At 64.9% G+C, this 461,373-nt stretch carries 387 protein-coding genes, 5 tRNA genes, 3 rRNA genes, 4 pseudogenes and 1 riboswitch (2 of these 400 only partly in view); of the genes and pseudogenes, 269 read left to right on the plus strand and 130 right to left on the minus strand.

Annotated elements, in window-relative coordinates:
- Positions 1-354: the 3' portion of a prepilin peptidase gene (locus KG104_RS04815; protein ID WP_104055522.1), read on the plus strand. Its footprint begins 159 nt before the window's first position; only the last 354 of its 513 coding nucleotides appear in the window; its start codon lies beyond the left edge, outside the window; its stop codon occupies positions 352-354.
- 4 nt (positions 355-358) lie between these two features.
- Entirely contained in the window at positions 359-829 is a 471-nt protein-coding gene (locus tag KG104_RS04820) for an NUDIX hydrolase (protein WP_207347428.1), read from the plus strand.
- 236 nt (positions 830-1,065) lie between these two features.
- Here the strand turns inward: KG104_RS04820 and KG104_RS04825 are convergent, their stop codons facing one another.
- From KG104_RS04825 to KG104_RS04845, 5 genes are all read right to left on the minus strand, one after another.
- Entirely contained in the window at positions 1,066-2,817 is a 1,752-nt protein-coding gene (locus tag KG104_RS04825) for an MDR family MFS transporter (protein WP_207347429.1), read from the minus strand.
- Positions 2,814-3,485, minus strand: coding sequence for a TetR/AcrR family transcriptional regulator (locus KG104_RS04830; RefSeq protein WP_207347430.1), 672 nt, complete (start codon positions 3,483-3,485; stop codon positions 2,814-2,816). The genes KG104_RS04825 and KG104_RS04830 overlap by 4 nt, the downstream gene beginning before the upstream one ends.
- A 159-nt stretch (positions 3,486-3,644) precedes the next feature.
- Positions 3,645-5,066 carry a class II fumarate hydratase gene (locus tag KG104_RS04835; RefSeq protein ID WP_207347431.1) on the minus strand — a complete coding sequence of 474 codons (1,422 nt, stop codon included), beginning with the start codon at positions 5,064-5,066 and terminating at the stop codon, positions 3,645-3,647.
- A gap of 103 nt (positions 5,067-5,169) precedes the next feature.
- Positions 5,170-5,829, minus strand: coding sequence for a carbonic anhydrase (locus tag KG104_RS04840; protein WP_104104406.1), 660 nt, complete (start codon positions 5,827-5,829; stop codon positions 5,170-5,172).
- 35 nt (positions 5,830-5,864) lie between these two features.
- A complete protein-coding gene (locus KG104_RS04845; RefSeq protein ID WP_237688669.1) occupies positions 5,865-6,449 on the minus strand; it encodes a DUF4245 domain-containing protein in 585 nt (194 codons plus the stop codon).
- A 166-nt stretch (positions 6,450-6,615) separates the two neighbouring features.
- Between KG104_RS04845 and glpX the strand changes: the two genes are divergently transcribed.
- Positions 6,616-7,656: a class II fructose-bisphosphatase gene (gene glpX, locus KG104_RS04850; RefSeq protein WP_104055186.1), complete on the plus strand. Its 1,041-nt coding sequence runs from the start codon at positions 6,616-6,618 to the stop codon at positions 7,654-7,656.
- Between the two features lie 64 nt (positions 7,657-7,720).
- On the opposite strand, the gene KG104_RS04855 is transcribed toward glpX, so the two are convergent.
- Positions 7,721-8,572 (minus strand): tryptophan-rich sensory protein, encoded by an 852-nt coding sequence (locus KG104_RS04855; protein ID WP_207347432.1) that lies wholly within the window; start codon positions 8,570-8,572, stop codon positions 7,721-7,723.
- A 77-nt stretch (positions 8,573-8,649) separates the two neighbouring features.
- On the opposite strand from KG104_RS04855, the gene KG104_RS04860 reads away from it, so the two are divergent.
- On the plus strand, positions 8,650-9,678 hold the full coding sequence (locus KG104_RS04860) for a lipid II:glycine glycyltransferase FemX (RefSeq protein ID WP_207347433.1): 1,029 nt from the start codon (positions 8,650-8,652) through the stop codon (positions 9,676-9,678).
- A gap of 56 nt (positions 9,679-9,734) precedes the next feature.
- Here the strand turns inward: KG104_RS04860 and manA are convergent, their stop codons facing one another.
- Genes manA through KG104_RS04880 form a run of 4 tightly spaced genes read right to left on the minus strand, consistent with a single transcriptional unit; the run spans position 9,735 to position 14,506 of the window.
- Complete coding sequence (gene manA / locus KG104_RS04865) at positions 9,735-11,111, minus strand: mannose-6-phosphate isomerase, class I (RefSeq protein WP_207347637.1); 1,377 nt, start codon at positions 11,109-11,111, stop codon at positions 9,735-9,737.
- A 35-nt stretch (positions 11,112-11,146) separates the two neighbouring features.
- Positions 11,147-12,799, minus strand: coding sequence for an LCP family protein (locus KG104_RS04870; RefSeq protein WP_104161684.1), 1,653 nt, complete (start codon positions 12,797-12,799; stop codon positions 11,147-11,149).
- A 9-nt stretch (positions 12,800-12,808) separates the two neighbouring features.
- Positions 12,809-13,336, minus strand: coding sequence for a 5-(carboxyamino)imidazole ribonucleotide mutase (gene purE / locus KG104_RS04875; RefSeq protein ID WP_104055190.1), 528 nt, complete (start codon positions 13,334-13,336; stop codon positions 12,809-12,811).
- Positions 13,337-14,506 carry a 5-(carboxyamino)imidazole ribonucleotide synthase gene (locus KG104_RS04880; protein WP_207347434.1) on the minus strand — a complete coding sequence of 390 codons (1,170 nt, stop codon included), beginning with the start codon at positions 14,504-14,506 and terminating at the stop codon, positions 13,337-13,339.
- A gap of 187 nt (positions 14,507-14,693) precedes the next feature.
- Between KG104_RS04880 and KG104_RS04885 the strand changes: the two genes are divergently transcribed.
- Complete coding sequence (locus KG104_RS04885) at positions 14,694-15,287, plus strand: GtrA family protein (protein ID WP_104055192.1); 594 nt, start codon at positions 14,694-14,696, stop codon at positions 15,285-15,287.
- Here the strand turns inward: KG104_RS04885 and KG104_RS04890 are convergent.
- Positions 15,265-15,996 carry a TIGR03089 family protein gene (locus tag KG104_RS04890; protein ID WP_237686986.1) on the minus strand — a complete coding sequence of 244 codons (732 nt, stop codon included), beginning with the start codon at positions 15,994-15,996 and terminating at the stop codon, positions 15,265-15,267. The genes KG104_RS04885 and KG104_RS04890 overlap by 23 nt on opposite strands.
- A 330-nt stretch (positions 15,997-16,326) precedes the next feature.
- Here KG104_RS04890 and KG104_RS17990 point away from each other — a divergent pair, with 330 nt between their 5' ends.
- The 3 genes from KG104_RS17990 to KG104_RS04905 are packed head-to-tail and all read left to right on the plus strand — an operon-like array spanning position 16,327 to position 22,102.
- On the plus strand, positions 16,327-16,857 hold the full coding sequence (locus KG104_RS17990) for a WhiB family transcriptional regulator (RefSeq protein ID WP_104055193.1): 531 nt from the start codon (positions 16,327-16,329) through the stop codon (positions 16,855-16,857).
- Positions 16,857-20,393, plus strand: a complete 3,537-nt coding sequence (locus KG104_RS04900) for a glycosyltransferase family 2 protein (protein ID WP_237688707.1) — start codon at positions 16,857-16,859, stop codon at positions 20,391-20,393. Before KG104_RS17990 ends, KG104_RS04900 begins: the two co-directional genes overlap by 1 nt.
- Positions 20,393-22,102 carry a DUF5719 family protein gene (locus tag KG104_RS04905; protein WP_207347435.1) on the plus strand — a complete coding sequence of 570 codons (1,710 nt, stop codon included), beginning with the start codon at positions 20,393-20,395 and terminating at the stop codon, positions 22,100-22,102. Before KG104_RS04900 ends, KG104_RS04905 begins: the two co-directional genes overlap by 1 nt.
- Before the next feature lie 45 nt (positions 22,103-22,147).
- Here the strand turns inward: KG104_RS04905 and KG104_RS04910 are convergent, their stop codons facing one another.
- Complete coding sequence (locus KG104_RS04910) at positions 22,148-22,537, minus strand: metallopeptidase family protein (protein WP_237686987.1); 390 nt, start codon at positions 22,535-22,537, stop codon at positions 22,148-22,150.
- 248 nt (positions 22,538-22,785) lie between these two features.
- Between KG104_RS04910 and KG104_RS04915 the strand changes: the two genes are divergently transcribed.
- The 4 genes from KG104_RS04915 (at position 22,786) to KG104_RS04930 (ending at position 26,341) form a co-directional block, all read left to right on the plus strand.
- Positions 22,786-23,166 carry a DUF3499 domain-containing protein gene (locus KG104_RS04915; protein ID WP_104055197.1) on the plus strand — a complete coding sequence of 127 codons (381 nt, stop codon included), beginning with the start codon at positions 22,786-22,788 and terminating at the stop codon, positions 23,164-23,166.
- 100 nt (positions 23,167-23,266) lie between these two features.
- Entirely contained in the window at positions 23,267-23,449 is a 183-nt protein-coding gene (locus tag KG104_RS04920) for a Trm112 family protein (RefSeq protein WP_207347436.1), read from the plus strand.
- 33 nt (positions 23,450-23,482) lie between these two features.
- Positions 23,483-24,961: an adenosylhomocysteinase gene (gene ahcY, locus KG104_RS04925; protein ID WP_207347437.1), complete on the plus strand. Its 1,479-nt coding sequence runs from the start codon at positions 23,483-23,485 to the stop codon at positions 24,959-24,961.
- Between the two features lie 135 nt (positions 24,962-25,096).
- A complete protein-coding gene (locus KG104_RS04930; protein ID WP_207347438.1) occupies positions 25,097-26,341 on the plus strand; it encodes a L,D-transpeptidase in 1,245 nt (414 codons plus the stop codon).
- Positions 26,342-26,389: 48 nt separating this feature from the next.
- Here the strand turns inward: KG104_RS04930 and KG104_RS04935 are convergent, their stop codons facing one another.
- Positions 26,390-27,193, minus strand: a complete 804-nt coding sequence (locus KG104_RS04935) for an RDD family protein (protein ID WP_104161692.1) — start codon at positions 27,191-27,193, stop codon at positions 26,390-26,392.
- Between the two features lie 65 nt (positions 27,194-27,258).
- Between KG104_RS04935 and KG104_RS04940 the strand changes: the two genes are divergently transcribed.
- Together KG104_RS04940 and KG104_RS04945 are read left to right on the plus strand one after the other, a co-directional pair.
- Entirely contained in the window at positions 27,259-28,254 is a 996-nt protein-coding gene (locus KG104_RS04940) for a stage II sporulation protein M (RefSeq protein ID WP_207347439.1), read from the plus strand.
- Positions 28,255-28,436: 182 nt separating this feature from the next.
- A complete protein-coding gene (locus tag KG104_RS04945; RefSeq protein WP_237688670.1) occupies positions 28,437-30,092 on the plus strand; it encodes a TIGR01906 family membrane protein in 1,656 nt (551 codons plus the stop codon).
- An 88-nt stretch (positions 30,093-30,180) separates the two neighbouring features.
- On the opposite strand, the gene KG104_RS04950 is transcribed toward KG104_RS04945, so the two are convergent.
- Together KG104_RS04950 and KG104_RS04955 are read right to left on the minus strand one after the other, a co-directional pair.
- Positions 30,181-32,025: an AMP-dependent synthetase/ligase gene (locus tag KG104_RS04950; protein WP_237685397.1), complete on the minus strand. Its 1,845-nt coding sequence runs from the start codon at positions 32,023-32,025 to the stop codon at positions 30,181-30,183.
- Positions 32,026-32,037: 12 nt separating this feature from the next.
- Positions 32,038-33,675, minus strand: a complete 1,638-nt coding sequence (locus KG104_RS04955) for a dolichyl-phosphate-mannose--protein mannosyltransferase (RefSeq protein WP_237688671.1) — start codon at positions 33,673-33,675, stop codon at positions 32,038-32,040.
- 160 nt (positions 33,676-33,835) lie between these two features.
- On the opposite strand from KG104_RS04955, the gene rsmI reads away from it, so the two are divergent.
- Both rsmI and KG104_RS04965 read left to right on the plus strand, forming a co-directional pair.
- Positions 33,836-34,660: a 16S rRNA (cytidine(1402)-2'-O)-methyltransferase gene (rsmI, locus tag KG104_RS04960; protein WP_258060144.1), complete on the plus strand. Its 825-nt coding sequence runs from the start codon at positions 33,836-33,838 to the stop codon at positions 34,658-34,660.
- 154 nt (positions 34,661-34,814) lie between these two features.
- Positions 34,815-36,296, plus strand: a complete 1,482-nt coding sequence (locus KG104_RS04965; protein WP_104055204.1) for an NAD-dependent succinate-semialdehyde dehydrogenase — start codon at positions 34,815-34,817, stop codon at positions 36,294-36,296.
- A gap of 60 nt (positions 36,297-36,356) precedes the next feature.
- On the opposite strand, the gene KG104_RS04970 is transcribed toward KG104_RS04965, so the two are convergent.
- The 3 genes from KG104_RS04970 to KG104_RS04980 are packed head-to-tail and all read right to left on the minus strand — an operon-like array spanning position 36,357 to position 41,422.
- Positions 36,357-38,804 (minus strand): transglutaminase TgpA family protein, encoded by a 2,448-nt coding sequence (locus KG104_RS04970; protein WP_207347441.1) that lies wholly within the window; start codon positions 38,802-38,804, stop codon positions 36,357-36,359.
- Entirely contained in the window at positions 38,801-40,288 is a 1,488-nt protein-coding gene (locus KG104_RS04975) for a DUF58 domain-containing protein (protein WP_207347442.1), read from the minus strand. The genes KG104_RS04970 and KG104_RS04975 overlap by 4 nt, the downstream gene beginning before the upstream one ends.
- Before the next feature lie 57 nt (positions 40,289-40,345).
- Positions 40,346-41,422, minus strand: coding sequence for an AAA family ATPase (locus KG104_RS04980; protein WP_104055207.1), 1,077 nt, complete (start codon positions 41,420-41,422; stop codon positions 40,346-40,348).
- A 138-nt stretch (positions 41,423-41,560) separates the two neighbouring features.
- Here KG104_RS04980 and KG104_RS04985 point away from each other — a divergent pair, with 138 nt between their 5' ends.
- Together KG104_RS04985 and KG104_RS04990 are read left to right on the plus strand one after the other, a co-directional pair.
- Positions 41,561-42,463, plus strand: a complete 903-nt coding sequence (locus KG104_RS04985) for a TatD family hydrolase (RefSeq protein WP_104055208.1) — start codon at positions 41,561-41,563, stop codon at positions 42,461-42,463.
- A gap of 371 nt (positions 42,464-42,834) precedes the next feature.
- Positions 42,835-43,947, plus strand: coding sequence for a resuscitation-promoting factor (locus KG104_RS04990; RefSeq protein ID WP_207347443.1), 1,113 nt, complete (start codon positions 42,835-42,837; stop codon positions 43,945-43,947).
- 92 nt (positions 43,948-44,039) lie between these two features.
- On the opposite strand, the gene KG104_RS04995 is transcribed toward KG104_RS04990, so the two are convergent.
- Positions 44,040-45,263, minus strand: coding sequence for a helix-turn-helix domain-containing protein (locus KG104_RS04995; RefSeq protein WP_207347444.1), 1,224 nt, complete (start codon positions 45,261-45,263; stop codon positions 44,040-44,042).
- A 246-nt stretch (positions 45,264-45,509) separates the two neighbouring features.
- Between KG104_RS04995 and rsmA the strand changes: the two genes are divergently transcribed.
- From rsmA to KG104_RS05010, 3 genes are read left to right on the plus strand one after another with little or no spacing between them, the layout of a single operon-like run.
- Positions 45,510-46,454 (plus strand): 16S rRNA (adenine(1518)-N(6)/adenine(1519)-N(6))-dimethyltransferase RsmA, encoded by a 945-nt coding sequence (gene rsmA / locus KG104_RS05000; protein ID WP_104055211.1) that lies wholly within the window; start codon positions 45,510-45,512, stop codon positions 46,452-46,454.
- 58 nt (positions 46,455-46,512) lie between these two features.
- Positions 46,513-47,493 (plus strand): 4-(cytidine 5'-diphospho)-2-C-methyl-D-erythritol kinase, encoded by a 981-nt coding sequence (locus KG104_RS05005; protein ID WP_207347445.1) that lies wholly within the window; start codon positions 46,513-46,515, stop codon positions 47,491-47,493.
- Positions 47,494-47,542: 49 nt separating this feature from the next.
- Positions 47,543-49,408: an ABC-F family ATP-binding cassette domain-containing protein gene (locus KG104_RS05010; protein WP_207347446.1), complete on the plus strand. Its 1,866-nt coding sequence runs from the start codon at positions 47,543-47,545 to the stop codon at positions 49,406-49,408.
- Positions 49,409-49,513: 105 nt separating this feature from the next.
- Here KG104_RS05010 and KG104_RS18300 read toward each other — a convergent pair whose 3' ends face one another.
- Positions 49,514-49,951 carry an NUDIX hydrolase gene (locus tag KG104_RS18300; RefSeq protein WP_237685473.1) on the minus strand — a complete coding sequence of 146 codons (438 nt, stop codon included), beginning with the start codon at positions 49,949-49,951 and terminating at the stop codon, positions 49,514-49,516.
- Between the two features lie 3 nt (positions 49,952-49,954).
- Positions 49,955-50,542: pseudogene (locus KG104_RS18305) on the minus strand (TetR/AcrR family transcriptional regulator); the annotation flags it as partial.
- 178 nt (positions 50,543-50,720) lie between these two features.
- Between KG104_RS18305 and KG104_RS05020 the strand changes: the two are divergent.
- The 14 genes from KG104_RS05020 (at position 50,721) to KG104_RS05085 (ending at position 74,512) form a co-directional block, all read left to right on the plus strand.
- Positions 50,721-50,792 (plus strand) — tRNA-Gln (locus tag KG104_RS05020).
- 83 nt (positions 50,793-50,875) lie between these two features.
- The gene (glmU, locus tag KG104_RS05025) at positions 50,876-52,393 is read left to right on the plus strand and encodes a bifunctional UDP-N-acetylglucosamine diphosphorylase/glucosamine-1-phosphate N-acetyltransferase GlmU (RefSeq protein ID WP_207347642.1); all 1,518 of its coding nucleotides are present in this window, start codon (positions 50,876-50,878) and stop codon (positions 52,391-52,393) included.
- Complete coding sequence (locus KG104_RS05030) at positions 52,393-53,376, plus strand: ribose-phosphate diphosphokinase (protein ID WP_104055215.1); 984 nt, start codon at positions 52,393-52,395, stop codon at positions 53,374-53,376. Before glmU ends, KG104_RS05030 begins: the two co-directional genes overlap by 1 nt.
- A 293-nt stretch (positions 53,377-53,669) precedes the next feature.
- A complete protein-coding gene (locus tag KG104_RS05035; protein WP_104055216.1) occupies positions 53,670-54,278 on the plus strand; it encodes a 50S ribosomal protein L25/general stress protein Ctc in 609 nt (202 codons plus the stop codon).
- Between the two features lie 66 nt (positions 54,279-54,344).
- Positions 54,345-54,929, plus strand: coding sequence for an aminoacyl-tRNA hydrolase (gene pth / locus KG104_RS05040; RefSeq protein ID WP_207347447.1), 585 nt, complete (start codon positions 54,345-54,347; stop codon positions 54,927-54,929).
- A 540-nt stretch (positions 54,930-55,469) separates the two neighbouring features.
- The gene (locus KG104_RS05045; RefSeq protein WP_337925808.1) at positions 55,470-58,097 is read left to right on the plus strand and encodes a helix-turn-helix transcriptional regulator; all 2,628 of its coding nucleotides are present in this window, start codon (positions 55,470-55,472) and stop codon (positions 58,095-58,097) included.
- Positions 58,098-58,124: 27 nt separating this feature from the next.
- Entirely contained in the window at positions 58,125-60,815 is a 2,691-nt protein-coding gene (locus KG104_RS05050) for a LuxR family transcriptional regulator (protein WP_207347449.1), read from the plus strand.
- Between the two features lie 204 nt (positions 60,816-61,019).
- Complete coding sequence (locus tag KG104_RS05055) at positions 61,020-63,728, plus strand: LuxR C-terminal-related transcriptional regulator (protein ID WP_207347450.1); 2,709 nt, start codon at positions 61,020-61,022, stop codon at positions 63,726-63,728.
- A 200-nt stretch (positions 63,729-63,928) separates the two neighbouring features.
- Complete coding sequence (locus tag KG104_RS05060; RefSeq protein WP_207347451.1) at positions 63,929-66,793, plus strand: helix-turn-helix transcriptional regulator; 2,865 nt, start codon at positions 63,929-63,931, stop codon at positions 66,791-66,793.
- Entirely contained in the window at positions 66,790-69,558 is a 2,769-nt protein-coding gene (locus tag KG104_RS05065; RefSeq protein ID WP_207347452.1) for a LuxR family transcriptional regulator, read from the plus strand. Before KG104_RS05060 ends, KG104_RS05065 begins: the two co-directional genes overlap by 4 nt.
- A 422-nt stretch (positions 69,559-69,980) precedes the next feature.
- Positions 69,981-71,516, plus strand: coding sequence for a sugar transferase (locus tag KG104_RS05070; RefSeq protein ID WP_207347453.1), 1,536 nt, complete (start codon positions 69,981-69,983; stop codon positions 71,514-71,516).
- Between the two features lie 51 nt (positions 71,517-71,567).
- Positions 71,568-72,536: an NAD-dependent epimerase/dehydratase family protein gene (locus tag KG104_RS05075; protein WP_207347454.1), complete on the plus strand. Its 969-nt coding sequence runs from the start codon at positions 71,568-71,570 to the stop codon at positions 72,534-72,536.
- A 3-nt stretch (positions 72,537-72,539) separates the two neighbouring features.
- The gene (locus KG104_RS05080) at positions 72,540-73,823 is read left to right on the plus strand and encodes a glycosyltransferase (RefSeq protein ID WP_104055225.1); all 1,284 of its coding nucleotides are present in this window, start codon (positions 72,540-72,542) and stop codon (positions 73,821-73,823) included.
- Positions 73,823-74,512 carry an LbetaH domain-containing protein gene (locus tag KG104_RS05085; RefSeq protein WP_237686988.1) on the plus strand — a complete coding sequence of 230 codons (690 nt, stop codon included), beginning with the start codon at positions 73,823-73,825 and terminating at the stop codon, positions 74,510-74,512. The genes KG104_RS05080 and KG104_RS05085 overlap by 1 nt, the downstream gene beginning before the upstream one ends.
- Before the next feature lie 20 nt (positions 74,513-74,532).
- On the opposite strand, the gene KG104_RS05090 is transcribed toward KG104_RS05085, so the two are convergent.
- Positions 74,533-75,321, minus strand: coding sequence for an SGNH/GDSL hydrolase family protein (locus KG104_RS05090; RefSeq protein WP_207347455.1), 789 nt, complete (start codon positions 75,319-75,321; stop codon positions 74,533-74,535).
- A 100-nt stretch (positions 75,322-75,421) separates the two neighbouring features.
- Between KG104_RS05090 and KG104_RS05095 the strand changes: the two genes are divergently transcribed.
- Genes KG104_RS05095 through KG104_RS05115 form a run of 5 tightly spaced genes read left to right on the plus strand, consistent with a single transcriptional unit; the run spans position 75,422 to position 80,990 of the window.
- Positions 75,422-76,261, plus strand: a complete 840-nt coding sequence (locus KG104_RS05095) for a glycosyltransferase family 2 protein (protein WP_237688672.1) — start codon at positions 75,422-75,424, stop codon at positions 76,259-76,261.
- Positions 76,262-76,316: 55 nt separating this feature from the next.
- On the plus strand, positions 76,317-77,486 hold the full coding sequence (locus KG104_RS05100; protein WP_216202352.1) for a glycosyltransferase: 1,170 nt from the start codon (positions 76,317-76,319) through the stop codon (positions 77,484-77,486).
- Positions 77,476-78,954 carry an O-antigen polymerase gene (locus KG104_RS05105; protein ID WP_104161713.1) on the plus strand — a complete coding sequence of 493 codons (1,479 nt, stop codon included), beginning with the start codon at positions 77,476-77,478 and terminating at the stop codon, positions 78,952-78,954. Before KG104_RS05100 ends, KG104_RS05105 begins: the two co-directional genes overlap by 11 nt.
- Complete coding sequence (locus KG104_RS05110; RefSeq protein WP_207347458.1) at positions 78,951-79,754, plus strand: CDP-alcohol phosphatidyltransferase family protein; 804 nt, start codon at positions 78,951-78,953, stop codon at positions 79,752-79,754. Before KG104_RS05105 ends, KG104_RS05110 begins: the two co-directional genes overlap by 4 nt.
- Positions 79,755-80,990, plus strand: a complete 1,236-nt coding sequence (locus KG104_RS05115) for an MATE family efflux transporter (RefSeq protein WP_207347459.1) — start codon at positions 79,755-79,757, stop codon at positions 80,988-80,990.
- Positions 80,991-81,065: 75 nt separating this feature from the next.
- On the opposite strand, the gene KG104_RS05120 is transcribed toward KG104_RS05115, so the two are convergent.
- From KG104_RS05120 to KG104_RS05130, 3 genes are all read right to left on the minus strand, one after another.
- Positions 81,066-82,544: a tyrosine-protein kinase domain-containing protein gene (locus tag KG104_RS05120; protein ID WP_207347460.1), complete on the minus strand. Its 1,479-nt coding sequence runs from the start codon at positions 82,542-82,544 to the stop codon at positions 81,066-81,068.
- 83 nt (positions 82,545-82,627) lie between these two features.
- Positions 82,628-83,374 carry a hypothetical protein gene (locus KG104_RS05125; protein WP_207347461.1) on the minus strand — a complete coding sequence of 249 codons (747 nt, stop codon included), beginning with the start codon at positions 83,372-83,374 and terminating at the stop codon, positions 82,628-82,630.
- A gap of 112 nt (positions 83,375-83,486) precedes the next feature.
- Positions 83,487-86,594 (minus strand): CBM96 family carbohydrate-binding protein, encoded by a 3,108-nt coding sequence (locus KG104_RS05130; protein ID WP_207347462.1) that lies wholly within the window; start codon positions 86,592-86,594, stop codon positions 83,487-83,489.
- A gap of 248 nt (positions 86,595-86,842) precedes the next feature.
- Between KG104_RS05130 and KG104_RS05135 the strand changes: the two genes are divergently transcribed.
- Positions 86,843-87,295 carry an FAD synthase family protein gene (locus tag KG104_RS05135; protein ID WP_104055234.1) on the plus strand — a complete coding sequence of 151 codons (453 nt, stop codon included), beginning with the start codon at positions 86,843-86,845 and terminating at the stop codon, positions 87,293-87,295.
- Positions 87,292-88,779 carry a glycerophosphodiester phosphodiesterase gene (locus KG104_RS05140; protein ID WP_216202353.1) on the plus strand — a complete coding sequence of 496 codons (1,488 nt, stop codon included), beginning with the start codon at positions 87,292-87,294 and terminating at the stop codon, positions 88,777-88,779. Before KG104_RS05135 ends, KG104_RS05140 begins: the two co-directional genes overlap by 4 nt.
- A 21-nt stretch (positions 88,780-88,800) precedes the next feature.
- On the opposite strand, the gene KG104_RS05145 is transcribed toward KG104_RS05140, so the two are convergent.
- Together KG104_RS05145 and KG104_RS05150 are read right to left on the minus strand one after the other, a co-directional pair.
- The gene (locus KG104_RS05145) at positions 88,801-89,289 is read right to left on the minus strand and encodes a VanZ family protein (RefSeq protein ID WP_207347464.1); all 489 of its coding nucleotides are present in this window, start codon (positions 89,287-89,289) and stop codon (positions 88,801-88,803) included.
- A 31-nt stretch (positions 89,290-89,320) separates the two neighbouring features.
- The gene (locus KG104_RS05150; RefSeq protein WP_216202354.1) at positions 89,321-91,570 is read right to left on the minus strand and encodes a LamG-like jellyroll fold domain-containing protein; all 2,250 of its coding nucleotides are present in this window, start codon (positions 91,568-91,570) and stop codon (positions 89,321-89,323) included.
- Positions 91,571-91,851: 281 nt separating this feature from the next.
- Between KG104_RS05150 and KG104_RS05155 the strand changes: the two genes are divergently transcribed.
- Positions 91,852-93,168 (plus strand): cysteine desulfurase, encoded by a 1,317-nt coding sequence (locus tag KG104_RS05155; RefSeq protein WP_273545207.1) that lies wholly within the window; start codon positions 91,852-91,854, stop codon positions 93,166-93,168.
- Positions 93,169-93,639: a Fe-S cluster assembly sulfur transfer protein SufU gene (gene sufU / locus KG104_RS05160; protein WP_207347466.1), complete on the plus strand. Its 471-nt coding sequence runs from the start codon at positions 93,169-93,171 to the stop codon at positions 93,637-93,639.
- A 119-nt stretch (positions 93,640-93,758) separates the two neighbouring features.
- Here sufU and KG104_RS05165 read toward each other — a convergent pair whose 3' ends face one another.
- Entirely contained in the window at positions 93,759-94,499 is a 741-nt protein-coding gene (locus KG104_RS05165; protein ID WP_207347467.1) for a glycosyltransferase, read from the minus strand.
- Between the two features lie 193 nt (positions 94,500-94,692).
- Between KG104_RS05165 and KG104_RS05170 the strand changes: the two genes are divergently transcribed.
- On the plus strand, positions 94,693-94,830 hold the full coding sequence (locus KG104_RS05170; protein ID WP_207347468.1) for a hypothetical protein: 138 nt from the start codon (positions 94,693-94,695) through the stop codon (positions 94,828-94,830).
- Positions 94,831-95,262: 432 nt separating this feature from the next.
- On the opposite strand, the gene KG104_RS05175 is transcribed toward KG104_RS05170, so the two are convergent.
- From KG104_RS05175 to KG104_RS05200, 7 genes and pseudogenes are all read right to left on the minus strand, one after another.
- The gene (locus KG104_RS05175; RefSeq protein WP_207347469.1) at positions 95,263-96,576 is read right to left on the minus strand and encodes a UDP-glucose dehydrogenase family protein; all 1,314 of its coding nucleotides are present in this window, start codon (positions 96,574-96,576) and stop codon (positions 95,263-95,265) included.
- Between the two features lie 142 nt (positions 96,577-96,718).
- Positions 96,719-97,279, minus strand: a complete 561-nt coding sequence (locus KG104_RS05180; protein WP_207347470.1) for a peptidase — start codon at positions 97,277-97,279, stop codon at positions 96,719-96,721.
- Between the two features lie 462 nt (positions 97,280-97,741).
- Entirely contained in the window at positions 97,742-99,619 is a 1,878-nt protein-coding gene (locus tag KG104_RS18010; RefSeq protein WP_237686989.1) for a DUF4012 domain-containing protein, read from the minus strand.
- A 37-nt stretch (positions 99,620-99,656) separates the two neighbouring features.
- Entirely contained in the window at positions 99,657-101,126 is a 1,470-nt protein-coding gene (locus KG104_RS05190) for a sugar transferase (RefSeq protein ID WP_207347471.1), read from the minus strand.
- Positions 101,110-102,309, minus strand: coding sequence for a tyrosine-protein kinase domain-containing protein (locus KG104_RS05195; RefSeq protein WP_443623259.1), 1,200 nt, complete (start codon positions 102,307-102,309; stop codon positions 101,110-101,112). Before KG104_RS05195 ends, KG104_RS05190 begins: the two co-directional genes overlap by 17 nt.
- Positions 102,310-102,354: 45 nt before the next feature.
- A pseudogene (locus KG104_RS18355) lies at positions 102,355-102,609 on the minus strand (YveK family protein); the annotation flags it as partial.
- Between the two features lie 97 nt (positions 102,610-102,706).
- Positions 102,707-104,179 carry a lipopolysaccharide biosynthesis protein gene (locus KG104_RS05200; RefSeq protein WP_207347472.1) on the minus strand — a complete coding sequence of 491 codons (1,473 nt, stop codon included), beginning with the start codon at positions 104,177-104,179 and terminating at the stop codon, positions 102,707-102,709.
- Between the two features lie 407 nt (positions 104,180-104,586).
- On the opposite strand from KG104_RS05200, the gene KG104_RS05205 reads away from it, so the two are divergent.
- The 5 genes from KG104_RS05205 (at position 104,587) to KG104_RS05225 (ending at position 110,007) form a co-directional block, all read left to right on the plus strand.
- A complete protein-coding gene (locus KG104_RS05205) occupies positions 104,587-105,897 on the plus strand; it encodes an O-antigen ligase family protein (RefSeq protein WP_207347473.1) in 1,311 nt (436 codons plus the stop codon).
- A gap of 410 nt (positions 105,898-106,307) precedes the next feature.
- A complete protein-coding gene (locus KG104_RS05210) occupies positions 106,308-106,952 on the plus strand; it encodes a glycosyltransferase family 4 protein (protein WP_207347474.1) in 645 nt (214 codons plus the stop codon).
- Positions 106,952-107,923: a glycosyltransferase gene (locus tag KG104_RS05215; RefSeq protein ID WP_207347475.1), complete on the plus strand. Its 972-nt coding sequence runs from the start codon at positions 106,952-106,954 to the stop codon at positions 107,921-107,923. The genes KG104_RS05210 and KG104_RS05215 overlap by 1 nt, the downstream gene beginning before the upstream one ends.
- Before the next feature lie 7 nt (positions 107,924-107,930).
- Positions 107,931-108,908 (plus strand): glycosyltransferase family 2 protein, encoded by a 978-nt coding sequence (locus KG104_RS05220; RefSeq protein WP_207347476.1) that lies wholly within the window; start codon positions 107,931-107,933, stop codon positions 108,906-108,908.
- Positions 108,909-108,921: 13 nt separating this feature from the next.
- Positions 108,922-110,007 (plus strand): glycosyltransferase family 4 protein, encoded by a 1,086-nt coding sequence (locus tag KG104_RS05225; RefSeq protein ID WP_273545218.1) that lies wholly within the window; start codon positions 108,922-108,924, stop codon positions 110,005-110,007.
- Between the two features lie 513 nt (positions 110,008-110,520).
- Here KG104_RS05225 and KG104_RS05235 read toward each other — a convergent pair.
- Together KG104_RS05235 and KG104_RS05240 are read right to left on the minus strand one after the other, a co-directional pair.
- Positions 110,521-111,237, minus strand: a pseudogene (locus KG104_RS05235) (sensor histidine kinase).
- Between the two features lie 94 nt (positions 111,238-111,331).
- The gene (locus KG104_RS05240; RefSeq protein ID WP_207347480.1) at positions 111,332-112,213 is read right to left on the minus strand and encodes a hypothetical protein; all 882 of its coding nucleotides are present in this window, start codon (positions 112,211-112,213) and stop codon (positions 111,332-111,334) included.
- Between the two features lie 118 nt (positions 112,214-112,331).
- Here KG104_RS05240 and KG104_RS05245 point away from each other — a divergent pair, with 118 nt between their 5' ends.
- On the plus strand, positions 112,332-113,180 hold the full coding sequence (locus KG104_RS05245; RefSeq protein ID WP_207347481.1) for a response regulator transcription factor: 849 nt from the start codon (positions 112,332-112,334) through the stop codon (positions 113,178-113,180).
- 76 nt (positions 113,181-113,256) lie between these two features.
- On the opposite strand, the gene KG104_RS05250 is transcribed toward KG104_RS05245, so the two are convergent.
- Positions 113,257-113,787, minus strand: a complete 531-nt coding sequence (locus tag KG104_RS05250) for a TetR/AcrR family transcriptional regulator (RefSeq protein WP_207347482.1) — start codon at positions 113,785-113,787, stop codon at positions 113,257-113,259.
- 94 nt (positions 113,788-113,881) lie between these two features.
- Here KG104_RS05250 and KG104_RS05255 point away from each other — a divergent pair, with 94 nt between their 5' ends.
- Positions 113,882-114,613 (plus strand): MBL fold metallo-hydrolase, encoded by a 732-nt coding sequence (locus tag KG104_RS05255; protein WP_207347483.1) that lies wholly within the window; start codon positions 113,882-113,884, stop codon positions 114,611-114,613.
- Positions 114,614-114,637: 24 nt separating this feature from the next.
- Here KG104_RS05255 and KG104_RS05260 read toward each other — a convergent pair whose 3' ends face one another.
- From KG104_RS05260 to KG104_RS05275, 4 genes are all read right to left on the minus strand, one after another.
- On the minus strand, positions 114,638-116,329 hold the full coding sequence (locus KG104_RS05260) for a sensor histidine kinase (protein ID WP_207347484.1): 1,692 nt from the start codon (positions 116,327-116,329) through the stop codon (positions 114,638-114,640).
- A gap of 85 nt (positions 116,330-116,414) precedes the next feature.
- Entirely contained in the window at positions 116,415-116,777 is a 363-nt protein-coding gene (locus tag KG104_RS05265) for a hypothetical protein (protein WP_181032369.1), read from the minus strand.
- A 241-nt stretch (positions 116,778-117,018) separates the two neighbouring features.
- On the minus strand, positions 117,019-117,417 hold the full coding sequence (locus KG104_RS05270) for a VanZ family protein (RefSeq protein ID WP_207347485.1): 399 nt from the start codon (positions 117,415-117,417) through the stop codon (positions 117,019-117,021).
- Between the two features lie 125 nt (positions 117,418-117,542).
- Positions 117,543-118,118 carry an arsenate reductase/protein-tyrosine-phosphatase family protein gene (locus KG104_RS05275; RefSeq protein WP_207347486.1) on the minus strand — a complete coding sequence of 192 codons (576 nt, stop codon included), beginning with the start codon at positions 118,116-118,118 and terminating at the stop codon, positions 117,543-117,545.
- Positions 118,119-118,403: 285 nt separating this feature from the next.
- Between KG104_RS05275 and KG104_RS05280 the strand changes: the two genes are divergently transcribed.
- The 5 genes from KG104_RS05280 (at position 118,404) to KG104_RS05300 (ending at position 121,908) form a co-directional block, all read left to right on the plus strand.
- Positions 118,404-118,964: an alternate-type signal peptide domain-containing protein gene (locus tag KG104_RS05280; RefSeq protein ID WP_207347487.1), complete on the plus strand. Its 561-nt coding sequence runs from the start codon at positions 118,404-118,406 to the stop codon at positions 118,962-118,964.
- 88 nt (positions 118,965-119,052) lie between these two features.
- On the plus strand, positions 119,053-119,595 hold the full coding sequence (locus tag KG104_RS05285) for a hypothetical protein (protein WP_207347488.1): 543 nt from the start codon (positions 119,053-119,055) through the stop codon (positions 119,593-119,595).
- Between the two features lie 29 nt (positions 119,596-119,624).
- Positions 119,625-120,398 carry a signal peptidase I gene (locus tag KG104_RS05290; protein WP_207347489.1) on the plus strand — a complete coding sequence of 258 codons (774 nt, stop codon included), beginning with the start codon at positions 119,625-119,627 and terminating at the stop codon, positions 120,396-120,398.
- Positions 120,398-121,306 (plus strand): hypothetical protein, encoded by a 909-nt coding sequence (locus tag KG104_RS05295; protein ID WP_207347490.1) that lies wholly within the window; start codon positions 120,398-120,400, stop codon positions 121,304-121,306. Before KG104_RS05290 ends, KG104_RS05295 begins: the two co-directional genes overlap by 1 nt.
- Positions 121,303-121,908, plus strand: a complete 606-nt coding sequence (locus KG104_RS05300) for a hypothetical protein (RefSeq protein WP_207347491.1) — start codon at positions 121,303-121,305, stop codon at positions 121,906-121,908. The genes KG104_RS05295 and KG104_RS05300 overlap by 4 nt, the downstream gene beginning before the upstream one ends.
- A gap of 19 nt (positions 121,909-121,927) precedes the next feature.
- Here the strand turns inward: KG104_RS05300 and nhaA are convergent, their stop codons facing one another.
- The 4 genes from nhaA to KG104_RS05320 form a co-directional block, all read right to left on the minus strand.
- Positions 121,928-123,316: a Na+/H+ antiporter NhaA gene (gene nhaA / locus KG104_RS05305; protein ID WP_207347492.1), complete on the minus strand. Its 1,389-nt coding sequence runs from the start codon at positions 123,314-123,316 to the stop codon at positions 121,928-121,930.
- 84 nt (positions 123,317-123,400) lie between these two features.
- Positions 123,401-123,634 carry an SCO4848 family membrane protein gene (locus KG104_RS05310; protein ID WP_307858992.1) on the minus strand — a complete coding sequence of 78 codons (234 nt, stop codon included), beginning with the start codon at positions 123,632-123,634 and terminating at the stop codon, positions 123,401-123,403.
- 12 nt (positions 123,635-123,646) lie between these two features.
- Positions 123,647-124,144: a DUF2505 domain-containing protein gene (locus KG104_RS05315; protein WP_207347493.1), complete on the minus strand. Its 498-nt coding sequence runs from the start codon at positions 124,142-124,144 to the stop codon at positions 123,647-123,649.
- 121 nt (positions 124,145-124,265) lie between these two features.
- The gene (locus KG104_RS05320) at positions 124,266-124,973 is read right to left on the minus strand and encodes a hypothetical protein (protein ID WP_207347494.1); all 708 of its coding nucleotides are present in this window, start codon (positions 124,971-124,973) and stop codon (positions 124,266-124,268) included.
- A 366-nt stretch (positions 124,974-125,339) separates the two neighbouring features.
- On the opposite strand from KG104_RS05320, the gene KG104_RS05325 reads away from it, so the two are divergent.
- Entirely contained in the window at positions 125,340-127,019 is a 1,680-nt protein-coding gene (locus tag KG104_RS05325) for a M20/M25/M40 family metallo-hydrolase (RefSeq protein ID WP_237686991.1), read from the plus strand.
- A 211-nt stretch (positions 127,020-127,230) separates the two neighbouring features.
- Positions 127,231-130,848, plus strand: a complete 3,618-nt coding sequence (gene mfd / locus KG104_RS05330) for a transcription-repair coupling factor (RefSeq protein ID WP_207347495.1) — start codon at positions 127,231-127,233, stop codon at positions 130,846-130,848.
- Positions 130,849-130,893: 45 nt separating this feature from the next.
- Here mfd and KG104_RS05335 read toward each other — a convergent pair whose 3' ends face one another.
- The 4 genes from KG104_RS05335 to KG104_RS05350 form a co-directional block, all read right to left on the minus strand.
- Positions 130,894-131,037, minus strand: a complete 144-nt coding sequence (locus KG104_RS05335) for a hypothetical protein (RefSeq protein WP_181032373.1) — start codon at positions 131,035-131,037, stop codon at positions 130,894-130,896.
- 186 nt (positions 131,038-131,223) lie between these two features.
- Positions 131,224-131,475 carry a hypothetical protein gene (locus KG104_RS05340; protein WP_104055267.1) on the minus strand — a complete coding sequence of 84 codons (252 nt, stop codon included), beginning with the start codon at positions 131,473-131,475 and terminating at the stop codon, positions 131,224-131,226.
- Positions 131,476-131,514: 39 nt separating this feature from the next.
- Positions 131,515-132,198 (minus strand): deoxyribose-phosphate aldolase, encoded by a 684-nt coding sequence (gene deoC, locus KG104_RS05345; protein ID WP_207347496.1) that lies wholly within the window; start codon positions 132,196-132,198, stop codon positions 131,515-131,517.
- 85 nt (positions 132,199-132,283) lie between these two features.
- A complete protein-coding gene (locus KG104_RS05350) occupies positions 132,284-132,517 on the minus strand; it encodes a hypothetical protein (RefSeq protein ID WP_207347497.1) in 234 nt (77 codons plus the stop codon).
- A gap of 127 nt (positions 132,518-132,644) precedes the next feature.
- Here KG104_RS05350 and KG104_RS05355 point away from each other — a divergent pair, with 127 nt between their 5' ends.
- The 3 genes from KG104_RS05355 (at position 132,645) to KG104_RS05365 (ending at position 135,880) form a co-directional block, all read left to right on the plus strand.
- Positions 132,645-133,676 carry a hypothetical protein gene (locus KG104_RS05355; RefSeq protein ID WP_207347498.1) on the plus strand — a complete coding sequence of 344 codons (1,032 nt, stop codon included), beginning with the start codon at positions 132,645-132,647 and terminating at the stop codon, positions 133,674-133,676.
- 250 nt (positions 133,677-133,926) lie between these two features.
- Complete coding sequence (locus KG104_RS05360; protein ID WP_207347499.1) at positions 133,927-134,265, plus strand: DUF7793 family protein; 339 nt, start codon at positions 133,927-133,929, stop codon at positions 134,263-134,265.
- Positions 134,258-135,880, plus strand: coding sequence for a bifunctional diguanylate cyclase/phosphodiesterase (locus tag KG104_RS05365; protein WP_237686993.1), 1,623 nt, complete (start codon positions 134,258-134,260; stop codon positions 135,878-135,880). Before KG104_RS05360 ends, KG104_RS05365 begins: the two co-directional genes overlap by 8 nt.
- 12 nt (positions 135,881-135,892) lie before the next feature.
- On the opposite strand, the gene KG104_RS05370 is transcribed toward KG104_RS05365, so the two are convergent.
- Together KG104_RS05370 and KG104_RS05375 are read right to left on the minus strand one after the other, a co-directional pair.
- Positions 135,893-137,653 carry a phospho-sugar mutase gene (locus tag KG104_RS05370; protein WP_207347500.1) on the minus strand — a complete coding sequence of 587 codons (1,761 nt, stop codon included), beginning with the start codon at positions 137,651-137,653 and terminating at the stop codon, positions 135,893-135,895.
- A 43-nt stretch (positions 137,654-137,696) separates the two neighbouring features.
- Positions 137,697-138,497: a purine-nucleoside phosphorylase gene (locus tag KG104_RS05375; RefSeq protein WP_104055272.1), complete on the minus strand. Its 801-nt coding sequence runs from the start codon at positions 138,495-138,497 to the stop codon at positions 137,697-137,699.
- A 105-nt stretch (positions 138,498-138,602) separates the two neighbouring features.
- Between KG104_RS05375 and KG104_RS05380 the strand changes: the two genes are divergently transcribed.
- The 4 genes from KG104_RS05380 to KG104_RS05395 all read left to right on the plus strand — a co-directional run bounded on the left by KG104_RS05380 (position 138,603) and on the right by KG104_RS05395 (position 145,587).
- Positions 138,603-140,006 (plus strand): NAD(P)H-quinone dehydrogenase, encoded by a 1,404-nt coding sequence (locus tag KG104_RS05380; RefSeq protein ID WP_104055273.1) that lies wholly within the window; start codon positions 138,603-138,605, stop codon positions 140,004-140,006.
- Between the two features lie 402 nt (positions 140,007-140,408).
- Complete coding sequence (locus KG104_RS05385; protein WP_207347501.1) at positions 140,409-141,473, plus strand: acyltransferase family protein; 1,065 nt, start codon at positions 140,409-140,411, stop codon at positions 141,471-141,473.
- Positions 141,474-141,763: 290 nt separating this feature from the next.
- Positions 141,764-143,860: an acyltransferase family protein gene (locus KG104_RS18310; RefSeq protein ID WP_207347502.1), complete on the plus strand. Its 2,097-nt coding sequence runs from the start codon at positions 141,764-141,766 to the stop codon at positions 143,858-143,860.
- Between the two features lie 314 nt (positions 143,861-144,174).
- A complete protein-coding gene (locus KG104_RS05395) occupies positions 144,175-145,587 on the plus strand; it encodes an MFS transporter (RefSeq protein WP_104055274.1) in 1,413 nt (470 codons plus the stop codon).
- A gap of 71 nt (positions 145,588-145,658) precedes the next feature.
- Here KG104_RS05395 and KG104_RS05400 read toward each other — a convergent pair whose 3' ends face one another.
- Complete coding sequence (locus KG104_RS05400; protein ID WP_207347503.1) at positions 145,659-147,548, minus strand: acetyl/propionyl/methylcrotonyl-CoA carboxylase subunit alpha; 1,890 nt, start codon at positions 147,546-147,548, stop codon at positions 145,659-145,661.
- A gap of 253 nt (positions 147,549-147,801) precedes the next feature.
- Between KG104_RS05400 and KG104_RS18015 the strand changes: the two genes are divergently transcribed.
- Positions 147,802-148,740, plus strand: coding sequence for an endonuclease domain-containing protein (locus KG104_RS18015; RefSeq protein ID WP_237686994.1), 939 nt, complete (start codon positions 147,802-147,804; stop codon positions 148,738-148,740).
- A gap of 189 nt (positions 148,741-148,929) precedes the next feature.
- Here KG104_RS18015 and KG104_RS05410 read toward each other — a convergent pair whose 3' ends face one another.
- From KG104_RS05410 to KG104_RS05430, 5 genes are all read right to left on the minus strand, one after another.
- Entirely contained in the window at positions 148,930-149,565 is a 636-nt protein-coding gene (locus KG104_RS05410; protein WP_207347504.1) for a Maf family protein, read from the minus strand.
- 95 nt (positions 149,566-149,660) lie between these two features.
- Positions 149,661-151,031, minus strand: coding sequence for a dicarboxylate/amino acid:cation symporter (locus tag KG104_RS05415; RefSeq protein WP_207347650.1), 1,371 nt, complete (start codon positions 151,029-151,031; stop codon positions 149,661-149,663).
- Positions 151,032-151,270: 239 nt separating this feature from the next.
- Entirely contained in the window at positions 151,271-152,995 is a 1,725-nt protein-coding gene (locus tag KG104_RS05420; protein ID WP_372434149.1) for a DUF885 domain-containing protein, read from the minus strand.
- Positions 152,996-153,079: 84 nt separating this feature from the next.
- Positions 153,080-153,340: an acyl-CoA carboxylase subunit epsilon gene (locus KG104_RS05425; protein ID WP_237688675.1), complete on the minus strand. Its 261-nt coding sequence runs from the start codon at positions 153,338-153,340 to the stop codon at positions 153,080-153,082.
- Entirely contained in the window at positions 153,337-154,932 is a 1,596-nt protein-coding gene (locus KG104_RS05430) for an acyl-CoA carboxylase subunit beta (protein WP_207347505.1), read from the minus strand. The genes KG104_RS05425 and KG104_RS05430 overlap by 4 nt, the downstream gene beginning before the upstream one ends.
- A gap of 1,325 nt (positions 154,933-156,257) precedes the next feature.
- Between KG104_RS05430 and KG104_RS05435 the strand changes: the two genes are divergently transcribed.
- From KG104_RS05435 to KG104_RS05465, 7 genes are all read left to right on the plus strand, one after another.
- Entirely contained in the window at positions 156,258-156,548 is a 291-nt protein-coding gene (locus tag KG104_RS05435) for a hypothetical protein (RefSeq protein ID WP_207347506.1), read from the plus strand.
- Positions 156,549-157,231: 683 nt separating this feature from the next.
- Positions 157,232-157,702 carry a hypothetical protein gene (locus tag KG104_RS05440; protein ID WP_207347507.1) on the plus strand — a complete coding sequence of 157 codons (471 nt, stop codon included), beginning with the start codon at positions 157,232-157,234 and terminating at the stop codon, positions 157,700-157,702.
- Between the two features lie 341 nt (positions 157,703-158,043).
- On the plus strand, positions 158,044-158,892 hold the full coding sequence (locus KG104_RS05445; protein ID WP_207347508.1) for an SDR family oxidoreductase: 849 nt from the start codon (positions 158,044-158,046) through the stop codon (positions 158,890-158,892).
- Between the two features lie 77 nt (positions 158,893-158,969).
- Positions 158,970-159,854 (plus strand): biotin--[acetyl-CoA-carboxylase] ligase, encoded by an 885-nt coding sequence (locus KG104_RS05450; protein ID WP_207347509.1) that lies wholly within the window; start codon positions 158,970-158,972, stop codon positions 159,852-159,854.
- On the plus strand, positions 159,851-160,426 hold the full coding sequence (locus tag KG104_RS05455) for a PH domain-containing protein (RefSeq protein ID WP_104104502.1): 576 nt from the start codon (positions 159,851-159,853) through the stop codon (positions 160,424-160,426). The genes KG104_RS05450 and KG104_RS05455 overlap by 4 nt, the downstream gene beginning before the upstream one ends.
- Complete coding sequence (locus tag KG104_RS05460; RefSeq protein WP_237686995.1) at positions 160,419-161,600, plus strand: adenylate/guanylate cyclase domain-containing protein; 1,182 nt, start codon at positions 160,419-160,421, stop codon at positions 161,598-161,600. The genes KG104_RS05455 and KG104_RS05460 overlap by 8 nt, the downstream gene beginning before the upstream one ends.
- A 184-nt stretch (positions 161,601-161,784) precedes the next feature.
- Positions 161,785-162,618: a PP2C family protein-serine/threonine phosphatase gene (locus KG104_RS05465; protein ID WP_207347510.1), complete on the plus strand. Its 834-nt coding sequence runs from the start codon at positions 161,785-161,787 to the stop codon at positions 162,616-162,618.
- A 12-nt stretch (positions 162,619-162,630) separates the two neighbouring features.
- On the opposite strand, the gene eccCa is transcribed toward KG104_RS05465, so the two are convergent.
- From eccCa to KG104_RS05485, 4 genes are read right to left on the minus strand one after another with little or no spacing between them, the layout of a single operon-like run.
- Positions 162,631-166,629, minus strand: coding sequence for a type VII secretion protein EccCa (gene eccCa, locus KG104_RS05470; protein WP_207347511.1), 3,999 nt, complete (start codon positions 166,627-166,629; stop codon positions 162,631-162,633).
- Positions 166,626-167,759: a hypothetical protein gene (locus tag KG104_RS05475; RefSeq protein WP_207347512.1), complete on the minus strand. Its 1,134-nt coding sequence runs from the start codon at positions 167,757-167,759 to the stop codon at positions 166,626-166,628. The genes eccCa and KG104_RS05475 overlap by 4 nt, the downstream gene beginning before the upstream one ends.
- On the minus strand, positions 167,756-169,096 hold the full coding sequence (locus KG104_RS05480) for an EsaB/YukD family protein (RefSeq protein ID WP_207347513.1): 1,341 nt from the start codon (positions 169,094-169,096) through the stop codon (positions 167,756-167,758). Before KG104_RS05480 ends, KG104_RS05475 begins: the two co-directional genes overlap by 4 nt.
- Before the next feature lie 5 nt (positions 169,097-169,101).
- Complete coding sequence (locus tag KG104_RS05485) at positions 169,102-169,392, minus strand: hypothetical protein (RefSeq protein WP_104055285.1); 291 nt, start codon at positions 169,390-169,392, stop codon at positions 169,102-169,104.
- A 176-nt stretch (positions 169,393-169,568) separates the two neighbouring features.
- On the opposite strand from KG104_RS05485, the gene KG104_RS05490 reads away from it, so the two are divergent.
- The gene (locus tag KG104_RS05490; RefSeq protein ID WP_104055286.1) at positions 169,569-169,886 is read left to right on the plus strand and encodes a DUF6457 domain-containing protein; all 318 of its coding nucleotides are present in this window, start codon (positions 169,569-169,571) and stop codon (positions 169,884-169,886) included.
- A 112-nt stretch (positions 169,887-169,998) separates the two neighbouring features.
- Here the strand turns inward: KG104_RS05490 and KG104_RS05495 are convergent, their stop codons facing one another.
- Positions 169,999-172,341, minus strand: a complete 2,343-nt coding sequence (locus KG104_RS05495; protein ID WP_207347514.1) for an FdhF/YdeP family oxidoreductase — start codon at positions 172,339-172,341, stop codon at positions 169,999-170,001.
- A gap of 220 nt (positions 172,342-172,561) precedes the next feature.
- Between KG104_RS05495 and KG104_RS05500 the strand changes: the two genes are divergently transcribed.
- From KG104_RS05500 to KG104_RS05520, 5 genes are all read left to right on the plus strand, one after another.
- Entirely contained in the window at positions 172,562-172,699 is a 138-nt protein-coding gene (locus KG104_RS05500) for a hypothetical protein (protein WP_181032377.1), read from the plus strand.
- Positions 172,699-173,034, plus strand: coding sequence for a hypothetical protein (locus tag KG104_RS05505; protein ID WP_104055287.1), 336 nt, complete (start codon positions 172,699-172,701; stop codon positions 173,032-173,034). Before KG104_RS05500 ends, KG104_RS05505 begins: the two co-directional genes overlap by 1 nt.
- A gap of 50 nt (positions 173,035-173,084) precedes the next feature.
- Complete coding sequence (locus KG104_RS05510) at positions 173,085-173,390, plus strand: pore-forming ESAT-6 family protein (RefSeq protein ID WP_104055288.1); 306 nt, start codon at positions 173,085-173,087, stop codon at positions 173,388-173,390.
- 121 nt (positions 173,391-173,511) lie between these two features.
- Complete coding sequence (ligA, locus tag KG104_RS05515; protein ID WP_207347653.1) at positions 173,512-175,719, plus strand: NAD-dependent DNA ligase LigA; 2,208 nt, start codon at positions 173,512-173,514, stop codon at positions 175,717-175,719.
- A complete protein-coding gene (locus KG104_RS05520; protein WP_207347515.1) occupies positions 175,716-176,528 on the plus strand; it encodes an inositol monophosphatase family protein in 813 nt (270 codons plus the stop codon). The genes ligA and KG104_RS05520 overlap by 4 nt, the downstream gene beginning before the upstream one ends.
- Before the next feature lie 51 nt (positions 176,529-176,579).
- Here the strand turns inward: KG104_RS05520 and KG104_RS05525 are convergent, their stop codons facing one another.
- Both KG104_RS05525 and KG104_RS05530 read right to left on the minus strand, forming a co-directional pair.
- Entirely contained in the window at positions 176,580-177,395 is an 816-nt protein-coding gene (locus KG104_RS05525; RefSeq protein ID WP_207347516.1) for a class I SAM-dependent methyltransferase, read from the minus strand.
- Positions 177,396-177,427: 32 nt separating this feature from the next.
- Positions 177,428-177,760 carry an ArsR/SmtB family transcription factor gene (locus KG104_RS05530; RefSeq protein WP_104055291.1) on the minus strand — a complete coding sequence of 111 codons (333 nt, stop codon included), beginning with the start codon at positions 177,758-177,760 and terminating at the stop codon, positions 177,428-177,430.
- A 197-nt stretch (positions 177,761-177,957) separates the two neighbouring features.
- Between KG104_RS05530 and KG104_RS05535 the strand changes: the two genes are divergently transcribed.
- The 13 genes from KG104_RS05535 (at position 177,958) to KG104_RS05595 (ending at position 191,143) form a co-directional block, all read left to right on the plus strand.
- Positions 177,958-179,571, plus strand: coding sequence for an ABC transporter substrate-binding protein (locus tag KG104_RS05535; protein ID WP_207347517.1), 1,614 nt, complete (start codon positions 177,958-177,960; stop codon positions 179,569-179,571).
- 3 nt (positions 179,572-179,574) lie between these two features.
- Positions 179,575-180,600: an ABC transporter permease gene (locus KG104_RS05540; RefSeq protein ID WP_237688676.1), complete on the plus strand. Its 1,026-nt coding sequence runs from the start codon at positions 179,575-179,577 to the stop codon at positions 180,598-180,600.
- On the plus strand, positions 180,593-181,489 hold the full coding sequence (locus KG104_RS05545) for an ABC transporter permease (RefSeq protein WP_207347518.1): 897 nt from the start codon (positions 180,593-180,595) through the stop codon (positions 181,487-181,489). Before KG104_RS05540 ends, KG104_RS05545 begins: the two co-directional genes overlap by 8 nt.
- Positions 181,486-182,394, plus strand: coding sequence for an ATP-binding cassette domain-containing protein (locus tag KG104_RS05550; protein WP_104055294.1), 909 nt, complete (start codon positions 181,486-181,488; stop codon positions 182,392-182,394). The genes KG104_RS05545 and KG104_RS05550 overlap by 4 nt, the downstream gene beginning before the upstream one ends.
- Positions 182,384-183,025: an ABC transporter ATP-binding protein gene (locus KG104_RS05555; RefSeq protein ID WP_207347519.1), complete on the plus strand. Its 642-nt coding sequence runs from the start codon at positions 182,384-182,386 to the stop codon at positions 183,023-183,025. The genes KG104_RS05550 and KG104_RS05555 overlap by 11 nt, the downstream gene beginning before the upstream one ends.
- Positions 183,026-183,168: 143 nt before the next feature.
- Positions 183,169-183,615 carry a TraR/DksA family transcriptional regulator gene (locus KG104_RS05560; RefSeq protein ID WP_207347520.1) on the plus strand — a complete coding sequence of 149 codons (447 nt, stop codon included), beginning with the start codon at positions 183,169-183,171 and terminating at the stop codon, positions 183,613-183,615.
- 112 nt (positions 183,616-183,727) lie between these two features.
- Positions 183,728-184,222 (plus strand): GNAT family N-acetyltransferase, encoded by a 495-nt coding sequence (locus tag KG104_RS05565; RefSeq protein WP_104161776.1) that lies wholly within the window; start codon positions 183,728-183,730, stop codon positions 184,220-184,222.
- A 261-nt stretch (positions 184,223-184,483) separates the two neighbouring features.
- Positions 184,484-184,780, plus strand: a complete 297-nt coding sequence (gene gatC / locus KG104_RS05570) for an Asp-tRNA(Asn)/Glu-tRNA(Gln) amidotransferase subunit GatC (protein WP_104055298.1) — start codon at positions 184,484-184,486, stop codon at positions 184,778-184,780.
- Between the two features lie 8 nt (positions 184,781-184,788).
- Entirely contained in the window at positions 184,789-186,291 is a 1,503-nt protein-coding gene (gene gatA / locus KG104_RS05575; RefSeq protein ID WP_104055299.1) for an Asp-tRNA(Asn)/Glu-tRNA(Gln) amidotransferase subunit GatA, read from the plus strand.
- Positions 186,291-187,808, plus strand: a complete 1,518-nt coding sequence (gene gatB / locus KG104_RS05580; RefSeq protein WP_104161777.1) for an Asp-tRNA(Asn)/Glu-tRNA(Gln) amidotransferase subunit GatB — start codon at positions 186,291-186,293, stop codon at positions 187,806-187,808. Before gatA ends, gatB begins: the two co-directional genes overlap by 1 nt.
- A 177-nt stretch (positions 187,809-187,985) precedes the next feature.
- Entirely contained in the window at positions 187,986-188,888 is a 903-nt protein-coding gene (locus KG104_RS05585) for an aminoglycoside phosphotransferase family protein (protein WP_207347521.1), read from the plus strand.
- Between the two features lie 17 nt (positions 188,889-188,905).
- The gene (locus tag KG104_RS05590; protein ID WP_207347522.1) at positions 188,906-190,015 is read left to right on the plus strand and encodes an NAD(P)/FAD-dependent oxidoreductase; all 1,110 of its coding nucleotides are present in this window, start codon (positions 188,906-188,908) and stop codon (positions 190,013-190,015) included.
- Between the two features lie 222 nt (positions 190,016-190,237).
- On the plus strand, positions 190,238-191,143 hold the full coding sequence (locus KG104_RS05595; protein WP_207347523.1) for a hypothetical protein: 906 nt from the start codon (positions 190,238-190,240) through the stop codon (positions 191,141-191,143).
- A gap of 226 nt (positions 191,144-191,369) precedes the next feature.
- Here KG104_RS05595 and KG104_RS05600 read toward each other — a convergent pair whose 3' ends face one another.
- Positions 191,370-191,666 (minus strand): acylphosphatase, encoded by a 297-nt coding sequence (locus tag KG104_RS05600; protein WP_104055303.1) that lies wholly within the window; start codon positions 191,664-191,666, stop codon positions 191,370-191,372.
- Between the two features lie 4 nt (positions 191,667-191,670).
- Positions 191,671-193,245 (minus strand): histidine ammonia-lyase, encoded by a 1,575-nt coding sequence (hutH, locus tag KG104_RS05605; protein WP_207347524.1) that lies wholly within the window; start codon positions 193,243-193,245, stop codon positions 191,671-191,673.
- 88 nt (positions 193,246-193,333) lie between these two features.
- Between hutH and KG104_RS05610 the strand changes: the two genes are divergently transcribed.
- The 6 genes from KG104_RS05610 to KG104_RS05635 all read left to right on the plus strand — a co-directional run bounded on the left by KG104_RS05610 (position 193,334) and on the right by KG104_RS05635 (position 200,783).
- Complete coding sequence (locus KG104_RS05610) at positions 193,334-194,164, plus strand: IclR family transcriptional regulator (protein WP_104161781.1); 831 nt, start codon at positions 193,334-193,336, stop codon at positions 194,162-194,164.
- 76 nt (positions 194,165-194,240) lie between these two features.
- A complete protein-coding gene (locus tag KG104_RS05615; RefSeq protein ID WP_207347525.1) occupies positions 194,241-195,926 on the plus strand; it encodes a urocanate hydratase in 1,686 nt (561 codons plus the stop codon).
- 4 nt (positions 195,927-195,930) lie between these two features.
- Positions 195,931-197,250 (plus strand): allantoate amidohydrolase, encoded by a 1,320-nt coding sequence (locus KG104_RS05620; protein WP_237686996.1) that lies wholly within the window; start codon positions 195,931-195,933, stop codon positions 197,248-197,250.
- Positions 197,247-198,671, plus strand: a complete 1,425-nt coding sequence (locus KG104_RS05625; RefSeq protein ID WP_237688677.1) for a formimidoylglutamate deiminase — start codon at positions 197,247-197,249, stop codon at positions 198,669-198,671. Before KG104_RS05620 ends, KG104_RS05625 begins: the two co-directional genes overlap by 4 nt.
- Positions 198,668-199,939 (plus strand): imidazolonepropionase, encoded by a 1,272-nt coding sequence (hutI, locus tag KG104_RS05630; RefSeq protein WP_207347527.1) that lies wholly within the window; start codon positions 198,668-198,670, stop codon positions 199,937-199,939. The genes KG104_RS05625 and hutI overlap by 4 nt, the downstream gene beginning before the upstream one ends.
- 55 nt (positions 199,940-199,994) lie before the next feature.
- Positions 199,995-200,783 carry a CPBP family intramembrane glutamic endopeptidase gene (locus tag KG104_RS05635; protein ID WP_104055309.1) on the plus strand — a complete coding sequence of 263 codons (789 nt, stop codon included), beginning with the start codon at positions 199,995-199,997 and terminating at the stop codon, positions 200,781-200,783.
- Positions 200,784-200,831: 48 nt separating this feature from the next.
- On the opposite strand, the gene KG104_RS05640 is transcribed toward KG104_RS05635, so the two are convergent.
- Positions 200,832-201,539 carry a TetR/AcrR family transcriptional regulator C-terminal domain-containing protein gene (locus tag KG104_RS05640; protein WP_104161786.1) on the minus strand — a complete coding sequence of 236 codons (708 nt, stop codon included), beginning with the start codon at positions 201,537-201,539 and terminating at the stop codon, positions 200,832-200,834.
- Between the two features lie 185 nt (positions 201,540-201,724).
- On the opposite strand from KG104_RS05640, the gene KG104_RS05645 reads away from it, so the two are divergent.
- The 3 genes from KG104_RS05645 to KG104_RS05655 all read left to right on the plus strand — a co-directional run bounded on the left by KG104_RS05645 (position 201,725) and on the right by KG104_RS05655 (position 204,190).
- Entirely contained in the window at positions 201,725-202,084 is a 360-nt protein-coding gene (locus KG104_RS05645; RefSeq protein ID WP_207347528.1) for a primase-like DNA-binding domain-containing protein, read from the plus strand.
- Positions 202,084-202,323 (plus strand): hypothetical protein, encoded by a 240-nt coding sequence (locus tag KG104_RS05650; protein ID WP_216202355.1) that lies wholly within the window; start codon positions 202,084-202,086, stop codon positions 202,321-202,323. Before KG104_RS05645 ends, KG104_RS05650 begins: the two co-directional genes overlap by 1 nt.
- 73 nt (positions 202,324-202,396) lie before the next feature.
- Entirely contained in the window at positions 202,397-204,190 is a 1,794-nt protein-coding gene (locus tag KG104_RS05655) for a glycoside hydrolase family 2 protein (protein WP_207347529.1), read from the plus strand.
- Positions 204,191-204,195: 5 nt separating this feature from the next.
- Here the strand turns inward: KG104_RS05655 and KG104_RS05660 are convergent, their stop codons facing one another.
- Complete coding sequence (locus tag KG104_RS05660) at positions 204,196-205,170, minus strand: hypothetical protein (protein WP_207347530.1); 975 nt, start codon at positions 205,168-205,170, stop codon at positions 204,196-204,198.
- A gap of 803 nt (positions 205,171-205,973) precedes the next feature.
- Complete coding sequence (locus tag KG104_RS05665) at positions 205,974-206,624, minus strand: VOC family protein (protein ID WP_104161932.1); 651 nt, start codon at positions 206,622-206,624, stop codon at positions 205,974-205,976.
- A 177-nt stretch (positions 206,625-206,801) separates the two neighbouring features.
- Positions 206,802-206,917, plus strand: a riboswitch (SAM riboswitch).
- Between the two features lie 71 nt (positions 206,918-206,988).
- Here KG104_RS05665 and KG104_RS05670 point away from each other — a divergent pair.
- From KG104_RS05670 to KG104_RS05680, 3 genes are read left to right on the plus strand one after another with little or no spacing between them, the layout of a single operon-like run.
- Positions 206,989-208,305, plus strand: coding sequence for a bifunctional o-acetylhomoserine/o-acetylserine sulfhydrylase (locus KG104_RS05670; protein ID WP_207347531.1), 1,317 nt, complete (start codon positions 206,989-206,991; stop codon positions 208,303-208,305).
- 8 nt (positions 208,306-208,313) lie between these two features.
- Positions 208,314-209,468, plus strand: coding sequence for a homoserine O-acetyltransferase MetX (gene metX / locus KG104_RS05675; RefSeq protein ID WP_207347532.1), 1,155 nt, complete (start codon positions 208,314-208,316; stop codon positions 209,466-209,468).
- 58 nt (positions 209,469-209,526) lie between these two features.
- Positions 209,527-209,961: an SRPBCC family protein gene (locus KG104_RS05680; RefSeq protein ID WP_104055317.1), complete on the plus strand. Its 435-nt coding sequence runs from the start codon at positions 209,527-209,529 to the stop codon at positions 209,959-209,961.
- A 43-nt stretch (positions 209,962-210,004) separates the two neighbouring features.
- Here KG104_RS05680 and KG104_RS05685 read toward each other — a convergent pair whose 3' ends face one another.
- Positions 210,005-210,895, minus strand: coding sequence for an SGNH/GDSL hydrolase family protein (locus KG104_RS05685; protein ID WP_372434150.1), 891 nt, complete (start codon positions 210,893-210,895; stop codon positions 210,005-210,007).
- A 74-nt stretch (positions 210,896-210,969) separates the two neighbouring features.
- Here KG104_RS05685 and KG104_RS05690 point away from each other — a divergent pair, with 74 nt between their 5' ends.
- Positions 210,970-211,620 carry an alpha/beta hydrolase gene (locus KG104_RS05690; protein ID WP_207347533.1) on the plus strand — a complete coding sequence of 217 codons (651 nt, stop codon included), beginning with the start codon at positions 210,970-210,972 and terminating at the stop codon, positions 211,618-211,620.
- A gap of 40 nt (positions 211,621-211,660) precedes the next feature.
- Here the strand turns inward: KG104_RS05690 and KG104_RS05695 are convergent, their stop codons facing one another.
- Entirely contained in the window at positions 211,661-211,891 is a 231-nt protein-coding gene (locus KG104_RS05695) for an RNA-binding S4 domain-containing protein (RefSeq protein WP_207347534.1), read from the minus strand.
- Positions 211,892-211,961: 70 nt separating this feature from the next.
- Here KG104_RS05695 and KG104_RS05700 point away from each other — a divergent pair, with 70 nt between their 5' ends.
- The 4 genes from KG104_RS05700 to efeB all read left to right on the plus strand — a co-directional run bounded on the left by KG104_RS05700 (position 211,962) and on the right by efeB (position 216,415).
- Entirely contained in the window at positions 211,962-212,933 is a 972-nt protein-coding gene (locus KG104_RS05700) for a DMT family transporter (protein WP_104055320.1), read from the plus strand.
- Between the two features lie 162 nt (positions 212,934-213,095).
- Positions 213,096-213,944, plus strand: a complete 849-nt coding sequence (gene efeU, locus KG104_RS05705; protein WP_104055321.1) for an iron uptake transporter permease EfeU — start codon at positions 213,096-213,098, stop codon at positions 213,942-213,944.
- A 32-nt stretch (positions 213,945-213,976) separates the two neighbouring features.
- Positions 213,977-215,131 (plus strand): iron uptake system protein EfeO, encoded by a 1,155-nt coding sequence (efeO, locus tag KG104_RS05710; protein WP_104161794.1) that lies wholly within the window; start codon positions 213,977-213,979, stop codon positions 215,129-215,131.
- A 12-nt stretch (positions 215,132-215,143) separates the two neighbouring features.
- Positions 215,144-216,415, plus strand: coding sequence for an iron uptake transporter deferrochelatase/peroxidase subunit (efeB, locus tag KG104_RS05715; protein WP_104161795.1), 1,272 nt, complete (start codon positions 215,144-215,146; stop codon positions 216,413-216,415).
- Between the two features lie 150 nt (positions 216,416-216,565).
- Here the strand turns inward: efeB and KG104_RS05720 are convergent, their stop codons facing one another.
- Together KG104_RS05720 and KG104_RS05725 are read right to left on the minus strand one after the other, a co-directional pair.
- Positions 216,566-218,533: an FG-GAP-like repeat-containing protein gene (locus KG104_RS05720; protein WP_207347535.1), complete on the minus strand. Its 1,968-nt coding sequence runs from the start codon at positions 218,531-218,533 to the stop codon at positions 216,566-216,568.
- 22 nt (positions 218,534-218,555) lie between these two features.
- Positions 218,556-219,938, minus strand: coding sequence for a hypothetical protein (locus tag KG104_RS05725; RefSeq protein ID WP_207347536.1), 1,383 nt, complete (start codon positions 219,936-219,938; stop codon positions 218,556-218,558).
- Positions 219,939-220,378: 440 nt separating this feature from the next.
- Between KG104_RS05725 and KG104_RS05730 the strand changes: the two genes are divergently transcribed.
- Positions 220,379-221,767 (plus strand): glycine--tRNA ligase, encoded by a 1,389-nt coding sequence (locus KG104_RS05730; RefSeq protein ID WP_104055326.1) that lies wholly within the window; start codon positions 220,379-220,381, stop codon positions 221,765-221,767.
- Positions 221,767-222,675: a GNAT family N-acetyltransferase gene (locus KG104_RS05735; protein ID WP_104055327.1), complete on the plus strand. Its 909-nt coding sequence runs from the start codon at positions 221,767-221,769 to the stop codon at positions 222,673-222,675. The genes KG104_RS05730 and KG104_RS05735 overlap by 1 nt, the downstream gene beginning before the upstream one ends.
- A 233-nt stretch (positions 222,676-222,908) precedes the next feature.
- Here KG104_RS05735 and KG104_RS05740 read toward each other — a convergent pair whose 3' ends face one another.
- Entirely contained in the window at positions 222,909-223,481 is a 573-nt protein-coding gene (locus tag KG104_RS05740; RefSeq protein ID WP_104055328.1) for a TetR/AcrR family transcriptional regulator, read from the minus strand.
- 218 nt (positions 223,482-223,699) lie between these two features.
- Between KG104_RS05740 and KG104_RS05745 the strand changes: the two genes are divergently transcribed.
- Positions 223,700-225,064 carry a YibE/F family protein gene (locus KG104_RS05745; protein WP_104161798.1) on the plus strand — a complete coding sequence of 455 codons (1,365 nt, stop codon included), beginning with the start codon at positions 223,700-223,702 and terminating at the stop codon, positions 225,062-225,064.
- Between the two features lie 15 nt (positions 225,065-225,079).
- Here KG104_RS05745 and KG104_RS05750 read toward each other — a convergent pair whose 3' ends face one another.
- Complete coding sequence (locus KG104_RS05750; RefSeq protein ID WP_104055330.1) at positions 225,080-226,534, minus strand: short-chain fatty acid transporter; 1,455 nt, start codon at positions 226,532-226,534, stop codon at positions 225,080-225,082.
- A gap of 231 nt (positions 226,535-226,765) precedes the next feature.
- Here KG104_RS05750 and dusB point away from each other — a divergent pair, with 231 nt between their 5' ends.
- The 5 genes from dusB (at position 226,766) to KG104_RS05775 (ending at position 236,932) form a co-directional block, all read left to right on the plus strand.
- Entirely contained in the window at positions 226,766-227,938 is a 1,173-nt protein-coding gene (dusB, locus tag KG104_RS05755) for a tRNA dihydrouridine synthase DusB (RefSeq protein ID WP_104161800.1), read from the plus strand.
- Between the two features lie 6 nt (positions 227,939-227,944).
- Entirely contained in the window at positions 227,945-229,228 is a 1,284-nt protein-coding gene (locus KG104_RS05760) for a deoxyguanosinetriphosphate triphosphohydrolase (protein ID WP_104161801.1), read from the plus strand.
- A 156-nt stretch (positions 229,229-229,384) separates the two neighbouring features.
- Positions 229,385-234,643 (plus strand): beta strand repeat-containing protein, encoded by a 5,259-nt coding sequence (locus tag KG104_RS05765; protein ID WP_207347537.1) that lies wholly within the window; start codon positions 229,385-229,387, stop codon positions 234,641-234,643.
- A 143-nt stretch (positions 234,644-234,786) separates the two neighbouring features.
- Positions 234,787-236,796 (plus strand): DNA primase, encoded by a 2,010-nt coding sequence (gene dnaG, locus KG104_RS05770; RefSeq protein WP_207347538.1) that lies wholly within the window; start codon positions 234,787-234,789, stop codon positions 236,794-236,796.
- A gap of 63 nt (positions 236,797-236,859) precedes the next feature.
- Positions 236,860-236,932 (plus strand) — tRNA-Asn (locus KG104_RS05775).
- 67 nt (positions 236,933-236,999) lie between these two features.
- On the opposite strand, the gene KG104_RS18020 is transcribed toward KG104_RS05775, so the two are convergent.
- Positions 237,000-239,987, minus strand: a complete 2,988-nt coding sequence (locus KG104_RS18020; protein ID WP_237686997.1) for an endo-1,4-beta-xylanase — start codon at positions 239,985-239,987, stop codon at positions 237,000-237,002.
- A 318-nt stretch (positions 239,988-240,305) separates the two neighbouring features.
- Between KG104_RS18020 and KG104_RS05785 the strand changes: the two genes are divergently transcribed.
- The 9 genes from KG104_RS05785 (at position 240,306) to KG104_RS05825 (ending at position 248,619) form a co-directional block, all read left to right on the plus strand.
- Positions 240,306-240,378 (plus strand) — tRNA-Asn (locus tag KG104_RS05785).
- Between the two features lie 160 nt (positions 240,379-240,538).
- On the plus strand, positions 240,539-241,708 hold the full coding sequence (locus KG104_RS05790; RefSeq protein ID WP_207347539.1) for an NAD(P)-dependent malic enzyme: 1,170 nt from the start codon (positions 240,539-240,541) through the stop codon (positions 241,706-241,708).
- Between the two features lie 226 nt (positions 241,709-241,934).
- Complete coding sequence (locus KG104_RS05795) at positions 241,935-243,371, plus strand: sugar porter family MFS transporter (RefSeq protein WP_207347540.1); 1,437 nt, start codon at positions 241,935-241,937, stop codon at positions 243,369-243,371.
- A gap of 162 nt (positions 243,372-243,533) precedes the next feature.
- The gene (locus KG104_RS05800; RefSeq protein WP_216202356.1) at positions 243,534-244,256 is read left to right on the plus strand and encodes a phage holin family protein; all 723 of its coding nucleotides are present in this window, start codon (positions 243,534-243,536) and stop codon (positions 244,254-244,256) included.
- Between the two features lie 31 nt (positions 244,257-244,287).
- Positions 244,288-244,908 carry a CDP-alcohol phosphatidyltransferase family protein gene (locus tag KG104_RS05805; RefSeq protein ID WP_104161807.1) on the plus strand — a complete coding sequence of 207 codons (621 nt, stop codon included), beginning with the start codon at positions 244,288-244,290 and terminating at the stop codon, positions 244,906-244,908.
- Complete coding sequence (locus tag KG104_RS05810) at positions 244,908-245,849, plus strand: DMT family transporter (protein WP_207347542.1); 942 nt, start codon at positions 244,908-244,910, stop codon at positions 245,847-245,849. Before KG104_RS05805 ends, KG104_RS05810 begins: the two co-directional genes overlap by 1 nt.
- A complete protein-coding gene (locus tag KG104_RS05815; protein ID WP_207347543.1) occupies positions 245,846-247,045 on the plus strand; it encodes a glycosyltransferase in 1,200 nt (399 codons plus the stop codon). Before KG104_RS05810 ends, KG104_RS05815 begins: the two co-directional genes overlap by 4 nt.
- A gap of 101 nt (positions 247,046-247,146) precedes the next feature.
- Positions 247,147-247,220 (plus strand) — tRNA-Ile (locus KG104_RS05820).
- Between the two features lie 214 nt (positions 247,221-247,434).
- The gene (locus tag KG104_RS05825; RefSeq protein ID WP_104055341.1) at positions 247,435-248,619 is read left to right on the plus strand and encodes an acyl-CoA dehydrogenase family protein; all 1,185 of its coding nucleotides are present in this window, start codon (positions 247,435-247,437) and stop codon (positions 248,617-248,619) included.
- A 184-nt stretch (positions 248,620-248,803) separates the two neighbouring features.
- Here KG104_RS05825 and KG104_RS05830 read toward each other — a convergent pair whose 3' ends face one another.
- Positions 248,804-249,325: a murein hydrolase activator EnvC family protein gene (locus KG104_RS05830; RefSeq protein WP_237688678.1), complete on the minus strand. Its 522-nt coding sequence runs from the start codon at positions 249,323-249,325 to the stop codon at positions 248,804-248,806.
- Between the two features lie 484 nt (positions 249,326-249,809).
- Here KG104_RS05830 and rpsB point away from each other — a divergent pair, with 484 nt between their 5' ends.
- The 6 genes from rpsB (at position 249,810) to KG104_RS05860 (ending at position 255,010) form a co-directional block, all read left to right on the plus strand.
- Positions 249,810-250,679 (plus strand): 30S ribosomal protein S2, encoded by an 870-nt coding sequence (gene rpsB, locus KG104_RS05835; protein WP_104055573.1) that lies wholly within the window; start codon positions 249,810-249,812, stop codon positions 250,677-250,679.
- Between the two features lie 135 nt (positions 250,680-250,814).
- Positions 250,815-251,654 carry a translation elongation factor Ts gene (gene tsf, locus KG104_RS05840; RefSeq protein ID WP_207347545.1) on the plus strand — a complete coding sequence of 280 codons (840 nt, stop codon included), beginning with the start codon at positions 250,815-250,817 and terminating at the stop codon, positions 251,652-251,654.
- A 135-nt stretch (positions 251,655-251,789) separates the two neighbouring features.
- Positions 251,790-252,521, plus strand: a complete 732-nt coding sequence (gene pyrH, locus KG104_RS05845; protein ID WP_104055344.1) for a UMP kinase — start codon at positions 251,790-251,792, stop codon at positions 252,519-252,521.
- Between the two features lie 244 nt (positions 252,522-252,765).
- Positions 252,766-253,323, plus strand: coding sequence for a ribosome recycling factor (gene frr / locus KG104_RS05850; protein WP_104055345.1), 558 nt, complete (start codon positions 252,766-252,768; stop codon positions 253,321-253,323).
- A 74-nt stretch (positions 253,324-253,397) separates the two neighbouring features.
- Positions 253,398-254,297, plus strand: a complete 900-nt coding sequence (locus tag KG104_RS05855; RefSeq protein WP_237686998.1) for a phosphatidate cytidylyltransferase — start codon at positions 253,398-253,400, stop codon at positions 254,295-254,297.
- 134 nt (positions 254,298-254,431) lie between these two features.
- Positions 254,432-255,010, plus strand: a complete 579-nt coding sequence (locus KG104_RS05860) for a DivIVA domain-containing protein (protein ID WP_104055347.1) — start codon at positions 254,432-254,434, stop codon at positions 255,008-255,010.
- A gap of 50 nt (positions 255,011-255,060) precedes the next feature.
- On the opposite strand, the gene KG104_RS05865 is transcribed toward KG104_RS05860, so the two are convergent.
- From KG104_RS05865 to KG104_RS05880, 4 genes are read right to left on the minus strand one after another with little or no spacing between them, the layout of a single operon-like run.
- Positions 255,061-256,545 carry a sodium/solute symporter gene (locus KG104_RS05865; RefSeq protein ID WP_207347547.1) on the minus strand — a complete coding sequence of 495 codons (1,485 nt, stop codon included), beginning with the start codon at positions 256,543-256,545 and terminating at the stop codon, positions 255,061-255,063.
- 31 nt (positions 256,546-256,576) lie between these two features.
- Positions 256,577-257,005: a DUF485 domain-containing protein gene (locus tag KG104_RS05870; RefSeq protein ID WP_237686999.1), complete on the minus strand. Its 429-nt coding sequence runs from the start codon at positions 257,003-257,005 to the stop codon at positions 256,577-256,579.
- The gene (locus tag KG104_RS05875; protein ID WP_207347548.1) at positions 257,002-257,754 is read right to left on the minus strand and encodes a LytR/AlgR family response regulator transcription factor; all 753 of its coding nucleotides are present in this window, start codon (positions 257,752-257,754) and stop codon (positions 257,002-257,004) included. Before KG104_RS05875 ends, KG104_RS05870 begins: the two co-directional genes overlap by 4 nt.
- Before the next feature lie 10 nt (positions 257,755-257,764).
- Positions 257,765-258,976 (minus strand): sensor histidine kinase, encoded by a 1,212-nt coding sequence (locus tag KG104_RS05880; RefSeq protein WP_207347549.1) that lies wholly within the window; start codon positions 258,974-258,976, stop codon positions 257,765-257,767.
- 222 nt (positions 258,977-259,198) lie between these two features.
- On the opposite strand from KG104_RS05880, the gene KG104_RS05885 reads away from it, so the two are divergent.
- Positions 259,199-259,570 (plus strand): DUF485 domain-containing protein, encoded by a 372-nt coding sequence (locus KG104_RS05885; protein WP_104055351.1) that lies wholly within the window; start codon positions 259,199-259,201, stop codon positions 259,568-259,570.
- 14 nt (positions 259,571-259,584) lie between these two features.
- Complete coding sequence (locus KG104_RS05890; RefSeq protein ID WP_372434155.1) at positions 259,585-261,192, plus strand: solute symporter family protein; 1,608 nt, start codon at positions 259,585-259,587, stop codon at positions 261,190-261,192.
- Positions 261,193-261,265: 73 nt separating this feature from the next.
- On the opposite strand, the gene KG104_RS05895 is transcribed toward KG104_RS05890, so the two are convergent.
- Entirely contained in the window at positions 261,266-261,739 is a 474-nt protein-coding gene (locus KG104_RS05895; protein ID WP_104055353.1) for an Lrp/AsnC family transcriptional regulator, read from the minus strand.
- 166 nt (positions 261,740-261,905) lie between these two features.
- Here KG104_RS05895 and pdhA point away from each other — a divergent pair, with 166 nt between their 5' ends.
- The 3 genes from pdhA to KG104_RS05910 are packed head-to-tail and all read left to right on the plus strand — an operon-like array spanning position 261,906 to position 265,605.
- Positions 261,906-263,087: a pyruvate dehydrogenase (acetyl-transferring) E1 component subunit alpha gene (gene pdhA / locus KG104_RS05900; RefSeq protein ID WP_207347550.1), complete on the plus strand. Its 1,182-nt coding sequence runs from the start codon at positions 261,906-261,908 to the stop codon at positions 263,085-263,087.
- On the plus strand, positions 263,084-264,121 hold the full coding sequence (locus KG104_RS05905) for an alpha-ketoacid dehydrogenase subunit beta (protein ID WP_207347551.1): 1,038 nt from the start codon (positions 263,084-263,086) through the stop codon (positions 264,119-264,121). The genes pdhA and KG104_RS05905 overlap by 4 nt, the downstream gene beginning before the upstream one ends.
- Positions 264,118-265,605, plus strand: a complete 1,488-nt coding sequence (locus KG104_RS05910) for a dihydrolipoamide acetyltransferase family protein (RefSeq protein WP_207347552.1) — start codon at positions 264,118-264,120, stop codon at positions 265,603-265,605. Before KG104_RS05905 ends, KG104_RS05910 begins: the two co-directional genes overlap by 4 nt.
- Positions 265,606-265,677: 72 nt before the next feature.
- On the opposite strand, the gene KG104_RS05915 is transcribed toward KG104_RS05910, so the two are convergent.
- Together KG104_RS05915 and KG104_RS05920 are read right to left on the minus strand one after the other, a co-directional pair.
- The gene (locus tag KG104_RS05915) at positions 265,678-266,145 is read right to left on the minus strand and encodes a GNAT family N-acetyltransferase (protein ID WP_104055357.1); all 468 of its coding nucleotides are present in this window, start codon (positions 266,143-266,145) and stop codon (positions 265,678-265,680) included.
- Between the two features lie 37 nt (positions 266,146-266,182).
- On the minus strand, positions 266,183-266,839 hold the full coding sequence (locus tag KG104_RS05920; RefSeq protein WP_104055358.1) for a TetR/AcrR family transcriptional regulator: 657 nt from the start codon (positions 266,837-266,839) through the stop codon (positions 266,183-266,185).
- Positions 266,840-266,998: 159 nt separating this feature from the next.
- Between KG104_RS05920 and KG104_RS05925 the strand changes: the two genes are divergently transcribed.
- The 19 genes from KG104_RS05925 to KG104_RS06015 all read left to right on the plus strand — a co-directional run bounded on the left by KG104_RS05925 (position 266,999) and on the right by KG104_RS06015 (position 286,686).
- On the plus strand, positions 266,999-268,603 hold the full coding sequence (locus tag KG104_RS05925; RefSeq protein ID WP_104055359.1) for a carboxyl transferase domain-containing protein: 1,605 nt from the start codon (positions 266,999-267,001) through the stop codon (positions 268,601-268,603).
- 7 nt (positions 268,604-268,610) lie between these two features.
- Positions 268,611-270,743 carry an acetyl/propionyl/methylcrotonyl-CoA carboxylase subunit alpha gene (locus tag KG104_RS05930; protein ID WP_237687000.1) on the plus strand — a complete coding sequence of 711 codons (2,133 nt, stop codon included), beginning with the start codon at positions 268,611-268,613 and terminating at the stop codon, positions 270,741-270,743.
- Positions 270,736-271,911, plus strand: coding sequence for an acyl-CoA dehydrogenase family protein (locus tag KG104_RS05935; RefSeq protein ID WP_104055361.1), 1,176 nt, complete (start codon positions 270,736-270,738; stop codon positions 271,909-271,911). Before KG104_RS05930 ends, KG104_RS05935 begins: the two co-directional genes overlap by 8 nt.
- 68 nt (positions 271,912-271,979) lie before the next feature.
- The gene (locus KG104_RS05940; protein WP_207347554.1) at positions 271,980-272,759 is read left to right on the plus strand and encodes a CoA transferase subunit A; all 780 of its coding nucleotides are present in this window, start codon (positions 271,980-271,982) and stop codon (positions 272,757-272,759) included.
- A 1-nt stretch (position 272,760) separates the two neighbouring features.
- Positions 272,761-273,402 (plus strand): 3-oxoacid CoA-transferase subunit B, encoded by a 642-nt coding sequence (locus KG104_RS05945; RefSeq protein ID WP_207347555.1) that lies wholly within the window; start codon positions 272,761-272,763, stop codon positions 273,400-273,402.
- Positions 273,403-273,433: 31 nt separating this feature from the next.
- Positions 273,434-273,928, plus strand: coding sequence for a MaoC family dehydratase (locus KG104_RS05950; protein ID WP_104055578.1), 495 nt, complete (start codon positions 273,434-273,436; stop codon positions 273,926-273,928).
- A gap of 46 nt (positions 273,929-273,974) precedes the next feature.
- A complete protein-coding gene (locus KG104_RS05955; RefSeq protein WP_207347659.1) occupies positions 273,975-274,772 on the plus strand; it encodes an HpcH/HpaI aldolase/citrate lyase family protein in 798 nt (265 codons plus the stop codon).
- A gap of 65 nt (positions 274,773-274,837) precedes the next feature.
- Entirely contained in the window at positions 274,838-275,557 is a 720-nt protein-coding gene (locus KG104_RS05960; RefSeq protein ID WP_237685409.1) for an SDR family oxidoreductase, read from the plus strand.
- Positions 275,558-275,829: 272 nt separating this feature from the next.
- A complete protein-coding gene (dxr, locus tag KG104_RS05965; protein WP_207347556.1) occupies positions 275,830-277,074 on the plus strand; it encodes a 1-deoxy-D-xylulose-5-phosphate reductoisomerase in 1,245 nt (414 codons plus the stop codon).
- Positions 277,075-277,113: 39 nt separating this feature from the next.
- Positions 277,114-278,460, plus strand: coding sequence for a M50 family metallopeptidase (locus KG104_RS05970; protein WP_207347557.1), 1,347 nt, complete (start codon positions 277,114-277,116; stop codon positions 278,458-278,460).
- Between the two features lie 93 nt (positions 278,461-278,553).
- A complete protein-coding gene (locus KG104_RS05975; RefSeq protein ID WP_237687001.1) occupies positions 278,554-279,231 on the plus strand; it encodes a MarR family transcriptional regulator in 678 nt (225 codons plus the stop codon).
- Complete coding sequence (locus tag KG104_RS05980) at positions 279,231-279,716, plus strand: hypothetical protein (protein ID WP_104055367.1); 486 nt, start codon at positions 279,231-279,233, stop codon at positions 279,714-279,716. The genes KG104_RS05975 and KG104_RS05980 overlap by 1 nt, the downstream gene beginning before the upstream one ends.
- A 25-nt stretch (positions 279,717-279,741) precedes the next feature.
- Positions 279,742-280,032 (plus strand): YciI family protein, encoded by a 291-nt coding sequence (locus KG104_RS05985; RefSeq protein ID WP_104055368.1) that lies wholly within the window; start codon positions 279,742-279,744, stop codon positions 280,030-280,032.
- Between the two features lie 111 nt (positions 280,033-280,143).
- A complete protein-coding gene (ispG, locus tag KG104_RS05990) occupies positions 280,144-281,310 on the plus strand; it encodes a flavodoxin-dependent (E)-4-hydroxy-3-methylbut-2-enyl-diphosphate synthase (protein ID WP_104055583.1) in 1,167 nt (388 codons plus the stop codon).
- A 4-nt stretch (positions 281,311-281,314) separates the two neighbouring features.
- Entirely contained in the window at positions 281,315-282,190 is an 876-nt protein-coding gene (locus tag KG104_RS05995; RefSeq protein WP_307858994.1) for a GNAT family N-acetyltransferase, read from the plus strand.
- A 139-nt stretch (positions 282,191-282,329) separates the two neighbouring features.
- Positions 282,330-283,052, plus strand: a complete 723-nt coding sequence (locus KG104_RS06000) for a hypothetical protein (protein WP_207347558.1) — start codon at positions 282,330-282,332, stop codon at positions 283,050-283,052.
- A 100-nt stretch (positions 283,053-283,152) separates the two neighbouring features.
- Positions 283,153-283,890: a hypothetical protein gene (locus KG104_RS06005; protein ID WP_207347559.1), complete on the plus strand. Its 738-nt coding sequence runs from the start codon at positions 283,153-283,155 to the stop codon at positions 283,888-283,890.
- Positions 283,891-284,079: 189 nt separating this feature from the next.
- Positions 284,080-285,879, plus strand: coding sequence for a proline--tRNA ligase (locus KG104_RS06010; RefSeq protein ID WP_104104575.1), 1,800 nt, complete (start codon positions 284,080-284,082; stop codon positions 285,877-285,879).
- A gap of 9 nt (positions 285,880-285,888) precedes the next feature.
- Complete coding sequence (locus KG104_RS06015) at positions 285,889-286,686, plus strand: sulfite exporter TauE/SafE family protein (protein ID WP_207347560.1); 798 nt, start codon at positions 285,889-285,891, stop codon at positions 286,684-286,686.
- 69 nt (positions 286,687-286,755) lie between these two features.
- Here KG104_RS06015 and KG104_RS06020 read toward each other — a convergent pair whose 3' ends face one another.
- A complete protein-coding gene (locus KG104_RS06020; RefSeq protein ID WP_207347561.1) occupies positions 286,756-287,706 on the minus strand; it encodes an aminoglycoside phosphotransferase family protein in 951 nt (316 codons plus the stop codon).
- Between the two features lie 59 nt (positions 287,707-287,765).
- Complete coding sequence (locus tag KG104_RS06025) at positions 287,766-288,983, minus strand: DUF4439 domain-containing protein (protein WP_207347562.1); 1,218 nt, start codon at positions 288,981-288,983, stop codon at positions 287,766-287,768.
- Between the two features lie 88 nt (positions 288,984-289,071).
- Between KG104_RS06025 and KG104_RS06030 the strand changes: the two genes are divergently transcribed.
- From KG104_RS06030 to rbfA, 5 genes are all read left to right on the plus strand, one after another.
- Positions 289,072-289,701, plus strand: coding sequence for a ribosome maturation factor RimP (locus KG104_RS06030; protein ID WP_104055376.1), 630 nt, complete (start codon positions 289,072-289,074; stop codon positions 289,699-289,701).
- A complete protein-coding gene (nusA, locus tag KG104_RS06035) occupies positions 289,702-290,673 on the plus strand; it encodes a transcription termination factor NusA (protein ID WP_104055377.1) in 972 nt (323 codons plus the stop codon).
- A 50-nt stretch (positions 290,674-290,723) separates the two neighbouring features.
- Positions 290,724-291,101, plus strand: coding sequence for a YlxR family protein (locus KG104_RS06040; RefSeq protein ID WP_104055378.1), 378 nt, complete (start codon positions 290,724-290,726; stop codon positions 291,099-291,101).
- Between the two features lie 132 nt (positions 291,102-291,233).
- Positions 291,234-294,173: a translation initiation factor IF-2 gene (gene infB / locus KG104_RS06045; RefSeq protein ID WP_207347563.1), complete on the plus strand. Its 2,940-nt coding sequence runs from the start codon at positions 291,234-291,236 to the stop codon at positions 294,171-294,173.
- A gap of 199 nt (positions 294,174-294,372) precedes the next feature.
- Positions 294,373-294,852: a 30S ribosome-binding factor RbfA gene (gene rbfA, locus KG104_RS06050; RefSeq protein WP_104055380.1), complete on the plus strand. Its 480-nt coding sequence runs from the start codon at positions 294,373-294,375 to the stop codon at positions 294,850-294,852.
- Positions 294,853-294,927: 75 nt separating this feature from the next.
- On the opposite strand, the gene KG104_RS06055 is transcribed toward rbfA, so the two are convergent.
- Entirely contained in the window at positions 294,928-296,226 is a 1,299-nt protein-coding gene (locus KG104_RS06055) for a ScyD/ScyE family protein (RefSeq protein ID WP_207347564.1), read from the minus strand.
- 186 nt (positions 296,227-296,412) lie between these two features.
- Entirely contained in the window at positions 296,413-297,591 is a 1,179-nt protein-coding gene (locus KG104_RS06060; RefSeq protein ID WP_207347565.1) for a pyridoxal phosphate-dependent aminotransferase, read from the minus strand.
- A gap of 94 nt (positions 297,592-297,685) precedes the next feature.
- Here KG104_RS06060 and truB point away from each other — a divergent pair, with 94 nt between their 5' ends.
- The 8 genes from truB to KG104_RS06100 all read left to right on the plus strand — a co-directional run bounded on the left by truB (position 297,686) and on the right by KG104_RS06100 (position 305,740).
- Positions 297,686-298,627 (plus strand): tRNA pseudouridine(55) synthase TruB, encoded by a 942-nt coding sequence (truB, locus tag KG104_RS06065; protein ID WP_237688679.1) that lies wholly within the window; start codon positions 297,686-297,688, stop codon positions 298,625-298,627.
- A 36-nt stretch (positions 298,628-298,663) separates the two neighbouring features.
- Positions 298,664-299,002 (plus strand): hypothetical protein, encoded by a 339-nt coding sequence (locus KG104_RS06070; RefSeq protein ID WP_372434156.1) that lies wholly within the window; start codon positions 298,664-298,666, stop codon positions 299,000-299,002.
- A complete protein-coding gene (locus KG104_RS06075) occupies positions 298,999-299,454 on the plus strand; it encodes a hypothetical protein (protein WP_104055384.1) in 456 nt (151 codons plus the stop codon). Before KG104_RS06070 ends, KG104_RS06075 begins: the two co-directional genes overlap by 4 nt.
- Before the next feature lie 111 nt (positions 299,455-299,565).
- On the plus strand, positions 299,566-300,294 hold the full coding sequence (locus tag KG104_RS06080) for a DUF4345 domain-containing protein (protein ID WP_181032384.1): 729 nt from the start codon (positions 299,566-299,568) through the stop codon (positions 300,292-300,294).
- 106 nt (positions 300,295-300,400) lie between these two features.
- Positions 300,401-301,390 carry a bifunctional riboflavin kinase/FAD synthetase gene (locus KG104_RS06085; RefSeq protein WP_104055386.1) on the plus strand — a complete coding sequence of 330 codons (990 nt, stop codon included), beginning with the start codon at positions 300,401-300,403 and terminating at the stop codon, positions 301,388-301,390.
- Positions 301,391-301,524: 134 nt separating this feature from the next.
- On the plus strand, positions 301,525-301,794 hold the full coding sequence (gene rpsO / locus KG104_RS06090; protein WP_104055387.1) for a 30S ribosomal protein S15: 270 nt from the start codon (positions 301,525-301,527) through the stop codon (positions 301,792-301,794).
- Between the two features lie 322 nt (positions 301,795-302,116).
- Positions 302,117-304,342, plus strand: coding sequence for a polyribonucleotide nucleotidyltransferase (locus KG104_RS06095; protein WP_104055388.1), 2,226 nt, complete (start codon positions 302,117-302,119; stop codon positions 304,340-304,342).
- Entirely contained in the window at positions 304,343-305,740 is a 1,398-nt protein-coding gene (locus KG104_RS06100; RefSeq protein WP_104161839.1) for a M16 family metallopeptidase, read from the plus strand.
- A 120-nt stretch (positions 305,741-305,860) separates the two neighbouring features.
- Here KG104_RS06100 and KG104_RS06105 read toward each other — a convergent pair whose 3' ends face one another.
- Positions 305,861-306,586 (minus strand): FadR/GntR family transcriptional regulator, encoded by a 726-nt coding sequence (locus tag KG104_RS06105; RefSeq protein ID WP_207347567.1) that lies wholly within the window; start codon positions 306,584-306,586, stop codon positions 305,861-305,863.
- 182 nt (positions 306,587-306,768) lie between these two features.
- Between KG104_RS06105 and KG104_RS18025 the strand changes: the two genes are divergently transcribed.
- Positions 306,769-309,156, plus strand: a complete 2,388-nt coding sequence (locus tag KG104_RS18025) for an alpha/beta fold hydrolase (RefSeq protein WP_237687003.1) — start codon at positions 306,769-306,771, stop codon at positions 309,154-309,156.
- A 48-nt stretch (positions 309,157-309,204) separates the two neighbouring features.
- The gene (locus tag KG104_RS06115) at positions 309,205-310,728 is read left to right on the plus strand and encodes an acyl-CoA synthetase (RefSeq protein WP_207347568.1); all 1,524 of its coding nucleotides are present in this window, start codon (positions 309,205-309,207) and stop codon (positions 310,726-310,728) included.
- Positions 310,729-310,775: 47 nt separating this feature from the next.
- Here KG104_RS06115 and KG104_RS06120 read toward each other — a convergent pair whose 3' ends face one another.
- Positions 310,776-311,063, minus strand: a complete 288-nt coding sequence (locus tag KG104_RS06120) for a MoaD/ThiS family protein (protein WP_104104586.1) — start codon at positions 311,061-311,063, stop codon at positions 310,776-310,778.
- The gene (moaA, locus tag KG104_RS06125; protein ID WP_237685412.1) at positions 311,064-312,236 is read right to left on the minus strand and encodes a GTP 3',8-cyclase MoaA; all 1,173 of its coding nucleotides are present in this window, start codon (positions 312,234-312,236) and stop codon (positions 311,064-311,066) included.
- A 38-nt stretch (positions 312,237-312,274) separates the two neighbouring features.
- On the opposite strand from moaA, the gene modA reads away from it, so the two are divergent.
- The 9 genes from modA to KG104_RS06170 all read left to right on the plus strand — a co-directional run bounded on the left by modA (position 312,275) and on the right by KG104_RS06170 (position 319,832).
- Positions 312,275-313,045, plus strand: a complete 771-nt coding sequence (gene modA / locus KG104_RS06130; protein ID WP_207347569.1) for a molybdate ABC transporter substrate-binding protein — start codon at positions 312,275-312,277, stop codon at positions 313,043-313,045.
- A 49-nt stretch (positions 313,046-313,094) separates the two neighbouring features.
- On the plus strand, positions 313,095-313,895 hold the full coding sequence (locus KG104_RS06135; RefSeq protein WP_207347570.1) for a molybdate ABC transporter permease subunit: 801 nt from the start codon (positions 313,095-313,097) through the stop codon (positions 313,893-313,895).
- A 128-nt stretch (positions 313,896-314,023) separates the two neighbouring features.
- Entirely contained in the window at positions 314,024-315,562 is a 1,539-nt protein-coding gene (locus KG104_RS06140) for a molybdopterin-dependent oxidoreductase (protein ID WP_207347571.1), read from the plus strand.
- A 47-nt stretch (positions 315,563-315,609) separates the two neighbouring features.
- Positions 315,610-316,956 (plus strand): molybdopterin molybdotransferase MoeA, encoded by a 1,347-nt coding sequence (locus KG104_RS06145; protein WP_207347572.1) that lies wholly within the window; start codon positions 315,610-315,612, stop codon positions 316,954-316,956.
- Positions 316,957-317,066: 110 nt separating this feature from the next.
- Positions 317,067-317,555 (plus strand): cyclic pyranopterin monophosphate synthase MoaC, encoded by a 489-nt coding sequence (moaC, locus tag KG104_RS06150; protein ID WP_104055395.1) that lies wholly within the window; start codon positions 317,067-317,069, stop codon positions 317,553-317,555.
- Positions 317,552-318,070, plus strand: coding sequence for a MogA/MoaB family molybdenum cofactor biosynthesis protein (locus KG104_RS06155; protein WP_207347573.1), 519 nt, complete (start codon positions 317,552-317,554; stop codon positions 318,068-318,070). The genes moaC and KG104_RS06155 overlap by 4 nt, the downstream gene beginning before the upstream one ends.
- A complete protein-coding gene (locus KG104_RS06160; protein ID WP_104161843.1) occupies positions 318,060-318,524 on the plus strand; it encodes a molybdenum cofactor biosynthesis protein MoaE in 465 nt (154 codons plus the stop codon). Before KG104_RS06155 ends, KG104_RS06160 begins: the two co-directional genes overlap by 11 nt.
- Before the next feature lie 47 nt (positions 318,525-318,571).
- Positions 318,572-319,339 (plus strand): 4-hydroxy-tetrahydrodipicolinate reductase, encoded by a 768-nt coding sequence (dapB, locus tag KG104_RS06165; RefSeq protein WP_104161844.1) that lies wholly within the window; start codon positions 318,572-318,574, stop codon positions 319,337-319,339.
- 31 nt (positions 319,340-319,370) lie between these two features.
- Complete coding sequence (locus KG104_RS06170; RefSeq protein WP_104161845.1) at positions 319,371-319,832, plus strand: hypothetical protein; 462 nt, start codon at positions 319,371-319,373, stop codon at positions 319,830-319,832.
- 34 nt (positions 319,833-319,866) lie between these two features.
- On the opposite strand, the gene KG104_RS06175 is transcribed toward KG104_RS06170, so the two are convergent.
- Entirely contained in the window at positions 319,867-321,033 is a 1,167-nt protein-coding gene (locus tag KG104_RS06175) for a heparan-alpha-glucosaminide N-acetyltransferase domain-containing protein (RefSeq protein ID WP_207347574.1), read from the minus strand.
- A gap of 118 nt (positions 321,034-321,151) precedes the next feature.
- Here KG104_RS06175 and dapA point away from each other — a divergent pair, with 118 nt between their 5' ends.
- The 6 genes from dapA to KG104_RS06205 all read left to right on the plus strand — a co-directional run bounded on the left by dapA (position 321,152) and on the right by KG104_RS06205 (position 328,501).
- Positions 321,152-322,084 (plus strand): 4-hydroxy-tetrahydrodipicolinate synthase, encoded by a 933-nt coding sequence (gene dapA, locus KG104_RS06180; protein WP_104055401.1) that lies wholly within the window; start codon positions 321,152-321,154, stop codon positions 322,082-322,084.
- A gap of 6 nt (positions 322,085-322,090) precedes the next feature.
- On the plus strand, positions 322,091-323,782 hold the full coding sequence (locus KG104_RS06185; protein ID WP_104055402.1) for a ribonuclease J: 1,692 nt from the start codon (positions 322,091-322,093) through the stop codon (positions 323,780-323,782).
- A 101-nt stretch (positions 323,783-323,883) separates the two neighbouring features.
- The gene (locus KG104_RS06190) at positions 323,884-326,802 is read left to right on the plus strand and encodes an FtsK/SpoIIIE family DNA translocase (protein ID WP_104161848.1); all 2,919 of its coding nucleotides are present in this window, start codon (positions 323,884-323,886) and stop codon (positions 326,800-326,802) included.
- A gap of 20 nt (positions 326,803-326,822) precedes the next feature.
- A complete protein-coding gene (gene pgsA, locus KG104_RS06195; protein WP_258060524.1) occupies positions 326,823-327,425 on the plus strand; it encodes a CDP-diacylglycerol--glycerol-3-phosphate 3-phosphatidyltransferase in 603 nt (200 codons plus the stop codon).
- On the plus strand, positions 327,422-327,922 hold the full coding sequence (locus KG104_RS06200) for a CinA family protein (RefSeq protein ID WP_237688680.1): 501 nt from the start codon (positions 327,422-327,424) through the stop codon (positions 327,920-327,922). Before pgsA ends, KG104_RS06200 begins: the two co-directional genes overlap by 4 nt.
- Before the next feature lie 153 nt (positions 327,923-328,075).
- Positions 328,076-328,501, plus strand: coding sequence for a helix-turn-helix domain-containing protein (locus KG104_RS06205; protein WP_104055404.1), 426 nt, complete (start codon positions 328,076-328,078; stop codon positions 328,499-328,501).
- A 134-nt stretch (positions 328,502-328,635) separates the two neighbouring features.
- Here the strand turns inward: KG104_RS06205 and KG104_RS06210 are convergent, their stop codons facing one another.
- Positions 328,636-329,109 carry a MarR family winged helix-turn-helix transcriptional regulator gene (locus tag KG104_RS06210; protein ID WP_104055405.1) on the minus strand — a complete coding sequence of 158 codons (474 nt, stop codon included), beginning with the start codon at positions 329,107-329,109 and terminating at the stop codon, positions 328,636-328,638.
- Positions 329,110-329,151: 42 nt separating this feature from the next.
- On the opposite strand from KG104_RS06210, the gene KG104_RS06215 reads away from it, so the two are divergent.
- The 8 genes from KG104_RS06215 to dapF all read left to right on the plus strand — a co-directional run bounded on the left by KG104_RS06215 (position 329,152) and on the right by dapF (position 337,123).
- Positions 329,152-329,373 carry a DUF3046 domain-containing protein gene (locus KG104_RS06215; RefSeq protein ID WP_104055406.1) on the plus strand — a complete coding sequence of 74 codons (222 nt, stop codon included), beginning with the start codon at positions 329,152-329,154 and terminating at the stop codon, positions 329,371-329,373.
- 219 nt (positions 329,374-329,592) lie between these two features.
- A complete protein-coding gene (gene recA, locus KG104_RS06220) occupies positions 329,593-330,651 on the plus strand; it encodes a recombinase RecA (protein ID WP_104055407.1) in 1,059 nt (352 codons plus the stop codon).
- 6 nt (positions 330,652-330,657) lie between these two features.
- Positions 330,658-331,239: a regulatory protein RecX gene (locus KG104_RS06225; protein WP_104055408.1), complete on the plus strand. Its 582-nt coding sequence runs from the start codon at positions 330,658-330,660 to the stop codon at positions 331,237-331,239.
- Positions 331,240-331,283: 44 nt separating this feature from the next.
- Complete coding sequence (locus KG104_RS06230) at positions 331,284-332,621, plus strand: aggregation-promoting factor C-terminal-like domain-containing protein (RefSeq protein ID WP_207347575.1); 1,338 nt, start codon at positions 331,284-331,286, stop codon at positions 332,619-332,621.
- Positions 332,622-332,703: 82 nt separating this feature from the next.
- A complete protein-coding gene (locus KG104_RS06235) occupies positions 332,704-333,642 on the plus strand; it encodes an aggregation-promoting factor C-terminal-like domain-containing protein (protein ID WP_207347576.1) in 939 nt (312 codons plus the stop codon).
- Between the two features lie 55 nt (positions 333,643-333,697).
- Entirely contained in the window at positions 333,698-335,227 is a 1,530-nt protein-coding gene (gene miaB / locus KG104_RS06240; RefSeq protein WP_207347577.1) for a tRNA (N6-isopentenyl adenosine(37)-C2)-methylthiotransferase MiaB, read from the plus strand.
- 28 nt (positions 335,228-335,255) lie between these two features.
- A complete protein-coding gene (gene miaA / locus KG104_RS06245; protein WP_207347578.1) occupies positions 335,256-336,176 on the plus strand; it encodes a tRNA (adenosine(37)-N6)-dimethylallyltransferase MiaA in 921 nt (306 codons plus the stop codon).
- The gene (gene dapF, locus KG104_RS06250) at positions 336,173-337,123 is read left to right on the plus strand and encodes a diaminopimelate epimerase (RefSeq protein WP_207347579.1); all 951 of its coding nucleotides are present in this window, start codon (positions 336,173-336,175) and stop codon (positions 337,121-337,123) included. The genes miaA and dapF overlap by 4 nt, the downstream gene beginning before the upstream one ends.
- An 86-nt stretch (positions 337,124-337,209) precedes the next feature.
- Here dapF and KG104_RS06255 read toward each other — a convergent pair whose 3' ends face one another.
- Entirely contained in the window at positions 337,210-337,830 is a 621-nt protein-coding gene (locus KG104_RS06255; protein WP_207347580.1) for a class I SAM-dependent methyltransferase, read from the minus strand.
- A 120-nt stretch (positions 337,831-337,950) separates the two neighbouring features.
- Between KG104_RS06255 and hflX the strand changes: the two genes are divergently transcribed.
- Both hflX and KG104_RS06265 read left to right on the plus strand, forming a co-directional pair.
- A complete protein-coding gene (gene hflX, locus KG104_RS06260; protein WP_104055413.1) occupies positions 337,951-339,522 on the plus strand; it encodes a GTPase HflX in 1,572 nt (523 codons plus the stop codon).
- Positions 339,515-341,557 carry an ATP-dependent DNA helicase gene (locus tag KG104_RS06265; protein ID WP_207347581.1) on the plus strand — a complete coding sequence of 681 codons (2,043 nt, stop codon included), beginning with the start codon at positions 339,515-339,517 and terminating at the stop codon, positions 341,555-341,557. Before hflX ends, KG104_RS06265 begins: the two co-directional genes overlap by 8 nt.
- A gap of 139 nt (positions 341,558-341,696) precedes the next feature.
- On the opposite strand, the gene lexA is transcribed toward KG104_RS06265, so the two are convergent.
- Positions 341,697-342,527, minus strand: a complete 831-nt coding sequence (gene lexA / locus KG104_RS06270; RefSeq protein WP_237688681.1) for a transcriptional repressor LexA — start codon at positions 342,525-342,527, stop codon at positions 341,697-341,699.
- Positions 342,528-343,130: 603 nt separating this feature from the next.
- Between lexA and KG104_RS18030 the strand changes: the two genes are divergently transcribed.
- From KG104_RS18030 to KG104_RS06310, 8 genes are all read left to right on the plus strand, one after another.
- A complete protein-coding gene (locus KG104_RS18030) occupies positions 343,131-343,409 on the plus strand; it encodes a LysM peptidoglycan-binding domain-containing protein (protein WP_237687004.1) in 279 nt (92 codons plus the stop codon).
- 145 nt (positions 343,410-343,554) lie between these two features.
- The gene (locus KG104_RS06280; RefSeq protein WP_207347583.1) at positions 343,555-344,664 is read left to right on the plus strand and encodes a histidinol-phosphate transaminase; all 1,110 of its coding nucleotides are present in this window, start codon (positions 343,555-343,557) and stop codon (positions 344,662-344,664) included.
- 93 nt (positions 344,665-344,757) lie between these two features.
- A complete protein-coding gene (gene hisB, locus KG104_RS06285; protein ID WP_207347584.1) occupies positions 344,758-345,375 on the plus strand; it encodes an imidazoleglycerol-phosphate dehydratase HisB in 618 nt (205 codons plus the stop codon).
- On the plus strand, positions 345,372-346,007 hold the full coding sequence (gene hisH / locus KG104_RS06290) for an imidazole glycerol phosphate synthase subunit HisH (protein WP_104055419.1): 636 nt from the start codon (positions 345,372-345,374) through the stop codon (positions 346,005-346,007). Before hisB ends, hisH begins: the two co-directional genes overlap by 4 nt.
- Before the next feature lie 4 nt (positions 346,008-346,011).
- Positions 346,012-346,170 carry a hypothetical protein gene (locus KG104_RS06295; protein ID WP_181032386.1) on the plus strand — a complete coding sequence of 53 codons (159 nt, stop codon included), beginning with the start codon at positions 346,012-346,014 and terminating at the stop codon, positions 346,168-346,170.
- Positions 346,171-346,208: 38 nt separating this feature from the next.
- On the plus strand, positions 346,209-346,958 hold the full coding sequence (gene priA / locus KG104_RS06300; protein WP_104055420.1) for a bifunctional 1-(5-phosphoribosyl)-5-((5-phosphoribosylamino)methylideneamino)imidazole-4-carboxamide isomerase/phosphoribosylanthranilate isomerase PriA: 750 nt from the start codon (positions 346,209-346,211) through the stop codon (positions 346,956-346,958).
- 5 nt (positions 346,959-346,963) lie between these two features.
- Positions 346,964-347,812: an SseB family protein gene (locus KG104_RS06305; RefSeq protein ID WP_104055421.1), complete on the plus strand. Its 849-nt coding sequence runs from the start codon at positions 346,964-346,966 to the stop codon at positions 347,810-347,812.
- A 35-nt stretch (positions 347,813-347,847) separates the two neighbouring features.
- Positions 347,848-349,143: an MFS transporter gene (locus KG104_RS06310; RefSeq protein WP_104055422.1), complete on the plus strand. Its 1,296-nt coding sequence runs from the start codon at positions 347,848-347,850 to the stop codon at positions 349,141-349,143.
- Between the two features lie 80 nt (positions 349,144-349,223).
- Here KG104_RS06310 and KG104_RS06315 read toward each other — a convergent pair whose 3' ends face one another.
- The 3 genes from KG104_RS06315 to KG104_RS06325 form a co-directional block, all read right to left on the minus strand.
- On the minus strand, positions 349,224-349,757 hold the full coding sequence (locus KG104_RS06315) for a GNAT family N-acetyltransferase (protein ID WP_207347585.1): 534 nt from the start codon (positions 349,755-349,757) through the stop codon (positions 349,224-349,226).
- Between the two features lie 107 nt (positions 349,758-349,864).
- Complete coding sequence (locus KG104_RS06320) at positions 349,865-350,548, minus strand: DnaJ family domain-containing protein (protein ID WP_207347586.1); 684 nt, start codon at positions 350,546-350,548, stop codon at positions 349,865-349,867.
- Between the two features lie 133 nt (positions 350,549-350,681).
- Positions 350,682-351,110 (minus strand): DUF1844 domain-containing protein, encoded by a 429-nt coding sequence (locus KG104_RS06325; protein WP_104055425.1) that lies wholly within the window; start codon positions 351,108-351,110, stop codon positions 350,682-350,684.
- A gap of 399 nt (positions 351,111-351,509) precedes the next feature.
- On the opposite strand from KG104_RS06325, the gene infC reads away from it, so the two are divergent.
- The 5 genes from infC to KG104_RS06350 all read left to right on the plus strand — a co-directional run bounded on the left by infC (position 351,510) and on the right by KG104_RS06350 (position 355,647).
- Positions 351,510-352,508 (plus strand): translation initiation factor IF-3, encoded by a 999-nt coding sequence (gene infC, locus KG104_RS06330; protein ID WP_237688682.1) that lies wholly within the window; start codon positions 351,510-351,512, stop codon positions 352,506-352,508.
- A gap of 115 nt (positions 352,509-352,623) precedes the next feature.
- Positions 352,624-352,818 carry a 50S ribosomal protein L35 gene (gene rpmI / locus KG104_RS06335; protein ID WP_104055427.1) on the plus strand — a complete coding sequence of 65 codons (195 nt, stop codon included), beginning with the start codon at positions 352,624-352,626 and terminating at the stop codon, positions 352,816-352,818.
- Positions 352,819-352,939: 121 nt separating this feature from the next.
- Entirely contained in the window at positions 352,940-353,596 is a 657-nt protein-coding gene (rplT, locus tag KG104_RS06340) for a 50S ribosomal protein L20, sunset domain variant (RefSeq protein ID WP_104055428.1), read from the plus strand.
- 20 nt (positions 353,597-353,616) lie between these two features.
- Positions 353,617-354,546, plus strand: a complete 930-nt coding sequence (locus KG104_RS06345) for a TrmH family RNA methyltransferase (RefSeq protein WP_207347587.1) — start codon at positions 353,617-353,619, stop codon at positions 354,544-354,546.
- Between the two features lie 141 nt (positions 354,547-354,687).
- Positions 354,688-355,647, plus strand: a complete 960-nt coding sequence (locus KG104_RS06350; protein ID WP_207347588.1) for a cation diffusion facilitator family transporter — start codon at positions 354,688-354,690, stop codon at positions 355,645-355,647.
- Here KG104_RS06350 and KG104_RS06355 read toward each other — a convergent pair.
- Positions 355,553-356,797 carry an MFS transporter gene (locus KG104_RS06355; RefSeq protein ID WP_207347589.1) on the minus strand — a complete coding sequence of 415 codons (1,245 nt, stop codon included), beginning with the start codon at positions 356,795-356,797 and terminating at the stop codon, positions 355,553-355,555. The genes KG104_RS06350 and KG104_RS06355 overlap by 95 nt on opposite strands.
- Positions 356,798-356,984: 187 nt before the next feature.
- Between KG104_RS06355 and KG104_RS06360 the strand changes: the two genes are divergently transcribed.
- Positions 356,985-357,413, plus strand: coding sequence for a (deoxy)nucleoside triphosphate pyrophosphohydrolase (locus KG104_RS06360; RefSeq protein ID WP_104055598.1), 429 nt, complete (start codon positions 356,985-356,987; stop codon positions 357,411-357,413).
- A 93-nt stretch (positions 357,414-357,506) separates the two neighbouring features.
- On the opposite strand, the gene KG104_RS06365 is transcribed toward KG104_RS06360, so the two are convergent.
- A complete protein-coding gene (locus tag KG104_RS06365) occupies positions 357,507-358,577 on the minus strand; it encodes an Rv2578c family radical SAM protein (protein WP_207347590.1) in 1,071 nt (356 codons plus the stop codon).
- A gap of 41 nt (positions 358,578-358,618) precedes the next feature.
- Positions 358,619-359,014 (minus strand): hypothetical protein, encoded by a 396-nt coding sequence (locus KG104_RS06370; protein ID WP_307858996.1) that lies wholly within the window; start codon positions 359,012-359,014, stop codon positions 358,619-358,621.
- Between the two features lie 195 nt (positions 359,015-359,209).
- Between KG104_RS06370 and pheS the strand changes: the two genes are divergently transcribed.
- A complete protein-coding gene (gene pheS, locus KG104_RS06375; RefSeq protein ID WP_104161870.1) occupies positions 359,210-360,292 on the plus strand; it encodes a phenylalanine--tRNA ligase subunit alpha in 1,083 nt (360 codons plus the stop codon).
- Positions 360,293-362,836 (plus strand): phenylalanine--tRNA ligase subunit beta, encoded by a 2,544-nt coding sequence (gene pheT / locus KG104_RS06380; RefSeq protein ID WP_207347592.1) that lies wholly within the window; start codon positions 360,293-360,295, stop codon positions 362,834-362,836.
- 63 nt (positions 362,837-362,899) lie between these two features.
- Here pheT and KG104_RS06385 read toward each other — a convergent pair whose 3' ends face one another.
- The 6 genes from KG104_RS06385 to KG104_RS06410 form a co-directional block, all read right to left on the minus strand.
- Entirely contained in the window at positions 362,900-363,289 is a 390-nt protein-coding gene (locus KG104_RS06385; protein ID WP_207347593.1) for a hypothetical protein, read from the minus strand.
- A 136-nt stretch (positions 363,290-363,425) separates the two neighbouring features.
- Positions 363,426-364,265: an endo alpha-1,4 polygalactosaminidase gene (locus KG104_RS06390; RefSeq protein ID WP_207347594.1), complete on the minus strand. Its 840-nt coding sequence runs from the start codon at positions 364,263-364,265 to the stop codon at positions 363,426-363,428.
- Entirely contained in the window at positions 364,262-364,945 is a 684-nt protein-coding gene (locus KG104_RS06395; RefSeq protein WP_207347595.1) for a spherulation-specific family 4 protein, read from the minus strand. Before KG104_RS06395 ends, KG104_RS06390 begins: the two co-directional genes overlap by 4 nt.
- Positions 364,942-366,273: a hypothetical protein gene (locus tag KG104_RS06400; protein WP_207347596.1), complete on the minus strand. Its 1,332-nt coding sequence runs from the start codon at positions 366,271-366,273 to the stop codon at positions 364,942-364,944. Before KG104_RS06400 ends, KG104_RS06395 begins: the two co-directional genes overlap by 4 nt.
- On the minus strand, positions 366,270-367,829 hold the full coding sequence (gene pelF, locus KG104_RS06405; RefSeq protein WP_207347597.1) for a GT4 family glycosyltransferase PelF: 1,560 nt from the start codon (positions 367,827-367,829) through the stop codon (positions 366,270-366,272). The genes KG104_RS06400 and pelF overlap by 4 nt, the downstream gene beginning before the upstream one ends.
- A gap of 344 nt (positions 367,830-368,173) precedes the next feature.
- On the minus strand, positions 368,174-369,139 hold the full coding sequence (locus KG104_RS06410) for a quinone oxidoreductase family protein (RefSeq protein ID WP_207347598.1): 966 nt from the start codon (positions 369,137-369,139) through the stop codon (positions 368,174-368,176).
- Between the two features lie 213 nt (positions 369,140-369,352).
- On the opposite strand from KG104_RS06410, the gene argC reads away from it, so the two are divergent.
- From argC to KG104_RS06460, 10 genes are all read left to right on the plus strand, one after another.
- Entirely contained in the window at positions 369,353-370,384 is a 1,032-nt protein-coding gene (argC, locus tag KG104_RS06415; RefSeq protein ID WP_207347599.1) for an N-acetyl-gamma-glutamyl-phosphate reductase, read from the plus strand.
- On the plus strand, positions 370,384-371,595 hold the full coding sequence (gene argJ, locus KG104_RS06420) for a bifunctional glutamate N-acetyltransferase/amino-acid acetyltransferase ArgJ (RefSeq protein WP_207347600.1): 1,212 nt from the start codon (positions 370,384-370,386) through the stop codon (positions 371,593-371,595). Before argC ends, argJ begins: the two co-directional genes overlap by 1 nt.
- Before the next feature lie 12 nt (positions 371,596-371,607).
- Positions 371,608-372,531 carry an acetylglutamate kinase gene (argB, locus tag KG104_RS06425; protein WP_104055440.1) on the plus strand — a complete coding sequence of 308 codons (924 nt, stop codon included), beginning with the start codon at positions 371,608-371,610 and terminating at the stop codon, positions 372,529-372,531.
- Positions 372,528-373,922: an acetylornithine transaminase gene (locus KG104_RS06430; protein WP_207347601.1), complete on the plus strand. Its 1,395-nt coding sequence runs from the start codon at positions 372,528-372,530 to the stop codon at positions 373,920-373,922. Before argB ends, KG104_RS06430 begins: the two co-directional genes overlap by 4 nt.
- Entirely contained in the window at positions 373,919-374,902 is a 984-nt protein-coding gene (gene argF, locus KG104_RS06435) for an ornithine carbamoyltransferase (protein WP_104161881.1), read from the plus strand. The genes KG104_RS06430 and argF overlap by 4 nt, the downstream gene beginning before the upstream one ends.
- Positions 374,899-375,435 carry an arginine repressor gene (locus tag KG104_RS06440; RefSeq protein ID WP_207347602.1) on the plus strand — a complete coding sequence of 179 codons (537 nt, stop codon included), beginning with the start codon at positions 374,899-374,901 and terminating at the stop codon, positions 375,433-375,435. The genes argF and KG104_RS06440 overlap by 4 nt, the downstream gene beginning before the upstream one ends.
- Before the next feature lie 97 nt (positions 375,436-375,532).
- Positions 375,533-376,741 carry an argininosuccinate synthase gene (locus KG104_RS06445; protein WP_207347603.1) on the plus strand — a complete coding sequence of 403 codons (1,209 nt, stop codon included), beginning with the start codon at positions 375,533-375,535 and terminating at the stop codon, positions 376,739-376,741.
- 3 nt (positions 376,742-376,744) lie between these two features.
- On the plus strand, positions 376,745-378,202 hold the full coding sequence (argH, locus tag KG104_RS06450) for an argininosuccinate lyase (protein ID WP_207347604.1): 1,458 nt from the start codon (positions 376,745-376,747) through the stop codon (positions 378,200-378,202).
- 150 nt (positions 378,203-378,352) lie between these two features.
- A complete protein-coding gene (locus KG104_RS06455) occupies positions 378,353-378,871 on the plus strand; it encodes a pyridoxine/pyridoxamine 5'-phosphate oxidase (protein WP_207347605.1) in 519 nt (172 codons plus the stop codon).
- A 104-nt stretch (positions 378,872-378,975) separates the two neighbouring features.
- Positions 378,976-379,782, plus strand: a complete 807-nt coding sequence (locus KG104_RS06460; RefSeq protein WP_207347606.1) for a maleylpyruvate isomerase family mycothiol-dependent enzyme — start codon at positions 378,976-378,978, stop codon at positions 379,780-379,782.
- 76 nt (positions 379,783-379,858) lie between these two features.
- Here KG104_RS06460 and KG104_RS06465 read toward each other — a convergent pair whose 3' ends face one another.
- Entirely contained in the window at positions 379,859-381,286 is a 1,428-nt protein-coding gene (locus KG104_RS06465) for an HNH endonuclease signature motif containing protein (RefSeq protein ID WP_207347607.1), read from the minus strand.
- Positions 381,287-381,820: 534 nt separating this feature from the next.
- On the opposite strand from KG104_RS06465, the gene KG104_RS06470 reads away from it, so the two are divergent.
- A complete protein-coding gene (locus tag KG104_RS06470) occupies positions 381,821-382,669 on the plus strand; it encodes an SRPBCC domain-containing protein (RefSeq protein ID WP_104055449.1) in 849 nt (282 codons plus the stop codon).
- A gap of 54 nt (positions 382,670-382,723) precedes the next feature.
- Positions 382,724-383,365 carry a DNA-3-methyladenine glycosylase gene (locus KG104_RS06475; RefSeq protein ID WP_207347608.1) on the plus strand — a complete coding sequence of 214 codons (642 nt, stop codon included), beginning with the start codon at positions 382,724-382,726 and terminating at the stop codon, positions 383,363-383,365.
- Positions 383,366-383,437: 72 nt separating this feature from the next.
- Here the strand turns inward: KG104_RS06475 and KG104_RS06480 are convergent, their stop codons facing one another.
- Complete coding sequence (locus KG104_RS06480; protein ID WP_207347609.1) at positions 383,438-384,433, minus strand: aldo/keto reductase; 996 nt, start codon at positions 384,431-384,433, stop codon at positions 383,438-383,440.
- 177 nt (positions 384,434-384,610) lie between these two features.
- Here KG104_RS06480 and KG104_RS06485 point away from each other — a divergent pair, with 177 nt between their 5' ends.
- The 16 genes from KG104_RS06485 (at position 384,611) to KG104_RS06560 (ending at position 406,591) form a co-directional block, all read left to right on the plus strand.
- A complete protein-coding gene (locus tag KG104_RS06485; RefSeq protein WP_237688683.1) occupies positions 384,611-385,168 on the plus strand; it encodes an adenine phosphoribosyltransferase in 558 nt (185 codons plus the stop codon).
- Between the two features lie 167 nt (positions 385,169-385,335).
- Positions 385,336-387,603, plus strand: a complete 2,268-nt coding sequence (locus KG104_RS06490) for a HelD family protein (protein WP_207347610.1) — start codon at positions 385,336-385,338, stop codon at positions 387,601-387,603.
- 13 nt (positions 387,604-387,616) lie between these two features.
- Complete coding sequence (tyrS, locus tag KG104_RS06495; protein WP_237688684.1) at positions 387,617-388,936, plus strand: tyrosine--tRNA ligase; 1,320 nt, start codon at positions 387,617-387,619, stop codon at positions 388,934-388,936.
- A gap of 601 nt (positions 388,937-389,537) precedes the next feature.
- Positions 389,538-391,065: ribosomal RNA gene (locus KG104_RS06500) — 16S ribosomal RNA — on the plus strand.
- Positions 391,066-391,570: 505 nt separating this feature from the next.
- Positions 391,571-394,735 (plus strand): 23S ribosomal RNA (locus tag KG104_RS06505).
- Between the two features lie 297 nt (positions 394,736-395,032).
- A 5S ribosomal RNA gene (gene rrf / locus KG104_RS06510) occupies positions 395,033-395,149 on the plus strand.
- The 16S, 23S and 5S rRNA genes sit together here, the layout of an rRNA operon.
- Positions 395,150-395,440: 291 nt before the next feature.
- Positions 395,441-397,417, plus strand: coding sequence for a hypothetical protein (locus tag KG104_RS18035; RefSeq protein ID WP_237687316.1), 1,977 nt, complete (start codon positions 395,441-395,443; stop codon positions 397,415-397,417).
- A gap of 4 nt (positions 397,418-397,421) precedes the next feature.
- Complete coding sequence (locus tag KG104_RS06520) at positions 397,422-398,420, plus strand: HAD-IIA family hydrolase (RefSeq protein WP_207348661.1); 999 nt, start codon at positions 397,422-397,424, stop codon at positions 398,418-398,420.
- A gap of 56 nt (positions 398,421-398,476) precedes the next feature.
- A complete protein-coding gene (locus KG104_RS06525; RefSeq protein ID WP_207348660.1) occupies positions 398,477-398,683 on the plus strand; it encodes a hypothetical protein in 207 nt (68 codons plus the stop codon).
- 3 nt (positions 398,684-398,686) lie between these two features.
- The gene (locus tag KG104_RS06530) at positions 398,687-399,565 is read left to right on the plus strand and encodes a TlyA family RNA methyltransferase (RefSeq protein ID WP_104160725.1); all 879 of its coding nucleotides are present in this window, start codon (positions 398,687-398,689) and stop codon (positions 399,563-399,565) included.
- A 47-nt stretch (positions 399,566-399,612) separates the two neighbouring features.
- Entirely contained in the window at positions 399,613-400,584 is a 972-nt protein-coding gene (locus KG104_RS06535) for an NAD kinase (protein ID WP_104102902.1), read from the plus strand.
- A complete protein-coding gene (recN, locus tag KG104_RS06540) occupies positions 400,581-402,308 on the plus strand; it encodes a DNA repair protein RecN (protein WP_104160726.1) in 1,728 nt (575 codons plus the stop codon). The genes KG104_RS06535 and recN overlap by 4 nt, the downstream gene beginning before the upstream one ends.
- 50 nt (positions 402,309-402,358) lie before the next feature.
- Positions 402,359-404,053, plus strand: a complete 1,695-nt coding sequence (locus KG104_RS06545; RefSeq protein ID WP_104054758.1) for a CTP synthase — start codon at positions 402,359-402,361, stop codon at positions 404,051-404,053.
- A gap of 7 nt (positions 404,054-404,060) precedes the next feature.
- On the plus strand, positions 404,061-404,732 hold the full coding sequence (locus tag KG104_RS06550; RefSeq protein ID WP_104054757.1) for an NUDIX domain-containing protein: 672 nt from the start codon (positions 404,061-404,063) through the stop codon (positions 404,730-404,732).
- A 375-nt stretch (positions 404,733-405,107) separates the two neighbouring features.
- Entirely contained in the window at positions 405,108-406,049 is a 942-nt protein-coding gene (gene xerD / locus KG104_RS06555; protein WP_207348663.1) for a site-specific tyrosine recombinase XerD, read from the plus strand.
- Positions 406,046-406,591, plus strand: a complete 546-nt coding sequence (locus KG104_RS06560) for an 8-oxo-dGTP diphosphatase (protein ID WP_307859016.1) — start codon at positions 406,046-406,048, stop codon at positions 406,589-406,591. Before xerD ends, KG104_RS06560 begins: the two co-directional genes overlap by 4 nt.
- Before the next feature lie 66 nt (positions 406,592-406,657).
- Here the strand turns inward: KG104_RS06560 and KG104_RS06565 are convergent, their stop codons facing one another.
- The 5 genes from KG104_RS06565 to KG104_RS06585 all read right to left on the minus strand — a co-directional run bounded on the left by KG104_RS06565 (position 406,658) and on the right by KG104_RS06585 (position 411,580).
- Positions 406,658-407,107, minus strand: a complete 450-nt coding sequence (locus tag KG104_RS06565; RefSeq protein ID WP_207348659.1) for a hypothetical protein — start codon at positions 407,105-407,107, stop codon at positions 406,658-406,660.
- 114 nt (positions 407,108-407,221) lie between these two features.
- Positions 407,222-408,355, minus strand: coding sequence for a bifunctional 2-methylcitrate synthase/citrate synthase (locus tag KG104_RS06570; protein WP_207348658.1), 1,134 nt, complete (start codon positions 408,353-408,355; stop codon positions 407,222-407,224).
- Between the two features lie 55 nt (positions 408,356-408,410).
- Complete coding sequence (gene prpB / locus KG104_RS06575; RefSeq protein WP_104054753.1) at positions 408,411-409,316, minus strand: methylisocitrate lyase; 906 nt, start codon at positions 409,314-409,316, stop codon at positions 408,411-408,413.
- Positions 409,317-410,834 carry an MmgE/PrpD family protein gene (locus tag KG104_RS06580; RefSeq protein ID WP_104160729.1) on the minus strand — a complete coding sequence of 506 codons (1,518 nt, stop codon included), beginning with the start codon at positions 410,832-410,834 and terminating at the stop codon, positions 409,317-409,319.
- Positions 410,835-410,926: 92 nt separating this feature from the next.
- Positions 410,927-411,580 carry a GntR family transcriptional regulator gene (locus KG104_RS06585; protein WP_104054751.1) on the minus strand — a complete coding sequence of 218 codons (654 nt, stop codon included), beginning with the start codon at positions 411,578-411,580 and terminating at the stop codon, positions 410,927-410,929.
- 211 nt (positions 411,581-411,791) lie between these two features.
- Here KG104_RS06585 and KG104_RS06590 point away from each other — a divergent pair, with 211 nt between their 5' ends.
- On the plus strand, positions 411,792-413,765 hold the full coding sequence (locus tag KG104_RS06590) for an AMP-binding protein (protein WP_207348657.1): 1,974 nt from the start codon (positions 411,792-411,794) through the stop codon (positions 413,763-413,765).
- 87 nt (positions 413,766-413,852) lie between these two features.
- Here KG104_RS06590 and KG104_RS06595 read toward each other — a convergent pair whose 3' ends face one another.
- The 3 genes from KG104_RS06595 to KG104_RS06605 all read right to left on the minus strand — a co-directional run bounded on the left by KG104_RS06595 (position 413,853) and on the right by KG104_RS06605 (position 416,982).
- Entirely contained in the window at positions 413,853-414,374 is a 522-nt protein-coding gene (locus tag KG104_RS06595) for a hypothetical protein (protein WP_207348656.1), read from the minus strand.
- 116 nt (positions 414,375-414,490) lie between these two features.
- Positions 414,491-415,249 carry a response regulator gene (locus tag KG104_RS06600; protein WP_216202358.1) on the minus strand — a complete coding sequence of 253 codons (759 nt, stop codon included), beginning with the start codon at positions 415,247-415,249 and terminating at the stop codon, positions 414,491-414,493.
- Positions 415,246-416,982 carry a sensor histidine kinase gene (locus KG104_RS06605; protein ID WP_207346516.1) on the minus strand — a complete coding sequence of 579 codons (1,737 nt, stop codon included), beginning with the start codon at positions 416,980-416,982 and terminating at the stop codon, positions 415,246-415,248. Before KG104_RS06605 ends, KG104_RS06600 begins: the two co-directional genes overlap by 4 nt.
- A 224-nt stretch (positions 416,983-417,206) precedes the next feature.
- Here KG104_RS06605 and KG104_RS06610 point away from each other — a divergent pair, with 224 nt between their 5' ends.
- The 9 genes from KG104_RS06610 (at position 417,207) to KG104_RS06650 (ending at position 426,576) form a co-directional block, all read left to right on the plus strand.
- The gene (locus KG104_RS06610) at positions 417,207-418,580 is read left to right on the plus strand and encodes a cation:dicarboxylate symporter family transporter (RefSeq protein WP_104054746.1); all 1,374 of its coding nucleotides are present in this window, start codon (positions 417,207-417,209) and stop codon (positions 418,578-418,580) included.
- Between the two features lie 544 nt (positions 418,581-419,124).
- Positions 419,125-420,024 carry an AAA family ATPase gene (locus KG104_RS06615; protein WP_104054892.1) on the plus strand — a complete coding sequence of 300 codons (900 nt, stop codon included), beginning with the start codon at positions 419,125-419,127 and terminating at the stop codon, positions 420,022-420,024.
- Positions 420,025-420,029: 5 nt separating this feature from the next.
- Positions 420,030-420,938, plus strand: a complete 909-nt coding sequence (locus tag KG104_RS06620; RefSeq protein WP_207346517.1) for a segregation and condensation protein A — start codon at positions 420,030-420,032, stop codon at positions 420,936-420,938.
- On the plus strand, positions 420,910-421,551 hold the full coding sequence (gene scpB, locus KG104_RS06625; RefSeq protein WP_207346518.1) for an SMC-Scp complex subunit ScpB: 642 nt from the start codon (positions 420,910-420,912) through the stop codon (positions 421,549-421,551). The genes KG104_RS06620 and scpB overlap by 29 nt, the downstream gene beginning before the upstream one ends.
- A gap of 23 nt (positions 421,552-421,574) precedes the next feature.
- On the plus strand, positions 421,575-422,822 hold the full coding sequence (locus KG104_RS06630; RefSeq protein WP_207346519.1) for a pseudouridine synthase: 1,248 nt from the start codon (positions 421,575-421,577) through the stop codon (positions 422,820-422,822).
- A gap of 3 nt (positions 422,823-422,825) precedes the next feature.
- Positions 422,826-423,935, plus strand: a complete 1,110-nt coding sequence (locus KG104_RS06635) for a prephenate dehydrogenase (RefSeq protein WP_237688685.1) — start codon at positions 422,826-422,828, stop codon at positions 423,933-423,935.
- Positions 423,932-424,633: a (d)CMP kinase gene (gene cmk / locus KG104_RS06640; RefSeq protein ID WP_104160738.1), complete on the plus strand. Its 702-nt coding sequence runs from the start codon at positions 423,932-423,934 to the stop codon at positions 424,631-424,633. Before KG104_RS06635 ends, cmk begins: the two co-directional genes overlap by 4 nt.
- Positions 424,634-424,833: 200 nt before the next feature.
- Positions 424,834-426,387 (plus strand): ribosome biogenesis GTPase Der, encoded by a 1,554-nt coding sequence (der, locus tag KG104_RS06645; RefSeq protein ID WP_207346520.1) that lies wholly within the window; start codon positions 424,834-424,836, stop codon positions 426,385-426,387.
- 115 nt (positions 426,388-426,502) lie between these two features.
- Positions 426,503-426,576, plus strand: a tRNA-Pro gene (locus tag KG104_RS06650).
- A 63-nt stretch (positions 426,577-426,639) separates the two neighbouring features.
- Here the strand turns inward: KG104_RS06650 and KG104_RS06655 are convergent.
- Both KG104_RS06655 and KG104_RS06660 read right to left on the minus strand, forming a co-directional pair.
- On the minus strand, positions 426,640-427,281 hold the full coding sequence (locus tag KG104_RS06655; protein WP_237686789.1) for a hypothetical protein: 642 nt from the start codon (positions 427,279-427,281) through the stop codon (positions 426,640-426,642).
- 57 nt (positions 427,282-427,338) lie between these two features.
- Positions 427,339-427,920: a small multidrug efflux protein gene (locus KG104_RS06660; protein ID WP_207346522.1), complete on the minus strand. Its 582-nt coding sequence runs from the start codon at positions 427,918-427,920 to the stop codon at positions 427,339-427,341.
- A gap of 241 nt (positions 427,921-428,161) precedes the next feature.
- Here KG104_RS06660 and KG104_RS06665 point away from each other — a divergent pair, with 241 nt between their 5' ends.
- Positions 428,162-430,942, plus strand: a complete 2,781-nt coding sequence (locus KG104_RS06665; protein ID WP_207346523.1) for an ATP-binding protein — start codon at positions 428,162-428,164, stop codon at positions 430,940-430,942.
- A gap of 10 nt (positions 430,943-430,952) precedes the next feature.
- On the plus strand, positions 430,953-432,029 hold the full coding sequence (locus KG104_RS06670) for a PQQ-dependent sugar dehydrogenase (RefSeq protein WP_207346524.1): 1,077 nt from the start codon (positions 430,953-430,955) through the stop codon (positions 432,027-432,029).
- Positions 432,030-432,087: 58 nt separating this feature from the next.
- On the opposite strand, the gene KG104_RS06675 is transcribed toward KG104_RS06670, so the two are convergent.
- Entirely contained in the window at positions 432,088-433,257 is a 1,170-nt protein-coding gene (locus KG104_RS06675) for an oxidoreductase (protein WP_207346525.1), read from the minus strand.
- Positions 433,254-433,760, minus strand: coding sequence for a nuclear transport factor 2 family protein (locus tag KG104_RS06680; RefSeq protein ID WP_104054723.1), 507 nt, complete (start codon positions 433,758-433,760; stop codon positions 433,254-433,256). The genes KG104_RS06675 and KG104_RS06680 overlap by 4 nt, the downstream gene beginning before the upstream one ends.
- Positions 433,761-433,857: 97 nt before the next feature.
- On the opposite strand from KG104_RS06680, the gene KG104_RS06685 reads away from it, so the two are divergent.
- The 6 genes from KG104_RS06685 (at position 433,858) to KG104_RS06710 (ending at position 438,720) form a co-directional block, all read left to right on the plus strand.
- Entirely contained in the window at positions 433,858-434,646 is a 789-nt protein-coding gene (locus KG104_RS06685) for an SDR family NAD(P)-dependent oxidoreductase (protein WP_104054722.1), read from the plus strand.
- Between the two features lie 65 nt (positions 434,647-434,711).
- On the plus strand, positions 434,712-435,734 hold the full coding sequence (locus KG104_RS06690; protein WP_104054721.1) for a VOC family protein: 1,023 nt from the start codon (positions 434,712-434,714) through the stop codon (positions 435,732-435,734).
- 322 nt (positions 435,735-436,056) lie between these two features.
- Positions 436,057-436,524 (plus strand): FHA domain-containing protein, encoded by a 468-nt coding sequence (locus KG104_RS06695; RefSeq protein WP_104054720.1) that lies wholly within the window; start codon positions 436,057-436,059, stop codon positions 436,522-436,524.
- Between the two features lie 65 nt (positions 436,525-436,589).
- The gene (gene ftsR, locus KG104_RS06700; RefSeq protein ID WP_104054719.1) at positions 436,590-437,360 is read left to right on the plus strand and encodes a transcriptional regulator FtsR; all 771 of its coding nucleotides are present in this window, start codon (positions 436,590-436,592) and stop codon (positions 437,358-437,360) included.
- Between the two features lie 5 nt (positions 437,361-437,365).
- A complete protein-coding gene (locus tag KG104_RS06705; protein WP_207346526.1) occupies positions 437,366-437,866 on the plus strand; it encodes a bifunctional nuclease family protein in 501 nt (166 codons plus the stop codon).
- A gap of 266 nt (positions 437,867-438,132) precedes the next feature.
- Positions 438,133-438,720: a MerR family transcriptional regulator gene (locus KG104_RS06710; RefSeq protein ID WP_104054717.1), complete on the plus strand. Its 588-nt coding sequence runs from the start codon at positions 438,133-438,135 to the stop codon at positions 438,718-438,720.
- A 159-nt stretch (positions 438,721-438,879) separates the two neighbouring features.
- Here the strand turns inward: KG104_RS06710 and KG104_RS06715 are convergent, their stop codons facing one another.
- The gene (locus KG104_RS06715) at positions 438,880-439,719 is read right to left on the minus strand and encodes a ParA family protein (protein WP_104054716.1); all 840 of its coding nucleotides are present in this window, start codon (positions 439,717-439,719) and stop codon (positions 438,880-438,882) included.
- A gap of 247 nt (positions 439,720-439,966) precedes the next feature.
- On the opposite strand from KG104_RS06715, the gene KG104_RS06720 reads away from it, so the two are divergent.
- Together KG104_RS06720 and KG104_RS06725 are read left to right on the plus strand one after the other, a co-directional pair.
- Positions 439,967-443,371, plus strand: a complete 3,405-nt coding sequence (locus KG104_RS06720; protein WP_207346527.1) for a pyruvate carboxylase — start codon at positions 439,967-439,969, stop codon at positions 443,369-443,371.
- An 81-nt stretch (positions 443,372-443,452) separates the two neighbouring features.
- Positions 443,453-444,865, plus strand: a complete 1,413-nt coding sequence (locus KG104_RS06725) for a mycothione reductase (protein ID WP_207346528.1) — start codon at positions 443,453-443,455, stop codon at positions 444,863-444,865.
- Positions 444,866-444,955: 90 nt separating this feature from the next.
- Here KG104_RS06725 and KG104_RS06730 read toward each other — a convergent pair whose 3' ends face one another.
- Complete coding sequence (locus KG104_RS06730) at positions 444,956-446,764, minus strand: AMP-dependent synthetase/ligase (RefSeq protein ID WP_207346529.1); 1,809 nt, start codon at positions 446,762-446,764, stop codon at positions 444,956-444,958.
- 152 nt (positions 446,765-446,916) lie between these two features.
- On the opposite strand from KG104_RS06730, the gene KG104_RS06735 reads away from it, so the two are divergent.
- Positions 446,917-447,987 (plus strand): ROK family glucokinase, encoded by a 1,071-nt coding sequence (locus tag KG104_RS06735; protein WP_104160749.1) that lies wholly within the window; start codon positions 446,917-446,919, stop codon positions 447,985-447,987.
- Between the two features lie 47 nt (positions 447,988-448,034).
- On the opposite strand, the gene KG104_RS06740 is transcribed toward KG104_RS06735, so the two are convergent.
- Both KG104_RS06740 and KG104_RS06745 read right to left on the minus strand, forming a co-directional pair.
- On the minus strand, positions 448,035-448,634 hold the full coding sequence (locus tag KG104_RS06740) for a hypothetical protein (RefSeq protein WP_104160750.1): 600 nt from the start codon (positions 448,632-448,634) through the stop codon (positions 448,035-448,037).
- Positions 448,631-449,392, minus strand: a complete 762-nt coding sequence (locus KG104_RS06745; RefSeq protein WP_207346530.1) for an alpha/beta hydrolase — start codon at positions 449,390-449,392, stop codon at positions 448,631-448,633. The genes KG104_RS06740 and KG104_RS06745 overlap by 4 nt, the downstream gene beginning before the upstream one ends.
- A gap of 166 nt (positions 449,393-449,558) precedes the next feature.
- On the opposite strand from KG104_RS06745, the pseudogene KG104_RS06750 reads away from it, so the two are divergent.
- Together KG104_RS06750 and KG104_RS06755 are read left to right on the plus strand one after the other, a co-directional pair.
- Positions 449,559-450,216: pseudogene (locus KG104_RS06750) on the plus strand (lysophospholipid acyltransferase family protein); the annotation flags it as partial.
- Between the two features lie 603 nt (positions 450,217-450,819).
- Complete coding sequence (locus KG104_RS06755; protein WP_104102953.1) at positions 450,820-452,214, plus strand: class II 3-deoxy-7-phosphoheptulonate synthase; 1,395 nt, start codon at positions 450,820-450,822, stop codon at positions 452,212-452,214.
- Between the two features lie 136 nt (positions 452,215-452,350).
- On the opposite strand, the gene KG104_RS06760 is transcribed toward KG104_RS06755, so the two are convergent.
- Both KG104_RS06760 and KG104_RS06765 read right to left on the minus strand, forming a co-directional pair.
- Positions 452,351-454,519 (minus strand): Stk1 family PASTA domain-containing Ser/Thr kinase, encoded by a 2,169-nt coding sequence (locus tag KG104_RS06760; protein ID WP_237688686.1) that lies wholly within the window; start codon positions 454,517-454,519, stop codon positions 452,351-452,353.
- Positions 454,520-454,610: 91 nt separating this feature from the next.
- On the minus strand, positions 454,611-455,891 hold the full coding sequence (locus KG104_RS06765; RefSeq protein ID WP_237686791.1) for a lytic transglycosylase: 1,281 nt from the start codon (positions 455,889-455,891) through the stop codon (positions 454,611-454,613).
- Between the two features lie 275 nt (positions 455,892-456,166).
- Between KG104_RS06765 and KG104_RS06770 the strand changes: the two genes are divergently transcribed.
- Complete coding sequence (locus tag KG104_RS06770) at positions 456,167-456,520, plus strand: Rv2175c family DNA-binding protein (RefSeq protein WP_104054705.1); 354 nt, start codon at positions 456,167-456,169, stop codon at positions 456,518-456,520.
- A 143-nt stretch (positions 456,521-456,663) separates the two neighbouring features.
- On the opposite strand, the gene KG104_RS06775 is transcribed toward KG104_RS06770, so the two are convergent.
- Positions 456,664-457,773: a polyprenyl synthetase family protein gene (locus tag KG104_RS06775; RefSeq protein ID WP_207346533.1), complete on the minus strand. Its 1,110-nt coding sequence runs from the start codon at positions 457,771-457,773 to the stop codon at positions 456,664-456,666.
- An 8-nt stretch (positions 457,774-457,781) separates the two neighbouring features.
- Entirely contained in the window at positions 457,782-458,369 is a 588-nt protein-coding gene (locus KG104_RS06780; protein ID WP_207346534.1) for a hypothetical protein, read from the minus strand.
- An 86-nt stretch (positions 458,370-458,455) separates the two neighbouring features.
- On the opposite strand from KG104_RS06780, the gene dinB reads away from it, so the two are divergent.
- The 4 genes from dinB to rsmH all read left to right on the plus strand — a co-directional run.
- Positions 458,456-459,703, plus strand: coding sequence for a DNA polymerase IV (gene dinB, locus KG104_RS06785; protein WP_258059943.1), 1,248 nt, complete (start codon positions 458,456-458,458; stop codon positions 459,701-459,703).
- A 235-nt stretch (positions 459,704-459,938) separates the two neighbouring features.
- The gene (locus KG104_RS06790; protein ID WP_104054702.1) at positions 459,939-460,322 is read left to right on the plus strand and encodes a DUF3040 domain-containing protein; all 384 of its coding nucleotides are present in this window, start codon (positions 459,939-459,941) and stop codon (positions 460,320-460,322) included.
- A gap of 314 nt (positions 460,323-460,636) precedes the next feature.
- Positions 460,637-461,068, plus strand: a complete 432-nt coding sequence (mraZ, locus tag KG104_RS06795) for a division/cell wall cluster transcriptional repressor MraZ (protein ID WP_104054701.1) — start codon at positions 460,637-460,639, stop codon at positions 461,066-461,068.
- 234 nt (positions 461,069-461,302) lie between these two features.
- A protein-coding gene (rsmH, locus tag KG104_RS06800) for a 16S rRNA (cytosine(1402)-N(4))-methyltransferase RsmH (RefSeq protein ID WP_104160758.1) crosses the window boundary here: on the plus strand, positions 461,303-461,373 show its start. The gene runs 928 nt beyond the window's last position; 71 of the gene's 999 nt are visible here — the first part of the coding sequence; it begins with the start codon at positions 461,303-461,305; its stop codon lies beyond the right edge, outside the window.

The raw sequence follows: 461,373 nt of genomic DNA on the forward strand, positions 1-461,373 counted from the left end.
GTGTCAGCCGTCCTGCTCGGAGCGGCTGCCCTGGCCGCCGGCGAAGCGTCGCGGATCCCCGGGATGGTGCTTGCCGGCGCCGTGCTGTGGAGCGCCTACTTCCTGCTGCGGTTCGCCAGTCCCTCCGGGCTGGGCTTCGGGGATGTGAAGCTGGCCGGTGTCCTGGGGCTCTGGCTGGGCTTTTTCAGCTGGGGGCACGTGCTGGCGGGCACCTTCGCCGCCTTCCTCCTGGGCGGGCTGTGGGGGATGTGGCTGATCCTGTCCAAGCGGGGAACGGCGAAAACCTCCATCGCTTTCGGGCCGTTCATGCTGGCCGGCGCCGCGCTCGCCATGGCACTGCCTGGCCTACAGTAGGACAATGCCTACGCCAGATTTTGTCCTGTCCCTGCGCGAAAAAATCGGCCACGAACTCCTGTGGCTGCCCGGGATCACCGGTGTTGTCCTGAACGAGGACCGTCAGGTGCTGCTGGTCCGCCGGGCCGACAACGGCCGCTGGACCCTGGTCACCGGAATGCTGGAGCCGGGGGAGGAACCTGCGGCCGGCACCCTGCGGGAAGTCCACGAGGAAACAGGCGTCACAGCGGAAATCGAGCACATGATCCATGTTGGCTCCCACGGACCCATTACGTTTCCCAACGGAGATCAGTGCACCTTCCTGAACGTGGGGTTCCGCTGCCGCTATGTGAGCGGCCAGGCGAGAGTGAACGACGACGAATCCACCGCCGTCGGCTGGTTTGACCTGGATAACCTGCCCGAGCTCAGTGAGCGGCACCTGATGCTGCTGGACCTGGCGTTGGAGGCCGACGGCGTCCCCGCGTTTGAGCGCTGAACGCCGCTTCGACAGGTCAAGACGGGGGCTTAGACGCCGTCGGTGCCGGGATTTTCATACCCACTCTGGCTTCCGCGACCGTTTTGGGAATGTGCTGCCGGCGCGCCGCGGCAGCACATTCCCAAACCGGTTGCTTTTGCCCAAACCGGCCGCTTTTGCCCAAACCGGCCGCTTTAGCCCAAACCGGCCGCTTTTGCCCGGGGCGGACTGCGGCCCTGAAACGGCCGGATGCGGCACTAGTCCGCGTCAGGGCGACCGGAGCCTGAGTTGGAGCCGGAAGTGGGGGTGGAGCCGGAATTGGAGGCGGCGCCGGAATCGGACGGGAATCCCGAACCGGTGTCAGTAGCAGCGGATGCCTTCCCGGTTCCGGGCTTTCCGCCCTGCAGGGCGGCCAATCGCTCGGCTTCGAGGCGGTCTGCGTCGGCACCGCCCACGGCTTCACCGCGGGCCACCATGCCGGCCACGTCGGAGAGCGGAATCTGCTTCAGGAACAGTGCCAGGACCAGGGCGATCACCAGGAACGGAATGAGGTACCAGAACACCGGGGCCAGGGAATCGGCGTAGGCGGTGACAATGCCCTCGCGCAGCGGTTCGGGCAGTGTCTCGAGCACCGCAGGCTGCAGGGTGGCTGTGGCTTCTCCTGCCGCACTTGGGTCCAGTCCGGCAGCGATGAAGACCTCATGCAGGTTCTCCGCCAGCCGGGAGGTGAACATGGCGCCGAAGATTGCCACACCCAGTGAGGCGCCAACCTCGCGGAAGTAGTTGTTGCTGGATGTTGCCGTACCGATCTGGTCCACGGGCACGGAGTTCTGCACCACCAGGACCACCACCTGCATGATGTAGCCCAGGCCGGCGCCGAAAACGAACAACTGGGCGCAGATCATCCAGACCGGGGTTTCGGCGGACAGCGTGGTCATCCACAGCATCGCGACAATCACCAGGGAGGCGCCCATGATCGGGTATTTCTTGTACTTGCCGGTTTTGGTGATGGCCAGCCCCGAGTAGATCGAGGTGCCCATCATGCCCACCATCATCGGCAGCATCAGCAGGCCTGACACGGCTGCCGAGGTGCCGGTAGACATCTGCAGGAACGTCGGCACGAACGCCAGTGCTGCGAACATGCCCATACCGAGGGTGAAACCGATGGCGGTGCTGTTGATGAAGATCGGGTTCTTGAACAGGCTCATCGGAATGATCGGGTCCGCCACCCGGTTTTCGACCATCACGAACAGGACAGCGGCAACCAGCATGCCGGCGCCGAAGGACTGGGTCAGCGGGTCCGTCCAGCCGTGGTCGGCGCGGCCGCCGAAATCGGTGAAGAAGATCAGGCAGGTCGTGGCGATCGATAGGAGCACCACGCCGCCGATGTCAATGCGCTTGGTCGCCTTCTTGGTCGGCAGGGTCAGGGTGAAGAACGCGACCAGGAAAGCAATGATGCCAATCGGAATGTTGATGTAGAACGCCCACTGCCAGGTCATGTGGTCCACGAAGAACCCACCGAGGAGGGGGCCGGCGACGGCGGAGAGGCCAAAGATGCCGCCGAGTGGGCCGAGGTACTTGCCTCGCTCGTTGGCCGGCACAATGTCCGCGATGATGGCCTGGGACAGGATCATCAGACCGCCGCCGCCCAGGCCCTGGATGGCGCGGAAGATGACGAAGCCCCAGAAGTCAGTGGCAAAGGCGCAGCCGACGGACGCCAGCGTAAACAGGGCAATCGCGAAGAGGAAAAGATTGCGCCGGCCCAGCACGTCGCCGAATTTGCCGTAGATCGGCATCACGATGGTGGTGGCCAGCAGATAAGCGGTGGTGATCCAGGTCTGGTGCTCGACGCCGCCCAGCTCGCCCACGATGGTGGGCATGGCGGTGGAGACGATGGTCTGGTCGAGGCTGGAAAGCAGCATGCCTGCGATCAGCGCGGAGAAAATGATCCAGATGCGTTTCTGGGTCAACAGCAGCGGCGCGGAGCTCTGCGTGTCGGTGGCGGTCATGAAGGGTCCTTGGATGAGGGGTGGGGCAGGGGAGAAACGGCGGAAATCACTTCGTGCATGGCGTTGACGGCTTCGGAGAGTATTTCGCGGTAGGGGCGGGTGTTTCCCGGGTCGAAGAACGCAGGCCCGGCACGTTGGGCCAGTGCGGTGAACAGTGCCAGGGCGGCCTGGATCCTCGGGTCGGCGGGTGGAAGCCCTTCCCGCGCCGACAGGAGGGTGGCGAACGCCTCCTCGGCTTCCTGTGACCCGTGAAGTACCTTTTCCAGGAGGCGGGGCTCGGCGGCGACGGCCAGTTTCAACTGCACCATTTGGTCACGGGACATGACCATCCGGTCCATCATGGCAGCGGCAAAATCCACGAAGTCGGACAGGAGGGAGGGCGAGATGGTGTCCCGGCCCGACGAGGCGCCGCGCGCAATGAATTCCTCGGCAAGATCAGCGGGGATTTCATCCGCCGGTGAACCGAGGACGGCGTCTTCCTTGGCGGGAAAGTAGTTGAAGAACGTCCGCCGGGAGATGCCGACCTTCTCGCAGAGTTCCTCCACGGTGTAACCCGAAAAGCCGCGTTCGGCGGTCAGTATGCGGGCAGCGGTAATGATGGCGAGCTTGGTGGCGGTGCGCTTGCGCTCACGCAGGCCGACGCCGTCTGTTGATGCACTATCGGTCACAAAGTAAAGTTTTGCACCGTGTGAACCAGAGTGCAATTCCGTTGGTTCTGTGTCACATCATGCAACAGGGCACCCGGCCCCTCGGCCGGATGCCCTGCTGCCGCGCGGTTGCCGCCTTAGGGCGGCGGACCCGCGGTGTTACTGGGGAAAGCTGTGGGACTAAGCCTGCGGCGGCTTCGTCATGGAGAGGACGTCAAGGGCGGCGTCAAGCTGTTCCTCGGTGACCTCGCCGCGCTCGACGAAACCGAGTTCGACGACGGCCTGGCGGATGGTCTTGCCTTCCTTGACCGCGAACTTGGCGATCTTGGCAGCGTTCTCGTAGCCGATGTACTTGTTCAGCGGCGTCACGATGGACGGGGAAGCCTCGGCCAGGTAGCGGGCGCGCTCCACGTTGGCTTCGATGCCGTCGATCATCTTGTCCGCCATGATGACAGAGGAGTTGGCCAGCAGACGGATGGATTCCAGCAGGTTCGAGGCGATGACGGGGATGCCGACGTTGAGCTCGAAGTAGCCGAAGGTGCCTGCCCAGGCGATGGCGGCGTCGTTGCCCACCACCTGTGCGGCCACCTGCATGACGGCCTCGGAAATGACGGGGTTGACCTTGCCCGGCATGATCGAGGAGCCCGGCTGCAGGTCGGGGATGGCGATTTCGCCCAGGCCGGTGTTGGGGCCGGAGCCCATCCAGCGCAGGTCGTTGGCGATCTTGGAGAAGGACACTGCGATGGTGCGCAGCATGCCGGAGACCTCAACGAGGGCGTCGCGGTTGGCCTGGGACTCAAAGTGGTCCCGGGCTTCGGTCAGCGGCAGGCCGGTGTCGGCGGCCAGCAGTTCGATCACGCGCTGCGGGAAACCGGCCGGGGTGTTGATGCCGGTGCCGACGGCGGTGCCGCCCAGCGGAACTTCGGCAACGCGGGGGAGGGAGGCCTGGACGCGCTCGATGCCGTAGCGGACCTGAGCGGCGTAACCGCCGAATTCCTGGCCCAGGGTCACCGGGGTGGCGTCCATGAGGTGGGTGCGGCCGGACTTTACGACGTCCTTGAACTCTTCAGCCTTGCGCTCCAGGGAAGCGGCCAGGTGTTCCAGGGCCGGGATCAGGTTGTTGATCAGGGCCGAGGTGGCGGCCACGTGTACGGAGGTGGGGAAGACGTCGTTGGAGGACTGCGAGGCGTTGACGTGGTCGTTCGGGTGAACCGTGGTCTCGCTGCCGGCGGCCTTGAGCGCGCGGCTGGCGAGTTCGGCGAGGACCTCGTTGGTGTTCATGTTCGAGGACGTGCCGGAACCGGTCTGGAACACGTCGATCGGGAACTGGGCATAGTGCTGGCCCGCGGCAACCTCATCGGCAGCAGCAGCAATTGCCTTGGCGCGCTCGTCGTCGAGCACTCCCAGTTCGGCGTTGGCGGTGGCGGCCGCCTTCTTGATGCGGGCCAGTGCCTCGATGTGTGCGTCGTCCAGCGGCTTGCCCGAGATGGGGAAGTTCTCGACGGCGCGCTGGGTCTGTGCGCGGTACAGGGCGTTGACCGGGACCCGGACCTCGCCCATGGTGTCATGTTCGATGCGGTATTCAGGAGTGTCAGAAGTCATGGTCCCAAGCCTAGTATCCGAGGGCACCGGGGCAGAAACGCGCGGTCGTCCGGTGACGCCGCTCTCGTTCCGTCCCCGGCGCCACGGTCGGGGGTTGCTCGGGTCAGGAAGCGGGGGAACGCACGACGGCGGGGTGGGTGAGGGCGCCGTACCCGGAGACCAGGTCTGCTGCGCCTTCGGCCAGCCGGTAGGAGACGCCGATGACTGCGGTGCGGCCTTCCTCGACGGCTGCGGAAATGATGGAGGAACTTTCGACCAGACGGGCGGCGGTCTGCTTGGTGTGCTCCACCACCATATCGTTGACCTCGGTGAGTCCGTTGCGCTGGGCAGCGAGGACGGAGGGTGTAATCCGTTCCACGAGGTTGCGCAGGTGCCCGCCGGGCATCTCGCCCGTGTCCACCGTGCGCTTGGCTTCGGTCACCGCGCCGCAGCTGTCATGACCCAGCACCAGAATGAGCGGCACGCCGAGCTTGGCGACGCTGTACTCCAGGGAGCCGAGGACGGCGTCGTCGATCACCTGGCCGGCGGTGCGGATCACGAAGGCGTCTCCGAGGCCAAGGTCGAAGATGATCTCGGCGGCGAGCCGGGAATCGGAACAGCCGAAGATGACGGCAAAGGGGTTTTGTTCGTGGACGAGGGAGCTGCGCCTGCTGGCGTCCTGGTTCGGATGTGAGGACTGACCGGCGACAAAGCGGGCATTGCCTTCCCGCAGCGTCTGCCAGGCCTGGGCGGGTGTTATTGCTGAAGCGGTGGGTTCATTCACAGGTCTTAGCGTAACCCCGGCACCGCACCGGGCAGTTATTCGTTACTAAGGTCGCTGACTACCGCTTCTGCGAGGACATCAAACTCGGCAAGATCCGCTTCGCCCGTGAGGACCACGGTCAAGCCGTTCAGCTCCAGCACCATGCTGGCCTTGCCGTCCGCCGAGTCCCGCAGCTCCCAGGTCTGTCCGCCGGCAGTGCGCTCTCCGGCAACCTTCGCATCGCCGGAGGTCTGGGCAATCCAGGTGGGGTTGCCGGCACCGGTCTCGGACAGGCGGATAAATTCCATGCCCGGGGTGACGTAACCCACTTCCCAAACGGGGACGCCGGCACTGCCGGTGGCTTCCCAGCGTGCGTAGTTGGCGCTCCAGCCCTCGGGCAGATCCGGCGCAAGGGGGGCGTACCCGGCATCTCCGGCCGCCTGCGCCGCGGTTGCCTTTACGTCGACACTGCGGACCTGCATCTTGGGGGCGGGGTTCAGCAGCACCGGAATCAGGACCAGCAGCACCGTAATGCCGGTCGCGATCAACATGCCGATCACCGTGGCATTGGCACGCTTGGCCTGCTTCTGGGTCAGTACCGGGGTTACGGGCGTCTCTTGGTCCTGCTGCTGCTCACTCACCTTTCCATGATCGCTTATCCGGGCCTGCAACTCCTAGTCGGGCCGGTCAACGCAACAGGCCAAATGTGGCGCGGTTGGCGGTGGTGCAGGCCACACCGACTATGATCGGAGCAAGGATCATCCGTTTTTGGTTAATCGCCAAGCGGTTCGCATCGAAATTTCGAAGATGAGGTTAGACGTGTCCAAAGGCGCTCAGTACTCCACACTTTCCCCCGCCCTGGCAGTAGGCGACGACGAGCCGGACCGGAACCTGGCCCTGGAACTGGTCCGGGTCACCGAGGCAGCCGCCATTGCCGGCGGCCACTGGGTGGGCTTCGGCGACAAGAACGCAGCGGACGGCGCTGCCGTCGACGCCATGCGTTCCCTGATCTCCACCGTGCACTTCAACGGTGTTGTGGTGATTGGTGAAGGCGAAAAAGACGAAGCCCCCATGCTGTACAACGGCGAACACGTGGGTGACGGCACCGGCGCCCTGTGCGATGTCGCAGTGGACCCGATCGACGGCACCCGCCTGACGGCGCTGGGCCTCAACAACGCCGTGGCCGTGCTGGCCGTGGCCGAGCGCGGCACCATGTTTGACCCCTCCGCCGTGTTCTACATGGAAAAACTGATCACCGGCCCCGAAGCCGCCGACATGGTGGACCTGCGCCTGCCGGTCAAGCAGAACCTGCACTTGATCGCCAAGGCCAAGGGCAAGAAGATCAACCAGTTGAACGTGATGATCCTGGACCGGGACCGGCACAAGCCCCTGGTGCAGGAAATCCGCGACGCCGGTGCCCGCACCCGGATGCTGATGGACGGCGACGTTGCCGGCGGCATCGCAGCGGCCCGCGAGGGCACCGACGTCGACGCCCTGATGGGTATCGGCGGCACCCCCGAAGGCATCATCACGGCCTGCGCCATCAAGACCCTCGGCGGCGTCATCCAGGGCCGGCTGTGGCCCACCTCGGATGAGGAGAAGCAGAAGGCGATCGACGCCGGCCACGACCTGGACCGCGTCATGACCACCAATGACCTGGTCACCAGCGACAACTGCTACTTCGCGGCCACCGGCATCACCGACGGCGATCTGGTCCGCGGCGTGCGCTACAGCAAGGACCGTGTGCTTACGCAGTCCATCGTGATGCGTTCCAAGTCCGGAACCATCCGTGTGGTGGACGGCGAGCACCAGTCACACAAGTGGGAGTCCTACGCCCGCCTGAAGTAGGCAGCAGCCCGCCAGCGAGAAGCCCCGGAATCTATTCCGGGGCTTTTTGCTGCCCGGCGGCTGGTTACCGGTATGCGCCGGATGCCGCCGCTGCTCCGGGGATCCGGTTGCGGCCAATGACCCGGTACACAATAGCGGCAAGGGCGACGACGACTGCCGCGGCAATCGCGGCAATGGCTGTTCCGGTGGAGAGCAGTTCGCCGTTGAGGCGGGACACGGCAATCCACGACAGGCCCCAGGACAGCGCGGCTGCAGGGGCCAGCCGTCCGCGGCCGAAGGCTGCCAGGGCCACGCCAATGGCCGCGACGACGGCCAGGATACCGACGGACCAGACTTCCGGGGCGAGACCAAAGCCGTCGAAACCGGCGTCGGTCAGGGCTGCGGCAGTGTTGGCGCAGGTGGCCACCGCCACCCAGCCCAGATACAGGCCCAGGGTTCCGTCCACGGCAACGGCCTCAATCCAGTTGGCCGCCGGCGTCCGGGAGTAGCGGGCGAAGCAGACCGCGAGGACCACGAGCAGGGCCACGATGACCAGCACGCTCACGGCCACCCAGCCGGCCTGGACCGTCAGGATCCACGCGGCGTTCAGGACCAGCGACGCGGCGACCAGCCAGCCCAGGGAACGCTGGCGTTCGGAGGACCGCTGGGACGGCAGCCACTGCCAGATGGTGTACACGCCCAGGCCGGTGTAAATCACGGACCAGATGGAGAAGGCACCGCTGGCCGGGGCCAGATAGGTGGCGTCAGCGTTCAGTGCGCCGCCGGCCGCCTCGGCGATGGGGGTGCCGCCAAACACGCCCACGCCGATGACGGAACCGACAATGCAGATGACGTAGCAAACCGTGACCGTTAGCTGCCGGGCAAGATCATTTCCTCGCGAGGCCGGGGAACGGGTGCCTGGGGTTGAAGTAGTCATAGTCGAGCGTAACAAGTGGCCGGGACCACAGGGGAGGCGCGCCGGGAGCTTCGGCAACCCCCGGTAGGCTGGAAAGCATGACACTGCGCGTTACACCCTGTTCCGATTCCGCCCGCTGGAACGAAGCCGTCAACAGCTTCAACGGACATCCGCAGCAGTTGTGGGGCTGGGGCAAGACCAAGGCTGAACACAACTGGAGCGTGGACCGGCTGCTGATCGAAGACGACGGCGGCAAGGTGGTGGGCGCCGCACAGGTGCTGCTGCGCCGGCTGCCGTTCCCGTTCAAGGCACTCGCCTACATCCCGCGCGGCCCGCAGTCAGTTCGCGGCCGTGAGCTCGAGGTCCTCGGTTCGGTCAGCGACTATGTCAAGAAAGCCCACGGTCCGGTGGCGCTGAGCATTGAGCCGGACTGGGACGCCGACGGCGAGATCGCCGCCGGTCTGCCCGGCGCCGGGTTCAAGGCTTCCCCCAATACCATCCTGATTGGCCGCACCCTGATCCTGGATCTTTCCCGGACCGAGGATGAACTGCTTGCGGACATGTCCAAGAAACACCGCCAGTACATCCGCAAGTCCGGGCGCGAGGCGCTGGAGTACCGCCGCGTGACGCGGGACGAGATTCCCCAGTGCCTGGCGGTGTACAAGCAGACGGCCGAGCGCGCCGGGTTCGGCATCCACGAAGACGGCTACTACCTGGACATCTTCGACAACCTGGGCGAGGACTCGCCCGTGTACGCAGCCTTCAGCGGGAACGACGTCGTTGCCTTCCTGTGGCTGTCCACCAGCGCATACACCTCCTTTGAGCTCTACGGCGGCATGACCGAACAGGGCGAGCACCTGCGCGCCAACTATGCGCTGAAGTGGCACGCCATTCAGGAGATGAAGGAACGCGGAATCACCCGCTACGACTTCAACGGACTGCTCAATGATGGCGTGTCCAAGTTCAAGATGGGCTGGGCCAAGCACGAGAACCAGCTGGCCGGGACCTGGGACAAGCCGCTCTCTCCGCTGTACCCGGTCTTCACCACGGCCCTGCCGCTGGCCAAGAACGGCCTGCGGAAGCTGCGCGGACTGGCCGGAGCAGCCAAGGCCAGGATCCGCCGCTAGGGTTTCCTCGCCCGTCGGGTGTCCAGCATGTGCTCTTTGCGCGGGACGGAGCCGAGCTAGATGTCCAGGCGCGGGGCCGCAGGGTCGGGCAGGTCCGCGTCCGTGGAGCCCACCGTCACGGCAAAGGCGAGGGCGCCGTCGTCATGCTGGGCCGAATGTGCTGACAGCTTGGCGATGACCGGCGTTTCGGCGGCCGGGATGAACGCGCTTTGGCCGGTCTCCAGCACGAGGTCGCCCTTGGGCGAATCCAGGACCACGGTGCCCCGCACCACGATCACCACGGTTGGCCCGTTTTGCAGCACCGACACATCGGAGCCGGACATGGACGCCGCGGAGGAGTAGCCCCCGCCTGTGTCCTGTGCCCGCTGTTCCAGTTCGATCCGCTGCAGCATGAACTCCGCGAACGGGGGACGGTAGAGCTCCTGTCCCATCTGGGTGAACACCGGTTTCAGCGCGGGGATGCCCAGAGGCCGGAAATCGACCGTCTTGAGCAGTTCCGGGACGTCCACGTGCTTGGGGGTCAGTCCGCCGCGCAGCACATTGTCCGAGGATGCCATCACCTCAATGCCCAGGCCGCTGAGGTAGGCGTGGACGTTGCCCGCTGGCAGATAGACCGCCTCGCCGGGCTGCAGGGACGCGCGGTTCAGCAGCAGGGACAGCAGCACCCCGGGGTCGCCGGGGTAGTAGGCGTTCAGCTCCACGGCTGTGGCCAGTTCCTTCGCATACGGCGCGGGCTCTCCGTCGGCGGAGGCGGCGCTGTCACCGGTGCCGGCGGCATCGAGGGCGGCGGCGGCCAAACGGACAGCTTCGCGCACCTCTTCGCCGCCTTCGATCAGGGCACGGAAGACACGCTGCAGACGGTCCGGTGCGGGATGGCCGCTGGAAAGCTCATTTACCGCCCAGGTCAGCAACTCCGGAACCCCGCTGTTCTGCGTGGAAACTGCGCGGACCACGGTCCGGAAGATCTCCGCCGCCTCATCCGGTTCGCGGAAGCCGCAGAGTGCTTCGAACGGCGTCAGCGCGAAGATCATTTCCGGCTTGTGGTTCTCGTCCTTATAGTTGCGGTCCGAGGCACCGCGGTCCAGACCTGCGGCCTCCTCGGCGGCAAAACCGGCCTGCGCCTGCTCCCGGGTGGGGTGAACCTGCAGGGACAGCGGGGATCCCGCGGCCAGGACCTTGGCAAGGAAGGGCAGGACCCCGCCGAAGGCGGCCGCCGTCTCCCGGCCGAGCATCTGCTGCGGATCCGCCGCGATCAGCTCGTCCAGGGTCTGTGCGTCCGGCACCGGCGGCACCAGGGCCGACGGCGCACCCGGGTGGGCGCCGATCCACAGTTCAGCTTCCGGCTCGCCGGAGGGCTCCCGGCCAAAAAGTTCCGCCATGGCGGTTACCGATCCCCAGGCGTAGGGCCGGAGGGTGTTGTTCAGCAGATACATGGCTCTCTTTTCGGCGGTCATCAGGTGTGGCAGTGCTATCCCGGGCTGCAGTTCCCATTGTTGCTGAGCAGGGTTCCCAGAGTGGCGTCGTCCTGGATTTCAGCCAGGTACTGCAGATACTCCTGGGTAATTTCGGGCTGCTCGGCTGCACCGGCCCCCGGATCCGCCAGCTCACCGGTTTCCGTGCCAATATCGGCACCGGTGTCCGTGCCGGTCTCCGGTGCGGGCGCACCGCTGTCATCGGCGGGTGCTTCCTCAGCGGGTGCTTCCTCCGCAGGAGCCTCGGCGGGTGCAGCCGGTTCCGGTTCCGCAGCCTGGCCGGAGATCATCCCGGCCACACGGGCATGGATCTGGTCAAAGTCCGGGTAGGTGACAAAGTTGTCCGCAGCGGTGCCGAAGTCGGGCGGGCCGATGGTGAGACGCTCCATCGGCTGGCCCTTGGCTTTGAGGGCCAGGTCAAGGAAACTGCCTAGCTGATCCTGCGGAAGGTCCGTCTTGACGATCTGCTCTCCGGCGGAGGCGATGGCCTGGAAGCGGGTCAGAAGCGTGGCGGGGTCCAGTTGGGCCACCATGGCCTGCTGTACGCACTGCTGCCGGGCAATCCGGTGGTAGTCGGTGACAAATTCCCGCGACCGGGCGTACCAAAGCGCCGTGTAGCCGTCCATTTTCTGGGTGCCCGGGGCTATCCAGCCGTCGGGGGGATAGTGGCGGTTGGTGCCGGGGATTTCCCCGGCGGTGATCGGAACCCAGCCTCCGACGTCGATGGTGATGCCGCCCATGGCGTCAATGAGCTTGGAGAAGCCTTCCATATCCACGATGACGTAGGCCTGGACCTCCAGGTCCAGGATGCCGGAAGCTGCATCCATCATGGCTTCGGCGCCCGGGTCGGCAGAGCCCGGATAGAGGTCCGGATAGTTTTCCATGACCGTCTGGTAGAGGCTGTTGAGGATGCACTCGTCACCGCAGTTGTAACCGTCCGGATACACCTCGGCCAGCGGCGAATCAGCCGGGAACGGCGCGTTCTGGAAGTTGCGGGGAAGACTGAAAGTGATGGACTTGCCGGTCTTGGCATCCACGCTGATCACGGACATGCTGTCCGGGCGCAGGCCTGTCCGGTCCTCACCGGCGTCGCCGCCCATCAGCATGAAGTTGTAGCGGCCGTCCACCGGATCCAGCGAGGGGCCGGAGGCGAAGATGCTGCCAACAGCGTGGCGGCCGACGTTGAGCATGTAGGCACTGTAAGCCAGCCCGCCGCTGGTGCCGACCACCAGGAGGGCCAGCAGCCCGGCAATCACAGGACGCATCCGCCTCTCCAGCAGGGGCGGGCGGATGATGCGCAGCGTGTTCAGGAACAGCAGGGCCCAGCCCACGGCCAGCAGGCCCAGGAGCACCATCAGGGCAAAAGACGTCCAGCCGTTGGTGACAAGGTTCACCAGCATGATCCGGTTGGTCATGGCCAGCACCAGTGCGGCGATGACCAGGGCCCAGACCGTGAACGTCACCTGCAGGGCCCGCCTGCCCAGCCGGCGGTTTCCGGCCACAACCTGGGCGGATCCGGGCAGCACCAGCGTGAGCAGCAGCAGGATGAACGCCCGTTTGGTGCGGGTGTGCGGCGGTGCCGACTGCGGATTCCGCACGGGATCCGTCAGCAGGCCGGCGCCGTCATTCTCTCTGTTCCTCGGATCCATGCGCGGGTCCTAGTCGCTGCCGGTGACTGAGGTGCGCAGATTGGCGCCCTTGGCCAGGGCGGTCTGGCGCAGTCCGGACGCGAACTCCAGCAGCTGCTGCTGCAGCTTGGCTGCCAGGGGATCCGTGCCGGCCGCCAGCATCCGCACAGCCAGCAGTCCGGCGTTCCGGGCTCCGCCGATGGACACGGTTGCCACCGGCACACCGGCGGGCATCTGCACGATGGACAGCAGGGAATCCATGCCGTCGAGGTATTTCAGCGGAACCGGAACACCGATGACCGGAAGGGGGGTAACGGCAGCGAGCATGCCCGGCAGGTGGGCTGCACCGCCGGCTCCGGCGATAATGACCCGCAGCCCGCGGCGGTGTGCCTGCTGGCCGTACTCGATCATTTCCGTGGGCATCCGGTGGGCGGATACGACGTCGGCCTCATACGGAATTCCGAACTCGGCGAGGGCTGCCGCTGCTGCGTCCATGACGGGCCAGTCGGAGTCAGAGCCCATGACGAGTCCTACCAGGGGGGTGTCGCGGCTGCTCATTTAGTTCTCCTTCAAGGAATCGGTGCCGTCACGGAGGATGGCCGCAGCATGTTCAGCGCTGCGGCGCACCTGGGGCAGGTCCGCAGCGCTGCGGCCCACTACGTTGACATGCCCGATCTTGCGGCCCGGCCGGACCGACTTGCCGTAGTTGTGGATTTTGGCCGCCGGTTCGGCAGCCAGTGCCTGAGCATAGCTGCTGAACAGATCCAGGTTGGCACCGCCAAGGTAGTTCTTCATGACGACGACGCCGCCCAGGACATCCGTGGCGCCCAGCGGGAGGTCCAGGACGGCCCGCAAGTGCTGCTCGAACTGTCCGGTGACGGAGCCGTCCATGGTCCAGTGCCCGGAATTGTGGGGGCGCATTGCCAGTTCGTTGATGAGGAAGCCGGCACCGTGTCCGGGTGTTTCGAACAGCTCCACGGCCATCACTCCGGTGACGCCCAGTTCATCGGCGATCCGCAGCGCGGCCTCCTGTGCGGCCGCTGCGACCCGGGGGTCCAGGTCCTGGGCCGGGGCAATGACTTCGTCGCAGACGCCGTCCACCTGGATGGAGTGCACCACGGGCCAGGGCAGGGAGCTGCCCTGCGGGGTCCGGGCCACCAGGGCGGAAAGTTCGCGGCTGAAGGGGACCTTTTCCTCGGCCAGCAGCGGTTCGCCGGTGAACCAGTCTGCAGCTGCGGCCGCCTCTTCGGCATCATTGATGATCCGTACGCCCTTGCCGTCATAACCTCCGCGCGGGGTCTTCAGGACCACGGGCCAGCCTGCGGCCTTTCCGAAATCCACCAGATCCGCGACGCCGGACACGGGCGCCCAGCGCGGGTTGGGCAGGCCCAGCCGGTCAATGGCCGCCCGCATCACCAGCTTGTCCTGGGCATGGATGAGGGCTTCGGGGGAGGGCTGCACGTTGACGCCCGCGGCGGCAAGGGCGTGCAGGTGCTCTCCGGGGACGTGTTCATGGTCAAAGGTCAGTACGTCCACCCCGGAGGCGAACACGCTCAGCGTTTCCAGATCGGTGTAGTCCCCGACCGTTGAACGGACAACGGCGGGTACGGCGGAAACATCGGGCCCTTCAGCCAGAACGCGGAGTTCGAAACCAAGGGCCACTGCTGCGGGGGCCATCATCCGGGCCAGCTGGCCACCGCCGACAACGCCAATTATAGGAAAGCTCACGACATTAGGTTACCGAAAAGAGACCACAAATCCTTTTCGCAGGACGGTCCAGCGGCTCCACCCTCAGGGAACTCCCACACTACGGGGGTAATATTGTGTCTTACCGTCTGCCTTTCCACGTGCGGCGGGTTACTGTGTCCAGCTTCGGCAATCCCGGCCGGCGGCGCACCAACGGCCTCGGAGGAACATGTTTTCATCACTGTCTGCGCGCATCAGAGGCCTAGCCTCGTTGTTCTGGCGGGAAGTAGCGAAGTTCGGCACTGTGGGCGCATTCGCCTTTGTTGTGGACAACGGCCTGTGGTGGTTGCTCTACCACGGTGTCCTGGAGGGAAGCGCCACCAAGGCAAGGCTCATCAGTGCCTCTGCGGCAACCCTGTTCTCCTGGGTGGCCAACCGGTTCTGGACCTTTCGGCGCCGCCGCCAGAACAATGTGACCCGCGAGCTGGTTCTGTTCCTCATCATCAACGGCGTGGGCATTGTCATCTCCAGCGGTTTCACCTGGGTTGCCCAGTATCCGATGGGCATCACGGATGCCAAGTGGCTTGGCTTTGCCGGAATCGTGGGCATTGGCGTAGCCACCATTCTCCGGTTCTTCGCCTACCGGTTCTGGGTCTTCAACGCGGCCCTGGACGAAGAGCCCGGGTTCCAAGACGACCATGAACTGCTCGACGACGGCACCAGGAAGCCCGCCCCCGCATCCGGTGTGCCCGCCAACAAGCCCGGCAACGAGGCAGGCAACCCGCGCCTGGCTGCGGAGCCTACGCCTCCAGCCGCCCCGTAATTTTCTCGGCAGCGAGCAGCCGCTCGGTGATCTCCACTTCCGCAGCAGCAAGGACCACGCTGCCGCCGGCGGCCCACGTACGGAGTGAGGCCGCCAGGACGGCCGGAAGATCCGCCGACGCCGGAATCAGCAGTGTCTGCGCGGAGCCGCCGTCGGCTGCTTCCGCGAGCTGCCCGTAAGTCAGCGTCAGCCCGGCTCCCAGTGAACTGTGCAGCGCCGTGAAATCCTCGCCGGCTTCATCGCCCGCCATGTACGTGTCCGCGTAGCTGCGGACTTCCGCCGCGTAGTCCACCGCGGCAGCGGGGAGGGTACCCGAGAAACGCAGCGCCAACGCTCCCAGGTCCACCGCCACGACTGTTCCTTCCACCGTGTCCAGCGACTCCTGCGACGCGGTGACCGTAATATCCGGCGCAGCCGCGGAATTGGACGGGTTATTGCCCAAAATCACCGTGCATCCGGTCTGCCACGCTGCCAGTGCCCACACCAGGGTTTTCCAGTGCACCGGAAGGTCCAGCAGAAGGCGGATCCCGGGTTCGGCGTCGAGTTCGTCCACCAGCAGGTTGGACGTTTTAGCGACCCAGTTGTCCAGCACTTTGCCGGAAAGTTCAATCCGTTCCGAGTCCGGGCCGTACCAGGTCAGTGCGGGGGAGGTCGCCTGACGCGTGCGCAGCGTGGACAGTATGGCGGGAACGGAGATCTGGTCGGGCATGGGGAGCTCTTTTCTGTGGAGTACGGGGACAGCGTGCGCCTGCCCCGGGCAGTTCTCCGCCCGAAGGCGGATGGAAGATGATTCCAGGCGGGACAGCGCAACTGCGACGCGCCGACGATGAGGCCGAAAATCCGGGCGTGGCGTGCACGGGTTCTGAGGAGTTGACTCTATAGGATGCCCAAACAGCTTGACGTCTTCGTATTACACGCGTGTAATTAGGTATCGGATTTGTTCCAGCAATCCACCACCAAGATGCATTCCAAGCAGGCTGATTGTGCCACGCAGGGCTCAAAGATCCGTTGCAGGGACAATAACACCGGGAGGACCTCCATGGGGCAGGCAGAATACACGCACGACCAGTCCATTGCCGCGCAGGCATCAGCTAGCTACGGCGCTCGGGGCGTACCCGTGGACTGGTACGTGGACCCTGCGGACCCGGGAGCAGCTGAGCGCTACCGCCAGGACACCGCAGGCCTGGAGGACCAGGCAACGGCCTTCCTGGCCGCCCACGAAGCCCTCGCCCCGGACACTGAGGAAACAGAGCTCCTGGACCCGCCCGTCGCGTTGTTTTCTCCCCCCGCGGAGAAAGACACCCGGCCGGTCTGGATTGGCCTGCCCGGCCTTGGCGACTACGACGACAGCGAACTCGGCTGGCAGTCCGACGCCCTCTGCGCACAGACGGACCCGGAAGCCTTCTTTCCGGAAAAAGGCGGTTCCACGCGGGACGCCAAGAAAGTCTGCGCTGCCTGCAACGTAAGGTCCCAGTGCCTGGAATACGCACTGGCCAACGATGAGAGGTTCGGCATCTGGGGCGGCCTGTCCGAGCGCGAACGCCGCCGGCTCCGGAAGCAGGCAGTCTAATTCCTTCGCACGTTCGCGTTTGTGCCGTTGTTGTTTCCCACAACGGCGCACAGTACCTCCCCGAAACACTTACCGCGCTGGCCGGACAAACCCGGCCGGCTGACCAATTCGTCGGCGTTGACACCGGATCCGCCGATAATTCCCTTTCTCTTTTGCGCAGCGGCCTCCCGGCCGGAGCCACCATTGCCGAGGCTCCGGCCAAATCCGGTTTCGGTGCTGCCGTGCAGGCGGGGTTGAGCGCACTCTCAGCCCCTGTTTCTCCCGACGATAGCGTGGACTGGCTGTGGCTGCTCCATGATGATTCGGCGCCCGCCCCGGAAGCCCTTGAAGAACTTCTTCTGGCCGTTGAACGGGCGCCCTCGGTCACTATTGCCGGCGCCAAACAGGTCGACTGGTACAACCAGCGGCTGCTGGTGGATGTTGGCGTCTCGATCAGTCGGTGGGCGGAACGCCTCACGCTGATCGACGCCGATGAGCTGGACCAGGGCCAGTACAACGCGCGAAGCGACTTTTTTGCCGTGAACTCCGCCGGCATGCTCGTGCGGCGAGATGTCTGGGAAGCCCTGGGCGGCTTCGACCCGGCACTGCCCGGCACCGGTGACGACGTTGACCTGTGCTGGCGCAACCGCCTGGCCGGCCACCGCGTCGTCGTTGTCCCCGCAGCCAAGATGCGCCACGCGGGACGCCGGCCCAACACCGCAGCCACCGCCGCGGCCTCCCGCCGGGCCGAAATCTTCCTGCGGCTCAAACACGCGCCGCTGTGGCAGGTTCCGTTCCTGGCCGTTGGTGCAGTCCTGGGCGGTTTCGGCCGGCTGATCCTGGGGATGCTTGCGAAAGACCCCGCCTATGCTTTTAGCTCGCTCGCGGCCAGCATCGGCGCTGTCCTGCGTCCGGTGGACCTGTACCGGTCCCGCCGCGCCGCCGCAGCCACCCGCACCCGGCCGCGCAGCGCGGTCCGTGCCCTGCGCACCCGACGGCGGGAAGTACGCGAACACCGCAGGTCACTCTTTGAGGCGGAACCGGCGCTCTTCGCCGACGACGCGCCTATTCACGGAACCCAGACACACGGAACCCAGACACACGGGACGGCGGCACTGGCCGGAACGGCGCAGGAAGCCGGCTCCCTGGAACCCAGCGGTGATTCCAACCACGACTTCGCCGCCCTCGCTGCCCCGTCCCGTGCCTGGGTGGGGGCGGGAGCCGTCGCGGCAGCGCTGCTGCTGCTCGTCGCTTCACTGGCCGGGCTTCACCGCTTCATCGGAGCGTCCGCGCTGGCCGGCGGGTCCCTGCTGCCGCTCTCCGGAAGCCTGGGTGAGATTTGGTCCAATGCTTCGTCCTGGTGGATCGATCTGGGCTCCGGTTACCCGGGCCACGGCGATCCCTTCGACTATGTCCTCTGGCTGCTCGGTGCCGCCGGACTCGGAAACACCAACATCGCCGTCGTCACCCTGGTGCTGACGGCCATGCCGCTCGCCGGGCTCAGCGCCTGGTTCGCCGCCGGTGCACTGACCCGTCACCGGGGCCTGCGTTTTTGGGCCGCACTATTCTGGGGCAGCACACCCGCGCTCCAGGTGGCGCTGGGTGAAGGCCGGCTCGGAGCGCTGATTGCGCACATCCTGCTGCCGCTGCTGGTGCTGGCCATGCTGCGGGCCGTGGGAACGGCGCCGCGCAACGTCAACGACCGGCTGATTCTTCAGGGCACGCCGGTGCAATGGACCGGCAAGGAATCCAGCTGGGCCGCTGCCGGTGCCGCCGGGCTGCTGCTGGCCGTTGTCACGGCGTCCGCGCCCACGCTGTTTGTGCTGGCCGCGTTTGCGGTGCTGCTGGTCTCCCTGCGGGTGGGCCGCCGTGCCCGCACGCTGTGGTGGTCCCTGATCCCGGCGGCTGCGCTGCTCCTGCCGGTGGTGGTCTCCACCCTGGACCGTCCGCGTGCGCTTGCCGCGGACCCCGGGGTTCCGCTGGGCTTCGATCCGGCCGCACTGTGGCAGCAGCTGCTCGGCTTCCCCCTCACTTTTGACGTCAACGGGGGACTTCCCCTGCTGGACTTCCTGCCGGCCGGTCCTTGGCCGCTGGTGCTGGCCCTGGTCATTGGCGGCCCGGTGCTGCTGCTGTCCGTTGCCGCTCTTTTCGCCGGTCCCCGCACTGCGCTGGCCCGCCTGGCCTGGATCCTGAGCCTCGCCGCGCTTGTCCTTAGCTGGCTCTCGGCATTCGTCGCCACGGGTGCAGCTCCGGACGGACTCGTGACGCCGTTCCCCGGTCCGCTGGTTTCAGCCGCAGTCTTCCTGCAGCTGTGTGCGGCGCTGCTGGCGGGAAACACCCTGCTTAACCGCCGGGCAGCCCCGGACCATGCCGCGGGCGGACGTCCCCGGCAGGCCGGCCGTCCGGTAGCCGTCCTGCTGGGAATCCTCCTTGCCCTGGGGCCTGCGGCGGGCCTGGCCCTGTGGAGCATTCCCCTGGCCACGGGCTCCACCACCGCCGAAGGCACCAACGGCGTGCACGGAGCGCAGCCCCTGGTAGCCCCGGCAGCAGAACGCACGCTGCCCGCCACCGCAGCGGACAAGGGCAGCAGCGACGAGCGCACCCGCACCCTGGTGCTGCGCACAGACGCCAACGACGACGTCACCGCGGCGCTGATGCGCCACGGCGGCACCACCATGGACGGCATGTCCGCCATTTACGCAGCCCGCACGATCACGGGTGCGGTCAATGCCGAGGAACTCGCGGCCGACGACGACGCCGCGGCAGACGTGCGCCGTGCCGTGGCCATTATTACCGTCGGGACCGGAGTGGATCCGCGTGCGGAGCTGGCCCGGCTTGGTGTTGGCTACGTGGTCCTTCAACAATCCGACACGTCCGCGGAACTGCTGGCGGGGAAGATGGATTCCGTTCCGGGCCTCGCGGCGGTGGGGCAAACCGGTTCGGGCTGGCTGTGGCGGGTTGTCGGCCAGCTTGATGAGCAGGGGACCGAGGAGCTTTCCGAGGACACCGCCCGGGTCCGCATCCTGGCCGGCGACGGCTCCGTGGAATCCGTGGTTCAGTCCGGGGCCACAGACGTTCGTACCGCCATCCCCGCAGGAGCGCAAGGCCGCACTCTTGTCCTGGCTGAACGCTCGGACCCGGGCTGGCAGGCAACCCTGAACGGTGTGCCGCTTGCAGCAACGGCGGACAGCTGGGCACAGGCCTGGACGCTTCCTGCCGACGGCGGGGACCTGGAAATCCGGTATGACACGGTGTGGGAACCCTGGCTTGGGGCAGCTCAAGTCCTGGTTATTGCGCTGACGGTGCTGCTGGCCCTGCCCACACGCTCCCGCAGGGGTGCGGTCCGGCTGCCCGGCCGGCAGCTTCCGCGGCGTAGCGGACCGGTTGATCCGGCGGACGGGGGCAGTACTGCAGGAGGCAGCGCAACTGCAGATTCCGGTGCCGCTGCGGTGCCGGCGGAACCGTCCAGGACCGCAACGGTCGGCGCCGGTGCGCCGGTGCGGACAGAGGAACTCAATGCCTCGGGGAAATCCGGCGCAACGGAAGGGCAGCGCTGATGAGCGGCAAGAAGGAATCCCCGGACCGCCGGGCGCGGAAGCGGGCAGCCGGGGATGCTGCCGCCGAGGCTGGTTCTCCGGTTGCCGCTGGTGCGGAGCCGTCAAAGTCCGGCCCGCTTCCGGCTGGCCGGGCCGAGGTCCGGGTGCGGCGGCAGCGGCGCCGCCGCCAGGCTGTCACGGCGGGGTCTGCCGTGCTGATCCTTGCTGCGGCAACGGCCGTGGTGGCAGGTTCCGAAGCCGTTGAATCCGGCAATGCGGGAAGATCCGTGGAGATTGCCGCGGCTGACGTACCGGCAGGACCGCTTACCGCTGTCTGCCCGGAGCCGCTGCGGCTGCTGTCCGGTGCCGTTGCGGGAACCGATCCCCAGTTCAGCCCGGTATCCGAATCCGCCACGACCAGCCTCAGCGCGGTGGTGCTGAGTGGCGCGGGGAATCCCGTTCCGGCGTCGTCGCTGCTGAAAGCTGACGGGATGAGCGTGCTGAAAGCCATTGCAGACGGTGCTCCGAAAGAGCAGCCACTGGCCGGCGTGAGGAGCGCGGGCGTGCTGGCTAATGAGAACGTCACTGAGGCCACGGTCCTCAGCGCCGAGCCCTCGGGCACCCTGCAGGCCACGGCCAATGCCGTGGTGGGCTTCTCCGCCGAGGACGGTGACCTTGCGGGTCTCGCCGCGGCAAACTGCCAGGCTCCGGGCAACGACATGTGGATTCTGGGGGCACGAACCACGGTGGGTGCCACCGCGGTGCTGCGCCTCACCAATCCGTCGGAAAGCGCAGCCACGGTGGACCTGGAGCTTTACGGTTCCAAGGGGCGGGTGGAAGGGACCGGCACGCGCGGGATCCTGGTGCCGCCCGGCGCAACCAAAGCAATTGTCCTGGCCGGCCTGGCGGCGAATGACCCCGGATTGGCGGTCCGGGTGCGCAGTTCCGGCGGACCGGTCACGGCAATGGTGCAGCAGAGCCTCCTGCGGGGACTGACACCCGGAGGCGTGGAACTGATCCAGCCGTCAGCCGCGGCGTCGCCGCAGCAGGTCATCAGCGGTGTCCGCATCCAGAGCCCCGCAGCCACCAAGGCGCTGACCGCCAAGCGCGGGTATGAATCAGCGGCCCCGGTGCTCCAGGTGGCCGTTCCCGGCAGCACCAACGGTGTGGTGTCGGTGCGGATCCTGGGCAAGGACGGAGACGTTTCCCTGCCGGGCGGGGGAGTCTTCACCGTTCCTGCCGGCAGCGTGGGGCAGCTTCCCCTGGACTCGCTGCCCGAAGGCACATACTCGGTGGAGGTTACAGCCGATGTGTCGGTGGTTGCCGGCACCGTGTCCAGCCGGGGCAGCAAGCCTGACGCGCCGGTGGACCTGGCCGTCGCGCCGTCGGGAGAGCGCCTGGGCAATGAACATTTGGCGGTGCTGCCCGCGGACATCACATCCGTGCTGAGTTTTGCTGCCCCGGCCGGTGCGGCTGAAGTGCGGCTGACCGGCGTCGCGAGGGACGGCAGCCTCACCGAGGAGCAGATTGTCTCGGTGCCGGAGGGGTCCACGGTCACCATCCCGGCGCAGAGCGTCGGGTCAGGTCTTGCGGCAGTGCTGATCAGCACCACCGGCGAGCCGGTGTACGGTGCCCAGGTCCTCACGGGTAAGGACGACGGCGTTTCGGTGCTGCCGCTGCCCAAGGGGAACATCGGCGGCACCTCGGTTCCGGTGAGCCTGGGCTACTAAGCCTGGCTGGTGCCCTGCCGGTGCCCTGCGGGCGCCCGGTGCCGGCTACAGCGGGCGGAAACGGCCGTAGGTGGGGTCCACGGTTTCGGGATCCATGCCAATGAGTGTGGCCAGCTGTTCCACCACGACGTCGTGGATCAGTTCGCTGACCGGCACCAGGCCCCGGGCTGCGGATTCGATCGGATGCCGGTAGACCGTGATGACGGCCGGCTTTGGTCCCGCTGCGGGCGTGCCTGCACCGAACGGAATGTTCCCGCGGGTAGCTGCCAGTTCTTCGAGTCCCGGGGGGATGTCCTGCACCACAAACTGATAGGACTGGATGCTCTCGCCCCACAGCCGTTCCAGGCGCTGCGCGGACTCCAGCACCCAGGTGTCGAAGCGCTCCGAACGGGAGCGGAAACCGGCCAAATGCGCCGGAATAAGCTCACCGCGCAAGCCGCGTCCATGCCGGTTTCGGCGTCGGCTCCGAAATGGGCGCGGGTTAGCCGCCCCGGAGGAAACGGCATCAGCCGGCCCGTTTCCGGACGGCTCTTCGCCGGGGCCGAGATACACCCTGAGAGTTGGTCCGGTGGACATACAAGTACTGTAACGGCTGTACCCGCCGGGAGGCACTGTTAATGGGACCTCGTCTTCCCGGCGAGCCTGCCCGCTGCGGGTGCCTCCGGCAGGTAAAGTGATCCTCCGTGGAATCCTTACGACTGTGCTCAAGATCAGCGTGCCGAGAGGCAGCTGTTGCCACCCTGACGTATGTGTACGCCGATTCCACCGCGGTGCTGGGACCGCTGGCAACGTACGCCGAACCCCATTGTTACGATTTGTGCAACGCTCACGCCGCCCGGCTGACGGTGCCGCTGGGATGGGAAGTGGTCCGCCTGGATCTCGCCGGACAGCCGCGCACTCCCAGCCGCGACGATCTGTCCGCACTCGTGGATGCCGTGCGGGAAGCCGCCGAAAAGCCTGCAGCGGAGGCACCCAAGCGCGCCGGCAAGCACGCCCTGGAACCCCCGGCAGAGACCCCCGGCGCCCGGCGCTCCCACCTGCGGGTCCTGCGCGAAGAGGTCTGACACCTGCACTGCCGCATCCTAAAGGGATAGTCTGGGGGCCAGCGCCGCGTTCTTACTCTCAGGCACGGCATCGACGTATCCCAAGGAAGTGCTGCAATCCATGGTTAAACTCACTGCCGATCTGATGGCGGTTTTGCGCTGTCCCGTGACCGGCTCCGCGCTGGAGCAGGATGAAACGGGACTGGTCTCGACTGCCCCCGATGCCAGCGGTAATCTCGTCCATTACGTCCTGGAGGAAGGCATCCCCGTATTACTGGCCCCCTCGGCAGTGCGGGACGGCTAAGCTTCCGACACTTCAGAGTGAGGATTCCACCGCGTGAGCATCGAGTTTAAAGTCGCCGACCTGTCCCTCGCTGAAGCCGGCCGCCACCAGATTCGCCTGGCCGAACACGAAATGCCCGGACTGATGGCCCTGCGCCGTGAATACGGCCCCAGCCAGCCGCTGGCAGGCGCCCGCATTGCCGGTTCCCTGCACATGACGGTGCAGACAGCAGTACTGATCGAAACGCTCACCGCGCTGGGCGCCGAAGTCCGCTGGGCTTCCTGCAACATTTTCTCCACCCAGGATGAAGCGGCCGCGGCAGTCGTGGTGGGAAACGGCACCCCCCAGGACCCGGCAGGTGTCCCCGTTTTCGCCTGGAAGAACGAGTCCTTGGAAGAGTACTGGTGGACCGCGCAGCAGATCCTCACCTGGCCGGAGGGTTCCGGCGGACCCAACATGATCTTGGACGACGGCGGCGATGCCACGCTGCTGCTGCATAAGGGCGTGGAGTTCGAGGCCGCAGGTGCGGTGCCGGAGAACCCCCGGGAGGGCGACGCCGACTACTCCTACGAGTACACGGTCATCCTTGACATGCTCCGCCGCTCCCTGGCCGAAAACCCGGGCAAATGGACCGAAACCGCCAAAGGCATCCGCGGCGTGACGGAGGAAACCACCACCGGCGTCCTGCGCCTGTACCAGCTGGCCGCTGAAGACAAGCTGCTGTTCCCGGCCATCAACGTCAATGACTCGGTCACCAAATCCAAGTTCGACAACAAGTACGGCATCCGCCACTCGCTGCCGGACGGACTGAACCGCGCCACCGACACCCTGATCGGCGGGAAGGTGGCTGTGATCTGCGGCTACGGCGACGTCGGCAAGGGTGCCGCCGAGGCCCTGCGCGGGCAGGGCGCGCGCGTGATCGTGACGGAGATCGACCCGATCTGCGCGCTGCAGGCCGCGATGGACGGCTACCAGGTGGCGAAGCTGGAATCCGTCCTGGACCAGGGCGATATCTTCATCACCGCCACTGGCAACAAGGACATCATCATGGCCTCCCACATGGCCAAGATGAAGCACCAGGCGATCGTGGGCAACGTGGGCCACTTCGACAATGAGATTGACATGGCCGGCCTGGCCAGGACCCCCGGGATCCGCAAGGTGGAAATCAAGCCGCAGGTGCACGAATGGGTGTTTGACGGGGGCACCGGCGAGCAGCGCAGCATCATTGTGCTTTCCGAGGGCCGCCTGCTGAATCTGGGCAATGCCACCGGCCACCCCTCCTTTGTTATGAGCAATTCCTTCGCCAACCAGACCATCGCGCAGATCGAGTTGTTCACCAAGCACGGCAAGTCACCTCGGGACGGCGGCTACGCCAACCAGGTGTACGTGCTGCCCAAGGTGCTGGACGAAAAGGTTGCGCGCCTGCATCTGGATGCTCTCGGCGTCGAACTCACTGAATTGAGCAAGAGCCAGGCGGAATACCTGGGCGTGGACGTGGCGGGACCGTTTAAGTCCGACCATTACCGCTACTAAGCTCCGGTGCCGCGCCGGGTCAGGACAGGCAACGATGTGGCACCGTTAACGCCGCCCTTACCGTAAAATGACGCAGGGGGAGCTATGGTCGCTCCAACATCTGTCAAGAGCACCGGGAAGCATTGGTTAGCAGTTATGGCACAGGGCACAACAAAGCGCAGGAGCTGGATCATCGGTCCCTTGCTCGCAGGGACGCTTCTTCTGGGCGGAGGCGGTGCGCTCACGTCGTGTTCGTTCGTCGCTGAAGACGTCCAAAGCAGCGGGTCGGGAGCATCCGGGCAGGCCTCAAAGGCCGCGGAATCCAAGCCTGCCGTTCCCGAGCCGGTGGCCGTTGTCACTCCGGAGGCGGACGCGGTGGAAGTGAACCCGATCTCCGTGCCGGCCATTACCGTGGAGCAGGGGACCGTGGAATCAGCAAAGCTGGCTCCGGTTTCCGGCGGCGAACCGGTCCCCGGCGAACTCAGCGCCGACGGAACCACGTGGACTGCCACGGGGACCCTGGCCTTCAACACGCCCTATGCCCTGACCTTCACCCTCGCCGATGCCAACGGCGACACCAGTACCCAAACCCGGAAGTTCACCACCGTCTCCACCGCCAATGAGGCCAACGCGGTCATGTACCCGCAGTCCGGATCAGTGGTGGGCACCGGCCAGCCGCTGGAGCTCAGCTTCAGCGAACCGGTCCTGAACAAGCAGGCCGTGGAAAAGGCCATCACGGTCACCTCCACCTCCGGCCAGGTAGGGGCCTTCTACTGGATCAGCGACACCAAAGTCCGTTACCGGGCCGAAGAATTTTGGGCTCCGCAGAGCACCATCACCGTGGACATGAAGCTGCTCGGCGTGGACTTCGGCAACGGCATGATCGGCAACTTCAATGAGACCGCCAGCTTCAGCACCCACAACAACCGGCTGGCCGTGGTGGACAACGCGGACAAGATGATGCGTGTGTACATCGACGGGCAGCTCACCAGGACCTTCCCGGTTACGCTGGGCACCGAGGACTGGCCGTCCACTATCGGCTACCACGTGATCATGGACCAGCATGAGTCCATCCCGTTCCGCGCGGAATCCATTGGTTTGAAGCCCGGCGACGAACACTATTACGAGCCGGTCACCGCCCACAACGCCTCCCGCATCTCCAACGGCGGCGCTTTCATCCACGAAGCCCTGCCGTCCGCCCAGCCGGTGCTGGGCGTGTCCAATGTTTCGCACGGCTGCATCGGCATGAGTCCCGAGGGCGCCAAATACATCTACGACAATTTCGACGCCGGTGACGTGGTCCAGGTGCTGAACACCGGCTACGGACCCATGTTCGTGTGGGACGGGTTTGGGGACTGGAACCTGCCGTGGGCCGAGTGGGTCAGCCAGCCCAAGCAGTAACCCAACCTGCCCGGTGGAGCACTCTGCCGGCAGGATGCCGGAAGAATCCTACTGCTCGAACGGCAGCCGGTGCAGCCGCCGGGCCACCCGTTCGGTCTGTTCGCGCTGCCTGGACATCCGGGCATAATCGCGGTCCCGGCGCTCAGCCGTCACGGCGCTGAGGAAGTCCTCGGCCCGGGTGCCGGGCGGGGGCTGGGGGGAAACGAAGGCCGAGACCTCGTCGGCCAGTTCTGCGGCGCGGGCGGCGCGTGCCGGGGCTGAGAGCCGGGAGGCCTGGGACAGGAAGCGGGACACCCTGCGGGACAGGGCGTCGGGAAAGCGTCCCATGTCCGCCAGATGCGCCCAGCCGCGCAGCCACGGCGGCATCTGAACCTGAGCTGGCGGGGGAGCGGTGACCCGTTCCCTCATCGCGTACGTTCCGGCCATCATGTCCCCGAGCCGTTTGGACCTCTCGTTGAACATGGCCGCGATGAACGCCACCGATCCCGCGGACATGTAGATTTCCAGGACCGCAGCCATGCCGCGGATGAAGCAGTGGCGGAAGCGCACCGCCCCGCCGTCGTCGCGCACTATCCGCAGTCCCATGGCCAGGCGTCCCAGCGACTTGCCGCGGGTCAGCGTTTCCACCGTCACGGGCACGCCGATCAGGACCAGGACCACGATCGCCAGGATCAGTGCCTGTCCCAGAGCGGGATCAACGGACTCGCCCAGGGTTTGGCCGAAGAGCAGCAGCAGCCCGAGAAGGACAACGAACTGGGCCGTCACATCGATGATGGAGCTCAGGGCTCGTGCCGCGAAGGATGCCGGACGCAGTTCCAGGACAACGGCCTCTCCGGTGACGATGGAGCTCACGGGCGGTCCTCTCGTCCGAATACTGGTGCTGGGTACTCCACTGTACCCAGCGCTAGGGTGTAACCGTGGATATGGAAGCGTTCAGCGCAGTGCATGCCCCTGACTGGTTGCGGCTGGATGAGCTTGCCGCCCGGCGCCGGCTCAGCGGGGAGGAAGCCGATGAGCTGCTGCGCCTCTACCAGCGGGCCTCGGCACACCTGTCCATGGTCCGCTCGGTGGCTCCGGAAGGCGCGCTCTCAGCTGCGCTGTCCACGCGCCTGTCCCGGGCACGAACCCGATTCACCGGCGCACGGTCCAACGTTGCCGAGGACCTGGCGTACTTTTTCGTGGTTGCACTGCCTGCCGGCTTTTACCGTGTCCGCTGGCTGACCGTTGCCGTGGGAGCGGCGTTCATTGCAGTGTCCTGGCTTTTTGGAATCTGGGCAGCGAACACCCCCGGAGTCATTGCCGCGGCCCTGGGCTCTGATGCGGAAGTCCGGCGGTATGTTGAAGAGGACTTCGCCGGTTACTACTCGGAGAACCCGGCTGCCTCCTTCGCGGGACAGGTCTGGACCAACAACGCCTGGATTGCCCTGCAGGCTGTCGCGTTCGGCATCACCGGCATTTGGGGACCGTTCATCCTGTACCAAAATGCCCTGAACGTTGGCATAGCCGCAGGGACTATGGCCGCGTACGGGAAACTGGACGTCTTTTTCAGCTACATCCTGCCCCACGGACTCATGGAGCTGACGGCCGTTTTCATCGCGGTGGCCGCGGGACTGAGGATTTTCTGGGCCTGGGTTGCTCCGGGACGGCGCACCCGCGCGGTGTCCGTGGCGGCGGAAGGGCGCTCGCTGTTCACCGTGGCCCTGGGCCTGGTCATCGTGTTGTTCCTTTCCGGTTTGGTCGAGGGCTTCGTGACGGCGTCGCCGCTGCCCGCCTGGCTGCGGATCGGTATCGGAGCTGTCCTGTTCTGCGCCTACTGGGCGTACACGCTGGTCTTGGGCGGCCGGGCCTACCGGATGGGTCACCGCGGCGATTTGTCCCGGCGCGACAGCGGTGACGTACTGCGGACCGCCTGACCGGGTCCTGCGCTCCGGCGGTCCGAAGGTAACAGTCGGATTGAGTCTCCCTGAACCCGGGGTGGCGGCGCCGTTCCTTACGTGCCTGCCCGGTAGGGTCGAAGAAGAATGGAACCGCAAAAGTCCATCGGTATCCGCAAACAGGCCAGAACCAACAGGCCAGGGAAGTGAAAGAGGAAGTAGTGGCAAGCCAGGACGATACCCCCCAGCAACACCCCACGCCCGGAGGCTCCGCCGAACCCGAGAAGCACCGCACTGATCAGGCCGCCGAGGAGAGCAGCCGGCTCAGTGACGCCAGCGAGACCATCGTGAGCGGCGACCACGCGGCCGGTACGGATGCAGACGCTGCGCCCGACGGCGGTGCAACGGGTGCCGCTGACGCCGCAGGTTCTCCCGCATCCCGGGATTCCGAACCGGACCAGCACGATGCCGGACTCGATCATGATGACTGGGAAGCTGCCTTTGCCGAGGCGGCAGGAACTCCCAGCGCCAACGTTGTCCCTGGCGGCCATCCTTCCCTCGCCCAGCGCAGCACCCTGCCGATGCGGCGGGCAAGCACCATGCCCAACGTCAGCGGTTACGGGGACCTCAGCGATGAGGAGCGGGAACAGGCGGGCCGCATCGACGCCGAGGTGCCCTCCGCCGGGAACAACACGGCACAGGACAGCTCCCCCGCTCCGGCCAGTGACACAGACCCGGACGAGTCGCCGGAGACCACCCCCGTCAGCGCCGGTGCTTCGGCCCCGCACCTCGATGACAGCGCCGCAGCAAAGGAATCGGCGACAGAACCGGTTTCGGATACGGTGCCGGACCAGGAGACGGTGCCGGACCAGGATCCCGCCTTGACCCAGGAGACTGCGTCGGTTCAGGAGACTGTGCCGGACCAGGAGACTGCGCCGGTTCAGGAGACTGCGTCCGGAAGCACCGCCTTTACCACTGCCACAGCCGCCATTCCTGTTGCGGGAGCCGCCGCTGCCGGGACCGGCAGCGGGGAAAGCAACAGTGCTGACAGCAACAACACGGCCGCACAGGCGGACCGTCCGGCCGAAGACGAGATCTCCGAAGAGGAAATCCGGCGCCGGGCCGAGGAACGCGAACGTGCCGGAGCGGCCAAGCCCGTGCTGGCCCGCATCCTGCAGGTCATGATTGCGGTGTTCTTCCCGGTGATGCTGCTGGCGGCAGCCATCCGGGCGGTGGCCACCCCGCTGTTCCTCTGGGTCGAGTACCACCGGCCGGGGTTCCCTGCCGACAGCTACGGTTTCTCCACGGATGACCGCATGACATACGGCTCCTATGCCGTGGACTATCTGCTGAACTTCTCCGGTGCCCGCTACCTCGGTGACCTGGTGATGGCCAGCGGTGAACCGCTGTATCTGGAAAGCGAAGTCAGCCATATGGCGGACGTCAAAACCGTGTTGACCGTTGCCTTCGTGACGGCCCTCGCCATGGCGGTGCTGAGTCTTTTGGCCTGCATCTACCTGGCGAAGCGCAGCCCCGGCGGAATCCGGCGTGCACTGTTCTCCGGTTCAGTGGTGACGCTGGTCCTGGTCGGTGCGCTGATTGTGACGGCCGTGCTGGGCTGGGAAAGCTTCTTCACCCAGGTGCACACCATCTTCTTTGCCAACGGCAACTGGACGTTCCGCATGGATGACACCCTGATCCGCCTCTTCCCCGCCCAGTTCTGGATGGACGCCGGCATCGCCATTGCCGGACTGGTGCTGCTGACCTGCATCGTGGTGCTGATCGCAGCCTGGCCCACCAAGGCCCGCCGGGAACGCTCCCGCCGCAAGCAGGAAGAGGCCCGCCGCCGCTACCTCGAGTCGCTGGAAGCGGTTTAGCAGACCGGCGGTACTTCGGACACCGAATAAAAAAGCTGCACGTCTCCTTCCGGAGGCGTGCAGCTTTTTTGGTGAGCGGCGTGCAGGCTTACTTCTGGTAAAGCTTCTCCACCTCGGCAGAGTAATCCGCAATCACGGCATTGCGCCGCAGTTTCAGGGTTGCCGTCAGGTGACCGGACTCGAGCGAGAAGTCCTGCGGCAAAACGGTGAACTTACGGATCTGCTCGGCCTGGGAAACCGTTGCGTTGGCCGCATCCACGGCTTCCTGCAGCGAGGCGCGGACCCGGGGGTCATCGGCAGCCGTAGCGGCAACCGCCGACACGCCGTTCTCGCGGCCCCAGGCCGCCAGCGCCTCGTCGTCCAGGGTCAGCAGCGCTGACACAAACGGCCGGCCTTCGCCCACCACGATTGCCTGTGACACCAAACGGTGCTCACGGATTTTCTCCTCCATCGGTCCGGGGGCAATGTTCTTGCCGCCGGCGGTTACGAGGATGTCCTTTTTCCGGCCGGTGATGGTCAGGAAACCGTCGTCGTCCAGGGAACCCGTGTCCCCGGAATGGAACCATTCGCCGCTGAAGGCGGCAGCGTTGGCCTCGGGGTTGTTGTGGTAGCCCTTGAAGACGCCGGCCCCGGCGATCAGGACCTCGCCGTCGTCCGCAATCCGGATCCTGCTGCCCGGCAGCGCCAGGCCCACCGAACCGACCCGGGCCAGCGGGACGGTGTTCACGGTGGCCGGAGCCGTTGTTTCCGTCAGGCCGTAGCCCTCGAGGACCATGACCCCGGCACCGCGGAAGAAGTGAGCCAGTTGCGGGCTCAGCGCGGACGCACCGCTGATGGCGTGGGTCAGCTTGCCGCCAAAGACGTTGCGGACCTTCGGGTAGAGGGTCTTGTCGAAGAACTTGTGGCGTGCCTTCAGCGCAAGGGAGGGTCCCTTGCCGCCGCGGGCTGCGGCATCCAGTGCGGTGGAATAGGCGACGGCGGTGTCCGCTGCGGCGGTGAACAGCTTGCCCTTGCCGGCGGCCTCCGCGGACTGCTGCGCTCCTGCATAGATCTTTTCGAAGATCCGGGGCACGGCGAGCAGGAAGGTCGGCTGGAAGGACTTCAGGTCGCCCATGAGGTCCGCGGCGCTGCCGGAGTGGCCTACGCGCACCCCGGCGGCAAGGCAGCCCACCTGCACGGCGCGTGCCAGTACATGGGCCAGCGGCAGGAACATCAGCGTGCTGACGTCCTTGTGCTTGAGCATTTCCGGCAGGAACTCCACAATGTTGACGCCGAACAGCGCAAAGTTGCCGTGCGTGATTTCGCAGCCCTTGGGACGGCCGGTGGTGCCGGAGGTGTAAACCATGGAGGCCACGGATTCCAGGTTTGCGGTGGTCCGGGCGGTTTCCAGCCGGTCATCGTCCACCGAAGCGCCCGCGGCGATGAGCTCCTCAAACGTTCCCTCGCCGCCGTCGGCCTTCATCTGCCACAGCGCAATGTCGAGGTCTCCCGAGGCCACTGCGGCGGATACCACCGCCGCTTTCCGCGCATCTTCGACGAAGACGTGTGCGGCGCCGGAATCCTGGATGATCCACTCCACCTGGGAGGGGGAGGACGTTTCGTAAATGGGCACCGTGACCGCGCCGGCAAACCACACAGCGAGGTCAACCAGGGTCCACTCGTAGCAGGTCTTGGACATGACGGCCACGCTGTCGCCGGGGCGCACACCGAGGCCGATCAGCCCCTTGGCCAGTTCGCTGACCTGCGTCAGGAATTCGTCGGCAGTGACGTTCTTCCAGCCGGTGCCGTTCTTCAGCGAAAACAGGGGGTGGTTGGGGGTCTTCGCATGGAGTCCCACCAGGATGTCGGTGATGTTCGACTTCTCGGGGAGATGGACCAGTAAATCAGTGGCGGATTCGCGCACCGTTGGCCTCTCTTTCTGTGCTGCGCACATGGGTAAATGAGACTAAATCCAGCTGGGCATCCACATACGCAGCCGCCAGTCAGAATACGGGATAGTTTCGGCCGTCCAGACCGGCAGGAAGAACGCGGAGACCAGAACCGCGGCGAGAAGGAACACGGCCACCGCCAAACCGGCTGTCCTCCTGCGCGCCGGCGGATCAGTACTCCGGCCCAGGGCCAGGCCCAGCACGTAGGTCAGCGCCAGGATCAGGAACGGTTCAAAGGACACCGAATAGAAGAAGAACGTGGTGCGCTCCGGATAGGCGAACCAGGGCAGATAGCCCGCGGCAACTCCGGCCAGGATGGCGCCGGCGCGCCAATCCCGGCGGCCGAGCCAGCAAAAGAGCAGGACCAGCAGGGACAGTGCAGCGGACCACCAGATCACCGGGTTGCCGACGGAGGAGATGGCCGTGGAGCAGCTGTCCGCGGTGCAGCCGCCGGCTCCCATGGTTGATGATTCGTAGAAAAAGGACGTGGGCCGGCCCATGAACAGCCAGGTCCAGGCACTGGATTCGTACGCATGTTCCGAGCTGAGATTGTTATGGAAGGCGTATGCGCTGCGGTGGTATTCCGCCAGCGACCGCAGCCAGTCCGGCAGCCAGCCCCACGTTTCGGAGGGGTTGTCCTGCGCCCAGTTGCGGTCGTAGGCATTCGCCGAGCGCAGCCAGCCCGTCCATGAGGCCAGATAGGTGAGGGCTGCCGCCGGGATGACGGTGAAGAATGCCGGCACGCCGTCCTTGAGCAGTCCTGCCGCTGGCCAGGCACGGATGCCGGCGACGCGGCGCGCGTTGACATCCCACAGCACGGTCATCAGGCCAAAAACGGCGACAAAGGCCAGCGCAGACCACTTGGTGCCCACCGCCAACCCGAGGCAGACGCCGGCGGCCAGTCGCCAGGGCCGCCACAGCAGCCACGGACCGTACAGCAGGGCGGCTGCCGGGGGTGCACTGCCGCCGGCCGCCGCCGACAGCCGGCGGGCCAGGCGCCGCCGCCCGTCGTCGCGGTCCAGCAGCAGGGCGCCGAAAGCCGCCACCACCCAGAACGTCAGGAAAACATCCAGCAGCGAGGTGCGGGACATCACCAAGTGGTGGCCGTCAACGGCCAGCAGCAGCCCCGCGATGCCGCCCAGCAGCGGGGAGCGGAACAGCCGGACGGCAATGAGTCCCACCAGCAGCACGGTGAGCGTGCCGGTCAGCGCGGCGCCGAAACGCCAGCCAAAACTGTTGTCCGCACCGAAAAGCGCCATCCCGGCAGCGATCATCCATTTCCCCACGGGCGGATGCACCACGTATTCCGGGTCGGCGAGCAGCACGCCCGGGATGCCCGCGTTGAAGGACGCGTTCGCGTCTTCGGGCCACTGCCGTTCATAACCCGAGATCAGGTACGAATAAGCGTCTTTGACGTAATAGGTCTCGTCGAATACCAGCGAATGCGGTTCGTCCAGCCGGACAAAACGCAGCACCGCCCCGATCACCGTGGACACCAGGGGCAGGATCCAGCCCCAGACGCCCAGGGTGAACGAGGTGCCCGGCGCCCAGCCCAGCAGCCGGTTCCGCAGCTGGGTACCGCTGTACGCGCGGCGGGGATCCTGCACCAGCGGTGCTGCTCCGGGGGCTGGGGTCTCGGTCACGGTCGGGCTCACCCGCACCACTCTATAGGTGCCGGGGGGCGTCCAATGTTCCCAACTCGCGTAGGGTTAGATGGTGAATTCCAGCAAGCAGACCACCGGCCCCGGCACCTCCCAAAACACGCAGAACGACGGCGGTTCGGCCGCCGCTGCCGCCCGCACCGGCGGCGGGCAGATCGTTTTGGCCGCCACTCCCATCGGCAATATGGGAGACGCCACGAACCGGCTCATCGGGCTGCTGGAGACCGCCGATGTCATCGCCGCGGAAGACACCCGCCGCCTGCACCGGCTGGTGTCCGCCCTGAAGATCACCACCAGCGGCCGGATCATCAGCTACCACGAGCACAACGAGGCCACCCGCACGGCGGACCTGCTGGAGATGGTGCGAGGCGGCGCCACCCTGCTGATGGTGACCGACGCCGGCATGCCCGCGGTCTCCGATCCGGGTTTCCGGCTGGTGGAGGCCGCAGCCCGCGAGGGCCTCACCGTCACCGCAGCTCCCGGTCCGTCCGCGGTCCTGACCGCCCTGGCGCTTTCCGGCCTGCCGACCGACCGGTTCTGTTTCGAAGGGTTCCTGCCCCGCAAGGCCGGCGAACGCAGTGCACGGCTGGCCGAGCTGGCAGGAGAACGGCGCACCATGGTGTTCTTTGAGGCGCCGCACCGTCTGGAACCGATGCTCCGCGCGCTGGACGCAGCGTTCGGCGGAGACCGGCGGGCCGCCGTCGCCCGCGAGCTGACCAAGCTGCACGAGCAGGTGCTCCGTGCCCCGCTGCGTGAACTGCTGGAATGGGCTGAGGCCTCCGAGGTGCGCGGGGAGATCGCCGTCGTCGTCGCCGGAGCCGGCGAGGCTGCCCCCGAGCTGCCCGAAGACCACGTTGCGGCGGTCAACGGCCTGGTGGCCCAGGGCGCACGCCTGAAGGACGCCGTGGCCACCGTCGCGGAGGACGCCCGGATCAGCAAGCGGGAGCTGTACTCGGCGGTGCTGGCCGCCCGCGGCTAGGACTGCAGCCGTCCGGTCTTTGGCCAAGTGCACAGCGTCACGGTAACTCCATGGTGCACTTCCGCATTTACAGCCGCAACGGCACCCGCATACGGTGAACACAGATGACGGGTCTTCCGGCCCGGGCAACGACGTCGAATCTTGGAGGCATTCCATGGGTATTACTGCTGACCGCGAAGCCGAACTGCTGGCTCAGGTCCCCACCGGCCTGTTGATCAACGGCGAGTGGAGGGATGCCGAGGGCGGCAGGACCTTCGACGTCGAGGATCCGGCCACCGGGAAGGTGCTGCTGAGCATCGCCGACGCCAGTGCCGGGGACGGCGCCCTCGCCATGGACGCCGCCGCTGCCGCGCAGGACTCCTGGGCCAAAACCGCACCGCGGGAACGCGGGGAAATCCTGCGCCGCGCCTTTGAACTGGTAACCGAGCGGGCTGAGGACTTTGCCCTGCTGATGACCCTGGAAATGGGCAAGCCTCTGGCCGAAGCCCGAGGCGAGGTCACCTACGGCGCCGAGTTCCTGCGCTGGTTCTCCGAGGAAGCCGTCCGCATCTCGGGACGCTACGGCACCTCCCCGGACGGCAAGTCCCGCCTGATGGTGAACAAGAAACCCGTGGGACCGTGCCTGCTGATCACCCCGTGGAATTTCCCGCTGGCCATGGCCACCCGCAAGATCGCCCCCGCCGTTGCCGCAGGCTGCACCATGGTGCTCAAGCCCGCCAAGCTCACCCCGCTGACCTCCCAGCTCTTTGCAGCGGTGATGATGGAGGCAGGGCTGCCGGCCGGCGTCCTCAACGTGGTCTCCACTACGTCCGCAGGCGACGTCACCGGCCCGATCATGAAGGACGAGCGGCTGCGCAAGGTCTCCTTCACCGGCTCCACCCCCGTGGGCCAGGGCCTGATCCGCGACGCCGCGGACCGGGTGCTGCGCACCTCCATGGAACTCGGCGGCAACGCCCCGTTCGTGGTCTTCGAGGATGCTGACATGGACAAGGCCGTGGCCGGCGCCATGGCCGCCAAGCTGCGCAACATGGGCGAGGCCTGCACGGCGGCGAACCGCTTCATTGTGCACGAGTCCGTTGCCGACGAGTTCGCGGAGAAGTTCGCGGCGAAGGTGGGCGCCATGACCACTGCCCGCGGTACCGAGGACGAGTCCAAGATCGGCCCGCTGATTGATGCCAAGTCCCGCGACAAGGTCCACGCCCTGGTGTCGGACGCGGTCGACGGCGGCGCCTCCGCCGTAGTGGGCGGCGCACCGGTGGACGGCCCGGGTTACTTCTACCAGCCGACCGTGCTGAAGAACGTGGCTCCTGATGCGCGCATCCTGCGGGAAGAAATCTTCGGTCCGGTGGCCCCGATCGTCACCTTCTCCACTGAGGATGAAGCAGTGGCACTCGCCAACAACACGGAGTACGGCCTGGTGGCCTACGTCTTCACCGAGGATCTGAACCGCGGGCTGCGGATCGGGGAGAAGCTGGAAACCGGGATGCTCGGACTCAACGCGGGCGTGGTCTCCAACGCCGCCGCTCCCTTTGGCGGGGTAAAGCAGTCCGGGCTCGGCCGTGAAGGCGGCGCCGAGGGCATCGAGGAGTACCTGTACACGCAGTACATCGGCATCGCTGACCCCACCGCGGTCTAGCCCGGACTGTCCGGGCTCCCGGTCTCCCGTACCGTACTGCCGGTCAGTGCAGCCTGTCCGTCAGCGCTGGAACCGGGAGGCCAGGGAGGCCGGGAAGAAGCGGGCCCGCAGTTTTGCGCCCCAAGTGGCGGATTCCTGAAGCCCCTGCCGGACAGCGGTGACATCGGACCAGAGCCCTGCTCCGGGGTCCGGCGGCAGGTCTCGGGCTGCTCCGGACGCGCCCTGCGGCCGTGCAGCCGGTGCGGCATACACTTCGTGTTCATAAGCGGCCCGAAGCCGCTCCAGCGCTGCCGCGGAGTTGTCCGCCAGTCCGGCCTCGTGCGCCAGCCGCAGGGCGTAGGCGCGGGGAGATTCGGCCTTCTGCGGGACATGGCCGTAGTCCACTCCGGTGTCCGCCGCTTCTTCCCAGGCCAGGGTTGCGGGCCCGGTGAGGCTGTGCCCGTGCCCCGCCCCGCCGGCTCCGGAAGCACCCGCGCGGCCGCGTGCCGGTTGTCCGGGTCCGAGGAGGCGCCGGCGGATGCTGCGCCTGCGCCGGCGCAGCAGCCAGGGGCTCAGCAGTGCACCGGCGGCTGCCGCCAGGCCAAATCCAACTCCGGCGAACCTCCCGGCATGGGTCTCTTCCGGCTGCGGCGGGGCGGCAGCCTCAGGGGCGGCCGCGCTGGTTGAGGTTTCGGGAAGGGGCTCGGGAAGTACCGGGTTTCCCGCTTCCAGGTCCCGCTCGTCGTCGCGGACCTGGGTGGGGTTCGAGCGGGGCTCCACCGCGTAGGCAGGCACTGATCCCCGGGACGGGGTCGGCTCAAACCGCACCCAGCCCAGCCCTTCGAAATACAGTTCCGGCCACGCGTGCGCATCGCGGGAATCCACTTCGAACTCCCGAAGCTCCTGGCCGTCGTTGCCCGGGAAGGAATTACCGGTGGACCGCCCCGGAGCGAAGCCCAGCGCCATGCGGCTGGGAATGCCGGCCTCTCTGGCCATGACGGCCATGGCAGCGGCGAAATGAGTGCAGTAGCCGGATTTTTCCTGCAGGAACCGGTCAAGGACATCAATACCGTTCCCGTCGTATCCGCCCTCAACCGGAGCATCGAGCGAGTAGCTGAACGCCGGCCCGCGGAGGTAGGCCTGGATGGCCATGGCCTGTTCATAGGGTCCGGAGGTTCCCTCCGTGGCAGCCGCCGCGGCGTCCCGGATACTTGCGGGCAGGTCCTCGGGCAGCGAGGTGAAAACGGGGTCCACGGCGTCTTTGGATGCCGGAGCCAGGCCCTGCAGGTCAGCCTGGGACAAGTTGGGCGCCAAGCTTTGGACCTCGTAGTCCAACTTCCCGCGCTCCGTGTTGTCCCCGGAGATGACGGTCATGGTTTTGGGATCCCAGCTGAACGGTCCGAGGGCTCCGGACACGCGCTGGGGAGCGTAGGGGGCGAGCAGCCAGGGACTGACATAGGTCTCGGAGCTGACCCGTGTGGTTACCACTGACATGGCGGGCGCCCGATCGTTCACCTCGGCCGGTGACATGTCCTGCAGGCCCCGCCGTCGGGTGTCCTCCCGAAGATCCGGTGCCCAGCGCCGGCCCGAGAAGTCCTCCAAAGTGGTAGATCGCAGATAGAGCGAAGTAGGAGAATCCGTGGCATACCGGATCCGGCCGGAGGCTGAGGGCTGTCGCAGGTCATTGCCCAGCGCCACCACCGGGTTGAGGCCGGATTGGCCGGTCCAGATGTTCAGTCGTGAGCCCTGCGGAAACGTGCCCTGGTTAAAGCCCGGAAGCGCTGCGGGCAGGCACAGGGCGAGGATCATGGCACCGGCGCCGATGCCGGCCGCCGTGCCCACCTGGCTGCGCGGCGGGCGCCGCATGGCGTCCCCCGGCCGGTGCGGCCGCTCCTGCCAGGCCCCGGTGGCCAGGATGAGCAGGTATCCGGCTGCGGCAAGGATGAAGGGGAGCGCGCCGATGCTCTCCGGCTTCAGGACGGCCGGCACGATCAGCAGGGACAGCAGCCCCAGGCCGCTGGCTGCAGGCATGCGCAGGGTAGTGGCCAGTGTGTCCACCAGCAGTGCAATCAGTCCGGTGCCCAAACAGGCAATGAAAACGATCCCGGAGTCGGCGAGCACCGGCGGAACCTGGTTCATGATGGTCGCTTGGGCTTCGGTGAGCAGCTGTCTGCCCCGCCCCAGCGTCGCCCCGGTGGGCAGCAGCCCGAGCAGCGCCGTCGAGGCGGCAAACAACCAGGTCAGGACGACGGCGAGCGCTGCCAGACCTGCCGCCGGCACCAGTGCGGTGGGAAACCGGAACCTGCGTGCCGCAGCCATGGCGGCGATCACCGCGGCCGTGGTGAGGGTCAGCGGCGGCAACCAGCTCCAGCCGTCCAGGACTCCGTGCAGACTGAGGCTGCAGAGCAGGACGGCTGCGGCACTTGCTCCGGCGGCGGTCCACTCCCACGGCGGCCGGATCTTGGCCCGCGGCGGCGGGGGAGGCCCGGCCGGGGCGTTGGCCGCGGGGCGGGACAGCACATCAGTCATGGGCGGTCCTCCCGACCGGGGGATGAAGTTACCGGCTGGGCGGCGGAAGCGAAGGCCGCCCAGCAGCGCGCGAGATCGGATTCGGGGGTAGCAGCAACGGCTTGCCAGCCGGCGGCGTGCAGGACGGCCAGCGCCGGCCCCGCCTCCTGGAGCCGGTCCGTGACCAGGACGGCGCAGGCCAGGGTGGCATAGTCTGCCGCCGGAGCCAGCCGGGCGGCGTCGTCGGCCGTGAGCCTGCCCAGAACCGCAACGAGGGGGCCGCGTCGGCGCTGGGCCAAAGTGTCCGCCAGCCCGGAACCGAAGGCGCGGCGGTTTTCGGCCGGTGACGGGTCCGCTCCCTTTGGGCTGGCCGTGCCGGCGCTGTGGGCGCCGCGGACCGCGCGAATTCCCCGGAACCGGGCTGCGGGCACGGACCCGGGGACCGCCGCCTTGCCCGTGTCCGCCTGCCGTTCAAACGGCCGCGCCTCAAGTTCCAGCGCTGCCAGGCCCTCTGCGATGTCCTGCAGCCCTGCGGCGCCGCTGAAATCGCACTGCAGGGGATCGGGGGTGGAAGGGGAACGGCCGAGACCGGGCCGTGCGTACGCATCCAGCAGATGTAGCGAGTAGCCGTTGTCGAGCAGGAAGGCGGCAGCTGAAACGGATGCTGTGACCGCCCATTCAAAGGACTCGGAGGTGGACAGCCCGTTTCCGGCGGCGGGGTCCGTCCACAGCGGCGTTCCAAGGCCGCCCGCAAAGCAGGACTGCCGCGAATCGAGAAGCAGCGTGGCGCTGGGGGAGGTGACGGGTTCCTCCTGCCGGACCATCAGTTCGCCGTGACGGGCAGTCGCCGCCCAGTGGACCCGCCGCATGGGATCGCCCGCGCGGTATTCGCGGGTGGAGACGTCATCTTCGCTGGGGCTGCCGCGGCGGGGATTGGAAACGGATCCCTCCGTCCCCCGGGGGCCGCCCAGCGACGCGGCCGGCAGCTCCTGGGGTGCCGGGGACACCACCAGCGGATCTGTGGCACCGAGGGTGTGCAGCCTCCGGGAGAGGCCAAATAGGTCGGTGAACTCCGCCGTCACCGGTCCGATCGGAAACATGCCGCGCCGGGCGGAGCGCAGCTGGTACTCGTAGGTGCTGGCGCCGTCGGCATCCGGAAAACGGGCCGGAAAACGGAACACCGGACTCTGTCCGAAGCGCAGCGGGAGGCCTTCGCGCATGGAGGCGCTCTGCCGGACCGGGCGGGGAGTGCGCAGCGAGAGCATCACCCGGGCGGGGACACCGGTCTCCACGGTGGCCGGACTGAAGGTGCGTTCAACCAGGAACACCGGCTTGACCAGCCGCAGCGCCAGCGCCGAAAGCAGCGGCAGGGCGAGCAGGAACAGGCCCAGGATGAGTGCGTCCCGGCGGCCCATAATGTGGGCGGTCAGGAGGGCGGCGGCCCCGGCCGCGACAAGACCCCAGCCGCGCGCCGTCAGCAGCCGTGCTGCGCTTGCAAAGTCCATGGAGCCTTCCCGCTGGTGGTGTACCGGTGGTGCTGCCTCAGCCGTCCCGCCGCGCCCCTACCGCCTCAGGCGCTCGCCGGCGGGACTGCGCGGAACGGGAACGCGTGCGAGCAGGTGTGAGAGCAGGCCCGACGGCGTATCGCCGGAACTGGTGGCTTTGCGGTCCAGGATGATGCGGTGGGCCAGCACGGGATCAGCGAGGCGGGAAATGTCATCGGGCAGGACAAAGTCACGCCCCGCCAGCGCGGCGTGGGCCTTGGCGGCGCGCAGCAGTTGCAGCAGGGCGCGGGGACTGGCACCGAGGCGCAGATGGGGATGCTCCCGGGTCGCCTGGCCAATGGCAACCGTGTACTCCTTTACGGCGGAGGAGACAAAGATATCCCGCACCCGGGCCGTCATGGCCGCAATTTCACCGACGTCGACCACTGCCGAGACCGCGTCCAGCGGCGACGTGGACTGGTGGCTTTCGAGCATCTCAATTTCGGACCGCGTGTCCGGATAACCCATGGAAATGCGGGCCATGAACCGGTCCCGCTGGGCTTCGGGCAGGGGATAGGTCCCTTCCATTTCGATCGGGTTCTGGGTGGCCACCACCATGAAGGGCTCGGCCAGCCGGTAGGTCCCGCCGTCGACGGTCACCTGCCGCTCCTCCATGCACTCCAGCAGCGCGGACTGGGTCTTCGCGGAAGCGCGGTTGATCTCGTCTCCGATCACGATGTTGGCGAAGATGGGGCCCTGGCGGAACTCGAACCGGTGGGCGTCCTGGTTGTAGATGGACACGCCGGTGACGTCGGACGGCAGCAGGTCCGGGGTGAACTGGATCCGCGTCACCGAACAGTCAATGGTCCGGGCGAGCGTCTTGGCCAGGAGCGTTTTTCCGACGCCGGGCACGTCCTCCAGCAGGACATGGCCCTGGGCCAGCAGCACGGTCAGGACCAGTGAGGCTGCTTCCTTCTTGCCGTCAATGACAGTATTGACTGCGGCGAGGATGCTGGACGCCGCGGTGTGAAATGCGTCGGCACTGTATCCCGCTCCTGCGGCCCGGTTCCATCCAGCCGTAGGCCCGGGAACCTCCGTTCCCGGTGAATCACCGGCAAAGGGAGCGGCGGCTGCAGCTGGAGTTCGAGCGTCCATGGATACCTTCCAAGCCTCGGGAAATCGCACTCCGGTGCCCTGACCAGGGGGATCCGGTGTGCGACGCTACAGGCCCTCCGCCGGTTCGGCAGCGGCCTCATGTGAATACAGGTTACAAGCTCACTTAGGGTTAAAGACATGTGCAATGACAGTGGTTATGTTCCGGGCGAAATCCCTGCGGCCTATCTGGACTTTGCGTCCGGCACCGGGAAACCTTATCCTCCCGGGCCGGAGCCCCTGCCGGTGCCCGTGATTGACAACCATACCCATTTGGACTTTGCCCCCGGCGGGGCCGGCACCGCGGAAGTGGGGGCGGCCATGGACGCCGCCGCCGCGGCGGGAGTCCGGGGTGCTGTTCAGGTAGGCACGGATCTGGAATCTTCGCGGTTCACTGTCCGGATCCTGGATGAGGAACCGCGGCTGCTGGGAGCGGTGGCCATTCACCCCAACGATGCCCCCGTACTGGCGGGGGAGGGGACCCTGGACGCGGCGCTCGAGGAAATTGAAGCACTGGCCGGCCATCCCCGGGTCCGGGGCATCGGCGAAACCGGACTGGATTACTTCCGCACCGGCCCGGACGGCGTTGAGCGGCAGCAGTATTCCTTCCGCCGGCACATCGACATTGCCAAGCGGTTGGGGCTGGCCCTGCAGATCCATGACCGCGACGCACACGCGGACGTTGTCCGTGTGCTGTTGGAAGAGGGGGCCCCGGAGAAAGTGGTCTTCCACTGCTTTTCCGGTGATGCGGATCTGGCCAGAACCTGCAATGAGCATGGCTGGAGCATGTCCTTTGCCGGCACCGTCACCTTTAAGAACGCGGGGAATCTCCGGGAGGCGCTCGCCGTGGCCGACCGGAGGCTGCTGCTCGTGGAAACCGATTCCCCCTTCCTGACGCCGCACCCCTTCCGCGGCCGGCCCAATGCCAGCTACATGGTGCCCTACACCGTCCGGTTCATGGCCGCAGAACTCGGAGCGGACCTGGCTGAACTGGGAACGCAGTTGGTGGAAAACACGGTCCGTACCTACGGTTCATGGGCCTAGCCCCGGTAGGGAAGTTTCCACGTACGGCACAGGTATCACTTGGACCGGCCAAAACTTCGGTTTGCCCTCAGGTCACGGTTCGGTTACGGTGGGGACCTATTAGCCGGGGTCGGGGAAGGCGCCGGAACTGATATCGAACCACACACCGTCCTGTGAACAGGTGTGCGCACGCTTCAGCCGAAGCGCCGCGCCACATCTGTGCCTGGTTGCGGCAGAGGTTCCTTGCCTGCGCACAGAGTCGCCCCGTGAGACCCGGGGACATCGGCTGCCACGCGCCCTGATCCCCGTGCCCGGAAACTATGAACGTTTGGGATTCCGTGGCACATGCACTCGTGAGGCGTGGGGTAAAACTAACCGGGCAGGCCGTTGTTATGGTCGCCCTCATTCTGGGGCTGGTGGCCTTTGTAGGCACCAACAAGTCAGTGGTACTAAGCGTCGACGGCCAGACCAGCGACGTCAAGACGTTCGGCGGCACAGTCGCTGAAGTTCTCCAAAAAGCAGATGTCCAGGTCACCGAGGCAGACCGGGTGAGCCCCGACCTGGCCAGCGAGGTCAGCGACGGAACCCGGATTGAAGTCTCCAAGGCCAAGTCCGTGGACGTAACCCTGGACGGCCAGGGCCACACAGTAAGCACCACCGGCCAGACCGTTGCGGATCTGGTGTCGGAACTTCGGGTAGCTTCCAACTCTGCAGTGTCCGCCTCCCTGGACACGGCCCTCTCCGGACTTCAGGATCCGCTGTCGATCTCCACTCCGAAGACAGTCACCATGGTGATGGACGGCAAGTCCTACAACCGCCCCACCACAGCGGAGACGGTGGAGGAGCTGCTGGACGAAGCGGGCATTGAACTCGCGGCAACGGACCGCCTCTCGGCTCCTGAGTCCGCCGCACTGGTGGACGGCATGGCGTTGAAGATTACCCGCGTCACGGCCGGCGAAAAGGTCACAGTCACCGAAGCCCTGCCGTTTGAAACCGCTGAAGTGCCGGACCCCAACCTTTACGAGGGCGAAGAAAAGGTGACGGTCAAGGGAACGCCGGGCGAGAAGGCCGCAGTTTTCGCGATCAAACTCGTTGACGGCCGTGAGGTCAGCCGGACCCTGGTGAGTGAAACCGTCTCCGTGCAGCCGGTTGACGCGAAGATCGCAGTCGGTACCAAGAAGAAGGAAACCCCGCCCGCACCGGCACCCGCGGCCGCGGCACCGGCCCCGGCTGCCTCTCCGGGCGGCGCCGCTCCCTCCGGCGGAACCTGGGCGGCTCTGGCCCAGTGTGAATCCGGCGGAGACTGGCACATCAACACCGGCAATGGTTATTCCGGCGGCCTGCAGTTCAGTGTCTCCAGCTGGCTTGGTGCCGGTGGCGGCCAGTACGCGCCCATCGCGGCCGGGGCCACCCCGGATCAGCAGATTGCCGTAGCAGAAAAGCTTCGCGCCAACGGCGGCTGGGGCCACTGGCCGTCCTGCGCCGCCAAGCTGGGCCTGCTCTAACCGGGCGGGAGTTCCCCCGCCTGTTGTGCCCGCCCGGGCTAAGGGCTAAGGGCACAGAGCGCTGCCAGTTCCCCGAGGACCGGAACCTGTTATCAGGTTCCGGTCCTCGCGGTTAACCCGACAGGGGCTCCGGCCCGCGCCTGGCTCGCCAACCGGGCTGCGTGGTCTGCCCGGTCCAGGGCTCCGGCGTTGAAAAAGGCCTTCGCGCTGTCCTCCAGCATTTGCACCGCAGTGCTCATTTCTCCGAGGGCAGCCCGGCTCAAGCCCAGGTGCAGGGCCACCTCGGCGGCACCCTGGGGGGAGAGCGCCGCCCGCCGGGCGTACACATCGGTAAGGATCTGCACGGCTGATTGATGGTTGCCGGAGAGCTGATGCCACCGGCCCCTGCTGTGCAGGTTCTCCAGAAGGTCTTCCTCGGTGCCGCCCAGCACTGAGAGGGCAGTCTCGGCATGGTCCATGAGCCGGCTGGTAGCGGTGTCGTGCAGTCCCTCGGCAAGACGCATGGCTGCCGAAGAGCGGTTAAACGCAGCCCAGGCTTCCAGATCCGTGTCGGGATTGAGGAGGAAACCGGCTCTGGCATGGTACCGGAGGCCGGCGGCTGTATCGCCCCGGCGGAACGCGACGTTGCCCACCGCCCAAAACCCCTTTCCCGCCGTCTGGGCATCCGACGCTGCCTCCAGCAGCGGAAGCAGCAATGCCTGGCAGTGGCCCCACGCTTCCTCCTGCAGACCGCTTTCGGAAAGGGCAGCGATGAGTGCCTGATATACCTCGATGAGCTGATCAGCGTTCAGCCGCAGCAGCACGCCAATGTCCAGTGCGCGTCTGGCATGGCTGACAGCCTCGGGCAGCCGTCCGGCTCCCTGGCAGGCGGTTGCCAGCAAGGCCTCAGCCTGCGGGCGCAGCGGTTGCCCCTCCGCTGCCAGGGGGTGCTGTGCCAGCCGTTCCGCCTCTGCGATGCAGGCCGGATAGTCGTGCAGCCGGCGCAGGCACGCAGCCGCCATAAAGGACAGTTCCCACCATCCGGTAGGGTCCTGCTCCACCAGCGCCGCATCCGCCGCCAGCTGGGACAACCTTCGTGCGGCCTGGTAATTCCGCTCATCCCACGCCTGTGCTGCAGAGAACTCCAGGAAGAGGCGGCTGTCCCCGCCTGCCCTCGGGTGCGGATAGCCCGGCACCGCGGTCAACCGTTCCGCCAGAAACCGGATGGCCCCGCCGGACGGCTCCCGCCGGCCCTTTTCAAGCATCGACACATCGCGAGCCAGGAACACGTCGCCGCTCAACTCTTCCTGGGTCAGCAGGCGTTCCGTGCGCGCCAATTGAAGTCGGTTTCCGAAGGTTTTGCCCATATGTCATTACCGCCGTTCCGGGGCTGGGGGACACTGGAAGAGTGCCTCGGCTGGAATGCTACCGACCGATTTTTGGCGGGGGCAGGGTGGTGCCCCATTCTGGAAGGAAACACGATGAAGAGGAATGAATTCCGCCTGCGGGCAGGCGCCGCGGTGGGTAACTGGCCTGACTAGCGCCCCATCGGTAGGAACACGGTGCTCGGCTAGTATTGCTAGGTGACTGAATCCGCCTCCGCTTCCCGTCCTCCGGTCAAACCGCTGCTGGGTGCCACTGACATCCGCGCCCTGGCCGACGAGCTGGGCGTGCGCCCCACCAAGACCCTGGGCCAGAACTTCGTCATTGACGGCAACACCATCCGGCGCATCGTCGCCGCCGCCGGCGTCGGACCGGAAGAAACCGTGCTGGAGGTGGGGCCCGGCCTGGGATCCCTCACGCTGGGACTGCTGGATGCAGCGAAGGCCGTGGTCGCCGTCGAAATTGATCCTGTGCTTGCCGGACGGCTGCCCGCAACGGTGAAGGCATGGCGGCCCGAGAAGGCGGACCAGCTGCACGTGGTCCTCGGCGATGCCATGCGGATCACCGAGCTTCCCGTTGAGCCCACGGCACTGGTGGCCAATCTTCCGTACAACGTGGCCGTTCCCGTGGTGCTGCATCTGCTGGAGCGCTTCCCGTCCCTGCAGCACGGTCTGGTCATGGTTCAGGACGAAGTTGCGGACCGGCTGGCTGCGGTCCCCGGATCCAAGGTTTACGGCGTGCCGTCAGTGAAGGCCGCCTGGTACACCACCATGCGCAAGGCCGGCGTGATCGGCATGAACGTGTTCTGGCCCGCGCCCAAGATCGCTTCCGGGCTGGTGGGCTTCACCCGGCACGATCCGCTGCCCACCACTGCCACCCGCGAAGAGGTCTTCGCCGTAATCGACGCCGCCTTTGCCCAGCGCCGCAAGACGCTGCGCGCTGCTCTGTCCGGTTGGGCAGGGAGCCCGGCCCAGGCCGAAAACGCGCTTGTTGCGGCCGGGGTGGACCCGCGTGCCCGGGGCGAAGTCATCGACATCCATGCCTTTGCCCGGATTGCGGAGGCCAAGGGGGCGCAGGCGCCGGCGAACGCCGGGGATCCGTCCGGACCGGAGACCGAAGCACTGCCCGACGGCGAAGCGTCCTAACGCTGGCTCCGGCGGGCGCATTAACGGCGCGGCCCGCCCTTCCTCTAAGTTGGAAGATATGAGCGCAGCGAAGTTTTCACCCGCACAGCCCCCCACGGCAGCCCCGGCGTCCGTGTGCGTCCGCGCCCCCGGGAAGATCAACGTATCCCTGCGCGTCGGCCCGCTCCGGCCCGACGGCTACCACAGCGTCGCCAGCGTGTATCTGGCCGTTTCGCTGTTCGAAGAGGTCCGGGCCACGGTGACCGAGGGACCCGGAATCACCGTCACCGTGGACAGCGACGGTGCCCTGCAGGTCCCCGTGAAGGACATTCCCCTCGGGCCGGATAACCTCGCGGTCCGCGCGGCCCAGGCACTGGCGGCCTTCGCGGAGAACCCCACCGGGGTGCACCTGCACATCACCAAGCGGGTGCCGGTTGCCGGCGGCATGGGCGGAGGCTCGGCCGATGCCGCGGCGGCGCTGGTCGCCTGTGACGCCCTGTGGAACACGCATCTTTCCCGCGAAGAGCTGGCCGGCATCGCCGCCGGGCTCGGCGCTGACGTTCCCTTTTCGCTGCTCGGCGGCACCGCCGTCGGCCTGGGTGTGGGGGACCGGCTGACCCCGGCCATATCCAAGACGCCCCTGCACTGGGTGCTCGTCGCCTCCGACTTCGGGCTGTCCACCCCGGGTGTCTACGGCGCCCTGGATTCCCTCCGCGAGGAGGGCCAGCTGCAGGCAGAGGAACCGGAGGAAGTTGACCCGGCAATCCTTGCCGCCATGCGCTCCGGGAATGCTCAGGACCTGGCATCCGTTATGTCCAATGACCTGCAGGCGGCCGCGCTGCATCTGGCGCCGGGCCTGGCGGACGTCCTGAGCGCCGGCGAGCGGCTGGGCGCACTGGCCGGCATGGTTTCCGGCTCCGGGCCCACCGTGGCCTTTTTGGCCCAGAACGCGCCCGCGGCTGCGGAGCTTGCGGCGGCCCTGCGCGCAGCCGGCCACCGCGCCCTCGCCGTCGAGGGGCCGGTTTCCGGCGCCCGGCTGGCCTCCGCCGTCGCCGGCTAGGTTTTTTATCTTTTCCAACATTTCCAACCCCGGAAGAAAGTAGTACCGATTGGCACACCTGCTTGGTGCTGAGAACCTCAGCATTTCCTTTGGCACCCGCACCATCCTGGACGGGGTTTCCCTGGGCCTGGAGGAGGGGGACCGGATTGGCGTCGTCGGGCGCAACGGTGACGGCAAGTCCACCCTGATGCGCCTGCTGGCCGAGCGGCAGACGCCCGACGACGGCCGCGTCACCCGCCGCCGCGACGTCACCGTGGGTTACCTGGACCAGTCCGATGTGCTCGACGGGGACCTGACCGTAGGCCAGGCCATCGTTGGCGATGCGGCGGACTACGAATGGGCCTCCAACGCCCGCATCCGCGATGTCATGAGCGGACTGATCCAGGAAGTGGACTGGAACGCCTCCGTCTCCTCCCTCTCCGGCGGACAGAAACGCCGCGTGGCGCTGGCCAAGCTCCTGACCGGGGACGACGACGTCGTCATGCTGGATGAGCCCACCAACCACCTGGATGTGGAAGGCGTGGCGTGGCTGGCCCAGCACCTGAAGAACCGCTGGCGCACCGACGCCGGCGGCCTGCTGGTGGTCACCCACGACCGGTGGTTCCTGGACGAAATCTGCACCCGTACGTGGGAAGTCCACGATGCCGTCATTGATCCGTTCGACGGCGGTTACGCAGCCTATGTGCTGGCCCGCGCCGAGCGTGACCGCATGGCCAACGTGGTGGAGGGCAAGCGCCAGCAGCTGGTCAAGAAGGAACTGGCCTGGCTGCGCCGCGGCGCTCCGGCCCGCACCGCCAAGCCCAAGTTCCGCATCGAGGCGGCCAACAACCTCATTGCGGATGTGCCCGAGCCCCGCGACACCCTCTCACTGAACAAGATGGCCACCGCCCGCCTGGGCAAGGACGTACTGGATCTTGAGGAAGTGTCCCTGACCCTGGGCGACACCGAACTGTTCAAGAACGTCACCCTGCGCCTGGCGCCGGGGGAGCGGCTCGGCCTGGTGGGCATCAACGGCGCCGGCAAGACCACGCTGCTGCGTCTGCTCAACGGCGAAATCGAGCCGACGAAGGGCCGGCTGAAGCGCGGCACCACCGTGCAGACCGCCGTGCTGACCCAGGAAGTCAAGGAACTCGACGAGGTGGCGGACATGCGCGTCATCGAGGTCATTGAGAACGAGAAGCGGGTCTTCAGCGTGGGCGGCCGCGAACTCTCCGCCGGCCAGCTGGTGGAGCAGCTGGGCTTCAACGCCCAGCGCCAGTGGACCCCGGTGAAGGAACTGTCGGGTGGTGAGCGCCGCCGGCTGCAGCTGCTGCGCCTGCTCGTGGGCGAACCCAACGTGCTGATGCTCGATGAGCCCACCAATGACCTGGACACGGACACCCTGGCTGCCGTGGAGGACGTCCTGGACGGCTGGCCCGGCACGCTCGTGGTGGTCTCGCACGACCGGTACCTGCTTGAGCGCGTCACCGACCACCAGATGGCACTGCTGGGCGACGGCAAGCTGCGCGGACTGCCCGGCGGCGTGGACCAGTACCTTGAGCTGCGCAACGCGGCTCTGGTGGCGAACTCTTCGGCATCGACGGCGGCCCGCGGATCCTCGCAGGCGGCGCGTGCCGCAGCGGCTGGATCCTCACGGCCCGGCTCAGGCGGCGGGGTGGCGACGGCGGTGGCCTCCGGCTCTTCCGAAGCCGAGAAGCGGATCGCCAAGAAGGACCTGACCCGGATCGATCGGCAGATGACCAAGCTGAAGCAGCAGGTGGAAAAGGTCAACGCGCAGATGACGGCCGCCACGGAGAAATCCGGCGGAGCGGACTTTGAACAGCTGGCCGAGCTGAACAAGAAGCTGCAGTCACTGGCAGCGGACCAGGAGGACCTGGAAATGCAGTGGCTCGAGGCGTCGGAGAAGCTCGACTAGCCTTCGGGGCGAAAAAGGGCTAAAAAGGCAACCGTTTTGGGAATTTACTGCCGGGGCGTACCGGCAGTAAGTTCCCAAAACGGAGGGGAATGCCCAAAACGGCGGTCAGGCGCCGGCAAGCATGTGCGGCAGGATGTGCTCGCGCAGCAGCGGGGAAATGTCCTCGCGTTCCAGCGCCTGCGCCGGATCCATCCAGAGCAGTTCCTCGATTTCGGCAGCGGCTGCGGGTTCCCGGGAGGGATCACCGTTGGACGCCGGCAGCGTGTACGCGAACAACCCGGCATCAATGAAGGTGTTTTCCTCGTTCGCGGCGGGGCCGTACCAGTCGCCCAGGACTTCCAGCTCGGATTCCGCGACAGAGAGGCCCAGTTCCTCCTGCATTTCCCGGGCCGCCGCAGCGCTGAATGATTCGCCGGGCTCCAGCTTGCCGCCCGGTTGCATGAACTTGCTGGTTCCGCGCTTGCGGACCAGCAGGATCCGTCCGCCGGCGTCGCGGACCAGGACGGCGGAGAGGGTGAGGACCACCGGGTCATCCGTGCGCATGTGGCGGAGTTCGGGATCCTTTTGCAGCCCGGTCAGGCCGTTCCAGGACAGGTTGACCAGATGCGCCGCAACCGTTGCCTTGTCCGGGGTGCGGGCATCCAGCCACCACTGGCCGGTCATAGCCACCATGCCCACCAGCATCTGCGCGTACATGCCGCCCACCTCGGCGCTGAGGCCGCGGTTGCTGAACTCCTTGGAGAGGATGTGCTCCACATGGCTGGTGACCCGGGAGAGCAGGGTGGCAAAGGTGCCTTCGGGCTGCGACGGCGGGGCGTCCCGGACCAGGATGCGGAAACCGTCAGTGTGATTTTCGATATAGTCCAGCAATGCATAGGCAACACGTTCAATCAGGATCCGCGGACCGGCGTCGGCGCCCAGCGCTTCGGTAATGACGGCGAGCAGCCGGTTGAACTCGGCCTCAACCACCTCGGTGTAGAGCGCCTCTTTGGACCCGAAGTGTTCATACACCACCGGTTTGGAGACACCGGCCGCAGCGGCAATGTCCTCGATGGTTGCTCCGTCGAGCCCCCGCAGGGCAAACAGCCCCCGGGCCACCTCAATAAGCTGTGCGCGCCGCTGCACGCCGGTCATGCGCAGGCGGGCGCCGCCAGCCGGATTTCTTGCCACCTCCACAGTCTAAGCCTTGTCTCCGGGCCGCGTTCGGATGTGTCCGGAAGCGGCGCTGCGTGACACTCCGCCGCCCCAAGTCGCGCCGACATCGGCAGACATGGCAAACTAAACTCTTGTGTGCGGGGCAACCTGTACATTTTCCGCCCTGGTGTAATGGCAGCACCCCGGCCTTTGGAGCCGTGGAGTATAGGTTCGAATCCTATGGGCGGAACGGTAGGAGCACCGGCCAGGTCCGGTGGCCCGCCCCTCCAAACCCCGAGGCCGTACCACCCCCAGGAGCGCTACTTCGTGACCATGCAGGATGCAAAATCCACCGAAAGCGCCGAGACCGGCGGACCCGCGGCTGTCATAGTTCTCGCTGCCGGAGCCGGCACCCGGATGAAGTCCCGGACACCCAAAATCCTGCATCCCGTTGGCGGAACGTCCATGGTGGGCCATGCCCTGGCGGCCGCGCAGGCACTGGCGCCCCGCGCCCTGGCAGTGGTGGTCCGGCATGAGCGGGACCGGGTGGCAGAGCACGTTGCCGCCGCCGCCCCGCAGGCCGTGATCGTGGATCAGGATGACATTCCCGGCACCGGACGCGCCGTGCAGGTGGCGCTGGACGCACTGGACACCTTCGCGCCGCTGGAGGGCACCGTCGTCGTGACCTACGGAGACGTGCCGCTGCTGGAAGCGGATACGCTGCGGCAGCTGGTGGCCGTGCACCAAATCGACGCCAACGCCGTCACCGTGCTCACCGCCCGGCTCGATGATCCCACCGGCTACGGCCGGATCCTGCGCGCTGAAGACGGCACCGTCACCGCCATCGTGGAGCACAAGGACGCCGACGACGCCCAGCGCGCCATCACCGAAATCAACTCCGGCATCTACGCGTTCGACGCTGCCGTGCTGCGCAGCGCCCTGGCCGAGGTCACGTCGGACAACTCCCAGGGTGAGATGTACCTCACCGACGTGCTCGGCCTGGCCCGGGCGAAAGGCGGCCGCGTTGCCGCCGTCGTCACCGATGACTTCTGGCAGGTGGAGGGCGCCAATGACCGCGTCCAGCTGGCAGCTCTGAACGCCGAGCACAACCGCCGCAACCTCGTTCGCTGGATGCGGGCCGGCGTCACCGTCGTTGACCCCGCCACCACGTGGATCGACGCCGGCGTCACGCTCGCCGAGGACGTCACCATCCTGCCCGGCACCCAGCTGCACGGCTCCACCGTGGTGGAGTGCGACGCCGTCGTCGGCCCGGACACCACCCTCACCAACGTGGTGGTGGGGGAGGGCGCCAAGGTGGTCCGCACCCACGGTTCCGAGGCCCGCCTGGGAGCTGGTGCCGACGTCGGACCCTTCGCCTACCTGCGACCGGGCACCGTCCTGGGCGCCAAGGGTAAGATCGGCACCTTCGTGGAAACCAAGAACGCGGACATCGGTGCCGGGTCCAAGGTTCCCCACCTTTCCTATGTGGGGGACGCCACCATCGGCGAGCAGTCCAACATCGGCGCCGCCTCGGTTTTCGTGAACTACGACGGCGTCAACAAGCACCACACGACCATCGGTTCACACGTGCGGATGGGCAGCGACAATATGTATGTGGCCCCCGTCACGGTGGGCGACGGCGCGTACAGTGGAGCTGGAACCGTGGTCCGCAAGGACGTTCCGGCCGGCTCCCTGGCCATCAACGTGGCGCCTCAGCGCAACCTCGACGGCTGGGTGCTGACCAACCGTCCGGGCACCGCCGCAGCCAATGCGGCAGCCGCCGCTGCAGACACCGCTTCCACAGCCTCTTCCTCAACAACTGATTCCCCCACGCGAGAAAGCGATCATTAATGAGCAGCGAGATCACCGCCCAAGGTGAAAAGAAGCTTGTCCTTGCCACCGGCCGTGCACACCCGGAACTGGCCGAGGAAATCGCACGCTGTCTCGACACGGACCTGCTGCCGCTGGCTTCCTATGACTTCGCCAACGGCGAGATCTATGTCCGTCCCGGCGAAAGCGTCCGCGGCACTGATGCCTTCGTCATCCAGGCCCACCCGGCGCCCATGAACAACTGGCTGATGGAACAGCTGATCACGGTTGACGCCCTGAAGCGCGCCTCCGCCAAGCGCATCACCGTTGTGTCCCCGTTCTACCCGTACGCACGCCAGGACAAGAAGGGCCGCGGCCGCGAACCGATTTCGGCACGCCTGGTGGCTGACCTGTACAAGACCGCCGGCGCGGACCGCATCATGAGCGTTGATCTGCACACCTCGCAGATCCAGGGCTTCTTTGACGGCCCCGTGGACCACCTGATGGCCATTCCGCTGCTGGCCGATTACATCCGCACCCGAGTGGATGTTTCCAACGTCACCGTGGTGTCTCCGGACACAGGCCGCGTCCGCGTCGCCGAACAGTGGGCCGAACGTCTGGGCGGATCCCCGCTGGCGTTCGTGCACAAGAGCCGTGACCTCACAGTGCCCAACCAGGCTGTGTCCAAGCAGGTTGTGGGCCAGGTTGAAGGCCGCACCTGCGTGCTCATCGATGACATGATCGACACCGGCGGAACCATCGCAGGCGCCGTGCGTGTGCTGAAGGAAGCCGGTGCAAAGGACGTCATCATCGCTGCGACGCACGCCGTGTTCTCCGACCCGGCGGCCCGCACGCTGGCCGAGTCCGGTGCCCGCGAAGTGGTGGTCACCAACACGCTTCCGATTCCGGCCGCCAAGCGCTTCGACCAGCTGACCGTCCTCTCGATCGCTCCGCTGATTGCCCGGGCGATCAAGGAAGTTTTCGAAGACGGCTCCGTCACCAGCCTCTTCGACGGCAAGGCCTAGGTCCTTCCGCGACAGCGGCTTCATAAATTAATCACTGCAACATCCGCGCTGCCCGTTCAACCTCCGGCTCCCTTGGGGCCGCGGTTCGGACGGGCAGCGTGCTGCTGGTAGGATGGACTGCGATGCCTAGGCGAGGGAGAGGCCCGGATACATTCGGGCAATACTCCGTTATCGACGGTGGCTGGCAACTTCTGACTGCATCCGCGGACGTTTGATCCGCGGGATGCAGCGCTGTTCCCATACCGGCGCCTTCGTCCCGGCAACCACGGAACATCCATTATCAGGAGTTTGAAATGTCTGAGCAGAAGCTCGCAGGAACCGTCCGCACCGAATTCGGCAAGGGCGCGGCCCGCAAGGCACGCGTTGCCAACCAGATCCCCGCCGTCATCTACGGCCACGGCGAAGATGTCATGCACATCCTGCTGCCCGCCAAGGCAACCACCCTGGCAGTCCGCACGGCCAACGCCCTGCTGGAAATCGACGTCGACGGCGAATCCCACCTGGCCCTGGCCAAGGACATCCAGCGCGACCCGATCAAGCAGATCATCGAGCACATCGACCTGCTGACCGTCCGCAAGGGCGAAAAGGTTGAGGTTGAGGTCAGCGTCCACGTTGACGGCGAACTGGCTCCGGGCACCGACGTCTACAACCAGGAAGCCAACACGGTTCTGGTTTCGGCCGACGCCACCAACCTGCCGGAAACCATCGTGGTCAGCATCGAAGGCCGCGTCGCCGGCGAGCACATCTACGCCAAGGATCTGGAACTGCCGGCCGGCGTTGAGCTGCTGCTGGATCCCGAAACCATGATCATCAACATCTCCGAAGCCGTCGTTCAGGACCTGGGCGCGCCGTCGGATGAGCAGATCGCCGTTGCAGCTGCCGAAGTTGACGCAGAGGTCTAATTCATCTCCGGGGTCCGCTCCCCGCAACGGAGCCGTCCGGTTCTTGTCGAAGGAGCAGTACCCGCAGTGAACAGCAACACCTGGCTTGTAGTCGGGCTCGGTAACCCCGGGCCCGGCTACAGCCGCAACCGGCACAATATTGGCCAGATGGTCCTGGATGACCTGGCCTCCCGCGTGGGCGGGAACTTCAAGTCCCACAAATCCCGGGCGCAGATCCTGGAGGGCCGGCTGGGCATTGGGGGACCGCGCGTCATCCTGGCAAAACCCCAGACCTACATGAACCTCTCCGGCGGCCCCGTATCGGCGCTGGCCAAGTTCTTCGATATTCCGGCAGACCACGTAGTGGCCGTGCACGACGAGATCGACATCCCCTTCAACACCATCAAACTGAAGTCCGGCGGCGGCGAAGGCGGCCACAACGGGCTCCGCGACATGAGCCGCGCCCTGGGCACAAAGGACTACTACCGGGTCCGCGTAGGGGTGGGGCGGCCGCTCGGACGCATGGACACCGCGGATTACGTCCTCAAGGATTTTCCCTCAGTCGAAGCCAAGGAACTGCCGTTCCTCATTGGCGACGCGGCGGATGCCGTGGAGCTGCTGCTGACGGAGGGCCTTACGGCGGCGCAGCAGAAATTCCACTCAGCGGCCTAATCCCGGCGGGCGTTCGGTCTTCTTTGCACGTGTTCGCACGTGCGGGGCGGCCAAGCAGGTAGTTGGCCAGCAAAAACGGGTACTGATCCCGTCAGGGCAAACAGGCCGGCACCCATTGTTGGGGGCATACCCCGGGCCTAGAATCGAATCATGCCTTCGGGCACTATTAGCTGGGGCCGGCGTCGGGAGGCCTCCGAGACTGGGCCACCCCCATCCCGGCGCCGGTCCCTTTGACAGAATATCCGGGTGTTCGGCAGTTTTTCTGCCGGGCGCCCGGGTTTTTGCGTTTACCGCCCGGGTTTTTGCGTTTAAGGGATGTCCACCGTTTTGCTGATTGTCTCGATCCAATAAAACCGCCACGCCCAAAACTCATGCCTTTGTATGTAGACGAAACCAGGGCATGTCGCGTACTGTCGCTCCAGTAACCGCCGCTTTTTCCGCAGCGATCTGAAAATTCAGGCGCCGGCAGTCTAGTTGCCGCCGGACTCGGTGTGTGCGGTTGCAATAGTCGTGGGGGGCCGCGGGGGCGTGGACAATAATATGTTGCTTGAGGATACTGGTGTAGCGCACTGCGCGCTAATTGGCAGGGCAAAAGAGCTTGAAGTGCTGGCTGAGGCGCTGCAGGCCGGCCACGGCGGTGCCGTTGTGGTGGGACCGGTGGGCATTGGCAAGACTGTCCTGGTTCATGCCGCGGCGGCCGATCCGGCTTTTTATTCGGTAACCATCCGCGGCAGCCGCGAATCCGGCAAGACGCCTTTCGGCGCTCTGGCCTGGCTGATCTCGGACCTTCCCGACGGGCTGGGATCCCGTCCCGCCCACCTGCTGCAGGAACTTGAACAGCTGTTGCTGAAACGGGCTGCAGGAAAACGCATTCTGCTGCTGCTGGACGGCGTGGAGCACCTGGACGAACTGACCGCCATGGTGGTCTCCCAACTGGTACGGCGCTCCGTTGTCACTGTGCTGGCCACGGCCGAAAGCCTGTTTCGGTCAGCTGCCGAGTTTCAGGCACTCTGGACTGAAGGGCTGCTTCTCCGAGTGGACCTGGCTCCCTTTGACCTGGATGACACCCGTGAACTCATGCAGGCTATCCTGCGGGGGCCGGTGTCCTCGGCCGCGGCCCGTGCCTTGCAGCGGCATACCGGCGGGAACCCCCACCTGATCACGCTCCTCACCAGGGAACAGACGGACGAAGGAGTCCTGAAGGAGCAGAACGATGTGTGGGTGCTGGCCGAACCGCTGGTGTCTTCAGGTCAGGTTGCCGAAGTGATGACCGTTCGGCTGAAACGGCGTCCCCCGGCGGAGCGCTCCGTCATTCAACTGCTTGCCCTCTCCGGTGAGCTGCCGTTGTCCGTTGTCCTGCAGCTGGTTCCCGCGGAAACCGTGGATACGCTGGAAGAGGAGCGGCTGCTGGAAGTGACCGCCTCCGGGACCATCCGTCTTGGACCGGAGACCTCCGCCGAGGCAATCGCCGCAAGCATACCCCCGGGAAGAAGCCGCGAGCTCTGGGAGGAAGTGTCCGCCATCCTTGATCCGGCGCTGCTGCCGTCTTCGGCGCTTCCGGGTTTTTGCCGCTGGACCCTGGCATGCGACGGCACCTTGGACCCGCAAAGCGCACAGCGTGCAGCCAGCCTGGCCACGGCGTCGGGGAATTTTGGCCAGGCCCTGCAATTTGTCCAGTCCGTTGAGGCCGGGCAGCGTACCCAGGCCATGGTGGTGGAGGAGGTGCGCGCGCTCACGGCGCAGGGCGAGTACAGCGATGCACTGGAGTCGCTTCAGAGGTTGGTTGGGGCGGAAGGCCCCGCAGACGTGGACTCGTGGGCGGATCTTCTCCGCCATCAGGTCCTCCTGCTGAGACTCCTCGGACGAGGAAACCCGGTGGAAGTGCTGGAGAAGGCCCGGGCAGCGGTCCTGCCGGATGAACCGGAACCTGTTCGCCGGAAGAGAGAGGCCCTGCTGCTGATGGTGCGCGGCGCCCTGGCCATTGACTCCGGGTGCCTGGCCGATGTGCCGCCGGAGCTCGCGGACATCAGGTCGGATCCGGCGCTCCCGCCCGTAGTCCGTGCCGGTGCGGGTGCCCTGCAGGCACAGTTCCTGGCGCTCTCCGGCCGGGCCGGCCAGGCGATGACACTGCTCGATGCCGTGATGGAGGATGTCCGCGGCGTGTCCATTCCAAGCATCCTGGACACTGTGCATGTCCGGGTTTTTCAGGCCCTCACCGCGGCCGGCGAGTATGCGCGTGCCGCGGCGCTGACAAATGAACTGGTGGACGGCAGGAGCCCGCGTGCTTTCTGCTGCAACTCGGGTGAAATTGCTTCCGGGATGGTGCATGCCCTCTCGGGAAGAGCTGACAAGGCGCTCAGGTCGCTGGCTTCGGCCATGAGCCAACTGCAGCTGCGTGATTCCATCGATCTGCTGCCGACGGCGCAGTCACTGGCTGCCTACGCACACCTTCTGCTGGAAAACACGGATGAGGCCGCGCGTCTGTCCGAAAACAGTGCCGGATATCGGTGGCGGCCTACTGCCCAGCTGGAATCAGTGGCACAGCTGCTGCGTGTACAGGTGGTGCTGGCCGGTGAACCGCAGCGGCTTTGCGTCGAACTGCGTTCCATGGCGCGCCGTTGCCTGGACCAGTCAATGGTGGCGCCGGCCCTGGAATGCCTGGCCGCGGCAACGCGGTACGGAGATGCAAAAGCAGCAATCGAGCTGGCCGAGGCTGCTGCCCAAGCTAGCGGCCGCTGGGCCCGGGCGTTGTACTGCTTTGGCGCCGGCATGGACGGCAATGACCCCGCCCTGCTGGTGGAAGCGGCGGAGACCGCCCTTGAACTGGGCAACGTCCTTCTGGCCAACACAGCGGCGCGTTCTGCACTCCGGCTTCTGGACGGCCGTTCGGACTCCGCAGACCGGGTCCATGCCCGGGACGCGCTCAGGCTCGAACATCTGAGCTTCCGCGAACTCCGCGCATCCAACACCATCACGGAACGGATGAAGACCCTGACGCCGTTTGAAGCTGAAATTGCCCTTCGTGCGGCAGGAGAGGCCACGCGGGCGGAGATTAGCGGCGCGTTGAAACTGTCACCGCGCACCATTGACTGGCACCTGGGTAAGATCTTCGACAAGCTGCACGTTTCGGGGCGCTCGGAACTTGGCGAGGTTCTGGGGCAGCGCTGAACAGGTACGGAAGTCAGGGGGTGACTGGTGCGACAGGGCTTTAACGTGCGGCCGCCGGTGGGCCGGGATACGGTCCTTGAGGCTGTGATGGAGAGTCTCCGCCGGCCGGGCGGGCACGGAGCGGTGGTGGTGGCTGACGCGGGCACAGGCAAGAGTTCGCTGGCAACGGCCGTTGCCGGAAAACTGAAGGGCCGGGTGGAGGTGCATCGCATCCACACGAGTTCTTCCCTTTCAACCGTTCCCTACGGTGCACTGGCACCGCTCATTTCCGATTTGGATCCACGCGAGACCGATTCTCCGCTCGCTGTGATGCGGTCGCTGATGGGCCGGTTGTTCCCGGATGCCCGCTACGAATCTGCCACCGCACCCCTGCTGATCGTGGATGATGCCGACTCGCTGGATGAGGCGTCCGGGGACCTCGTGATGCAGCTGGTGGCCTCCGGCCGCATACGTGTCCTGCTGCTCACCCGGCGGATCGCCGGTCTTCCCGCCGGGCTGTCCAACTTGGTGTGGGAGGGTGTACTGTCCCGGCACGACCTGCCCCCGCTGACCGAGGCCCAGGTTCATGAGCTCTGCGTCCAGGTCCTTGACGGACCGGTTCTGACCAGCACCAGCACCGACCTCGCCCGGGTCAGCGGCGGTAATCCCATGCTGGTCCTGGCGCTTCTCGCCGAGACTGTGAGGGCCGAAAGCCTGGTGTTCCGGCACGGCGTCTGGCTGCTGCATGAACAGATGCTTCCGCCGGAGGGGCGGCTGGGTGACCTGCTCCGGGCACAGATGTCAGGATTGTCCACCGAGGAACGGGACGCGCTGGAGATCATCGCGCTGGCGGAGCCGCTGCCGGCCGCCGCAGCGTTCAGCCTGGGCCTGCACCGCGCGGTGGACTCGCTGACCGAAGCCAAGCTTGTGGTCCTTTCCGGGGATCCGGTTCGGCTTCTGCAGCTGAAACATCCGCTGTACGGTGACGTTGTTCGCCGGCTCGTCCCCGCCGCCCGCAGTGCGCGCCTGCGCCGGCGGCTGCTCACTGTCTCCGATCCCGGGGCTGACGCGGGAGAGAACCTGCTGCGGTGGGTGTCATGGTCCCTTGACTGTGGAGCGGATGTGCCGGATTCGAGTCTGGTTGCAGCCGCGTACCGTGCCAACAACCTCTTCGACAGTTCGTCAGCGTTTCGGCTGGCTTCCGCCGTCAAGGATCCGGCGTATGCCATGGCCGCGCGGGTTCAGGCCGCCCGCGCCCGTTTCCAGGACGGTAAACCGGAGGCGGCCCGTGAACTGATTGACGGAGTGAGTGCCGCCGCTGCGGACCTCACCACGCTCAAGATGGCAATACTGATCCGGGTGGAACTTTTTCGGTTGCAGCAGACGGATGACGGCGGGCTGTCCGCCATAGCTGCGGATTGGCTTGCCGGCGTGGATCGGATCGAAGAGTCCGCGGGAGAAAACGCGGACAGCGAGCTGGCGGCGGACATCCTGTCATCACGCCGCGGCGGACGGCTGCTGGATCTGACGGGAAGGATACTCGAGGGCAGGTTCGGATCCGCCGAGGAGGAGCTCCGCACCATCCTCGCTGCAGGGCTGCGGGCGCACGACGACGAAGCGGTCCTCATCGCAAAGACCCTCCTTGCCGAGATCCTGACCGAAACCGGCCGGCTCCAGGCCGCCTACAGTCTTTCGCAGGATGCGGTCACGATGCTGGACCTGGGCGGGCACCGCTTCATGGCCTACTACCAGTTTGTTCTGTACCGCCATTTGACGGTGCTCCTCTGGCTGGGGAAGTGGGATGAAATCCACTCCACCATCCAAATCGGCGTCTCAGGGGTCTTCGGCGCGCTGGTCCACGTTGCCGGTGTCGTGGATTTGACCAAAGCCGTCACGCACCTGCGGACAAACGACACTAAGGAGGCGATGGTTCGTCTCTCCGCCGCCGTCGAGGGGCTGCGCACCAGCGATTCGGAAGGACTGCTGACTCTCGCCCTGGGGCTTGGCGCCTTCGTCGCAGCCTCGAGCGGGCAGCCGATCCTCGCTGAAGAACTGCTTGCCGACGCTGATTCCCGTAAACCCCGGGGAGCCGCAACGTACCGTTTACTGGCGAAGGGCTACGAGACGGCAGCCCGCTCGATCCTGTCCCCGGAGCGGCAGGCGGCGAAGACGCTCAGCGAGCTCGCCGATGAGGCGGAGAACGCCGGGTTTGTTTCCGTTGAGCTGGAACTGCGGTTCCTGTCCCTGTCCCTCGGCGACATGGAGGGGCTCAACCGTTTGCAGAAAATCGCAGAGGATTTTGAGGGACCGCAGGCATCGGTCCTGGGCCGTTTCGCCCGGGCAATCCTGGACGACGACGCCGATGAGCTGCTCCTGATGGGATCCGATCCCGTGGAACCGGGCTGGGAGCGTCTGGCCGGTCAATGCACCGCCGCAGCGCACCGGATTGCCAAGGCCAGAGGCGACCACGCTCTGCTCCAGCGCGTCCAGCGGGTCCTCAGCAAGCAGCGTGGGGGGACGGGGTCAAGGACCAAGGCCGGGATTCCACTGCTGACCCGCCGGGAACGCGACGTCGCAGCGCTGGTGATGCAGGGCTACCGTAACGCGGAAATAGCCGAGCGGCTTTTCCTTTCCGTGCGAACAGTTGAAGGACATATCTACCGGACCTTCGAAAAACTTGGAATCAGCAAGCGGGAAGAGCTGAAACAGGAGCTTCTGGCCCGGGACGGCTCGGCCTGACCCAGTACTCCGTATGTGGCCTGGCAGTAAATCCAAGCGGTCAGGGACCGCTATTCGGGTATGCCTTACCCGTGCAGGGTTCAGCCCCGTGACTTAATCTGGCCGTGATCCTTGGTGAGCAATTGTTGTCCGGGGCCAATGAGGCCCCCGGAAAATTCGGCGGTCCCCCACCAGCCGCACTCCGCACTTGTTTAGAGGTCCCTGATGAGCACGCTCCTGCAGTCCGGTCCGCCCGGCGACCCCGCGACCCCGGACGGCCGGGTGCCTGGATCCCTGTCCCCGGCCGGTACCCCGTACCACCGGTCACCCGTCCCGTCTCGATCCGCCGACGCCCGGGGGAGCGCCCGCATGGCTGTGCGGGACGCCTTGGATGGATCCGGTGCAGTTATCCTGGGCCCCCCGGGCATCGGAAAAACCACGCTGGCACGGGAGGCGGTGGACCTCTGCGAGGACGGGTTTCGGGTGCACCTTCGCGGCAGCCCCCTGTCAGCACAGACCCCCTACGGAGCCATGGCCTGGCTGCTCAGCGATTTGCCCCCGCAGGATCTCGTCAATCCGGTTCAGGTCCTGCGGGCGTTGGAATCACTGCTGATCCGGCTGGCCGGCGGCCGGAGAATTATCCTGGTGATCGACAACGCCGAGGGAATTGATGATCTGGGCGTCCTCGTGACGTCGGAACTGTGCCGCCGGGGGACCGTGGCACTGCTGCTCATCTGCGGTGACCTGCTCGGCTGCCACCAGGACTACGTGCGGCTGTGGACCGACGGAACCCTGAAACGGATTGACCTGGCACCGATGGACCTGCCGGAAACCGCGGAGCTGCTCGCCGCCGCCGCCGGAGGCCCGCTGACCACGCTGGCGCAGGAGAAGCTGTGGCAGCAAAGCAGGGGGAATCCGCTTCTGGCGGCCCTGTTGTGCAGGGACCACAAAGCGGCCAAGGCGCTGGTGCTTCGACGCGGCTACTGGACGTGGACCGGTCCGCTGGTTCATTCCGGTGAGCTTCCGGACCGCGTGGAAACAGTACTGCGCCGCTTCACCCCCGGTGAACGGCACGCCGTGGAAATTCTTGCGCTCTGCGGCGGGCTGCCGCTGGAGACTCTCCTGCAGCTGCTGCCGGCCCACACCGTGGATGCACTGGAGGAGGGATCGCTGGTGACCATTGGCGGCGGACCGGGCCAGCCGGTGCGCCTTGCCTGGAACCTGCAGCCGGCAACCATTGCAGCGAGAATCCCCTTCGGCCGCAGCCGGGATCTCTGGACCGAAGTAACCCGGGTCGTGAATCCGCAACTGCTGAGCGGAGACGCTGCTGCCGGCATGGCCGCCTGGTCCCTCTCGGTGGGCGTTTCCCTCGACCCGGATGAAGCTCTGGCAGCCGCACGCTGGTCCAACGAAACCGGGGACGTTGACGCCGCCCTGCGGTATTCCCGTGCGGTTCCGTCCCCGCGGCCGCTGCCTCTGGTGCTGGAAGAAGCGGCCGCACTGCGGTCCATCGGAAACCATGCACAGGCGCACCGGTGTCTTGCAGCGGCACAAACCGGCAGCGAGGCATCGCATGACCGGCACATCAGCCTCCTGACCCAGCGTGCGCTGGCAGCGGCCCGGATCCTGGACTCAACCGATGATCCGCCGGCCCTGCTGCAGCAGGCCGAACGGCTGCTCCCCGAAGACGAAGGCGCCAATCCCGGGCCCGGCCTGAGGCTAACACTGGCACGGGCGGAGATCCTTTCGCTGGACGGCAGGCTCGGGGACTTGCCGGCGTCCCTGGGGGACGACTTTGCCGACCCCGCTGCTCCGTCCGACCTCAGGCTGATGGCCGGTATCCGCCGGGGACAGCAGGATGCAGCTGCCGGCCGTTTTGACGAAGCACTGGAACTTGTGGCGCTGATTCGGTCCCGTCTGGCAGGAGGCATCTCGGCAGACGTGCGCACCCGGGAACAGCTCTTCCACCATCTGTTCTTCCTATTGATCCGCTGCGGCGAGCTGGGCCAGGCGCTGGCAATGACCGAACTGGTTGCCCGCCCGGGAAATGGAACAGGGCTGCGGGCCGCCGCAGGGACCGAATTGCCCGCCGGCCTGGTGCACGCGTATGCCGGCCGCGGCGACATCGCCATGGATTTCCTGAATCCGGCCCTGGCACAGCTGGAATCGCGCGACCCGGACAACATGCTGCCGCTGGCATCCGCGGCAGCTGCCTACTCGGACTTCCTCGGTCCGGAACCCGGACGGCAGCCGGACCGGGAAGCATACGCCGAATCCGGGTACCGCACGGATCCATATCTTGAAACAGCGGTGCGGTACTTTCGGATCCTGAGTACCCCTGCCGGCACCGGCCGTACGGCGGAGCAGCTTCATACCCGTGCCGGACATGCCCGAGCTGAGGGAAACCTCCCGGATGCCCTCCTCTGCTACGGTGCGGCAGCGCTGCGGGGCAGCCGGGCGGCGGCAGCGGACCTTTCCGCTGCGGCGTCATCGGCCAACGGCATCCCCGGGCTCCTTTACCGCAATCTGGCTGACGGACTCCTGGAGAAGGACGCGGCAACGCTGATCCGGGCCGGGGAAACGGCTCTGGAGCAGTCAAACACCCTGCTGGCCTATGAAGCTGCCGGTGCTGCCCGCAGTTTCGCGGCCGACGGCGGCGGCCGCGCCTTGTCGCGGCGGGCCCGGCAGCTGGAGCACGTGACCTTCCGTGAACTGTCGCCGGCCAACAGTATTGAGCACGGCCTGTCCCGGCTGGGACACTTTGAGCGGGAGCTTGCCCTGCTTGCCGCCGCAGGGGAGACCAGCGCCCGGCTTGGGGAACGGTTCCATCTGTCAGCCCGGACTGTTGACTGGCATCTGGGCCGCATTTTCGCCCGGTTGAGTGTCTCGGGCAGAAGCGACCTTCGAGCGGCTCTCAGCGGGAAAACTACGTAGACACACGCCGCAACTTACCCTCAAACCAAGTGGTGTCCGGGCCGGATGCGGGACGAACCTGAGTAGTTGGCGCGCGTGACTGGTGAACGGTACTCGTGTTTGTACTTTCTCCGGCTTCTACTCTGGCCGCAGGTATAGAACGCAGCCTGTGTCCCTCGAACGCCGTCGGGTGCAGGCAATCGGAAGAATCGGGTCTCACCGTGCAAAACAGTCTCTCCCAGTCCTATGTGCGTCCCCAGTCAGCTGCCGGGCCGAACTCCCTGAGTCCTGTCGCATCCCTCGCCAGCGCTCCCAGGCCGGATACGGCTGGCCCTGAAGAGCGGACGCCATCCTACTTTGTGGGCCGCAGCAACGTCACCCGCACCATTCTCGGCCGCCTGGCATCCGGCGGAGGAGCAGGATGCATCTTGGTGGGGGAAGCAGGAAGCGGCAAGACCGCACTGATCCACCACGTACTGCGCCAGTGCAGCCCCGACACGTATGTGGTCCATGTCCGCGGATCGGCCTTCTCCGGCCGGACCCCCTTCGGCGCCCTCACCTTCCTCCTCTCGGACCTGGAACCGGAGATTGCCACGCACCCGGTACTGATCCTTCGCGGACTCACCCGGTTGATCCAGGAACGTGCTCAGGGACGTGCCGTCCTGCTGGCCGTGGACAACGGGGAAGACCTGGATGAGTTCTCCGCCATGGCACTTAGCCAAATGGTCCTTAGCCGCACGGCAGGACTCCTGGCCTGTTTCCGCGACTTCAGCCGGGCACCGGCCGAATTCGCCGGGCTCTGGCGCGAGGGCATCCTGTCACGGGTCGATCTGGACCCCCTGAATCTGGCGGAGACGGCGGAACTGATGTCGGCTGCACTGGACGGCCCCGTCTCGGGTTCCGCCGTCGCCCACCTGCACCGTTCCACCGGCGGCAACCCCCATCTGCTCCAGCTGGGCTGCGAGGACTACCGTGACTCGGGCAAGCTCCGCCTCAGCGGAAGCGTCTGGGTTCTTGACCGCGCCAAGGCGGCACCCGCGGGCCGTGTGGCTGAAACAGTGCTCAACCAGCTGGGCACGCTGACGGACAGCCAGCTGGCACTGGTGCAAACGGTCGCGCTGGCAGGGTCCCTGCCCCTGGCAGCAGCACTGCACAGCGTCGCGTCCGATGAAGTGGACACCCTGCAGGAACGGGGAATTCTTGCCCTCGAACAGGGGAGCATCCCGCGGATCATGATCTCCGACAAGGTACTGGTCTCCGCCCTGCGCTCTTCAGCGGACACAGCCACACGGGCGAAACTGCTGCATCAGTTGCGGGACGTTGCCGCGGCTGCGGTGCCGGCCGGCGAAACCCCGGCCGCCGGTACGGACCCGCTGGCGGCGGTTCTGGACCCTGCACGGCTGGCATTGTGGCGGCTCGACGCCGGAGAGTCCCCCGACCTGGAGTCCGCTGTGGAGGCGGCACAAAGTGCCAACGCTGCGGGGGACTTCCGGGGCGCCATCCGCATCATCACCGCCTGTGAGAATTACGCCAACAGCCCGGGAGCCGTCCTTGAGCTGATGTCTGCCCACATGGCACTGGAAGACTACGCTGCGGCGGTCGCAGTATTGGGTGCCTGCCGGGCCCGCAGCGGCGGCGCGGCACCGCGGGAAGAGGTGCTGCTGCTGATTGCGGAGAACAGGGTACTCTGCATGGCTGCCACCGGCGCGTTGTCCGCCACGGTGTCCGCAGCAGTGCTTCCTTCCGGGGCTGCCAAGAAACACGAAGAGCTGCTGGCCAAAGCCGAACAGCGGGTGGCCGCGATCAGCAGTGCCGGAACCGTCAGCCGCAGCGAGGCCGCAGAGCTGAAGCGCAGGCTGGTCCTGGCACGGGCCGAGTGCAACTCCACACACGGGCGGTTCCTCGAAAACGCCGCCTTCCTCGCACCGCTGCAAGCTGAGGCAGCTTCCCAGGACAAGACCTACCGCGTCCTCACAGGCTCCTGGCTCTGCGAGGCGCTGGGGATGACAAACCGGCAGGATGAGGCAGCCGAAGTCTCCCGGGAGGTGGAGCGGCTGCTGGGCGATTCCGGAATCAGCATGGCCCACCGTACCCGTGCCTTCGCCCGGATTGTCCACGTCCACCTGGCCATTGGAGCGTTGGACAGCGCCCGCCGCCTGCTGCAGCAGCCGTCCGCGAACGGCCAGGCAGAGTTGTTTCCGGGGCTGCTCGGCGAAATTTCCGAGGGCATACTGCACGCCTATGCCGGAGAGCCGGCGCCCGCGCTGCGCTGTCTGGTCCCCGCCGTCGCGCAGCTGCGGCTGAGCGGACCGGCATCCCTGCTGCCGCTGGCCACGTCCGCAGCCGCCTATTGCCTTGCCCTGCAAAAGGACCGCGAGAATGCCGAGGCCTACCTGCAGCTCCGAGCCAAGGCGGGCGACGGCGGTCCCTGGAGCTTGCGCCGCGCCGCACGTCATTTCGCTGCCCTCGCCAACGGTGCGCTTGGCTCCCCGCAGGCTGCCGGCCGGTTCCTTGAGCTGGCCGGCCACGACCATCGAAGGGGAGCGTACTCATACGAGCTGCTGTCGCTGCTCAACGCCGCCCGGCTGGGGGATCTGGAGAACCTTGACCGGATTCTGACCGTTGCCGCACATCAGCAGGGTTCGTTTCCCCGGATGTGCGAGGTCTATGCCAAAGGCGTGGGTTGTTTCGACGCTCAGCTGCTGATCCAGGCCAGTGAGCTGGGGAAGGCCGCCGGGCATGTGCTCTTCGCCTCCGAGGCGTCGGAACGTGCGCTCGCCGTGGCGTCGGGAGCGGGAGACCGTGCAACGGTGAGGCTGATTCACCGCAGCCGCCGCGGGCCCGACGTCGCCGCCTTTGAAGGTTCCGACTCCGCCGACGAGTACCTCAGCGCCCTGACCTTCCGGGAACGGTCGATCGCCCGGATGGCCGCCGCGGGAACGAGCAATAAAGCCATTGCCGCTGATTTGAACATCTCGGTGCGAACCGTGGAGGGTCACTTGTACCAGGTCTATTCCAAGCTCCACGTCGGCAGCAGGCGTGAACTGGCCAAAGTCATCGCTGAAAAATCGGCGGTACGGCCATGATCCCCGGAGCGATTCCCGGACCAGGGCGGGCACCGGCGCTGTTCGGCAGGGACCGCGAGCTTGCGGAAATCACTTCCCGGCTGCTCGAGCCGGGGCTGCGCGGCGCCGTGGTTATTGGAGAAGGGGGAATGGGAAAGTCTGCACTGGCAGATCAGGTCCTGGAACGGTTGAACGGAATCGTCACGCCGTCCTTCATCCACGGCAGCCCCGTTTTGTCCCGGTTGCCCTACGGGGTGCTCTCCGCGTATCTCGAAACCGCCGGACCGGAGGATATGGAGTCACCGCTTGCAGTGCTTCGGACCATCCGCCGCCATTTCCGCAAGCTCAGCGAGGTGGGAAGCGGGCAGCCGCTGCTGGTCATCGACGACGCCCAGTTCCTCGATGAAGCCAGCGCCCACGTGGTGACGCAGCTGGCCATGTCCGGGGAGCTGAGGCTCCTGATCCTTGCGCAGCCGCGTGCCCGACACATCCATGAACTGCTGTCCCTGGCCCGGGACGGGCTGCTGGCGCGCATTGACCTGGGGGCACTGTCCCGGGACGCGGTTCACGAAGTCTGTGAAGGTGTCCTTGACGGACCCGTGCTCCGGGCCTCCAGTGCCGTGCTGGCAACGTTATCCGGCGGTAATCCCCTCTATCTCAAGGCGTTGCTCGCCCAGTCACGCCGGCTCGGCCACCTCGCCGAAGGCAACGGCGCATGGTTCCTGCGCCGCGAACCGGACGGACTGGACTCCGCCGTGATTGACCGGGTGAAGAGCCAACTGCTTACCCGGAGTCCTGAAGAGCGCGACACCCTGGAGACCCTCGCCCTGGCCCAGCCCCTGCAGCGTTCGGTGCTGGCGGCAGTCTGCGGCCCGGCCCCGGTCCACGCCCTGCTGGCTGACGGGATTCTGTGCGCCGTGCAGGGGCCGGCTGAAATGCTCCGGCTGGCCCAGCCCCTTCACGCTGACGTGATCCGGTCCCTGGTGCCGGCTGTGCGCAGTGCGGCAATCCGTACAAAGGTGCTGGACTGCCTGCCGGACCGCGAGGGGGCAGAGGCCGGTGATCCGTCCGTAAAGACGGCCTGGCTGCGCCGGCTGGAATGGGCCCTTGACTGCGGTGAAGGGATCCCCGACGCGGAGCTGCTGCAGGCGGCACGGGCAGCGAACGACGACGGCCAGTGGCCTTTGGCGGTCCGCTTCGGCTCCGCCGTCCGCGACGGCTCCTGCCTCGCGGCGGCACGGGTGGAAACCGCAGCTGCGTTGATGGAAACCGGGGGCTTCGCCCAGGCCGGTGACCTGCTGGAAGGCATGCTGGAACCGGGACAACCAACCCTGGCCCAGGATGAAGAAACCCTCACCCGTGCGGTGCTGGCCACCGTCCGTCTGGACAACCGGTCGGGGCTGAACGAAGGGGAGCTGATGGCTCTTGCTTCCACCTGGGTTGCGGCCGCCGGCGAATTGTCAGCCAGGCTCGGCGGTACCGGGAAGCCGCCGGCTTCGGTTGAGGACGGGGCTGAGGTGCTTCGCGTTCTGGCGCTCATGGCGGCGGGGAACTATCCCGAGGCACGGGACCGGCTCACCGAACTAACGAAAGCTCCGCAGCCTCAGGCCTCCGGGCTGCCGGCACTGGTGGCCGCGGTCTCCCACGGGCTGCTGGCGGAACTCCTGGTGTCGGAAGGGCGGATCAGCAGCGCGCTGGTGCACTCGGGCACGGCGCTGGATCTGATCAAACGCCTGGGTGGTCTGCTGCAGGCATACTGCGGTGCCATGCTGGTGCGTCACGCCCAGGCACTGCTGCACGGAGGACGCTTCAGTGAACTCGAACGCGTTCTGGCGGCCAAGCTGGAGGGCACCACCAAGCACCTGATCGCGCACGGCGGCACCCTGGGCGTCTTCGAGGGAGCGTTGGAGATTCACCAGGGCCGGTTGCGGGAAGGGCTTCAAAGCCTGCATCCGGCAGTGGAAGCCCTGCGGATTTCCGACCCGGAAAAACTCCTGCCCTATGCCCTGGGGCTTGCCGGCTATGCCTCCACCGTGGTGGGGGACCAGGACCAGACAGCCCGGTATGCCAAGGAACTTAGCAGCCTTGCCAGCACCGGGTCCCGGCCGCTGTGGCTGGTGAGCCAGGCATATGCGGCTGCGGCGTTGGCGTCATCCGAACCGGATGCCCGCGTTCCGGCAACACTGGCGGAAATCGCTGAACAGGCCCGGACTGAGGGTCTGCTGGCGGCGGAAAAGGACATCCTGGCACTGTGCCTCGCCGTGGGGGACCTGTCCCAGGCATCCCGGCTGCAGGAGGTCAGTGCGGCCTTTGAAGGCGGTGAGGCGCAGGCATTGAACGCCTATGCCGGTGCGGTGGCTTCCGGCAACCCGGATCTCATGGTTGCGGCAGCGGATGAAGCAGTGCGCCACCGCAAATACCTCCTTGCCGTGGAGAGCATCGGGCACGCCATCAGGTTCTACGGCACGCACGGCAACCTGCGCCGGCAACGGGCCCTGATCCAGCAACTGAGAAGGCGGCGCGGGGAGCTGGCGGGCGTGACCGTGTCCTACCTGAGCCCGTCCCTGCACCTGGTCCGGCTGACCCGCCGCGAGCATGAAATTGTCGATTTGCTGCTCGCCGGGGCCAGCACCCGGGACGTGGCGGCACACTTCACTCTCTCGCAGCGAACGGTCGAAGGCCATGTGTACCGCATCTACGTGAAGCTGGGTATCAGCCGCCGCGCAGATCTTGAAGCCGCCTACCGTGCACTGGAGCCGGGAACGAGTTCGGCGGCCCACGAATAGCTGCACCCGCAGACAGACGGACATCCTGCCGGCCCCGGATTCGCACTACCGGGGCCGGTTTTCTGCGTCCCCGGAACCATCCCCGGGCGTCCCTCCAAGTAGTGCTAGGTAAAGCTCCCGCAGAGGGCGAAGTCGCGCTGCGGACTCGAGTAGGCATTACTCGTGCCCGCCATTTGAGCCGCTCCTAGTCTTGGTTTTGTTGATTGGTTGTTGTTACCGGCTGCGCCTCTCTCAGCGCAGGTAGTGCGGATATTCCCAGCGGATACTGCCCACCTCCAGGCCCGTCTTGAACCAGTCATCCGGCGCCCCAGGCGCCGGCCCCCGAGCGGGGCCGACGGCGTCGAAGCCTCTTGAGACCAAGGCTTCCCCCCAGCCGCCGTCGGCCCTTTCGGAAGATTTCGCAGCGTCTAGGAGAGTCTCGGATGACAGATGTCAAAGTTGCTGGGCCGAGACCGATCCAGGCCCCGCCTGCACCCTTCACCTTCCCCAGTTACAAGAGCTCCGGCGCCACGGCCCTGGCCACCGGTGACAGAGCCCGCTGGGTTAGCAGGTACCGCAGAATCCTCTTGGCCTTTGACCTGGCGGCTGTAACGCTGGCCGTGGCAGTGGCCCACCTGGCGCGGTTCGGGGTGGCACCGGAATTCATGTCCGGCGGCGGCCCCAGCGTCAACATCTCCTACGTCGCCGTGTCCGCCGGCATCTGGGCGGCCTGGCTGCTGGCCCTGGCGGTCTACCGGACCCGTGACCCGCGGATACTCGGAACCGGGGTGGACGAGTACAAGCGTGTCATCAACTCCACGGTCATCCTGATGGGGCTGATTGCTGTGTTCTGCCTCGTGTTCCAGGTGGACATCTCCCGCGGGTACTTCGCACTCGCCTTCCCTATTGGTTTGGGCGGCCTGATCCTTTGTCGATTCATCCTCCGGCTGTGGCTGGCAGACCAGCGGGCCAAAGGCCGGTACCTGTCCACAGTCATCATTCTGGGACGGCCCAAGGACGTCAGATATGTGGCAGCACAGATTCAACGCCAGAAAGGATCGGGATACCGGGTCATCGGTGCAGCGCTAACCAGTCCCGGGCACTGCGAGGTGGGAGGCAGCGGCAACCAGATCCCCGTGATCGCCGACCGGAACACCGTAGTGGACGCCGTGCGGCGCCTGCGGGCGGACGCCGTCATTGTGGCAGGCCGTATGAAGGGCCACAGCGCCTACGTGCAGGAACTGGGCTGGCAGCTGGAGGAATCGGCCACCCAGCTGATTCTCACTACCGGCCTGACCAACGTGGCGGGTCCGCGAATCCATACCCGCCCCGTTGAAGGCCTTCCCCTGATGCATGTGGAACTGCCGCAGTACGCCGGCGGAAAGCATGTCCTCAAGCGCGGACTGGACATGCTGCTTTCCGGTGCCGCGCTGCTGGTGCTGATTCCGGTCTTCGCGGTGTTGGCCCTGCTCATCCACAGGGACAGCCCCGGGCCCGTGATTTTTCGGCAGGAGCGGGTGGGCCGCGGCGGCGAACCGTTCGAAATGCTCAAGTTCCGGTCCATGGTGCAGACAGCCGAGGATGACCTGGCCGGACTCCTGGACCGCAACGAAGGCGCCGGCCTGCTCTTCAAAATGCAGCACGATCCACGCGTTACCAGCGTTGGGCGGTGGATGCGGAAGTACTCCCTCGATGAGCTGCCGCAGCTGTGGAACGTCTTCCTGGGACACATGTCCCTGGTCGGTCCCCGGCCGCCGCTCCCGCGTGAAGTGGCCCAGTACGACGGCGCCGTCCGCCGGCGGCTCTACATCAAGCCCGGCCTGACCGGCATGTGGCAGATCAACGGACGGTCGGAACTCGACTGGAAGGACGGAGTGCGGCTGGACCTGTACTACGTCGAAAACTGGTCGCTTGCCGGCGACCTCATCATTCTCTGGCGCACGGTGCAAATGCTCCGCCGCCCAGTGGGCGCATATTAGCCCGATCCGATCCGGCTTCGGCTGGTCTCATCTCTACAGAAAGCGGTAATCATGAAATCTCTAGTCACAGGCGCCGGCGGGTTTATTGGCGGTCATCTCGTAGCCAAACTGATTAGCGAGGGTCACGAGGTGCGTGCTGTCGACTGCAAGCCGCTGGATGAGTGGTACCAGATCCATGAGGGTGCCGAGAATATCCAGGGGGACTGTTCACTGCTTGAGACAGCCCGAGAAGTCGCGAGTGGAATGCAGCACGTCTACAACCTGGCAGCAGACATGGGTGGAATGGGGTTCATCGAGAACAACAAGGCACTGTGCATGCTCACTGTGCTGACCAGCACCCACATGCTGATGGCCGCCCGTGATGCCGGCGCGGAACGTTTCTTCTACAGCAGCTCGGCGTGCGTCTACGCAGCGGACCACCAGACAAGTGCCGACGTCGTGGCGCTCAAGGAAGAAGACGCCTATCCGGCGCAGCCGGAAGACGGCTACGGCTGGGAGAAGCTCTTCACCGAGCGTATGTGCCGTCACTTCCAGGAGGACTACGGCCTCCAGACCCGGGTGGCTCGCTTCCACAATGTTTACGGCCCTGAGGGCACCTGGGAAGGCGGGCGGGAAAAGGCCCCGGCCGCGCTGTGCCGGAAGTTCGCCATGGCCTCGCTCACCGGTGATTTGGATCTGGAGATTTGGGGTGACGGCGAGCAGACGCGCAGCTTCATGTACATCGACGACTGCGTGCGCGGAATCCTCGAAATCATGAATGGCGATTCGTCGGAACCGGTAAACCTGGGATCGGCGGAACTGGTTTCCATTAACGAGATGGCGGACCTGCTGGAACAGATCTCCGGGACCGTCGTTGACCGCCGGTACAAACTGGATGCACCGCAGGGAGTCCGCGGCCGCAACAGTGACAACACCCTGTTCCACTCCATCTACGGATGGGAGCCGTCCATTTCCCTGCATGAAGGGCTGGAACGGACCTACGAGTGGATTCAGGATCAAGTCAAAGCACAAAGGGCCTAAGCCATGCGGATCCAGGTTCATGACTTCTCCGGTCATCCGTTCCAGGCGGAGCTCTCCCGGGAGCTGGCTGCGCGCGGACACAACGTAGACCACGTGTACTCCACCCAGTACGGCAGCGGGAAAGGCCTGCTGGAACGTACGGCGGCGGATCCAGAACAGCTGGGTTTTTCACCTCTCACGACAAAACGGCCGTTCCAAAAGTACAGTGCGGCGGGCCGCATCCGTTTTGAACGGGCTTATGCGGCAACCTGGCTGGAACACACTGAACAGACGGCCCCGGATTGTGTGGTCGCCTGCAACGTGCCGCTCTTCGCTTTGGCCGCTTTCAAGCGCGCAGCTGCCCGCCGAAAGCAGCCCTGGCTGCTCTGGCACCAGGATCTGTTCAGCAACGCCATCTCCGAGGAGCTTGGCCGCAGGCTCCCCGCACCGGCTGCGCTGGTCGGGCGTGCCGCCGTGCGCAGGATTGAGGCCGGCGTCGTCATCGGGGCCAGACAGGTCGTGGCGATTGGGGAGGAGTTCCGTCAGGCCTACCGGGAGTGGGGGCTAACCACTGATCACGTCACGGTGATTCCCAACTGGGCTCCCATCGACGAAATCACGCCCCGGGCCCGGGACAACGAGTGGGCAGGCCTGCACCTGCCGGCCGGTGAGGAGCTGCGCCTCCTGTACGCGGGCACCCTGGGCCGGAAGCACAATCCGCTGCTCTTGGCCGCGCTCCTGCGGGAAGCGCTTGCAGCAGGCTTGCCGGCACGGCTCATTGTGGCGTCCGAGGGCGAGGGCATTGACATGCTGAGGGAGGACCTTGCCCGGGAACCGGAGCTTCCCGTCACCCTGCTGCCGTTCCAGGCTGCGGCAGACCTGCCGGACATGCTGGGATCGGCTGATGTTCTCGTGACCATTTTGGAACCGGAAGCCTCCCGATTCTCCATCCCCAGCAAGGTGCTCTCCTCCCTGGCCGCCGGTCGTCCGGTGCTGGGGTTAATGCCTGAAGACAACCCGGCGGCAGCTGACATCTTGGCTGCTGCAGGGTTTGTTGGCCCGCCCACGGACTTCGGAGTAGCGGCAGCGGTGGGCTGGCTTCGCCGTCTTCATGCCGACCCTGCAGCCGCACGGGCTGCGGGAATGCAGGGACGGAAGCTGGCGGAAAGCCGTTTCGGCATCGGACCCATTGCGGACCGCTTCGAAACCGTTCTCCGCAAAGTGGTTCCCGGACCCTCGGCGCTGTCCAGGGTACGGCCGGCGCACGCCGCTGCCGGCTTCCGCGTTTTCCCGGGAAAGGCTTCCTGATGCTGCAGCACGATCGGAGTACGGCGCCGCGAACGGGGAAGCAGCAGATCGGCAATTCACCGGGGGACGTTCCGCAGCCAACCCGCCGGCGTCGTCCTCCGGTGATCGACTTGTCACGCGCCCCGGGTGCCGGGGAAGCGTGGGGCAGGCCACGCGCCGTGGTGTATCTGTGGTCAGCCTGCGAACTCCTGTTCGTCACCAACCCGTGGCAGATCAGTTCGCGGCTGCGGGTGTCCGTGCTCCGTGCCTTCGGTGCTGAGATCGCCGAGGGCGTCATCTTTCGGCCGCGGACCCGGGTGAAGTCGCCGTGGAAGCTGCACATCGGTGAGCGCACCTGGATAGGCGAGGGCGTCTGGTTCCACAACCAGGACCATGTCTATGTGGGAGCGGACGTCGTGATCTCGCAGGAAACCTTCCTGACAACGGGCAGCCACCGGGTGCGGACGGACATGGGCCTGATTACCAGTCCCATCCGGATTGGCGACGGGGCATGGCTCACCTCCCGGTGCATGGTGCTGGGAGGATCGCAGATCGGAGAGTCTGCCGTGGTGCAGCCGATGACCGTTGTTAAGGGCACCATCGAACCTAACCGCGTGTATGGAAACCCGGTGCAGCCCGGGGAGCTGGGGGAGCGGTTCACTGAGGAAACGGGTGGCACCGGCGCTGACGGGTCCGGGCCGCAGGGATGAATCCGGTGCCGTGCCCCGGCCTACCCCGCTGGGGTGAGGCCCTTGATCTTCTCATCCAGCATGGGAAGCAGCTTGGCGGCAAGGTACGCGTGCCCGGCGTCGGTTGGGTGGATGCCGTCAGCGCCGATCAATCCTTCTTCCGGTCCGGCAAACCAGCCTTCCTCAAGGGCGTCGATGTACTGCACGTTTTCTTCCTCCGCGGCCCGGGCCATGATCACGTTGTTAGCCGCGATGAAATCCGGAACATCTGCATCCACCCATACCGGTCCAATCACCACTACCTGAGCCTGCGGGGCGATGTTCTGGATGTCGGAGTACAGCGACTTGGCAGCCTGGTACATGGCCGCCTCAGTCTGCCGACCGTCGTTGCGGCTGCCGAAGACCACCACCACGTCAGCCGTGGGGCGCAGGCGGAGGGTTGCCGTTTCACGGAAGACCAGATCCGTGGAACCACGGGCCAGATAGCCCGAGCCCGGGAGGGCCATGACATTCATGTCCACCTGCTGTCCGCGGGCGTTGAAACGGCTGCCAATCAGCTTGGTCCAGTTGGTCGCCCCTTTGCCGCCCTGGGCCGAACCGGCAACGTAGGAGTCTCCCACGATGTCGATCTGCGGAACCTTTGCGGTGAGGGTGGCGCCCGTCGAGTTCGTGTCGGTCGGCCGTTGAGATCCGTTCGCTTCAGCCGACTGGGAGAGCGCGTAGACCGTGAGCAGGCCGGCTGCGGCAAGCAGGGCAAGAAAACCCAGTACTGTGGGCCACCTGCGGCGGGAACGGGAGGTGCGGCGAACTTCGCGGCGATGTGTGGGCATTAACAAAGGATAACCGAGCGGTCTCAAATTGAATGCTCTGCCAAAACAATAAGATTACCTGCTTCAGGGGGGAAAGTACGTGAACAAAATACCTGTTTCCGTGTTGATTCAAACAAAGAACGAGGAAAAAGGAATTACCAGCTGTCTGGCTGCTTTGACGGAATTTGACGAGGTAATTGTTGTTGATTCCAATAGCACAGACCGCACAGCGGAACTCGCAAGGGAAGCCGGTGCCACGGTCATCAACTTCACCTGGAACGGCAAGTTCCCGCAGAAGAAGCAATGGCAGCTTGAACAGGTGCAGACCCGCAACGAGTGGCTGCTCATGCTTGACGCCGATGAGTTTCCCACTCCGGAGTTGGTTCGGGAACTCAGGAGCATTGCGGAGGATTCCGCAGAGGAACGGGTGGCCTTCGACCTTCCAGTGGCCTATCACTTCGCCGGAACCGGCCTCAGGTACGGGCACCGGGTGGTCAAGCGCTCGTTCTTGCGCCGCGGGCGCAACGCCTTCCGCAACATCGACCTGCTCCATCTGCCCGGCATGGGCGAGGTGGAGGCACATTACCAGCCTGAACCGTCCGGTCCCGTGGGACGAACATCGGCACTCTTGGTTCACAATGACATGGACCCGGTGCGGACCTGGTTCGACCGCCATAACCGCTACTCCGATTGGGAGGCGTACATCCGGACGCATCCGGAAACCCGCGGCAGCGTCCGAGAGTCCAAGAGCAGTCAGGGCAGGCGCTTCGACGCCGTCCCGTTGAAACCGCTGGTGTTCTTCCTCTACAGCTATGTGCTGCGCAGGGGGTTCCTGGACGGGAGGGCGGGCTTTGACTACGCGCTGGCGCTGTCTGCGTACTACTGGCAGATCGGCCTGAAGAGCAGGGAACTGCAGCGGGTGCAGATCAGCAGCGGGGCAGCGGGCGAAGACCGTGGCTAGGGCTCCGAAACCGGTCTCAGTGCCGCGCCCCCGCGACACCGGGCAGCCGGGCAGCTTGAAGGTCCTCCAGGTGGGTGGTTTGGCCGGTCCCGGCGCGGCCGCCGGCGGTGTCTGGGCCGTGGCGGGCATGCAGAGCGCCGCGCTGCGGCGCAGCGGTGCGGCGGTGGAACTCCTGGGCGGATGGCTGGGCGCGCTGCCTTCCGGTGCTCCCGGTGCTGTGTCCTCAGACCCTGACACAGCTGCCGGATGCGCGGACAGCGAGGCACAGGAACAGGCCCGCCTGTTCCGCGTGCGGCGGCCGCTTCCCGGAGCCAAGCTCCGCGGCTTGGTAAGCCTGAGCCTGCCGCGCTACGTGGCCATGCGCGCCGCTTCCGCGGACGTGGTACAGATTCATCTTTCCCGCGATTTCATCACCACCGTCTCCACGGCCATGCTTCGGCGGGCCAAAACCCCCGTGGTGGCACAGTCCCACGGCATGCTGGTTCCATCCGCCGCGTTGTCCGTGCGCCTGTTCGACGCCGTGATCACCCGATGGCTGGTGCGCATACCCAGGCTCTGGCTGACCCTCACCGAAGACGAGGAACGCGGCCTCCGGGAGCTGGGGGTGGACCGTGCCCGCATGCGCCGGGTGGTCAACGCCAGCGCAGATTCCGCTCTTGCCTGGTCTGATCCGGAGCAGCAGGTGTTTCTGTTTGCCGCCCGGCTCTCCGCCCGGAAGCAGCCCGCCGTCTTTGTTGAGGCAGCCCTTGTTGCGCTCGACGCCGGGCTGGACGCCCGGTTTGTCCTTGCCGGTCCCGATCAGGGGGAGGGCAGCCGAGTCCGGGATCTGATAGCTGCCTCTGCGCACTCCGGCCGGTTCCACCTGCCCGGGGAGTTGACCCCCCGGCAGGTGCAGGCGGCCATGGCAGACTGCACGGCATACGTCCTGCCGGCACGCAATGAGCCTTACCCCATGTCCGTCCTGGAGGCCGCGGCGGCGGGAACTCCGCTGATCGTCACAGAAGAGTGCGGACTGGCCGGAGCCCTTGGTGCAGCGGATGCCGCAGTGCTGACGGAGCCAACCGCCGGCGCCCTGTGTGAAGCCATGCTCAAGCTGGCGGCGGATCCCCAGCGCCGGGCAGATTTGGGTGCGAATGCGCGCCGGCTGCACCAAGAGCTCTGGTCCACGGAGCGGCTTGCCGAAAACCTTACCGCGCACTATCTGGAGGCATCCCGTGAACGCTGAACTCGTGCCGCACAGGATCACCCCCGGCGGGCCCGGCCCTGCAGGTGCTGAGAAAGCCGCAGATTCGCGGCGGTCCGGTCCCCGCACCGCCGTCGCGCTGGTTGCCCTCCTAGTGTTCGCCCTGGTCCTGCCGCTGCAGATCCGCGGTGCAGGCTCCGTCTTTTACACCGACACCAATTTCCTCATCCGATATGCCGTGGCGCTGTATGCCGCAATCAAGCTGGCCACTTTGCTGTGGCAGACGGACATCCGCCCGGTGGCGGGCGTGTTCTGGATCTTTGTCTACACCGGCATGGGTCTGGCTCCGCTGGCCCAGCTCGCTACCGGCCGGTCCACAGCCTTGGCGATTCAAGTGACGGAGGACCTGCTGACCATGGCAAGCCTGCTCACGCTGGTCGGCTGCGTGTGCTTTGACCTTGCCTATCACGTGCGGCTGCGGCGTCGGGGCCTCATCCGTCCGCGGCTGCGGTTCAGGACGCTGCGCAGCTTGGACGTGCTGCGTATTTTTTCGGTTGGTGCAGTGGTGGCGGCGTTGGTGTATATCGTCCAGGTGGGCGGGCCGGCCGTGTTCTTCCTCAGCCGCCAGGAAACCAGCGAGGCGCTGGACGCAATCAGCCCGGACAGCGGACAGGCACTGCGCGCCATTGTCTCTGCCGCAGGATCGGTTGCCTGTCTCACGGCACTGATTTTCTATATTCACGTCTGGCGCACCCGAGACCGAAAGCTGGCGGCCGTTGACGGATTCCTGATCGCCGCCCTGGTGATCATGAACGTGATCGTCAACAACCCGGTTTCCAATTCGCGCTATTGGACGCTGGCGGTCGTCTTCGGGGTACTGCTGCCGCTGATCCGCGGCCGAAAGGCTTTGTTCAACGCCGCCGTAGCCGGTGGAGTGATCGCGTCCGTGGTCATCTTCCCGCTCTCCGACATCACCCGCCGTGCTGCCGGTGCCGGCGTGCCTGTGCGGTCAGATTCCATTTGGGTCACCATCGCCACCAAGGATTATGACCAGTTCACCATGCTGTCCAACACCCTGGGGTACACGATGGATCACGGCCTTTCCTGGGGTATGCAGGCCCTGGGCCCGCTGCTGTTCTGGGTGCCTCGCGTCGCCTGGCCGGAGAAACCGCTGGACACCGGAGTTGAAGTGGGGATGTGGATGAACAGCACTAACCTCAACCTGTCAGCCCCGCTCTGGGCCGAGGCATGGATTAATTTCGGGCTGCTGGGCCTCATTCTCGTCTTTGCGGCTCTGGGCCTGCTGGCCCGCAGGCTGGACGCGGGGTTCCGGGCAGAAATCCTGAGCAAGGGCTCCGTAGGGTATCTGGGGATCTCCATCTTCGCCGGCTACCTGTTTATCATCCTGCGGGGATCGCTGCTGCAGTCCATGGGACGGCTGATGATCCTAGTGCTGTCCATCCTTATCCTCACCGCTGTCACCAACCGTCAAGAAAGGCTGGAACGATGAGTCGGACCCTGCCTCAGCCGTCCTCCCGGGCTACCTTCCAGGAGTCTTTCAACCAGCTCAAGCAAGCACAGAAGACCCGCAAGGGGGTTCCCCTGTACCTGTTGTACGTGAACAGGCCTGCAGGACGCGCCGTGGCCGCAGCACTGCGCAACACCCGGCTGACGCCAAACCACGTCACGATGACGGGGGCGGTCTTCACCTACGGAGCGCTGCTGTGGCTGGCTTTCGCTGCCCAGCCAAACCTGGTGTCCGCGCTTGTGGGTCTCCTGCTGGCCCTGGGCTACGTACTGGATTCAGCCGACGGGCAGCTTTCCCGTCTTCAGGGCTCCAGCTCAGCGTTCGGAGAATGGCTGGACCATGCCCTCGACAACGGGCGCATAACGGTGATGCACGTAGCGGTCTTCTGTTACCTTTCCCGGACCACGGACTATGACCCGGTACTCCTCGCGGCGGGCTGTGGAATTTTCCTGCTGGCCAGCTCCACCATCTTCTTCGGCGGAGCGCTGGTGGACCAGCTGCGCCGCAATGTCCGTCCAGATCCGTCCGGCACACCAACACCAACATTAACGACGACGGCGTCCGGGGATTCCGAGGCGGCTGATCGGGCCAATAACCGCCGCATGCTGCGGCGGTCCGTTGTAACCCTGCCCGTGGACTACGGGGTGACCTGTTTGTCGTTCCTGCTGCTGCCCTGGCCCGGCCTGTTTTTGACCGCCTACGCCGTCCTGGCTGTGGCCCATGTACTGATGTGTCTGGCCTTCCTGCCCAAGTGGCGCTCCGAACTCCTGGCGCTGGGCTAGGTGAGCGGTTTCCGCCGGCTCGTTACCTTCACTGACCAGGGCGTCTCGAGCATCTCCAACTTTGTGGCCGTGGCGGTTGCCGCAAACGTGGCAACCACCCATGACTTCGGCCAATTCTCCCTGGCGTACGCGGGACTGCTGCTGTTCCTGGGCGGGCAGCGGGCGCTGGTGGGGGAAACGCTCCTGGTTCGCTACTCGCGCACGGGGGAACTGACCCGCCGGATTGCCGGTGCCGGCTTGGGGGCCACGGTCCTGGTTGCCGTGCCCGCGGCCCTGCTGTTGCTGGGTGCGGCACTGCTCGCAGGGCCGGAGGACGCCGGTCTGTGGCTGGTCATGGCAGCTGTTTCGCCTTTTGTGCTGCTGCAGGACAGTATCCGTTACCTGTTCATTTGCCAGGCACGCCCGGCCAGGGCCCTCCTGATTGACAGTATCTGGGCGGTTGGTTCCATCACCGCGATGATACTGACCGCCCGGGCGGGCGGGGATTTAATGCTCGTCCTGATCTGGTGGGGTGCCGGCGCAGCTGTTGCCCTCACCCTTGGACTGGTCTTGGCACGGACCGTTCCCGGCGTCGTTCCGGGGGCACGCTGGCTATGGCTGAACCGGGACTTCGCCTTCCGCTATCTGGCGGAGTTTCTCACCCTGAATGCCTCCACCTTTGCGGTGCTGTACCTGTTGGTGTTTCCGTTGGGGGCGGCCGGAGTCGGAGCACTTCGGGCCGCCCAGCTGCTCTTTTCACCGCTGAACACCGTGTTCAGTGCCATCAAGACCGCCGTCATCCCGGAGCTCGTCCGCACCCGCGGGACTGCAGCCTTCCGAAAGCGGCTGTTGGAGACGCTGGGCATTGTGCTGGCACTGTCTCTGAGCTGGGGGACAGCCGTGCTGCTCCTGCCGGCCTCAGCCGGTGAGTTTGTCCTCGGAGACACCTGGCGGAACGCCGCCGAACTGCGCTGGCCCTATGCCCTGCAGTATCTGGCGATGGTTCCGTACACCGTTCTGCTGGCGTATTTCCGGGCCGCCCAGGCCAACCGGCTTTCGACCCTGATGCGCGGTATTCTTGCTGCCCTGACGCTGGCCCTGCCCCTGGGCCTGGCACTCACCGGTTCTGCGGTGGCTTCCGCCTGGGGATTTGCCGCAGCGGTGGCTGTGGCTGCTGTCTGCGGGCTCCTTGCCGTCCGGGCGGGCCGCCTCCGCTCCGGGCGGACGGCGGACGCCGCGCTGGCACCGGTGGATTGAGCACACGAAAAAACCCTTCGGGGAATGTGCGTCATGCTGCACATCTCCCGAAGGGTTTTCGCGTAAACCGATGTCCTAGTTGTAGTGGGCTCCGCTGCGAATCGGCTGTCCCTTGTTCCAGCGAGTGCCCTCGCTGTCCCGGATGATGGCCGCTTCCGCCTCTGCCACCGGGGATGCCGGCCCGGCGTCCATGTCCGCCGGGACGGGCAGGGGAGTGACGCCGTAATCCGCCAGATATGCCGAGTTGGCGTCCGGCCCGGAGCGGGGGATGCGGTTGAGGACCACACCCACCACGTTGGCGTTTACCAGGCTCAGTTGTTCCACGGCCTTGGAGAGGTTGTGCTGACTGACGCGGGTGGCGCCCACCACCAACAGGATGCCGTCAGTGTTGCGCGTCAGGATGGTGGCGTCGGCGACCGGAAGGACGGGGGGAGCATCCAAAATGATGGTGTCGTACTCGCCTTCCAGTGCCGTGATCAAGTCCTGCATGGCTTGTGAGCCGAGCAGTTCTGTGGGATTGGGCGGCAGCGGCCCGGAAGTCAGGACGGACAGTCTGCCGGATCCCCAGTGCTGTGTGGCATCCGCCAGGGTGGACCGGCCGATCAGGACGGTGGTCAACCCCACGTTGCCCTCAAGTCCGGTGGCGGAGGCCACCGTGGGAAGCCGCAGGTCGGCATCCACGAGAATCACCTTCTGCCCGCTCTGCGCAATGCTCAGGGCCAGGTTCAGGGCGACAGTGCTCTTGCCTTCGCCTGCCTGCGATGAAGTCACCACCAGGGACTTCATCTGCTGGCTGACGGCGGCAAACTCAAGATTGGTCCGCAGCTGGCGGAAGGCATCCGTTCCCGAGCCGCCCAGAACGACCGGCCGGGACGTGTTCCGCTGTCCCTGGGATTCAGCGATCCCGCCCAGCAGCGGCAGCGCCGTGGACTTGCGGACATCAGCTTCGCTGCGCACGTGCCGGTCCAGCACATGGCGCAGGATGGCTACGACCAAACCAAGTGCCAGCCCGTACAGCAGGCCCAGCATCAGGTTCAGCGAGGTTTGCGGGCTGGACGGTACCGCGGGGGGCTGCGCCGTATCCACGGAACTGAGCCGGACCGGGGACGGCAGCCCGTTAGTGGGCCGCTCCAAATCCGCTACCGAAGAAATGAGGTTGGCCACCACTCCGTTGGCAATCTCAGCCGCCCGCTCGGGCGAGGAATCGACCGCTTCGATATCAATGATGACGGTGTTCCGGGAGGTCGAAGCCTTGACCTTGGTGGCGAGTTCCTGGGCGGACATGTCCAGGTCCAGGGCCTCAATGACAGGGTCCAGGACCTGCGGTTTGCTCACCAGATCCACATAGGACTGCACCCGGGCGAGGGCAAAAACGCTGCCCTGCTGGAGTTCTGCCGAAGTTTCCACATTCTGCGTGGAAACAAACAGGCTGCTGGTTGCGGTATAGGTTTTTTGCATCAGAACGGACACAACGCCCGCGGTGATGACGCCGATGAGTGCAAATGAGACTATGAGCATCCAATTACGGCGAAGGATGAGTATTTGCTCGCGCATATCCATTGGTTACCCCTTCCCTTGGATAGGCAGATGAATGTGCAATGAAATGAAGTACAAAACTGAATTTGCGGGCGTGGACGTCATGCCCTGAACCACGAGTAGCACTGGTCCGATTCCACTCGGGCCGCCACCGCGTCGATAACCACCGGAGCTGAACCGTCGTAGGAGCCGATCAGCTCACCACCGCCGGCGTACACCGATATGGTGCAGTCCGCAGGTGCGCCGTAAGCCCGGTAGGTTCCCGGTTCCACTGAGGGCTCGTCGCTGTGCGGAGCCGCTGCGCCAACCGAAAACACACCATCCGGGAAGCCCCGGCCGGCCGCCTCGAGAGCAGGCAGGAGCTCGGGGCACAGTGCCGCAATGGCATCGGCGGTGTCCGGGGCAGGGTTCATGATCAGTTCACTGATCACGGAGTCTGCATCCACGGCGTTGGCGCTGGTCAGCTGGTCACAGCGTTCCTGCCCCACCTGCAGTACGGCGTTGGGATCGGTGCCCTCGGGAACCTTGCCTGCTAGGAACTGTTCCTGGGGGGCGTCGAAGGTGGGTTCCGGGGCGGGCTGCGGTGACTGAACCACGGCCCCGGGATCTGCCGGCAGGCTTTCTTCCGGGCCAGGCGCGGCAGCGGAGGGGTCCGAAGCGGAGCCGGTGTTCCCGTCCGCTGCGGATGACGAGGAGGACGGTGTTGACGGTTTTGCGGCGGATGATGACTGTGACGCGGCGTCCGGGGCCGCTGGGGAAGAAGCATCCGGGGAGCTGCAGCTTGTTGCCGCACCCAGCAGCGGCAACAACAGTATTCCCAGGGTCGCTCTTTTGAGACCAGATTTCATGACGTGTGCTTTCTGTGCGTTGGAACATTCAGAGATTGACTGCGCCCCTCCTTCAGGCGATTCACGGTTGGCGGTGCAACTATGCTGTGTTGCCGGTGCAGCCCGTCCCGGCCTAGGGACCGAAGACGAGGGTCAGCACCGGGCGGCGGGTGGAGGAGGCTTCTTTGGTGTAGAACCACGCGTTGTCCGAGCCCACACTGGTGATGCCCAGGTCAACGGACTGGGACAGCATGGCGGACACGGCGGCGGGATCCAGGTCAACGGTGTACGGACTGTTCGCCGCAACCGGGGAGAGGGTGCCCAGCGCCCCGGAACCCAGGGAGGGCCGGGTGTTGTAGGTGGTTCCGGCTTCCGTCCAGCTGCCGGTCACTCCCTGAACGGTGTGCTGGTCCGCCGACCCGCCGTAGGACTCCGAGGTGGTGTACAGGCGCAGAGTGGCCGAGAGCAGGCGCATGCCGGCCGGCACCTCGGTGCCCGGGGTGAACCGCAGGTAGGAGGTGTAGGCCAGGCTTCCGCGGGAGGCCATGGAGACGGCGCTTCCGTGAGTGCTGTTGGGAGCGCCCTGGTTTACGTAGGTGTCAGCATCCGGTGTCAGGGACAACGTCACCGGCTCGGCCGGCGGCGCGCCGGCCACGGTTGCGGTCACCTGGTCCGAGGCGGTGCCGGTGTTGCCTGCAGCATCGATCGCCACCACCCGGTAGTAATAGGTTCCCGCCGCCAGATCGGCGTCGCTGTGGGAGAGGACGGAAGCTGCGGTGGTGGTCAGCAAGGTGGCGTCCGACGGCGTGAAGCCTTCAGCAGTGGACCGGTGCACGCGGTAGCCGGTCACGGCAACGTTGTCCGCGGAGGCGTTCCAGCTCAACGTGGTTGTTGCCCCGCTGACAGCAGCCGCCGCACCGGTGACCTTGTCCGGAGCCGCCGTGTCCGGCACGGGTACCGGCGCGGGAATTCCGCCGCCGGCCGTGAAGTGCTGCTCCACCTGTCCGGCGCTGAGGGCCGTGGGGTACGCGGAGAACTCGTCTATGGCGCCGGCAAAATAGTTGGGGACGGTCCGGGCCGGAAAACCGGGAATCGTCGGGTTCGCCGCGACAGCTGGGAGACTGTCTCCGCCTACCCGCCACGAGCCGATATAGGTTTGCGCCGCAGCCGTCCGGCTGGACCCCACAGCCTTGCCGTCCACGTACAGGGTGGCCCCTGCCGGTGTTTGGGTTACGACGGCGTGATGCCAGGCATTGTTGTTGAAGGTCCCGGCGGTGGTCACGGCAACCCGCTCATTGGCGTCATCAAGGACGGCGTAGACGAGGGCGCCCGTTGTCGTCATGTACAAATGGCGGTCCACGGTGCCCGTGCTGTTTCGGGTGCCTTTGCGGTCGGGCTGGCCGGAAGCGAAGCCCATAATCTGGCCGCCCTTCACGGTGTCGGTCTTGAACCAGACCTCGGCACTGAAGGTGGTGGGCGCCGGATAGCGCTGCTGTCCGGAAACCTGGTCGTCAACGCCGTCAAACAGGCCCGCGGTGCTTCCCTGCACTGCACCGGGGGCGCCGGCGAGCAGGGGGCCGCCGAAGGCCACGCCCCGGTTGTTGCCCGGTGAGCTGTCTGCCGGAGCGGTGGCCCTGCTGTCATCCAGGCGCCAGTAGGTGCTGGCGCCGTCGTCGAGGACGGCCTTCGGATAGGCCTGCGTGGTGGTGGCCGTAGTGAGGTGGACCTGGCCGGAAAGCGCGCTGGTGTTGGTTCCGTCGCTTGCCTGCACCCGGTAGCTGTACGCGGTGCCCGGGGATGCCGTGCGGTCAGTGAAGGAGAGCTGGGGGGTGTCGAACCAGGTGGAGTTCCCGGAGACGGTGCCCAGGGCGGTGGAGCTGCCGTTGCGGTACACACTGTAGGTCAGACCCGAGTCGTCATTGTCCACGCCCTGCGTCCAGCGGATCTGGTTCTGGCCCGCGGCCAGGCTCACGGCGCTCACGTTTGCCGGTGTCCCGGGGGCTGCCGAGGCGGGGCCGGGACCGAAGCGGGTCAGCCCCTGCTGCGCAGTGCCGTTGGTGGTGGTGAACTCGCCGGCAACCCACAGCACGTCGCCGGTGCCCTTGTCGGTGACGGCCAGGGCGCGCGGGCCCAGACCCTCGCCGGTGCCGTCATTGGTGTCCGGGCTCCAACCGAGGAACGGATAGGGATTGTCGATGTCTTGTGCGGAGAGGTGCTTGCGGGTGCCGTCGGCAAAGCCGTTCATTCCGGAGCAATCGTGCACGTGGTGGCCGGAGTAGAGCACATCCTTGTATGGCAGCACCGCCTGGGTGGCTCCTTGGCAGCTGTCTTTCCAGATCTGTTCGTAATTGCCGCTCAGGGACAGCCGGGCCCGGCCGTCGAAGGACCGCCCGCCCATGCCTTCGCCGGCCACGTAGAAGCTGGTGCCGTCGCTGGTGATGTCCTTGACCACGGCCGAGGTGGGGATGTAATCGGCGGCGGGGTAGGCGCGCATCGTGGCGCCGGAACTTTTGTCCACCACGGCCATGGCCCGTGATTCGGTGCCGTTGACCGTGCTGAAGTCGCCTGCCAGCAGGACCTCGCTGCGGCCGTCCGGCACGTCCAGTGCCCGGCCCACACCGTCGGCCGCCGGTGCCCAGGGCAGGAGGGTTCCGGCGGTGTTCACGGCGGCGAACCGACTGCGGGACGTGCCGTTGACAGTGTTGAAGTCACCGCCGAAGTAGACCGCGTCGGCGGTGGCGGCGATGGCGCGGACCGTGCTGCTGACCGTGCCGGGGCGGAAGGTGGTGTCCACCGTGCAGCCGGGAAGGTTGATGGCGGCCAGGCGGTTGGCGGTGACACCGTTCACCGAGGTGAAGTTGCCGCCCACGTACAGCTTGCTGCCGTCAGGAGAAACATCCATGGCACGCACGGTGGCGCCGGTTCCGCCGGTGAAGGACAGGGCGCAGGAGGTGGGGGAGCCGGTGTAGGCGTCAAAGGCGGCAAAGTTCACCGCTGCCTGCGATTGGCTGCTGCCTGCGGTGGTTCCGGGCGGACGGACCTGCGTGAAGGTGCCGCCGACGTACATGACGCCGTTGGCTTCCGCCATGGCCCAGGCGATGCCGTTGGTTTGCCAAGTGGGAAGCGCAACGGCGGAAAAGGCTACGCCCGGCGACAGTGCCGAAGCAGGAGCGGCGAGGGCAATCAGGGCAGCTGCGGCGAGACCCGCAGCCGAACACATCGCCGCAATTTTTTTATGCACGGCTAAAACCACCTATTAACTGGGGACAGGCCCGCGGCCCGAAACTGAATGGAAGCGTATCGCCGCCCGGCTGCGCGTCCCACGGTGGCCTTTACTCGAGTTCCCCGGTCGGTTACCCGCCAGTATCTTCTCTCTACTCATGTTCTGCCGGCAGCTACTTGAATAGGCCCAAATCGCTTTACTGGCTCCGGGACTGCACCCACGATGGACAAGTATTTGAATGGTCGACAAGCAGGAGTTGAAAAAACATGGCGGTACGGATTGGTTATGCATCGGGTGCCTATGACCTCTTCCATATCGGCCACCTGAACCTGCTCAAACATGCCCGGAGTCAGTGCGACTACCTCATTGCAGGCGTGGCTTCCACTGAGATGACGCAGCGCCTGAAGGGCACCACGCCCGTCATTCCGCTCGCGGAGCGGCTGGAGATAGTCCGCAGCGTGCGCTATGTGGACGCAGTGGTGGTGGACACCCATGTGAACAAGGCGGACACCTGGCAGGAAGTCGGGTTCAACATCTTCTTCAAGGGCGATGACTGGAAAGGCACCGAGAAGGGCGAGCGCCTGGAACAGGATATGGCCCGGATAGGAGTGGAAGTGGTCTACTTCCCGTATACCGTGAGCACGTCGTCAACAGTCCTTCGCCGTGCCCTGACCCTGCTTGACGGCGGGCGTGCCCCGGACACCGCGCTCAAGGCATGAAGCGTCTTCCGCCTTTCGAGCCGATGGCGTCTCGAACCCTTTCCGGATTGTCGCGGCGGAACCTGCTTGCCCTGGGAGCAGCCGGAGTGGTCCTCGCCGGTTGTAGCATCGAAGCGGAAGCGGACCAGGACACCCAGCCCGCCGAGGCCCCCGCACCGGTTCACACCATCGAATCCATGCTGGCTTCGGCCCCGTTCCTGGTGGCGCACCGCGGTTCCTGGGACAACTGGCCCGAGCACACCATGACGGCCTACCGGGAATCGGTCAACGCCGGAGCAGTGGCGCTGGAGATTTCCGTCAGTGCCACGAAGGACGGCCAACTCATTTGCCACCATGACCTGAACACAGAGCGCACCACCGGCACCAAACTGGTCATCGAGGATTCCACGTATGCCCAGCTGTCCGAGCTGAGAGTGGATGCCCGTGCATGGCTGGGACCGCAGGCGGAGCCGGAGAAGATCCCTCTGCTCAAGGAAGTACTGGATGCGTTCGCCGGCACACACGTGCTGTTCATCGAAGACAAACAGGGCACCAATGCCCGGGCGTTGCTGGACCTGATGGACTCGTATCCGGAGTCACGCAGCCGTCTCATCTGGAAGCAGTCGGCCGAAGCCGCGCAGATTGCTGCCGTTACCGAGCGCGGTTATGTGAGCTGGGGATATTTCACCACGGAGCAGTTGGAGCTCGTACCAGACCTCGCTGACCAGTTCACGCTCCTGGGGGTGCACCATTCAGCTTCCGACGAGGAGGTGGCCGCAGTAGTGGCTACCGGCAAACCCGTTATCTGCTGGGAAGTCCACACCCGGGTGCTGCGCGACCGCTTGGTAAAACTTGGTGTGGCAGGCCAAATGGCAGCCAACTTTCCGTACCTCGCGTCGGACGTGCCGGCGGCGACCGCGGACAGTTTCGCGGACGGCGTGCGCGCAGCCGGAGACCTGCCCTATCTGGTGGGCGCAGGCTGGGACGTGCAGCCGCAGCTGAGCGCTTCCACGGGAACCCTGCTGATGGCTGCCCAGGCCAACAGCAGCTACCGCATGGGGTCCATGAGTCCGGTTCAGCGTGAGGTCTACAGCATCCATTTCGAAATGCGCTGGCCCACGGACCTTCCGGCAGACACCACCCTGCATGCCGGAATTGCGTTTGGGCAGGAAGATGACCGCCCCTACCGGGTGCTGATTCCCAGCGAAGTGGGCGGCTATCACCTGGTAATCCGACCCACCGGCGAAATGTCGCTGCTGCTGCGCAGCCCCGGCGAGCCCGGTGGCCTGCGCCTCAGCTCCCAGAAGACGGACCCGGTGAAGGCAGGCAGTTGGATGTCCTTCAAAATTGACATTGCTCCGGACAGTGTCCGGTATTCACGTCTGGACGGCGCAGGCTGGGCGGGCATTGCATCGGACCGCAAGTACCGGGGCGGCTACTTCAGCCTCTGCCGCAACTACCCCGAGGACGCTCCCGTGGAGTTCCGCGGCATCAAGGTCATCTAGAACCGTCCCGGGACACTGGGGTCAACCGGAAACGCTTCGTGTCCGCCGTCGGGCAGTGAAGGCACGACGACGTCGGCGCCGGACGGCGGTGAGCCACCTCGCCGCCGCCGCGGCTGCCGCGCCCAGCAACGCACCGCAGGAGTTCAGCAGCACGTCCCGGACATCCCCCTGCCTGCCGGGCAGAAACAGATCCTGGAACCCCTCCACCCCGGCAGTGAGCGCGGCGCACAAAAGCACCGCCAGCCACCACCGCCGCACCGGCAGGAGCGCTGCCGCCAGCATGCCCAGCGGGATGTAGAGCAGCACATTCGCCAAGGATTCCACTGCCTGATAGTCCACCCAGACGGGGAGTCCGTGGCCCTGCAGGCGGCGGATCAGCCGCAGAATGGTGCCGTATAACTCTCTGTCGACCGGCGCAGGCCACAGCAGCACAGCCCCCATCCCGGCCAGGACAACGGCGGCGGCCGCGAGGAGGGCGGTGCGGCGCCAGCCGGGGTGCCCGTTACCCACAGTGGTGCCCGGGACAGGACTCAGGCGGCAACTACCGGCGTCCCTGCTGGTTGTGGTTGGCAACTTGAGCCGGGGTCAGAGCGGTGGGATAGATCGCGAATTCGTCAATGGCGCCCTTGAAGTGCCGGCTGGTCGGAGCACTGGGCCAGGTGGACGGAATCGAATCTCCGCCGATCCGCCAGGATCCAAGACTGACGGTGTTCGCCGAGACTGTGTTGGAGGCAACCCGCACGCCGTCAACGTAGAGCACCATGCCGCCCGGACCCTGGGTGGCCACCACATGGTGCCACGCGTTGTCGTTGTAGCTCGCGGGGGAGGTCACCACCACCCGGGTGCCGGTCCAGACGCCGAAGACGAGCTTGCCGGCGTCGCTCATGTACACGTGGCGGTCATAGACGTTGCTGTAGCCAAGGAGGTTTCCGTTGCGGCGGGGCTGCGCGTTGCCGAAGCCCAGGATCTTTCCGCCGGTGGTGGTGTCGGTCTTGAACCAGGCTTCGGCGCTGAACACGGTCGGAGCACTGACGCGCTGCTGGCCGTAAATCATGTCATCAACGCCGTCAAAGGTGGCCGCGCGGTTGCTGTCGCTGCGCAGCGCCGAGGTGGTTCCCCCAATGGCGGCACCGAGGTTGGGCAGGCCCATCTTGTTTCCGTTGGAGGAGTCGGCGGCCGCGGCCTGGGAGTCGCCCAGCCGCCAGTAGGTGGTGGCGCCGTCGGCCCGCACCATGGCCGGATAGGGGGCAGCCGTACTGGCGGTGGTGATCTGTGCCTGAGCGGACAGGGGGCCGGTGCGGCCGCTGGGATCGCTGGCCTGCACCCGGTAGGTGTAGGTGGTGCCCGGCACCGCTGTGGTGTCGGTGAAGGAGGCCTGGGGCAGGTCCCACCAGCGCGACGACGAGTTCACAGTGGCCAGCGGGGTGGCGGAACCGTTGCGGTAGATACGGTAGGTGAGCTCGGAATCGTCGGGGTCGGAGGTGGACTGCCACCGGATGGTGTTCTGGCCGGAGGCGCGGGACTCGGCGCTGACAAACCGCGGCGTTCCGGGGCCGGCGGTGCCGGGGCCGGGACCGAACCGGGTCAGGCTCTGCTGCGCGGCACCGTTGACGGTGGTGAATTCCCCGCCGGTCCACAGGATGTCCGTGCCGTTGCCGGCGGTGGTGTGGGTCAGAGTGCGCGGCCCGATGCCTTCACCCTGGCCGTCATTGGTGACGGGGTTCCACTGCAGCATGGGCGAAGGGTTATTGATGCTCTGTGCGCTGAGGTGCACCCGCGGTCCGTCGGGAAAGGAGTTCATGCTGGAGCAGTCGTGTGCGTGGTGCGCAGCATAGAGGGTCGCGCCGTAGACGGAGACCGCCTGCGTGGCGCCGAGGCAGGTGTCCCGCCAGACCTGGTTGTAGGTGGTCAGATCCAACCGGGCGCGGCCGTCAAACACGCCGCCGCCGGTGCCCTCGTTGCCGATGTAGAAGCTGGTGGCGTCGGAGTCGATGGACTTGACGCTGGAGGTGCGCGGAATGAAGAAGTTGGGGTAGGTGCGCACGTTGGCGCCGGAGGTGCCGTCCAGCACTGCCAGGGCCTTGGAATCGGCGCCGTTCATGGTGAGGAAATCACCGCCGGCCAGCACGGTGCCCCGGCCGGCCGGAGCGTGCAGCGCCCGCACGGGCTGGTCCGCGGCCGGAGCCCACGGCAGCAGTGTTCCGGTGGAGGATACTGCCGCCAGCATGCTGCGCGTTGCGCTGCCCGCTGTCTTGAAATCGCCGCCCAGGTAAATGGCGCTCGACGTGGCTTCGATGGCCCGGACGGTGGCGGACAAGCCCGGCGGCCGGAAGTTGGTGTTCACGGTGCAGCCGGGCAGGTTGATGGCCGCGATGCGGCTGGTGCCGACGCCGTTGACGGTGCTGAAGTTCCCACCGATGTAGAGGGTGCGGCCGTCGGGGGAGACATCCATGGCCCGCACCGTGGCGCTGCCGCCGGTCACGGACAGGGAACAGTTGATCGGGTTGCCGGTGTAGGCGTCAAAGGCGGCAAAGTTCACCGCGCTTCGGGTTCCGGCGCCCCCGGCGGCTACCCCGGGCGGACGAATGGCGGTGAAGGTGCCGCCCACGTAGACCACGCCGTTGGATTCGGCCATGGCCCAGACAATGCCGTTGGTCTGCCAGGTGGGCAGGTTGGTGGCGGAGAAGGCCACTCCCGGTGACAGGGCGGCCGACGGCGGGGCCAGACCAATCAGTGAGGCTGCCGCGAGCAGAATGCCGGCCAGAACAGCTGTAATCTTCTTGCGCATCATGATCTCCCGCCTGGGTGCCCCCAGCACCATGTGTGTGCCCCAGCGGCACCTGCGGGTGCAGAGAGCGCCCGCTAAGAAAAGGTTTAGCCGCTGCGCCCGGGGGAGAGCATGAGTAGGGGTTACTTGTCTTCCGCCGGACTCCACTCAGCCCTCCACCCGCGTGCCAACTAAGGCCCAACTCACGTGCGCTCGCGGGCGTGCAGTGGGATGATTAGCACAGACTTATGTGGCGTAATGCAGATTACCCGCGCACACCGACGGCCAGCCAAGGAGTTTTTCCCGTGCCTGTGGTTTCCACCCCCGCTACCCTCAAGCCCGCACCGGAGCTGATGGACAACGCCGAGGTCCTGCGCATCCGCAATGACTTCCCCATCCTGGACCAGCAGGTCAACGGCCATCCGCTGGTCTACCTGGACTCCGGCGCCACCTCGCAGAACCCGCTCAGCGTGATCGAGGCCGAACAGGAGTTCTACGAACAGCGCAACTCCGCCGTGCACCGCGGCGCGCACACCCTCGCCGTCGCCGCCACGGACGTGTACGAGGACGCCCGCGCCAAGGTGGCCGCGTTCATCAACGCCCGGCCCAATGAGATTGTCTGGACCTCCAACGCCACCGAGGCGCTGAACCTGGTGGCCTACGCGTTCTCCAACGCCGCCGCCGGCCGCGGGGGAGAGGCCGCCCGCCGCTTCGCGCTGGGCGAGGGCGACGACATTGTGGTCACCGAAATGGAGCACCACGCCAACCTGATTCCCTGGCAGGAGCTGGCCGCGCGCACCGGCGCCACGCTGAAGTTCATTCCGGTGGACGACGACGGCGCGCTGCAGCTGGAGGAGGCCGAGCGGCTGATCACCGGGCGCACCAAAATCGTGGCATTCACGCACGCCTCCAACGTGCTCGGCACCATCAACCCGGTGGAAACCCTGGTGACCCTGGCGCACAACGCGGGGGCGCTCGTCGTCCTCGATGCCTGCCAGTCCGTGCCCCACCTGCCGGTGGACGTGAAGGCGCTGGATGTGGATTTCGCTGCGTTCTCCGGGCACAAGATGCTCGGCCCCACCGGCATCGGCGTGCTCTACGGGAAGGCCGAGCTGCTCAACGCCATGCCGCCGTTCCTCACCGGCGGCTCCATGATCACCACGGTGACCATGGAAAAGGCCGAGTACCTGCCCGCACCGCAGCGTTTCGAGGCCGGCACGCAGCGCATTTCCCAGGCCATGGCGCTGGGCACCGCGGTGGACTACCTGAGCGAGACCGGCATGGACCGAATCCACGCATGGGAGGCCACGCTGGGCCAGCGGCTGGTGTCCGGCCTGGAAGCGATCGAGGGCATCCGCGTGCTCGGTCCCCGCGCCGGCGTGGAGCGGATCGGGTTGGCGGCGTTCGACGTCGACGGCGTCCACTCCCACGACGTGGGCCAGTTCCTGGATGACAAGGGCATTGCCGTGCGCGTGGGCCACCACTGCGCGCAGCCGCTGCACCGCCGGCTCGGCCTGATCTCCACCACCCGCGCCAGCACCTACCTGTACAACACCACTGACGACGTCGACGCGTTCCTGAACGCGGTGGCCGGCGTGCGTCCGTTTTTTGGAGTGAAGTAAATGAGCGCCGAGCTGCAGCAGTTGTACCAGCAGATCATCCTTGACCATGCCAAGGCCCGTCACGGCGCCGGGCTGGCGGAGGTGCCGGCCGGGGCGAAGTCGGGGGAGAGCCACCAACTGAACCCCACCTGCGGTGACGAGATTACGCTGCGCGCGGTGATGGGTGCCGCAGCGGAGAACGACGGCGGTTCCGCGGTTGAGGGCATCAGCTGGGAAGGGCAGGGGTGCTCCATTTCCATGGCGTCGGCCTCGGTCCTGACCGATCTGGCCGCCGGCATGTCCCGGGACGAAGTGATGGACCTGGTGGAGAACTTCCGTGAGGTGATGCGCTCCCGCGGCACCGTGGAGGCGGACGAGGAGGTGCTCGGCGACGCCGCTGCGTTCTCCGGCGTTTCCCGCTATCCAGCGCGGGTTAAGTGCGCCATGCTCGCCTGGGTGGCGCTGGAGGAAGCGCTGCTCGCCGCTAACTGACGCCGAGGCGCGTCGGGTCCGCGGCATCCCTCCCACCCGGCTGCACAACCCGGCATCCCGAGTCAGGGTCCAAGTACGGACAGCGAGCGGCACCGTCAGAACGCCGCTTTGGTGCGCAGCTAGGAACGCCGGAGCCGGGTGCGGCCGAGAAGAATCATCACGTTGGTGAGGAAAGCCATCCGCGCCTTCAGGATGGCGGGCACGCCGCGGACCTTGTCCGGGGTCAGGTTGCCGCCGTGCAGCCGGTGCAGCACGGTGTCCTCCTCCAGATACCGAATGCTGCCGGCAAGGTTTCCGGCCATGGCCAGCCACTGGTCGTGGGACTCACGCAGGTAGCCGGGGAACGGCAGCGCCTGGTTCAGGAACTCGGCCCGCAGTGCCATGGCGCAGCCCCAGTGCAGCCGGTAGCCCACCACAATGCCCAGCACGTTCGCCGCATGGCGGGATGAGTCGGCGGCCCGCAGCCGGATCTGATGAAACCGTCCCGGCGGGGCGCCGAAATGCCGGCAGTTGGACACCACCACCATGTCCTCCTGCAGCGCCTTGAGCATTCTGTCCACCCGGCCGGGCAGCCAGATATCGTCCTGGTCGGAGAGGAACAGGAAGTCGCCGACGGCCTCGCGCAGCGCCCGCTCAAAGGTCTTCACCTGGCCCAGGTTCTGCTCGTTCCGCAGCAACCGGATGCGAGGATCAGCCACTGCTGCCACCACGGTGGCCGTGCCGTCGGAGGAGCAGTCATCCACCACTAGGACTTCATCGGTGTCGCTGAGTTCGGACAGGATGGAGCGCAGCTGCTCTTCGATGTAGGCGGAGCCGTTGTAAGCAGCCAGACAGACGCTGATCCGAACGTGGTTCCGCATGGGGGAGCCCAGCCCTTCTGCCGGCACGCGCTGCGGTGCAGCGTCGAATGGGGATTGGCCGGAGCCTACCGTGGCGGGAGGAACACCGGAACAGTGCACTCGGCATCTTGGCTCTTGTGCGCGTAGGGCGGGGCGCGAAAGCGAGTAGCAACCACCGTTTTGGAGTTCAGGGCGGGGTCATATGTTCGAATGCATGGACACACTTGAGCCCACCAGAGAATGGCGCCGGAAGCACTACCGGCGTACGAGCCGCGAGTGGCTCACTCTCGCCGGATTGGCACTGCTGGTCATGGTCACCACGGTGGTGGTGGCGGCAGCCTTTGCCCGCTGATCCTGGCAGGGAGCCCGGAGATTATGCGGCCTTAGTGAGGGCGTCCGGTGAAACCGAACTCTCCTGGGAGGCTGGTGCGAGCTGTTCTGCATCATCAATTGGCTGATTTCGGCGGCGTGCCGAACCGACCGTGATGAGTCCGGTGAGCATCCCGGCCAGCCCTACCAAGGCCCAGATGATCATGCCGGTGCTGGCGAAAAGGCCCGAAATTGGAAGTGCTGAGACTGATGCTGCTGAAAGCAAGAAATTCCCCCAGGAATTTGGTGTCGTAAACGAGACTGTTGCGCTCTAACCGGTTCCGCCGTTTGGCACGGCGAGCAGATTGATCTTAGCAGGGCTTTACCGCTGCGGATAGGGGTAGAAACCAATGTGCTGCAGGACCCAGAGAAATTGGTCCTACAGTACATTGGTTAAAGCTTATTCCCTGGCGAGCTACGGGCGGCCCATGCCTTTAAAGTTCCAGCCTGCTTCGCGCCAGGCTGCGGAATCCAGGACATTGCGGCCGTCAATGATGTTCTTTTCCGTGACCAGCGCGCCAACGGTCCGGGGATCCAGCGCTCGGTATTCCTTCCATTCCGTCAAAAGCACCAGCGCATGGGCGCGTTCGATGGCGTTTTCTGTGATGGGCTCGTAGCCCAGTTCCGGGAAGCGGCCTTTGGCATTCGACAGTGCTTCGGGGTCGGTCACCGTGACAGTGGCACCCTGCAGTTGCATCTGTGCTGCAGCACTGAGCGCAGGGGAGTCCCGGACGTCATCGCTGTCGGGCTTGAAAGCAGCGCCCAGAATGGTGACGCGCTTGCCCATGAGTGAACCGCCGCAGATCTCCCGGGTCATTTCCACCACACGTGTGCGGCGGCGCATGTTGATCGTATCCACTTCGCGCAGGAAGGTCAGCGCCTGGTCTGCGCCAAGCTCGCCGGCGCGGGCCATGAAGGCGCGAATATCCTTCGGCAGGCAGCCGCCGCCGAAACCGACTCCGGCGTTCAGGAATTTACGGCCGATCCGGTCGTCCATACCGATGGCATCAGCCAAAGCTGTGACATCTGCCCCGGCGGCATCACAAACTTCGGCCATGGCGTTGATGAAGCTAATTTTGGTGGCCAGGAAAGAGTTGGCGGCCGTCTTGACCAGCTCAGCAGTGGCGTAGTCCACCACAAGGCGCGGAGTGCCGGTCGACAGAGGAGTGGCGTACACCTCGTCCAGTGCAGCGACGGCAGATGTGCCGGGATCGCCATTCGGGACTCCGTAGACAAAACGGTCCGGGGTGAGAGTGTCCTGCACAGCGTGACCTTCACGGAGGAACTCGGGGTTCCACACCAGGATCGCCTCCGGTGCCGATTCCTGCAGACCCTCAGCCAGACGTGCCGCAGTCCCGACCGGAACGGTGGACTTTCCTACCACCACGTTACCGGGCTTGAGATAAGGAGCTAAGGAAGAGAATGCAGCATCCACGAAACGGAGGTCCGCGGCATATTCACCTTTGCGCTGCGGTGTTCCCACACAGACAAAATGAACATCTGCACCTGCGGCGTCAGCCATGTCCGTGCTGAAGCTCAGCCGCCCGGAGGCAATAGACTCGGTCAGCAGCTCCGGCAGGCCCGGTTCAAAGAAGGGCGCCCGGCCGGAGGTGAGTTCGCTGATTTTTGCCTGGTCAACGTCAATTCCCACAACGTCGTGCCCGAGTTTTGCCATGGACGCAGCGTGCACGGCTCCCAGATAGCCGCAGCCGATGACAGATATACGCACGGTTCCCCTAAATAAATTTCATGCAGATCAAAAAGTGTTGGCGTCGTCTGTGGTTTTCCATTACGGCGCCAAATTAAGACACAAGTCGGGAGGGCAGAAACCATATGGTTTCCGCCCTCCCGGTTTACGAGATAAAACTGAGTTATGCGTTCTTGCGGCGCGCTACGGCAACCGAGGCAACGCCGGCACCAACGGCTACGATGCCTGCCGCGCCCCAGAGAAGCATGGCCGAGTCGGCGCCGGTGTCGGCAAGGTCACCATCGTTATCAGAACCACCACTGCTGGCACCTTCCGCGAAGGACGGATCGACGGAAACAACAGCGGTGACAACCTTGCCCGATTCCAGACCGGTGGCTGTCAGAGTGTAAGTTCCAGCCTCACCCAGGGTGATATCAGTGCTGAATCCACCCTGTGCGTCTGCATTGGTAGTGAAGGTGTTGATCAGTTCGGCCAAGATGATGACGCCGTTGACGCCGGCACCGGGAACTACAACAGGAGCGTTGTCGTAATCGACGTCAATTCGGATGGCTTCACCCGGGGTAAAACCGGTTCCGCTGAAGCTTACGGTGGCGCCGGGGGCTACCGTTGCGTCGCTGACGCCGCCGGGAACCGGAGCCGGGTAGTTCTCGACGGCATTAGCGGCGCCGGCACCGAAGAAGGCGAGCGATCCAGCGAGGACCAGAGCGGATGCGGTTTTTTTCATATGAGACTCCCCAAGCGATTGATAAAGACTGGTGTAGGTACTGACTGGTCCGGTCCTCACCAACAACTCATGAAAACCGACCGAACTTCTAAATCTGTGTCCATCCGGGAGTTCGCCCCAGCACCACCGGGCGACATTTGATATCAATATAGTCCAGTGGAAACGCTCCTTAGGCTAACAGGTACTTTCGTGAGTTCCAAGCGAAGTGTGTTAGATAGCTGAATATCCACAAGATCACGGGCTCCTTTCGTCGAGTGAAGCAACTCCTCAACCGACTGGACGCTAGGAGCTACACGAAGAAGACACGACTGAAAGCCATGACCTGTGCTTGCGGAACTGAGAAAAAGCTATCATTGATCTTTATGGTAACCGGCAGTTCGAATTTGTACCCACGAACGGAAACTGTGAATTCACTGGGGTTGGGAAGGCGTGTATACCAGCACCTGGCTCAACGTTCACCGATCATCGGCACGAGCTGTCGAACTCCGGCGGTAGCAGGACATCCTCCAGCGGCTGGATGCCGGGGGTTAACCGCAGTTGAGGTTCGGATTCCTGTACGACCTGAAAAAATGTCACTTCCAAAACCGCGTTCTCTCCTGGACCAAGTTCTGTTGTCACCGTGCCCAGCGGGCGCTGCCCATGCTTGCCGGCGCCAAAAGGTACCTTCTCACCGTTCAGGGTGGCGCTTTCCACCAGAGCTTGCGCGGGTCCGTACACCACGTTGTTGGTGCGGACGCGGCCCGGGGCAACGTTGAATACGCCCGCGCCGGTGACATAGTCCGGTAGGCTGGTGGCTGCATCCTCCGGTGCCGTGTTCGCGACGGTCAGGCGCACGGTGTAACGACTGTAACCATCGGGCTGGCAAGTTTTACGTAGCTGGGCCGTCCGCTTTACGTAATAGTCCATCTTGGCGCCCGTGCCGTCATTAAAGTAAGCACCAAATGTGGCCCCGCCCGAGCCGGATCCGGTTACCGATCCGGCCAAGGCAGTGGAACTGATGATGTTCTGCTCGCCCGCATGGCTGGACCAAAGGTAGAGTCGACGGTCCTCCACGCTACTGGTCAGGGCCCTGAGTAGCTGGGTCTCGTCCCCGCCGCCGGCGGTAAAGGCGGCGAATACCTCTCCAGCCACCGCGGCGAAGTAGGCATCCTGAAGCTCTGGCTCCTCGATCTCCCGGTAAACGTCGGAGAGCAAGGTGGATATCACATTTTCCTGCGTCAAGGAGGTCGGTAGATCGGTGCCCTGCAGCAGGCGGAGGACTTCGGGGTCCGTGAGTTCCACGGGGCCCGTCACATCCAGTAGACGGGACAGCACCACGGGGTCGAGGGCCAGCACACCGTCCACGGTCTGGCCTTCGTGCCGGCTGTCCCACATCCGCTTAGCTGTCTCGGCGGCTGTGGGGAAGTCGGGGGTGAGGTTTACGTTCTGCATTTGCACACCGAGCCGCGCCGAGTAGATCGCGACCTGTTCCGGGTCGACCTCTAGAGGCGGGATGAACCGGTCAATGGCGCCAGCGCTGCTCTGCTCGCCCAGCTCAAGGCGGCCGTCTACCACCTTCAGTATCGCCAGTGCCCCAGGAATACCCCCTGTTGCGCGGGCCTCTCCATTGTTCTGAATCAGTATGAGGTAATTGCGCGGCTCGCTGGCTCCTAGCATAGGTGGGAGGAGTTGTCCGGCCGCTGAAGCGGTTTCCAAGGCCTCGCCGATATCTCCCAGCTGTGTGGTTGCCGCGTCAACGGCATTGGCGACCTCCGGGATCAGCCTTTCGGTATTAATTGCCGCAAGCCGCTCATGGGAGAGCTGAACGGTGTTGGCTGACGCGGTGAGGATGGGCGCAGCATCCTGCAGCTGCCCAACATCTATCCGACCATCTGTGGGGGAGAGCGCCCGCCAATCAAAGGAATCGTATCTGGCCAGGAGGGGACCTACCGCCCGGGCTGCCACGTCATCGGCGGAGACTACAGCTTCGGTGACGGCCTGAAAGTTCGGGCCTACGACGGGAACGACAGCTGCGGCTTTCCACAGCGGTCCGGTGGCGGTGGCGCGGGCCGAACTTATCTGCTCCTGCATCGCATCGAACGTCTGTTTTACCTCGGTCGACCTGCCGTCTTGAAGCTGATTACGAATCTGGGGAAGAGCCGCGACGACCTGCTCCAGCTCGTCGCGAACAGTGTTAGCCTGGTGCGTCAGCAGAACCCCGCAACCAAGTGCAACCGCGCCCAACGAGGTAAGGCCAAGGCCTGTCACAATGAGCGTTCTGCGGCATCGTTTGGCCAGCCTCTTTCGTGGACCTGCAGCTGATGCCACCATCGTAGCGGGGTCGTTGGTATTGGGGATCATGATTAGGCCTTTTGTGGAAACGGAGTCAACGGTCTTATCAGAACGCGCCGTGGCGGGAAACAACCGCGCGGAAAGTTTTGAGCAGAATCGCGAGGTCGCCAGCTATCGACCAGTTCTCCACGTAGTAGAGATCTAGTCGTACGGTGTCGTCCCAGGAGAGCAAGGAACGGCCGCTGACCTGCCACAGTCCGGTCAGGCCTGGGCGAACCATGAGCCGACGATGCACGTGGCTTTGATACAGAGCTACCTCAGAAGGCAACGGTGGGCGCGGGCCCACTAAACTCATAGTCCCGTTGAGCACGTTAAACAACTGGGGGAGTTCGTCCAAACTATAGCGTCGCAGGAAATGCCCAACCCTAGTGATCCGGGGATCTGCCTTTAGCTTGAACATGACGCCGTTGCCCTCGCTCCTCGCTCGGAGTGCTTCGAGGCGATCTTCAGCATCGCTGACCATTGAACGGAACTTGTACATCCGGAACGGACTTCCGCTCGCGCCCACTCGTTCCTGTTTGAAGAGAACGGCGCCGGGAGAATCTGCTTTCACAACGAGCGAAATGGCTATGAGGATGGGCGACAGGACCAGTACGAGACACGCTGCTCCAAGTAGGTCAAAGCCTCTCTTCATTAGGCGCTGTCCTAGCCCGAGATTAGGAGTGGACACATGGATGAGAGGTAAGCCCGCCACAGGTTGGGTGTGGATTCGCGGGCCAGCCACGTCTGTCAGCGCCGGGGCCATAATCATCTTGACCTGCATGTCTGTGAGCGCCCAACCGAGTTCCCGAATGACTTGAGGCGGTAACGGAACGCCGCTGGAAAGCGCAACTACGTCCGGACGGGCCTGGCGAACGGCGGCCACGATGGCTGAAACGCTCGGCTCGTGCCCCATATTTGGTAAGCCGACGTCGGGAGCTGTTGCCGTGCCTTCGGAAGTCCCGGGAAGATAAGTCGCGACCGGACGGTACCCGGCCATGGGCTGACTTCTCAATGCTTTTGCCAGGTGCTCGACATTGCGTAACCCTCCAATGAGAAGGACTGAGGAACTGCTTCTCCCGGCCTGACGCTGTCCACGAAGGTGAGAACGGACAAGGACACGAGCGACCATAAGCGATAACGCACCAGCTGGTAAGGCAAGAATAATATACCCGCGCGCGATTTCAAGCTGGAAAATGTACGAGAATGTAGCTACAAATCCAAACAACCAAAATGAAGCACTTAATACTCGTTTGAACTCGTCTGTCCCATAACCTAAGACACTAGCCTCACGACTACGCCAGAATCCGAGGCAGAACCACCAAACTCCCGCGAGAATGAGCGTCACAATAACGTACGAAGGGCCTTCCGTTTGTGTCCGCTCCCATGCTCCCGGGGTGCCAAATCGGAGAACTAATGCTCCGGACATTGCCCACAAGATTGCCCCTGCATCCACAAAACCAAGAAGACGCCTGTGCTGCTTACTCCAGTCCGTTGTCAAAGTGCCTTCTGACCGAGTTCTAGGTGCGAAGAGCATTATTGCTGCTTGCTTCAGTCGAGATGTCGTCGAAGGATGCCTCTTGCCTCCGGCCACGACGTCGAGTCTCTAGGTGGCTACCGCTTAGGGCCTTCGATCCCGCGTGTCCTTGCTGGTTTTTCCTTGACACTGGTTTGGATTCGTAGGAGTAATAGCCGTATGAATACGCATCTGGCCCCTTTGTGGGAAGCAAATTCAGAACGATTCCAAGGAGGTGGGCATTTACGAATTCCAGGGCGGATATAGATTTCTCCAAGTCTTGAGTTCGTATCTTCTCTGAACCTGCGACCAAGACAACTCCTCCGACTCGCTGGCCCAGAACGGCAGCGTCGGTAACCGGAATCAGCGGAGGAGCGTCGATGATAATCACGTCGAATTCCTTTTCCAATTCGAGCAACAGCATCGTCATATCTTCGGAACCCAGCAGCTCGCTTGGATTCGGGGGAATTTCACCCGAGGTCAGGACCATAAGCTCGTTTTGGCCCCACGGTTGCATTAGATCAGAGAGAGTGGCAGAGCCAATGAGTGCTGTTGTCAGTCCCGCGCTTCCTTCAAGACCCAGATAGTTCGCCACCATGGGTCTACGAAGATCGGCGTCCACAAGAGCTACACGATTTCCGGCTTCAGCCATAGCGATAGCCATGTTGCACGCTGTCGTACTCTTGCCTTCTCCTGGGAGCGAGGACGTAACAAGCATTGTTTTTGACGTGGCGCTAACGACTGCGAACTTCAAATTCGTGCGTATTTGGCGGAATGATTCCGCACGAGAGCTTTGCGCACCAACCTGAGTAATAAGCGGCTTCTTTTCGGCATCAGCGTCATATGCGACGCCCCCTAAGATGGCGGAGTCGGTGATCCGTGCAACGTCACGGTCATTTCGTACTCTCGTGTCCAGCGTAGTGCGGAGGAAGGCCACCGCGAGTCCCGCGCTAAGGCCGGTCAGTAGGCCTAAAGCAAGGACAAGGGACCGGTTAGGGTTGGAGGCAAATTCGGGAGCGGTTGCGGGGCTGACTACCGAGAGTCGCACTGGCGATTCCCCGGTCTGTGGCGTTTCAAGTTGGTCGACAGCGTTGATGAGGCTTTCAGCAACTGATTGGGCTATCGCTGCAGCCTGCACCGGGGACTCGTCTTTGGCCGTGACCGTAATTATAACAGTGTTGTTTTTGGTGCTGGCATTGACCATCCGAGATAACTGGGCAGGAGTCGCGGTAAGGGCGAGTGAATCTATAACCGGTTGCAGGACCAAGGGTGTTCCAACAGTCTCTATATAACTCTGGACACGTGCTTGAGTGAAGGTGTTGCCCTGTTGCAGTTCAGATACGTTGTTTGAATTTTGAACTGATACGAATAACTTGGTCCTAGACTCGTATGTCGGCTGTGCGAATAATATGTAAATTGCAGCCGTTAATGCGCCGGCAACACAGAGCGAAACTATAGACACCCAATGGAGCCGCAGTACTCGGAGGTATCCGATCAGATTCAAAACATTCCCTCAGTTCTAGGGTGCAGAGGCACCCTCCAATAACACGGTGACAGCAAATAACCGCACCGCTGCTTGCCCGGTAGCATGAAGTTCGAGACTAGCTCGCGCTCCGGCGTTTCATACCTTGCCTGACGACCTCAGCGACCATAACCACGTCAAGCCGGCTTGCTGGCACGCAATAGAGCAGAACAGCAATGTAACAGCCCGGAACGGCCACGGCTGCAATGATTGCGAGGAGCCAATGCGACACTAGGATGACTGAACAAGCCCCCAACACTGCGATCGGCAAAAACATGAGGAAAAAGCTTCTCAGGCCGTCAGTCATCAGGCTCCTCAGATTAAGTCCCGATACCCGTTGGCACCACCACAGTCCGACAAGCCAGTTGCAAGCAAAAGCCGCAGAGTGAGCGACCGCTACGCCGATTGGCCCCCAAATGACCCCTAGCATCATGCAGGCCGCTATCAACGGCTGCGAAACAAGGGAGTAACGCAGCTGATGGCCCGTAAGACCCAAAGCTAGGTATGCCCAGAACTGCACCTGGGCGAGAGCCCGAAAAAGTCCACCCAGCGCCAGAACTTGAAAGATTGGGACCAGTGGGAGCCATTGTTCGCCGAAAAAGAGTCCGATCAGTGGATCTGCAATACCGACCAGCAGCCCATAAGTGACCGCGGCAATGACTCCTCCAATCCGCTGTCCCTTGCGAAGGAAGCTCGTAAAGCGTTCCGGTTCGTCTTGCAGCCTGGAAAGAACAGGTAAGGCAACACGAGTCATGGGAAACAAGAGTTGATTCAGTGGGAGTAGGAGAAGTTGGTAGGCGCGCGAATAAAGCCCCAAGGAGGCCGCTCCCCAGACATACCCGATTGCCACCGTATCGACATTCTTGGTCAGGTAGCTCACCATATGGCTGCCCGCGACCCCTCCTCCATAACGGAAGAACCCCCGCATGGGCTCACGGCGGCTTGGCAGGCCTGGAGTCCACCGCGCGATGGCTACAACCAGAACTAACCCTGCAAAGGCAGCCATGAGTTGTTGTGCAACGAGAGCGTAGTAGCTGCCCGTCAGTGATGCATAAACCAAAGCCGCTGCGAGAGCCATCACTTGGGGAAGCGTATCAGCAGCATTCAGTGCGAAAAACCGCATTTGTCTATTGAGTTCACTCCGGAACTGGGTTGCCATTCCATTTAGAAGGAAAGTAACGCTTAATAACTGCCCAATAGGCTCAATGCGTGCATCTCCATAGAATGCGGCTATCGCTCCGCTCGATGCGTAAACAATAACCGCAAATAGCAGCCCGATGCCCGTGTTCACCCAAAACAGATTGTTCTTTTGTCCCTTAGACAGGTGTTTAGCTTGAATGGCTGCAATTGAAAGCCCAGCATCTCGAATAATTTCTCCGATGCCGACTACCGCCGTCGTCATCGCCACCAGGCCAAAGTCACTGGGACTCAGAAGGCGCGCCAAGGCCACCAGGCCGATAACTTGCGACCCAACACGAACCGCCTGCCAGACGACTGTTTGTACGGCGCCCCGTGAGGCATGGTTCCCCAGGTTTGCCGTGTCGACCGTCACAGCTGGTACCGGCGGTTAAGCTCGCCGTCATTTAGTTCATTACGTTCCACGGGTGTCCTGTATTCTTAAATACGAAAAAAAACATGCTATAGATCACCGTGGACTCTAGCATGCATCCCATAACTACTCTTCGAGCGGCGCATTGGAGGCCGGCTGTCATCGCTAGCGAGCAACGGACGGGCCAAAGCATGGTGACCAAACGCGCAACGAAATGTAGACGAAGTATACCGGTTCCGTTTTGCTTAATGCGCGTGGCGTACTCTTCGAGCCCGTTCGAAGAGCGGAAAGCGAGTCCCTCATGTCCGGGAGTGCATGGCGGATGGATGTTCGGAAAGACTGGTACATCAGCCTCAGCTAGGCTTGGGGTCCTTAGTCGGATTGCTACGTAGTCAGGAAACAGGTGCAGTATGGCAGTAATAGGGCTTTTTGGCGCCTGGGTCGTTCTTTTGGTGGCCATGCTCATACCGGTACATATATTGCCATCAATGATTTTAGCTGTATACGCTCTCCTACCTCTAGGAGCTATTTCAGCTGGTCCTCTCGCTTCCTTCCCTGCGCTTGGACTATTGTTCCTGATATGGCTGGTGCGTCGGAGGTTTACTGCTCCCATAGATCAGGTGGGCCTTTACTCAAACGCCACGCGATCCGCTGTCCTGACTGTCGCGACGGTGCTGTTTCTTGGGTGGTGTGGAGTTTCGGTATTTCTATCTGACTACCGTTTGAACTCACTTTCGTGGGTTTTCAGTGCAATCGTTGGTATTGGTCCAGGCCTCATGGCGAACCAGCCCGTACGTGAGGCAGAAATACTCAAGAAGACATGGATCTATCTTGGGGTGGTCTTTGGCGCGTATGCATCAATTGAAGGCGCGTTACAGAGCAACTTTATTTATGGCCCGTTAAATGCCCTGTTCGGTCAGGAATCCACTCAGCATTGGTCTGTGTACCGGGCCGAAGGGTCATTCGGTCACCCTCTAGCACTTTCCACCTTTCTGGCGATTGCACTCTCTTTGGCAGTTACTCTGGGCGCGCAGCGATGGACGCCAACTTTAGCGGTCTCTGCCGGCCTCATTCTGGCTGGATTAGTGGCCACTGCGTCACGTGGCGGGCTTCTTGCGGGTGGAATCGGAGTACTTATTGGTGTCTTGATGATGCTCACCGCCGTGGATCGGACGAAGCGAAGCAGGATAGTGTTGACGCTCGGCGCAGCGGGTGCAGCAGCAGCGCTGGTGCTTCAATCGGCCCTCATTCAGGCCCGTGGGGAGTCTGTAGAAGCGACCAGGTCGAGTGCTGCGCGTGTGCAGGTTACCGAACAGGCAATGCAAACACTAAGACAAAGTAATTGGCTGGGAACAGGTGGAGGAACTTCTTCACGAGTCATCATGGACGCTGGCAGTCCGGTGCCGTTGGAGAACTCTGCCCTTCAGGTATTGGTTAGTCTGGGCATACCTGGGGCTATCCTTATGGCAGCACTTTTGTGGATGCTGCTCATAAAAGGAACGGCTAGCAGAGATGCAGCCGCTGTCGGTGCATTAGTGGCTCTCTGCATCGCTTATCTCGGCTACAATGCGTTTGATGACAAACCGTCGATGCATATAGTCATCGGGTTGGTATTCCTCATGCTCAATGGGTCTTCCCAGCAGATGTATCGCGCGCGGACTATAGGTGCAGGTCCCTTAGCTGGCCCACTAACAGTCGGTTCTAAAAAGAAAAGAGCGTAAGGATCATAAAAAGTAGGAATGATAAGCAGCTCGTCCTTCATGTGGGCCCAGTCGGAGACGTTCCCGGAGGGATGGCGCAAGTCGTAAACGGTTATGTCTCCTATGATTTTGAGAATGTCAGGGTAAAGGCCCTCTGTTCAACAAAAGGCAGAAGGGACCCCTTGTCAGCGGCGCGTTGGGTTTGGACCCTTTTACGACTTCTGGGCTACCGATGCTGCGTCCGTGATCTCATAGTTGTGGTACATCTTTCGGCTGGTGGATCTTTCATCCGTGAAGGATCGCTGCTGTTGTGGGCACGCGTGCTAAAAGGACGCACCGGAATACACTTGCACGGTAGTAGATTTGCAGTATTTTCGCGTCGATACCCGAAACTGACGAGCTTCATATGCAGAGCATCAGATTCTGTCTTTGTGCTTACAGATGAGATGCGCCAGATTGTGTCCAGTTTTCTTGATTCTGCTGAGAAAACAGAGATCGTGATGGTACGAAATATGGTTGAAGTCCCACCACTTACTCAGCGCCGGAACGATACGGTTGTTTTTGCGGGCGAGGTCGGTGAGAGGAAGGGGGCTGACACGCTCCTTTCTGCATGGAATAACATAGCAGGCCAGCGCCGCTCCGGTTGGAAGTTAATTATTGCTGGTCCAATAGTCATGGATTTGTCCGCATACCCGATTGATGAGTCAGTCGAATTTCTGGGTACCGTCCCGCATAAAGATGTAGTTGAATTGCAGAGAACTGCAAGAATAGCCGTCCTTCCCTCGAGGCATGAAGCTCTTCCGATGTTCCTGCTGGAATCGATGGCGGCGGGATGTGCAGTGATTAGCACTGATGTTGGGCAAATAAAGGAGCTATTGAGTGACGAAGCAGGGGTGCTGGTTCGCCCCGCGGACAGTGATGGCCTGCTTCAAGCGCTGACGGGGTTGATGGAGAATGCAGAAGCCCGAGAGACGACAGCTAACCGGGCAAGGCAAAAGGTTGAAACAGAATATTCGCTACGATCGCAATCGGTCGGCCTTGAAACGGCTTGGTTGTCCATTGGGAAGGTTAAATAATGCAGAGTCCACTCCTTGAGGAGAGCGCAGGAAAGCGTGCAGTCCTGGCAGCATCGACCGGTGGTCACCTGGCTCAGCTGCATCGAATTGCACCAAACTTGGGACTCAGTCAGCCTCCGCTATGGATCACGTTCGACAATGCGCAGTCTCGAGCTCTCCTTGCTGATGAAAATGTCTTGTTCGTGCCTTACATCGCTCCGCGAGATTACCGAAACTTGACTCGTGCACTCCGTCCGATCGGCAGGGCTCTAAAAAGATCCGACTATGATGTCGCTATCAGTACTGGCGCCGCCTTGGCTGCTGCCGTCCTTCCTCTAGCTAAAGTTGGTGGCAAGGAAGCAATTTACATAGAAAGCGTTTCGCGCTTCAATGGACCGTCACTTACTGGAAAGATAATGTCGTTGTGCCCAGGCATCGTAACGGTCACTCAACACGAATCATGGGCGTCGTCAAAGTGGCCGTATCGGTTCTCAGTACTTGACGAGTATGCGGCGTCCGCTGTTCCATCTCCTTCCATAAAGGAACTGAAGGTCTTCGTGACCTTAGGTACCATTCGTCCGTATAGATTTGATGCCTTGGTTGATGCTCTTTTAGCAGTTCTGCCTCCTTCAGCGTCAGTGGTGTGGCAGCTGGGCGAGACTGATCGGCATGGCCTTCCCGGAGAGTCTTTTCGAAGTTTGACGAGTGAACAGTTTGACAGCAACGTCCAATGGGCCGATGTCGTCGTGACGCATGCCGGCGTGGGCAGTGCCATGAGGATTCTGGAACTAGGAAAGGCCCCGTACATGGTGCCCCGGCGTATGAGTCGAGGCGAGCATGTCGATGATCATCAACTTCAGATCATGAACTATCTCCAGGGTCGTCACTTGGCAATTTGTAGCGAAGCAGAGGAGATTTCGGTTGAAGGAATGATCAAGGCAGCAAGCTTAGCGGTCAGCACTTCTAGCTCCATTGGGACCGGGGAACGGTAGGATCGCAATGGGGGTACTCCTTAGCATAGTTCTTACGCTTCATAATTCTGTAGATGATGTAACTTTAATCAGGCGCAACATTGCGGCAATGAAGTCGAGCCGAATGGAACTCGTCATAATAGACGATGGTTCATCTGATGGTACTCAGAATCACCTTGACGGCTTGGCTGCACTATGGGATCGGACGAAGATTCTAAGAAACACTGCTTCCGTCGGTGTTGCTCGAGCGCGGAATTACGCACTTAGTCATGTCTCCGGTGAGTATGTATGGTTCGTGGACAGCGATGACGAATGGAATGCGGAAACGGCCCTGAAGGCGTTGGCTAAGGGGCAAGGAGCGGACGTTGTTGTAGCACGAGCACAAATTGTTGAAGGAAAACAAACACGATGTTTGAATCCTCCCCCAGGTAGGCGCTTATATGGGGGGAGCGATATGTTTGAGTTCCTAGCGCATGGAGCGATCCATGGCTATTTGTGGGATAAGTTGTTTCGCAGGAGTATATTGGGAAAGGATCCATTCGCTCCGCTTACGTCGCAGTCAGATTTTACTGGCGTCATTAGAGTCGCTGATAAATGCCCCACGCTAGCTGGGGTCGATTTTTTGATATATGTTCATCGGCTTAGACGTGGTTCCATAACGCAGTCAAAAAATCCTAACTTAGATAATCTTGTTTTGTGTTTTGAGTTATTTCAGTCAATGCACGAACGCCACAATGTGTCTAAAAATCTCGTTCGCTACTTTTCTGTGTGGTTTGTAGCTATTCCTGCTGCTTTCACTCCCTCTCGCAATGGAGCCCCACGTGAAACAGTTGTAAAGGGAATAAGGTTGGCGAAAGCGCTCCTCCGGATCACAGCCCTAACTTCAACCTGGCGGTATTCCAAGGCGACATTTGTTCGCGCGAGTATTGTCCGGCTGGCGGGTCCACTCGTTCCCAGTTTTTATCTGACGGCAAGACGAATTAAAGGTGTGAACATTGATAAATAACGGTCCACTTCGGGTGGGTGTCTTGGCTGGAAGTCTTGACGGTGGGGGTGCAGAATTTGTGGCTCGTACCTGGGCTAACTATTTGGCGGGATCCGGTCATTCGGTGACTTTTATTTCCGTGGCGGCCGAAGGTGATAAGAGTCTTCTTCACCCAGAAGTAAATGCAGTCTTCATAGGCGAGAGACATAATCATGTCTTCAAGGTATTTAAATTGCGACGAACTCTCGAAGCGGCCCGGTTTCATGCTGTAGTGAGCGCACAAATGTATCCCAATCTTTTGCTTCAGGCGGCCTCTATTGGCATGAAGGGCTCGAGACCAAAAGTCATCCTGAGTGAGCACAACCTTGTTTCGCTTGGTATGCCTGATGCCACCCCGGCGCACCGGAGGAAGGTTGCAGTGGCACGCCTCACGTACCGATTTGCAGATCATGTTGTGGCAGTTTCTCATCCGGTTGCGGGCGAGCTCGTTAGCTGGTTCCAGGTTCCGGGGAAGAAATGCACCGTGGTCGCAAACCCAGCCGCAGATAAGGTGGGACTGACTAACCAGAAGATGCGGCTTCCGCAGGGGGAAATGGGAATCCAGATCATACTTCCATGCCGCCAAGTGATTCAGAAGCAGCCGCACCTTGCTGTCCTCACGGCAGCGGTTCTTACCAAAAGAGGCATTGATGCCTCTGTGGTGGCGTTTGGTGGAGGTCCTATGTCTGAGGAGCTAAACAAATTGGCCGCCGACAACGGAGTTGAACTCCAACAGCGCGGTTGGGTTCACCGCTGGTTCGACCATGTGGCTCCTGGCAGCATCGTTCTTCTGCCCTCGAAGCGGGAGGGGTTCGGAAATGTCTTGGTAGAGGCAGCTGCAGTTGGGATTCCAAGCGTTGCCTTTTCCGGTGCGCTAGGGGTAGCGGATGCTGTCCTGCCAGGCATCACCGGTGAGCTGGTCGCTGATGACAGTCCAGAGGCCTTTGCGGATGGAATACTTCGTGCGCGAGAACTCGACCCGCTGGTTGCTCGTCGATGGTTGTCCCGTTTTTCCGCAGATGCGAGTGGCGAGACTCTGGAAGGTGTTTTAACAAGATGTGTCGGAGGAATGGCATCGTAGACGTAGCGCGTAGCTGGCGCGTGTCTGCCCAATATTGATGGTCGCCGTTGCGGCTACGCTGGTTACACTGGCGTAGCCAGGCCCGACCCACCCAGACCAATATGCCTGGGAGATTCCAGAGGTAGAAAGAGCAGAAGGTTTGGTGGCTGACTTCACTCATGTTGTTGTTCACCACCGAGTCTTGGCGTCGTCGTTACCATGCGTTGCGCTGACAAGGTGGACTCTGATTTCTTTTCACCACCAATAGTGGTCCGGAGCAGTCTGCGTGAACTGCCGGCAAGCCCCAGTTTCCCGTTGGCACACGGGCGCTGAGCGGACTCGCGGAAGTGCTCTAAGAGGAGATGATGCGCTTACAAGCGAATTCCTCCCAATATCGGCGGCACTTTTATCAGAGCACCAGCGGCCGCCACGGGAACGTCCATAACGCGTTCAACGGGGTGATGTGTCCGAGGTAAGGACCCGACACCGGGACAGGGCACATTGCTGCGAGCGGTCGCATGGAATCCAGGGGCGTCAACCGCCGACAAAAGGGGACCTAAGGGCCGTGCCCGGAAGCTCAACTCGAAACGTAGTCCCAACTCCCAGCTCCGACTCAAGAGAAATCAATCCGCCGTGGGCCTCCACAATGGACTTGGTGATGACCAGGCCAAGGCCCACGCCGGGAATGGCCGCCTTGCGGACCGATCCGGTGCGGAAGAACTTGGTGAACACCTCCAGCTAGTCCAGTACGCTCATGCCCATGCCAGTGTCCGCCACTTCCATGATCACTGACTCTTCCTTGGCCCAGGCACGGACGGTCACCACGCCGCCGTCGGGGGAGTACTTGATGGCGTTGGAGAGCAGGTTGTCCAGCACCTGGAGGATCCGCCCGGCGTCCACCTGCAGGATCAAATCCCCGGCCAGTTCACGGCGCAGCTCCACCCCGGCCGCCCGGGCCCGCGGGCCGGCGGAGTCCAAGGCAATCTCGATCAATTCGCCCAGCTTCTCCTCGGACAGCATGAGCTGGAGGGAGTCGGAAGCGGTGGCCAGCAAATCGGAGACCAGAGCGAGCAGCCGCTCGGCGTTGCGCTGGACCACCAAGAGGGCGGACGGGATGGGGCCGGCCATGTTCCGGTCCTCGGCCTCCTCCAAGGCCAGGTCCAGATACCCGAGGATGGAGGTCAAGGGAGTGCGCAGCTCGTGGGACACGTTGGCTACAAAGTCATCCTTGCTCTGCAGCGCATTGACCATGTCCGTGACATCGGAGAGGGCGAGCACCGAGCCGTTGAAGGCGCCGTCGTCGTCGGTCACCGGGCGGGCGGCCACGGCCAGGGCGCGCTGGCGCTCACGGAACCCACCCACACCACGTAGTCGGAGAAGGAATCACCCCGCATGGCGCGCTGGGCCGGACGGGCGTGCGGTGGCAGCTGCGCCTCCGGTCCAGACCGAAAATCTCCAGCGTCTCCTCCACAAAGCTGGTGGTCCCCACCGGCAGCGTGAGCTCGTGGTTGATCACCTGCGGGTTGTTCATCAGGATGATTTCGCCGTGCCGGTCCAGCGCGAGGACGCCCACATCCACGGTGTCCAGCACGGCGCTGAGCAGCGCGGAACTGCGCCGGCTCTCCAGCAGGCTCTCCTGCAGTTCCACCTTGGCGGCACGGAGCTGCTTCTGCTGCTCCACGGTGTCCCGCTCCACAATGGCCACGGTGCCGAAGATCGCCAGCATGATGAAGGGAATCAGCATGGGGGCGGCCAGGTCCCGCAGCTCGGTCTGGCCGGCAATTATCAACGGCGTCCACACCACCAGAACGGTCCCGGCAAAGCTCAGCAGCCCGGCCAGCCAGGGCGCGGCACCGGACCACGCCAGCCAGAAGACCGGCAGCACGCACAGCAGGCTTAGGCCGGTCACGGAGTCCCGGCCACCCGTGTACAACAGGCAGATCACGCCAAAATCCAGCAGCGGGATCAGCCAGTACGCCGGCACAAAGAGCCGATCCCAGGGAATGGCAAGGGAGGCGGCAGTGGCCACGGCCAGCAGCCCCAGGCCGAGGCGGAACGCTGGTTCCCCGAACGTTTCCGGACTCCCCGCCGCCACCAGGGGCAGTGCAATAAACACCGAGATCACCAGCGGAAGCTGGGTGATGGCCACCTTCAGCCGAAGCGAGAATTCATGGAAATGAGTGCGGATTCCCAATAGGGTCAGGGCCCGGCGCTCGAAACTGGACATATAAAAGCGAACCCCTGATCCTTGACAGCTATAGCTGCGATTATAGGGGGAGCCTGTAGTATCTCGAGTAAGGGGAGCGGGTTATCAGAAGGTCTCGCAGGACGGAAAATCACCACATATGGAAACACAGCGCGTTGCAGTCATCATTGAGGACGACAAAGATATCCGCGACCTATTAAATGCGGTATTGCAGCAGTCGGGTTTCAAGGTTTTCACCGCTCCCAACGGCACCGAGGGCGTGGAAGCTGTCCGCACGCACAATCCCACGGTGGTCACCCTGGACCTGGGTCTGCCGGACATTGATGGCTTTGAAGTCATCCGCCAGCTGCGCCTGTTCTCCGACGCCTACATCGTGATGCTCACCGCCCGTGCCGAGGAACTCGACACCCTCATGGGTCTGGAAGCCGGCGCCGACGACTACATCACCAAACCCTTCCGTCCGCGTGAACTGCGCGCCCGCATCTCCGCCATGCTGCGCCGCCCCCGCGCCAGCGAGGACAGCCACGCCGCCGAAGGCACGGCGTCGGACCAGGCTGCCGCCGATCACGTACCGGAAGCATCGGCACCCGCGGCGGCATCGCCGTCGGCCGGCGTGACACCGACCGGCACACAGACCGCAGACGCCGAGGCAACAGAAGAAGGACGCTTCCGGCACAACGGCCTGAGCCTGGACTTTTGCACCCGCACCACCGAAATAGACGGCAAGCCTGTGGACCTGACCCGCACCGAGTTTGAACTGCTGCACGCCGTGCTGGAAAGCGGGCGGAGGGTCCGCACCAAGACTGACCTGGTGCGCCGGCTGCGCGGGGATGAATACGACGCCGGCGGGTTCATCAGCGAAGCCGACGAACGCACCGTCGAAGTCCACGTGGGCAACGTCCGCCGCAAGCTCGGCGACGACTCCCGCTCGCCGCGCTGGCTGGAAACGGTCCGCGGCGTCGGCTACCGGCTGGCCCCGTCCCGCTAGCGGACGCCCGGGGCCTGCACCGGCGCGGAACCGGACTCGTGCCCGACTGACCCTGCAACAATGCGTTCGCGGGACGCTACCCGGTCGGTGACAATGCCGCCATTAGGCGTTCCAGGCCATAATCAAAGGCCCTCTCCAAGTCTCCCTCCAGGCGGAACGCGCCGGCGAGCTCCATGCTGATGAATCCGGTGACCCAGGCAGTGACAAGGCGCGCGGCGTCCAGTGCCTGCGCGGACCCCACCAGCTCCTCGGCGGCGCTCAGCAGCGGGGCGCTCACCCGCTGCGGAGTCGACGGATCACCCGCGGCGGAGAGCAGCAGCCGGAATCCCTCCGGCCGCTGCTGCGCAAAGGCCCGGTAGGCGCGCGCCATGGCCGGCAGCGTTCCGTCCGTGGCCGCGAGCCGCCGCACCAGCTCCTCAACGGCGGCATCCGCCACCAGATCGATCAGCGCGCTGCGGTCCCGCACCCGCTTGTAGAGCGACGGCGCACGCACGCCTACCCGCTGCGCCACGGCCTGCATGGTGACGCGGGAGAGTCCCTCACTCTCGAGGATCTGCCCTCCCGCGGCCACAATCTCCGCCAGTGTTGTGCGCTCAGGCGTCGGCATCATGTACTCCGTTCTCAAGGCTATTGACATTAGCCATGATGGCTAAGTACCGTAGCTATTCCTATCACATCCAGATTCCTGAAGGGGTTCTCCCATGAAACTCGGCCCGCACCTGCACCGCATCGGCAATGACATTGTGGCCGCCTACCTCGTGGAAACCAACGACGGCATCACCGTCATCGACGCCGGGCTGCCCGGACACTGGAAGGAACTGCTGGCGGAGCTGGACGCCATGGGCCGCAGCCTGGCGGACATCCGCGGCGTGGTGCTGACCCACGGAGACAGCGACCACCTCGGCTTCGCAGAGCGGCTGAGGCGCGAGCACGGGGTCCCCGTCTACGTGCACGCCGCCGACGCCGAGCGGGCGCGCGGCGGAAAGAAGCCCAAACTCAGCATGGGCCGCTCACGGCTGCGCCCCGTGGCCGGGTTCCTGCTGTACTCCCTGGGCAAGCGCGCCTTGCGCACCAGCTATCTCACCGAGGTGACCGAGGTGGCCGACGGCGAAACGCTCCCGCTGCCCGGCGCCCCGAGAGTCATCTCAATGCCGGGCCACTCGCCCGGCAGCATCGCCGTGCACGTGCCCGCAGCTAATGCCGTGTTTGTGGGTGATGCTCTCACCACCCGCAGCGTGCTCACCGGAACCATCGGCCTGCAGCCCTCGCCCTTCACCGACGAACCGTCGCAGGCGCTGGACTCCCTCGGCCGGCTGAACGGCATTAATGCTGCCTGGGTGCTCCCCGGGCACGGCGCTCCTTGGCGCGGAAACCCGGCCGCGGTACAGGACACAGTGCGGGCGGCCGCTGACGCTCAGGCTTCCAAGGACTAGGCCTAAAGGCAAAACCGAAGCGTTCTACGGCGCGCTGACGGCCAGCGACGAGGAATGGGGCAGGGACACCGTGAACGCGGATCCCACGCCGGGGCGGCTGACCAGGGTAATAGTGCCGCCGTGGGCCTCCACAATGTTCTTGGAGATGGCCAGGCCGAGCCCGGCGCCGGGGATGCCCGCCTGGCGGACGGCGCCGGTGCGGAAGAACTTGGTGAACAGCTCCTTCTGGTCCTCCTCGCTCATGCCCATGCCGGTGTCCCGGACCTCCAGGCAGGTGCAGGTATCGTCGGCCCAGGCACTCACCGTCACGGTGCCGCCGTCAGGCGAGTATTTGATGGCGTTGGAGAGCAGGTTGTCCAGCACCTGGGCCAGCCGCACCGGGTCCGCCTGCACCGCCAAAGCGGGTGCGCAGCTGGCGGCCAGCTCCACTCCGGCGGCGGCGGCCCGCGGGGCGGCCGCGCGCAGGCAGGTGGAGATCAGCTCGGCCACCGGCACCGGCCGGGGATCCACCGACACGCTGCCCGACGCAGTGGCGAGCAGGTCCGAGACCAGGCGCAGCAGCCGCTCGCTGTTGCGCTGGGCCACGGAGACGGCGTGCGGAATGGCGCCGGTCAGCCCCGTGTCCTCTGCCTCCTCCTGGGCCAAGTCCAGGTAGCCCATGATGGAGGTCAGGGGAGTGCGCAGCTCATGGGAGACGCTGGAGACGAAGTCGTCCTTTGCCCGCAGCGCGTCAACCAGCGGGGTGATGTTGTGGAAGGCGATGACGGCGCCGTTGAATCCCTGCTCGTTGCGCAGGACGCGCGCGGAACAGGACAGGGCCAGCTGGTCCTCCGGCGGACCGGCGTACAAAAGCACGTCCTCGAAGGATTCGCCCCTAATGGCGCGGGCCACGGGCCGCTGGTCGGCGGGCAGGGCGGTGGTGCGGTCGAGTCCGAAAAACAGCAGGTCCGGTTCCTGGGTGTGCTTCATGCCGTCAGGCCGGATCCGGCCGTCCAGGGCTTCCATGGAGTTGTTCTTGTGCACGGCGGTGCCGTTGGCCTTGACCACCAGTACGCCGACGTCGATAGCGTTCAGCACAACGTCCAGGAGCTCGGAGCGCTCGGTGCTCAGGTTCAGGGCATTTTCCAGCTGCTGGTCCTTGGCCTGCAGTGCAGCCTGCTGGGCGGCCATGTCCTTGCGCATCACGGTGACGGTAACCGCCACGGCCAGGGTGACCAGCGGCCCGAGGATGGGTGCGGCGAGCCGCTGCCCGGTGATGGGTTCTTCGGAGGCAAACACCGGATTCCAGACGATGGCCAGCGGGCCGAGGAAACTCAGGATGCGGGCGCCGAGGGTCGAAACGCGGGACCAGGACAGCCAAAAAACGGGAAAGATGGCCAGCAGGTAGATGCCAATGGCCAAACCCAGGCTGCCGGCGTACAGGTAGCCGATGGCGATAAAGTCCAGGATCGGCAGGATCCAGTAGAAGGGATACCAGAGCCGGTCCCAGGGAACGACGGCGGTGAGCACCGTGGTTGCCACGAGCAGCGCCAGCCCGGTCTGGAACAGCGGCCGGGTCAGGATGTCCGGCAGCAGCGTGGCGAAGATGATGCAGAGCAGGACGACGGTGATGACCAGCGGGGCGTGGCTGATCCGGACCCGCTGGGACAGCGTCATCTCGTGGAAATCGCGGTTGGAGCTCAAGGCGGAGAGCATGCGTGCGGAGAGCCGTGACATGGTGATGAACTCTCCCCCTGGTAAGCGAACTGCTTGGCTTCCAGCGTACCCGGCTCCGACGTGGGGTTTCGCCCGCGGCGTGGGCTTAGTCCAGAGACGCGAGCAGGCAGGGCATGGTTTCCTGGCCGCAGACGGCGATGACGCCCAGCATGGAAGCCAGATCCGCCGCCCCGACCTGCTTCAGACGCTCCTGGGCGCAGCGGGCCAGAGCTGCCAGACGCTGGGCGCCGGCCATTTCGCTGGCGATTTTGATGCTCAGCACCACGTCCATGGCGGCGGCGTCGTCCGCGGCGATGACGGCCGTACGCAGCCGGTCAAAGCGGCCTTCCCACATGGCCACGTAGTTGCCGACAAACTCGCGGCAGGACGCCGGGCCGAGCTGGTCGGCGAGATCCAGCAGCTGCTCGCGGTGCAGCAGATCCGGGGCGTGCTCGGCGGTGGTCATCATGAACAGACTCCTGCCGGCGGCGAGGGGGAGGACGAATCCGATGCTCTCGGAGCCATGGGTGTTCCTCCGCTCTGGGGGCCGCTGTGGTGTGCGGCGGGTCTGGGTGATTGATAAGGCTGCTTGATCTATATGACAATGCCAGCCTTAGCTCAGGAACGTCCCCCGCGAAGGCGCAAGATCGGGGAAAGATTCCCGGGCGGGGCAACCGCCGGCGCCGGGTGCCGTTCCTTTATGGCCGCATTTAGGGTAGCGGCGGACGGGTGCGGGAGCGCCAGGCGTACACCGCAATACAGCCCAGGGCCGCGCCCAGTGAGTTGGCGGTGACGTCATAAATCGTCGCGTAGCGGTTGGGCAGCAGCAGGGCCTGCGCCGCCTCGATGGTGCAGGAGGCGGCAATGCCGACGGCGGCGGCCAGCCAGGTGCGGTCTCTGTCCAGCCAGGCGGCGCCGATCACGCCGAAGGGAATGAACATCACCACGTTGGCGATGGTTTCCACAAAGCCGTAGTTAATCCAGCCGGGCACGCCGGCGCCGTGCAGTTTGCGCAGGATCACCTTGAGCGTGCCGGCGGAACCCTCATCCACGGGGGAGGGCCAAAACACCACCAGCGCCAGCACCCCTATATAGAGGAGGAAAAGCACGGCCAGCGTCCGCCGCTGCCGGACCCGCCGGGACGCGGGTTTCGGGGTCGCGGGCGTTGGCGGCCTCTGGGGTGTTTGAGCTCCGGGTGGCGGGGGCGGCGGCTGCCGGGCAGGTCCGGTGTCCGTCACCGGTACCGGCGTTCCCAGGCCAGCAGGGCGTTCACGGCGGGGGTGAGTTCGTGGACCATCTGCTGGTAGGTTTCCTCGCTGCGGCGGTACGGGTCCACGACGTCGTCCTCCTCCGGCCCGCCCGGGTTGGCCGTGCGCAGACGCAGCGCACGGCCCAGGGCGGCGGTCCAGCGTTCGGAGGCGCCGACGTCGGCCTGTCCGTCAATGTGCGGCAGGAGCCGTGCCAGCTCGCGCAGGGTAAAGGTGCGGCGCAGTAGCCCCGGGGCGAGTTCCACGATTTTGCTGCGGTGCGCCCGGCTCAGAGCGAGCACAAGATCCTGGCCGGCGAGGATGTCGGCGCTGAGCTGGCGGGAAGTGAAGTTGGTGGAGTCCCCGCCGAAGACGTTCACGAAACCGGCCACGTGCGGTTCGATGCCCGAACCCACCAGGGCGCCGGTGCCGGCGCTGGTGACGGTGAACTCGCCGGGGACCATGGCGTCGAAGCCGGCCTGGAGCAGGCGCTCGGCCATGGGGGAGCGGCAGATGTTGCCGGTGCAGACGGTCAGGATGCGGAACGGGGTGTTAATGCTCATGTCCTCGGGCTTCGAATTGCGCGTCTTTATGGTTGCTATTGCGTGTACTGCGGATGCTTTGGAGCGCTAAAACGGGCGTTTGCGGACAAATCCACGGTTCATTGCGCTGTTGTTGAGGTTACCTTGTGCGGGCCTTGAGCTTTGGCCAAACGTTGCATCAACCCTGCGGGAAGGACGCGCTGTTTCTTGAGGACGGGGCGGCAAAGTAATACCCAGCGGCAAGGAAAACCTTCCTAGGCCGAAGCAGTCTCAAGCACAACGAACAAGGGGAACACAATGAACAAGATGGCTAAAGGCGCACTGGCAATCGGCGTAGGCGCAGCACTCCTCCTCGGCGGCGGCGGAACCCTCGCCGTCTGGAACCAGACGCAGGCAGCCAATGCCGGCCAGATCCAAGCTGGTGACCTGGAACTGACGACCCAGCCCGGTGTGTGGAAGAACGCCTACGGCACTGTGGTGGACCTGGTCCCCAACAATGGCATCGAAGATTACAAGGTCGTTCCGGGCGATGTCCTCACTTACAGCCAGGAGATGAACGTCAAGCTCACGGGTGACCTGATGCAGGCCAAGCTCTCCATCCAGAACCTTCCCAAGAGCGAATTTGCTCTGCAGAACGTGAGCATCGAGAACGTTGTTGTCAGGGACTCCGCAGGCAAGGATCTGAAGGACGCCATCCTCAAGCCGGCCAACTCGGGAACGGTCACCGCATCGGCAAAGTTCACGTTCAAGCAGGACACTGATCTGCGGGCCAATGTCAATGCAGTGGCTGACTTCGCGGCCGTCTCCTACAAGCTGGACCAGCAGGTTCTGCCGACGCCGACCGCCTCAGCCACGCCCGGCAAGTAACACCGGCTAACGCCACCTTGTTCTAACCCCTGGCTGTGCGCGGTGCACACGCTCCGCGCACAGCCTGTTCCCCCTGGAGATGCATTCCGTGAAGAGTCTTCGAGCACTGAAAGCGACCGGCCTGATCCTTGCCGCCGTGGTGCTCGGGCTGATGACAGTCCAGGGAAGCTACGCACTATGGAACGCAGCAGTGCCGTCCAACGCCGGCACCATCCAAGCAGCGGACTTCAAAGTGACGGTCAAAGACACGCTGCTGTCACCGGGCCAGGAGTTACAGTTACCGGCAGCCAAACTGAGTATGGCTTCGAGGGAATTGATCACACCGGTCAGCGTCGCCAGCGCTGTGAACGTCACTCGGGATTCTCCTTTTAGGAGCATCACAACCCTGACGGTGAACCCGGTTGCCGCGCCGCTGGTTGTTGGCGTTGCCCTCAGCAACACCAACGGAACCTGCCCGGCAGTTGCCGCCATGTACAAGGCTTCGGCAGCCACGCTGCCCCAGAAAACGATGGTGAAGCAGACCTTCTGCTTCCGTACGGCGCTAAAAGACGGAACCACGAATCAGATGCTCGGCGTTCCCGTAATTGGACCCTCGGCAACACTCGACGTGACGCAGGTCGCTTCCAATTGATTCAAACTAGAGACGAGATAGGAAAAACCATGAGCGGTCGCAGGAAAGCGGAAGTCAAAGCCAGCCCCCTGAGCTTCATCGCCACCGGCGTCAGCTACATCGCGCTTTGCCTCGCAGCCCTGGCCGCCCTCGCTCTGGTTGTCGTTCCGATGCTCACCGGCTCACAGACCTATAGCGTCCTCACCAGCTCCATGGCCCCGAAGTACGCACCAGGAACCTTCCTAGTGGTCAAGCCCATTCCCTTCGAGGAACTGCGCATTGGCGACGTCATCACCTACCAGATTGAATCCGGTTCTCCGGCCGTCATCACCCACCGCATCACCGCCATTAGCGCGGAGCAGAGCGGAGAAATGGTGTTCACCACCAAGGGCGACAACAACGACGTTGAAGACGAACTGCCGGTGCGGGAAATCCAGGTCAAGGGAAAGCTCTTCTATGCGGTCCCGTTTGTCGGCTTCATTGCCAACGGTCTGGGCAACTCCGACCGCGGTGCCATCGCCCAGTGGGCAGCCTTCGCGCTGATGGGATACGGAGTGGTTGCTCTGGTCCGCGGTGCCCTGGCTAAGAAGCGCAACGACGACGACGCCTCCTCGGAAGGTCCGACCGGGCAGGCCCCCGGCGCCGGCGGCGATGACGGCACCATCTTCCCGAGCTTCGGCTCCTCGGCCGGCAGCGGCTCGGACATCCTCGAGTTCAGCGATCCCATCCTGACGGACTGCGACGGCTGCGACCATGACCACTCCCGTGACGACAACACCTCAGGCCGCCACCGCGTCCAAACCCGAAAGCGCGCCACCGTCTGATGAATCGGTCTACAGCATCCACGGCGGGATGGTGCCGGCGATTAATCGGCGCGTCCGCCGTCGGAGCTGTTGCCGCAGCCGTATCCCTGGCCGGAGCGCCCGGCGCTTTCGCGGCCGATGACTATCTCGAATTCAGTCTCGACGGAACGACGTACGCACCGTCGATAGCCGCACCGATCTTCAGCGAAGCATTCCACTATGTTCCCGGTGCAGCTACCGGATCTACCCTGTGGATCCGCAACGGCAGCGGGGAGCCGGCCCGGCTGTCCGCTGCTGCTGTGATGGTCCGGTCCGATCCTCAGCTGAACGGCCAGCTCGGCCTGACAGCGGGACTTACTTCCGGCCTCCCGGGTCGCTCTGTCCTGGGGCCGCAGGGCAGCTGTACCGATGTCCCGGAGATCTGGGACCTAGGCTCCGGGGAGGAACACGCGTTGAGTCTGGTGGTGGACCTTTCCATTGATGCGCCGAATGAGACGATGAACCGTTCGGCAGACGTCGATATGATTTTCCTCCTGGAATCCACAGACGCTGCGCCCCGCCGGGCCTGTGATGCACTGTTTGGTCCAGGTGAGCCCGCTGAATTCGGTGCAGCTCCTGGCAGCCCTGGACCGAGGTTGACAGCTGGGTCTTCCGCAGAGCCGGTGACATTGCCCGGGATATCCGATGCCGGGGAGACGGCAGGACCCAACAGTGTTTTTCCGGCTGCCCTGCCGGAACGCCAAGCTGAAGCACGTGCGCCCCAGGCTGTTGTCCCAGCCGAGCAGCAGCCTCCGGCCGGCATTACCCCGGCGGGCTTCCAGAGCACCGTGGAACCAATCATCCGGTCACTCTCGGGTACGCTCCTGATAGGTATGTCGGTGGCTTTCTGCGCCGCAGTAGTTCTTCGTTTACGGAATAGGTCAGCATGAGCAGGGAACAGTTGGGGGCTGTGCCGGGGGACGAAAGCCAGCCCGTGCCGGAGAAGCGTCTGGGGTGGTTTGGGCGCCTCCGGTCCCAGCCCGGATTTCGTACGGCGTCAGTTGCTTTTGTACTGACCGTGGTGCTGGGAATAGGTAGTACCGTTGCCTACGCCTACTGGGGCCAGCGGAACACCGTGACGCAGCTCGTGACCACCGAGCGCCAGGCGCTTCCAGCGATCACGGGAAAACCTACCTGCCGTCAGTTCGCGAGCGTGGGCATCGTCTACATCGACTATACGAAGGTTGATCCGGTTCTACTCCCAAGCGGCGCCCAGATTCTCGTTACCGTTTCAGCTAGGGGACGAGAAGCTAAAAAGAGCTTCGTAGTCGAAAATACTGGCTCTTTCGCTTTGAGGGACCTGCCAGGCCTTGATGACTTCATCGGGCCGTCGATTGATTCCAAGACGATATATGTCGATGTAGCCACGGCATACGTAGAGCCGCTTCCTCAGCGGCTGCCAGAGGCGCTGAACGCTTCAACGAAAATTATTGGCCCCACGCCCTCGGCGGGGGCTGTAGAAGCGAGATTCCGGGCGTCGTACTTCTGTTAGCTAGGCTGTGCTTCCACCACTAACGCCCGCCGTCGTCGTCGTAAACATCCGGAATGCCGTCCTGGTCCGCGTCGGCCGTCTCCTCTTCCTGCACCAGCCGGTAGTGCCGGTTGCGGATCCGCAGCAGGATTGAGGCCAGCAGTGCGGCTGTGACCGACGCCGCCAGGATGGCGACCTTCGAGTGGTCGTTGTGCTCAGTTCCCGGATCGAAGCTCAGGTCGTTAACCAGCAGGGACACGGTGAAGCCGATCCCGGCCAGGATGCCGATGCCGAGCAGGTCGATCCATTTCACGCTGGAATCCAGCCGGGCGCGGGTGGCGGCGGTGACCACCCACGTGGTGGTCAGGATGCCCAGCGGCTTGCCCAGCACCAAGCCGGCCAGGATGCCGAGCGCCACCGGGTCGGTCAGTGCCGAGCCCAGACCGTTGAAACCGCCGATCGCCACGCCCGCGGAGAAGAACGCAAACACCGGCACAGCAAAACCGGTGGAAACCGGACGGAATCGGTGTTCGAAGATTTCCGCCAGCCCCGGCTTGCCCGGCTGCGGCTGCACCGGTGTGCCGTCGGGGCCGCGGCGCAGCACCGGAATGCAGAAGCCCAGCAGCACGCCGGCCACTGTGGCGTGTACGCCGGACGCGTGCATCAGCGCCCACACGGCCACTCCGATGGGCAGCAGGACCAGCCAGGCGGCCGCCGGATGGGTGCCGAAGAACCGCCGCTTGGACTGCGCCAGGTACAGGAACAGCGCCAGCGGGGCCAGCATGACCAGCAGATAGAGCAGGTGCACGTCTTCGGAGTAAAAGAACGCAATGATGGTGATGGCAATCAGGTCATCCACCACGGCCAGGGTGAGCAGGAAGATCCGCAGCGCCGAGGGCAGGTGCGAGCTGATCACGGCCAGCACGGCCAGCGCAAACGCAATGTCGGTGGCGGTGGGAATCGCCCAGCCGCGCATCCCGCCGGAGTCGGTGGCAAAGTTGATTCCGGCGTAGATCAGGGCGGGAACGATGACGCCGCCCGCCGCGGCTGCCACGGGCACAATGGCCTTGCTGATCTGTCGCAGGTCGCCGGCCACGAATTCGTACTTGAGTTCCAGCCCCACCAGGAAGAAGAACACGGCCAGCAGGCCGTCCGCGGCCCAGGCGCCCACGCTCAGTTTCAGGTGCCACGGTTCGTAGCCGAACTCGAAGTCGCGGAGCGCAAAGTAGGAGTCCGACGCCGGGGAGTTGGCCCAGATCAGTGCGGCCACCGTGGCGATCAGCAGCAGCACGCCGCCCACGGTTTCCTTGCGCAGGACCGCCGCGATGCGCAGGAACTCCGGATAGCTGGAGCGGGCCAGCACCGTGCCGCCCGGACGGGCGGGCGGCACAGGGCGGCCGGCGGGGTGGTTCTGTGAATCCGGTGCCATGGAACTCCTCAGCAGAGAATCCTCCGTCAGAAAAGACGGGGTCTCCGCATTCTGGCACCAACCGGGGGTGTTAACCCACCGCTGTCAGCCCATGAGGGCGCGGAAGCCCACGATGATGGTGACCAGGCCGAAGACCATGGAGGTGGTGACCTTCATCAGGTTCACCGTCAGGTACCGGGTGGGCGCACCCTTTTCGTCGCGGGCCTTGGGGCTCTTGTACGCCTCGATCAGGTACGGCGGCCAGACGATCAGGGACCACAGCCCGGCAATGATGAGGATGACCGCCAGTGCGGTGGGCAGGGAAATGCTGTTATCCACGGGTGCCCGGCCCTAGCGGCTTTCGATCCACGTGCCGGCCTGGCCGGCCTGGATGGTCAGTGCCTTGCCGATCATCGGCTCGGCCTGCTTGGCGATCTTGTCGCCCAGGAACGGGATGGAGGAACTGACCTTGCCGTCCACGTCCACCCGGGTGCCCTCGGCCACCGGAACCAGGCGCTGGACGGCATTGACCTTCAGCGGCACGCCGCCCACGGAGAGGTCCACGGAGGCTTCACGGGAACCGTCGGGCCCCGGTGCGGCCCAGTGCTCCTTCTGGGTGACGGTCAGCGTGGCGCCGACAAACTTCTTGGCGATGTCCGGCAGCCGGTCCGTGGGCAGGGTGCGCACGGCGGTCAGGACAAACGCTCCGGCGGTATCGCCCTCCACGGTGGCGGAGACCAGGGAGCCGCCCACGTGTTCGCTGACGCTGCGCAGGAAGTCCTCGTTGGTGAACGTGTCGGTGACTGTCCGGGCGTCGTAGGGCAGGGTGGTCGAGGCGTTCAAAGCCATGGGTCCTCCAGATAGGGATGTCGGTTTGCCGGCGCTCCGTGCGCGTTTGCACAGTACAACCGGCCCGGAATCATCCTAATCCGCGCGGGCCTTCAGCTCCGAAACGTGCCCGTCGCTCCGGCTACCGCTCCAGGCTCACGCAGGCCACGGCCCGGTCATCATCGTCGGTCGCGCTCGGGCTCGGCGTCTCGTCGTCGTCGAGGGTGATCAGCAGCGAGCGGCCAATGCCGTCGTCGGGCAGGACCCACGGCACGGTGACGCTGGCAGTGGCTCCGCCGTCCGTGTCGGTAGTGAAGTCCAGGTCCAGATCGTCGGAGTCCTCGCTCCGGGTGTCGTCGTATTCCTCTCCGGCGTCCGAGGGGGACGCGCCGCACAGCCTCTCATGCAGCGTGGCACTGAACTCGGTGTTGGGCGCGAAGCCGCGGGCGATCATCTCCAGCGTGGTGGCCGCGTCCGTCTCATCGATGGTGATGGTGGTGTCCGCGCCGTCCGGCACCGCAGACGTGTCGTACGTGGTGGCGATGGCGTTCTCGCAGTAGGAGCCGAACGTTCCCTGGATAATGCCGCTGGCAATGGGGCTGGGGGTGGTGGTGCCGCAGCGGTCCGGGCTCTCGGTGACGCCCGGGACGCCCTGCGCCTCGCAGCTGGCCTGGGCTTCGCTGCCGGGGGACTGGCTGTCGCACGCGGCGGCCGACGCCGATTCCGAACTCAGCGTGGTTTCCGTGGCGGTGGCCGGCGATTCCGAGTCCTCGCCGGCATTGCTGCAGCCGGCCAGAGCGAAGAGGGACAGGAGCAGTGCGCCGAAAAGGAGCTGGGCTTTGCGTGCCATGGGGCAATCCTTACGTGCGGAGGGATCTGGCGTATGCCCGTGCCATCCCAGCGTGGCAGTGGGCGGAACGAAAATCCAGAACACCTGGCTGGATTGGGGTCCCGGCTGCCCGGCTCGGGGCTTCCGGGCCGGGTTTCCGGCTTGGGTAAAACCCTTCAACCTAGCGTGTGGCCGGATGGGGCGAAACAGAGACGACGGCGGCACGGGGCTTTTCGCTGCAACTTCACCTAATTGGCGGTCTTCACTGTCCCGCCGGGCTGCAGTGTCCTACCGTCAGCCGCACGGCACCCCGGGGGAGGCGCCCGAAGTCCGGCCGGTGCCATCGCGCCGCCGGATCTGACATCACTCGCACCTATGAGGGGAAGCATGAAAACACCACGTATCCTCCGCGGAACTGCGCTCGCAGCCGCTGTTGTCCTTACCGCCGGAACCGCAGGCCCGGTGTTCGCCGAATCCGGCGGAGCCCGCGCCACCGTCACCGATGACGGCACCGCCGCCGTCACGGACAGCGGCGGCAAGGGACACCATCCGGGCAAACCGGGGAAGCCAGGAAAACCGGGAAAGCCGGGGAAACCAGTCAAGCCCGTGAAGGATGAGAGCGCCAAGCTGCGTGCCGCCGTCACCCTCCACAACGTCTTCGACCATCTGGAGGGGCTGCAGGACGCCGCCGATGCCAATGACGGCAACCGGGCTTCCGGCACTCCAGGCTACGAGGCGTCCGGGCAGTACATCGAGGACCAGCTGCGCCGGGCCGGTTACAAGCCCGTGCGCCAGGATTTCTCCTACGACCAGTTTGCGGTGACCAGCGAAGCCCTGGAACAGACCGCACCAACGGCCACGTTCTACACAGCCGGAACCGACTTCACCACCATGACCTACTCCGGCGCGGGGGATGTCACGGCACCCGTCAGTGCTGTGGACATCAACCTTTCCGGGGACCGGGTTACCACCTCCGGCTGCGAGGCTGAGGACTTTAGCGGATTCGCCGCCGGCAGCATTGCGCTGATGCAGCGCGGCGAATGCTCCTTCGGGATCAAAGCGGCGAATGCGGCAGCGGCGGGTGCCTCCGGCGTCGTCATCTTCAACCAGGGGGACGAGGTGGCCAACGATGACCGCTTTGGGCTGGTCAACGGCACCCTGGGTGAGCCGTCAACCATCCCCGTGGTTGGCACCACCTTTGCCATTGGCGAAGCGCTGGCCGGCACTGACGGAGTGGAACTGCGGCTCAACATTGACGCCGGAGTGCAGACCACCAACTCGTTTAACATTCTGGCTGACACACCCCGCGGAAACGCGGACCGTACCGTCGTCGTCGGCGCCCATCTGGACTCCGTGCCGGTGGGACCGGGAATCAATGACAACGGCAGCGGCAGCGCGGCGATCCTGGAAACCGCCATCCAGCTCGCCGAGACCACCAAAAAGTACCCGCTGCAGAACCGGGTCCGCTTTGCCTTCTGGGGCGGAGAAGAGGACGGTCTGCAGGGCTCCAACCACTACGTCGAGCAGCTGGATCAGGCCGGACTGGACGGCACCCTCGCGAACCTGAACTTCGACATGCTGGGTTCGCCGAACCTGGTCCGTTTTGTATACGACGGCGACGGGTCTGCGTTCCCGGAGAGTGACGCTCCGCGGCCGACGGGATCCGACGAGATCGAGAGGATCTTCGAGGAGTACTTTGCCGGGCAGAAGCTGGCCTCGGCTCCCACTGAGTTCAGCGGACGCTCCGACTACTCGGCGTTCATCCTCAACGATATTCCGGCCGGCGGGCTGTTCAGCGGTGCCGAAGGCATCAAGACCGAGGAGGAAGCGGCCGTGTTTGGCGGCACGGCGGGGGAAGCGTACGACCCCTGCTACCACCAGAAATGCGATGACCTCGGCAACATCAACCGCCGCGGACTGGACCAGATGTCCGACGCCGTGGCCCATGCCGTGCTGACCTTCGCCCGGACGGACGCGGACCTGCGCGGCGGCGGCGACGTCCGGTCGAAGCGGCTGGCACCGGCCGAGGTCGACCTGCAGTTCCGGGGTGATGAGGCGCTGAAGTAATCAGGCGCTGACCCGCACATCCGCACACAACCGCCGCCCGTCATGTGACGGGCGGCGGTTGTGTGTTTACGCAGCGGCCGCCCGCCTCTCCGCCGGGAGCGGACGGGGCCCGCCGCGTTACCGTCATGCGGGTAGGCTGGAAGAAAAGCCCCGGGGTTCCTCAGTGAACTTCGGGTTATTTGCGTTGCCTCACGTCAAGGAGCCCCTCCCCATGAGCCTGAACGGACTGCGCGCCGCCCTGGCCGAAGACCCGTCCTACGCACGGGTGCGAACCCTCGCCTCGCGCACCCCCGAGCGCCGCAGCGATGACCTGCAGATCGGCGCGCCGCAGGGCATGCGTGCGGCGCTGCTGGCGGAAATGGTGGACGGGCTCGCCGAAGCAGCCAACGACGCCGGAACCGCCAACGCTGCTTCCGCGCCTCCGGTGGTGCTCGCCGTGACGGCCACCGGCCGCGAAGCCGAGGACCTGGCCGCAGCGCTGCGCTCCTACCTGCCGCTGGCCGGCATCGAGGAGTTTCCGTCCTGGGAGACCCTGCCGCATGAACGCCTCTCGCCGCGCTCGGACACCGTGGGCCGGCGGCTGTCCGTCCTGCGCCGCCTTGCCCATCCCGAGGGCCATCCCATTCAGGTGATCGTGGCACCGGTGCGCGCCGTCGTCCAGCCGCTGGTCGGCGGGCTCGGCGACCTGCAGCCGGTGGCGCTGAAGGTGGGGGAGGAGCGGCCGTTCAACGACGTCGTCAAGGCCCTCTCCGAAGCCGCCTACGCCCGGGTGGACATGGTCTCGCACCGCGGCGAGTTTGCCGTCCGCGGCGGCATCCTGGATGTCTTCCCGCCGACCGAGGACCATCCGATCCGCATTGATTTCTTCGGCGACGAAGTGGACTCGATGCGCTGGTTCGCCGTCGCCGACCAGCGCACCCTCACCGGCCCGCACATCACCCACCCCACCGAGCTGTACGCTCCGCCCTGCCGCGAAATCCTGATCACCCCGTCGGTGATGCGTCGCGCCGCGAAGCTGCAGTCCCAGATGCCCGCCGCCGCGGACATGCTGGAGAAGATCGCCGGCGGCATCGCCGTCGAGGGCATGGAATCCCTGGCTCCGGTGCTGGTGGATGAAATGGTGCCGCTGATGGGCCAGCTGCCCGCCGGGTCATTGTCCGTGGTGATCGAACCCGAAAAGGTCCGCGCCCGCGCCCATGACCTGGCGGCCACCAACGAGGAATTCCTCGCCGCCGCGTGGGCCACAGCGTCCGACGGCGGCGCCGCACCTTTGGATCTGTCCGCCGGGATCAGCGCGGATCTGGAGGCCGCGAGCTTCCGCTCCCTGGCCGACACCCGCTCCGCCGCCCTGGCCAACTCGGTGGGCTGGTGGTCCATCACCTCCTTCAACCCGGACGATGAAACCGTCCTGGACATCGACACCCTGACCATCAACGCCCGCGAACCCCGCGGCTACCAGGGCGACGTGGCGGAGATGATGGAATTCATCGGCTCCCGCGTGCGGGACGCCTGGCGCGTTGTCGTCGTCACCGAAGGCCCCGGCCCCGCCTCGCGTCTGGCCGAACTGTTCCGTGACAATGACATTCCGGCCTCCCTGACCGAATCCCTGGACATCGAACCGGTGCCGGGCATCATCTCCATCACCACCGCCAGCGCCGGGCGCGGCTACGTCTTTGACGGGCTGAAGACCGGGCTGCTGACCGAGGCTGATCTGCTTGGCCGGGCCAGCGCCTACTCCACCCGCGACATGCGCAAGATGCCCTCCAAGCGGCGCAACGCCGTCGACCCCCTGCAGCTGCACGAGGGCGACTTTGTGGTGCACGAGCAGCACGGCGTGGGCAAGTTTGTGGAGCTGATCCAGCGGGCCACCGGCGCCGGGCAGAACAAGACCGTGCGCGAGTACCTGGTGCTCGAATACGCGCCGGCCAAGCGCGGCGGCCCCGGCGACCGGCTGTTTGTGCCCACGGACCAGCTGGACCAGATCACCCGCTACGTGGGCGGGGAAACCCCGGTGCTGTCCAAGATGGGCGGCTCGGACTGGGCCAAGACCAAGTCCCGGGCCCGCAAGGCGGTCAAGGAAATTGCCGGGGAACTGATCCGGCTCTACTCCGCCCGGATGGCGTCCAAGGGACACGCGTTCGCGAAGGACACCCCGTGGCAGCGCGAGCTGGAAGAGGCCTTCCCGTACGTGGAAACCCCGGACCAGCTGACCACCATCAACGAGGTCAAGGCGGACATGGAGAAGGAAGTCCCGATGGACCGCCTGGTCTCCGGCGACGTCGGCTACGGCAAAACCGAAATTGCGGTGCGCGCCGCGTTCAAGGCCGTGCAGGACGGCAAGCAGGTGGCGGTGCTTGTGCCCACCACGCTGCTGGCCCAGCAGCACATGGAAACCTTCGGTGAACGTTTCTCCGGCTTCCCCGTGCGGGTGGAATCCCTGTCCCGGTTCCAGACGGCCAAGCAGGCCAAGGAAACCATCGAGGGCGTGAAGAACGGCTCGGTGGACGTGGTGATCGGCACGCACCGGCTGCTGTCCCAGGAGGTCCAGTTCAAGGACCTCGGCCTGGTGATCGTGGACGAGGAACAGCGTTTCGGCGTGGAGCACAAGGAAGCGCTGAAGAAGATGCGCACCAACGTGGACGTCCTGGCGATGAGTGCGACGCCGATTCCGCGCACCCTGGAAATGTCGCTGACCGGCATCCGGGAAACATCCACCCTGGCCACCCCGCCGGAGGAACGGCATCCGGTGCTGACCTATGTGGGCCCGTACACGGACCGGCAGGCCTCAGCGGCCATCCGCCGCGAGCTGATGCGCGAAGGCCAGGTGTTCTTCGTGCACAACCGGGTGTCCTCCATCGACCGGACCGCCGCGCACCTGCAGGAGCTGGTCCCGGAGGCGCGCATCGCCGTCGCGCACGGACAGATGAGCGAATCCAAGCTCGAGCAGATCATCGTGGACTTCTGGGAGAAGCGTTTTGACGTGCTGGTGTGCACCACGATCATCGAGACCGGGCTGGACATTTCCAATGCCAACACCCTCATCGTGGACCGGGCGGACCACTTCGGCCTGTCCCAGCTGCACCAGCTGCGCGGACGTGTGGGCCGCGGGCGGGAACGCGCGTACGCGTACTTCCTGTATCCCTCGGAGAAGCCGCTGGGCGAGGTGGCGCTGGAGCGGCTCAAGGCCGTGGCCACGCACAACGAGCTCGGCGCCGGTATGCAGCTGGCCATGAAGGACCTGGAAATCCGCGGCGCCGGCAACCTGCTCGGCGGGGAACAGTCCGGCCACATCGCAGGGGTGGGCTTTGACCTGTACATCCGGCTGGTGGGCGAAGCCGTGGCAGATTACCGCGGCGAGGCCGAGGAGAAGGCCGCGGAAATGAAAATCGAGCTGCCGGTCAACGCGCACCTGCCGCACGAGTATGTGCCGGGGGAGCGGCTGCGGCTGGAGGCTTACCGCAAGCTGGCCTCAGCGGTGACGTACGAGGCGATTGACGAGGTGCTCGCCGAGCTGGTGGACCGCTACGGCGAGCCCCCGCAGGCCGTGCAGAACCTCATCGACGTGGCCCGTTTCCGGGTGGGTGCCCGCGAGGCCGGGCTGACCGATGTGGCACTGCAGGGCAACTTCATCAAGTTTGCTCCGGCGGACCTGCCCGAGTCCCGCGTGATGAGGCTGCAGCGGATGTACCCCGGGGCCTCGGTGAAGCCGGCCCTGAATGCGGTGCTGGTGCCCAAGCCCAAGACCGCCCGGATTGGCGGACGGGATTTGGTGGATGCCGAAATCCTGGCCTGGGCGCAGCAGGTGGTGGACGCGGTTTTCAAGGAGTGAACAGGTGGCCGGGGCGTCGGACGGGGCGTCCCGGCCACCGCCCGGTTAGACCGGCTGGGTAAGCGCCACAATGAAAACGGCCACGCACATTACTGCGGTGGCAATGACAATCCCGTAGCCGATGCGCATGGTGCGCTGCTGACGGGCACGGTCCTGGCGCCATTCCCGGCGCGTCATAGTGGTGCTCATGGAATCGAATATAGGAGACCGGCTTACCGGTTTCTTAGCGTAGTGAGTACGTGGATGCCTGCCGGAAGTACGCGTTAATCACTTGGAACGGGGCCTGTTGGGGGCCCAGGGCTGGTATTTGCCCGTTAAACACGTTTGCACGCAGCCGGTCCGGCTGCGTGCAAACGTTTTTTGAAGAGGCTGCTGCTACTTGCCGGCAACCCGGCCTTCGGCCAGTTCCTTGGCCGTATCCGAACGGCCCGTCACGAACGGCACGAAGTACGCCAGCGTACCCAGAGCCAGGCAGATCACCATCGGCCAGACGTTGTCCAGGCTCAGCCAGCTCAGCGAGTAAAGGCCAACGGCAAAGATCGCCAGGAAGATGATAAAGGTGACGAGGTTGCTGACAAGGTGCCCTTCACCCGAGTGCGTGGGCTGCTTGGACCGTGTTCCTGCCATGGTGTTCTCCGTTTCAAAAAGATTTCAGTAGCCGGCGGATCAGTAGTCCGACGCGGCGTTCCCACCCTTAACAATAGCGATACCGGAGCTCGCTCCGATACGCGTGGCACCGGCGTCGATCATTGCCTGCGCATCTTCGCGCGAACGGACACCTCCCGAAGCCTTGACCCCGAGGTCCGGTCCAACGGTCTTGCGCATGAGGGCAACGTCCTCCACGGTGGCTCCGCCGCCGTTGAATCCGGTGGACGTTTTCACGAAATCCGCTCCGGCTTCCACTGCTGCCTCGCAGGCCAGGACCTTCTGCTCGTCGGTGAGCAGCGCCGTTTCAATGATGACCTTCAGGATGCCGTTGCCGGTGTGAACCTCGTCGGCCACGGCGGCAATGTCGCGGACCAGGGCGTCCCGGTCTCCGCGGCGGGCGGCGGCGATGTCGATGACCATGTCAATCTCGTCAGCGCCGTCCTGGAGTGCACCCCGGGCTTCGAACACCTTCACTTCGGTGGTGGTGGCGCCCAGCGGGAAGCCGATGACCGAGCAGGTCAGGACGCCGCTGCCCTTGAGCGCGGTGCGAACGGTGCCGACCCACAGCGGGTTGACGCAAACGGACTTGAAACCGTATTCGGCGGCTTCGGCGCAGACTTTTAGGATGTCCTCACGGCTCGCCTCGGGTTTGAGGAGCGTGTGGTCAATGTACGAGGCAATGGCTGTAGACATGCCAACCATCTTGCCACAGGAGGGGTGCCGTTGGGCCCTGGAAAGACTATGGCCGGGTAAACGTCTTTCGACGCTGACCCGGCCATTTTGTTACCTACGGGAAAATGATGGGAAACATCGTCGTCAGCGGATTTACTACAGACGCTCCCAGGCTGAGTGTTGCTGCCGACGCGGGTGCTGCTGCGCCAGCGACGGCGATTGTGGTGGCAAGAAGCAGAGCGGATGCCAGTTTTTTCATTGAGTCCTCCAAGTAGTAAATAACGACAAAGTAAAGTCTCGCTGAAGCAAGCGAATAAATCGATAGGTTGGAGGTAAAATCTATGGTCATTTTTTTCAGTATCCAAAGTGTAAGATTCGATGCACTTCAGTTTTATGACGGGGACGCTCGCGGCGGCCCGCCTGGAGTACTGTAGGCGGAACAAGTCTTGTAATGAGCGAGTTAGGTGCAGTGGGAATTGGACAACTCTGTCGATCAAATGCTGAACGAGTATCGGGCACGCCTGCACTGGGACCGCCGCGAGTATAAGGCGGCCTTAGGCCATGCAACGGCGGCGGCCGGTGAAGCCCTCATTAAAGAGGACATCACCGGGTATTGGCGCATGACACTCCTGCTGGCGGAATGCCAAATGGAGCTGGGTCTGATTCAGGAATTCGCTACGAGCACCAAGGCACTGTCGGAAAGCTCGGCGCTGCAAGGTGATCAGGCAATGGTTGCGCGGGCCAAAGCCCTGTATTCAAGAGCGTTGGAGAGCTTGGGGCACATAGGCGAGTCCCTTGTCGTCGCTCAAGAAGCAGCGGCAATAGAACTCAATGAACCTTCGGACACCGTGGACGAAATCGAGATGCTGCATGGTCTCGTCGCCGCTCTCGCTGAGAGCGACAAAGCCAGCGAGGCCTGGCCACACGCACTGAGGCTTGCAGCCCTGGCCGGGCAGCAGGACGATCAACATATCGCCGGCAAGGCGTACTGGGCAGTTGGCAACGTTGCGTTCCTGAACGGTGACGCTGAGAACGGTATTCGATACCATAAACTGGCCGCTGAAAATCTCGCCCCGGATAATGACGTGAATACGTGGGCATTTTTCAACAAAGGGTCCGCCCAAGCGCGTCTCTCAGCAGGCATAGCGGACCAAGAAACCCTCGAATGCATTGAACGGGCTGAGCTGGCCAACTCAGTTACCGGCGGAAGCCCACTCATGGAACTGGAGCTTTCCACTGCCCGGGCACAGTGGCTCGTATCCAACAACGGTGCTGAGGAAGCCGTGGCCTGCGTTCAGCAAATACTTGACCAGCGGGAACTTCTGCCCGAACATTTGCTTGCGGACGTGGAATACGTTGCAGCCCTTGCTTTGCATGAGCTCGGGCGGAATGATGAAGCCTTGGCTGCAGCGGTTCATTCCGAAAAAGTCTTCATTGCGCACGGTGGCCGACGCCGGGCGCTGGAGGTCCGCAGCATCATTGACAGCATTAATGCCGGCAGTCACTGATCGGAAAAAGCACGTGCGGGGCTAGTAAGCATCAATTTCGGGAGTAGGCGCGGGGCACGACACTGCAGCGGCATCGCGCAGCTACTTTCCGGCGCTTCTGGGGGGAAGCATGACACAGCAACGATCGGTCGAAAGAACAGTCTGGAATGACTGTCCGGATGAGCGTTCTTCAGGCACAGGTACGGGCGCGGGGGTTTACGGGTGCGGATGTGCTCCGGCGCCGGACAAAGGGCCGAGGGTGGACGTGTCCATGGCGCCCGACGGACACATTGTGCTGGTCCTCCCGCCCGGCGAAGTAGTCACCGGAACCATGGCCGCAGCGGCGAATGACGAAGTGGGGCGGCTGGCAGGCATCAGGAAGATGCCGATGCTGCTGGTCCTGACCGGCGTTGAAGCTGTCACCAGGAGTGCGCGCACTGTGTTCAGCAGCGCTCAGTCGCTGGCCGCCGTCGCGGTTCTCGGCATGACGCCCGTGGACCGTGTCATCGCCAACTTCCTCCTGGGCGGAACCGTTCAGCCCTGCCCCACCCGCTACTTCTCCTCTGAACAGGAAGCCCTGGGCTGGCTGAAGAGGAAAAGCGTTGCCTGATGCCCGGCGCGGGACACCGGCTGCGCCGGACATCGCACCGGAAACGCCGCAAGTCGCCCGCCGTCCGCCGGGAGAAGACGACCGCCTGAGTCAAGTTGTCGAAGGCATCATCCGAATAGCGTCAGGCGATCTCAGCACGCACATCCCCGTCTCCAAGGCCCGGGACCAGGTGGACGCCGTCATCACGGGCATCAACCTGCTGGCCGATGAACTCAACGAGGTCTACGCCGCTTTTGAAGAGCGGGTGGAAACACGCACCCGCGAGCTGCGCGAAGCACACCTGACCATGCAGAAGATGGCTATGACCGATCCGCTCACAGGCATCGGCAATCGCTCATCCCTGCACGAGGCGCTGACTGCTGCGGTCGCCAACCGCAGGGACGGCCAGCCGGGGCCGGCCGTCCTCCTGCTTGACCTGGACGGTTTCAAGGAGGTCAATGACAGTCTGGGGCATGATTCCGGGGACCTGGTACTGATCGAGATTGCCGCACGGCTGGTGGCGGCGGCCGGCCCCGGCAGCGTTGTGGCACGCCTGGGCGGGGATGAGTTTGCCGTGCTGCTGCCGGTCTCCACCGTCCAGCAGGCACGCGGCACAGCGCTGAAAATCATGGACTCCCTCAAGCAGCGCATCCCGTTGGAGGACATCGATGCCTGGACCGGAGCCAGCATCGGGATCCATCTGGCGCAGCCCCGGGAAGACGCCAGTGCCATCATGCTGCGTGCGGACACTGCCATGTATGCGGCCAAGGAGGACGTTCACCGGCGGATCAAAGTGTTTGAGCCGGTGATGCTGTACCGCAGGCAGCTGCGCCGCCAAACAGCGCGCGAGCTTCGCCAGGCCGTTTCGAACGGTGAGCTGTTCCTGGAATACCAGCCCGTGGTGGAGTTGCAGAGCGGCCGGCTGCAGGGCGTTGAAGCGTTGGTGCGGTGGAACCATCCCAGCCGCGGTTTGGTGATGCCGGATGACTTCATCCCGCTGGCCGAAGAGACGGGGCTGATTGTCGGAATCGGCCGCTGGGTGCTGCACACCGCGCTGCAGCAGCTTGCACAGTGGCGCCGGCTGCTGCCCGCCGATAGGAAATTCCTGCTCCGGGTCAATCTGGCGGCCTCGGAACTGCAGAGCATGGATCTGGTGGACTTCGTGCGCGGCTCCCTGCGCAAAACGGGAGCTGAACCCGGGGAACTGGTCCTCGAGATTACCGAAAGCGCTCTTCTCTCGGGCGGTGACGTGGAGACCTACTCGCTGCGCTCCCTGCAGGCGCTGGGCGTTGGCCTGGAAATCGATGACTTCGGCACCGGCTATTCCTCCATCAGCTACCTGCACCGGCTGCCGGTGGACACGGTCAAGGTGGACCGGTCACTGATTTCGGACATGGCCGACGACGACGGCCAGCTGAGGTTTGTGGCGGCGGTCCACAACCTGATCCGTGCCGCCGGCATGGATGCCGTCTTTGAAGGCATTGAAACCGCCAAGCAGGCACGGCAGCTGCAGGAGATGGGTTGCTGCTGCGGGCAGGGCTACTACTTCAGCAGGCCGCTTCCCGCGGTCCAGGTGACCGACCTGCTGCGGGAGGGGCGCACCCTCCCGCAGGCCGTCGTCGTTCTTCCCGGGTAACTCCTGCCGGCGTTACAGTCCCAGAGCGGCGTTCACGTCGGCGAGCACCGCATCAAGCCGGGCGCGGCCCTGTTCGCGGGCCGCCGGAAGGTCCGCTGCGGATTCCACCGGCACAATCACCTCGAGGTAGCACTTGAGCTTGGGCTCGGTGCCGGAGGGGCGGATGATCACCCGGGTGCCGTCAGCCGTGAGGTACTTCAATCCGTCGGTGGGCGGCAGCTCGGCGCTTCCCTCGGCCAGGTCCACGGCGGATTCCACGGGGGAGCCGCCCAGGGACACAGGAGCCTGGGCACGCAGCCGCGCCATCATCTCGCCCAGCAGGCCCAGATCGGAAACCCGGATGGAGAGCTGGTCGGTCAGGTGCAGCCCGTGCTCCAGGGCCAGGTCATCGAGTTCATCGAAGAACGTCCGCCCCTGCATCTTCAGGGCAGCAGCCATTTCAGCCACCAGGAGTCCGGCGGAAATGCCGTCCTTGTCGCGGACCAGGCCCGGCGCCACACAGTAGCCCAGGGCTTCCTCATAGCCGTAGGTCAGGTGGGGCACACGGGAGATCCACTTGAAGCCGGTGAGGGTCTCAACGTGGGCAAAGCCGGCAGCTTCGGCAACGCGCGCCAGCAGGCGTGAGGAGACAATCGAGTTCGCGAAAACGACGCCCTTGCGCGTCTTCTCCCCGCGGACCTTCCAGTGCCCGGAGGTGATGCGGCGGGTCAGATGCCGGCCCAGCAGGGCGCCCACTTCATCGCCGCGGAGCATCCGCCACTCGCCGTCGGCCGGGTTGAGAGCCGCCACGGCAACGCGGTCGGCGTCGGGATCATTGGCGATGACCAGGTCGGCGTTGTGCTCGACGGCGGTTTCCAGTGCCAGGTCAAGCGCGCCGGGTTCCTCCGGGTTGGGGAAGGCCACGGTGGGGAAGTCCGGGTCCGGCTGGGCCTGGGCAGCCACCGGAATGACCTTGCGGAAACCGGCGTCCTTCAGCACGGACTTCATGGTTTCCCCGCCCACGCCGTGCAGCGAGGTCAGGACAATCTTCAGATCCCGTTCCGGGAACCGTTCGCGCGATGCCAGCCGGTCCACGGCGTTGATGTAGTCCGCCACGATGGACTCGGACACGTCGGTCCAGCCTTCCGGGGCAATCTCAATGCTCTTCAGCGGCACGCTGTAGTCGATGCGGGCGGCAATTTCAGCGTCGTACGGCGAGACAATCTGCGCACCCTTGCCCGGGCCCTTCACCGTCCGCCCGCCTAGGTACACCTTGTAGCCGTTGTCCGCCGCCGGATTGTGGCTGGCGGTGACCATCACACCGGCGTCGGTGTCCAGGGCACGGACCGCGTAGGCGAGCACCGGCGTCGGAAGCGTGCAGGGGAGCAGGAAGGTTTCGATGCCGGCGGCAGCGAACACGGCCGCCGTCTCCAGCGCGAAGGCGCGTGACTTGTGCCGGGCGTCGTAGCCGATCACTGCACTGGGGGTGTACTTGTCACCGGCCGTGTCCTGCAGGAACGAGGCGATGCCGGCGGCCGTGCGGCGCACCACCGCACGGTTCATCCGGCGGGGTCCGGCGCCCAATGCAGCGCGCAGGCCGGCCGTGCCGAATTCCAGCGTGCCGGCAAACCGGTCCGCCAGCTCTTCCGCGGCAGCTGCTGCTGCGGAAGCATCGGCGGACAGCTCCGCGAGCAGCCCCCGCAGCTCGGCCGCTGTTCCGGAATCGGGGTCTTCATCCGCCCAGCTCTTGGCGGCGGTCACGAGCTCGTTCAGCTCGGTGGGATTCAACGTCATGGGATGTACCTGCGGATCGGGGATAGGAGTTAAGCGGCGGCCGTTAGAGCTTGCCGATGATGTCAGCCAGCAGCCGGGAAATCCGGGGGCCTGCAGCGGCTCCGGCTTCCAGGACCTCGGTGTGGCTGAGCGGCTCCGGGCTGATGCCGGCGGCCAGGTTGGTGACCAGCGAGATGCCGAACACCTCCATGCCGGCGTGCCGGGCGGCGATGGCCTCGAGCGCGGTGGACATGCCCACCAGATCTGCGCCGATGGTCTTGGCGTACCGGACTTCGGCGGGCGTCTCGTAATGCGGACCGGTGAACTGGGCGTAGACGCCTTCATCCAGGGACGGGTCCACGGTGCGGGCCAGCTCGCGCAGGCGGGAGGAGTAGAGGTCCGTCAGGTCCACGAAGGTGGCGCCTTCCAGCGGGGAGGTGGCGGTGAGATTGATGTGGTCGCTGATCAGAACCGGGGTTCCGGGCTTCCAATCGGGGTTCAGGCCGCCGCAGCCGTTGGTGAGAACCATCACCTTGGCGCCGGCCGCAGCTGCGGTGCGGACTCCGTGGACGACGGCGCGGACGCCCTTGCCCTCGTAGTAATGGGTGCGTGCGCCGAGAACCAGCGCGCGCTTGCCCGACGGCGTCAGCACGGACCGAATGGTCCCCACGTGCCCCTGCACAGCGGGGGCGGAAAAGCCCGGGATATCCGTAGCGTTGAGGGTGGCAGTGGTCTCGCCGATCAGTTCGGCGGCCTCACCCCAGCCGCTGCCGAGGACCAGGGCAATGTCATGGTTGGGCACGCCGGTTTCCTCGGCAATGTACTTGGCGGCCTGCTGGGCTAGTTCAAAAGGATCGTTGCTCACTGGTCCAACCTACCGTGACTTATGCGTGCACCGCATGGTGGCTGAGCTTGAGGCGAAGCTTCCGGCGTTTGAGCGGGCGGCGGGGATGGGACAGAATGGACAACTGTGACGACCCAACTTGATTTTACTGCCCGAAAAATTGCGATCCTCGGCGGCGGCCCGGGAGGATACGAAGCCGCCATGGTAGCCGCGTCCCTCGGGGCGGACGTCACCATTGTGGAGCAGGACGGATTGGGCGGCTCAGCCGTGCTGACCGACGTCGTGCCTTCCAAAACCCTGATTGCCACCGCCGACGTGATGACCCGCTTCGCTTCGGCCTCCTCCCTGGGCGTGGACTTTGGCTCCACCGGGCAGCCCGCGGTGGCGGACCTGAAGATGGTCAACAACCGGCTCCTGGCCCTGGCCAAGGAACAGTCCAATGACATTCACCGCACCCTTGAGCGGGTGGGGGTGAAGGTCATCACCGGCAAGGGCCGGCTGCTGGACAACAAGACCCTCGAGGTTGTCACGAAAGACGGCACGCAGACTGTTGAGGCTGAGGCGCTGCTTATTTCGGTTGGCGCCAGCCCGCGCGAGCTGGAATCCTCCATGCCCGACGGCGAACGCATCTTCACCTGGAAGCAGGTCTACAACCTCACCGAGATCCCCGAGCACCTGATCGTCATTGGCTCGGGCGTCACCGGCGCGGAATTCGCGTCCGCCTACAACGGCCTGGGCACCAAGGTCACGCTGATCTCCAGCCGCGACCGGGTCCTGCCCGGCGAAGACGCGGATGCCGCCGTCGTGCTCGAGGACGTGTTCCAGGCCCGCGGGATGACCGTGCTGAACCGTTCGCGCGCCGAGTCCGTGAAGAACACCGGCAACGGCGTACTGGTTACGCTCGACGACGGCCGCACCGTGGAAGGCAGCCACTGCCTGGTGGCCGTGGGCGCCATCCCCAACACGGCAGGCATCGGTCTGGAAGAGGCCGGCGTGCAGCTCGATGACCGCGGACAGATCAAGGTCGACGGCGTTTCCCGCACCACCGCCTCCAACGTCTACGCCGCCGGCGACTGCACCGGCGTGTTCAACCTTGCCTCCGTGGCCGCGATGCAGGGCCGGATCGCCATTGCACACCTGATGGGCGACGGGGTGAAGCCGCTGAAGCTCAAGAACGTCGCCTCGAACATCTTCACCTCCCCGGAGATTGCCTCCGTGGGCGTATCCGAGCAGGACATCGCCGAAGGCCGCTATCAGGGCGACGTCATCAAGCTCTCCCTGCACACCAACGCACGGGCCAAGATGATGGAGGTCAAGGAAGGCTTCGTGAAGATCATTTCGCGCAAGGGCTCCGGCACCGTCATCGGCGGCGTTGTGGTGGGCCCGCGCGCTTCGGAGCTGATCTTCCCGATCGCCATCGCGGTCACCCAGAAGCTCCACGTCGATGACCTGGCCAACACCTTCACGGTGTACCCGTCGCTGACCGGTTCCATTTCCGAGGCTGCCCGTCGTCTGCACGTGCACATGTAGTTTCCCGTCCGGCCGGGTCCTATCGGCACTTACGCAATATGCTGCCATCGCAGATGCGGCGACAAGCGCTGGACAAGTCATGACGCTGGGGACTTGTCCGTTTGTCACCGCCACAAACAAGTTTGGGTCGTCTCTGCCTCTCTTCCAGCAGCTATTCCCGAAGACGATTGAGTCGAAAGGCATTGGGCCCCGATCGCGCTTCCAAATAGCTAGGGAACCGAAGTGCCGCTCGGTGTCAACAGCGTTATGACCATGAGTGTGGCTTAGAATGACGTTCGATGCAGCACCGCCGAGTCTGAGGAGAACGGACGCAGCGCACTTTGATTTCCCTAAAATGAAACATATCGTCCTCTACACGTTCCTGTGATACTGTCACCTAGGAATTTATGTCAGTGGGGAATGTTGGACGCTCAAGAAATCTTAAAGGGAAATGAGCCTCTAAAGGCCGCGGCGCTTCGGAAGACTCGGGATATTTCCATCGATTCTCTTCGCGGAATTGCCGTACTCCTGATGGTCGCGGGCCATGTAATCGGTTCCGCTTCGGATCGTGGAATGGATGTGCCGGACGATTCGGCCTGGCGCTATTTCTACGTGGCACTAGAAGACATCCGAATGCCGCTCTTTGCGGCGCTGTCTGGGTACATCTATGCTCGTCGTCGGGTCTGGGGACCCGAAGCAATGGGCGCCCTCATTAGCGGGAAGGTGCGGCGACTTCTCGTGCCCCTTATTACTGTAGGAGCCGCATTTCTGCTCGCCCAAATGATCATTCCCTTCAGCAATTCGGAGCCGGGCTTAAGCGATTTCTGGAAGATGTTTGTATACGGCGGCGAGCATCTATGGTTCCTGCAGGCGATGTTCTTGATTTTCGTGTTTGTTGGTGCCCTCGATATGTTTGACGTACTATCAACACTCAAACGCTGGGCGATAGTTTTTGGATCAGGGTCTGCGGCATTTGTGCTTGTCTCGATCCCTTCGGACGCCAATGTTTTCAGCCTAAACGGCGCCATTCGCTTGTTACCATTTTTTCTCCTTGGGTATGGGTTGAGACAGTTCGATATAACGAATAAGAACCGACGCATTCTGATCTTTTGTGTCCCAATGTTCGCGGCCGTATACACTATTCGGCTCTATACTGTCCTCAGTTCCTATGAAGACACCAATCCCGCAATGCGAATTCTTGAACTATGCGTCGGACTATTCGCAATAACAGCCCTTATCCTACTTCGTTCATATCTTTGCAGTCGTCCGTTGGCATGGCTCGGAAAATATTCGTTCAGCATATATCTGCTTCACCTGTTTGCATCAGCAGGGACGAGTAAGATACTGAACCAATTGGGTGTTGACAGCAACTTTACACTTTTCTTGGTTGGAATGATCGTGGCTGTCGGCTTCCCCATTATCTTCGAGAAGACTATCGGCAGAGTGAATTGGATCAGTTGGGCGGTACTCGGGCAGAGAACACGCTGAAGACTGCGGCGTCCTGCGCCGTGATGACCTGGTCATATCTACAGTGGATTCCTGCTGCCTATGCGTCGAGCTAGTATTCTGGGATAGCAAAAGGTGATGCAGTCATAGGCGCAAGCCTTTAATCACCATGCCGCACGCGTGCGGTAAAGTAGTAATTCTAGAATGGGGCGCCCATTCGCTTGTTGACGCGGCTAGTTGGGCCGAGCACACAATAAATTCTGACTTCAGGACGATCCCGATCTGATGTACCCGTCTCGAGCTTTGTGGCTCTCTGTGTTTTGGGGGAAGTAATGAGAAACCTTTTGTCTCAAAGAGTCAGGGGGAAGCTTGTGCCGGTAGATAATCAATTGCGACTTGATATTCAAGGTCTACGTGCCATAGCTGTAGGTGCGGTGCTGCTCTATCATGCGGGATTAGGGTGGATCCCTGGTGGCTTCGTAGGCGTAGATGTGTTTTTTGTCATATCTGGTTTCCTTATCACGGGTGGAATTATCAGAGAAATCGACAGGACGGGCAGGCTGTCCCTTGTCGGATTCTATGCGCGGAGGGCGGCGCGAATCTTGCCAGCTGCGACCGTCGTGCTAGTTGTTGTGGTAATCGCGAGCTACCTGCTGATGCCCATGACGCGATGGTTGCAAGTCGGAAAAGATGCCATGGGGAGTGGCCTTTACGTAATCAACTGGATGTTGGCCAATGACTCCATTGACTATCTCGCAAATGATCAAGCTCCTAGTCCGCTCCAACATTTCTGGTCCCTAGCGGTAGAAGAACAATTTTACGTTGTTTGGCCGCTAGTCGCGGTAGTGGCAGCTTGGTTAGCCACTAGGATGCGCCGGAATCGAAAGAGGGTCATGGGGATTGCACTCATGACACTGGCCGTTCCTTCATTCGCATGGTCACTATACATGGTTGAGACAAGTTCGGGACCAGCCTATTTTGTCACTACAACGCGCCTCTGGGAGCTTGCTGTTGGTGCGGGGTTAGCACTTCTCGGCCCAGTGGGTTTGAGAAGTCCGAAGGCACTTGCGGCTATTGTCGGATGGTGCGGGTTGGCCGCGATCATGGCGGCGGCTTTGACTTACACAAGCGTTGTACCTTTCCCTGGGGCCACGGCGCTGCTGCCGACGGTGGGTGCCGCAATGATCATTTGGGCAGGCCCAGTGGCCGGGAGGTTTGGGCCGACCGCAGCACTTGGACTACGTCCTATGGTGTGGGTTGGCACCATGTCGTATTCCCTTTACCTTTGGCACTGGCCGCTGCTGGTATTGACGTCGGCAGTCGTCGGAGAGTTAAGCCCGATGGCAGGCCTTGTTGTTGTAGTGGCTTCCTTTCTGCCCGCTTGGATGAGCTTGCGGTACGTGGAGCAACCTGCGCTGGCGTGGGGGAAGCGTGCACGGGGCGGAGGCCCCACGTTGCGGGCGGGGGCGCTAATGTCGCTTGCTGCAGTAACCGCTGGCGTTCTCTTGGCCATCATGGTTCCTCCGGTGCCGCCATCCACAGACATAGAGTTTTCGGCTTCGCCGCTTCCCAATAGTTCCGCTGTGCCAGAACCTCTGGCGGGGGCTTCTGTTCTGATTAGTGATCCGAGTCAAGGGGTACCTATAGAATCCTTCGCATCCATCACCCCTACCGCCGTTGCGGCATCTTCTGATGTTCCTAGGACATGCCTTCAGTCGGAGACGAGCGATGCGGTACAGAAATGTGTGATGGGCGACACGGATTCCTCCACTGTAGTGGCCGTGGTGGGTGATTCTCATGCTGCGATGTTTGTACCTGGAATTGCAGCAGTTGCCAGCGAGCAGGGGTGGCGGTTGGACGTTTATACGAAGGGGTCATGTCCGTTTACGGCTCAGATGGTGCTTGTCGATGGGCGCCCATACGAGAACTGTCTTTCTTGGGGCGAGAACGTTGCTAAGGATCTAATGAATAATCCGCCAAGTGCGCTAATAGTTGGAACAAGTCGGTACCAGGCAGCTGGCTTTAGTGACCGGTCCGCCAGCGAAGATGCTCTAATTCAGGGGATGCGTGCGGCTTGGACGCCCTTCGTGGAAGCCGGCGTTCCCGTTATATCGCTGAAGGATGCTCCGCGCCCCGGCGAGTCTGTTCCGGACTGCGTCGCGCAAAACGAGACGGAGTTGTCTCGGTGTGCGCTGCCTAGGCAGAATCTCCTTTCCAAGAGATCGCCTGAGGTTGAGGCAGCTGAAGGTATGACCGGCGTGTATGTTGTCGATCTCACTGACGCAATTTGCCCGGGCGAGATGTGCCCAGCGGTCATTGGAGGCGTACTAATTTATCGGGACGGAAATCATCTAACGGCAACTTACTCGCGCACTATGAAACCGCAAATCATGGCCGCCCTTGTTCCACTGATAACACCGGCCCAGTAGCGGGTCTGGAGGCAACGGACACTGTGGGGCTGTGCGGAGACTCTCCTCCGGTGAGGGGTGCCGTGCTGCCGTCTGGGCGCTTTCGGCGTCTGCTAGTCGTGATCAAGGCGCGTACGGCGTCCGCTTCCATGACCGAGGGGAGTGGGCGCCCTCGGGGTTCTCAGGTGTCTGTTTCGCGGTCCGAAGGGCATCGGCAGGGCAACAGTATATGTTCCGCAACCCTCCATCTCGCTATGTGGACACGATGTCCGAATCGTGGGATGTGGCTCTTAGCATTATGCAAATAACCTCACTCCCACTGAGAAAGACCTCCAATGTCTACTACCGATCCCTCCGCGACACCTACGCCGGCACCGGCGCCGGCAAAGGCCAACACCAAGGGCCGGGTGATTGTCGCCAGCCTCGTCGGAACGTCCATCGAGTTTTATGACTTCTACGTCTACGCGACCGCTGCGGTCCTCGTCTTCCCGCGCCTGTTCTTTCCGAATGCGGAGGGCGTCACAGCCCTGCTGAGTTCGTTCGCGGTCTTCGGTGTGGCCTTCATTGCCCGCCCGCTGGGATCCATTGTTTTCGGCCACTTCGGCGACAAGGTGGGACGCAAGGGAACCCTGGTGGCCTCGCTGCTGACCATGGGTATTGCCACCTTCCTGATCGGCTGCCTGCCCACGGCCCTCACTCCGGGCTGGACGATCCTGGGCCCGGCACTGCTGGTGGTCCTGCGTTTCGCCCAGGGCCTGGCCCTCGGCGGCGAATGGTCCGGAGCCGCACTGCTGGCTACGGAGAACGCACCGGCGGACAAGCGTGCCGTGTGGGGAACCTTCCCGCAGCTCGGCGCTCCGATCGGCTTCATCCTGGCCAACGGCCTGTTCCTGCTGCTGAGCTTCCAGCTGACCAGCGACCAGTTCGACGACTGGGGTTGGCGCGTTCCCTTCCTCGCCAGCGCCGTCATGGTGATCATTGGCCTGTATGTCCGGCTGAAACTGGTGGAGACCCCGGCCTTCCAGAAGGTTGTCGATTCCGGTGAAGTGAGCAAGATGCCGCTGAGCCGCGCGTTCAAGTACAGCTGGCGCGAGATGATTGCCGGCACGTTCATCATGCTGGCCACGTACGTGCTGTTCTACCTGATGACCACCTTCACGCTCTCCTACGGCACCGCCGCCAAGAGCGAGGAGGCTGCCCGCGCCACCGCCGAGAAGGCAGGCAAGGCCTTCGACCCGGACACCTTCGCCGCCGGCCTGGGCTACGCCCGCAACGACTTCCTGATCATGCTGATCATCGGCGTCGTGTTCTTCGGAATCTTCACGCTCGTCTCCGGTCCGCTGGCCGAGAAGTTCGGCCGCCGCAAGACGCTGTTGGTGGTGACCACGGGAATCCTGCTCTTCGGTTTCACCTTCTCCCCGCTGCTGGGCGGCGGAACCGTCGGTGTCATGGCCCTGCTGATCATCGGCTTCACGCTGATGGGTCTGACGTTCGGGCCGATGGGCGCCATGCTGCCCGAACTGTTCCCCACCAACGTGCGGTACACCGGGTCGGCGATCGCGTACAACGTCTCCTCCATCCTGGGCGCGGCAGTGGCTCCGTTCATCGCGGTGGCACTGTGGCAGGCAGCCGACGGCAGCCCGTGGCTGGTAGGTGTCTACCTGTCCTCGATGGCCGTGCTGACGCTGATCGCGCTGTTCGTCACCAAGGACACCAAGGACGTGGACTACACGAACCACTCCAGCTAACCCCGCAGCCTTAACGACAACGGCTCGGTCCCCGGTAAAGGGGGCCGAGCCGTTTTGTTGTTGTTGCCGGGTCAGTCCAGGATCGACGCGATCACAGCACCGGCGGACACCGTCGCACCGGGCAGTGCGCTCAGCCCCGACACGGTGCCGGACTTGTGCGCGGTGAGCGGCTGCTCCATCTTCATGGCTTCGAGTACGACGACGAGATCACCTTCAGCGACCACCGCACCGTCCTCGACGGCCACCTTGACGATGGTGCCCTGCATGGGGGAGGTCAGGTCGTCGCCGGTGGCGGCCGGGTTGGCTCCGCCGCGGCTGCGCGAGGACTTGCGGGCCTTGCCGTTGGCGCCGGCTGTGCGGTTGCCCGTGCCGTTGGACGCGCTGCCGTTGCCGCCGAGTCCGGCCGGGAGCACAACGTCGAGCCGCTTGCCGCCTACCTCCACTGTGACGCGCTGCCGGCCGCCGTCGTCGTTCCGTGAATTCTGCTCACCGGACCACGAGGGGATGTTGTTGACGAAGTCCGTCTCGATCCAGCGGGTGTGGACCTTGAACGGGCCGGCCGCCGGGGCGAAATCCGGATGCGCGACCACGGCGGCGTGGAACGGCAGCACGGTGGGCATGCCGGTGATTTCCATTTCGGCCAGGGCGCGGCGGGCGCGCTGGAGGGCCTGCTCGCGGGTGGCGCCGGTGATGATCAGCTTGGCGAGCATGGAGTCGAAGTTGCCGCTCACGGTTTCGCCGGCTTCGATGCCCGAATCCACGCGCACGCCGGGGCCGGTGGGCAGCTTGAGCGTGTCCACGGTGCCCGGAGCCGGCATGAAGCTGCGGCCCGGATCTTCGCCGTTGATGCGGAATTCGAAGGCGTGGCCGCGGATCTCGGGATCGCCGTAGCCGAGCTCCTCGCCGCGGGCCAGCCGGAACTGCTCGCGGACCAGGTCCAGGCCGGTGACTTCCTCGGACACCGGGTGCTCCACCTGCAGGCGCGTGTTGACCTCAAGGAAGGAAATGGTGCCGTCGGTGCCGACCAGGAACTCGCAGGTGCCGGCGCCCTGGTAGCCGGCCTCGCGCAGGATAGCCTTGGAAGCGTTGTACAGGCGCTGGTTCTGCTCTTCGGTCAGGAACGGAGCGGGGGCTTCCTCGACCAGCTTCTGGTTGCGGCGCTGCAGTGAGCAGTCGCGGGTGGAGACGACGACGACGTTGCCGTGCGCATCGGCCAGGCACTGGGTTTCCACGTGGCGCGGGGCGTCCAGGAAGCGCTCGATGAAGCACTCGCCGCGGCCGAACGCTGCGGTGGCTTCACGGACGGCGGAGTCGAACATTTCGGGGATTTCTTCACGGGTCCGGGCCACCTTGATGCCGCGGCCGCCGCCGCCGAAGGCTGCCTTGATGGCCAGCGGCAGGCCGTGTTCGTCGGCGAAGTCCAGGACCTCCTGGGCGTTCTTCACCGGATCGGCGGTGCCCGGCACAAGCGGGGCGCCAACCTTGGCCGCGATGTGGCGGGCCTGGACCTTGTCACCGAGCTGGGAGATGGCGTGCGGGGAGGGACCGATCCAGGTCAGCCCGGCGTCGATGACGCGCTGGGCGAACTCCGCGTTTTCGGAGAGGAAACCGTACCCGGGGTGGATGGCATCGGCGCCCGACTTGCGGGCGGCGTCGAGGATCTTGCCCATGTCCAGGTAGGACTCCGCGGCGGTGCTGCCGCCCAGGGAGTAAGCCTCGTCGGCGAGACGGACATGCAGGGCGTCCCGGTCGGGGTCGGCGTAGACGGCAACCGAAGCCAGGCCTTCATCGCGGGCGGCCCGGATGACCCGGACGGCGATTTCGCCGCGGTTGGCGATCAGGATCTTGGTGATGCTGCGGGTGCTGATCTGCGTGGTCTGGGTGGCGTCCTGCGGGTCCTGCAGGGTGCCCTGAGGGGTTTCCTGCAGGCTGCCGGCGGGTGCGGGGTTGAACTGGCTCATTGAATGCACTGGCTCCTTTTGATCTGTTCGGAGCCTAGCGCGATTTTGTGGTTTCCAGCCATATTGCGTGCTGTTTCTGCGTGGGACACCCGGTTTCGTTGTGGGGACCCTACAATCCAGTGCCGTTCGTCGGGCGGGCGGGGCAGGGCTAACTGCTGCCTGTTTCCCTGCACAGCGGGAAGCAGCCCCGCGGCTGTACCCAGTGGCGTCCACCAGATGCCGCAAGTCCGGCCCGGCATGGTTGATGGATTATATGAGACTGCCGAAGCCGCTCCCTCGACCGCTGGAGGGTCAGCCTTTTACCGTCGTCGAAGCCAAAATGCTGGGGGTGGGAACCGAACGGCTGCGTGCCTCTGACCTCCGCACTCCCAGCCGCTCCATTCGGGTTCCGCGAGGCTCGGCGACGAATCTCGTCAACAGCTGCAGGCCGTATCTTGATCTGTTGCCCGATGCCGTTATCAGCCATGCCACGGCTGCAAGGCTTCACGGTCTGGTGCTGCCGCGGCGGCTGGCGGAAGAACATGTGCTGCACCTGAGCCGCGGCTTCGGCAAGGGACAATCACGGCGGCGAAATGTTGTGGGACACCGTCTGGAGCTGAGCCCCGAGGAAAAGAGCATCATTTCGGGCTTGGCTGTGACCGGCATAGCCCGAACCTGGTTGGACGTTGCGGGGCTGCTTTCGTTGGAAGAGCTCATTGTGATGGGGGACCAGATTGTGAGCGAGCATCATCGGAACTTTGGTCCGCCACGGCTGCCGCTCGTTCCCTTGCAAGAACTGCGGGCGTTTATTGAGGGCAAGCACCGTGTTGCGCACGTTCGCAAGTGCCGCTCCGCGCTGGAACGCCTTCGTGTTGGTGTGGATTCACCGCCCGAAACCGTGCTGCGGCTCATGCTGTCGAACGATCCACAAATGCCCGAGTTTGTACCCAACGTGGCTATCTGCGATGGCAGCGGTGAGCCGCACATTTGGACCGACCTCGGCTGCCGGGAATTCCGGACCTGTCTCGAGTACGACGGCGCGCATCACCTCACCCCTGAGCAGCAGGCTCGCGACCATTACCGCGACCTAAAGACGGCTGAACTCGGTTGGGTGCAGGTCAAAATCAGCAAAACGGATCTAGCCCGGGGCCAGCGCTACGTCTGGGCAAAGGTGCGCCGCGGATTGGCCTTGGCCGGTTGGCGCCCTTCGTAAACGGGTCTGCATCACGGGTCATTCGTAGAACAGGTAACGGGCTTCTGGACCGGGAATGAGCCCGTTATCTGTTCTATCGACGGGCTCAGGACCCGGGATGGCCCCATTATCTGTACTACGGACGGACACGGGTGTCGGCGGGAGGGCCTGGAGGCAGGCTCGTGTTCGCGCCGAAGCAGAGAAAGAACCCTACCGGCCCCAGAGGTCCGTGATCTTCACGCCGGCGCTGGCGAGCAGCTCGCGCAGCATCGAGACGGAAAGGCCGACGACCGCATGCGGGTCACCGTCGACCTTCTCGATGAACGCTCCGCCCAGGGAGTCGATCGTGAAGGACCCGGCCACCTGCAGGGGCTCGCCCGTGGCGACGTAGGCGTCGATCTCCTCGTCGGTGAGCTTGGCGAAGTACACCGAGGCCGAGCTGACGCCGCCGAGCGTAGCACCGGAGCCGCCGTCGTCGTCCGTGTCCCGGCAGTCCACGAGCCAGTGTCCGGTATGCAGCACGCCCACTTTTCCGCTCATCCGGCGGATGCGCTCGCGGGCCACTTCGGGTTCCCAGGGCTTGCCGTGCGCTTCGCCCTCGAACTCGAAGACCGAGTCGCAGCCGATCACCAGGGATCCCTCGGCCTCGGGCAGGGCAGCAACGGCTTCGGCTTTGGCACGGGCGAGCAGCAGCGCGGTGTCGTGCGGGTCCGGTGTGCCGTAGCGGGCGGTGACGGCGTCTTCGTCGACGTCGGACACGAGCACGGAATGGGCAATTCCCGCGTTGGTCAGCAGCTTGGTGCGGGCGGGAGAGGCGGAAGCGAGGATCAGGTTCAGGTCAGTCACCCCTCAAGCCTAACGGGGCCGGTGCAGGGGCCCGGAACGCAGGAAGGCCGCCCCGGAAATCCGGGACGGCCCTCACAGCGACAACAATCAGTACATCAACGCGCCTGGGCGGTGGCGGGCACCGTGGCCTCGACGGCGTCGGTCACCTCGGCGGCAACCTCTTCGGAGTCGTCGGCGAACGGATCACCGTTGCGCTTGGCGTTGTACATCGGCAGGTCCAGCAGGCCGTTGCGCTTGGCGACGATCGCGGGAACGACGGTCTGTCCGGCCACGTTCACGGCGGTGCGGCCCATGTCCAGGATCGGGTCAATGGCCAGCAGCAGACCCACGCCGGCCAACGGCAGGCCCAGGGTGGACAGGGTCAGGGTCAGCATGACGACGGCGCCGGTGGTTCCGGCGGTCGCGGCAGAACCCAGCACGGACACCAGGGCGATCAGCAGGTAGTCGGTGAAGCCCAGATCAATGCCGAAGAACTGCGCCACGAAGATCGCAGAGATGGCCGGGTAGATCGAGGCGCAGCCGTCCATCTTGGTGGTGGCGCCCAGCGGCACGGCGAAGGAGGCGTAGGCCCGGGGTACGCCGAGGTTCCGCTCGGTGACACGCTGGGTCAGCGGCAGGGTGCCCACGGAGGAGCGGGAAACGAAGGCCAGCTGGATGGCGGGCCAGGCGCCGGAGAACCACTGGCGGATGGACAGGCCGTGGGCCTTGATGAGCACGGGGTAAACCACGAACAGCACGATGGCCAGGCCAACGTAGATGGCAATGGCGAACATGCCCAGTGAACCGATGGTGTCCCAGCCGTAGGTGGCCACGGCACGGCCGATCAGGCCCACGGTGCCCAGCGGAGCCAAGCGGATGATCCACCACAGGACCTTCTGGATGACGGCCAGTGCAGAGGCGTTCAGTGCCAGGAACGGGGCAGCGGGCTTGCCGACCTTCAGCGCGGCAATGCCGACGGCGATCGCGATGACCAGCACCTGCAGCACGTTGAAGTTCATGGCGGTGGAGGCGGCGCCGGACTCGGCGATCGAGGTGCTGGCGGTCAGGCCCAGGAAGTTGGCCGGAATCAGGCCGGTCAGGAAGCCCATCCAGCTTCCGGTGCCGCCCTGGTATTCGGCGGGCGGCTCGGCATCGGCGTTGGCGCCGGGCTGCATGATCACGCCCAGCAGGATGCCGATCACCACGGCAATAAGTGCCGTGATCGCGAACCAGAGCAGCGTCTGCCAGGCCAGGCGGGCGGCGTTGGACACCTCGCGCAGGTTCGCAATGGAACTGACGACGGCGGTGAAGATCAGGGGGACGACGGCGGCCTTCAGCAGCGAGACGTAACTCGTGCCGATGGTGGTCAGCGTGGTCGTCAGCCAGTTGGGCTCGCCGTCACCGACGGTGCCCATGTTCTTGGCCAGCAGGCCCAGCAGCAGGCCCGCAATGAGGGCGATGATGATCTGCGGTCCGAACGCAGTCATCCAGCGGGGCAGCCTGCGGCCGGAGGAAGTCTTGGGGGAGGGGGTCTGTGTGGTCACCTAAAGATGCTAGTAGGCAGTCTTTATCAGAGGAGATTGCTCGTTGCGAAATGTTACGCCGCAGAATCGGCACCGTCCGTGGCGGATCAAGGGAAAACCCCCGGGATATGGCGGTGTGCTGCCTACCCCGGGGGTTATTCCGGCTCCTGCTGTGATGAATGTCGCTCTGAAAGTGGCGGGGGTTACGCCTCCAGCAGCGCCCGGCGCAGCGTGTCCAGTCCCACCGACCCGAGCTCCAGGGCGCGGGTGTGGAAGCGCTTCTGGTCGAAGTCCTCGCCTTCCCGGCTGCGCACCTCGTCGCGGATCTGCTCCCAGAGCCGCTGGCCCAGCTTGTAGGCGGGGGCCTGTCCGGGCCAGCCGAGGTAGCGGGTGAACTCGAAGTTCAGCTGTCCTTCGGAGATGGCGATGTTCTGCTTCAGGAACTCGTATCCCTTTTCGGAGGTCCAGGTTCCGGAGCCCCAGCGTTCGGGGATTTCCAGTTCCAGGTGCACGCCGATGTCGAAGACCACGCGGGCGGCCCGCATGCGCTGGGCGTCCAGCATGCCCATCTTGTCGCCGGGATCGCTGAGGTAGCCCAGCTCGTCCATGAGCCGCTCGGCGTACAGGGCCCAGCCTTCGCCGTGTCCGGAGACCCAGCAGATGTTGCGGCGCCAGTTGTTCAGCAGTCCGCGGGCCGCCGTCGCCGTCGCGATCTGGAGGTGATGTCCGGGAACACCCTCGTGGTAGACGGTGGTGGTTTCCTTCCATGTGGTGAAGGTGTCTTCACCGGCGGGGACGGACCACCACATGCGGCCCGGGCGGGAAAAGTCGTCGCTGGGACCGGTGTAGTAGATGCCGCCTTCCTGGGTGGGGGCAATCATGCACTCGATCTCGCGCATGGGTCCGTCAATCTGGAAGTGGGTGCCGGCGAGGTCCTGTACGGCGCGGTCCGCCAGACCCTGCATCCAGGCCTGCAGCTCATCGGTGCCGTGCAGCTGCCGCTCGGGATCCTCGTCCAGCAGGCGCATGGCCTCTTCGACGGTGGCGCCGGGCTTTATCTGCTCGGCCACGGCTTCCTGCTCGGCAATGATGCGGTCCAGTTCGGCCACGCCCCACGCGTAGGTCTCTTCCAGGTCCACGGCGGAACCCAGGAAGCGGCGGGACATCAGGGCATAGCGCTCCCGGCCGACGGCGTCCTTTTCCGGAGCCTTGGGCAGCAGCTCGTTTTCCAGGAACGCGGCCAGGTTGCGGTAGGCGGCGCGGGCGGAGTCGGCACCGGTGCGCAGAGCAGCGTTGAGGCTCTCGGGAAGGTCGCCGCCGTCGGCCAGTGCGGCACCGGTGACGTAACTGTCAAAGAAGCCGCCGTCTTCGGCGTACTTGGTGGTTTGCTCCATGACAATCAGCACCTGGCGGCGGGCCGGCGGCAGGCCGCGCTCGCTCCCGGCACGCAGGGAGGTGATGTAGCCGGAGACAGCGTCGGCAACGTTGTGCAGGCGGCCGGCAATGTGCTGCCAGTCCTCAACGGTGGCAGCGGGCATGAGGTCGAAGATCGACCGGATTTCCTGGGCCGGGGACGCGATGTTGTTCAGGTCCGAGAGGTTCCATCCGGACTCATGGATTTCCAGTTCCAGGCCCAGGCGCTCATGCATGGCGTCGAGGGTTACCCGGTCAACGTCGTCGCTGGGCTGCAGGCCGTCCAGGCGTTCCAGCGTCTCCCGGATGGCTTCGGTAACGGATTCCAGGCCGGCGGGCGAATAGTCCGCGTACTCGGTTTCGTGGCCGGGGATGCCCAGCGAGGTGGCCAGGGACGGATCCAGCTGCAGCAGCGTCTCGGTGAAGGCATCGGCAACGGCGTCGATGGCGGTCGGCTGGCGGGTGCGCGAGCCAGCGAAGGACAGGGGATCTGATGAAGGAGTCTGTTGGGTCACAGGTGAAGCCTAACGCGTCCCTCGGACATCCCCGGATGAATGAAATCCCAACGTAACGCAAACAGTTGCCCCGTGGGCCGCCGGTTAGCGGAAGCTGCGCCGCCAGGAGCCGGGGCCGGGTTTGGGTGCGAGGCTGAGCATCCGCCGCCGGTGCCACGTGCGGCGGGCGGACTCCGGCGCGGGGCGGGAGGCGCCGTCGTCGGCCGTGAGGCCCATGACGACGGCGGCCAGCGCCGCGAGTTCCTCCTCGGACGGGTTTCCCGACAGCACGGAGAACAGGGGAGGCTGCGGCGGCGCGCTCTGCGGTTCCCGGCCCCAGGTGTCCGGCATATCCCAGGCGGTCACAGCGGGATGTTCCCGTGCTTCTTGGCGGGCAGCGACGCGCGCTTGTCCCGCAGGGCGCGCAGCCCGCGGATCAGCTGGAGGCGGGTTTCGGAAGGGGCGACGACGGCGTCAACGTACCCGAGCTCGGCGGCCTGGTACGGGTTGAGCAGTTCCTCTTCATACTGCGTGATGTAGTCCGCGCGTGCCTGCTCAACGCTTTCACCGGCGTCGGCCGCCTGCTTGAGCTGGCCGCGGTAGAGGATGTTCACCGCGCCCTGGGCGCCCATGACGCCAATCTGGGCCGTGGGCCAGGCGAGGTTCAGATCCGCACCGAGCTTTTTGGAACCCATCACGATGTACGCGCCGCCGTACGCCTTGCGGGTGATGACAGTGAGTTTGGGAACCGTAGCCTCGGCGTAGGCGTAGAGCAGCTTGGCGCCGCGGCGGATGATGCCCTGGAACTCCTGGTCCTTGCCCGGCAGGAAGCCCGGCACGTCCACGAAGGTGAGGATGGGGATGTTGAAGGCGTCGCAGTGGCGGACAAACCGGGCGGCCTTTTCGGAGGCGGCGATGTCCAGGGTGCCGGCGAACTGCATCGGCTGATTCGCCACGATGGCCACCGTGTGTCCTTCGATCCGGCCGTAGCCGATCATCACGTTGGGCGCGTAGAGGGCCTGCATCTCCAGGAAATGGCCGTCGTCGAGCACCTGCTCAATGACGGCGCGCATGTCGTAGGGCTGGTTGGCGGAATCCGGGATCAGCTCATCCAGGGCAAGATCGCCGTCGTTCAGTTCCATGTCCGAAGCGAACGCTGCCAGCGGAGCCTCGGCAAGGTTGTTGGACGGCAGGAAGTCCAGCAGCTCGCGGACAAACTCAATGGCGTCCTCTTCGTCGGAGGCCAGGTACGCGGAGGTGCCGGTGTTGGTGTTGTGCTGCCGGGCGCCGCCGAGGGTTTCCATGTCCACGTCCTCGCCGGTGACGGTCTTGATGACGTCGGGCCCGGTGATGAACATGTGGCTGGTCTTGTCCACCATGACCACAAAGTCGGTCAGTGCGGGGGAGTAGGCAGCCCCGCCGGCGGACGGGCCCATGATGAGGGAGATCTGCGGGACCACGCCGGAGGCATGGACGTTGTTGCGGAAGATGTCCGCAAACATGGCGAGTGAGGCAACGCCTTCCTGGATGCGGGCGCCGCCGCCGTCCAGGATGCCGACGACGGGGCAGCCGTTTCGCAGAGCGTGTTCCTGGACCTTGACGATCTTCTCGCCGTTGACCTGGCTCAGCGATCCGCCGTACACGGTGAAGTCCTGGCTGTAGACGGCGATGGGCCGGCCGTCCACGGTGGCGTAACCCGACACCAGGCCGTCGCCCAGCGGCTTCTTCTTTTCCATGCCGAACGCGGTGGACCGGTGTACGGCGAGGGCATCGAATTCGACGAAGGATCCGGCATCAACGAGCATCTCGATGCGCTCGCGGGCGGTGTGTTTGCCCCGGGCGTGCTGCTTCTCCACGGCGGCCGGACCGGACGGCATTTGCGCCTGCTCCTGGCGGCGGCGGTACTCTGCGATCTTGCCGGCTGTGGTCTGCAGATCAAGGTCCTGGTCGATGCTCATCTGGTCTCCGGAGTGCGCAGTGGTTGGGGCATGTGCCGTGCGGTATCGGTGCGGCATTTCTGCGTTAAGTAGGAAACGCACAACGCGCACGGCGATTTATCCAGTCTAGTGAGGTCATTCACCCACCCCCGGTGTAGGGATCCTACAATTTCGCACCGTTGCCCTTGGCCTGGTGTGCTCGGGGCGAAGCTCGCTGGGGCCTTTGCGGCGCATCCGGGGTTCAACCGGGTGACTGGTCAGATACTCGGAAAAATTGCTGGACTACGTGGGTCGGTCCGAGGAAATACTCTGTTTTGGCGTTGTGGAGACGCGTAGTATCTATCCGGCCAATAGCGAAAAGCGCTACTCGTCAGGAGCACTCTGCCGTCGGAATCCGCGGGCAGGCCGGTCTCCCGGGAGTGGAACGAAAGCAGTCTCGGAGCAACCTGCTGCCGACGTTTTCTTCCGCCGGGGGCTGCCCGCAGCGAGCTGCTCCGCCGGCATGGGGTACACAGTGCGCCCTACAGCTAGGAGCATCACCAATGAGAAGATCTCAGTTCACCCGCCAACGGTCCGCCGGCCCGTCGCGTGGACCGTCACGAGCCTCGTCCTTCGCCGGTCTGTCCCTTGCTCTCCTGCTGGTCGTCCTGGGCCTCGCCGGCCCCGCACAGGCAGGGAGCCTTCCGGCCGTGGATTCGCCCCCGGGCGAAAAAATCACGCTGTGCCACGCCACATCATCGGAAAAAAATCCATATGTTCCCGTGACGGTGGATCCTGCCGCCGTGTTCAAGCAGGGGCACGACTCCCATCCCAAAGATGTCATCCCCGCCTTCGGCGACTACCCGGGAAGCGCCGTTTGGCAGTCGGATCCCGCTTACTACAACCAGGTCATTGCCCTCGGGTGCGGACAACCGTGTCCACCGACTCCCACCCCGACGCCGACTCCCACCCCGACTCCCACTCCGACCCCTACCCCGACTCCCACTCCGACCCCTACCCCGACAACCCCGACCCCGACCCCGACCCCGACCCCGACAACCGATGAGCCGACCCCTTCTCCGACCCCGACCCCGACAACCGATGAGCCGACCCCTTCTCCGACCCCGACCCCGACAACCGATGAGCCGACCCCTTCTCCGACCCCGACGTCGACAACGGGTGAGCCGACCCCGACGTCGACAACGGGTGAGCCGACTCCTTCTCCCACTTCCACAACCGGTGAGCCCACTCCCGGACCCACCGGAACAGAGACCTCGCCGGGGACACCGCCGGCCACCGGTGCGGCGCCTGCTCCGGCCAGCTGCGTCTGCCCCTCGGCGGCTGCGCTGACCGCCCCCGACGGAACCGTGCAGACGGTCCCCGACGGAACTGTGCAGACGGTCCCCGACGGAACTGTGCAGACGGCCCCCGACGGAACTGTGCAGGGGCCAACAGGTGCTGATCCGAGCGCTGCCGCACCAGGAACAGCCGGTCCCGGTTCAACGTCAGGGGCATGCCCCACCCAAACTGCACTCGCGGACACCGGCATCAACCGCAGTGTGTCCTCCACGGGCATCCTGGTCCTGGGCATCGGTGCGCTTCTTGCCTGCGCCGGCGCTCTGACTCTGGCCCTGCGCCCGCGCGGCAGTCACGGGTAGCAACTGCATCAGCGGCGTGCAGCTGCTGAACAGTGGAAGAGGGTACTGCGCCCGACGATGTACTGACGAGTAACCGGCCCCCGGTGTAGGGATCCTGTAGGGATCCTGCGAAGTCGCGCCGGTGCCGTTGGCCCGGTGTCCGCGGGCGAACGTCTCCCGTCCGTCCTCAGATGACGGTGCAGCCGTAACAGTAGGGGGGGCTGTGAAAGGATCTCTCCCGACCTGCAGGTGCTGCCGGTCCATTTGGGGAGGTGCTGGACGCCGTGATGGAAACGGACTTATGGGTGATGCTGCAAGCAGCTGCCTTGGTGACTGCCGGTTTTGGTATCTGGATCCTGGCTCGGGCTTGCTGGGACTATGCCGGGGTTCCGGCGGTCAGGGACGCTTATCTGGAGCTGGTCGATGCCCGGATGCAGGAGCTCGGGTGGGCGTCAGCGCCGGGTGGCGGAGGGGCTGCCCGGACTGTCCGTTCTGTCCGGTCGGTGAAATCTGTGCGCTCTATTCGTTCTGGGCAGTCTGCCCGTTCGGTGCTGCCCGATCGTTCTGCGCCCCCCGTTCGCCGCCGGGATGCCGAATTCCTCCGGCGAACCCGGCGCGGTCTCCTTTCGCGGCCGCTTGAATCCGAACGCGCGGCGTCGCAGAAGGCTCTGCTGCAGCTGGTCAGCCGGCCGGCTCTTTCGCCGATGCAGCGGATACCGGCGGCCGACCTGCTGCCGGAGGTGGCCGAAGAGGTGGCAGCCGCCACCACGCTCCAGGAGTTGGCCCGCACCGAGCGGTTGCAGGGGGCAGCCGTCCGCCGGCTGCTCCGCTGGGAGGCACCCCGCCGCTTCCGTGCTGTCTTCCTCCCGGGGATGGCCCGGTATCTGGATTTCGTGGGTCGGGGAAGCTCGCTAGGACTGGCTTTGGGTGTCCTCCTGGGTGGTGGCTTGACCGGCAACGCGGACCTGGTTGGCGCATTGACCGCCGTGTGCGGCGTGGCCGGAGCAATCTTCTTCACATTGACGGTCATCCGCTGCGAGTCCCGTTCCTGGCCCGCGGGAGAATCCGGCGTGTGGCTGCGCCTGGCCCGCAGGTATCCGCAGGCTTATTTCCTGCTGAGGCTGGTGCTGGCAACCGCGGTGGTGCTGTTTGTGCTGTACCTCGTGCAGGGGTGATTCCCAGTCGGTCGGGATATATCGCCGGACCAGGGGAGGTTGGGATCCTTCGTGCAGATAACGGGCCTAAACGGGTGCTGCTGAATTCCTTCGTGCAGATAACGGGCCTAAAACCCCCTTTTGGGCCGATATAAGCCCCGGATCTGCACGAAGGATTCCGGCATTCCCCGGGAGCTGCACGAAGGATCCTGGTGAAGCGGCGTCAGATGGATGCAGGCCGGCGCGCTGAACATCGCCTGGCGAAACGCGACCGCGGAACTCCCGTGCCGGGAGGACAACGAACCGAAATTGGATGTTACTGGTGAGTAACATATTGGGCTCCCGTGTATTACCCTGTCCGTATGACCTCGAACACACCCTTCGTGAACACGCGCTCGCTGTCCGGGCGCACCATCCTGATGTCCGGCGGCAGCCGCGGCATCGGTCTGGCCATCGCCCTGCGCGCAGCGGCCGACGGTGCCAACATCGCCATCATGGCTAAAACCGCCGAGCCGCACCCGAAGCTGCAGGGCACTGTCTACACCGCGGCCGAGCAGCTGAACGCGGCCGGCGGCAAGGCCCTGCCGATCATTGGCGATGTGCGGAACGACGACGACGTCGCCCGTGCCGTGGCCGAAACGGTGGAGGCCTTCGGGGGCATCGACATTGTCGTCAACAATGCCTCCGCAATCGACCTGCGCGGCACCGATGACATGACCATGAAGAGCTATGACCTGATGGCCGACATCAACACCCGCGGCACGTTCATGCTCTCCAAGTTCTCCCTGGATGCCCTGCGCCGCTCGGAGAACCCCCACATCCTCACGCTCTCGCCCCCGCTGAACCTGGATCCCAAGTGGGCCGGATCCTATCTGGCCTACACGATGGCCAAGTACGGCATGTCGCTGACCACGCTCGGACTCGCGGAGGAACTCAAGGACGACGGCGTCGCGGTGAACTCGCTCTGGCCTGTCACCGCCATTGACACCGCCGCCATCCGCAACCTCGGCGGCGAGACCATGGCAGCGGCCTCGCGCAGCTCCGACATCATGGCCGACGCAGCCCACGCCGTGCTGACCCGGCCCAGCCGCGAAGCCACCGGCAACTTCTACACGGATGAGCAGGTGCTGCGCGAAGAGGGCATCACTGATTTCCGTCCGTATTCACTCGGCGCGCCCGAGGACAAGCTCATGCAGGACTTCTTCCTCTAGGTCAACGAAGGACACCGAACCCTGCGGCCGGATCCGGCCGCAGGGCAATGTCGGCAGGCCCGCGTAAGATCGAAGGCATGCAACTGCGTTACTCCAGCATGGAAAGACCCGGGCTCGACCAGGAGCGCCTCCGGGCTGCACTCGTGGCGCCGCAGGGACCCCTGGCGCAGCTGGAAGTGGTGGCGGAAACCGGTTCCACGAACACTGACTTGGCAGAGCGGGCGCGCCTTCGCCCCTCCGACGTCCCCGATCTTTCCGTCCTGACGGCGGAGATGCAGACGGCAGGCAGAGGCAGGCTGGGCCGCACGTGGGAGGCTCCGCCGCGCTCGTCGCTGTTTGTCAGCGTCCTCCTCCGCCCGGTCAACGCCGACGGCCGTCCTCTGCCCACCCAGTCCTACGGGTGGCTTTCGCTGCTGGCCGCCCTGGCCCTGGCCGAGTCAGTGGCCCGGCGCACCGGCGTTGAGGCCCGGCTGAAATGGCCCAATGATGTCATGGTGGACGGGCGGAAGCTTGCCGGCGTCCTGGCGCAGCTGGTGATGGACTCCTCCGGTGCCGCTCCCGCCGTCGTGGTGGGAGCCGGCATGAACGTCTCCCTCACCGACGAGGACCTGCCGGTGCCCACCGCAACGTCGCTGCTCATGGAGTACGCCTCCACCACTGACCGCAACATCCTGCTGGAGGACTACATCCGGGAGCTGGCGGACAAATATGCCCAGTTCCGGGCGGTCGACGGCGATGCCTCCCGCCCGTGGGCGGACGGCACCTCGCTGCTGGAAAAGATCAGTGCCCGCATGGCAACCCTGGGCCAGGAGGTCCGTGCCGAACTTCCCGGCGGCAAGTCCCTGACGGGCCGGGCCGTGGCCCTGGACGCGTACGGATCACTGGTCCTGGTGGACGAAGCCGGTGAGCGGCATTCAGTCGTTGCCGGCGACGTGGTGCACCTGCGCGCCGTTCAGGCGTGAGCATCCGGCTGAATCTGGCGCCGGGGGAGCGGATCATCGTGGCCAGCAGGCCGCACGCCCGCCAGCTGGCCTGGCCCGTGGTCCTGGCCGTGGTGGTGTGTGCCGCGGCCGGTTTCGGCTACGGCTACCTTGACCGGGACGCCCTGCCCGGGCAGGTTGCCGACTGGCGCGGCTACCTGCAGCCCGCCGTCGTCGTCATTGCGGCGGTCCTGCTGGCCCGGTTTTGTGTGCCTCCCGTGCTGCGCTGGGCGTTTTCGCGGTACATCGTGACCAACCAGCGCCTGATTCACCGGCAGGGCGTGCTGCGGCGGAGGGAGCGCGAACTGTCGCTCGCCTCGGTCTTTCAGCTGGAGGCGTGGCAGACCGTTCCGGACCGCATGCAGCGCTCCGGAACGCTGGTGGTGGATGTGGGCTACGGCCAGACGGTGCATTACGAACATGTCCCGGAAGTGCACAAGTTCAAGGCCATCGTGCTTGCTGCCATAGGCCAGCTGCCGATGACCGCCATGTTTGATGGTGTAGATATTGATGGAGATGGGGAATACGACTACGAAGGGAGGGGCGATGAGTGAGGAAGGCCGCGACGTCGGTGCGGATCCCGAACCCATGACCCTGTCCATGCCCGCTGTCCGCCCCCGAGTCCAGCCCGAAGATGCGGCAAAGCCGGACGCGGAGCGCGGCTCCGGCGAGGCGGCAGGCACAACCAACTCTGCTGTCATTGACCGCGAGGACGTGCGGAAGCTCGAAGCCCAGCTGATCGGCGGGCCGCGAACCCTCAAACGGCGTGAGGCTGCCGCTGAAGCCGGTGTCTCCCTCCTGTCCGCCCGCAAGCTGTGGCGCGCGATGGGCTTTCCCAACCTCGACGACGACGCCGTGTTCTTCACTGAGCAGGACCGCGAGGCCTTGACCACGGTCATTGAACTCGTCCGCGACGAGCAGCTGACCGAAGAGGCAGCTATTTCGATCATGCGCTCGATCGGCCAGATGACGGACCGCATGGTGGTGTGGCAGATCGAGGCGCTCGTTGAGGAAATGGTGGTCCAGCGCGGAATTCCCGACGCCGAGGCCCGCAAGGCACTCGTGGCCGCACTGCCGGCCCTGATCGAACCGCTGGAAAAGACCCTGGTGTACGCCTGGAAGCGGCAGATGAACTCCGCCGTCCAGCGGCTGGCACTGCGCGCCGAGGCCGGTCTGGCCAGCCATGACGGCTCCGCTTCGGACGATAACCCGCTGCCGCTGGCCCGCGCCGTCGGCTTCGCGGATCTGGTGTCCTACACCTCCCTGTCACGGCAGATGAATGAAAAGACCCTTGCCCAGATGGTCCAGCGCTTTGAGCACAAATGCGCTGAGATCATTTCGGTGGGCGGCGGCCGGCTGGTGAAAACCATCGGTGACGAAGTGCTCTTCAACGCCGAAACCCCTGAAGCCGGAGCCGAGATTTCGCTGGCGCTGGCCAAGGCCTTCACCGAGGATGAGCTGCTGCCCGCCGCGCGCGTCTCGCTGGTGTGGGGACGGGTGCTGTCCCGGCTGGGCGACATTTACGGTCCCACCGTGAACCTGGCATCGCGTTTGACGTCCCTGGCCGAGCCCGGAACGGTGCTGACGGATGCCTCCACTGCAGCTGCTCTGCGGAACAATGACCGGTTTATCCTCATTCCGCACCAGCCCCGCAACGTGCGCGGATTCGGGGAAATCCATCCGGTGACCCTGGCCCGCGGGACCGGACCGGGCCTGATCCTGGACTAGCCTGAACCTTGACTGGCCTGAACGGGGCTGCACCGGAAAAGTGCGGCACTTGCAGGGACGGCACGGAATGTTGGCAGCCGGCATCGGGCCGCCACCCAGCAGATTCCGCTAGGGTGATGTGACAAGGCGTAATATGTGTCACTGCTGTGGTCCACACAGCGGGCAGCTTCCGGATAGGGCGTGAATGAACTCCGACGAAACGACATCCCCGGGTTTGGAACTCCGTGCAGTCTTTGGCTACGCCTCAGACCGCGGTTTACGCCGGGAACAGAACGAGGATTCGCTGATCGCCGCGGATCCCGTGTTTGCTGTTGCCGACGGCATGGGCGGACACGAAGCCGGGGAAGTGGCGAGCAGCATCTGCGTCCGCACCCTGGGCGAAGCGGCGTTTGTGGGTGAACACCTTCCGAAGGTGGGAGCCGACGAGCTGCGGGCACTTCTGCGCGAAGCCGACACTCGAATCCGCGAGGCCACCGGGGGCCGGGCCGGCACCACGGTGACCGGAGCGGTCCTGGTCTCCGGGGACGGCGTTCCGTGCTGGCTGGTCTTCAACGTGGGCGACTCCCGCACCTATCGGCTGACCGGGGGAGCGCTGGAACAGATCACCGTGGATCACAGTGAGGTCCAGGAACTGGTGGACATGGGCCAGATTACGCCCGATGAAGCGCTCATTCATCCGCGCCGCCATGTCGTGACACGCGCACTGGGAACAGGCAGCGACACGCAGGCAGACTACTGGCTGATCCCGGTGGAACCGGGCGACCGCCTGCTGGTCTGCTCCGACGGATTGACCGGGGAAGTCAGCGACGGGCAGCTGCAGCAGATTCTGTCCTCCGTGGCCAACCCGCAGGATGCCTGCGCCGCCATGGTTCAGGCGGCGCTGCGCTCCGGCGGGCGGGACAACATTACGGTGCTGGTGGTGGATGTCGAGACGGCCAACGAACGCACCGGGCAAGCCGCCGAAGGCGTGTCCAGCGCAGCGGAACCGCAGCCGGCCGCTCTAGCGACGGAATCGTAAACCCGGCCGTCCTTACCCGGGGACCCGGGTGGATTCCTCGTTGAGGAACAGCTGAAGCACCTGAACGGGTTTGCCGGGCTGGATCAGCTGTGCTCTGCCCGGCGGCAGAGTCCGGGCGCGCACCCCGTTAATCAGGGTTCCTTCCGCCCGGTCGCCGGAGAGGATCAGCGCGGCACTGCCGGAATCGCGCAGCGACGTGAAGAAGGGTTCATACATTCCCCGGCTCGCCCCGCGGACCCGGCGCGACAGGACGGCGTGCAGCCCGATTTCAGGGGCCAGCGGCAGGAACGGGGTCAACCGGCTCAGCGGCGAGGAACCGCCCGCGGTCAGCACATCGTAGTCATCGATGACCAACACGATGCGCGGCAGGCCGGCCAGCTCCGCCGGGGCCGCCGAAGCCCGCTTCTCCAGCTCTCCGGCGACGGCGGCTGCGAGCTTTTCCGCCAGGGCTGCGCTGGTGGCATAACCGCCCAGCGATTCACCGGGGACCTCCCCGGTGAGGCTGCGGCGGGGATCGAAGACCGCAAAGACGATGTCCTCGGGCTGATGCTGGGACGTCAGACGGCGGATGACGGACCGCAGGACGTTGGTTTTGCCGGAAGCGTCATCACCCATGATGAGCAAATGCCGTTCCCTGCCGTGCAGGTCAAGGATCTCGGTGCCGAGGTCGGCCTCGCGGAGACCCAGCGGTACGGCGGCAGCTGCTTCGGGGCTGGGGGCTGTTTCAGCGGAAACAGCGGCGGGCAGAATCCGGACCTGCATGGCCCGCTCGCGGGTGGCCGCCGCTACGGCAGCCACCAAATCCTGCAGGCTGCTCGCGGCGGAACCGTCATCCGTTCCGGCATCGATGCGCGGCAGGGCGAAATGTCCCTGCAGCTTGCCGTCCGTCAGCGACCGCCCGGGGCTTCCGGGGCTGACGGCTTCGGCCATCTTGCGTCCGTGGGCGGAATCCCCGGGATCGGCCAGCCGCAGTTCAATCCGGTTGCCGAAGAAGCTTTGCTGGGAGATCCGGATTTCATTCATCCGTGAGCACGTGGCGATGACGTGAATGCCGTAGCCTGCGCCGCGGCTGATCAGTGCGTGAACAGGTTTTTCGATGTCCTCGAATTCGTCGCTGAGCTGCCCGTAGCCGTCCAAAACCAGGACGATGTCGGCGCTGGGAAGCTCCGGGATCCCGCCGTCGGCGCACCGCCGGCGGAGGGTGGGCAGCGAATCCACCTGGTATTTCTCAAAGAGGTGTTCGCGGTGGGCGAGCATGGCCAGGAGCTCATCCACTGTCCGGCGGATGACCTCCCGGTTGGTGCGGACGGCCACCCCGCCCACATGGGGGAGCCCTTCCAACGGCAGCAGGGCGCTGCCGAGCAGGTCGATGCCGTAAATACCCACCTCCGCCGGACTGTGGGTCAGTGACAGTGCCGCAACGATGGTGCGCAGCGCCGTGCTTTTCCCGGTTTGGGGGCCGCCCACAATGGCAGCATTTCCGCCGTTGGCTGCCAGATCCAGCTCCCACACGCCCTGCCACTGCCTGGCCGGGTCATCCAGCAGGCCCACGGGGATCCGCAGGGATCCGCCGCAGGCAAGCCGCAGGCTTTTCTCGGAGGACAGTCCGCCGGCGGCCTGGTCCAGCGCAATGCCGCGGGGCAGCGGCGGCAGCCAGATGGGGTCCACCGCCCGCGGGAACATGGAAAGAGTGTCCATGAGCGTAGACAGGACGGTGGGTCCGGTGGTGCGTTTGGAGGCCGACGTCGATGCCGGGCGCGCGTCGTCGGCTGCGGGCTGCGCCTCGAGGGACGCGGCATAACGGGGGACCGGCAGGACCCGGGGCAGCTGGCCGGCGTCGTCCTGCGCGGTTTCCTGCGCGGCTTCCAAGGGGCCGGACACATAACCGGCCTTGAAACGGGTGTACGTGGTGGTGTCCACCTTCAGGTATCCGAAGCCGGGCACCGGGGGCAGATGGAAGGCGTCGGGGGTGTCCAGCACCGTGCGGGATTCGCCCTCCGAAAGGGTCCTTAGCCCAATCCGGTAGGACAGATAGGTGTCCAGGCCGCGGAGTTTGCCGGCCTCGATCCGCTGGCTTGAGAGCAGCAGGTGCACGCCGATGGAGCGGCCGATGCGGCCAATGGACAGGAAGAGCTCAATGAAGTCCGGCCGGGCGGTGAGAAGCTCGCCGAATTCGTCAATGATCACCACCAGGTGCGGCAGCGGAGCCGGCTCCCGTCCCTGTAACTTCAATTCCTGCCGGTACAGCTGATAGTCCGTGATGTTGGCAAGGTTGCCGGCCGCTTTGAGGACTTCCTGCCGGCGCTGGATTTCGCCCGCAAGGCTGGCGTACACGCGCTCGATCAGGCTGACGTCATCGGAGAGGTTGGTGATGACGCCGGCCACCTGCGGGGCACCGGCGAACGGGGCAAATGTGGCACCGCCCTTGTAATCGACGAGCACCATGGCCAGGACTTCGGGCGAGTGCGTCGCCAGTAGGCCCACCACCATGCTCCGCAGCATCTCGGACTTGCCGGAACCGGTGGCACCCACACACAGGCCGTGGGGCCCGTGACCAAACTGCGCGGACTCCTTCAAATCCAGCAGGGCCGGCCTCCCGCGGTCATCGGGTCCCAGCGGAACCCGCAGGAAGTCGACCTCGCCGCGGGGCTTCCACAGCCGCCGGATGTCCGCTTCGTCCAGCTGGGGTGAAAGCCCCAGCATTTCCAGGAACCCCTGGGCGGTTTCACTGCTGTCATGCTCCAGGGAATCCGGCGAGAGCCGAAGCGGGGCGAGCTCACGGGCCAGGGCCTCCGCCAAGGGCAGCGGAAGATCGTCCAGGCGGCCGCGTTCGACGGCGGGAAGCACCGCATTGTCACGGTAGTTTTCCACGATGAACGCCCCGTCAGGACCGTCGCGGTCTTCGCTGATCCGCACCGAGACTTCTCCCGGTTCCTGATTGCGCTCCGCGACCAGGAACACCGTGGTGATGCCCAGGGAACCGGCCGAGGCTTCCTGGTCCGGCACCTGCAGTTCCGACGGGAGCAGACCGTAGGAGTCGCTGAGCACCAGGAGCCGGGGCAACGCGGTGCCCACGCCGCCGCGCAGGAAGTTCTTACGGGACTCGGCTGCCAGGGTGGATCGCCGGTGCAGGTCTTCGCTGATTACGTCGCTGAGGTCTTCCGCAGTGGGAGCCAGCCGGCGGACGGGTCCGGTGGCATGGCTGGAACTCTGGTCCGCGAGATGGGGGAGCCAGGTGGCCCACTCCCAGTCGTCCCGCCGGTCAGGCGGTGCGATGAGGGCAAGGTGCAGGTCCTCGGGTGAATGGAACGCCGCGCCTTCGGTGAGCAGGAGCCTGGCTACCCGGGCAACAAACCGGCGGGACCCCACCACTGAGACGTTTCCGGCGCAGTCCAGCGGAACGGTCAGCGGCAGTTCGGGACTGGATTCGTAGCGCTGTTTGAGGATCTCCACTTCGGTGGTCATGAAGGTGTCTGCCTGGGCCAGGGCCGAGCCGGTGCTTTGAATGGTGATGTCCCGGTTGTGCCGGGACCCGGTGCCAATCCGGACATGGAGGAAATCCTCGTTGTGCCGGCGGCGTTCCCAGAGCCGTTTGGTATCCCTGATGATGTCAAACAGTGCATCCGGCGGCGGGCTGGAGGTCCGGGCCACGGCAAGAGCGGCCTGCTCGTCCGAGCGCAGCGTGGTGCGGCAGCGTTCCAGGTATTCCAGATAGTCCTCCCGTTGCTCCCGGCGCTGTTTTCCCTGCCTGCCGCGCTGGCTGAGCATCATCAGGACAGAGGCAATGATCGTAACGATCATCATCAGTGCTCCCACGGCCGCTAGGGGCGAGCCGCGGAAGAGCATCATGACGGTCATCGAGACGCCGGCACCCAGCAGGGGAACCAGGGACATCATGTTCATGCCGGTTTTGCCGCCTTCCACGGGAGGCGGGGCATCCAGGGAGAACGCCTCCATGGTCCGTGCCGGGGCGGTGGTCCGTGCGGGCCGGTGCAGGATTCTGGTGCTCATGCCGGAGTTCTCCTCGCCTGCGCAGCTCCGGCAGCTCCGGCAGGTCCGGACCGTCGCGGCCCGGGTCCCGGGCCGGCCACGGCAACGGACAGGACCCGCGACGCCAGGGACACCGCTTCAAGGCGGGTCCGGCGGGCCAGCAGGGCCGGACTTACGGCGGTTCCCGCTGCCAGATGCCGGTCATAGCTCACATGGGCAGCGTCGATGCCGGCACGGCGGAGGCCGGCGGCCTGCCGGGACGCGGACAAGGCGCCGTCCCTGGTGCACTGGACCACCAGCACCAGGAGGGGGACGGGGCCGAGGAGCGGATCGAGGTGCCAACCCGCGGAGTATTCGACGGCGTCCGCCACTCCCGCGGCGCTGGCCGGAGTGACAAAGAGAGCCAGATGGGAGCTTTCCAGGGCCCAGCGGGCCGCCGGAGCTCTGAGCCCTGCGCCGCAGTCGAAAACCGTGATGGGGCAGTAGCGGGAAACCGTCCGGGACAGCAAAGATGCTGCGGCGTCGGCAGGAACCGGGCCGGTTCCTTCGGAAACGCGGCGGGACGAAATGCCGGGTGCACCGGAGGAAACGCCGTCGAACACCCCTCCGTCATCCTGGCCGCCGGAGAGATTCCGGGCGAGGGGACCGGCGGGTGTCCATGCCGGCGCCGTCGTCCCGGCCGCGGTGTTGCCGGCAACCGAAGTCCCCACGCTCGCACCTGACCGGGCATGGGGGCTCCGGCGTCCGGTGACCAGCAGATTGGCCGGCCCCGCAACCGCCAGCAGGCCCGCCAGCTGCGCCAGTGTGGCAGGGGGATCGGCGTCCAGCCGGGCAGCAACGGCTTCCAGCGACGGAGCGTCCGGCACGCCGAGGCGAAAACCCAGCGTTCCGCTTTCCGGCGCATTGTCGACGGCGGCCACGGCGTCGGCCCGCATGGCCGCGTAAATCCTGGCCAGCAGTGCCGCCGCGGTGGTTCTTCCCGCCCCGCCGCGGGATCCTACGACGGCGATGCGGCGGCCCGTGGTGACCGGCAGCTGGGAACCGGCCGCTGCTTCTGCGAGCCGGCGCGGGTAGTCATCACCGCGGAAAAGATCGGCCGAACCGGTGAGCACGCGGCGCAGCGCGGATTCGGCAGGGCGGGGCACGTTCATGAGAAGCTCCCGGCCAGCTGGCTAAACAGACCAAACATGCCGGCGATCAGGGGAACGGAGGCCAGGATGGAAAAGGTTTCCATCCGCTTGGCCAGCAGACGGAACCGTGCCTGGGTATGGTCGGGGAGCGTGGACGTTAGCGAGACTGCCGCGGTGGCCGCGATCAGCAGCACGGCCACCCCCACAGCCCAGGGCTGGCCGGGCAAGATCCGCAGTGCAGCCGGTACTGCGGCGCCGAGTCCGACGGCGACGGCTAGGTAGAGCGCAATTCGCTGCGGAGCCAGGGGAAAGGACCGGGTGCGCAGGAACAGTGCCAGGGTCAGGGCCAGCAGCAGCGGCAGCGTCCAGTTCTGATCCCGGGTGTCCGTGCCCAGCAGCCACAGTCCGGGAGCCAGGCACAGCGCTGTGATGACGGTGCCCAGGGTCAGCCCGCGGTGTGCGGCGGCCACCGCGTCCCGGGCATCGGTGCGGGCGATGGAACCGCCCTTCGCCCGCTGGTCATCCAGCGTGGCAAGGCCGGACGACTCGAGTGCCAGCTTGGGCAGCAGCCCCAGGATGACCGTGCCGGCCAGTGCAGCCAAGGCGGCGGCCCGGACGGCGTCCCCGGTGAGCGCACCGGCAGCGGACCACACTCCTGCGGCCAGGACCAGCGTTGCGGCAGCGCTGAAAAAGGCGCGCGGCTGGGCGGAGAAGGTTCCCAGACCTGCCAGCCCCAGGACCGAGAGCCCGGCCACGATCAGGGCAGCGGCGTGAAGCCGCGCCGGATCGCCGTCGTAAACATGGAGGGCGCCGCCCAGACCGGCAAGCCACCCCGCTCCGAGCAGGGTGGTGCCAAGGGCGCTGCGCGGCTGCAGCTGCCCCGCGCTTGTGCCGGCGGCCAGCCCAAGCAGTGACAGGGCCAGCAGCATCCACCAGGCGGAATCCGGAGCCAGTGCCGCCAGCAGGATTTCGGCGCCGGCCCAGATGCCTGCAGCCATGAAGGTCCCGGCGGTGAGAGCACTGAAACGGATGTTCCACCGGCCGCCCACAGCACGGGTTTCATCCACCACCAGATCGGTGATGTCATAGACGACCGCGGCCGGCGGAGCTTCCGCGGCGTTGCACAGCAACAGCGATGAACCGTCAAGGACCCGGGCCTGGTTCAAGGACTGTCCGGCGCTGAGTTCCGTGCCGTCACCGGCGACGAGTACCTTGGCCGCCACCTGCGCGGCGGGCACATCCTCCAGCAGGTTTAGGACCTGGGGGAGCAGAAGCCCCACCGGCTCGTCGGAGGGCAGAAGCAGGTCAACGTGTTTCCGTGAGCTGATCAGGGTGACACGGGTAAAGGCATGGGCCATCGCGTTCAGGCCCCGGACCGGGTGTACTCGGTAAACGGCTGGGACAGGGCATTGCCCTGGCGCTGCGTTTGATCCTCCTGCTTGGCACGGTTTTCGGCCAGCAGGTTGCTGACAAAGGAATACCCCACACAAACCGCGGCAATGACTGCGGCCGCCGCGACGCTAAGGAGGAAGAGCCGGACGCTGTCCATCCAGCGGCGCTCGTTCGGGTTCTCCCCAAAGAGCAGGGCCGTCAGCAGCCGTTGCCGGCGCACGGTGACGGACTCGATGAGCTGATTGTCGTAGTCGCTGGCCATGAAGGTCCCCTCGCCCTTTGGACACGTTGGCTACATCCTTGCACCGCGGACATGATTTCGGTGCGGTCAGGGCGAAGCTGGGGACAACCCTGTGGACGGCTGCCGGAGACTAACGTTGTGCAATCCTGTACCCGGTGCTAAGTCTTGTTGGACCATCCCGCACCGAAGGAGATCTCATGAGCACCAACCCCGGCCCTGAAGAGCGCAACCTCAGCGAATGGAGCCGCCGCCTGACGCAGGCGCTGCAAATCCTGGACCTGGAAGTGGATCACAAAATGCTGGTGGACCTGGCCGAGGAATCGTCCGAGAATGTGGGCCCGCACGCCGGTCTCATCAGCACGTTCCTCGTGGGATACGCCGCCGGCCTGTCCAAGACCAGCGGTCGAAAGGCAGCGGAGGAAGCAGTCCAAACAGCTGCCGATACTGCCTTCCAGCTCGCGGCCACAGGTTTGGAAGGACCGGAGGGTGAGGGGTGGAAGGACTCCGCCCAGTAACAGGCGGGCCGACTGGCAGGTAAAAAGGCGGGAGCTTCTCCGGTGGAGAAGCTCCCGCCTTTTTGCGGAGTGCGGAGGTTCTTAGCCCCTTGTGCGCCTCCGGGACCGGGACCTAGGCCGGAGCCCGGGTCTTGAAGTCTTCGGCCTGTTCGTGTGCCGGGTCGAGGTTGGGCTCAACGCGCACGAGGACGGTCTTGGACACGGGGGTGTTGCTGCCTTCGGCCACATGGTCCATCGGGACCAGGACGTTGGCCTCGGGGTAGTAGGCGGCAACGCAGCCCTTCGGTGTGGGATACGAGACCACGCGGAACTTGCGCAGGACCCGCTCTGCGCCGTCGTGGTGTATTCCGTGGATATCGACGTACTGCCCGTCGGCCAGGCCCAGCTCCGTGATGTCCTGAGCATTCATGAACAGCACATGCCGGCCCCCGCGGATACCCCGGTAGCGGTCATTGTGCCCGTAGATGGTGGTGTTCCACTGATCGTGGGAGCGCAGTGACTGCAGGATCAGGGTGCCCTCGGGGCGTTCAACGGCTTCCAGGTCATTGACCGTCAGGACCGCCTTGCCGGTGGGCGTGGGGAAGGTCCGTGAATCACGCGGTCCGTTGGGCAGGACAAAGCCGCCCTCGTGGCGGATCCTCTCGTTGTAGTTGTCGCAGCCGTCGACGACGCGGCCGATGTGGTCGCGGATCAGGTCATAGTTCTTCTCGTAGCCCTCCCAGTCGGCGTCGATCCGATCACCGACCACCAGCGCTCCGAGGCGGGAAACAATGGCGGGTTCGGACAATAGATTCTGCGACACCGGGGTCAGGTTTCCGCGCGATGCGTGCACCACACAGACAGTGTCCTCCACGGATACGAACTGCGGACCGCTTTCCTGGATGTCCTGTTCCGTGCGTCCCTTGGTGGGCAGGATCAGCGCTTCCTCGCCGGTGATCAGGTGGGAGCGGTTCAGCTTGATGGAAATCTGCACCGTCATCTCGGTCTTCTGCATGGCAGCCTCGGCAAACTGTGTGTCGGAGATTGCCGAGATAAGGTTTCCGCCCAGGGCCACGAAGACCTTGATGTGGCCCTCCTGCATCTTGTAGAAGGTTTCCACGGCGTCGACGCCGTGGTCGCGCGGGGGATCGAAGTTGAACTCCTTGCCCAGAGCATCCAGGAAGGCCGGCGGCATCTGCTCCCAGATGCCCATGGTGCGGTCGCCCTGGACATTGCTGTGCCCTCGGATGGGTGCAGCTCCGGCTCCGGGCTTGCCGATATTTCCGCGCAGCAGCAGGAGGTTGATGATTTCCTTGATCGTGGGCACGGCCTTCTTTTGCTGGGTGATGCCCATGGCCCAGGTGATGATGACCTTCTCCGCCCGCAGATACCGGTCGGCGAGTTCGTTGATTTCTTCGATGGGCAGGCCGGTTGCCTCTACTACGGTCTGGTCATCCAGGTGCACCAAGTGCTCTTTCAGGTCGGCCAGGCCTTCGCAGTGCTTTTCCAGGAAGTCATGGTCCAGGACAGTGCCCGGGTTCTTCTCCTCGGCTTCGAGGACCCGCTTGGAGATGGCCTGCAGCAGCGCCATGTCCCCGCCCAGACGGATCTGGAGGAACTGATCGGCCAGTTCCGTTCCCTTGCCGGCAATGCCGCGGACTTTCTGCGGGTTCTTATACCGGCGCATACCGGCCTCGGGGAGGGGGTTCACGGCAACGATGCTGCCGCCGTTGCGCTTGCATTCCTCCAGGGCGGTCAGCATGCGCGGATGGTTGGTTCCCGGGTTCTGGCCCATCAGGATGATCAGGTCCGCCTTGCCAAAATCATCGTAGGTGACCGTGGCCTTGCCGATGCCGATGGTCTGACCCATGGCCCAGCCGGAGGACTCGTGGCACATGTTGGAGCAGTCGGGCAGGTTGTTGGTGCCAAAGCCGCGCACCAGCAGCTGATACAGGAAGGCGGCCTCGTTGGAGGTGCGGCCGCTGGTGTAGAAAGCGGCCTCGTGCGGTGAATCCAGCCCGTTGAGCTTGTCTGCCACGATGCGGAAGGCCTCATCCCAGCTGATCACGCGGTAGTGGTCTTCGCCGGCAGGTTTGTAGACCGGCTCCGTCAGCCGGCCCTGCATGCCCAGCCAGTATTCCGTACGGCCGCGAAGCTCAGTAATGCTGTGCTCAGCCCAGAATTCGGAGGGAATGATGACGGGGGAGGCCTCCCATGTGACGGCCTTGACGCCCTCTTCGCAGTATTCGAACTTGCTGCGGTGCGACGGGTCCGGCCAGGCGCAGCTGGGGCAGTCGAAGCCGTCCTTCTGGTTCATCTTGAACGTGGCTTCCAACGCCCGCTTGGCGCCCATGTGCTGCACGGCAGGTTTCAGCGAGTGATAGACGGCAGGAATTCCTGCTGCCCATTCTTTCGGAGACGTAACTTGTATGTCCTTCTCATCCACGTTTTCAACGCGGGGTTCCTTCCGGGCCATTCCGTACATCCCTTCGCCGTCCTGCCCTATGCAGTTTCGAACCCGGTCCTTCCCGGCCGAAACGCCTCATCCGTACAAATAGGCCTAGCAGGTGCGGTATCGCATAGCAAGGTTTCCGCCGACGCGCCGCCGAGATCTTCTTTTCCGGACCGGCTCCAAAAGGCGGACATCCCGGGCTCCTGCCGACACTGCGCGGTTATCCACAGGTGCGGATCAGTGCATGGCTTTTTGGGATGCCTCAACGTTGGATGGTGCCACAGGCAGGCGGACGGGCAGCCCCGAAAAGGGTGCGGCGGATCCGGTGCCGGAGGAAACCGGAACGGACGAGGGCGCGGTACGCGCCGAAAGCAGGCAGTGATGAAATTCGATATGGGTTCACAAACGCTGGGAACGCTGACACAGCAAACGGGGTCTTCACACGAGGATCTGGGACAGCTGGTGCGCTCGCTGGTGCAGGCAGTGGCTCCGCTGGAGGGCAAATTCAACGGTTCGGGCCGGGTGAAGTTCGACGAATTCAAGGCACGCACGGATGAAGTGGCCAATGAATTGAACGGGTCCCTCGCCGCCATCCTGCTCGGACAGTCGGAAATGGACCGGTCCTTCCAGATGGGAGACCAGGAATCTGCGGACAATGCCCAGCAGCAGCAGGGAGCGGCAAGCTTTGATGCTGCCCGCTTCGGGTCCTCCCGCTGACGTCACCCTAATTTCCAGCAGGTAACTGATAGTTTTCGAAAGGATTTGCCATGTCCCAGGATCGTTTGAGTTATGACACCGATACCTCCGCTGCCGTGCAGGGGGATATCCAGTCCATTGTTGCCCGGCTTGAATCGCTGATCGGCGAGCGGGAAAAAGCGGTCAACTCGGCCATGTCCGACTTCTCCGCCGACGGTGTTTCGGAGGAGTACCAGGCCGTGGAGAACCGCTTCCGCAATGCCGCCAATGAAACCCGCACCATTATCGGGCTGGTGAAGCAGACCCTGAACCTGAATGATCAGACAGCGTCCAGCGCCGGTGCCCGGGCCAAGGGAGCCGTGCAGAACATCGGCTGACGGGTGGCCGCGGGACGGGGGACGCGCGGCGGGGCAGCGGCCGGGAAGGCAGGACTGCCCCGGCGGCGTGGAATGGGGCAAGATTGATTAGGTGAGCACAGCCAAGACATCCCCGGAAACCATGGACACCGCAGCCGCCGTCGAATCGGTCAGCACTGACACCCCGCCCAGCGACAACCTGCGGGAGGAATACCAGGATCTTGCGGACCAGGTGCGCAAATACCGTTTCGCGTACTACAACGAAGACGCTCCGCTCGTCTCCGATGCGGAGTTCGACGAACTGTACCGGCGGCTCGAGGAACTTGAAGCGCTGCATCCGGAACTGGTCACCAACGATTCGCCCACCCAGGAAGTCGGCGGGGAGATCTCAGCGGCGTTCACTCCGGTGGAGCATCTTCAGCGCATGTACAGCCTGGAGGATGTCTTCTCGCTGGATGAACTGGACGCCTGGGTGCGCAAGGCCGAAGCGTCCGTGGCGAACATTGCCCCTGACGCCAAGATCAAGTGGCTGACGGAGCTCAAGATTGACGGCCTGGCCGTGAATCTTCTCTACCGCAACGGGGAGCTTGTCCGGGCGGCCACCCGCGGCGACGGCACCACCGGTGAGGACATTACGCACAACGTGCTCACGATCAAATCCATCCCGCGGGTGCTCACGGGAGAGGACATCCCTGCGGAAATGGAAATCCGCGGGGAGGTCTTCATCCCCTCCAAGGAGTTTGCCCGCCTGAACGAGTCCATGGTTGAAGCCGGGAAGGCGCCGTTCGCGAACCCGCGCAACGCCGCCGCCGGATCGCTGAGGCAGAAGGATCCCGAAGTTACTGCCCGGCGCCCGCTGAGCATGTATGTTCACGGCATCGGCGCCCGTGAGGGATTGTCGGCTGCCAGCCAGTCCGAAACCTACGAACTGCTGAAGCAGTGGGGCCTGCCGACGTCGCCGTATTACAAGGTCCTGGACAGCTACGACGAAGTGCTCAACTACATTGCCGTGAACGGGGAGCACCGCCACGACCTCTCGCACGAGATCGACGGCATTGTGGTCAAGGTGGACGACTTCGCCCTGCAGCGCGCCCTCGGCCACACCTCGCGGGTGCCGCGCTGGTCCGTTGCCTACAAGTACCCGCCGGAGGAAGTGAACACCAAGCTCCTGGACATCCGGGTGAACGTGGGCCGCACCGGCCGCGTCACGCCCTACGGGATGATGACTCCGGTCTCCGTTTCCGGCTCCACCGTGGAAATGGCGACGCTGCACAACCAGGACGTGGTCAAGGCGAAGGGTGTGAAGATCGGCGACACCGTGGTGCTGCGCAAGGCCGGTGACGTGATTCCGGAAATCGTGGGTCCCGTCGTCGCCCTCCGGGACGGCAGCGAACGGGACTTCGTGATGCCCACGCACTGCCCTTCCTGCGGCACGGAACTGAAACCGGCGAAGGAAGGGGACGTGGATATCCGCTGCCCCAACGCCAAGTCCTGCCCTTCTCAGCTGCGCGAGCGTGTGTTCCATCTGGCCGGCCGCGGTGCTTTCGATATTGAAGCGCTCGGCTGGGAGGCGGCCATTGCCCTGACGCAGCCCACCGAGCCCCAGATCCCGCCGCTGACCAGTGAGGCCGGCCTGTTTGACCTCAAGGTCGAGGATCTGGCCGATGTGCGGATTGAACGCCCCAAGCGGGTGAAGGGCGTGGTGGACGGCACCGAACTGGTTCCGTACTTCTATTCCAAGGGAACGGCCAAGAAGCCCTCCGAACCCACCGCCACCACCCGCAAGCTCTTTACCGAGCTGGAGAAGGCCAAGACCCAGCCGCTGTGGCGGGTGCTGGTGGCGCTGTCGATTCGGCATGTGGGCCCGACGGCGGCCCGCGCGCTGGCCACCGCGTTTGGTTCCATGGACGCTATCCGTGCCGCCTCGGAAGAGCAGCTGGCCCATGTCGACGGCGTGGGCCCCACCATCGCGGCGGCCCTGACCGAGTGGTTCGCCGAGGACTGGCACCGCGAGATCGTGGACCGCTGGGCCGCCGCCGGCGTGCGGATGGCTGACGAACGTGACGAAACGATGCCCCGCACCCTTGAAGGCATGACCATTGTGGTCACCGGAACCCTGCCGAACTTCAGCCGTGACGAGGCAAAGGAAGCCATCATCACCCGCGGAGGAAAGGCCTCCGGGTCGGTCTCCAAGAAAACCGACTATCTGGTGGCGGGGGAGAACGCGGGCACCAAGCTGGACAAGGCGGAGTCCCTCGGTGTGCCGGTGCTGGATGAAGACGGCTTCCGCGCACTGCTGGACGGCACCCTGTCGGAGGAGGACACACGGCAGGAAGAGGGCACGGCATGACGCCGCCGCTTCCGGACCGTGCTGCCGTTCCCGGAGACGATCCGCTGGAGCTTTTGGATGTGGCAAGGGAGGCTGCGGCGGCCGGTGCAGCCGTGCTTGCCCGCCGCACCGCAGACGGCCTGAACGCCGTGAACAAGAGTGCCGCCGGTGACTGGGTCACGGAGTTCGACACGGCCGCCGAGCGTGCCGTCCGCGAGGTCCTGGCCCGCCGCCGTCCGCAGGACGCGGTCACCGGAGAAGAGCTGGACGCCAGCGTGCCGGACAACGCCTCGGGCATCCGCTGGTCCATCGATCCGCTGGACGGCACCACCAACTTCATCCGCAACATCGTCTACTACGCCACCTCTGTGGCGGCAGTGAACGACGACGGCGTCTGGCTGGCCGGCGTCGTCCACGCTCCGGCGCTGGTGCGGGTCTATTCGGCTGCCCGCGGGCACGGCGCCTGGCTGGCCGAGCACGGCAGCGTCCGGCGACTGACGGGCCCGGATCCGGAGCGGGTGGGCAAGCTGCTGGGCACAGGATTCTCCTATGACGGGGGAGTGCGCGACGAGCAGTACGCGGCGCTCGCGGAATTGGCGGCAGGGTATGCCGATGTCCGCCGGCTCGGATCCGCCGCCCTGGACCTGTGCATGGTGGCGGACGGAACCCTGGACGCCTATCTGGAGCGCGGGCTTAACGAATATGACTATGCCGCCGGTGCGCTGATTGCCGAAGAAGCCGGAGTTCCGGTGCGCAGGCCGGGGACTCCGGGCAGCGATGCCGAGCGGCTTCAGGCAGTGACCGCCGCCGGTGCCGCAGTCGTGGCCTGAACCGGGGCTCAGCGGTACCCGTTGGAACCGGCCTCCGGCCGGGCAGCTGCCTCAGGAAGGCGTGCGCGCCGCCACGATGATTTCCCGGCCGGAGGCGGGATGCAGCGGCCCGCCGTTCCAATCGCCGTACCAGTCCACCGCGCTGAATCCGGCCTTCTCCAACAGCCCGGCCAGCACATCCGCGGGAGTGAATTTGAGGGTGCTGCGGCTGGCAAAGTGCGCGCCGTCGGCCAGGAAACGGGTGCGGTCCTCGAAGGTGACCACAACGCCGTCGGGCTCCTCCACCGCGGCAATCAGCTCCCATTCAACTTCCAGCGTCCCGGCCGAGGATTCCTGCAGCTCCGGCCCCGCACTGCTGCTGTCCCACTCCAGCCAGGCCCTGGCTGCCGGGTTCCGGGACTCAAAGAAGAAGGTTCCGCCGGGCGTCAACCGGGAGCGCACCGCCTCCAGCGTTGACAGGATCTCACCTTCGGTGAGCAGGCATTGAAACGCATGGCCGGTCATGACCGCGGCGTCGAAGGGGCCAGCGGGCAGATCGGCCGCTGTCCCCTCCAGCCAGGTGACCAGCTCGGCGCCGTCGCGCGAACGGGCCGCAGCCAGCATTCCCGGAGCCGGATCAATACCTGTGACGGTATGACCGGCGCGCGCCAGCTCCACGGCAAAGCTGCCCGTGCCGCAGCCGCCGTCGGCAATCCTCAGCGGACCTAACTGTTCGCTGAGCGTGCCCAGCATCCCTGCGTAAAAATCGACGTCCCATCGGCCGGCGTTGTCCTCGTCGTAGAGGGCCACCAGACGCGGCTCGTCGTAGTGCGCGTCAACCACTGCAAATCTCCGGTTCTTCGGTGTGCAAAGAAATGCTGTCTGCACCGCAGTTTCCTGCAGTATCAGCTGCCGTGCGATCAGTGCGCATGCGGGGCGCCGATGGTGTGGAGCAGGGTATGCAGCGATTCGTCCACCAGCCGGTAGCGGTGCTCACGGCCTACTTTGTCCACTACCGCCCACCCCCGGTCCCGCAGCGGGCGCAGTGATTGGCTGACCACGGTCTGTGACACCCCGGCGGCGGCGGCCAGCCGGGTCACCGAGATATCCGGACTGAAGTGCAGGCACAGCAGCAGCTTAAGCCGGGTCGGATCGGAAATCAGGTCAAAACGGGCGGCCCATCCCGGCACATCCACGGTGCCGGGCACGTCAGCTACAGCGTCGATGACGGCACCGGGCGGAAGGGGTCTCATACCTCGAAATCCTCGCACACCTCGCATACCTCTGAATCCTTGCAGAGCGCCGCCACGCCGCACAACGGGGTCAGCGCCCCGGGGGAAGGTAACGCAAAGACAAGTTTCAGAGTGTTTTTGGGCGGAGAGGATGGTGGCGGGGTAGGTATTGATTCATCGTTATGTGCACAGGCATGCATACGTCGTCAGGAGCCCACATGTCAGAAATCCGGTGTCGGGACCTGCCCCGGGTAGCAGCAGCAGCCCTGCTGCTGCTAGTAGTGGCCGGCTGCGTAGCGGCCCCGGAGGAGTCCCCGGACAGTGCAGCCCTGGTGCTTGCGGATGCAAATGAACTTGGCCGGTTCAATCCCGTGGGAGGCCATGGAGACAGCGGACAGTCGCAAATCTATGACGGGCTCCTGCGGCTCGCGCCCACGGACGGTTCCTCATCCCTGCCGGACCTCGTCCCCTGGCTGGCAACAGAGATGCCGCAGAGCAACGCCGAAGGCACCCAATGGACTGTCCGTCTCCGCGACGGCGTGGAGTTCACCGACGGCACCGCGCTGGACGCCGAGGATGTTGCTGCCACGTATAAGGCCGTCATCGACCCGGCCTCGGCCTCCGAACTGGCCCCTTCCTATGACATGCTTCAGGACGTCACCACCGGACCGGACGGAACCGTCACCTTCACCCTGAAATATCCTTACTCGGGATTCGCCAGCCGATTGCTGCTGGGCATTGCGCCGTCGGAGCGGTTGATGCCGGGGCTGGCCGCCGAATCATCCCTGAACACCGACCCGGTGGGGACGGGCCCCTATACGCTCACGTCGCTGCGCCCCGATGAGCTGGTCCTGAGCGCCAATGAGGACTACTGGAACGGTGCTCCGGAAGTGAAAACGGTGACGATCATCCGCGTGCCTGATGACAACTCGCGGGCCCAGCGGCTTCAGTCGGGAGAGATTGACGGAACCGTCCTGCCGCCGCGGCTGGCCGCAGCTTACGAGGATAAGACCGGGTATTCCCATGAAGCCGTGGGCACAGCTGATTGGCGGGGACTGTCCCTGCCCTCCGGCAACGCCTTCGCCAGCGACCCCCAAGCGGTTTTGGCCATGAACCTGGCGGTTGACCGCGCGGGCATGGTGGACCACGTACTGGACGGCCGCGGCGTTCCCGCCCACACCCCGGTGGCAGCCGTCTACGGGAACGCCTTCGATCCGGAGGCCGTCTTTCCGTTTGACCCCGAGGGCGCAAAAGCGCTCCTCGACGATGCCGGCTGGGTCGCGGGTGAGGACGGAGTGCGGACCAGGGACGGTGCACGGGCGGCCTTTGAACTGGCGTACAACGCCAGTGACACCCTCCGGCGGGACCTGTCGCTGGCGTTTGCCTCGGACATGTCCAAGCTCGGCGTGGACGTCACGCTTCTCGGCACGGACTGGAACGTCATCGAGGAACGGCGCAACGACGTCGGAATCCTCCTGGGCGGCGGCGACAAGCCCTATGATCTGGACTCGCAACTGTTCGAGACCCTGCATACGGCAGTCCCGGGAACAGGTTCACCCTTTGCCAATCCGGGTAACACCGGCAGCGCTGAAATGGATGCCCACCTGGAGGCAGCCCGGAAAAGTGCGGATCCCGCAGAGCGGACAGCCCACTACCGGGCCGTCCAGGACCTGTACATCCAGCAACCCGGCTACGTCATGCTGGCCTTCGTCAACCACAACTACATACAGCGGGATATGGGCTGGGAAAACGTCCAGACCGTCCTGGAACCGCATGCCCACGACGTCGGGTGGGGCTTCTGGTGGAGCCTGCGCGACTGGACGCGGGAGTAGCCGGTGCCCGCGGAAGCACCGTTGCTGCCCGGCCGGCGGGAGCGCCGCAGGCACCGGCGCGCGGATCTGCGAATCATCATCTTCCGCCGCTGCGTCCTCGCGGTGCCCGTGGTCCTGGGTGTGAGCCTGCTGGTTTTCCTGCTGGCCGGTATCTCGCCCTTCGATCCGCTGGCTGCCTACTTGGGGGACCGGTATGTGCAGGCGTCGGTTGAACAGCGGCGGCAGCTCACTGAGGCCCTCAACCTGGAGACCTCCTGGTTCTGGGCGTGGTGGCAGTGGATCGGTTCGGCGCTGACCGGCGACTTGGGCTATTCGCGGGTGTTCCGGCAGCCGGTGACGGCGGTGCTGTCCGAGCGCCTGCCCTGGACTCTGCTGGTCGCCGGAACCGGATTGCTCCTTGCCGTGGTCTCTTCACTCCTGACAGCAGTGCGGTGCGCACACCGTCCGGGCGGACTGCTGGACCGGGCCGTGGGTGCCGCGGCGACCGTCCTCCAGGGACTGCCCCCGTTTGTCATATCGCTGGGACTGCTGGGAGTCTTCGCCGTTGCCACCGGGTGGTTCCCCGGCGGAGGACTGACGGATCCCGGCGCCGAGCTCAGCACCGGTCAGGTGGCACGGCACATGGTGCTGCCCGTCCTGGCCACAGCACTGTCGCAGCTGCCGTGGCTGGTGCTTTCCCTGCGTGCCTCCACGGCAGGGATCCTGGGGTCCGACGCCGTGCGCGGGGCCCGGCTCCGCGGGCTGCCCGAGAGGACCGTGGTCCGCAAACATGTGCTGCCCGCAGCGCTGGCGCCGTTCATCGCCGTGCTCGGATCCAGGCTTCCGGAAGTGATCGTTGGCGCCGTGCTGATCGAGACGGTGTTTTCCTGGCCGGGACTGGCTGCCGCCGTGGTGTCCTCAGCGCAGGCACTGGACTTTGCCCTGCTGGCCGCGCTCACAGTGCTGACCACCGTCGCCGTTCTGGCAGCATCCCTGCTTGCGGACCTCCTGTACGTGCTGCTCGATCCGAGGGTGACCGCCGATGTCTAGTCCCAGAATTTCCAGTCCCGCGACTTCCAGTCCCGGAGGTGCACCCGTTCTGCGCGAGGTGGTTCCCCCGGAGCGCCGCCGCGCCGGAAAGCGGGCAGGTGCCTTCCTGGGTGCGGCCGTGCTGGCCGGAATCGTTGCCTATGCCGTGCTGGTTCCGATGCTGGCGGGCACCGACCAGAAGCTGACCGATTTCGGCTCAGCCCGCCTGCCGCCGTCGTCCGCCCATCTGTTCGGAACAGACCATGCCGGCCGCGACCTGTTTGTCCGTCTGGCTTCCGGGCTGCGGGTCTCGCTGCTGATTGCCGTGCTCTGTGCGGTGCTGGCGATGGTCCTGGGAATGCTGGTGGGTGCGGTGTCGGCGGCGCTGGGCGGCCGCGCGGACCGGATCATCATGCGGTGCATCGATGCCGTCAATGCTGTTCCGCATCTGCTGCTGGGAGTGGTGATCGTGGCCATGTTCAGGGGATCGGTGACGGCCATCATTGCCTCGATCGCTCTGACGCACTGGACACAGGTTGCAAGGATCGTCCGCGCAGAAGTTTTGTCCCTGCGCGGCCTTGAGTATGTGGAAGCGTCCTATCTCCTTGGCGGGACGCGGGCCCAGGTGCTTTGGCGGCATTTCCTCCCCGCGGCTCTGGGACAGGGAACGGTGGCTACCGTGATGCTCCTGCCGCATGCCATCTGGCACGAATCCACCCTTTCCTTCCTGGGCCTTGGCCTGTCCCCGGACCGGGCCTCCCTGGGCACACTGCTGCAGGAGGCGCAGGCGGAAGTGATGCTCGGCGGATGGTGGGCGCTGGCGTTCCCCGCGCTGCTTCTCGTCTGCACCACCCTGGCAATCGCTGCCTGCGGGGCCGGGCTCGTATCCAAAACAGGAGGCCGGTCATGAGTGTTGCCATTAGGGCCAAAGGACACACTGTCCGGATACCGGTGAACATCCGCGGGAAGGCGGGGTGGGTGCACGCTGCAACCGATGTTGACTTCACCGCTTGCCGCGGCAGGGTCCATGCAGTCGTGGGGGAGTCCGGCTGCGGAAAGACAACCCTGGCCACTGCAATCCTCGGCATGCTGCCGGCGGGCACGCTGGCCGGGGGACAACTGGAATACGTTGACCGTGACGGACGGGTGACAGCTCTGACCGGTGCGGGGCGTGCCGCGGCCGCCCGGACAGCCGGGCTGCGGGGGCGGGAGATCGGCTACGTGCCGCAGTCCGCCGCCACCTATCTCACCCCGGTCCGCCGGGTGGGAGCACAGCTGCGGGAAACACTTCGCGAGCTTCGGGGAAAGGCCACCGCACAGGAGCTGCTTGCCCGGGTCAATTTGGACCCGGGGGCGATGGACGCGTTTCCGCATGAGCTGAGCGGCGGCATGCTGCAGCGTGCCGCCCTTGCCTTCGCTCTTGCCGGGGACCCGGATGTGCTGGTGGCGGACGAACCGATCTCCGGCCTGGACCCGCATCTGGCGCAGCTCACCCTGGGACTGCTTCGCGCCACAGCGGACGCCGGCACCGCCGTCGTCCTGATCACCCATGACCTGCAGGCGCTCGCCGAGTCCCGCACCGCCGACGAACTCTCCGTCATGTACGCGGGGCGGATCATTGAGACCGGTCCGGCGGCGCGGATCCTCACTGCGCCGGCCGAGCCCTACACCATGGATCTGCTCGCGGCCCTTCCCGCCAACGGGCTGCATCCGATGCCGGGCCTGCCCCCGGAACTGACAAATCTGCCGCCGGACTATACGTACGCGGACCGGCTGCGGGCCGCCGCAGAACTGGAGGCGGATCATGCCCGGTGAGCTGAGTGCGGTGAACGTGGGGTTCTCCTACGGCGGCAGGACGGTGCTGCGGAACGTGAGCCTGAGCATCGGGGCGGGCAGCCAAGTTGGTCTGGCCGGGCCCTCGGGCAGCGGCAAAACGACGCTGGCCCGGGTGCTGGCCGGCCTGATGCCGCCGTCGACCGGGCACGTGACCTGCAACGGTGCGACTGTCCAGGCGGCGGGTGACGGCGCAGTCGCCATGCTGTTCCAGTCTCCACGGCGGTCCTGCAGCCCCCGCATGACGATGCGCGCAGTGATCGCCGAGGGGATGATGGGCGGTGGCCGCGGTTCCGGCCGGCGCAGGGAAGTGGACGCAGGCGTGCGGCAGTTCGCCGCCAGGGTTCAGCTGACCGGCGACCTGCTGGACCGGTATCCGTATGAGGTGTCCGACGGTCAGCTCCAGCGGGCCTGCCTTGCCCGTTCCTTGGCCGCCGAGCCCGATTACCTCATCTGCGACGAGGCAACCGCCATGCTTGATGCCGCCACCACTGCCGCAGTGGTCCGGATTATCGGCGAGGAGGTCACTGCCCGCGGCCTCGGGGTCCTGGCACTGAGTCATGACCGCGAGCTGCTGGATGCCTGGTGCGGGAGCATCACGCACCTTTCGTAAGTACCCGTTGCTGTGCGTTTGCTGTGCCGGTTCCGCGCGGCTTTAAGCCCTGAGGGGAGAGGCCGTCGCAGGGGCGGGACTTTCCGGGCAAGGCGCGGATAATTAGGAACACTTGCTTGGCATTTTCGGACCAGGAGGAATCCATGACCCGTAAGACAACTGCTGCCCCCCGGAAGACATCCACTGCCGCAGCTGCGCGAGTCCCGGCGCCCAAGCGTCCCACCCCTGCCGATTTGGACACAGCCCATTTCGCCGAGCTGCTGGACGAGCGCATCGGCCAGGCCCGGGAAAAGATTGCCGCCGTCGTGGCGGACATCCGCGAAGTGACCCTGGCTGCCAAGGACACACCGGCCGACGACGAACATGACCCCGAGGGCTCCACCGTCTCCGTTGAACGCAACAATGAAATGGCACTGCTCGCCGCCGGCGAAGAGTCGCTGATTGAGCTGCTGGATGCACGGGTCCGGCTGGACGAAGGCGCCTACGGGGTGTGTGAAATGTGCGGCAATGCGATCCCTTCCGAGCGCCTGGAGATTCGGCCTGAAGCACGCTTTTGCGTTACCTGCGCCGCGGCTGCCCGGCGCCGCTGACCGGCTGCCGCCAAACAGCCGTGTCCGGCATCACCGCCGGAGAAGGGCCGGTGAGCTGTGGAGCTAGAATCTACGGTGGAAATCAAGAACCACGTAAGGATTCGTAACGCGCATGAGCATCACCGTCCGGCAGGCCACCGAGGCAGACTTTGACGACATCCGCCGGATCACCCGCGATGCCTATTTGAGCGCCGGGTTTATCGAAGCAGACAACCCCTACGTCAAGGACCTGGAGAACGTTGAGGACCGTGCGGCCAACGCGCTGCTCTGGGTGGCCGAACTGGACGGCAAGGTAGCGGCGTCCACCGCAATCACCTTCGCCGGGCAGCCGTACACCGACATTGCGATTGAGGGCGAGCTGGAATTCCGCATGCTCGCAGTGGATCCGGCCCTCCAGCGCGGCGGTGTCGGCCGCGCCCTGGTGGCCGCCGTCATCGAATATGCCCGAAGCCTCGACGGCATCCACGCCGTCAGCCTGACCAGCATGACCCCGATGACCAACGCCCACGCCCTGTACAAGTCCATGGGGTTTGAACGCGTGCCCGAGCGTGACTGGACCGTGCCCGATGAGGACATCCTCCTCTGGGTCTTCCGCCTGGCGCTCTGACGCCGGCAGCGGGCGACCCCAGCGCGCCGAGGTCCTGGGAGCGCGGAGGTTCTTCACGCACGGAGGTCCTGAACACGCGGCGTCCGTAGAACAGACAACGGGCTTCCGTCGTCGATTTGAGCCCGTTATCTGTTCTACGGATTGGCCAGGAGGGGAGTTCAGCGATTCAGGCTTCACCCGCGGACCACGGAAAACCGCAGCACCAAACGCCGTAGACTGGGACGGATACCTTTTATCCGAAAAAAGACGCATGGGAGACTCATGTCTGAGATCAATCGTGAGGCTGTGGCGCACTTGGCGCATCTGGCCCACATTGAGATGACCGAGGATGAACTGGCCAAGATGGCCGGCGAACTGGATGTCATTGTTGATTCGATCAAATCCGTAAGCGAAGTTGCCGGTGAGGACATCCCGGCTACCTCCCACCCCATCCCGCTGTTCAATGTGTTCCGCGAGGATGTTGTAGGGCAGACGCTGACCAATGAAGAAGCGCTCTCCGGTGCTCCCGACAATGCGGCCGGCCGTTTCAAGGTCCCTGCCATCCTGGATGAGGAGTAAAGACTTCCATGAATGAACTGATTACTTCGAGCGCTGCCGTCCTGGCAGACAAGCTCGCCGCCGGCGAGGTATCCGCCGTCGAAGTTACACAGGCCCACCTGGACCGCATCTCCGAGGTGGACGGCGCCGTCAACGCCTTCCTCCACGTGAACACCGACGAAGCGCTGCAGGTTGCGGCCGACGTCGACAAGGCCCGCGCCGCCGGCGAAACCCTGCACACCCTCGCCGGCGTGCCCATCGCCATCAAGGACCTCATCGTCACCAAGGGCCAGCCCACCACGGCCGGCTCCAAGATGCTCGAGGGCTGGATGAGCCCGTACGACGCCACGGTGATCACCCGCATCCGTGCCGCACGCATGCCGATGCTGGGCAAGACCAACCTGGACGAATTCGCCATGGGTTCCTCCACCGAGCACTCCGCGTATGGCCCCACCCGCAACCCGTGGGACCTGGACCGCATTCCCGGCGGTTCCGGCGGCGGCTCCGCAGCAGCCGTGGCAGCCTTCGAAGCACCCCTGGCACTGGGCACCGACACCGGCGGATCCATCCGCCAGCCTGCCGCCGTCACCGGTTCCGTGGGCGTGAAGCCCACCTACGGCGGGGTTTCGCGCTACGGCGCCATTGCCATGGCCTCCTCGCTGGACCAGATCGGCCCGGTATCCCGCACCGTCCTGGACGCCGCCCTGCTGCAGGAAGTCATCGGCGGACACGATCCCCGCGACTCCACCTCGCTGCCGGACCCCGTGGGCAACCTCGTGGAAGCCGCCCGCAACGGCAACGTTGCCGGCATGCGCATCGGCGTCATCAAGGAGCTGCAGGGCGAAGGCTACGAAGCAGGCGTCCTGGCCCGTTTCTCCGAATCCCTGGAACTGCTCAAGGATGCCGGCGCGGAAATCGTCGAGGTTTCCTGCCCCAACTTCAAGTACGCCCTGGGCGCCTACTACCTGATCATGCCGTCCGAGGCTTCCTCGAACCTGGCCAAGTACGACGGCGTCCGGTACGGCCTGCGTGCCCTGCCCGCCGACGGTCCCATGACCATTGAGCGCGTCATGGGCGCCACCCGCGCCGCCGGCTTCGGCGACGAGGTCAAGCGCCGCATCATCCTGGGCACCTACGCCCTGTCCGCCGGGTACTACGACGCCTATTACGGCTCGGCCCAGAAGGTGCGCACGCTGATCCAGCGCGACTTCAACGCCGCGTTTACCCAGGCCGATGTGCTGATTTCCCCGACCTCGCCCAACACGGCGTTCAAGCTGGGGGAGAAGCTGGACGATCCGCTGGCCATGTACCTGAACGACGTTGCCACCATTCCGGCCAACATGGCCGGCGTTCCGGGCATCTCCATCCCCGGCGGCCTGGCCGACGGACTGCCCGTGGGCATCCAGTTCCTGGCTCCGGTCCGGGAAGATGCCCGCCTGTACCGCGCCGGCGCAGCGCTTGAGGGCATGCTGGAAAAGAAGTGGGGCGGCCCGCTGCTGGCCTCTGCACCCGTACTCGGAGGAGTGAAGTAATGTCTGTGCACATCCAGGACGACACCCTGTCCTTCGAAGAGGCCATGGAGAAGTACGATCCGGTGCTCGGTTTTGAGGTCCACGTGGAGCTCAGCACCAACACCAAGATGTTCTCCGATGCGCCCAACGTCTTCGGCGACGAGCCGAACACCAACGTCACCCCCGTGTGCCTGGGCATGCCCGGCGTGCTGCCGGTGGTCAACAAGACCGCCGTGGAGTACTCGATCCTGATCGGCCTGGCGCTGAACTGCAAGATCGCCGAATCCTGCACCTTCGCCCGGAAGCAGTACTTCTACCCGGACACCCCGAAGAACTTCCAGACCTCCCAGTACGAAGATCCCATTGCGTACGACGGTTACCTGGACATTGAGCTCGAAGACGGCACCGTGTTCCGCGTCGAGATCGAGCGCGCACACATGGAAGAGGACGCCGGCAAGCTCACCCACATGGGCGGGGCCGCCGGCCGCATCCAGGGCGCCGACTTCTCCCTGGTGGATTACAACCGTTCAGGTGTTCCGTTGGTGGAAATTGTCACCAAGCCCATCGAGGGTGCCGGTTCCCGCGCTCCCGAGTTGGCCAAGGCCTACGTGGCCGCGGTCCGCGAGATCGTGAAGAACCTGGGTGTCTCCGACGCCAAGATGGAACGCGGCAACGTCCGCTGCGACGCCAACGTTTCGCTGCGCCCGTACGGCCAGGAAAAGTTCGGCACGCGCTCGGAAACCAAGAACGTGAACTCGCTGCGCGCCGTCGAACGCGCCGTCCGCTTTGAGATCCAGCGCCACGCCGCTGTCCTGGAATCCGGCAACAAGATTGTCCAGGAAACCCGGCACTGGCACGAGGACACGCGCTCGACGACGTCGGGCCGGCCCAAGTCCGACGCCGATGACTACCGCTACTTCCCGGAGCCTGACCTGGTTCCCGTGGTCACGACCACGGAATGGATCGAGGAGCTGCGTTCCCGCCTGCCCGAGCCGCCCGCCGAGCGCCGCAAGCGCCTGCAGGCCGACTGGGGTTACTCGGACGCTGAGTTCCGCGACGTGGTCAACGCCGGTGTCATGGACTCCATCGAGGAAACCATTGCTGCCGGTGCCTCCGCACAGGTCGCCCGCAAATGGTGGATGGGCGAAGTGTCCCGCCGGGCCAAGGAAGCCGAAGTCGACCCCACCGAGGTTGGCGTGTCGCCTGAGCTGATCGTTGAACTGGACCGCCTGATCCAGGCCGGCAAGATCAACGACAAGCTGGCCCGCCAGGTGCTCGACGGCGTCCTCGCCGGCGAAGGCACCCCGGAGGAAGTCATTGAGGCGCGCGGCCTGGCCGTGGTGTCCGACGACGGCCCCCTGCTTGAAGCCATCGACGCCGCCCTGGCGGCCCAGCCCGACGTTGCGGACAAGATCCGCGGCGGCAAGGTCCAGGCCGTCGGCGCGATTGTTGGCGGCGTCATGAAGGCCACCCGCGGACAGGCCGACGCCGGCCGCGTCCGCGAGCTGATCCTGGAACGCCTCGGCGTTCAGGGCTAACTCGGACCACCGAGCAAACACCGCATAAACGATAAACACCGCATAAACACTGCCGGCCCCGGGACACCCCGGGGCCGGCAGTGTTTAACAGGCCGTCGGCTCCGACCGGGGGCAGTGTTTGTGACCAGGCCGCGAAACAGGGAGACGCCCGCCCGGTGCTGACTGTAGGGTTCTGGCATGGCCGATCATCCCGCAGCAGAGATCCACGCAGATGCGGACCTCGTGCGTCAGCTCCTCCGGCAGCAGCACCCCGCGGCGGCGGAGCAGCCGCTGCAGCTGGTTGCCAACGGCTGGGACAACCACATCTTCCGGCTCGGCCCAGACCACGCTGTGAGGCTTCCCCGGCGTGAGGCAGCTGTGCAGCTGACGGCCAACGAGCAGCAGTGGCTCCCCAGTCTCGCCGCTGATCTTCCCGTGGCAACATCAGCCCCTGTCTTTGCCGGCCGCCCCTCCGAGGCATTTCCCTTTCCCTGGAACATCACGCGCTGGTTTGAAGGCGCCGAGGTTTCGCTGCAGCCCCGGGACCGCAACGTTGCACTGGCTGCTCCGCTGGCCGGTTTCCTCAACGCCTTCCACCGGCCTGCCCCGCCGGATTACCCGCGGAACCCGGTTCGGGGCGTGCCGCTGGCCACCCGCAACAACGCGGTTCTGGGCCGCCTCGCCAGCGGCATGGTTCCCCATGCCGCCCGGGTCCGGGAGCTGTGGGAGGCCAGCCTCACGCTGCCGGGCTGGCCCGGTCCGAACCTCTGGCTGCACGGTGACCTGCATCCGGCCAACCTCGTGGGCGCTCCGGACGGCGGGCTGCAGGCCGTCATCGATTTCGGAGATCTGACGGCCGGAGACCCTGCCACTGACCTCGCGGCCGCCTGGCTGGTCTTTGACCAACACGGGCGCAGCGTCTTCCGTGCCGCACTGGGTAGCCGGTACGACGCCGATCCGCACGTTTGGGGCAGGGCGCAGGGCTGGGCGGTGTGCATGGCCTCAAACCTGCTGGCCAATTCCGACGATCATCCGGGAATGTATCTCATGGGGTCGGAAACCCTGATGGAAATTCTGACCGATGAGCGGGACTGGGTTTGAAGGCAGCCGGAAAAGCAATGAAGAACAGGGGAGACTCGGTGGACTGTGACATTCTGGTGGTCGGCGGCGGAATAGCCGGGCTGTCCCTGGCCTCGGCACTGGCAGGGCGAACCGGCGTGCTGGTGGTGGAAGCCGAACCGACACTGGGGTTCCACACCTCCTCCCGCTCCGCCCGCCAGCTCATACCCAGCTACGGGCCCGCAGTCATCCAGGAACTGACCGTACGAACCCTGGCCCTCATCCGGGCGCTTGAGGTCCATTTGCCGGAGCCTGTCCTCACGGCACGCAGTTTCCTGCTGGTCGGCAGCGAGGAAACCGTACGGGACCGCGCCAGCGGCCACATGCATCCCGTTACGCCGGCGCAGATGATGGCGCTGGCTCCTGAACTGAAGCCCGAGCACTTTCCCGCGGCAGGGCTGGACACCACGTCCGTGGGGTGTGACACCGACGCGCTGATGGAATACCACCGCCGGCGGATCCTGGACCGGGGCGGACGCATCCTGACAGGGTCCCCGGTCCGGAGTGCGCGCTATGAGGCCGGAGGAGAGCAATTCGGCCGCTGGGTCACGGAGGCGGGGGAGCAGCACATCACTTCCCGCGTGGTGGTCAACGCCGCCGGGGCCTGGGCTGACGAGCTGGCCGCCCTTTACTCAGTCCGGAAGCGCGGCCTGCAGCCGTACCGCCGCACGGCCGCCATCGTCGACGTCGAACACCCCCTGCCTGCGGATGCACCCATGGTGGCCGACGCGGATGAGACCTTTTACTACCGCGCGGACGGAAACCGGGTCCTGGTGTCTCCGTCGGAGAGTGTTCCCAGCGAGCCCATGGACGCCCGCCCGCACGCCGAGGACGTTGCCGCGCTGGTTGACCTTGTTAATTCCGTGACGACCCTGGGAATCACGGGGGTTGTGAAGTCCTGGACCGGGCTGCGCACCCAGACGGCTGACGGGCTTCCCGTGGTGGGGTACGACGACGTTGTTCCCGGGTTCTTTTGGCTGGCCGGACAAGGTGGTTACGGCTTTCAAACCTCATCCGGAATGGCGGAAATCGCGGCCGCAATGCTGCAGGGGGAACAGCCGAAAAAGGCCGTCATCGAGGCACTGAGTCCCACCCGCGCCGGACTGTGACCAAAGTCTCATCACTGCTGCGTAACGAATCGGTGCAAGTGAGTGTGTATGGTCATATTCGCGTGCCCGGGTGCCTACAGTTGAAGGATAAAGCCAAGTTGGCTTTCTCTTCTTTTTAGATCCACCTTTTTGCTTGAAAGGTCTGTCCCAGTGTCAGATATTTTGCCGCCACAGCTGGTTGGCGCGCAGCAGAGTTCGCTCTATGTCAAAATCCGAACAATAGTGACCGTTATCTCCGGAGCCTGGCTGATTTTGGCCGTAACGGGGTTTGGATTCTTTTCCGGCGGAACAACATCTCTGGCCTTTTCGCTGATCCTCATGTACGCAACGGGTGCAGCCCTGATTATAGTGATCGCTGCCATCTACCGGGCCGTTAAAAACTCGGCCATTCGGCGCAGCGAAACCGCGCCCGAGGATACCGCCGCACTGGCCTTCATCGACACCACCCGCTCCGCAGCGGACGAGCTCCTCGCCGCACTGCGCCCGGCGCCTCCGACCGGCCGGGCCTATGATCCCGCCGCCCGCACCGTTGGGCCGGCTGTGTCGATGATCGAAGCCGTGGCCGCGGCGCGTGCGGCTGCGAACGCAGCAGCGGTTGCTTTGACTTCCACTCCGGCTGAAGCAAACCGGACGGATCGTCCGGCCAAGAAGGATCAGGCACCTGCCGCGAAGACTGCTGCCGCCGCGCCTGTGGCAAAGCCGGCCGCAGCCAAGAAGCCGGCCGCCGCGAAGTCAGCGGTCAAGACACCTGCGGCGAAGCCTGCCGCTGCCAAGAAGCCTTCCGCTAAAACCGCGGCCAAGCCAAGCGCAGTAAAGAACACTGCCGGCAAGGTGCCCGGCAAGACACCGGCAGGGGCCAGGACTTCTGCTAAGACCCCGGCCAAGACTCCGGCCAAGGGCGCCGTCAAGGGTTCGGGCAACGGGGCAGCCAAGAAGCAGCAGCCGCGCTCCGGTGCCGTGCAGCCGAAGAAGAAGACCGCTCCGGGAGTCTCCGCCAACGCAGCAATCCCTGCCTGTGCCTCACCGGCCAAGGGCCAGCGGCCTGCACTGGTGCTGGCGTCCAGCAATCCCGTTCCCCAGGCAGTACGAAAAGTGCATGAGGCACTGACACGGCAAAAAGCCTCCTGACCTGCGCAATTGCGGATCTTCCGACGTTCAGGGAGTTGCCAGCTTTCCTCCAGTTCGTGCCCAGTCAGAGGGGTTAACGTAGTTAGTACCTCATAAGGGTGCGAGTGATGAATGGATAGAGTAGTGACCTATCCGGCGCCGGCAGACCAGGGTTGTTCCCCCCAACCAACCCAAGGTCTGCCGGCGCTTTTCTTTGTCCAAGCTGCTGTCCACCCCGCCATGGCGGTCACTCAGTTCCGAAGGTCCTGAATTCGCCCGTCGCTTCGGACCAGGAGTCCTGCACAGCGCTCACTGTTCCGGGAGCAGCCGGAGAATTCAGCCACTGCAACAGCTCCTCCAAGGCCGGGCCGGCTCCCTCTGCGACCACCAGGACTGATCCGTCGCTGCGGTTGGCGGCAAGGCCGGTGAGTCCGAGGCGGATTGCCTGCTGCAGGGTCCGGTAGCGGAACCCCACCGCCTGGACCTCTCCGGTGATCCGGGCCGTGAGCCGGCGGGCAGGGACGGGAGTATCCGTAGGTGTCATGGGCTTAGAGTAACGGCGTGTCCAGCACGGAGTCAGCAGCAGCGAGCAGGGAACCGTCCGCCACGGCCACCCTGCAGGCCTCGATCTCCGGCGCCAGGTACCGGTCCGGACCCGGCCCCGGCACCACTTCACGCAGGGCCGCCCGAACCGCGGTAACCGCCGGCGCACTGCGGGAGGTGGAAACACCGCCGTCGCGCATGTCCAGTGCCCGGGCTGCGGTCAGCACCTCGATGGCCAGGACCCGCGTCAGTCCGTCAATTGCGCGGCGCAGTTTCAGTCCCGCCGCCCAGCCCATGGAGACATGGTCTTCCTGCATTGCCGATGAGGGAATGGAATCCACCGACGCCGGAACGGCCAGCCGCTTCAGCTCGGAAACGATCCCGGCCTGCGTGTACTGGGCAATCATGTGCCCGGAATCGACTCCCGGGTCAAAGGCCAGGAACGCGTTGAGGCCGTGGCTGCGGGATCGGTCCAGGAAACGGTCGGTGCGCCGTTCGCTCATGGAGGCAATGTCGGCGACGGCGACCGCGAGGAAATCCAGCACGTAGCCCACCGGTGCACCGTGGAAATTGCCGTTGGATTCCAGCCGCCCGTCGGGGGTCACCACCGGATTGTCGATGGCCGAGGCCCGCTCACAGTCTGCAACATTCTCGGCATGCTGCAGGGTGGATCGGGCGGCGCCGTGGACGGAGGGAACGCAGCGCAGTGAGTAGGCGTCCTGCACGCGGGTGAAGCCGCCGGTTTTTTGTTCCTCGATCAGAGCCGATCCGGCCAGAACGGCCCGGATGTTCGCGGCGGATTCGGCCTGTCCGGGCTGCGGCCGCAGTGCCTGCAGATCCGCGGCAAACACCGCGTCGCTGCCCAGCAGTCCTTCAACGCTCATAGCTGCTGCCAGGTCCGCGGTGGACAGCAGCAGGTGCAGGTCAGCGATGGCCAGCGTGAGCATGCCCAGCATGCCGTCGGTGCCGTTGATCAGGGCCAGGCCCTCCTTCTCCTGCAGCTCCAGCGGTTCCAGCCCGGCTGCCGCCAGGGCCGCTGCGGCCGGCACCCGCTCGCCGTCGGCGGTCCGGACCTCGCCTTCGCCCATCAGGGCCAGCGCACAGTGGGAGAGGGGAGCCAGGTCCCCTGAGCAGCCCAGTGAACCGTACTCGCCCACCACCGGAGTAATGCCGGCATTGAGCAGCCCTGCATACGCGAGGGCCACCTTGGGTCGGACGCCGGTGCGGCCGGTGGCGAGGGTGGACAGCCGGTTCAGCATCAGCGCCCGCACCACCTCCGTGTCCACTTCCGCACCCGACGACGCCGCATGGCTGCGGATCAGTGAACGCTGCAGCTGCCGGCGCTGTTCGGGGACGATTTGCTTCACCGCGAGGGCCCCGAAACCGGTCGAAACCCCGTAGTGGGGCTTATCGTCGGCAGCGAGTTCCTCGATGACCGTGCGTGAGGCTGTCATGGCGGTGAATGCCTCGGCCGCCAGCGTGACGGCTGCGCCGTGCCGGGCTACGGCAACGATGTCCTCCGCCGCCAGGGCGCCGGTTCCCAGCTCGACGGTTGTACGGGGGTTCTGCAGGGTTTCCATCTCCTTATCTGAGCATGGGAACGGCAGGGGTCCTAGCGGGACGCCGATTCCCTGTCTGGGATTCCAGACACTGCACTAGACTCTGCACATGCCAGAGAGCTATTTCCGGGTTCAGGTTCCCGCTGCTGCACAAGTCCTGTCGATCCTGCGGTATTTGGGAACGCAGGCCGGCCCCGTCAGCGCCACCGCCGTTTCCCGGGACCTCTCCCTGCCGCGGTCCACCACCTACCACCTGCTTGCCGCCCTGGTTGCCGACGGGTTTGCCGTCCATTTGCCGGAGGAGCGCAAATACGCCCTCGGTGCGACAGCCCATGAGCTCGGCACCGGCTACGCGCGGCAGGCACCGCTGCAGCGCATTGGCCGGTTTCCGCTGCGAAAGCTGGTAACCCAGGCATGCCTGACCGCGCACCTGGCAGTCCTGCAGGGCACCGACGTGATTTACGTGATTGAGGAACGGGCACCGAAGCAGCTGCCCCTGGTGACCGACGCCGGCATCAGGCTTCCGGCCCACCGCACCGCCAGCGGGCGGGCCATGCTGGCCCAAATGACGGACGCGCAACTGCGGGCACTCTACCCGGATTCAGAGACTCTGCGCTCCGGCCGCATCGGAGGTGCCGCCCTGACCGGCCTCCTGGCGCAGGTGCGTGAACGCGGTTATGCCTGGGAGGAAAACGAAGTAACGGAAGGCTTTTCCTCAATCGCCGTGCCCGTCCTGGACCGCTCCGGCCGAGCGGTTGCCAGCGTCACGCTCACAGCGCCAAACCGGTTGTCAGCCGATTCAGCGGGTCCCGCCGCCCTGCAGGGGATCCCTGCCTTTGCGGCCGATCAGCTGACCGGTGTCTCCCGGTGTGCCGCCGAAATCTCCCGCCGGCTGGGCGCCCAGACGTCCCAGCCTCCGGCGCCGCTGCAGCCTTTCTGAACAGTTGCTGTCTGGGATCCCAGACGCCCCGAAAATCTTCTGCGGGCGGACCGGAACCCTCAGCTACCGTCTGGTCATGGCTACCATTTCCGATCCTTCCCGCAGCATCCGGTCCCCCCGCGGCACTTCCCTGACAGCTAAGAGCTGGCAGACGGAAGCGCCCCTTCGGATGCTCATGAACAACCTGGACCCGGAAGTTGCCGAGCGGCCGGAGGATCTGGTCGTCTATGGCGGAACCGGCCGGGCTGCGCGCAGCTGGGAGGCGTACGACGCGATCGTCCGCACCCTGTCCACGCTGGCCGACGACGAGACCCTGCTGGTCCAGTCCGGCAAACCCGTGGGCGTCTTCCGGACCCACGAGTGGGCGCCGCGGGTGCTGCTGGCCAACTCAAATCTGGTGGGGGACTGGGCCACCTGGCCCGAGTTCCGCCGGCTGGAGGCCGAAGGACTGATGATGTACGGCCAGATGACGGCCGGATCCTGGATCTACATCGGCACGCAGGGCATCCTCCAGGGCACCTACGAGACCTTCGGCGCCGTTGCCCGGAAGCTCTTTCGCGATGAAAACGCCACCCTCGCCGGCACGCTGACCCTCACCGGCGGCTGCGGCGGCATGGGCGGTGCGCAGCCGCTGGCCGTGACGCTTAACGGGGGCGCGGTGCTGATTGTCGACGTCGACGAATCCCGCCTGCGCCGCCGTGCCGGGAAGCGTTACCTGCAGGAGGTCGAAACGGACCTGGACACCGCCGTCGCCAAGGTCATGGCCGCCAAGGCCGAGAAACGGGCGCTGTCGGTGGGACTGGTGGGCAACGCCGCCGAGGTCTTCGAGGAACTGCTGCGCCGCCAGCTCGCCGGGGACATCAGCGTGGACATTGTCACGGACCAGACCTCCGCCCACGACCCGCTGAGTTACCTGCCGGCCGGCATTCCCGTGGAGCGCTGGGTCGCCGAGTCCACCGCCGACCCCGAAGGTTTCACGAAGAAGGCCCGCGAATCCATGGCCCGCCAGGTGGCGGCTATGGTGGGCTTCCAGGACGCCGGGGCCGAGGTCTTTGACTACGGCAACTCCATCCGTGACGAAGCACGCCAGGGCGGCTACGAGCGGGCGTTCGAGTTCCCGGGGTTTGTTCCCGCCTACATCCGGCCGCTCTTCTGTGAAGGCATGGGCCCCTTCCGCTGGGTGGCGCTTTCCGGCGATCCGAAGGACATTGCGGTCACGGATGCCGCAATGAAGGACCTCTTTCCGGAGAACACGCGCCTGCACCGCTGGCTCGACGCCGCGGCGGAGCACGTTGAGTTTGAAGGCCTGCCGGCCCGCATCTGCTGGCTGGGCTACGGCGACCGGGCCAAGGCCGGGCTGCTGTTCAACTCGCTCGTCGCGGAGGGCAGGGTCAGCGCACCGATTGTCATTGGCCGCGACCATCTGGATTCCGGCTCGGTGGCCTCACCATACCGGGAGACCGAAGCCATGGCCGACGGGTCCGACGCCGTCGCGGACTGGCCCCTGCTCAACGCGATGCTGAACACCGCCTCAGGTGCCACCTGGGTTTCCATCCACCACGGCGGCGGCGTGGGTATCGGCCGCTCCATCCACGCCGGCCAGGTGTCGGTCGCGGACGGAACCGAGCTGGCCGCCCGAAAGCTGGAGCGGCTCCTGACAAATGATCCGGGCACCGGCGTCATGCGCCACGTCGACGCCGGATATGAGCGCGCCTCCGACGTCGCCGCCGAGCGCGGCGTCCGCATTCCGATGGCAGAGTAGATCCATGGACCTGTCACCTGCTTCGCCCGTTGCTTCGCCCCTTAAAGCTCTGATGGCCGCCATTGAGGACACCGGACGAGATGAGCGCCGCGGCGGATACTCCCGCCCGGTGTACTCCGCCGCGGAACGAGACCTGCGTGAATGGTTCACGTCCGAAGCGCTTCGGCGCGGGCTGGTCGTGGAAACGGATGCCAACGGCATTCTGTGGGCCTGGTGGGACCTGCCGGGGGATTCTGCGGCGGGGATCGACGGGACGTCCGGCGTACCGGAACGCCGCGGCGCGCTGGTTACCGGATCCCACCTGGATTCCGTGCCAGGGGGCGGTGCCTTCGACGGACCCCTTGGCGTGGCCGGTGCCCTGGCGGCAGTGGATCTGCTGCAGGCCCGGGAAAGGGAAGGGGGCCTGATCCGCAACCGGGCCCTCGCCGTCGCGGTGTTTCCGGAGGAGGAAGGATCCCGCTTCGGCGTCGCCTGCCTCGGCTCCCGGCTGCTGGCCGGAGCGATCGACCCGGCTAAAGCCCTGTCCCTGCGGGATGCGGACGGCAACACTTTTGCCGACGTCGCCCGCGCCAACGGACTGGACCCGGAGCTGATGGGACGCGATGAGGCGGCCCTGAGCCGCATCGGCGACTTTGTGGAACTGCATGTGGAGCAGGGGCGCGGCCTGAACACCGAGGAGTTCATGGATGCGGCCGGGCGCGGTCCGGCCGTGGCCGTGGGAGGATCCGTGCTGGGCCACGGGCGGTGGCGCTTCACCATCGCCGGGCAGGGAAACCACGCCGGAACCACCCTGATGGCGGACCGCGCCGATCCCATGGTCGCAGCAGCCCAGCTGATCGTGGCCGTGCGGCAGACCGCCGCCGCCCAGTCCGGTGCCCGCGCCACGGTCGGCCGGCTGGAACCTGTTCCCGGCGGCACCAACGTCATCGCCTCCCGGGTGGACCTCTGGCTGGATGTCCGCCACCCCGAGGACGTCGTTACCGCTGCCCTGGTGGAGAAGATCCACGGCCAGGCCCAGAGGATCGCCGCGATGGAGGGCTGCACAGTCCGCCTGACCGAGGAATCCTATTCCGGCACCGTCCATTTTGACGCCGCCCTTCAGCGCTCACTCGAACAATCAGTGGCTCGAACCGTGCCCGGCGCCCCCGTCCTGGCGACCGGCGCCGGGCACGACGCCGGAGTGCTGGCGGCCCTGGTGCCCACCGGCATGCTGTTTGTCCGCAATCCCTCGGGGATCAGCCACTCGCCGGAGGAGTATGTGGAGGATGCCGACGCCGAGCTCGGCGTTGCCGCGCTCGCCGATGCCCTGCAGGACCTGCTGTGAGCATCCCGGAGCGGCAAAAGTCCTTTTGGTGCGAACAAGCCTGGGTGAACGGCGCTGTTGCCGGCGGTGTCCGGGTGGAGATTGACACCGCGGGCACGGTGACGGGAACCGAAACCGGCGTGCCGGCACGGGAAGGTGACTGCCGGCTGCCCGGCGTGACGTTCCCGGCGGCGTCCAACGCGCACTCCCATGCCTTCCACCGGATTCTGCGCGGACGCACGCACGCCGCCGGCACCGGCAGCTTCTGGACCTGGCGCGAGCAGATGTATGAGGCCGCCGCCGCCCTGACTCCGGAACTGTACGAGCAGCTTGCCACCGCGGTGTTCGCGGAAATGGTGGTCACCGGATGGACCTCCGTGGCCGAGTTCCACTACGTCCACCATCAGCCGGACGGCAGCGCCTATCCGCAGGAGCACGCCATGGAACGGGCGCTGGCGCGGGCCGCCGTCGCCGCGGGCATCCGCCTGACGCTGCTGGACACCTGCTACCTGGCCGGCGGATTTGGTGCCCCGCTCACGCAGGGACAGCTGCGCTTCGGGGACCGCGACGGCGCCGCCTGGCTGCAGCGGCTGGCCTCCCTGCGCGCTGCGTTTGCCGAGGAGTTCGATCCGGCGCAGGTCAGCGTGGCTGCGGCCCTGCACTCTGTGCGCGGGGTGCCGGAGGAGGAGCTGGAGCTGATCGCCCGGAAACTCCCCGCAGACCTGCCGCTGCACATCCATCTCTCCGAACAGCCCGCCGAGAATGCGGCCTGCCGGGAAGCAACCGGACTCACGCCGGCCCTGCTGCTGGCCAAGCACGGCCTGGTGACCCGGCGGCTCTCAGCGGTTCACGCCACCCATCTGAGTGAAGAAGACATCGGCGTTCTGGGAGCCGCCGGCGCAACTGTGGTGATGTGCCCCACCACGGAAGCGGATCTGGCCGACGGCATCGGCCCGGCGGCACAATTGCGGGCGGCCGGCGCCCGGATAGCGCTGGGCACTGACCAGCACGCCGTCGTCGATCCCTGGCTGGAGATGCGCGCGCTGGAACACGGCGAACGCCTCCGCTCCGGGGAACGCGGCCGGTTTAGCCCGGCGGACCTGCATGCGGCGGCATCAGCTGCCGGAACGGACGCCCAGGGACGGCCGGCTCCCGGGATGGCCCCGGGGAACAGCTGCGATCTAATGTCAGTGGATCCCGAAACTCTCCGGACGGCCGGCTCGCGCCCCGAGCAGCTGGCACTTTCCGCCACAGCCTCGGATGTCCACACCGTGGTCGTCGGCGGACGCATCCTGGCCCGCCACGGCCGGCATGCCGTACTGGGCGATCCGGCGGCCCTGCTGTCGGCCGCCGTCGCCGCCGTGGACGGGAAAAACCCGCCGCTGCCAGCCACCACCATGTCCGCCTCCACCATCCCAGCCACCACGACGGAAGACCCATGAGCACATCCACCGCACGCAGCACCCCGGCATCCACATTGATCACCAACATTGGCGAGCTATCCACCCAAGATGAAACCCGCGGCACCGGATCAGTGCTGCAGGATGCGGCTGTGGTGTTTGAGGGTGAACGGATCAGCTGGATCGGTGCGGCTTCCGATGCGCCTGCCGCTGATGAGATGGTTGACGCCGGCGGGCGGGCGGGACTTCCGGGCTGGGTGGATTCGCATACCCACCTGGTCTTTGCCGGGGACCGCGGTGCGGAGTTCGAAGCCCGGATGGCGGGGGAGTCCTACGCTGCCGGCGGCATAGCCGTCACCACCAATGCCACCCGGGCTGCCTCGGATTATGACCTGACCCGGCTTCTGCTGGCACGCGTTGCCGAGGCGGCGGCCGGCGGCACCACCTATCTTGAGACCAAAACCGGGTACGGGCTGAACCTGGAGGAAGAGCGGCGGCACGCGCGCATTGCCGCCACCGTGGCGAACCAGGTGACCTACCTCGGCGCACACCTGGTGCCGGCCGGCTCCGACGCGGACGACTACACGGATCTGGTGTGCACCGAGATGCTCGAAGCGGTGCTGCCGTATGTGCAGTGGGCCGACGTCTTTTGCGAAGAGGGTGCCTTCACGGAGGACCAGTCGCGGCGGGTGCTGAAGGCCTGCCGCGACGCCGGCCTGGGCCTGCGGGTGCACGGCAACCAGCTGGGCCACGGCGCCGGCGCGCGCCTGGCCGTGGAGTTTGGTGCAGCCAGCGTGGACCACGTGAACCACCTGACCGACGACGACATCGACGCGCTCGCCGGCACCTGGAAGGAATGGAACGCGGACGGAACGGATGCAGCCGCCCGGGTGGCAGGAACCGTGGCCACCTGTCTGCCCGCCTGCGACCTGTCCACCCGGGCGCCGCTGGCTCCGGCGCGGAAACTGCTGGATGCCGGAGTCCAGGTGGCGCTGGCGTCCAACTGCAACCCCGGGACCTCTCACACCAGTTCCATGAACTTCTGTGTGGCGACGGCGGTGCTGCAGATGGGCCTCACGGTTCAGGAAGCACTGCGGGCTGCGACGTTCGGCGGCGCGCTGGCCCTGCGCGTGCACACCGGGGAGGACCGGGACGGGCAGCGGGCGGTGGGGTCGCTCGCCGTCGGGCACCGTGCGGACCTGCAGCTGCTCAACGCTCCCTCGGCTGCGCATCTGGCCTACCGGCCCGGCATGCCGCTGACCGGTGCCGTGTGGCGGGCCGGACAACAGCTGGGGTTGCCTGCCCGGTAGCCGATCCGCGGTCCGGAACCGTGCGGTTCCTTGCACATCCTGCACAATGGAAGGCATGCGTGCCGCCTTCCCCTCCGTCCCCGCCGAGTCGCTTGATCCGCGGGCACGGAAGATGCTCGTCTTCGAAATCCTGATTGTGCTGGGACTGTCCCTGGGCCGCTCGGGGGTTTACGCCGTCGTCGAACTCCTGGAAAAGGCAACCGAGGGACCGCTGGCCGGGCAGACGACCACGCTGAACCCGGTCCTGGACGAGAACCCCTGGTTTGACCTGACCTATCAGCTGCTGGGGATTTTCTTCTCGCTGCTGCCCGTGGCCCTGGTGCTGTTTTTGCTCACTGAACCCGGTAAATCGGCGTTCCGGCGCATCGGGTTCACCTTCGAGAAGCCGCTGCGCGATTTCGGGCTGGGCGCGGGCCTAGCGGCGGTGATCTGTGTGGGAACCCTGGGCGTATACGCGGCCGGCCGGGCGCTGGGCATCACCACCGCGCTGGTGCCCGCAGCGCTGGACACGTACTGGTGGACGCTGCCGGTGCTGATCCTCTCGGCCGTGCGGCATGCGGTCCTCGAGGAAGTCATTGTGGTGGGATACCTGTTCCTGCGGCTCCGGCAGCTGGGCTGGGGGACGCCGGCGATCATCCTGACCAGCGCCCTGATCCGTGCCAGCTATCACCTGTACCAGGGGATTGGGCCGGGCATTGGAAACTTTTTGATGGGGCTGATCTTCGGGTACGCGTATGTCAAGACCCGCCGCGTGATGCCGCTGGTGATCGCCCATGCCCTGGTGGACATCACCGGGTTTGTGGGTTTTGCCCTGTTTGGTCCCGCCATCGGGATCGGCAACTGATGCCGGCGCGCCTGCCCTTCTGCGTTTCATGGTGCCGGTCACCGGCGCTCAGCTGTGCAGCACAGGTCCGCCGCCCAGTTGTTCAGCGAGTCCGGAGAGCAGGATGCTCAACCCCTGATCCAACTCAACTTCGCCGTCATAGTCCGCAAGAATCGGTGCAAGGGACCTGAGCCGGGGGAATTCCTTCGGGGGCAGCCGGTGCAGGCCAAGACGCAGAATGGCTTCATCTTCTTCGGGATCGGCGATGAGCTCCTGCAGCTCGTTCAGGATGTGTCCGTAGAGGAACGAGTAAAAGGCACGATAGATGTGCAGGGCATCCTCGGGGGAAAATCCGGCTTTCATGAGCAGCGCCAAAATCCGCTCAAGCGGCCGCAGTGTTCCCCGGGGGCGCAGGCCCAGAGGAGTGGACAAAGGCCTGGTGACCAGCAGCGGGACCGTGTTGGGGTGCTGCAGGGCCAGCACCCGGACGTCATGGGCGATGCGTCGCAGCTGAGCCTGCCAGTCCAACTCATCCAGACAAATCGTCAGTTTATTGAAGACCAGTTCTTCGACCCCGGCCAGCAGGGCTGCACGGTTTTCCGCGTAACGGTAAAGGCTCATCGGATCGCAGTGAAGTTCCTGCGCCAGCCGACGCATGCTGAGAGCTTCCAGTCCGTTGGCATCCACCAGGTCCAGTGCCGTCCCCAGCACGAGTTCCCTGCTCAGGCGAGCTTTTCGGGAACCTGATGTGGCTGGTGTTTCCGGGGCTTCCGTCATGGGGTGGGTCCGTCCTGATCGTCTTGGGGAGCGAACATCGCTCGCTCTGCACTAATAATAATGGTTGCTTCTACGTAGGCCTACGGCTACAGTCTACAGTGTAGAGCAGCCGACATGGTTTTCGGAGAGATCAGAGTTTGCATGGCCGGTAGTGGCCACTCGCACCGATCGATCAGGAGAAGCGCATGACTGCAATGACAGACACAACCCCCGCTGACCGTACCGGGAACGCCAAGACAGCCGAGGACCGGGTCCGTCAGTTCCTTGCTGTATGCACCGTACGGGACCTCGATGACAGTGCAGTCCTGCCCGTTGCCGACCTCTACGGCATGTTCATCATCTGGTGTGAACAAAACAGCACAGATCCGCTGTCCATTCAGCTCTTCTCGAAGGTACTGCGGGATGAAGGAATCGAGGTCGGGCTTCAGCGCAGGGAAAAAGTGGTCAAAGGCATCATGGTCACAGGCCAAATCCCCATCCAGTACATTCTGGAGACTGATAAGGCTCCGGGTCCCAACAGTGTGCTGGGGGCACTTCCGGCGTGATGCCCGCTCACCCCGTACCCCTGGAGAGACACCGCAGCACTATCGTTGAGGCACTGAAGCCGGCCGTGCAGGACGTAGCTGAAGAAGCTACGCTGATCGGTGTCGAACTTGTCGCGGGGCAACTGGATCTGGGCATCCAGCGGCATTGGGGCACGGATCACGGTATCGGCTCCGATGAACTGCGCGCGACTGCACGGGACATCATCGCGGCGAGGCAGCGTTCAGGCCGCGCGCGCTGAAGGGTGCCGCAGGAGTTGGACACCGCCGCCGGTGATGCCCGCCCGGAACGCCGACCAAGGAGCACACCCGCCTGTGACACTGACGACCCCGTGGGGAGCTGACCTGGATCCGGAATCCGTTCTGCAGGAATATCCGCGTCCGCAGCTTGTCCGCGACAGTTGCCTGAACCTCAACGGGTATTGGGAGTACGCCATCACCTCGGTCCGCAGGAAGCGGCCGCCAGCCGAGGGCGACTGGGACGGGCAGATCCTCGTACCGTTCTCGCCCGAGGCACCGCTGTCCGGTGTCGGCCGCCAACTCCAGCCCCAGCAGTTCCTTTGGTACCGGCGCATGGTCCGGCTGCCCGACGGTTTTGCCGGCGAGCGCGTGCTGCTGCATTTCGGCGCGGTGGACCAAAGCTGCACGGTTACGGTGAACGGCACGGAAATGGGCGGGCACGACGGCGGCTACCTGCCGTTTTCCCTGGATGTCACGGACGCGCTGGTGCCCGGTGGCGAGCAGGAAATCGTGGTCCGGGTCCGGGACATCAGTGACACCGGATACCACAGCCGTGGCAAGCAGACCCTGGACCGCGGCGGCATCTGGTACACCGCGCAGTCCGGCATCTGGCAAACGGTGTGGCTGGAGTCCGTGCCGGGGACGAGCATCTCGCAGTTGCTCCTGGTTCCGGATCTGGACTCCGTCACGGTGACCGTGCTGCTGGACGAGACCGGCGACGTCGGGCGCGACCTGTCTGCGGCGATCACTGTGTCCGCCGGCGGACGCACTGTGGCGGACGCCGTCGTCGTTCCCGGGGAAGCCGTGAACATCCCGGTGCCGGATCCGCATCTGTGGACACCCGATGATCCGTTCCTGTATGACCTGGACGTGCGGCTGCTTTCGGGCGGCCGGGAGATCGACAGTGTGCGCAGCTATACCGGGCTGCGGACCTTTGGAACGGGACCGGATGCAGCGGGTCATACCCGGCTCCTGCTCAACGGCACACCGTACTTCCACGCCGGGTTGCTGGACCAGGGGTACTGGCCGGACGGGCTGTACACGGCGCCGTCGGATGCTGCTCTGGCTTATGACATCCAAACCGCCAAGGATTTGGGTTTCACCATGCTGCGCAAGCACATCAAGGTGGAACCGCTGCGGTGGTACTACCACTGCGACCGCCTCGGCATGCTGGTGTGGCAGGACCTGGTCAGCGGCGGCCGTTCCTACCGGCACTCAGTGGTGACGGCTCCGGCCGTGGGGCTGCCCCACCGTGATGACAGTGACCACGATGCGTTCGGGCGTGCTGATGAAGCGGGCCGGGACGAGTTCCTGACGGAGCTGCACGGCACCGTGAACCTGCTGCGTAACAGCACCTCGCTGGCCGTGTGGGTTCCGTTCAACGAAGGCTGGGGCCAGTTTGACGCGAACGCCGTCACCGACCTGCTGCGCTCGCTGGATCCGACCCGCAGCATCGACCATGCCAGCGGCTGGCACGACCAGGGCGGGGGAGACCTCAAGAGCGTGCACGTGTACTTTGTGCCGTTTGTGCTCCGGAAGGGCTGGCTGCGGGACGGGCGCGCCGTCGTCCTGTCCGAGTACGGCGGCTACAGCCTGCGCGTTCCGGGCCACACCTTCAACGAGAAGGAGTTCGGCTACCGGAAATTCAAGACGCCGGAGGCCCTGCGGCGGGCGTGGATCAAGCTGCACCGTCAGCAGATCGAACCGGCGGTGGCTCAGGGGCTGGCTGCGACCGTGTACACGCAGCTGACCGATGTGGAGGACGAAGTGAACGGGCTGCTCACCTATGACCGGCGCGTGGTGAAGATCGATGCCGACACGGTGCGGGAGACCAATGCCGCTCTGGTCCGCGCGGCCGTGGGTTCCTGACCGTTTCAGCGGCGGCGTTGCCTGGGCAGCCCAGCTCGAAGCAACATGCTCATCAGCCCGTCCGGATCGTTCCGGGGTTTGATGAGGTCGGCCCAGGACCAGCGGACAAAGCCAACGCCGGTCGCCCGAATCGCATCTTCCCGCCTCTTCTCGAGGATGAGGGCTTCCCGGGAAGCCGTGCCGACCTGTTGGCTGGCGCCGGGGCTTCGGCTGGATCCCGCGGTTCCATACTTCACCGCGCCGTCGAATTCACCGACCAGCGCGTAGTCCTTCCAGAAAAAGTCGGTTCTTCCAATGAATTGTCCTCCGGCAGACCGGAACTCATATTGGAGGTCCGGAGGCGGAAATCCGTACAGATGCAAAACGGCACGGGAATAGGACTCGCCGGGGGATTCGGAACGGCTGTCCGCGAAGGAGATCACCCTTCTCGCCCTGGTGCGTTTGGCCTCGTCCGGAAGGTTTTCGCAAAGGATCAGCAAGGCATCCTTCTCCAAAGCGGGAAGGCTGCGTGCCGCATCCGGACGCAGGACGTGGTCCATGGCGGGAACGGCACGCTCGAAGCGAAGCCGAGCGGCCATGTCGAGGACTGTTTGAGCACGTGAGGTGAGGGTAAGGCCGTCCCTTGTCGTGGTCGGTTCGAGTAATCTCCGAGGTGTCCAGCGGAGACTGCCGCGGCGCCTTCCATGCGAAGTGCCCGGTGCCAGCAGCAGGATTTCAGAGGTTCTGCCGACGACCGGTAAACCCCAGATGACGGCGGCCGACTGCTGGATCAGGATCCGTGGTGCCTGTGCCTGATCCACGGCAGCAGTAATCGAGGCACGGTCCCGGTCCCACTGCGGCATCTTCTGCCACTGGGCGGCTTCGACGTAGACCCCGGCCCGCACCCGGACCAGCTCGCCCGCCTGACATCTCCGGGCCAGGGAACGTCTGCCGGAGCCGTCGCGATCGGCGTCGGCTGCATAAAGAAACTCCGGATCCATGGGACAAGCGTGAATCCGGGGCTTTCTTCACTAGATGAACTGGGAGCGATCTGTGGATAAAAACCCCGCCCGGGGGAAAGGCGGCCACTTTGGGCAGGCGCATCCGGATTGGGAATCTGCTGCCGGTGCGGACCGGCCCGCCCGAAAGGTGCGCGGATGCCCGGAGCGGCAGCGGATCAGGGGTCCGGTCCGCCCAATAGGTGCGCGGATGCCCAAAGCGGCAGCAGATCAGGGTCCGGTCCGCCCAAAAGGTGCGCGGATGCCCAGAGCGGCAGCATTTACCCAACTGGTTCCGCCACCAGCGGGAAAGACCGCCACTTTGGGCAGGCGCATCCGGATTGGGAATTTGCTGCCGGTGCGGACCGGCAGTGATTTCCCAAAAGGTGCGCGGATGCCCAAAACGGCAGCGGATCAGGGGTCCGGTCCGCCCAAAAGGTGCGCGGCTGCCCGGAGCGGCAGCGGATCAGGGGTCCGGTCCGCCCAAAAGGTGCGCGGATGCCCAAAGCGGTAGCGGATCAGGGTCCGGCCCGCCCAAAAGGTGCGCGGCTGCCCAAAGCGGCAGCATTTGCCCAACTGGTTCCGCCGCCACCGGGAAAGGCGACCACTTTGGGCAGGCGCATCCGGATTGGGATTCTGCTGCCGGTGCGGACCGGCAGTGATTTCCCGAAGGGTGCGCGGATGCCCAGAACGGCAGCGGATCAGGGGTCCGGTCCGCCCAAAAGGTGCGCAGCTGCCCAAAACGGCAGCGGATCAGGGGTCCGGTCCGCCCGAAAGGTGCGCGGATGCCCAGAACGGCAGCAGAACTAGATCTCGACGAGGCCCTTGGCCGTGTTGAACGTGACGGACATGATGCCGGGCGTGCCCTTGGGGGAAATCCACGTGACACCCACGTTCTCCAGCGGTTCCTCGGCCGGGGTGCCCAGCCACTGCGCCACACGGTCAGCGGAGCCGGCGATGGTCAGCGAGTCCAGCTTCACGGCACCGGGCATGCCGGGCAGGGCGGCCGAGGGGTGCAGTTCCTCGGTTCCGTCATCCCAGCGCAGCATGTACGGCACCTGGGGGTCGGCGATCAGGCCGTTGATGCCGATCTGCCGCCAGGTCAGTTCCTGTCCGTCGGGGAACTTCCGGTTGCCCGGAACGGAGAGCCGTCCAAGCCGTTCTTCAAAGGGGGCGAGGTCATCCACGGCCACGCACCAGCCCATCCAGCCGCCGCCGCACTCGGAGCGCTGGCGCACTGCCTGGCCGAAGGGAGCCTTGTCCGAGGCCGGGTGGTTCAGGGCCTCCACCACCTCGACGTACTGATGGTTGGCCAGGGGAAGGATCATGTTCCGCGTACCAAAACGCGGATGGACGCCGCCCTTGACGAAGTCCGCTCCCAGAGCGTCTGCGATCCTCTCTGTCGTGGCCAAAAGACCGTCGGATTCACTGGCATAAGATACATGGTCCAAGCGCATGCGGCCCATAATGGCACGTTGTGACCAGCGTCTCGACTTAGGACCACCTAAGGCGGCCAAAGGCGCTTTCCCCGCAGCCGCCGGGAAAAGGTACGCGCCATCCGTGCCGCCGACGCCCTGGAAATGATCCGTCACACTCCTTGCAGGCGCCGGACTTATCCGTTTTCATAGGGGATAGGTCATGAGTGCCAGCAGATAGCCCCGGCTTGCTGGCCGGCAACCCTCCAACCGCGGTGGGGTGCCCCGGGTGAAGACCTGGCCCTGCCTCAACGGATGCAGGGCAAGCGCGGGTCCCACGTGGCTGCCGGTTACCTTGTTCCGGCCGGAAGTCTCTGTGCGGCCCTTAGGTTATGGGAGCTAAGCAGTGTCAGAAAACTGGTCCTTCGAAACCCGTTCCATCCATGCCGGCCAGGAGCCCGACGCCGCTACCGGCGCCCGCGCCCTGCCTATTTACCAGACATCGTCCTTTGTCTTTCCCAGTGCGGAAGCAGCGGCCAACCGGTTCGCCCTGGCTGAGCTTGCCCCCATCTACACCCGCATCGGCAACCCCACGCAGGAAGCGGTGGAAAACCGGATCGCTTCCCTTGAAGGCGGGATCGGGGCACTTCTGCTCGCCTCCGGGCAGGCCGCGGAAACCTTCGCCATTCTCAACGTGGCCGAAGCCGGAGACCACATTGTGGCCAGCCCCAGCCTCTACGGCGGCACGTACAACCTGTTCAAGCACACGCTGAAGAAGTTCGGCATCACCACAACGTTCGTGGCCGATCCGGACAATCTGGAGCAGTGGCGGGCGGCGGTGCAGCCCAACACCAAGGCCTTCTTCGGTGAGGTGGTCTCCAACCCCCGCCAGGACGTACTGGACATCGAGGGCATCAGCGCAGTGGCGCATGAGGCCGGTATTCCCCTGATCGTGGACAACACGCTCTCCACCCCGTACCTGATCCGGCCCATCGAGTGGGGTGCGGACATTGTGGTGCACTCGGCCACCAAGTACCTCGGCGGGCACGGTACCGCCATTGCGGGCGTCATCGTGGATTCGGGCAATTTTGACTTCGGTGCCGATCCGGAGAAATTCCCCGGCTTCAACACCCCGGATGAGAGCTACAACGGTCTCGTCTATGCCCGTGACCTGGGCGCCGGCGGCATTCTGGGTGCCAACCTCGCCTACATCCTCAAGGCGCGGGTCCAGCTGCTGCGCGATCTTGGCTCCTCCGTGTCCCCGTTCAACGCGTTCCTCATTGCCCAGGGCCTGGAAACCCTGAGCCTGCGCATGGAGCGGCACGTGAGCAACGCCGTCGCGGTGGCCAACTGGCTGGAAGGGCACGACGACGTCGTCTCCGTCGCCTATGCGGGCCTGGAGTCCAGCCCGTGGTTCGAGCGCGGACGCCATTACGGGCCGCGCGGAACGGGCGCCATTGTCTCCTTCGAGATCAACGGCGGCATCGACGCCGGCAAGCGGTTCGTGGATGCCCTGGACCTGCACTCCCATGTGGCGAACGTGGGTGACGTGCGCTCCCTGGTCATTCATCCGGCGTCGACCACCCACAGCCAGCTGGGGGCCGAGGCGCAGCTGGCAGCGGGAGTCAGCCCCGGGCTGGTCCGGCTTTCAGTGGGCATTGAGCACATTGACGACATTATTGCGGACCTCGACGCCGGGTTCCGGGCAGCCAAGGGAGCGTAGCGGGCAGCGTGACACTTCCTTCTACCTCAAACGCTGCCGGAACCGCCGGCCGCACCGCGCCGCAGCACTCCGCCGGGGACGGGGTGCTGCGGCATGCGCGCATCGGCAGCCTGCACCTGGAAACCGGAGGCTACCTGCCGGACGTTTCCCTTGCCTACGAGACGTGGGGGACCCTCAACGCGGATGCGGACAATGCCGTACTGGTGGCCCACGCCCTCACCGGCAGCACCCACGTGGCCCGGGGCAGCAGCGACGAGGACGGCTGGTGGGACGCACTGGTGGGTCCGGGCAAGACGGTGGACACTGACCGGTACTTTGTCGTCTGCATCAACATGCTCGGCGGCTGCTACGGATCCACCGGACCCTCGTCACCGGATCCGCAGGGGCTCCCGTGGGGTTCGCGGTTTCCCTTTGTCACGGTCCGGGACTCGGTCCGCGCTGAGGCACGCCTGGCCGATCAGCTGGGAATCCGCGTCTGGCACACCGTGCTCGGCGGTTCCCTGGGCGGCGCCCGTGCTTTGGAATGGGCCGCCACCGAACCCGGCCGGGTGCAGCGCTGCGCCGTCATTGCCTGCACCGCTGCCAGTTCCGCGGAGCAAATTGCCTTTGGCCAGGCGCAGCTGGAAGCCATCCGGCTGGATCCGGACTTCAACGGCGGCGACTATTACAACGGCAGGGCTCCCGTTGCCGGTCTCGGCCTCGCCCGCCGGATCGCCCACATTACCTACCGCTCCGAAGCTGAGCTGGAGTACCGCTTTGGCAATGGAGCGCAGCTGGAGGAGGACCCGCTGGGGTCCGCGCTGCCGGCGGCACGCGGGCGTTATGCGGTGGAGAGCTACCTGGACCATCAGGCGCGGAAGCTCGCAGACCGGTTCGACGCCAACAGCTACCTGCTGCTGACCGAGGCCCTGATGAGCCACAATGTGGCCCGCGGCCGCGGATCGGTTCGCCAGGCGCTGGCCAGCGCTGGTGCCGAATTCTTCATAGCCGCCGTGGATTCGGACCGGCTCTACCTTCCGCAGCACTCATACGAACTGGCAGCGGCTCTGCCCCGGAAGACCGGCGTGCACATGATCAGTGCGCCGATCGGCCACGACGGGTTCCTCACCGACGTTGAGCAGATCGGCGTTCCGCTGCGGGACCGGTTCTTCGGAGCGCCCTAGCGGCGGCGGGGGGCGCCTACCCTTGCGAAGGCCGCCTGAACGTGGAAGAAACAACCCCATGGGTGATTCGATTCGCGTGGCGGCGCAGGCACAGTGTTCCCCGGCGCAGCTCTGGCACACGCTGGTGGACAACCGTGCGGCGTGGTGGCCGGAAATGGAGTTCACGGCCAGCCCCGGGTCGCCGCTGGCGGAACGGGCGGCCGACGACGACGGCGAGCAGCGAGCTTCGGGCACAGTGCTGGCGGTGGCGCGGGACCGGCTGCTGTCCTTCCGCTGGAGAATGCCCGACTGGAATGCGCACACGGTGGTGAGCATTCAGCTGGCTGCATCACCGGGACCGGACCCTGAAACGGATTACACCGACGTCGTTGTCACCGAAAGCGGACTGGGCGGTCTGGCAGGGGGCGCCGACGTGGCCCGCACCCACACCGAAGAATGGGCCGACCATTTGGCGAACCTGATTTCGCTGGCCGAAAGGGGCTTGGCAGGCTGAATGAGCCGGCCCGCCCAAAGTGCCTGGCCGGTCGGGCGTCCGCTTAGTCGGCCGAACCCGGAGGCATGCCGGGACCGCCAAACATGGGTCCGGCGTCGGGACGCTTGGCGGAAATGCCGTCGCCGGAGGACTGGTGGCGCACCCGCCGGACCACCCACGGCATGAAGTACTCACGGGCCCAGGTCAGGTCCTCGGTGCGGGCCGTCCTCCAGTTCTTCACCGGCATGGGCTTGGGCTCCAGGGGCTCCAGCGTGTGCGGAACGGCGAGAGTTTCCAGCACCATTGCCGCGATCGTGTGGTGGCCCAGCGGTGAGAAATGCAGCCGGTCCGGCGCCCACATCTCCCGGTTGCTCAGCTGGCGCAGTGCCCACATGTCCGCGATCACGGCGTCGTGCCTGGCGGCAACGGTCCGGAGGTTCTCGTTGTAGACGGCCACGCGGCCGCGAACACTGCCGATCACCGGCGTGGCACCAAGATCCGGCCCGGTGAAGAGCACCACCGTGGCGCCGCTGGAGACGAGCCGGTCCACTGCAGCATCCATCTTCTCGGCCAGCTTGTCGGGGTCGCCGCCGGGGCGGATGACGTCATTTCCGCCGGCGCAGATGGTGATCAAATCCGGATGCAGTTCGATCGCCGGCTCCAGCTGTTCCTCAATAATCTTGTTCAGCAGCCGCCCCCGAATGGCCAGGTTGGCGTAGGCGAAGCCGTCGCGGGTGCGTGCCAGTTCCTCGGCCACACGGTCCGCCCAGCCGCGGTGCCCGCCGGGGCTCCGGGGATTGGGATCGCCGATTCCCTCGGTAAAGGAGTCCCCGATGGCCACATAACGGGTCCAGGGATGAACCGCGGATTCCCCGCCTGCAGCGGGTTCCGGGGCAGGGCCGGACGTTCCGGCTGCCGGCGTGGACGAGGTTTCGGGGATCGAAGGAGAAGTCACCAGTTCATCCTGTCAAGGAGAGGGCTGGCTACGCGACCGTAGGTTCGCGAACAGGCCGTGCCAGAATGAATATCATGCCTAAAACTGCTCCCTGGAATCCCACTGTCCTTTGGTCCAAGCCGGAAGCCGAGCGGCCCGGTACGCCGCTGCTGGTCCTTTTCCACGGTTACCTCGCCAATGAGGAAGACCTGATGGGGCTGGCGGATTACCTGCCCTCAGAGTTCACCATCGCCTCGGTCCGCGCACCGCAGGCCCTTGGCCCCGGCTACACCTGGTTTCCGCTGATGAACGACGCGGACTTTTCCGTGGAGCGCGTGGTGGACGCGGTCGACGACGTTGCCGGCTGGCTGGACAGCGTCAAGGACGTGCACAGCAGTGTTTCCCTGCTGGGCTTTTCCATGGGCATGGCCGTGGCCAGCACGCTGCTGCGCCACCGCCCCGCGGACTTTGCCGCCGTCGTCGGGCTCTCCGGCTTTGTGGTTCCCGCTGAAGGAAATCCGTTCTTCCACGACGACGAGCTCACCGCCGGCGGCGTGCCGTTCTTCTGGGGCCGGGACCAGGCGGATCCGGTGATCGACGCGCCGCGCATCGAATTCACCCACGCCTGGCTGAACGAGCACACGGCGCTGACCAAGATCCTTTATTCGAACATGGGACACGGCATCAACATGCAGGAACTGGGGCATGTGAAGGAGTTCCTCACCCACCTGGTGCTCAAGGGCTGATCCGCACCGGAAGAAGGCCGGCCGGCCCGCCGGAGAAGGGTTAGTCTTCGGTGACGATCCGGATGGCTTCGCCGTTGACGGAGATGACATCGCCGGGGTGCAGCTGGCGGCCCCGGCGCTCCTCGATCTCGCCGTTGACCTGCACCAGGCCGTCTTCAATCAGCTGCTTGGCCTCGATGCCGTCTTCGGCCAGGCTGGCAAGCTTGAGCAGCTGGCCCAGGCGGATCATTTCGTCGCGGATGGGAAGGTCTTGGGGATCGGTATTACTCATGTGTCCATTCTGCCGGAAATTGTCCGGGGCCGATTCCGGCCTTACGCCCGCCCTGCCGTAGGGTAAGTCCGTGCCAAACGCTGTGCGAATCAATCCGCTGATCGGTCTTCCCCTTGCTGTCCTGGCCGGGACGGCCATTCCCGCGCAGGCGCGCGTCAACGGTGCGCTGCGCGAAAGGATCGACGACGGGCTGGCTGCAGCCCTCATCAGCTTCTCCGTGGGGCTGGTGGTCATGATCCTGATTTCGGCGCTGCTGCCGCGGGGGCGCGCCGGTGCCGCCCAGCTCCTTCCGGCCCTGCGCGAGCGCCGTTTTCCGCGCTATTACGTGCTGGCCGGAGCCATTGGCGGCTATTTCGTGCTGTCCCAAACCCTCACCGTGGCAGTCCTGGGCGTTGCCGTGTTTACCGTTGCCGCCGTCGCCGGCCAAACCATGACCGGGCTGGTGGTGGACCGCCTGGGCATTGGACCGGCGGGAAAGAAAGCCCTGACGGTGATGCGGGTGGTTGGCGCTGTGCTGACCATCGCCGCCGTCGCGTGGGCCGTGAGCCCCAAGCTCAGCGGAACATCCTCGGCCGGTGACCTGCTGCTGCCGGTGCTGCTGCCTCTGACCGCGGGCATGCTGATGAGTTTCCAGCAGGCCATGAACGGCACCACGGGCATGCATTACGGAACACCGATCACCGCAACCCTGGTGAACTTCATCTCCGGTGCTGCCGTCCTGCTGGTCTGCTGGCTGATAAAGGTGGCCGTGTCCGGTTTCGGAAATCCGCTGCCGGGGGAGTGGTACCTGTATCTGGGCGGTCCGCTGGGCTGCGTTTTCATTGGGCTGAGCGCCCTGCTGGTGCGCAGTCTGGGCGTGCTGCTGACCAGCCTGGGCATGATCGGCGGGCAGTTGGTGGGTTCGCTGCTGCTGGACATCTTCCTGCCGGCGCCGGGCTCCGTCGTCGTCGCGGCCACGGTGCTGGGTACCGCGCTGACGCTGGCCGCCATTGTGGTCGCCACGCTGCCCTGGAACATGCCCGGAGTGCTGCGCCGGCGGTGACGCTGCGGCGTGCCAGGTGCACCCTGCGGGGCCCCTTCGAAATAAAAGCGTAACTTAGCCAAGCCTAAGCTAAGGTCTAATAGCGCACACTTCCGTTGCGTAATTATTTTGCCTCCGCAGCGGTTGGACAGACGGCTGCGCTGGCCCTGACCAAGGTGCGCAATGACCGGTAATTTCCTCATCGGACTCCGTGAAGGACTTGAGGCTGTCCTCATTGTTGTCCTGCTCCTCGCCTATCTAAAGAAGAGCGGCCGTACGGCGCTGATTCCCCGCATCTACGCCGGGATCGCCGTCGCCGTGGCGGTGTCCCTGGGCTTCGGTGCGCTTCTGACCTTCGGACCCCGGGGGCTGACGTTTGAGGCACAGGAAATCATCGGCGGCAGCCTGTCCATCGTGGCCGTGGGATTTGTGACCTGGATGGTCTTCTGGATGGCCAAAGCCTCACGGTCGCTCGGCACCGAACTGCGGACCCAGGTGGACCGCGCATCAGACGGCAAAGCCTGGGGGCTGGTCCTGGTGGCGGCGCTGGCCGTTGGCCGTGAAGGACTGGAAACCGCACTGTTCATTTGGGCGGCAGCCCGCGCCACCGGGCAAACCTGGGAGCCGATCCTCGGCGCCTTCCTTGGCCTTGCCGTGGCGGTTGCCCTGGGCATGCTCCTGCACAAGGGTGCCCTGCGCATCAACCTCAGCCGCTTCTTCACCTGGACCGGAGCAGCCCTCATCATCGTTGCCGGCGGCGTCCTGGCCTATGGCGTCCATGACCTGCAGGAAGCACGCGTGCTGCCCGGGCTGAACTCCCTGGCCTTCGATGTTTCGCACATCATCGCTCCCAGCGGCTGGCTGGCCACGCTGCTCAAGGGCGTCTTCAACTTCTCTCCCGCCACCACCTGGCTTGAAGCAACGGCATGGACGCTGTACGTCATCCCGGTGATGTGGCTTTACTTCCGCAGCGTTCACCGCAGCGGTTCCCGCCGGGACACGACCGCGTCCCGGCCCGTGACGGCAGCCTGATTCCGCTGCCGACAGCACCCTAAGGAATAACCATGAAGGCACACCCCTCACTTGCGCCGGCCGTGCTGCTGGCCGTTGCCGCCCTGGCACTCAGCGGCTGCACCGATAACACTGCTGCCGGTGACGGCGGCGGCATCGCCGTGAGCAGCACCGCCGATGACTGCTCGGTCGCAACGGATACCGCCCCCGGCGGAACCATCCGCTTCGATGTCACCAACGACGGCGATGAAGTCACCGAGTTCTATCTCCTGGCAGAGGACGGGCTGCGGATCGTCGGTGAAGTGGAAAACATCGGCCCCGGCCTCACCCGCGATCTGGTGGTCATGGCACCCGAAGGCAAGTACTTCACTGCGTGCAAGCCCGGGATGGTGGGGGATGGCATCCGTTCCGCCTTCACCGTCACGGAAGCACCGGCGGGACAGGAAATCAGCGCCGACCGCGCCGAACTGCAGGACACCGCCGTCAACCTGTACGCGGCATACGTCAAGGACCAGGCGGCCCAGCTCGTGGAAGGTACCCGGGAGTTCGCAGCCGCATTTGCAGCCGGCGAGGAAGAGACGGCGCGCGCCCTCTACCCGCAGGTCCGCATGCACTGGGAGCGCATCGAACCCGTGGCGGAATCCTTCGGAGACCTGGACCCGATCCTGGACGCACGGGAAGCCGATCTTGAAGAGGGCGATGAATTCACCGGCTGGCACCGGGCCGAAAAGGACCTCTGGGCCCCCGTTGATTACACCAAGATGACCGCGGAAGAGCGCAGCTACATTGCGGACAAGATGGTGGCGGACACGGAGGAGCTGTTCAGCCGCACCCAGGAACTGACCTTTACGGCGGACAAGCTGGCCAACGGCGCCAAAGAGCTGTTGGATGAAGTGGCCACCGGCAAGGTGACCGGTGAAGAGGAGTTCTTCTCCCATACCGACCTTTGGGATTTCCAGGCCAACGTGGACGGCGCCCGGATTGCCTACGAGGATCTGAAGCCGCTGCTGGCCGAGAACGACGGCGACCTCGACGCAGCGCTCGAGGAGAACTTTGCAGCGCTCCAGGAACTGCTGGACCAGTACCGGGTGGACGACGGTTTCAAGCTCTACACCGAGCTGACGGACGAGCAGATCCAGGAACTCAGTGCGGCCGTGGACTCGCTCAGCGAGCCCCTGTCCAAACTGACGGCAGCGGTCGTTAAGTAGGGCGGCGAACACATGTGTCCGCAAGAATCGCGCGGCGGGGGAGGCCTGAGCCGCAGGGGATTGTTCACTGCGGCCGGAGCCGGAGGCATCGGACTTGCCGCCGGTGCTGCCGGGGCGTTCGCAGCGGGAAGGGAGCGCAGTTCGCCGGTCAACGACGTCGTGCCCCTTTACGGCGCGCATCAGGCGGGCATCACCACGGAGGCCCAGGACCACATGCACACCGCGGCCTTTGATCTGACGGCGTCCACGCGGCAATCGGTCATTTCGCTGCTGCGGGACTGGACCGAAGCCGCGGAAGCCATGACGGCGGGCCGCGACGTCGGTGCCACCGGAGCTTCGGGCGGTGCCTACGACGCACCGCCCGAAGACACCGGCGAAGCACAGGATCTGCACGCGGCGCACCTGACAATTACCTTCGGGTTCGGCCGGACGCTGTTCGAGAAGGACGGCGAGGACCGTTACGGAGTCCGCTCCCGCCTGCCCGCTGCGCTGATCGACCTTCCGCTCTTTTCCGGGGATGCCCTTGAGCCGAACCGGACCGGCGGGGACCTGATGGTCCAGGCCTGCGCCGACGATCCCCAGGTGGCGGTGCATGCGGTGCGGAACCTCTCCCGGATTGCCTTCGGGCGGGCGCGGGTGCGGTGGTCGCAGCTCGGCTTTGGGCGGACTGCCTCCACCTCGACGGGCCAGGTGACGCCGCGCAACCTGTTTGGTTTCAAGGACGGCACCGCCAACATCATGGCGCAGGATCGGGATCTGCTGGACAAACACGTGTGGGTGGGAGGCAGCCCGGCTGCTGAAGCATGGCTCGACGGCGGCACCTACGCGGTGATGCGCCGGATCCGAATGCACGTGGAGACCTGGGACCGGACCACCCTGCGCGAGCAGGAACTGGTGGTGGGGCGCACCAAGCGAAAGGGTGCCCCGCTGTCCGGAGGGGACGAATTTACAGCACCGGATTTTTCGCTTCCGGGCAGAAACGGGCCGCTGATCGACGCAGGGTCACACCTGGCGCTGGCCCATCCGGACCACAACGGCGGAGTGCACATGCTGCGCCGCGGTTACAACTATGCCGACGGCACGGATGACCTGGGCCGGTTCGACGCCGGACAGTTTTTCGTGGCCTATCTGGTGGATCCGCGCTCGCATTACGTCCCGATGCAGTCGGCCATGGCCAAGAATGACCTCATGGCGGAATACCTGCGGCATACCGGCAGCGGGTTGTTTGCGGTCCCGCCGGGGATTCAGGCAGGGGAGTACATCGGGCAGCCGTTGTTCAGCTGATGTGGTTTTGAGGTTCAGCTGATGGGGTTGAACTGAATGGCCATCGGCACGGTAAGTGCCCCATATGTAAGCAGTCAGTGCCCCACATGCAAGCAGACCGTCCGGCGGATTCCGCCGGACGGTCTGCTTATTTGTTCCTGTAGTGGGTTGTTACGCCCTGCGCCTCTTCATGAGGAGCCAGGTTCCGGCGGCCAGGAGCAGAACTGCCGCTCCGCCGATCCAGGGCAGGCTCTTGCCCACGCCGGTTTCCGCCAGCGGAGCCTTCGAACCGGTGTCCGGCGTTGCCTCGGCTGCGGCTCCATCCGGCTCCTCCGTGCTCCCGTCAGAGTCTGAACCCGGTGTCCCCGTGTCAGCCGGTTCTTCTGCTGAACCCCCCGGGGCTGGAGTGCTGCCGGTGCCCGGTGACGGGGCCGCAGTAGGTTCAGCAGACGGTTCCGGAGCGGGAGCCGTAGGTTCAGCTGACGGTTCCGGCGTCGGTTCGTCGGTGGGCGCCGGTGCCGGATCTGTCGTCGGTTCAGGTGCCGGTGCTGCCGGGGCCGCCGAGAGGAGGTAGAGCGAAACCGCGTTCCCTCCGCCTGCCACCACATCCGGGCTGCCGTCACTGTTGAAATCTCCGGCCACGCCGACAGACGTTCCGACGTCTGCTCCCAGCAGCTGTCCTGACTCAGCAGGCAGCCCGGCCAGGCCAAGGCGGCCTGAGCCGTTCGGCAGGCCGTTCACCGCCCAGAGTTCACCGTTTGCGGCCGAGCCCAGAAGCACCTCAGGTGTTCCGTCGCCGTTGAGGTCCGGGATGCCCGCCACGGAAGCGCCGGTCCGGCCTCCGTCGGCGGCTCCCTCAATCCAGTAGCCGCGTTCCTGCGTCTCGCCGTCGGTGCACGTGGCATCCGCCGAGCCTGAGCTGCAGCTGAAGACGGTGGCGGCGGAGGCTTCCGGAGCCGTCATGACAGGGGCAGACGACGCCGAGCCGAAGATCACGGCAGCTCCGCCGTTACGGGGCGCATCCGGCCGGGACACGCCGTCGGCTCCCACCGCAATGTCGGCGAACCCGTCATTGTTGATGTCGCCGACACCGGCAATGGATGCGCCCAGCCGGTCCCGCTGGCGCTGCGGGCCATAGATCATAAAGCCGTCATCGGTCATCGCGGCGAGGTCCAGGCCACCGGTCCGGCCGCCCCACAGGGCGTAGGCGGCACCGGAGGATGAGACTTCCGCACCCCAGGGAGCAGCGGTGTAGGCGGACACCAGCAGGTCTGCGGCTCCGTCACCGTTCACGTCCCCCGCACCGCTGACCGTACCCAGGCGGTCCTGGGCGGCTGCACCGTCAATGGTGCGGATTACGCGGCCGGCATCCGTCTGGACGTTGACCGTGCGCACGGAGGTTTGTCCCTTGACGATCCAAACCCGACCGCTGTTGGTCCGGCCGTTGTAGTCGGCCAGAATGTCGCCAACCGCAATATCGTCCAGTCCGTCGCCGTCGACGTCGCCCACTGCTGCCACGGAGTAACCGAAGTTATCGGTGGAGTTGTCCGCTGCGGTTTTGTCAGCTGCGCCGGAATCCTCAATGACGAATCCCCGCGTGCCGAGGAAGTCCAGATCCACGGGGGAGAAGTCCCGCGCACCGAAGATCACGGTGGCCTGCTGGTAGCCGCGGCTGCCCGCCCCCAGGACAAAATCGTCAATGCCGTCGCCGTTGGTGTCGCCCAGACAGGACACAGCCCAGCCAACCCATGCGCCGGCCGGAACGGTGACGGAGGGCCCGTCGATGCGGATGGTGCCTGAAGCGTCAGGATCAGCAACGTCGCCGCCTGACGGCGTTCCGGTGCCGAGAGCAACATAGGCGGCGCCGGTGTTGACGTAGCCGGGGCGGTCCCAGCCCCAGTCGCCCAGGATGGTGTCATCCATCCCGTCACCGTTGACGTCGCAGGAGGAGCTGCTCACGCTAAACCCCAGGGTGCCGTTGGCCTCGCCCTGCCAGACGCTCTTGCCCGCCAGCAGCGGATCCGTTTCTTCGGCGGCTGCGGCCAGCGGCCAGGCAACGGTCAGCGAACCAACGCCAACGGCCAGCGCTGCGGCGCCCGCCAGGAGGCGGCGCCGCGGTGATGAATTTTCATACAACATGTTAATTTGGCTCGTTCCGGGCTTAGTTGGGGGCGTGAACGCCGTTGTTCTTTCCAAAGTCGGCTGCAGTGTCGAACTTCTGCGTGCTCAGGGACACTGCACCTGTGGCGGTTCCTGCGACGAGGTGCTGCCGGATGCTGCCGGTGAACGCAGTTTCGGAGCCGCCCGTTCCGTAGGGGTCGGTGTACACGGCGGACGGGGTTCCGGGGGTGACTGAGTTCTGGTTCAGATAGAAGTCGCGCTGCGCGCCGTCGAACGGAGAGGCCGGATCCTGCCAGTCAAGCGGTGCCAGCGAATTCACGGTGCTCCAGGGGAACCCGGCGGCGGCGTTTTCTCCCCAGGCCAGGTCCACCGGGCGTGAGATGCCGTTTTTGTTCTGCGCGGCGTCGCTGTTCGCCGGATCGTAGTAGCGGCTGGGGTTTCGCACGCCGAACCACGGGTCGAAATGCGCCAGCAGAGTGCCGTCAGCTGCTGTGATCCGGTTTTCGCCCTTCCACAGCTCATAGATTCCCCAAAGCGAGGCGGCCTCGCCGGTGGCATGCTCCGCAACGCACGCGGCATCGGGGATTTGCCGGGATCCGCCGTAGCCCGCCGGCAGCTTGCTGCCCATGGTGGCCACTGCTTCAAGTGCGCCGCAGTTCTTGTGGAATTCGTTGGAATTGCCGAACTTGCTCAGCGTCGTCGAAATGATTTCGGTGCCGTCAGAGCACTTGGACGCGTATATGGCTTCATGGGCATTGTTCGACGTGGCATCAGGGGACCAGCTGCCCTGATGCTGTTTGATGAGGAAATCGCAGGTGACAACCGCTCCCTGAGCGTCCAGTACCCATTCGCGGTTCTCGTCGATGAGTTCAACGTTGTTTTGCAGGAAGATTTTGTGGCCGGCATTGTCTTCGTGGCGCATGGCCATGCCTTCATGCTCGGCGCCGTACATCATCAGCGCCTCGCTGGCGTAGCCGAACGGTATGCCGGTCTTCCCATCGGCCTCTGCCGGAGTCAGGTAATCCACCACCCAGTCGTAGATGTCCGAGGTGGCCGGGTCCGCGCCGTGCTCGTGCCCGAACGTGCACATGCTGCCCGTGGTCGGATCAATGACCTGTGCCGGGTGCCAGGTCGGATAGATCTTTCCGTCCGGACCGAGCGCGGTGTACTCGGCGTGAAGTTCCGCCGAGCATGTGTCATAGGCGGTGGGCTTCCAGTTCCGCTCGAGATAGGCGGTGGAGTACTGCGGGTCGCCGCCGTGCTCGTGCCCCGGATCCGTTGGGGCGGTGGGCTCCGGCACGGTCATATCCGGCGTGGTGTGCTCTGGCGCGGTGTGGTCCATCGCCTCAGCCGGCGCGGCGGTGACGGAGAAGGCGGCCAGGCCTCCGGCCGCGAGTGCCGCTGCCGCGAGGGCGCCCGCCATTAGGCGCCATGTCCGCCTCCCGACGGCAGGGTCACGGTGGCTCTTTTGTTGGTTTTTCAAGGCAACCTAATCCAGCCGGAACGTACCGTCCGGCTTCTTGTTCGGTGGAGTGGAAGTGTGCCGGCTTAGGTAAGGGAATCCTAAGCCAGGCTCCTGAATCGTATGAAGGTAGGGGGTTACGCAACAAATATGTGACCTAATTATTACCGGAGGCTAATTTATGGTTCCCGTCACGTTTCCGTGATCTGCCCCTCACAGCACACTGTGCCCACCGTGCCGCGTGCCGGGCTTTGGGTGCAGTGACCTTAAGCTGGTAGTTGTAGGTTTTTGCCCTTTGCAGTCCCTCGCCGCGCAACCTGCCGGTGCACACTGCGGACGGGACCATAAGCGGACCGCACCCAGCGGCCTGCGCAGACACGAAAGAACGGCGGTACCATTCCATGGCTTCGACCAAATCCAAACTGGATCCGATCATCTCCCTCGCCAAGCGCCGGGGGTTCGTCTTCCAGTCGGGTGAGATTTACGGCGGGTCCCGCTCTGCATGGGATTACGGCCCCCTGGGTGTCGAACTCAAGGAAAACATCAAGAAGCAGTGGTGGCAGCACATGGTCCGCGGGCGCGACGACGTCGTCGGGCTGGATTCCGCCGTCATCCTCCCGCGCCAGGTCTGGGAGGCTTCCGGCCACGTTGAGGTCTTCTCCGATCCGCTGGTTGAATGCCTGAGCTGCCACAAGCGCTACCGCGCCGACCACCTCGAAGAGGCCTACGAGGAAAAGAAGGGCCACGCCCCCGAGAACGGCCTGGCGGACATTGCCTGCGCCAACTGCGGCACCAAGGGTCAGTGGACCGAGCCGCAGGAATTCTCCGGCCTGCTGAAGACCTTCCTTGGCCCGGTGGCCAATGAAGAAGGCATGCACTACCTGCGCCCCGAAACTGCCCAGGGCATCTTCGTGAACTTCAACAACGTGCTCACCACGTCGCGGAAGAAGCCGCCGTTCGGCATCGGCCAGATCGGCAAGAGCTTCCGCAACGAAATCACGCCGGGCAACTTCATCTTCCGCACCCGTGAATTCGAGCAGATGGAAATGGAGTTCTTCGTCGAGCCGGGCACGGACGAGGAATGGCACAAGTACTGGATCGAAAACCGGTTCAACTGGTACGTGAACCTGGGCATCGACCCGGAGAACCTGCGTCTGTTCGAACACCCGCTGGAAAAGCTGAGCCACTACTCCAAGGGCACCACTGACGTCGAATACCGCTTCGGCTTCCAGGGTTCCGAGTGGGGCGAGCTGGAAGGCATTGCCAACCGCACCGACTTCGACCTCGGCACACACTCCAAGCACTCCGGCACGGACCTGAGCTACTTCAACCAGGCCACCAACGAGCGCTTCACCCCGTACGTGATTGAGCCCGCCGCCGGCTTGACCCGTTCCTTCATGGCGTTCCTGGTGGACTCCTACACCGAGGACGAAGCCCCCAACGCCAAGGGCGGCGTCGACAAGCGCACCGTCCTGAAGCTTGACCCGCGCCTGGCGCCGGTCAAGGCAGCCGTGCTGCCGCTGAGCCGCAACGAGGACCTCTCTCCCAAGGCCAAGGACCTCGCTGCGCAGCTGCGCCGGAACTGGAACATCGACTTCGACGACGCCGGGGCCATTGGCCGCCGCTACCGCCGCCAGGACGAAATCGGCACCCCGTTCTGCATCACCGTGGACTTCGACACCCTCGAAGACCAGGCCGTCACCGTGCGCGAACGCGACTCGATGGCCCAGGAACGCGTAAGCCTGGACAAGGTTGAGGGTTACCTCGCGCAGAGGCTGATCGGAGCGTAATGGCACTGACTTTCCGCGAATGGCGCGAAGATGACGACCTGGCCCTGAACCAGCTGTGGGGCGATCCGGAAACGGTGCAGTCCGGCCAGTTCCGGGCTGTGCTGCGGCCGTCCTCCAATGAGCCCTGGAGCCGCTGCATCGTGGCCGAGGATGACGGGATTCCGGTGGCCGCCGGCGTCGTCTACGAAACCTCGCTGCATCCGGACCGGCTGTGGGTCTACGTGGAGGTGGCGCGGGAAAACCGGCGCTCCGGCCTCGGATCCACCCTGCTGGCCATGCTGCGCAAGGAAGCCGAGACGGCGCCGTCGGGAGTTACCGCCCTGCGGGCGAAGGTGGAGCCGGGCACTTCCGGTGCCGCGTTTGCCGAAGCCGCCGGATTCTCGCGGATCCAGCGTTCGCGGGTTGTCGTGGTGGAACCGGGCCGGATCAGCCTGCCCGTGTTCTCCGACGACGCCGGTCCCCAGCTGGAGGAAGCCGCCACCGGTTCGGTGGAGCTGACGCAGGCTGTGGCCGAGTTCTACAACAGCGTGCACGGCTGGGACCGGGCGGACATGACGCTGGGCCGCGCCCAGCAGATGCTGCTCAATGACGCCACCGGTGCCGCCGGCGCCGTGGTGCTGCGCGATGCGCCGAAGGCCAAGGGCGGAAAGATCGCTGCGTTTGCCGTGAGTTACACGCACAACCGCACCGATGAGCCCGCCGACGTGTTCCTGGGCTACGACACCAAGCTGGAACGGTCCGAGCAGGAAGCGGCACTGGAATCGCTGCTGGCCATGCTGACCTATCAGTATCCGGTGCAGCTGGAGGTGGACGAGTCCATGGCTCCCGTGGCCCGGATCATCCAGGCGCTGTTGGACAAGGGCGCGGCCCGCGAGGTCGGCCCGGCTACGGAGATCGTCAGCAGCTAGAGAGTCTCTGTGGTCTTTGCCTCTGCCGGGGCATAACGACGACGGCGGGCGCCGGTTCCTTCGGGGATCGGCGCCCGCCGTCGTTGTGCGTGTGGGAGCCGGCGCCGTGCAGTGTGTCCGGTCCGTGGCCCGCGTCCCTGGAACACATAACGGGCTTATAAGCGACGTTTAGCCCCCGCATCTGTACTAGGGATGCATGCAGGTGTTCCATCAACACACTGGGCAGAACAAGCCTAGGCAGCCAGCCTGCCGGAGAGCCCGTACAGCACCGATTCGGTAACCTCATCCAGCGAGCGCTCCGGGCTGAACACCAGCCATTCAAGGCCGCCGGTCAAAGCTGCGCCAAACACGCTGCCGGCCACCAGCTCCAGCCTGCCGTCCATCTCCGCCGGGGGAGAGGTCTCCCGGATGGGGATGATGAACTCGCCCAGGACTTCACGGCGAAGCAGTTCCAGGGAGGGCTGCCAGGCGCGGTCGGTCCGGAAGATCTCCGCGGCCAGCAGCCGGGCCAGGGCGCGGTTGTCGGCCACCGTTTCCAGCAGCGCGCGGACCATGGCCTGCAGGGCCGGCCACCCCGTCAGTGCGGAGCGGGCACTGCGCACAGTTTCCGTCAGCACCCCCACGCCCTCCAGCAGCAGCTCCTCGAACAACCGGTCCTTGGACGTGAAGTTGTAATAGACGCTGCCCTTGGCGACTCCGGCCCGCTCGGCAACGTTCTCCATAGTGGTTCCGGTGATGCCGTTGTCCGCCGCCAGCTCCAACGCGGCCTCGAGGATTGCGCGCTTGGTACCTGACTGGCGTGGCATGGAAACGTTCCTTCTTCTTCGTGATGGCCTGCTTCGATCTTAGAGGTCCGGGCCGGCCGCGGCATTTCGGCACCCGGCCGCCCGGGGAGACCCAACTTGGGAGAAAGCGTCCGGACTTGGGACAATGATGCCGATCCGAGTTTCCTGCGCCCGTCCTCCGGGCTGCAACCCCGCGCCACCTCCGTTGCAACTCCGTGCCAAAGCCGAAGGACCCTCCCATGGGACACAGCCATTCCCCGCACTCCGATGAGCCGCCGTCCCCGGCAGCACTGGCCGCCCGGCGCCGCGCCAACCTCCTGCTGACCTGGATCCTGGTTCCGCTGGGGCTGCTGGCCGTTATCGGCATGGTCCTGCTCTGGCCTTCCGGGGACCGCACCGGCATCACAGTGTCCGATCCCTACGCCACCGCAGACGGCGTCACCTTCGAAACCGGCAAGGTCCAGCGCGTCAGCGAGGAGAACTGTCCGTCGTCGCAGGCCCTGGTTAATGCCGGCGGAACAGCCCAGCAGTGCCTGGTGGCGTACACGGTTCCGAACTCCGGGGGCTCCACCATCCAGGTGGAAGTTCCCCCGGAGGTCGCCAAGGGAGGCGCCATCGAAGCCGGCGACACCATCCGCTACCTGAATCTTGAAGCCATCATGGCGCAGGGCGGCGGCGCACCGCCCTACGTTTTCGTGGACTTTGTCCGTTCCATTCCCATGGCCGCGCTGACAGTGCTTTACGCGGGGGTGGTGATCGCCGTCGCTCGCTGGCGGGGGCTGCGTGCCCTGGTTGGGCTCGCCGGCGCCTACGCGGTGCTCGCCGGATTCATCCTGCCCGGGCTGGTGGAGGGCAAGCCGCCGCTGCTGCTGGGGCTGATCGGTTCAAGCGTGATCATGTTCGGTGTCCTGTACTTTGCGCACGGCTTTACGGCGCGGACGTCGACTGCGCTCCTGGGGACGTTGTTCGGACTGTCGATCACGGCCTGCCTGGCGGCCTGGGCGACCGATGCGGCACACCTGGTGGGGGTCGATGACGAGAACGCGTACACGCTCATCAACTCCTCGGACAACATCTCCGTGTCCGGCATCATCCTGTGCGGGCTGATCATTTCCGGTCTCGGTGTGCTGAACGACGTCACCATCACGCAGTCCTCTGCCGTGTGGGAGATGTACGAGCTGGCGCCCGGGGCGAGCGCCAAGCGGCTCTTCTCCGGGGCCATGCGGGTGGGCCGGGACCACATTGCGTCCACCGTCTACACCATTGCCTTCGCCTATGCAGGAGCGGCGCTTCCGGTGCTGATCCTTGTCTCGCTTTACGACCGGCCCTTCTTGGACAGCATCACCAGCGGTGAACTGGCCGAGGAAGTAATCCGGACGCTGGTCGGCTCCGTAGGGCTGGTGGTTGCGATCCCGGTAACCACAGCCATCGCCGTTCTGGTGGTCAAGGCGGTGGGGATCAAGGGGATTCCGCACGGTACGGACGCAACGCACGACGACGGCGGGACGCTTCCGGCGCACGCAACGCCCGACGCCGGCGGGACGCCTTCCAGTCCCGCCGACGATGCACCGCCAACGCGGCGCTCGCTGCGCAACCGGTCCTGACCCTGCCGACGTAACCTACGGCGCCGTCGGAGCCGGGGCCGGAATAACCGGCGGCTCGAACGTGAACGTCATCCCCAGCAGCCAGACCAGCAGCAGGACCACGGGCAAGTGGATGATGAACTGCAGGAAGGTGAATCCCACCAAATCCCGTGCCCGCAGCTTCAGTACGGCCAGCAGCGGGAGCATGAAGAACGGGTTGATCAGGTTGGGCAGTGCCTCGGCAATGTTGTAAATCTGCACCGTCCAGCCAAGGTTCATCTCCACATCGGTGGCGGACTGCATCACGTAGGGAGCTTCCACCAGCCACTTGCCGCCGCCGGAGGGCACAAAGATGCCCAGAATGACGGTATAGAGCGCAATGACGACGGCGAATGCTCCGCCGGCGCCAATGTTGGTGAAGAACGTGGCCAGGTGCTCGGAGAGGGTGGTCCCGCTGCCGCCTTCGGCCTTTGTGAGGATCGCAGCCATTGCGGCGTAGAGCGGAAACTGGACCAGGATGCCGGCGGTGGCGGGAACTGCCTTGGTGACCGCCTGCAGGAAGTTCCTCGGCGTGCGGTGCAGCACCAGACCCAGGATCAGGAACACCAGCAGATAGCCGTTGAGGCTGGAGATCACGCTGAGGAACGGTTTGGTCACGAACTGTGAGACCAGCCACCCGGCGGTCAGCAAGCCCATGAGCATCGGCAGGATGGGGCTGTACTCCAGCCATTCTCCGGGACGCTCCCGGGTGGAGGCAGGCTCGGGCGTGTCATCCAGGTCCACGCCCAGTTCCGTAGCGGTGCGGATGGCTTCGCCCTTGGGCGCTGAGAGATGCGCGATCACCGTGGTCAGGACAATAAGGATGGCGCAGGTGAGCAGCGACTGCCAGGTGAAAATGGTCTTGCCGAAGTCCAGGACGCCGGTGACTTCCAGCAGGGCAGGAGGCAGCGACGCCGCAGTGGCCTGGAGTTGTGCGGCCGAGGAAGACAAACCCAAAGCCCAGACGGCGCCGAGGCCCATGAAGGCGGCCGCGCCCAGCGCCCGGTAATCGACGCGAAGGTCCGTGCGCCGGGCAATGGCACGTGCCAGCAGCCCGCCGAAGACAATGCTCAGGCCCCAGTTCAGGAAGGACACGGACATGGACAGGAACGCCACAAAGCTGACGGCGGTGGTGGCGGTCTGCGGAACCCGCGCCAGCCGGGCGATGAGCTTCGCCACCGGGGGAGAGGTGGCCACGACATAGCCGGTCAGGACCACCATGGACATTTGCAGGGTGAAGGCGGTCAGGTCCCAAAAGCCGTTGCCGAAGGAGTCCGCCACGTCCTGCGGCGTGGATCCGTTGAGCAGGGCGGCCAGGGCAACAATGACCACTCCGGCCAGGGCGAAGATGTACGCATCGGGAAACCACTTCTCGGTCCAGCGGGCCAGGGCCTGGGCAACTCTGGCCAGGCCTTTCTCGGAGCCGGCCGAGCGGGTGGTGGCGGTAGACATGACAGAGACCTCATTCTGGTTGCGGCAGTGAAACCGAAGGGGTACGGATGGATGGCCTGCCCAGTACTGAAAAACCATCATTGTGATGCAGGCCACCTGCACGCTAGGGGGTGCTCCCCGGGCCTGTCAATCGGCGTCGGGGGCCGGTCTGCAGCGGTGTCCGCACGACACGCTGCCGGAGGTTCCCCACAACCCGCAGCAGGATTTGCACCGGCTTGCGAGAATGGGGGTGTGACTGTTTCATCTCCAGAACTCAAGCTCGAGCTGCCGCCGCTGCAGCTGGGCCCCATTACCGTGGACACGCCGGTGATCCTGGCTCCCATGGCCGGCATTACCAACAAGGCCTTCCGGCGGCTCTGCCGCGAATACGGCGGCGGCCTGTACGTCTCCGAAATGGTCACCTCGCGTGCCCTCGTGGAGCGCTCGCCGGAGTCCCTGCGCATCATTGAGCACGACGACGACGAATTGGTCCGCTCCGTCCAGCTGTACGGCGTGGACCCGGTGACCGTCGGCGCAGCTGTCCGGATCCTGGTGGAGGAAGACCGCGCCGACCACATTGACCTGAACTTCGGTTGCCCGGTGCCCAAGGTCACCCGCAAGGGCGGCGGCTCGGCCCTGCCCTGGAAGCTGGACCTGTTCACCGCCATCGTGCAGACCGCGGTGAAGGAAGCCTCCCGCGGCAACATCCCGCTGACCATCAAGATGCGCAAGGGCATCGACGAGGACCACCTCACGTTCCTGGAAGCCGGCCGCATCGCCCGCGACTCAGGGGTTGCCGCCGTCGCCCTCCACGGCCGCACCGCATCCCAGTTCTACTCCGGCAAAGCCGACTGGAACGCCATCGCGGAGTTGCGCGAAGCCCTGCCGGACGTTCCGGTGTTGGGCAACGGCGACATCTGGTCCGCGGAAGACGCCATCGCCATGGTGCGCCAGACCGGCGTCGACGGCGTCGTCATCGGCCGCGGCTGCCAGGGCCGGCCGTGGCTCTTCGGCGACCTGCAGGCGGCGTTCGAGGGCAGCGACACCCGGCACCGCCCGGGCTTGAAGGAAGTCTCCGACAGTGTGTACCGGCACGCCGAACTGCTGGTGGAGACCTTCGGCGGGGAAATGATGGCGCTGCGGGACATCCGCAAGCACATGGCCTGGTACTTCAAGGGCTACGTGGTGGGCGGAGACCTCCGCGCCCAGCTCGCCACCGTGCCCACCCTCGCCGTGCTGCGCGAGCTGCTGGACCAGCTGGATCCCGAGGCTCCGTATCCCGGCGTTGACGCCGAGGGTCCGCGTGGCCGGGCCGGCTCACCCAAAAAGACAGCGCTGCCGGAGAACTGGCTGGAATCGCGGGAGCTTAACGCCGCGCAAAAGTCCATCATCTCCGCAGCGGAACTCAACATCTCAGGCGGCTAAACACCCATGACCTTTCCGCAGGCTTTCCAAACCGCAGGCTATACCGATGTTGACCTTGCACGCTGGGTCACCGAGCCTGCCAAGAACACCAACCGCACCCAGTTTGGCCGGGACCGTGCCCGGGTGCTGCACTCCTCGGCGCTGCGCCGGCTCGGCGCCAAAACCCAGGTGGTGGCTCCGGACACTGATGACTTTGTCCGGACCCGGCTGACGCATTCCCTCGAGGTGGCCCAGGTGGGGCGCGAACTCGGGAATGCGCTGGGCTGCGATCCCGACGTCGTCGACGCCGCCTGCCTCTCGCATGACCTGGGCCATCCGCCGTTCGGGCACAACGGCGAGACGGCGTTGAATGACATTGCCCATGCCATCGGCGGGTTCGAGGGCAATGCGCAGACCCTGCGCCTGCTGACCCGGCTGGAACCCAAGATCATCGCACCGGACGGCAGCCCGGCCGGCCTTAACCTGACACGGGCCTCCCTGGATGCGGCCTGCAAATACCCGTGGTCCATCGCCGATGCGCCGCTGGTGAACGGCCACCGGACCACCAAGTTCGGTGTCTATGAAGATGACATGCCTGTCTTCAGCTGGCTGCGCGACGGCGCCCCCGCCGGCCGTTCCTGCCTCGAGGCACAGGTCATGGACCTGGCTGATGACATTTCCTACTCCGTGCATGACGTTGAGGACGCCATAGTGGCCGGCCACGTGCAGCTCAAGTGGCTGGACAATCCGGACCAGCGCGCCCGGGTCATCGGTTACACCCAGCAGTGGTACCTGCCCGGCACCGAGGGCGCGGCGATTGAGGAAGCCCTCAAACGGCTCGAAACTGATCCGGTGTGGGTCCGCGAGTCCGACGGCAGCCGCAGGTCCATGGCCGCACTCAAGGACATGACCAGCCAGCTGATCGGCCGGTTCTGCAACAGCGCGCTGGAAGCCACCCGCCTCATCTACGGCACCGATCCGCTGACCCGCTACAACGCCGAGATGGTGGTTCCGGAAGAGACCAAGCTGGAGATCGCCGTCATGAAGGGACTGGCCACCACCTTCGTGATGACCACCGACCAGCGCCAGCCGCTGTATGAACGCCAGCGCGAGATCCTCACCGCCCTGGTAGCCCAGCTGGCCGCCACGGGGGATCGGCACCTGGAGCCCATGTTCGCTGCCGATTGGCGGGAAGCGGCCGACGACGGCGCCCGGCTTCGCGTGGTCGTGGACCAGGTCGCTTCACTCACTGACGGGTCCGCGTTGGCACTGCACGAGCGGCTGGTGGGCCCGGTTCCGGCGCTCTGGTAAAAATATCTGGTTGTCCCGGATGAAAAAGGCCCGTTAACTCTGGTGGACCCCGGTGTGTCTCGTTAGTGTTTCGGCTCTGAGGTGTAACATCCACCCCTTCGGTTACCACTGGCCGCAGGAGCACCTCTACCGGACAACTCTCACGGGGGACTCTTCATGAGCGACCAGCCACACGTCAACGTCCGTCGCCGCCGCCGCGGGTCGCCCCCGCAGCCTTCCCGTATGCGGATCTGGGCGGGGATACTCCTGGCGCTGCTGCTGGTGGGAGCCCCGCTGAGTGCTCCGGCCAACGCCGCCGTCGATCCGGAACCGCCGCGCGGGGAAGCTCCCACCTCGGACGCCGGCACCGACATTGTGATCACGTCCCTGGGTGAAGGACGACGGAACATCTCCGGGGCGCTGCCGCCACTCGGGGACACCTGGCCCATTGACGCCTATCCCACCACCCGTCCGGCGGGCTACGAGCCAGAGACCGTGGGTTTCGCGGGGGTCATTAATACCCAGGAAGTGGGCGGGACCACGACGGCCCAGATGTACTGCATCGATCTGCGCACCTCCACACGGGTGGGCATCGGGTACGAAAACGGCACCTGGGACGAGTCCAACGTTCCCAATATCGGATATGTGAACCGGATCCTGAATACCTATTATCCGAGTACGAATCTCCCTACCGGTGTCAACAACAATGACAAGGCCGCGGCCGTGCAGGCAGCCATCTGGTTCTTCACGGACGGCTACGTTGTCGACCGCGGTGGTAACAATCTGTATTCAACCGTTGCCTCGATCGTGAACGCCACCATCGCGGCCGGGCCGCTGGAGGAACCGGACGCCCCGGATATTTCGATCACTCCCGCCACTGCCGAAGCCGCAGTGACCGGTGTCGCCGGACCCTACACCGTGACCTCTGAAGCAGATCAAATCACCGTGACGGTCGACGACGGGTTCGGTCTCTTCGCAGATGCCGCAGGCACCGTGCCGCTCACCAACCCCGTTGCCAGCGGTACGCAGGTGTGGGTGCGGAGCGAGGACGGAGGCACCGGGCCGGCCGCCATTAGTGCCCGGGCGGTGGTGACCGTTCCCACCGGCAGTGTGTACCTCTATGACGGCGCCACCTCCGGGGTGGACACTGCCCAGAAGCTGATCCTCGCGGACACCCGGGAACTGAGCTCCGCAGCCAGTGCCACGGCGACCTTCTTCGAGGTCGGAGCGCTGACGGTTACCAAGTCGATAGAGGGTCCGGCCGCCGGCAGCCAGGGTGCGGTGGTCATCAGTATCGATTGCGGACCGGGATACCAGTTCACCTTCAACATCGACGCCGGAACCACCGGAACGCCGTCGGAGACCTTTATCGACATTCCGGCGGGAACCGCCTGCACCATCACCGAGCCCACCAACGGCACCAATGAAAGTGTGCAGGTCAGCACTACCATTGTGCCGACCGCCGTCACCATCCCCTCGGGGTCAACGGCAACGGCAACCGTCACTGACACCTACACCTTCACTCCGGGAACGCTGGTGGTCACCAAAACCAACACCGGCGAGGCAGACGGCGCCCAGGGCGAGGTGATAATTTCCGTGGTCTGCACCCTGGACGGTGCCACCGTACTGGACACCACTGTCACCATTCCGGCGGGAACCCTCACTCCGGAGGCAGCCGAATTCCCCAACCTCGCCGCCGGCACCAGCTGCACCGTGACGGAAACCGCCACGGGGGAGACCACTTCCGTGTCAGTCGAGGTGGCCGGGGAAGGGACCGTGACGATTCCGGCCGCAGGAAGTGTCACAGCAGCACTGACGAACACCTACACCTTCACTCCCGGAACCCTGGCGGTCCGCAAGGACATCGCCGGCACCGGTGCGGGGCGGCAGGGCACCGTCACTTTGCAGGTGACCTGCTCCTCCGGCCTGAACCAAACCATCACGATCCCGGCCGGAACCATCGAAACCACCACTGAGGAATTCCCGGGCCTTCCCGCCGGGACCACCTGCACGGTCACAGAGACGGCGGACGGCGCGACCACGGAGGTCAGCGTCACCACGGTGGTTGACCCGGCAGGCGGAGCAGTAACCGTCCCGGCCGGCGACGGCGTTGAGGTGACCTTTACGGACACGTACACGGTCAACCCCGGAGCCCTGGTCGTGAACAAGGCCATCGCGGGGGTGGCTGCGGGCCAGCAGGGCGATGTCACCCTGCAGGTCACCTGCACTTTGGAGAGCGCAGTTGTCGCAGAGGAGACCTTCACTGTCACTGCCGGCACCACCGGAACCGTTCCGGCGGGCACCCTGACGGGGATTCCGGAAGGTGCCAGCTGTGCCGTCACCGAACCCGTCACGGGCGAGACTACTGAAATAGGCGTGGTGGTGGATCTGCCCGATTCCGTAACCATCACCGCAGGCGCCACTGCCACGGCCACAGTGACGGACACCTACAGCGAGAATCCCGGCACCCTGATCGTCACCAAGGTGATTACCGGGGAGGCTGCCGGAAACCAGGACGCCGTGGAAATTGATGTCCTGTGCACCCTGGGCGGTGAAACCGTGTTCGAGGAGACCTCCCAGATCCCCGCCGGAGAAACAGGGGAGGTAGGGGCGCAGTTCCTGAACATTCCGTCGGGCGCATCCTGTGCCATTACTGAACCGGTTACCGGAGCTACCGAAGTTGTCCAGGTCAGCAGCGAGATCCCAACACCGGTGACCATCACCCCCGGTGGCACGGAGAGCGCGACGGTCACGAACACGTACACCTTCGCTCCGGGCACGTTGACGGTTACCAAGTCCATCACCGGTGAAGCTGCCAGTGAGCAGGGTGAGGTTGTCCTGCAAGTCCAGTGCGGCCCGGACGGGTCGGTGCTGGATGAGACGGTGACGATTCCGGCGGGGTCCACGGGGGATGTTCCCACGACGTTTGAGGACCTTCCCGCGGGAACCGAGTGCACGGTCACGGAACCGACCAGCGGCGCCACTGAGACCGTCCTGGTCTCGACGGAACTGCCGGACCCGGTGACCATTCCCGCCGCCGGGGGCTCCGAAGCTACGGTGACCAACACCTACACCTTCGCTCCGGGCACGTTGACGGTTACCAAGTCCATCACCGGTGAAGCTGCCGGTGAGCAGGGTGAGGTTGTCCTGCAGGTTCTGTGTGGTCCGGACGGGTCGGTGCTGAGCGAGACGGTGACGATTCCGGCCGGATCCACGGGGGATGTTCCCACGACGTTTGAGGACCTTCCCGCGGGAACCGAGTGCACGGTCACGGAACCGACCAGCGGAGCCACCGAGACGGTCCTGGTCTCGACGGAACTGCCGGACCCGGTGACCATTCCGGCAGGCGACGGAGCCGAAGCTACGGTGACCAACACGTACACCTTCGCTCCGGGCACGTTGACGGTCACCAAATCCATCACCGGTGAAGCTGCCGGTGAGCAGGGCGAGGTTATCCTGCAGGTTCTGTGTGGTCCGGACGGGTCGGTGCTGGATACGACAGTGACTATTCCGGCCGGGTCCACGGGGGATGTTCCCACGACGTTTGAGGACCTTCCCGCCGGCACCGAGTGCACGGTCACGGAACCGACCAGCGGAGCCACCGAGACCGTCCTGGTCTCGACGGAACTGCCGGACCCGGTGACCATTCCGGCAGCGGACGGAGCTGAAGCTACGGTGACCAACACGTACACCTTCGCTCCGGGCACGTTGACGGTTACCAAGTCCATAGCCGGTGAAGCTGCCGGTGAGCAGGGCGAGGTTGTCCTGCAGGTTCTGTGTGGTCCGGACGGGTCGGTGCTGAGCGAGACGGTGACGATTCCGGCCGGATCCACGGGGGATGTTCCCACGACGTTTGAGGACCTTCCCGCCGGCACCGAGTGCACGGTCACGGAACCGACCAGCGGCGCCACTGAGACCGTCCTGGTCTCGACGGAACTGCCGGACCCGGTGACCATTCCGGCAGCGGACGGAGCTGAAGCTACGGTGACCAACACGTACACCTTCGCTCCGGGCACGTTGACGGTTACCAAGTCCATAGCCGGTGAAGCTGCCGGTGAGCAGGGCGAGGTTGTCCTGCAGGTTCTGTGTGGTCCGGACGGATCCGTGCTGAGCGAGACGGTGACAATCCCTGAGGGGTCCACGGGGGATGTTCCCACCACGTTTGAGGACCTTCCCGCGGGAACCGAGTGCACGGTCACGGAACCGACCAGCGGAGCCAGCGAGACCGTCCTGGTCTCGACGGAACTGCCGGACCCGGTGACTATTCCGGCAGGCGACGGAACCGAAGCTACGGTGACCAACACCTACACCTTCGCTCCGGGCACGTTGACGGTCTCCAAGACCATCACCGGTGAAGCAGCAGGCCAGCAGGGAGAAATTGTCCTTCAGGTCCGGTGTGGCCCGGACGGGTCGGTACTGGCTACGACAGTGACGATCCCGGCCGGTTCAACGGATCCGGACAGCACCACGTTTGAGGACCTTCCGACCGGCACCGAATGCACGGTCACGGAGCCCACCAGCGGAGCCACCGAGACGGTCCTGGTCTCGACGGAACTGCCGGACCCTGTGACTATTCCGGCTGGGGGAGGATCCGAAGCCGCGGTAACCAACACCTACACCTTCGCACCGGGCACGTTGACGGTTACCAAGTCCATAGCCGGTGACGCCGCCGGGCAGCAGGGTGAGGTTGTCCTGCAGGTTCTGTGCGGTCCGGACGGATCCGTGCTGAGCGAGACGGTGACAATTCCGGCGGGAACGACCGGGGATGTTCCCACGACGTTTGAGGACCTTCCCGCCGGCACTGAGTGCACGGTCACGGAACCGACCAGCGGAGCCAGTGAGACCGTCCTGGTCTCGACGGTCCTGCCGGAGCCGGTAACAGTGGTCGGTGCTCAGACTGTCGCGGCCACGGTTACCAACACCTACACCCTGGCGCCGGGGACGTTGACGGTTACCAAGGTCATCACCGGTGATGCATCGGGCGCGCAGGGTGAAGTCGTCCTGCGGGTTATGTGCGGACCGGATGGCACGGTTCTGGATGAAACGGTGACCATTCCGGCCGGAACCACGGGTGCTGTCAGCACCGGGTTCGAGGACCTCCCCACCGGCACCGAGTGCACCGTTACCGAACCTGTTAGCGGAGCAACCAGTACCGTGAACGTGGCGGCGGATCTGCCGGATCCGGTAATGATTCCTGCCGGCGGCGGGGCTGAAGCTACCGTGACCAACACCTACAGTTCGGTGGTCGCTCCGACGCCGAAACCCACCCCGGCACCGGTCAAGCCGGCCCGTCCGGATCTGCCCTCCACCGGCGCCAACGGAACCGTCGGCTTCCTCGCCGCCGGAGCCGGACTGCTCCTGGCCGGTGGCATCGCAATGGCGGCCAGCCGCCGCAGGGCAAACAGTGCGGAGGATGACAGCAGCCATCAGCAGTAATCCGCAGTAGCAGTCAGAGAGGATCCCGTGCGGCCGGTGGCTGTGCGGGATCCTCTTTGTGCGGAGCCTTTCTGCACTGGATCCCTGGGCGTGCCGCGCGTGACCAGCCACAGCGGTTAGGACAGGAAGAATAGACTGGGATCATGGCCGGCCTGATTAAACGCGAAGACATTGACGAAGTACGCTCCCGCACCGACATCAAGGCCGTGATCGACGGCTACGTGACCCTCAAGTCCGCCGGCATCGGTTCGTACAAGGGTCTGTGCCCCTTCCACGACGAACGTTCCCCGTCCTTCCACGTCCGGCCGCAGGTAGGCACCTACCATTGCTTTGGCTGCGGCGAGAGCGGCGACGTCATTTCCTTTGTCCAGAAGATGGACCACGGCACCTTTTCGGAGACAGTGGAAAAGCTCGCCGCCCGGCTCGGCTACGAGCTGCACTATGAAGACGGTGGAACCGGACCGCGCCGCGAAGACGTCGGCAAGCGCCAGCGGCTGCTGGACGCCCACAAGATCGCGGCAGAGTTCTTCGCCGCGCAGCTGCGCACCCCCGGAGCCCAGGCGGCCCGGGACTTCCTGCAGGAACGCGGCTTTAACCCGGCAGCCGCAGCCCACTTCGGCGTGGGCTATGCACAGCAGGGCTGGGACACCCTGCTCAAACACCTCACGGACAAGGGATTCACCCGCGAGGAACTGGCGGGCACCGGCATGTTCTCCACCGGGTCCGACGCCTCTCGCTTCTACGACCGGTTCCGCGGCCGGTTGATCTGGCCCATCCGCGACCTGACCGGAGCCGTGATCGGGTTCGGCGCCCGCAAGCTTTACGAGGATGACCAGGGACCCAAATACCTGAACACCCCCGAGACTGCGCTCTACAAGAAATCGCAGGTCCTCTACGGCATTGACCTGGCCAAGCGGTCCATCGCCAAGGACCGGCAGATCGTCGTCGTCGAAGGTTATACGGACGTTATGGCTTGCCACCTCGCGGGGATCACCACCGCCGTCGCCACCTGCGGCACCGCCTTTGGCGAGGACCACGTCAAGATTGCCCGCCGGCTGCTGTCCGACGACGGTTCCGGGGGAGAGGTGATCTTCACCTTCGACGGGGACGCCGCGGGACAGAAGGCAGCGCTGAAAGCCTTCGATCTGGACCAGCGCTTCACAGCTCAGACCTATGTGGCCGTAGACCCGGAGGGCATGGATCCGTGCGACATCCGGCAGAAACACGGCGACACCGCCGTCGCTGAGCTCATCCGCTCCCGGCGTCCGCTGTTCGAGTTCTCCATCCGCTCCACGCTGCGCAAATTCGACCTCAATACGGTTGAAGGCCGGGTTCAGGCGCTGCGTGCCGCAGCACCGGTGGTGGCGGAAATCCGCGATCCCGCCATGCGCCCGGCCTACGCCCGCGAGCTCGCCGGCTGGCTGGGCACCGACGTCGACGACGTCACGCGCGCCGTCTCGTCGGCTGCCAAGCGGCTGCGGGAAGGCGGTACGCACGGCAAGTCCGCACCGTCCGCTGCGGGGCGCGACGACGCCCGCGGCTCCCAGCACGAGTCCCGGGACCGCAGAGGCCAGCAACAGGCCCAGGAGGGGAGCCGCCAAGGCTACCAGCAGCCTCAGGACAACGGCGGCGGTTACGGTCAGTCCGTGCCGGAACCGGTACTGGAGGAGCCGGTCTTTTCCCGGCCGGACCCGAGGGATCCCGCCGCCCGCATGGAGCGGCAGGCACTGGAAGTGGCCCTGCAGCAGCCGGGACTGCTGGATGAGGGGCAGTGGGAACGCTTCAAAGCGGCCCGCTTCTCTGTTCCGGCCTACCTTGCCGTGCACAACGCCATCATTGCCGCCGGGCATGCCGGCACGGCACCGGCACAATGGGTGGAACAGGTCCGTCAGGAACTGCCGGACACCCTCCGCGACTTCGTCAGCGAACTTGCCGTAACACCGCTGCACGCCCGGGACAACGATGCCCTGCAGCGGTACTGCCGGGACATCCTCAACCGGCTGTTCGAACTCCAGGTGACACATCTGAAAGCCGAGAAACTGGGCCAGCTGCAGCGGCTCGATCCGTCGGCGGACCCGGCCCTGTTCCAACAGTTGAACCGTGAGCTGATGGAGCTGGAAATGCAGCGCAGGGCGTTGCGGGGAGACCAGTAAGGGCCTCTGACAGGCACCGATTTCGCTTCCCCGCAAAACCTCTGTAGAGTAGTACTCGCGCTTTCCTCCGTAGCTCAATTGGCAGAGCATTCGACTGTTAATCGAAGGGTTACTGGTTCAAGTCCAGTCGGAGGAGCAAATGAATGAGGCCCGAACCGGGAATACCGGTTCGGGCCTCATTTTTTATGTGGGTGATGCGGCGGTCAGCGCCGTCCGGAGTGCCTGTGCTTCTTCACCACCACGTCGAAGCTGTTGGTCCTCGTGTTCCCGGCTGCATCCGTGGCTGTGCAGGTGACCGTGGTTGTTCCCACGGCAAAGGAACCGCCGCGTCGCGGAGAGCAGTTCACCGGCACCTTTCCGTCAAGGGTGTCGATGGCCGAGGGTAGCGGGTAGGACACTTTTGCCCGGCCGGCCCGCTTCGCGTAAACCACCACGTCCGGCTGGTCGGCGATCCGCGGAGCCAGGACGTCGGCAGGCCGGGCCGGCAGTTTCGCGGGATCCACGATGCCCCAGTAAGCCGGTGTGACCTGCAGGTCATCGTCGAACGGGAGCGGCTGCTCCCACGGCCGGGCCATCGGCCAGGTCCGCAGCCAGCTGCGTGCGTTGCTGATGCCCCAGAACGTGACCGAATCGATCGCCGAACTTTGCCTGCGCAGCATGGCGAACAGGTCGCGGTAGTAATAGCCCACTTCGGCTGCGGCATCGGCGTCGTTCTCGAAAGCCGGCGAGTATGGGTCCACGGGTGCTCCGCCGACGTCCGCGCCCTGGTTCTCGGTGGAGGCGTTTACGTCGAGCTCAGTGATCGCCTGAAGGAGATCCGGATTGACCTTCTCAACAGCCCGTATTGAGTCCTCGAGCCACTGGACCGGACGGGCGACGTCGACGTGGGCCTGATGGCCCACACCGTCGATGGGCACGCCGCGGGCTTCCAGCGCACGGATCAAGTCGAGATAGTCCGCACGTTTTGAGGGCATTTCAGTGTTGTAATCGTTGATGAAGAGCTTGGCCTCCGGGAAGTACCGGTCGGCCAGTCGGAACGCCTCGTCGACATAGCGCTCACCAAGGATCTGGAACCAGCGGCTGTCCCGCATATCGTGCGGGTTGGCGGTGTCACCGTCAGCGATCGTCTCGTTGACAACATCCCAGGCCCAGACGGGGCTGTCCCCGTTCGGGTAGCGGGCATTGATGTGATCCGCGATGCCCTTGATGTGGGCCTCCATGCGCGCCTTCAACAGGGCCCGGTCGGCTGGATTGCCGGTCAGGTCCCGGGAACCGTCCTTGAAGAACCATTCCGGGGTTTGGGAATGCCAAACCAGCACATGCCCGTACACCTGAACATTGTTGGCGTCCGCGAAATCCAGCAGCTGGTCAAGCTGGGTGAAGGTGAACTGTCCTTCGACGGGCTGCACACTCTCAGGCTTGCCGGCGTTCTCAGGCGTAAAGGCGTTGAAATGCTTCCGCATGAGGTTAGCTGCGCTGCCTGCTGTCTCGCGCGCGTCGATCGCTGCTCCCACATGTTCGATTCCCTGCGCACCGAGGACATCCTTCAACGAGGGGACATCGGTTTGGATGGGGATCTCCGGAACCGCCGCGAGACTGAAGTCATCGAGCAAATAATCCACTCCGGCCGTCCCTTCGACGTATACCTGAGCTTTGTCCGCAGCCGCACCGAGGGTGTATGTGCCCGTAAGCTCGGTCCAGCCGTCGGCGGTGACAGTGGCGGCCGCACCAGCAACGCCCTCGAAGGCGCTGCCGCCCCCGTTGTCACGCTGAACGGAGATCTTCAGCGAAGCCGGCTGCTGTCCGGGGGCGAGTTTGGCCCACACGGAGATCCGAACGGCGGCACCGACAGGCAGGGCGCCGGTGACATCGAGGGCGGCGCCGTGCCAGTCCTGGGAACGGTTCGTGACCAGCAAGCTACCGGTCCCGGTGCGGGCATCAGAGCTTTGGGCAATCAGGACGCCGTCCCCGCGGGCAGCCCATCCGTCGGTCCCCGTCTCGAAGCCGGATGACACGCCGCCGGGAGTCTCGCCGGCAGGCGGCGGCTGCGACCCGCCTCCATCGTCAGGGACAGAAGAGGGATCCTTCAAGGTTTTCCGCAGGGCGTAGTACGCGGGCTTCCGCGTGAAGTCCTCCTCCATGACTGTTGCCTCACCCTCACCCGCGAAGAACACCGGAACCCAGGAGTACTTGTCCGTAAAACCCCAGATGGTAAATGAGTTGCAGTCCTCGACTGACAGGCAGGCCTTGAGGGCACGCTGGTAGTAGTCCGCCTGCTGCGCGAGCTGCTCAGAGGTCGGCTCGGTGCCGGCAACAATGTCCATGCGGACATCGATTTCGGTAATGGCCGTTTCCAGGCCCAAATCATCAAAGCGCTGCAGGTTGGCCTGAAGGGCGTCGGGGAAGCCGTACCGGGTGCTTAGATGCCCCTGGATGGCGAAGCCGTCAACCTTCACGCCCTGTGCCTGCAGCCGGGGGATGAGTTCAAGGTAGGCGTTGCTCTTCGGGTTGATGTCCTCGACCCCGAAGTCGTTGAAGAAAAGCTTCGCCGAAGGGTCGGCCTCATGTGCCCACTGGAAGACGTCGGCAATGATGTCCGGTCCCAGCTCCCGGAGCCAGATGTTTTCAGTGGTGCGCAGGGTTCCGTCGTCGTTGAAGATCTCATTGGCTACGTCCCATTGCTGGATTTTTCCGGCATACCTGCCCACCACGGTCTGCACATGGTCCTTGAGGATCCCGCGGAGCTCCTCTTTCGAAAAGTTTCCCTGCTCCAGCCACTGCGGATTCTGGCTGTGCCAGAAGAGTGTGTGGCCGCGCACTGCCTGTTTGTTCTTTTGGGCGAACCGAACAATCGAATCCATTTCGGCGAAGCGGTAGACATCCTTTTCCGGATGGATGAATTCCCACTTCGCCTGGTTCTCCGGTGACACTGAATTGAACTCAGCGGCAAGCTCCCTGCGGTATTCCTTGTCGAAGGTAAAGGGATCGGGGTAGTCCTGAGTCTCGTGGTGACCGCCGCCGGCAACGGCTGAACCAATGTTGAAGTCCTTCGGTGCGGCTCGGCGCAGGGTGTCTTGTTTGGACTGTCCCGGTGGACGCTTTCCATCCTGCTGCACGGCCACCGCCGGAACCGTCGGCAGGACCAGCGCCGAGGTCAGAAAAAGAGCGGTGAGTAAACGCGGTACCTTCATGGAACTCTCCCTTGAGTACATTGCGGGGCCACCACGACGGCAGCCACAGTTGGCGCTTGGGTTCGAAGCCTGCCTGAAGCGGCGTGGGGAACGGTATGAACGTCCCCGGACGGGGTCAACAGCAATAGCCGCTGTTGACGGGCAAATCCATGCTTCCCATTGCACTTCCACCGGCGGGACTGATATGGAGGTTGTTGGCCCGCACCGGTGTTTTGGCGCAGTGCCGGTGGTTGGTCGGGGGAACGGGATCATGAGATCCGGAACACACCCGGATGTGCATATACACACCAAAAACCCTGTATAGTAGAACTCGCGCTTTCCTCCGTAGCTCAATTGGCAGAGCATTCGACTGTTAATCGAAGGGTTACTGGTTCAAGTCCAGTCGGAGGAGCAAGAGACCCCCTGCGAGGCTGAAAATGCCTCCCAGGGGGTCATTTTTTATATCTTCTGCGGTTACAGTGGGTCGATAGTTTGCCGACGACGGCCAGTCCCGGACATTCCCCGCCGGCCGTCTCACTGCCTTTTCCGGCAATCTCGGCAGGAGACTCGTCATGACAGCACACGCACATGCCCGGCAGCCCATCAGCACCGGGGACATCTTCGGTTCGCATGAGGGCGGCAAGCTATCTGTTGAATCACGGCTTCCGCTGGACAGCATCAGGAACCTGTCCATCGCCTACACCCCCGGGGTCGCCGAGGTGAGCCGGGCGATCGCCGCAGATCCCGAACTGGCGGACACCTACACCTGGGCCTCCCGGCTGGTGGTTGTGGTCAGCGACGGTACGGCAGTGCTGGGACTCGGGAACATCGGTCCCTCTGCTTCCCTGCCGGTGATGGAGGGAAAATCTGCACTGTTCAAAGCCTTTGGCAAGCTGAATTCCATCCCGCTGGTTCTAAACACCACCAACGTTGATGAAATTATCGAAACGCTGGTCCGGCTGCGGCCCAGCTACGGTGCCGTGAACCTCGAAGACATTGCCGCACCGCGCTGCTTCGAGTTGGAACAGCGGCTCATCGAAGCCCTGGACTGCCCGGTCATGCATGATGATCAGCACGGCACCGCCATCGTGGTTCTCGCCGCGTTGCGCAATGCTGCGCGCGTCGTCGACCGCCCGCTGGAGGGCCTGCGGGTGGTGATCTCAGGCGCCGGCGCCGCGGGAGTGGCCTGCGCCAACATCCTGCTGGAGGCCGGAATCCGGGACGTTGTGGTCCTCGATTCGCGCGGGATCCTCTCTGAGCGACGAACGGATCTCACCGGAGTCAAGGCTGACCTGGCCGCCAGGACCAATCCCCGAGGCGTGGACGGCGGAGCCGCTGAAGCCCTCAACGAGGCGGACGTCTTCATCGGAGTATCCTCCGGCACTGTGGATGAGGCAGTTCTGGCGACCATGGCCCCGGATGCGGTGATTTTTGCCCTCTCCAATCCCGATCCGGAAGTCCATCCCGAGGTGGCTGCACGCTATGCCGCCGTGATTGCCACCGGGCGCAGCGACTTCCCGAACCAGATTAACAACGTGCTGGCCTTTCCGGGGGTGTTCCGCGGCGCCCTGGACAGCGGCGCGCGGCGGATCACCCCGGCCATGAAGGTGGCCGCCGCTGCAGCCATCGCAGACCTGGTGGGAGCCGATCTCAGCGCCCGCTGCATCGTTCCCAACCCGCTGGACCACCGAGTCGCGCCGGCCGTCGCAGCAGCAGTGGCCGCCGCCGCGCGGGACCGCTAGCCTTACGGAAAAACGCCCCTGCAGGCCGCCGCACGCAGGACATCGGCGGCCTGCAGCGTTTTTCGGCGGTTGTAAAGTCCGCCCCGGCACTGCTTTCGCCGCAGCGGCAAGGCCTCTGCTTCTCGGCCTGTTCCCACCTAGGCCCTTCGTGCCTAGGGTTATGCGTAGGATTAGTAGGTTTGGGGCGGGACTTTCACAACATCTACGAGAGACAGAGGAACCTTCAATGGGCGCAAGCCAGCCAGAGCCTCACCCGGGTGAATCCGACAAGGTGGCCCACCCGTTCAAGGTGATTGCAGTTACCGTGGCGGCAGCAGTGGGCGGCCTGCTGTTTGGGTTTGACACGGCGGTGATCAACGGCGCCGTGGACGCCATTGGCGAAGAATTTACACTGAGCCCCGGGATTCTGGGCTTTACGGTCGCCATCACTCTTTTGGGTTGCGCAGCGGGTGCCTGGTTTGCCGGTCAGCTGGCAGACCGGCTGGGGCGCAAGAAGGTCATGGTGGGCGCTGCCATTCTGTTCGCCGCCAACTCCGTGGGTTCCGCCTATGCCTTCAGCGAGTGGGACCTGATGTGGTGGCGTCTGGTGGGAGGCCTCGCCATCGGCACCGCGTCCGTCATCGCACCGGGCTACATCGCTGAGGTTGCCCCCAGCAAGTGGCGCGGAGCGCTGGGCTCGGTCCAGCAGCTGGCGATCACCCTGGGCATCTTTGCCGCGCTGCTGTCCGACGCTTTCCTGGCTGATACCGCGGGCAGCGCCCTCGGAGAACTGTGGTGGGGCTTGGCGGCGTGGCGCTGGATGCTGCTGGTTGGTGTCCTTCCCGCCATCGTTTACGGTGTGCTGGCCCTGACCATTCCGGAATCTCCCCAGTATCTGGTTCGCCACAACCGGGACGAAGACGCGGCGAGGGTGCTGCGCTCGGTCTCCGGGGTTCAGGACACGGACCTGAAGATCCGACAGATCAGGGAGAGCTTCAACAGCAAGAAGCCCACTTTCAAGGACCTGCGCGGCCCGAAGTTCGGACTCCAGCCGATCCTCTGGGTTGGCATGGCCATCGCCGCTTTCCAGCAGCTGGTGGGCATCAACGCCATCTTCTACTACTCCACGACACTGTGGAAGTCCGTGGGATTCAGCGAAAGCGACTCGTTCACGACGTCGGTCATCACCTCCGTCATCAACGTCGTTATGACCATTGTGGCCATTGCCTTTGTCGACAGGATCGGTCGCCGCAAGCTGCTGATGATTGGTTCTGCGGGCATGTTCGTGGGCCTTTTGATGGCAACGGTCTCCTTCTCCCAGGCCGAAGGTATTGGCGACAGCGTGGAACTGACCGGTATTTGGGGACCGGTGGCGCTCGTGGGCGCGAACCTCTTCGTCATCTTCTTTGCCGCTACCTGGGGACCGGTCATGTGGGTCACCCTCGGCGAGGTCTTCCCGAACAACATCCGCTCGCTGGCCCTTGGGCTGGGAGCGATGGTCAACTGGATCTTCAACTTCATAGTCACCCTTTCCTTCCCCTGGGTGAGCGACAACTTTGGGGTCTGGATCATGTACGCCATCTTCACCATCTTTGCCGTGATCTCGTTCTGGTTCGTCAAGACAAAGCTGCCGGAGTTCTCGGGCCGGGACCTCGAAGATCGGGAAGGTCTGGAAACCACGTAGGCGGGTTCCCCCTGTTCACAATGTGAAAGGTGAGGACAATGGTAATTTTGGGTAATGGCAACGGCGAAGAATAATCAGGGGACGGAGGCTGGGCGCATGAAACGCTCCGCTAGTACAAGAAGGACCGCAGGGAACTCCTCGCTGGTCGGTTTAGCGAAAGTAATGGCCCGGCTGACCCCCCGCCAGCTGACGGATGAGCTTGGCTTGGCCACTGCCGAAATGAAGCAGAAGGGCATCAAGGCAGGAATCGCCGCAGCATTCATGGTGATTGCGCTGCTCTTCATCGCCGGTCTGGCCGTTGCGCTGGTTGTCGCCGCGATCCTTGGCCTGGGCACCATCATGCCGGGGTGGCTTGCCGCGCTGCTGGTGGCCCTGCTGTTCCTGATCATCGCCGCAGTGGGTGGTTTGATCGGATACAGCCGGTTCAAGAAGACCCTGCCGCTGCTTCCCGAGGAAGCCATCTATGGCCTTCGGTATGACCTCGGGGTCCTCAAGGAAGGACGCAGCTTCGACCCGGCCACGCTGGAGAAGAAGCCTGCGGAGCCCAAGGACAAGAACAAGGACAAAGACAAGAAGAAGAACGACGACGACGCCCCCAAGCAGGCCACGCCCGAGGAACTGCGCACCCGCACCCGGCAGCGCCGCGAGCACATGGCCGCCGTCCGGGACGGACTGGGCGAGAAAGCCGACGTCAAGGAACAGATCCGGGAGCTCAAGGCGCGCCGCGCCGCTCAGCACCGCAGCTCCGGCACTGACGGGCAGGGCGCCGCGTCGTCCAGCGACGAAATCATGGCCCTGATCAAGGAACGCTGGCAGCCGCTGACGGCGCTGGCGGCATCACTGCTGGCCATGGTCATCATGATGCGCAGGCTCTCGCAAAAATAGGTCCCATCATCGCTGACAAGGGGAGTGGGCCGTGATCAGAGTGATCGGTGCGGGAACGCGTCCGGGCCGTGCGCCAGCGGAACTGGACACCTTCTGGACCCTTCCGAACCTGATCACGGTCCTTCGCTTTCTCGGAGTGCCGCTGTTTGTCTGGTTCATCGTCCGTGACGAGTACGGGCCGGCGTTCATCACCCTCGTGACCGTGGGTTCCACCGACTGGGTGGACGGATATCTGGCGCGCCGGCTGGGGCAGGTGTCCCGGGTGGGCAAGTGGCTGGACCCGGTGGCTGACCGGTTGGCCCTGATCGTTGTTGCAGTAACCTTCGTGGTGGATGGAATAGCTCCGTCATGGCTGGTCCTGGCCATCGTGATTCCGGACGCCGTCCTCATCATTAACGCCCTCGTGCTGTTCCGGGGCAGTCCCAATCTCCCCGTAAGCAACATCGGCAAGATACGGACTGCCCTGCTTCTGCTCGGCGCCCCGATGCTGCTGCTCCAGCGGGTCCCGGGATTTGAATACGCCTGGCTGTCCGCCGCGGGGACGGCCGTGCTTCTGCTCGGCTGCATTGGCCACATTCTTGCAGCGGCAGGTTATCTGCGCGCGTCCTGGAATAAGCATGCCCGGGAACGCGCTGCGGCCGGGAACGGCTAATGGTCGGCATCGCCATCACGTGTGCCCTGGCCAGCGCGGTGTTCCTGGCCTTTGGTGCCCAGCGCCAGGGAAGCGCGGTCAGCGCCGACACGGGCGGACTGGAGCTGCGTTCTTCGCAGCTGCTGCGGCTGCTGCGCAATCCCCGCTGGCTGCTGGGACTGTTCCTGCTGGGGGTGGGTACCGCCCTGAATGTCACGGCGCTGACCCTGGCTCCGCTGACCGTGGTCCAGCCCATCGGCTCGATCGCGCTGGTGATCACCACCATCGTGAATTCCAGGGACCAGGGCCTGCGGATGAACCGCATTACCGTCGTCTCCATCGTGGCGTGCGTGGTGGGCAGCGCACTGTTTGTCTCCCTCGCCGTCGGCGTCACCCGGGACCAGCAGGAGGTGCGGCCCGCACAGGAGCTGACCATCGTGTTGATCCTGGCGGTGGCAGTGGTGTTCTTCGGCACACTGAACGCACTGTTCGGGCGGCGGATCGGGGCCATCGGCTTCATCGTGGGCGCCGGAGTCCTGTTCGGTTTTGTGGCGGTACTGACCAAGGTCATTGCGGCGGATCTGCTGAATCCCAACGGCCGGTTCCTGTTCAACGTCCCGTGGTACACGCTTCTGGGCATCGCCGTCGCCGGCGGGCTCGGGGCCTGGTTTGTGCAAAGCGCCTACTCCAGCGGCCCGCCGGATCTTGTGATTGCCGGGCTCACGGTGATTGATCCGATGGTGGGCATCGCCATCGGCATCGGAGTGCTTCATGAACTGGTGCCCGATGTGCCTGCTGTTGCGGCCGTTGCCATGGGGGTCGCAGCTTTGATTGCTATCGTGGGGGTCGTTGCCCTGTCCCGGTACCATCCGGACGTCATCCAGAGGCGGGCAGAGGCACGGCGCCGGCAAAAGCAAGGTGCCGCAAAAACTTCGAAAGACCAAAAGAGGGGCTCCCTGTGACCGACGACGCATCGGCCGACAAACCGCTGACCATCCTCATTGCGTGCGACACCTACCCGCCGCACCTGAACGGTGCCGCCCAGTTCGGCTACCGGCTGGCGCGCGGATTGAACGGACGCGGCCATGACGTGCACGTTCTCGCGCCTAACGACGTCGACGGCGGCAGCCGCAGCGACTTGGACGGAGACTGGCCCGTGCACCGGCTCCGGTCACACGGTGTCCCCACCCACGAGTACTGGCGCATCTGCCTGCCGTGGGAGATCAAAAAGGAAATCAGCCTGCTCTTCGACCGGGTGCAGCCCGATGTGGTCCATATCCAGTGCCATTACATGGTGGGGGAGTACACGCTGTACGAGGCGGAAAAGCGGGGGATCCGCGTCATTGCCACCAACCACTTCATGCCCGCAAACCTCGATCCTTTCCTGCCGTTCCCCCGCTGGTTCAAGAACATCGTTGCCAAGAACTCGTGGAAGGACATGGGCAAGGTCATGGGCCGTGCCGCGGTTGTCACCACCCCCACGCCGCTGGCTGCGAAGGCCATGCATGACCATGCCTTCCTGCCCGACGTGCTGCCCCTCTCCAACGGCATCGATGCATCGGTCTACGAACTGCAGCCCGGCGAGGTAATCGAACCGCACGAACACCCCACCGTGCTTTTTGTTGGCCGATTGGCGGAGGAAAAGCACGTTGACGTGCTGATCGATGCCGTGGCGAAGGTGCCGTCCCATTTGAACGTCTGCGCCGACATTATTGGCGGCGGCGAGGTCAAGAGCAGCCTGCAGGCACAGGTGAAGCGGCTGGGACTGGAGGGCAGGGTTGTCTTCCACGGCCTGGTTTCCGACGCTGACCTGCGGCGGGCCTATCAGCGGGCCGATGTGTTCGTCATGCCCGGGACCGCTGAACTTCAGTCGCTGGTGACCCTTGAAGCGATGTCGGCGTCCACCCCGGTACTGCTGGCCGATGCGATGGCACTGCCGCACCTCGTGGACCCGGGGCGCAACGGTTACCTGTTTGAACCAGGCAACAGCGATGAACTCAGCGACCGGCTGACGTCCATCCTCGAACTGGGCTCCGCCGAGCGGGCCGCAATGGGCGCGCACAGCCGCTCGATGGTGGAGCGCCACAGCCTGGACGCCACTTTGTCCACCTTTGAGGACCTGTACTACGGGCGGCCTCTGGACCAGGGAACCCTCTAGCTCGCCGTGTGTCCCTCCCGCCGGATTGGTGGGAGGGACATGCCTGCCACTAGGATGTCCATGTTGCGTTCGTCGCAGCACTGCCCGCGTGCGGGCGTCGAGGGGCTGTAGCTCAGCTGGTCAGAGCAGCGGACTCATAATCCGTGGGTCGTGGGTTCAAGCCCCACCAGCCCTACTACGTGATGAGTCGAGACATCATTTCCGAATGAGTCGCGACATAGGTAACACCCCGGTCTTCGGACCGGGGTGTTTTCTTTTGCACCGCAGGCCGGCAGTCCTGCACCCGCAGAATGCGATCGTGTTGTACATCATGTTACTGATGGGTAACATGAATGAGACCGGCTTCACAGCCTACAGATCACTGATGATCAGCAGCGAAGGATATTTCCATGGCAACTATCGACGTCGACAATCTCCCGTACGCGGACGGCGACTTCTACGCATTTGAGGAGCTTCTCTCGGACAAGGAGCGGGACCGCCTCCTTGAGGTCCGCGCCTGGTTGAAGGCAGAGGTCACTCCGCACGCTGCGGACTGGTGGAATGCCGGTGAATTCCCGCACCACATGATCCCGAAAATCGCCGAGCTGGACGTCATGAGCCCGGTTTACCGCCAGGGCCACTCCAACCTCTTCGCAGGTCTCTGCCACGCGGAGTTCACCCGTGCTGACACCTCCTTTGCAACATTCCTGGGTGTGCACGACGGCCTGTTCACCGGCTCCATCGAAGCGCTGGCTTCAGAGGAGCAGAAGGCTGCCTGGCTGCCCGACATCTATGCGATGAAGAAGATTGGCGCCTTCGGACTGACCGAGCCGCTGGGCGGCTCCGATGTTGCCGGCGGTACCCGCACCACGGCCCGCCGCGACGGCGACAACTGGATTCTGAACGGCGAAAAGCGCTGGATCGGCAACGCCACGTTCTCCGACTGGGTGGTCATCTACGCCCGCGACGTTGCAGACAACCAGGTCAAGGGCTTCCTCGTGGACACCAAGACCGAGGGCTACAGCGCCACCAAGATCGAGAACAAGATTGCCCTCCGCACGGTGCAGAATGCCGATATTGTCCTGGACAACGTGGTGGTTAGCGATGACTTCCACCTGAAGGGCGCCAACAGCTTCAAGGACACCAACAAGGTCCTCAAGGTCACCCGGCTTGCCGTGGCCTGGCAGGCTGTGGGCCAGCAAATGGCCGCCTTCGATGTGGCCCGCAAGTACGCCGTGGAGCGCCAGCAGTTCGGTAAGCCGCTTGCGTCCTTCCAGCTCGTCCAGGAGCAGCTCGTCAAGATCCTGGGAAACACCGTCAGCTCCATGGGCATGATGGTCCGTTTGGCGCAGCTGGAAGACCTGGGCCGGGCCAAGGATGAACAGTCCGCGCTGGCCAAGGCCTTCACAACGGCACGCATGCGCGAGTCGGTGGCGCTGGGCCGCAGCATCCTTGGCGGAAACGGAATCGTTACGGACTACGGAATGGCCAAGATCTTCGCCGATGCCGAAGCGATCTACTCCTACGAAGGAACGTACGAGATCAACACGCTGGTCACCGGCCGTGCCATCACCGGGGTAGCCGCGTTCGTCTAAAGCAGAGGATGCGGGCGGTCCGGCCTGGCGGTTTCCGCCGGGAGTTCTTCGGGCCTGGCGCTGTTCCTGACATGTGGTCAGTCCCTCCGGGGGCTGGCCACAGTGCGTTAACGGAACGGCTAATGGACCACTGAGTTGACGGACCCGCGCGTTCACGGATCAGTCCTCCCTCGAAGCGGACAGGTCAGCGGCCCCGCTGCAGCGGCAGCAGCACCGAAGGTCTGCGGTCCGTCACGTAGATCAGCGGATTGACGTAGTTGCCGTTCAGCCGCACGCCCCAGTGCAGGCAGGACACCGCGCAGTGGCCCGGAGACGGTGCCTCCGCCAGCACGCCGATAACCTCGCCTTCAGTGACCGAGTCCCCGGTGGACACGGAAGCGTCCACCGGTTCAAAGCTCGCCAGCAACCCTCCGCCCACATCAACCGTCATGACCGGCCGGTTCACCACCCAGCCGGCAAAGACCACGGTCCCTGCTGACGGGCTGAGCACCTGCGCCCCGGGCAGTGCCGCGAGGTCAGCTCCCCGGTGACCGGCCAGCCAGCGCTGCGGCGGTGCCCGAAAATCCCGGATAACCTGGGGGGCAGGGGAGAGGGGCCAGCTCCACGCAGGCTCGTAGGCTGTCGTGGCGACGCGGGAGGCGCCGGCCCGGGGTTCTGCGGCCGGCGTCGGAGGGCTCAGGGCTTGGATCGGCATCGAGGCGGACACGGGCAGTATGAGAAGAGCAGTCAGTAAGCTGCGGCCCCGGGATCGCGTGATCATGCCCCATCATGAACCGGCGGCGGGGCCCCGTCGGGGGCTTTCTGGACGGCGGTGGAAAACCTTGCCGCTCCGGCCGCGGTGCCGGACCCTGGGGAGGGCGGAACGTCCCCCGAGCTGGTGTATAGTTGACGAAGCAGTTTGCTGTGCCATGTTCCCTGCCCGCAGGGGGGGTGCCGCCCGTGTTTCACCGAAACGCAAGCGCGTGTCCGGCACTGGAATCTGACTACGCGTGCCCCAATTATCCCGACCTTTCCCATGGAAAAGCCGGGGTGCCTCTCCATCGGTCCGGTAAGCCGGCAGGAGATGCATGCTGTTTCAGCTGATGGGCACCAGGAGCTTCACCCGCCCGGGTGTACAGCTATCAACCGTCAATTGGCAGCAGGAAACATGTGCTTCGGCACGCCGATCCGCTGCCGGAAGGAGTGACGACATGCCCGTCGTTACAATGCGCCAGCTGCTCGACAGCGGCGTCCACTTTGGACACCAGACCCGTCGCTGGAACCCGAAGATGAAGCGTTTCATCTTCACCGAGCGCAACGGCATCTACATCATCGACCTCCAGCAGTCGCTGTCCTACATCGACCGCGCCTACGAGTTCGTCAAGGCCACCGTTGCCCACGGCGGAACCGTACTGTTTGTCGGTACCAAGAAGCAGGCTCAGGAAGCCATCGCCGAGCAGGCCACCCGTGTTGGCCAGCCGTACGTGAACCAGCGCTGGCTCGGCGGTATGCTCACCAACTTCCAGACCGTTGCCAAGCGCATCCAGCGTCTGAAGGAACTCGAAGAGATCGACTTCGACGACGTTGCCGGCTCCGGCCACACCAAGAAGGAACTGCTGCTGCTGAAGCGCGAGCTCACCAAGCTGCAGACCAACCTCGGCGGCATCCGCAACCTGACCAAGGCTCCGTCCGTGGTCTGGATCGTTGATACCCAGAAGGAACACCTCGCCATTGACGAGGCCAAGAAGCTGAACATCCCCGTTGTTGCCATCCTGGACAGCAACTGCGATCCCGATGACGTCGACTTCCCGATCCCGGGCAACGATGACGCCATTCGCTCCGTCAACCTGCTGACCCGCGTTATCGCTGACGCTGTTGCTGAGGGCCTCATCGCCCGCCACAACAAGTCCGGCAACACGGAAGCTGCGGCTGAGCCGCTGGCTGAGTGGGAGCGCGAGCTCCTCGAAGGCGCCGCAGCACCCGCCGCCGAAGCCGCTCCGGCTGAGGCCGCACCGGCTGCTGAAGAAGCTCCGGCCGAGGCCGCTGCCGAAGCTCCCGCCGCGGACGCAACAGAGAAGTAAATAGAAGTTCCTTGGGTTCCGGCTGCCTGCCAGCGGGAACCCAAGGGTATCTGCTGGCGCGGCTGGCCGGAACTTTCCGGCCAGCCGCTCTGGCGGAATCTCACCAAAACTTATAACGGGAGGACTGGAGTCCAAATGGCGAACTACACCGCTGCTGACATCAAGGCACTGCGCGAGCGCACCGGCGCCGGCATGATGGATGTAAAGAAAGCTCTGGACGAGGCCAACGGCGATGCCGACAAGGCCATGGAGCTCATCCGCATCAAGGGCCTCAAGGGCGCAACCAAGCGCGAAGGCCGTTCCACCGCAGAGGGCCTGGTTGCTGCCAAGGTTATCGACGGCACCGTCGGCGTCATGATCGAGCTGAACTGCGAAACTGACTTCGTTGCCAAGTCCGCCAAGTTCATCGAACTGGCCGACAAGGTTCTGGCTGCCGCTGTTGAGTCCGGTGCTGCCGACGCAGAAACCCTCCTCGCCTACAACGTTGACGGCAAGCCGCTGTCCGAGGTTGTTGTCGAAGAAGGCGCAATCCTGGGCGAGAAGGTTGTTGTCCGCCGCGTGGCACGCATCGAGGGCAAGTCCGTTGATGCTTACCTGCACAAGACCTCCAAGGATCTGCCTGCTCAGGTTGGCGTCCTGTTCGCCGTCGACGGCGACAGCGATGCTGCCAAGACTGCTGCACATGACATCGCCGTGCACACCGCTGCTTACGCTCCCACCTACCTGACGCGGGACGAAGTCCCCGCCGAGACCGTGGAGAACGAACGCCGCATCGCAGACGAGACGGCACGCGCCGAGGGCAAGCCCGAAGCCGCGCTGACCAAGATCGTCGAAGGCCGCCTGACCGGTTTCTTCAAGGAAATCGTTCTGCTGGACCAGCCGTTCGCGAAGGACGCAAAGAAGACCGTTGCGAAGGTCCTCGAAGAGGCCGGAACCGCACCGTCCGGTTTCGCCCGTTTCCGCGTAGGCGCCTAGCCCACAAGGCACTGGACCTGACGGACACGTCATCATGAGCAAAAGGGGCAGTCACCAAGGTGGCCGCCCCTTTTGTTTGCCCAAAACCTTTCTCAAAATTCTGTACTAAGAACTTTCCTAAGCCCGGGAGGCACCATGGCCCACGTCCTGAAAGACACCGATTTGACGCGACGACGCGTACTGCTCAAGCTGTCCGGGGAAGTCTTCGGCGGAGGGAAGCTGGGTGTCGACCCCGACACGGTCCGCGCCGTCGCCAAGCAGATCGCCGCCACGGTCGGTGAAGTGGAAGTCGCCATCGTTGTGGGCGGGGGAAACTTCTTCCGCGGCGCTGAACTCTCACAGAGCGGCATGGACCGTTCGCGTGCGGACTACATGGGCATGCTGGGCACCGTCATGAACTGCCTGGCTCTGCAGGACTTCCTGGAGCAGGCCGGCGTCGAAACGCGTGTCCAGAGCGCCATCACCATGGGCCAGGTTGCCGAGGCCTACATTCCGCGGCGCGCCATCCGGCACCTGGAAAAGGGCCGCGTGGTGATTTTCGGTGCGGGAGCGGGGCTGCCGTACTTCTCCACCGATACCGTGGCGGCCCAGCGGGCCCTTGAGGTGCACGCCGATGAGGTCCTGATGGCCAAGAGCGGGGTGGACGGTGTCTACACCGCCGACCCCAACAAGGATCCCGAGGCCACCCGCCTGGAAACGCTGACATACGACGACGCCCTGCGCCAGGACATCCGCGTCATGGACCAGACTGCCATGACCATGTGCAAGGACAATGACCTGAACATGGTGGTCTTTGGCATGGAAGGCGAAGGAAACGTCACCCGCGCCATCCGCGGTGAGAAGATCGGCACCGTCGTTTCGAACTAGCCTGCTGTGCCCGGCGGTGTCCCTTCGGGACCTGGAACGGCGGCAACGATATTCCCTCGGCCGCGGACGGCCTCCGGAATAATAAAGCCGCCTTCCTCCAGGTCCCTACGGGACCCGACGGGTAGTCATGCTGCCCCCTCCGCCTCGCAAGCTCGGTGCAGGGAACCCTGACCCTTTTGGCTTAGGATGAATAAGAGAGCCCAGCCACCACAGCGTGGACATTTTTTGTGTGTTAGGAGACACCATGATCGACGAAACCTTGAAAGAGGCCACCGACAAAATGGACAAGGCGGTGGAAGTGGCCAAGGAGGATTTTTCGACGATCCGCACCGGCCGTGCCACCCCCGCATTGTTCTCGAAGGTTCTGGTGGATTACTACGGATCTCCCACCCAGCTGCAGCAGCTGGCGTCCTTCGCGACGCCTGATGCCCGTACCCTGCTGATCACCCCCTATGACGTCACTGCGCTCCGGGCCATTGAGCGGGCACTGAGCGATTCCGAGGTGGGCGCCAACCCGTCCAATGACGGCAAGGTCATCCGGGTGATCATGCCGGAGCTGACGCAGGACCGCCGCAAGGAATACGTCAAGATCGTGAAGACCAAGGGCGAAGACGCCAAGGTTTCGGTCCGGAACATCCGCCGCAAGGCCAAGGACGCCCTGGACCGCCTGGTCAAGGACGGCGAAATTGGCGAGGATGACGGCGCCCGTGCCGAGAAGGACCTCGATGCGCAGACGAAGGCCCACACCGAGGCCATCGACGATCTGCTCAAGCGCAAGGAAGCCGAGCTGCTCGAGGTCTGATGAGCAACGACCAGCCTCACAGCAAGGCTGGCGGTGCGTCCCTTGAGACTGATCCGGCAGCAAAGGCCACGGACATGAGTGCTACCGAAGGAACCGGTTCCCCTGAACCGGGAAAGCCATCCAAGCGCGGACGGGGCAAAGCGCCCAAGGCCCCGGCGAAACCTTCCAAAGCCGGGCGTAACCTGCCCGCCGCGATTGGGGTCGGCGTCGTCCTGCTCGGGGCACTGCTGGCCGGGCTGCTCTTCTTTCCCTTCGCGATCGTAGCCATCGCCACGGTCTTTGCGGCCGTGGGCGTCTGGGAGGTGAGCCGGGCGCTGGAAGTCCGGAGCATCAAGGTGCCCATGGTTCCGGTCCTGGTCGGAACCGTGGCATTGCCCTTTGCTGCCTACTTCGGCGGCAGCGAGGCCCTGGCTTTTGCCCTTGTGGCGTCCGTCGTCGCGCTCCTGCTCTGGCGCACCATCGACACCGCGGACGACGCCGTGCGCAGCATCCTCGCCGGCATTTTCGTGCTGCTCTGGGTGCCCTTCATGCTGAGCTTCGCCATGCTTTTGCTGGGGGAGCCCGGCGGCCAGGTCCGTGTTGCCGTGCTGCTGCTGCTGGTGGTTTCCAACGACACCTTCGGATACCTCGTGGGGGCAATCTTCGGAAAGCACCCGATGGCTCCCAAGATCAGTCCGAAAAAGTCCTGGGAGGGATTTGCGGGCTCGGCCGCCGGCGCCACCGTAGTGGGCATTATTGCTGCGCTCTATTTCCTGGACCAGCCGTGGTGGTTTGGCCTTGTCCTCGCTGTTGCCACGGTTGCCGCGGCAACGGCGGGAGACTTTTCCGAGTCCATGATCAAACGCGAACTCGGCGTCAAGGACATGTCCAACCTGCTGCCCGGGCACGGAGGCATCATGGACAGGCTGGACTCCGTGGTCTTTGCCTCACCCGTGGTCTTCATGCTTTCGGTGCTGCTGGTGCCTGGGGCTTAGCGGCAGCGGATTGATCCGCAGCCATCAGGCACCGGTGGCGGGCCGAACAGGTCCCTGAGGTGCGGCAACGTAGGATAGTGACAGGTTTTCCATCAGTCTCGGCAAGCGGCATGACCACAGAGGAACAGTAAGACATGGACGAAGCGCGGCAGGCCAGCGCCCCTTTCGAGCGTGTGGGGCGTCGGGAATACGGGTACAACACACGCCAGGTTGACGAGTTTCTGGCGAAGGCCCGCAGCTACTACAACGGCGAAAATCCAGCCGCAACGGCCATCACCAGCCGTAACGTCCGGTCCATGGCGTTTGATCCGGCCAAGGCCGGATACGAACCGCAGGCCGTGGACGCCGCGCTGGACCGGCTCGAAGACGTCTTTGCACAGCGTGAAAGAGATGAGTTGATTCAGGACAAGGGCGAAGAAGCCTGGCTGATGCAGATTGGCCGCACCTCGGCCGTCCTGCGGGGCCGGCTTCACCGGAAGCCCGGGGAACGGTTCCGCCGCCCCAGCCGGCGCAAGGTGCCCAGCTACAACGTGCAGGACGTCGATGCGCTCTGCAACGAACTGCTCGGATACTTTGAAAATGACAAGCCCTTGAGCGTCGACGTGGTGCGGCGTGCCGTCTTCCGCGAGGCCAAAGGCCCCGAAGGGTATGAAGAAACGCAGGTTGACGTGTTCCTTGACCGCGTTGTGGAACTGATGGCGTCGATCGACTAGCTTCGCCTGAAGGGCGGCGGAACGGCTGGTCCGCCGCCGCAGTTCCGTCCTCAGCCCCGGCGCTTAGGGGCATGCGGCCGTTCCGGCGTGTGCAGCCGTGCCAGGATCTTCGCGGCACCCGCAGGTGCGAGGTCCGGCCGCAGCCTGGAGGCCACCACGGTCATCAGAAACGCAGCGGGCACGGTCCAGGCCGCCGGTTGCTCCAGCCACACGGGCACCGGCCCGCCAGCAGTGGCCAGCACGCCGCCGGCCACCATGGCGCCTCCGCACAGCACAGCTCCGGTGACCATGCCCGCCACGGCTCCGGGGGCTGTGAGCCCCCGCCACCAGATGCCCAGCACCAGCAGGGGACACAGGGTTGATGCGGTGAAAGCGAACACCATGCCCACGCTGCCCGCCAGTGCCTGCGAGCTGGTCAGCAGCGCCAGCCCCAGGGGTACGACGGCGGCCAGAACAGCTGAGAGCCGGAACCCGCCGACACTGCCGCGGAAGAGATCCTGGCTGAGCACTCCGGCCAGTGACACTACGAGCCCGCTTGTGGTGGACAGGAAGGCCGCAAAGGCCCCCGCCGCAACCAGTGCCGACAGCAGGTCTCCCAGGGCGCCGTCGAACACCCGGCCCGGCAGCAGCAGCACTGTGGAATCTGAACCGCCGGCGGCCAGATCCGGAGTGTAGATGCGGCCGAGCACCCCATAGATGATGGGAAACACGTAGAACAGCGAGAGCAGGCCCAGCACGATCAGAGTGGTCCGCCGGGCCGAGCTTCCGTCGGGATTCGTGTAAAAACGCACCAGGACGTGCGGCAGGCCCAGGGTGCCGCAGAGCAGTGCGATGCTCAGCGATATGTTGCGGTAGAGGGACGCATGCGTCTGTGGGTCCAGCGCAGCGGCAAAGGCCGCACCGCCGTCGGTCCAGGGCAAACCTTCGCGGGAAAGCCGAAAGAGGACAAAGAGAACGGGCACCGCGATGGCCACCAGCTTGAGCCAGTATTGGAAGGCCTGGACAAAGGTGATGGAGCGCATTCCGCCGGTCATCACGCTCAGGCAGACCACCACTACCACGGCCACGGATCCCACCCATCCCGGCAGCCCGGTGGTGATCCGGATGGTCAGGGCCGCTCCGTGCAGCTGCGGCACAATGTACAGCCAGCCGACGGCGATCACCAGGAGAGTGGTGATGCGGCGGGCGGGCAGCGATTCGAGCCGGGCCTGGGCAAAGTCGGCGATGGTGTACGCCCCTGACCGGCGCAGCGGTGCGGCTACGAACAGCAGCAGCATCAGGTAGCCGGCCGTGTAGCCGATGGGGAACCAGAGGGCATCCACGCCGGAGACCAGGATCAGCCCTGCCACACCCAGGAAGCTCGCGGCCGACAGATACTCGCCGCCGATGGCTGAGGCATTCCACCACGGACGCACGGTGCGGGAGGCAACATAGAAGTCCCCGGTGGTGCGGGAAATGCGCAGCCCGTAGACACCGATCAGCAGCGTGGCGGCGGTGACCGCTGCCAGGGCCGCATAGCCTGCCGCCGGGCTCATGCCGCCCGTCCTGGATTAGAAAGCACCGGCATCAGGCGTCATCAACCAAATCCAGGAACCGCTGCTCGTTCCGGGCCGCACTGCGGACATACAGTGCGCCGCAGATGATCACCAGCGGGTATACGCCCACCCCGAGCAGGAACCAGGGCAGCGGGACAGTGAAGAGACTCAGGCCGGAAACTACCGGGAGGAACGCCAGCAGCACCGGCACGCCCAGCAGGATCACCATGAAACCCCCGCCCACCACCAGCGCGAGCCGCAGCTGGGAACGGATCAGTGAACCGATAAACAGCTCACCCACTTCGGTCTGCTCGTCCAGTTCCCGCGAGACGGTGTAGGCCGCAGCGGAAGCCGGAGCGGACCGCGCAGCCCTCACCCGCACGCGCTGCGGTTGTCCGCCGGCCGCAGGGGAAGCGTTGGTGGAGGAAGCGGAGGTGTCCGCACCGGGTTCACCGTTCATGAGCGGGCACGCACCCGGCTGGCTGAGAGCGTGCTGCGTACTCCCGGCAGGTGGCGCCTGCTGACCGGCAGTTCGGCGGATCCCACAGTGATGCCGGCGCGGCCGCCGGCTACCCGCACCTGCCGGATGTGCGCACGGGACACCAGATAGGAGCGGTGGATGCGGACAAAACCCGCCTCCGCCCACTGTTCTTCAAGCTCGGTGAGGGGAACCCGGATCAGATAGGACGCAGTGTCCGTGTGGAGCCGGGCGTAATCGCCCTGCGCCTGCACATACAGGATGTCTTCCCGGCGGATGATGCGGGTGGTGCCGCCCTGAACCACCGTGACGACGTCGCTGTCCCCGGCTGCCGCTTCCGCCACCAGGTCACAGATTCGGCGCACTGATTCAGCCAGGCGCACCGGACGGACCGGCTTGAGCAGATAGTCCACAGCGGCGAGGTCGAAGGCGGCCAGCGCCTGTTCCTCATCCGCCGTGACAAACACCAGTGCCGGCGGACGTTCCATGGCCCCCAGCACGCGCGCAATATCCAGCCCGGACAACGCCGGCATGTGAATGTCCAGGAACACCGCGTCCACGGCATGGCTTTCCACGAGTTTCAGCGCCTGGGCGCCGCTGGAGGCCCGGTGGATTTCGCCAACCCGGGAATCCTTGCCCAGGAGGAACGCCAGCTCGTTGACGGCAGGCAGTTCATCATCGGCCACAACCACGGAAATCTGCCGGGAACCGGGTTTACCAAGAGCTGACATGTGAATCAGGTTACAAGACTCGGGTGCGGTGGCCCGGCTGCGACTTGGGGATGCGCATGGTAATCAGGGTGCCGGCGCCCGGGGCGGTGTCGATGACTAGCCCGTGATCCTCGCCGTATACCTGGCGCAGTCTGACGTCGACGTTGCGCAGGCCAACGTGGTCGCCCTCAGCATGCCCGGCGAGGACGGACCGCAGATAATCGGGGTCCATGCCTACGCCGTTGTCTTCGACGGTAATGACCGCCATGGCGCCTGCATCCGTGGCCGTGATCGTGATGTGTCCCTCGCCGTCGGCGGCTTCCAGCCCGTGGCGCACCGAATTCTCGACCAGCGGCTGCAGGGACAGGAAGGGGATGACGGTGCCGAGGACCTCCTGGCCGATCTGCAGGCTGATCTTCAGGCGTTCACCGAAACGGGCACGCTCCAGGAGCAGATAGCGGTCGATCGCCTGCAGCTCTTCGGCGACAGTGGTGAAGTTTCCGCTGCGCCGGAACGTATAGCGGGTGAAATCCGCGAACTCCACCACCAGCTCCCGCGCCCGCACCGGATCCGTGGTGATGTAGGAGGCAATCGCGTTGAGCGAGTTGTAGATAAAGTGCGGGCTGATTTGCGCCCGCAGCGCGCGCACCTCCGCCTCCATCAGCAGGGTGCGTGAGGTGTCCAGCTCTGCCAGCTCCATCTGGGCAGCCACCCAGCCGGCCACGTCGTTGGCGGCCCGGACCAGTCCGGCGCTTACAGCGGGCGCAAAAACGGCCAGCGTGCCCACGGTCTGCCGGTTTACCTGCAGCGGGCACAGCAGCAGCTGTCCGGTGTCGTCGTCGAACCCCAGCGTGCGCAGTGATGCGCCGCGGAAGACCCGGGTGCGGCCGCTCTCCAGCACCGCGGCGGAGGCTGCCAGCAGCCGGGCGCGTGGGGCAGGGCCGTCCGGCAATGTTCCCTCCCAAGCCAGGACGGCAGTCGCGTCGGCAAGGATCAGCGTGTCGCAGCCCAGCAGTGCGCGCAGGTGCCGGGCGGCCTTGCCGGCGCCGGAGGCCGTGAGTCCGGTACGCAGATGGCGCGAGGCAAGGGTGGCGGTGTGGAGCGCGGCATAGGCGGCCCGTTCAGTATCAGAGCCGAGGTCCCGCTGCGAGCGGCTGAGGCGGTAGCCCAGCGCAGCGATGGCCGCCACCGTGAGCACTGCGAAGGCGCAGATCACGGCGATATCGACGGCGGGGCTGAACATGCCCTTTAGCCTAGCCGCCGGCGCCGGCAGCACCGCTCGCCGCGGCAGGCCGGACCGCTTACCGCAGGGGAATGACCGTTCAGCGAGGCAACGCCGGAGAATCTGGTGCACCGGCGCCATTCGTAGCAGGGTGATGCTGATCACAATTTGTACGTGCGTGCTGTCCGGAGCCGGTTGTCCCAAGGGACGGTTGCCGGGACGTGCCCAACTCAAGGAGGAGCGATGGCAAAACAGCAACCCGCCGGATCCGGTGCCCATGCGGCGCCGGTCGATTTCACGGAGGTTCAAAAATCTCCGGAGCTGCAGGAGCTGCGCAAGCGGCAGCGCAGTTTCATTTTCCCGATGGCCGTGGTCTTCCTGCTCTGGTACTTCGCGTACGTGCTGCTGGCGGATTACGCCCACGACTTCATGTCCACCCAGGTCTGGGGCAACATCAACATCGGGCTGATCCTGGGCCTGCTGCAGTTCGTCACAACCTTCGGCATCACCATGTGGTACGTCAGCTACGCCAACCGCCGGATGGACCCCATTGCTGCGGACCTGCGCGAAAAACTTGAGGCCAAGGGCGTCCGCCGTCCGGAGGAGACCAAATGAGCACGGTGAACATCATGGCGGCCGAGGTGTCCGCCGAGGCCGTCCGGGAAACCGGCTGGCTGAATATGCTGATCTTCGGCCTGTTTGTGGCAGTGACGCTCATTGTCGTGCTGCGGGCCAGCCGCAACAACAAAACTGCGGCCGATTACTATGCTGCAGGCCGGTCCTTCACCGGACCGCAGAACGGCACTGCCATTGCCGGCGACTACCTGTCGGCGGCGTCCTTCCTGGGCATCGTGGGAGCCATCGCCATCAACGGCTATGACGGCTTCCTCTACTCCATCGGTTTCCTGGTGGCCTGGCTGGTGGCACTGCTCCTGGTGGCCGAAATGCTCCGCAACACCGGCAAGTTCACCATGGCCGACGTGCTGTCCTTCCGCCTGAAGCAGCGCCCGGTCCGGATTGCTGCGGCCATCACCACGCTCGCCGTCTGTTTCTTCTACCTGCTGGCCCAGATGGCCGGCGCCGGCGGGCTGGTCTCCCTGCTGATGGGCATCGACTCGAAGATCGGCCAGTCCCTGGTCATCACCGTGGTTGGCGCCCTGATGATCATCTACGTACTGATCGGCGGCATGAAGGGCACCACCTGGGTGCAGATCATCAAGGCCTGCCTGCTCATTGCCGGCGCCGGCATCATGACCATCTGGGTCCTGGCGATCAATGGTTTCAACCTGTCCGAACTGCTCGGTTCCGCAGTGGAAATGTCCGGCAACCCGGAGCTCCTGAACCCGGGCCTGCAGTACGGCAAGACCGGCACCACCCGCCTGGACTTCGTGTCCCTGGGCATGGCCCTGGTGCTGGGAACTGCCGCCCTGCCGCACGTGCTGATGCGTTTCTACACAGTGCCCACGGCCAAGGAAGCCCGCCGCTCCGTGGTGTGGGCCATCTGGCTGATCGGCATCTTCTACCTGTTCACCCTGATCCTGGGCTACGGTGCCGCTGCGCTGATCCCGGCCGAGACCATCACCTCCGCTCCCGGCGGCGTGAACTCTGCGGCCCCGCTGCTGGCGTTCGCCCTCGGCGGCCCGGTGCTGCTGGGACTGATCTCCGCAGTGGCCTTCGCGACCATCCTGGCTGTGGTGGCCGGGCTCACCATCACGGCGGCGGCATCCTTTGCCCATGACATTTACGCCAACGTCATCCGCAAGGGCAAAGTGGACGCGGACGGCGAGGTTAAGGTTGCCCGCCGCACGGTGCTGGTGATCGGCGTGGTCTCCATCCTCGGCGGCATCGGCGCCCAGGGGCAGAACGTTGCCTTCCTGGTGGCCCTGGCCTTCGCCGTGGCGGCCAGCGCCAACCTGCCCACCATCCTGTACTCGCTCTACTGGCGCCGCTTCAACACCCAGGGCGCCATCTGGAGCATGTACGGCGGGCTGATCTCGGCCATTGTGCTGATCATTCTGTCGCCGGTCTTCTCCGGTGCCGAGACATCCATGGTTTCGGGGATCGACATCTCCATCTTCCCGTTGAACAACCCGGGACTGGTTTCCATCCCGCTGGCCTTCTTCCTTGGCTGGCTCGGAACTGTCCTGGGCAAGGACGACGAGTCGCCGCAGAAGCAGGCGGAAATGGAAGTCCGCTCGCTGACCGGCGTCGGCGCGGAAAAGGCAGTGGACCACTAACCCGGTCCGGCCTCAAAACGTTGGGGGGGCACCCGGGTTCCGTACTTCGGTACGGAACCCGGGTGTTTTGGGTTCAGGCTCCGGCCTCGCCGCGCTCCAGAAGCGGCGACACCCGGAAGGGAATGAGTTCGCCCATGGCGAGGTTCGTGTCGCAGCGCTCGACGCCGGGGACGGCCAGGATCGCTTTGTTCACCCGGAACAGGTCCTCGGCATCTTCGGCCACCACCCGCAGCAGGATGTCTGCATCGCCCGTCAATCCGTGCGCTTCCACCACCTCGGGGATGCCGGCCAGCTGCGCCGTAATCTCGGCGAGGCGCTGCTGCTGCACATGCACGTGAACAAAGGCCATCAGCGGATAGCCCAGGGCAGCCGGGCTGATCCGGCGCTCAAAGGACAGGAACACCGACTTCTTTTCCAGCTGCGTCAGCCGCGCCTGGACGGTGTTGCGGGAGATGCCGAGGGCGGTGGCCAGCGCAACGACAGTGCGCCGGGGATCCTTTGCCATCGCCAGAAGCAGTCGGGTGTCGGTACTGTCCAGCAGGCGCATAGTGCGAAAGATTAGCACGGCCCGCCAGCGACTCGTAGGGCATAGTGCTCAGCAATAGCGCTGATGGTTGTGCCACCTGATGAGTGTGAGTAGTGTCACACCTATCCGGGCAACGTCGCCCGGGCATCGGTTCGGTCCCGCCACCCCTGGGGCCCAACACGGAAGGATGCGTACCGACGTGTCTCTGCATACTCCTGTTCGACCCCCACATGATGCCGGCGCCACCGCGGCCGGCCCCTACGTCCAACTGGTTCGCCCCGACGGCTCCCGGACACCCTCCCCGTACGACCACTGGGTTTCCGATGTCGACGCCGATCAGCTGCGCAGCCTCTATGAGGACATGGTCGTCATCCGCCGGATCGACACGGAGGCCACAGCGCTCCAGCGCCAGGGCCAGCTGGGCCTCTGGCCGCCGCTGCTCGGCCAGGAAGCCGCCCAGATTGGCTCCGCACGCACCCTTCGCCCCAGCGACTTCGTGTTTGGCAGCTACCGTGAAAACGGCGTTGCCTGGTGCCGCGGCGTGGACCCGGAATCGCTCATGCGTGTCTGGCGCGGCAATGCCGCCGCCGGCTGGGATCCCTTCAGCGTCAACATGGCTCCCACCCAGGTAATCATCGGTGCGCAGGCACTGCATGCCGCCGGTTACGGCATGGGCGTGGTTGCGGACGGAACGGACGACGCCGTCATCACCTACTTCGGTGACGGCGCCACCAGCCAGGGAGACGTGAACGAGGCTATGGTCTTCGCGGCCAGTTTCCACACGCCCGTCGTCTTCTTCTGCTCCAACAACCAGTGGGCCATCTCCGAGCCGGTGGGGCTGCAGGCACAGGTTCCGATCGCCAATCGTGCTCCGGGCTTCGGGATTCCCTCCGTCCGGGTGGACGGCAACGATGTCCTTGCCGTTATGGCGGTGACCCGTGAAGCCCTGGACCGGGCACGCACCGGCGGCGGCCCCAGCTTCATCGAAGCCGTGACTTACCGGATGGGTCCGCACACCACCGCCGACGACCCCACCCGGTACCGTGACGCCGCCGAGCTGGAGGAATGGCGTGCCAAAGATCCCATCAGCCGGATCGAGGCGCTGCTGCGGGCCGAAGGTCACTTCACCGACGATTTCGCGGCCTCTGTGGCCGCCACGGCTGATGCCGTCGCCGCCGAACTGCGCAGCTCCTGCATCAACATGCCCGCGCCTCCGGCGCTGGACATCTTTGCCCACGTTTACGCCGAGCCCAACTCCTGGCTGGAAACCCAGCGGGCGGACTACGAACGCTACCTCGCCCTGTACGGCGCGGAGGGGGACGGCGGCACCCCGGCCGGGCACGCCGGAGCGAACGGAGAATCAGCATGAGCACCATGACATTTGGCCGGGCCATCAATGCCGGCCTGCGCGCCGCCATGGAGGCCGATCCCAAGGTGGTCCTGATGGGTGAAGACATTGGCACCCTGGGCGGAGTCTTCCGCATCACCGACGGACTCAAGAAGGATTTCGGCGGACAGCGGGTGATCGACACACCGCTGGCGGAATCCGGGATCATGGGAACCGCCGTCGGACTGGCATTCCGCGGCTACCGCCCAGTGGTGGAAATCCAGTTTGACGGGTTCATCTATCCGGCCTTCGACCAGATTGTCTGCCAGGTGGCCAAGATGCACTACCGCAGCCGCGGAACGGTCAACATGCCGCTGACCATCCGGGTGCCGTTTGGCGGCGGCATCGGTTCGCCCGAGCACCACTCGGAATCCCCGGAAGCCTATTTCACCCACACCTCGGGCCTGCGCGTTGTCAGCGTGTCCAACCCCCAGGACGCCTACACCATGATCCAGCAGGCCATCGCCTCGAATGATCCGGTGCTGTACTTCGAACCCAAGCGCCGGTACCACGTCAAGGGCGAAGTCAATGAGACGCTCGACGGCGCAATGCCGCTGGGATCGGCACGCGTTGTTGCCCAGGGCACCGACGTCACCCTGGTGACCTACGGTCCGCTGGTCATGACCGCTGTCGACGCGGCGGTGGCAGCCTCGGACGAGGGCGTTTCCGTGGAGGTCATCGACCTGAGGTCGCTGTCGCCGGTGGACTTCGCCACGGTGGAGGCATCCGTCCGCAAAACCGGGCGCCTTGTCATCACCCATGAGGCCGGCCAGTCCGGCGGCGTGGGTGCGGAGATCTCCGCCAGCATCACCGAGCGGTGCTTCGACTATCTTGAACACGCTCCCGTGCGGGTCACCGGCTTCGATGTTCCGTACCCGTCCTCCAAGCTGGAGCACCACCATCTGCCGGACCTGGACCGGATTCTGGACGGCGTGGACCGCGCCATGCGCCGGCCCAACTCGCAGAGTCCGTTCGGTGCTGCCGCCGCTCCCGCACTGGAAGGGGCCGGTCTGTGATCAAGGAATTTTTGCTGCCGGATTTGGGCGAAGGCCTCACCGAGTCTGAAATCGTCAGCTGGCACGTGGCCGTGGGCGACATCGTCACCCTGAATCAGGTCATTGCCGACGTCGAAACCGCCAAAGCCGTGGTGGAACTGCCCTCACCCTATGCCGGAAGGGTTGCCCAGCTGCATGAACAGGCCGGCACCGTGGTGGAGGTGGGCGCACCCATTGTGTCCTTCGAGGTAGCGGGAACCGATACGGGCAACGGAGGCGATGCAGGCAGCAGGGCCGGTGCGTCAGGCGCAACAGCCGAGGGCACTGCTCCTGCGACGTTCTCCCCGGAGGAACCGCAAAAGCGTACGCCCAACCTCGTGGGTTACGGCGCCGTGCCCGAAAGGACCGGCAGGCCGGCCCGCCGGCGCTGGCTGACTGACGGCCAGGCGCAGGCTCCTGCGGCTGCTGCTTCAGCACCTGCGCCAGCGCCCGCTTCGCCGAACGCCGGCGCAGCGGAGCCGGACGTCGCGGCAGAGTCTTCAGTGTCACCGACAGCTGAACGTCCGAGGTCCACCCCTCCGGTGCGCAAACTCGCCCGGGACCTGGGGATTGACCTGGCCGACATCAGCGGAACGGGTCCCCACGGTCTGATCGTCCGCTCCGACGTCACCCGTGCGGCGGTAGAAGACGCAGCCGATGTAGCCGATGTGCTGGGGGATGCGACCCAGCCGAACGTTGGCGCCCGGCTGCTGCCGCCGTCGTCGGCTGACCCGGGTCCGGCGCCCGGGGCCGGAACGTCCGGCGTACGCGAGGAACGGGTTCCCATTGCCGGGATGCGCAAACACACTGCTGCGGCCATGGTTGCCAGTGCCTTCACCGCTCCGCATGTGACCGTCTTCCTGACCGTTGATGTCACCGAGTCGATGGAGCTGCTGGCACGGCTTCGCGGGCAGGAGACGTTTGAGGGCGTCAAGCTGACCCCGTTGACACTGGCGGCAAAAGCCGTGTGCCTGGCGCTTCAGCGGCATCCGTCGCTGAATTCGCGGTGGGATGAGGCTGCCCGCGACATCGTGCAGTACCGGTACGTGAACCTCGGGATCGCGGCGGCCACGCCGCGCGGACTGATGGTTCCCAACGTCAAGGATGCCCAGGCACTGGGGCTGCGTGAGCTGGCCGCTGCACTGGGAACGCTGGCGCAGACCGCGAGGGCCGGCAAAACGACGCCGGCGGACCTTTCCGGCGGAACGTTCTCGATTTCCAATGTGGGGGTTTTCGGCATTGATGCCGGTACGCCCATCCTCAATCCCGGGGAGGCTGGCATTTTGGCGCTCGGCGCCGTCCGCCAGCAGCCCTGGGTGCATGACGGCGCGCTCGCAGTGCGCCAGGTCATGACCCTCAGCCTGTCCTTTGACCACCGGCTGGTGGACGGAGAACAGGGTGCCCGCTTCCTGAGTGATGTGGGAGCGGTGCTGGAGGAACCGGCGATGGCGCTTGCGCTGATGTAGCTCCGCAGGACAGCAGAAACCCGCAGCCCCTGGCAGGGGCTGCGGGTTTCTGTTTGGTTGTTGCCGGTGCGGCTAGCGCAGTTCGAGCTCGAGTTCGCGCACCACGGCGCCGCGGGCATTGGAGAAACCCTGGGCCTCGCCCACCACGGTGAAGCCGTACTTTTCCAGGATGGCGATGGAGCCGGCGTTGTCCGCAACAGCCCGGGCCCGGATGGGCCGCTCCGAGAATTCCTCGAGGAACTGCCCAACAGCCTTGGTGGTGATGCCCTGGCCCCAACGGTCGGTGTCAATCCAATAGCTGATCTCCGGGACGCCGCCGTCGCGGTAGGCCATGATGCCGCCAACCACGTCACCGTCGGCCACGATGGTGCGGACTGTCACGCTGGGATCGTTCAGGATGGTCTGCCAGTGGTGGTCAAACACACCGCGGTCCGACGGATTCTTGGCGGCGAACGCTGCCATATGGTTTGCACTTGGGTCCAGCTGATGGGAGAAGAATTCATCCAGGTCGGCGGGAACTACGGCACGAAGCTCAATCACAGCAGGTCTTTCTGCTCGAGGGGTTTGAATCAGACTACTAGGCATTCAGGGCGGCCCAAGCCATTGTTTCGAGGAGTGAACGAAGCCGCAGCGTCTCCCGGGGCTTCATCTTGTCGTGCAGGGTATGCGAGGTGGAGTTGATCAGTCCGAAGACCGCCTGGGCCCGGTGCCGCAGCAGCGGAAGGCCGCAGTCGGGGTGCAGGGCGGACAGTGCGTCAACCCACACCTCCACGTACTGGCGCTGGAGGGACCGCACCGTGCGTTCATCCTCGGCGGGCAGGCTGTTGAGGTCCCGGTCCTGGACCCGGATCACGTTGGCCTGTCGCAGGGCGAAGTCCACCTGGAATTCCACCAGTCCCCGCAATGCCGCTTCAGCGGTGGCGGACTCGGCCATGACAGCTTTCCCGCCCTCCAGGAGGTCCTCGCTCACTCCCACGAGCAAGGCGGACAGAACAGCGGGTTTGCCGCTGAAATGCCGGTACACGGCCGGGCCGCTGACACCGGCGGCTGCACCGAGTTCTTCAATGGAAACTCCGTTGTAGCCGCGTTCAGCGAAAAGCGAGGCAGCGGCCTCAAGCATGGCTGCCCTGCGGGATGCCTTGGCGAGGCTGCGTCCGGTGGTTCGGGCGGCGGACACAGGTTTTCCGTGTTTCGAAGGAGCTGCTGGGGTTGTTCCTTCTTTGGCTGCGTTCATGCCAACCTTTCCGGCAGATTCGATTCACAAACAGCTTCCATTGTGGTGGACAGCTGAGTTAATAACCAATAACCTGATTTGAGTTAGCCGTCATTAACTGGCGATGGAGCTTCCGGCACATGTGCCGAACAGCTGCCCGCACCAAGCAGAGAGACGTCAATGGAGACCCTTGCAACCCGGCTGGATCCCGCCTCACCCGACTACTCGACAAACGCCGTTGCCCAGGCGGAACTTGCCGAGGACCTTCGCAAACGGCTGGCGCAGGCTGCTCTGGGCGGACCGGTTCGCTCCAGGGAACGCCATGCCGCACGCGGGAAGCTGCTGCCGCGTGAACGCGTGGACCGGCTGCTGGATGAAGGAAGCCCGTTCCTGGAGATTTCGCCGCTGGCAGCCAACGGCATGTACGACGACGAGTGCCCGGGGGCAGGCCTGATCGCAGGGATCGGCCTCGTGCAGGGCCGCCACGTGATGGTGCTGTCCAATGACGCCACCGTCAAAGGCGGCACGTACTATCCGATGACGGTCAAGAAGCACCTGCGGGCCCAGGAGATTGCGCTGGAGAACCGCTTGCCGTGCATCTACCTGGTGGATTCCGGCGGTGCGTTCCTGCCCAAGCAGGACGACGTTTTCCCGGACCGGGAGCATTTTGGCCGGATCTTTTTCAATCAGGCACAGATGTCCGCCCGGAAGATCCCGCAGATTTCCGCGGTGCTGGGTTCCTGCACCGCCGGCGGGGCCTACGTCCCGGCCATGAGCGATGAAACCGTGATCGTGCGCAACCAGGGCACCATCTTCCTCGGCGGGCCGCCCCTGGTGAAGGCAGCCATCGGCGAAATCGTCACCGCTGAAGAACTTGGCGGCGGAGACCTGCACTCGCGTATCAGCGGCGTGACCGATCATCTGGCCGACAATGACGCCCACGCACTGGAAATCGTGCGCACCATCGTGGAAACCCTGCCCGAACAAACCCCGGCCTGGGAAATCCTGCCGACCCGGCCGCCGTCGTACTCCGAAGAGGAGATCTACGGGGCGGTGCCCGCGGACCTGCAGACCCCCTATGACGTGCGGGAACTGATCGCCCGCCTGGTGGACGGCAGCGAGTTCTCCGAGTTCAAGAAGGAATACGGCGCCACCCTTGTCACCGGTTTTGCCCGGCTGCACGGACACCGCGTGGGCATCGTGGCCAACAACGGGGTCCTGTTCTCCGAATCCGCCCTCAAGGGCGCGCACTTCATAGAGCTGTGCGACCAGCGCGGCATCCCGCTGATCTTCCTGCAGAACATCTCCGGCTTCATGGTGGGCCGGGACTACGAGGCCGGCGGCATTGCCAAGAACGGCGCCAAAATGGTCACCGCCGTCGCCACCGCCCGGGTTCCCAAGCTCACCGTGATTGTGGGCGGCTCCTTCGGTGCCGGCAACTACTCGATGTGCGGCCGCGCCTACTCACCGCGCTTTCTGTGGATGTGGCCCGCCGCCCGCATCTCGGTCATGGGGGGAGCACAGGCCTCCTCGGTCCTGGCCACCGTCAAGCGCGACCAGCTTGAAGCCCGCGGCGAGGAATGGGCCGCGGACGCCGAAGAAGCATTCAAGGCACCCATCCGCGACACCTACGAAACCCAGGGCAGCCCGTACTACTCCACGGCCCGGCTGTGGGATGACGGCGTCATCGACCCGGCGGACACCCGCACCGTCCTGGGCCTGGCCCTGGACGTCTGCGCCAACGCCCCGCTGCCGGAGACCTCCTTCGGCCTCTTCCGGATGTGAGCCACTAATGACTGAACAGCGCTTTGACACCGTCCTGGTAGCCAACCGCGGCGAAATTGCGTGCCGCATCATCGCCACGCTGCGGCGGATGGGCATTCGTTCCGCTGCCGTTTACAGCGACGACGACGCCGGCGCCCGCCATGTGCGTGAAGCGGACGTTGCGGTGCGGCTGGGTCCGGCCGCGCCGCGCGAGAGCTACCTCAACGTGGAGGCCGTCCTGGCCGCCTGCCGTGCCGCCGGCGCGCAGGCGGTCCATCCCGGCTACGGCTTCCTCAGCGAGTCCCTGGATTTCGCCCGCGCGCTGGAGGAGGCGGGAATCGTGTTCATCGGCCCCGGGGTAAAGGCCCTGGAACTGATGGGGGACAAGATCCGGTCCAAGAACCATGTCTCCTCCCACGGGGTTCCCGTGGTTCCCGGCATCGCCGAGCCCGGCCTGACCGATGAGCAGCTCATCGCCGCAGCGGCCGGGGTGGGGTTCCCGCTGCTGATCAAGCCCTCCGCCGGCGGGGGCGGCAAGGGCATGCATGTGGTGGAGCAGGCGGATCAGCTCCCTGCCGTGCTGCCCACCGCACGCCGGGTGGCGGCTTCGGCCTTCGGCGATGACACCCTCTTTCTGGAACGGCTGGTCGCGGTGCCCCGGCACATCGAGGTCCAGATCCTGGCGGACACGCACGGCAACGTCATTCACTTGGGGGAGCGGGAGTGCTCGCTGCAGCGCCGGCACCAGAAAGTCATTGAGGAAGCGCCCTCCGTCCTGCTGGATGAGGCCACGCGTGCCCGCATCGGAGAGGCCGCGTGCGACGCCGCCCGGTCGGTGGATTACACCGGTGCCGGCACGGTGGAGTTCCTGGTCTCTGATGCCGCGCCGGGTGAGTTCTTCTTCATGGAGATGAACACCCGGCTCCAGGTGGAGCATCCGGTGACTGAAATGGTGACCGGACTGGATCTGGTGGAATGGCAGGTGCGCATTGCCGCCGGAGAAAAGCTGGACCTGGACCAGGGTGACGTCCGCCTGGACGGGCACGCCGTGGAGGCACGGGTCTACGCCGAAAATCCCGCCCGTGACTTCCTGCCCACTTCCGGGCGGGTGCATGTCCTGCAGGAGCCGGCGGGGGAGGGCATCCGGGTGGATTCCTCCCTGCTGCCCGGCCTGAGGGTGTCTTCCAGCTACGATCCGATGCTGGCGAAGATCATCGCCTGGGGGCCGGACCGGGACACCGCACTGCGCCGGCTGGACGCGGCTCTGGCACAGACGGTCATCCTGGGCATCGGCACCAACATTGAATACCTGCGCCTGCTGATTAATGACCCGGACGTGCGGGCAGGGCGCCTGGATACCACCATGATCGAGCGCAAGCTTCCGGACCTGGATTTCCGCCGGCCCGGCGAGGCTGAACTGGCTGCCGCAGCACTGGCGACGGCGGAGGATCTCGCGGCGGGACCGTCTCCCTGGGGCCGGGCCGACGGCTGGCGGCTGGGGGTGCGGGCACCGCTGACCCTCGTGTTCGCCGCGGCGGATCCCGAGCTGCCCGACGACGTCGTCATCCTCCGCGGCAATGCCTCCGACGCTGCGGTCACCGTCAACGGCGGACCCGAGCGCAGCGCCTCGCTGCGCCGGGACGGGCACCATGCCCTGGTGACGCTGAACGGCGTCATATATCCGCTGATGCTGGCCTCTCTTCCCGGCGAGGACGGTGCAACGCCGACCCTGTGGACCGCCGATGCCGGTTACGCCGCACCCCTGCGGCGCAGGACCCGGACTGAACTGCTGGCCGCGGACCGGGCGTCGGCCGGCAGGGCCGAAGGCGCTGCCGATCCGGTGCTGCGCTCGCCGATGCCCGGCACCGTGGTGGCCGTGGCAGTGGCCGACGGCGACAGGGTCACCGCCGGCCAGCCGCTGCTCAGCGTGGAAGCGATGAAGATGGAGCACCAGCTTGTTGCTCCGGCAGGCGGCGTCGTCTCCCTCAACCTGCGCCCCGGTGACCTGGTCAAGGCCGACCAGGTGCTGGCCGTGGTAACGCCCGATCCTGAACCTGCTGAACCTGAAGAACCCGCAGCGCCCGAAGAACCCGTAGCATCCCCGGCCGCAGCTTCCGCCGCCGGGACCGCCGAACCGCTCGAAGGAGCAGGACATGCCTGATTTTGAACTGAGTGAGGATTACCAGGACCTGGTGGACATGGTCCGTGACTTCGCGGACACCGTGGTGGCCCCCGTCTCCGCCCAGCACGACGAGGAACACAGCTTCCCCTACAAGGTGGTGGCGCAGATGGGCGAGATGGGGTTGTTCGGCCTGCCGTTCCCGGAGGAATACGGCGGCATGGGCGGCGACTACTTTGCCCTCGCCCTGGCGCTGGAGCAGCTGGCCCGGGTGGACCAGTCGGTGGCCATCACCCTGGAGGCCGGCGTTTCCCTGGGCGCCATGCCCGTCTACCGGTTCGGCACCGAGGAGCAGAAGCAGCAGTGGCTGCCCATGCTGGCCTCCGGTGAAGCGCTCGCCGGCTTTGGCCTGACGGAGTCCGAAGCCGGCTCCGATGCCGGCGGCACCCGGACCAAGGCCTACCGGGACAACGGAGAATGGGTGATCAACGGAAGCAAGCAGTTCATCACCAACTCCGGCACCGACATCACGCGCCTGGTCACCGTCACTGCCGTCACCGGCACCTCCGAAGTCCCGGACGGGCAGGGCGGAACCCGGGTCAAGAAGCAGATCTCCACCATCATGGTCCCCACTGACACGCCGGGATTCACCGCGGAAAAGGCCTATAACAAGGTCGGCTGGAACGCCTCGGACACCCATCCGCTGACGCTGGAGAACGTGCGCGTCCCGGAAGCAAACCTGCTCGGCGCCGAGGGACGCGGTTATGCGAACTTCCTGCAGATCCTCGATGAAGGGCGCATCGCCATCGCCGCCCTGGCCACGGGAGCGGCACAGGGCTGCGTGGAGGAGTCCCTGCGCTACGCCAGGGAGCGGGAGCAGTTCGGCGCCGCCATCGGCACCAACCAGGCTATTTCCTTCAAGATCGCCCGCATGCAGACCCGCGCCCACACCGCCCGTCTGGCCTACTATGACGCAGCGGCGCGGATGCTGGCCGGCAAGCCGTTCAAGACCCAGGCTGCCATGGCCAAGCTGGTTGCCGGTGAGGCGGCCATGGACAACGCCCGCGACGCCACGCAGATTTTCGGCGGCTACGGCTTCATCAACGAGTACCGTGTGGCCCGGCATTACCGCGATTCCAAGATCCTGGAAGTCGGCGAGGGCACCACAGAGGTCCAGTTGATGCTCATTGCCCGCGAACTGGGGCTCTAGGATAGGCGGAACACTCCGGTGGGGTGCAGGTCAGGTTGGTCAAGGACGATTAACGAACGGACAAATTCATGATTGACAAGGTGATAGCCACGGCCGCCGAAGCCGTGGCAGATATCCCCGACGGCGCGTCGCTGGCTGTGGGAGGCTTTGGGCTGTGCGGGATCCCCGTGGCGCTGATCGACGCCCTGCATGATCAGGGGGCCACCGACCTGGAAACGGTGAGCAACAACTGCGGCGTGGATGACTGGGGCCTGGGCCGGCTCCTCGCCGATCACCGCATCCGCCGCACGGTGAGTTCCTACGTCGGAGAGAACAAGGAGTTCGCCCGCCAGTTTTTGGCCGGGGAGCTGGAAGTCGTTCTGACGCCGCAGGGCACCCTGGCTGAAAAGCTGCGGGCCGGCGGCGCCGGAATTCCCGCCTTCTATACGAGCGCCGGAGTGGGCACGCAGGTGAGCGAGGGCGGTTTGCCGCAGCGGTACGACGCCGACGGCGGGGTTGTGCAGGCATCGGAGCCCAAGGAGGTGCGCACCTTCCGGGACGCTCCGTTTGTGCTGGAAGAATCCCTCACTCCGGACTACGCCCTGGTCCATGCCTGGAAGGGGGACCGGCACGGAAACCTGGTGTTCTCCGCCACCGCCATGAACTTCAACCCGCTCTGCGCCATGGCCGGGCAGATCACCATCGCCGAAGTTGAAGAGCTGGTGGAACCCGGAGAACTGGACCCTGCATCCGTCCACGTTCCCGGAATCTTTGTCCAGCGCGTGGTTGAGGTGGGGCCGGGAGAAAAACGCATTGAAAAACGCACCGTGACCCCGGCAGCTGCCTCAACTTCCCCGAAGGAGGCCTGACATGGCCCTGACCCGTGAAGAACTGGCCGCCCGGGTGGCCCGCGAACTGGAAAACGGACAGTACGTCAACCTCGGCATCGGCATGCCCACCCTCATCCCCAACTACATTCCCGGGGGAGTGGAAGTGGTGCTGCACTCCGAAAACGGTGTGCTCGGCGTCGGGCCCTATCCGCTGGAAGAAGACCTGAACCCGGACCTGATCAACGCCGGCAAGGAAACCGTGACGGTGAACGCCGGTGCCTCGTTCTTCGATTCCGCGGCCTCGTTTGGCATGGTCCGCGGCGGGCACGTGGATGTGGCCGTGCTGGGAGCCATGGAAGTGGCTGCCAACGGAGACCTGGCCAACTGGATGATTCCCGGCAAGATGGTCAAGGGGATGGGCGGGGCCATGGATCTGGTGTTCGGCGCCAAGCGGCTGATCGTGATGATGGACCATACGGACCGCAGCGGCAATCCGAAAATCGTCTCTGAATGCTCCCTGCCGCTGACCGGCCGAGCCTGCGTGAACCTGATCGTCACCGACCTCGCCGTCATCGAGGTGGGTCCGGAGGGACTGATGCTGCGCGAAACAGCGCCCGGAGTGAGCGTGGACGAAGTCCTTGCGGCCACCGGTGCACCTCTGGAGGTTCGCCTTGACGTATGAGGAACCGGACGCCGGAACCGAGGAGCGGGCCATGGCGCCACGTGTCGTTGAGCAGCGCGGTCTTTGGTTTGAGGAGTTCGAGCCGGGCACGGTGTACCGGCACCGGCCGGGCCGCACCGTCACCGAGGCGGACAACGTCCTGTTCACCACCCTGACCATGAACGCCCAGGGACTGCACCTGGACGCTGCCTACAGTGCGGACCAGCCGTTTGGACAGCGGCTCGTGAACTCCATGTTTACCCTGGCCACCATGGTGGGACAGTCCGTGGGGCAGCTGACCCAGGGCACTCTCGTGGCGCAGCTGGGACTGGGGGATATCAGCTTCCCGCATCCGCTGTTCCACGGCGACACCCTGTATACGGAAACCGAGGTACTGGACAAGCGGCTCTCCGGTTCCCGGCCGGGGCAGGGGATTGTCACCCTGGCCCACACGGGCAGGAACCAGGACGGCGAGGTGGTGGGACGGTGTACCCGGACCGCCCTGGTGTGGACCCGGGCCGCCGGAACGGGCGCTGAGATAGGTTGAAGCAACGAACCAAACTCAAGGAGATCTCCGCGTGACTACATTCCCCATGGGACCTGCACTGCTTTTCTGCCCGGCGGACCGGCCGGAACGGTTCGCCAAGGCGGCCGACCGGGCAGATGCCGTGATCCTGGATCTGGAAGACGCCGTCGCACCCGCAGACAAGGACGCCGCCCGCAGGAACCTCATCGCCTCCACTCTTGATCCGGCCACCACCATGGTGCGCGTGAATCCCGTGGGAACCGAGGACTTCGAAAAGGATCTTGCGGCCGTGCGGCAAACCCCGTACCGGACCCTGATGGTCGCCAAATCCGAAGACGCTTCCGCCATGGGGCAGGCGCTCGCCGACTTCACCGTCGTCGCGCTGCTGGAAACCGCCCTGGGCGTGGTCCGGGCGGCAGAGATTGCCCAGCTTTCCTGTGTTGCCGCTCTGATGTGGGGCGCCGAGGACCTGATGGCGTCCCTGGGCGGAGACTCCAGCCGCGGTCCGGACGGCACCTACCGCGGTGTTGCCCTGCACGCCCGCGCTGCCGTGCTGCTGGCCGCCGGCGCGTTCGGCAAGGGAGCCATCGATTCGATCTACGGCAACATTGCGGATACCCGGGGACTGGAAGTGGAAGCGCGCGACGCCGTGGCTTCCGGATTCGCTGCGAAGGCCTGCATCCATCCCGGGCAGGTGGCGGCGGTCCGGTCTGCCTATGCGCCGTCCGCAGATGAGGTGGCTTATGCCGCGGATGTGATTGCCGAAGCCGCTAACCACGGAGGAGTCTTTAACTTTCGCGGCGAGATGATCGACGGCCCGTTGCTGAAGCAGGCACGCCAGACCCTGGACCGGGCCGGCCGCTGATCCTGTCCCCACCTTCGCCGGCTCAGATGCCTGTGTACGACTGCGGTACCTGAACCGGATTTGCGATGTCCACCCGGGACACCTGCGGTGCGCTGCGCTACCTTCGAAAGATGCGCATAGTCATTGCAGGAGCCCATGGACAGATTGCCCGCGAACTGGGCCGGTTGCTCGTCGCCCATGACCACGATGTGGCCGGTCTGATCCGCAACCCCGATCAGGCAGGGGACCTTGAGGCCGACGGAGTGGCACCAGTGGTGATCGATCTGGAGAACAGCATCCTGGACGATGTCATCCAGGTGCTGACCGGAGCCGATGCGGCCGTGTTCGCCGCCGGTGCGGGACCGGGCAGCGGGGCGGAGCGGAAGGACAGCGTTGACCGGGGCGCCGCTGTACTGCTGGCCGAGGGAGCAGAGCAGGCCGGTGTGGTCCGGTTCGTTCAAATCTCCTCCGTGGGATTGGACGCGGTCCGCGACGGTGCCAGACCGGAGGGTCTGGACGACGTCATGTATGCCTACCTCACCGCAAAGCTGGCAGCCGAGGAGGACCTGATGACCCGGGACCTGGACTGGACCATTCTTCGGCCCGGCCGGCTGACGAATGACCCGGCCGTGGGGCGGGTGGATCTGGCGCCCTCGGTGGAGCAGGGCAGCATTCCCCGGCACGACGTCGCCGCCGTCCTGGCGGAGCTGATCAACAGCGGCCGCGGAAGCCGGCAGATCCTGGAAGTGGCGTCCGGAACGTCGAACATTCCGGACGCTGTGGCGTCGCTGCCCATCACTCTCTAGCGGCGTTCCTGCGCTGTCAGGCCACGTGTGCGCAGATATGGTGACTACGAACGCCGCCAAAGCTGCACCCTCGTTGGCTGTGCCGGATCTCTCGTGCAGATAACGGGCCTTGCCAAAATCCTTCGTGCAGATCAGGGGCTTATTCGGGCCGAATACCCATGAATGGGCCCGTTATCTGCACGAAGGATTGGTGCGGTGCCTGTTTGAGCCCGTTATCTGCACGAAGGTTCCGGGGGAAGCCGCTGCCCGTCCGGGTGGGCGATACTGGAAGCATGCAGCTTCCCGGAACTTCAGGCACCCCGTCCGCAGCCACCCACCGGCCCTTCGGCAGCACTGAGGGCGTGCCCCGCCGCGTAGTGCTCCTGGGGTCCACCGGTTCCATCGGCACCCAGGCCATCGATGTGGCGGACGCCGCCCCGGACCGCTTCACCATCGTCGCCCTGGCAGCCGGCGGGTCCAACCTGGAGCTGCTCGCGCAGCAGGCCGTCCACACCCGGGCCGCCGCCGTCGGTTGCGCCCTGGCGGACAAAGACACCCTGCACAAAGCGGTGCAGGACGCCGCCCGCGATGCCGGAGTGAGCGACTACGATCCGGAGCTTTTCACCGGCCCTTCCGCCGCCACCGCCATTGCCGCCTGGCCCGAAGCCGAAGTGGTGCTCAACGGCATCACCGGTTCCATCGGCCTGGAACCCACCCTCGCGGCCCTTGCCGCCGGACACCTGCTGGCACTGGCCAACAAGGAATCCCTGATTGTCGGGGGAGAGCTGGTCAAGAAGGCCGCCGCCCCCGGACAGCTGGTCCCCGTGGACTCCGAACACTCCGCCCTGGCCCAGGCACTGCGTTCGGGCACACCGGAGGAAGTGGACCGGCTGGTGGTCACCGCCTCCGGCGGCCCGTTCCGCGGCATGAAGCGTGCGGAACTGCAAAATGTCACCCCCGGCCAGGCGCTGGCCCACCCCACCTGGAAGATGGGCCGGATGGTCACCACTAATTCGGCATCCATGGTCAACAAGGCCCTCGAAGTCATCGAGGCACACCTGCTCTTCGATATCCCGCTGGAACGGATCGACGTCGTTGTCCATCCCCAGTCAGTGGTCCATTCCATGGTCCAGTTCGTGGACGGCTCCACCATTGCCCAGGCGTCGCCCCCGGACATGCGCCTGCCGATCGCGCTGGGCATGGGCTGGCCGCACCGCGTTCCCGGAGCGGCAAAACCCTGTGACTGGACCCGGGCCGCGGAATGGACCTTCGAGCCGCTGGATGAGGAGGCCTTCCCCGCCGTCGCGCTGGCCAAGCGCACCGCGGCGGCCGGAGGAACCGGAATGGCGGTCTACAACGCCGCTAACGAGGAAGCCGTGGATGCCTTCCATGACGGTCTCATCGGATTCACAGACATCGTTGATACGATCGCCGCCGTACTGGCTGAACACACCGACACTGCGCCGCTGACGCTGGAGTCGGTCCTGGCAGCCGAGAAATGGGCCCGCACCGCCGCACGCAAACGGTGCGGACGCTAAAGCCATGACCCGCAGTTCCGCTGAACCGAAGGAAAACCGTTGACCGTTCTGCTCTTCATCCTGGGCGTCTTGTTCGTGGCGGTGGGTATCGCCGTGTCCATTGCGCTGCACGAGGTGGGCCACCTGGTGCCGGCGAAGGCCTTCAAGGTCCGGGTGACGCAGTACATGATCGGTTTCGGTCCCACTGTGTTCTCCCGGCGCCGCGGTGAAACCGAATACGGCGTCAAAGCACTGCCGCTGGGCGGTTACGTCTCGATGGTGGGCATGTACCCGCCGAACAAGGCCGACGACGCCGATGGCACCGTCCGCAGTTCAAGCACCGGCATGTTTCAGCAGCTGGCCACGGATGCCCGTGCAGCGGCCGCCGAGCAGCTTCAGCCCGGCGACGAAAACCGCATGTTCTACAACCTGCCGATCTGGAAGCGCATCATCGTCATGCTCGGCGGGCCCTTCATGAACCTGCTGATCGGCGTCGTGCTTTTCGCCGTGCTGCTCATGGGGTTCGGGACGGCCCAGAGCACCACCCGGCTCGCCGAGGTCAACCAGTGCGTGATCACCTCCGACCAAGCCGCCCAGGGACAGACGGAATGCACCGACGCGGACCCGGCCGCACCCGCCTATGAAGCGGGGCTGCTGCCCGGGGACACCATCACCGCCTTCGACGGACAGCCGGTGGACGGCTGGAACGATCTCTCAGCTCGCATCAAGGAAGCGGCCGGCCGGTCGGTGCCCGTCACCTACGTGCGCGACGGCGTGGAGCAGGACACGATGATCACGCCGCTGCTGACCAAACGTCCCGTGACGGACGACGACGGCGCCCCCGTCACCGACGACGCCGGCAACCCGGTGACCAAAGAAGTCGGATTCATCGGCGTGGCTGCCGCCACGGAACTGGTCCGGCAACCTGGTACTGAGGTCCTGCCTGCAGTGGGGGACAACCTGCGCAGCATTGCGGGTGTGGTTATCAACCTGCCGCAGCGGGTGGTGGACGTGGCACAGGCAGCATTCTCCTCGGAGGAACGTGACCCGAACGGGCCGATCAGCGTGGTGGGGGTCGGCCGCATCGCCGGTGAAATTTCAGCCCTGGAGGAAGTTCCGGTAGCCAGTAAGGTGGCCACCCTCGTTGGCCTGGTGGCCAGCGTGAACCTGGCCCTGTTCGTCTTCAACCTGATTCCGCTGCTGCCGCTGGACGGCGGCCACGTTGCCGGAGCCCTTTGGGAGGGGCTGCGCCGGCGGGTAGCGAAGCTGTTCAAGCGTCCGGACCCGGGACACTTTGACCTGGCGAAAATGCTGCCGGTCACGTACGTGGTCTTCGCCCTGCTGATGGGGATGAGCGTGCTGCTGATCTATGCGGACATCGTGAAACCGGTAAGCCTCTTCAACTAGGGTGCGCCAACCCCGGAACACCTGAGCCGGGTCGCCGGAGAATTGAATCCGAAAACGGTTGTTATTTCAATTACAACCGCATACGGTTTCAATATGTTTGTGTTGACGATCGATCAAAAGGGCAGCCGCAAAGGCCGGGACCGGGTGCCGGAGCTGCTGGAGCTGCTCGGGACGGTGCCGATGGACCGGCCTTTTGAGCGGTCGGTCGGCGATGAAGTCCAGGGCATCACCAACGATGCCGGTGCGGCGGTGGAAGCCGCCCTGCTCGCCCTGCGCAACGGCCACTGGTCTGTGGGAATCGGGGTTGGGGCGGTTGATCTGCCCCTGCCGGCCAGCACCCGGGAAGCCTCCGGCCCCGCCTTTGTGGCAGCACGCGAGGCCGTGGACCGGGCCAAGAAGACCGGCGACCGCCCGCCCCTGGCAGTCGCCGGAGCGCCGGGAGCAGCTGAGGCTGAAGCCGTATTGGTGCTGATTGGACGGCTGATTCGGGACCGCACCCCCGAGCAGTGGCGCATCCTGGAGCATGTGGAACCCGGAACCTGGGGCTCCCAGAGTGCGGCCGCCCGCAAGCTCGGGATCAGCCCGCAGTCCGTGGGGAAGACTACGGCGCGCGCCGGATGGCAGGAAGAATGGGCTGCCCGTCCGGCAGCAGCCGTGCTGCTGGCCCGTGCCGATGAACAGGCCGGTCCGGACGATCCGGCCCGCCCTACTGACCCGGCCCGAACTAACACCACGCCGGGTTCGGCAACCGGCGAAGGAGTGCTCCCGTGATGGACTTTCTGTGGGTTGTCCTGGCCCTGCTGGCAGCAGCAGCATTGGGCTGGCCGGTCACAGCCGCCGTGCTGAGGCTGGCCCGTGCCGTGGAAAATTCCGGACCGCCGTTCTCCGAAGCCGATCCGGCGGCCGATCAGAACCTCGATGCCGAACTCGTGGCCGGCAGCCGGGCAGCCCCGGGCGGAATCCGGTCCGGAGGGTCGGCAGCCGGCCCCCGGGTACGGGCAGGCAGCACCCCGGCTCCGGGTTCCGTGCTCCGCGGCGGACTGGTGATCGGTGTACTCGAACGGCTGGCCGTCGCGGGTGCCATCCTCGCCTCCGAACCGGTGGCGATCGCCTATGTGGTGGCCATCAAGGGCCTGGGACGGTATGCCGAGCTGAAGGAAACACCCGCGGCAGCCGAACGTTTCATCATCGGCACCCTGACCTCCATGCTGTGGGCTGTGGCGGTGGCCACGGCAGCGCGCGCCTTCCTGCTGTGAGAAAGGCATCCCGTAGGCTGGGCTAATGAGCATTTTCGCAGTTGAATACGTGTACGACGCCGATTCCGCCTCCATCCGCGAGGAGCACCGTCCCCGCCACCGCCAGTGGCTGTCCGGCCTGGTGGAAGAGGGCCGCGTGCTCGCATCGGGTCCGTTCGCGGACGGAGCGGGAGCGCTGCTGATTTTCACCGCCGAAGACGAGTCGGACCTGCTCTCCCTGCTCAAGCAGGACCCCTTTGCCTCAGTCGGGGCCATTTCCGGGATGAAGACCACTCAGTGGTCACCTGCAGTAGGTGCCTTCGCTCACCTTGTCTAAGCCCTGAACGATATTCGTACCCCCGGCGCCCGTCCGGGTGGATAATGGATTAGCGCGGATCCGTACCGCACTTTTGCCGAATACATGCCGATAAGGCACATGGAGGACGTTTTGACCTCGGTCAACCTTGGAATGCCAGCAGCACCGCCGCCCACCTTGGCACCGCGGCGAAAAACCCGCCAGATCAAAGTGGGCTCCGTGGGAGTCGGATCCGATTTCCCCATCAGCGTCCAGTCCATGACCACCACGCCCACCACGGACATCAACGCCACCTTGCAGCAGATCGCGGAGTTGACGGCGTCGGGCTGTGACATTGTCCGCGTTGCCTGCCCCAGTGCCGATGACGCTGCAGCGTTGCCGATCATCGCGAAGAAGTCCCAGATTCCCGTGATCGCGGACATCCACTTCCAGCCGAAGTATGTCTTTGCAGCCATCGACGCCGGTTGTGCCGCAGTACGGGTGAACCCGGGCAACATCCGCAAGTTCGATGACCAGATCAAGGAAATCGCGCAGGCAGCCAAAGACCACGGGACATCCATCCGCATCGGTGTCAACGCGGGCTCCCTGGATCCCCGTTTGCTGGCCAAGTACGGCAAGGCAACCCCCGAGGCCCTGGTCGAATCGGCAGTCTGGGAAGCGTCCCTCTTTGAGGAGCACGATTTCCACGACTTCAAGATCTCGGTCAAGCACAATGACCCGGTGGTCATGGTGCGTGCCTATGAGCTGCTGGCAGAACGCGGCGACTGGCCGCTTCACCTGGGCGTGACCGAGGCCGGTCCCGCGTTCCAGGGAACCATCAAGTCCGCAACCGCCTTCGGGGCCCTCCTGTCCAAGGGCATTGGCGACACCATCCGCGTGTCCCTGTCGGCCCCGCCGGTGGAGGAAATCAAGGTGGGCAACCAGATCCTGCAGTCGCTGAACCTGCGTCCGCGGAAGCTGGAGATTGTGTCCTGCCCCTCCTGCGGACGCGCCCAGGTGGACGTGTACACTCTCGCAGAGCAGGTCACCGCCGGACTCGAGGGCATGGAAGTTCCCCTCCGCGTCGCGGTCATGGGCTGCGTCGTCAACGGACCGGGCGAGGCCCGTGAAGCGGACCTCGGGGTGGCCTCCGGAAACGGCAAGGGCCAGATCTTTGTGAAGGGGGAAGTCATCAAGACTGTTCCCGAAGACCAGATCGTTGAGACCCTCATTGAAGAAGCTATGAAGATCGCAGAGAGCATGGGGGAGTCCGATGGCGAAAATGCTGGCACGGGTGGCCCCATGGTTACCGTCGGCTAAAACCGTGACAACTGACCGCAGCGGACGCGATGTCCGCGGCGGCAGTTCCGGTGAGCTGCGCATTCTGGGCAAGGGCGACACCGCTGCCCTCAGGGAACTTGCCGAGCAGGATCCGGTGGCCAACATTTTTATGTTGTCCCACCTTGAGGCGACGGGTACTGCAGCGCCCACGTCCGCCGGCGGGCGGATTGTGGGAGTGTTCGACGGCGGGGAACTCAGTGCCGCCTGCTGGGCGGGAGTGAACGTCGTTCCGGTGGGGGTGACGGCGGAGAACGGTCCGGAAATTGGCCAGTTCCTTGGCCGGTCCAAAAACCGTTATTCCTCCATCTTCGGTCCGGCGGAAGCAGTGTTGTCCATCTGGTCGGAACTGCAGCACTCCAGCCCCCGGCCCTTCGATGTGCGCAGCGACCAGCCTCTGCTGCAGATGACCGGAGTGTCCCAGGTGCAGCCCGCTCCCGGGCTCCGCTATAGCCAGGCTTCGGAGCTGGATGTCCTCCTGCCCGCGTGCGCTGCCATGTTCGAAGAGGAAGTGGGCTATTCACCCATCTCCGGGGGAAGCCACCACTACCGGCAGCGGGTCAAGTCCCTGATCGCGCGCGGTCAGTCCCTGGTGGACTTCGATGCCTCCGGCCGTGTGGTCTTCAAAGCCGAACTCGGCACGGTCTCCAGCAGCGCCGTTCAAATCCAGGGCGTGTGGATGAACCCCGCCTACCGCGGACAGGGACTGAGCGCACCGTACATGTCCGCCGTCGTTGAGGCAGCCCGGCAGGTGGCGCCGCTGGTCAGCCTGTATGTCAACTCATACAACGCACCGGCGCGGGCGACTTATGAAGCCGTGGGTTTCGAACAGGTTGGCACCTTCGCCACCATCCTCTTCTAATCCTCGTCGAAGTACACACCGGCGATTTCGCGTGAAGCGCATCACCACCCTAGGATCATCAGTGCACTGCCTATAAAGGTGCATTGACTATCAAGTTCCGTTGCCGGTTTGCTGGCAACGGTGCAACCCTGGGGGGAAAATGAAGAACACCATGAAAGCCGGCGCCCTGCTGCTTGCGGGGATGCTGGCTCTTTCTGCCTGCGGCAGCTCCGATGAGCCAGCTTCCGCCTCGGACTCAGAGGCGTCCGCTTCGCCGTCTCCCACGGCCACGCTGGCCGTCGGGCAGGAGCAGTACACGGCGGATGAGCTCCTGGCGGCTGTCGAAGCCGTGAACACCGCGCAGGGCGGAACCGGTGAAGTATCCGACGACGCGGCCTTCCGTGCGTACCTGACCGACCAGTCGCTGCCCGAGGACATCATGGTGACGCCCGCCGAGTGTGAGGGAATCGCGGGTTTTGCGAACTTCTTCGGCGACGTGGACCAGGCCAACCTTGCGTCCGTCAAGCTCGGTTCCGATCAGAAGCTCACGGTGGTCAGCCATCCTGAAGCCTCGGCCCTTGACGCTCAGATGCAGGACAATGACGGCCTGCTGGGCGAATGTGCCGAGTTCGAGATGGGCGACGAGGAATTCACCGCCGCCGGCACCACTGAGCGCCTCGATGTGTCCACTGGGGCACCGCAGACTCAGGCCTTCAGCCTGACGATGACTGCCGAGGGCACTACCCTGAGCGGTTTGAAGGTTTCCGCCGCAACGGGTACCACCAACATCGTTCTCACCAACAGCAACGCAGCGGACCCGGAGGAAGCTTCAGCCCAGGCCGCGGAACTCATTGACGCGGTTCTTGCGGAGCTGGAGAAGTAAAGCACCGAATAAGCCTCCCGGTAGCTTCGCAGGCAGAAGGTGCCGGAACCATCACCGCTGGCGGGGACAACCCGGGCAGCAGAATATTGGGGGATCAACCATGAATAAATCCATGAAGGCCGGAGCACTGCTTGTGGCCGGCGTTTTTGCACTTTCCGGCTGCGGCAGTTCGGACGAGGGCAGTGAGGCCGCATCCGAATCCTCGCCGTCGGCAACGCCCACTCCCACGCCAACACTGGCCGTGGGGCAGGAGCAGTACACGCCGGCTGAGCTTGAAACCGCTTTGGCCGCCATCCTGGCCGACCGGGGCATGGCGGGTGAAATCATCACCCAGCAGGACCTGGCTCCCATGCTTGAAGGTGCGCCTGATCAGCTGGCCGGGGTGGTTATCACTCCGGAGCAGTGCGATGTCCTGGCATCCGCTGACATTGCCGCCACGCTGGACAGCGCCAATATGGCCATGATCATGCTCAGCGAAACGGACACCCTCACTATTGCCAGCCACCCGAGTGCGTCCATCATGGACAAGCAGGTTCAAGACAACACCCGGCTGCTGGAGGACTGTGCGCAGTTCCAGATGGAAGCCGGCGGGCAGGTCATTAGCGCTGCGGTTGATTCGCTCGACGCGTCCACAGACGGACAGACAACCCAGGCGTTCCGAACGACTATTACCGCCGCTGAGCAGGTAACTGACACCGTTCAGGTCAGTGCAGTGTCCGGCACGACCAACGTCCAGGTCAGCATGACCGGCAATCTCACGACTGCTGCGGAGTCCGAGGAAGCAATCGCCCAGGCGGAGACGATCATTAACGAAGTGCTGGCCGAGCTGGAGAAGTAAGGGCTCCGGGCGGGGCCGCGGCCTCTGTCCGCCCGAACGGGGCCGGACCTGCGCTGCGGGTCCGGCCCCGCCGTCGTCGTCCGCTTGTCCGGCAGCGGGGGCGGCAGGCGCTAGATTAGAGGGGAGCAGTATTTCCCTCATTTGTCCCAGCATGAATGCAGCCACCGGCTGCAGAAACGGATACCCAGCGTGGTCCTTCGACTCTCCACTCTTTTCCTGCGCACCCTGCGTGAAGACCCCTCCGACGCCGACGTCGCCAGCCACCGCCTGCTGGTGCGTGCCGGTTACATCCGCCGTGCCGCTCCCGGCATCTATTCCTGGCTGCCGCTGGGCCTGCGGGTCCTGAACAAGGTCGAAACCATCATCCGCGAGGAAATGGCCGCCATCGGAGCGCAGGAAGTTCATTTCCCGGCCCTGCTGCCGCGCGAACCGTACGAAGCCACCAACCGCTGGACCGAGTACGGCGACAACCTTTTCCGGCTGCAGGACCGCAAGGGCGGGGACTACCTGCTGGCGCCCACGCACGAGGAAATGTTCGCCCTGCTGGTCAAGGACCTGTACAACTCGTACAAGGACCTGCCGGTCTCGCTGTTCCAGATCCAGAACAAATACCGCGACGAAGCCCGCCCCCGCGCCGGCCTGCTGCGCGGCCGCGAGTTCATCATGAAGGATTCCTACTCCTTCGACATTGACGACGACGGCCTGGAGGCCAGCTACCAGGCACACCGCGGCGCCTACCTCCGGATCTTCGAGCGCCTCGGCCTGGAAATCGTTGTGGTTTCCGCCGTCTCAGGCGCCATGGGCGGGTCCAAGAGCGAGGAATTCCTGCACCCGACGCCGGTTGGCGAGGACACCTACGTGCGCTCCGCCGGCGGTTATGCGGCCAACGTCGAAGCCGTCACCACCGTGTCCCCGTCCGAGATCGACTACTCCGGTGCCCCTGCCGCCCAAGTGGTGGACACCCCTGACACGCCCACCATTGAAACCCTGGTGGCTGTGGCCAACGAACGGTTTGGCCGCGAATCCGGCGAGTGGACTGCCGCCGACACCCTGAAGAACGTGGTCCTGGCCGTGACGCTGCCCACCGGCGAACGCCGGATCGTCGTCGTCGGCGTTCCCGGCGACCGCGCCGTGGACCTCAAGCGCATCGAAGCCAACATTGCCGCTCACGTTGAAATCGGCGGTGAACTGGAGGTGGAGGCCGCCACCGACGAGGACATCAAGAAGCACCCGGGTCTGGTCAAGGGCTACATCGGCCCGGGACTGTCCGTGGAGGAGCCGGTCCTTGGCACCGAGTCAGCCACCGGCCTGCTGTACCTGGTGGACCCGCGCGTGGTTTCCGGCACCAGCTGGATTACCGGCGCCAACTCCGCAGGCAAGCACGTCATCGGCCTCGTGGCCGGCCGTGACTTCACCTGGGACGGCGTCATCGAGGCCGTTGAGGTCCGCGAGGGTGACGAGGCTCCGGACGGAACCGGCCCGCTGGAAGCCGCACGCGGCATTGAAATGGGTCACATTTTCCAGCTCGGCCGCAAGTACGCTGAGGCGCTCGGCGTGAAGGTGCTGGATAAGAACGGCAAGCTGGTCACCGTGACCATGGGCTCCTACGGTGTGGGCGTCACCCGCGCCGTCGCAGCCCTGGCGGAGTCCAACCATGACGACAAGGGCATCGTCTGGCCGCGCTCAGTCGCACCGGCCGATGTCCACGTGGTGGCCACCGGGCGCGGCGAGGAAATCTTCGAAGCAGCTGCCAAGCTGTCCGAGGAACTCGAAGCCGCAGGACTGGAAGTTATCTATGACGACCGCCCCAAGGTGTCCCCGGGCGTGAAGTTCGGCGATGCGGAACTGATCGGCGTTCCGACCATCCTGGTGGTCGGCCGCGGACTTGCTGACGGCGTCGTGGAAATCAAGGACCGTGCCACCGGCAATGCCGAAAACGTTCCGGTGGCTGAAGCGGTGGAATACGTGCGCCGCGCAGCTGCACAGTAACGACGCCGCGTGGTCTCCGGTCTCGAGGAGATCCAGCTCGCCACCATCCTCCTTGTGGTGGTGGCGGGCCTTGCTGCGGGCTGGATTGACGCAGTAGTGGGAGGCGGGGGGCTGCTGCAGCTCCCCGCCCTGCTGCTGATCCCGGGAATCACCCCGGTACAGGCACTGGCAACGAACAAGATGGGCTCCATCTTCGGCACCACCACCAGCGCCATCACGTACTACCGCCGTGCCCACCCGGACCTGAAAACTGCCCTGCCCATGGCCGCCGTCGCGCTGGTCGGCAGTTTCGGGGGAGCGGCGCTGGCTGTTTCGCTGCCGTCCTCGGTGTTTAAGCCGATCATTGTCATCGCGTTGATCGCGGTGGCTGTTTTCACTGCCCTGCGGCCCACGGTGGGGGAGCTGACCAAGCTGCGGCACACCGGCCGGCGGCACTACGGAACCGCGGCCGGCATCGGCCTGGCGATCGGGTTCTACGACGGGTTGATCGGCCCGGGCACGGGTTCCTTCCTGATCATCGCCATGGTGACATTCCTGGGCTACAACTTTCTGGCGGCCAGCGCCAAGGCCAAGATCGTGAACATGGCGACGAACCTGGGAGCGCTGGCCTTCTTCCTGCCCAACGGTGCGCTGCTGTGGGGAATTGGCCTGGTCCTGGGCTTTTCCAACATGATCGGCGGCTACATCGGCGCGCGGATGGCCGTGAAACAGGGCAGCAGGTTCATCCGCATCGTGTTCCTGGTGGTGGTCAGTGCGCTGATCTGCAAGCTCGGCTATGACGTCTGGGTGGAGAACATTCGCGGCTAGGATCGGCTCGAGTGTCCCTTTGGTGCCGCTCTCAGCGGCCCGGAGCCGTACCGTCTCCACTATCGTTGGTCAGGCCGCGAGCGTGGAGGCCACCCACACCGAGCGGCCGGCGCTGTCCCGCTGTCCTGCCCGGGTGTACTCCAGGGCATTCGCCACCTCCCGGAGCACGCTCCACTGCCGGGCAACCTCAAAGTCCAGTCCGGCAGCGCTGCACAGCCGGGCGAGCCGCCGCCGCAGCGCTGCCCGGGGCTGGTCCCGGTCCAGCTCCTCCATGCGGTTCCAGAGCATCGGAGCGGCCGCAAATTCCGGCTCACCGACCATGGCCTGCGGATCGATGGCGACAAAACCACGTTCTCCGCCGGAACCGCCGTCGCGGTACAGAATGTTCTCGAAATGCAGGTCGGTATGGATCAGCACGTCATTGCTGCTGCGCCTGCCCACGGCTCCACGGGTCTGGGACACTTCCAGGGCCGCTTCCAGCAGCGGCCGGTCAAACGGCCGGCCCAGGTCTTCCCAATCAGCGGGCAGCTCGTCGGACAGCTGTTCGACGCGTTCCGCCAATGACGGAACTCCGGCCCAATAGGGGGAGTTCCCCGCCGGCAGGGACAGCTTCCGCACGAGTTGGCCCCAGACATCCACGGCGGTGTCCATATCCGTTCCGGTCAGGTCCCGCCGCTGGTTCAGTCTCTCCAGCAGGAGCGTGCCGCTGTCGGAATGGCTGGCATGCAGCCGCACCGCGCCGTGTCCGGACCATAAGCCCAGGGCTGCAGGCTCGGTGAGTGCTTCCGGGTGCGGATAGGCGGCTTTCAGGACGGCGGGACCGCAGGGAGAGGACACCGGAAGCACCAGCGCTCCGTGGCCGTGCCACGGTTCGGTTCCCGGGGGAAGATCCGAGGAGAGCTCCCAGCGCTCCATTGCCTCGGAAATCACCTGCGGAAGCCCTGAGAGCCAGTCGCGGCCGGCCCTGGAGCTGCTGTACTGCCGCCGCAGCGCAGCGGGAATGGAAACGGGCAACGTCACGGCTTCACACCGGCAGCCGGGTCGGACAAAAGAGGCGAGCTTTCTGGCATGACTACAGGCTAAGGGGTGCCGGCTGCCCGCGGCAGCCCCTCAGGCCCGGCATCGAGACCGGGCGAAGCCGGCACTGAGTCGCCCTCCATGTACAAATCCGTGCTCAGATCCGCCAGCCGGTCAATGGCCCAACCCCGGAGACTGCCCGTGCCGAGCCCGGCCAGATCGGCATAAACGGCCGGCAGGGATGCTTCCAGATCCGCCAGCGCCTCGGCAGGATCATCGCCGAACGACGCCGGCAGGGAGTATGCGGGTGCCGGGGTAAGCGCCGGCAGGCATAGTTCGGGCAGCAGCTCCACGCCCTGTTCACCGGCAGCCAGATGATCTTCGCGGACCGTAGCCAGGGTCGCACGGGAATCTGCGTCGGAAGTGCGTGCCATGGCAACCTCGTAGGCGTACGCAGCGCCGTATTCCGTGTCGACGGCACTTTGGAGGGCGCCGGCTGCATCGGGCTGGTCCTCCCGCGCGGCTTCCGGGGACTCCTTCGCGCCCGGCGAAGCAACACCGGATGGCGGCGTCGATACGCTGCCACGGCCGGCGGCATCGGAGCCTGTTGTCGCGTCAGTGCATTTGCTGCTCGCGCCGACAACTGAGGCAGGTTCCCATTCCTCGGGGGCATACAGGCCCGCAGCCTCGGCTGCACGCAGGGCCAGGACCTGCTGTGCGGCGCCGGTGGAGGCAAGCAACCGTGCGGTGCCGCCGTCGGCCCGCATCGCCGCATCCAGGCTGCTGCGGGCAGATGCCGCCAGCGCCTGCACATACGCGGCAGCAGGGTGAGCGTCCGCACCGGATACCGATCCTGCCGCCGAAACGGCGGGGGGCGGGCTGCCGCGCCGGAGGCTGCCGGTGCGCGTCAGGAGAACCGACTGCTCAGCGAGAACATCGGCCTGGCCGCTGAACTCGTCAGCCAGAGCCTTGGCCTCCCGGCGGGACAGCCCGGCCTCGGGGGAGTCCTCGGATGAGAAATCGGACAGCTCACGCGCCTGCCGGGCCAGCTCCATTGCGGTGGCACGCGCGTCGGTCTGCGCCACCTCGGAAAAACTGGCGGGGCGATCCTCTGAGGTACCGTTTCCGGCGACCATATTGAAACTGAGGACCACGGCTGCCAGGACCAGCAGAACAGTGGTACGCCTCACGCCGCCCAGGACCGCCGTCGCCCGTCCGGCGCGGCCGGCCGCGGGCGCTGTGCGGGACGGGGGCTTATTCACTACCTTCGATGATGCCATGAAACGGTCCCCCGTCTGCTGCGATGCCGTGGGGACTCAGGAAAGTCGGTACGCTAGTACGTACAACATCATCTAGTGGGAGGCACCTATGGCGGTTCGGCCCAGCCCCAAAAAAGACACGTCATCGGATTACCGCAAGAAGGCCATGCACGCAGAAATCACCGCTGAAACCCAGCGTCTCAAGAACTTCCTCGCCCCCACGGTTGAACAGCAGCAGCTTTTCCTCGAAGACATCGAGATCAAAATGGCCGGCGTCACCCGCACGGTGCACGTTATCGTGGACCTCCCCGAAGGAGAGGCCGGCGGCGTAAGCCTGGACCGGATCTCTGACGTGGCCCACGCAGTCTCCGAAGCCATGGACGCGGACCCCAACGACGACGGACGCCCCTACCACCTGGAAGTTTCCTCTCCCGGTGTGTCCCGCCCGCTGACCGAGCCGCGCCACTGGCGCCGCAACGTCGGGCGCATGGTCAGCGTGAACATTGTGGACGGCGACGACGTTATGGGCCGCCTGGTCTCAGTTGAGGACACCGGAATCACGCTGATTCCGGAACTGCCGGTCAAAAAGGGCATGAAGCCCAAGCAGGGCGCGCAGACCACTCTGCCGTTCGGCAACATCCGCAAGGGACGCGTTGAAGTCGAATTTGCGCACATAGACGACGTACCGCTGGACGGCAATGCCGACAGCGATGAAGAAACCACAGCTGAGGAGGCCTAAATGGATATTGATATGAGTGCGCTGAGGCTGCTGGAACGCGAACGGGAGATCCCCCTGGATCTGCTGATTCCGACCATCGAGCAGGCGCTTTTGGTGGCTTACCACAAGACAGCCGGGGCGCAGGACAAAGCCCGCGCAGAGCTGGACCGCAAGAATGGGCACGTCACCATTTGGGCCACGGAGCTGGACGACGACGGCGAGGCCGTGGGTGAGTTCGATGACACTCCCACCGGGTTCGGCCGCATCGCCGCAAGCACCGCACGGCAGATCATCCTGCAGCGGCTGCGCGACGTCGAAGACGACGCCATCGTGGGCGAGTTCAAGGGCCGCGAGGGAGAAATCGTCTCCGGCCAGATCCAGCAGGGCAACAACCCGCACATGATCCAGGTCAACCTGGGTTCCGTTGAGGCGCTGCTGCCTCCCACGGAGCAGGTTCCGGGCGAGAAATACACCCATGGTTCCCGGCTGCGTGCCTTTGTTGTGGACGTGCGCCGCGGCTTCAAGGGTCCGTCCATTACGCTTTCCCGTTCCCATCCGGGTCTGGTGCGCAAGCTCTTTGAGCTGGAGGTCCCCGAGATCGCCGACGGCAGCGTCGAGATTGTTGCCCTGGCCCGCGAAGCAGGCCACCGGACCAAGATCGCCGTCAAGGGACACGTCCCGGGTATTAACGCCAAGGGTGCCTGCATCGGCGAGATGGGTTCGCGGGTCCGCGCGGTCATGACCGAACTGCATGACGAGAAAATCGACATTGTGGACTTCGATGAAGATCCGGCGACCTTCATCGCCAACTCCCTCTCGCCGTCGCGCGTGAACTCCGTCACCATCACCGACGAAGACACGCGTTCGGCGCGGGTTGTTGTTCCCGACTACCAGCTGTCCCTGGCCATCGGTAAAGAAGGACAGAATGCCCGCCTGGCAGCCAAGCTGACCGGCTGGCGAATCGACATCGTTTCCGACGCCAAGAGCGCCTAAGCGCGAGGGTCTTGCGCGTGGATGCGGCACAGGGAGAGAAACGCGTTAGAATGGACAAGGCCGGGTCACCGTCCGCTTTCTTTTTGTCCCCTGCAGCCTCAGGCGCTGCAGCGCACGTCCCGAAAAGGACATGCATAGGGTGCAGGAAAACGGATGACCAGGCTGTTCTGGTGCGACTGGCAGCAGTTGGCACGGACGGCAGGATTGCCGTCCGGGTTGACGAACGCCGTCGTATGTCTGGCCGCGGGGCCTGGGTGCACCGCGGATCAGCATGCTTTGCAGCAGCGCTTCGGCGGCATGCGTTCAACCGGGCCTTTCGGGGGCCGGCTGACACGGCAGATGCGGAAGCTTGGTTCAAGGCTCTTGAGGACGCTCCGACCGGGAGTGGACTCGAAACCGTCCAACCTGAAAGCGGGTCAGAAATCTGATGGAAACCCGATGAGTACCCAGCGATGAGTGCTTTGTTGTGCTCTGTGATGGGCTTTGCTGCACCTGCAGTGGAAGCCCGCAGGAAATAGACGGTTCGTACCTGGCTCGGTGCGGACCGAGACAGGAGAAATGTGGCCAAGGTCCGCGTACACGAGCTCGCCAAAGAGCTCGGCATCACCTCGAAGGACGCAGTTGCAAAACTGCAGGAACTGGGCGAATTCGTCCGTTCCGCCTCATCAACGATTGAGGCACCCGTAGTCAAGAAGCTTCGCGGCGCTTTCCCGGCGTCCGCATCAAAGCCCGAATCCAAGCCGGCCGAGAAGGCCGGAACACCCGGCCCCCGCCCGTCAGCAGCACCCGCTGCTCCGGCACCGGCCGCACCCGCTCCGGCACCCTCTGCGCCTGCACCTGCTGCATCCGCACCGGCTGCTCCGGCTCCCGCTGCACCGGCCCCCGCCGAAGCAGCTGCTCCCGCAGCCCCGGCACCGGCCGCTCCCGCAGCATCAGCTCCCGCAGCAGACACCGCTGCCGCTCCGTCGCCGGGCGCCAAGCCCGGTGCACGTCCGGGCCCCAAGGCTCCGGAGGCTGAAAAGCCTGCCGCTTCCAGCGACAGCGGACGCAGCAACGCGCCCCGTCCGGGCGCTCCGCGTCCGGCAGCACGGCCGGGCAACAACCCGTTTGCAACCTCCCAGGGCATGCCGCGCCCCCGTGGCCGCGGCGAGAACGAGCGTGGTTCGGGCGCACCGCGTCCGGGTAACAACCCGTTTGCTCCGTCCCAGGGCATGCCCCGTCCGGGCCGCCGTGACGAGAACACCGAGCGTCCTGCAGCAGCAGGCGCCGGCGGTCCCCGTCCCGCAGCCGGTTCCGGTGGTCCCCGTCCGGGCGCACCGCGTCCGGGTGCACCCCGTCCGGGCGCCCCGCGTCCGGCATCGGCACGTCCTGCAGGCCCCGGCGGCCCCCGTCCCACTCCGGGCATGATGCCCAACCGCACCGAGCGTCCGGCAGCCCCGGCACGCGGCGGTGCCGGTGGCGGACCCCGCAGGGGACCGGGCGGCGCTCCGGGCGGAGCTCCCGGTGCAGGCGGCGGCGCACCCGTTGGCGGCGGCTTCGGTAAGGGCGGCCGCGGACGCGGCGGCACTGCCGGTGCTTTCGGCAAGGGCGGCGCAGGTCGCGGCAAGCAGCGCAAGTCGAAGCGGGCAAAGCGGCAGGAACTGGAGCAGATGTCAGCTCCGTCGCTGGGCGGCGTTTCAGTACCCCGCGGTGACGGCAACACTGTTGTCCGTCTGCGCCGCGGCGCGTCCATCACGGACTTCGCCGACAAGATTGAGGCCAACCCGGCAGCACTCGTGACCGTACTGTTCCACCTCGGTGAAATGGCAACGGCCACGCAGTCCCTGGACGAGGAGACCTTCGGTGTCCTGGGTTCGGAACTGGGCTACAAGATCCAGGTTGTCTCGCCGGAAGACGAAGAGCGCGAACTGCTGAGCACGTTCGACATCGACTTCGACGCCGAGCTTGAAGCCGAAGGCGACGACCAGCTGGAAGCACGTCCTCCGGTAGTCACCATCATGGGTCACGTTGACCACGGTAAGACCCGCCTGCTGGATGCCATCCGCAACACCAAGGTTGTTGAAGGTGAAGCCGGCGGCATCACCCAGCACATCGGTGCCTACCAGATCCAGTTCGATCACGAGGGCACCACGCGTCCGATCACCTTCATTGACACCCCGGGCCACGAGGCGTTCACCGCCATGCGTGCACGAGGTGCCAAGGTAACCGACATCGCGGTCCTGGTTGTCGCAGCCGATGACGGCGTCATGCCGCAGACGATTGAAGCGCTGAACCACGCCCAGGCAGCAGATGTGCCGATCGTGGTCGCAGTGAACAAGATCGACAAGGAAGGCGCCAACCCGGAGAAGGTCCGCGGCCAGCTGACCGAATACGGACTGGTTCCCGAAGAATACGGTGGCGACACCATGTTCGTGGAGGTCTCTGCACGCCAGAACCTCAACATTGACGCCCTGCTCGAGGCCGTGCTGCTCACCGCGGACGCTGCCCTGGACATGCGCGCCAACCCGAACAAGGACGCCCGCGGTATCGCGATCGAAGCCAACCTGGACAAGGGCCGCGGTGCAGTTGCAACCGTCCTGGTCCAGTCCGGAACACTGAAGGTCGGCGACACGATCGTTGCCGGAACGGCCCACGGCCGCGTCCGCGCCATGTTCGACGAGAACGGCGCAAACGTTACCGAAGCCGGACCTTCCCGTCCGGTCCAGGTGCTGGGTCTGTCCAACGTTCCCCGTGCCGGTGACACGTTCTTCGTTACCGACGACGAGCGCACCGCCCGCCAGATCGCTGAGAAGCGTGAAGCTGCGGACCGCAACGCCGCGCTGGCCAAGCGCCGCAAGCGCATCAGCCTCGAGGACTTCGACCAGGCCGTCGCCGACGGCAAGGTTGACACCCTTAACCTCATCCTCAAGGGTGACGTTTCCGGTGCCGTGGAAGCCCTGGAAGACTCGCTGCTCAAGATCGACGTTGGCGAAGGCGTGCAGCTGCGCGTCATCCACCGCGGCGTCGGTGCCATCACGCAGAACGACGTCAACCTGGCGACGGTGGACAACGCCGTCATCATTGGCTTCAACGTCAAGCCGGCCGAGCGCGTTGCCGACCTGGCCGAGCGTGAAGGCGTGGACATGCGCTTCTACTCCGTCATCTACGCAGCAATCGATGACATTGAGCTTGCACTCAAGGGCATGCTCAAGCCGGAGTACGAAGAGGTTCAGCTCGGTACCGCCGAGGTCCGCGAAGTGTTCCGCTCCTCCAAGTTCGGAAACATTGCCGGCTCGATCGTCCGCTCCGGTGTTATCCGGCGCAACGCCAAGGCACGGGTCACCCGCGACGGCAAGGTTATCGGTGACAACCTCACCGTTGACTCGCTCAAGCGGTTCAAGGACGACGCCACCGAGGTCCGCACGGACTTCGAGTGTGGTATCGGCCTCGGCTCGTTCAACGACGTCAAGGAAGGCGACATCATCGAAACCTTCGAAATGCGGGAGAAGCCGCGCGTCTAGCAGTAACCCGGTGGGGCCGTCGGTATTCCGGCGGCCCCGCCCCCGGCGGTTGGGCCGGCACCACGGTGCCGGCCTCCGCTGAGGCCTGTCGGCCCGGCCCGCTGGTATCCCGGCGCCCTGACCGACACCTGACGTACACGATGAGCCGGCCTGCGCCGTCGTCGTGTGCGATCCCAAGAATCAGAGTTAAGGAGAGGTAATGGCAGATCCAGCACGCGCTGCAAAGCTCGCTGACCGAATCAAGGTTGTGGTTGCCCAGGCGCTGGAACGGCGGATCAAGGATCCCCGGCTGGGGTTTGTGACCCTCACCGACGCCCGCGTCACCAATGACCTGCAGCATGCGACGTTGTACTACACCGTTTTTGGTGACGAAGCGCAGCAGGCAGACACCAAGGCAGCACTGGAGTCCGCCCGCGGCGTCCTGCGCGCCGAGGTTGGCAAGAACATTACCGTGCGCCTGACGCCCACGCTGGAATTCGTCCCCGACGAGATTCCCGTGAATGCCAGCCACCTGGAAGAACTGATCCGTGCCGCCAAGGCCCGCGATGCAGAGCTCGAAGCCCTCAAGAAGGGCGCCACCTACGCCGGTGACGCTGATCCGTACCGCAAGGACGAGGACTTCGACGAGGAAGAGGACGAAGCCGACGAGGAAACTCCGGCCGGCTCCGACGCCAAGTAGTTCTTTGCAGTGAAATGAAGTGAAGAGGGCGGTTCCCCTGCGGGGGAACCGCCCTCTTCGTGTCTGTCTGCGGTTCTACTGGTCTTCCTGCTCCTCATCCAGCGTGTCAGCGTCCAGCGAGTCAGCAACGGATCCGTGGTGGCCGTGGTGGCCGTGGTGGCCGCGACCGCCGCCGCAGTTGTCCTCGAAGCCAATGCGGATAATTCGTCCAGCCGGGGGACCCGGGTCAACGGGTGGTTCAACGACAGGCGGCTCCTCAGCTTCCGGCTCCTGAACCCCGCCGGGGGGAAGCGCATTCACCGAGGCGTAGAGAGCGCCGTCATGAAGCTCCAGGGCTGCGGGCTGGTTCACTTCATAGAAGAGCTCCGGAGTGTCGGATCCGGCGGGCACCACCGAAATCCGGTTGCCCAGCAGCTCGGCGACGAAAAGATCGCCCTGGTTGTTCACTGCCAGTCCCGTTGCCCCTGCGAATCCGGTGGCTACCAGTTCTGACTCGCCGCTGCGTTCGTTCACCCTGAACACGGACCCGTTGTTCAGCCCGCCGCCCCCGGGCAGCGATGTCACATACAGATAGCCGTCCGGACCTCGTTCGACGTCGGTCGGTACCGGTTCCAAGTTGTAGGTGAGTCCCGCGGTGCACTGCGGCAGGCCGAGCCCTTCCGCTATCTCCGCGGTCAGGACGAGGGGAATCGGAGGCAACACTGCAACCGTTGAGATGCCGCCGTTGCGGTCCACCCGAATCAGGGAGTTCATGCCGGCGTCAGCAACGATCACACCGCGGCGCACCGGGAGGGAAGCGTAAGGGTTGGAATCCTCCAGCCCTGTATAGGACACCGGAATGCCTGCGGGTATCTGTGCAGCGCAAGCCGCATCGATGCTGTCGAATCCGTAGTGGTTGACGCTGTCAGGGTTCTGCGAAAACTCATAGCCGGCGATGTCTGCGACGGTCCTAATGTTGCCGTTCCGATCGACCGACTTCAGCGCGGACATGTTCTGTGCAGGATCGTTCGTGGCGGCGCCGATGACCGTGGTGTAGTAGGTGATGCCGCGCTGCTTCGATGACTTGGATACTGCCCCGAAAGAATAGCCGGAGCCGGGCTCCGCGGCATCAAGGATTTCGGTGGTGCCGTCAGGCATGATTCGGGTGAGCAGCCCGGCGAAATCCTGGGTTACATCCAGTGTTCCTCTCTTACCGACGGCAAAGCTCAGGGGAGTGAGCAGTCCTTCGGCGACGGTTGTGACCTCTCCGGCGACGGGAGCGGCCGGGGCCGGCGGTTTGGGGTGGTGCCCTCCTCCGGCGGAAGCCGGCGAGGCAACGAGTCCCAGAGCCGCTACTGCGGCCAGGGAGGCAAGGGCGGGCGATGATTTCTTCACGGTGATCTCCTCAGCATTGGTCAGGTGCAATGCGAGACTTTCCCCGAGGCCTCCGCGGTTCCCAGCCACGCCCCCGGCCGAGGCATTCACAGCCTAAGTCCGGCTGGTTGGCAGGTAAACATCAGGATGAAGGGATTTTGCCCCTCCGGACGGAGACGAGTATTTGGTCCGTAAAAGCGGCGGCCGCTACTCCAGCGGACGGGATGGAAGGCGCTCGAGTCCGGCGACCAGCTCACCGCTGTCGCCGCACAGTGCAATCCGGATCCAGCCCTCGCCGATGGAACCAAACGCTGTGCCCGGTGCCACGGCAACGCCCCGCTCGGCGAGAAACTTCTGCGTCCAGGACCGCACGTCGCCGCCGGTGGCATGGGAGACGTCGGCCCAGAGGTAGAACGCACCCTGTGCCTTCAGGTAGGGAATTCCCTTGCCGTCCAGCACTGCCGCGGCGGCGTCACGGTTGGCCCGGTAGTGCGCCGCTGCCTCCGTGACGTAGTCCTGCGGGCCGGTGAGCGCGGAGAGCGCTGCGTACTGCGACGGCGAGGCCACGCAGGACACGATCGACTCCATGACCGTGCTCATCTGCTTCTCCAGGCCGGCCGGCGTGATCAGGGCGCCGATCCGCAGTCCGGTCAGGCCGTAGGTCTTGGAGAGCGTCACGGACACAATGACGCGTTCCCCGCCGGCGATGGCCGGGGAACCAGCCCCTCCGCCGTCGTACTTCAGCGGGCTGACGTGCGGCACGTCGTAGGTGAAGGCCTCGTAGCACTCGTCGGAAAGGATCCACAGGTCCCGCCGCCGGGCCAGCAGGACCAGTTCCTGCACCAGGTCCTCGCTAAAGACGGCGCCCAGCGGATTGGACGGTGAGTTCAGCAGCAGGACCCGGGTCCGCGGGGTAATCAGTGCCTCAATGTCCGCGATCCGCGGCTGGAAGTCATGCTCGGGATAGAGCGGATACTCCACCGGAACGGCGTGCAGCAGCTCTGCGGTCATAGCGAAGGTCGGGTAACCGGGATTGGGAATCAGGATCTCATCCCCGGCGTCCAGAAGCATGCTCATCGCCAAATGCAGGCCCTGCTGCGCCCCGGACGTCACGAAGGCCCGCCCGGGGGCTACCTCCACCCCGTTCTGCCGGCCGGCCCGCTCGGCAAACGCTGCACGCAGGGGCATGATGCCGGCATTGGGCGTATAACCGGTCTCGTCCCGGGCCAGGGTGGCCCCGGCAGCTTCGAGGATGTGTGCGGGAGTGGGGAAACCCGGCTCACCGATGCTCAGCACAATCGAATTCGGCTGGGCCCAGGCTGACTGCGTGATCTCACGGATCTGGTTGGGCGGAGCGTTGCGGACGTGGGGCGAGAGCTCAGGCATATCCGCATCGTATCGTTCCCTTGACCTCCGGGGAGCCGCTTCCGGGCGGAGCACGGTCAGGAACCGCCGGCCAAGGCCGCATATACTGAAAGGCGTGAATTCCGGGCAGGTCCGTTCAGGGCTGATTATTGTGGACAAGCCGCAGGGATGGACCAGCCACGATGTGGTTGGCCGCCTGCGGAAACTAGCGGGAACCCGAAAAGTGGGGCATGCGGGGACACTGGACCCCATGGCTACCGGAGTGCTGGTGGTGGGCATCAATAAGGCCACCCGGCTGCTGACCTACATCGTGGGCACCTCCAAGACCTATGAAGCCACGATCCGCCTGGGCCAGTCCACCGTTACGGACGATGCCGAGGGCGAGATTACCGCGGAAACCATTGCCGCCGCGGTCACTGACGAAGACATTATGGCTGCCGTCGCGGACCTGACCGGGGATATCCAGCAGGTTCCCAGCAGCGTCAGCGCCATCAAGGTCAACGGAGAGCGTTCCTACGCCAAGGTGCGTGCAGGCGGAGAAGTGAACCTGCCCGCCCGGCCGGTGACCGTGTCCCGCTTTGAGGTCCACGACATCCGGCGGGAAAGCGGCGGACGGCTGCGCGACGTCGACGTCACCGTTGATTGTTCCTCCGGCACCTACATCCGCGCCCTGGCACGCGACCTTGGCGCCGCCCTCGGCGTCGGCGGGCATCTGACCGCACTGCGCCGCACCTGCGTGGGCCCGTACAGCCTGGACCAGGCCGCCACGCTGGAGCAGCTCGCCTCTGATCTGCAGGTACTGGACCTCGACGACGCCGCCCGGGCACTGTTCCCGGTCCGTGAGCTGAGTGCCGAAGAGGCCCTTGACCTGTCCCACGGACGCCGGATCCCGCCGTCCGAGATCGCAGGAATCGATGCCGGCACCCCGGTCGCGGCGTTTGCGCCGTCCGGGACCCTTGTTGGCCTGCTGGAAAACAGGGGTCAGGCGGGCGCAGCCTTCCCGGCAGCTTATGCCAAGGCACTGCTGGTTTTCGCACCGGGGAACGAGGCAGTCTAAGTGGTTGTCGATCCGCTGTTCATTGTGGGCACCATCGTGTGCCTGGTGTCCGTAGTGCTGTGCATAGGTGCAGCAATTCTCAAACACGGCCCCAACGACCTCACCATTCTGTCCGCCGCAGCCGTGGAGTTGTTTCTGCTTGTCTACGGAGTGGCTGCCATCATCCGCCAGGTCGGCGGGGAGGGCGTAGCCGGAGAGGTGTGGGAATTCTGGGGATACCTCTTCACCGCTCTGCTTATTCCCGTAGGAGCAGTGTGGTGGTCACTCATGGACCGCAGCCGCTGGTCCAACCTGGTCCTTGGTGCCGTGGGCATCACCGTATTTGTCATGCTGTTCCGGATGGAGCAGATTTGGGACGGAGTAATCCCCGCATGAAAACGAACAAGCCCGAGAACGGCAGCGCTGCAGCGGAAACAGAACAGCCGGGTGCCCGCAACGCCGGACCCGGCCGCCTGCTGGTAGCCGTTTACGCTGTCTTTGCGCTGTCCTCCACCGCACGCGCCGTCTTCCAGATTGCCACCAAGTTTGACCAGGCGCCGGTGGCGTACCTCCTGTCCGCCTTCGCTGCCGTTGTCTACATCGTCGCAACGGTGGGGCTGGCGAAATCCGGATCCGGCTCCTACAAGGTTTCCGTTGCCGCCGTGGGCATTGAAATGGTGGGGGTGCTGGCCGTAGGCATCTTCGGACTGGTGGACCCGGCCGCACTGCCCGATGACACTGTCTGGTCCGGCTTCGGTGCGGGTTACGGCTACGTTCCGCTGATCCTTCCCGTGCTGGGCCTTTGGTGGCTGTACCGCCACCGCGCGGATGCCGCCGTCCGCCCCTGATCCGGGTCCGGCTGAAACCCGCAGGCCGGGTGCCCGCTGACGCGGGGTGATGCGTGAGACGATGGCAGGAGAATGTGTTCCTTCACCTTTTCCATTCCTTCAGGGGGAAAAATGAGCAACCCGGCTTCGACACCAGGCGACCGCCAAGAGGGAAACGGCCCCTCACAACCTGCTCAGGCTCCCGCAGCCCAGCCGGCAGGCCAGCAGTCCCCGGTTCAGCCCGCCGCAGCGGGACGGAAGCCCCATGTGCCGGCCACCGGCCAGACGGCGCGGCCCACCGAGAAGCTGCAGGTTCCGCCTGCCGGAAAGCGCACGGGGACCTCCTCCGCTTCCGGTGGACGGGACGCGGCCAAGTCCAAGAACAAGCCGTACAAAAGCAGTGACGACTGGGGTGTTTTCCGGGCCGTGGTGATTGGGGTCGGGATCCTCGTTGCCGGCGTCGGCGTCTATTACCTGGTCACGGGAACGGCAGGCGTAGCGGACACCGGCGGGGGAGAGGTCAATGCCTCCCTGGAGTCCCAGTTCCGCTTCTTCTCGGCCATGATGGTGGGCGTTGGCGCCGCCTTCATCGCCATAGCCGTAAAGTTCCAGTGGGCCAACATGCTGTGGCTGGTCTGCCTGATGGTCTTCCTCGGCGGCATTGGGCGTGTGCTGTCCTGGGCGTTCAGCGGAACCCCGCACTTCACCATGATCATCCTGATGATCCTGGAACTGGCCTTCCCGCCTGCACTGCTGGTTTGGCACCGTTTCATCGCCAAGACGAGCGAACTCAAGCGCGAGTACAGCGAAGGCGGAGCAGCCCGCGGGAGCGCGGCGTCCGCCGGCGGGGCGCAGAGCTGATTCTTTTTCGGCAATAATGGAGACGTCCGGTGCGGCGAAGAGTTGTGCCGGACGTTTTTCGCGGCTGCTGCCGCGCCCCGATCCGTCAGTTTAAAAAGGAGTTTGCGTGCACTACTGGAATGGCCTGGCCGAGGTTCCTGCCGGGATCGGTCCGACAGTAGTCACCATCGGCAACTTCGACGGCGTCCACTTGGGGCATCAGCATGTCCTGGACCGGCTGGTGAAGGTGGCCCGCGAAAAGGGTGCCGCAGCCGTTGCTATCTCCTTCGATCCGCATCCGGCACAGGTGCATCGCCCCGAAACGGCTCCCGAACTGATCATGGGCCCGCTGGACCGCCGCGAGGCACTGGCGGCCACCGGCCTGGACGGGCTGCTGATGCTGCATTACAACCTGCAGCTGGCTTCCCTGACCCCCGAGGAATTTGTCCGGCAGGTCTTTGTGGACGGACTGCAGGTGTGTGCCGTCGTCATTGGCCACGACGTACGCTTTGGGCGCGGCAATTCCGGTGACCTCGAGACGATGCGCCGGCTGGGGAAGGAACTGGGCTTTGACGTCCAGGCTGTGGAGGACTTCGGTGCCCTGCCCGACGGTCCTGCAGCGTCCGGCGGCCGGCGGTGCTCCTCCACCTGGATCCGTGAAGCCCTGCGCAGCGGCGACGTGCGCACGGCGTCCCGCCTGCTCGGCCGCACCCACCGCATGCGCGGCGAAGTCGTCCACGGCGCTGCCCGCGGCCGCGAACTCGGGTTCCCGACCGCAAACCTGGCTCCTGAATCCACCGGTCTCATTCCCGCAGACGGCATCTATGCCGGGTGGCTGGTGGACGAAGCGGGCACGCGCTGGCCCGCAGCCATCTCCGTTGGGTCCAACCCCACCTTCGACGGTGTGAGCCGGCAGGTGGAAGCCCACGTGATTGACCGCCCCGACGAAAAGATCACTGATTTTGATCTGTACGGACAGCATGTGGTGGTGGAATTCGTGGAACGGCTCCGCGGCATGGTGGCATATACCGGCCCCGAAGCACTGATTGAGCAGATGCGCCTTGACGTGGCGCGCACCAGGGCGGTGCTTTCGACAGATAGCAGCGGGGACAGGTAAACTGGAATCAAATTCGGCTGCGGTCCGTGGCGGCTGAATTTCTTTGTGTCTTTCAGGATTTATCCTAAGGCGCCAAGATCCCCGGCAGCGCAGTGCTGACTCGGGCCTCACGGCACAACTCTAGGAGAGTTACATTGGCACTTGATCCCGTAGTCAAGCAGGAAATCATCAAGGAATACGCTCGGGCCGAAGGCGACACCGGTTCGCCCGAGGTTCAGGTTGCAGTGCTGTCGCGCCGCATCCTCGACTTGACTGAACACCTGAAGACGCACAAGCACGACCACCACACCCGCCGCGGCCTGATGGCCATGGTTGGTCGCCGTCGTCGTATGCTTTCGTACCTCAAGGATACGGACATCACCCGCTACCGTGCGCTCATCGAGCGCCTCGGCCTGCGCAAGTAGTCTTTGGAGAGGGCGGCCCCTGCGTTTCGTGGGAGCCGCCCTTTTTCAGGCAGGCATGGACACCGGCCCGACCGGAAGCGCACCTGCCCTCGAATGATCCAGGCACTACAGCAGTAACAGCACCACGGCAGTAACAGTCACATCAACAGGAGTCAGCCAGCATCGCAGCATTCGCGGTCCTCGGTAGTGGTCTCCGGGAGTTTTCGCCCGTGGACCTCGATCGAAGACCGGGTGTTGAACCGACCCGCTTCATGAGCGGTGCACGCGTTTATTGGGACGATGCTGGATGCCTCCGCCAACGAAGAAACGGAGGTGACTCTCTATGGAGGGTCCCGAAATTCAGTTCTCAGAAGCCGTCATTGATAACGGCAAATACGGCCAGCGCGTCATCCGCTTCGAAACCGGCCGTCTGGCCCAGCAGGCTGCAGGTGCAGCCACTGTGTACATCGACGATGACACCGTCCTGCTCTCGGCAACGTCCGCCGGCAAGTCCCCGCGTGAAGGCTTTGACTTCTTCCCGCTGACCGTGGACGTGGAAGAGCGCATGTACGCCGCCGGCCGCATCCCGGGCTCGTTCTTCCGCCGCGAAGGCCGCCCGTCCACCGAAGCCATCCTGGCCTGCCGTCTGATGGACCGCCCGCTGCGCCCCGCCTTCGTCAAGGGCCTGCGCAACGAGGTCCAGATTGTGGTCACCGTCCTGGCGATCAACCCGGACGTGCTGTACGACGTCGTCGCGATCAACGCCTCCTCCATGTCCACCCAGCTGAGCGGCCTGCCGTTCTCCGGTCCGATCGGCGGCGTCCGCGTTGCCCTGATCGATGACCAGTGGGTTGCCTTCCCGAAGCACTCCGAACTGGAGCGCGCAGTCTTCTCCATGGTGGTTGCCGGCCGCATCGCCGGTGACGACGTTGCCATCATGATGGTGGAAGCCGAAGCCACCGACGCCGCCTGGAACCTCATCAAGGAAGAGGGCGCCACCGCCCCGACCGAAGAGGTTGTTGCCGAGGGCCTGGAAGCTGCCAAGCCCTTCATCAAGGTTCTGTGCGAGGCACAGTCGGACCTGGCTGCCCGCGCCGCCAAGCCCACCGTCGAATTCCCGATCTTCCTGGACTACCAGGACGATGTCTACGAAGCCGTGGAAGCCGCAGCCGCTGACAAGCTGGCCAAGGTCTTCTCGATCGCTGACAAGCAGGAGCGCGACATTGCCGCCGACGAGCTCAAGGACGAAGTTGTTGCTTCGCTCTCCGAGCAGTTCGAAGGCCGCGAGAAGGAAATCTCCGCAGCATTCCGCTCCGTCACCAAGCAGGTTGTGCGCCAGCGCATCTTGAAGGACCAGGTCCGCATTGACGGCCGCGGCCTGACGGACATCCGCCAGCTCACGGCCGAGGTTGAGGTTCTGCCCCGCGTGCACGGTTCGGCCATCTTCGAGCGCGGCGAAACCCAGATCCTGGGTGTCACCACGCTGAACATGCTGAAGATGGAACAGCAGATCGACTCGCTGTCGCCGGTAACGCGCAAGCGCTACATGCACAACTACAACTTCCCGCCGTACTCCACCGGTGAAACCGGCCGTGTGGGTTCGCCCAAGCGCCGCGAAATCGGCCACGGTGCCCTGGCAGAGCGCGCGCTCATGCCGGTGCTGCCGTCGCGTGAAGAATTCCCGTACGCCATCCGCCAGGTCTCCGAAGCCCTGAGCTCCAACGGTTCCACCTCCATGGGTTCGGTCTGCGCCTCGACGCTGTCCATGCTCAACGCCGGTGTTCCGCTGCGCGCTCCGGTTGCCGGCATCGCCATGGGCCTGGTCTCCGACCAGGTTGACGGCGAAACCCGCTACGCCGCCCTGACCGATATCCTCGGCGCCGAAGATGCTTTCGGCGACATGGACTTCAAGGTTGCCGGTACCTCCGAGTTCGTCACGGCCATCCAGCTGGACACGAAGCTCGACGGCATCCCCGCTTCCGTGCTGGCAGCAGCGCTGAAGCAGGCCCGCGAAGCCCGCCTGCACATCCTGGGCGTCATGGACGCCGCGATCGACACGCCGGACGAACTCTCCGAGTTCGCCCCGCGCATCATCTCGGTGAAGATCCCCGTGGACAAGATCGGCGAGGTCATTGGCCCGAAGGGCAAGATGATCAACCAGATCCAGGAAGACACCGGCGCTGACATCTCCATCGAAGATGACGGCACGGTCCTGATCGGTGCAACCGACGGCACTTCCGCCGAGGCTGCCCGTGCGGCGGTCAACGCGATCGCCAACCCGCAGGTCCCCGAGATCGGCGAGCGTTACCTGGGTACGGTTGTGAAGACCACCACGTTCGGTGCCTTCGTTTCTCTGACCCCGGGCAAGGACGGACTGCTGCACATCTCCGAGCTGCGCAAGCTCGCCGGCGGCAAGCGCGTTGACAATGTTGACGAGGTTGTCTCCGTCGGCCAGAAGATCCAGGTGGAAATCACCAAGATCGACGACCGCGGAAAGCTCTCCCTGTCTCCGGTTGTTGCTGACGACGCCGAAGGCGAAGAAGCAGCGGAAGCCGAGTCCGCAGAGTAAATGTCACACCTTGCTGATGGAAACCGTCCCGATGCCGGACATGCTCCGGCATCCGGGACGGTTGTCCGCCTTCCGCTGACCACTCTTCCCGGCGAACCGTCCCTGGTGATGGGAACTCCGGGAGGCGCCGTCGTGCACCGTTCCGTCCTTCCGGGCGGCGTGCGCGTACTGACCGAGGCCATGCCCGGCCAGCGAAGTGCGACCATCGGTTTTTGGGTTGGTGTCGGCTCGCGGGATGAAGCCGCGGGCCGGCACGGCTCAACCCACTTCCTTGAACACCTGCTGTTCAAGGGCACCACGCGCCGTTCCGCGCTGGACATTGCGCTGGCCTTTGACGAGGTTGGCGGGGAATCCAACGCGGCCACGGCCAAGGAAAGCACCTGCTATTACGCACGGGTGCTGGACACCGATCTGCCGATGGCCATTGACGTCATCACGGACATGATCACCTCCGCGGTCCTGGACCCGGAGGAACTGGAGCAGGAACGCGACGTCATCCTGGAAGAAATCGCCATGGATGCCGATGACCCCGCCGACCTGTGCCACGAAAAGTTTGCGGAAGCCGTGCTGGGCGACCACGCCCTGGGCCGGCCCATCGGCGGCACCCCCGAAGCGATCAAGAGCGTTCCGCGCGAAGCTGTGCTGGAGCACTACCGGCGCTACTACCGTCCCTCCGAGCTGGTGGTCACCGCCGCCGGCGGACTGGAGCACGACGACGTCTGCGCCATGGTGCTCGACGCCCTGAAGAAGGCAGGCTGGGATCTGTCCGAGGACGCCGTTCCGGCTCCCCGGCGGAACACCGAACCTGCCGTCATCACCGGCACCGCCGGTGTCCAGGTCATCAACCGCCCGGTTGAACAGGCGAACGTGGTCATGGGCTGCCCGTCGCTGACGGCCACCGACGACCGCCGCTTTGCCATGAGCGTCCTGAACACCATTCTGGGCGGCGGCATGTCCTCGCGCCTGTTCCAGGAGATCCGTGAAAAGCGCGGTCTCGTGTACTCCACGTACTCCTTCTCCGCGTCCTACGCCGACGCCGGTTACTTCGGCATGTACGCAGGCTGCTCACCGGCCAAAACCCGCCAGGTCATCGACCTGATGGGCAGCGAGCTGGAACGACTGGCGGCTGAGGGCGTGGACGAAGCCGAGCTGAAGAAAGCCCGCGGCCAGATCGCCGGCGGCATGGTCATGGCGCTGGAAGATTCCAGCTCGCGCATGTCACGCCTGGGCCGGGCCGAATTGGTCAGCGGAGAGTTCATCGACATCGACGAATCCCTCGCCCGCATCGGTGCCGTCACCGCAGAGGAAGTGCAGGCGCTGGCAGCCGAACTGGCCGCCGCCCCGCGCACTATCACCGTGGTGGGCCCGTTCAAGTCCGCGGCGGAACTGGGCTTCTAGGCTCTTTACGAAAGGCACACCCGGCGTGGACCGCGTCCCGGGTGTGCCTTTGCCGTTTAACCGCCGAGCTCCTGAGCCTATCCGCCCGCGAAGGACGGCATTCAGTGCCGTTGATATACGTCAGGGGTGTTGGCTGGGTGCGCTGTTCTCGCGGGGAAGGTAGGGGCGCCAGCCCACGGTGGATTCCACCATGACGGCGTACGCGGCTTCACGGTCCCGGCTTTCCAAGGCTGCTGTCATCCGCATAAAGAATGCCAGGCGAGCACGAAGACCTTCTTCGTTTACGGCACCGCCCATGGTTGATATCGGCACCCCTTCACGTTCCAGGATGTCCAGCAGTGCACCGTAGACCGGACGCAGCATGGCGTTTGGCGACAAGGAGAGCACGTGTCTTTGATAATTGGTGCATGCCTTCATGAAGCCGTTCATGTCCCAGGTCTTAATCGACTGTTCCATCTGCCCCAGGTGTTCGCGCAAACGGGTTATGTCGGCCATGGTCGCGTGATCCAGTGCATCCGATACGACGAGCGGATCGAGGGTGTTGCGCATTCGCAGGGCCTCAGCCACGCTGGGGTCGCCGGTGTCCAGGGTCATCAGCTCGCCACCGAGGCGGCCAAGGACGGTCCGTTCAACAGCAAAGATGCCCCCGCCGGGACCCCGGCGGACCTCCACGGCGCCCCGGTCCTGCGCGATTTTCAGACCCTCGTTGAAAGAGCCGGAAGATGCTCCGCTCCGTTCGCGGAGCTCATTCTTCTGCCCCAGGCGTGCCCCGGGCGGGGAGCTCTCGGAAAGGGATGACAGCAGGGCAGCCACGTCATGGGCGCGACTGCTTGATTGGATCGACATCCGGCCTTCTTTCTGCCCTAAGAGTTCGAGCCGCTCGGATTGCTCCTTGACGGGAGTGTGCACTCAGTCTAGGCTCAAAATTCATAGTGATGAATGTGATATTCATCATATCTTATTGGGCTGTTCGTCACCTCTCTGGTTCGAGGCCCTGTTTTCACCGAGTACATCTTCAAAGGAGAACGATGATCGAGGCCAGTACGCACGTAGACGTCCTGATTATCGGAGCCGGCCTGTCCGGTATTGGTGCCGCTGCCCATCTCGTCAGGGAGTGTCCCGGTAAGCGGTACGCGGTCCTGGAGTCGCGCGGTGCCATTGGCGGGACCTGGGACCTGTTCCGCTACCCCGGCATCCGCTCCGATTCGGACATGTACACCTTCGGCTACTCCTTCAAGCCGTGGAAGGATCCGAAGGTGATCTCCGAGGGGGAACCGATCAGGCGCTACGTCGAGGAGACCGCCGACGAGTACGGAATTACCAGCCACATCCGGTTCCACCACCGAGTCTTGTCAGCGGACTGGTCCACGGCCGACGCCCAATGGACGGTAACCGCAGAGCGGACAGACACGGGGGAGGCCGTTAGATTCACCGCCTCGTGGGTCATTGGTGCCACCGGGTACTACCGCTACGACGAAGGCTACCGCCCGGTGTTTAAGGGTGAGGAGGGCTTCCGCGGGCAGATTGTGCACCCCCAGCACTGGCCCGAGGATCTTGATTACACGGGCAAGCGTGTGGTTGTCATCGGCAGCGGTGCCACCGCTGTGACACTGCTCCCGAGCATGGCCGATAAGGCCGCGCACGTCACCATGCTGCAACGCACTCCCACGTACATCGCGTCCGTGCCGGCCGCCGATCCTCTGGCCGATGTATTGCGGCGCGTGCTCCCTGCATCCGGGGCCTATTCGGTCCTGCGGTGGAAGAACTGGCTGAACCTGCACCTGCGGTACACACTGAGCCGCAGTAAGCCCGACATGGTTCGTGCCAAGATCCGTAAGGACGCCATCAAGCTGCTTCCCGCGGGGTACGACGTCGATACGCACTTCAATCCGCCCTACAACCCGTGGGACCAGCGCATTTGTGCGGTCCCTGACGGCGACCTGTTTACTGTCCTGCGCGGCGGCAAAGCCTCTATTGTCACCGGCAACACCCGGACCTTCACCGAGGACGGGATCGAGCTTGAGTCCGGCGAGCAGCTGCCCGCTGACATTATCGTGACGGCCACCGGGCTGAATCTGCAGTGGCTGGGCGGCATGACATTGAGCATCGACGGCGAGAAAGTCAACGTCGGCGAGCGCTTCGTCTATAAGGGCATGATGATCTCCGGTGTGCCCAACCTGAGCGTGGTCTCGGGGTACACCAACGTTTCCTGGACCCTGAAGGCCGATTTGATCAGCCGATACACATTCCGTCTGCTGCGGCATCTGGACGCGAACGGGTATGCCAGCGCAACCCCGCTCACCCCCGCAGATGAAACTCCCCATCCTTTCCTCGATCTCGACGCCGGCTACATCCGGCGGGGAGTCGACGGGATGCCTAAGCAGGGTTCGCGGGTGCCCTGGCGGCTGCACCAGAACTATATGAAGGACATCCGGCTCTTCAGTGGCCGGCTTGAGGACGGGTCCATCAGCTTCCAGCGCAACGACGGCGTTCCGGCCTCCCGGCCGGCGCTGGCAGAGGGGCTCAATACTCCTCATACTCAGAGCGTCCTGGTTGGGGGCGGACAGGTCCGGTACCGCGACGAGGGGGAGGGCACCCCGGTGGTGCTGGTGCACGGAATCGGCCGCAGCCTCGAGGACTGGACCGAGCAGCACGAGTTGCTCGCCGGCCACGGGTACCGCGTCGTAAGCGTCGACCTGGCTGGCTTCGGTGAATCCGCGCCTCTGGGCGAACCGTACACGCTGCCGGCCTTGGCCCGCTTCCTGGCGGCCTTCCTGGACGCGGTGGGTATCGCTTCGCCCGCGCACCTGGTGGGCAACTCCCTCGGCGGAGCTGTCGCCATGCAACTGTCGCTGCAGTCTCCCGAGCGGGTGCGCAGCCTCGTGCTCGCCGGCAGTGCCGGCTTCGGGCGCGAGGTCGCCCTGCCGGTCCGGCTGATGTCGGTCCGGCCGCTGGGCAAACTGCTCATGGGCAAGCCCAGTCCGGCCTCGGCACGACGCGTAGAGCTCAACCTCTTCCACGACCCTGCGCTGGTCACAGACGAGAGGGTTGACCGTGGATTCCGTTTGGCCTCGAGACCGGACGCCACCCGCGTCTTCCTGGACACCGCTGCGGCACTGGGCACAATCCGCGGTTCCCGCGAGGCCTGGCGCGAGGAGTTGATGGCCGGAGTCGCAGCGCAGCGCGTACCCGCCCTGGTCGTGTGGGGGGACAAGGACAAGATCTTCCCGTTCGCCCATCTCGCCGCCGCCGGCAAACACTTGCCGCAGGCCCGCACCCACGCCTTCCGAGACACCGGGCACATGCCGCAGATCGAGCGGGCCGCGGAATTTGCCAGTCTGATCCGCGGCTTCTGGGCCGAGGCGCCCCTCCCGCCCGAACCCGCCGGCGAAGATACCCTCACCGCATCCCGCTGACCAAGCGCCTAAGACCCCCGTCCTCAAACCGAAAGCAGACCACACGACATGCCCAGCCTTCAGAACTTAGGAATCGGATCCTGGCCGCGCCGGCGGGCAACGCTGAGCCCCCATCGAGTAGCAGTGGAGTTCGAGGGTGCAGCGCTGACATTCGCACAGTTCGCTGCCCGGGTGGAATCACTCTCCGCGTGGCTGGCCCGTCAAGGGGTTGGTCCGGGCGACCGGGTGGCCTACTGGGGCGTCAATCACCCGGCGCTGCTCGAGACCCTGTTCGCCACGACGCGGATCGGGGCGATCTCCGTGCTGGTCAACGCCCGGCTTGCGCCTGCAGAGGCGGAGTACATCCTGAAGGACAGCGGTGCGCTCGTGCTCTTCTTCGGGCGGGAGCAGGCCGAAGCCACCAGGATGATCGCCGAGAGGATCCCCGCCGGCGTTCTGGTGGACATCGATGGAACCGGGACGGCCGAAGTTGCCTACGGGCAGCTGCCCGTTGATTCGCAGCCGGTGCCCGAGGCCAACTGTGGACTGGATGATCCCGCGGTGCTGATGTATACCTCCGGTACCACCGGTCGGCCCAAAGGTGCGCTGCTCACTCACGGCAACCTGTTCTTCAACGACATCAATGTCCTCATCGATTCGGACATCCGCCCTGACGAGGTGTGCCTCGCGGCTGCCCCGCTGTTCCACATCGCCGGGCTCAACGGGCTTGTGCTGCCGACCTTCCTCAAAGGCGGCACCATCGTGGTGCACCGGCGGGTGGAGCCGGAAGCCATCTTCTCGGCAATCCAGGATCGAGGGGTGACCAGCATGTTCGCGGTGCCGTCAATTCTCGATGCCCTCGCGCACCATCGCCTGTTCAGCACAACTGACTTGTCGTCGCTGCGGAACATCGTCGTCGGCGGGGCGCCGGTACCCGAACGCATTCTGCGCAGCTGGGCTGCGCGGGACGTGGCTGTCCAACAGGGCTACGGTCTGACGGAAACTGCCCCGATGGTGCTCAAACTTAACGGCCAGGAAGGGATCGGCAAGGCCGGCTCCGCCGGCAAGCCGCAGTTCCTCGTCGATGTGCGCCTCGTCGCCCCGGGCGGTGAGCCGGCACGCCCGGGGGAGATCGGGGAAATCCAGACTGTAGGTCCCAACGTCATTCACGAGTATTGGCAGCGCCCCGACGCTACTGCCGCGGCGTTTACTGACGGCTGGTTCTGCACCGGGGACGCAGCGGAGAGGGATGAAGAGGGCTATTACTGGATCAGGGACCGGTACAAGGACATGTATGTCTCCGGTGGAGAGAACGTGTATCCGGCCGAAGTGGAGACCGCGCTGCTGAACGTGCCCGGTGTCGCCGAAGCCGCCGTCGTCGGGGTGCCCGACGACCAATGGGGTGAAGTTGGCAAGGCATTCGTCGTGCCCGATACAGGCTTTGAGATCAGGAGCGGGGAGGACATCCGCGAGGCGGTGGCTCCAATCCTGTCCCGGTTCAAGATCCCTAAGTACATCGAGATCATCGACCACATGCCCCGCACCTCCACCGGTAAATTGCTCAAAACGGAGTTGCGCAACCGCGAAGGATAAAAGGAACAGAAGAGTGCGTAATGGTTCCTGCCGCCGGCGATCTGCGGCTACCCGCCGGCGAAGGGCGGCAGAATGTCCACAGTGTCTGACGCAGCCAGCGGCAGGGACCGGTCCCGGGCAGCAAACCCGTTGACCAGGAAGGTGCTGCGCGAAATCACACTCTTCAGCGGGGGAGTGCCCCCGGGGGCCGAATCATGCCGGGTGGCCAGAAAGTCCAGCAGGTCACTCAGCGGGGCACCCTCGGCAACGCCGTCCACGCCGGGCTCCAAGCCGGCCAGGATTTCTTCTTCCACGCCGGCCGCCGCCTTCGCGGCTCCAAAATATCGAATCTGCACTTAGCCGCCTATCGCGCTCATGGTCCGGTCCGGCTGCACGTAGTCAGCGTCTCCCAGACCGGCATGGTCCATTCCGTGGGCTTTGGGCTTGCCCCACATGGCGTCCTGCCAGCGGGCCGCCACCTCGTCATCGCCGGTTCCGGTCCGGAGAAGTTCCATCAGGTCGGTTTCCTCGTGCGAAAACAGGCAGCTGCGCACCTTGCCCTCGGCCGTGATCCGCGTTCGCCGACAGTCCGCGCAGAACGGTTCGGTGACCGAGGCAATGATGCCCACGATGCCGGCCACAACATCGGGAGCGCTGCGTCGCCGGACTTCCCAGCGTTCGGCGGGCGCGCCGTCGCGCTGCCGCGGATCAGGAGTGAGGATGAAGTCCCGTTCCAGCCAGCCGCGGATCTCCGCCGCGGAAATCATACCCTCGCGGGTCCAGCCGTGGTCTGCGTCCAGCGGCATCTGCTCAATAAACCGCAGCTCAAAGCCGTGGCTGACGGCCCATTCGAGCAGGTCCGGTGATTCGACGTCGTTGATGCCGCGCATCAGGACCGCATTGATCTTGATCAGTCCCAGCCCCACGCGCGCCGCTTCCTCCACTCCGGCCAGCACCCGGGGCAGGAACGGCCGGCGGGTCAGCTGGGCGAAGGTATCCGGATGCAGCGAATCCAGCGACACATTGATACGGGTCAGACCGGCGTCCTTGAGCGCCTGCGCTTTTTTGTCCAGGCCCAGACCGTTGGTGGTCAGCGAGATGGGAAGGTCCGGATGGTTGCTGCGGATTCCCGCCACAATGTCCACCAGATCGGCGCGCACGAGGGGTTCGCCACCGGTCAGGCGCAGTTCCCGGACTCCGAGCACGTCCACGCCGATCCGCACCAGCCGGATAATCTCTGCGGCACTGAGGACCCTGTCCTTGGCCAGCCAGTCCAAACCCTCGGCGGGCATGCAGTAGGTGCAGCGCAGATTGCACTTGTCTGTTAGGGAAAGCCGCATATCGGTGGCCCGGCGTCCGTACCGGTCCAGCAGCCCGTCGGCGCTGCGGACGCCGGCTGCCGCCGCGGAGCCGTAGGCAACGGGTCCGCCGTCAGGAACGACGGAGTCACTCGAAACGGGGGCGCACCCGGCGGAGCCGGCCGCGCTTGGAGGCGAGCCGATGGACGGCATTCCCAGCTGGATACCCATGGGTCGAGGTTACGCCCTTTCACGGTTAGGCTCTATCAATGCGTTTTATCCGTCATAACCGGCCACTTCTGGCTGCCTCCGCTGCCCTGCTGGCTGTTGCGGCCGGCTGTTCCGCGCCCGCGGACAGCGGCGCGGGGACGCAGGCACCCGACATCACGGTATTCGCCGCTGCTTCCCTCACCGACGTGATCGAAGCCATGGATGAAGCCTACGACGGCGGTGGCCGGCTGCGCATCAACCTCGGCTCAAGCGCCCAGCTCAGTGGACAGCTTTTGTCCGGCGCCAAGGCCGACATCGTCATCACTGCGGACCTGGAGGCCATGGACGCGGTCCGGGAGGAGGGGCTGACAGCGTCCGGCCGGGTAGTCGCCGGAAATGCCACTGTCCTGGCGCTGGCCCCCGGGAATCCAGGGAAGGTGAGGTCACTTGCCGATTTGTCCTCGGAAGAAGTGCAGACTGCCGTCTGCGCAGCCTCAGTGCCGTGCGGCCGGGCTGCGGCGCGCGTGCTGGAAAGCGCCGGCGTGGCGCTGGACGGGGAAAGCCGGGAGGACAGCGCCCGGGCGGTCCTGACCAAGGTGACAACGGGACAGGCGGATGCCGGGCTGGTGTACCAAACCGACGCGCTCTCGGCTGCGAACCAAGGGGTGACGTATGTTGAACTGAATGATCCCGAACCGAACCAGTACCCCGCGGCGCTGACTGCGGAGGGAGCGAAGCATGAGGCAGCAGTCCGATTCTATGAGTGGCTTACAGGTGAGGACGCCGCCCGGATCTTCCGCGAGGCAGGCTTCCGTCCTCCGGGACAGTGACCGGGGCAGTGGCAGAGGCAATGACCGTGAGCCGGAACGGGGCAGCGCAATGAACCGTGAAGCACGAGCCACCACACCGGCATGGCTGTGGATTCCTGCATCGCTGGCGCTGCTGTTCTGCGCCGGCCCGGTGGCGGCGCTCCTGCTCAACGTCCCCTGGACCTCGCTGGGCTCACTGCTGACCGCCTCCGAAGCCCGCACGGCGCTGGGACTGTCGCTGGCCACGTCTGTGGGCTCCACGCTGATCTGCGTAGCGCTGGGCCTGCCGCTGGCGGTGCTCTTCAGCAAGCTGTCCGGGCCATGGATGCAGTTGCTGCGCGGCATCCTGCTCATTCCGCTGGTGCTGTCCCCGGTGGTGTCCGGCATTGCCCTGCTGTACTTCTGGGGACGGCAGGGAATCGCAGGCCGGCTGCTGGAATCCGCAGGCCTGGGCGTGGGTTACTCGCCGGCCGCGGTCCTGATTGTGCAGGTGTTTGTCTCGCTTCCGTTCTTTGTGGTGGCATCGCTGAGCAGCCTGCGGGCCGTTGACCATGACCTGGAAATGGCCGCCGCCACCTCCGGAGCCGGGCCCACCGCAATCCTGCGCTACATCACCGTGCCGCTGGCACTGCCCGGCATCATTGTCGGCGCTCTGCTCGCCTTCGCCCGTTCCCTGGGCGAGTACGGCGCCACCATCACCTTCGCCGGCAGCATCGAGGGCCGCACCCGTACCCTGCCGCTGCAGATCGAGCTCAGCCTGAACTCCAACCAGCCGGAAATCGCGCTGGGGATCTGCCTGATCCTGATCTCGCTCTACCTGGTGCTGCTGGCGCTGGCACGCTTCGGGGTGGCACTGCTGCTGCCGCGCTGACCGGCCGCACCGGGCTTCTCAGCATCCGCCCAGCCGGTACCGATAGAACAGACCAGCAGGAGACCAGCGGAAAACAAAACCGCGATGGACAACCCATCGGCGGCGGAACATCAACAGAAGCGAGCGGCATGATACGCACGGCCTCGAAACTCTCCCTGTGGGCCGCCGCTGGGGGCATCGTGGCGGCGGGCCTTGGCGTGGTTGCCGGGGAGCTTTCGGCAGCGCTGATGAGCCCGTCGCTTTCGCCGGTGAGCGCGGTGGGTTCCGTGGTCATCGACGGGATGCCCGGACCGGTGAAGGACTGGGCCATCGGCCTGTTCGGAACGGCGGACAAGGCGGCGTTCCTGGTGGCCATGTCTGCGGTCATCGCGCTGTGCGGTGCGGCTGCCGGTGTCCTGCAGCTGCGCCGCCCGCCGGCGGGCGCCGTCGTGATCGGTCTTTTGGGTGCGGCCGGCCTGGCCGCCGTACTGACCAGGGCACAGATGAGCGTGCTGTCCCTGCTGCCCCCGCTCCTGGCCGCCGCGGTGGGAATCCTGGTGCTGCGGGCGCTGACCACCCGACTCGGGCGGTGGCGCGATTCGCTCCCCGAAGAAGCCGGTGCCAGGCGCCGCGATGTTCTAATGACCATCGGCGGAGGGGCAGCGGTGGGCGTGGTGGCGGGCGCACTGGCCGGCGGTTCACGCGCGGGACAGGTGAACGCGGTGGCTCTGCGCGACGGTGTGGTCCTGCCCGCTGCGGTGACCCCGGCAGCGCCGGTCCCCGCCGGAGCGGATCTCGGGATCACCGGGCTGGACCCCGTGATTACACCGGCCGCAGATTTTTACCGCATCGACACCGCGCTGAGCGTTCCGCTGGTCGATGCCGGTGAATGGACCCTCAAGGTCACGGGCCTGGTGGACCGGGAGGTGGAGATCAGCTTTGCCGAGTTGCTCGCCAAGCCGCTGCAGGAAAGCTATGTCACGCTCGCGTGCGTTTCCAACGAAGTGGGCGGCAGCCTGGTCGGCAACGCCAAGTGGCTGGGCTGGCCGGTCCGGAACCTGCTTGCCGCGGCCGGTGTTCAGAACGGCGCCGACATGGTGCTGTCCACCAGCCGGGACGGGTGGACGGCTTCCACCCCGCTCGAAGCCCTGACGGACAACCGTGACGCTCTGTTGGCCGTAGGCATGAACGGTGAACCGCTGCCGCTGGAACACGGCTTTCCGGTGCGCCTGGTGGTGCCGGGACTGTACGGGTACGTGTCGGCGACCAAGTGGGTCACGGAACTGAAGGTCACCCGGTTCAGCGACGAAGTGGCCTACTGGACCCAGCGCGGCTGGACCGAACGCGGGCCGGTCAAGCTGTCCTCCCGTATCGACACACCCTCCCGGGGTGCTTCGCCGGATGCCGGAAAAACCACTGTGGCCGGCATGGCCTGGGCTCAGCACACCGGCATCCGCGGGGTGCAGGTAAGGGTCGACGACGGCGGCTGGCAGGACGCTGACCTGGCTCCCGCGATCTCGGCCGACACCTGGGTGCAGTGGTCCGCCGGCGTTGATCTGAGCCCGGGTGAACACACAGTCACCGTCCGGGCCATCGACGCCAACGGCACCGAACAGGATGAAACACAGCGGCCGGTTGTACCCGACGGTGCCACCGGCCTGCATACAATTCGAGTGAATGCCAAGTAACACCAGCTGTCCCCGTCTCGTCAATTCCGCCCGCCCCTAGGAGTCCGGTGTCCACACCCACCACCACGCCAGCCGATGAGCCGGGGGCTCGTCCAGCCGGTCCGGGCGCGCCGCGCAGCGTGGCCGGGCATCAGGAGGCCGTGCTTGATCTGCTCGCGGCCGGATTCCGCGAGCGCCCGCCGGGCCAGGAAGACACTGACCTGATCAGCGCCCGGGGACGGATCCTGGCAGCTGACGTCGCTGCCCCCGGAAACCTGCCGCCCTTCGCGAACTCGCAGATGGACGGCTACGCCGTTTCCTCCGCGGATCTGGCCGGGCCGGGGAAGCGCGTTGAACTGGCGGTGGCGGCAGCCATTCCTGCCGGCTCCGAGCCTGCCGCCCTGGCACCGGGCACAGCCGCGCCCATCATGACCGGGGCTATGCTCCCGTCCGGAGCGGACGCCGTCGTGCCCATTGAGCAGGCGGTACCGGACTCGTTTCCGCCCGCAGCATCGAGCCCTGCGGTCGAGACCACGGCCGGAGCGGCGGCCCGGCCCACCGTTGCGCTCCCGGCCGGAGTTCCCGCCGGACAGTATGTGCGCGGCGCCGGCAGCGACATCCGCGCCGGAGCTGAGGCCCTGCCGGCCGGAACAGTCCTGGGTCCCGGGCAGCTGGGCCTGCTGGCAGCGCTGGGGCTGGCGCGGGTGGCGGTGCGGACCCGGCCCCGGATCCTCCTGCTGACCACAGGCGACGAGGTGGTGGAACCGGGCCGGCCGCTGCAGCCTGGACAGATCCACGATGCCAACACCACCCTGCTGCGGGCCCTGCTGGAGGAAGCCGGAACCACAGTGCTGCTCACCCGGGTACTGGCCGACTCGCCGGAGGAGTTCCGAACCCGGCTGCAGGAGGACCTCACCTCCCTGCAGCCTGATCTCGTCATCACCTCGGGCGGCATCAGCAAGGGTGCCTACGAAGTGGTCAAGCAGGGGCTGGCCGATCAGGATGTGCGGTTCCTGTCGGTGGCGATGCAGCCCGGCGGCCCGCAGGGGATCGGCAGGGTTGCCGGCATTCCGTTTCTGGCGTTTCCCGGCAACCCGGTCAGCTGTGTGGTGTCCTTTGAAATGTTCCTGCGCCCGGCGCTGGGCTCAGTGACCGGGCTGCCCCGTCCGCGCCCGGAACTGCCCGCGCTGCTGACCGGCGACGTTCACAGCCCTGCAGGCAAGCACCAGGTCCGGCGCGGCCGGTACCTGCCCCCCGCTGAACCCGGCGGCACCGGGCAGGTGGAACTGCTGGGCGGAGCCAGCTCCCATCTCGTCCACGCCCTGGCCTCATCCAATGCCCTGGTTCATCTGCCCGCGGGACGGGATTCCTTCCCCGCCGGCACCGAAGTGACAGTATGGCTGTTGGACCGCTAGCCCAAACCCGGATTCCGACCAACACCAAGACTCCAAGACCAACCAAGACTGTATAAACCAGCACCAAAACCAAGCGTGGAGCCCAGCTTCACACACGAAGGGAAATACTCATGGCCGGCAGCGACGAGCAGCAGCTCGGGCTCACCCATGTCCGCGAAGACGGCTCCGCCCACATGGTGGATGTCTCCGCCAAGTCCGAAACCACGCGCGAGGCCACGGCGCAGGCCCGGCTGCGCACCACCGCCGAGGTGGTGCAGCTGGTGTCCGAGGGCGGACTGCCCAAGGGGGACGCCCTGGCCGTGTCCCGCATCGCCGGAATCATGGGCGCCAAACAGACCTCCACCCTGATCCCGCTGTGCCATCCGCTGCCCCTGACCAAGGTGACCGTGGACTTCGAAGCCGGGGAAGCCGACGTCGTCATCCGTGCCACAGCGAAGACCAAGGCCCTCACCGGCGTGGAAATGGAAGCGCTGACCGCCGCGACGGTGGCGGCCCTGACCCTCTACGACATGATCAAAGCGGTGGACAAGCACGCCTCCATCAGCGACATCCGGGTGCTCGCCAAATCCGGCGGCAAGAGCGGAGACTGGAGCCTGTGAGCACCCTGCCCAACGTCCCGCAGCACCCGCATCAGCAGCCGCGCCGCACTGCGGCCGTTCTCATTGCTTCCACCCGCGCCGCCCGCGGCATCTATGAGGATGAATGTGGTCCCCTGGCCGCGGACTGGCTCTATGCCCTCGGGTTCGATGTTGTGCTCGCCGAGGTGGTGCCCGACGGCGACGCGGTGGGGGAGGCGCTGCAGCGGATGCTCGCGCTGGAGCCGGCAGTGATCCTCACCAGCGGCGGGACCGGGCTCAGCCCCGACGACCGCACCCCTGAACAGACGCTCCCGCTGCTGGACCGGGAAGTACCCGGGATCATGGAAGCGCTGCGTGCGGACGGCCGCACCAAAACCCCCATGGCCGCCATCAGCCGCGGCCACGCCGGAACCGCCGGACGGACGTTCATCGTGAACCTGCCCGGCTCGCCCGGGGCCGTGGCGGAAGGCCTGGCCGTGCTGGAACCGGTCATCGGACATATCTGCGGACAGTTGGAAGGACACAATGAGCACTGACAGCACAGGCGGCAACGGGACGGAAAGCGCCTCCGAGGTCGTCAACGCCACGGTCTCGGACCTGCCCCTGAACGCCGAGCATGCAAACGGCGCAGCATGGTCGCCGGCCTGTGGCGCCGTGGTGGGGTTCAGTGGAATTGTCCGCAACCACGACGGCGGCCGAGGCGTCGCCAGCCTGTCCTACAGTGCGCATCCCAGCGCCGAAGAGGTCATTGCCGCGGTGGCAGCCGACATTGCGGCGAAATATGACGGCGTCCGGATTTGGGTGGGGCACCGGACCGGTCCGCTGCAGATCGGCGACGCCGCCCTGGTGGCCGCCGTCGCCTCCGCGCACCGGGGCGTGGCGTTCGCCGCCTGCTCCGAACTGGTGGACACCGTGAAGGAACGGGTGCCTATCTGGAAGGAGCAGGGATTCCAGGACGGAACAACCGAGTGGGTGGGCGTCAGCGGCTGACCCGGCCGGTGTCACGGGGGCTTCGCTGTGACCGGTAATCTGGAGGCATGACTGAGCAACTAGCCGTAGCCGTCCTCGGGGCCGCCGGCCGCATGGGATCCGAAGCCGTGAAAGCCGTTGAAGCTGCACCGGACCTCAAGCTGGTGGCGGCACTGGGCCGCGGGGATTCGCTGGACACCCTCGTCTCTTCCGGCGCGCAGTACGTCATTGACCTCACTGTTCCGGACAGCACCGAAGCCAACGTCCGCTTCGCCGTCGAGCACGGCATGCATGCCGTGGTCGGCACCACCGGCTGGGACGCGGACCGGCTGGAACGCCTCTCCGCTCTCCTGGAGGAGCATCCCGGCACTGCCGTCCTGATTGCTCCGAACTTTGCCCTTGGCTCAGTCCTGGCCACGGCGTTTGCGGCCCAGGCTGCCCGGTACTTCGAGTCGGTGGAAGTCATTGAGCTGCATCACCCGGACAAGATCGACGCGCCGTCCGGAACAGCGGTGCGCACCGCAGCACTGATTGCGCAGGCGCGTGCCGAAGCGGGAGTGGAACCGTCACCGGATGCCACCACCAAGGAGGTTCCCGGCGCGCGCGGCGCGGACATTGACGGTGTCCGTGTGCACTCCGTCCGGCTGCGCGGACTGGTGGCACACCAGGAAGTGCTCTTTGGAGGCGCAGGGGAGCAGCTCACCATCCGCCACGATTCCTTCGACCGGGCATCCTTCATGCCTGGAGTCCTGCTGGGGGTTCGCGAAGCCGCAGCCCACCCGGGACTGACCGTCGGCCTTGACGGTTATCTCAATCTCAGCGCGTCCAACTCCTGAACGCCGCACCCCTGATCGCTTAAGGAACACGTTGTCTTTCTTCTCCGGGCTTTTCACGAACAAAGCCAAGATCGGCGTTTTGCTGGTCACCCTCCTGCTGGTGTTTTACATGGTGGTCGCGTTCCAGCGCGGCTGGACGCTGCTGACCGCTGACGAACTCAGTGCCAAGGCACTCGGTGCAGCCTATTTGGTGCTCCCCATTGTGGGAGCCTGGGCACTGATCCGCGAACTCCAGTTCGGTGCCAAGACCGAAAAAATGGCGCACATTCTCGCTGACGAGGGCGGGTTGCCGGTGGACAATCTTCCGCGCACGCCCGGCGGCCGGATCATCCGGGAGGCTGCCGACGCCGAATTCCCGAAGTACCAGGCCGAGGTCGAGGCTCAGCCCGCCTCCTGGCGCGCGTGGTTCCGGCTGTCCTGCGCGTACGACGCCGCCGGCGACCGCAAACGCGCCCGCAGCGCCATGCGCCGCGCCGGAAGCCTGTACAAATAGCGGTTCCGGAACGCTTCCTCCGGCACGGATAAGGCTATGTGCCGGTCCGGGAGCCCTGCCGGACCAGCTGTGAGGCACCGTGGGTCACCAGTTCCAGGGGTCCGCGGGAGCCGAGTTTGAGAAAACCGATGCCGATGCCGGCAGCGGCGATGGCTGAAAGCCAGAACAGCAGCACCGGTTCCGGCGGCGTTGGGGAGGCGTCGGTGACGGACATGACCCACACATGCAGGCTGTACAGGGTCAGCGTCATGGCCCCGGCGGCGGACAGCGGCAGCAGCAGGTTGGGTCGGGCCCGGGTCAGCAGCAGGCAGACGCCGACGACGGCGGCCGAGGTTCCGGCTGTGTGCAGCAGGTCCAGCGGAGTTCCCGAGTGGGGGCCGCTGACCGCGAGCCACCACCAGGATCCGGTCTGTTCCACACCCGCCAGGTTGACTTCCATCATCCGCGCCAGGGGCCAGATGCGTCCGGAATTGGTGTCCAGGATGGCGTCCAGCCCGCCCTGCTCCAGCAGCAGGTAATAGCTGAGGAACTTCGCTCCGGCGGCGGCAACAATCCCGGCCGCAACCAGACCCGCCTGAACCGTCAGTTCCGCCAGCTTCAACCGGCCGATGAGCAGTCCGATCAACAGGTAGCTCAACCACTGGAACACCGGATAAAAACCGGTGAAGAAGACATCCGCGGCCAGCGTTCCCGGCTCCAGGAACGCCTCCCAGCCGATATTGCTGCCCAGCGTGGCGGGAGAAACATGGGTGTAGATCCAGGGCCGGACCAGATAGGCCACGGCGGGGGAGAGCAGCAGCCAGCCGCCGGCCCACAGCGCCAGCTTTGGGACGCGCATGCCTACAAAGGGCAGGGCAAGCAGGAACAGGACGCCGTAATGGAACAGGATGACGGCGATGGAGGTGTCCAGCCCGCCAAGCGTCAATCCGACCAGGGCGATGATCAGGGCACGCATGGCGATGCCGCGGCGGTCCGCTGACAATGCCCGGCCGGAGCGCGGCTGGCTGCCCCCGGTGAGCAGCGCCAGGCCAATCCCGGCCACTACCGCAAACAGGGCCGAGGAACGGCCGGAAAACACCAGTCCCGTCCAGCTCGGCTCACCGGTCTGCTCGTTGTACAGGGAAAAGATGTGGGTCGCCATCATGCCCAGAAGCGCAACGCCCCGGGCCGCGTCGATACCCGTAAGGCGCCGTCCGATCATGATCCGATCGTCTCACAGCGGCCCTCAACTTCCGCAGCGCCGCCGGGATGGCTTCACGGGCGCCGCGAACAGGGTGCGCATTGTCCCAAGGATGCGTGCACCGGGTAACGTTTTACCCATGGCTGACTCTGATATTCGTGCACTTCCGTTTGGAACCCTCGTCACCGCAATGGTGACACCGTTCACCGAGGACGGAGCCGTGGACTTCGACGCCACGGCCCAACTTGCCAACAAGCTGGTGGAAGACGGCTGTGACGGCCTGGTGGTTTCCGGAACCACGGGTGAAACCTCCACCCTGGAGGACAGCGAAAAGGAAGACCTGTTCCGGGTCGTCGCCGAAACCGTGGGCGGCCGCGCGAAGGTTATTGCCGGAACCGGAACCAACCACACATCCCACTCCGTGGAAATGGCCCGGCGGGCGCTCCGGGCAGGGGCCGACGGCCAGCTTGTCGTGACGCCGTATTACAACAAGCCCACCCAGGCCGGCGTCGTCGCGCATTTCGAAGCGGTTGCCGCCGCCACCGACCTGCCGATCATGATCTACGACATTCCCGGCCGTGCCGGCATCGCGCTTTCCACGGACACCCTGGTCCGGCTCGCCAACATCCCCTCGGTCCTGGCACTGAAGGACGCAAAGGCGGACTTCGCCGCCGTCACCCGCGTCCTGGCCAACACCACCCTCGATGTCTACGCCGGCGACGACGGCCTGACCCTGCCGTGGATGGCCGCCGGAGCCGTGGGCGTGGTCAGCGTGAGCGCCCACGTGGCCACCGCCCAGTTCCGCGCACTCGTGGATGCCGCCGCCGCGGGGGATTTCGCCACCGCCCGGCGGATCCATTTCGAACTGGATCCCGTGATCCGCGCTGTCATGACCCACATTCCCGGCGCCGTGTCCGCCAAGCAGATCCTGAAAATGCAGGGAGTCATTCCCAATGCAACCGTCCGGCTGCCGCTCGTGGGCCCGGACGCCGTCGAAATGGAGACGATCCTGACAGACCTGGCCGAAGCCGGCTGGGACTTCTCCCGTGCCCGCTCCGAGAGTAAGGCGTAGGGCACCATGATCGAAACAGCGGATTCCGTCCTGAGAACCCCGCCGGCCCTGGCAGAGGACACCCTGCGGATCGTTCCGCTGGGCGGCCTTGGCGAGATCGGCCGCAACATGGCCGTCTTTGAGATCAACGGCAAGCTGCTGATCGTGGACTGCGGCGTCCTCTTTCCGGAAGAGAACCAGCCGGGCGTGGACCTGATCCTGCCGGACTTCTCCTACATAGAAGACCGGCTGGACGACGTCGTGGGCGTGGTTCTTACCCACGGCCACGAGGACCACATCGGTGCGGTTCCGTACCTGCTGCGGCTGAAGCAGGACATTCCGCTCATTGGTTCCCAGCTGACCCTGGCCCTGGTGGAGGCCAAGCTGCAGGAACACCGCATCAAGCCGTTCAGCTTCACGGTTACTGAGGGGCAGGTGGAACAGTTCGGGCCGTTCGAGTGCGAATTCGTGGCCGTGAACCACTCCATTCCGGATGCCCTGGCCGTGTTCATCCGCACCGCCGGCGGAACGGTCCTGCACACCGGCGACTTCAAGATGGACCAGCTGCCGCTGGACGGCCGGATCACTGACCTGCGGGCCTTTGCCCGGCTGGGACAGGAGGGCGTGGACCTTTACATGGCGGACTCCACCAACGCCGATGTTCCGGGGTTCACCACGGCTGAGCGGGAAATCGGCCCGGTGCTGGAGGCCCTGTTCGGCAAGGTGAAGAAACGCATCATTGTTGCGTCCTTCTCTTCGCATATCCACCGGGTCCAGCAGGTCCTGGACGCGGCAGCCGTGCATAACCGCAAGGTCTGCTTCGTGGGCCGGTCCATGGTGCGCAACATGGCCATTGCCGAGAAACTCGGGTACCTCAACGTCCCGGACGGCATCCTGGTGGATCTCAAGAATGTCGATGACTTGCCCGATGACCGGCTCGTGCTGATGTCCACCGGATCCCAGGGGGAGCCGATGGCTGCCCTGTCCCGCATGGCCAACGGCGATCACCGGATCCGGGTGGGAAGGGGAGACACCGTCATCCTGGCCTCGTCCCTGATACCCGGCAATGAAAATGCCGTCTTCCGGGTCATCAACGGCCTGATGAAGCTCGGCGCCGACGTGGTGCACAAGGGCAACGCCAAGATCCACGTTTCAGGACACGCCTCGGCCGGCGAACTGCTGTACACCTACAACATTCTCAAGCCGAAAAACGCCATGCCCGTCCACGGGGAGACCCGGCACCTGATCGCCAACGGCAAGCTCGCCGAAGCAACGGGCGTGCCCGCGGAGAACGTGATCCTGGCCGATGACGGAACAGTGGTGGACCTGCGCGACGGGAAAGCCAGCGTGGTGGGCGCCGTGGAGTGCGGCTTCGTCTATGTGGACGGCTCCAGCGTCGGCGAGATCACCGACACCGACATCAAGGACCGTGTCATCCTCGGCGAGGAAGGCTTCATCTCCGTTATCACCGTGGTCAACCGCAGCACCGGCACCATTGTCTCCGGTCCGGAGATCCACGCCCGGGGCTTCGCGGAAGGCGACGCGGTGTTCGACGAAATCAAGCCCAAGATCAGCCAGGCGCTGGAAGAAGCGGTGACCTCCAACAAGGACCACACCACGTACCAGCTGCAGCAGGTGGTCCGCCGCGTGGTGGGGACCTGGGTCAACCGGCGCCTGCGCCGGCGCCCGATGATCGTTCCGGTGGTCCTGGAAGCCTGAGCTCCGAATCGTCCCGGAATGCAGCCGGGATCAACTTCGACGGGGTCGGGCAGACGCGCAAATCCGCGGATTGCCCGGCCCCATCGGGTACGGTGGAGCGTATGGCCACTCGTACTTCCCCTGCCGCGCGCGGCGGTGCTTCCGGCCGGACCACCAGCCGGAACGCCGGGGGCACCTCAGGAAAAAGCTCCGGCAAAACCCAGCCCCGGGGCAAGGCGACCGGCCGCTCCGGTACCGCCGGCAAAGCGCAGGCCGACGCCGAACAGGTGCCGCTTCCGCTGCGCGCGGTTCAGGGCGCTTGGATGGCAGTGGCCAGGCTCGCCGGTGCGGGCATCCGCAAACTCGGTGCCGACGTCAGTCCTGACCGCGACATCCGCCGGGACGGCACCGGATTCTTCCTGATTCTCACGGCGCTGGCCGTTGCCACGGTTGAGTGGTGGGCCCTGCGCGGTCCGGTGGCCGACATCATCCATGCCGGCGCGGCCGGCACCTTCGGCTGGATGGCCGTCGTCGTGCCCTTCCTGCTCCTTACCGGTGCCGTCAGGCTCTTCCGCTACCCGGAACGCCACCGCGCCAACAGCCGGATCAGCATCGGTTTGACCCTTATTCTTTTCGCCGGCTCCGGCATCACTCACATTGTGGGCGGTTCCCCCGCGCTTTCGGACGGATTTGACCGGCTGTGGGCTTCGGGCGGCATTGTCGGCTTCCTGGTGGCCGGACCGCTCTCTGCCGCGCTGACTGCGTGGCCGGTGGCGATCCTGCTCGGCTTCCTGGTGTTCGTGGGCCTGCTCATCATCACCGCCACGCCCTTCCGGCATATTCCGCTGCGCCTGCGGGGCCTGTATGAGCACCTCATGGGTCAGGACCTCGCCCCGGATGATCCCGAGGCACACGACCAGAGCTACCTCTACGAACGGGACCGCCGCCCGGCGAAGGCACCGAAAAAGAAGTCACGGATGTTCGGCCGCAATGCCGAAGCCGGTGAGGAGATCCCCGTGGAAGGCTTCGCCGGGGACGAGGCATTCGAACGTGCCGTCCTGGCCGACGAAGACGAGGAAGCGGCAGCAGCGGCCAAAGCCGAGCCTGCCGTCCCGCCGGGAGTCCGCCGCCCCACCCGGTCCGAACTGGCCACGCAGAAGATCCGCCGCGAGCAGGGACTCCCCGTGGACAACGTGTTCGACGGCGCCGAGCCGCCCACCGAAGCCATTGCCATGGTCCCCGAAGCTGCCGAGACCCTTGCCGCCCCCGTACTGCCCGCGGTGCCGCCGGTTCCGGCACGCACGGTCCGGAACCTCACCCCGGCCACGCCCATTCCGCAGCGCACTGAACAGCTGCAGCTCTCGGGTGACGTGACCTACACGCTTCCGCCGTCCGAGTTCCTGCCCGCCGGTCCGCCGGCGAAGGAGCGCTCCGAAGCCAATGACGCCGTCGTCGACGCCCTGACCAACACGCTGGACCAGTTCAAGGTCGAAGCGCACGTTACCGGTTTCAGCCGCGGACCCACGGTCACCCGCTACGAAATCGAGCTGTCCCCGGGCACCAAGGTGGAGCGGGTCACCGCCCTGTCTAAGAATATTTCCTACGCCGTCGCCTCTTCGGACGTGCGCATCCTGTCTCCGATTCCGGGCAAGAGCGCCATCGGCATCGAAATCCCGAACGCGGACAAGGAAGTGGTGGCCCTGGGCGACGTGCTGCGCTCCAATGCCGCCCGCAAGACCGAACACCCGATGGTCATGGGTGTGGGCAAGGATGTGGAGGGCGGCTTCGTGGTTGCCAACCTCGCGAAGATGCCGCACCTGCTGGTGGCCGGTGCCACCGGTGCCGGTAAGTCCTCCTTCGTGAACTCCATGATCACCTCCATTCTTATGCGCTCCACCCCGGACGAAGTGCGCATGGTGATGGTGGACCCCAAGCGCGTGGAACTGACCGCCTACGAGGGCGTGCCGCACCTGATCACTCCGATCATCACCAATCCGAAGAAGGCCGCCGAGGCCCTGCAGTGGGTGGTCCGGGAAATGGACACCCGTTATGACGACCTTGCCAACTTCGGCTTCAAGCACATTGATGACTTCAACAAGGCCGTCAAGCTCGGGAAGGTCATTCCGCCGGCCGGGTCCAAGCGTGTGGTCAAGGCTTACCCGTACCTGCTGGTGATCGTTGACGAGCTCGCTGACCTGATGATGGTTGCCCCGCGCGACGTTGAAGATTCCATTGTGCGCATCACCCAGCTTGCCCGTGCAGCAGGCATCCACCTGGTGCTCGCAACGCAGCGCCCGTCCGTGGACGTGGTCACCGGACTGATTAAGGCGAACGTGCCTTCGCGCATGGCCTTTGCCACGTCGTCGGTCACCGACTCCCGCGTGGTCCTGGACCAGCCAGGTGCTGAAAAGCTGCTGGGCCAGGGTGACGCCCTGTTCCTGCCCATGGGCGCCAACAAGCCCATCCGCGTCCAGGGTGCCTGGGTCACCGAATCGGAAATCCACCGGGTGGTGGAGCATGTCAAGGGCCAGCTGGGCGCGGTCTACCGCGAAGACGTCACCGTCAGCGCGCCCAAAAAGCAGATCGAAGACGACATTGGCGACGACATGGATGTGCTGCTGCAGGCCACGGAACTGGTGGTCACCACGCAGTTCGGTTCAACCTCCATGCTTCAGCGCAAGCTGCGTGTCGGTTTCGCCAAGGCCGGGCGCCTGATGGACCTGCTGGAGTCGCGCGGCGTCGTCGGGCCCTCCGAGGGCTCCAAGGCCCGCGACGTGCTGGTCAAGCCTGATGATCTGGCTGCCACGCTGGCGGCCATCAGCGGGGGAGAGGCCGCCGGCGGCCCCGGGGCCGCTGAAACCGCAGCGCTGGCGGAAAACGCCAACGTCAACCACGGCTTCGAACCCGGCTCTCCGGACGGCCCGGTTGACCTGGTGGCCCAGGATCTGGAGGGCCGGCAGCAGGCCACCGAGTATTACGACGGCGAAGGCGGCGACGAAGACGGCGGATCCGAGGACGCGTGGAGTCTGACCGGGCGCTGAATCCCCGCTAGGCTGGAAGCGTGAGCAACTCTTCTACCGGGAACGCCCCCCTTCTGAACATCGCCAACGTACTGACGGTCGTGCGGATCCTGATGGTTCCGCTTTTCATCTGGCTCCTGCTGGCGGATGACGGCCGCCATGGTCTGTACCGCTGGCTGGCGGTGGCCACATTCGCCGTCGCCATCTATACCGACAAGCTGGACGGCGATCTCGCCCGCAGCCGGGGCCTGATCACCGACTTCGGCAAGATCGCAGACCCGATTGCGGACAAACTGCTGATCGGCTCGGCCCTTGTCATGTTGTCGGCGCTGGGTGAGCTCTGGTGGTGGGTCACCATTGTGATCCTGGTCCGCGAAATCGGCATCACGCTGATGCGGTTCGTGGTGATCCGTTACGGCGTCATGGCGGCGTCGCGCGGAGGCAAGCTGAAAACCGTGATCCAGACTCTCGCGATCTTCCTGTACCTGCTGCCGCTGACAACGTGGCTTGGCAGCTGGGCCTGGTGGATCAGCGCCGTCGTGATGGCCGCCGCTCTGGTGGTCACAGTGGTCACGGGTATTGATTACGTCATCAAGGCAGTCCAGCTGCGCCGGAGTGCGCTGCAGAACCCGGGCGGCCGGTGACGCTGCCCGGCGGCACGGCTGGAACCGCCGATGCTGCAGCGGTGGTGCGCGCCGCCTCGGCGGCAGGACTGACCCTGGCCACCGCCGAGTCACTGACTGCCGGCATGGTGGCCGCCGAACTCGGCACCGTCCCCGGGGTGTCCGCCGTTCTGGCCGGCGGAGTGGTGGCTTACTCGAACGCCGTGAAGCACAAAGCCCTGGGGGTCGACGCTGAGCTTTTGGCTGCCGCAGGTTCGGTCGACGCCGAGGTGGCCCGCCAAATGGCCGACGGCGTGCGCCGCGCCCTGGAGGCGGACGTGGCAGTGTCCACCACTGGAGTTGCGGGGCCCGAACCGCACGACGGGAAGCCTGTGGGCTGTGTGTTTATCGCCGTCGTATCCGCTGAACGGACCCTGGTCGAAGAATATTTGTTTTTAGGCGACAGAGCAGCCATCCGACGGCAAACACGTGACGAAGCACTGTTACTGCTTGCCCGGGTTCTGTCGGACCGGCCATGATGGGGATCTGACACAGGGCAATCGGTGCCGGGAACAAAACCCGGGGGAGCTGAGTTGTTAGTATCAGGAACCACCAAGGTTTCCCGATTACGATCTTTAGATATCTGCGGTACACCCGCAGTCGGACCACACATAGGGAGCAGGACGATACAGATGGTTAAGCAACCCGTATCCGTGAACGGCGTTATTCGCTGGCGGGATGTAGGGTTGGCGGAAGATGCACACCGGGAACCAAAGGAGCGCAAAATGGTTGTTCTTCGTCATGAAATTGGCGACGTACTGCGCGATGTCCGCCAGCGTCAGGGCCGTACCCTGCGCGAGGTGTCACACAGCGCACGCGTTTCACTTGGTTACCTCAGCGAGGTGGAGCGAGGCCAAAAGGAAGCATCATCAGAACTTCTGTCCTCTATTTGCACCGCGCTTGATGTGCCCTTGTCCCTGATGCTTCGTGAGGTCAGTGACCGGGTGGCGACTGCAGAAGGCGTCGCCATACCCGATACCGTGCCGTCGGAATTCTCGCGCGAGTTTGCCCGCGATTTCCCGGAGGACATGGCTCGGGACCTGGCCCGCACTCCGTAGACCTACATCCGCAGTGCTGCCGCTCCATCGGGCAGCCTGCCCAGTGCCAAGAAAAAGACCCCGCCGTTTCGGCGGGGTCTTTTTTGCCGTTCAGCGGCCGTTGAGCCAGCACTGGCTCGGTTTCCGGGCAGCCATTACCGTTCGCGGGCGTAGGAGTGGTTGAGCTTGGTCAGCAGTGACCCCAGCTGCTCCAGCTCCTCATCATCCCAATCCTCCAGCAGTGTCCGGAACAACTCTTTGCGGGCCGACTGTGTCTTGGCCAGCGCCTCTGAGCCTGCAGGGGTGAGAGAGATGGACTGGGCGCGGCCGTCCAGCGGGTCAGCGTGCTTCTGGACCAGGCCAAGCGATTCCAGCATGACAATCTGGCGGCTCACGGACGGCTTGCCGATGCCGATGCTGGCGGCAATGTCCGTTAGCCGCATGTCCTGCTGCTTCTGCAGCAGGACCAACAGTCCGTAGGCTGCCGGTTCCATATCCGGATGCACCTCGCGGGCCACCTTGTAGGAGTTGGACCGCGCCCGGCGCCACAACACCGAGAGGGCCTGCTCCAAGGTGTCGATGGCCGCTTCATGGTGCCGTGCTTCTGGGGAAGATTCCTGCTCGGTCATGGTCTCCATTCTAGAGGCGCATGGACGTGAGAAGATTAAGCGATGCGACTCAGTGATTTCTGGCGGCTCATGGATGATGAGTTTGGGCCGGCCTACTCAAGGGTGCTTGCCGCGGACCTCGTGCTCGGCTCCCTTGGCGGCAGGACGGCAACGGAAGCCCTCAGCGGGGGTATCGAACCGAAGGCTGTCTGGCTGGCGGTCTGTGATGTCCAGGATGTCCCGGCGGAACGACGCTTGGGGCGGGACATCCAGCCCAAGAAATGAGGCTGGCCGCGTTAAAGGCGGGACACGCCGAAGCGGATATTCGAATACCTGTTCGGATGAGGATAAGCTCCTACACAGGGGCGACACGACCGCAAAACTGCCCCTGATATCCCCACGGCAGTCCGCTCCGCTGTTTTGTCAGTGCCGCCGCTTATGGTCGTAGGTGAGCAGGACAACCGGCCTCCGGGCCACGTAAAACCACAACAACCGAGGTGAAGAATGGCAGCAGCAGTCGACCGCGCAAAGGCACTTGAAGCAGCGCTGGCCCAAATCGATAAGCAGTACGGCAAGGGCTCGATCATGCGGCTTGGAGACGAGGTCCGCGCTCCGGCAGAGACCATCTCCACCAGTTCGATCGCCTTGGACCTGGCACTTGGCATAGGCGGGCTTCCCCGCGGCCGCGTCGTGGAGATCTACGGCCCGGAATCCTCGGGTAAGACAACCCTGGCGCTGCACGTTGTTGCCAACGCACAGAAGAACGGCGGCATTGCCGCGTTCATCGATGCCGAGCATGCCCTGGATCCCATCTACGCTGCACGGCTCGGCGTGGATACGGACTCGCTGCTGGTGTCCCAGCCGGACACCGGTGAGCAGGCACTGGAAATCATGGACATGCTGATCGGTTCCGGTTCGGTTGACGTAGTGGTTATCGACTCCGTGGCCGCACTGGTTCCGCGTGCGGAAATTGAGGGCGACATGGGCGACAGCCATGTGGGCCTGCAGGCCCGGCTCATGAGCCAGGCACTGCGCAAGATCGCCGGACGGTTGAGCCACACCAACACCACGGCCATCTTCATCAACCAGCTCCGCGAAAAAATCGGTGTCATGTTCGGCAGCCCGGAAACCACCACGGGTGGTAAGGCGCTGAAGTTCTATGCCTCCGTGCGCATCGATGTCCGGCGCATCGAGACGCTCAAGGAAGGTACGGTTCCGGTGGGCAATCGAACCCGCGCCAAGATCGTCAAGAACAAAATGGCCCCGCCGTTCAAACAGGCTGAGTTCGACATCATCTACGGCACGGGAATCTCCCGTGAGGGTGGACTGATCGACATGGGCGTGGAGCACGGCTTCGTGAAGAAGTCCGGCGCCTGGTTCACGTACGACGGTGATCAGCTGGGCCAGGGCAAGGAAAATGCCCGCAAGTTCCTGCGCGACAACCCGGAACTGACCGATGAGCTGGAGCGCCGCCTGCGTGAAAAGCTGGGCATTGACGGACCGGCTACCGAGGAAGCTCCTGCAGCGGAAGCGAAGCTCAAGGCCGTTCCGAAGAACTCCTAGGCATTCGTGCAGCAGCAAACCAGTGGATTTCCCCCGGCAGGCGGTTCGCCGGGGGAGCCGGACGCGAAGCCGCGGGAGCAACCGCGTGACCCGTACGGTGCTGCCCGCACCATTGTCCTGCGGCAGCTGACGAGTGCCCCGAAGAGCCGGCACCAGCTGGCGGTGAAGCTGGCCGAAAAGGACATCCCCCAGGACGTTGCACAGGCGGTACTGGACCGTTTTGAGGAAGTTCGGCTCGTGGACGACGCTGAGTTTGCCCGCATGTGGGTGGACAGCCGGTCGCGTTCCAAGTCCCTCGCACGTGGTGCGCTGAAGCGTGAACTTGCCGAGAAGGGCATTTCGGGGGAGCTGGCAGCAGAAGCCCTGGAGCAGGTCAGCGATGAGGATGAGTTGGAAGCTGCCCGGACGCTGGCGCGCAGGAAGCTGCAGCCCTCAGTGGACCTGACGGATCGGGCAGCCCGGGACAAGCAGGCAAAGCGGCTGGTCTCCATGCTCGCCCGCAAGGGGTACTCGCCGTCGGTGGGGTACCGCGTGGTCAACGAGATCATCGGTGACGTCCTTGAAGAGCGCCCCGAGGACGAGTGGTAGGAAACCTGCGGGAATCCTGAGGCGGTGCCGTATGCTGGGCCACGATGTTGACTCTGTTGCTGCCGGGCAAGAAGTTCACTCGTCTTTCCCTGGGTTCCGCCGTGCTGGTCGGGGTGCTTGCCGCCTCGGCCTTCAGTGCTGTGCCTGCCTCCGGTACAGAGTTTCCCTCGTGGGAGCAGGTGGAGCAGGCCAAGCGCAGCGTTGAATCCAAAGCAGCGCAGGCCGCTGAAATTGAAGCTCTCCTCGGTAAACTGTCGGCCGAGGCGGGAAGCCTGGGAACCAAAGCCGTACAGGCCTCGGCAAATCATCAGCGTGCCGTGGACGAGGCAGAGATCAACAGCCGGGCCGTCGAAGTACTTTCGGCCCAGAGGCTGGAAGCGTCCCGGACTGCTTCGGAGCTGACCGGACAGATGGGCGCACTGGCGGCGCAGACGTACAAGACGGGCGGAATGGATTCCAGCCTGCTCTTGCTGCTGGATGCCGATGCCGCGGTGGGGGCCATGGACCGGCTCACCACGCTGCAGAGTATTTCCGGCCGCACTGACAGCCTCCAGCTGCAGGCCGCCTCGGCTGCGCAGGTGCTGGGCAGCCTTGAGGAGCGTGAAGCTGCCGCCCTGGACAGCCGGGAAGAATCAGTTGCCGCGTCCCTGCAGCTGGCTGCTGAGGCGCAAACAGCTGCGGCTGCAGCTGACAAGGCAGTACAAGATGCCCAGGAGCGCAGCACCGTGCTGCTCGAGCAGCTCGCCGAGCTGCGGGACAGCAGTGTGCAGGCCGAAGCGCAGCGGCTAAGGGGGCTTCAGGCCGAAGAGACCTATCGCGCGCAGCAGGAAGCGCGGGCCGCCGAAGAAGCCGCCAGGGAGGCTGAAGAAAACGACGCCGGAGACAGCAGCGGCAGGAATCCGGCTCCGCCGCCCGGTAAAACTGAGCCCGATCCGGTGATTAATCCCACTCCGCTGCCTCAGGTCCCAGCACCCCAACCAGCACCGCTGCCACCTCCTGCACCATCTGCTCCTCCAGTCCCACAGCCTGCTCCCGTACCGGATCCGCTGCCCGTGCCCTCTCCCGGGCCGGTTGACGACCCGGTCGCCGCCCAGGCCTACGCTGCCGGACGGCTGGCCGGCTATGGCTGGGGACAGGATCAGTTTCGGTGTCTGGTGAACCTGTGGCAGCGGGAGTCCGGCTGGCGGACCAGCGCAAATAACCCCTACAGCGGGGCGTACGGGATTCCCCAGTCACTGCCCGGAGACAAGATGGCCAGCGTTGGTGCAGACTGGCGCACCAACTATCGGACCCAGATCGAGTGGGGTCTGGGGTACATCAGCTCCCGGTACGGCAGCCCCTGTGCCGCTTGGCAGCACTCCGAAGACAAAGGGTGGTATTGAACCCGTTAGCGACACGCATGTCAAGTGGATCGTTATGCAATTGAGATAGCCGCTCAGGGACGGTCGTTACCGTCTCGGTTCTATGACTTCCCTCCAAAAAGATGCCCTCGGCAACGAAGACACCCAGAGCGACAGCCACAAATCCAACGATGTTCCCGGCCGGCGCGGCCTTACCCAGGAACGCCGGCAGGCCAGCCGGACCCGCAAGCTCCGCATCGGGGCCGTGGCGGTTGCCGGCGGACTGGCCTTCTTTGGAATCGCCGGCGCCTCCGTCCAAAATGACCAACTGCGGGCCAGCCTCGTCAGTCTGACTTCTCCCACCGCCGCCCCGGACACCGCTGAGAGCGGTCCGGCTGATGAGGCCGGCGCCGCGGGAGATACCGACGGCGATGAGCAGCAGAAGGCAGCTGACACCGCTGCCGCCGATGATGCCAAGAAGGCGGCCGACGCCAAAGCAGAGGAGGCCAAGGCTGCTGAACAAAAGGCCGCTGAAGAAAAGGCTGCTGAACAAAAGGCCGCTGAAGAAAAGTCAGCGGAGGAAGCTCGAGCTGCCGAAGAGCTGAAAGCCGAAGAAGCAGCTCAGGCTGCCGCGGCCGAGCAGGCCAGGGTTGCAGCCGAGCAGGAAGCTGCAGCCAAGGCAGCAGCTGACGCCCAGGCTGCCGCGGACCGCGCCGCGGAAGAGGCCGCCGCCGCAGCAGCGTCTGTTCCCATGGATGATCCCGCCGGGGCGAAAGCGTACGCCGTCTCTGCCCTGGCCGGCCATGGATGGGCAGCCTCGGAAATGACCTGCCTGAACACCCTGTGGGAAAAGGAATCCAACTGGATGACCAGCGCCACCAACGCCAGCAGTGGCGCCTACGGCATTGTCCAGTCACTGCCCGCCGAAAAAATGGCATCATCGGGACCTGATTACCTCACCAATCCCAAGACCCAGATCAACTGGGGCCTGGGCTATATCGAATCCCGGTACGGCAGCCCCTGCTCGGCACTGAACTTCCACTACGCCAACAACTGGTACTAAACCCGGCTATCAGCCGGCGCCTCCTCCGGCGGTCCGCGGCAGGTACCCTAGGACTGTGAGTTTGACAGTATCTTCCCCGACATCTTCCCCGAGCCCGTCCGAGCAGCATCACCGCACCTATCAGGTGCGGACCTTCGGGTGCCAAATGAACGTCCACGATTCCGAGCGCATTTCCGGCCTGCTGGAGAACGCCGGTTATGTTCCCGCGGAAGGCGACGAGGCCGACGTCGTCGTCTTCAATACCTGCGCGGTGCGGGAGAACGCGGACAACAAGCTGTACGGGAACCTGGGCATGCTCGCCCACGTCAAGGAAACTCGTCCGGGCATGCAGATTGCCGTGGGCGGGTGCCTGGCGCAGAAGGACCGCGACACCATCCAGCGCAAGGCGCCGTGGGTGGATGCAGTGTTTGGCACGCACAACATCGGCTCATTGCCGGCCCTGCTGGACCGCGCCCGGCACAACGATGAAGCGCAGCTGGAAATCCTGGAATCCCTGGATGTTTTCCCCTCCACACTGCCCACCAAGCGCGACTCCGTCTACGCAGGCTGGGTCTCCATTTCCGTGGGCTGCAACAACACCTGCACGTTCTGCATTGTCCCTTCCCTGCGCGGCAAGGAACGGGACCGCCGCCCGGGCGAGATTCTCGCCGAAATCCAGGCGCTGGTGGACGACGGCGCGATTGAGGTTACGCTGCTGGGCCAGAACGTTAACTCGTACGGCGTGGAGTTTGGAGACCGGGGCGCGTTCGCCAAGCTGCTGCGTGCCTGCGGCACCATCGAAGGCCTGGAGCGGGTGCGCTTCACCAGCCCGCATCCGGCTGCGTTCACCCAGGACGTCATCGACGCAATGGCGGAAACCCCCAACGTGATGCCGCAGCTGCACATGCCGCTGCAGTCCGGTTCCGACAAGGTCCTCAAAGACATGCGCCGGTCCTACCGGTCCAAGAAGTTCCTCGGCATCCTGGACAGTGTCCGTGAGCGGATGCCGCACGCCGCCATCTCCACCGACATCATTGTGGGTTTCCCGGGCGAGACCGAAGAGGACTTCGCCGCCACGCTCGACGTCGTGGAGAAGTCCCGTTTCGCCACGGCCTTCACGTTCCAGTACTCCAAGCGCCCGGGCACCCCCGCCGCAGAGCTGCCGGACCAGCTGCCCAAGGCAGTGGTCCAGGAACGCTTTGAACGCCTCACCGCCCTCCAGGACCGCATCGCGGCCGAAGAGAATGCCAAACAGGTGGGCACCACAGTGGAAGTTCTGGTTACCGCCGGTTCCGGCCGCAAGTCCGAAGAAACAGGTCGCCTTTCCGGCCGTTCCCGTGATCAGCGCCTGGTGCACTTCTCGGTGCCCGAGGGCTGCGAGGTACCCCGGCCCGGAGACCTCGTCACCGTGCCCGTGACGTCCGCAGCTGCTTTCCACCTGGTCTCGGACCCCGCGACCGCAGCGGATTACACCCTGCGCCGTTCACGCGCCGGTGACGCCTGGGACCGGTCACAGGCGGAATCGTGCGGAGTCCCCGCTCCGGGTGCTTCCGGCGGCAAAGCCGGTGTCTCCCTGGGCATGCCGGCACTGCCCCCGCGCTCCTAGTGCTGTCCCCGTCTCCCGGGTGCGTCCGGTGACTGCCGCCGAGGCTGCGCGCGCCCGCCCGGTCATCGCCGTCGTCGGTCCCACCGGCTCCGGCAAATCGGATCTGGGCGTTTCACTGGCCCTGCAGCTGGGCGGGGAAGTCATCAATGCCGACGCTATGCAGTTCTACCGGGGCATGGACATCGGTACCGCGAAAATCAGCGTCGCGGAGCGGCGCGGCGTTCCACACCACCTGCTGGACATCATGGATGTCCGGGAGGAAGCCAGCGTCTCGGCGTTCCAGGCATCCGCCCGCAGTCTCATCACCGAGATCCAGGGACGGGGAAAGTATCCGATCCTCGTGGGCGGGTCCGGGCTTTACGTCCGTGCGGCCCTGGATGTGCTGGACTTCCCGGGCACTGATCCGGCAGTGCGGTCTGCCCTGGAACGTCAACTGGACGAACAGGGACTGGGGGCTCTGCGCGGGCGTCTGCGTGCCGTAGACCCGGTGTCCGCGGACCGGCTTGGCGACGGCCGCCGGGTGGTGCGGGCCCTGGAAGTGCACCAGCTGACGGGCAGGCCGTTCAGTTCCTTCATGCCCGTCCGGGAGTACTTCCAGCCGGCAGTCCAGATCGGCCTGAGCGTGGAGCGCAGCCTGCTGCATCAGCGGCTGGCAGCACGCGTGGACCGGATGGTGGACCGAGGCCTGCTCGCCGAAGTGGAAGACCTCGCCGGCCGCGGCCTGCGCGAGGGCCGGACTGCCGGCCGCGCCTTGGGGTATTCCCAGTTCCTGCGCGTGCTGGACGGCGAATCGTCAGTGGCCGAGGCAGTCGAACAGACAGTGGTGGCTACCCGGCAGTTCGCGCGCCGCCAGCTCACCTGGTTCCGCGCAGATCCGCGGATCACCTGGCTGGACTGGGACGACCCCGAACTGACCGGCAAGGCTGCCGCCGCTATCCTTGAACAGTGAACACAACTCTCTCTTCTGCTCTGTCCGCTTCCGGCTTACCCGCTTCTCTTGCCGGTTTGCCCTTCGCCAAAGGCCACGGCACCGGCAACGACTTTGTGCTGGTGGCCGACCCCGACGGGGGACGCGAAGTGACGCCTGCCGAAGTGGCGGCGGTATGCGACCGGCACCGCGGCATTGGCGCAGACGGATTCATCAGGGCCGTGCGTTCCGAGCACCTGCCTGAAGGCCAGGCCCTGCTGCAAAGTGATCCCGCTGCGGAGTGGTTCATGGACTACCGCAATGCGGACGGCAGCATCTCCGAGATGTGCGGCAACGGGGTGCGGGTCTTCGTGCACTTCCTGCTCGCCGAGGGGCTGGTGAATCTGGCCGAAGGGGAAACCCTGACCATCGGCACCCGCGCCGGCATCAAAACAATCACCCGGGTGGACAGCGGCTACGCCGTGGACATGGGTCCCTGGGAGTTCATCTACCCCGACCATGCCGCCGCGAAGGCCATGGACGCCGTCGTCAACGCCGACGGCCTGGAAGTACCGCGCCCCGGACTGTCCGTCAGCATGGGAAACCCGCACACCGTGGTGGCCCTGGCCGAGCTGTCCGAACTCGCAGCCACTCAACTGACGACTCCGCCCACCGTGCAGCCGGAGCCGGAGAACGGCACCAACGTGGAATTTGTGGTCCCCGCCGAGCCTCTGGTCGAAAACGGCGTGGGTCTGCTGACCATGCGCGTGCATGAGCGCGGTGTGGGGGAGACCCTTTCCTGCGGCACCGGCGCCTGCGCAGCAGCCGTTGCCATCCGTTTCTGGGCCGGCCGGGATGCCCCGAACGACTGGGCGGTCACGGTGCCCGGCGGCGTCGTCGGGGTCCGTTTCCTGACTGCTGAAGACGGCCGCGAGCACGTGGAACTCAGCGGCCCCGCCGTCATTGTGGCGCGCGGAACCCTACTCTAGGAACGGCCGGAATAAACCCCTGCGACGGGCGGTTGAAGCTGTCATGGAATTCAAGACCGGTGTTAGTGCGGCCCGCCGCTGAGCAGTCAGCTGTCTTCGGGACTGCGGGTAATTTTGAGGATCCGGAAGGATTTGGCGGTGCTGTGCCGGGACACCGAGTATCCGGACCCCAGCTGCTCGGTCAGCCATTTCTGCAGTGAATCCGCTCCCAGGTTTTTCTGCACCACCAGCCACGCGGTTCCTTCCGGCGCCAGCCGCGGCAGCCACAGAAGCAGGAGCGCATGCAACTCGTCCTTGCCGATGCGGATGGGCGGATTGGACCAGATGGTGTCGAACCGCAGCTGCGGATCGACGTCCTCGGGCCGGCTGGCAGTGACATTGTCCAGGCCCAGTGCGGCGGCATTGTCACGGGTCAGGGCCAGGCACCGCTCGTTCACATCCACGGCGTACACGCGGGCTGCCGGGGATTTCAGGGCCATGGTCAGCGCCACCGGCCCCCAGCCGCAGCCAATGTCCAGCAAATTCCCCTCCGGGGAGGGGGACGGAACTTCGTCCAGCAGAATCACAGTGCCTTTGTCGATGCCGTCGGGGCTGAAGATGCCGCCGGAAGTAACGAGGGTACGCTCCCGGCCATCGAGCGTGACATGGAGCGGCCGGCGGACCTCGGGCCCGGACGGCTGTGAACTGAAGTAATGGTCTGAACCCATAACAAACCAGATTAGTGGGTCTGCGGCAGGCAGCGGAAACCGGATTCAGCGGCGGGCAAATCGCGCCCCCAAATGTCCGTGCCCTGACTTACCATGGAGAACACGGCTTATAAGGAGAATATGACGATCAACAATTCCCGTCCTGGCACGTCCGGTTCCGCTCAGCCCACACCGGAGCTGAGCCCCGAAGACATCCAGGGGGTCATTGACAGGATCCTCGCCAAGGAAAGCGCTGCGGAGGCCAAAGCTCCCGCCCGGGACGTCCCGCGCGGCAGAGCCCAGGCTCTCTCTTCCGAGGACGCCGGGCATTCAGTGCACGACGGCGACCAGGAAGACCTTCGCGAGCGGCACGCACTGCGGCGCGTGGCCGGCCTGTCCACCGAACTCGAAGACGTAACCGAAGTCGAGTACCGCCAGCTTCGCCTGGAGCGGGTGGTACTGGCCGGACTGTGGAGCGAAGGAACGGCGGCCGACGCCGAGAATTCCCTGCAGGAACTGGCAGCCCTCGCCGAAACGGCAGGCTCCGAGGTGCTCGACGGCGTCATCCAGCGCCGCCTGAAGCCCGATCCGGGCACCTTCCTGGGATCCGGCAAGGCCCAGGAACTCAAGGACATCGTGGCCGCCACCGGCGCTGACACGGTCATCGTGGACAGCGAACTGGCCCCGTCCCAGCGCCGCGGACTGGAAGACATCGTCAAGGTCAAGGTCATCGACCGGACGGCCCTCATCCTGGACATCTTCGCCCAGCATGCCAAGTCCCGCGAGGGCAAGGCCCAGGTGGAACTGGCCCAGCTCGAGTACCTGCTGCCGCGACTGCGCGGCTGGGGCGAATCCATGTCCCGGCAGGCCGGCGGCCAGGTGGGCAGCGCAAGCGCCGGCATGGGTTCACGTGGTCCCGGTGAAACCAAGATTGAGCTGGACCGGCGGAAGATCCGTACCCGGATGGCGAAACTGCGGCGCGAAATCGCGGGCATGAAACCTGCACGCGAAACCAAGCGGGCCAACCGCCAGCGCAACCAGGTTCCTTCGGTGGCTATCGCCGGGTACACCAACGCGGGCAAGTCGTCGCTCCTGAACCGGCTGACGGATGCCGGTGTCCTCGTCGAGAACGCCCTGTTCGCCACCCTGGATCCCACCATCCGCAAGGCCCAGACCGAAGACGGGATCGGCTACACCCTGGCGGACACCGTCGGATTTGTCCGGTCGCTGCCGACCCAGCTGGTGGAAGCCTTCCGCTCCACGCTGGAGGAAGTGGCGGACGCTGACCTGATCCTGCACGTCGTGGATGCCTCCCATCCTGACCCGGAGGGCCAGATTGCCGCCGTCCGCACTGTGCTGACGGATGTTGATGCCCGCAAGATTCCGGAAATCATCGTCCTGAACAAGGCCGATGCCGCCGATCCGTTTGTCCTGGAACGCCTCCGGCAGAAGGAACGCCGCCACGTGGTGGTCTCCGCCCGTACCGGTGAAGGCATCGACGAGCTGCTGCAGGCGATCTCCGAAGGGATTCCCCGCCCCGCGGTGGACCTGACGCTGATGGTTCCCTACGACCGCGGAGACGTGGTCTCCCGGCTGCACAGCCCGGACACTGAAATCCTGTCCGTGGACCACTCCGAAACCGGAACCCGGCTGCATGTCATGGTCCGCGAAGGCCTTGCTGCTGAACTGGAGCCGTTCGTCACCCATGAGTAAAGACACCACCGGCGAAGTCCTGGAACTTCTGGACACCGCCGTTGCCGGCATGGGCGGACAAAACCGCCCGGGCCAGCATGAAATGGCCCGACAGGTCACGCAGGCCATAGACGAAGGAAAGCACCTGCTGGTTCAGGCGGGCACCGGAACCGGCAAATCGCTGGCCTATCTGGTGCCGCTGATCCATCACTCGCTGGAGAGCACCAAGCCGACGCTGGTGTCCACTGCAACGCTGGCCCTGCAGTCCCAGATTGTGGGCCGGGACCTGCCTCGGCTGCTCAAGACCCTTCAGCCGCAGCTCCCCCGCGAAGTGGACGTGGCACTGCTCAAGGGCCGCAGCAATTATGTCTGCCTGCACAAGACCGGCGGGGGATTTCCTGAAGAGGAAGATCCCGCCGGTGCCCTGTTCACGCTGGGAGATGACCATGGCGTCGCCCACCCTTCACCGGCTCCCACCTCGGCCATGGGCCGGGAAGTGGTGCGGCTGCGTGAATGGGCGGAGGAAACGGACACCGGCGACCGGGATGATCTGGTCCCGGGTGTGAGTGACCGGGCCTGGCGGCAGGTATCGGTGACCTCCATGGAGTGCCTGGGAGCACAGAAGTGTCCGGTGGCCGCTGAGTGCTTCAGCGAGCGTGCCCGTGCACAGGCCGCCGTGGCCGACGTCGTGATCACCAACCATGCGATGCTGGCGATTGCTGCCTTCGAAGGCCTGGCCGTGCTGCCGGACTATGACGTGGTGGTCATTGACGAGGCGCACGAACTGCAGGACCGCGTCACCGGTGCCGTCACCGGCCAGCTCTCCGGCACGGTGATTACTGCCGCTGTTACCGCAGCGCGCAAACACACCTCTGCCAGCGTGGAGGAGCTGGCGCAGGCGGCACGTGCCTTTGAGCAGTCCATGGAGGGTGTTCCCTCCGGCCTGCTGGCCAGCGGACTGAACGAAGAGCAGGAACAGGCCGTGGGGCGCGTTCGCGAGGCCTGCCGAGTGGCGCTCTCTGATTCCAAGCCCGAGCCCGGGGAAACCGCAGACGGTGGCCGGCAGACGGCCCGTTCACGGCTTATGGCCGTGCTGACTGTTTGCGAGCGGCTGATCTCGGCGCCGGCGGCCGGCGAGGTGATTTGGGCGTCCCGGCCCAGTTCCTTCTCCCCGTCGGGAGGTTTTTCACCGCCCGACGAGACCGCCCCCGCCACCCTGAACGTTGCCCCGCTGTCAGTGGCGGGACGGCTGCGTGAAGGATTGTTTGACGGGCACACCGTTGTCCTGACCTCGGCAACCCTGGCGATCGGCTCCGAGTTCGGGCCGGTGGCCGGTGCCCTGGGCCTGCTGGGTCCGGGTGCACCGTCGTGGACCGGAACCGACGTCGGCAGTCCCTTCGATTACCCGCGCCAGGGGATTCTGTATGTGGCCAAGGATCTGCCCAAGCCGGAGCGGGGTACCTCCGAGGCTCAGCTGGATGAAATCGAAGCGCTGCTTAAGGCCTCCAACGGCGGCGCGCTGGGCTTATTCTCCTCTCGGCGGGCGGCCGAAGATGCCGCCGATGCCATGCGCACCCGGGTGGATTTCCCCATCCTGTGCCAGGGGGAATCTTCCATGTCTTCACTGGTCAAGCAGTTCTCTGAAGAGCCGGATACCTGCCTCTTCGGCACCATGTCGCTATGGCAGGGCGTGGACGTTCCCGGAGCCGCGTGCCGGCTTGTCCTCATCGACCGCATCCCGTTTCCCCGTCCCGATGACCCGCTGATGACCGCTCGCACCCGAGCAGTGGCCAAGGCCGGCGGCAACGGGTTCATGTCCGTGGCGGCGACCCATGCCGCCGTGCGTCTGGCACAGGGGGCAGGGCGCCTGATTCGTGCGGCGGGGGACCGCGGTGTGGTGGCTGTCCTGGACTCCCGGCTGGCCACGGCCCGGTATGGGGGCTTCCTGCGCGCAGCGCTGCCGCCGTTCTGGTCCACCACGGACCGCTCCGTGGTGCTCTCCGTTTTGGGTCGGCTCGCAGAGCAGTCGGCAGCCGAGGAGCTGTCGGCGGGATAGGCGGGCTGCGGAGTTAACCGCGGCACTCTGCGGCCCAGTGAGGCCGGGCAGCAAAGACATGGACATGCAAATGGCGGCCGGAATATTTCCGGCCGCCATTTGCGTGCTTTCCGCTGCAGGGATCCCGCCGGGACGTCGGCTAAAGAGCGCGCATCACCGAGACAACTTTGCCCATGATGACGGCGTGATCGCCCACAATGGGCTCGTACCGCGTGTTCTGCGGCAGCAGCCAGGTGTGGCCGTTGCGCTGCCGGAAGGTCTTGACCGTGGCTTCATCGTCGAGGAGGGCAGCCACAATGTCACCGTTCTCAGCTGTCGGCTGGCGGCGCACAACCACCCAGTCACCGTCGCAGATGGCGGCATCAACCATGGAGTCTCCCGAAACCTTCAGCATGAAAAGGTCACCGTGTCCCACCAGCTGACGGGGCAGCGGCATGATGTCCTCCACCACCTGCTCCGCAAGGATGGGTCCGCCGGCGGCGATGCGGCCGACCAGCGGCACCATGGCGGTATCAACGGAGGTGGCAAGCTCGGTTACCGAGGCCAGCGCCGGGGCTGAGCCTGCGCCCTCTTCACGCTGGTCTCCGGTGCGCCCCGCAGCGCCGGCTGAAGGGCTGTTGTCCGTGCCGGAGCCGGGGCGTCCCGGAGCCTCCTCGGCTGCCGTACCGGAGGATCCGTCACGGAGCATCAGGGGAATGAGGATTTCCATGGCGCGGGGGCGCTTCGGATCACGGCGGATGTAGCCGAGCTTCTCCAACTGCATGAGCTGGTGGGTCACGCTGGACAGGCTGGCCAGGCCAACCGTGTCGCCGATTTCGCGCATGGTGGGCGGATAGCCGTTGGTGCTCACGGACCGCTGAATCATCTCCAGGACGGTCTTCTGCCTGGGGGTGAGCCCCTTGGGGCGCGCACGGGTGCCTGTGGCAGCTGGTTTGTTGGTGCTGTCTTCGGAAGCAGTCCTGCGGGCCACGTCGGGTTCCCTTCGGGTCAGCTGGTCCCGGCAATGCCGGGGCTGGTCGGTAAATGTCTAATCGGGTACAAACCGGGACGTATTGGCCGTGCAAGCCGTTCCGGCGGTTATGTCAGAGGCAGCTGATTCAGTGATCCTGAGGAACCGCTCCGACGCCTGGGCTTCGAGTCGATCCGCAGAACCCGTTGAAGGTTCCCTCTTGTCCTCAACGTTAAGCGAGCAGTGCGGTGTTTTCAAACATTTGTTCGAGCGAGTCTCGACTTTATTAGTAGATAGGTGCTAGAAATAACTCAGCAGAAATCGAACATACTTTCGACAGCCGCCCTCAGCGGAGGTTCGGGTAAGTCGATCAGCTTCCAATCGTTCGAATATGGCTTCGGGTATTTCCCGCAGCCATCGAACCGGAAAGGTGTTGCAATGACAACCCAAACAGTCCCGACAGCTCGAACAGCTGATTCGAGTCATACAGCTGCTTCAATCCATACAGCTGCGTCAAAAACAGCTGCGTCAAACACATCTCCCTCACAGCACCTCGATTCCCGGCCTTCAAATCCTTCCCTGCCGGTCAAGACGAACTCGCTGCACCTGACCCGCAGGGGCCGTTTGGTTTTCATCGGCCTCCCGCTGATGCTCGCCGCGGCGGCTGCGCTCATTGTGCTGGGCTTCTTCACCGCTCCCGCCATGGCCTCCAGCGGGGGGCCGGACGTGACAAGAACCGTCCAGGTCAGTGTGGCTGCGGGTGAGTCCCTGTGGGGCCTGGCGCAGGAGTTCGCTCCTGAGCGTGACCCGCGGGATGTCATGGAAGACATCATGGAACTCAACAACCTGACTGAATCCCGCCTCATCGTTGGTGCTCAGCTTTACATTCCCGTTGAACGCTGAGTCCGCAACAACGCTGAGCCGCAACACCTCAGGACGAAACACCCAGAGCCAAATAAGTCAGTGCTCAATAACGCGGGACGTAACAAGGCAGGGCGTGCAGCCCGCAGATTCTTCCCGCTCCGCCTTCGAGTCTTAAGCTGTACAGGTGACTGAACAGCTGGCGAGACTCAACCGACTTCCTCTGCGCGATGACCTCCGCGGACTGACGCCCTATGGCGCACCCCAGTTGGATGTGCCCATCCTGCTGAATGTCAACGAGAATACGCATGGCCTGCCGAAATCCGTGCGGGAGGCGATTGCGATCTCCGTGGAGCGGGCCGTGGCCGGACTGAACCGCTACCCGGACCGGGAATTCACGGAACTGCGGGACCGGCTTGCCGCTTACCTCGGCCACGGACTGACCTCCGAAAATATCTGGGCCGGGAACGGCTCGAACGAGGTCCTGCAGCAGATTCTCCAGGCGTTCGGCGGTCCCGGACGGACGGCCATGAGTTTCCCGCCCACTTATTCCATGTATCCGCTGCTCGCCAGCGGCACCGGCACCCGCTACGTCACGGGACGCCGAAGCGACGACTTCGGGCTTACGGCTGAGTCAGCTGCAGAACAGGTTCGCGCCGAGGCGCCGAACATCGTCTTCCTTTGCACTCCGAACAACCCCACCGGCACAGCGCTTTCACTGGATGTTGTGGAGGCCGTCTACGAGGCGGGGGCCGCGTCAGAGGCCATCGTGATCGTGGATGAGGCCTACGGCGAGTTCTTCCATGCCGGCACTCCGAGCGCCCTGGAACTGCTGCCGGGACGCGAGCGACTGATCGTCTCACGCACCATGAGCAAAGCCTTTGCGCTCGCCGGAGCCCGGATCGGCTACATGGCAGCCGCCCCCGAGGTTACCGATGCCCTCCGCCTGGTGCGGCTGCCGTACCACCTGTCCGCCATCACGCAGGCCACCGCCAACGCTGCGCTGGAACACGCAGATGCTTTGCTGGCCAACGTTGAGGACATCAAGGTTCAGCGCGACCGCATTGTCTCCGAGCTGCAGGATCTGGGTCTGAAGCCCGCCCCCTCAGACGCGAACTTCGTCTTTTTCGGCGGAATGGAGGATCCCCGGGCCGTCTGGGAAGGCCTGCTGGAGGCAGGCGTCCTGGTGCGCGACGTCGGGATCCCCGGCCATCTGCGTGTCACCGCCGGCACGGAGCCGGAGACCAGCGCCTTCCTCGCACGGCTCCGCGAGCTGCTGGCCGCCGGCATCCGGTAACTGGGCCGGGCGCCCGCGCTGCCGCGGCCGGAACAGCACCGGCCGGCAGACACTAAACTGTTAGCAGAGACCATCTTCTTTCAAAGGAAAACCATGACCGTGGAAACCGCCACCGGCCGCACAGCCCGCCTCGAACGGGTTACCAGTGAATCGTCAGTGGTAGTGGAGCTGGACCTGGATGGAACCGGCCAGTCCAACATCAGCACGTCCGTGCCGTTCTATGACCACATGCTGACAGCCCTGGCCAAGCATTCCCTGATGGATCTCACGGTCCAGGCGACCGGGGACACTCACATTGATGTCCACCACACCGTCGAGGACATCGCCATCAGCATCGGCGAGGCGCTGAAGACGGCGCTGGGCAACAAGGCTGGGATCCGGCGCTTCGGCGAAGCAACGGTTCCACTGGATGAGGCACTTGCCAATGCAGTGGTGGACATCTCCGGTCGGCCCTATCTCGTGCACACGGGGGAGCCGGCAGGACAGGAATACCACCTGATCGGCGGGCACTTCACCGGCTCGCTTACCCGCCATGTCTTTGAAGCGATCACCCTGCACGCCCAGATCTGCCTGCACATGACCGTCCTCGGAGGACGCGACCCCCACCACATCGTGGAGGCCCAGTTCAAGGCCTTCGCCCGGGCGCTGCGTGCTGCCGTGGAATCGGATCCCCGCGTCGAGGGCATCCCCTCCACCAAGGGTGCCCTGTGAGCCGCAATGTCACGGTCCTGGACTATGGCTCCGGAAACATCCGGTCAGCTGTCCGCGCCCTGGAACATGTCGGAGCCAATGTCACCCTGAGCTCCAAATCCGCCGACGTCCTGAACGCCGACGGGCTGCTGGTGCCCGGCGTCGGCGCCTTTGCCGCGGTGATGCAGGGCCTGAAAGAGGTTGACGCGCTGCGCCTGATTGGTCGCCGCATTGCCGGCGGACGTCCCGTGATGGGCATCTGCGTAGGCCTTCAGGTCCTCTTCGACGAGGGCGTGGAGCACGGCGTGCGGACTCCCGGAATGGGGGAGTGGCCCGGAGTCGTGGAACGCCTGGACGCCGAAGTGGTGCCGCACATGGGGTGGAACACCGTGGAGCCGCCGGCTGGTTCCGAGCTTTTCGCCGGCATCGAGGATGAGCGTTTCTACTTTGTGCACAGCTACGGCGTGCAGAAGTGGGACTTCGACGTGACCCAGCCCGCCATGCGCGCACCCCAGGTCACCTGGTCCGAGCACGGCAGCCGCTTCATTGCCGCTGTGGAGAACGGTCCGCTGACCGCAACACAGTTCCATCCGGAAAAGTCCGGTGACGCCGGTGCGGCGCTGCTGGAAAACTGGCTGAAGACGCTGGGTTAGGGCTATGTGGAGCGTCATCCTGATGGGCCTTGCCGGAATTCTGATCGGCGGCGCAATTTCCTTCCGCCGCCAGGGCATGTCCAAAATCATCACCATTAGTTTCTGGGTCCTTGCGGGAATGTCCCTGCTCGGCGCCTACCTCCTGATCGACAGCAGCGTCTGACCAATCGCCGCTGCCGGAATTCCCACGGAAAGCAAAACATGTCACTTGTTGAAACACCCGTCCTTGAACTTCTGCCCGCCGTTGACGTAGCTGACGGCCAGGCCGTCCGCCTGGTTCAGGGTGAAGCCGGCAGCGAAACCAGCTACGGCGATCCGCTCGATGCGGCCATGGCCTGGCAGAACGACGGCGCCGCCTGGGTTCATTTGGTGGACCTTGACGCAGCTTTCGGCCGCGGTTCCAACCTGCCCCTGCTCAAACGCGTTGTTGACCAGCTGGACATCAAGGTGGAGCTGTCCGGCGGCATCCGCGACGACGCGTCCCTGGATATGGCCCTGGAACTGGGCGCCAGCCGCGTCAATCTGGGCACCGCCGCACTGGAAAACCCGGAGTGGACCGCCAGTGCCATTGCCCGCTACGGCGAGGCCATCGCCGTCGGCCTCGATGTCCGCGGCACCACCCTGGCAGCCCGCGGCTGGACCAAGGAAGGCGGCGATCTGTGGGAGGTCCTGGCCCGTCTGGAAGACGCCGGCTGCCCGCGCTACGTAGTCACCGACGTCACCAAGGACGGAACCCTGCGCGGACCGAACCTTGAACTCCTGCGCGAGGTGCTGCAGCGCACCGACCGCCCCGTGGTCGCCTCAGGCGGCATCTCGTCCCTGGATGACCTGGCCGCTCTGCGCGAACTTGTTCCCCTGGGCCTGGAAGGCACGATTGTGGGCAAGGCACTCTATGCAGGCGCCTTCACCCTGCCGCAGGCCTTCGACATCGCCGGCCATCCGGAGCGCTAGGACCCATGGCTGAGCGCGCCCTTCCCGGCCACATTGCCGCCGCCCTCGCCGGGGCAGGCGGTCCGGCCGATTCCGCCGGGCAGTCCTGGGCCGGCCGGGACCTCTCCGGCGACGGCAACCCGCTCCATAATTTCGACGCCGACGACGGCAGCGCCGATGCCGGCTACCTCGCAGCGCTGGCTGCGCTGGAGGACGGCAGCGGCACCGAAGCACAGGTGGTGGCCACGCTGGCCACCGCCCGGGTGTTTGTCCCCATTGTCGCCAGCCTGGCCGAGGAAGCGGAATCCGATCACGGCCTGGTTGCGGACAAGGAAGCAGACATGGCTTTGGTCACGCTGACGGCGCCGGACGGACGCAAGGCCCTGCCGGTGTTCACGTCCGTTCCCGCGCTGCAGAACTGGCATCCGAAGGCCCGTCCTGTTGCTGTGTATGCCGCCCGTGCGGCGCTCTCAGCCGTATCGGAGGAGGCGCAGCTGCTGGTGGTGGACCCCGGCGCGGACATTACCTTCGTGGTGCGCCGCCCGGCCATGTGGGCCCTGGCCCGGCAGCGGGACTGGACTCCGTCCTACGCGGACCAGGAAGTCGCCCGGGCCGTGTCTGCTGCGGTCGACGTCGAACCGTCCGTTACCGGAGTTGAGCTTGTCCAGGCCCCGGCAACGGCGACCCGGTCGGCGCGCGGAACGGTCATCGCCGGAGGCGGTGCCGGTCCTGAGCTTAGAATGGTTCTTCACCTGGCACCGGGACTGGATGCGCAGGCGGTGCAGGGCATCGCCGGATTGCTGCAGCAACGGCTCGCTGCCGATCCTTTGTTTGTTGAGCGCGTGGATTCCCTGGAACTCAAGATCACGCGCTGACCCGTTGGGCGGGGGACCGCCGGAAGAGAAGTGCTGTGAATTTTGCCTCCTACGGGGAGCTGCTCCGTGTCGCCCCGATCCGCCGGCTGCTGCTGGTTGGAATGATTGCCCGGTTCCCGCACTCGGCGGCCGGAGTGCTGCTGACCCTGCACGTGGTCATGACCATGGACATGGGATATGCCAAGGCCGGCGCCGTAGCTGCCGTGGTCACGGTGGGCATCGCCTTCGGCGCCCCGTGGCGCGGCCGCCGGGTGGACAATGTGGGCCTGCGCCGGGCCCTGATTCCCTCCGTCATTTCCGAGGCGGTCATCTGGTCCATCGCTCCGCACGCCAGCTATGAGTGGCTGCTGGTGCTGGCACTGATCGGCGGCGTCTTCACGCTTCCGGTCTTCAGCGTGGTGCGGCAGTCCCTGGGCGTGATGGCAACGGGAGAGCAGCGCCGAACGGCCTTTGCCCTGGACTCCATCGCCACCGAGCTTGTCTTCATGGGCGGACCGGCACTGGGCGCCATCCTGGCCACCTCGCTCTCCTCCGTGGTGGGACTGACCCTGGTGGGAATTTCGACGTCGCTCGCCGGCCTGCTCCTGATCTGGTTCAACCCGCCCACCCGGTCCGAGAATCCGCAGAAGGCCGCCACCGAGGTCCAGGAGCGGGAAGCCGCCAACGCTGCCGTCGTGGCTGCCGCTCCCGCGCACCTGGCAGAGGCCTCTTCGGAGCTTCAGCCGCTGGCGGTGCTGAGCCGGCGGGCGCGGCTGCGCTCGGGTTTCTCCTGGTTCACGCTCAGCGTGGCCGTGGTTTTTGCCGTGGCGGTGGGCGCGGGACTGCTGCTGTCCAGCTCCGACGTCGGCATCGTGGCCCTGGTGGAATCCTCCGGCAACCCGCAGGAAGTGGGAATCGTCTTTGCCGCCTGGTGCGCCGCATCCGTGGTGGGCGGGCTGATCTACGGGGGAATGCGCCGGCGGATCTCGCCGATGCTGCTCCTGCTGGCGATGGCCGTTCTGACTCTTCCCATGGCCCTGGCCACGGACACGATCAGTTTGGCGCTGCTGTCCATTCCGGCCGGGCTGCTCTGCGCTCCGGTGCTGTCCTCCGCGTCCGAACGTGTGGCCGACCTGGTTTCTGAAGAGCGCCGGGGTGAAGCCATGGGCTGGTATGGATCCGCGCTGACGTCCGGCACGGCTCTCGGCGCCCCGCTGGCAGGCGCGGCCATTGACATTGTGGGTCCGTGGGCAGGCTTTGCCTTCGCCGGGGTCTCTGCGTCGCTGCTGGTGCTGGTCACCCTGACCGTACGAAAGTTCAGCCGGCGCGGCGAGCGGCTCTCAGCGGTGTGACCTTCGGGGGGAGCTGCACGGCAGCCCCGGAAGCAAATCCCCAGTACCCGGCGGGTCATCAAACTTTCGGGCGGGTGCAGTTAGCCGCCGGTGTTCAGATGCGAATAGACAGCCACGTCCATGCGCCGATTCCCCACCGGCAGCGCGGCGCGCAGGACACCGTCCAGGGCGAAGCCCAGCCGCTTGGCCACTGCCGTACTCCGCTGGTTGTCGGCAACCGTTCGGATTTCCACCCGGAGCATGCCGGCTTTCCGGGCGTGCTCCAGCAGTGCCCGGCAGGAACGGGTCACGGCGCCCCTGCCTTCATGGTCCGCGTCGATCCAATAGCCCAGCTCCGCGGTTTTCAGGTAGGAGTTGAGCCGCACGGACGCGGCGCCGATCAGCGAGTCTCCACAAATAATTACGGCGGGAAGTACGGTTCCGGCAACGAAGTCCGCAAGCTGTGCGCGGGTGAAATCCACCGACCCTGACAGGGTCTGTTCCTCATGAGCCCAGGGTTCCCAGGGTTGGAGCCGGTCCAGGTTTCGAAGCGTCAGCTGATGCATCTCCTCGGCCGTGTCCAGGGTGCGCAGTCCTAGGGAAAAGCCGCCGCCGATGTCATGGATAAATTGCATGAGGTACATCCTGCCGCGTCGGCCGGCGGACGGAGCGGACATTTCCCTAGCGTGTCCACCGCCGGCTTGAGCGAATCCAGCCGTGCCCGTACCGGTGCGTTCAGAGGTCAGGCATTGCCCTGCGGGCCGCGCAACCGGCCGCGCAACCGTCCGCCCATACGGTGCATCCAGCCGCGGAAGCCGGGCTGCTGCGCCTGGCCCGCGACTCCGCTTCCGCCGGGTTCTATAAATCGGGCTACGGGGCCCTCCTCGGCCGAGCCTGCGCGCAGTCCGCGCCGTGCCCGCCAGCCGAGCACCTCTTCGTCAACGTTCCGGAGCTTGGTGATGACGGGAGGCCCGCCCTGCAACTGGCGGCGTGCCTCGATGACGCGGACGTTGAAGTCCTCTACGGCGTCGCGCACCTCGCGTTCGGACGGCAGCTGATCCAGCCGCTCCTCGAATTTCTCGTCCTCCACGCGCAGCAGCAGAGCCGGCGGCCCCAGCCCGCTGATGTTCTCGCGTTTGATCAGCCGCTTGATCCACCAATCCGGGTCGGGATCATCAAGGCCGGGAATCGGCTTGCCGGCGTACTGCAGATTGTCGAACTCGCCGCGCCCCATGGCGTCCCTGATGAGGTAATCCGCCTTCTGTGCCTCACTGAACTTCCGGCGTCTCTCGAGTGCTTCCCCGGATTCCGAGGCGCCCAGGCCCTCGGGCAGCTTGTATCCGGCTGCTTCGGCTGTTCCGGCGGCTTTGAGCCGTGCCGCCTGTTCCAATCGCTTCCGGTAACCTGCCGCACCGCCGCCGGCCATTGCGCGTCACCGCCTCCCGTTATGCGTCCCAATGAACGTCCCGTTCAGGTTACTCAACGGGCACGGGCACAGAAAAGCCCGGCGGGCCTGCCGGAAACGGCGGGCCCACCGGGCTCAGGGGAAAACGGAGGAACTAGTTGACGGGACCGGTGAACTTCTCGCCCGGGCCCTTGCCCGGAGCGTCCTGAATTTCGGAGGCCTCGCGGAAAGCCAGCTGGAGCGAACGCAGTCCGTCACGCAACGGTCCGGCATGCTGGCTGCCAATCTCAGGTGCGGCCGCAGTCACGAAACCGGCCAGGGCCGTAATCAGCTTGCGGGCCTCATCCAGGTCCTTCAGCTCCTCGGCGTCCTCGCCGTCGGCCAAACCGCACTTGACGGCCGCAGCGCTCATCAGGTGAACGGCAGCGGTGGTGATAACTTCGATAGCGGGAACCTCGGCGATATCGCGCATCTGGGCCGCCACTTCCTGCTCTTCAGCGGACGGGGCGTGCACCTCTTCCGTGGTTCCGGGGAAAGAATGGCGGGTGTGCTCGCCCGCCGGGTTGCTCTGTGGGGTACTCATACTGGTAAGCTTGTCACAGACCGACTGGTTGTCGTTACTTTCAGCGCCTTTTGCAGGCACCGCCCTTCACCGAGCGGATGTTGAGAGTTTCACATCAGCCAGTATGCAAGCGGAGACTCCTCCCACCCGCGTCAGCCTGAATCTTCAGTCCACGTGCCCTAGGGCGCCTGTGCAGAAGCAGAGTTGCCGGGTATGGTCGGCCCCCGGTGGGGGCCAGGCATTGCCTGGCCAACCAACCCGGGAGGTTGCTGCTGATGCGGCACCCGCCGACCCCTCGAGGCCTCCGATTGCGCGTGCAATTGGGGGCCTTCTTCAGTTGCAGGCGGTAGCCGTTTTGAATAAAACAGGAGCTGCAACATTAGCGAGCCAAGAATCAATGATCGAATCCGCGTCCCTGAGGTGCGGCTGGTAGGACCGGCTGGAGAGCAAGTTGGGGTTGTCCGTATCGAAGACGCCCTGCGTCTCGCTGCCGAATCCGACCTGGATCTTGTTGAGGTGGCACCGCAGGCTAAGCCTCCGGTGTGCAAACTAATGGACTTCGGCAAGTACAAGTACGAAGCCGCCGTCAAGGCCCGTGAGGCACGCAAGAACCAGACGAACACCGTCCTGAAGGAAATCCGGTTCCGTCTGAAGATTGACACCCACGACTACGAAACCAAGCGCGGGCATGCCATGCGCTTCCTTGCAGCAGGTGACAAGGTCAAGGCCATGATCCAGTTCCGCGGCCGCGAACAGCAGCGTCCGGAAATGGGCATGAAGCTGCTGAACAAGTTCGCAGCCGACGTCGCCGAGGTGGGTGTGGTTGAGTCCACTCCGCGCATCGACGGCCGCAATATGGTCATGGTTATCGGCCCGCTGAAGAACAAGGCCGAGGCCAAGGCCGAAGCACGCCGTGCAACGCAGCGCGCTGACGCCAAGGCAGCCAACGAGGCCGCCAAGAACGGCGAGGCTCCTGCTCGGGTGGATACTTCCGCCGAGAACAAGGCGCCCCTGACGCAGAGCCTGGCAGATCTTCTGCCGGACGGCCTGCGGCTGGGTTCCTCCGCTGCGGAGGCCGATAAGGCGCGCGCAGAGAAGGAAAAAGCTGACAAGGAAATGGCCGAGAAGCGGGCACAGGCAGCAGCCGAGAAGGCCGCATCCGACGCACGCCGCGCAGCTCAGGCTGCCAAGGCTCCGGCTCCGCAGCCGGCCGCTGAAACGCCGGCAGCTCCGGCTGCACCCGCTGAAGCTAAGCCTGCAGCCGCCCCGAAGCCGGCCGCAGTGCCCAAGCCCACGGCAATGAAGCCTGCACCGAAGCCCGCTGCCCGGCCCAAGCCGGCTGCTGCGCCCAAACCTGCTGGCAAGGCTGCTCCTTCACGGGGTGCAGCAAGCCAGAACAAGCCCGGAACTGCCGAGTAAGTCTCAGCTTTTCCTGCAGGACGTCCCGGCGTCCAGTAACAACCCCTGGCATCTGTAAAGGTGCCCAAAGCCCCGCGGGTCCAGGCCCGCGGAAACCTAAAGGAGATCGGTAGTCATGCCGAAGATGAAGACCCACAGTGGCGCCAAGAAGCGCTTCAAGCTGACCGGAACCGGCAAGCTCAAGCGCCAGCAGGCCAACCGCCGCCACTACCTCGAGCACAAGCCGTCCACGCTGACGCGCCGCCTCGCCAGTGACAAGCTTGTTGCCCCGGCAGATGCCAAGGTCATCAAGAAGATGCTGGGCATCTAGTCTTTCCCCCTCGACAGGCGGCCCGTCCGGGCCGCCGTCACCCCACCAAGCTTTTCCGGGCCTGAGTACCAGGCAAGAGCACCTCGCGGTGCACGGAAGATTTATCTGAAGGAGTACGCACGTGGCACGTGTGAAGCGGGCGGTAAACGCCCACAAGAAGCGCCGGGTTATTCTCGAGCGCGCCAAGGGTTACCGCGGACAGCGTTCACGCCTGGTCCGCAAGGCCAAAGAGCAGCTGCTGCACTCGTTTGTGTACAGCTACGGCGACCGCCGCAAGCGCAAGGGTGACTTCCGCCGCCTGTGGATCCAGCGCATCAATGCTGCATCCCGCGCCAACGGCCTGACCTACAACCGTCTGATCCAGGGCCTGAAGGCCGCTGAGATCCAGGTTGACCGCCGCATGCTGGCCGAACTGGCCGTCAACGACGCCGCCGCGTTCGCCACGCTGGTCCAGATCGCCAAGAACGCTCTGCCGTCCGACACCTCGGCTCCGGCCGTTGCCGCTGCTCCGGCTCCCGCTGCCAAGGCCGCTCCGGCCAAGGCTGCCAAGCCGGCCGCTGCTGTTGCCGACGCTCAGGGTGGCTTCAAGGCTTCCGAGGGCGACGCTCCCGAGGGCTTTGTCATCAAGGGCAACCTGGGCTCCGGCAAGTACCACGTTCCGGGTTCCACCTGGTACGAGCAGACCGTTGCTGAGTACTGGTTCAACTCCGTGGAAGCAGCTAAGGCTGCCGGCCTGGAGCCTGCTGGCGGAGAATCCCGCCAGAAGTTCCAGGGCTAGAAATCGGTTATTAGCCGATCATGAGTATCGATGGGCGCCCGCCGGCTCCGTTAATGTCCAACCCCCGAGCAGATCGGGTCAGGGATGTTGCGAAGCTGGCCGGGCGCCCAGCGCGTTTAAAGACGGGCCGCTTTGTCGCCGAAGGACCGCAGGCCGTCCGCGAGGCGCTGCTGTCCCACCGGGTCGACGTCGAAAGCGGCGGCGCCGGCGTCGTGCTGGAAGTCTTCGCCACCCAGACGTGCCTTGACCGGCTGCCCGAACTGGCGGATCTGGCCGGTGACGTGTCGCTGCGCCTGGCTACGGATGAAGTCATCGGCGCGATGGCCACCACCATCTCCCCGCAGGGCATCGTGGCCGTGTGCCGCATCCAGGACTACGACCTGGATGAAGTACTGGCCTCCGGAGCCCGGCTGATTGCCGTTTTGTGTGAAGTCCGCGACCCCGGAAACGCCGGAACAATCCTCCGCGCCGCTGATTCCGCCGGTGCCGACGCCGTGGTGCTGACGGCCTCAAGCGTGGATATCCACAACCCCAAAGCCGTGCGTTCCACTGCCGGCTCCCTGTTTCACCTGCCGGTGGTTACCGGCGTGGAATTCGATTTCCTCATGTCAGCCTTCCGCGCCCACGGCCTGACCGTTTTGGCAGCGGATGGCTACGGCAGCGTGGACCTTGACCGGCTGCAGGACGAAAGCGCCCTCCGCTGTCTGGCTCCCCAGCAGGCCGGGCCCGACGACGGCGCTTCCGCGGCTTCTGCGGACCCAGCTCAGCCCCGCCTGGAAAACTCCACGGCCTGGCTGTTTGGCAATGAGGCCCAGGGCCTGTCCGAGGGTCAGCTTGCCGACGCCGATTACCGCGTGGCCGTTCCCGTCTACGGGCGGGCCGAAAGCCTGAACGTGGGAACCGCGGCCACCGTTTGCCTGTACGCTTCGGCGCGTGCGCAAAACCGCTGAACCACTGCCTGAATCCATTGTGTGACTCGAGCCCCGCTGCGGCCGTCCGCAACTGATAAGCACCCTTGCTAACCGCTAAAGTAGCCGCAGGACAAATCCCCGGAGAGCGGGGAGAGCATACTTGCGAAGCGGGTTTCCATCATGTCTGCCAGCGGCGGTAATAAGGCGGTGGTTGCGGCACTGTCCGCCAACCTCGTCATTGCGTTCCTGAAGTTCCTTGCGTTTGCCCTGACGCGCTCCTCCTCGATGCTCGCCGAAGCAATTCACTCGGTGGCGGATTCCGGCAACCAGGTTCTCCTTCTGGTGGGCGGCAAGCGTGCCGCCCGCCAGGCCAGCCCGGAACATCCTTTCGGCTACGGCCGCGAGCGGTATATCTACGCATTCATCGTCTCCATAGTCCTGTTCAGTGTGGGTGGCCTGTTTGCCCTATATGAGGCGTACTCCAAGTGGCAGGACCCGCATCCGATCGAGGGACAGTGGTGGTGGGTGCCGCTGGCGGTTTTGGTGGGTGCGATCCTGGCAGAGGGTTTCTCCTTCCGGACAGCCATGCGCGAATCCAACCGGACCCGCGGCAAGAAGTCCTGGATCGACTTTGTCCGCACCGCAAAGGCTCCGGAACTTCCCGTGGTGCTGCTCGAGGACTTCGGTGCACTGCTGGGACTGCTCTTTGCACTGTTCGGCGTGAGCCTGACCCTCGTCACCGGAAACGGTGTCTGGGATGCCGCCGGAACAGCCATGATCGGACTTTTGCTCGTGGCCATCGCGGCAGTGCTGGCAGTGGAAACCAAATCACTGCTGCTGGGTGAATCGGCCACCGCAAGCGACGTTCGCCGCATCGAAGAGGCCATCACCGCGGACGGAACCCGGATCATTCACCTCAAGACCCTGCACCTGGGCCCCGAGGAACTGCTGGTAGCCGCGAAAATTTCCGTGGACAAGTGTGAAACGGGTGAGCACATCGCCGAAGCCATTAACGGAGCCGAAAGTCGGATCCGGGAGGCAGTTCCTATTGCGCGGGTGATTTATCTGGAACCGGATGTGTACGTGCAGCCTCAGCCACAGCAGGCTGCCGGGGATCCTTCCGGTCCAGCCGGCCGCTGATCAGGGCGATGCCCAGTCCCATCAGGGCCAGGACGGCACCGACGACGGCGGGGGAGCGGTAGCCCCAGCCCCAGGCAATGACGAGTCCGCCCAGCAGCGCGCCGAGGGCGTTGGCCATGTTCAATGCGGAGTGGGTCAGGGATGACGCCAGGGACTGCGCGTCGGGGGACACATCCAGCAGGCGCGTCTGCAGCGGCGGAACCAGCATGGAGCCGATGGCTCCCACCAGGAACACCAGCGCCAGGGCGCCGGCCTTGTACTGGACCAGCCAGGCATACGAGGCCAGAATCACGACCGTGCCGGCCAGGATCCCGTAGATGCTCCGCATGACGCTGCGGTCCGCCAGGCGTCCGCCGGCAATGTTCCCCACCACGTTGCCGAGACCGTAGAGTCCAACGATCAGGGGCAGGAGGTCGGTACTGAAGCCGGCGACATGGGTCATGGTCGGGGAAATATACGCATACACGGCAAAGAACCCGCCGAAGCCCACCGTGCCCACCAACAGGGCCAGCCACACCTGTACCCGCCGCAGGGCTCCCAGTTCGCGGCGGATACTGGCGCCGGGAAGGGTCGCCTGGTGCGGTACGAAGCGCACCATCAGGATGACTGTGAGCAGTCCGATCAATCCCACGAGGACGAACATCCAGCGCCATCCGGCCTGCTGTCCCAGCCAGGTGGCGAAGGGAACGCCGACGACGTTGGCAATGCTCAGGCCGAGCATCACCATGGAGATGGCCCGTGCGCGGCGCGTGGGGGCGACCAGTGAGGCGGCGATGACGGCGGCGACGCCAAAGAAGGCTCCGTGCGGAAGCCCGGAAACAAAGCGGGTGACCAGGAGCCACTGGTAGTCGGGAGCAAAAAACGAGGACAGGTTTCCGACGGCAAAGAGCATCATCAGCCCCACGGCCAGCTTCTTACGGGGCATGCGTGCGCCCAGTGCTGCGAGGACGGGGGCCCCGACCACCACGCCCAGGGCGTAAGCAGAAATAACGTGGCCGCCGGCAGGCACGGAAATGCCCAGATCGGTGACCATTTCCTGCAGCAGGCCCATGATCGCGAACTCGGTGGTGCCGATGGCAAAACCGCCAACCGCGAGGGCGAAGATGGCAAGGGAAGCCCGCTTGGCATTGAGCGCGGGTGCTAGAGACATGGAACTCTTTCGGAAAGGATGCGGTTGAGCGGATGGACGGCGCCCGGGTGCGTGGACCGAAACAAAGAATGCGGGGAAGGACGCGCAGGGCCCCGGGTTGGTGATCTCCGGGAGCTGGGCGGTTCACCGCAACAGCGCTGTCAGGACAAGCTTAGTCCAGGGCGGCCCGTAGACTCTTTCCGTGTCTATTTCCGAATTGAAGCAAGTTGTTGGTGCCGCGCTCGTGGACAGCTTGGCTGCCCCCACGAAACTGCTGGCCGCCCGGCGCACCGCACCCGAACAGTACGCAGGCATGTGGGAATTCCCCGGCGGCAAGGTGGAACCCGGGGAGACCTGCGAGGAAGGGCTGCACCGGGAACTGCATGAAGAGCTCGGTGTCCGGGTTCGGCTCGGCGCCGAGGTGCCGGGACCGGGCATACAGGGGTGGCCGCTGAACGCGAAGGCTGCCATGCGGGTGTGGCTTGCCGAGGTCACCGAGGGAATTCCGGCCCCGCTCGAGGATCACGATGAGCTGCGGTGGGTGGCCCTTGATCCCCGGGAATTGAAGTCTCTTTCCTGGATCCCTGCCGACCTTCCGATTGTCGAAGCCATGCTGGACACTGCTCTCCGGCCATAAGGCAACAGGTAAGAACCGCGCAGCAGCCCAGAACAGCAGCAGCCCAGAACAGCAGCAGGCCCAGAACAGCGCAGACTCAGAACAGCGGCAGACTCAGAACAGCGTTTGGGCAGCCGTGCCCGCATGCGCCAGGCCGTCAGCGGCCGGGGACGTTCCCATGATGCGGGTTGGCTTCTCCGGGCGGGCACCCGCGTTGCTCCGGGACGGCAGAAACTGGGCCCGCGAGGTGAAGCCGTGCTTCTTCTTGAAGAATTGCACCCGGCCGGCGAGCCACTGCCGGTATTCCTTGGAGGCATAGGTTCCGCCACCGTAAAGCCGGGCGTACTTGCCGGTCAAATGCGGGTAGTCACGGGCAATGAACGCGAGAAACCACTCCCGGGCTCCGGGCCGAAGATGCAGCGCTCCAGCAGTAACTCCGGTGGCTCCGGCAGCGGCCAATGCACCAAAGAGGGCGTCAAGGGACTCATCCCCGTCGGTCAGCCAGGGCAGGATGGGCATGGCCATGACGGAACAGGGAAGCCCTGCCTCGCGGAGCCTGCTGATCAGTTCCAGGCGTGCTTTGGGTGCAGGAGTGCCCGGCTCCACACGGTGCGCCAACTCCGGATCCAGCAGGGCCAGGGAAATGCCCATGCCAATCTCGGTGTCCTGTCCGGCACTTTTCAGCAGGGGAATGTCCCTGGCCAGCAGGGTGCCCTTGGTCAGGATGGAAAACGGTGTGCCGGAGGCCGCCAGCGCCTTGATAATGTCCGGCATCAGCCGATACCGGCCCTCGGCCCGCTGATAAGGATCGGTGTTGGTCCCCATGGCCACGTGCTCGTGCTGCCAGGACGGACGTGCCAGTTCCCGGCGCAGGACCTCGGCAATGTTGGTCTTGACAACGAGCTGGCTGTCGAAATCCAAACCGCTGTCCAAATCAAGGTAGGTGTGTGTCTTCCGCGCAAAGCAGTAGACGCAGGCGTGGCTGCAGCCCCGGTAGGGATTGATGGTCCACCCAAAGGGCATGCCTGAAGTTTTGCCGACTTTATTGAGTGCTGATTTGGAAATCACCTCATGGAAAGTGATGCCGGCAAATTCCGGGGTCTTTACGCTGCGGACCACGCCCTGCAGGGCCAGCAGGGCGTCCTGCGAGCCCGCCGCCTTGGGTTCCTGCGCTTCCCATCTCATGACCACCATTAGAACACATGTTCTAAATGGCGAGAAGGTGGTTAGCTGTAGCCGCCGTCTGCCAGGCCGGCGAGCCGCTCGAAGACGTTGCCCGACGCAGGATCCCCGGTCCGCAGCACGGACAGGCCTGCGGCGGCAAAGTACAGGGGGAGGAAGGCCAGCCCGAGGCCCGCATATTGGCTGGCATGCCGTGCCTCATGCCGCATCAGTGGAGCAGGACCGTCCGGGCCGGGCGAAAAGAGCCGGGCCGCGCGAGGGCGGTACAGGATCACATTGCCAACCGTGAAGGCGGCAGCCTTTGGAAGCGGCCAGGTCCAGCCGCCAGCCAGCAGCAATCCGTCCGGCCCGGGTTTCACCGCACAGTGGCCCGCACGGGCGAGGAGCAGCCCGGCCGGTGTGGTCAGGTTGATGATGTTCAGTAGCTGGCGCAGGTTCACCCTGCCAGTGTAGGAGCGGCGCCGGCCCACGGGTACGGGGCGGGATGTCATCTAGCCGTCACCCCGGGGAGCCGTGCCCCGGTTCGCAGGCCGGGTTGGTTAGACTGGAAGCTACGGGCATTTTCGCTTGCTGTCATACAACCAAAGCCCATCAAAACGTCCATCAACAGGGCCGGAAATAGGTAAGAACTGTACATGTCGAACTCCATACCGGGGACGAACTCCCCAGACACCGTCCCCGAACCCCCCAACCCGCTGGATGAAGCAGCAGTTGCCGCCGCCGTCGATGCGGCGCTCGCAGCCATTGCCGCCGCAGCGGATCTGGATGCTCTCAAAGACGTCCGCATCGCCGTCGCCGGCGACAAGTCGCCGCTGAGCCTGGCCAACCGCACCATCGGTTCCCTTCCCAAGGACCAGAAGTCCGCCGCCGGCAAGCTCGTGGGCCCCGCCCGCGGACGCATCAACGCCGCGCTCGCCGCCCGCACCGTGGAGCTGGAGGCAGAGCGCGACGCGCGGATCCTGGTTGAGGAGGCGGTGGACGTCACCGCAGCTCCGCGCCGCCGCCGCATGGGTGGCCGCCACCCGCTGTCCACCCTGCAGGACCGCGTCATCGACGTATTTGTGGGCATGGGCTGGGAAATCGCTGAAGGCCCCGAAGTGGAATCCGAGTGGTTCAACTTCGACGCACTGAACTTCAAGCCGGACCACCCGGCCCGCGAAATGCAGGACACGTTCTTCGTGGAGCCGCCCGAAGCCCACCTGGTGATGCGCACGCACACCTCGCCGGTGCAGGTCCGCTCCATGCTCGAGCGCGAGCTGCCCATTTACGTCCTGTGCCCGGGCAAGGTGTTCCGCACGGATGAACTCGATGCCACGCACACCCCCGTGTTCCACCAGTTCGAGGGCCTGGCCATCGACAAGGGCCTCACCATGGCGGACCTCGTGGGTACGCTGGAGCACTTCACCCGCGTGCTGTTCGGCGACGAAGCCAAGGTGCGCCTGCGCCCGAATTACTTCCCCTTCACCGAGCCCAGCGCCGAGCTGGACATTTGGCACCCCGGCGCCAAGGGCGGCCCGCGCTGGATCGAGTGGGGCGGCTGCGGCATGGTCAATCCGAACGTGCTGCGCGCGGCCGGCATTGATCCCGAGGTCTATTCAGGTTTTGCCTTCGGCATGGGTATTGAGCGCGCACTGATGTTCCGCAACGAAGTGGGGGACATGCGCGACATGATCGAGGGCGATGTACGTTTCAGCGAACACTTCGGGATGGAGATCTAAGTGAGAATCCCACTTTCCTGGCTGCGCGAGTATGCCCAGGTTCCGGCGGACGCAACCGCCGAAGACGTCATGGCCGAACTGGTCAAGGTAGGCCTGGAGGAAGAGGACGTCCACCGTCCCGCCGACGAGCTGTCCGGCCCCATTGTTGTGGGCCAGGTCCTCTCCATGGAGCCCGAGCCCCAGAAGAACGGCAAGACCATCAACTGGTGCACCGTCCGCGTGGTGCCCGAGGGCGCCGAGCAGACGCTCACAGGTGACGGCATTGACCCCTCCGGAGTGCAGGGCATCGTTTGCGGTGCTCACAACTTCACGGTGGGTGACAAAGTGGTGGTGACCCTTCCCGGTGCCGTGCTGCCCGGAGACTTCCGGATCAGCCCGCGCAAGACCTACGGTCACGTGTCCGCCGGCATGATCGCCTCGGTGCGTGAACTGGGCATCGGCGATGACCACGACGGCATCCTGGTCCTTTCCCGGCTGGGGCTGGACCCCGAGATCGGCACCGACGCCATGGACCTGCTGGGCCTGTATGACGAGGCCGCAGAAATCAACGTCACCCCTGACCGCGGCTACGTGTTCTCCATCCGCGGCGCCGCCCGCGAATACGCCCACGCCACCGGAACGAAGTTCACGGACCCGGCTGCCGCCGTCGTCGTCCCCGAAGCCGACGGCAAGGGTTACGGCGTGCGGCTGGAAGACCAGGCTCCCATCTACGGCAAGGCCGGCTGCGACCGCTTTGTGGCCCGGACCGTCCGCGGCGTGGATCCCACGCGCCCGACTCCGCCGTGGATGTCCTCGCGGCTGCGCCTGGCCGGGATGCGCTCAATCTCGCTGATCGTGGATATTTCCAACTACGTGATGCTGGAACTGGGCCAGCCCCTGCACTTCTATGACCTGGACAAGCTTTCCGGGGACATCGTGGTGCGCCGGGCAACTCCGGGGGAGACGCTGAAGACCCTGGATGAGAAGGTCCGCACGCTGGATCCCGAGGATCTGCTCATCACCGACGATTCCGGTGCCATTGGCATCGCCGGCGTGATGGGCGGTGCGGAAACCGAAGTGTCCGATGCCACGCAGAACGTCCTGATCGAGGCCGCGCACTTCGAGGAAGTCAGCATTGGCCGCTCCCGCCGCCGGCACCGCCTGCCGTCCGAGGCGTCCAAGCGTTTTGAGCGCGGCGTGGACTGGAACATCGCCGACATTGCCGCGCAGCGTGCCGTGGACCTGCTGGCCGAACTGGCCGGCGGCACCGTCGACGCATCAGTGACCGACGTCGGCACGGCCCCGGAGGCCAAGGCCATTGACCTGCCGGCAGACTTCGCCTCCAAGCTGATCGGTTACGACTTCAGCGAGGACCAGATCACCGGAACGCTGACCGATCTGGGTGCCGCAGTGGCGAAGACGGCCGGCGGTTACTCCGTGACGCCGCCAAGCTGGCGCCCCGACCTGGAGACGCGCGAGGACCTTACCGAGGAAATCATCCGCCTGGTGGGCTACGAGAACATTCCGTCCACCCTGCCCACGGCTCCTCCCGGCCGGGGACTGACCCGGATCCAGCAGCAGCGCCGCCGCCTGCAGCAGGCTCTGGCTGCTTCCGGACTGACAGAGGTGTTGTCCTATCCGTTCGTCACGGAAGAGGACAACAACACCTTCGGAACGCCCGACGCCGGCACCTCGCCGGCCGCGGTTAAGCTGGCGAACCCGCTCAGTGCCGAGTTTGGCTACCTGCGCACCTCGGTGCTGCCGGGACTCTTCGAGGTCGCCAAGCGCAACCTTTCCCGCGGTTTCCGCGATCTGGCCCTGTTTGAGTCCGGGTCGGTCTTCCTGCCCGGGGAGCAGCTGGGAACGGCGTCCATTCCTCCGCTGGGCGTCCGCCCGTCGGAGGAAGTCCTGGACTCCCTGTATGAAGGCGTTCCGGATCAGCCGCTGCACATTGGCGTGCTGTTCACCGGCCACGAGTCACAGCCCGGCGCCGGTTTCACCCCGCGCGCCTGGGACTGGGCCGACGCCGTGGATACCGCCCGCCTGATGGGCGACGTGCTGGGCGTGGAACTGGTGGTGAGCCAGGGCGAGCATCAGGCCTTCCATCCCGGACGCACCGCCAAGCTGTCCCTGCGCAGCGGCGAAACTGTTGGTTACGCCGGCGAGCTGCATCCCAAGCTGCTGGCCGCGCGTGACATGCCGGCCCGTACGGTGGCGCTGGAGCTCGACGCCGATGCCCTGTTCGACGCCGCGCCCGAGGTGATTGTGGCCCGTGCGATTTCCTCGTTCCCGGCCACCACCCAGGACGTGGCACTGGTGGTGGAAGCCTCCATTCCCGCCGAGACTGTCTTGGAGACCTTGCGCGAAGGCGCCGGGGAACTGCTGGAGGACATCGCGCTGTTCGATGTCTACTCGGGCAAGGGAATTGAAGAGGGGCACAAGTCCCTGGCCTTCGCTCTGCGCTTCCGTGCTCCGGACCGGACCCTGACTGCTGATGAGGCGTCGGAGTCCCGGGCCGCCGCCGTCGCGCTGGCTGCCGAGCGGTTTGGTGCCGTCCAGCGCTAACAGCTGTGGTGCACTGAAGGGTCCTGCCGGGTTTCGGCGGGGCCCTTCGCCGTTTCGATGCCCTCAGCGGCCTCCCTTGGCGAGGTAGTCCGCGCCGTCATAGTGGACGTGGAGGGTATTGATGAGCCCAGCCCCGTCGAAGGTGAAAAACTCCGCGAACCGCACGTTTCCGCCGGGCATTGCGGCGTCGTAGAGTATTGCCGACGATGACTCGTCGTGAACCTCCCGGAGAATGTCGAGGCCTTCCACAGTTGCGATGAAGCCGCTGACTCCCTGCAGGAAGCTCTCCGTGGCATCCGGACGGTGGCCGGCCATGGCGCCGGTGAAGTCAAGCCGCTCGGACAATAGAGGGCGCAGGGTGCTTCCGTCGCCATAGGCCTCCGGCCCCTCGGACAGGATGCGGTAATACTCGCGCAGTGCCGGCGGTGCCGAGGGGGAGAGATTTCCGTCCATGATTACTACTTCCTTATCTGGGTGCAGGCGGCCCGTCCGATCCGCCACTCACGTTTTCCGGGGTCAGCCTAAGTGTGGCAGCGCAGGGCGGGTCACGAACAGGGATCCGGGAGTATCTCCTTGAGGGAAATGCCGCTCAGCAGGAGGATCTGGCCGGCCCAAGATCCAGCGGTTTCAGCATGGAGGACAGCCCGATCCGCCGGGACTCGGCGCAAAAGTCCAGCGGCCCTTGATATTCGACGTGCAGAACGGCCTTTCCCTCGTCGGCGAAGGGCTTGTACGCCTCGCATTCCCCGTACCGAAAACACTCCTCATTGACGGCAAAATCAAAGTCATCCGCCAGTTCGGGAATCTGGTCGATGTCGTTCTTCAAGCCCACCGATAATCCGCGGGCATGGGCCAGTTCTGCAACGGACCGGTTGTAGGCCACCTGGTCATCCGCCGTCAGCGGGAAGCCCGTCTCATTGACATAGCCGTCAACATTGTCGGGTTCCACGGCGTCGAATCCCTTCGCCGCGCAGGTATCCATTCGTGCTGCCATGATCGGCAGGAGAACGTCCGTCCGGCGGATGTCCAGCCACCGCTCATCCGGCCAGCCGTCCACGATGTTCCCCAGGACCGTTTCCGGGAACTGTTCTGCATCGCCCCGGAAGTCCTCCCAGGAACCAACCGACAAATAGCAGATTGAGTGCCTGCCGTTTTCCTTTAGGGTGTCATTGTCCGTCTGTGTTGCTGTCTCGTAGTCGACGTCATACACGTCGGCGTCCACCGTGAGGTCCAGCGCACCGCTTAGCTGCCACTGCCAGCTGTCTGAGGGAGACGGGGTCCACCGCACAGACACTGGCTCCGCCCGCGCTTCCGGGATGACCTCGGCCGTGACGTCAGGAACGGGTGTGCAGGCGCCCAGTGAGAACGGGAGGAACGCGGCGCAGGCCACCGCGGCAACGCGCGCTTTGTGCCGGAGATGTCTTTTCACGGACTCACCCTCTCAGCGGACAAACGGGCGGAGACGGCGGTGGAGGTTCCCAGCCAAGGGTTGGGCAGGGTCCGGTCGGTGGCAAAGACATACCCTGCGCCGTGACTTCCTGCAGCAAGGCGGACGGCCTCGATCTCACCGGGGCCGCAGCCGTACACCAAATGCCACAGCTGGGACGGCGGTATGCTGCGCGCCCAGTCGGGTGGGCGAAAATCCGCGTAGGCCTCTGCTGTGCCCTCAAAGACAGCGGTGACATCGAACAGATTCAGATGTGCCTGCGAGGGAAACCTGCCGGGGTTGGCGGCCAGGAAGGTGATTCCTGCGGCTCGAGCGGCAGCCGCGTATTGAGCGCACTGCACAAGGCTTTTCGGATGGGAAGGAAGCTCGTCGAGCATGATTCCGTCGAGACGGTACAGCCTTTGCCAAGTCTCAATGTCCCGGGCAACGTCCGCCACCGGCCGGTTTCCGTAATCCACCCGCACGTACCCAAGCAGGCGTATGCACGGCCGCAGTGCCGCCACAGCGTCAGGATAGTACTCGTCGTCGTCGCGCCCCGGCCCGTTGTGGACATTGAGAATGGCAAACGAAACCCTTCCGTGCTGAGCGGCCAACCAACTCCATTCCTGCGGAGCAACAGCCGGATGGACGTACCAGGGAATGGCGGTCCGTGCTTTCTTCACGCGTACGTCCTCGGATCGGACACGCGGCTCAGCAGCACGCCGATCCCGGCTACCAGGAACGCCGCGGCTACGAGTATGCCGGCTGTATTTCCTGCTGCAATCCAGGCCTCCGCGGAAAAGAAAGCGGCACCGGCAAAAACCACTCCGCCGCCAGGCAGCCCAAAGGCGGCCAGCGTGGTGGACGTAGTGGCCAGGGAGCTGAAGGCCGCCGCCACCAGCACGGTGGTGGCAACTCGGGTGTCCTCGACCAGGAAGACGACCACAAGGGTGGATACAGATGCGGAGATGACTACTATCGCTGCGGACATTGTCATGGTGAGCGACCGCGCGTTCCGGGCTGCGTGCCGCAGCAGCGGGGTCCGGTTGGAGGACCAGACGAGTCGCTGCCGCATGAGCACCAGAGCCGGATCCGTGGCTGCCGCGGCGACGACCGTGGCTACGATAAGCGCTGTTCCCTCCCAGTCCGGCAGGCGGGTCAGAGCCAATGACAGAGCCGCGGCAAGAAAGGAGGCCTGGGCGGCCGGCGCGACAGCAGCGCTCCAGCCTCCGTGCCCGAACAAGCGCCGATCGCTGCTGGTTCGCAGGTGCATCACCAGCACAACGGTGACCGACGCCAGCACCAGGACTGCCACGGACACAACAATGGCCGTGGCAGTGCGGTGGTTCAGGATCAGCGCCAGGGCAACAATTGGGACGGCAAGCCCCAGGATCGTTAACAACAACCGGGAGTTGCCGAGGATTACGAGCATGGAGACGACGCAGGAGTACCAGCACCAGGCCATGAGGAGGCCTGCCCAGCCTTGGTCATGGCCGGGAAGGACCGTGGAAACCGCTAAGTAACAGGCCAGGGCCAGGATGACCAGGATGGTTGCACCGGTCCCGCGGGCGACCCCGCGGTTCACCTGCCCAGCACCGGCCTGTGCCCAAACGATGCCCGAGATGGACTGACCGATAATCCAGGCCCCGATTCCTGCGATGAGGACTTCCCGGGTGCTGGCGGCCATCACTGTGGCAGTGAGACCGCCGAGAAAAGCACCCAGGATCAGGACTATGCCTCGCCGGACGGCCTCAAACAGTGCGTCCCGGGACACCCAGGATTCCTGGTTGCCTGCACTCCGGATCACTGTGCGCACCTGGACAAGGGATTGGGCGTAGTCGAACACGTCCCTGGCTCCATGCCACCTGCGGGCGGTGCGGTCGGTGACGCCGGAGGACTCCAGCCTGGCGGTAATCTCGTACACGTCAACCGCGTCGAAACCGGCCTGATCGTTCGAGAACGCCGCCACCGGCCTCCCTGCTCCGGGCACAGCAACACTGTCAGCGCTCATGCCGATACCCTCAGCGCCACTGCGTCCAGCGGTGTTGCGTCATGGAGTGCGGTCATTTTCGTCGGGAACGAGCCGGTCGGCGCCGACGCCAAAATGGCAGCGCCTTGCTTCGGTTTCAGCAGCCTTCCGGTACGGGCGGCCAGGTAGGCCTCCCGGTACCGGGTCAGGCACCGCTCCAACGTGAACTCGGAAAGCGCCCGTCGCCGTGCTGCGGCGCCCATGGCGGCCCGGCGCCTCGGATCGGTCAACAGGGAGACACAGGCATCAGCAAACGCAGCGTGGTCCCGGGCGGCAACCAGCATGCCTGTGGACTCGTGCTCGTCAAGGCATTCTCCTACGCCTCCAACATCGGTGTTGACCGTTGCGCGACCGCACATCATCGCTTCGATCAGGGTGAACGGCAGTCCTTCCGAAATACTCGACAGTGCTACCACGTGACCGGCCTCAATGGCCGGCCGGCTGCCTTTGCTGGGGCCTTCCCAATGAACTGCCTCTGCCACACCGAGAGCCCGCGTCAGGGCAACCAGCAGCTCCTTGTAGGCTGCGTTTTCTTTGGGAGTTGGACCGAAAATGCGCAATTGGGCATTAGGCACCCGTTCACGAACCAGCGCAAAAGCGGATATCAGCGTTTCCAGGTCCTTCAGGGGATCGATCCGGCCCACAAAGCTGATGGTTGGAAGCTCCGGCTCGGAGGTGACGGGCAGGAAAGTCAACGGGTCAACTCCGTTCGGAATGGTGTAGATGCGCTCCGGAAGCGCTCCGAGCCGGCGCTCCCAGCGGGCATTGAACTGGTTCACGGGAAGGACCATGTGTGCGCGCACGTTCACGACTTGGCACAGCCGCCGCAGGAACGCGGTGACCGCGCGTCGCACCGGCCAGGACAAATGAGCGCCGTAGAGCGCCAGGTAGCGCTCACGCAGGTATACCCCGTGCTCAGTCAGCAGGATGGGTGTCCCGTGCCGCCATGACTGCGCCAGCGCAAGCAGGGATGAGGGACCGTTACTGGAGGCATGGACCACATTCACCTTTCCCAGCCGGTGATCGAGGAGGGCAAGGGCACGGTCCACGATGCTGGCAGCCATGACGGCATCCGCGACCGAGATGGGAGGTTCGCCGACGCTGACCAGATGCCGGGTCCATGCAGCAATGATCGCTGCCACGGAGCCACGGGTTGCGAGGGAGCGAGCCAATCCAATCCGGTCACTGATGCCCACGAGGTGCTGCAGGGCGTTGGCGGTCCTCCCCACGGGATCCTGCCGTTCGGATCCCAGCGCGGCGTCCCACAACCGCTCAAGTTCATATTGGGTGGACTCAATCCAGTAGCGGCGCCGGGGGGTGGGGCGAAGCGGAGAAGCGGAGGGTCCCCAGACCGGAATCAGTCGAACCGATCGAACATTGGGGGGCACCGCCCATACGGGTTTTTCGGCTCCGCTGCCCGTGAGCGCGACCACGTCAAAGTCGTGCTCCGGAAGTCCGGTCAGGAGCTGGTCGCACCACGTACTTACGCCGCCTGTGACGACCGGGTAGGTTCCTTCGGTGATAAGGGCTATTTTCATGTGATTGCCCCTTCGGATAGGTACAGGGGCCGAGACTTCAGCGGGTTTCCCTTTTGAAACAAGACCGGCATGCACAGCATTTAAGACTCTCTTACGGATTGGCGATATCTGCTCCTATGGCCAGTGCCTGCGGCGGATATCGATCCCAGTAAATGTCATGCCGGTGCAGCAATCGAGAGTAACGACTACGTGCCGGGTACCCGAGCGCACCCGGAGGTGCCCTCCAGCGAGGAATATTCCGAGGTTTTCCATTGCCTGTGGGCATGACTCTCAAGGCGCTGCACAGAACGCCGGTAACAACCAGGACAAGGGCGGCCCCGGAGTAAAGGCGGCAAGCCCTCAGGCTACGGAATCAGCAGCACCTTGCCGGTGGTCTTCCGCCCCTCGAGGTCCTCCTGGGCCCGGGTGGCTTCAGCGAGCGGATACGTTCCGCCGATGCGCACGTCCAGCGTTCCTTCACGAACCATTTCAAACAGGTCATGGGCACGCCACTGCCGTTCTTCGCGTGTGAGCAGATAGTCGCCAATGGTAGGGCGGGTGAGGTAGAGGGAACCGCCGGAATTCAGCTTCTGGATGTCGAAGGGCGGCACCTGTCCCGAGGCTCCGCCGAACAGGACCAGCATGCCGCGCTTGCGCAGGCTCGCCAGTGAACCCTCGAACGTTGCCTTGCCCACGCCGTCGTACACCACGTCCACACCCACGCCGTCCGTCAGGTGACGGACTTCCTCGGCGAAGCCCTCGTATCCCAGTGCATGGTCGGCACCCGCCGAGCGTGCCAGCTCGCGCTTCTCGTCGGTGGACGCCGTGGTGATGATCCTTGCTCCCTTGGCCTTGAGCAGCTGGATCAGCAGGAGGCCAACGCCTCCGGCGCCCGCATGCGTGAGGACGGTCTGGCCCTCTTCCACCGGAAAGGCGGAGTTGCACAGGTAATGTGCGGTCATGCCCTGCATGGGCAGGGCGGCCGCCGTCTCGTCGCTGACACCGTCAGGGACCGGCAGCGCCTTGTCCGCCTCCAGGATCATGTACTCCGAGTAGGTGCCACCGCCTTCAGCGGTGGCAACCCGCGCCCCTTCCCGAAAGTCCTCAACATCGCGGCCTGTCGCCACTACGGTGCCGGCAGCCTCCACGCCGGGAATGAACGGGTACTCCATGGGATACACGCCGCTGCGCTTGTAGGTGTCGATGAAGTTCACGCCGGCGGCGGCCACGCGCACCAGCAGTTCCTTGGGTCCCGGCTGGGGGAGGTCCACGTCTTCGACACGCAGGATTTCCGGCCCGCCGGGGGCGGGTACCACAATAGCTTTATGCATGGAATGTCTCTTCCGTCACGGCTTCGGTGTTGCTGCCATCGTAGGGCAGCATCGACCCCGGCGCACGGCTTCGGTGTTGCTGCCATCGTAGGGCAGCATCGACCCCGGCGCACGGCTTCGTCTGTTAGGCGCCGGCGTCACGCAGCATCGGGGCATGCGTCATGAATGTATAAATATGAAGGTTCCTGCATAAATCTGCTGTAGGGTAAAACCATGACGATTTCAGTTGCTGTCTCAGGAGCCTCGGGGTACGCCGGCGGCGAGGTCCTGCGCCTGCTGGCCGGGCATCCCTCCGTCACCATTGGCGCCATCACCGCGCACAGCAACGCCGGATCCCGTCTGGGCGAACTCCAGCCGCACCTGCATGCGCTCGCAGACCGTGTCCTGGTGGACACCACCGTGGAGAACCTGGCCGGACACGACGTCGTCTTCCTGGCGCTCCCGCACGGTGCCAGCGCCGCCATTGCGGCTCAGCTCGATCCTTCCGTCCTCGTGATCGACGCCGGTGCAGACCACCGCCTGGAAGATCCGGTGGCGTGGGAGAAGTTCTACGGCTCTCCGCATGCCGGTTCGTGGCCGTACGGGCTGCCGGAACTGCCCGGTCACCGTGACCGGCTCAAGGGCGCCAACCGCATTGCGGTTCCGGGATGCTATCCCACCTCCTCGCTGCTGGCGCTGACCCCGGGCTTCTCTGCCGGGCTGCTGGAGCCCGACGACGTAGTCATCGTTGCTGCTTCCGGAACCTCCGGCGCGGGCAAAGCGGCCAAGCCGCACCTGCTGGGTTCGGAAGTGATGGGCGGTATGAGTCCCTACGGAGTGGGCGGCGGTCACCGCCACACACCGGAGATTGAGCAGGGCCTCTCGGCTGCGGCCGGTGAGAGCGTGGCCGTGTCCTTCACCCCCACGCTGGCACCGATGGCCCGCGGCATTCTCACCACGGCCACGGCGAAGGTCCGACCCGGCGTCACCCCGGAACAGCTTCGGGCAGCCTGGCAGGAAGCGTACGGCCGCGAACACTTTGTCCGGCTGCTGCCCGAGGGCCAGTGGCCGGCCACCAAGATGGTGGTGGGTTCCAACTACGCCGCCCTGCAGCTGGCCTACGACGCGCATACCAACCGGGTGATTGTCACCTGCGTGATCGACAACCTGAACAAAGGCACCGCAGGCGGAGCGGTGCAGTCCATGAACATAGCCCTTGGCCTTGAAGAGACCGCCGGCCTGATGACGCAGGGAGTTGCCCCGTAATGAGCACCACCGAAAACAGTATTGAAGCAGCCAGCACTGTCAACGAAACTGCTGTCACGACCGGCGTCACTGCCCCGGCCGGCTTCCGCGCCGCCGGCATCACCGCCGGACTGAAGCTGTCCGGCGGCCGTGACATGGCCCTCGTGGTCAATGACGGTCCGTCCAAGGCCGCAGCCGCCGTCTTCACCCGCAACCGCGTGGCTGCAGCGCCGGTGCACTGGTCCCGTCAGGTGCTCACGGACGGCCGCGCCGATGCCGTGATCCTCAACTCCGGCGGCGCCAACGCCTGCACCGGACCCCAGGGCTTTCAGAACACGCACGCCACCGCCGAGAAGACGGCCGAGGTCCTGGGCATCTCCGCCTCGGACGTGGTGGTCTGCTCCACCGGGCTTATCGGTGAGCAGCTGCCCATGGAGGAAATCCTCCCCGGTGTGGAGGCCGCCGCTCAGGCATTGGCGGCCGACGGCGGTGCTTCCGCCGCCGAGGCGATCATGACCACCGACACCGTCGCCAAGCAGGCAGTGTTCACCGGCAGCGGCTACACCATCGGCGGCATGGCCAAAGGGGCCGGCATGCTGGCTCCGGGGCTGGCAACCATGCTCGTGGTGCTGACCACCGACGCGCAGCTGCCGGCCGCCGCCCTGGACACGGCGCTGCGCGCAGCCACTGCCGTCACGTTTGACCGCACCGACTCGGACGGCTGCATGTCCACCAATGACACCGTGGTGCTGATGGCTTCCGGCGCTGCCGGCACCGTCCCGGACCAGGCAGAATTCACCGCAGGCCTCACCGAGGTCTGCCATTCTTTGGCCCAGCAGCTGATCACCGATGCCGAGGGCGCCAGCCACGACATCGCCGTGACCACGCTCAACGCCGCCACCGTGGCCGATGCTGAAACCGCTTCCCGCGCCGTCACCCGGTCCAACCTCTTCAAGACCGCCATCTTCGGCAATGACCCCAACTGGGGCCGTGTCCTTTCCGCCGTGGGAACCACCGATGCCGCGTTTGAGCCGGACCGGATCAACGTGACGATCAACGGAGTGCAGGTGTGCCGCAACGGGGGAATCGGAGACTCCCGGGACCTGGTGGATCTGACCGGCCGCAAGGTGACGGTCGAAATTGATCTCAACGCCGGCACGGAAAGCGCCACCATCTGGACCAATGACCTGACCACGGACTACGTCCACGAAAACTCGGCCTACAGCAGCTGATCGGGGACTGACATGAGCACAACAGCAGAAGTTCGGGAACAACTGGCCGCCCAGGACAAGGCCGCCACCCTCATCGAAGCGCTGCCGTGGATCCAGCGGTTTGCCGGCAGCATCATGGTGATCAAGTATGGCGGCAACGCCATGGTCAACGATGACCTGCGCCGTGCCTTCGCCGAGGACATCGTTTTTCTGCACCACGTCGGAGTGCGTCCGGTGGTGGTGCACGGCGGCGGCCCGCAGATCAATTCCCTGCTGGAACGTCTGGGCATCAAGTCCGAATTCAAGGGCGGACTGCGTGTGACCACCCCCGAAGCCATGGACGCCGTCCGCATGGTGCTCACCGGCCAGGTGGGCCGCGAGCTGGTAGGCATGATCAACGCGCACGGCCCGTACGCCGTCGGACTCTCCGGCGAAGACGCCGGGCTGTTGCAGGCAACACGCATCGGAACCGTAATCGACGGCCAGGAAGTGGACCTTGGCCAGGTCGGCGAGGTGACCGGAGTCAATCCCGGCGCCATTGTCGACCTGCTCGAAGCCGGACGCATTCCGGTTATTTCCACGGTGGCTCCCGAGGTCGACGCCGACGGCGGGCTCACCAGTGCGGTATTGAACGTGAACGCGGATACTGCTGCCGCCGCCCTGGCCGTGGCACTTGGTGCCTCACGTCTGGTGGTGCTGACCGATGTTGAGGGACTGTACTCGAATTGGCCGGACAAGACCTCCCTGATTTCCGCGCTGACCGCGGGGGAGCTGCGCGACATGCTGCCCTCCCTGGAAGCCGGCATGATTCCGAAGATGCAGGCCTGCCTCACGGCGGTTGACGGCGGGGTGGACCGGGCAGCCGTAGTGGACGGCCGGATGGCCCATTCCATGCTGCTGGAGGTTTTCACCACCGCCGGCATTGGCACCCAGGTTGTTCCGGAGGAGCAGGCATGAGCGACGTTTCCCAGATCCAGACAGAGATCCAGACGAACCCCAGCTCCGCGGAAACCGTCCTCGACGGCCTCACGGGGTCATCGCAGGACTGGCTGCAGCGTTACGGCTCCTCGCTGATGGGCGTCTTCGGCACCCCGCAGCGGGTTCTCGTCCGCGGCAGCGGGTGCACCGTCTGGGACGCCGACGGCAAGCCCTATCTGGACCTGCTCGGCGGCATTGCCGTCAACGCACTCGGCCATGCCCATCCGTTCCTGACCTCGGTGATCAGCAGCCAGCTCGCCACGCTGGGCCATGTCTCCAACTTCTTCACCAGCCCGACACAGGTGGCTCTGGCGGAAAAGCTGCTCCAGCTTTCCGGGGCCCCCGTTGGTTCCAAGGTCTTCTTCGCAAACTCCGGCACCGAAGCCAACGAGGCGGCGTTCAAGCTGGCCCGGCGCAATACCGGAACGGCGGCCGACGGCAACCCGCAGCGCACCCGCATCATCGCGCTGGAGGGCGCATTCCACGGCCGGACCCTCGGGGCGCTGGCCCTGACGGCCAAGAAGGCTTACCGGGCGCCGTTCGAACCGCTGCCCGGGGGAGTGGAGCACATTGCCTTCGGCGACGTCGAGGCCCTGCGCACTGCAGTGGATGACACCGTGGCCGCCGTCTTCGTCGAGCCCATCCAGGGCGAAGCCGGTGTGGTTCCGCTGCCCGCCGGATATCTGCAGGCAGCCCGCGACATCACTTCAGCTGCAGGCGCCCTGCTGATCGTGGACGAAGTCCAGACCGGCATCGGCCGCACCGGAGCGTGGTTTGCCTCCGAAGGGGTTCTGCCGGACGCCATGACCCTGGCCAAGGGTCTGGGCGGCGGTTTCCCCGTCGGCGCACTGATCACCTTCGGCGAAAGCGTGTCCTCGCTGCTGACCGCCGGCCAGCACGGCACCACCTTTGGCGGCAACCCCGTGGCCACCGCCGCCTCGCTGGCTACGCTGCACGTGATTGAATCCACCGGGCTGCTGGAACAGGTACAACAGACCGGCGAGCACCTGCGGACGGCGGTGGCAACCGTTCCCGGCGTCACCCAAGTCCGGGGGGCGGGCCTGCTCATCGGCTTCGATCTGGCCGACGAGATTGCACCGGCCGCCGTGACAGCTGCCCTGGAGGCCGGATTCATCATTAACGCCACCGGGCCGCGAACCCTGCGTCTGGCGCCGCCGCTGATCCTGACCGCGGCACAGGCCGACTCCTTTGTTGATGCACTGCCGGGAATCCTGGCCGCCGCCCGTGCCGCCCAGGACACTTCAGCCGCCGTCACCGGACCAGCATCCACCGGACCAGCTACAACTAACGGACAGGCTGCAACTAACGGGCAAGCCCCTGCCCCCGCAACAACCGAAGGAAAATCATGACCCGCCATTTCCTGGTCGACACCGACCTCACCCAGGCCGAGCAGACCGAGGTGCTGGACCTGGCTGACCTGTTGAAGAAGGACCGCTACAAGTACCAGCCCTATGCCGGCGAATCCACCGGCCGGCAGACGGTCGCCGTGATCTTCGACAAGACCTCCACCCGCACCCGGGTTTCCTTTGCTGCGGGCATATCCGACCTGGGCGGTGTTCCGCTCATCATCGGTGCCGGGGAGTCCCAGCTCGGGCACAAGGAAAGCGTCACGGACACCACCAAGGTGCTGGAACGCATGGTCTCCACCATTGTCTGGCGCACCTACGCGCAGTCCGGCCTCGAAGAAATGGCTGCGGCTTCGCGGGTTCCGGTAATCAACGCGCTCTCGGATGACTACCACCCGTGCCAGCTGCTGGCTGACCTCATGACCATCCGTGAGCACAAGGGCACCCTCGCCGGCCTCACCCTGACTTATCTGGGGGACTGCGCCAACAACATGGCCAACTCCTACCTGCTGGCATGCGTCACTGCGGGAATGCATGTCCGGGTCGCCGGTCCGATCGGCTACCTGCCGGATCCGCTGATTGTCGACGCCGCTGCCGCCCGTGCCGAAGAAACCGGCGGATCGGTGATGATCACCACCGATCCCGCCGAAGCACTGGCCGGAGCCGACGTCGTCGCCACCGACACCTGGGTCTCCATGGGCCAGGAGGACGAAAAGGCGGCCCGTTCCGAGCTGTTCCGCAGCTTCGCCGTGGACGCCGCAGCGATGGCGCAGGCAGCGGACGACGCCGTCGTCCTGCACTGCCTGCCCGCCTACCGCGGCTACGAAATCTCTGCCGACGTCATCGACGGCCCGCAGTCGCTGGTCTGGGATGAAGCAGAGAACCGCCTGCACGCGCAGAAAGCGCTCATGGTGTGGCTGATGGCGCGCTCGGGCCTGACCGGAGTTCCGGAGGGACAGGCAGTTTCCGGGGGTGCAGCATGAGCATGCCGGCAACCAAGACTGCACGCCAGGCCCGCATCCGCACGCTGCTGACCAGCCGGTCGGTCCGGTCCCAGGCGGAGCTCGCTGCGCTGCTCGCGGACGACGGCGTCCAGGTCACCCAGGCCACGCTGTCCCGGGACCTGGTGGAGCTGGGCGCGGTGCGGATGCGCGGCAAGGAGGGGGTGCTGGTATACGCGGTGCCTTCCGAGGGAGGACAGCGGGCACCGCAGTCGGGGGTTTCAGCGGAAGTCCTGGATGCCCGCCTGGCCCGATTGTGCGGGGAACTGCTGGTCACGGCGGAGGCCTCGGGCAACATTGTGGTGCTGCGGACTCCTCCGGGCGCCGCGAACTTCCTGGCCCTGGCCATCGACCATTCAGTGTTGCCGTCCATTCTGGGCACCATTGCCGGTGACGATACGGTGGTAATGGTCACCCGCGAGCCCGACGGCGGCGCCGACGTGGCGGCGCGCTTCCTGCGAATCGCGGACGAGGCCACCGCCAACGGGCAGGCCCCGGACAGCCGCATCCTGTGACGCCGGTTTCGGCAGGCACCGGACCCAACAACTTTCATCTACTTTCATCGACAGGCAGCCGTCTACGGCTGCGCACAACGCAAGAGGAGCATATTTCGTGAGCGAACGCATTGTACTGGCCTACTCCGGTGGCCTTGATACTTCGGTGGCTATCGGCTGGATCGCCGAAGCAACCGGTGCTGAGGTTATCGCCGTGGCCGTGGACGTCGGACAGGGCGGCGAATCCCTGGAAACCATCCGCCAGCGCGCCCTGGCCTGCGGCGCCGTCGAAGCCTACGTTGCAGATGCCCGGGACGAATTCGCCTCCGAGTACTGCATGCCGGCGCTGAAGGCCAACGGCCTGTACATGGATTCCTACCCGCTGGTCTCCGCCCTGTCGCGTCCGGTCATCGTGAAGCACCTTGTCGCTGCCGCCCGTGAGTTCGGCGCCACCACCGTGTCCCACGGCTGCACCGGCAAGGGCAACGACCAGGTCCGCTTTGAAGTCGGCATCCAGACCCTGGGCCCGGACCTGAAGTGCATCGCCCCGGTCCGCGACCTGGCCCTGACCCGTGACAAGGCCATCGCCTTTGCCGAGGAAAAGAACCTGCCGATCGTCACCACCAAGAAGAACCCGTTCTCCATCGACGCCAACGTGTGGGGACGCGCCGTGGAGACCGGCTTCCTGGAAGACATCTGGAACGGTCCCACCCCGGACGTGTACGAGTACACCTCCGATCCCGCTGCCGGCCTTCCCGCCGACGAAGTGGTCATCACCTTCAAGGAAGGCGTTCCGGTGGCGATCGACGGCAAGCCCGTCACGCCGCTGCAGGCCATCGAGGAAATGAACCGCCGCGCCGGCGCCCAGGGCATCGGCCGCATCGACATTGTCGAAGACCGCCTTGTCGGTATCAAGAGCCGCGAAATCTACGAAGCCCCCGGCGCCATGGCCCTGATGGCCGCCCACCGCGAGCTCGAAAACGTCACGGTGGAGCGCGAGCAGGCCCGGTTCAAGAAGACCGTTGGCCAGCGCTGGACCGAGCTGGTCTACGACGGCCAGTGGTTCTCCCCGCTGAAGAAGTCCCTGGGCGCCTTTGTCGAGGACACCCAGAAGTACGTCTCCGGCGACATCCGCATGAACATGCAGGGCGGCCGTGCAGTGGTGACCGGACGCCGTTCCGACTCCTCGCTGTATGACTTCAACCTGGCCACCTACGACACCGGTGACAGCTTTGACCAGTCCATGGCCCGCGGCTTCATTGAGCTGTTCGGCATGTCCTCCAAGGTGGCCTCCGGCCGCGACCAGCGTTTGGCAGAAGGTAAGTAGGAAATGAATCACGGCAAGCCGCCGGTTGAACCGGCCGGAACCGCAGCTGCGGGTTCCACCGTCCAGGGCGCTTTGTGGGGCGGCCGCTTTGCAGGCGGTCCCGCTGACGCCCTCGCGGCGCTGAGCAAGTCCACCCACTTCGACTGGCGGCTTGCCGGCTACGACATTGCCGGCTCCCGTGCGCACGCCCGCGTGCTGCACACAGCCGGCCTGCTCGACGACGAGGAGCTGGCGGGCATGCTCGCGGCCCTGGACGCGCTCGACGCCGATGTCCGCTCGGGTGCCTATGTCCCCGCCGATTCGGATGAGGACGTGCACGGTTCCCTGGAGCGCGGACTCATTGAGCGCGCCGGTCCTGCGTTGGGCGGCAAGCTCCGCGCCGGCCGGTCCCGCAATGACCAGATCGCCACGCTGGGACGGATGTACCTGCGCGATCATGCCCGGATCATCGCCACCGGTGTCCTGGCAACGGTTGATGCCCTCATGGAACAGGCCGAAAAACACCTTGGGGTGGCCATGCCCGGACGCACCCATCTGCAGCACGCCCAGCCCGTGCTGCTGAGCCACCACCTGCTGGCGCATGCCTGGGCTTTGCTGCGCGATGTGCAGCGTTTGATGGACTGGGATAAGCGGGCTGCGGTGTCGCCCTACGGCTCCGGTGCCCTGGCCGGTTCTTCGCTCGGGCTGGATCCCAATGCAGTGGCTGCCGAGCTGGGCTTTGACTCAGCGGTCTGGAACTCCATTGACGGCACCGCCTCGCGTGACGTCTACGCGGAGTTCTCCTGGGTCGCCGCCATGATCGGCGTGGACCTGTCCCGGATCAGCGAGGAAATCATCATTTGGGCCACCAAGGAGTTCTCCTTCGTGACCTTGGACGATGCGTTCTCCACCGGGTCGTCCATCATGCCGCAGAAGAAGAACCCGGATGTGGCCGAGCTGGCCCGCGGCAAGGCCGGCCGCCTGATCGGTGACCTCACCGGCCTGCTGGCCACGCTGAAGGGACTACCACTGGCTTACAACCGTGATCTGCAGGAAGACAAGGAACCTGTCTTTGACGCTGCCGATACTCTGGAAGTCCTGCTTCCTGCGGTTTCCGGCATGATCGCCACGCTCACGTTCAACACCGAGCGCATGCAGGCGCTGGCACCGCAGGGCTTCGCCCTGGCCACGGACATTGCTGAGTGGCTGGTTCGCCAGGGCGTTCCCTTCCGTGAAGCGCACGAGCTCTCCGGTGCTGCTGTACAGCTGGCCGAAAGCCGCGGCGTCGAACTGTGGGACCTGACCGACGAGGACTATGCCGGCATTTCGGAGCATCTGACCCCTGAAGTGCGGACCGTGCTGAGCACTGAAGGTTCGCTGAACAGCCGCAGCGCCCAGGGCGGCACGGCCCGGTCGGCCGTGGAAGCGCAGCTGACTGCGCTGAAGTCCGAGCTGGAGACAGCTCGCAGCTACGCTGCGTGACCCGGTCCGCTGCCTGAATACACGCACCCCTCGGAAAGGACCCCGGAGAGCTGATGCCTTTCCGGGGTCCTTCTGGCATCTCTTAGGCTCCTTTTCATTTGGCTTCGAGGGCCGTGGGCGTGCCACATATCCAGCGGCTACCCTTAGGCCATGAGCGACTCCTTCCGGCTGATGCTGCGTGCCCTGCCCGATTTTCCGGAGGACCTGCCGGGCTTCGACCGCGCTGGCGCGCCGGCCAATCCGGCTGAGCTGTTCCGCTCCTGGCTGGACGACGCCCTGGCCGCAGGCGTCCGCCAGCCCCATGCCTTTTCGCTGGCCACGGCCGACGCGGGCGGGAACCTGTCCTCACGGATGCTCATCCTGAAAGATCTCGACGACGACGGCTGGCACTTTGCCACATCCCGAACCTCGCGGAAGGGCAGGGAGCTTGAGGCGAATCCCCGTGCGGCCATGAACTTCTACTGGTCCGAGCTGGGACGGCAAATCCGGGTGGCCGGCGCCGTTGTCCAGCTGTCCGATACCGTCTCGGCACGGGACTGGGAGGAACGGCCGGGTGCGGATGGTTCTGAGAACCCGCAGTGGCAGGTGTATGCGCTGCAACCGTCCGAGATCGAATTTTGGCAGGCAGACCCGGGCCGGCACCACATCCGCCACCGCTACCAGCTCTGATTTTGACTTTAGGTTCCACCTGTCCCATCGGCCACCGGCGGCACGCATCCACTGGGCCAGCGCCGCTGCGTGGCGAAATGCTCCGGCTCCCATAAGGTGGGTCAATGACTGGTTTTTCTAATGCTCCGGGTTCGTCTGTTCCCAAGTCCCCGGACCGTCCCGCCTCCTCCCAGCTGCTGTCCAATGTGGGAACTGCTGCAGCGGATTTTCGGAGCCGCGTCGCCTCTCTGACAGACGCCGATGTCCGTGCTCCCTCCCGGCTCCCGGGCTGGTCCCGCGGACATGTTCTGGCGCACGTGGCCGGTGTTGCCGATGCCATGGCACGCCAGCTGGACTATGCGGCCCGGGGCGAAACCATTGAGTTGTACGACGGCGGTTCTGACGGCCGCAACCGTGCCATCGAAGAGGGTTCCGTTCGTTCGGCAGACCGGCTTCGCGCAGAGCTCGACGCAGCATTGGACCGTGCCCTGTCGGCCTTCGGCGACCTCAGTGACGAGGACTGGCACGCACCCATTTCCTACCGTGACGGAGTCGTGCGGGACGGGGGACTGGCCCTGTGGCGGGAACTCGTGATCCATGCAACCGACTTGGGCACCGGCAGCGAAGCCGACAGCTGGTCACCGCAATTCTGCGAGCACCTGTTCGATTTCCTCTCCGCCCGCGTTCCTGCTGGAGTACGCGTGAGGCTGCAGCCCTTCGGCATGGCCCCGCGTGTGCTTACCGGAAATACCGGTACTCAAACCTTCGCCACGACCGGCAGCACCGTGTCAGTAAATGGTATGGCTACAGACATTGCCGCCTGGCTCGCCGGAAGAACCCCCAACCTGGGCAGCCTGCGGGCCGAGGCAGCCGCGGACGGTATCGACCTTCCCAAACTGCTGCCCTGGCCATCAGGCATTCCCGCCAAATAGTCCCGGCCAGCAGCCGGTGACCAACAGCCGGTACAGGCGCGCGAAAGACGGGATCCAGCCTCAGGCATCAGCCGGGTTAGAACGGCGGTGGTGACTCCTCAACTTCTGGTTCGAGGTGCGAGTCAGCTGTCCGAGGCGCGCGAAGGTGTCCAAGCGTGAGTTCCGGCTGAGTCTGGTAACGACGTCCGAGAGGCGAGATCCACTCCAAGACCCCCGGAGAAACCTGCCGGGCCTTCCAATGGCCCAGGGTCTTGAGTCGGTGATGTTTCTTGCAAAGGTTCGCCAAGTTCCAGTGTTCGGTCGGGCCGCCGTGTGCCCACGGTATGGTGTGGTCTATTTCGGTCCGGGCAGCGCCCGTACTGCAGCCCGGGAAGCGGCAGGTTTGGTCCCTCGCCTGCAGCCACCTCCGCAGTCCGGACGGCACCTTTCGACGCCGCCCAACTCCCAGAATCTGGCCCGTCTGGGGATCTTGGGCCAATCCGGTCCACCGGCATGCTGTGCGGGCGAGCCGCCGCGCTTCCTGCGCGCTGATCGATCCGTAGCCGGCAAGTTCGGCAGGGGCGTCGTCGACGCCAAACAGCGTTTCAGCGTTTATCAGGACCATGATCTCCGGGACCGTACCGGAAGGCAGGGGCGGAACATCGAACGGTTTGCCGGCTCCGACGCAGGGGACCTCCGTTGCGCCGGGTTCGTTGCCGAGTTCCCGGGTGTATGCGTTGTCTGGAGCCACAATGTCCAGAGCCTCACTGTCCACAGGTTCATCGTCATCCGGAACGTCACTGTCCGGAGTCTGGGTGCCATGTGGCTTCCCAACCCAAGGTTCGGAAGCGTGCAGGAGCAGGGACGCAAGGATGTCGGTGCGCAGCTGGTCCAGGCACCGCGGATCACCCAGTAACTGTTCGCCGCGTGCCGCTCCGGTCAGCGCGCCAAAGATACTCTGCCCCTTGTCGGCAGGAAGATATGCGGTGAGATGTCCCATGCCATCGGGCTGCGGCTGGAACCAGACCCTCCGCTGCTCGAACGCCGTCTGATGACGGACCGGGATGGTTTCCGGGTAGCTCCTTTCCCGCAGGCGGCGTGCCTTTCGAACCAACTGGGCATTGGTCAGGCCCGGAGCCATCTTCAGAAGTTCCTGTTCCATGGCGTGGGCGGCACCGGCAGGAAAAACCTGTCCGGCGGTGGCACCGGGTGAACGGGAAATTCCGGCCGGCATTTCCTCCGCAATAAGTGAGCGCGTCTGATCCAGGATGGTGCGGGCCTGAGCGGGATTGATCTCCGCCTTTTCCAGCAAGGCCAAAGTCTCCGGGCAGCGTTCGCACAACTCGTCGGACTCATCAACCAGGGCTCTTGCTGTTCCTTCCGGGATCCCGAGCAGGGTGGCGATCTCAGTGGCCGCAAGAGTAAAGGCAAGGGCCGGATCCACCTTTCGCGCAACGGCGGGCCGCCCGCAAGCTGAATCCTCGGCGGCACGCTTCCTGTTGAACTGCTCAAGATCCTCAACCATCAGCTGATGCTGCCGATGTATGAGTCGAGCCCGCGCTGATGCTGTCCAGCCGTCCAAAACCCTCAGCCGTTGCAAGGCGGCGCCCGTCAATTCCTGGTTCAGGGAATCGGCGGAGCCCAGTACCAAGGAACCGGTGAGTCCCTTCGGCGTGCCCCACTCCGGATTCGGCGCGGAAGTACTGGCGCAAGCCTGCCCCGCAGAGAACTGCCCCGCAGAGAACACCGACTCCTCGTCCGCGAACTTCCAAAACTCCAACACCTCCGCGGACCACTCGGCATCCGGAAGCCATAGGGGATCGGGAGGAGGATCTATCCGGGAGCCGCACACCGTCGTCGTCTTCATGGCATAAGCCTGTCAGCCGCCACCGACCTTTTCGCCGGCTGAGGACCGCCGGCAAATCAGGTAAATTCTGCACGAAAGCCAGTACCCGTATCCGGTGGCTGAAGTGCGCGCAGAACCTTACGGATCCGCCCGGCCAAGGGCTACGCTGAACAAAACCCCATTCCGGCCGTACCCGGACAGGAGGACCCTGCCATGCCTGGACAGATCACTTCCGCCCCCGTTCCAGAAGGCCGAATCGAGAGGCTTTCCGACGGATACGCGGTGGCCTTCGACCGTCAGTTCGATTACCCCACGGCCCATATCTGGGACATTCTGACGAATCCGGAGAAGATTTCGCGCTGGCTCGGCCAGTTGAGCCCCGAGTGGCAATTAGGCAAGGAATACACGCTGGAGATGGACGGCGGATCCAGCTTCGGAACCGTGCTCCAGCTGGAACCGCGCTCGAGCCTTCAGATCACATGGGAGGACCAGCTGGGATCGGAGTCCGTGCTGGAATGGCAGGTCCTGGCAAGCAGCGGGGGAGCACTGCTGCTGTTCCGTTCCCGGACCGACACCCCGGATTTCCTCGCCGAGGGCAGTGCCGGGTGGCAAGGTATTTTGGCCGCTTTCGCTTCCGTTGCGGCAGGAGAGGAACCCGCCCGGGACAGCATGGAAACGTGGCTGGCTCTTCGGGATGCGTATGCGGAAGATTTCGACGTCTCGCCCACCATGGGGCTGGTCACCGGCTCGGGATCCGACGCTGAACTGGTCTTTGACCGTTGGTACCGGGCCCCGGCGGAGGATGTGGAGGCCGCAGTTGATGCCGCCGGCCGCAGGCTCAGAGTTGGCGGGGAAGCAGAGCTGGAGATGACCAACGACGGTGAGGAAACCAGGGTCACCGTCCGCCAGCCCGTGACCGGAAGCCAGGACCAGACCGCTGCTTTGCTGGCTGGCTGGCACATGGCTTTAGACTCCGCACGCGACCAGCTCGACGGCGGCATGCCGCATCCGAATTCGCACCGCTTGGCCGCGTTGGAGCGGTTCTACCGGCCCATGGTTTAGTTTCGGAAGCAGCACGATTCCACGGGACGGCTCCGCAATTGTTACGGTCGAAGGATGGAAGACAAAAGCGAGAGGTCACGGCTTGCGGTGCCCGCAACGGAGGCCGCACGCCATCTGCTGGGATCAGTATTGACGCACGACGACGGCGGGGAACCGGTGAGTGTTCGCGTCACCGAAGTAGAGGCCTACATGGGGGACGTTGATCCCGGCTCCCACGCGTTCCGTGGCCGCACCGCCCGGAACAACACCATGTTCGGCCCGGCCGGCCATCTCTACGTCTACTTCACTTATGGAATGCACTACTGCGCCAACGTGGTGTGCGGCGAGGACGGCCATGCCACCGGGCTGCTGCTCCGGGCGGGCGAAATTGTCAGCGGAATTGAAACCGCCAGGATTCGCCGCAACAACCCGCGGACCGATCTGGATCTGGCCCGCGGCCCCGCTAGGCTGGCCCAGGCATTGGGAATCAACCGTGCTCTCGACGGCGCCGATGTCTTTGCCGCCCCGCTGCGTCTGGAACTGCCGGCGGACCCCGTCCCGGCGGAAAAAGTGTCCGCCGGACCTCGGGTAGGTGTCAGCGGACCCGGAGGTACGGACGAGTATCCCTGGCGGTACTGGCTGACCGGGGATCCAACAGTTTCCAAATACCGTCCGGCCCAGGCCAAGCGCCGGCCAGCCGGTGCAACGGCCCGTTAGCCGGAAATACCGGTTAACACACAGGCGGCGTCGGGGATGATCATCCCCGACGCCGCCTGCCGGCAGGACCCTCTATTCGCCGCCAGGCAGCGGCGCCTGTGCGGAGATCAGCTTATTTTCCAGCAGCTCGTCCCAGAAGGCGCCGGGAATCTGTGCCTTCATGGCCGCGATATCCTCAGAGACGCGCTCGGGCCGGCTGGAACCGGGGATGACCGCAGCCACAGCGGGGTGCGCCGTGGAGAATTGCAGGGCAGCTGCCTTCAGGCTCACGTCGTGCCGCTGGGCGATTGCCGTCAGCCGTGCGATCCGCTCCTTGACCGCCGGAGGAATCTCCGCGTAATCGAAGTAGTCCCCGCCCAGCAGGGCACCGGAGTTGAACGGACCGCCGACGACGATTCCCACACCCTTTTCCTGTGCAGCGGGCATCATGCGTTGCAGGGCACGCTCATGCTGCAGAAGGGTGTACTGCGTGGCGGAGAGGCTCATGGTCGGAGCCGCCACATCCATGTCCATGGCCAGCTCGATGGGCTCGGTCGTATTGACCCCGAGGCCCCAGCCCTGGATCACGCCCTCGTCCTGCAGCCGGGCCAGAACGCGGAACGCACCGGTCCGGGCCTCATCGAACTTGGCCACCCATTCGTCGCCCAGGAAGTCCCGGGACGTGTCATGGATGAAGACAAAGTCCAAGCGGTCGGTCTTTAGCCTCGTCAGGCTTTCCTCGATGGACCGCAGCGTGGCATCAGCCGTGTAATCCGTGGCGATTTTGTTGGAGCGCCCGTGTGTGAACAGGCCTGAGCCTTTCTCCTCCTCCTCGTCCAGGATCAGCCGTCCCACCTTGGTGCTGAGCGCATACTCATCACGGTTCTTTCCGGACAGGACATCGCCCAGCCGGGATTCTGCCAGCCCGGCGCCGTAGAACGGAGCGGTGTCGAAGTAACGGATTCCTTCGTTCCAGGCGGCCTCAACGGTGGCCAGTGCCTCGTCCTGGGGAATGTCACGGAACATGTTTCCCAGCGGAGCCGTCCCGAATCCGATCTTGTTCTTCAGCACTTCGTGCAGGTTAACCATGTGTTTCAATCCTTGCTGTTGATTCCGGGTCCTCTCCGAAGGACCCGCTCAAACGTGGCAACTGCCTCCCCGGAGGCTTTATTCCGCCACCCTTCGGCGCCGCGGGCCGTCGAGAGAAGGGCCACAGCTGCCCCCGTCAGCCACGAGGTCCCGCTGTTGAGCGGGTAAGGTGGACGCGTGAAAGAAACGCCCGCGGACGCCGCACAGAACATTGAGCCCATTGCCGAAACCATTGAACGACTGGGCGCAATTGTGCCGGATTACCCCAAGCCGGGAGTCGTCTTCCGCGACCTGACGCCTGTTTTTGCCGACGGTCCCGCGTTCCGCGGCGTTGTTGATGCTCTGCTGGCCGAGTATGAGGGGCGCTTCGACTACGTGGCCGGGGTTGAAGCCCGCGGCTTCCTCCTCGCCGCAGCCGCAGCCTATGCAGCTGACAAGGGCGTCATCACCATACGCAAGCCCGGCAAGCTCCCGCGCCGTGTGTTTTCTGAGAGCTTCTCCATGGAATACAGCGAGAACACGCTGGAAGTTCATCAGGATGACATTCCGGCCGGCTCCCGCGTCCTCATCCTGGACGATGTGCTCGCTACCGGCGGGACCCTCGGTGCAACGGCCCGGCTCATCGAGAAGGCCGGCGCCGTAGTGGCCGGATTCGGCGTCGTCCTGGAACTGAAGGATCTCGGCGGACGCGCCGCGCTGGCAGGTTACCCGGTGCACGCCCTGGTCGCTTACTAGCCCCATTTTCCGCTCCTCCGCTTGGCGGAGCATCACCGCGGCTCCGGACGGAGGCGCACTTAGACCCATCCGGCAAGGGCCGGCGTCACTTAAATAGCTCAGTGCATGGAAAAAGTCCAAATGCACGCTAAACTTGTGGGTCTGCCTTTGCGAGAGGGAACGCGAACATGCCTGAAACGTCTTCTGCCCACCACGAGCTGGAACACGAGCGACACTACGTCGCCGGTTTGTACCAGCGACTCGATGAACTCCGTGAAGAAAAGCGCGAGCAGCTGGCCCAGGTGCGCCGCAGCCACTCTGCCGGTTCACATCAAAACCGCTCCGAGCGCGATGCCTTCGCCACCATGTATGAGGACCGCCTGGCGCAGCTGAATGCCGTGGATGACCGGCTGGTTTTTGGCCGTCTGGATCTTGACGACGGCGAGGAGCGGTACATCGGCCGGATCGGCCTCTCCACCGCTGACCTGCAACGGCTCATGGTGGACTGGAGGGCGCCGGAAGCCGGCACCTTTTATCAGGCCACCGCTTTTGAACGCCAGGGCGTCCGACGGCGGCGCCACCTGATCCTGAAGGGCCGGAACGTCCAGGCCATCGAAGACGATGTGCTGGATTACAGCATGCTCGAGGAGGAAGAAGCACTCCAGGGCGAAGGCGCCCTGCTGGCAGCCCTGAACTCCAAGCGCACCGGACAGATGTCGGACATTGTCGGCACCATCCAGGCCGAGCAGGACCGCATCATCCGGGCACCCCTCGCCGGCACACTCGTGGTGCAGGGTGGCCCGGGAACCGGAAAAACCGCCGTCGCGCTCCACCGTGCCGCGTACCTGCTGTACACGCACCGTGAACGGCTCAAGTCCGCCGGCGTGCTGCTGGTTGGCCCCTCCAACGCCTTCATCCGGTACATCGAACGTGTCCTCCCGTCGCTGGGTGAGACCGGCGTCGTCATGTCCAGCCTTGGACAACTGATGCCCGGCATCGCCGCTGTCCCGGAAGAGGACGCGAATGTCGCCGAGATCAAGGGCCGTATTTCGATGGCCGACGTGGTCGCCCGCGCCGTCGCGAACCGTCAGCGCCTGCCGCTGGAACCGCGGAAACTCAACGTGGAGGGAACCATCCTCCTGCTGACGCCCAAGATGGTCCAGCGCGCCCGCGACCGGGCACGCGCGACCGGCAAGCCGCACAACGAGGCCCGCGTGACCTTCGTGAAGATCCTCCTGCGCGAACTCACCGAGCAGTTGACCGAACAGCTGGAAGAGTCCTCCGGTGCAGGCAACAGCACGGACCGGGCCTACCTGGCCGAGGACGTCCGCAGCTCCCGGGACGTGCGCGTGGCGCTGAACCTGTGCTGGATGCCGATGACGCCTCAGAAGCTGCTGTCTGAACTCTTCAGCAAGCCCGGACACCTTGAAGGTGCGGCCCCCGATCTGAGCGCCGAAGAAATCGCACTGCTGCGCCGCAGCCCGGACGCACCCTGGACGGAAGCGGATGTTCCGCTGCTGGACGAGGCCGCCGAACTGCTGGGCGAACTGGATGCTTCGGCCGGACGCGACCACGCCCTGCGCGAAGAGCAGCGCAAGCGGGACCTCGCCAACGCCGAGCGCGCCATCGAGAACACGGAAGGGTTCCTGGAGGATTCCGGTGCCCACGGCATCCTGTCCGCCGAGGATCTGGCTGACCACAACACCGTGGGAGAAACCCGCCTGACCGCGGCCGACCGCGCCGCCGTCGACCGCACCTGGGCCTTCGGGCACATTGTGGTGGATGAGGCGCAGGAGCTTTCCGCCATGCAGTGGCGCCTGCTGATGCGGCGCTGCCCGCTGAAGTCCTTCACCGTTGTGGGGGACATTGCCCAAACCAGCTCAGCTGCCGGTGCCACTTCCTGGCAGCAGGCGCTGACGCCGTTCGTGGGGGACCGCTGGACCCTCGAAGAGCTCACGGTGAACTACCGCACCCCCGCGCAGATTGCCGAAGCCGCCGTGCGCATGGCCAACGCGGCTGGTCTGGTGGTGTCCGCTCCCAAGGCGGTGCGCGAGGGACGCTGGGCGCCCTTCATCGACCGGGTTCCCGACGGCGGGCTGGTTGACCGCCTGATGGAGACTCTGCCCGAGGACCTGGAAGCGCTCGAGGGCGGACTCCTTGCGATTATCGCCGAGGAGCACCACCTCGAGGCCGTCCGCCGCGAAGTCGGGGCTGTTTACGGAAAGCGGCTGGGCACGGGTGCCGGCGGTTTGGAGCAGGACATTGTGGTCACTTCGCCGAGGGAAGCGAAGGGACTGGAGTTCGACGGCGTCGTCATCCTGGAGCCCGAAGAGCTGCTGACCGCTGCGGCCGGGAAGGTCGGAGATCTGTATGTGGCGATGACCCGCCCCACGCAGCGCCTGCGTCTTATTGCGGCCCGTCCGGTTCCCGCTGGAATTATCGACGAAGAAGACTGATATTTTGGAAGACGTGACTACCGAAACCCCAGCGGGCCTGAGCGCCCAAAAGAATGATCCGACGTTCGAGAATGTTTGGCAGGAACTGAAGTGGCGTGGACTGGTCCATGTCTCCACGGATGAGGCCGAACTTGAGAAATTGCTCGCCGGGGAATCGATCACCTATTATTGCGGCTTCGATCCAACGGCGCCGAGCCTGCACCTGGGAAACCTGGTGCAGCTGCTGACCATGCGCCGCCTGCAGCTGGCCGGTCACCGGCCGCTCGCCCTCGTGGGCGGCTCCACCGGCCTGGTGGGAGATCCGCGTCCGACGGCGGAACGCACCATGAACACCAAGGAAACCGTCTCGGAATGGGTCGGCTACCTGCAGGGACAGGTGCAGCGCTTCCTCAGCTTTGAGGGGGACAACGCCGCGCAGATGGTCAACAACCTTGACTGGACCGCGCCTATGAGTGCCATCGACTTCCTCCGTGACATCGGCAAGCACTTCCGGGTGGGCACCATGATCAAGAAGGAGATTGTCTCCTCGCGCCTGAATTCCGATGAGGGCATCTCCTACGCGGAGTTCAGCTACCAGGTGCTGCAGGGCATGGACTACCTCCAGCTCTTCCGCGACTACAACTGTGTGCTGGAAACCGGCGGCTCGGACCAGTGGGGCAACCTCACCTCCGGGACCGAACTGGTGCGCAAGGTCGAGGGCAAGAGTGTCCACGCCCTGGGCACTCCGCTGATTACCAACTCTGACGGCACCAAGTTCGGCAAGAGCGAGGGCAACGCCATCTGGTTGGACGGCACCATGACCAGCCCGTACGCGATGTACCAGTTCTGGCTGAACACTTCCGACGCCGACGTCGTTGACCGGCTCAAGGTCTTCACCTTCCTCTCCAAGGCGGAAATTGAGGAGCTGGCCCGCTCTGTGGCGGAGGAACCGCACAAGCGTGCGGCCCAGCGCCGGCTTGCTTACGACGTGACGTCGCTGATTCACGGCGCCGAAGCAACCGAGAAGGTTATTGCCGCTTCTGCCGCATTGTTTGGGCAGGGTGAAATCACCGAGCTGGATGAAGCAACCCTGACCGCGGCCACGGCGGAACTGCCGCGGGTAGTGGTGGACCGCAACAGCCTGGGGATTATCGATCTGCTCGTTGCCTCCGGCCTGTCAGCCAGCAACTCGGCCGCGCGCCGGACGGTTGCCGAAGGCGGAGCATATGTGAACAACCGCAAGGTCACGGACGCGGATGCCGTTATTGACGGGGATGAGCTGCTGCACGGCAAGTACCTGCTGCTGCGCCGCGGCAAGCGCACCCTGGCAACGGTGGAAGTTAGCGCAGGTTAGGGGAGCTCATCCTGCCGATCAGGTGGAGGCCGGCTTTCGGCTCCGCACGCCTTGGAAATCCAGGGGCGTGAGGAGGCCGGGGGCCGGCCTTTTCCCTTGCGTGCAGGGTGCCTGTCCGGGGTGCAGCAGATCACACGCTGCCGGCTTGCACCCATGCCGGAGGGTGTGTAAAGTTTAGTGAGTTGCCCCGGTGAGTGCCTGGCGGACATGCTCCGCTGGCAAGGCTCCCGGATCCGGCAACAGCCCAAAAACACAGCAGCGGATTTCATCCGAGTGCTTTGTGGCGGGTTCAAACGGTTGTTTCAGCTAATTACCGCAAATACCGCGGAATTGCTAAAACGGTCCGGATGAAATAGAATAAAGAAACACTGCAGCGAAGAGAAAAGAAAAACATTCTTTGTTTTTCCGAGTATTTCGGATGCATCTGTTGTTTGAGAACTCAATAGTGTGCCAAGTTTATTGATACCAATTATTTTAATTGGTTGAACTGGTTGTTTCCGCCCACCCCGTGGGTTGGGAGCAGCTTTTTTAGCTGGTTTCGAATTTAGTGCAGGACTGTGCAGCCAATTTTCCTTGGCTCCGGTCTTGTGTCTGTAACACATTTACGGAGAGTTTGATCCTGGCTCAGGATGAACGCTGGCGGCGTGCTTAACACATGCAAGTCGAACGATGACTTTTGTGCTTGCACAAAATGATTAGTGGCGAACGGGTGAGTAACACGTGAGTAACCTGCCCTTAACTTCGGGATAAGCCTGGGAAACCGGGTCTAATACCGGATACGACGGATTCCCGCATGGGGGTCCGTGGAAAGCTTGATGCGGTTTTGGATGGACTCGCGGCCTATCAGCTAGTTGGTTGGGGTAATGGCCCACCAAGGCGACGACGGGTAGCCGGCCTGAGAGGGTGACCGGCCACACTGGGACTGAGACACGGCCCAGACTCCTACGGGAGGCAGCAGTGGGGAATATTGCACAATGGGCGAAAGCCTGATGCAGCGACGCCGCGTGAGGGACGAAGGCCTTCGGGTTGTAAACCTCTTTCAGCAGGGAAGAAGCGAAAGTGACGGTACCTGCAGAAGAAGCGCCGGCTAACTACGTGCCAGCAGCCGCGGTAATACGTAGGGCGCAAGCGTTATCCGGAATTATTGGGCGTAAAGAGCTCGTAGGCGGTTTGTCGCGTCTGCTGTGAAAGCCCGGGGCTCAACCCCGGGTCTGCAGTGGGTACGGGCAGACTAGAGTGATGTAGGGGAGACTGGAATTCCTGGTGTAGCGGTGAAATGCGCAGATATCAGGAGGAACACCGATGGCGAAGGCAGGTCTCTGGGCATTAACTGACGCTGAGGAGCGAAAGCATGGGGAGCGAACAGGATTAGATACCCTGGTAGTCCATGCCGTAAACGTTGGGCACTAGGTGTGGGGGACATTCCACGTTTTCCGCGCCGTAGCTAACGCATTAAGTGCCCCGCCTGGGGAGTACGGCCGCAAGGCTAAAACTCAAAGGAATTGACGGGGGCCCGCACAAGCGGCGGAGCATGCGGATTAATTCGATGCAACGCGAAGAACCTTACCAAGGCTTGACATGAACCGGAAAGGCCTGGAAACAGGTCCCCCACTTGTGGCCGGTTTACAGGTGGTGCATGGTTGTCGTCAGCTCGTGTCGTGAGATGTTGGGTTAAGTCCCGCAACGAGCGCAACCCTCGTTCTATGTTGCCAGCGGGTTATGCCGGGGACTCATAGGAGACTGCCGGGGTCAACTCGGAGGAAGGTGGGGACGACGTCAAATCATCATGCCCCTTATGTCTTGGGCTTCACGCATGCTACAATGGCCGGTACAAAGGGTTGCGATACTGTGAGGTGGAGCTAATCCCAAAAAGCCGGTCTCAGTTCGGATTGAGGTCTGCAACTCGACCTCATGAAGTTGGAGTCGCTAGTAATCGCAGATCAGCAACGCTGCGGTGAATACGTTCCCGGGCCTTGTACACACCGCCCGTCAAGTCACGAAAGTTGGTAACACCCGAAGCCGGTGGCCTAACCCCTTGTGGGAGGGAGCCGTCGAAGGTGGGACCGGCGATTGGGACTAAGTCGTAACAAGGTAGCCGTACCGGAAGGTGCGGCTGGATCACCTCCTTTCTAAGGAGCACCTCAAAGTTTTTCGTGTTATTCCACAGTGTTGGATGCGGGCTTTGCAGGAGATGCCCATATCGGAAACATATGTTTTCCGGTGGGTGCTCAAGGGTGGAATATCAATAGGCAGGTGCCCGGCGTTGAGCCCGGCAGCACAGTACGTTCTTCCTTCGGGGAGGACTGGAAACGCTGCCGGTGTCTTCAAGTACCGGGTTTTTCCGTTTGGCACACTGTTGGGTCCTGAAATAACAGGACCGAAGAATTTCAAGCCTTCATTGGAGGGGTTGGAAGGGACACGGGTTCGTGTTGTTTCTGATTGTTCCTGCGCAGGCCCAAGACCGTCACGGTGAATACGTGGTGGTGGCGGGGTGTGACGGGGTTGTTGTTTGAGAACTACATAGTGGACGCGAGCATCTTAAAATTATTAAGTGCAATTTCAGATAAACCTGGTGACCGGTTTTTACCGGCCTCCATGGTTTTCTCGATAGCGATAATATTTATTGATCTTTGTGGTCAAGTTTTTAAGGGCACACGGTGGATGCCTTGGCATCAGGAGCCGAAGAAGGACGTAGGAATCTGCGATAAGCCTGGGGGAGTTGATAACCGAGCGTTGATCCCAGGATGTCCGAATGGGGAAACCCCGCCCGGCGCGCGAGTGACCGGGTGACCCGCATCTGAACACATAGGGTGCGTGGAGGGAACGTGGGGAAGTGAAACATCTCAGTACCCACAGGAAGAGAAAACAACAGTGATTCCGTTAGTAGTGGCGAGCGAACGCGGAAGAGGCTAAACCAGTGGTGTGTGATAGCCGGCGGGCGTTGCATCACTGGGGTTGCGGGACTTTCCGTACCGATTCTGCCGGATTGGTGAAGTGAGTGCAGATGCATAGGTGAACGGGTTTGAAAGCCCGGCCGTAGAGGGTGTTAGCCCCGTAACCGGAATGTATGCTGCCGCTTGGAGAGGATCCCAAGTAGCACGGGGCCCGAGAAATCCCGTGCGAATCTGCCAGGACCACCTGGTAAGCCTAAATACTCCCTGATGACCGATAGCGGACAAGTACCGTGAGGGAAAGGTGAAAAGTACCCCGGGAGGGGAGTGAAACAGTACCTGAAACCGTGTGCCTACAATCCGTTGGAGCAGGGCAATGCCACTTGTGGTGTTGTGCTTGTGACAGCGTGCCTTTTGAAGAATGAGCCTGCGAGTTAGTGTTACGTCGCGAGGTTAACCCGTGAGGGGAAGCCGTAGCGAAAGCGAGTCTGAACAGGGCGATGCAGTGGCGTGATCTAGACCCGAAGCGGAGTGATCTACCCATGGCCAGGTTGAAGCGCGTGTAAGAGCGCGTGGAGGACCGAACCCACTTCAGTTGAAAATGGAGGGGATGAGCTGTGGGTAGGGGTGAAAGGCCAATCAAACTCCGTGATAGCTGGTTCTCCCCGAAATGCATTTAGGTGCAGCGTTGCGTGTTTCTTACCGGAGGTAGAGCTACTGGATGGCTAATGGGCCCTACAAGGTTACTGACGTCAGCCAAACTCCGAATGCCGGTAAGTGAGAGCGCAGCAGTGAGACTGTGGGGGATAAGCTTCATAGTCGAGAGGGAAACAGCCCAGACCACCAACTAAGGCCCCTAAGCGTGTGCTAAGTGGGAAAGGATGTGGAGTTGCTCAGACAACCAGGAGGTTGGCTTAGAAGCAGCCATCCTTGAAAGAGTGCGTAATAGCTCACTGGTCAAGTGATTCCGCGCCGACAATGTAGCGGGGCTCAAGTACACCGCCGAAGTTGTGGCATTCAAATATTAGCCAAGCGGATGGTTTATCCATTTTCGTTCAAGCGTTTGGATGGGTAGGGGAGCGTCGTGTGGGCAGTGAAGTCGCGGTGTAAACCAGCGGTGGAGCCTACACGAGTGAGAATGCAGGCATGAGTAGCGAAAGACGGGTGAGAAACCCGTCCGCCGAATGATCAAGGGTTCCAGGGTCAAGCTAATCTGCCCTGGGTAAGTCGGGACCTAAGGCGAGGCCGACAGGCGTAGTCGATGGACAACGGGTTGATATTCCCGTACCGGCGAAAAACCGCCAATACTGATCGGGGGATACTAACCGCCCAATACCTGACCGTTAGCCCTTGTGGCGACACGGTTTTTGGTGGAGCGCGGGACCTGATCCCGGGAGGTAAGCGTATTAACAGGTGTGACGCAGGAAGGTAGCCGGGCCGGGCGATGGTTGTCCTGGTCTAAGGATGTAGGGTCAGTGATAGGTAAATCCGTCACTGTGTCTTGAATGACGCACCTGAGATCTGACGGGACCCACTTTGGTGGGAATCCGGTGATCCTATGCTGCCTAGAAAAGCATCGGCGCGAGGTTTTAGCCGCCCGTACCCCAAACCGACACAGGTGATCAGGTAGAGAATACTAAGGCGATCGAGAGAATTATGGTTAAGGAACTCGGCAAAATGCCCCCGTAACTTCGGGAGAAGGGGGGCCCCAACCTTGATGGACACTTGCTGTCCGGAGGGGATCGGGGCCGCAGAGACCAGGGGGAAGCGACTGTTTACTAAAAACACAGGTCCGTGCGAAGTCGCAAGACGATGTATACGGACTGACTCCTGCCCGGTGCTGGAAGGTTAAGAGGACCGGTTAGCCCTTACGGGCGAAGCTGGGAATTTAAGCCCCAGTAAACGGCGGTGGTAACTATAACCATCCTAAGGTAGCGAAATTCCTTGTCGGGTAAGTTCCGACCTGCACGAATGGAGTAACGACTTCCCCGCTGTCTCAACCATAAACTCGGCGAAATTGCAGTACGAGTAAAGATGCTCGTTACGCGCAGCAGGACGGAAAGACCCCGAGACCTTTACTATAGTTTGGTATTGGTGTTCGGTGTGGCTTGTGTAGGATAGGTGGGAGACTGTGAGACCCGGACGCCAGTTCGGGTGGAGTCATCGTTGAAATACCACTCTGGTCATACTGGATATCTAACTTCGGCCCGTAATCCGGGTCAGGGACAGTGCCTGATGGGTAGTTTAACTGGGGCGGTTGCCTCCTAAAGAGTAACGGAGGCGCCCAAAGGTTCCCTCAGCCTGGTTGGCAATCAGGTGGCGAGTGTAAGTGCACAAGGGAGCTTGACTGTGAGAGAGACATCTCGAGCAGGGACGAAAGTCGGGACTAGTGATCCGGCGGTACATTGTGGAATGGCCGTCGCTCAACGGATAAAAGGTACCTCGGGGATAACAGGCTGATCTTGCCCAAGAGTCCATATCGACGGCATGGTTTGGCACCTCGATGTCGGCTCGTCGCATCCTGGGGCTGGAGTAGGTCCCAAGGGTTGGGCTGTTCGCCCATTAAAGCGGTACGCGAGCTGGGTTTAGAACGTCGTGAGACAGTTCGGTCCCTATCCGCTGCGCGCGCAGGAAATTTGAGAAGGGCTGTCCTTAGTACGAGAGGACCGGGACGGACGAACCTCTGGTGTGTCAGTTGTACTGCCAAGTGCACCGCTGATTAGCTACGTTCGGATGGGATAACCGCTGAAAGCATCTAAGCGGGAAGCCCGCTTCGAGATGAGATTTCCATACACCTTGTGTGTGAGAGGCCCCCAGCCAGACCACTGGGTTGATAGGCCGGATGTGGAAGCGGGGACTAAAGACCCGTGAAGCTGACCGGTACTAATAGGCCGATAACTTACACCACACCACAGTCTGGGCAGGAAACGACTTCAAACGTTCCCGCCAAAGAAGGATTGTGTTGATCATGCTGCTTGCGTCCACTATGTGGTTCCCGGATAACAAACCCGTGTGTGGTTTGTCACCGTGGAACCGGTATTCGATCACCTGTGATGGGTGGTGGGATGCCGTAGAATTAAGGAAGTGTTCATTCTTACGCGTGGATACTTTTTCATGACAGGCACTGTTGTTTGAGTGTTTGGTTGTGACCCATTGTTTTCCCCTCCACCAGGAGCAGTTTGGCTGGTGGTGTGGGTGGTAGGGTTACGGCGGTCATAGCGTGGGGGAAACGCCCGGTCCCATTCCGAACCCGGAAGCTAAGACCCACTGCGCCGATGGTACTGCATCCGGGAGGGTGTGGGAGAGTAGGTCACCGCCGGACAATATTTCGGTTGAGAGGTTGAGGCCCGTACATTTTGGTACGGGCCTCAACTGTTTAACAGGCCCCGCGTGGGCCCAGATCGCTGCTGTCGTGGGCCGGGAGGTGGGAAGACTCACCTATTCCCTGCAGCGCTTCACGGTAAGGGATGTCCATCCCGGAACGTACCTGGACTAGAATCAGACTGTGCCTCTTTAGGCCCCCAAACTTTCTAACCGACTTTTATATATCCATAGTGACGAGCGACTGCAGTAAATTCCGTTGGTCGGCTCACGACGAGAGGAACTCACGAGCATGTCAGAGCAAAATAACAGGGATCAGCGCGGCGCCGGAAGCAACGCCGCCCACAGCAGCAGCTCGTCAGATAAGCGGGATGACCGCGGACGTCCCGCCACCAACGACCGGAATGCTCCTAAGCGTTTCGAAGACCGCAAGCCGTCCTTCGGCGGCAGGCCTGCGCGTGACGGTGAGCGGAAGTCCTTTGGTGATCGCGGCGCGTCCTCAGAACGCAAGCCTTACTCAAAGGATCGCAAGCCGTCCTTCGGGGACCGCCCTGCCCGCGGTGACGACGATCGACGTCCGGCACGCGATAACGACCGTAAGCCGGCATTCGGGGACCGCGGCGACCGTAAGCCGTCCTTCGGCGACCGTCCTGCCCGTGGCGGAGATGACCGCCGTCCGGCACGCGATAACGACCGTAAGCCGGCATTCGGGGACCGCGGCGACCGTAAGCCGTCCTTCGGCGACCGTCCTGCCCGTGGCGGAGATGACCGCCGTCCGGCTCGCGACAACGACCGTAAGCCGTCCTTCGGTGACCGCGGTGATCGCAAGCCGTCGTTCGGTGGTGACGATCGTCGTCCGCCGCGTGATGGTGAGCGCAAGTCCTTCGGTGACCGTGGCGACCGTAAGCCTTCGTTCGGTGACCGTCCTGCCCGCGGCGGAGATGACCGCCGTCCGGCTCGCGACAACGACCGTAAGCCGTCCTTCGGGGACCGCGGTGACCGTAAGCCGTCGTTCGGTGGTGACGATCGTCGTCCGCCGCGTGATGGTGAGCGCAAGTCCTTCGGTGACCGTGGCGACCGTAAGCCTTCGTTCGGTGACCGCCCGGCCCGTGGCGGAGATGACCGTCGTCCGGCACGCGACAACGATCGTAAGCCGTCGTTCGGCGACCGTGGCGACCGTAAGCCGTCCTTCTCGAAGGACCGGCCGGCCCGGGGCGAGGATGCACTGGTTGTTGAGCACAAGCACAACGCCCGCGACCTGCGCAGCGCCAACCGCCCCGACCGTGAGCGTTCCCCCGAGATCGATGACGATGTCACAGGACAGGAACTGGACAAGGTCACCCGCGCCCAGCTGCGTGTCCTGGAAGAAGTCAACGGCGAGTGGGTCTCCAAGCACCTGGTCATGGCCGGCCGCCTGATCGACATCGACCCTGAGCTGGCCTTCCAGCATGCGCTGGCTGCCAGCCGCCGCGGCGGACGCATGGCGGCAGTCCGTGAGGCAGTAGCCCTCACGGCGTACGCTTCGGAGAACTTTGCGGAAGCCCTGCGCGAATTCCGGACCTACCGCCGCATCAGTGGCTCCAATGCCTACCTGGCCATGATGGCCGACTGCGAACGCGGCCTCGGCCGTGCGGACCGCGCCCTGGACATTGCACGTTCGGACGAGGCGAAGGAACTGGACACAGCAGGCCAGGTGGACATGGCCATCGTGGCATCGGGTGCACGGATGGACATGGAGCAGTACGACGCGGCCGTGACCGCACTGGAAATCCCGCAGCTGGACAAGAACCGTGCGTTCTCCTTCAGCCCCCGCCTCTTCCGTGCCTATGCTGACGCCCTCGAGCTGGCAGACCGCAACGAAGAAGCCGAGCAGTGGCGCAACCGTGCGCTGCTGGCCGAAAAGGCACTGGGTATCGGGGAGTTCGCTGAGCCGGACATCTACGACCTCGACGACGAAGAGGAAAAGCCGGAGAAGCCGCGCCGCGGCCGCGAGGACCGTGAAAGCCGCGACGATCACCGCGGTGCTGAGCGTTCGGACACCCCCTTCGCTGCTCCGGTTGAAACCGAGCCGGCAGATGCCAACGGCGACCTGGACCTGACGGACGACGTCGACACGTTGCCTTCCGATGACCAGGAAGGCGTGATCGGCGTCCTCGAAGCTGAGGAAGAGGACGACGACAACACCGTCGAACAGCACGACGACGGCAATGACAACGAGGAATTCTCCGCCGACGCACCTGCCGGTGACGTCGACGAGGACCGCTCGTAACACCATGGCGGACAATTCGCTGATTGCCGGATACGACGCCGTCCTCTCGGACTTGGACGGCGTCGTCTACGCGGGTCCGCATGCCATTGAAGGGGCCGTCGAGGCGCTGCAGCGTCTCGACGGCGTGGGTGTGCAGCTCGCCTACGTCACCAACAATGCCTCGCGTTCCTCCGAAACCGTGGCCGCGCATCTGCGCGAGCTGGGGGCGCCGGCAACAGCGGAGACCGTGTTCGGCTCCGCGCAGGCCGGTGCGGAGCTGCTGGCAGCTTCCGTTCCGGCCGGCGCAACGGTCCTGGTAACCGGAAGCGCCTGGCTTGCCGAGCAGGTGCGCGAACAGGGTCTGGTCCCGGTGCTTTCCGCTGATGACCGCCCCGACGCCGTCATCCAGGGCTTTGATCCCGCACTTGGCTGGAAAGATCTCGCGGAGGCGGCCTTCGCCGTCGGCCGCGGCGCTGTCTGGGTTGCCACCAACACTGATATGTCCATTCCGCAGGCCCGGGGGATCGCTCCCGGCAACGGAACCCTCGTGGCCGCCGTCGCTGCAGCAACGGGCAGGACCCCCCTGGTGGCGGGAAAGCCCGAGGCTCCGCTGTTCCTGACAGCGGCACGCCACCTGAATGCCAAGGCGCCTTTGGTGGTTGGCGACCGGCTGGACACTGACATCTTGGGCGGCAACAACGCCGGATTCGCGACGGCAATGGTGCTTACCGGCGTTGACACACCTCAGACGGCGCTGGCAGCCCGCACGCAGGAGAGGCCGACGTATCTGGTCGAAAACCTCGACGCGCTCTACCGGCCGTACCCCGAGATTGAAACGGCCGACGGCGTTAGCCGCTGCGGTACTGCCGTTGCCAGAGTCAACGGGAACACCGTGGAAATCACGGGCGACAGCACCGATTTGGATAGCTGGCGTGCAGCCTGCGCCGCATGGTGGAACGCCCGTCCTCACGAGGAGAATGCGACTGCTCCGGTGCTCAGCTGGACTGTCACTGCCGGCGGATAGGCTGGATTCGAAACGTTGGACAAGGGATGGGCAAACGCCGGATGGATGACAGCCAGATGGAGAACACAAGGACAGAGTCGGCGGGTGCCGCCGGCTCCTGGCCTTCCGTTTTGGTGACCACGCAGGATCCGGCGGTTGATGCCGCCCTGGCAGCTGTTAGGGACGTCCCGGCAATGCCCACCACCGAACACCTTGCCGTGTATACAGCGCTTCACGACGGTCTCCTGGCCCAGCTGAACGCCGATCTTTCAGAGGAGCGCTAGAACGTGGCAAGACTTGACCAGGAACTGGTAACCAGGGGATTGGCACGTTCCCGGACCCACGCCGCCAAACTCATTGCTGCCGGCCGGGTTTCCCGGGCGGGCGCCGTTCTCGGCAAGGCGTCGGCTTCCGTCTCAGATGAGGACACCCTGTCAGTGCTCGACGACGGCGTCCCAGACTATGTCAGTCGCGCCGGACACAAACTCGCAGGCGCGCTTGTCGCTTTCCCGCAGGTGCAGCCCGCGGGACTTCGCTGCCTGGACGCCGGTGCTTCGACAGGTGGTTTCACTGATGTCCTGCTGCGGGGAGGCGCAGCTCGCGTGGTGGCCGTCGACGTCGGGCACGATCAGCTGGTGGAGGTGCTGCGCCGGGACCCGCGCGTTGATGTGCATGAAGGCATGAATGTGCGGTACCTGGATCCGGAGGACATCGGGGGACCGGTGGACCTGACGGTGGCCGACCTCTCCTTTATCTCCCTGACCATGGTGGTGCCTGCCCTGGCGAAAGCGACGCGCCCGGGAGGAAACCTGCTGCTGATGGTCAAGCCGCAGTTTGAAGTGGGCCGTGAGAAGCTGGAGAAGGCGGGGGTTGTTCTCGACCCCCAGAAGCACCGAATGGCAGTGGCACGGGTGGTGGAGTCTGCCCTGACGGCGAACCTCCGTATTGGCGGCCTGGCGCCCAGCCCGCTGCCTGGCCAGAACGGCAACGTTGAGTTTTTCCTGTGGCTGCAGGTGCCAGCACCTGGAACATCGGTTGCGGAGCCGCCCGCGAATGCACAGGGAACCGCCCGGCGTTTGGTGGATGAGGCCTTTGACAGGTTTGATGGAGCCGGAAGTAAGCCGGCTGATCGGTTTGCAGACGGGGAACGCCCCGCCGAAGACTGACGGAATTCCAATCAGCTCCCTCGGGGGCGGAACAGGACGATACGCACATGAGCAGACGGATACTCGTGCTGGCCCATACCGGCCGGCAGGCTGCCATGGCTGCCGCCCAGGAAGCGTGCACCCAGCTCCACACTTCCGGATTGATTCCGGTCATGCGGCGCAAGGACCTGGAAGATATCCAGTCGGTTTACGGCGTCCTGACCGCACCCACTGAAATCCTCGACGAAGACGTTGCCCTTGACGGTGTGGATCTGGGCATGGTCCTGGGAGGGGACGGCACCATCCTGCGTGCCGCAGAACTGGTTCGCGATACGAACGTCCCGCTGCTGGGCGTGAACCTGGGCCACGTGGGCTTCCTGGCCGAAAGCGAACGCGCCGATCTTGCACAGACCGTGCACTGGGTGGTCGAGCGGGCCTACACCGTTGAAGAGCGGATGACCATCGACGTCAAAGTCTGGTTCGAGAATCAGCTGATTGCCCACACCTGGGCGCTGAACGAGGCCGCCATAGAAAAGGCCGACCGGCAGCGGATGCTCGAGGTAGTGGTGGAGGTCGATGCCCGACCCATCAGCTCCTTTGGCTGCGACGGTGTGGTCCTGGCTACTCCCACGGGCTCCACAGCATATTCCTTCTCCGCCGGCGGCCCCGTGGTGTGGCCCGAGGTGGAAGCGCTCCTGATCGCGCCCATCAGCGCACATGCACTGTTTTCCCGGCCGCTCGTAGTCGCCCCTGCGTCCATTCTTGCCGTGGAGGTCCTGACCCGCACAGATGCTGCGGGAGTGCTCTGGTGCGACGGCCGGCGCAGCGTGGAACTGCCGCCGGGAGCGCGGGTGGAAGTGACCCGCTCCGCCATTCCGGTGCGGCTTGCCCGTACCCACTCAACACCGTTCTCGGAACGCCTGGTGCGCAAGTTCCAGCTTCCCACCCAAGGCTGGCGCGGCCCGGTCGGCAGCCCGGGGGACCTTTCGGACAGCGTGGAAATTTCACGGCACACGGCAGACAGCGGAGGACCGGCATGATTGAAGAAATCCGAATCCGGGACCTCGGCGTCATCACGGACGCCACGCTGGAACTAGGGCCGGGATTCACCGTGGTCACAGGCGAAACCGGTGCCGGTAAGACCATGGTCATTACGGCCCTGGGGATGCTGCTGGGTGCACGGACCGACGCCGGAGCCGTGCGCACCGGAGCAAAGGCTGCCCTTGCGGAAGCTGTGGTCCGGCTTCCGCCGGAAAATGCCGCCGTCACCCGGGCGGAGGAGGCAGGCGCTGAACTGGAAACGTACGACGGCGTCACCGAGCTGATGCTCGCCCGAACCGTCAACGCGGCGGGCCGCAGCCGTGCACACGTAGGAGGACGGTCCGCTCCGGTGGGCGTCCTTGCCGAAGTGGGCCAGCATCTGGTGGCGGTGCACGGGCAGTCGGACCAGCTCCGGCTCAAGAGCACAGCGGCCCAGCGGGAGGCACTCGACAAGTACGCCGGTCCGGTGCTGGCGTCCCTGCTGTCGTCCTACCAGGCGGATTACACGCGCTGGCGCGCTGCGGTCACCGAATTGGCCGATCTGCGCAACCAGGCCCGTGAGCGCCTGCGGGAAGCGGAGTACCTTTCGGCTTCACTGGAGGAAATCGATGCCCTGGAACTGCTGCCGGGGGAAGACGAAACCCTGAAGGCCGAGGCAACCCGGCTCAACAACTTTGAAGAGCTGCGCACCGCCGCCGTGGGTGCACATCAGGCTCTGATCGCCGGTGACTTCTCCGACGGGTCCGATGCCACCTCCCTCGTGGATGCAGCGAAACGCCAGCTTGAGCTGGCCGGCGAACACGACCCGGCACTGGCGGACTCAGCCAAACGGCTGGCCGAGGTTGGCTACATCCTGACCGACATAGCCGCTGAGCTGGCCAGCTACAGTGCCTCCCTGGACGGGGAAGGCCCGGAACGGCTGGCTGAAGTGGAAACCCGCCGGGCTGAAATCTCCGCGCTGCTCCGCAAATTTGCTCCGTCCGTGGACGAAGTCCTGGAATGGGCCGAGACCAGCCGTGCCCGGTTGGCGGAGCTTGGCGACGACGGCAGCCGGATCGAAGCGCTGGAAGCGGAAATCACCGATCTGCAGGCCGGACTCACGTCAGCGGCAGCTGACCTGACCAAGCTGCGGACCGAAGCCGCTGCTGACCTGGCACAGCGGGTCAGCGACGAGCTGTCCGCCCTGGCCATGGCCGATGCCAACCTGGTCATCGAGGTCACTGCGGTGGATGAGCTGAGTATGCACGGGGCGGACAGCATCTCCTTCCTCCTGCAGCCGCATCCCGGTGCCCCGGCCCGGCCGCTGGGCAAGGGCGCCTCCGGCGGTGAGCTCTCCCGCGTCATGCTGGCCATCGAAGTGGTGCTGGCCGAAGTGGACCCCGTTCCCACCTTCATTTTCGATGAAGTGGACTCCGGGGTCGGCGGAAAGGCGGCTGTCGAAATCGGGCGCCGGCTGGCCATGCTCGCGAAGCACGTGCAGGTGATTGTGGTCACCCACCTTCCGCAGGTGGCCGCGTTTGCCGACCATCACATCCGCGTGATTAAGATGTCCGCAATGGGGGAAGATGGAACAGGCGTAACCGCCAGTGACGTTACCGTTCTGGACGATGCAGAGCGGATCAAGGAACTTGCCAGGATGCTTGCAGGCCAGGAGGACTCCGAGTCCGCCCGGGCACACGCCGTCGAACTCCTGGCAGCGGCGGGACATCCGCCGCGTCAGTAGTCCAGTGCCGCAGGAAGAATTCCATGACGACAAACTCAGAACTACAAAAGGTGATAGGCTCGAACTCCGTGGTGCAGCGATCAAATTCCAGGTTTCCCAAGTCGTCTTCTACGACCAAACACATCTTCGTCACCGGTGGCGTGGCGTCCTCACTCGGTAAGGGACTGACAGCGTCAAGTCTCGGCCATCTGTTGAGGTCGCGCGGCATAGCGGTGACCATGCAGAAGCTCGATCCCTATCTCAATGTGGATCCGGGCACAATGAACCCCTTCCAGCACGGCGAAGTCTTCGTGACCGACGACGGTGCCGAGACTGACCTCGACATCGGACACTACGAGCGGTTCCTTGACGAGAGCCTCGACGGCTCCGCCAACGTCACGACCGGTCAGGTCTACTCCACCGTTATCGCCAAGGAACGCCGCGGCGAATACCTCGGTGACACCGTTCAGGTCATTCCGCACATTACCGACGAGATCAAGCGCCGGATGCGCCTGCCCTCCGAGGCGAAGAAGACCCCCGACGTCATCATCACCGAAATCGGCGGCACGGTTGGCGACATCGAGTCCCAGCCCTTCCTGGAGGCCGCACGCCAGGTGCGCCAGGACATCGGCCGCAACAACGTCTTCTTCCTGCACGTTTCCCTCGTGCCGTACATCGGCCCGTCCCAGGAACTGAAGACCAAGCCGACCCAGCACTCCGTGGCTGCCCTGCGGTCCATCGGTATCCAGCCGGACGCCATCGTCATCCGCTCGGACCGCCCGGTGCCGGACGCCATGCGCAACAAGATCGGCCGCATGTGCGACGTCGATGTCGATGCCGTGATCGGATGCCCGGACGCCCCGAGCATCTACGACATCCCCAAGACCCTTCACTCCCAGGGCCTGGACGCGTACATCGTCCAGCACCTGGACCTGAAGTTCAAGGACGTCAACTGGACCAAGTGGGACAAGCTCCTCGAAGCTGTCCACAACCCCAGGCACCACGTGAACATTGCCCTGGTCGGCAAGTACGTGGACCTGCCGGACGCCTACCTCTCTGTGACCGAAGCCCTGCGCGCCGGCGGCTTCGCCAATAAGACCAAGGTCAACATCCGGTGGGTTCCCTCCGATGAGTGCGCAACGCCCGAAGGCGCCGCAGAGGCCCTGGCCGACGTCGACGCCATCTGTGTTCCCGGCGGCTTCGGCATCCGCGGACTTGAAGGCAAGCTCGGAGCACTGACCTACGCCCGGGAAAACAAACTCCCCACGCTGGGCCTGTGCCTTGGCCTGCAGTGCATGGTCATCGAATACGCCCGCAATGTGGTTGGGCTGGAAGGCGCGTCCTCCTCGGAGTTCGAGCCGGACACCAAGTTCCCGGTCATCGCCACCATGGCGGAGCAGAAGCACATTGTCTCCGGTGAGGGTGACATGGGCGGCACCATGCGCCTGGGTCTGTGGGATGCCAAACTCGAAGAGGGTTCGGTTGTGGCCAAGACCTACGGCAAGACTGCAGTGGCCGAACGCCACCGCCACCGGTACGAGGTCAACAACCAGTACCGCGACCAGATCGCCGAGGCAGGCCTGTCCTTCTCCGGCACCACGGTTGACGGCGGACTGGTGGAGTTTGTTGAACTTCCGGCGGACGTGCACCCGTACTACGTCTCCACGCAGGCGCACCCGGAGCTCAGCTCCCGTCCCACGCGCCCGCACCCGCTCTTCGCCGGTCTAGTGAAGGCCGCTCTGGCACACCAGAACGGAAAGGGCTAACAACCCCATGAGCGAGACCAGAGGGTTCGCCGACGAACAGAGTCCCCGCCGCCTGCTGAGTTCCTCCGTGGAATACACCGGGCGGGTCTGGGACGTGGTCAGCGAGAAGTTCCAGCTGACCGCCGACGGCGAACCCCTGGTCCGCGACTACATCCGCCACCCGGGCGCGGTGGCCATCCTGGCCATGAACGACGCCGGCCAGGTGCTGCTGATTAACCAGTACCGGCACCCGGTGCGGATGACCCTTTGGGAAATCCCCGCCGGTCTGCTGGACATTGACGGCGAAGACTTCCAGGTGGGGGCAGCCCGGGAACTGGCCGAAGAAGCCGATATTGAAGCCAGCCAGTGGAATGTCCTCACGGACCTCTTCCTCTCGCCCGGCTCCTCCCGCGAGGCCCTGCGCATTTACCTGGCGCGCGGCATCACCGAGGTTCCCGAAGCGGACCGGCACGAGCGCACCCACGAGGAAGCAGAAATCCGCACCATGTGGGTGGACCTCGACGACGCCGTCCAGGCGGCGTTGGACGGCCGCCTCCACAGCCCCTCGGCCGTAGCCGGTGTCCTGGCCGCTGCGGCAGCCCGTCCCTCCGGTTTTGCGAACCTGCGCCCTGCCGATGCTCCCTGGCCGGAGCACCACTCCCAGCACTCCACCTGGCCGCAGGGCCCCGTTTCTTCTTAGGACACTGCCATGGCCGCCTCCGATCTCCCTGCAGGCGGACACCCTCCTGCGCCGGTACCAGCCGGCACTGCTTCGCCGTTCCAACCGCCGTCTGCTGCGCAGCTCAACGACACAGTCGTTTTCGACTTCTCCTCCATCAACGCCACACTGAAGCTGGACTCACCCGCCGAACTTCTGCGGGCGGCACTGGCCCAGGATAAGGCGGACGGCGAAGCCGCGGCGAAGGCAGCCGGAACCGCAACGGAGACAGCCGGAACCGCAACGGAGGCAAAGACTGCCGGCGGCACGGCTGCCGAAACAGCGCCACCGACTGCGAAGAACACCGCCGCACCCAAGAAAACTCCAGTTCCCAAGGGTCCGTCCGCCGCTGACGAACTGCGCGCCACCGCCGTCGGCCGTGCAATTGGCGGCTACCTGCAGCACATGGCCGTGGAGCGCGGACTGGCAGTCAACACCCTGGATGCCTACCGCCGCGATTTGCTCCGCTATGCCCGCTTCCTGGCCTCCCGCGGGGTGGAGGACGTCGCCCGCATCTCACGGCACGATGTCACTGCCTTCGCGCAGTCCATCGTCGAAGGCTCCGACGGCGCCTCCGCCCTGAGCGTCCGGTCGGCGGCACGCACCGTGGTTGCTGTCCGCGGGCTGCATAAGTTCTGGGCGCTGGAAGGGCTCACCACGGCGGACCCGGCGGCGGACGTGCATCCGCCGCTGCCAGGCAAGCGTCTGCCCAAGGCCATCAGCGTCAACGAAGTCACGCGGATCCTGGAGGCAGTTTCCACCGAAACGCCCACCGGGCTGCGCGACCGTGCCCTGCTGGAATTCCTCTACTCCACCGGAGCACGCATCAGCGAGGCCGTCGGCCTGGATATCGATGACTTGTCGCTGGAACGGATCCCGGCCAACGGTCCCGACGTCGTGCGGTTGTTCGGCAAAGGATCCAGGGAGCGTCTGGTGCCGCTGGGCTCCTACGCTGCCCGTGCCCTGGACGAGTATCTGGTCCGCGGCCGGCCCGCCGCATCAGTGAAGGGCAAGGGCACCCCCGCGCTGTTCCTGAACGCCCGCGGCGGCCGCCTCAGCCGGCAGAGTGCCTGGACCATTCTCAAGAACGCAGCGGAAAAGGCACAGATCGGCAGGGACGTTTCTCCGCACACTCTGCGGCACTCGTTCGCCACCCACCTGCTGGAAGGCGGGGCCGATGTCCGTGTGGTCCAGGAGCTGCTGGGGCACGCGTCGGTGACCACCACCCAGGTGTACACGCTGGTGACAGCCGAAACCCTGCGCGAGGTTTACGCCGCCGCGCACCCCAGGGCACTGTGAATGACGAGATGAACGACGCCGTGGGCAATTCCGGGCCGGGCGGCAACGCTCCGGTACAACCTTCCCGGGCTGTGCCGGTGGTCCTGTGCTTCCTGATGCGCGACACCCCGGAGCACGGTGCCGAAGTGTTGATGGGCCTAAAGCAGACGGGTTTCGGCATCGGCCGGATCGTGACCCTTGGCGGCCACGTGGAAGCGGGGGAAACCCCTGCCCAAGCCGCGGTGCGCGAGGTGTTCGAGGAATCCGGTGTCACAGTGAATCAAGGAGACCTGGAACTCGCCGGAACAATCGAGTTCGTGTTCCCGGCCCGCCCGGAGTGGGACATGTCCACCATCGTCTACCGGACCCGGAGCTGGGTAGGGGAGCCGGCGACGTCGCCGGAAATCATTCCCGCCTGGTACCGGGTGGGAGAGGTGCCCTATGCGCAGATGTGGCCGGACTCGGCCCACTGGATGCCGGAGGTCCTCGCCGGACGGTACTTCGACGTCGTCGTCACCCTGGCGCAGGACAATGAGAGCGTTGCCGGCGTGGTCTTTTCCTGACCGCTTTGCCCGGCTGGCGCATCAGGATGTCTCCGCGCGGATCTTCGCCGCGGAACCTCCGCTGACCTAGTCTCCGCTCCTGAACTCCACCGCCCAGCGGGCGTCCTGTTCGGATCCGACGGTGACCATGAGCCCGGCGTCGAACTCATAGGGTTGCACGCCGCTGAAGGTCTGGACCTGCCCGCATTCTATGGTGGTGCGGGGCCCTCCGGTTATCGAGAGGGAGACGGTTCCGGTGTCGCAGAGGAAGCTCGCTGCTATCGGTCCTGAAACTATGGGATGGAATTTCAGGCTCGTCTCCTCGCCGGCGGAAACAGCGCCTCCGCCCATGCGGGTCTCCGTGAAGTCCCCGTCACCGCGTTCGGACGTGATCTCCTGCTGCAGCTGATAAACCTCATCGGCCCACGCATTTGCGGGCTCCGGCGTCGTCTGCGGCTCATCGGCACCGGTGCTGCAGGAGACAACGGAAACAACGGCAGCAGCGAGAATCAAAGCCAGTGCAGGAATGCGCGTCACGGTCTGTCCTTCCGGGTTAGCAGGAAGTGTATACGGACCGGAGAACCTCACTACGCAAGCGCCCGCTGCAGGAATCCCTGCAGCGGGCGCTTGGCGTGCTGTCTTGTCGGCTGCTTAGCCTACATGCCGTTCCTCAGGCCCGTCATAGGCGCTGAGCGGACGGATCAGGGAGTTGGCTTCCAGCTGCTCCATGATGTGCGCCGTCCACCCGGTGATCCGGGCGGCCACGAACAGCGGCGTGAAGGTGGGCGTGTCAAAACCCATCATGTGGTAAACCGGCCCGGCCGGATAATCCAGGTTCGGCAGGATGTTCTTCCGTTCACCCATGGCCGACTCCAGCGCCGCGTACAGCTCGCCCAGGTCCGCCCGGTCGTAATGCTTGACCATCTTGTCCATGGAGGCTTTCATAGTGGGCACGCGCGAGTCGCCGTTCTTGTACACGCGGTGGCCGAAGCCCATGATCTTCTTCTTCTCCGCCAGGGCGGTGTCCAGCCAGCCGGCGGCATGAGCCGCGACGTCGCCTTCCCCGGCACTGGCGGTGATCTCCTCGAACGTGTGCATCACGGCCTCATTGGCACCGCCATGCAGCGGGCCCTTGAGTGCGCCGATCGCGCCGGTCACAGCCGAGTGCAGGTCCGAAAGCGTGGATGTGATCACGCGGCCGGTGAACGTGGAGGCATTGAAGGAGTGCTCCGCGTACAGGATCATCGAAACGTTGAACGCCTCCACGACCTCGGGAGCGGCTTCCTCGCCGAACGTCATCCAGAGGAAGTTCGCCGAATAGTCCAGATCGTCGCGGGGCTCCACTACGTCCTGCCCGCGGCGGCGGCGCTGGTCATAGGCCACCACTGCAGGCATGGCAGCGAAAAGGCTCACGGACTTCTCCATGTTGGCCTGCACCGAGGAATCCTCGGCCAGCTCATGCGATGCACCCAGCACGGATGCCGCGGTGCGGCACACGTCCATGGGATGGCACGTGGTCGGCAGGGCATCGATGACGGCCTTCAGCTCCGGGGTGAGGGCGCGCTGCGCCCGCTCGCCCGAGGTGAACTCGGCCAGCTGATCCGCAGTAGGCAGCTCGCCGTTCCAGAGCAGGTAGGCAACCTCTTCGAAGCTGCAGTGGGCAGCCAGTTCCTGCACCGGATACCCGCGGTACAGCAGCGAGTTGGTTTCCGGGTTGACCTTGGAAATTTTGGTCGTGTCAACGAGGACACCCGCCAGTCCCTTGTGGATCTGATCATCTGACATTACGAAAGACTCCTTTGTCGCGGTGGTGTTGCGGGGGGATTCCGGCAGGAAAAAGCTAGTGCTTGCCCGGAATCTGGAAGTTGAAGACCGAGGTGTCGAAGTGGTTGTAGGCTTCATAATCCACCAGATCGTACAAACGTGCACGCGTCAGCATGTTGGGCACGTCATCCTGCTGAGTGCCCTTGGCCTTGATGGTCTCCAGCGTGCGTTCCGCGGCCCCCATGGCGCTGCGCAGCAGGGTCACCGGATAGATGACCATGTTCACGCCCACCGAGGCCAGCTCGTCGTAGCTGAACAGGTCGCTCTTGCCGAACTCGGTCATGTTGGCCAGGATCGGCACGTCCACGGCGTCGCGCATGGCGGCGAACTCTTCCAGCGTCTTCATGGCCTCGGGGAAGATGGCGTCCGCTCCGGCGTCCACGAGGGCACGGGCCCGGTCCTGCGCCGCTTCAAGGCCGTCGACGGCGCGGATGTCGGTGCGCGCCATGATCAGGAAGTTAGGATCGCGGCGTGCGTCCGCAGCGGCCCGGATCCGCTTGGTGGCGGTGTCCAGGTCCACGACGTTCTTGCCGTCCAGGTGGCCGCAGCGCTTCGGGTTGAACTGGTCTTCGATGTGGCAGCCCGCCAGGCCGGCGTTCTCGAGTTCCTGGATGGAGCGTGCCACGTTCATCGGCTCGCCGAAACCGGTGTCGGCATCCACGATGGCGGGCAGGTCCGTCATCCGGGCGATCTGCCCGGCGCGGGTGGCCACCTCGGTCAGGGTGGTCAGGCCGATGTCCGGCAGGCCGAGGTCATTGGCGAGGACCGCGCCGGAGATGTAGACGCCGTCGAAACCCTTTTCCTCGATCAGGCGGGCAGAGAGCGGGTTGAACGCTCCCGGGAACTGCTGGAGCGTGCCGGAAGCGAGGCCTTCGCGGAAGGCAATGCGCTTGGCTTCGGGAGTTACGGAGGAGTACAGCATTTAGAAGAGTCCCTTCGGGGCGTTGGCCGGGTCAATGACGCCCTCGGCTGCGGTGATGTTCAGCTGGTCCAGCTCGCCTGCAGCCAGTTCGGGCAGGCGCTGGACGGTGGTCAGGAACCGCTCAATCTCCTCTTCGGAGACCAGGCCGGCGGCCAGGGTGCGGAACTTGTTGATGTACTGTTCGCGGGCAAACGGCTTGGCGCCCAGCGGGTGCGCATCGGCGACGGCGATTTCGTCGGTGATCTCGGTGCCGTCGTTCAGGACGATGGTGACCTTGCCGCCGAACGCCTTTTCATTGATGTCCAGCGAGTGGTAGCGGCGGGTCCATTCCGGATCCTCCACGGTGGTGACCTTGTTCCACAGCTCCACGGTGTCGGCGCGGCCGGCACGCTCGGGGGCGTAGGAGTCCACATGGTGCCAGGAGCCGTCCTGCAGGGCAACGGTGAAGATGTACGGAATGGAGTGGTCCAGGGTCTCGCGTGAGGCCGTGGGATCGTACTTCTGCGGATCGTTGGCGCCGGAGCCGATCACGTAGTGGGTGTGGTGCGAGGTGGCGATCAGCACGCTGGCCACCTGTGAGGCGTCGGCTGCCTCCGGGTGTTCGCGGTGGATCTTGCGGGCCAGGTCAATCCAGGCCTGGGCCTGGTACTCCGCGGAGTGTTCCTTGGTGTACGTGTCCAGGATGGCGCGCTTGGCTTCGCCGGCCTCGGGCAGCGGAACCTCGTAGGCGGCGTCGGGGCCGTCCAGCATCCAGGCGATGACACCGTCTTCACCCTCGTAGATCGGGGTGGGGGAGGTCTGTCCGCGCATGGCACGGTCCACGGCTTCAACGGCCATCTTGCCGGCAAACGCCGGAGCGTGCGCCTTCCAGGTGGAGATTTCGCCCTTGCGGGACTGCCGGGTGGCGGTGGTGGTGTGCAGTGCCTGGCCAACAGCCTGGAAGATGGTGTCGACGTCGAGGCCCAGCAGGGTGCCGATGCCGGCGGCTGCGGACGGGCCGAGGTGGGCTACGTGGTCGATCTTGTGCTTGTGCAGGCAGATGGCCTTGACCAGGTCCACCTGGATTTCGTAGCCGGTGGCAATGCCGCGGATCAGGTCGGCGCCGGAGGCACCGGTGTGCTGCGCGACGGCGAGCAGCGGCGGGATGTTGTCACCGGGGTGGGAGTACTCGGCAGCCAGGAAGGTGTCGTGGTAATCGAGTTCGCGAACGGCAACGCCGTTGGCCCAGGCGGCCCACTCCGGGGAGGTCTTCTGCTCGACGCCGAAGACGGCCGAGCCCTTGCCGTGGGCGGAGGGGGAGAAGGACAGCGCCTGGGCGCGGGCGGCGACGATGGGCCCGCGGTTCAGGGAAGCGATGGCCACCGAGGCGTTGTCGATGATGCGGTTGATGACCATGTCCGTGACCTCGTCAGTGACGGCAACGGGGTCAGCGGCGACCTCGGCGATCTTGTAGGCCAGCTGGTCTTCGCGGGCAAGGTTCTCATCGCTGCGGTGGACCCGCACTTTGTGGAGATTCATTATGTGTCCTTTCGGGGATGTTCTGGGAACGAATGTGGCGGAGCGTTTGTCGGTGATGCAGTCGTGAGGTGTTGGGGCGCCTGGAACGGCGCTTAGCCGGGCGGACCGGCAGCCGCAAGGAAGTGTTCCAGCGACTTGTGCAGGTGGACCGAGGTAGCGGCGGCAGCCAGCGCCGGATCCCGGGAGGCGATGGCGGCGGCAATGGTGGCATGTTCGCCGGCGGTGGCGAGCAGCCGTTCAGGATTGTCCTTGGCCAGCCGCCGGACCCTGGCCAGGTGCAGCCGAACATTGGCAAGAGCCTGGGCAAGGTAGGCGTTGGCAGCGGCGGTATCAATGGCCTCATCCAGCCGGGCCACCAGGGCGTAGTAGGCCGAGCGGGACGGATCCTGCCCGGTTTCCTGCACGATGAGGTCCGCTGCCTGCTCGAAGTCCCGGCGCAGGGCGGTGAAGAGCTCGGGTTCTCCGCGGGTGGCGGCGAGCGAGGCCGCCTTGCATTCCAGCGCCTGGCGGAGCTCGAACAGCTCTGTGACGGTCTCGGGTGAAATCTTCGTGACGACGACGCCGCGGCCGTTGTGCGGTGCGGCCAGGCCGTCCGCTGTCAGCCGGCTCAGTGCTTCGCGCAGCGGCGTGCGGGAAATTCCCAGGCGCTGAGACTGCTCAACTTCGCCCAGGACAGTTCCCGGCAGGAGCCTGCCGGTCACGATGTCTTCGCGGAGCGCCCGGTAGGCGCGGTCGCTTGCCCTCATTGGCGCTCCTTTACGCGTGTGGCCAGCCGGCGGGACTGGACTGTTCTGAATGTGATGTACCTCATCAGTGTATACACAAGATCGGGTTCCTGGTGCAAAAACTGCTAGCTGGCCTGACTTCGCTTTGTGTCATGTATACACAGCTCAGTTGGTGCCGGGCGTCCACCTGCCCTAGGGTGATCGGTATCACATTGCGAATCGAGGAGGATTCATGAGCTCTGGCCTGGATGCAGGAAACGAAGCACCGAACACCGCAGCCGGTTCAGCCGCAGGGGGCGCGGACGGCGGCTACGCATCGTCCTACGCGCGCAGCCTCAGCGATCCTGAAGCCTTTTGGCTGGAAGCCGCGTCGCTGGTGGAATGGGACACCGCGCCGCAGCGGGCCCTGGACGAGTCGGGTGCTCCGCTGTACCGCTGGTTCCCGGACGGCCACCTCAATACCAGCTACAACGCCCTTGACCGTCATGTGGCCGCCGGCAGGGGAAACGCTGATGCCCTGATCTATGACTCGGCGATGCTCGGTACTACCCGCACCTATACCTACAGCCAGCTCCTGGCCGAGGTTGAGACCTTCGCGGGTGTGCTCCGCGGGCTCGGAGTGGAGGCAGGGGACCGGGTCATCATCTATCTGCCCATGATTCCGCAGGCCGTGATCGCCATGCTCGCCGCAGCCCGGCTGGGAGCCATCCATTCAGTGGTCTTTGGCGGCTTTGCCCCGAAGGAGCTGGCGGCCCGCATTGACGATGCCCGGCCCGCCGTCGTCGTTACGGCCAGCGGCGGCGTGGAGCCCAAACGTACGGTGGAATACCTGCCCAACGTGGCTGATGCGCTCGACGCTGCGACCCACCGGGTCAACCACGTGGTGGTTGCCGAACGCGACGGGTTTAGCCACACCGCCCAGGAGTACGACGGCGCCCACGGCACCGCCTGGCATGACTGGGACGCGCTCGCTGCAGTTGCTTCCCCCGCAGGTCCGGTCTCCGTGGCTGCGACGGATCCGCTTTACATCCTGTACACGTCGGGCACCACCGGCGCACCCAAAGGGGTTGTCCGCGACAACGGTTCCCACGCCGTCGCACTGGCCTGGTCCATGCGCAACATTTACGACATCGGTCCAGGCCAGGTGATGTGGACCGCCTCGGACGTGGGCTGGGTGGTGGGGCACTCCTACATTGTGTACGCGCCGCTGATCGCCGGGGCCACCACCGTTCTTTATGAGGGCAAACCGGTGGGCACGCCGGACGCCGGGGCCTTCTGGCGCGTGGCGGACCAGCACCGGGTGGATGTCCTGTTCACGGCCCCCACTGCGCTGCGGGCGATCCGCAAGGCAGACCCGGATGCCGCCCTGATGGCCGACTACGATCTCTCCCGGCTGCGGACCCTGTTTGTTGCGGGGGAGCGGCTGGACCCGGAGACCTTTACCTGGGCCGGGCGTGCGCTGGATGTGCCGGTGGTGGACCACTGGTGGCAGACCGAGACCGGCTGGGCGATCTGCGCCAACCCACTGGGGCTGGAGCAGATGCCGATCAAGGCCGGCTCCGCGACGGTTCCGGTGCCCGGGTTTTCCCTGGCGATCGTGGATGGCAACGGCGCGGAGGTTCCGGCCGGCGAGGAGGGCAACATTGTGCTGCGGCTGCCGCTGCCGCCGGGAACGCTCACCACGCTGTGGGGCAGCGATGACCGGTTCCGGTCCTCCTACTTGGAAATCTTCGAGGGCTGCTACACCACCGGAGACTCCGGCTACGTGGATGAGGACGGCTACGTGTTCATCATGGGCCGCACGGACGATGTCATCAACGTCTCCGGACATCGGCTGTCCACCGGCGCGATGGAGCAGATCGTGGCCACGCATCCCGCGGTCGCCGAGTGTGCCGTGATCGGGGTGGCTGATTCTTTGAAGGGGCAGCGGCCGTGCGGCTATGTGGTGCTGAAGGCCGGCTCTGACATTGGCGTGGAGGAGCTGCGCACGGACCTGGTGAAGCTGGTGCGCCAGTCCATCGGGCCGGTGGCGGACTTCAAGGACGTTCAGGTGGTCGAGGCACTGCCCAAGACCCGTTCGGGCAAGATCCTGCGCAAGACCATGCGCCAGATCGCCGACGGCGATGCCTACACAGTGCCGTCCACCATTGAAGATCCGGGGGTTATCGATACCCTGCTGCCCCTGCTGCGGCCGGGTGTTGAGTAATCCGCACGCTCTGCGAAGGGTGGCGTTGGCAGGGACATAGTCTGCACGTGGTCCGACTACGTCGGGATCCTCGGAGCCTCACCAGAACTAACCGGCGGGATTGTTGTCATGGGTGTTCCTAGCGGTTTCGATGCCCTCTTTGAGAGTGTTGAAAAGCACCTGCGGGTTGGGAAGATAGATAAAGGGCTCAACCCGCCCACGGTGCGTTTCGGTGATTCCTCCCATCGTGAGGTTGACGCCATACGTTTCTGCGAGCGTGACTGCCGGTGCGAAAAGTTCCGCCCGGAATACCTCCAGAATGCCGATGCAGTTTTCCTTCAAGAAAACCTCTATCTGTGGATAGACCTGCTCCGGCTTCCGAAGGTTCATGGTCAGCAATAACTCCTGACCGGGGCGAACGTTCTTCATCTGTGCCCGATAACCAGTCGTATCTATACGGTAAGGAAGCTCTTTCCCCAGAGGACCATCTGATGGTTGAACACTCGGAGGAATTGAAAGCGCGCCTCGGCCCTTATCGAGGTCTGCAATCTTGACGTTTTTTGTAACGTCGACATCAGAAATACTGAAAGGGGTGGCGGCGCGGGCGTCCGATGCCGGTTCTGCCTCCATGGGGTGAGATGCAGGGGCAGCCTGTTTTATAAGTTTTCTGAATAGACCCATCTGTCAAGCCTAGCCGTGCGGCCAGGACCAGGTGCACACAGGGCTCGAGTTACTGAGAGGACATCCTACCGCCGCCAGTGATACTCCAGCTCCGGACGGCCGCGCGTGCCGTAGCGCGGGTTCCGCGCTACGGCACGCTGCTCGTCCAGATGCTCGAGGTAACGCCGGACCGTTATCCGGGACATGGCCAGTGCCTCCGAGACTTCGCTGGCAGACATCGGTATCCGTGCGTTCTTCAGCAGTTCGGAGACCGTTGCCAGAGTTTCGGGGGACAGTCCCTTGGGTAGTGCGGACGACACCTTGGGCCGCAGTGCCGCCAGCGCACGGTCCACTTCGGACTGAGTGGCGGAAGTTCCCTGCCCCGCCAAGTTGAGATGGTATTCCCGGTAGGAGGCCAGCTTGGCGCTGAAGGCGGAGAAGGTGAAAGGCTTGATCAGGTACTGCGCAATCCCGGCGGACATGGCGCTGCGGACGACGGCGACATCCCGCACTGCGGTAATCGCAATGACGTCGGCGGGCACGCCCGCACCGCGGATCCGGCGCAGGACGTCCAAGCCGTGAAGGTCAGGAAGATTCATGTCCAGCAGGATGAGGTCCACGGCGGGTTTCGGGTTTTCAGGGCCGTCTCCGCGCTTCCCGGCGTCATAGACGGAACCGCTGCGGGAGGTGGCTGAGGCGTTGAGGAAGGTAATGGCCTCCGTACCCGTGTGCACGACGCCGGCCAGCGAGAATCCGGGGCTGCGGCGCACATACTCGGCGTGGGCCTGCGCAACAATGCCTTCATCTTCCACCACAAGCACGGTGATGTCCCGCTCAGCATTCACTGGGGAGCCCCACTGAGAGTCAGGGGGAGGGAGGCAGACAGGGGAATCAGCACAGTGAAACGTGCACCGCGGCCCGGTTGCCCACCCGGATCAAGATGCAGTGAGCCGCCCAGGCGCAGCACTGCCTGGCGGACCAGGGGAAGTCCAATGCCCCGGCCGGTGCCTCCGGTACCGGAGGGAAGCAGTGCCTTGGGATCCTTGGTGCTGAAGCCCTGATGAAAGATCTGCTCGGTGGACGGCTCCGGAATGCCGGGTCCGTTGTCCCGCACGCCAAACTCAAAAACGGGCCTGCCGCCGCCGTCCTCAACCACCGCAAACCGCGCGGTCACCATCGGCTCCGGGGTGTCGGCCACGGCGTCAAAAGCATTGTCGATCAGGTTGCCCACTATGGTGACCAGATCTCCCGGATCCAGGTCCAGGGCAGCGGCTCTCCCGGGGGGTGCGTCTTTGAGGTCGATCTGCAGGCCGATGCCGCGCTCGCGGGCCTGGGCGGCCTTGCCGGTGAGCAGTGCCGCCAGTGCGGGCTCGCCCACGGAGGCGACGACGTCGTCGGCCAGCTGCTGGGACTGCTCCAGATCGCGGGTGGCGAATTCGAGTGCATCAGCGGGACGATTGAGCTCAATCAGGGAGACCAGCGTGTGCAGACGGTTGGCGTGCTCGTGCGCCTGAGCCTGGAGCGCTTCGGTCAGGGTGTGCATGGACTGCAGTTCTCCGGTCATTGCGGCTATGTCGGTGTGGTCCCGCAGGGTGGTTACGGTTCCGATGCGTGCCCTGCGCGGGTCCCGTGCTGCTGTCCGGCTGCCGGCGGCGCCGATGAGCCGGATGCGGCTGTTCGCGGATTTTGGGGTCATGACCGGCGACTGGTTCACGACCAGGATGCGGTCGCTGGCGAAGTGGAATTCATCTTCTGCTGTCCGGCCTTCGCAGAGCAGATCGGCCAGCGGTCCCGGCAGGCCCAACTCGCGGGGACCCGTGGGCCGGCTGCCGCCGTCGGCCGGGAGTCCCAGCAGTTCTGCAGCCCGGTCGTTGTAGAGCACCAGTTCGCCGTCATTGTTGAGCAGCACCAGACCTTCACGCAGGGAATGCAGGGCGGAATCATGGAACGCGAACATGCTCAGGAGTTCATCCGGCCGCCGGTCCCGGGTGGTGCGGCGAAGGTACCGGGATAACAGGTACGAGGCGAGCGTTCCGCACGCGAGGGCGCCCAGGGAGATGAGGAACACGGCAGGCAGCTCGGCGTTGCGCGCTATGGCAACGCGGTCAACGGTAATGCCGGCGGCCACCAGCGCCTTGACGTCCCCCTCCGCGCCGAAGACGGGAACGATGGCGCGGACTGACGGCCCCAGCGTGCCGGTATAGATTTCGGTGAAGGACTGGCCGGCGAGGGCATGCTCCACCGATCCCACATACGGTTTGCCGATCTCGTCGTCGTTACGGTGCGTGTACCGGGTCCTGTCCGGAGCCATGATGGTGAGGAAATCGATATGAGCAGCACTCATGACGGCACGGGCATAGGGCTGCAAAGTCCTGTCCGGCGTTTCGGCGGTCACCGCTTCCAGGACATAGGGATCGGCCGCAACGGTTCCGGCCACCGCCAGCATCGTCTCTGCGGACTCTTCGAAGCTGTGCTGTTCAGTTTGATGAAAGAGCGCCAGGGACAGCCCTGCTGACAGGCACACAAGAAACGCCAGCTGTCCTATAAGCAGCCGGCTGGCCAGGCTCCATTTCCGCAATGATCTTCTTTCCCGCTCATTTTGCTGGCTGCCGCCCGATACCGGGAACTGTTCCCGGCCGAGAACAGTATGACCACAACCGTGACAGTCATCACAGCGCCGGTTGACGATGTGTACGAATGACTTGTTCCCGGCGATTCCCGTACGGCTCCGCATCTGGCGGAGAACCGCAGTCTCGGTGCCGCTGAGGGATACATCAGAAACCAAGCCTAGGAGCAGTACACATGGCATCTGCCACTATTCCCCGCGGCGCCGGCTCACCGAAGAGCCCGCGCAAGAAGGACAGAACACACTTTTTGTACATTGCCGTAATTCTTGCGGTGGTTCTCGGTGCCACTTTGGGGCTTGTGCAGCCTGAATTCGCCAAGGAGCTGAAGCCGGTTGGTACCGCCTTCATCGGCCTGATCAAGATGATGATCGCACCGGTCATCTTCTGCACAATTGTCCTCGGCATCGGCTCGATCGCCAAAGCAGCCACGGTCGGCAAAGTCGGCGGCCTGGCTCTGGGCTATTTCATTGTCATGTCCACCTTCGCGCTGGCCATCGGTCTTGTGGTTGGAAACCTGATCCACCCGGGCGAGGGCCTGAACATTGCCGCAGGTGCCGAAAATGCACCGAAGGTTGCTGAAGACGCAGAAGGCATGGCGGGCTTCATCCTGAGCATCATCCCCACCACGCTGCTGTCCTCGCTGACCGGTGAGAGCATTCTGCAGACCCTGTTCGTTGCCCTGCTTGTCGGGTTCGCCCTGCAGAAGATGGGTTCCACCGGAGCCCCGATCCTCACCCTGATCGGACAGATCCAGAAACTGGTCTTCCGCATCCTGGGCATGATCATGTGGCTCGCACCCATCGGCGCCTTCGGTGCCATTGCCGCCGTCGTTGGCGAAACCGGCGTTGAAGCCATCAAGAGCATGGCGGTGCTGATGATCGCCTTCTACATCACCTGTGCCCTGTTCATTGCCGTGATCCTGGGCGGCGTGCTGAAGCTCTGCACCGGCGTGAACATCTTCAAGCTCATGCGCTACCTGGGGCGGGAATACCTGCTCATCTTCTCCACCTCATCCTCCGAGGTGGCGCTGCCCCGCCTGATCGCCAAGATGGAGCACCTCGGCATTTCCAAGCCGGTGGTCGGCGTGACCGTACCCACCGGTTACTCGTTCAACCTGGACGGCACTGCCATCTACCTCACCATGTCCGCCCTGTTCGTGGCCTCTGCGATGAATATGCCGCTGGAACTGGGTGAGCAGATTTCCCTGCTGGTCTTCATGATCATTGCTTCCAAGGGTGCTGCCGGTGTCACCGGCGCCGGCCTGGCCACACTGGCCGGCGGCCTGCAGTCTCACCGCCCCGACCTGGTGGAGGGCGTGGGCCTGATCGTCGGCATCGACCGCTTCATGTCCGAAGCACGCGCGCTGACCAACTTCACCGGCAACGCAGTCGCCACGGTCCTGATCGGTACCTGGACCAAGGAAATCGACAAAGAGCAGGTCAATGCGGTGCTGAACCGCGAACGTCCGTTCGATGAATCAACCATGGACGACGCCCATGAGGAGCCGCAGGTTCCGGAACCCGAGCTGGAAACCACGGCAGCCCGCTAAGGCTTACGCCGGGTTCATCCCACGCCGCACCGAAACACCGAGGGGCGCTTCCGCAACAGCGGGAGCGCCCCTCGGTGTTCCGGCTGGGCAGTTTCCTCCGCGGAACGGAGGCTTGCCGTGCTCCATCGGCACGTCGGGTTCCTTCGTGCACCTCACGGGCTTTGCCGAAATTCTCTGTGCAGATAACGGGCTCATTCCGGGCAAAAACCCGCTTATGGGCCCGTCATCTGCACGAAGGTTTTGCGAGGGAAGGTTTTAGGCCCGTTATCTGCACGAAGGATCCGCAGCGAGAGCAAATGCCCCCGTTATCTGCACGAAAGATTCGCGGCGGAAGATTTTGGGACCGTCATGCACGAGGGTCGGGAGCCCGGGAGCCCGGAACTTCACTCGCAAACGGCGGCCCGAAGCCAACGTTCTACCTCTAGTTGAGAGTCAAGGCTCGCGGGCGTTCCACCGCGCCGATTCGCGGTATAGGTGTTGCACGGCTGTAATCTTGACAGGGACAGCCCGCAGGACAGCTAGAGACGGAAGCGTGGATTATTACGTGAGCAGCGATCAGAGTTCAACAACTCTGCAGGACGCAACACAGGACGCAGCCGAGTCCGTGATGGGGCCGACAGGCCGCCCGCTGACGGAATTCCCTGAACCTCCGGTGCTCACTTCCCACGGACCAGCCCGGATCATCGCGATGGTGAACCAAAAGGGCGGCGTGGGTAAGACCACGTCCACCATCAACCTGGGTGCCGCGCTGGCGGAAGCCGGCCGCAAGGTCCTGCTGGTGGACTTCGATCCGCAGGGTGCTCTGTCTGCCGGGCTCGGCACCAACCCGCACGAGCTGGACCTCACCGTCTACAACGTTCTGATGGACCGCAAGGTGGACATCCGCGAGGCCATCCATGAGACCGGCATCGAGAACATTGACCTGCTGCCCGCCAACATCGACCTGTCTGCCGCCGAAGTGCAGCTGGTGAACGAAGTGGCCCGCGAGCAGGTCCTGGAGCGGGCACTGCGCAAGGTTTCGGACGACTACGACGTCATCCTCATCGACTGCCAGCCCTCCCTGGGACTGCTGACCGTCAACGCGCTGACCGCCGCACACGGCGTCATCATCCCGCTGATCTGTGAATTCTTCGCCCTCCGCGCCGTCGCACTGCTCGTGGAAACCATCGAGAAGGTCCAGGACCGGCTGAACCCGGGACTGCAGATCGACGGCGTGCTGGCCACCATGTACGACGCACGGACCCTCCACAGCCGCGAAGTTATCTCCCGGCTGGTGGAGGCCTTCGGCGACAAAGTCTTCGAGACCGTCATCAAGCGGACCATCAAGTTTGCCGATGCCACCGTGGCCGCAGAGCCGATCACCAGCTACGCAGGCACGCACCCCGGTGCCGACTCCTACCGCCGCCTCGCCAAGGAACTGATTTCCCGCGGCGGCGCCCCCTAACTGCTATGGGAGCAGGCACTGTGGATTCCGCGGCCAAGGAATCCGAATCCCCGCCCGTCCGCGGCTTCCGGGTCCGGCTGGAGAATTTCACCGGCCCCTTCGACGTACTCCTGAGCCTTATTTCCAAGCACGAACTGGACATCACCGAGGTTGCCCTCGCCGATGTCACCGATGACTTCATTGGCTACATCAGGGCTCTGGGCAACGCTGAGCAGGCGTGGGCACTGGATGAAGCCAGTGAATTCCTGGTGATTGCCGCCACCCTGCTGGATCTGAAGGCGGCCCGCCTGCTGCCGGCCGGAGACGTTGAGGATGCCGAAGACGTGGCCCTGCTGGAGGCACGGGACCTGCTTTTCGCCCGGCTCCTGCAGTACCGCGCCTTCAAGGAAATTGCAGGCATCCTGGATGCCCGTCTGCAGGACGAAGCTGAGCGTTTTCCGCGCCGGGCAACCCTCGAACCGCAGTTTGCGGCCATGCTTCCGGAACTGATCTGGCGGACCGGCCCGCAGGACTTCGCCGCTCTGGCCGCCAAAGCCCTTACCCCGCGGGCGGCCAAACCCACCGCTGTGGGGCTGACCCACCTGCACGCCCCCAAGGTCAGCGTGCGCGAGCAGGCGGACATTATTGCCCGCCGGCTCATGGCGGCGGGCAAACTGACGTTTGCGGCGCTGGTGGACGACGCCGGCAGCTCCGTGGCGGTAGCCCGGTTCCTGGCGCTGCTGGAATTGTTCCGGGACGGCGCTGTTACCTTCGAGCAGCCGGATCCGCTGGGTGAACTATCGATCAGCTGGTCGGCGGCCCCCGGAGCCTGGCCGGCTGTTAGGGACGCAGGCAGGGGCGGATCTATCAAGAACACTGACATTCATGACATCTCTTTGGAGGAAAATGCCGCAGGACCCGTTGGCGCAGCCTGACTCCGCTGACTCTGCCCCGGAACCCGCCGACCTCCGCGCAGCGGTCGAAGCGGTCCTGATGGTGGTGGATGAACCGGTCACCCCCGCAGAGCTCGCCGAGGTGCTGGGTGTCCCGGTGCCGGCGGTGCAGGACATCCTCACGGAACTGCAGCGCGAGTATGACGGTTATACTGGGGGAGGACCCGGTGGCACAGTACGTAGTTTTACTTCAATACGAGGTTTTGAACTGCGGGATGTGGCCGGCGGCTGGCGGATCTACTCCCGCGCCGAGTTTGCACCCGTGGTCTCGAAGTTCGTCCTGGGCGGCCAGAGTGCTCGTCTGACTCAGGCTGCACTGGAAACCCTGGCAGTGATTGCCTACCGGCAACCTGTCTCCAGGGCGCGGGTATCTGCCATCCGGGGTGTCAACGTGGACTCCGTTGTACGGACCCTGGTCCAGCGCGGACTCATCGACGATGCCGGAGTGGAACCCGAGACCGGCTCAATGATGTACCGGACCACGCCGTACTTCCTGGAACGGCTCGGACTTGGCGACCTCAACGAACTTCCGCGGCTAGCACCGCACCTGCCCGGGCTGGAAAACCTGGCTGAATTTGAAGACACTACTTACTAACCGCTACACCCGAAGGACTTTTTATGACACAGGCACCCCGCTCCGGATCAGGCCGTAACAACCCGCGAGGCGGCGGCGGAGCTGCCGGCGGCAAATCCTTCGGCAAGGGCTCCAAGCCTGCCGGCTCCCGCACCGGCGGCCGTGCCGCCGCCAAGCGCGACCCCGGCATGAGCGCCGGCGAATTCCGCGCCAACGGCTACCGCCCCCGCGAGGAGTCCGCTGAAAGCCGCCCCGAAAAGTTCCGGTCAGCAGCCTCACGCGCCTTTGACGGCAAGGGTGCAGGTGCCCCCAAGGGCTCAGGCGCCTCCAAGCCCGGTGCCGGCCAGTTCAAACCCGAAGGCTACAAGGCCGGGGCATCAAAGTCGGCCAAGCCCTACGGCACCAAGGGCGGCGCCTCCCGCACCGGCGGCCCGCAGGCAGGCCAGCGCAAGAGCGGAGACCGCGCGTTCCGCAACGAGCGTTTCGGGCAGAACCTCGGTGTGGTCAAGCGCACCACCACCCGCCGCCCGGCCAAGCCCGTCATCTCCGACCACCACGATCCCGAGGGCATCCGCCTGCAGAAGGTCATGGCCCAGGCAGGCGTGGCTTCGCGCCGTGTCTGTGAGGACATGATCCGTGAAGGCCGCGTGGAGGTCGACGGCGAAGTTGTCACCGAGGTTGGCGTCCGCGTTGATCCCGCACAGGTGGCCATCCACGTGGACGGCATGCGGTTGCAGCTGGACGAGCACCTGAAGTACTACGTCTTCAACAAGCCCAGCGGCGTGGTCTGCACCATGGACGACCCCGAGGGCCGCCCGTGCATCAGCGACTTCCTCAAGAGCACCAACAAGCACGAACGCCTGTTCCATGTGGGCCGCCTGGACACCAACACCGAGGGCCTGCTGCTGCTGACGAACGACGGCGAACTCGCCAACCGACTCACCCACCCGTCCTATGAAGTGCCCAAGACCTACCTGGTCCAGGTCCGCGGGCCGATGGCCCACGGTGTCGGCGCCCAGATGCGCGAAGGCCTGGACCTCGAGGACGGCTTCGCCCAGGTGGACTCCTTCAAGCTGGTTGACTCCACACCGGGCCACCTCCTCGTCGAGGTTGTCCTGCACTCGGGCCGCAACCGCATTGTCCGCCGCATGTTTGAGGCCGTCGGACACCCGGTCGAGCGCCTGGTCCGCACCCAGGTTGGTCCGATCCGCGTGGGCGACCAGCGCCAGGGCAGCATCCGCGTGCTCGGCCGCACGGAAGTTGGCCACCTGCTCGCCTCTGTAGGCCTCTAGGCAGTGGGCGCGGCACAGGGATCAGCCACGCACCTGTCCGGTCCCGTCCTGGTGATTGGAACCGGCCTGCTCGGGACCAGCATCGGGCTGGGCCTGCGCGGGCAGGGCATCGACGTTGCGTTGTCCGATATTTCGCCGTCGACAGCGGCCGTGGCACGGGACATCGGTGCCGGCCGGCTGCTGGAGACGGTGGAAGAAGGCTTCGCCCCTGAGCTGGTTGTGGTCGCCGCGCCGCCGGACGTCACTGCAGCGCTTGCCGTGCAGGCGCTGAAGGACTGGCCCGACGCCGTCGTCGTCGACATTGCCAGCGTCAAGGGTGCAGTGCTGGCGGATCTGCGCGCCTCCGGCGCGGACCTGACCCGCTACGTGGGCACCCATCCGATGGCGGGCCGGGAGAAGTCCGGGCCCGTTGCCGCCCTGGGGGAGCTGTTCACCTCCATGCCGTGGGTCATCTGCGCGTCGCCGGAAAGCTCTCCGCAGGCGATCAAGTGCGCCGAGGCCCTCGCGATCGATCTCGGCGCCGTGGTCTCACGGATGAGTGCCGCGGACCATGACCAGTCCGTGGCGCTGATTTCGCACCTGCCGCAGGTCATGTCCTCCCTGGTGGCCAGCCGGCTGCAGGACACGCCGGCACAGGCCATGGCACTGGCCGGCAACGGCCTGCGGGACGTGACCCGGATTGCCGCCAGCGATCCCAAGCTGTGGGTGCAGATCCTTTCCGGCAACGCTCCCCGGCTGGTGGAAATTCTCTACGGCGTCCGCGAAGATTTGAACCGGCTCATCTCCACGCTGGAGGATCCGGTGGCGGACGGCGCCCGCCTGGACATGGCGCAGCTGATCTCGGAGGGTAACACCGGGCAGGCCCGGATTCCGGGCAAGCACGGTGCTCCGCCGCAGTCCTTCGTGTCCTTCACCGTCCTGGTGGATGACACGCCGGGACAGATTGCCCGGCTGCTGACCGAGATCGGCGAAATTGGCGTGAACCTGGAAGACCTGCGGCTGGAGCATTCCTCCGGCCAGCAGGTGGGACGGGCGGAGATTTCCGTCCTGCCCAGCCGGGTGCACAGCCTGGTAAATGAACTAAGCGCCCGCGGGTGGAAGGTAGTGCAGTGACTGTAGAACGCAATCCGGCAGAGTTCCGGCTGGGAAAACCGCTCGTGGTGGCCATCGACGGCCCGTCCGGATCAGGAAAATCCAGCATCAGCCGTGAAGCGGCCCGCCGGCTTCGCGCCGCCTACTTGGACACCGGGGCCATGTACCGGGCTGTGACGCTGTACTGCATGGAAGCCGGCATCGACCTCGAGGACGCTGCGGCAGTCGAAGCCGCCGCTCGTGCCGCGGACATTGAGCTCAGCACGTCCCCGGACGCCGAGTTTGTCCGCGTCAGCGGCCGTGACGTCACTGACGCCATCCGTGAACCGATCGTCTCCTCCTCGGTCAGCGCGGTGGCCACCACCCTGGGTGCGCGCGCTGAGCTGGTCCGCCGCCAGCAGCAGCTGATCAAGGACTCGGGGCTGCGCATCGTCGCCGAAGGCCGGGACATCACCACCGTCGTCGCGCCCCTTGCGGAAGTGCGGATCCTGCTCACCGCGTCCGAGGAAGCCCGCCTGCGCCGGCGCGGCGTCCAGCTGGGCGGAACCCAGAGCGCCGCGCAGCTCAAGGAACAGGTGATCACCCGCGACGCCAAGGACTCCACCGTGGTCAATTTCCAGCAGGCGGCCGACGGCGTGGTCACCATCGATTCCTCGGATCTGGACTTTGAAGAGACTGTCCAGGCGGTGCTGGACGTGGTGTACGCCAGTACCCACTAGGGTCAGGACCACACCACCGGCGGCAGCGCAATGGCAGTGCACCGGCAGGGCTCAAATGCCCTGCCGGTGCCGCGCGTGTTTCAATGGACTGGTGGAACTGCGGTGTTATCACCCGCGGAACCCCACACAAACTTACCGGGCTGAACGTCCGGAGACGGCCTGCTTGCAGTGCTGCAGACCTCAACGGAAAGAAAGCAAAAATGACGAACTCCTCATACTCCGGCGCTGCCGGCGACGAGACTGGCCAGGTCGAATACGTTCCGGCCGGAGAGGACCAGGTAAACGAACGCCTGGCCAGCATGGACGATGCCGAGACCGAGCTGCGTGCCGAAACGCTGCGCGCCGGCCTGTCCGACTACGAACTTGACGAAGAAGACGCCGCGCTGCTCGCCGGCGGCTTCGAAGAATACGACGAAGACGCCCCGCTGCGCCAGGATCCCGTCGTCGCCATTGTGGGCCGCCCCAACGTGGGCAAGTCCACGCTGGTGAACCGCATCCTGGGCCGCCGCGAAGCCGTCGTCGAAGATACCCCCGGTGTGACCCGTGACCGCGTGTCCTACCCGGCCACCTGGAACGGTGTTAACTTCACCCTCGTGGACACCGGCGGCTGGGAGCACGACGCCCGCGGCATCCATGCCCGTGTGGCCGGGCAGGCCGAGGTCGCTGTCGACGTCGCCGACGCCGTACTGCTGGTGGTTGATGCAACAGTGGGCATCACCGCGACCGACGAAGCCGTGGTGCGCATGCTCCGCGGCAAGGGCAAGCCCGTCGTCGTCGTGGCCAACAAGGTGGATGACATCCAGAATGAAGCCGACGCAGCGCAGCTGTGGGGCCTTGGCTTCGGTGAGCCGTACCCCGTGTCGGCCCTGCACGGCCGCGGTACCGCGGACATGCTGGACGCCATGATGGAGGTCCTGCCGGAATACTCGGCATACGGCGGACTGGACAAGTCCGGCGGCCCCCGCCGCATCGCCCTGATCGGCCGCCCGAACGTGGGCAAGTCCTCGCTGCTGAACAAGCTGGCCGGCAGCGAGCGTGTGGTGGTCGATGACACGGCCGGCACCACCCGCGACCCGGTCGATGAGCTCATTGAGCTCGGCGGGCGCACCTGGCGCTTTGTGGACACCGCAGGTATCCGCCGCCGCCAGCACATGGCACAGGGTGCTGACTTCTACGCTTCCCTGCGTACCCAGTCCGCGCTGGAAAAGGCCGAGGTTGCCGTCGTGCTCCTGGCAGTGGACGAAGTCCTCAGCGAACAGGATGTGCGCATCCTGCAGCTGGCCATCGAGTCCGGCCGTGCCCTGGTGCTGGCCTTCAACAAGTGGGACCTGCTGGACGACGAACGCCGCCGCTACCTGCAGATCGAGATCGAGCGCGACCTGGCCCACGTGGAGTGGGCTCCGCACGTGAACATCTCGGCCATGACCGGCTGGCACAAGGACAAGCTCGTCCCCGCTCTGGACAAGGCCCTGGAGAGCTGGGACAAGCGCATCCCCACCGGCAAGCTCAACGCCTTCCTTGGCGAGCTGGTAGCAGCGCATCCGCACCCGGTGCGCGGCGGCAAGCAGCCCCGCATTCTCTTTGGCACGCAGGCTTCTTCGCGCCCGCCCAAGTTTGTGCTCTTCACCACCGGATTCCTGGATCCGGGCTACCGCCGCTTCATCACCCGCCGCCTGCGGGAAACGTTCGGTTTTGAGGGCACTCCCATCGAAGTCAACATGCGCGTGCGTGAAAAGCGCGGCAAGAACCGCTAGCACTTCGGGCCCCGGACGCCGCTGCGGCGTCCGGGGCTTTCCCGATTGGGGAAAAGCACCAATCATGGGGTAGAGTATTCGAGTTGCTTCGGCCGGAAACATTCCGGCAGAACAGCGGGTTGTGGCGCAGCTTGGTAGCGCACCTGACTGGGGGTCAGGGGGTCGCAGGTTCAAATCCTGTCAACCCGACAAATAGCCCGGCGGAACGAAAGTTCTGCCGGGCTTTTGTCGTTTAAAGTGCCGTAAAGCAACCTAGTCATCGCCTCCGAAAAAGCCGCCGTCAAGGATGCGGTTATATCGCAGACGGAGTGCGCGCTCCGTGCTCGCTGCGAGCGTTGCCAGGACAAGCCCGACGTTCGCTGTAGCCGGAAGGGTGAAGGGGCTGTAAAACGTGCCCACGTTCTCCGCGATGGGTGGGAACAGCGTGATCTGTTCGACGGCCTGGGGCACGCCCAGCACGAGTGCGAACAAAAGGACGATCACCGACGCGGCGCCCACACCACGGCTCAGTGCCGGGTTGGTTTGCTGCAGGCGGGCACGCCGGCCTTCGGCTGAGGCGGGATCAGGTACCAGCTGCTGTTCCGAGCCGTCGGACCTCACGTAGTGGGAGCGTTTGAGCCCGTAACCGCTGACCTCAACCTCGATGGTGCCGCCGGGCACCGGGAACGCGGCAGGGAGTGAAGACTGGGCTCGATTGACGCCGTTGCGGTAGAGCCGTACATACGCCTCCCCATCCTCGTCACCCCCATGCCGGACATCGACGGACCAGGTCTGCAGCTCCCCGTCTTCGCCGGAGAGGTGCAGGTGCAGCAGGGAACGGGTGAACAGCTGCCACCAGCGGAAGGGTGGAAGCGTATGGCCGTCGCCGGGCTTCACCGTCTTATAGGGTGCCATTTTGTTCCTCTCGGAGTTCACCGCCCGGACCTCTGCGGGCCGGGCGGCCGCTGTGGATCAGACCCCGACGACGTAAGTGAGGGCTGCCCAGATCGACACGGTGGCGACGGTGGTCCAGAGGACGATCGCCACCGCTTGCCAGAGCAGCACCCAGCCTCTAGCGGTTCCGCTGGCGATGAGGATCGCGGCGGTGAACTGCGTCGGGATCGCCAGGGGTCCAAGGATGCTCGCGCCGGGGACGCCGAAGCGGACGAGCCACTTCATGAAGCGCTGCCGGCCCTTGGACACGGGCTTGGCCGGTGGAGTCTCTTCCAACATGGGACTCCCGCCATAACCGCCAGGCCCCGGGACCAGAGCGGCGCTCCGGGCCGCTGCCCGTCCCCGGTTGTGCTTTACGACGGCGGTGCGGGTCCGGGAGGCGAAGAGCACCACGAGGAGCACGCTCAGGAAATTGCCGGCGGCGGCGGCGCTGCCGGCGACGATGGGGTTCAGGCCGCCGACGACGCCGATCAGGGAGGCTACTTCGCCCTCGATGAACGGAACGGCCCCGGCGAGCATGACGATGAAGGGCCGAAGGAACTCGGGCACTTGGGCGGCAAGTTCCTGGAAGTTGATGACCAGTTCCTGGATGGGGTTCATGGCTTTGATTTCCTCTCTCTACGGGTGCGGGTTCTAGTGACAACGGATCAGCCCCCCATTGACGCCGTAGTCCGCAATGCGGCTGTGTCTTCAGGATGCTGCACGCTGCGACGCCGACGCATCGGTAGGCCTTCCTGCATGTCCCCGGCCCATACCTACCCACTTGGGATCGACCGATTTCGTTTGCCTAGGTGAGAATTGCCTAATAGGCTCCGGGCATGCTTTGAAGGGAGCGTCACCGGTGGACTTCCTAGGCCGGCAGGCCGAGCGCGCAGCTATCGACAACCTCATCTCACGGGCCCGAGCCGGGGAGAGCGGGGTGATCCTGGTGCGCGGAGAAGCCGGTATTGGAAAGACAATGCTTCTTGAGTACGCCCGGGGGAGGGCGGAATCCTCGGGGTTCCGAGTGCAGTCCTTGGTCGGAGTGGAGTCCGAGACACAGTTCGCCTTCGCGGGACTGCACCAATTGTGTGCGCCGCTGCTTGACCGGCTGGAGGCCCTGCCCGAACCACAGCAGGCCGCTCTGGGTGTGGCACTGGGGCAGCAAAGCGGCGGAGTGCCGGACCGTTTCCTCGTTGGGCTGGCAACTCTGCACCTGCTGGCAGAGGTCGCCGAGGAAGGCCCCCTTTTGTGCCTTGTCGATGATGCGCAGTGGCTGGACGAGGCCTCCGCCCAGGTCCTGAGTTTTGTCGCGCGGCGGATGGCGGAGGAAGGGATAGTGCTGGTGTTCGCGCTGCGGGACCCCGCCGACCGGGACGTTCGCTGGTTCGACGGGTTGTCTGTTGTGTGTCTGTGCGGGCTCGATGAAGCCGACGCGCGGGTGCTGCTGACCAGATCCGGCCGCACACCACTGGATGACGGTATGTGCGACCGCATCCTCGCCGAGGCGCGCGGGAACCCCCTCGCACTGCTGGAGCTGGCCCGCAGCGCGTCCGCGCCGTGGGTGGCCGGAGGAATCGAGCTGCCTGAAGTGCCGGACACCGTGCACCGCATCGAGGAGACCTTTCGGCGCCGCTTGGCGGGTCTGCCGGTGCCGACGCGACTGTTGCTGTTGATCGCTGCGGTGGATCCGACCGGAGAGGCAGCCTTGCTGTGGCGGGCGGCCAAACATCTGGGGATCACCTCCGAGGCCGCCGAACCGGCTGAATCCTCCGGGCTCCTGGAGATTGACAGCCGGGTGCAGTTCCGGCATCCGCTGGTGCGTTCGGCTGTGCTTCGGGCGGCCGCCCCGCAGGATCGCCGCCGGGCGCACAGTGCGCTGGCCGCGGCCATCGATGCCGATGTCGACCCCGACCGCCGCGCCTGGCACCGCTCGCAAACGGTGCTGGGCACCGATGAGGGCGCCGCCGTTGAGTTGATTCGCTCCGCCGGCCGGGCACACGCCCGTGGCGGATTGGCTGTCTCCGCGGCCTTCCTGGAGCAGGCGGCCAAGCTGACCCCCGACCCCGCCGCCCGTGCATGCCGGGCGCTTGAAGCCGCCCATGCCAAACATGAGGCCGGTGCCTCCGCGGACGCCTTGGAACTGCTGACGGTCGCTGCGGCCGGGCCGCTCGACGACGTGCAACAGGCTCAACTCGGACTGCTGCGCGCCCGGATCTCGTTCCACCTCGTGCGGGACGGCGAAGGGCAGGCCATGCTGCTGGAAGCTGCCAAGTGCCTCGCCCCGCTGGACCCGGAGCTGTCCCGGGAGACCTACCTGGGTGCGCTGGATGCTGCGATTGTCACCGGCAACTCCCGCAGCGGCCGCGGCGTACCGACAGTGACCGAGGCTGCCCGGACCGCGCCGCCCCCAACGGGGCCGCCGAGGCCGGCGGATCTGTTGCTCGCCGGGCTGGTGACGATGTTCACGGAGGGGTACTCAACCGGCTTGCCCGGACTGCGGCGTGCGTTGGCCGCATTTGCCGACCATGAGAGCGAGGCCGGCCACGAGCCGGACATTCATGGGGTGAGCGTAACCGACGGGGTGAGCGAGACCCATCGCCGCCGCTGGGGATGGCTCGCCTGCCGAACCGCCATGGCGGTCTTCGACGATGAGATGCTCCACACTCTGGCCGCCCGGCCGGTCCAGCTGGTCCGTGATTCCGGCGCCCTGGCCGCACTCCCACGCGCACTTCTCGGCCAGTCCGTTATGTTGGTGCTCTCCGGTGAGTTAGCCCAGGCCGAGGAGCAGACGGCGATCGTGGCCGCGACCAGGGCGGCACCCTTGCTCCATGCGCAGCTTTTCCTGTCCGCCTGGCGCGGTCGTCCGGACGAGACTGCCGAGGTATACGCGACCATTGCCGCGCATGCAGCCGGCAATGCGAAGGCCACAGAGGTGTCCCTGGCACAGTACGCAATGGCGGTGCAGCACAACGGTATGGGCGACTACCCGGCGGCGCAGGTGGCGGCAACCCGGGCGTTCGAGTCAGAAGCGTCGAGGTTTAACAACCTGGCCCATCCCGAACTTATCGAAGCGGCGTGCCGTGCCGGGCAGCCGGAGTTGGCCGCCGAGGCGCTGGAAGAGCTCACCTCGCGGGCCCGCGCCAGCGGCACTCCCTGGGGGCTCGGCCTGGCGGCGCGTTCCCGGGCGCTGACCAGCACCGGGCCAACCGCCGAGGAGCATTACCTTGAGGCGATTGAGCAGCTTGCGCGCTGCCGGATGGCCGCCCATCTGGCACGCACCCACCTTGTCTACGGCGAGTGGCTTCGCCGCGAGGGTCGTAGGCAGGACGCGCGGGAACAGCTCCGCACCGCGCACGGGATGCTGTTGGACATGGGCGCGGAGGCGTTCGCTGCCCGCGCCGCACGTGAACTGCGCGCCACCGGGGAGTACCCGCGGAAGCGGACCGCTCAGCCGGCCGATGCACTTACAGCCCATGAGCTGCACATCGCCCGTCTGGTCGCCACCGGTGCCACCTCAAGGGAAGTCGGCACACAGTTGTTCCTGAGCCCCCGCACGATCGAGGCCCATCTGCGGAGCATCTTCCGCAAGCTGGACATCAATTCCCGCCGGCAGCTCCGGGAGCTGTCCCTTCCCAGATGACTGGAGAGCTATGCCAGGCAAAGCACGTCTCGCGGCGGCCGCGGCAGTTGTGGGTCTGGTGACGACCGGCTGCACTGCCCCGCCCGCGCAGGACGGGGCAGCGGTCGGGACCTCAGCGGCGGAGATTATTGCCGCCGGACTCGATGCCCCGTGGTCCATTGCCTTCCACGAAGGGACTCCGCTGGTCAGCGAACGTGATTCGGCGCGGATTGTGGAACTCGATGACGACGGCGTGGGCCGCGAAGCAGGTGTCATCGAAGGCGCAGCCAACAGGGGAGAGGGCGGGGGAGGAACCACGGGAGAGGGCGGCCTCCTCGGCATCGCCGTTCAGGCGGGGTACCTCTACACGTACTTGACCGCCGGCGGGGAGAACCGGATTGAGCGCCGGGAACTCTCTGGTGCCGCCGGTTCACTGGGTCTGGGCTTGCCGGAGATTATTCTGGACGGCATTGAAGCCGGTTCCATCCACAACGGAGGGCGCCTTGCCTTCGGCCCTGACGGGATGCTGTACGCCACTACCGGAGATGCCGGGAACAGGGGCAGTGCCCAGGACACTGACTCGTTGTCCGGAAAAATCCTGCGGATGATGCCCGACGGCGGGGTGCCGGAGGACAATCCGTTCCCCGGGTCGCTGGTTTACAGCTACGGTCACCGTAATCCGCAGGGGATTGCGTGGGACGCAGAGGGGGTCCTCTACGCCAGCGAGTTCGGCCAGAACACCTGGGATGAACTCAACGTGATAGAGCCCGGGGGAAACTATGGCTGGCCGGAGATGGAAGGCGCCGCCGGGGCAGAGGGTTTCATTGACCCGGTTCAGCAGTGGGCACCGGCCGATGCCAGCCCCAGCGGTATCGCCGTCGCCGGCAATTCCGTCTACGTCGCCAACCTGCGCGGTGAACGGCTGCTGGAGGTACCGCTCGCCGGTTTAGACACTTCCACCGTGTATCTGACGCGGGAGTACGGGCGGCTGCGCGACGTCGTCCGCGGCCCTGACGGAAGCCTATGGGTGCTTACGAACAACACCGACGGGCGCGGCAACCCGGAACCCGGCGATGACCGGATCCTGCGTTTCGATGTTGCCGACTGAGCCGGCGGACCGTGCGCTCCGATAACGGGGCGCACGGTTTTCGGACTGGTTGATCCGGTTACAACAGTGCTGATTCGTGTTTCCCGTAGTCATACTGGGGCAACGGCCCTCCGCTGCGCAGCGTCCGCACCAAATCAGGGTCGGCAAGGTGCAGCCGTCCAATGGCGATGAGGTCAAACTCCTCGTCGTCCAGGCGGCGGAGGAGCTCGTCGCGGTTGTCCAGGATCGGGTTGCCGCTGCTGCGCCGGTCCTTGATAGCGGAGCCGATGCCGACGCTGCCCACAGCCATGCTGCTCGCCCCCGTGAGCTGTTTTGCCCAACCTGCCAGACTCAGGTCGCTGCCCTCGAAGGCCGGTGCCTGGAAACGGCGGGCGCTCGCGTCAAGGACGTCCACTCCTGCTTCCACCAGCGGACGCAGGAGTGCGCCAAGCTCCTCCGGGGTGTTAGCCAGACGTGCACCGAAATCCTGCTGCTTGTGCTGGGAGAACCGGAAGAAGATGGGCAGCTCCTCGCCGATCTCCTCCCGAATGGCCCGGACAACCGCAGCGGGGAAGGCAGCGCGGCGTTCCGCGTCACCGCCCCATTCGTCATCCCGCCGGTTCGTGTCTGCCCAGAGGAACGCATCCAGCAGGTAACCGTGGCCCCCGTGCAGGGCAATGCCGTCAAAACCGGCGTCAACGGCGCCGCGTGCGGCCGCCCGGAAGGCTTCAATGACACTGTTGATGTCTGCGGTTGTCATGGCGCGGGTAACGGGCTCGGAGGCACGGACATAATCATCTGAATAGGTGGTGATTCCGGGTGTTCCCCACAGGCCGGAGGGCCGCATGGGGGTGACTGCCGGGCTTCCGCCCATCGCACCCCACAGGGGTCCCACATGCCACAGCTGCGGGATGATGCGTCCGCCGGCCTCGTGCACGCCGTCGACGACGGAACGCCAGCCGTCCAGCGCAGTAGACGCGAACATGTTGGGCACCGACGCATGGTCAACCGAAGCCGGGTGGTCAATCGCCACCCCCTCGGTGATGATCAGCCCCGTGCCGCCCTCAGCCCGGCGCCGGTAATACCGGGCAACCTTCTCACCCGGGACCCCGCCGGGGGAGTGGGTGCGGGTCATCGGGGACATGACGATCCGGTTGCGCAGGTGCAGTGACCTCACGCTGAACTCGCGGAACAGCGGGTCTGCCGCGGCGCTGAATCCGGCTTCGAGGGAATCGTGGTTCGCGGTCACAGCGCTGCACTTCCTGCCTTGGCGAGCATTTGCCGGGAGGCGGCGCGGCCGTCCAGCAGTGAGTTGGTGCGTGCGGTGACCTTCCAGCCCGATCCGGTGCGGGCCAGCTCCCAGCGGTTTGCGGAGAGCCGGTCCACGTAATAGCCCGGATCAGTGCCGTCCCGGTGCCGCACCAGCATCGAGTAACCGGTGGCGACGGCGGTGTCGCCGGACACGCGGATATCCGGAATGCCCAGGAAATGGCTGGAGCCCTCCGCGATGATCTTCTGGTGCGAGGGCCCGTGCACCATGCCGCGGAAGTCCTCCGGTCCGGTCAGCGTTGCCTCGCCGTCACCGAGGCTGTAGGTGTAGCTGCCGTCCCCGGTCCACAGTTCAGCCACGGCGTCAGCGCTGCCGCTGTCGACGGCAGGACCGTAAGCGGCGAGCACGCCGAGTATCTCTTGGTGATCTTCCAAGCGTTGGATGCGCTCCTGGAGCGCGGCAATCCCGGTCAGTGGACTCATCAGTTATTCCCCTTCGAATTCCCTTTAGCTTGTATCTAATATCACCAGTGGCTCGAGATGCAAACAAGCGCTTGACCGGGAACGAGAGGAACGTGGAATGAGCGGTTTCGAGAAGTACGGACCCTGGGCACTGATCGCCGGCGGCTCGGAGGGCGTGGGCGCCGCGCTGGCGCACGAGCTGGCCGGGCGGGGCCTCAACGTGGCCCTCGTGGCGCGCAAGCCCGGGCCCCTCGCAGAGGTGGCTGCCTCCGTCCGCGCAGCCTACGACGTCGAAGTGCTCGCCATTGAGCAGGACCTGCTCGCCGAAGGTGCCGTTGATTCGATCGCCGAGCGCCTCGGGGACCGCGAGGTGGGCCTGCTGGTATCCAATGCCGGCGCCAACACCTACGGCAGCGAGATTGTGACGTCCGACGCGGACCGCGCCCAGATGGTTATCGACCTGAACATCACGGTCACTGCCGCCCTGGTCCGCCGGTTTGGCCTGCCGATGCAGGAACGGCGGCGCGGGGGCATCATGCTCACCGGTTCGCTGAGCGGCTTCGCCGGAGCCGCGGGAATCGGTTTCTACTCCGCGGCGAAGGCTTTTGTGCACAACTTTGCCGAGGCGCTGTGGGTGGAAATGCGTCCCTACAACGTTGACGTCCTGGAGCTGTGCCTGGGCCTGACCCGCACGCCCGCCATGGAGCGTCTCGGCTATCAGTTTGACGCCCCCGGCGTGCGGGCGTCCGATCCCGCTTCCGTGGCCCGGGAGGTTTTGGATCACCTCGGCGACGGACCCAGCTGGTACCCCGACGGTTTTGGCGACGACGCCGAGAAACGCTCTGCCCACCCCCGCGGTCCCATCGTCGAGGCCGCAAACGCGCACTACCGCTCACCCGCGGCCTAATTGCCCATCGGTCCAGCCTGAACCACAAGACATATCCGGATCCACAACATAATAAGGAGAAACGCATGGCACCCCGCCCCACCTATGATCCCGGTCCCACGATTGCCCACGCAGGCGGCATCAACATCGGCACCCCGGACCTGCAGAAGTCCCTGTGGTTCTTCCGTGACATCTTTGGCATGGAGGTCACCGCGGAGGACGACGGCGTTGCCTACCTGCGCGGGTACCAGGAGCGAATCCACCACTCCCTGGTACTGACGCAGCAGGACGAGGCGCGGATCAACACCATGAGCCTGCGCGTCAGCCGTCCCCAGGATGTTGAACTGTTCCACGACCAGTTCGTGGAGGAGGGCATCGAAGTGCGCCAACTCGGCGCCGGCACGGAACTCGGCCGCGGCGAGGCTGTCCGGCTTCTCCTGCCGGGCGGCGGGCACCCGCTCGAGCTCTACTATGGCATCGAGCGCCCCCTCGCGCCGGAGGGGATGCGCTCAAAGCTCTTCGGAAACAGCTCAATCCGCCGGGGCCTGGGTGTCCAGCGGATCGACCACCTCAATATTCAGACCAGTGTCCAGAATATGGCGCAGGCAGAGGGATGGCTGCGTGAATCACTGGGGATGAAGCGGCGCGAGGCAATGGTGCTGCCGGATAATCCGGACGTTCCGTATGTCTCGTGGCTGTCCGTGAATTCCAAACTGCACGACATCGCGATCGGATCGTCCCAGACCGGCGAGGACGCACAGTTCCATCATGTCGCCTTCGCCCTTGAGAACATGCACGATGCCCTGACAGCGGTGGATCAGCTGCGGGATCTGGGCATCCAGATTGATGCGGGTCCGGGCAAGCACGGGGTCGGACAGGCCATGTACCTGTACGTCCGCGACCCGGGCTCGGGTTACCGGATTGAGCTTTACTCCGGCGGGTACCCGTTCTTCGACCCGGATCACGAGCCGCTGGTATGGGAGCCCAAGGACATGACGTACGGAATGACCTGGTACGGGGACAATCCCCTCGTCCATGCCGACACGTCCAGGTACCAGGAGACCATGCCCGTCGCAGGCCTGGACTTGAAGACGCTCATTAACGACTAACGCGGCAGTCATCCGTACCGGGCGCCGGCGCTGAAAGGCGGCAACAGGCGCCCGGCCGCAGCAGCGCAGGTGAGGCGGGGTTCCTTCATTGGGTCCCCGCCTCTTTGGCATCCCGGGCATTTCACCCCGGCGCCCGCGCTGTCACTGTTCGCCGTGTAAGTGTTTCCGGCTTCGGGACCGCAACCCCCGTAGTACGCTCAGTGCCGGGAACGCCCGCCAACAGGTAGGCTAGGACAGCCGGTACGGCAAGAATTTGTCAGCAGAACTGTGCGGCCAGCCAGCAGGACAATTGGTTGGCCGCATCTTTTGGGGAGGATGGAACATGGCGCGCGAGGACAACAACGCCGGCCACAGCGGAGAACGGCGTGAATTGGGCGCCGAGGACACCACTACAATCAGTCTGCCGCCGCAGAGCGATACGACTGTCGAGCCCAAGCTCAGCACAGATGAACGGGCTGCAGTTGCCGCACTGCCTGCAGGATCGGCACTGCTGATAGCGCATTCAGGACCCAACAGCGGGGCAAGATTCCTGCTGGACCAGGATGTGACAACAGCCGGGCGCCATCCAAACGCGGATGTGTTCCTTGATGACGTGACGGTCTCCCGCAAGCATGTGGAGTTCCGCCGGTCTCCCGAAGGATTCCGCGTGGTGGATTCGATGAGCCTGAACGGCACCTACGTGAACAATGACCGTGTGGATTCCCTGCTGCTGCGTACGGGCAATGAGGTCCAGATCGGCAAGTTCCGGCTGACTTTCTACGCTGCACGGCCAACTGCCGCAAAGCAGTAGGTAACACCGGCACAGAAGTGTCCGGCCGGACGTCCACGGGAACACTGAGGGAATAGGTACCAGGTATGTCAGCATCACAGCCCATCAGGCGGACCCTTGGCACGGGGAACGAGCGCCTGCGCGGCCGTGTGCTCAATATCGGGGAGGTGCTGGGTGAACTCAGCACCGATTTCCCCGGAATCAGTGCGTCCAAGATCCGTTTCCTGGAGGAAAAGGGTTTGGTGACGCCGCAGCGGACGGCAGCCGGTTACCGGAAATACACCACGGCCGACGTCGAGCGGCTGCGGTTCGTTTTGGCGCTGCAGCGCGACCAGTATCTGCCGCTGAAGGTCATCAAGGACTACCTGGACGCCATTGACCGGGGAGAGCGCCCCGAATCGCTGCCCGGCGGCATGTCATTGACTCCGCGTGCGGTGTCCGAGCAGCTGGCGGGGGAGCTCTCTGCCCGTACGCTCGCCCGCGGGCTGACCTTCAATGAGCTCGTAAGGGAATCCGGTGCATCGGCTGATTTGGTGAAAAGCCTCGCCAATTACGGCCTCATTGCAGCCCCCGACAACAGTTCAGAGAACGGTCTCTATGACGAACATGCGTTGAAGGTTGCACGTGCCTGCGCGAAGCTGCAGTCCCACGGGATTGAGCCCAGGCACCTGCGTCCGTTCCGGGCCGCGGCCGACCGTGAGCTGGGGTTGGTTGAAAGCGTGGTGGCACCGCTGGCTTCCCGGCGCGATGTTGCGTCCAAAGCCCGGGCCGCGGAGACAGCCCGGGAAATCAGTGATCTCTGCCTCAACCTGCACAGTGCCCTGGTGAACGGGCACATCGCACGAATGGAAAGCTGAAGAGCATGCGCGAAGTCGAAGTTGTGGGCGTGCGGATCGAACTCCCGTCCAACCAGCCCCTCGTGCTGCTCAAGGAGATCAACGGTGAGCGCCACCTACCGATCTGGATCGGGGCCCCGGAGGCCAGCGCCATAGCCTTCGTTCAGCAGGGAATCGTTCCTCCGCGACCCATGACCCATGACCTTTTGGCCTCGGTGGTGGGTGCGCTGGGCCGCACTGTCAGTGAGGTCCGGCTCGTCTCCGTCGAGGACACGGTCTTTTACGCCGAGCTTGTTTTCGATAACGGCGTCACTGTGAGTTCCCGGGCATCCGACGCGATTGCAGTGGCCCTGCGGGCCCCCTGTCCCATCTTCTGCGCTGACGCAGTCCTTGACGAAGCCGGGGTGCGGATCGCTGAGGCAACAGACGAGGATCCCGCAGAGGAGGAACAGGAGAACGCCGAGCAGGAACTGCTTCAATTCCGTGAGTTCCTGGCGGACGTTGAACCCGAAGACTTCGAGCGCTGAGCCGACACGCCTTGAGAAAAAGAGCGGGCATCTTTGACCTTGGACGTGGTCAGATCTAACGTCGAAGCATAGAGTTCCCAATGCACGGATCTCCGCTCTTCTCACTCCCGGGTTTGGCCCATGAATTAGCCCATGGTTTATTCACATGATCTATTCGTGGTTTCTTCCCTTGAGCGGCTCAGCGGGGCACACTGAAGATGGTCGTTCCCGTCGTCTCCGCGTCCCGTGCGGACCCCCCCACCGGGAACCGCTACAAGGAGGCACAAGTGAGTCCGAAAGGCAATGCCGGCGAGCACATCCACGCCGCTGCGCCGGGCAAGGTTCCCGGAGCCCAGGGCTTGCTGTTCACCGAGGATTTGCCCGTTCTCGACGAGGACGCCGGCTACCGCGGTCCGACAGCCTGCAAGGCGGCCGGGATCACCTACCGCCAGCTCGACTACTGGGCGCGTACAGGCCTCGTGGAACCCGCTGTGCGGGGTGCTGCGGGCTCAGGTACGCAGCGGCTCTACGGATTCCGCGACATTCTGGTCCTCAAAGTTGTCAAACGACTCCTGGACACGGGCGTTTCCCTCCAGCAGATTCGAACTGCCGTTGAACACCTGCGTGAGCGCGGTGTCGAAGACCTGGCCCAGATCACGCTGATGAGTGACGGCGCCAGTGTCTACGAGTGCACCTCGGCAGACGAAGTTATCGACCTGGTGCAGGGCGGACAGGGCGTTTTTGGAATCGCCGTTGGACGCGTCTGGCGCGAAGTCGAGGGAAGCCTGGCCCAGCTGCCCAGCGAGCACGTGAGCGAGCACGAGTTTCCCGGGGATGAACTGAGCCAGCGCCGGACTGCCCGCAAGATCAGCTAAACAGGCCGGATTCCGCAGGACGGGCACGTTTCAGACGGTGCCTGTTGCTGCTTATTTCTTACTGACTTATTCCTTACAACTAACGCCGCCGGCCCTAAGGGGCTGGCGGCGTTAGTTGATTAACTCCAACAGGCAGGCGGGTAGTCACCCGGCGGGTGCTTAGCCCGCCCGGCGGATAACGCGGTTGCGGACGCTGCCGGTTTCCACGATGTTCTTCAGCAACGCATCAAAGGTGCCTGCGGCCTGCTTGGCCGATTCCCCGGGCCAGTGGTGCACGGAATGCGCAGCCCCCTGGATCTGCTGCCAGTTGGCCTGCTCCGCAATAGTGGGGCTCAGCAACAGATCGCCGAACATCTGCTTCATCTCGGCGAGCCGGAAGGTGTGCTCGTTGGAACCGGACCGCACCCGGTTGGCAATGATCGCCGCAGGGGCAAGGTTGGGGGCGAATTCCCTGCGGAACAGTTCCAGTGCCCGCATTGTCCGTTCTGTTCCTGCTACGGAAAAGAGTCCGGGTTCCGCCACCAGCAGGACACGGTTGCTGGCCGTCCATGCCATGCGCGTCAGGCCGTTCAGTGACGGCGGGCAGTCGATGAGGACCAGTCCGTAGCCGCTGACACGGGACAGGAGGGTGGAGAGGCGTTTGAGGTCCCTGCGGCCCAAATCCGGGCGGTCATAGATGCCGGAAAACGCGGACCCCATGGCGACGTCAAGGACAGGGCGGTGTTTGGGATCGGAGTTCTTGGCACGCCGGTCAGTAGCCACCCAGCCGCTGGGAACAACGTTGTCCCCCAGTTGGGCGCGCCGGGAGTTCTTGAGCATTTCGCCGATGCCGGGTTTGTCTGCCGCTGTGACGCCCAGGCCGGTGGTCGCATCCGCGTGCGGATCCAGGTCCACTACGAGGGTGGGTATTCCTGCTGCCAGTGCAGCCGACGCCAGCCCAAGCGTCACGGAAGTCTTGCCCACGCCGCCCTTCAGACTGCTGATGCTCACTACTTGCACTTGTTGAACCAAAACCTAACGTGTCTAGGGATCACGAGCGGGGCCCTTGTGAGGCTGCTGTCTCATTCTATGTGACGCCCGGAGGTAACTCCTGCAGCGCTGGTTTTGCAGGGTGGCGGAGAATAGGCAGAATACTTACGGTGATCCGGAACACTTTCCTGGCTGCTGCCGGAAGTGCCGGGTCTAGAATCACGGAAGAGTGCAGCGCTTTCGAGCTGCCGTCAACCCGCAACGATGCAGGAGCGCAATGTTCTCGAAGATATTGGTAGCCAACCGCGGTGAAATCGCGATCCGAGCCTTCAGGGCCGCTTATGAACTGGGCGCCAAGACGGTAGCTGTGTTTCCGCAGGAGGACCGCAACTCGATTCACCGGCAGAAGGCTGACGAGGCGTACCTGATTGGCGAGGAGGGGCACCCCGTCCGTGCGTACCTGGACGTGGATGAGATCATCCGCGTTGCCAAGGAATCCGGGTGTGACGCCATTTACCCGGGTTACGGCTTCCTCTCCGAGAACCCGCAGCTGGCCCGGGCGGCCAAGGAAGCAGGCATCACCTTCGTGGGCCCTGCCGCGGACATCCTTGAATTGGCCGGACACAAGGTCCATGCCCTTAATGCCGCGCGGGAAGCCGGCATCCCGGTCCTGCGCTCCACGCAGCCCAGCTCGGACCCGGAAAAGCTTCTCGCTGAAGCCGAGGACATCGGGTTCCCCATTTTCGTGAAGGCTGTTGCCGGCGGCGGAGGCCGCGGGATGCGCCGCGTGGACACCGCCAAGGACCTGCCTGAGGCGCTGAACGCAGCCATGCGTGAAGCTGACACCGCCTTCGGTGATTCCACCGTTTTCCTGGAACAGGCAGTGCTGCGCCCCCGTCACATCGAGGTCCAGATCCTGGCCGACGGCGAGGGCAACGTTATCCATCTCTTCGAGCGGGACTGCTCCCTTCAGCGCCGCCACCAGAAGGTCATTGAAATCGCTCCGGCGCCCAACCTGGACGAGAACATCAGGCAGGCCCTGTACCGGGACGCCGTGAAGTTCGCCAAGGCGCTGAAGTATGAAAACGCCGGCACGGTTGAGTTCCTTGTTGACACGGTGGGAGAACGCGCCGGACAGCACGTCTTCATCGAAATGAATCCCCGCATCCAGGTGGAGCACACGGTTACCGAGGAAATCACCGACGTCGACCTGGTGCAGTCGCAGCTGCGGATCGCGGCCGGCGAGACACTGGAGGACCTTGGCCTGCGCCAGGATGAACTGCGGGTGCGCGGCGCTGCTCTGCAGTGCCGTATCACCACGGAGGACCCGGCTAACGGGTTCCGCCCCGACGTGGGAAAGATCAGCGGCTACCGGTCCGCCGGCGGCGCAGGGGTGCGCCTTGACGGCGGCACTGTCTATGCCGGCGCCGACATCAGCCCGCACTTCGATTCCATGCTGGTCAAGCTCACCTGCCGCGGCCGCAACTACCCGGCCGCCGTCAACCGTGCCCGGCGGGCTCTGGCCGAGTTCCGCATCCGCGGCGTCTCTTCCAACATTTCGTTCCTGCAGGCCGTCCTCGATGACCCGGACTTCATTGCCGGCGACGTCGCAACCTCCTTCATCGAGGAACGTCCTGAACTGCTCAGCGCCCGCGGCTCCGCAGACCGCGGCTCACGTCTGCTGAACTGGCTGGCCGACACCACGGTGAATAAGCCGCACGGAGAGCTCCCCGTCCACAGCGACCCCGCGGACAAGCTGCCGGCCAACCTGCCGGAAGTCCGGCCCGGCTCGCGCCAGCGGCTGGAGGAGCTTGGCCCGGAGGGTTTCGCGGCAGAGCTGCGCGCCCAGCAGGCGCTGGCCGTCACGGACACCACCTTCCGGGACGCGCACCAGTCGCTGCTCGCCACCCGGGTCCGCACGCGTGACCTGCTGCTGGCTGCGCCCGCAGTGTCCGCGCTGACGCCCCAACTGCTGTCGGTGGAGGCCTGGGGCGGTGCCACCTACGACGTCGCCCTCCGCTTCCTGGGCGAGGATCCCTGGGAACGGTTGGCGTCCCTGCGCAAGGCTCTGCCGAACATCTGCATCCAGATGCTCCTGCGCGGCCGGAACACGGTGGGATACACCCCGTATCCGACCGAAGTGGCTGAAGCCTTTGTCCAGGAAGCGGCCGCTGCCGGCGTCGACATCTTCCGCATCTTTGACGCCCTTAACGACGTAGAACAGATGGAACCGGCCATCCGCGCCGTCCGGGCCACCGGCACGGCAGTTGCTGAAGTGGCCCTGTGCTACACGGCGGACATGCTGGATCCCAACGAGAAGCTGTACACGCTGGACTACTACCTGGACCTGGCCCAGCAGATGGTCGACGCCGGAGCCCACATCCTGGCTATCAAGGACATGGCGGGACTGCTGCGGCCCGCCGCCGCAGCCAAGCTGGTGGCCGCCCTGCGTGAACGTTTCGATCTGCCCGTGCACCTGCACACCCACGACACCGCCGGCGGACAGCTCGCCACCCTGCTGGCTGCGGCCAATGCGGGTGTGGACGCGGTTGACGTGGCCACTGCATCCCTGGCCGGCACCACCAGCCAGCCCTCCGCCTCCGCCCTGGTGGCAGCGATGGCTCATACCGACCGCGACACCGGCCTGGACCTGGACGCTGTCAGTGCCATGGAGCCGTACTGGGAAGCGGTGCGCCGGGTTTACGCTCCGTTCGAATCCGGTCTGGCCGGACCCACCGGCCGGGTCTACCAGCACGAAATCCCCGGCGGACAGCTCTCCAACCTGCGCCAGCAGGCCATCGCCCTTGGGCTGGGCGAGCGGTTCGAGGCCATCGAAGACATGTACACCGCGGCGGACCGCATCCTGGGCCGGCTGGTCAAGGTCACCCCGTCTTCCAAGGTTGTCGGCGATCTGGCCCTGCAGCTGGTCGGCAGCAATGTGTCGCCTGAAGACTTCGAAGAGAACCCGCAGAACTTCGACATCCCGGACTCAGTCATCGGATTCCTCAGCGGCGAGCTGGGCAACCCGCCCGGGGGATGGCCGGAACCCTTCCGGACCAAGGCCCTCCAGGGGCGCAACATCAAGGTGCGCGACGCCGAACTCACCGAGGTGGACCGCGCCGGCCTCGCAGGGGATTCGGCCACCCGGCGGGAAACGCTGAACCGGCTGCTGTTCCCCGGCCCGGCCAAGGAATTCGCCACCGTGCGCGAGACCTACGGCGACGTTTCCGTGCTGGACACCCGCGACTACCTGTACGGACTGCAGCAGGGTGTCGAACACGTGGTTGAACTCGAAAAGGGTGTGCGCCTGATCGCCACCCTGGAAGCGGTCTCCGACCCGGACGAAAAGGGCATGCGGTCCGTGATGACCACGCTCAACGGACAGATGCGGCCGGTGCTGGTCCGCGACCGCAGCGTGAAATCCGACGTCAAGGTTGCCGAGCAGGCGGACCCGGGCAATCCCGGTCACGTCGCGGCTCCGTTTGCCGGGGCCGTCACCGTCACCGTAAAGGCGGGGGACGAAGTGGCGGCAGGTGAAACCGTGGCGACCATCGAAGCCATGAAAATGGAAGCATCCATCACGGCGCCGGTTGCCGGAACGGTTGCCCGGCTGGCGATCTCGGCTGTCGAACAGGTGCAGGGTGGAGATCTCCTGGTGGTGATTGAGCCCAGCGACGGCTAACCCGCGGCCAGTAGCTCCTGTGAAAGGCCCCGTGATTCCGCTGACGGATCACGGGGCCTTTTTGCGCCCTAGACTGGACCCGTGACTCACTTTGATTTGGCCATTATTGGTTCAGGCTCCGGCAACTCCCTGATCACGCCAGACTGGGACGGCAGGAAAGTGGCGGTGATCGACGGCGGCACCTTTGGCGGGACCTGCCTGAACGTGGGGTGCATTCCCACCAAGATGTACGTCTATCCCGCGCAGCTGGCAGCAACCGGGACCGACGCCGCCCGTCTGGGGGTGGACCTGACCCTGGACAAGGTGCACTGGCGGGATATCCGCGACCGCATCTTTACCCGCATTGACGCGATTTCCGCCGGCGGGCGCAGCTACCGGGCAGATGAACTGGAAAACGTCACTCTCTACGACAGCTACGTCCGCTTCACCAGCGAGCATGCTTTGGAGACTGATGACGGCCGGCGCATCACAGCCGACCAGATTGTCGTGGCGGCCGGATCGCGGCCGGTGCTGCCGGACATTCCCGGCATCAGCCTGCCCCAGGTGCATACTTCCGACACAGTCATGCGCATCCCCGAACTTCCTGAGCGGATCCTGATCATCGGCGGCGGTTACATTGCCGCCGAGTTTGGCTTCGTGTTTTCCGCGTTCGGCTCCACAGTCACCATGGCCGCCCGGTCCGGCCCCCTTTTGCGCGCAATGGATGCCACCGTATCCGAGCGTTTCACCGAGGCAGCCTCCAAACAGTGGGATGTGCGGCTGAACACTGAGGTTAGGTCTCTGGTGGAGAATCCCGACGGATCCGTGCAGGCTTCCCTGGGAGGGCCCGAGGGGGAAAGCACGCTCGACATCGACCTGGTCCTGGTGGCAACGGGACGCGTGCCCAACACCGACCGTCTCGGCGTTGAAGCGGCCGGTTTTGACCTGCGCCCCGATGGACGGTTGGTGGTGGACGAGTTCCAGCGTGTGCTCAAGGACGGCAAACCGGTTGAAGGAGTGTGGGGGCTCGGCGATGTCAGCAGCGACTTCCAGCTCAAGCACGTTGCCAACCATGAGGCGCGCACGGTGGCGCACAACCTGGTGCACCCCGGCGATCTGCTGGCCAGCGACCACCGCTTTGTTCCCTCGGCTGTCTTCAGCAGTCCGCAGATCGCCTCCGTGGGAATGACGGAGGAGGAAGCGTGCCGGGACACGGAGGCCCGGGGAGTGGAACTGGCACTGGCCGTCCAGGAGTACGGGTCCACCGCCTACGGCTGGGCCATGGAAGACAGCACTGGCTTCGTGAAGCTGCTGGCCGAAAAAGAGAGTGGAAAGCTCCTTGGCGCCCACATTGTGGGCCATGAAGCGTCCATGCTGATCCAGCCGCTGATCCAGGCCATGTCCTTCGGGCTGGATGCTTCGTCCATGGCGTCCGGCCAGTACTGGATCCATCCCGCCCTGACCGAAGTCGTGGAGAATGCCCTGCTCTCCCTCAAGACGGGCAAAAACGACTAAGGGCCGCGAGCGGCGCAAGAACTTCACCGCAACACGCAGGAGGCCGGCCGGGGTATCCCCGGACCGGCCTCCTGCATCTGTATCGCTCAGTTACACTTTCTGGCCGCTGTAGATCTCATCCACCACGGCGGAAAAATCCTTCAGAACCTGGGCGCGCTTGATCTTCATGGACGGCGTCAGGTGTCCGCTGGCTTCGGTGAAGTCAGTCGGGACAATCCGGAACACTTTGATGGCTTCGGCCTTGGATACGTGCTTGTTGGCCCGGTCCACCAGCGCCTGGATCTCGGTTTGCAGCTGCTCTGTTTCGCCCGCTGCAGCTGCCGTTGTCCCGGCCGGCAGCTTGTGCCGTTCCAGCCAGCCCGGCAGGGCCTCCTCGTCCAAGGTGATCAGGGCCGAGATGAAAGGCCGCTGATCGCCCACCAGGACACACTGGGAGACAATGGCATCGGCGCGGATTCTGTCTTCCAGCAGCGCCGGAACCACATTCTTCCCGCTGGCGGTGACGATGATTTCCTTTTTGCGTCCGGTGATTTTCAGGAAGCCGTCGCTGTCCAGCTGGCCAATGTCACCGGTGTGGAACCAGCCGTCCGTGAAGTTCTCAGCCGTGAGGTCCGGGCGGTTGAAGTAGCCCTTCATCACGCTGATGCCCTTGGCCAGGATCTCGCCGTCGTCAGCGATGCGTACAGCGTTGCCGGGCAGCGGCGCGCCAACGGTGCCAATCTTGGTTAGCTTGGGGGTGTTGACGGTTACGGGAGCGGTGGTTTCGGTCAGCCCGTAACCTTCCAGCACCGTCACGCCGATTCCGTGGAAGAAGTGGCCGAGCCGCTCACCCAGCGGTGCGCCTCCCGAGATCGCGTACTTGACCTGTCCGCCCATGGCAGTGCGGATCTTTCCGTAGAGCAGCTTGTCGAAGACTGCATGCTTGACCTTGAGGCTCAGCGGGACCTTGCCGGCTTCCTTTGCCTTGGACCATTCGATGGCCGTCTTGGCTCCGGCATGGAAGATCTTGCCCTTGCCGCCGTCTTCGGCCTTGAGCATGGAAGAGTTGTAGACCTTCTCGAAGACGCGGGGGACAACCAGCAGGAAGTCCGGCTGGAAGCTCTGCAGGTCAGGAAGCAGGTTTTTCACGTCCGGGGTATGGCCCACGGTGGCGCCGGCGGTCACGCACAACACTGAGATGAATCGCGCGAACACATGGGCCAGCGGCAGGAACATGATGGTTCGGGCGCCCTCGCGGCACACCTCGGGCTGGGCGGCGGCGGCGTTGCGGGACAGATTCACGAAGTTGCCGTGCGTCAAGTCGCAGCCCTTGGGCCTGCCCGTGGTTCCGGAGGTGTAGATGATCGTGGCGGTGTCGTCCAGAGTGGCCTTGGCGCGGCGCGCTTCAAGGTCTTCGTCCGACACCGTTGTTCCGGCCGTCCGGAGCTCATCGAGCCCCGGGCCATCGATCTGCCAGACGTTCTTTACAGCGGCCAGATCCTCCTCCACGGCTGCCTGGCGGACCACGTTCTCATGCCGGGGAGCTTCGACAACCACGCCCACAGCACCCGAATCGCTAAGAATCCAGGCGACCTGGGACGGTGAGGAAGTCTCGTAAACCGGAACGGAGACCGCCCCGGCAAACCACAGGGCGAAATCCACCAGTGTCCACTCGTACCGGGTGCGGGCCATGATGCCCACCCTGTCACCCGGCTCAACACCGTAAGCGGCAAACCCCTTGGCCAGTGCCCGGACATCCTTCAGGAACTCAGTGGCGGTAATGGGGGCCCACGCTCCGTCCGCTCCCGGCACCGAGAACAGGGCCGGATTGGAGGGCTTGGCCGCCTGCTCCAGCAATAGATCGGTGGTGTTGGACTCCAGCGGAGACTCCACCAGAGGGGGAACACTGTATTCACGCACGATAGCTCCTTTGATATCCGGCTGCCCCGCGGACGATTACGCAGACATTACCGAACAGCCTATAACGTGGATCACATTAAGTACCGGACGGTAACTTCTCGAACCAATAACGCTTTCAGAGTGTGGGCAGCGGCGAATAGAATGGACTATTGATGCCACCCGTAACCCCAGCGCCCGTACCCCGTTCGTCACCCATCCCGTGGCAGCGCCGCGGAACTGAACCTTTTCCCGCACGCCGGCCCATACGGCTGCCCAACCGGATGCGCCGGCGCGGGCTGGCCATCGGGATCGACATTGGCGGCACCAAAGTTGCCGCCGGCCTCATCGACGGCGACGGCAGGGTCCTCGCGGAGGCGCGCCGATCAACGCCCGGACAGGATCCGCGGGAAGTCGAGTCGGTCATCGAGGACCTGGTGGCCGAATTGTCTGCCAACCACCATGTCTGGTCCGTGGGCATCGGTGCTGCAGGCTGGATGGACCTGGCCGGAAGTACAGTACTTTTCAGCCCGCACCTGGCCTGGCGCAACGAGCCCCTGCGGGAGAACCTCGAACGGCTGCTGCGTCGGCGTGTCTACTTGGTCAACGACGCCGACGGTGCAGCTTGGGCCGAATGGCGGTTCGGATCCGGCCTGGGGCAGAGCCGGCTGGTCTGTGTCACGCTCGGCACCGGCATAGGCGGCGCAATGATCATGGACGGCCGCCTGGAGCGTGGACGTTTTGGCGTGGCCGGGGAATTCGGCCACCAAATCATCATGCCCGGGGGACAGCGCTGCGAGTGCGGGAACCGCGGCTGCTGGGAACAGTATGCCTCCGGCAATGCCCTCGGACGTGAGGCCCGTGAACTGGCAGCGGCCAACTCTCCGGTGGCACAGGAACTGTTGCGTGCCGTGGACGGAAACATCAGCGACATTACCGGCGCCGTGGTCACCAAAATGGCCCTCGACGGCGATCAGGCATCCGTGGAATTGCTGGAAGAGGTGGGCCAGTGGCTGGGCCTTGGCCTGGCAAACCTGGCTGCTGCCCTGGACCCGGGGATGTTTGTGGTGGGCGGCGGACTGAGCGCGGCCGGGGACCTCCTGCTGGAGCCTGCCCGGCGGTCCTTTGCCCGAAACCTGACCGGACGGGGGTTCCGCCCGGCCGCGCGCCTGGAACTGGCAGCCCTGGGGCCCGCTGCAGGAATGATCGGGGCAGCGGACCTGTCGCGGATTGCCGCCCGGCGCTGACGACGGCTGCCCCGTTCCGGGGTTGGACGCGGCGGCGGGACCGTGTGCTAGACGGCTGCGCCGTCGTCGTCGTGGTGCTGGGGCAGCCGGAAGAGCAGATAACCGGCCGCAGCCACAAAGAGCACGATCACGCCCAGAATCACGGCCACCGGCGCACCCCGCCAGAACATGGCAAACAGCAGCAGCAGGATCGGTCCGCCGAGCGCACCCGTCCAGGCCAGGACCACCAGCGGCTCACCCGTGCTGAACGGCGGCGGTTCCGGCGGCACAAACTCACCCTCGGATTCGAGTTCCTCCGGTTCGTCGTAGTCGCGCGGCCCCCGGGGAGGAACTGTCCGGAAAGGCTGGTTTTCGAAAATGGCGCGCGTGCGCTCCGCGGCGGACCGGGGAACCGGACCGCCGCCGGCACCGTCGGCAGCAGCCGGGCCGCTGTCTGCTTCACCGAGGCCGCTGGTTCCCCCTGTGTCGTGTCTGTCCCCGGCAGCCGGTTCATCCTTCGGTCCGTCTACGCCTGCTGCTCCGGGAGGACTGGGCGCAGACCGTCCACCGTGGGTTTCATCGGCCGGCATGTTCTGCAGCCGCGAAACGAGGTCAAGCCAAACCGCCTCGTCGGTGGATTCGTTGCGCTCCGGTTCACGTTCTTTCATGCTGCAGCACCTGCGCTGATTCTTTGGATGAACTGGTGGGAACGGTCAAAAATTAAGGGTGCATCGTGGTCCATGGTGGCCACATGGTAGCTGTTTTCCAAGGGAACCACCTCCAAACCGCTGCCAAGATGCCGGCGAAGAACATCCATGCTGGATTCCGGGACCACCGGGTCCACTGCGGAACGAAAGACAATGACCGGCGCGGTAATCCTCGGCAGGGACGCCGTCGTGTCCCTGAACAGCCGCATCAGCTGGTGGACGCCGCCCACGGGGGTCCGCGAGTACGCGCCCTCGTCCTGGCCCGCGAGCTTGATGTTGTTGCCAATGGCAGGCACGGACCGCAGTACATATTTGAGCAGTCCGGAGTACCGCGCCCGCGGATCATCAATGGTCAGGCCCGGATTCACCACCGCCACCCCGGCCACCGGGCGGTGGGCAGCGAGCCGCAGGGCGAGCGTTCCGCCCATTGACAGCCCGGCGGCAACAACGCGGTCAGTGCGGCCGGCAAGCTGCTGATAAGCGCCGTCGTAGCTTTCATACCAGCGCTCCCAGGGGGTGCGTGCCAGATCCTGCCAGGTGGTTCCGTGCCCGGGGAGGAGGGGAAGGCTCACTGCGTACCCCTGGTCCGCAAGGTGCCGTGCCCAAGCCGCCATGCTGACCGGAGAGCCGGTGAACCCATGGCTCAGGAGAACACCTGTGGCGGCGTTTGCGCCTTGCCCGTCGCTGGAAAAGGCGGCTGCGCCCGGTGGGGAAGTCATATCTCTATGGTTGCATCCGGGACCGGCTTTTCCACCCCTGCAGCGCTCAAAGTTGCGCCGCGTCCGAGTGCCTAAATACAGCCGGGGCAAGTGGGCGCATAGAGTAGGAGGTGGGAAACCAAACCGGGTCCCTGATTTGTTATGTCCGGACGGGAGAGCTGGCTACGTGTTCTATTGGGTGATGAAGACCATTTTCATCGGGCCGGTGGTCAATCTGCTCTTCAGGCCCTGGGTCAAAGGCATGGACAACGTGCCCGAAACAGGGCCGGCTGTACTGGTGAGCAACCACCTGTCCTTCTCCGATTCGATCTTCCTGCCGCTTGCGGTGCCGCGCCCCGTGAGTTTTCTGGCCAAGTCCGAGTACTTCACCGGGAAGGGACTCAAGGGCAAGCTCACCGCCGCCTTCTTCCGGCTCACCAATCAGCTGCCGATGGACCGATCCGGCGGTGCCGCATCGGCAAGTTCCCTGAACGCCGGCGTGGACGTGCTGGAGAACGGCGGTCTTTTGGGCATCTATCCCGAGGGAACGCGCAGCCCTGACGGCCGGCTGTACCGCGGCAAGACCGGGGTGGCCAAGCTGGTGTTGAAGACCGGTGTGCCGGTGATTCCCGTCGCCATGATCGGAACGGACAAGGTCCAGCCGATCGGCCGAAAGATCCCCAATATCCGCCGCATTGGCATCATTGTGGGCGAGCCGCTGGATTTCTCCCGGTACGCGGGTATGGAGAATGACCGGTTTATCCAGCGTTCTGTGACTGACGAGATCATGTACGAACTGATGCGGCTTTCGGGTCAGGAATACGTGGATGTGTATGCCAGCACCATGAAGGAAAAGCAGGCTGCTGCACGCAAGGTCTCCAAGGGGTCCGAAGCGCGCAGCGCGGCGGTGCGCCTGCCTGGAAGCGACCACGGCGCAACGCGTTCCGGTGAGGCCGGCGCTGGCAACGGAACGGCTGCACCGCAGCCGGTTCAGCCCGGAGGCCGTTCCCGCCCTGCGACGCCGGCAACTGCTGCGGCGCCGGTCCCGGCAGCCGCAGACATGGGCGGCGATGCCAGCGTCGACGGCGAAGGCAGCCCCGCGGCACCGGCAGCCGGGCAGGAGAAGACTGCAGCCGTACCGCCGCCCACGCGGCGATCACTTCGGAAACCAGGCACGGTCACCACGATCGGCCGCCGGAAAACGCCGCCGGCGGACGCCGGCATCGAACCCGAGGACACTGAGCCGCACAGCGCCTGAGACCTGCCGGGGCGGAGCGCGCGCCCGGCCGCCCGGCCCGGCAGGTAGCTAGCCGGCGTGCAGCGGCCCGGACGGGTCCGGCGGATGAGGTAGCCGGCGGCGGAACAATATTGCGTCGAAGCCTCGCAAGGTTACGCCCGCAGGTTGAACACTTCTGCCCGGGCGGCGTCCAGACAGTACCCTTAAAGGCGTGACCTACACTCCAGTTGACAACGCAGTAGATTCCTCCTCCGCAGCACGGCAGGGTGCGGCGGACTATCCGGGCTTGGATGACTGGCGGTCGTTGCCGATCGCACAGCAGCCTTCTTGGCGCGATCACCCGGGTTATGACGCAGCCATTGCCGAACTGTCCATGGTGCCTCCGCTGGTGTTCGCGGGCGAAGTGGACATTCTCCGTGACCGTTTGGCGGCAGCGGCCCAGGGCAAAGCCTTCCTGCTCCAGGGCGGAGACTGCGCGGAGACCTTCGACGGTGCCACCGCAGACAAGATCAGTGCCCGGGTGAAGACCATCCTGCAAATGGCGGTTGTCCTCACCTACGGAGCATCCCTTCCGGTGATTAAAATGGGACGGATGGCAGGGCAGTTTGCCAAGCCTCGCTCGTCGAACGATGAGACGAGGGCGGGACAGACCCTGCCGGCGTACCGCGGTGACATGGTGAACGGGTACGACTTCACCCCCGAATCCCGTGAGCACAACCCTGCGCGCATGGTGCGCGCTTACCATACGTCCGCTTCCACGCTTAACCTGATCCGTGCCTTTACCCAGGGCGGATTTGCTGACCTGCGTCTGGTGCACCACTGGAACAAGGGATTCACTTCCAACCCCGCGCATTCGCGCTATGAATCGCTGGCCCGCGAGATTGACCGCGCGGTTCGGTTCATGGATGCCTGCGGAGCGGATTTCGAGGCGCTGAAGCGCGTCGAGTTCTTCGCCAGCCACGAAGCGCTCCTGCTGGATTACGAGCGGGCACTGACCCGGATCGATTCCCGCACCGGCCGTCCGTACGATACTTCGGGCCACTTCCTGTGGATCGGAGAACGCACCCGCGATCTCGACTCCGCCCACGTGGATTTCCTCTCCAAGGTGCGCAACCCCATTGGCGTGAAGCTGGGCCCGAACACCAAGCCCGAGGATGCCCTTGCCCTGATCGACAAGCTTGATCCGGAACGTGAGCCGGGCCGCCTGACGTTTATCACCCGCATGGGGGCGCAGAACATCCGCGAGAAGCTTCCTCCGCTGGTGGAACGGGTCACCGCTTCCGGAGCCCAGGTCCTGTGGGTAACGGACCCGATGCACGGCAATACTGTCACGTCACCCAACGGATACAAGACCCGGAACTTCGACGACGTGATGGACGAGGTCCGCGGCTTCTTCGAGGTGCACAGTTCGCTGGGGACCTTCCCCGGCGGTCTGCATGTGGAGATGACGGGCGACGACGTGGCTGAGTGCCTGGGCGGCGCGGATCCCGTTGACCAGGAAGCTTTCCTCGAAGGCTACGAGTCTGTGTGTGACCCGCGGCTGAACCACATGCAGTCCCTGGAAATGGCGTTCCTCGTTGCCGGTGCCCTGTCCCGCAAGGATTAGCCTGTCCGGCAAGGACTAACAGCTGACGGCTCTTCACGGCACGGGTAGTCCTTACCAGCGCAAAAAGTGCACGCCCTGCGGGGCGTGCACTTTTTGCGCTGGTACGAAGGTTCAGCTGAGCGCAGCCGCCGCGGTCCTAAACCACGCGCAGCGTAATGATCGAACCCTCCGGCGCCATGGATCCGCCGCTGGGATCCTGCGACTGGACGATGCCCAGCAGCCCGCCCAGCAGTTCACTGATCTGCACCTGGAAGCCCAGGTCCTCCAATTGTGCCCGTGCGGTGTCGGGGGACTGGCGCACCACGTTCGGAACCTGCACCATCACCGGACCCTTGGACACGGTTAGCGTCACGGTGGAGCCGCGGTCCACAAGTCCCGAGGCCGGAGCCTGCACGGCGACGGACCCGTCCGGGATGTCCCGGCTGTTCACCCGATCGGGAAGCACCTCCGCGGTGAGCCCGGCATCTTCCAGGAGCTGGATGGCCTCATCCTCGGTTTTCCCGACCACTGAGGGAACTTCCACCGGAGCAGGGCCGAGGGAGACAACTACGTTGACGGCCGTGTCCCGCCGCAGCTGCGTGTCGGGAGCAGGGAACTGGCTGATGACCTTCCCGGCATCGACCGATTCACTGTGTTCTTCAGTGACTGCTCCCACCGTGAGTCCGGCGTCCGTGATGTTCTTGGTGGCCGCCTCCAAGGTGCGCTGCACCACGTTGGGTACATCGAACAACTCCGGTCCCTTGCTGATGAGCAGGGTCACCGGCTGGTAGCGCCGGACTTCCGCCGGGGCATCCGGATCCGTTCCCACGGCAAGTCCGGCCGCAACAATTTCGTCATGGATCTCGCTGGTGGAGTATTTGAGCCCCTCACCGCTGAGCAGGGCTCCGGCGGCTTCCCGCGAAACGTTGGCTACGTCAGGGACAGCGACGACGGCGCCCGGGCCGCGGCCAAAGAACCAGCCGGTAAAGACGGCTGCAGCGATGAGCAGCACAGCCAGCACGACCAGAAGCGCGCCGCGGCGGCGGGGACGTCCGCGGCGCAGCGACACCTCGGGCCGATGCGCGTCGCGGCTGCTCTGACGCTGTGAAGCTTTGAATTCCCGGCGGGCCTGTCTCCGTTCGGCGCGGCTTCCGGCCGCGGCACGCTGCGGGGATCCGTCGTCTTCCGGTTCGTATTCGTCCGTTCCGCCCCTGCCATCCGGACCGGAGTCCCCTCGGCTGCCGGCAGGAAACACCGTGGTCTGGTTCCCGCTGCGGGAAATGACCTCAGTGGGATACGCGCCGGCGCCGCCGGATGCCTGAGCGGATGGTGAAACGATCTCGGTGGCTCCGGCGGGGGGACGCGGCAGAGCGGTGGTGGCGTCCGGGTCGGAAACCCCGGAGGCGCCGGATCCGGACGGAATTTGGCCGGTTGCACGGTCGTGGTCAGCACTGATCCGAGGATCGGGGTCCGGGCACTGGAAATCCAGCTGGGCGTCGCTCAGCGAGGTCCGGATGTGGCGGAGCTCGCCCAGCAGGGCCCTGCCGTTCACCGGCCGGTTGTCCGGGTCAGGGGCTGTGCACCACTGGACCAGCTCGTCCAGGTCAGCGGCCAGCCCCGGACAGGATTCCGACGGAGCGGGAACCGTGGAGTGGACGTGCTGGAAGGCAACCTGGATGGGGACTGTGCCGGTGAAAGGCTGGACGCCGGTGAGCATCTCGTACAGCATGATGCCGGCTGAATACACATCGCTGCGTTCATCTGCGCCGGTACCCGTGACGAGCTCGGGGGCCAGATAGGCGACCGTTCCCACCAAAGTGCCGGTGTTGGTGCTGGTGGACACCGCCCGGGCCAGGCCAAAGTCGGCAATTTTGATGCTGCCGTTGTCCGCCAGCAGGACATTCTCCGGTTTTACATCCCGGTGGATCAGCCCGGCGTCGTGGGCGGCTGCCAGTCCGTCAACCACTGCGTCGAGCAGGGCGAGGGCCAGCCGGGGGGAGAGCCGTGTCCTGGTTTCCAGCAGTTCGCGCAGGGTTTTGCCCGGCACGTACTCCATCACCAGGTAAGCAAGGTTTTCCGCAAAACCCTGGTCCAGGACGCCGACGACGTGGGGGTGGGACAGGCGTGCGGCGGACTTTGCCTCCCGCTCAAAGCGGTCCAGGAAACCCCGGTCCGCAGCCAGATGCGGGTACAGGACCTTCAACGCAACATTGCGGTCCAGCCGCAGGTCAGTGGCCAGATAGACCGTGGACATGCCGCCGCGGGCAATACGGGACAGCACCCGGTAGCGGTCATCCACTACGGTGCCGACAAGGGGATCATTCACGGATTCATGCACTCTTTGATCCTACGTGTGCGAAAGGGCAGGGGCCGGATCGACACCGATCCGGCCCCTGCCCTGCGTGGTGTCAGGCCTGTCAGCTAAAGGACTGACGGTGGGCCAGCACTGAGGCAACGTAGCCCCGTGTGTCCTCGAACATGCCGTGGGTCGTCACCGAGTACTGGCCCTGGTAGTAAGAGGCCACGGCATTCTCCAGGCTGTCGCTGGTGAGGAGCAGCGAGCGGATGATCGCCACGCCTGCGGTGGCGTTGTCATAGGGGTCAAGCAGGTTCAACTGGCGGCCCACCAGATCAGAGGCCCAGTCACCGGAGCTGGGAATGACCTGCATGGCACCGATGGCGTTGGCGGGGGAGACTGCCCGCTGGTCGAAGCCGGACTCCTGGAAGGAAAAGGCCATGGCCAGGGCGGGATCCACGCCCATCTGTACGGCAGTCTGGGCAACAATCTGCTGCATCTCCGCCTGGCTGGGAACTGCCGTGTTGTTGAGCGCGTGCTTGTTCGCATTGGCGTCCGCAACCACGTGGTCCGGGTAGGTGTAGTGCAGGAAGGTGTTGGGAACCAGATCCGCAGGAGCGGCTTCCACCGGCGCGCCGGACAGGGTTGTGACCTGACCCCCGGCGGAAAGGGCGACGACGTCGCCCGGGAACAGGACGGTGGAATCATCCATGCCGTTGGCGGCCATCAGATCTGTCAGTCCCATGTTGTAGCGGGCGGCGATTCCGGTCAGGGTGTCGCCGGCCTCTACGTTATGGGTTGCGGCCGGCGCGGCTGCAGCGGCAGGAGCCGCCGAAGTAGCCGTACCGGTGGAAAGGGAGATTTCCTGTCCGGGGCGGATGATGGAGGTCATGGTCAGGCCGTTGGCTGCCAGGACGCTGTCCAAGCTGACGCCGTGGTCCGCGGCGATGGCGCTGAGGGTGTCACCGGCTTGTACCGTGTACACCGAGGCAGCTGCGGCAGGAGCTGCAGCAGTGCCCGCTCCCGGGAGCCGCAGTTCTTCGCCGGCGAAGATCAGCGAGCTGCTTTGGAGGTTATTAACCCGCAGCACTTCATCCAGGGACAGGCCGTAACGGGCCGCAATGGAGCTTACGGTGTCTCCGGCTTCGATGCGGTGGGTAGCCGGGACACTGGACTCGGCCGGAATGGTGAAGGGAATCTGAGTGGCGAGCTGCGACGGGGCCACAACACCGGCAGTGGTGACGGCGGTCATGTTCTTGATGGCCTGGAGCGGCAGCTGCGGGAAGAGCGCGGCGTCCGGAGCGGCGGGGACTGCCTGTGCCGGTTCAGCAAGGGCGAGCGCCGACATCATGACCGCGGGAATGGCAGCGGTGGTCACGGCGACACTCAGTTTGCGGGGCATTCCCCTGGAAGCGGATCGGGGGGAATTGCTTCCCTGAATCGACTGTGCAGTCATAAAGGGTTGTTTCCTCATCTGTAAACGGCGCGGCCTCTACCGCAACTCGGGAAAAGCACTGCGTGCAGTGGTGCGAGTGTGACAGAAGTTATTTCTGTGACCTAAGCGAATTTACACTACGCAGGCTCAGAGCAGTACCTGAGTACCGGCTGGGCACCGATTTCGGTTCCACAACGTGTTCCAACTGGCCCGCGGACGGGTTCCCGTGGGAACCTAGGGGAGTGACTGAACTCGAGGAACTGGTTTCCGACTGGCTGACCCTGCCCGATGTGGCTGAAAAACTGAACGTATCCATTACCAAGGTGCACAGCATGCTCGAAGAGCGTGCGCTGGTGGCCGTACGGCTTGGCGACCGCAAAATCCGCAGCATCCCCGCCGCGTTCATTGACGACGGCGCTGTCCTGGACAGCCTGAAGGGGACCATCTCCGTGCTGATCGACGCCGGCTACAACGACGTCGAAATGGTCCGCTGGCTCTTTACGGCGGATGACTCGCTGCCGGGGCGCCCGGTTGACGCCCTGCGCGAGGGCCGGAAGACGGAAATCCGCCGCCGCGCCCAGGCCCTGGGCTGGTAATTCGGACGCTGAGCAATATCAGACGCTGAACGACAAACAGCGGCTCCCGTTTTCACACGGGAGCCGCTGTTTGCTTAAGTCCCTGTTCCTGATGAACCGGTCTGATCCGGCGCCCTGACCGGGAGGCCGGAGTTCTTCGAAGGTCAGGCGGTCCGGGTCACCGCTGCATGTGCCAATGAGCGCAGGGCCGCCCGGGTGACATCGTCGACGGGCATCTGATCGAGTGCGTCGAAGGCAGCGTGGGTGTGGCCCTCAATAAGGGTCTCCGTGGCGGCCAGCGCCCCGGAGTCCTCCATGAGGGTGCGCAGCCGGGCCACGCCGTCGTCATCCAGATCTTCCCTGCCCAAGCCGGACGCAACGGCTTCCTGTGCTGAAGGCCCGCCCAAAGCCAAGGTGTAGGCGACCAGGACAGTACGCTTGCCCTCCCGCAGGTCATCGCCGGCGGGCTTGCCCGTTTGTGCCGGGTCACCAAAGACGCCGAGGACGTCGTCGCGCAGCTGAAACGCTTCCCCCAGCGGCAGCGCGAACCGCGAGTACCAATCCAGCAATTCGGTTGTTGCCCCCGCCAGGGCGCCGCCCAGGGTCAGAGGATGTTCGGTGGTGTATTTGGCGGATTTGTAGCGCAGGATGTTCCTGGCCCGGACGACGGCGCGCTCGGGCTCGTGCGTGGGCCCGACAACTTCCTCGAGGATATCCAGGTACTGGCCGGCCATGACCTCCGTGCGCATCCGGTTGAAAATGCGCCGTGCAGGTGTCCCGTGCGCTGCCTGGGCCCCCACTGCGGCGAACATTTCCTCGCTCAGCGACAAACACAGGTCGCCGGCCAGAATGGCGGCGGAGGAGCCAAAATGCGTTCCGTCCAGATGCCAGGATGCATCGCTGTGGGCCGTGCTGAACCGGCGGTGGACGCTGGGACCGCCCCGCCGGGTGTCGGAACGGTCGATGATGTCATCGTGAATCAGGGCAGCACTCTGGAACAGTTCCAATGCGACGCCGGAGCGAACCGCCGGCAGGCCGAGTTCGGCTCCGCCGGCACCGCGCCAGCCCCAATAGTTCAGCAATGCCCGCAGGCGCTTGCCACCCTGGGCCAGCGCCGAGACGGCATCCAGCAGGGGAAGGGATTCCATGGACACTTCCTGGAGCACTGCCTGCTGTTCGGAAAGGAAAGCGTCCAGTTCCGCACCGAGGTGTTCACGGTACGAGGCCTGTTCCCGGGCTGCGTCACCTTCGGGTGAGGGAATATCTGTTGGCATGGCCGGGCCTACTTGGCTGACTCGGGGAGTGTGTTAATGCTGGCGGTGTAGAAGAAGCTGCCGTCGCGGGATACCACCGTCACGTTGGCTGTGTCATCACCGCCGGAACGGACAAACTGCTGCACGGTAGCCGGGTCCTGTACTTCCGGATCGGAGGGCGTGAAGCCCTGCGCGGAGAACGTCTTGGCGTAGAAGGCCAGGATCTCCGCGGTGGAGGAATCCGTACTGCCGCTCAGCGAAGCGGTGAAGAGGGTGCTGGTCTCCTCGAAGCTGGTGGTCAGCGCCGTGGATCCCGGGAGCAGGGGAATCAGATCCGTGGGAAAGCCTTCTGCAATAGCCCCGGAGGTGGAGGTTGCTGACGGGGTGGCCGTACTGCCGGCTGACGCGGAGGCCCCGGCAGACGTTGACGGACTGGCCGAGGTTGACGGACTGGCTGAGGATGACGGGCCGCTTGCCGAGGGGGAGGGCGCCGCGGTTGAAGAGGCCGAAGCGGAAGCAGTGCCGGTTACGGCATCTGTTGTGTCTGAATCCGAGGTGCAGCCTGCAGCCGTCAGGAGCAGGGCGGCGGCGGTAAGGGCAATCGGGAGCTTTTTCATGGGTATCCGCATCTGATGGGAGGTCAGGATCTGGTCCCCAGTCTAGGCGAAGCACAAACGTCGGACCCGTTGTCTACCATGAAGGAGTGAGCAACGGCCCCAGCGAAAACCGCGACTGCACCATCATGCACGTGGACATGGATGCCTTCTACGTGTCGGTGGAACTGCTCAAGCGCCCCGAACTGGCCGGCCGTCCCATCATCGTGGGCGGACTGGGCGGCCGCTCTGTTGTGCTGTCCGCTTCCTATGAAGCGCGCCGCTACGGCGTGCACTCGGCCATGCCTATGTCCCAGGCCTTCCGGCTGTGTCCGCAGGCAGTCATCCTGGAGCCTCACCATGAGGATTACCGTGATGTATCGGGCCGCCTCATGGCCATCTTCGAATCCATCACGCCGCTGGTGGAACCGCTCAGCGTTGACGAGGCCTTTTTGGACATCGCCGGTGCCATGCGTCTGCTCGGTCCACCGCGGGCTATCGGAGAGCTGATCCGGAAGCGGGTGGCTTCGGAGCTCGGCATCACTGCCAGTGTTGGAATTGCTTCCACAAAGTTCGTGGCGAAGATTGCCTCCACCCGCTCCAAGCCGGACGGGCTGCTGCTGATTCCCCGGGATGAAACAGTGGCCTATCTCCACACCCTGAACGTCTCGGCTTTGTGGGGTGTCGGGGCAAAAACACGGGAATCGCTGGCACGGGTGGGTATTTCCACCGTGGAGGATGTGGCCCGCACACCTGTCAGTGTTCTTAAGCGCCTGCTCGGAGCCACCGGAGAGCATGTGTACGAGCTGGCCTGGGGGAGAGATCCCCGTACGGTCACTCCGGTGCGCCGGGAGAAGAGCATTGGAGCGGAAGAGACTTTCGCGCGGGACGTGTCCGACGATGAGACGCTGCATACGGAACTGCTGCGCCTGGCACACAAGACGGCAGTACGGTTGCGGGCGGCCGGGCTGCAGTGCCGCGCAGTGTCCCTCAAACTGCGCTATGCGGATTTTTCCACGCTGACCAGGACCCGGACCCTCCGGGAACCGGTGGACAGTGCTCAGTTAATCTATGAAGAGTCGCGGGCACTGCTGGCCGCTTTGGGTCCGCGCCGAATGAGCGTGCGCCTGATAGGCCTGAGGACCGAACGGCTGGAGCCGGCTGAAGGCGCGGCGGTTCAGCTGACACTGGACGGCCGCGACGACAACTGGCGGTCCGCAGAAGACGCGCTGGACAAAATTAATGCCCGGTTCGGCGAACTTGGCGTCATGCCTGCCCGGCTTTTGGATCCCGCGCGCCGGGGACGTTCCGGCCGGACTTCGGGCCGGACGGGCCCGCCGCCGGAGGAAAGCAGCTAAGCCCTAGGCGGAATGGATCACGGCAGCGTCCCCACCGCTTTCCCCGGACCACATTGCCACCTATCCTAGAACGTAAGCACAACACGCGTTCTGCCCGGATTGTCGGTCCAGGTGAACTGCCCGGCCTAACCGGGGGATCACCTAAGGTCTCCGGGACGGCCGGCGGCGGGAACCGCCCCGGCACGGGGATCGTTGGTTGCTTGACATGGGTATTTCGGACCGCAAGGAGGCAGTAATGGCACTCTCGGAACACGAGCAGCGCTTGCTGGACCAGTTGGAGCAGCAATTACACGCCGAGGACCCCAAATTTGCCAATTCCATGGCAACCCCGGCAACCACGGGCATTTCAACCAGGCGGATTGTGCTTGGCGCGCTGGTTGCCATTGCGGGGATCGGGCTGCTGCTCGGAGGCGTCGCCTCTGATACGCCGTTCAGCCTCGTTTTGGGCATACTGGGCTTCCTGGTCATGGGTGCGGGGGTTTACTACGCGACGACGCGCGGCAAGCGGGCCTCGCAGCCAAACTCGCCGGCACGCAAGAAGGAGCGCGAGACGAGTGCGCCGAAGAACTTTATGAGCAATCTGGAAAACAAATGGGATGAGCGCAAGCGAGACCAGTAACCGGCGGGACGGGAGAGTCTGCTCCAATTCGCTCCCCGGGCCGCACGGCTCCAGAAAAGACCCGCCCAGGCGGGTCTTTTTTTGTGGCTAAAGGATGAAAGAACCCCGTCCCGGGACGCCCCCGGGCGTCCTGATCCTCCACCGAGCCTGATCCGCGTCATTCTGCGGAAGAAAAGGTCCGACGCGCCGCAAACCACGTGGCTTGAACGTTGACTGTGGAGTGAAGTGGAGTAAAGTGGAGGCCATAAGAGCGTAGGGGCAGCAAGGCAGGTATAGCAGGAGGAACTTCTCCCAATTTGGACAGGTGGTGACTGATGTTCCTCGGGACACATTCACCTCGCCTGGACGAGAAAGGGCGGCTCATTCTGCCGGCAAAATTCCGCGAGGAACTGGCCGGCGGACTGGTCCTTACCAGGGGGCAGGAACGCTGCATCTACGTTTTTAGCCAGAAAGAGTTTGAACGGGTGCATGAGCAGATGAGGGAAGCTCCGCTTTCCTCACGCCAGGCACGTGACTACATTCGGGTCTTCCTCTCGGGAGCCTCAGATGAAGTCCCGGACAAGCAGGGCCGGATTACCATTCCGCCGGCACTGCGGGCCTACGCCGGACTCGGCCGCGAATTGGCCGTGATCGGAGCAGGGACCAGGGCGGAAATCTGGGACGCCACAGCGTGGCAGACCTATCTGGAAGAGCAGGAAACGGCGTTCTCGGAAACCGACGAGGACACCATCCCCGGAATCTTCTAGACCGCTTGCGCGGTCAATGGCACTACCCGGCAGACACAGATCCAGCAAACCTAACCAAGTCAACCAACCACCACGCAGGGACCGGATGCAGCGGTTTCTTGCATGAGATCTCCAGCCGCCCCGCAAGGCCGGCACCTGACTTCACTTCCCCGGAGCCAGGCGCCGCAGCGTGAGGCGCGGATGGGGGTCTGATTCAAGAACTACGCCGCCGTCCCGGACGCGGAAGGACAGCAGATGAGCGAAGAACGCCCTACCGAGGAACGGCATGTTCCGGTGCTGCGTGACCGCTGCATTAATTTGCTGGC

This window comes from Arthrobacter sunyaminii, from assembly GCF_018866305.1.
Taxonomy (GTDB): Bacteria; Actinomycetota; Actinomycetes; order Actinomycetales; family Micrococcaceae; genus Arthrobacter_B; species Arthrobacter_B sunyaminii.

Excerpts from the sequence above, each read along its gene's own strand:
- KG104_RS04820 (WP_207347428.1), top strand. The coding sequence starts at position 359 with ATGCCTACGCCAGATTTTGTCCTGTCCCTGCGCGAAAAAATCGGCCAC.
- KG104_RS04825 (WP_207347429.1), bottom strand. The coding sequence starts at position 2,817 with ATGACCGCCACCGACACGCAGAGCTCCGCGCCGCTGCTGTTGACCCAG.
- KG104_RS04835 (WP_207347431.1), bottom strand. The coding sequence starts at position 5,066 with ATGACTTCTGACACTCCTGAATACCGCATCGAACATGACACCATGGGC.
- glpX (WP_104055186.1), top strand. The coding sequence starts at position 6,616 with ATGAGGTTAGACGTGTCCAAAGGCGCTCAGTACTCCACACTTTCCCCC.
- KG104_RS04855 (WP_207347432.1), bottom strand. The coding sequence starts at position 8,572 with ATGACTACTTCAACCCCAGGCACCCGTTCCCCGGCCTCGCGAGGAAAT.
- KG104_RS04860 (WP_207347433.1), top strand. The coding sequence starts at position 8,650 with ATGACACTGCGCGTTACACCCTGTTCCGATTCCGCCCGCTGGAACGAA.
- manA (WP_207347637.1), bottom strand. The coding sequence starts at position 11,111 with ATGTATCTGCTGAACAACACCCTCCGGCCCTACGCCTGGGGATCGGTA.
- KG104_RS04870 (WP_104161684.1), bottom strand. The coding sequence starts at position 12,799 with ATGGATCCGAGGAACAGAGAGAATGACGGCGCCGGCCTGCTGACGGAT.
- purE (WP_104055190.1), bottom strand. The coding sequence starts at position 13,336 with ATGAGCAGCCGCGACACCCCCCTGGTAGGACTCGTCATGGGCTCTGAC.
- KG104_RS04885 (WP_104055192.1), top strand. The coding sequence starts at position 14,694 with ATGTTTTCATCACTGTCTGCGCGCATCAGAGGCCTAGCCTCGTTGTTC.
- KG104_RS04890 (WP_237686986.1), bottom strand. The coding sequence starts at position 15,996 with ATGCCCGACCAGATCTCCGTTCCCGCCATACTGTCCACGCTGCGCACG.
- KG104_RS17990 (WP_104055193.1), top strand. The coding sequence starts at position 16,327 with ATGGGGCAGGCAGAATACACGCACGACCAGTCCATTGCCGCGCAGGCA.
- KG104_RS04905 (WP_207347435.1), top strand. The coding sequence starts at position 20,393 with ATGAGCGGCAAGAAGGAATCCCCGGACCGCCGGGCGCGGAAGCGGGCA.
- KG104_RS04920 (WP_207347436.1), top strand. The coding sequence starts at position 23,267 with ATGGTTAAACTCACTGCCGATCTGATGGCGGTTTTGCGCTGTCCCGTG.
- KG104_RS04930 (WP_207347438.1), top strand. The coding sequence starts at position 25,097 with ATGGCACAGGGCACAACAAAGCGCAGGAGCTGGATCATCGGTCCCTTG.
- KG104_RS04950 (WP_237685397.1), bottom strand. The coding sequence starts at position 32,025 with ATGTGCGCAGCACAGAAAGAGAGGCCAACGGTGCGCGAATCCGCCACT.
- KG104_RS04965 (WP_104055204.1), top strand. The coding sequence starts at position 34,815 with ATGGGTATTACTGCTGACCGCGAAGCCGAACTGCTGGCTCAGGTCCCC.
- KG104_RS04970 (WP_207347441.1), bottom strand. The coding sequence starts at position 38,804 with ATGACTGATGTGCTGTCCCGCCCCGCGGCCAACGCCCCGGCCGGGCCT.
- KG104_RS04975 (WP_207347442.1), bottom strand. The coding sequence starts at position 40,288 with ATGGACTTTGCAAGCGCAGCACGGCTGCTGACGGCGCGCGGCTGGGGT.
- KG104_RS04980 (WP_104055207.1), bottom strand. The coding sequence starts at position 41,422 with ATGGACGCTCGAACTCCAGCTGCAGCCGCCGCTCCCTTTGCCGGTGAT.
- KG104_RS04985 (WP_104055208.1), top strand. The coding sequence starts at position 41,561 with ATGTGCAATGACAGTGGTTATGTTCCGGGCGAAATCCCTGCGGCCTAT.
- KG104_RS04990 (WP_207347443.1), top strand. The coding sequence starts at position 42,835 with ATGGTCGCCCTCATTCTGGGGCTGGTGGCCTTTGTAGGCACCAACAAG.
- KG104_RS05005 (WP_207347445.1), top strand. The coding sequence starts at position 46,513 with ATGAGCGCAGCGAAGTTTTCACCCGCACAGCCCCCCACGGCAGCCCCG.
- KG104_RS18300 (WP_237685473.1), bottom strand. The coding sequence starts at position 49,951 with ATGCGCACGGATGACCCGGTGGTCCTCACCCTCTCCGCCGTCCTGGTC.
- glmU (WP_207347642.1), top strand. The coding sequence starts at position 50,876 with ATGCAGGATGCAAAATCCACCGAAAGCGCCGAGACCGGCGGACCCGCG.
- KG104_RS05030 (WP_104055215.1), top strand. The coding sequence starts at position 52,393 with ATGAGCAGCGAGATCACCGCCCAAGGTGAAAAGAAGCTTGTCCTTGCC.
- KG104_RS05035 (WP_104055216.1), top strand. The coding sequence starts at position 53,670 with ATGTCTGAGCAGAAGCTCGCAGGAACCGTCCGCACCGAATTCGGCAAG.
- KG104_RS05045 (WP_337925808.1), top strand. The coding sequence starts at position 55,470 with ATGTTGCTTGAGGATACTGGTGTAGCGCACTGCGCGCTAATTGGCAGG.
- KG104_RS05055 (WP_207347450.1), top strand. The coding sequence starts at position 61,020 with ATGAGCACGCTCCTGCAGTCCGGTCCGCCCGGCGACCCCGCGACCCCG.
- KG104_RS05065 (WP_207347452.1), top strand. The coding sequence starts at position 66,790 with ATGATCCCCGGAGCGATTCCCGGACCAGGGCGGGCACCGGCGCTGTTC.
- KG104_RS05070 (WP_207347453.1), top strand. The coding sequence starts at position 69,981 with ATGACAGATGTCAAAGTTGCTGGGCCGAGACCGATCCAGGCCCCGCCT.
- KG104_RS05075 (WP_207347454.1), top strand. The coding sequence starts at position 71,568 with ATGAAATCTCTAGTCACAGGCGCCGGCGGGTTTATTGGCGGTCATCTC.
- KG104_RS05080 (WP_104055225.1), top strand. The coding sequence starts at position 72,540 with ATGCGGATCCAGGTTCATGACTTCTCCGGTCATCCGTTCCAGGCGGAG.
- KG104_RS05085 (WP_237686988.1), top strand. The coding sequence starts at position 73,823 with ATGCTGCAGCACGATCGGAGTACGGCGCCGCGAACGGGGAAGCAGCAG.
- KG104_RS05090 (WP_207347455.1), bottom strand. The coding sequence starts at position 75,321 with ATGCCCACACATCGCCGCGAAGTTCGCCGCACCTCCCGTTCCCGCCGC.
- KG104_RS05110 (WP_207347458.1), top strand. The coding sequence starts at position 78,951 with ATGAGTCGGACCCTGCCTCAGCCGTCCTCCCGGGCTACCTTCCAGGAG.
- KG104_RS05120 (WP_207347460.1), bottom strand. The coding sequence starts at position 82,544 with ATGCGCGAGCAAATACTCATCCTTCGCCGTAATTGGATGCTCATAGTC.
- KG104_RS05125 (WP_207347461.1), bottom strand. The coding sequence starts at position 83,374 with ATGAAATCTGGTCTCAAAAGAGCGACCCTGGGAATACTGTTGTTGCCG.
- KG104_RS05135 (WP_104055234.1), top strand. The coding sequence starts at position 86,843 with ATGGCGGTACGGATTGGTTATGCATCGGGTGCCTATGACCTCTTCCAT.
- KG104_RS05140 (WP_216202353.1), top strand. The coding sequence starts at position 87,292 with ATGAAGCGTCTTCCGCCTTTCGAGCCGATGGCGTCTCGAACCCTTTCC.
- KG104_RS05150 (WP_216202354.1), bottom strand. The coding sequence starts at position 91,570 with ATGATGCGCAAGAAGATTACAGCTGTTCTGGCCGGCATTCTGCTCGCG.
- sufU (WP_207347466.1), top strand. The coding sequence starts at position 93,169 with ATGAGCGCCGAGCTGCAGCAGTTGTACCAGCAGATCATCCTTGACCAT.
- KG104_RS05165 (WP_207347467.1), bottom strand. The coding sequence starts at position 94,499 with ATGCGGAACCACGTTCGGATCAGCGTCTGTCTGGCTGCTTACAACGGC.
- KG104_RS05170 (WP_207347468.1), top strand. The coding sequence starts at position 94,693 with ATGGACACACTTGAGCCCACCAGAGAATGGCGCCGGAAGCACTACCGG.
- KG104_RS05180 (WP_207347470.1), bottom strand. The coding sequence starts at position 97,279 with ATGAAAAAAACCGCATCCGCTCTGGTCCTCGCTGGATCGCTCGCCTTC.
- KG104_RS18010 (WP_237686989.1), bottom strand. The coding sequence starts at position 99,619 with ATGATCCCCAATACCAACGACCCCGCTACGATGGTGGCATCAGCTGCA.
- KG104_RS05190 (WP_207347471.1), bottom strand. The coding sequence starts at position 101,126 with ATGCTCTTCGCACCTAGAACTCGGTCAGAAGGCACTTTGACAACGGAC.
- KG104_RS05195 (WP_443623259.1), bottom strand. The coding sequence starts at position 102,309 with ATGGTCAATGCCAGCACCAAAAACAACACTGTTATAATTACGGTCACG.
- KG104_RS05205 (WP_207347473.1), top strand. The coding sequence starts at position 104,587 with ATGGCAGTAATAGGGCTTTTTGGCGCCTGGGTCGTTCTTTTGGTGGCC.
- KG104_RS05215 (WP_207347475.1), top strand. The coding sequence starts at position 106,952 with ATGCAGAGTCCACTCCTTGAGGAGAGCGCAGGAAAGCGTGCAGTCCTG.
- KG104_RS05220 (WP_207347476.1), top strand. The coding sequence starts at position 107,931 with ATGGGGGTACTCCTTAGCATAGTTCTTACGCTTCATAATTCTGTAGAT.
- KG104_RS05240 (WP_207347480.1), bottom strand. The coding sequence starts at position 112,213 with ATGTCCAGTTTCGAGCGCCGGGCCCTGACCCTATTGGGAATCCGCACT.
- KG104_RS05245 (WP_207347481.1), top strand. The coding sequence starts at position 112,332 with ATGGAAACACAGCGCGTTGCAGTCATCATTGAGGACGACAAAGATATC.
- KG104_RS05250 (WP_207347482.1), bottom strand. The coding sequence starts at position 113,787 with ATGCCGACGCCTGAGCGCACAACACTGGCGGAGATTGTGGCCGCGGGA.
- KG104_RS05255 (WP_207347483.1), top strand. The coding sequence starts at position 113,882 with ATGAAACTCGGCCCGCACCTGCACCGCATCGGCAATGACATTGTGGCC.
- KG104_RS05260 (WP_207347484.1), bottom strand. The coding sequence starts at position 116,329 with ATGTCACGGCTCTCCGCACGCATGCTCTCCGCCTTGAGCTCCAACCGC.
- KG104_RS05265 (WP_181032369.1), bottom strand. The coding sequence starts at position 116,777 with ATGATGACCACCGCCGAGCACGCCCCGGATCTGCTGCACCGCGAGCAG.
- KG104_RS05275 (WP_207347486.1), bottom strand. The coding sequence starts at position 118,118 with ATGAGCATTAACACCCCGTTCCGCATCCTGACCGTCTGCACCGGCAAC.
- KG104_RS05280 (WP_207347487.1), top strand. The coding sequence starts at position 118,404 with ATGGCTAAAGGCGCACTGGCAATCGGCGTAGGCGCAGCACTCCTCCTC.
- KG104_RS05290 (WP_207347489.1), top strand. The coding sequence starts at position 119,625 with ATGAGCGGTCGCAGGAAAGCGGAAGTCAAAGCCAGCCCCCTGAGCTTC.
- KG104_RS05295 (WP_207347490.1), top strand. The coding sequence starts at position 120,398 with ATGAATCGGTCTACAGCATCCACGGCGGGATGGTGCCGGCGATTAATC.
- KG104_RS05300 (WP_207347491.1), top strand. The coding sequence starts at position 121,303 with ATGAGCAGGGAACAGTTGGGGGCTGTGCCGGGGGACGAAAGCCAGCCC.
- nhaA (WP_207347492.1), bottom strand. The coding sequence starts at position 123,316 with ATGGCACCGGATTCACAGAACCACCCCGCCGGCCGCCCTGTGCCGCCC.
- KG104_RS05315 (WP_207347493.1), bottom strand. The coding sequence starts at position 124,144 with ATGGCTTTGAACGCCTCGACCACCCTGCCCTACGACGCCCGGACAGTC.
- KG104_RS05320 (WP_207347494.1), bottom strand. The coding sequence starts at position 124,973 with ATGGCACGCAAAGCCCAGCTCCTTTTCGGCGCACTGCTCCTGTCCCTC.
- KG104_RS05325 (WP_237686991.1), top strand. The coding sequence starts at position 125,340 with ATGAAAACACCACGTATCCTCCGCGGAACTGCGCTCGCAGCCGCTGTT.
- mfd (WP_207347495.1), top strand. The coding sequence starts at position 127,231 with ATGAGCCTGAACGGACTGCGCGCCGCCCTGGCCGAAGACCCGTCCTAC.
- KG104_RS05335 (WP_181032373.1), bottom strand. The coding sequence starts at position 131,037 with ATGAGCACCACTATGACGCGCCGGGAATGGCGCCAGGACCGTGCCCGT.
- KG104_RS05340 (WP_104055267.1), bottom strand. The coding sequence starts at position 131,475 with ATGGCAGGAACACGGTCCAAGCAGCCCACGCACTCGGGTGAAGGGCAC.
- deoC (WP_207347496.1), bottom strand. The coding sequence starts at position 132,198 with ATGGTTGGCATGTCTACAGCCATTGCCTCGTACATTGACCACACGCTC.
- KG104_RS05350 (WP_207347497.1), bottom strand. The coding sequence starts at position 132,517 with ATGACCATAGATTTTACCTCCAACCTATCGATTTATTCGCTTGCTTCA.
- KG104_RS05360 (WP_207347499.1), top strand. The coding sequence starts at position 133,927 with ATGGCGCCCGACGGACACATTGTGCTGGTCCTCCCGCCCGGCGAAGTA.
- KG104_RS05370 (WP_207347500.1), bottom strand. The coding sequence starts at position 137,653 with ATGACGTTGAATCCCACCGAGCTGAACGAGCTCGTGACCGCCGCCAAG.
- KG104_RS18310 (WP_207347502.1), top strand. The coding sequence starts at position 141,764 with ATGAGAAACCTTTTGTCTCAAAGAGTCAGGGGGAAGCTTGTGCCGGTA.
- KG104_RS05395 (WP_104055274.1), top strand. The coding sequence starts at position 144,175 with ATGTCTACTACCGATCCCTCCGCGACACCTACGCCGGCACCGGCGCCG.
- KG104_RS05400 (WP_207347503.1), bottom strand. The coding sequence starts at position 147,548 with ATGAGCCAGTTCAACCCCGCACCCGCCGGCAGCCTGCAGGAAACCCCT.
- KG104_RS18015 (WP_237686994.1), top strand. The coding sequence starts at position 147,802 with ATGAGACTGCCGAAGCCGCTCCCTCGACCGCTGGAGGGTCAGCCTTTT.
- KG104_RS05415 (WP_207347650.1), bottom strand. The coding sequence starts at position 151,031 with ATGACTGCGTTCGGACCGCAGATCATCATCGCCCTCATTGCGGGCCTG.
- KG104_RS05430 (WP_207347505.1), bottom strand. The coding sequence starts at position 154,932 with ATGAGCATCGACCAGGACCTTGATCTGCAGACCACAGCCGGCAAGATC.
- KG104_RS05440 (WP_207347507.1), top strand. The coding sequence starts at position 157,232 with ATGCAGCGGATACCGGCGGCCGACCTGCTGCCGGAGGTGGCCGAAGAG.
- KG104_RS05445 (WP_207347508.1), top strand. The coding sequence starts at position 158,044 with ATGACCTCGAACACACCCTTCGTGAACACGCGCTCGCTGTCCGGGCGC.
- KG104_RS05450 (WP_207347509.1), top strand. The coding sequence starts at position 158,970 with ATGCAACTGCGTTACTCCAGCATGGAAAGACCCGGGCTCGACCAGGAG.
- KG104_RS05460 (WP_237686995.1), top strand. The coding sequence starts at position 160,419 with ATGAGTGAGGAAGGCCGCGACGTCGGTGCGGATCCCGAACCCATGACC.
- KG104_RS05465 (WP_207347510.1), top strand. The coding sequence starts at position 161,785 with ATGAACTCCGACGAAACGACATCCCCGGGTTTGGAACTCCGTGCAGTC.
- eccCa (WP_207347511.1), bottom strand. The coding sequence starts at position 166,629 with ATGAGCACCAGAATCCTGCACCGGCCCGCACGGACCACCGCCCCGGCA.
- KG104_RS05475 (WP_207347512.1), bottom strand. The coding sequence starts at position 167,759 with ATGAACGTGCCCCGCCCTGCCGAATCCGCGCTGCGCCGCGTGCTCACC.
- KG104_RS05480 (WP_207347513.1), bottom strand. The coding sequence starts at position 169,096 with ATGGCCCATGCCTTTACCCGTGTCACCCTGATCAGCTCACGGAAACAC.
- KG104_RS05485 (WP_104055285.1), bottom strand. The coding sequence starts at position 169,392 with ATGGCCAGCGACTACGACAATCAGCTCATCGAGTCCGTCACCGTGCGC.
- KG104_RS05490 (WP_104055286.1), top strand. The coding sequence starts at position 169,569 with ATGAGCACCAACCCCGGCCCTGAAGAGCGCAACCTCAGCGAATGGAGC.
- KG104_RS05495 (WP_207347514.1), bottom strand. The coding sequence starts at position 172,341 with ATGGCCCGGAAGGAACCCCGCGTTGAAAACGTGGATGAGAAGGACATA.
- KG104_RS05500 (WP_181032377.1), top strand. The coding sequence starts at position 172,562 with ATGGCTTTTTGGGATGCCTCAACGTTGGATGGTGCCACAGGCAGGCGG.
- KG104_RS05505 (WP_104055287.1), top strand. The coding sequence starts at position 172,699 with ATGAAATTCGATATGGGTTCACAAACGCTGGGAACGCTGACACAGCAA.
- KG104_RS05510 (WP_104055288.1), top strand. The coding sequence starts at position 173,085 with ATGTCCCAGGATCGTTTGAGTTATGACACCGATACCTCCGCTGCCGTG.
- ligA (WP_207347653.1), top strand. The coding sequence starts at position 173,512 with ATGGACACCGCAGCCGCCGTCGAATCGGTCAGCACTGACACCCCGCCC.
- KG104_RS05520 (WP_207347515.1), top strand. The coding sequence starts at position 175,716 with ATGACGCCGCCGCTTCCGGACCGTGCTGCCGTTCCCGGAGACGATCCG.
- KG104_RS05530 (WP_104055291.1), bottom strand. The coding sequence starts at position 177,760 with ATGAGACCCCTTCCGCCCGGTGCCGTCATCGACGCTGTAGCTGACGTG.
- KG104_RS05535 (WP_207347517.1), top strand. The coding sequence starts at position 177,958 with ATGTCAGAAATCCGGTGTCGGGACCTGCCCCGGGTAGCAGCAGCAGCC.
- KG104_RS05545 (WP_207347518.1), top strand. The coding sequence starts at position 180,593 with ATGTCTAGTCCCAGAATTTCCAGTCCCGCGACTTCCAGTCCCGGAGGT.
- KG104_RS05550 (WP_104055294.1), top strand. The coding sequence starts at position 181,486 with ATGAGTGTTGCCATTAGGGCCAAAGGACACACTGTCCGGATACCGGTG.
- KG104_RS05555 (WP_207347519.1), top strand. The coding sequence starts at position 182,384 with ATGCCCGGTGAGCTGAGTGCGGTGAACGTGGGGTTCTCCTACGGCGGC.
- KG104_RS05560 (WP_207347520.1), top strand. The coding sequence starts at position 183,169 with ATGACCCGTAAGACAACTGCTGCCCCCCGGAAGACATCCACTGCCGCA.
- KG104_RS05565 (WP_104161776.1), top strand. The coding sequence starts at position 183,728 with ATGAGCATCACCGTCCGGCAGGCCACCGAGGCAGACTTTGACGACATC.
- gatC (WP_104055298.1), top strand. The coding sequence starts at position 184,484 with ATGTCTGAGATCAATCGTGAGGCTGTGGCGCACTTGGCGCATCTGGCC.
- gatA (WP_104055299.1), top strand. The coding sequence starts at position 184,789 with ATGAATGAACTGATTACTTCGAGCGCTGCCGTCCTGGCAGACAAGCTC.
- gatB (WP_104161777.1), top strand. The coding sequence starts at position 186,291 with ATGTCTGTGCACATCCAGGACGACACCCTGTCCTTCGAAGAGGCCATG.
- KG104_RS05585 (WP_207347521.1), top strand. The coding sequence starts at position 187,986 with ATGGCCGATCATCCCGCAGCAGAGATCCACGCAGATGCGGACCTCGTG.
- KG104_RS05590 (WP_207347522.1), top strand. The coding sequence starts at position 188,906 with ATGAAGAACAGGGGAGACTCGGTGGACTGTGACATTCTGGTGGTCGGC.
- KG104_RS05600 (WP_104055303.1), bottom strand. The coding sequence starts at position 191,666 with ATGACACCTACGGATACTCCCGTCCCTGCCCGCCGGCTCACGGCCCGG.
- hutH (WP_207347524.1), bottom strand. The coding sequence starts at position 193,245 with ATGGAAACCCTGCAGAACCCCCGTACAACCGTCGAGCTGGGAACCGGC.
- KG104_RS05610 (WP_104161781.1), top strand. The coding sequence starts at position 193,334 with ATGCCAGAGAGCTATTTCCGGGTTCAGGTTCCCGCTGCTGCACAAGTC.
- KG104_RS05615 (WP_207347525.1), top strand. The coding sequence starts at position 194,241 with ATGGCTACCATTTCCGATCCTTCCCGCAGCATCCGGTCCCCCCGCGGC.
- KG104_RS05620 (WP_237686996.1), top strand. The coding sequence starts at position 195,931 with ATGGACCTGTCACCTGCTTCGCCCGTTGCTTCGCCCCTTAAAGCTCTG.
- hutI (WP_207347527.1), top strand. The coding sequence starts at position 198,668 with ATGAGCACATCCACCGCACGCAGCACCCCGGCATCCACATTGATCACC.
- KG104_RS05635 (WP_104055309.1), top strand. The coding sequence starts at position 199,995 with ATGCGTGCCGCCTTCCCCTCCGTCCCCGCCGAGTCGCTTGATCCGCGG.
- KG104_RS05640 (WP_104161786.1), bottom strand. The coding sequence starts at position 201,539 with ATGACGGAAGCCCCGGAAACACCAGCCACATCAGGTTCCCGAAAAGCT.
- KG104_RS05645 (WP_207347528.1), top strand. The coding sequence starts at position 201,725 with ATGACTGCAATGACAGACACAACCCCCGCTGACCGTACCGGGAACGCC.
- KG104_RS05650 (WP_216202355.1), top strand. The coding sequence starts at position 202,084 with ATGCCCGCTCACCCCGTACCCCTGGAGAGACACCGCAGCACTATCGTT.
- KG104_RS05660 (WP_207347530.1), bottom strand. The coding sequence starts at position 205,170 with ATGGATCCGGAGTTTCTTTATGCAGCCGACGCCGATCGCGACGGCTCC.
- KG104_RS05665 (WP_104161932.1), bottom strand. The coding sequence starts at position 206,624 with ATGCGCTTGGACCATGTATCTTATGCCAGTGAATCCGACGGTCTTTTG.
- KG104_RS05680 (WP_104055317.1), top strand. The coding sequence starts at position 209,527 with ATGGGTGATTCGATTCGCGTGGCGGCGCAGGCACAGTGTTCCCCGGCG.
- KG104_RS05690 (WP_207347533.1), top strand. The coding sequence starts at position 210,970 with ATGCCTAAAACTGCTCCCTGGAATCCCACTGTCCTTTGGTCCAAGCCG.
- KG104_RS05695 (WP_207347534.1), bottom strand. The coding sequence starts at position 211,891 with ATGAGTAATACCGATCCCCAAGACCTTCCCATCCGCGACGAAATGATC.
- efeU (WP_104055321.1), top strand. The coding sequence starts at position 213,096 with ATGACCGGTAATTTCCTCATCGGACTCCGTGAAGGACTTGAGGCTGTC.
- efeO (WP_104161794.1), top strand. The coding sequence starts at position 213,977 with ATGAAGGCACACCCCTCACTTGCGCCGGCCGTGCTGCTGGCCGTTGCC.
- efeB (WP_104161795.1), top strand. The coding sequence starts at position 215,144 with ATGTGTCCGCAAGAATCGCGCGGCGGGGGAGGCCTGAGCCGCAGGGGA.
- KG104_RS05720 (WP_207347535.1), bottom strand. The coding sequence starts at position 218,533 with ATGTTGTATGAAAATTCATCACCGCGGCGCCGCCTCCTGGCGGGCGCC.
- KG104_RS05725 (WP_207347536.1), bottom strand. The coding sequence starts at position 219,938 with ATGGCGGGCGCCCTCGCGGCAGCGGCACTCGCGGCCGGAGGCCTGGCC.
- KG104_RS05730 (WP_104055326.1), top strand. The coding sequence starts at position 220,379 with ATGGCTTCGACCAAATCCAAACTGGATCCGATCATCTCCCTCGCCAAG.
- KG104_RS05735 (WP_104055327.1), top strand. The coding sequence starts at position 221,767 with ATGGCACTGACTTTCCGCGAATGGCGCGAAGATGACGACCTGGCCCTG.
- KG104_RS05740 (WP_104055328.1), bottom strand. The coding sequence starts at position 223,481 with ATGCCACGCCAGTCAGGTACCAAGCGCGCAATCCTCGAGGCCGCGTTG.
- KG104_RS05745 (WP_104161798.1), top strand. The coding sequence starts at position 223,700 with ATGGGACACAGCCATTCCCCGCACTCCGATGAGCCGCCGTCCCCGGCA.
- KG104_RS05750 (WP_104055330.1), bottom strand. The coding sequence starts at position 226,534 with ATGTCTACCGCCACCACCCGCTCGGCCGGCTCCGAGAAAGGCCTGGCC.
- KG104_RS05760 (WP_104161801.1), top strand. The coding sequence starts at position 227,945 with ATGACCTTTCCGCAGGCTTTCCAAACCGCAGGCTATACCGATGTTGAC.
- KG104_RS05765 (WP_207347537.1), top strand. The coding sequence starts at position 229,385 with ATGAGCGACCAGCCACACGTCAACGTCCGTCGCCGCCGCCGCGGGTCG.
- dnaG (WP_207347538.1), top strand. The coding sequence starts at position 234,787 with ATGGCCGGCCTGATTAAACGCGAAGACATTGACGAAGTACGCTCCCGC.
- KG104_RS18020 (WP_237686997.1), bottom strand. The coding sequence starts at position 239,987 with ATGAAGGTACCGCGTTTACTCACCGCTCTTTTTCTGACCTCGGCGCTG.
- KG104_RS05790 (WP_207347539.1), top strand. The coding sequence starts at position 240,539 with ATGACAGCACACGCACATGCCCGGCAGCCCATCAGCACCGGGGACATC.
- KG104_RS05795 (WP_207347540.1), top strand. The coding sequence starts at position 241,935 with ATGGGCGCAAGCCAGCCAGAGCCTCACCCGGGTGAATCCGACAAGGTG.
- KG104_RS05800 (WP_216202356.1), top strand. The coding sequence starts at position 243,534 with ATGGCCCGGCTGACCCCCCGCCAGCTGACGGATGAGCTTGGCTTGGCC.
- KG104_RS05810 (WP_207347542.1), top strand. The coding sequence starts at position 244,908 with ATGGTCGGCATCGCCATCACGTGTGCCCTGGCCAGCGCGGTGTTCCTG.
- KG104_RS05825 (WP_104055341.1), top strand. The coding sequence starts at position 247,435 with ATGGCAACTATCGACGTCGACAATCTCCCGTACGCGGACGGCGACTTC.
- rpsB (WP_104055573.1), top strand. The coding sequence starts at position 249,810 with ATGCCCGTCGTTACAATGCGCCAGCTGCTCGACAGCGGCGTCCACTTT.
- tsf (WP_207347545.1), top strand. The coding sequence starts at position 250,815 with ATGGCGAACTACACCGCTGCTGACATCAAGGCACTGCGCGAGCGCACC.
- pyrH (WP_104055344.1), top strand. The coding sequence starts at position 251,790 with ATGGCCCACGTCCTGAAAGACACCGATTTGACGCGACGACGCGTACTG.
- frr (WP_104055345.1), top strand. The coding sequence starts at position 252,766 with ATGATCGACGAAACCTTGAAAGAGGCCACCGACAAAATGGACAAGGCG.
- KG104_RS05855 (WP_237686998.1), top strand. The coding sequence starts at position 253,398 with ATGAGTGCTACCGAAGGAACCGGTTCCCCTGAACCGGGAAAGCCATCC.
- KG104_RS05860 (WP_104055347.1), top strand. The coding sequence starts at position 254,432 with ATGGACGAAGCGCGGCAGGCCAGCGCCCCTTTCGAGCGTGTGGGGCGT.
- KG104_RS05865 (WP_207347547.1), bottom strand. The coding sequence starts at position 256,545 with ATGAGCCCGGCGGCAGGCTATGCGGCCCTGGCAGCGGTCACCGCCGCC.
- KG104_RS05870 (WP_237686999.1), bottom strand. The coding sequence starts at position 257,005 with ATGAACGGTGAACCCGGTGCGGACACCTCCGCTTCCTCCACCAACGCT.
- KG104_RS05875 (WP_207347548.1), bottom strand. The coding sequence starts at position 257,754 with ATGTCAGCTCTTGGTAAACCCGGTTCCCGGCAGATTTCCGTGGTTGTG.
- KG104_RS05880 (WP_207347549.1), bottom strand. The coding sequence starts at position 258,976 with ATGTTCAGCCCCGCCGTCGATATCGCCGTGATCTGCGCCTTCGCAGTG.
- KG104_RS05885 (WP_104055351.1), top strand. The coding sequence starts at position 259,199 with ATGGCAAAACAGCAACCCGCCGGATCCGGTGCCCATGCGGCGCCGGTC.
- KG104_RS05890 (WP_372434155.1), top strand. The coding sequence starts at position 259,585 with ATGGCGGCCGAGGTGTCCGCCGAGGCCGTCCGGGAAACCGGCTGGCTG.
- KG104_RS05895 (WP_104055353.1), bottom strand. The coding sequence starts at position 261,739 with ATGCGCCTGCTGGACAGTACCGACACCCGACTGCTTCTGGCGATGGCA.
- pdhA (WP_207347550.1), top strand. The coding sequence starts at position 261,906 with ATGCGTACCGACGTGTCTCTGCATACTCCTGTTCGACCCCCACATGAT.
- KG104_RS05905 (WP_207347551.1), top strand. The coding sequence starts at position 263,084 with ATGAGCACCATGACATTTGGCCGGGCCATCAATGCCGGCCTGCGCGCC.
- KG104_RS05920 (WP_104055358.1), bottom strand. The coding sequence starts at position 266,839 with ATGAACGCAGCCAAAGAAGGAACAACCCCAGCAGCTCCTTCGAAACAC.
- KG104_RS05925 (WP_104055359.1), top strand. The coding sequence starts at position 266,999 with ATGGAGACCCTTGCAACCCGGCTGGATCCCGCCTCACCCGACTACTCG.
- KG104_RS05930 (WP_237687000.1), top strand. The coding sequence starts at position 268,611 with ATGACTGAACAGCGCTTTGACACCGTCCTGGTAGCCAACCGCGGCGAA.
- KG104_RS05935 (WP_104055361.1), top strand. The coding sequence starts at position 270,736 with ATGCCTGATTTTGAACTGAGTGAGGATTACCAGGACCTGGTGGACATG.
- KG104_RS05940 (WP_207347554.1), top strand. The coding sequence starts at position 271,980 with ATGATTGACAAGGTGATAGCCACGGCCGCCGAAGCCGTGGCAGATATC.
- KG104_RS05945 (WP_207347555.1), top strand. The coding sequence starts at position 272,761 with ATGGCCCTGACCCGTGAAGAACTGGCCGCCCGGGTGGCCCGCGAACTG.
- KG104_RS05950 (WP_104055578.1), top strand. The coding sequence starts at position 273,434 with ATGGCGCCACGTGTCGTTGAGCAGCGCGGTCTTTGGTTTGAGGAGTTC.
- KG104_RS05955 (WP_207347659.1), top strand. The coding sequence starts at position 273,975 with ATGGGACCTGCACTGCTTTTCTGCCCGGCGGACCGGCCGGAACGGTTC.
- KG104_RS05960 (WP_237685409.1), top strand. The coding sequence starts at position 274,838 with ATGTCCACCCGGGACACCTGCGGTGCGCTGCGCTACCTTCGAAAGATG.
- dxr (WP_207347556.1), top strand. The coding sequence starts at position 275,830 with ATGCAGCTTCCCGGAACTTCAGGCACCCCGTCCGCAGCCACCCACCGG.
- KG104_RS05975 (WP_237687001.1), top strand. The coding sequence starts at position 278,554 with ATGTTTGTGTTGACGATCGATCAAAAGGGCAGCCGCAAAGGCCGGGAC.
- KG104_RS05980 (WP_104055367.1), top strand. The coding sequence starts at position 279,231 with ATGGACTTTCTGTGGGTTGTCCTGGCCCTGCTGGCAGCAGCAGCATTG.
- KG104_RS05985 (WP_104055368.1), top strand. The coding sequence starts at position 279,742 with ATGAGCATTTTCGCAGTTGAATACGTGTACGACGCCGATTCCGCCTCC.
- KG104_RS06000 (WP_207347558.1), top strand. The coding sequence starts at position 282,330 with ATGAAGAACACCATGAAAGCCGGCGCCCTGCTGCTTGCGGGGATGCTG.
- KG104_RS06005 (WP_207347559.1), top strand. The coding sequence starts at position 283,153 with ATGAATAAATCCATGAAGGCCGGAGCACTGCTTGTGGCCGGCGTTTTT.
- KG104_RS06025 (WP_207347562.1), bottom strand. The coding sequence starts at position 288,983 with ATGGCATCATCGAAGGTAGTGAATAAGCCCCCGTCCCGCACAGCGCCC.
- KG104_RS06030 (WP_104055376.1), top strand. The coding sequence starts at position 289,072 with ATGGCGGTTCGGCCCAGCCCCAAAAAAGACACGTCATCGGATTACCGC.
- nusA (WP_104055377.1), top strand. The coding sequence starts at position 289,702 with ATGGATATTGATATGAGTGCGCTGAGGCTGCTGGAACGCGAACGGGAG.
- KG104_RS06040 (WP_104055378.1), top strand. The coding sequence starts at position 290,724 with ATGGACAAGGCCGGGTCACCGTCCGCTTTCTTTTTGTCCCCTGCAGCC.
- rbfA (WP_104055380.1), top strand. The coding sequence starts at position 294,373 with ATGGCAGATCCAGCACGCGCTGCAAAGCTCGCTGACCGAATCAAGGTT.
- KG104_RS06060 (WP_207347565.1), bottom strand. The coding sequence starts at position 297,591 with ATGCCTGAGCTCTCGCCCCACGTCCGCAACGCTCCGCCCAACCAGATC.
- KG104_RS06075 (WP_104055384.1), top strand. The coding sequence starts at position 298,999 with ATGAAAACGAACAAGCCCGAGAACGGCAGCGCTGCAGCGGAAACAGAA.
- KG104_RS06080 (WP_181032384.1), top strand. The coding sequence starts at position 299,566 with ATGAGCAACCCGGCTTCGACACCAGGCGACCGCCAAGAGGGAAACGGC.
- KG104_RS06095 (WP_104055388.1), top strand. The coding sequence starts at position 302,117 with ATGGAGGGTCCCGAAATTCAGTTCTCAGAAGCCGTCATTGATAACGGC.
- KG104_RS06100 (WP_104161839.1), top strand. The coding sequence starts at position 304,343 with ATGTCACACCTTGCTGATGGAAACCGTCCCGATGCCGGACATGCTCCG.
- KG104_RS06105 (WP_207347567.1), bottom strand. The coding sequence starts at position 306,586 with ATGTCGATCCAATCAAGCAGTCGCGCCCATGACGTGGCTGCCCTGCTG.
- KG104_RS18025 (WP_237687003.1), top strand. The coding sequence starts at position 306,769 with ATGATCGAGGCCAGTACGCACGTAGACGTCCTGATTATCGGAGCCGGC.
- KG104_RS06115 (WP_207347568.1), top strand. The coding sequence starts at position 309,205 with ATGCCCAGCCTTCAGAACTTAGGAATCGGATCCTGGCCGCGCCGGCGG.
- moaA (WP_237685412.1), bottom strand. The coding sequence starts at position 312,236 with ATGGGTATCCAGCTGGGAATGCCGTCCATCGGCTCGCCTCCAAGCGCG.
- modA (WP_207347569.1), top strand. The coding sequence starts at position 312,275 with ATGCGTTTTATCCGTCATAACCGGCCACTTCTGGCTGCCTCCGCTGCC.
- KG104_RS06135 (WP_207347570.1), top strand. The coding sequence starts at position 313,095 with ATGAACCGTGAAGCACGAGCCACCACACCGGCATGGCTGTGGATTCCT.
- KG104_RS06140 (WP_207347571.1), top strand. The coding sequence starts at position 314,024 with ATGATACGCACGGCCTCGAAACTCTCCCTGTGGGCCGCCGCTGGGGGC.
- moaC (WP_104055395.1), top strand. The coding sequence starts at position 317,067 with ATGGCCGGCAGCGACGAGCAGCAGCTCGGGCTCACCCATGTCCGCGAA.
- KG104_RS06160 (WP_104161843.1), top strand. The coding sequence starts at position 318,060 with ATGAGCACTGACAGCACAGGCGGCAACGGGACGGAAAGCGCCTCCGAG.
- dapB (WP_104161844.1), top strand. The coding sequence starts at position 318,572 with ATGACTGAGCAACTAGCCGTAGCCGTCCTCGGGGCCGCCGGCCGCATG.
- KG104_RS06175 (WP_207347574.1), bottom strand. The coding sequence starts at position 321,033 with ATGATCGGACGGCGCCTTACGGGTATCGACGCGGCCCGGGGCGTTGCG.
- dapA (WP_104055401.1), top strand. The coding sequence starts at position 321,152 with ATGGCTGACTCTGATATTCGTGCACTTCCGTTTGGAACCCTCGTCACC.
- KG104_RS06185 (WP_104055402.1), top strand. The coding sequence starts at position 322,091 with ATGATCGAAACAGCGGATTCCGTCCTGAGAACCCCGCCGGCCCTGGCA.
- KG104_RS06190 (WP_104161848.1), top strand. The coding sequence starts at position 323,884 with ATGGCCACTCGTACTTCCCCTGCCGCGCGCGGCGGTGCTTCCGGCCGG.
- KG104_RS06205 (WP_104055404.1), top strand. The coding sequence starts at position 328,076 with ATGGTTAAGCAACCCGTATCCGTGAACGGCGTTATTCGCTGGCGGGAT.
- KG104_RS06210 (WP_104055405.1), bottom strand. The coding sequence starts at position 329,109 with ATGACCGAGCAGGAATCTTCCCCAGAAGCACGGCACCATGAAGCGGCC.
- KG104_RS06215 (WP_104055406.1), top strand. The coding sequence starts at position 329,152 with ATGCGACTCAGTGATTTCTGGCGGCTCATGGATGATGAGTTTGGGCCG.
- recA (WP_104055407.1), top strand. The coding sequence starts at position 329,593 with ATGGCAGCAGCAGTCGACCGCGCAAAGGCACTTGAAGCAGCGCTGGCC.
- KG104_RS06230 (WP_207347575.1), top strand. The coding sequence starts at position 331,284 with ATGTTGACTCTGTTGCTGCCGGGCAAGAAGTTCACTCGTCTTTCCCTG.
- KG104_RS06235 (WP_207347576.1), top strand. The coding sequence starts at position 332,704 with ATGACTTCCCTCCAAAAAGATGCCCTCGGCAACGAAGACACCCAGAGC.
- KG104_RS06255 (WP_207347580.1), bottom strand. The coding sequence starts at position 337,830 with ATGGGTTCAGACCATTACTTCAGTTCACAGCCGTCCGGGCCCGAGGTC.
- hflX (WP_104055413.1), top strand. The coding sequence starts at position 337,951 with ATGACGATCAACAATTCCCGTCCTGGCACGTCCGGTTCCGCTCAGCCC.
- KG104_RS06265 (WP_207347581.1), top strand. The coding sequence starts at position 339,515 with ATGAGTAAAGACACCACCGGCGAAGTCCTGGAACTTCTGGACACCGCC.
- hisB (WP_207347584.1), top strand. The coding sequence starts at position 344,758 with ATGACCGTGGAAACCGCCACCGGCCGCACAGCCCGCCTCGAACGGGTT.
- KG104_RS06295 (WP_181032386.1), top strand. The coding sequence starts at position 346,012 with ATGTGGAGCGTCATCCTGATGGGCCTTGCCGGAATTCTGATCGGCGGC.
- priA (WP_104055420.1), top strand. The coding sequence starts at position 346,209 with ATGTCACTTGTTGAAACACCCGTCCTTGAACTTCTGCCCGCCGTTGAC.
- KG104_RS06305 (WP_104055421.1), top strand. The coding sequence starts at position 346,964 with ATGGCTGAGCGCGCCCTTCCCGGCCACATTGCCGCCGCCCTCGCCGGG.
- KG104_RS06315 (WP_207347585.1), bottom strand. The coding sequence starts at position 349,757 with ATGCAATTTATCCATGACATCGGCGGCGGCTTTTCCCTAGGACTGCGC.
- KG104_RS06320 (WP_207347586.1), bottom strand. The coding sequence starts at position 350,548 with ATGGCCGGCGGCGGTGCGGCAGGTTACCGGAAGCGATTGGAACAGGCG.
- KG104_RS06325 (WP_104055425.1), bottom strand. The coding sequence starts at position 351,110 with ATGAGTACCCCACAGAGCAACCCGGCGGGCGAGCACACCCGCCATTCT.
- rpmI (WP_104055427.1), top strand. The coding sequence starts at position 352,624 with ATGCCGAAGATGAAGACCCACAGTGGCGCCAAGAAGCGCTTCAAGCTG.
- KG104_RS06345 (WP_207347587.1), top strand. The coding sequence starts at position 353,617 with ATGAGTATCGATGGGCGCCCGCCGGCTCCGTTAATGTCCAACCCCCGA.
- KG104_RS06350 (WP_207347588.1), top strand. The coding sequence starts at position 354,688 with ATGTCTGCCAGCGGCGGTAATAAGGCGGTGGTTGCGGCACTGTCCGCC.
- KG104_RS06355 (WP_207347589.1), bottom strand. The coding sequence starts at position 356,797 with ATGTCTCTAGCACCCGCGCTCAATGCCAAGCGGGCTTCCCTTGCCATC.
- KG104_RS06365 (WP_207347590.1), bottom strand. The coding sequence starts at position 358,577 with ATGAGATGGGAAGCGCAGGAACCCAAGGCGGCGGGCTCGCAGGACGCC.
- pheS (WP_104161870.1), top strand. The coding sequence starts at position 359,210 with ATGTCGAACTCCATACCGGGGACGAACTCCCCAGACACCGTCCCCGAA.
- KG104_RS06385 (WP_207347593.1), bottom strand. The coding sequence starts at position 363,289 with ATGGACGGAAATCTCTCCCCCTCGGCACCGCCGGCACTGCGCGAGTAT.
- KG104_RS06400 (WP_207347596.1), bottom strand. The coding sequence starts at position 366,273 with ATGAGCGCTGACAGTGTTGCTGTGCCCGGAGCAGGGAGGCCGGTGGCG.
- pelF (WP_207347597.1), bottom strand. The coding sequence starts at position 367,829 with ATGAAAATAGCCCTTATCACCGAAGGAACCTACCCGGTCGTCACAGGC.
- KG104_RS06410 (WP_207347598.1), bottom strand. The coding sequence starts at position 369,139 with ATGCATAAAGCTATTGTGGTACCCGCCCCCGGCGGGCCGGAAATCCTG.
- argC (WP_207347599.1), top strand. The coding sequence starts at position 369,353 with ATGACGATTTCAGTTGCTGTCTCAGGAGCCTCGGGGTACGCCGGCGGC.
- argJ (WP_207347600.1), top strand. The coding sequence starts at position 370,384 with ATGAGCACCACCGAAAACAGTATTGAAGCAGCCAGCACTGTCAACGAA.
- argB (WP_104055440.1), top strand. The coding sequence starts at position 371,608 with ATGAGCACAACAGCAGAAGTTCGGGAACAACTGGCCGCCCAGGACAAG.
- KG104_RS06430 (WP_207347601.1), top strand. The coding sequence starts at position 372,528 with ATGAGCGACGTTTCCCAGATCCAGACAGAGATCCAGACGAACCCCAGC.
- argF (WP_104161881.1), top strand. The coding sequence starts at position 373,919 with ATGACCCGCCATTTCCTGGTCGACACCGACCTCACCCAGGCCGAGCAG.
- KG104_RS06440 (WP_207347602.1), top strand. The coding sequence starts at position 374,899 with ATGAGCATGCCGGCAACCAAGACTGCACGCCAGGCCCGCATCCGCACG.
- argH (WP_207347604.1), top strand. The coding sequence starts at position 376,745 with ATGAATCACGGCAAGCCGCCGGTTGAACCGGCCGGAACCGCAGCTGCG.
- KG104_RS06455 (WP_207347605.1), top strand. The coding sequence starts at position 378,353 with ATGAGCGACTCCTTCCGGCTGATGCTGCGTGCCCTGCCCGATTTTCCG.
- KG104_RS06460 (WP_207347606.1), top strand. The coding sequence starts at position 378,976 with ATGACTGGTTTTTCTAATGCTCCGGGTTCGTCTGTTCCCAAGTCCCCG.
- KG104_RS06465 (WP_207347607.1), bottom strand. The coding sequence starts at position 381,286 with ATGGTTGAGGATCTTGAGCAGTTCAACAGGAAGCGTGCCGCCGAGGAT.
- KG104_RS06470 (WP_104055449.1), top strand. The coding sequence starts at position 381,821 with ATGCCTGGACAGATCACTTCCGCCCCCGTTCCAGAAGGCCGAATCGAG.
- KG104_RS06475 (WP_207347608.1), top strand. The coding sequence starts at position 382,724 with ATGGAAGACAAAAGCGAGAGGTCACGGCTTGCGGTGCCCGCAACGGAG.
- KG104_RS06480 (WP_207347609.1), bottom strand. The coding sequence starts at position 384,433 with ATGGTTAACCTGCACGAAGTGCTGAAGAACAAGATCGGATTCGGGACG.
- KG104_RS06490 (WP_207347610.1), top strand. The coding sequence starts at position 385,336 with ATGCCTGAAACGTCTTCTGCCCACCACGAGCTGGAACACGAGCGACAC.
- KG104_RS18035 (WP_237687316.1), top strand. The coding sequence starts at position 395,441 with ATGTCAGAGCAAAATAACAGGGATCAGCGCGGCGCCGGAAGCAACGCC.
- KG104_RS06520 (WP_207348661.1), top strand. The coding sequence starts at position 397,422 with ATGGCGGACAATTCGCTGATTGCCGGATACGACGCCGTCCTCTCGGAC.
- KG104_RS06525 (WP_207348660.1), top strand. The coding sequence starts at position 398,477 with ATGGAGAACACAAGGACAGAGTCGGCGGGTGCCGCCGGCTCCTGGCCT.
- KG104_RS06535 (WP_104102902.1), top strand. The coding sequence starts at position 399,613 with ATGAGCAGACGGATACTCGTGCTGGCCCATACCGGCCGGCAGGCTGCC.
- recN (WP_104160726.1), top strand. The coding sequence starts at position 400,581 with ATGATTGAAGAAATCCGAATCCGGGACCTCGGCGTCATCACGGACGCC.
- KG104_RS06550 (WP_104054757.1), top strand. The coding sequence starts at position 404,061 with ATGAGCGAGACCAGAGGGTTCGCCGACGAACAGAGTCCCCGCCGCCTG.
- KG104_RS06570 (WP_207348658.1), bottom strand. The coding sequence starts at position 408,355 with ATGTCAGATGATCAGATCCACAAGGGACTGGCGGGTGTCCTCGTTGAC.
- prpB (WP_104054753.1), bottom strand. The coding sequence starts at position 409,316 with ATGCTGTACTCCTCCGTAACTCCCGAAGCCAAGCGCATTGCCTTCCGC.
- KG104_RS06580 (WP_104160729.1), bottom strand. The coding sequence starts at position 410,834 with ATGAATCTCCACAAAGTGCGGGTCCACCGCAGCGATGAGAACCTTGCC.
- KG104_RS06585 (WP_104054751.1), bottom strand. The coding sequence starts at position 411,580 with ATGAGGGCAAGCGACCGCGCCTACCGGGCGCTCCGCGAAGACATCGTG.
- KG104_RS06590 (WP_207348657.1), top strand. The coding sequence starts at position 411,792 with ATGAGCTCTGGCCTGGATGCAGGAAACGAAGCACCGAACACCGCAGCC.
- KG104_RS06595 (WP_207348656.1), bottom strand. The coding sequence starts at position 414,374 with ATGGAGGCAGAACCGGCATCGGACGCCCGCGCCGCCACCCCTTTCAGT.
- KG104_RS06610 (WP_104054746.1), top strand. The coding sequence starts at position 417,207 with ATGGCATCTGCCACTATTCCCCGCGGCGCCGGCTCACCGAAGAGCCCG.
- KG104_RS06620 (WP_207346517.1), top strand. The coding sequence starts at position 420,030 with ATGGGAGCAGGCACTGTGGATTCCGCGGCCAAGGAATCCGAATCCCCG.
- scpB (WP_207346518.1), top strand. The coding sequence starts at position 420,910 with ATGCCGCAGGACCCGTTGGCGCAGCCTGACTCCGCTGACTCTGCCCCG.
- KG104_RS06630 (WP_207346519.1), top strand. The coding sequence starts at position 421,575 with ATGACACAGGCACCCCGCTCCGGATCAGGCCGTAACAACCCGCGAGGC.
- der (WP_207346520.1), top strand. The coding sequence starts at position 424,834 with ATGACGAACTCCTCATACTCCGGCGCTGCCGGCGACGAGACTGGCCAG.
- KG104_RS06655 (WP_237686789.1), bottom strand. The coding sequence starts at position 427,281 with ATGGCACCCTATAAGACGGTGAAGCCCGGCGACGGCCATACGCTTCCA.
- KG104_RS06660 (WP_207346522.1), bottom strand. The coding sequence starts at position 427,920 with ATGAACCCCATCCAGGAACTGGTCATCAACTTCCAGGAACTTGCCGCC.
- KG104_RS06670 (WP_207346524.1), top strand. The coding sequence starts at position 430,953 with ATGCCAGGCAAAGCACGTCTCGCGGCGGCCGCGGCAGTTGTGGGTCTG.
- KG104_RS06680 (WP_104054723.1), bottom strand. The coding sequence starts at position 433,760 with ATGAGTCCACTGACCGGGATTGCCGCGCTCCAGGAGCGCATCCAACGC.
- KG104_RS06685 (WP_104054722.1), top strand. The coding sequence starts at position 433,858 with ATGAGCGGTTTCGAGAAGTACGGACCCTGGGCACTGATCGCCGGCGGC.
- KG104_RS06690 (WP_104054721.1), top strand. The coding sequence starts at position 434,712 with ATGGCACCCCGCCCCACCTATGATCCCGGTCCCACGATTGCCCACGCA.
- KG104_RS06695 (WP_104054720.1), top strand. The coding sequence starts at position 436,057 with ATGGCGCGCGAGGACAACAACGCCGGCCACAGCGGAGAACGGCGTGAA.
- ftsR (WP_104054719.1), top strand. The coding sequence starts at position 436,590 with ATGTCAGCATCACAGCCCATCAGGCGGACCCTTGGCACGGGGAACGAG.
- KG104_RS06705 (WP_207346526.1), top strand. The coding sequence starts at position 437,366 with ATGCGCGAAGTCGAAGTTGTGGGCGTGCGGATCGAACTCCCGTCCAAC.
- KG104_RS06720 (WP_207346527.1), top strand. The coding sequence starts at position 439,967 with ATGTTCTCGAAGATATTGGTAGCCAACCGCGGTGAAATCGCGATCCGA.
- KG104_RS06735 (WP_104160749.1), top strand. The coding sequence starts at position 446,917 with ATGCCACCCGTAACCCCAGCGCCCGTACCCCGTTCGTCACCCATCCCG.
- KG104_RS06740 (WP_104160750.1), bottom strand. The coding sequence starts at position 448,634 with ATGAAAGAACGTGAACCGGAGCGCAACGAATCCACCGACGAGGCGGTT.
- KG104_RS06745 (WP_207346530.1), bottom strand. The coding sequence starts at position 449,392 with ATGACTTCCCCACCGGGCGCAGCCGCCTTTTCCAGCGACGGGCAAGGC.
- KG104_RS06765 (WP_237686791.1), bottom strand. The coding sequence starts at position 455,891 with ATGCCCCGCAAACTGAGTGTCGCCGTGACCACCGCTGCCATTCCCGCG.
- KG104_RS06775 (WP_207346533.1), bottom strand. The coding sequence starts at position 457,773 with ATGCCAACAGATATTCCCTCACCCGAAGGTGACGCAGCCCGGGAACAG.
- KG104_RS06780 (WP_207346534.1), bottom strand. The coding sequence starts at position 458,369 with ATGAAAAAGCTCCCGATTGCCCTTACCGCCGCCGCCCTGCTCCTGACG.
- KG104_RS06790 (WP_104054702.1), top strand. The coding sequence starts at position 459,939 with ATGGCACTCTCGGAACACGAGCAGCGCTTGCTGGACCAGTTGGAGCAG.
- mraZ (WP_104054701.1), top strand. The coding sequence starts at position 460,637 with ATGTTCCTCGGGACACATTCACCTCGCCTGGACGAGAAAGGGCGGCTC.